General features: G+C 68.9%; 427 protein-coding genes, 8 tRNA genes, 3 rRNA genes, 1 other RNA gene and 10 pseudogenes (1 of these 449 only partly in view). 182 read left to right on the top strand and 267 right to left on the bottom strand.

Translation table 11 applies throughout. The features are described 5' to 3' along the window. The first annotated feature begins 39 nt into the window (after positions 1–39). The 3 genes from QE377_RS14130 to QE377_RS14120 all read left to right on the top strand — a co-directional run bounded on the left by QE377_RS14130 (position 40) and on the right by QE377_RS14120 (position 2,990). Positions 40–627 carry an exonuclease domain-containing protein gene (locus tag QE377_RS14130; protein WP_307324393.1) on the top strand — a complete coding sequence of 196 codons (588 nt, stop codon included), beginning with the start codon at positions 40–42 and terminating at the stop codon, positions 625–627. Positions 628–662: 35 nt separating this feature from the next. Beyond that, on the top strand, positions 663–1,955 hold the full coding sequence (locus QE377_RS14125; RefSeq protein ID WP_307324386.1) for a DNA recombination protein RmuC: 1,293 nt from the start codon (positions 663–665) through the stop codon (positions 1,953–1,955). A 63-nt stretch (positions 1,956–2,018) separates the two neighbouring features. After that, complete coding sequence (locus tag QE377_RS14120; RefSeq protein ID WP_307324383.1) at positions 2,019–2,990, top strand: NAD-dependent epimerase/dehydratase family protein; 972 nt, start codon at positions 2,019–2,021, stop codon at positions 2,988–2,990. Positions 2,991–3,481: 491 nt separating this feature from the next. Here the strand turns inward: QE377_RS14120 and QE377_RS14115 are convergent, their stop codons facing one another. After that, positions 3,482–4,162, bottom strand: coding sequence for a hypothetical protein (locus tag QE377_RS14115; protein WP_307324378.1), 681 nt, complete (start codon positions 4,160–4,162; stop codon positions 3,482–3,484). 250 nt (positions 4,163–4,412) lie between these two features. Continuing rightward, entirely contained in the window at positions 4,413–5,402 is a 990-nt protein-coding gene (gene glpX, locus QE377_RS14110) for a class II fructose-bisphosphatase (RefSeq protein ID WP_307324376.1), read from the bottom strand. 192 nt (positions 5,403–5,594) lie between these two features. Here glpX and fbaA point away from each other — a divergent pair, with 192 nt between their 5' ends. After that, positions 5,595–6,626 (top strand): class II fructose-bisphosphate aldolase, encoded by a 1,032-nt coding sequence (gene fbaA / locus QE377_RS14105; RefSeq protein ID WP_137417482.1) that lies wholly within the window; start codon positions 5,595–5,597, stop codon positions 6,624–6,626. Positions 6,627–6,677: 51 nt separating this feature from the next. On the opposite strand, the gene QE377_RS14100 is transcribed toward fbaA, so the two are convergent. From QE377_RS14100 to QE377_RS14085, 4 genes are all read right to left on the bottom strand, one after another. Continuing rightward, on the bottom strand, positions 6,678–7,262 hold the full coding sequence (locus tag QE377_RS14100; protein ID WP_307324372.1) for a TetR/AcrR family transcriptional regulator: 585 nt from the start codon (positions 7,260–7,262) through the stop codon (positions 6,678–6,680). 345 nt (positions 7,263–7,607) lie between these two features. Continuing rightward, complete coding sequence (locus QE377_RS14095; protein WP_307324370.1) at positions 7,608–8,150, bottom strand: MOSC domain-containing protein; 543 nt, start codon at positions 8,148–8,150, stop codon at positions 7,608–7,610. Beyond that, positions 8,147–8,710 (bottom strand): DUF6264 family protein, encoded by a 564-nt coding sequence (locus QE377_RS14090; RefSeq protein ID WP_307324365.1) that lies wholly within the window; start codon positions 8,708–8,710, stop codon positions 8,147–8,149. Before QE377_RS14090 ends, QE377_RS14095 begins: the two co-directional genes overlap by 4 nt. After that, positions 8,707–9,732, bottom strand: a complete 1,026-nt coding sequence (locus QE377_RS14085; RefSeq protein ID WP_249223651.1) for a 4-hydroxy-3-methylbut-2-enyl diphosphate reductase — start codon at positions 9,730–9,732, stop codon at positions 8,707–8,709. Before QE377_RS14085 ends, QE377_RS14090 begins: the two co-directional genes overlap by 4 nt. An 88-nt stretch (positions 9,733–9,820) precedes the next feature. On the opposite strand from QE377_RS14085, the gene xseA reads away from it, so the two are divergent. From xseA to QE377_RS14050, 7 genes are read left to right on the top strand one after another with little or no spacing between them, the layout of a single operon-like run. After that, on the top strand, positions 9,821–11,113 hold the full coding sequence (gene xseA, locus QE377_RS14080) for an exodeoxyribonuclease VII large subunit (RefSeq protein WP_307324362.1): 1,293 nt from the start codon (positions 9,821–9,823) through the stop codon (positions 11,111–11,113). 10 nt (positions 11,114–11,123) lie between these two features. Next, positions 11,124–11,354: an exodeoxyribonuclease VII small subunit gene (locus tag QE377_RS14075; protein WP_373459535.1), complete on the top strand. Its 231-nt coding sequence runs from the start codon at positions 11,124–11,126 to the stop codon at positions 11,352–11,354. Next, complete coding sequence (locus tag QE377_RS14070; protein ID WP_307324358.1) at positions 11,354–11,992, top strand: DUF4245 domain-containing protein; 639 nt, start codon at positions 11,354–11,356, stop codon at positions 11,990–11,992. Before QE377_RS14075 ends, QE377_RS14070 begins: the two co-directional genes overlap by 1 nt. A 38-nt stretch (positions 11,993–12,030) precedes the next feature. Then, entirely contained in the window at positions 12,031–12,639 is a 609-nt protein-coding gene (locus tag QE377_RS14065) for a carbonic anhydrase (protein ID WP_137419149.1), read from the top strand. A 36-nt stretch (positions 12,640–12,675) separates the two neighbouring features. Continuing rightward, positions 12,676–14,070 carry an aspartate ammonia-lyase gene (locus QE377_RS14060; RefSeq protein WP_307324355.1) on the top strand — a complete coding sequence of 465 codons (1,395 nt, stop codon included), beginning with the start codon at positions 12,676–12,678 and terminating at the stop codon, positions 14,068–14,070. Positions 14,071–14,108: 38 nt separating this feature from the next. After that, complete coding sequence (locus QE377_RS14055; RefSeq protein WP_307324352.1) at positions 14,109–15,554, top strand: cell wall metabolism sensor histidine kinase WalK; 1,446 nt, start codon at positions 14,109–14,111, stop codon at positions 15,552–15,554. Next, positions 15,551–16,207, top strand: a complete 657-nt coding sequence (locus tag QE377_RS14050) for a response regulator transcription factor (RefSeq protein ID WP_137417490.1) — start codon at positions 15,551–15,553, stop codon at positions 16,205–16,207. Before QE377_RS14055 ends, QE377_RS14050 begins: the two co-directional genes overlap by 4 nt. Positions 16,208–16,507: 300 nt before the next feature. On the opposite strand, the gene QE377_RS14045 is transcribed toward QE377_RS14050, so the two are convergent. After that, the gene (locus QE377_RS14045; RefSeq protein WP_307324349.1) at positions 16,508–17,863 is read right to left on the bottom strand and encodes a PhoH family protein; all 1,356 of its coding nucleotides are present in this window, start codon (positions 17,861–17,863) and stop codon (positions 16,508–16,510) included. Positions 17,864–18,049: 186 nt separating this feature from the next. Then, positions 18,050–18,835 carry an isoprenyl transferase gene (locus QE377_RS14040; RefSeq protein WP_307324347.1) on the bottom strand — a complete coding sequence of 262 codons (786 nt, stop codon included), beginning with the start codon at positions 18,833–18,835 and terminating at the stop codon, positions 18,050–18,052. A 99-nt stretch (positions 18,836–18,934) separates the two neighbouring features. Here QE377_RS14040 and QE377_RS14035 point away from each other — a divergent pair, with 99 nt between their 5' ends. Beyond that, positions 18,935–19,648 (top strand): hemolysin III family protein, encoded by a 714-nt coding sequence (locus QE377_RS14035; RefSeq protein WP_307324345.1) that lies wholly within the window; start codon positions 18,935–18,937, stop codon positions 19,646–19,648. Between the two features lie 3 nt (positions 19,649–19,651). Here QE377_RS14035 and QE377_RS14030 read toward each other — a convergent pair whose 3' ends face one another. Beyond that, a complete protein-coding gene (locus QE377_RS14030) occupies positions 19,652–19,936 on the bottom strand; it encodes a hypothetical protein (protein ID WP_307324342.1) in 285 nt (94 codons plus the stop codon). A 66-nt stretch (positions 19,937–20,002) separates the two neighbouring features. Here QE377_RS14030 and QE377_RS14025 point away from each other — a divergent pair, with 66 nt between their 5' ends. Both QE377_RS14025 and greA read left to right on the top strand, forming a co-directional pair. After that, positions 20,003–20,398 (top strand): DUF4307 domain-containing protein, encoded by a 396-nt coding sequence (locus tag QE377_RS14025; RefSeq protein WP_307324340.1) that lies wholly within the window; start codon positions 20,003–20,005, stop codon positions 20,396–20,398. A gap of 96 nt (positions 20,399–20,494) precedes the next feature. Next, complete coding sequence (gene greA, locus QE377_RS14020) at positions 20,495–20,986, top strand: transcription elongation factor GreA (protein WP_243227404.1); 492 nt, start codon at positions 20,495–20,497, stop codon at positions 20,984–20,986. Between the two features lie 15 nt (positions 20,987–21,001). Here the strand turns inward: greA and ilvA are convergent, their stop codons facing one another. Together ilvA and QE377_RS14010 are read right to left on the bottom strand one after the other, a co-directional pair. Then, positions 21,002–22,228, bottom strand: a complete 1,227-nt coding sequence (gene ilvA, locus QE377_RS14015; protein ID WP_307324337.1) for a threonine ammonia-lyase — start codon at positions 22,226–22,228, stop codon at positions 21,002–21,004. After that, a complete protein-coding gene (locus QE377_RS14010; protein ID WP_307324335.1) occupies positions 22,225–23,415 on the bottom strand; it encodes an AI-2E family transporter in 1,191 nt (396 codons plus the stop codon). The genes ilvA and QE377_RS14010 overlap by 4 nt, the downstream gene beginning before the upstream one ends. A gap of 42 nt (positions 23,416–23,457) precedes the next feature. Between QE377_RS14010 and QE377_RS14005 the strand changes: the two genes are divergently transcribed. Beyond that, positions 23,458–24,720, top strand: coding sequence for a winged helix-turn-helix domain-containing protein (locus tag QE377_RS14005; RefSeq protein ID WP_307324333.1), 1,263 nt, complete (start codon positions 23,458–23,460; stop codon positions 24,718–24,720). A gap of 3 nt (positions 24,721–24,723) precedes the next feature. Here the strand turns inward: QE377_RS14005 and QE377_RS14000 are convergent, their stop codons facing one another. After that, positions 24,724–25,293: a LemA family protein gene (locus QE377_RS14000; RefSeq protein ID WP_137417500.1), complete on the bottom strand. Its 570-nt coding sequence runs from the start codon at positions 25,291–25,293 to the stop codon at positions 24,724–24,726. A gap of 97 nt (positions 25,294–25,390) precedes the next feature. Continuing rightward, positions 25,391–26,566 carry a low temperature requirement protein A gene (locus QE377_RS13995; RefSeq protein WP_307324329.1) on the bottom strand — a complete coding sequence of 392 codons (1,176 nt, stop codon included), beginning with the start codon at positions 26,564–26,566 and terminating at the stop codon, positions 25,391–25,393. 155 nt (positions 26,567–26,721) lie between these two features. On the opposite strand from QE377_RS13995, the pseudogene QE377_RS17380 reads away from it, so the two are divergent. The 3 genes and pseudogenes from QE377_RS17380 to QE377_RS13985 all read left to right on the top strand — a co-directional run. Beyond that, positions 26,722–26,856: pseudogene (locus tag QE377_RS17380) on the top strand (DUF4236 domain-containing protein); the annotation flags it as partial. Positions 26,857–26,958: 102 nt separating this feature from the next. After that, positions 26,959–27,783 (top strand): hypothetical protein, encoded by an 825-nt coding sequence (locus QE377_RS13990; RefSeq protein WP_307324328.1) that lies wholly within the window; start codon positions 26,959–26,961, stop codon positions 27,781–27,783. A gap of 150 nt (positions 27,784–27,933) precedes the next feature. Then, the gene (locus QE377_RS13985) at positions 27,934–29,580 is read left to right on the top strand and encodes an exonuclease domain-containing protein (protein ID WP_307324326.1); all 1,647 of its coding nucleotides are present in this window, start codon (positions 27,934–27,936) and stop codon (positions 29,578–29,580) included. Here the strand turns inward: QE377_RS13985 and QE377_RS13980 are convergent. From QE377_RS13980 to QE377_RS13930, 11 genes and pseudogenes are all read right to left on the bottom strand, one after another. Then, a complete protein-coding gene (locus QE377_RS13980) occupies positions 29,554–31,329 on the bottom strand; it encodes a DNA/RNA helicase domain-containing protein (RefSeq protein WP_307324322.1) in 1,776 nt (591 codons plus the stop codon). The two genes, QE377_RS13985 and QE377_RS13980, sit on opposite strands and share 27 nt — an antisense overlap. Continuing rightward, entirely contained in the window at positions 31,316–31,636 is a 321-nt protein-coding gene (locus tag QE377_RS13975; RefSeq protein WP_307324318.1) for a nucleotide pyrophosphohydrolase, read from the bottom strand. The genes QE377_RS13980 and QE377_RS13975 overlap by 14 nt, the downstream gene beginning before the upstream one ends. Positions 31,637–31,781: 145 nt before the next feature. Next, positions 31,782–32,855, bottom strand: a complete 1,074-nt coding sequence (locus QE377_RS13970) for a hypothetical protein (RefSeq protein WP_307324315.1) — start codon at positions 32,853–32,855, stop codon at positions 31,782–31,784. 484 nt (positions 32,856–33,339) lie between these two features. Beyond that, positions 33,340–33,412, bottom strand: a tRNA-Leu gene (locus tag QE377_RS13965). A gap of 154 nt (positions 33,413–33,566) precedes the next feature. Continuing rightward, positions 33,567–34,955, bottom strand: a pseudogene (locus QE377_RS13960) (NAD(P)/FAD-dependent oxidoreductase); the annotation flags it as partial. Positions 34,956–34,990: 35 nt separating this feature from the next. After that, positions 34,991–36,295, bottom strand: a complete 1,305-nt coding sequence (locus QE377_RS13955) for a S8 family serine peptidase (RefSeq protein WP_307324313.1) — start codon at positions 36,293–36,295, stop codon at positions 34,991–34,993. Next, positions 36,292–36,825, bottom strand: coding sequence for a DUF501 domain-containing protein (locus QE377_RS13950; RefSeq protein ID WP_307324310.1), 534 nt, complete (start codon positions 36,823–36,825; stop codon positions 36,292–36,294). The genes QE377_RS13955 and QE377_RS13950 overlap by 4 nt, the downstream gene beginning before the upstream one ends. Before the next feature lie 37 nt (positions 36,826–36,862). After that, on the bottom strand, positions 36,863–37,396 hold the full coding sequence (locus QE377_RS13945) for a septum formation initiator family protein (RefSeq protein ID WP_307324308.1): 534 nt from the start codon (positions 37,394–37,396) through the stop codon (positions 36,863–36,865). Between the two features lie 40 nt (positions 37,397–37,436). Beyond that, on the bottom strand, positions 37,437–38,717 hold the full coding sequence (gene eno / locus QE377_RS13940) for a phosphopyruvate hydratase (protein ID WP_307324305.1): 1,281 nt from the start codon (positions 38,715–38,717) through the stop codon (positions 37,437–37,439). A gap of 58 nt (positions 38,718–38,775) precedes the next feature. Further along, entirely contained in the window at positions 38,776–39,492 is a 717-nt protein-coding gene (locus tag QE377_RS13935) for an O-methyltransferase (RefSeq protein WP_307324302.1), read from the bottom strand. Between the two features lie 32 nt (positions 39,493–39,524). Next, positions 39,525–40,373, bottom strand: a complete 849-nt coding sequence (locus tag QE377_RS13930; protein WP_307324298.1) for an SGNH/GDSL hydrolase family protein — start codon at positions 40,371–40,373, stop codon at positions 39,525–39,527. 95 nt (positions 40,374–40,468) lie between these two features. Between QE377_RS13930 and QE377_RS13925 the strand changes: the two genes are divergently transcribed. Next, positions 40,469–41,719: an APC family permease gene (locus QE377_RS13925; protein WP_307324295.1), complete on the top strand. Its 1,251-nt coding sequence runs from the start codon at positions 40,469–40,471 to the stop codon at positions 41,717–41,719. On the opposite strand, the gene hisS is transcribed toward QE377_RS13925, so the two are convergent. The 3 genes from hisS to QE377_RS13910 are packed head-to-tail and all read right to left on the bottom strand — an operon-like array spanning position 41,703 to position 44,777. Then, positions 41,703–42,956 carry a histidine--tRNA ligase gene (gene hisS, locus QE377_RS13920; RefSeq protein ID WP_307326027.1) on the bottom strand — a complete coding sequence of 418 codons (1,254 nt, stop codon included), beginning with the start codon at positions 42,954–42,956 and terminating at the stop codon, positions 41,703–41,705. The genes QE377_RS13925 and hisS overlap by 17 nt on opposite strands. A gap of 34 nt (positions 42,957–42,990) precedes the next feature. Further along, positions 42,991–43,638, bottom strand: a complete 648-nt coding sequence (locus QE377_RS13915; protein ID WP_307324293.1) for a MazG family protein — start codon at positions 43,636–43,638, stop codon at positions 42,991–42,993. Further along, positions 43,635–44,777 carry a Na+/H+ antiporter NhaA gene (locus tag QE377_RS13910; RefSeq protein ID WP_307324289.1) on the bottom strand — a complete coding sequence of 381 codons (1,143 nt, stop codon included), beginning with the start codon at positions 44,775–44,777 and terminating at the stop codon, positions 43,635–43,637. Before QE377_RS13910 ends, QE377_RS13915 begins: the two co-directional genes overlap by 4 nt. 134 nt (positions 44,778–44,911) lie before the next feature. Here QE377_RS13910 and QE377_RS13905 point away from each other — a divergent pair, with 134 nt between their 5' ends. Then, on the top strand, positions 44,912–47,575 hold the full coding sequence (locus tag QE377_RS13905; protein ID WP_307324286.1) for a phosphoenolpyruvate carboxylase: 2,664 nt from the start codon (positions 44,912–44,914) through the stop codon (positions 47,573–47,575). Between the two features lie 22 nt (positions 47,576–47,597). Here the strand turns inward: QE377_RS13905 and QE377_RS13900 are convergent, their stop codons facing one another. Further along, complete coding sequence (locus tag QE377_RS13900; RefSeq protein ID WP_307324283.1) at positions 47,598–48,197, bottom strand: gamma carbonic anhydrase family protein; 600 nt, start codon at positions 48,195–48,197, stop codon at positions 47,598–47,600. A 117-nt stretch (positions 48,198–48,314) separates the two neighbouring features. Here QE377_RS13900 and gdhA point away from each other — a divergent pair, with 117 nt between their 5' ends. Next, positions 48,315–49,673, top strand: a complete 1,359-nt coding sequence (gdhA, locus tag QE377_RS13895; protein ID WP_307324281.1) for an NADP-specific glutamate dehydrogenase — start codon at positions 48,315–48,317, stop codon at positions 49,671–49,673. 6 nt (positions 49,674–49,679) lie between these two features. On the opposite strand, the gene mfd is transcribed toward gdhA, so the two are convergent. From mfd to QE377_RS13880, 3 genes are all read right to left on the bottom strand, one after another. Beyond that, positions 49,680–53,264, bottom strand: coding sequence for a transcription-repair coupling factor (mfd, locus tag QE377_RS13890; RefSeq protein ID WP_307324279.1), 3,585 nt, complete (start codon positions 53,262–53,264; stop codon positions 49,680–49,682). A gap of 49 nt (positions 53,265–53,313) precedes the next feature. Next, positions 53,314–53,898, bottom strand: coding sequence for an aminoacyl-tRNA hydrolase (pth, locus tag QE377_RS13885; protein WP_307324276.1), 585 nt, complete (start codon positions 53,896–53,898; stop codon positions 53,314–53,316). Between the two features lie 129 nt (positions 53,899–54,027). Next, positions 54,028–54,654, bottom strand: a complete 627-nt coding sequence (locus QE377_RS13880; RefSeq protein WP_307324274.1) for a 50S ribosomal protein L25/general stress protein Ctc — start codon at positions 54,652–54,654, stop codon at positions 54,028–54,030. Between the two features lie 214 nt (positions 54,655–54,868). On the opposite strand from QE377_RS13880, the gene QE377_RS13875 reads away from it, so the two are divergent. The 3 genes from QE377_RS13875 (at position 54,869) to QE377_RS13865 (ending at position 56,974) form a co-directional block, all read left to right on the top strand. After that, entirely contained in the window at positions 54,869–54,991 is a 123-nt protein-coding gene (locus tag QE377_RS13875) for a hypothetical protein (RefSeq protein ID WP_307324272.1), read from the top strand. A gap of 95 nt (positions 54,992–55,086) precedes the next feature. After that, positions 55,087–56,535, top strand: coding sequence for an NADP-dependent phosphogluconate dehydrogenase (gene gndA / locus QE377_RS13870; protein WP_307324270.1), 1,449 nt, complete (start codon positions 55,087–55,089; stop codon positions 56,533–56,535). A 7-nt stretch (positions 56,536–56,542) separates the two neighbouring features. Further along, positions 56,543–56,974 carry a VanZ family protein gene (locus tag QE377_RS13865; RefSeq protein ID WP_307324268.1) on the top strand — a complete coding sequence of 144 codons (432 nt, stop codon included), beginning with the start codon at positions 56,543–56,545 and terminating at the stop codon, positions 56,972–56,974. 23 nt (positions 56,975–56,997) lie between these two features. On the opposite strand, the gene QE377_RS13860 is transcribed toward QE377_RS13865, so the two are convergent. Both QE377_RS13860 and QE377_RS13855 read right to left on the bottom strand, forming a co-directional pair. Continuing rightward, entirely contained in the window at positions 56,998–57,705 is a 708-nt protein-coding gene (locus QE377_RS13860; RefSeq protein WP_307324266.1) for an ABC transporter ATP-binding protein, read from the bottom strand. A gap of 31 nt (positions 57,706–57,736) precedes the next feature. Next, positions 57,737–59,194 carry an ABC transporter permease gene (locus QE377_RS13855; RefSeq protein WP_307326024.1) on the bottom strand — a complete coding sequence of 486 codons (1,458 nt, stop codon included), beginning with the start codon at positions 59,192–59,194 and terminating at the stop codon, positions 57,737–57,739. A 195-nt stretch (positions 59,195–59,389) separates the two neighbouring features. Between QE377_RS13855 and QE377_RS13850 the strand changes: the two genes are divergently transcribed. From QE377_RS13850 to pgi, 3 genes are read left to right on the top strand one after another with little or no spacing between them, the layout of a single operon-like run. Next, positions 59,390–60,124 carry a response regulator transcription factor gene (locus QE377_RS13850; protein WP_307324264.1) on the top strand — a complete coding sequence of 245 codons (735 nt, stop codon included), beginning with the start codon at positions 59,390–59,392 and terminating at the stop codon, positions 60,122–60,124. Beyond that, a complete protein-coding gene (locus QE377_RS13845; protein WP_307324262.1) occupies positions 60,121–61,593 on the top strand; it encodes a cell wall metabolism sensor histidine kinase WalK in 1,473 nt (490 codons plus the stop codon). The genes QE377_RS13850 and QE377_RS13845 overlap by 4 nt, the downstream gene beginning before the upstream one ends. Before the next feature lie 9 nt (positions 61,594–61,602). After that, complete coding sequence (pgi, locus tag QE377_RS13840) at positions 61,603–63,285, top strand: glucose-6-phosphate isomerase (protein ID WP_307324260.1); 1,683 nt, start codon at positions 61,603–61,605, stop codon at positions 63,283–63,285. A 514-nt stretch (positions 63,286–63,799) separates the two neighbouring features. Here pgi and QE377_RS13835 read toward each other — a convergent pair. From QE377_RS13835 to QE377_RS13810, 6 genes and pseudogenes are all read right to left on the bottom strand, one after another. Continuing rightward, positions 63,800–65,368, bottom strand: coding sequence for an FAD-dependent oxidoreductase (locus QE377_RS13835; RefSeq protein WP_307324258.1), 1,569 nt, complete (start codon positions 65,366–65,368; stop codon positions 63,800–63,802). Then, on the bottom strand, positions 65,365–66,219 hold the full coding sequence (locus QE377_RS13830) for an FAD:protein FMN transferase (protein WP_307324256.1): 855 nt from the start codon (positions 66,217–66,219) through the stop codon (positions 65,365–65,367). Before QE377_RS13830 ends, QE377_RS13835 begins: the two co-directional genes overlap by 4 nt. Continuing rightward, a complete protein-coding gene (locus tag QE377_RS13825; protein WP_307324254.1) occupies positions 66,219–66,710 on the bottom strand; it encodes an FMN-binding protein in 492 nt (163 codons plus the stop codon). The genes QE377_RS13830 and QE377_RS13825 overlap by 1 nt, the downstream gene beginning before the upstream one ends. A 161-nt stretch (positions 66,711–66,871) precedes the next feature. After that, positions 66,872–67,906 carry a ribose-phosphate diphosphokinase gene (locus tag QE377_RS13820; protein WP_307324252.1) on the bottom strand — a complete coding sequence of 345 codons (1,035 nt, stop codon included), beginning with the start codon at positions 67,904–67,906 and terminating at the stop codon, positions 66,872–66,874. Beyond that, a pseudogene (gene glmU / locus QE377_RS13815) lies at positions 67,890–69,351 on the bottom strand (bifunctional UDP-N-acetylglucosamine diphosphorylase/glucosamine-1-phosphate N-acetyltransferase GlmU). The gene QE377_RS13820 and the pseudogene glmU overlap by 17 nt, the downstream one beginning before the upstream one ends. A gap of 1 nt (position 69,352) precedes the next feature. Then, a tRNA-Gln gene (locus tag QE377_RS13810) sits at positions 69,353–69,424 on the bottom strand. Between the two features lie 172 nt (positions 69,425–69,596). Between QE377_RS13810 and QE377_RS13805 the strand changes: the two genes are divergently transcribed. Together QE377_RS13805 and QE377_RS13800 are read left to right on the top strand one after the other, a co-directional pair. After that, positions 69,597–70,094 (top strand): MarR family winged helix-turn-helix transcriptional regulator, encoded by a 498-nt coding sequence (locus QE377_RS13805; RefSeq protein ID WP_307324250.1) that lies wholly within the window; start codon positions 69,597–69,599, stop codon positions 70,092–70,094. Further along, positions 70,091–70,615, top strand: coding sequence for a hypothetical protein (locus tag QE377_RS13800; protein WP_307324246.1), 525 nt, complete (start codon positions 70,091–70,093; stop codon positions 70,613–70,615). Before QE377_RS13805 ends, QE377_RS13800 begins: the two co-directional genes overlap by 4 nt. A gap of 11 nt (positions 70,616–70,626) precedes the next feature. Here the strand turns inward: QE377_RS13800 and QE377_RS13795 are convergent, their stop codons facing one another. After that, the gene (locus tag QE377_RS13795) at positions 70,627–71,496 is read right to left on the bottom strand and encodes an SDR family oxidoreductase (RefSeq protein WP_307324242.1); all 870 of its coding nucleotides are present in this window, start codon (positions 71,494–71,496) and stop codon (positions 70,627–70,629) included. Between the two features lie 127 nt (positions 71,497–71,623). Here QE377_RS13795 and QE377_RS13790 point away from each other — a divergent pair, with 127 nt between their 5' ends. Further along, on the top strand, positions 71,624–73,423 hold the full coding sequence (locus QE377_RS13790) for an ABC-F family ATP-binding cassette domain-containing protein (protein ID WP_307324239.1): 1,800 nt from the start codon (positions 71,624–71,626) through the stop codon (positions 73,421–73,423). Between the two features lie 19 nt (positions 73,424–73,442). Here QE377_RS13790 and QE377_RS13785 read toward each other — a convergent pair whose 3' ends face one another. The 9 genes from QE377_RS13785 to QE377_RS13745 all read right to left on the bottom strand — a co-directional run bounded on the left by QE377_RS13785 (position 73,443) and on the right by QE377_RS13745 (position 81,448). Continuing rightward, positions 73,443–74,435: an NAD-dependent epimerase/dehydratase family protein gene (locus QE377_RS13785; RefSeq protein WP_307324237.1), complete on the bottom strand. Its 993-nt coding sequence runs from the start codon at positions 74,433–74,435 to the stop codon at positions 73,443–73,445. Between the two features lie 143 nt (positions 74,436–74,578). Further along, a complete protein-coding gene (locus tag QE377_RS13780; protein WP_307324235.1) occupies positions 74,579–75,493 on the bottom strand; it encodes an ABC transporter substrate-binding protein in 915 nt (304 codons plus the stop codon). A gap of 40 nt (positions 75,494–75,533) precedes the next feature. Continuing rightward, positions 75,534–76,256: an ABC transporter permease gene (locus tag QE377_RS13775; protein WP_307324233.1), complete on the bottom strand. Its 723-nt coding sequence runs from the start codon at positions 76,254–76,256 to the stop codon at positions 75,534–75,536. Beyond that, positions 76,253–76,933, bottom strand: a complete 681-nt coding sequence (locus tag QE377_RS13770) for an ABC transporter permease (RefSeq protein WP_307324230.1) — start codon at positions 76,931–76,933, stop codon at positions 76,253–76,255. Before QE377_RS13770 ends, QE377_RS13775 begins: the two co-directional genes overlap by 4 nt. A gap of 1 nt (position 76,934) precedes the next feature. Then, positions 76,935–77,756, bottom strand: a complete 822-nt coding sequence (locus QE377_RS13765; RefSeq protein ID WP_307324228.1) for an ABC transporter ATP-binding protein — start codon at positions 77,754–77,756, stop codon at positions 76,935–76,937. A 19-nt stretch (positions 77,757–77,775) separates the two neighbouring features. Next, complete coding sequence (locus tag QE377_RS13760) at positions 77,776–78,078, bottom strand: DUF427 domain-containing protein (RefSeq protein WP_307324227.1); 303 nt, start codon at positions 78,076–78,078, stop codon at positions 77,776–77,778. A 118-nt stretch (positions 78,079–78,196) separates the two neighbouring features. Continuing rightward, complete coding sequence (locus tag QE377_RS13755) at positions 78,197–79,504, bottom strand: GNAT family N-acetyltransferase (RefSeq protein WP_307324225.1); 1,308 nt, start codon at positions 79,502–79,504, stop codon at positions 78,197–78,199. Positions 79,505–79,532: 28 nt separating this feature from the next. Then, positions 79,533–80,465, bottom strand: coding sequence for a 4-(cytidine 5'-diphospho)-2-C-methyl-D-erythritol kinase (locus QE377_RS13750; RefSeq protein WP_307324222.1), 933 nt, complete (start codon positions 80,463–80,465; stop codon positions 79,533–79,535). Then, complete coding sequence (locus tag QE377_RS13745; protein WP_307326021.1) at positions 80,462–81,448, bottom strand: aldo/keto reductase; 987 nt, start codon at positions 81,446–81,448, stop codon at positions 80,462–80,464. The genes QE377_RS13750 and QE377_RS13745 overlap by 4 nt, the downstream gene beginning before the upstream one ends. 159 nt (positions 81,449–81,607) lie before the next feature. On the opposite strand from QE377_RS13745, the gene QE377_RS13740 reads away from it, so the two are divergent. Next, positions 81,608–83,185 (top strand): stealth conserved region 3 domain-containing protein, encoded by a 1,578-nt coding sequence (locus QE377_RS13740; protein WP_307324219.1) that lies wholly within the window; start codon positions 81,608–81,610, stop codon positions 83,183–83,185. Here QE377_RS13740 and QE377_RS13735 read toward each other — a convergent pair. The 3 genes from QE377_RS13735 to rsmA form a co-directional block, all read right to left on the bottom strand. Beyond that, positions 83,136–84,053 carry a phosphodiesterase gene (locus tag QE377_RS13735; protein WP_307324216.1) on the bottom strand — a complete coding sequence of 306 codons (918 nt, stop codon included), beginning with the start codon at positions 84,051–84,053 and terminating at the stop codon, positions 83,136–83,138. The genes QE377_RS13740 and QE377_RS13735 overlap by 50 nt on opposite strands. A 133-nt stretch (positions 84,054–84,186) precedes the next feature. Continuing rightward, complete coding sequence (locus QE377_RS13730; RefSeq protein WP_307324213.1) at positions 84,187–84,594, bottom strand: arsenate reductase ArsC; 408 nt, start codon at positions 84,592–84,594, stop codon at positions 84,187–84,189. Next, entirely contained in the window at positions 84,591–85,436 is an 846-nt protein-coding gene (gene rsmA / locus QE377_RS13725) for a 16S rRNA (adenine(1518)-N(6)/adenine(1519)-N(6))-dimethyltransferase RsmA (protein ID WP_307324211.1), read from the bottom strand. Before rsmA ends, QE377_RS13730 begins: the two co-directional genes overlap by 4 nt. 71 nt (positions 85,437–85,507) lie before the next feature. Here rsmA and QE377_RS13720 point away from each other — a divergent pair, with 71 nt between their 5' ends. After that, positions 85,508–86,959 (top strand): sugar porter family MFS transporter, encoded by a 1,452-nt coding sequence (locus QE377_RS13720; RefSeq protein ID WP_307324208.1) that lies wholly within the window; start codon positions 85,508–85,510, stop codon positions 86,957–86,959. 182 nt (positions 86,960–87,141) lie between these two features. Here the strand turns inward: QE377_RS13720 and QE377_RS13715 are convergent, their stop codons facing one another. From QE377_RS13715 to QE377_RS13705, 3 genes are read right to left on the bottom strand one after another with little or no spacing between them, the layout of a single operon-like run. Further along, the gene (locus tag QE377_RS13715; RefSeq protein WP_307324206.1) at positions 87,142–88,020 is read right to left on the bottom strand and encodes a TatD family hydrolase; all 879 of its coding nucleotides are present in this window, start codon (positions 88,018–88,020) and stop codon (positions 87,142–87,144) included. A gap of 4 nt (positions 88,021–88,024) precedes the next feature. Further along, the gene (gene metG / locus QE377_RS13710) at positions 88,025–89,596 is read right to left on the bottom strand and encodes a methionine--tRNA ligase (protein WP_307324203.1); all 1,572 of its coding nucleotides are present in this window, start codon (positions 89,594–89,596) and stop codon (positions 88,025–88,027) included. A gap of 52 nt (positions 89,597–89,648) precedes the next feature. Beyond that, positions 89,649–90,665, bottom strand: a complete 1,017-nt coding sequence (locus QE377_RS13705; protein WP_307324200.1) for a LacI family DNA-binding transcriptional regulator — start codon at positions 90,663–90,665, stop codon at positions 89,649–89,651. Positions 90,666–90,846: 181 nt separating this feature from the next. On the opposite strand from QE377_RS13705, the gene QE377_RS13700 reads away from it, so the two are divergent. From QE377_RS13700 to QE377_RS13675, 6 genes and pseudogenes are all read left to right on the top strand, one after another. Beyond that, positions 90,847–92,868 carry a beta-galactosidase gene (locus tag QE377_RS13700; protein WP_307324198.1) on the top strand — a complete coding sequence of 674 codons (2,022 nt, stop codon included), beginning with the start codon at positions 90,847–90,849 and terminating at the stop codon, positions 92,866–92,868. Between the two features lie 121 nt (positions 92,869–92,989). After that, on the top strand, positions 92,990–94,207 hold the full coding sequence (locus tag QE377_RS13695) for an extracellular solute-binding protein (protein WP_137417547.1): 1,218 nt from the start codon (positions 92,990–92,992) through the stop codon (positions 94,205–94,207). Positions 94,208–94,269: 62 nt separating this feature from the next. After that, a complete protein-coding gene (locus tag QE377_RS13690) occupies positions 94,270–95,874 on the top strand; it encodes an ABC transporter permease subunit (protein WP_373459563.1) in 1,605 nt (534 codons plus the stop codon). Next, complete coding sequence (locus QE377_RS13685) at positions 95,874–96,743, top strand: sugar ABC transporter permease (RefSeq protein WP_243227351.1); 870 nt, start codon at positions 95,874–95,876, stop codon at positions 96,741–96,743. The genes QE377_RS13690 and QE377_RS13685 overlap by 1 nt, the downstream gene beginning before the upstream one ends. Before the next feature lie 23 nt (positions 96,744–96,766). Beyond that, positions 96,767–97,963: pseudogene (locus QE377_RS13680) on the top strand (arabinogalactan endo-1,4-beta-galactosidase); the annotation flags it as partial. Between the two features lie 127 nt (positions 97,964–98,090). Then, the gene (locus tag QE377_RS13675; protein ID WP_307326017.1) at positions 98,091–98,732 is read left to right on the top strand and encodes an Ig-like domain-containing protein; all 642 of its coding nucleotides are present in this window, start codon (positions 98,091–98,093) and stop codon (positions 98,730–98,732) included. Positions 98,733–99,184: 452 nt separating this feature from the next. Here QE377_RS13675 and rsmI read toward each other — a convergent pair whose 3' ends face one another. Continuing rightward, complete coding sequence (rsmI, locus tag QE377_RS13670) at positions 99,185–100,003, bottom strand: 16S rRNA (cytidine(1402)-2'-O)-methyltransferase (protein ID WP_307324193.1); 819 nt, start codon at positions 100,001–100,003, stop codon at positions 99,185–99,187. Positions 100,004–100,026: 23 nt separating this feature from the next. Between rsmI and QE377_RS13665 the strand changes: the two genes are divergently transcribed. Next, positions 100,027–101,556 (top strand): dolichyl-phosphate-mannose--protein mannosyltransferase, encoded by a 1,530-nt coding sequence (locus QE377_RS13665; protein ID WP_307324192.1) that lies wholly within the window; start codon positions 100,027–100,029, stop codon positions 101,554–101,556. Position 101,557: 1 nt separating this feature from the next. Here the strand turns inward: QE377_RS13665 and QE377_RS13660 are convergent, their stop codons facing one another. From QE377_RS13660 to QE377_RS13650, 3 genes are all read right to left on the bottom strand, one after another. Then, on the bottom strand, positions 101,558–101,812 hold the full coding sequence (locus QE377_RS13660) for a three-helix bundle dimerization domain-containing protein (RefSeq protein ID WP_307324190.1): 255 nt from the start codon (positions 101,810–101,812) through the stop codon (positions 101,558–101,560). Positions 101,813–101,904: 92 nt separating this feature from the next. Then, the gene (locus QE377_RS13655) at positions 101,905–102,423 is read right to left on the bottom strand and encodes a MarR family winged helix-turn-helix transcriptional regulator (protein ID WP_307324188.1); all 519 of its coding nucleotides are present in this window, start codon (positions 102,421–102,423) and stop codon (positions 101,905–101,907) included. A gap of 21 nt (positions 102,424–102,444) precedes the next feature. Further along, positions 102,445–104,292: a thioredoxin domain-containing protein gene (locus QE377_RS13650; RefSeq protein ID WP_307324185.1), complete on the bottom strand. Its 1,848-nt coding sequence runs from the start codon at positions 104,290–104,292 to the stop codon at positions 102,445–102,447. 108 nt (positions 104,293–104,400) lie between these two features. Here QE377_RS13650 and QE377_RS13645 point away from each other — a divergent pair, with 108 nt between their 5' ends. The 12 genes from QE377_RS13645 to QE377_RS13590 all read left to right on the top strand — a co-directional run bounded on the left by QE377_RS13645 (position 104,401) and on the right by QE377_RS13590 (position 128,741). Beyond that, positions 104,401–105,546: a serine/threonine-protein kinase gene (locus tag QE377_RS13645; protein ID WP_373459534.1), complete on the top strand. Its 1,146-nt coding sequence runs from the start codon at positions 104,401–104,403 to the stop codon at positions 105,544–105,546. 1 nt (position 105,547) lies between these two features. Further along, complete coding sequence (locus tag QE377_RS13640) at positions 105,548–111,541, top strand: Ig-like domain-containing protein (protein ID WP_307324180.1); 5,994 nt, start codon at positions 105,548–105,550, stop codon at positions 111,539–111,541. Positions 111,542–111,545: 4 nt separating this feature from the next. After that, a complete protein-coding gene (locus QE377_RS13635) occupies positions 111,546–112,511 on the top strand; it encodes a MoxR family ATPase (RefSeq protein WP_307324177.1) in 966 nt (321 codons plus the stop codon). Continuing rightward, positions 112,508–113,872 (top strand): DUF58 domain-containing protein, encoded by a 1,365-nt coding sequence (locus tag QE377_RS13630; RefSeq protein WP_307324174.1) that lies wholly within the window; start codon positions 112,508–112,510, stop codon positions 113,870–113,872. The genes QE377_RS13635 and QE377_RS13630 overlap by 4 nt, the downstream gene beginning before the upstream one ends. Further along, entirely contained in the window at positions 113,869–116,370 is a 2,502-nt protein-coding gene (locus QE377_RS13625) for a transglutaminase domain-containing protein (RefSeq protein ID WP_307324172.1), read from the top strand. The genes QE377_RS13630 and QE377_RS13625 overlap by 4 nt, the downstream gene beginning before the upstream one ends. Beyond that, positions 116,367–117,206, top strand: a complete 840-nt coding sequence (locus tag QE377_RS13620; protein WP_307324170.1) for a PP2C family serine/threonine-protein phosphatase — start codon at positions 116,367–116,369, stop codon at positions 117,204–117,206. The genes QE377_RS13625 and QE377_RS13620 overlap by 4 nt, the downstream gene beginning before the upstream one ends. Beyond that, entirely contained in the window at positions 117,199–118,143 is a 945-nt protein-coding gene (locus tag QE377_RS13615; protein ID WP_307324168.1) for a hypothetical protein, read from the top strand. Before QE377_RS13620 ends, QE377_RS13615 begins: the two co-directional genes overlap by 8 nt. Then, on the top strand, positions 118,140–119,096 hold the full coding sequence (locus QE377_RS13610; protein WP_307324165.1) for a hypothetical protein: 957 nt from the start codon (positions 118,140–118,142) through the stop codon (positions 119,094–119,096). The genes QE377_RS13615 and QE377_RS13610 overlap by 4 nt, the downstream gene beginning before the upstream one ends. A 28-nt stretch (positions 119,097–119,124) precedes the next feature. Then, a complete protein-coding gene (gene hrpA, locus QE377_RS13605) occupies positions 119,125–123,030 on the top strand; it encodes an ATP-dependent RNA helicase HrpA (RefSeq protein ID WP_307324163.1) in 3,906 nt (1,301 codons plus the stop codon). Positions 123,031–123,295: 265 nt separating this feature from the next. Beyond that, positions 123,296–126,193 carry an immunoglobulin-like domain-containing protein gene (locus QE377_RS13600; protein ID WP_307324160.1) on the top strand — a complete coding sequence of 966 codons (2,898 nt, stop codon included), beginning with the start codon at positions 123,296–123,298 and terminating at the stop codon, positions 126,191–126,193. Between the two features lie 99 nt (positions 126,194–126,292). Beyond that, positions 126,293–127,234, top strand: coding sequence for an NADP-dependent oxidoreductase (locus QE377_RS13595; protein ID WP_307324158.1), 942 nt, complete (start codon positions 126,293–126,295; stop codon positions 127,232–127,234). Positions 127,235–127,304: 70 nt separating this feature from the next. Next, entirely contained in the window at positions 127,305–128,741 is a 1,437-nt protein-coding gene (locus tag QE377_RS13590) for an LLM class flavin-dependent oxidoreductase (protein ID WP_307324156.1), read from the top strand. Between the two features lie 55 nt (positions 128,742–128,796). On the opposite strand, the gene mmsB is transcribed toward QE377_RS13590, so the two are convergent. The 5 genes from mmsB to QE377_RS13565 form a co-directional block, all read right to left on the bottom strand. Further along, on the bottom strand, positions 128,797–130,014 hold the full coding sequence (mmsB, locus tag QE377_RS13585) for a multiple monosaccharide ABC transporter permease (protein WP_307324153.1): 1,218 nt from the start codon (positions 130,012–130,014) through the stop codon (positions 128,797–128,799). 23 nt (positions 130,015–130,037) lie between these two features. After that, the gene (gene mmsA, locus QE377_RS13580) at positions 130,038–131,567 is read right to left on the bottom strand and encodes a multiple monosaccharide ABC transporter ATP-binding protein (RefSeq protein ID WP_137417569.1); all 1,530 of its coding nucleotides are present in this window, start codon (positions 131,565–131,567) and stop codon (positions 130,038–130,040) included. 73 nt (positions 131,568–131,640) lie between these two features. After that, positions 131,641–132,714 carry a multiple monosaccharide ABC transporter substrate-binding protein gene (gene chvE / locus QE377_RS13575; protein WP_307326014.1) on the bottom strand — a complete coding sequence of 358 codons (1,074 nt, stop codon included), beginning with the start codon at positions 132,712–132,714 and terminating at the stop codon, positions 131,641–131,643. Between the two features lie 116 nt (positions 132,715–132,830). Continuing rightward, positions 132,831–133,541, bottom strand: coding sequence for an L-ribulose-5-phosphate 4-epimerase (locus QE377_RS13570; protein ID WP_307326011.1), 711 nt, complete (start codon positions 133,539–133,541; stop codon positions 132,831–132,833). A 175-nt stretch (positions 133,542–133,716) separates the two neighbouring features. Beyond that, positions 133,717–134,733 carry a LacI family DNA-binding transcriptional regulator gene (locus tag QE377_RS13565; RefSeq protein WP_307324149.1) on the bottom strand — a complete coding sequence of 339 codons (1,017 nt, stop codon included), beginning with the start codon at positions 134,731–134,733 and terminating at the stop codon, positions 133,717–133,719. Positions 134,734–134,887: 154 nt separating this feature from the next. Here QE377_RS13565 and QE377_RS13560 point away from each other — a divergent pair, with 154 nt between their 5' ends. Beyond that, positions 134,888–135,436 (top strand): hypothetical protein, encoded by a 549-nt coding sequence (locus tag QE377_RS13560; RefSeq protein WP_307324146.1) that lies wholly within the window; start codon positions 134,888–134,890, stop codon positions 135,434–135,436. On the opposite strand, the gene QE377_RS13555 is transcribed toward QE377_RS13560, so the two are convergent. Further along, entirely contained in the window at positions 135,423–136,751 is a 1,329-nt protein-coding gene (locus QE377_RS13555) for a M20/M25/M40 family metallo-hydrolase (RefSeq protein ID WP_307324143.1), read from the bottom strand. The two genes, QE377_RS13560 and QE377_RS13555, sit on opposite strands and share 14 nt — an antisense overlap. Before the next feature lie 41 nt (positions 136,752–136,792). Here QE377_RS13555 and QE377_RS13550 point away from each other — a divergent pair, with 41 nt between their 5' ends. Then, on the top strand, positions 136,793–137,791 hold the full coding sequence (locus QE377_RS13550; RefSeq protein WP_307324140.1) for a Gfo/Idh/MocA family protein: 999 nt from the start codon (positions 136,793–136,795) through the stop codon (positions 137,789–137,791). A gap of 1 nt (position 137,792) precedes the next feature. After that, a pseudogene (locus QE377_RS13545) lies at positions 137,793–138,657 on the top strand (NYN domain-containing protein). 21 nt (positions 138,658–138,678) lie between these two features. Here QE377_RS13545 and QE377_RS13540 read toward each other — a convergent pair. The 3 genes from QE377_RS13540 to QE377_RS13530 form a co-directional block, all read right to left on the bottom strand. Then, entirely contained in the window at positions 138,679–139,068 is a 390-nt protein-coding gene (locus QE377_RS13540; protein ID WP_307324138.1) for a hypothetical protein, read from the bottom strand. A 75-nt stretch (positions 139,069–139,143) separates the two neighbouring features. After that, the gene (locus QE377_RS13535; RefSeq protein ID WP_307324135.1) at positions 139,144–139,917 is read right to left on the bottom strand and encodes an LLM class flavin-dependent oxidoreductase; all 774 of its coding nucleotides are present in this window, start codon (positions 139,915–139,917) and stop codon (positions 139,144–139,146) included. A gap of 72 nt (positions 139,918–139,989) precedes the next feature. After that, a complete protein-coding gene (locus QE377_RS13530; RefSeq protein ID WP_307324132.1) occupies positions 139,990–142,530 on the bottom strand; it encodes an ATP-dependent Clp protease ATP-binding subunit in 2,541 nt (846 codons plus the stop codon). A gap of 129 nt (positions 142,531–142,659) precedes the next feature. Between QE377_RS13530 and QE377_RS13525 the strand changes: the two genes are divergently transcribed. Then, a complete protein-coding gene (locus QE377_RS13525) occupies positions 142,660–143,391 on the top strand; it encodes an EI24 domain-containing protein (RefSeq protein WP_307324128.1) in 732 nt (243 codons plus the stop codon). Between the two features lie 79 nt (positions 143,392–143,470). Continuing rightward, the gene (locus QE377_RS13520) at positions 143,471–143,629 is read left to right on the top strand and encodes a hypothetical protein (RefSeq protein ID WP_161594070.1); all 159 of its coding nucleotides are present in this window, start codon (positions 143,471–143,473) and stop codon (positions 143,627–143,629) included. 6 nt (positions 143,630–143,635) lie between these two features. On the opposite strand, the gene QE377_RS13515 is transcribed toward QE377_RS13520, so the two are convergent. Further along, positions 143,636–144,100, bottom strand: a complete 465-nt coding sequence (locus tag QE377_RS13515; RefSeq protein ID WP_307324125.1) for a DUF3817 domain-containing protein — start codon at positions 144,098–144,100, stop codon at positions 143,636–143,638. Positions 144,101–144,166: 66 nt separating this feature from the next. Then, a complete protein-coding gene (locus tag QE377_RS13510) occupies positions 144,167–144,628 on the bottom strand; it encodes a MarR family winged helix-turn-helix transcriptional regulator (protein ID WP_307324123.1) in 462 nt (153 codons plus the stop codon). Positions 144,629–144,677: 49 nt separating this feature from the next. Here QE377_RS13510 and QE377_RS13505 point away from each other — a divergent pair, with 49 nt between their 5' ends. Then, positions 144,678–145,787, top strand: a complete 1,110-nt coding sequence (locus QE377_RS13505; RefSeq protein ID WP_307324121.1) for a methyltransferase — start codon at positions 144,678–144,680, stop codon at positions 145,785–145,787. A gap of 208 nt (positions 145,788–145,995) precedes the next feature. Here the strand turns inward: QE377_RS13505 and acs (QE377_RS13500) are convergent, their stop codons facing one another. Then, positions 145,996–147,990: an acetate--CoA ligase gene (gene acs / locus QE377_RS13500; protein WP_307324119.1), complete on the bottom strand. Its 1,995-nt coding sequence runs from the start codon at positions 147,988–147,990 to the stop codon at positions 145,996–145,998. Between the two features lie 102 nt (positions 147,991–148,092). Here acs (QE377_RS13500) and QE377_RS13495 point away from each other — a divergent pair, with 102 nt between their 5' ends. Continuing rightward, on the top strand, positions 148,093–148,344 hold the full coding sequence (locus QE377_RS13495; protein WP_307324115.1) for a DUF4287 domain-containing protein: 252 nt from the start codon (positions 148,093–148,095) through the stop codon (positions 148,342–148,344). Between the two features lie 6 nt (positions 148,345–148,350). On the opposite strand, the gene QE377_RS13490 is transcribed toward QE377_RS13495, so the two are convergent. The 3 genes from QE377_RS13490 to QE377_RS13480 form a co-directional block, all read right to left on the bottom strand. Next, positions 148,351–148,482, bottom strand: a complete 132-nt coding sequence (locus QE377_RS13490) for a hypothetical protein (RefSeq protein ID WP_307324111.1) — start codon at positions 148,480–148,482, stop codon at positions 148,351–148,353. 2 nt (positions 148,483–148,484) lie between these two features. Then, complete coding sequence (locus QE377_RS13485) at positions 148,485–148,625, bottom strand: hypothetical protein (protein ID WP_307324109.1); 141 nt, start codon at positions 148,623–148,625, stop codon at positions 148,485–148,487. A gap of 65 nt (positions 148,626–148,690) precedes the next feature. After that, on the bottom strand, positions 148,691–148,855 hold the full coding sequence (locus QE377_RS13480; protein WP_307324106.1) for a hypothetical protein: 165 nt from the start codon (positions 148,853–148,855) through the stop codon (positions 148,691–148,693). Positions 148,856–149,017: 162 nt separating this feature from the next. Here QE377_RS13480 and QE377_RS13475 point away from each other — a divergent pair, with 162 nt between their 5' ends. Then, positions 149,018–149,353, top strand: a complete 336-nt coding sequence (locus QE377_RS13475) for a UBP-type zinc finger domain-containing protein (RefSeq protein ID WP_307326007.1) — start codon at positions 149,018–149,020, stop codon at positions 149,351–149,353. Positions 149,354–149,389: 36 nt separating this feature from the next. On the opposite strand, the gene QE377_RS13470 is transcribed toward QE377_RS13475, so the two are convergent. Further along, the gene (locus QE377_RS13470; RefSeq protein WP_307324103.1) at positions 149,390–150,241 is read right to left on the bottom strand and encodes a helix-turn-helix domain-containing protein; all 852 of its coding nucleotides are present in this window, start codon (positions 150,239–150,241) and stop codon (positions 149,390–149,392) included. A 120-nt stretch (positions 150,242–150,361) separates the two neighbouring features. Here QE377_RS13470 and QE377_RS13465 point away from each other — a divergent pair, with 120 nt between their 5' ends. Next, positions 150,362–150,991 (top strand): sugar O-acetyltransferase, encoded by a 630-nt coding sequence (locus QE377_RS13465; RefSeq protein WP_307324100.1) that lies wholly within the window; start codon positions 150,362–150,364, stop codon positions 150,989–150,991. Positions 150,992–151,064: 73 nt separating this feature from the next. Here the strand turns inward: QE377_RS13465 and QE377_RS13460 are convergent, their stop codons facing one another. From QE377_RS13460 to nrdH, 5 genes are all read right to left on the bottom strand, one after another. Then, positions 151,065–151,199, bottom strand: a complete 135-nt coding sequence (locus QE377_RS13460; RefSeq protein WP_274285860.1) for a hypothetical protein — start codon at positions 151,197–151,199, stop codon at positions 151,065–151,067. A gap of 213 nt (positions 151,200–151,412) precedes the next feature. After that, positions 151,413–152,390 carry a class 1b ribonucleoside-diphosphate reductase subunit beta gene (gene nrdF, locus QE377_RS13455; RefSeq protein ID WP_307324094.1) on the bottom strand — a complete coding sequence of 326 codons (978 nt, stop codon included), beginning with the start codon at positions 152,388–152,390 and terminating at the stop codon, positions 151,413–151,415. Positions 152,391–152,451: 61 nt separating this feature from the next. Further along, entirely contained in the window at positions 152,452–154,608 is a 2,157-nt protein-coding gene (gene nrdE / locus QE377_RS13450; RefSeq protein WP_137417588.1) for a class 1b ribonucleoside-diphosphate reductase subunit alpha, read from the bottom strand. Next, positions 154,590–155,069 (bottom strand): class Ib ribonucleoside-diphosphate reductase assembly flavoprotein NrdI, encoded by a 480-nt coding sequence (gene nrdI / locus QE377_RS13445; RefSeq protein ID WP_307324088.1) that lies wholly within the window; start codon positions 155,067–155,069, stop codon positions 154,590–154,592. Before nrdI ends, nrdE begins: the two co-directional genes overlap by 19 nt. Before the next feature lie 3 nt (positions 155,070–155,072). Further along, positions 155,073–155,306, bottom strand: coding sequence for a glutaredoxin-like protein NrdH (gene nrdH / locus QE377_RS13440; protein WP_137417590.1), 234 nt, complete (start codon positions 155,304–155,306; stop codon positions 155,073–155,075). A gap of 368 nt (positions 155,307–155,674) precedes the next feature. Here nrdH and QE377_RS13435 point away from each other — a divergent pair, with 368 nt between their 5' ends. The 4 genes from QE377_RS13435 (at position 155,675) to QE377_RS13420 (ending at position 159,885) form a co-directional block, all read left to right on the top strand. Then, positions 155,675–156,880 carry an MFS transporter gene (locus tag QE377_RS13435; RefSeq protein WP_307324081.1) on the top strand — a complete coding sequence of 402 codons (1,206 nt, stop codon included), beginning with the start codon at positions 155,675–155,677 and terminating at the stop codon, positions 156,878–156,880. Positions 156,881–156,959: 79 nt separating this feature from the next. Continuing rightward, a complete protein-coding gene (locus QE377_RS13430) occupies positions 156,960–157,718 on the top strand; it encodes an alpha/beta fold hydrolase (RefSeq protein ID WP_307324077.1) in 759 nt (252 codons plus the stop codon). Continuing rightward, positions 157,715–158,884 carry an acyl-CoA dehydrogenase family protein gene (locus tag QE377_RS13425; protein WP_307324074.1) on the top strand — a complete coding sequence of 390 codons (1,170 nt, stop codon included), beginning with the start codon at positions 157,715–157,717 and terminating at the stop codon, positions 158,882–158,884. Before QE377_RS13430 ends, QE377_RS13425 begins: the two co-directional genes overlap by 4 nt. After that, entirely contained in the window at positions 158,881–159,885 is a 1,005-nt protein-coding gene (locus tag QE377_RS13420; RefSeq protein ID WP_307324072.1) for an aldo/keto reductase, read from the top strand. The genes QE377_RS13425 and QE377_RS13420 overlap by 4 nt, the downstream gene beginning before the upstream one ends. Positions 159,886–159,894: 9 nt before the next feature. On the opposite strand, the gene QE377_RS13415 is transcribed toward QE377_RS13420, so the two are convergent. After that, entirely contained in the window at positions 159,895–160,167 is a 273-nt protein-coding gene (locus QE377_RS13415) for a metal-sensitive transcriptional regulator (protein WP_307324068.1), read from the bottom strand. A 32-nt stretch (positions 160,168–160,199) separates the two neighbouring features. Between QE377_RS13415 and QE377_RS13410 the strand changes: the two genes are divergently transcribed. The 3 genes from QE377_RS13410 to QE377_RS13400 are packed head-to-tail and all read left to right on the top strand — an operon-like array spanning position 160,200 to position 162,307. Next, the gene (locus QE377_RS13410) at positions 160,200–161,474 is read left to right on the top strand and encodes a DUF445 domain-containing protein (RefSeq protein ID WP_307324065.1); all 1,275 of its coding nucleotides are present in this window, start codon (positions 160,200–160,202) and stop codon (positions 161,472–161,474) included. A gap of 9 nt (positions 161,475–161,483) precedes the next feature. Next, positions 161,484–161,831 carry a gamma-glutamylcyclotransferase family protein gene (locus QE377_RS13405; protein ID WP_307324062.1) on the top strand — a complete coding sequence of 116 codons (348 nt, stop codon included), beginning with the start codon at positions 161,484–161,486 and terminating at the stop codon, positions 161,829–161,831. Between the two features lie 11 nt (positions 161,832–161,842). Next, positions 161,843–162,307 carry a histidine phosphatase family protein gene (locus QE377_RS13400; protein WP_307324059.1) on the top strand — a complete coding sequence of 155 codons (465 nt, stop codon included), beginning with the start codon at positions 161,843–161,845 and terminating at the stop codon, positions 162,305–162,307. Here QE377_RS13400 and QE377_RS13395 read toward each other — a convergent pair. The 6 genes from QE377_RS13395 to QE377_RS13370 form a co-directional block, all read right to left on the bottom strand. Continuing rightward, on the bottom strand, positions 162,304–162,786 hold the full coding sequence (locus tag QE377_RS13395) for a YbaK/EbsC family protein (protein WP_307324056.1): 483 nt from the start codon (positions 162,784–162,786) through the stop codon (positions 162,304–162,306). The two genes, QE377_RS13400 and QE377_RS13395, sit on opposite strands and share 4 nt — an antisense overlap. A gap of 82 nt (positions 162,787–162,868) precedes the next feature. Next, positions 162,869–162,985, bottom strand: a 5S ribosomal RNA gene (gene rrf, locus QE377_RS13390). A 111-nt stretch (positions 162,986–163,096) separates the two neighbouring features. Then, positions 163,097–166,201, bottom strand: a 23S ribosomal RNA gene (locus tag QE377_RS13385). A gap of 391 nt (positions 166,202–166,592) precedes the next feature. Further along, a 16S ribosomal RNA gene (locus tag QE377_RS13380) occupies positions 166,593–168,115 on the bottom strand. The 16S, 23S and 5S rRNA genes sit together here, the layout of an rRNA operon. Positions 168,116–168,716: 601 nt before the next feature. Further along, positions 168,717–169,697, bottom strand: a complete 981-nt coding sequence (locus QE377_RS13375; protein WP_307324053.1) for an SMP-30/gluconolactonase/LRE family protein — start codon at positions 169,695–169,697, stop codon at positions 168,717–168,719. Further along, positions 169,694–170,332 (bottom strand): TetR/AcrR family transcriptional regulator, encoded by a 639-nt coding sequence (locus QE377_RS13370; RefSeq protein WP_307324051.1) that lies wholly within the window; start codon positions 170,330–170,332, stop codon positions 169,694–169,696. The genes QE377_RS13375 and QE377_RS13370 overlap by 4 nt, the downstream gene beginning before the upstream one ends. A 169-nt stretch (positions 170,333–170,501) precedes the next feature. Between QE377_RS13370 and QE377_RS13365 the strand changes: the two genes are divergently transcribed. The 3 genes from QE377_RS13365 (at position 170,502) to QE377_RS13355 (ending at position 173,688) form a co-directional block, all read left to right on the top strand. Continuing rightward, a complete protein-coding gene (locus QE377_RS13365; RefSeq protein WP_307324047.1) occupies positions 170,502–171,350 on the top strand; it encodes an SDR family oxidoreductase in 849 nt (282 codons plus the stop codon). After that, positions 171,347–172,798: an APC family permease gene (locus tag QE377_RS13360; protein WP_307324045.1), complete on the top strand. Its 1,452-nt coding sequence runs from the start codon at positions 171,347–171,349 to the stop codon at positions 172,796–172,798. The genes QE377_RS13365 and QE377_RS13360 overlap by 4 nt, the downstream gene beginning before the upstream one ends. Positions 172,799–172,911: 113 nt before the next feature. Beyond that, a complete protein-coding gene (locus tag QE377_RS13355) occupies positions 172,912–173,688 on the top strand; it encodes an HpcH/HpaI aldolase/citrate lyase family protein (protein ID WP_307324043.1) in 777 nt (258 codons plus the stop codon). 84 nt (positions 173,689–173,772) lie between these two features. Here QE377_RS13355 and QE377_RS13350 read toward each other — a convergent pair whose 3' ends face one another. From QE377_RS13350 to QE377_RS13340, 3 genes are all read right to left on the bottom strand, one after another. Then, on the bottom strand, positions 173,773–174,888 hold the full coding sequence (locus QE377_RS13350) for an alanine racemase (protein ID WP_307324041.1): 1,116 nt from the start codon (positions 174,886–174,888) through the stop codon (positions 173,773–173,775). 1 nt (position 174,889) lies between these two features. Continuing rightward, entirely contained in the window at positions 174,890–175,999 is a 1,110-nt protein-coding gene (locus tag QE377_RS13345; protein WP_307324039.1) for a RidA family protein, read from the bottom strand. 97 nt (positions 176,000–176,096) lie between these two features. After that, complete coding sequence (locus tag QE377_RS13340; RefSeq protein ID WP_307324037.1) at positions 176,097–176,708, bottom strand: TetR/AcrR family transcriptional regulator; 612 nt, start codon at positions 176,706–176,708, stop codon at positions 176,097–176,099. A gap of 99 nt (positions 176,709–176,807) precedes the next feature. Between QE377_RS13340 and QE377_RS13335 the strand changes: the two genes are divergently transcribed. Further along, entirely contained in the window at positions 176,808–177,182 is a 375-nt protein-coding gene (locus tag QE377_RS13335) for a RidA family protein (protein ID WP_307324035.1), read from the top strand. 31 nt (positions 177,183–177,213) lie between these two features. Here the strand turns inward: QE377_RS13335 and QE377_RS13330 are convergent, their stop codons facing one another. Both QE377_RS13330 and QE377_RS13325 read right to left on the bottom strand, forming a co-directional pair. Beyond that, positions 177,214–178,671 carry an aldehyde dehydrogenase family protein gene (locus tag QE377_RS13330; protein WP_307324031.1) on the bottom strand — a complete coding sequence of 486 codons (1,458 nt, stop codon included), beginning with the start codon at positions 178,669–178,671 and terminating at the stop codon, positions 177,214–177,216. A 15-nt stretch (positions 178,672–178,686) separates the two neighbouring features. After that, positions 178,687–179,295 carry a TetR/AcrR family transcriptional regulator gene (locus QE377_RS13325; protein ID WP_307324029.1) on the bottom strand — a complete coding sequence of 203 codons (609 nt, stop codon included), beginning with the start codon at positions 179,293–179,295 and terminating at the stop codon, positions 178,687–178,689. Between the two features lie 75 nt (positions 179,296–179,370). On the opposite strand from QE377_RS13325, the pseudogene QE377_RS13320 reads away from it, so the two are divergent. Together QE377_RS13320 and QE377_RS13315 are read left to right on the top strand one after the other, a co-directional pair. Continuing rightward, positions 179,371–181,038 (top strand): annotated as a pseudogene (locus QE377_RS13320) (FAD-binding dehydrogenase). A gap of 308 nt (positions 181,039–181,346) precedes the next feature. Then, the gene (locus QE377_RS13315; protein WP_307324026.1) at positions 181,347–182,084 is read left to right on the top strand and encodes an FAD-dependent monooxygenase; all 738 of its coding nucleotides are present in this window, start codon (positions 181,347–181,349) and stop codon (positions 182,082–182,084) included. A gap of 114 nt (positions 182,085–182,198) precedes the next feature. On the opposite strand, the gene QE377_RS13310 is transcribed toward QE377_RS13315, so the two are convergent. Then, a complete protein-coding gene (locus QE377_RS13310; protein ID WP_307324024.1) occupies positions 182,199–182,639 on the bottom strand; it encodes a nuclear transport factor 2 family protein in 441 nt (146 codons plus the stop codon). Positions 182,640–182,799: 160 nt separating this feature from the next. On the opposite strand from QE377_RS13310, the gene QE377_RS13305 reads away from it, so the two are divergent. From QE377_RS13305 to QE377_RS13290, 4 genes are all read left to right on the top strand, one after another. After that, positions 182,800–183,477, top strand: a complete 678-nt coding sequence (locus QE377_RS13305) for a TetR/AcrR family transcriptional regulator (RefSeq protein WP_307324022.1) — start codon at positions 182,800–182,802, stop codon at positions 183,475–183,477. A 194-nt stretch (positions 183,478–183,671) separates the two neighbouring features. After that, positions 183,672–184,340: a PTS transporter subunit EIIB gene (locus QE377_RS13300; protein ID WP_307324019.1), complete on the top strand. Its 669-nt coding sequence runs from the start codon at positions 183,672–183,674 to the stop codon at positions 184,338–184,340. After that, complete coding sequence (locus QE377_RS13295) at positions 184,267–185,349, top strand: glucose PTS transporter subunit IIA (protein WP_307324017.1); 1,083 nt, start codon at positions 184,267–184,269, stop codon at positions 185,347–185,349. Before QE377_RS13300 ends, QE377_RS13295 begins: the two co-directional genes overlap by 74 nt. Further along, the gene (locus tag QE377_RS13290) at positions 185,237–185,515 is read left to right on the top strand and encodes a PRD domain-containing protein (protein ID WP_307324015.1); all 279 of its coding nucleotides are present in this window, start codon (positions 185,237–185,239) and stop codon (positions 185,513–185,515) included. The genes QE377_RS13295 and QE377_RS13290 overlap by 113 nt, the downstream gene beginning before the upstream one ends. A gap of 109 nt (positions 185,516–185,624) precedes the next feature. Here the strand turns inward: QE377_RS13290 and QE377_RS13285 are convergent, their stop codons facing one another. From QE377_RS13285 to QE377_RS13275, 3 genes are all read right to left on the bottom strand, one after another. Continuing rightward, positions 185,625–186,161 carry a hypothetical protein gene (locus QE377_RS13285; protein WP_307324013.1) on the bottom strand — a complete coding sequence of 179 codons (537 nt, stop codon included), beginning with the start codon at positions 186,159–186,161 and terminating at the stop codon, positions 185,625–185,627. Positions 186,162–186,298: 137 nt separating this feature from the next. Further along, the gene (locus tag QE377_RS13280; protein WP_307324010.1) at positions 186,299–188,758 is read right to left on the bottom strand and encodes a bifunctional lysylphosphatidylglycerol flippase/synthetase MprF; all 2,460 of its coding nucleotides are present in this window, start codon (positions 188,756–188,758) and stop codon (positions 186,299–186,301) included. Positions 188,759–188,781: 23 nt separating this feature from the next. Beyond that, entirely contained in the window at positions 188,782–189,129 is a 348-nt protein-coding gene (locus tag QE377_RS13275) for a hypothetical protein (protein ID WP_307324008.1), read from the bottom strand. Positions 189,130–189,138: 9 nt separating this feature from the next. Between QE377_RS13275 and QE377_RS13270 the strand changes: the two genes are divergently transcribed. Together QE377_RS13270 and QE377_RS13265 are read left to right on the top strand one after the other, a co-directional pair. Further along, the gene (locus QE377_RS13270; RefSeq protein ID WP_307324006.1) at positions 189,139–189,666 is read left to right on the top strand and encodes an RNA polymerase sigma factor; all 528 of its coding nucleotides are present in this window, start codon (positions 189,139–189,141) and stop codon (positions 189,664–189,666) included. Next, positions 189,663–190,232, top strand: coding sequence for a hypothetical protein (locus QE377_RS13265; protein ID WP_307324004.1), 570 nt, complete (start codon positions 189,663–189,665; stop codon positions 190,230–190,232). Before QE377_RS13270 ends, QE377_RS13265 begins: the two co-directional genes overlap by 4 nt. A gap of 84 nt (positions 190,233–190,316) precedes the next feature. On the opposite strand, the gene QE377_RS13260 is transcribed toward QE377_RS13265, so the two are convergent. Further along, on the bottom strand, positions 190,317–190,865 hold the full coding sequence (locus tag QE377_RS13260) for a MarR family winged helix-turn-helix transcriptional regulator (protein ID WP_307324001.1): 549 nt from the start codon (positions 190,863–190,865) through the stop codon (positions 190,317–190,319). A gap of 108 nt (positions 190,866–190,973) precedes the next feature. On the opposite strand from QE377_RS13260, the gene QE377_RS13255 reads away from it, so the two are divergent. The 5 genes from QE377_RS13255 (at position 190,974) to QE377_RS13235 (ending at position 195,732) form a co-directional block, all read left to right on the top strand. After that, positions 190,974–192,632, top strand: a complete 1,659-nt coding sequence (locus QE377_RS13255; RefSeq protein ID WP_307323999.1) for a DHA2 family efflux MFS transporter permease subunit — start codon at positions 190,974–190,976, stop codon at positions 192,630–192,632. After that, entirely contained in the window at positions 192,629–193,828 is a 1,200-nt protein-coding gene (locus tag QE377_RS13250; RefSeq protein ID WP_307323996.1) for an FAD-dependent monooxygenase, read from the top strand. The genes QE377_RS13255 and QE377_RS13250 overlap by 4 nt, the downstream gene beginning before the upstream one ends. A 164-nt stretch (positions 193,829–193,992) precedes the next feature. After that, the gene (locus QE377_RS13245; protein ID WP_307323993.1) at positions 193,993–194,640 is read left to right on the top strand and encodes an NAD(P)-dependent oxidoreductase; all 648 of its coding nucleotides are present in this window, start codon (positions 193,993–193,995) and stop codon (positions 194,638–194,640) included. Positions 194,641–194,665: 25 nt separating this feature from the next. After that, on the top strand, positions 194,666–195,040 hold the full coding sequence (locus QE377_RS13240) for a helix-turn-helix domain-containing protein (RefSeq protein WP_307323988.1): 375 nt from the start codon (positions 194,666–194,668) through the stop codon (positions 195,038–195,040). A gap of 11 nt (positions 195,041–195,051) precedes the next feature. After that, entirely contained in the window at positions 195,052–195,732 is a 681-nt protein-coding gene (locus tag QE377_RS13235; protein WP_307323986.1) for a DsbA family protein, read from the top strand. 90 nt (positions 195,733–195,822) lie between these two features. Here the strand turns inward: QE377_RS13235 and QE377_RS13230 are convergent, their stop codons facing one another. Next, on the bottom strand, positions 195,823–196,470 hold the full coding sequence (locus QE377_RS13230) for an ROK family protein (RefSeq protein WP_307323983.1): 648 nt from the start codon (positions 196,468–196,470) through the stop codon (positions 195,823–195,825). Here QE377_RS13230 and QE377_RS13225 point away from each other — a divergent pair. After that, the gene (locus tag QE377_RS13225) at positions 196,469–197,836 is read left to right on the top strand and encodes an MFS transporter (protein ID WP_307323980.1); all 1,368 of its coding nucleotides are present in this window, start codon (positions 196,469–196,471) and stop codon (positions 197,834–197,836) included. The genes QE377_RS13230 and QE377_RS13225 overlap by 2 nt on opposite strands. 130 nt (positions 197,837–197,966) lie before the next feature. After that, a complete protein-coding gene (locus QE377_RS13220) occupies positions 197,967–198,320 on the top strand; it encodes a hypothetical protein (RefSeq protein WP_307323977.1) in 354 nt (117 codons plus the stop codon). A gap of 50 nt (positions 198,321–198,370) precedes the next feature. On the opposite strand, the gene QE377_RS13215 is transcribed toward QE377_RS13220, so the two are convergent. The 10 genes from QE377_RS13215 to QE377_RS13170 form a co-directional block, all read right to left on the bottom strand. Continuing rightward, the gene (locus tag QE377_RS13215) at positions 198,371–199,801 is read right to left on the bottom strand and encodes an AMP-binding protein (protein ID WP_307323974.1); all 1,431 of its coding nucleotides are present in this window, start codon (positions 199,799–199,801) and stop codon (positions 198,371–198,373) included. Further along, a complete protein-coding gene (locus tag QE377_RS13210) occupies positions 199,798–200,901 on the bottom strand; it encodes an MSMEG_0565 family glycosyltransferase (protein WP_307323972.1) in 1,104 nt (367 codons plus the stop codon). Before QE377_RS13210 ends, QE377_RS13215 begins: the two co-directional genes overlap by 4 nt. Positions 200,902–200,935: 34 nt before the next feature. Continuing rightward, a complete protein-coding gene (locus QE377_RS13205; RefSeq protein ID WP_307323969.1) occupies positions 200,936–201,793 on the bottom strand; it encodes a carbon-nitrogen hydrolase family protein in 858 nt (285 codons plus the stop codon). Positions 201,794–201,817: 24 nt separating this feature from the next. Beyond that, positions 201,818–203,074: an MSMEG_0569 family flavin-dependent oxidoreductase gene (locus QE377_RS13200; protein WP_307323967.1), complete on the bottom strand. Its 1,257-nt coding sequence runs from the start codon at positions 203,072–203,074 to the stop codon at positions 201,818–201,820. Next, positions 203,071–203,361, bottom strand: coding sequence for an MSMEG_0570 family nitrogen starvation response protein (locus tag QE377_RS13195; protein WP_307326004.1), 291 nt, complete (start codon positions 203,359–203,361; stop codon positions 203,071–203,073). Before QE377_RS13195 ends, QE377_RS13200 begins: the two co-directional genes overlap by 4 nt. 1 nt (position 203,362) lies before the next feature. Then, positions 203,363–204,265: a carbon-nitrogen hydrolase family protein gene (locus QE377_RS13190; RefSeq protein ID WP_307323964.1), complete on the bottom strand. Its 903-nt coding sequence runs from the start codon at positions 204,263–204,265 to the stop codon at positions 203,363–203,365. A gap of 8 nt (positions 204,266–204,273) precedes the next feature. Further along, positions 204,274–204,801 carry an MSMEG_0572/Sll0783 family nitrogen starvation response protein gene (locus QE377_RS13185; RefSeq protein WP_210072631.1) on the bottom strand — a complete coding sequence of 176 codons (528 nt, stop codon included), beginning with the start codon at positions 204,799–204,801 and terminating at the stop codon, positions 204,274–204,276. Between the two features lie 101 nt (positions 204,802–204,902). Beyond that, positions 204,903–206,297, bottom strand: a complete 1,395-nt coding sequence (locus tag QE377_RS13180; RefSeq protein ID WP_307323960.1) for an MSMEG_0567/sll0787 family protein — start codon at positions 206,295–206,297, stop codon at positions 204,903–204,905. Beyond that, complete coding sequence (locus tag QE377_RS13175; RefSeq protein WP_307323957.1) at positions 206,294–207,388, bottom strand: MSMEG_0568 family radical SAM protein; 1,095 nt, start codon at positions 207,386–207,388, stop codon at positions 206,294–206,296. Before QE377_RS13175 ends, QE377_RS13180 begins: the two co-directional genes overlap by 4 nt. A 162-nt stretch (positions 207,389–207,550) precedes the next feature. After that, positions 207,551–208,447 (bottom strand): LysR family transcriptional regulator, encoded by an 897-nt coding sequence (locus tag QE377_RS13170; protein WP_307323954.1) that lies wholly within the window; start codon positions 208,445–208,447, stop codon positions 207,551–207,553. A gap of 133 nt (positions 208,448–208,580) precedes the next feature. Between QE377_RS13170 and QE377_RS13165 the strand changes: the two genes are divergently transcribed. The 3 genes from QE377_RS13165 to QE377_RS13155 all read left to right on the top strand — a co-directional run bounded on the left by QE377_RS13165 (position 208,581) and on the right by QE377_RS13155 (position 211,317). Further along, complete coding sequence (locus QE377_RS13165) at positions 208,581–209,486, top strand: alpha/beta hydrolase (RefSeq protein WP_307323951.1); 906 nt, start codon at positions 208,581–208,583, stop codon at positions 209,484–209,486. Between the two features lie 65 nt (positions 209,487–209,551). Then, positions 209,552–210,805: an MFS transporter gene (locus QE377_RS13160; protein ID WP_307323948.1), complete on the top strand. Its 1,254-nt coding sequence runs from the start codon at positions 209,552–209,554 to the stop codon at positions 210,803–210,805. A gap of 341 nt (positions 210,806–211,146) precedes the next feature. Further along, the gene (locus tag QE377_RS13155) at positions 211,147–211,317 is read left to right on the top strand and encodes a helix-turn-helix domain-containing protein (RefSeq protein ID WP_307323945.1); all 171 of its coding nucleotides are present in this window, start codon (positions 211,147–211,149) and stop codon (positions 211,315–211,317) included. Positions 211,318–211,539: 222 nt separating this feature from the next. Here QE377_RS13155 and QE377_RS13150 read toward each other — a convergent pair whose 3' ends face one another. Continuing rightward, complete coding sequence (locus QE377_RS13150) at positions 211,540–212,097, bottom strand: hypothetical protein (protein WP_307220025.1); 558 nt, start codon at positions 212,095–212,097, stop codon at positions 211,540–211,542. Positions 212,098–212,143: 46 nt separating this feature from the next. Between QE377_RS13150 and QE377_RS13145 the strand changes: the two genes are divergently transcribed. Further along, positions 212,144–212,911, top strand: a complete 768-nt coding sequence (locus QE377_RS13145; protein ID WP_307323942.1) for a class I SAM-dependent methyltransferase — start codon at positions 212,144–212,146, stop codon at positions 212,909–212,911. Between the two features lie 6 nt (positions 212,912–212,917). On the opposite strand, the gene QE377_RS13140 is transcribed toward QE377_RS13145, so the two are convergent. Continuing rightward, complete coding sequence (locus tag QE377_RS13140) at positions 212,918–213,610, bottom strand: TetR/AcrR family transcriptional regulator (protein WP_307323939.1); 693 nt, start codon at positions 213,608–213,610, stop codon at positions 212,918–212,920. A gap of 44 nt (positions 213,611–213,654) precedes the next feature. Here QE377_RS13140 and QE377_RS13135 point away from each other — a divergent pair, with 44 nt between their 5' ends. Then, positions 213,655–215,109, top strand: a complete 1,455-nt coding sequence (locus QE377_RS13135) for an MFS transporter (RefSeq protein WP_307220018.1) — start codon at positions 213,655–213,657, stop codon at positions 215,107–215,109. A gap of 192 nt (positions 215,110–215,301) precedes the next feature. Here QE377_RS13135 and QE377_RS13130 read toward each other — a convergent pair. The 4 genes from QE377_RS13130 to galU all read right to left on the bottom strand — a co-directional run bounded on the left by QE377_RS13130 (position 215,302) and on the right by galU (position 217,915). Then, positions 215,302–215,374: transfer RNA gene (locus QE377_RS13130), tRNA-Ala, on the bottom strand. A 46-nt stretch (positions 215,375–215,420) separates the two neighbouring features. Beyond that, a complete protein-coding gene (locus tag QE377_RS13125; RefSeq protein ID WP_307323936.1) occupies positions 215,421–216,320 on the bottom strand; it encodes a large exoprotein in 900 nt (299 codons plus the stop codon). A 57-nt stretch (positions 216,321–216,377) separates the two neighbouring features. Then, on the bottom strand, positions 216,378–217,013 hold the full coding sequence (locus QE377_RS13120; protein WP_307323934.1) for a GNAT family N-acetyltransferase: 636 nt from the start codon (positions 217,011–217,013) through the stop codon (positions 216,378–216,380). Positions 217,014–217,030: 17 nt separating this feature from the next. Beyond that, positions 217,031–217,915, bottom strand: coding sequence for a UTP--glucose-1-phosphate uridylyltransferase GalU (galU, locus tag QE377_RS13115; RefSeq protein WP_307323930.1), 885 nt, complete (start codon positions 217,913–217,915; stop codon positions 217,031–217,033). A 53-nt stretch (positions 217,916–217,968) separates the two neighbouring features. Between galU and QE377_RS13110 the strand changes: the two genes are divergently transcribed. From QE377_RS13110 to mscL, 3 genes are read left to right on the top strand one after another with little or no spacing between them, the layout of a single operon-like run. After that, a complete protein-coding gene (locus QE377_RS13110; protein ID WP_307323927.1) occupies positions 217,969–218,574 on the top strand; it encodes a 5-formyltetrahydrofolate cyclo-ligase in 606 nt (201 codons plus the stop codon). Positions 218,575–218,595: 21 nt separating this feature from the next. After that, complete coding sequence (locus tag QE377_RS13105; protein ID WP_307323925.1) at positions 218,596–218,889, top strand: FmdB family zinc ribbon protein; 294 nt, start codon at positions 218,596–218,598, stop codon at positions 218,887–218,889. A gap of 34 nt (positions 218,890–218,923) precedes the next feature. Continuing rightward, positions 218,924–219,343, top strand: a complete 420-nt coding sequence (gene mscL, locus QE377_RS13100) for a large conductance mechanosensitive channel protein MscL (RefSeq protein WP_234074928.1) — start codon at positions 218,924–218,926, stop codon at positions 219,341–219,343. 4 nt (positions 219,344–219,347) lie between these two features. On the opposite strand, the gene QE377_RS13095 is transcribed toward mscL, so the two are convergent. Beyond that, on the bottom strand, positions 219,348–219,530 hold the full coding sequence (locus tag QE377_RS13095; RefSeq protein WP_307323921.1) for a hypothetical protein: 183 nt from the start codon (positions 219,528–219,530) through the stop codon (positions 219,348–219,350). Further along, positions 219,517–223,212, bottom strand: a complete 3,696-nt coding sequence (locus QE377_RS13090; protein WP_307323919.1) for an AAA family ATPase — start codon at positions 223,210–223,212, stop codon at positions 219,517–219,519. The genes QE377_RS13095 and QE377_RS13090 overlap by 14 nt, the downstream gene beginning before the upstream one ends. 198 nt (positions 223,213–223,410) lie before the next feature. On the opposite strand from QE377_RS13090, the gene QE377_RS13085 reads away from it, so the two are divergent. Next, entirely contained in the window at positions 223,411–223,929 is a 519-nt protein-coding gene (locus QE377_RS13085; protein ID WP_307323916.1) for a methylated-DNA--[protein]-cysteine S-methyltransferase, read from the top strand. A gap of 21 nt (positions 223,930–223,950) precedes the next feature. Here QE377_RS13085 and QE377_RS13080 read toward each other — a convergent pair whose 3' ends face one another. Next, positions 223,951–225,567, bottom strand: coding sequence for a cation acetate symporter (locus QE377_RS13080; RefSeq protein ID WP_307323913.1), 1,617 nt, complete (start codon positions 225,565–225,567; stop codon positions 223,951–223,953). After that, the gene (locus QE377_RS13075) at positions 225,564–225,917 is read right to left on the bottom strand and encodes a DUF485 domain-containing protein (RefSeq protein ID WP_234074925.1); all 354 of its coding nucleotides are present in this window, start codon (positions 225,915–225,917) and stop codon (positions 225,564–225,566) included. Before QE377_RS13075 ends, QE377_RS13080 begins: the two co-directional genes overlap by 4 nt. Before the next feature lie 131 nt (positions 225,918–226,048). Here QE377_RS13075 and QE377_RS13070 point away from each other — a divergent pair, with 131 nt between their 5' ends. Both QE377_RS13070 and QE377_RS13065 read left to right on the top strand, forming a co-directional pair. Next, positions 226,049–226,897: a LuxR C-terminal-related transcriptional regulator gene (locus tag QE377_RS13070; protein ID WP_307323908.1), complete on the top strand. Its 849-nt coding sequence runs from the start codon at positions 226,049–226,051 to the stop codon at positions 226,895–226,897. 27 nt (positions 226,898–226,924) lie between these two features. Further along, positions 226,925–227,272, top strand: a complete 348-nt coding sequence (locus QE377_RS13065) for an Lsr2 family protein (protein WP_307323905.1) — start codon at positions 226,925–226,927, stop codon at positions 227,270–227,272. Between the two features lie 6 nt (positions 227,273–227,278). Here the strand turns inward: QE377_RS13065 and QE377_RS13060 are convergent, their stop codons facing one another. Beyond that, entirely contained in the window at positions 227,279–227,704 is a 426-nt protein-coding gene (locus tag QE377_RS13060) for an ester cyclase (RefSeq protein ID WP_307323902.1), read from the bottom strand. 48 nt (positions 227,705–227,752) lie between these two features. On the opposite strand from QE377_RS13060, the gene QE377_RS13055 reads away from it, so the two are divergent. Genes QE377_RS13055 through QE377_RS13045 form a run of 3 tightly spaced genes read left to right on the top strand, consistent with a single transcriptional unit; the run spans position 227,753 to position 229,916 of the window. Next, positions 227,753–228,709, top strand: a complete 957-nt coding sequence (locus QE377_RS13055) for an epimerase (protein WP_307323897.1) — start codon at positions 227,753–227,755, stop codon at positions 228,707–228,709. Between the two features lie 42 nt (positions 228,710–228,751). After that, complete coding sequence (locus QE377_RS13050) at positions 228,752–229,198, top strand: SRPBCC family protein (protein WP_307323895.1); 447 nt, start codon at positions 228,752–228,754, stop codon at positions 229,196–229,198. A 37-nt stretch (positions 229,199–229,235) separates the two neighbouring features. Next, a complete protein-coding gene (locus QE377_RS13045; protein ID WP_307323892.1) occupies positions 229,236–229,916 on the top strand; it encodes a helix-turn-helix domain-containing protein in 681 nt (226 codons plus the stop codon). Here QE377_RS13045 and QE377_RS13040 read toward each other — a convergent pair. Next, positions 229,892–230,290 (bottom strand): VOC family protein, encoded by a 399-nt coding sequence (locus QE377_RS13040; protein ID WP_307323889.1) that lies wholly within the window; start codon positions 230,288–230,290, stop codon positions 229,892–229,894. The two genes, QE377_RS13045 and QE377_RS13040, sit on opposite strands and share 25 nt — an antisense overlap. An 81-nt stretch (positions 230,291–230,371) precedes the next feature. Here QE377_RS13040 and QE377_RS13035 point away from each other — a divergent pair, with 81 nt between their 5' ends. Both QE377_RS13035 and QE377_RS13030 read left to right on the top strand, forming a co-directional pair. Continuing rightward, the gene (locus QE377_RS13035) at positions 230,372–231,178 is read left to right on the top strand and encodes an alpha/beta fold hydrolase (protein WP_307323886.1); all 807 of its coding nucleotides are present in this window, start codon (positions 230,372–230,374) and stop codon (positions 231,176–231,178) included. Positions 231,179–231,216: 38 nt separating this feature from the next. Next, a complete protein-coding gene (locus QE377_RS13030; protein ID WP_307323884.1) occupies positions 231,217–231,894 on the top strand; it encodes a HEAT repeat domain-containing protein in 678 nt (225 codons plus the stop codon). Positions 231,895–231,906: 12 nt separating this feature from the next. On the opposite strand, the gene arr is transcribed toward QE377_RS13030, so the two are convergent. The 3 genes from arr to QE377_RS13015 are packed head-to-tail and all read right to left on the bottom strand — an operon-like array spanning position 231,907 to position 233,166. Then, positions 231,907–232,323: an NAD(+)--rifampin ADP-ribosyltransferase gene (gene arr, locus QE377_RS13025; protein WP_307323881.1), complete on the bottom strand. Its 417-nt coding sequence runs from the start codon at positions 232,321–232,323 to the stop codon at positions 231,907–231,909. Positions 232,324–232,360: 37 nt separating this feature from the next. Next, positions 232,361–232,735 carry a hypothetical protein gene (locus tag QE377_RS13020; RefSeq protein ID WP_307323878.1) on the bottom strand — a complete coding sequence of 125 codons (375 nt, stop codon included), beginning with the start codon at positions 232,733–232,735 and terminating at the stop codon, positions 232,361–232,363. Positions 232,736–232,758: 23 nt separating this feature from the next. Further along, positions 232,759–233,166 carry an alpha/beta fold hydrolase gene (locus QE377_RS13015; protein WP_307323875.1) on the bottom strand — a complete coding sequence of 136 codons (408 nt, stop codon included), beginning with the start codon at positions 233,164–233,166 and terminating at the stop codon, positions 232,759–232,761. Between the two features lie 117 nt (positions 233,167–233,283). Here QE377_RS13015 and QE377_RS13010 point away from each other — a divergent pair, with 117 nt between their 5' ends. The 4 genes from QE377_RS13010 to QE377_RS12995 are packed head-to-tail and all read left to right on the top strand — an operon-like array spanning position 233,284 to position 236,178. Further along, positions 233,284–233,574 carry a hypothetical protein gene (locus QE377_RS13010; protein ID WP_307323872.1) on the top strand — a complete coding sequence of 97 codons (291 nt, stop codon included), beginning with the start codon at positions 233,284–233,286 and terminating at the stop codon, positions 233,572–233,574. Then, complete coding sequence (locus QE377_RS13005) at positions 233,574–235,412, top strand: alpha/beta hydrolase (RefSeq protein ID WP_373459533.1); 1,839 nt, start codon at positions 233,574–233,576, stop codon at positions 235,410–235,412. Before QE377_RS13010 ends, QE377_RS13005 begins: the two co-directional genes overlap by 1 nt. After that, positions 235,409–235,897, top strand: coding sequence for a hypothetical protein (locus tag QE377_RS13000; protein WP_307323866.1), 489 nt, complete (start codon positions 235,409–235,411; stop codon positions 235,895–235,897). Before QE377_RS13005 ends, QE377_RS13000 begins: the two co-directional genes overlap by 4 nt. Further along, on the top strand, positions 235,894–236,178 hold the full coding sequence (locus tag QE377_RS12995) for a WXG100 family type VII secretion target (RefSeq protein WP_307323863.1): 285 nt from the start codon (positions 235,894–235,896) through the stop codon (positions 236,176–236,178). Before QE377_RS13000 ends, QE377_RS12995 begins: the two co-directional genes overlap by 4 nt. Positions 236,179–236,295: 117 nt before the next feature. On the opposite strand, the gene QE377_RS12990 is transcribed toward QE377_RS12995, so the two are convergent. Next, complete coding sequence (locus QE377_RS12990; protein WP_307323860.1) at positions 236,296–236,775, bottom strand: DUF3846 domain-containing protein; 480 nt, start codon at positions 236,773–236,775, stop codon at positions 236,296–236,298. Between the two features lie 271 nt (positions 236,776–237,046). On the opposite strand from QE377_RS12990, the gene QE377_RS12985 reads away from it, so the two are divergent. Then, positions 237,047–237,784: a hypothetical protein gene (locus QE377_RS12985; protein WP_307323858.1), complete on the top strand. Its 738-nt coding sequence runs from the start codon at positions 237,047–237,049 to the stop codon at positions 237,782–237,784. A gap of 114 nt (positions 237,785–237,898) precedes the next feature. Here the strand turns inward: QE377_RS12985 and QE377_RS12980 are convergent, their stop codons facing one another. Then, the gene (locus tag QE377_RS12980; protein WP_307323856.1) at positions 237,899–238,210 is read right to left on the bottom strand and encodes a hypothetical protein; all 312 of its coding nucleotides are present in this window, start codon (positions 238,208–238,210) and stop codon (positions 237,899–237,901) included. Positions 238,211–238,287: 77 nt separating this feature from the next. Further along, entirely contained in the window at positions 238,288–238,518 is a 231-nt protein-coding gene (locus QE377_RS12975) for a DUF3263 domain-containing protein (protein WP_307323852.1), read from the bottom strand. Positions 238,519–238,558: 40 nt separating this feature from the next. On the opposite strand from QE377_RS12975, the gene QE377_RS12970 reads away from it, so the two are divergent. The 3 genes from QE377_RS12970 to QE377_RS12960 all read left to right on the top strand — a co-directional run bounded on the left by QE377_RS12970 (position 238,559) and on the right by QE377_RS12960 (position 239,913). Next, positions 238,559–238,831, top strand: a complete 273-nt coding sequence (locus tag QE377_RS12970) for a hypothetical protein (protein WP_307323850.1) — start codon at positions 238,559–238,561, stop codon at positions 238,829–238,831. A 22-nt stretch (positions 238,832–238,853) separates the two neighbouring features. Continuing rightward, positions 238,854–239,264, top strand: a complete 411-nt coding sequence (locus tag QE377_RS12965) for a hypothetical protein (RefSeq protein WP_307323848.1) — start codon at positions 238,854–238,856, stop codon at positions 239,262–239,264. Between the two features lie 274 nt (positions 239,265–239,538). Then, positions 239,539–239,913, top strand: coding sequence for a serine O-acetyltransferase (locus QE377_RS12960; RefSeq protein WP_307321046.1), 375 nt, complete (start codon positions 239,539–239,541; stop codon positions 239,911–239,913). On the opposite strand, the gene QE377_RS12955 is transcribed toward QE377_RS12960, so the two are convergent. Genes QE377_RS12955 through QE377_RS12920 form a run of 8 tightly spaced genes read right to left on the bottom strand, consistent with a single transcriptional unit; the run spans position 239,910 to position 245,689 of the window. Next, positions 239,910–241,232: a hypothetical protein gene (locus QE377_RS12955; protein WP_307323845.1), complete on the bottom strand. Its 1,323-nt coding sequence runs from the start codon at positions 241,230–241,232 to the stop codon at positions 239,910–239,912. The genes QE377_RS12960 and QE377_RS12955 overlap by 4 nt on opposite strands. Further along, positions 241,232–241,816, bottom strand: a complete 585-nt coding sequence (locus QE377_RS12950; protein ID WP_307323842.1) for a hypothetical protein — start codon at positions 241,814–241,816, stop codon at positions 241,232–241,234. Before QE377_RS12950 ends, QE377_RS12955 begins: the two co-directional genes overlap by 1 nt. Continuing rightward, entirely contained in the window at positions 241,807–243,525 is a 1,719-nt protein-coding gene (locus tag QE377_RS12945; protein ID WP_307323840.1) for a hypothetical protein, read from the bottom strand. Before QE377_RS12945 ends, QE377_RS12950 begins: the two co-directional genes overlap by 10 nt. Before the next feature lie 33 nt (positions 243,526–243,558). After that, positions 243,559–244,008, bottom strand: coding sequence for a holin (locus QE377_RS12940; protein ID WP_307323837.1), 450 nt, complete (start codon positions 244,006–244,008; stop codon positions 243,559–243,561). A gap of 41 nt (positions 244,009–244,049) precedes the next feature. Beyond that, entirely contained in the window at positions 244,050–244,361 is a 312-nt protein-coding gene (locus tag QE377_RS12935) for a hypothetical protein (protein WP_307323834.1), read from the bottom strand. Positions 244,362–244,363: 2 nt separating this feature from the next. Beyond that, positions 244,364–244,852, bottom strand: coding sequence for a hypothetical protein (locus tag QE377_RS12930; RefSeq protein WP_307323831.1), 489 nt, complete (start codon positions 244,850–244,852; stop codon positions 244,364–244,366). Further along, positions 244,852–245,031, bottom strand: a complete 180-nt coding sequence (locus QE377_RS12925) for a hypothetical protein (RefSeq protein WP_307323829.1) — start codon at positions 245,029–245,031, stop codon at positions 244,852–244,854. The genes QE377_RS12930 and QE377_RS12925 overlap by 1 nt, the downstream gene beginning before the upstream one ends. Continuing rightward, positions 245,015–245,689 carry a M23 family metallopeptidase gene (locus QE377_RS12920; protein WP_307323828.1) on the bottom strand — a complete coding sequence of 225 codons (675 nt, stop codon included), beginning with the start codon at positions 245,687–245,689 and terminating at the stop codon, positions 245,015–245,017. The genes QE377_RS12925 and QE377_RS12920 overlap by 17 nt, the downstream gene beginning before the upstream one ends. A 55-nt stretch (positions 245,690–245,744) precedes the next feature. Here QE377_RS12920 and QE377_RS12915 point away from each other — a divergent pair, with 55 nt between their 5' ends. Together QE377_RS12915 and QE377_RS12910 are read left to right on the top strand one after the other, a co-directional pair. After that, complete coding sequence (locus QE377_RS12915) at positions 245,745–245,903, top strand: hypothetical protein (protein ID WP_307323825.1); 159 nt, start codon at positions 245,745–245,747, stop codon at positions 245,901–245,903. Beyond that, positions 245,900–246,280, top strand: coding sequence for a hypothetical protein (locus tag QE377_RS12910; protein WP_307323822.1), 381 nt, complete (start codon positions 245,900–245,902; stop codon positions 246,278–246,280). The genes QE377_RS12915 and QE377_RS12910 overlap by 4 nt, the downstream gene beginning before the upstream one ends. Here the strand turns inward: QE377_RS12910 and QE377_RS12905 are convergent. The 36 genes from QE377_RS12905 to QE377_RS12730 form a co-directional block, all read right to left on the bottom strand. Continuing rightward, the gene (locus tag QE377_RS12905) at positions 246,277–246,906 is read right to left on the bottom strand and encodes a hypothetical protein (RefSeq protein ID WP_307323820.1); all 630 of its coding nucleotides are present in this window, start codon (positions 246,904–246,906) and stop codon (positions 246,277–246,279) included. The two genes, QE377_RS12910 and QE377_RS12905, sit on opposite strands and share 4 nt — an antisense overlap. Then, positions 246,903–247,982, bottom strand: coding sequence for a hypothetical protein (locus tag QE377_RS12900; protein ID WP_307323817.1), 1,080 nt, complete (start codon positions 247,980–247,982; stop codon positions 246,903–246,905). Before QE377_RS12900 ends, QE377_RS12905 begins: the two co-directional genes overlap by 4 nt. A 9-nt stretch (positions 247,983–247,991) precedes the next feature. Beyond that, a complete protein-coding gene (locus tag QE377_RS12895; RefSeq protein WP_307323814.1) occupies positions 247,992–248,768 on the bottom strand; it encodes a hypothetical protein in 777 nt (258 codons plus the stop codon). Between the two features lie 9 nt (positions 248,769–248,777). Then, positions 248,778–251,843, bottom strand: a complete 3,066-nt coding sequence (locus QE377_RS12890) for a phage tail tape measure protein (RefSeq protein WP_307323810.1) — start codon at positions 251,841–251,843, stop codon at positions 248,778–248,780. Positions 251,844–251,846: 3 nt separating this feature from the next. Continuing rightward, a complete protein-coding gene (locus tag QE377_RS12885) occupies positions 251,847–252,074 on the bottom strand; it encodes a hypothetical protein (RefSeq protein WP_307323807.1) in 228 nt (75 codons plus the stop codon). Then, entirely contained in the window at positions 252,074–252,580 is a 507-nt protein-coding gene (locus tag QE377_RS12880) for a hypothetical protein (RefSeq protein WP_307323805.1), read from the bottom strand. Before QE377_RS12880 ends, QE377_RS12885 begins: the two co-directional genes overlap by 1 nt. Further along, positions 252,577–253,371, bottom strand: coding sequence for an IPT/TIG domain-containing protein (locus QE377_RS12875; RefSeq protein ID WP_307323802.1), 795 nt, complete (start codon positions 253,369–253,371; stop codon positions 252,577–252,579). The genes QE377_RS12880 and QE377_RS12875 overlap by 4 nt, the downstream gene beginning before the upstream one ends. Continuing rightward, on the bottom strand, positions 253,368–253,808 hold the full coding sequence (locus tag QE377_RS12870; RefSeq protein WP_307323798.1) for a minor capsid protein: 441 nt from the start codon (positions 253,806–253,808) through the stop codon (positions 253,368–253,370). The genes QE377_RS12875 and QE377_RS12870 overlap by 4 nt, the downstream gene beginning before the upstream one ends. Next, positions 253,801–254,127, bottom strand: coding sequence for a hypothetical protein (locus QE377_RS12865; protein ID WP_307323795.1), 327 nt, complete (start codon positions 254,125–254,127; stop codon positions 253,801–253,803). The genes QE377_RS12870 and QE377_RS12865 overlap by 8 nt, the downstream gene beginning before the upstream one ends. Before the next feature lie 13 nt (positions 254,128–254,140). Beyond that, the gene (locus tag QE377_RS12860; protein WP_307323793.1) at positions 254,141–254,467 is read right to left on the bottom strand and encodes a hypothetical protein; all 327 of its coding nucleotides are present in this window, start codon (positions 254,465–254,467) and stop codon (positions 254,141–254,143) included. After that, the gene (locus tag QE377_RS12855; RefSeq protein WP_307323791.1) at positions 254,464–254,826 is read right to left on the bottom strand and encodes a hypothetical protein; all 363 of its coding nucleotides are present in this window, start codon (positions 254,824–254,826) and stop codon (positions 254,464–254,466) included. The genes QE377_RS12860 and QE377_RS12855 overlap by 4 nt, the downstream gene beginning before the upstream one ends. Positions 254,827–254,842: 16 nt before the next feature. Next, positions 254,843–255,178 (bottom strand): hypothetical protein, encoded by a 336-nt coding sequence (locus QE377_RS12850; RefSeq protein WP_307323789.1) that lies wholly within the window; start codon positions 255,176–255,178, stop codon positions 254,843–254,845. After that, on the bottom strand, positions 255,178–256,092 hold the full coding sequence (locus tag QE377_RS12845; RefSeq protein WP_307323787.1) for a hypothetical protein: 915 nt from the start codon (positions 256,090–256,092) through the stop codon (positions 255,178–255,180). The genes QE377_RS12850 and QE377_RS12845 overlap by 1 nt, the downstream gene beginning before the upstream one ends. Positions 256,093–256,105: 13 nt before the next feature. Continuing rightward, positions 256,106–256,468 (bottom strand): capsid cement protein, encoded by a 363-nt coding sequence (locus QE377_RS12840; RefSeq protein ID WP_307323785.1) that lies wholly within the window; start codon positions 256,466–256,468, stop codon positions 256,106–256,108. Between the two features lie 2 nt (positions 256,469–256,470). Then, the gene (locus QE377_RS12835; protein ID WP_307323783.1) at positions 256,471–257,742 is read right to left on the bottom strand and encodes a head maturation protease, ClpP-related; all 1,272 of its coding nucleotides are present in this window, start codon (positions 257,740–257,742) and stop codon (positions 256,471–256,473) included. Further along, positions 257,739–259,121 (bottom strand): hypothetical protein, encoded by a 1,383-nt coding sequence (locus QE377_RS12830; RefSeq protein WP_307323782.1) that lies wholly within the window; start codon positions 259,119–259,121, stop codon positions 257,739–257,741. Before QE377_RS12830 ends, QE377_RS12835 begins: the two co-directional genes overlap by 4 nt. A 1,671-nt stretch (positions 259,122–260,792) precedes the next feature. Further along, complete coding sequence (locus QE377_RS12825) at positions 260,793–261,578, bottom strand: P27 family phage terminase small subunit (protein WP_307323780.1); 786 nt, start codon at positions 261,576–261,578, stop codon at positions 260,793–260,795. Beyond that, positions 261,541–261,972: a hypothetical protein gene (locus QE377_RS12820; RefSeq protein ID WP_307323778.1), complete on the bottom strand. Its 432-nt coding sequence runs from the start codon at positions 261,970–261,972 to the stop codon at positions 261,541–261,543. Before QE377_RS12820 ends, QE377_RS12825 begins: the two co-directional genes overlap by 38 nt. 1,082 nt (positions 261,973–263,054) lie before the next feature. Further along, positions 263,055–263,297, bottom strand: coding sequence for a MerR family transcriptional regulator (locus tag QE377_RS12815; protein WP_307323776.1), 243 nt, complete (start codon positions 263,295–263,297; stop codon positions 263,055–263,057). Beyond that, positions 263,294–264,067 (bottom strand): hypothetical protein, encoded by a 774-nt coding sequence (locus tag QE377_RS12810; protein ID WP_307323774.1) that lies wholly within the window; start codon positions 264,065–264,067, stop codon positions 263,294–263,296. Before QE377_RS12810 ends, QE377_RS12815 begins: the two co-directional genes overlap by 4 nt. Then, positions 264,064–264,303, bottom strand: a complete 240-nt coding sequence (locus tag QE377_RS12805) for a hypothetical protein (protein ID WP_307323770.1) — start codon at positions 264,301–264,303, stop codon at positions 264,064–264,066. Before QE377_RS12805 ends, QE377_RS12810 begins: the two co-directional genes overlap by 4 nt. Continuing rightward, positions 264,290–264,970, bottom strand: coding sequence for a hypothetical protein (locus QE377_RS12800; protein WP_307323767.1), 681 nt, complete (start codon positions 264,968–264,970; stop codon positions 264,290–264,292). Before QE377_RS12800 ends, QE377_RS12805 begins: the two co-directional genes overlap by 14 nt. A 552-nt stretch (positions 264,971–265,522) precedes the next feature. Then, positions 265,523–265,663, bottom strand: a complete 141-nt coding sequence (locus QE377_RS12795; protein WP_307323764.1) for a hypothetical protein — start codon at positions 265,661–265,663, stop codon at positions 265,523–265,525. A 113-nt stretch (positions 265,664–265,776) separates the two neighbouring features. Beyond that, positions 265,777–267,513, bottom strand: coding sequence for a DEAD/DEAH box helicase (locus QE377_RS12790; RefSeq protein ID WP_307323761.1), 1,737 nt, complete (start codon positions 267,511–267,513; stop codon positions 265,777–265,779). Beyond that, positions 267,510–268,154 (bottom strand): hypothetical protein, encoded by a 645-nt coding sequence (locus QE377_RS12785; RefSeq protein ID WP_307323760.1) that lies wholly within the window; start codon positions 268,152–268,154, stop codon positions 267,510–267,512. The genes QE377_RS12790 and QE377_RS12785 overlap by 4 nt, the downstream gene beginning before the upstream one ends. Beyond that, a complete protein-coding gene (locus QE377_RS12780) occupies positions 268,151–268,432 on the bottom strand; it encodes a hypothetical protein (RefSeq protein WP_307323757.1) in 282 nt (93 codons plus the stop codon). Before QE377_RS12780 ends, QE377_RS12785 begins: the two co-directional genes overlap by 4 nt. Beyond that, entirely contained in the window at positions 268,429–270,144 is a 1,716-nt protein-coding gene (locus tag QE377_RS12775) for a DNA cytosine methyltransferase (RefSeq protein WP_307323754.1), read from the bottom strand. Before QE377_RS12775 ends, QE377_RS12780 begins: the two co-directional genes overlap by 4 nt. A 280-nt stretch (positions 270,145–270,424) precedes the next feature. Beyond that, positions 270,425–273,016 (bottom strand): DNA methyltransferase, encoded by a 2,592-nt coding sequence (locus tag QE377_RS12770; RefSeq protein WP_307323751.1) that lies wholly within the window; start codon positions 273,014–273,016, stop codon positions 270,425–270,427. Next, positions 273,013–273,360 carry a hypothetical protein gene (locus QE377_RS12765; RefSeq protein ID WP_307323749.1) on the bottom strand — a complete coding sequence of 116 codons (348 nt, stop codon included), beginning with the start codon at positions 273,358–273,360 and terminating at the stop codon, positions 273,013–273,015. The genes QE377_RS12770 and QE377_RS12765 overlap by 4 nt, the downstream gene beginning before the upstream one ends. A gap of 157 nt (positions 273,361–273,517) precedes the next feature. Then, positions 273,518–274,111 (bottom strand): hypothetical protein, encoded by a 594-nt coding sequence (locus QE377_RS12760; RefSeq protein WP_307323746.1) that lies wholly within the window; start codon positions 274,109–274,111, stop codon positions 273,518–273,520. 11 nt (positions 274,112–274,122) lie between these two features. After that, positions 274,123–274,440 (bottom strand): DUF3263 domain-containing protein, encoded by a 318-nt coding sequence (locus QE377_RS12755; RefSeq protein WP_307323744.1) that lies wholly within the window; start codon positions 274,438–274,440, stop codon positions 274,123–274,125. Then, entirely contained in the window at positions 274,437–274,793 is a 357-nt protein-coding gene (locus QE377_RS12750; RefSeq protein ID WP_307323741.1) for a hypothetical protein, read from the bottom strand. Before QE377_RS12750 ends, QE377_RS12755 begins: the two co-directional genes overlap by 4 nt. 124 nt (positions 274,794–274,917) lie before the next feature. Further along, positions 274,918–275,079 carry a hypothetical protein gene (locus tag QE377_RS12745; RefSeq protein ID WP_307323739.1) on the bottom strand — a complete coding sequence of 54 codons (162 nt, stop codon included), beginning with the start codon at positions 275,077–275,079 and terminating at the stop codon, positions 274,918–274,920. A 97-nt stretch (positions 275,080–275,176) separates the two neighbouring features. After that, positions 275,177–275,398: a hypothetical protein gene (locus QE377_RS12740; protein ID WP_307323737.1), complete on the bottom strand. Its 222-nt coding sequence runs from the start codon at positions 275,396–275,398 to the stop codon at positions 275,177–275,179. After that, on the bottom strand, positions 275,395–275,652 hold the full coding sequence (locus tag QE377_RS12735; RefSeq protein WP_307323734.1) for an AlpA family transcriptional regulator: 258 nt from the start codon (positions 275,650–275,652) through the stop codon (positions 275,395–275,397). Before QE377_RS12735 ends, QE377_RS12740 begins: the two co-directional genes overlap by 4 nt. Beyond that, positions 275,649–275,912: a helix-turn-helix transcriptional regulator gene (locus QE377_RS12730; protein WP_307323731.1), complete on the bottom strand. Its 264-nt coding sequence runs from the start codon at positions 275,910–275,912 to the stop codon at positions 275,649–275,651. Before QE377_RS12730 ends, QE377_RS12735 begins: the two co-directional genes overlap by 4 nt. Here QE377_RS12730 and QE377_RS12725 point away from each other — a divergent pair. From QE377_RS12725 to QE377_RS12715, 3 genes are read left to right on the top strand one after another with little or no spacing between them, the layout of a single operon-like run. Next, positions 275,890–276,471, top strand: a complete 582-nt coding sequence (locus QE377_RS12725; protein WP_307323728.1) for a helix-turn-helix transcriptional regulator — start codon at positions 275,890–275,892, stop codon at positions 276,469–276,471. The two genes, QE377_RS12730 and QE377_RS12725, sit on opposite strands and share 23 nt — an antisense overlap. Continuing rightward, on the top strand, positions 276,471–276,926 hold the full coding sequence (locus tag QE377_RS12720) for an ImmA/IrrE family metallo-endopeptidase (RefSeq protein WP_307323725.1): 456 nt from the start codon (positions 276,471–276,473) through the stop codon (positions 276,924–276,926). Before QE377_RS12725 ends, QE377_RS12720 begins: the two co-directional genes overlap by 1 nt. A gap of 2 nt (positions 276,927–276,928) precedes the next feature. After that, positions 276,929–278,056: a tyrosine-type recombinase/integrase gene (locus QE377_RS12715; protein ID WP_307323722.1), complete on the top strand. Its 1,128-nt coding sequence runs from the start codon at positions 276,929–276,931 to the stop codon at positions 278,054–278,056. A gap of 59 nt (positions 278,057–278,115) precedes the next feature. On the opposite strand, the gene QE377_RS12710 is transcribed toward QE377_RS12715, so the two are convergent. From QE377_RS12710 to QE377_RS12700, 3 genes are all read right to left on the bottom strand, one after another. Beyond that, a tRNA-Arg gene (locus QE377_RS12710) sits at positions 278,116–278,187 on the bottom strand. A gap of 57 nt (positions 278,188–278,244) precedes the next feature. Beyond that, on the bottom strand, positions 278,245–279,978 hold the full coding sequence (poxB, locus tag QE377_RS12705; RefSeq protein WP_307323719.1) for a ubiquinone-dependent pyruvate dehydrogenase: 1,734 nt from the start codon (positions 279,976–279,978) through the stop codon (positions 278,245–278,247). Between the two features lie 66 nt (positions 279,979–280,044). Then, positions 280,045–280,635: a TetR/AcrR family transcriptional regulator gene (locus tag QE377_RS12700; protein WP_307323716.1), complete on the bottom strand. Its 591-nt coding sequence runs from the start codon at positions 280,633–280,635 to the stop codon at positions 280,045–280,047. Between the two features lie 130 nt (positions 280,636–280,765). On the opposite strand from QE377_RS12700, the gene QE377_RS12695 reads away from it, so the two are divergent. Continuing rightward, a complete protein-coding gene (locus QE377_RS12695) occupies positions 280,766–281,173 on the top strand; it encodes a hypothetical protein (RefSeq protein WP_307323713.1) in 408 nt (135 codons plus the stop codon). Positions 281,174–281,286: 113 nt separating this feature from the next. Then, positions 281,287–281,565 (top strand): Fe-S cluster assembly protein HesB, encoded by a 279-nt coding sequence (locus tag QE377_RS12690; protein ID WP_137417641.1) that lies wholly within the window; start codon positions 281,287–281,289, stop codon positions 281,563–281,565. Between the two features lie 46 nt (positions 281,566–281,611). Here the strand turns inward: QE377_RS12690 and QE377_RS12685 are convergent, their stop codons facing one another. The 5 genes from QE377_RS12685 to QE377_RS12665 all read right to left on the bottom strand — a co-directional run bounded on the left by QE377_RS12685 (position 281,612) and on the right by QE377_RS12665 (position 288,906). Next, positions 281,612–285,016 (bottom strand): error-prone DNA polymerase, encoded by a 3,405-nt coding sequence (locus QE377_RS12685; RefSeq protein ID WP_307323709.1) that lies wholly within the window; start codon positions 285,014–285,016, stop codon positions 281,612–281,614. After that, positions 285,016–286,554 (bottom strand): DNA polymerase Y family protein, encoded by a 1,539-nt coding sequence (locus QE377_RS12680; RefSeq protein WP_307323707.1) that lies wholly within the window; start codon positions 286,552–286,554, stop codon positions 285,016–285,018. Before QE377_RS12680 ends, QE377_RS12685 begins: the two co-directional genes overlap by 1 nt. Further along, entirely contained in the window at positions 286,555–287,238 is a 684-nt protein-coding gene (locus tag QE377_RS12675; RefSeq protein WP_307323705.1) for a hypothetical protein, read from the bottom strand. It lies immediately after the preceding gene. Between the two features lie 142 nt (positions 287,239–287,380). Further along, positions 287,381–287,974 (bottom strand): cysteine hydrolase family protein, encoded by a 594-nt coding sequence (locus QE377_RS12670; protein ID WP_307323703.1) that lies wholly within the window; start codon positions 287,972–287,974, stop codon positions 287,381–287,383. After that, positions 287,971–288,906: a DMT family transporter gene (locus QE377_RS12665; RefSeq protein ID WP_307323701.1), complete on the bottom strand. Its 936-nt coding sequence runs from the start codon at positions 288,904–288,906 to the stop codon at positions 287,971–287,973. Before QE377_RS12665 ends, QE377_RS12670 begins: the two co-directional genes overlap by 4 nt. Before the next feature lie 40 nt (positions 288,907–288,946). Between QE377_RS12665 and QE377_RS12660 the strand changes: the two genes are divergently transcribed. Further along, positions 288,947–289,444 (top strand): MarR family winged helix-turn-helix transcriptional regulator, encoded by a 498-nt coding sequence (locus QE377_RS12660; protein WP_307323698.1) that lies wholly within the window; start codon positions 288,947–288,949, stop codon positions 289,442–289,444. 6 nt (positions 289,445–289,450) lie between these two features. On the opposite strand, the gene QE377_RS12655 is transcribed toward QE377_RS12660, so the two are convergent. The 3 genes from QE377_RS12655 to QE377_RS12645 all read right to left on the bottom strand — a co-directional run bounded on the left by QE377_RS12655 (position 289,451) and on the right by QE377_RS12645 (position 292,060). After that, positions 289,451–289,948: an HNH endonuclease gene (locus QE377_RS12655; RefSeq protein ID WP_137417646.1), complete on the bottom strand. Its 498-nt coding sequence runs from the start codon at positions 289,946–289,948 to the stop codon at positions 289,451–289,453. Positions 289,949–290,247: 299 nt separating this feature from the next. Then, on the bottom strand, positions 290,248–291,057 hold the full coding sequence (locus QE377_RS12650; protein ID WP_307323695.1) for a M23 family metallopeptidase: 810 nt from the start codon (positions 291,055–291,057) through the stop codon (positions 290,248–290,250). A 301-nt stretch (positions 291,058–291,358) separates the two neighbouring features. Next, positions 291,359–292,060 carry a metal-dependent transcriptional regulator gene (locus QE377_RS12645; RefSeq protein ID WP_307323692.1) on the bottom strand — a complete coding sequence of 234 codons (702 nt, stop codon included), beginning with the start codon at positions 292,058–292,060 and terminating at the stop codon, positions 291,359–291,361. A gap of 96 nt (positions 292,061–292,156) precedes the next feature. On the opposite strand from QE377_RS12645, the gene serC reads away from it, so the two are divergent. Next, the gene (gene serC, locus QE377_RS12640) at positions 292,157–293,269 is read left to right on the top strand and encodes a phosphoserine transaminase (RefSeq protein WP_307323689.1); all 1,113 of its coding nucleotides are present in this window, start codon (positions 292,157–292,159) and stop codon (positions 293,267–293,269) included. A 111-nt stretch (positions 293,270–293,380) separates the two neighbouring features. On the opposite strand, the gene QE377_RS12635 is transcribed toward serC, so the two are convergent. Together QE377_RS12635 and QE377_RS12630 are read right to left on the bottom strand one after the other, a co-directional pair. Further along, the gene (locus QE377_RS12635) at positions 293,381–294,148 is read right to left on the bottom strand and encodes a DUF3027 domain-containing protein (protein WP_307323685.1); all 768 of its coding nucleotides are present in this window, start codon (positions 294,146–294,148) and stop codon (positions 293,381–293,383) included. After that, a complete protein-coding gene (locus QE377_RS12630) occupies positions 294,132–294,515 on the bottom strand; it encodes a cold-shock protein (protein ID WP_137419171.1) in 384 nt (127 codons plus the stop codon). The genes QE377_RS12635 and QE377_RS12630 overlap by 17 nt, the downstream gene beginning before the upstream one ends. A 116-nt stretch (positions 294,516–294,631) precedes the next feature. Between QE377_RS12630 and QE377_RS12625 the strand changes: the two genes are divergently transcribed. From QE377_RS12625 to QE377_RS12600, 6 genes are all read left to right on the top strand, one after another. Further along, the gene (locus QE377_RS12625) at positions 294,632–294,907 is read left to right on the top strand and encodes a multidrug ABC transporter ATPase (protein WP_307323681.1); all 276 of its coding nucleotides are present in this window, start codon (positions 294,632–294,634) and stop codon (positions 294,905–294,907) included. Next, positions 294,904–296,631, top strand: a complete 1,728-nt coding sequence (locus QE377_RS12620) for a helicase-associated domain-containing protein (protein ID WP_307323678.1) — start codon at positions 294,904–294,906, stop codon at positions 296,629–296,631. The genes QE377_RS12625 and QE377_RS12620 overlap by 4 nt, the downstream gene beginning before the upstream one ends. A 47-nt stretch (positions 296,632–296,678) precedes the next feature. Then, positions 296,679–298,340, top strand: coding sequence for a DNA repair helicase XPB (locus QE377_RS12615; protein WP_307323675.1), 1,662 nt, complete (start codon positions 296,679–296,681; stop codon positions 298,338–298,340). Positions 298,341–298,396: 56 nt separating this feature from the next. Then, the gene (locus QE377_RS12610) at positions 298,397–299,083 is read left to right on the top strand and encodes a response regulator transcription factor (RefSeq protein ID WP_307323673.1); all 687 of its coding nucleotides are present in this window, start codon (positions 298,397–298,399) and stop codon (positions 299,081–299,083) included. An 83-nt stretch (positions 299,084–299,166) separates the two neighbouring features. Further along, entirely contained in the window at positions 299,167–300,846 is a 1,680-nt protein-coding gene (locus tag QE377_RS12605) for a cell wall metabolism sensor histidine kinase WalK (protein ID WP_307323672.1), read from the top strand. Between the two features lie 109 nt (positions 300,847–300,955). After that, a complete protein-coding gene (locus QE377_RS12600) occupies positions 300,956–301,243 on the top strand; it encodes a WXG100 family type VII secretion target (RefSeq protein ID WP_307323669.1) in 288 nt (95 codons plus the stop codon). 78 nt (positions 301,244–301,321) lie between these two features. On the opposite strand, the gene groL is transcribed toward QE377_RS12600, so the two are convergent. From groL to QE377_RS12575, 5 genes are all read right to left on the bottom strand, one after another. Beyond that, the gene (groL, locus tag QE377_RS12595; RefSeq protein ID WP_137417656.1) at positions 301,322–302,941 is read right to left on the bottom strand and encodes a chaperonin GroEL; all 1,620 of its coding nucleotides are present in this window, start codon (positions 302,939–302,941) and stop codon (positions 301,322–301,324) included. Between the two features lie 183 nt (positions 302,942–303,124). Further along, positions 303,125–303,328, bottom strand: coding sequence for a cold-shock protein (locus QE377_RS12590; RefSeq protein ID WP_137417657.1), 204 nt, complete (start codon positions 303,326–303,328; stop codon positions 303,125–303,127). Positions 303,329–303,463: 135 nt separating this feature from the next. Further along, positions 303,464–304,066, bottom strand: coding sequence for a LytR C-terminal domain-containing protein (locus tag QE377_RS12585; RefSeq protein WP_307323666.1), 603 nt, complete (start codon positions 304,064–304,066; stop codon positions 303,464–303,466). Positions 304,067–304,111: 45 nt separating this feature from the next. After that, positions 304,112–304,381 carry a DUF3263 domain-containing protein gene (locus QE377_RS12580; RefSeq protein ID WP_307323662.1) on the bottom strand — a complete coding sequence of 90 codons (270 nt, stop codon included), beginning with the start codon at positions 304,379–304,381 and terminating at the stop codon, positions 304,112–304,114. A gap of 9 nt (positions 304,382–304,390) precedes the next feature. After that, positions 304,391–305,395, bottom strand: a complete 1,005-nt coding sequence (locus QE377_RS12575; RefSeq protein ID WP_307323660.1) for a DUF2332 domain-containing protein — start codon at positions 305,393–305,395, stop codon at positions 304,391–304,393. A 69-nt stretch (positions 305,396–305,464) separates the two neighbouring features. Here QE377_RS12575 and msrB point away from each other — a divergent pair, with 69 nt between their 5' ends. Next, a complete protein-coding gene (msrB, locus tag QE377_RS12570) occupies positions 305,465–305,872 on the top strand; it encodes a peptide-methionine (R)-S-oxide reductase MsrB (protein ID WP_307323657.1) in 408 nt (135 codons plus the stop codon). Next, positions 305,869–306,408: a nitroreductase family protein gene (locus tag QE377_RS12565; protein ID WP_307323655.1), complete on the top strand. Its 540-nt coding sequence runs from the start codon at positions 305,869–305,871 to the stop codon at positions 306,406–306,408. Before msrB ends, QE377_RS12565 begins: the two co-directional genes overlap by 4 nt. Here the strand turns inward: QE377_RS12565 and QE377_RS12560 are convergent, their stop codons facing one another. The 3 genes from QE377_RS12560 to QE377_RS12550 all read right to left on the bottom strand — a co-directional run bounded on the left by QE377_RS12560 (position 306,409) and on the right by QE377_RS12550 (position 308,553). After that, entirely contained in the window at positions 306,409–307,356 is a 948-nt protein-coding gene (locus QE377_RS12560) for a DMT family transporter (RefSeq protein ID WP_307323653.1), read from the bottom strand. 26 nt (positions 307,357–307,382) lie between these two features. Beyond that, the gene (locus QE377_RS12555; protein WP_307323650.1) at positions 307,383–307,742 is read right to left on the bottom strand and encodes a hypothetical protein; all 360 of its coding nucleotides are present in this window, start codon (positions 307,740–307,742) and stop codon (positions 307,383–307,385) included. Positions 307,743–308,037: 295 nt separating this feature from the next. Next, positions 308,038–308,553, bottom strand: coding sequence for a MarR family winged helix-turn-helix transcriptional regulator (locus tag QE377_RS12550; RefSeq protein WP_307323648.1), 516 nt, complete (start codon positions 308,551–308,553; stop codon positions 308,038–308,040). Between the two features lie 98 nt (positions 308,554–308,651). On the opposite strand from QE377_RS12550, the gene QE377_RS12545 reads away from it, so the two are divergent. The 3 genes and pseudogenes from QE377_RS12545 to QE377_RS12535 all read left to right on the top strand — a co-directional run bounded on the left by QE377_RS12545 (position 308,652) and on the right by QE377_RS12535 (position 310,470). Beyond that, positions 308,652–308,978 (top strand): hypothetical protein, encoded by a 327-nt coding sequence (locus QE377_RS12545; protein ID WP_307323645.1) that lies wholly within the window; start codon positions 308,652–308,654, stop codon positions 308,976–308,978. Beyond that, positions 308,975–309,316 carry a hypothetical protein gene (locus QE377_RS12540; RefSeq protein WP_307323643.1) on the top strand — a complete coding sequence of 114 codons (342 nt, stop codon included), beginning with the start codon at positions 308,975–308,977 and terminating at the stop codon, positions 309,314–309,316. Before QE377_RS12545 ends, QE377_RS12540 begins: the two co-directional genes overlap by 4 nt. 175 nt (positions 309,317–309,491) lie before the next feature. Then, a pseudogene (locus QE377_RS12535) lies at positions 309,492–310,470 on the top strand (acyltransferase family protein). Positions 310,471–310,597: 127 nt separating this feature from the next. Here the strand turns inward: QE377_RS12535 and QE377_RS12530 are convergent. Then, positions 310,598–311,284 carry an SGNH/GDSL hydrolase family protein gene (locus QE377_RS12530; protein ID WP_307323639.1) on the bottom strand — a complete coding sequence of 229 codons (687 nt, stop codon included), beginning with the start codon at positions 311,282–311,284 and terminating at the stop codon, positions 310,598–310,600. Positions 311,285–311,493: 209 nt separating this feature from the next. Here QE377_RS12530 and QE377_RS12525 point away from each other — a divergent pair, with 209 nt between their 5' ends. Further along, positions 311,494–313,041 (top strand): LuxR C-terminal-related transcriptional regulator, encoded by a 1,548-nt coding sequence (locus QE377_RS12525; RefSeq protein WP_307323636.1) that lies wholly within the window; start codon positions 311,494–311,496, stop codon positions 313,039–313,041. Positions 313,042–313,253: 212 nt separating this feature from the next. Here the strand turns inward: QE377_RS12525 and QE377_RS12520 are convergent. Then, positions 313,254–313,326, bottom strand: a tRNA-Thr gene (locus QE377_RS12520). A 67-nt stretch (positions 313,327–313,393) separates the two neighbouring features. Further along, the gene (locus QE377_RS12515; protein WP_307323633.1) at positions 313,394–314,332 is read right to left on the bottom strand and encodes a thioredoxin domain-containing protein; all 939 of its coding nucleotides are present in this window, start codon (positions 314,330–314,332) and stop codon (positions 313,394–313,396) included. Positions 314,333–314,542: 210 nt separating this feature from the next. Between QE377_RS12515 and QE377_RS12510 the strand changes: the two genes are divergently transcribed. Both QE377_RS12510 and QE377_RS12505 read left to right on the top strand, forming a co-directional pair. Continuing rightward, positions 314,543–315,646 carry an ABC transporter ATP-binding protein gene (locus QE377_RS12510; protein WP_137417668.1) on the top strand — a complete coding sequence of 368 codons (1,104 nt, stop codon included), beginning with the start codon at positions 314,543–314,545 and terminating at the stop codon, positions 315,644–315,646. Between the two features lie 70 nt (positions 315,647–315,716). Then, positions 315,717–317,036 carry a DUF4032 domain-containing protein gene (locus QE377_RS12505; RefSeq protein ID WP_137417669.1) on the top strand — a complete coding sequence of 440 codons (1,320 nt, stop codon included), beginning with the start codon at positions 315,717–315,719 and terminating at the stop codon, positions 317,034–317,036. A gap of 37 nt (positions 317,037–317,073) precedes the next feature. Here the strand turns inward: QE377_RS12505 and QE377_RS12500 are convergent, their stop codons facing one another. Genes QE377_RS12500 through cysS form a run of 3 tightly spaced genes read right to left on the bottom strand, consistent with a single transcriptional unit; the run spans position 317,074 to position 320,117 of the window. After that, on the bottom strand, positions 317,074–317,715 hold the full coding sequence (locus tag QE377_RS12500; protein WP_307323627.1) for an NAD(P)-dependent oxidoreductase: 642 nt from the start codon (positions 317,713–317,715) through the stop codon (positions 317,074–317,076). 22 nt (positions 317,716–317,737) lie between these two features. After that, on the bottom strand, positions 317,738–318,721 hold the full coding sequence (rlmB, locus tag QE377_RS12495) for a 23S rRNA (guanosine(2251)-2'-O)-methyltransferase RlmB (protein ID WP_307323625.1): 984 nt from the start codon (positions 318,719–318,721) through the stop codon (positions 317,738–317,740). Next, entirely contained in the window at positions 318,714–320,117 is a 1,404-nt protein-coding gene (cysS, locus tag QE377_RS12490) for a cysteine--tRNA ligase (RefSeq protein WP_307323623.1), read from the bottom strand. The genes rlmB and cysS overlap by 8 nt, the downstream gene beginning before the upstream one ends. A 63-nt stretch (positions 320,118–320,180) precedes the next feature. Between cysS and QE377_RS12485 the strand changes: the two genes are divergently transcribed. Both QE377_RS12485 and QE377_RS12480 read left to right on the top strand, forming a co-directional pair. After that, positions 320,181–321,098 carry a DMT family transporter gene (locus tag QE377_RS12485; RefSeq protein WP_307323620.1) on the top strand — a complete coding sequence of 306 codons (918 nt, stop codon included), beginning with the start codon at positions 320,181–320,183 and terminating at the stop codon, positions 321,096–321,098. Then, positions 321,095–321,559 (top strand): GNAT family N-acetyltransferase, encoded by a 465-nt coding sequence (locus QE377_RS12480; RefSeq protein WP_307323618.1) that lies wholly within the window; start codon positions 321,095–321,097, stop codon positions 321,557–321,559. The genes QE377_RS12485 and QE377_RS12480 overlap by 4 nt, the downstream gene beginning before the upstream one ends. 4 nt (positions 321,560–321,563) lie before the next feature. On the opposite strand, the gene ispD is transcribed toward QE377_RS12480, so the two are convergent. Both ispD and QE377_RS12470 read right to left on the bottom strand, forming a co-directional pair. Beyond that, entirely contained in the window at positions 321,564–322,763 is a 1,200-nt protein-coding gene (gene ispD, locus QE377_RS12475) for a 2-C-methyl-D-erythritol 4-phosphate cytidylyltransferase (protein ID WP_307323616.1), read from the bottom strand. A gap of 14 nt (positions 322,764–322,777) precedes the next feature. Beyond that, positions 322,778–323,260 (bottom strand): CarD family transcriptional regulator, encoded by a 483-nt coding sequence (locus QE377_RS12470; protein WP_137417676.1) that lies wholly within the window; start codon positions 323,258–323,260, stop codon positions 322,778–322,780. Positions 323,261–323,771: 511 nt separating this feature from the next. Between QE377_RS12470 and QE377_RS12465 the strand changes: the two genes are divergently transcribed. Next, the gene (locus QE377_RS12465; RefSeq protein ID WP_307323610.1) at positions 323,772–324,242 is read left to right on the top strand and encodes a DNA modification methylase; all 471 of its coding nucleotides are present in this window, start codon (positions 323,772–323,774) and stop codon (positions 324,240–324,242) included. Between the two features lie 57 nt (positions 324,243–324,299). On the opposite strand, the gene QE377_RS12460 is transcribed toward QE377_RS12465, so the two are convergent. Both QE377_RS12460 and QE377_RS12455 read right to left on the bottom strand, forming a co-directional pair. Then, on the bottom strand, positions 324,300–324,983 hold the full coding sequence (locus QE377_RS12460) for a response regulator transcription factor (RefSeq protein WP_234074871.1): 684 nt from the start codon (positions 324,981–324,983) through the stop codon (positions 324,300–324,302). Next, complete coding sequence (locus tag QE377_RS12455) at positions 324,980–326,212, bottom strand: cell wall metabolism sensor histidine kinase WalK (protein WP_307323606.1); 1,233 nt, start codon at positions 326,210–326,212, stop codon at positions 324,980–324,982. The genes QE377_RS12460 and QE377_RS12455 overlap by 4 nt, the downstream gene beginning before the upstream one ends. 168 nt (positions 326,213–326,380) lie before the next feature. On the opposite strand from QE377_RS12455, the gene phoU reads away from it, so the two are divergent. Then, on the top strand, positions 326,381–327,049 hold the full coding sequence (gene phoU, locus QE377_RS12450) for a phosphate signaling complex protein PhoU (RefSeq protein ID WP_307323604.1): 669 nt from the start codon (positions 326,381–326,383) through the stop codon (positions 327,047–327,049). Between the two features lie 61 nt (positions 327,050–327,110). On the opposite strand, the gene QE377_RS12445 is transcribed toward phoU, so the two are convergent. Then, on the bottom strand, positions 327,111–327,857 hold the full coding sequence (locus tag QE377_RS12445) for a phosphoglyceromutase (protein WP_307323602.1): 747 nt from the start codon (positions 327,855–327,857) through the stop codon (positions 327,111–327,113). A 40-nt stretch (positions 327,858–327,897) separates the two neighbouring features. Between QE377_RS12445 and QE377_RS12440 the strand changes: the two genes are divergently transcribed. Further along, a complete protein-coding gene (locus QE377_RS12440; protein ID WP_307323601.1) occupies positions 327,898–328,713 on the top strand; it encodes a class I SAM-dependent methyltransferase in 816 nt (271 codons plus the stop codon). 11 nt (positions 328,714–328,724) lie between these two features. On the opposite strand, the gene QE377_RS12435 is transcribed toward QE377_RS12440, so the two are convergent. From QE377_RS12435 to QE377_RS12420, 4 genes are all read right to left on the bottom strand, one after another. Then, positions 328,725–329,843 (bottom strand): aromatic acid exporter family protein, encoded by a 1,119-nt coding sequence (locus tag QE377_RS12435; protein WP_307323598.1) that lies wholly within the window; start codon positions 329,841–329,843, stop codon positions 328,725–328,727. Next, entirely contained in the window at positions 329,840–330,928 is a 1,089-nt protein-coding gene (locus QE377_RS12430) for a folate-binding protein YgfZ (protein ID WP_307323595.1), read from the bottom strand. The genes QE377_RS12435 and QE377_RS12430 overlap by 4 nt, the downstream gene beginning before the upstream one ends. Further along, positions 330,928–331,527: an FABP family protein gene (locus QE377_RS12425; protein WP_307323592.1), complete on the bottom strand. Its 600-nt coding sequence runs from the start codon at positions 331,525–331,527 to the stop codon at positions 330,928–330,930. The genes QE377_RS12430 and QE377_RS12425 overlap by 1 nt, the downstream gene beginning before the upstream one ends. A gap of 161 nt (positions 331,528–331,688) precedes the next feature. Beyond that, a complete protein-coding gene (locus QE377_RS12420) occupies positions 331,689–331,985 on the bottom strand; it encodes a hypothetical protein (RefSeq protein ID WP_307323589.1) in 297 nt (98 codons plus the stop codon). A gap of 116 nt (positions 331,986–332,101) precedes the next feature. Here QE377_RS12420 and QE377_RS12415 point away from each other — a divergent pair, with 116 nt between their 5' ends. Genes QE377_RS12415 through QE377_RS12400 form a run of 4 tightly spaced genes read left to right on the top strand, consistent with a single transcriptional unit; the run spans position 332,102 to position 336,457 of the window. Further along, a complete protein-coding gene (locus QE377_RS12415) occupies positions 332,102–332,797 on the top strand; it encodes a response regulator transcription factor (RefSeq protein ID WP_137417686.1) in 696 nt (231 codons plus the stop codon). A gap of 49 nt (positions 332,798–332,846) precedes the next feature. Beyond that, a complete protein-coding gene (locus QE377_RS12410) occupies positions 332,847–335,012 on the top strand; it encodes an RNA degradosome polyphosphate kinase (protein WP_307323583.1) in 2,166 nt (721 codons plus the stop codon). Beyond that, positions 335,009–335,947, top strand: a complete 939-nt coding sequence (locus tag QE377_RS12405; RefSeq protein ID WP_307323581.1) for an NUDIX domain-containing protein — start codon at positions 335,009–335,011, stop codon at positions 335,945–335,947. The genes QE377_RS12410 and QE377_RS12405 overlap by 4 nt, the downstream gene beginning before the upstream one ends. A gap of 3 nt (positions 335,948–335,950) precedes the next feature. After that, a complete protein-coding gene (locus QE377_RS12400; RefSeq protein ID WP_307323578.1) occupies positions 335,951–336,457 on the top strand; it encodes a 4'-phosphopantetheinyl transferase superfamily protein in 507 nt (168 codons plus the stop codon). Here the strand turns inward: QE377_RS12400 and QE377_RS12395 are convergent. Together QE377_RS12395 and QE377_RS12390 are read right to left on the bottom strand one after the other, a co-directional pair. Continuing rightward, positions 336,408–337,685 carry a M1 family metallopeptidase gene (locus QE377_RS12395; RefSeq protein WP_307323575.1) on the bottom strand — a complete coding sequence of 426 codons (1,278 nt, stop codon included), beginning with the start codon at positions 337,683–337,685 and terminating at the stop codon, positions 336,408–336,410. The genes QE377_RS12400 and QE377_RS12395 overlap by 50 nt on opposite strands. Further along, the gene (locus QE377_RS12390) at positions 337,682–341,614 is read right to left on the bottom strand and encodes a Pls/PosA family non-ribosomal peptide synthetase (protein WP_307323573.1); all 3,933 of its coding nucleotides are present in this window, start codon (positions 341,612–341,614) and stop codon (positions 337,682–337,684) included. Before QE377_RS12390 ends, QE377_RS12395 begins: the two co-directional genes overlap by 4 nt. A 182-nt stretch (positions 341,615–341,796) precedes the next feature. Between QE377_RS12390 and pstS the strand changes: the two genes are divergently transcribed. The 4 genes and pseudogenes from pstS (at position 341,797) to pstB (ending at position 345,833) form a co-directional block, all read left to right on the top strand. After that, the gene (gene pstS / locus QE377_RS12385; protein WP_307325999.1) at positions 341,797–342,909 is read left to right on the top strand and encodes a phosphate ABC transporter substrate-binding protein PstS; all 1,113 of its coding nucleotides are present in this window, start codon (positions 341,797–341,799) and stop codon (positions 342,907–342,909) included. Positions 342,910–342,987: 78 nt separating this feature from the next. After that, positions 342,988–343,936, top strand: a pseudogene (gene pstC / locus QE377_RS12380) (phosphate ABC transporter permease subunit PstC). Position 343,937: 1 nt separating this feature from the next. Next, positions 343,938–345,029 carry a phosphate ABC transporter permease PstA gene (gene pstA / locus QE377_RS12375; protein WP_307323570.1) on the top strand — a complete coding sequence of 364 codons (1,092 nt, stop codon included), beginning with the start codon at positions 343,938–343,940 and terminating at the stop codon, positions 345,027–345,029. Positions 345,030–345,053: 24 nt separating this feature from the next. Next, a complete protein-coding gene (gene pstB / locus QE377_RS12370) occupies positions 345,054–345,833 on the top strand; it encodes a phosphate ABC transporter ATP-binding protein PstB (RefSeq protein WP_137417695.1) in 780 nt (259 codons plus the stop codon). A 200-nt stretch (positions 345,834–346,033) separates the two neighbouring features. Here the strand turns inward: pstB and QE377_RS12365 are convergent, their stop codons facing one another. Next, positions 346,034–346,918 (bottom strand): aminodeoxychorismate lyase, encoded by an 885-nt coding sequence (locus tag QE377_RS12365; protein WP_307323565.1) that lies wholly within the window; start codon positions 346,916–346,918, stop codon positions 346,034–346,036. A 199-nt stretch (positions 346,919–347,117) separates the two neighbouring features. On the opposite strand from QE377_RS12365, the gene QE377_RS12360 reads away from it, so the two are divergent. Then, entirely contained in the window at positions 347,118–347,522 is a 405-nt protein-coding gene (locus tag QE377_RS12360) for a hypothetical protein (protein ID WP_307323563.1), read from the top strand. A gap of 35 nt (positions 347,523–347,557) precedes the next feature. Next, on the top strand, positions 347,558–348,088 hold the full coding sequence (locus QE377_RS12355; protein ID WP_307323561.1) for a hypothetical protein: 531 nt from the start codon (positions 347,558–347,560) through the stop codon (positions 348,086–348,088). Between the two features lie 597 nt (positions 348,089–348,685). On the opposite strand, the gene QE377_RS12350 is transcribed toward QE377_RS12355, so the two are convergent. The 7 genes and pseudogenes from QE377_RS12350 to QE377_RS12325 all read right to left on the bottom strand — a co-directional run bounded on the left by QE377_RS12350 (position 348,686) and on the right by QE377_RS12325 (position 355,817). Beyond that, positions 348,686–350,095: an AAA family ATPase gene (locus QE377_RS12350; protein ID WP_307325995.1), complete on the bottom strand. Its 1,410-nt coding sequence runs from the start codon at positions 350,093–350,095 to the stop codon at positions 348,686–348,688. 133 nt (positions 350,096–350,228) lie between these two features. After that, entirely contained in the window at positions 350,229–352,376 is a 2,148-nt protein-coding gene (locus QE377_RS12345) for a hypothetical protein (RefSeq protein WP_307323559.1), read from the bottom strand. Between the two features lie 462 nt (positions 352,377–352,838). Further along, complete coding sequence (locus QE377_RS12340) at positions 352,839–353,123, bottom strand: WXG100 family type VII secretion target (RefSeq protein WP_234074652.1); 285 nt, start codon at positions 353,121–353,123, stop codon at positions 352,839–352,841. Further along, positions 353,120–353,593 (bottom strand): hypothetical protein, encoded by a 474-nt coding sequence (locus QE377_RS12335; protein ID WP_307323555.1) that lies wholly within the window; start codon positions 353,591–353,593, stop codon positions 353,120–353,122. Before QE377_RS12335 ends, QE377_RS12340 begins: the two co-directional genes overlap by 4 nt. Next, on the bottom strand, positions 353,593–354,504 hold the full coding sequence (locus QE377_RS12330; protein ID WP_307323552.1) for a hypothetical protein: 912 nt from the start codon (positions 354,502–354,504) through the stop codon (positions 353,593–353,595). Before QE377_RS12330 ends, QE377_RS12335 begins: the two co-directional genes overlap by 1 nt. Next, positions 354,446–354,907 (bottom strand): annotated as a pseudogene (locus QE377_RS17375) (putative T7SS-secreted protein); the annotation flags it as partial. The pseudogene QE377_RS17375 and the gene QE377_RS12330, both read right to left, overlap by 59 nt. A 382-nt stretch (positions 354,908–355,289) precedes the next feature. After that, positions 355,290–355,817 (bottom strand): RNA polymerase sigma factor, encoded by a 528-nt coding sequence (locus QE377_RS12325; RefSeq protein WP_307323549.1) that lies wholly within the window; start codon positions 355,815–355,817, stop codon positions 355,290–355,292. Positions 355,818–356,049: 232 nt separating this feature from the next. On the opposite strand from QE377_RS12325, the gene QE377_RS12320 reads away from it, so the two are divergent. Next, a complete protein-coding gene (locus QE377_RS12320) occupies positions 356,050–356,658 on the top strand; it encodes a hypothetical protein (protein ID WP_307323547.1) in 609 nt (202 codons plus the stop codon). Positions 356,659–356,763: 105 nt separating this feature from the next. Further along, positions 356,764–357,213 carry an HTH domain-containing protein gene (locus QE377_RS12315; RefSeq protein WP_307323543.1) on the top strand — a complete coding sequence of 150 codons (450 nt, stop codon included), beginning with the start codon at positions 356,764–356,766 and terminating at the stop codon, positions 357,211–357,213. Between the two features lie 196 nt (positions 357,214–357,409). Here QE377_RS12315 and QE377_RS12310 read toward each other — a convergent pair whose 3' ends face one another. Next, positions 357,410–357,889 (bottom strand): DUF3846 domain-containing protein, encoded by a 480-nt coding sequence (locus QE377_RS12310; protein ID WP_307323540.1) that lies wholly within the window; start codon positions 357,887–357,889, stop codon positions 357,410–357,412. Between the two features lie 157 nt (positions 357,890–358,046). Beyond that, entirely contained in the window at positions 358,047–358,376 is a 330-nt protein-coding gene (locus QE377_RS12305; protein ID WP_307323538.1) for a hypothetical protein, read from the bottom strand. Positions 358,377–358,677: 301 nt separating this feature from the next. Between QE377_RS12305 and QE377_RS12300 the strand changes: the two genes are divergently transcribed. Together QE377_RS12300 and QE377_RS12295 are read left to right on the top strand one after the other, a co-directional pair. Beyond that, positions 358,678–359,781: a hypothetical protein gene (locus QE377_RS12300; protein WP_307323535.1), complete on the top strand. Its 1,104-nt coding sequence runs from the start codon at positions 358,678–358,680 to the stop codon at positions 359,779–359,781. Beyond that, on the top strand, positions 359,778–360,062 hold the full coding sequence (locus QE377_RS12295) for a hypothetical protein (RefSeq protein WP_307323532.1): 285 nt from the start codon (positions 359,778–359,780) through the stop codon (positions 360,060–360,062). The genes QE377_RS12300 and QE377_RS12295 overlap by 4 nt, the downstream gene beginning before the upstream one ends. A gap of 104 nt (positions 360,063–360,166) precedes the next feature. On the opposite strand, the gene QE377_RS12290 is transcribed toward QE377_RS12295, so the two are convergent. After that, the gene (locus QE377_RS12290; RefSeq protein WP_307323529.1) at positions 360,167–360,505 is read right to left on the bottom strand and encodes an Lsr2 family protein; all 339 of its coding nucleotides are present in this window, start codon (positions 360,503–360,505) and stop codon (positions 360,167–360,169) included. 130 nt (positions 360,506–360,635) lie between these two features. Next, positions 360,636–361,562, bottom strand: coding sequence for a hypothetical protein (locus tag QE377_RS12285; RefSeq protein WP_307323526.1), 927 nt, complete (start codon positions 361,560–361,562; stop codon positions 360,636–360,638). A 195-nt stretch (positions 361,563–361,757) separates the two neighbouring features. Between QE377_RS12285 and QE377_RS12280 the strand changes: the two genes are divergently transcribed. Further along, positions 361,758–361,988: a helix-turn-helix domain-containing protein gene (locus tag QE377_RS12280; protein WP_307323523.1), complete on the top strand. Its 231-nt coding sequence runs from the start codon at positions 361,758–361,760 to the stop codon at positions 361,986–361,988. A gap of 596 nt (positions 361,989–362,584) precedes the next feature. Here QE377_RS12280 and QE377_RS12275 read toward each other — a convergent pair. Both QE377_RS12275 and QE377_RS12270 read right to left on the bottom strand, forming a co-directional pair. After that, positions 362,585–363,610, bottom strand: a complete 1,026-nt coding sequence (locus QE377_RS12275; RefSeq protein WP_307323520.1) for an SIR2 family protein — start codon at positions 363,608–363,610, stop codon at positions 362,585–362,587. Between the two features lie 110 nt (positions 363,611–363,720). Next, a tRNA-Lys gene (locus QE377_RS12270) sits at positions 363,721–363,796 on the bottom strand. Between the two features lie 89 nt (positions 363,797–363,885). Between QE377_RS12270 and QE377_RS12265 the strand changes: the two genes are divergently transcribed. The 3 genes from QE377_RS12265 (at position 363,886) to QE377_RS12255 (ending at position 365,741) form a co-directional block, all read left to right on the top strand. Further along, on the top strand, positions 363,886–364,524 hold the full coding sequence (locus tag QE377_RS12265; RefSeq protein WP_307323518.1) for a DNA-directed RNA polymerase subunit beta: 639 nt from the start codon (positions 363,886–363,888) through the stop codon (positions 364,522–364,524). Positions 364,525–364,711: 187 nt separating this feature from the next. Continuing rightward, entirely contained in the window at positions 364,712–365,263 is a 552-nt protein-coding gene (locus QE377_RS12260) for a helix-turn-helix domain-containing protein (RefSeq protein ID WP_307323516.1), read from the top strand. Beyond that, positions 365,253–365,741 (top strand): YbaK/EbsC family protein, encoded by a 489-nt coding sequence (locus QE377_RS12255; protein ID WP_307323514.1) that lies wholly within the window; start codon positions 365,253–365,255, stop codon positions 365,739–365,741. The genes QE377_RS12260 and QE377_RS12255 overlap by 11 nt, the downstream gene beginning before the upstream one ends. Before the next feature lie 21 nt (positions 365,742–365,762). Here QE377_RS12255 and QE377_RS12250 read toward each other — a convergent pair whose 3' ends face one another. From QE377_RS12250 to QE377_RS12240, 3 genes are all read right to left on the bottom strand, one after another. Beyond that, on the bottom strand, positions 365,763–367,874 hold the full coding sequence (locus tag QE377_RS12250; protein WP_373459532.1) for a heavy metal translocating P-type ATPase: 2,112 nt from the start codon (positions 367,872–367,874) through the stop codon (positions 365,763–365,765). Positions 367,875–367,998: 124 nt separating this feature from the next. Beyond that, a complete protein-coding gene (locus QE377_RS12245; RefSeq protein WP_307323512.1) occupies positions 367,999–372,222 on the bottom strand; it encodes an Ig-like domain-containing protein in 4,224 nt (1,407 codons plus the stop codon). A gap of 128 nt (positions 372,223–372,350) precedes the next feature. Then, positions 372,351–373,025: a TetR/AcrR family transcriptional regulator gene (locus tag QE377_RS12240; protein ID WP_307323509.1), complete on the bottom strand. Its 675-nt coding sequence runs from the start codon at positions 373,023–373,025 to the stop codon at positions 372,351–372,353. Between the two features lie 83 nt (positions 373,026–373,108). On the opposite strand from QE377_RS12240, the gene QE377_RS12235 reads away from it, so the two are divergent. Next, complete coding sequence (locus tag QE377_RS12235) at positions 373,109–373,993, top strand: SDR family oxidoreductase (RefSeq protein ID WP_307323506.1); 885 nt, start codon at positions 373,109–373,111, stop codon at positions 373,991–373,993. Here the strand turns inward: QE377_RS12235 and QE377_RS12230 are convergent. Next, positions 373,968–374,336: a hypothetical protein gene (locus tag QE377_RS12230; protein ID WP_307323504.1), complete on the bottom strand. Its 369-nt coding sequence runs from the start codon at positions 374,334–374,336 to the stop codon at positions 373,968–373,970. The genes QE377_RS12235 and QE377_RS12230 overlap by 26 nt on opposite strands. A gap of 136 nt (positions 374,337–374,472) precedes the next feature. On the opposite strand from QE377_RS12230, the gene QE377_RS12225 reads away from it, so the two are divergent. From QE377_RS12225 to QE377_RS12190, 8 genes are all read left to right on the top strand, one after another. Further along, on the top strand, positions 374,473–375,132 hold the full coding sequence (locus QE377_RS12225; RefSeq protein WP_307323501.1) for a DUF1345 domain-containing protein: 660 nt from the start codon (positions 374,473–374,475) through the stop codon (positions 375,130–375,132). Positions 375,133–375,275: 143 nt separating this feature from the next. Next, the gene (locus QE377_RS12220) at positions 375,276–375,917 is read left to right on the top strand and encodes a zinc ribbon domain-containing protein (RefSeq protein ID WP_307323499.1); all 642 of its coding nucleotides are present in this window, start codon (positions 375,276–375,278) and stop codon (positions 375,915–375,917) included. 141 nt (positions 375,918–376,058) lie between these two features. Then, on the top strand, positions 376,059–376,241 hold the full coding sequence (locus QE377_RS12215) for a hypothetical protein (protein ID WP_307323496.1): 183 nt from the start codon (positions 376,059–376,061) through the stop codon (positions 376,239–376,241). Next, entirely contained in the window at positions 376,238–376,465 is a 228-nt protein-coding gene (locus QE377_RS12210; RefSeq protein WP_307323493.1) for a hypothetical protein, read from the top strand. The genes QE377_RS12215 and QE377_RS12210 overlap by 4 nt, the downstream gene beginning before the upstream one ends. A gap of 13 nt (positions 376,466–376,478) precedes the next feature. After that, positions 376,479–376,922, top strand: coding sequence for a BLUF domain-containing protein (locus QE377_RS12205; RefSeq protein ID WP_307323490.1), 444 nt, complete (start codon positions 376,479–376,481; stop codon positions 376,920–376,922). A 97-nt stretch (positions 376,923–377,019) separates the two neighbouring features. Next, complete coding sequence (locus QE377_RS12200; RefSeq protein ID WP_307325989.1) at positions 377,020–378,060, top strand: iron-containing redox enzyme family protein; 1,041 nt, start codon at positions 377,020–377,022, stop codon at positions 378,058–378,060. Further along, positions 378,057–378,257, top strand: coding sequence for a CDGSH iron-sulfur domain-containing protein (locus QE377_RS12195; RefSeq protein WP_307323486.1), 201 nt, complete (start codon positions 378,057–378,059; stop codon positions 378,255–378,257). The genes QE377_RS12200 and QE377_RS12195 overlap by 4 nt, the downstream gene beginning before the upstream one ends. Then, positions 378,257–379,273 carry a glycosyltransferase family 2 protein gene (locus tag QE377_RS12190; RefSeq protein ID WP_307323483.1) on the top strand — a complete coding sequence of 339 codons (1,017 nt, stop codon included), beginning with the start codon at positions 378,257–378,259 and terminating at the stop codon, positions 379,271–379,273. The genes QE377_RS12195 and QE377_RS12190 overlap by 1 nt, the downstream gene beginning before the upstream one ends. Here the strand turns inward: QE377_RS12190 and QE377_RS12185 are convergent. Together QE377_RS12185 and QE377_RS12180 are read right to left on the bottom strand one after the other, a co-directional pair. After that, positions 379,216–379,902: a triacylglycerol lipase gene (locus QE377_RS12185; RefSeq protein WP_307323480.1), complete on the bottom strand. Its 687-nt coding sequence runs from the start codon at positions 379,900–379,902 to the stop codon at positions 379,216–379,218. The two genes, QE377_RS12190 and QE377_RS12185, sit on opposite strands and share 58 nt — an antisense overlap. Next, positions 379,899–380,624 (bottom strand): alpha/beta fold hydrolase, encoded by a 726-nt coding sequence (locus tag QE377_RS12180; RefSeq protein ID WP_307323477.1) that lies wholly within the window; start codon positions 380,622–380,624, stop codon positions 379,899–379,901. Before QE377_RS12180 ends, QE377_RS12185 begins: the two co-directional genes overlap by 4 nt. 78 nt (positions 380,625–380,702) lie before the next feature. On the opposite strand from QE377_RS12180, the gene QE377_RS12175 reads away from it, so the two are divergent. The 4 genes from QE377_RS12175 (at position 380,703) to QE377_RS12160 (ending at position 384,719) form a co-directional block, all read left to right on the top strand. Beyond that, the gene (locus tag QE377_RS12175; protein WP_307323475.1) at positions 380,703–380,984 is read left to right on the top strand and encodes a hypothetical protein; all 282 of its coding nucleotides are present in this window, start codon (positions 380,703–380,705) and stop codon (positions 380,982–380,984) included. Positions 380,985–381,110: 126 nt separating this feature from the next. Then, on the top strand, positions 381,111–382,955 hold the full coding sequence (gene nhaA / locus QE377_RS12170; RefSeq protein WP_307323472.1) for a Na+/H+ antiporter NhaA: 1,845 nt from the start codon (positions 381,111–381,113) through the stop codon (positions 382,953–382,955). Between the two features lie 70 nt (positions 382,956–383,025). Then, the gene (locus QE377_RS12165; protein WP_307323468.1) at positions 383,026–384,360 is read left to right on the top strand and encodes a HupE/UreJ family protein; all 1,335 of its coding nucleotides are present in this window, start codon (positions 383,026–383,028) and stop codon (positions 384,358–384,360) included. Beyond that, positions 384,357–384,719 (top strand): LPXTG cell wall anchor domain-containing protein, encoded by a 363-nt coding sequence (locus tag QE377_RS12160; RefSeq protein WP_307323465.1) that lies wholly within the window; start codon positions 384,357–384,359, stop codon positions 384,717–384,719. The genes QE377_RS12165 and QE377_RS12160 overlap by 4 nt, the downstream gene beginning before the upstream one ends. 59 nt (positions 384,720–384,778) lie before the next feature. Here QE377_RS12160 and QE377_RS12155 read toward each other — a convergent pair whose 3' ends face one another. Together QE377_RS12155 and QE377_RS12150 are read right to left on the bottom strand one after the other, a co-directional pair. Further along, on the bottom strand, positions 384,779–385,813 hold the full coding sequence (locus tag QE377_RS12155; protein ID WP_307323462.1) for a WxL protein peptidoglycan domain-containing protein: 1,035 nt from the start codon (positions 385,811–385,813) through the stop codon (positions 384,779–384,781). Positions 385,814–385,953: 140 nt separating this feature from the next. Then, positions 385,954–387,924 carry a metallophosphoesterase family protein gene (locus QE377_RS12150; RefSeq protein WP_307323459.1) on the bottom strand — a complete coding sequence of 657 codons (1,971 nt, stop codon included), beginning with the start codon at positions 387,922–387,924 and terminating at the stop codon, positions 385,954–385,956. A gap of 297 nt (positions 387,925–388,221) precedes the next feature. On the opposite strand from QE377_RS12150, the gene QE377_RS12145 reads away from it, so the two are divergent. Continuing rightward, positions 388,222–388,884 (top strand): hypothetical protein, encoded by a 663-nt coding sequence (locus QE377_RS12145; protein ID WP_307323456.1) that lies wholly within the window; start codon positions 388,222–388,224, stop codon positions 388,882–388,884. A gap of 13 nt (positions 388,885–388,897) precedes the next feature. Here QE377_RS12145 and QE377_RS12140 read toward each other — a convergent pair whose 3' ends face one another. The 13 genes from QE377_RS12140 to QE377_RS12080 form a co-directional block, all read right to left on the bottom strand. Next, positions 388,898–389,473 (bottom strand): isochorismatase family protein, encoded by a 576-nt coding sequence (locus QE377_RS12140; protein WP_307323453.1) that lies wholly within the window; start codon positions 389,471–389,473, stop codon positions 388,898–388,900. After that, positions 389,470–391,710 carry an efflux RND transporter permease subunit gene (locus QE377_RS12135; protein WP_307323450.1) on the bottom strand — a complete coding sequence of 747 codons (2,241 nt, stop codon included), beginning with the start codon at positions 391,708–391,710 and terminating at the stop codon, positions 389,470–389,472. The genes QE377_RS12140 and QE377_RS12135 overlap by 4 nt, the downstream gene beginning before the upstream one ends. A gap of 59 nt (positions 391,711–391,769) precedes the next feature. Next, positions 391,770–392,165 carry a hypothetical protein gene (locus QE377_RS12130; protein ID WP_307323447.1) on the bottom strand — a complete coding sequence of 132 codons (396 nt, stop codon included), beginning with the start codon at positions 392,163–392,165 and terminating at the stop codon, positions 391,770–391,772. Between the two features lie 144 nt (positions 392,166–392,309). Next, positions 392,310–392,382: transfer RNA gene (locus QE377_RS12125), tRNA-Thr, on the bottom strand. Between the two features lie 74 nt (positions 392,383–392,456). Next, on the bottom strand, positions 392,457–394,001 hold the full coding sequence (locus QE377_RS12120; protein ID WP_307323443.1) for an alpha/beta hydrolase: 1,545 nt from the start codon (positions 393,999–394,001) through the stop codon (positions 392,457–392,459). Further along, the gene (locus tag QE377_RS12115; RefSeq protein ID WP_307323440.1) at positions 393,998–395,152 is read right to left on the bottom strand and encodes a DNA polymerase III subunit delta'; all 1,155 of its coding nucleotides are present in this window, start codon (positions 395,150–395,152) and stop codon (positions 393,998–394,000) included. Before QE377_RS12115 ends, QE377_RS12120 begins: the two co-directional genes overlap by 4 nt. A 9-nt stretch (positions 395,153–395,161) precedes the next feature. Beyond that, entirely contained in the window at positions 395,162–395,833 is a 672-nt protein-coding gene (tmk, locus tag QE377_RS12110) for a dTMP kinase (RefSeq protein WP_307323437.1), read from the bottom strand. Further along, complete coding sequence (gene topA / locus QE377_RS12105) at positions 395,830–398,559, bottom strand: type I DNA topoisomerase (protein ID WP_307323434.1); 2,730 nt, start codon at positions 398,557–398,559, stop codon at positions 395,830–395,832. Before topA ends, tmk begins: the two co-directional genes overlap by 4 nt. 63 nt (positions 398,560–398,622) lie before the next feature. Beyond that, a complete protein-coding gene (locus tag QE377_RS12100) occupies positions 398,623–398,958 on the bottom strand; it encodes an Rv3654c family TadE-like protein (RefSeq protein ID WP_307323433.1) in 336 nt (111 codons plus the stop codon). After that, entirely contained in the window at positions 398,958–399,290 is a 333-nt protein-coding gene (locus QE377_RS12095; RefSeq protein ID WP_307323430.1) for a TadE family type IV pilus minor pilin, read from the bottom strand. Before QE377_RS12095 ends, QE377_RS12100 begins: the two co-directional genes overlap by 1 nt. Further along, on the bottom strand, positions 399,287–399,505 hold the full coding sequence (locus QE377_RS12090) for a DUF4244 domain-containing protein (protein ID WP_307323427.1): 219 nt from the start codon (positions 399,503–399,505) through the stop codon (positions 399,287–399,289). The genes QE377_RS12095 and QE377_RS12090 overlap by 4 nt, the downstream gene beginning before the upstream one ends. Positions 399,506–399,547: 42 nt before the next feature. Continuing rightward, positions 399,548–400,429: a type II secretion system F family protein gene (locus tag QE377_RS12085; RefSeq protein WP_307323425.1), complete on the bottom strand. Its 882-nt coding sequence runs from the start codon at positions 400,427–400,429 to the stop codon at positions 399,548–399,550. Then, positions 400,420–401,460, bottom strand: a complete 1,041-nt coding sequence (locus QE377_RS12080) for a TadA family conjugal transfer-associated ATPase (RefSeq protein WP_307323424.1) — start codon at positions 401,458–401,460, stop codon at positions 400,420–400,422. Before QE377_RS12080 ends, QE377_RS12085 begins: the two co-directional genes overlap by 10 nt. Positions 401,461–401,870: 410 nt before the next feature. Here QE377_RS12080 and acs (QE377_RS12075) point away from each other — a divergent pair, with 410 nt between their 5' ends. Beyond that, positions 401,871–403,841: an acetate--CoA ligase gene (gene acs / locus QE377_RS12075; protein ID WP_307323421.1), complete on the top strand. Its 1,971-nt coding sequence runs from the start codon at positions 401,871–401,873 to the stop codon at positions 403,839–403,841. Between the two features lie 137 nt (positions 403,842–403,978). Here the strand turns inward: acs (QE377_RS12075) and QE377_RS12070 are convergent, their stop codons facing one another. After that, positions 403,979–404,881 carry a hypothetical protein gene (locus tag QE377_RS12070; protein WP_307323418.1) on the bottom strand — a complete coding sequence of 301 codons (903 nt, stop codon included), beginning with the start codon at positions 404,879–404,881 and terminating at the stop codon, positions 403,979–403,981. 361 nt (positions 404,882–405,242) lie between these two features. Between QE377_RS12070 and QE377_RS12065 the strand changes: the two genes are divergently transcribed. Then, entirely contained in the window at positions 405,243–406,445 is a 1,203-nt protein-coding gene (locus QE377_RS12065; protein WP_307323415.1) for a hypothetical protein, read from the top strand. Between the two features lie 100 nt (positions 406,446–406,545). On the opposite strand, the gene QE377_RS12060 is transcribed toward QE377_RS12065, so the two are convergent. Beyond that, positions 406,546–407,016 (bottom strand): RidA family protein, encoded by a 471-nt coding sequence (locus QE377_RS12060; RefSeq protein ID WP_307323413.1) that lies wholly within the window; start codon positions 407,014–407,016, stop codon positions 406,546–406,548. Continuing rightward, positions 407,013–407,237, bottom strand: a complete 225-nt coding sequence (locus tag QE377_RS12055; protein ID WP_307323410.1) for a hypothetical protein — start codon at positions 407,235–407,237, stop codon at positions 407,013–407,015. The genes QE377_RS12060 and QE377_RS12055 overlap by 4 nt, the downstream gene beginning before the upstream one ends. A gap of 107 nt (positions 407,238–407,344) precedes the next feature. Between QE377_RS12055 and QE377_RS12050 the strand changes: the two genes are divergently transcribed. The 4 genes from QE377_RS12050 (at position 407,345) to QE377_RS12035 (ending at position 413,502) form a co-directional block, all read left to right on the top strand. Then, positions 407,345–409,867 carry a transglycosylase domain-containing protein gene (locus tag QE377_RS12050; protein ID WP_307323407.1) on the top strand — a complete coding sequence of 841 codons (2,523 nt, stop codon included), beginning with the start codon at positions 407,345–407,347 and terminating at the stop codon, positions 409,865–409,867. Beyond that, complete coding sequence (locus tag QE377_RS12045) at positions 409,864–410,799, top strand: metallophosphoesterase (protein ID WP_307323404.1); 936 nt, start codon at positions 409,864–409,866, stop codon at positions 410,797–410,799. The genes QE377_RS12050 and QE377_RS12045 overlap by 4 nt, the downstream gene beginning before the upstream one ends. A 103-nt stretch (positions 410,800–410,902) precedes the next feature. Beyond that, positions 410,903–413,371 (top strand): hypothetical protein, encoded by a 2,469-nt coding sequence (locus tag QE377_RS12040; protein ID WP_307323401.1) that lies wholly within the window; start codon positions 410,903–410,905, stop codon positions 413,369–413,371. Positions 413,372–413,425: 54 nt separating this feature from the next. Then, positions 413,426–413,502 (top strand) — tRNA-Pro (locus QE377_RS12035). Positions 413,503–414,093: 591 nt separating this feature from the next. Here QE377_RS12035 and QE377_RS12030 read toward each other — a convergent pair. The 9 genes from QE377_RS12030 to QE377_RS11990 form a co-directional block, all read right to left on the bottom strand. Then, complete coding sequence (locus QE377_RS12030; protein ID WP_307323399.1) at positions 414,094–415,152, bottom strand: helix-turn-helix domain-containing protein; 1,059 nt, start codon at positions 415,150–415,152, stop codon at positions 414,094–414,096. Between the two features lie 116 nt (positions 415,153–415,268). Beyond that, entirely contained in the window at positions 415,269–415,421 is a 153-nt protein-coding gene (locus QE377_RS12025; RefSeq protein WP_307323396.1) for a hypothetical protein, read from the bottom strand. A gap of 33 nt (positions 415,422–415,454) precedes the next feature. Then, positions 415,455–416,279 (bottom strand): lytic transglycosylase domain-containing protein, encoded by an 825-nt coding sequence (locus tag QE377_RS12020; protein WP_307323393.1) that lies wholly within the window; start codon positions 416,277–416,279, stop codon positions 415,455–415,457. Further along, on the bottom strand, positions 416,276–417,247 hold the full coding sequence (locus QE377_RS12015; RefSeq protein WP_307323390.1) for an anchored repeat-type ABC transporter permease subunit: 972 nt from the start codon (positions 417,245–417,247) through the stop codon (positions 416,276–416,278). The genes QE377_RS12020 and QE377_RS12015 overlap by 4 nt, the downstream gene beginning before the upstream one ends. Then, positions 417,244–418,005 carry an anchored repeat-type ABC transporter ATP-binding subunit gene (locus QE377_RS12010; protein WP_307323387.1) on the bottom strand — a complete coding sequence of 254 codons (762 nt, stop codon included), beginning with the start codon at positions 418,003–418,005 and terminating at the stop codon, positions 417,244–417,246. Before QE377_RS12010 ends, QE377_RS12015 begins: the two co-directional genes overlap by 4 nt. Beyond that, on the bottom strand, positions 418,002–419,069 hold the full coding sequence (locus tag QE377_RS12005) for a choice-of-anchor M domain-containing protein (RefSeq protein WP_307323385.1): 1,068 nt from the start codon (positions 419,067–419,069) through the stop codon (positions 418,002–418,004). Before QE377_RS12005 ends, QE377_RS12010 begins: the two co-directional genes overlap by 4 nt. Further along, a complete protein-coding gene (locus tag QE377_RS12000) occupies positions 419,066–420,553 on the bottom strand; it encodes an anchored repeat ABC transporter, substrate-binding protein (protein WP_307325986.1) in 1,488 nt (495 codons plus the stop codon). Before QE377_RS12000 ends, QE377_RS12005 begins: the two co-directional genes overlap by 4 nt. 98 nt (positions 420,554–420,651) lie before the next feature. Then, positions 420,652–427,710: a TIGR03773 family transporter-associated surface protein gene (locus tag QE377_RS11995; protein ID WP_307323383.1), complete on the bottom strand. Its 7,059-nt coding sequence runs from the start codon at positions 427,708–427,710 to the stop codon at positions 420,652–420,654. Between the two features lie 60 nt (positions 427,711–427,770). Continuing rightward, positions 427,771–428,400, bottom strand: coding sequence for a hypothetical protein (locus tag QE377_RS11990; protein ID WP_307323380.1), 630 nt, complete (start codon positions 428,398–428,400; stop codon positions 427,771–427,773). Between the two features lie 922 nt (positions 428,401–429,322). Here QE377_RS11990 and QE377_RS11985 point away from each other — a divergent pair. Together QE377_RS11985 and QE377_RS11980 are read left to right on the top strand one after the other, a co-directional pair. Continuing rightward, the gene (locus tag QE377_RS11985) at positions 429,323–430,090 is read left to right on the top strand and encodes an HAD-IIB family hydrolase (protein ID WP_307323377.1); all 768 of its coding nucleotides are present in this window, start codon (positions 429,323–429,325) and stop codon (positions 430,088–430,090) included. A gap of 39 nt (positions 430,091–430,129) precedes the next feature. Next, positions 430,130–430,975 carry a DUF1295 domain-containing protein gene (locus QE377_RS11980; RefSeq protein ID WP_307323375.1) on the top strand — a complete coding sequence of 282 codons (846 nt, stop codon included), beginning with the start codon at positions 430,130–430,132 and terminating at the stop codon, positions 430,973–430,975. Here QE377_RS11980 and QE377_RS11975 read toward each other — a convergent pair. From QE377_RS11975 to QE377_RS11965, 3 genes are all read right to left on the bottom strand, one after another. Further along, positions 430,968–431,582, bottom strand: a complete 615-nt coding sequence (locus QE377_RS11975) for a thymidine kinase (RefSeq protein ID WP_307323372.1) — start codon at positions 431,580–431,582, stop codon at positions 430,968–430,970. The two genes, QE377_RS11980 and QE377_RS11975, sit on opposite strands and share 8 nt — an antisense overlap. Before the next feature lie 49 nt (positions 431,583–431,631). Next, positions 431,632–433,089 (bottom strand): malate dehydrogenase (quinone), encoded by a 1,458-nt coding sequence (mqo, locus tag QE377_RS11970; protein WP_307323370.1) that lies wholly within the window; start codon positions 433,087–433,089, stop codon positions 431,632–431,634. Between the two features lie 89 nt (positions 433,090–433,178). Continuing rightward, positions 433,179–434,249, bottom strand: coding sequence for an aspartate-semialdehyde dehydrogenase (locus QE377_RS11965; protein WP_307323368.1), 1,071 nt, complete (start codon positions 434,247–434,249; stop codon positions 433,179–433,181). Between the two features lie 157 nt (positions 434,250–434,406). Between QE377_RS11965 and QE377_RS11960 the strand changes: the two genes are divergently transcribed. Together QE377_RS11960 and QE377_RS11955 are read left to right on the top strand one after the other, a co-directional pair. Continuing rightward, positions 434,407–435,645 carry a 26S protease regulatory subunit gene (locus QE377_RS11960; RefSeq protein ID WP_307323366.1) on the top strand — a complete coding sequence of 413 codons (1,239 nt, stop codon included), beginning with the start codon at positions 434,407–434,409 and terminating at the stop codon, positions 435,643–435,645. Continuing rightward, complete coding sequence (locus QE377_RS11955; RefSeq protein ID WP_307323364.1) at positions 435,642–436,931, top strand: tetratricopeptide repeat protein; 1,290 nt, start codon at positions 435,642–435,644, stop codon at positions 436,929–436,931. The genes QE377_RS11960 and QE377_RS11955 overlap by 4 nt, the downstream gene beginning before the upstream one ends. 6 nt (positions 436,932–436,937) lie before the next feature. Here QE377_RS11955 and QE377_RS11950 read toward each other — a convergent pair whose 3' ends face one another. After that, positions 436,938–438,224 carry an aspartate kinase gene (locus QE377_RS11950; RefSeq protein WP_307323362.1) on the bottom strand — a complete coding sequence of 429 codons (1,287 nt, stop codon included), beginning with the start codon at positions 438,222–438,224 and terminating at the stop codon, positions 436,938–436,940. Between the two features lie 227 nt (positions 438,225–438,451). Here QE377_RS11950 and QE377_RS11945 point away from each other — a divergent pair, with 227 nt between their 5' ends. Then, complete coding sequence (locus QE377_RS11945) at positions 438,452–439,819, top strand: threonine/serine exporter ThrE family protein (protein WP_307323360.1); 1,368 nt, start codon at positions 438,452–438,454, stop codon at positions 439,817–439,819. Positions 439,820–439,829: 10 nt separating this feature from the next. Here the strand turns inward: QE377_RS11945 and recR are convergent, their stop codons facing one another. The 8 genes and pseudogenes from recR to ffs all read right to left on the bottom strand — a co-directional run bounded on the left by recR (position 439,830) and on the right by ffs (position 450,978). Then, entirely contained in the window at positions 439,830–440,423 is a 594-nt protein-coding gene (recR, locus tag QE377_RS11940; RefSeq protein WP_137417744.1) for a recombination mediator RecR, read from the bottom strand. After that, on the bottom strand, positions 440,423–442,528 hold the full coding sequence (locus tag QE377_RS11935; protein WP_307323355.1) for a DNA polymerase III subunit gamma and tau: 2,106 nt from the start codon (positions 442,526–442,528) through the stop codon (positions 440,423–440,425). The genes recR and QE377_RS11935 overlap by 1 nt, the downstream gene beginning before the upstream one ends. A 63-nt stretch (positions 442,529–442,591) precedes the next feature. Further along, positions 442,592–445,119 (bottom strand): annotated as a pseudogene (locus QE377_RS11930) (glycoside hydrolase family 65 protein). Positions 445,120–445,195: 76 nt separating this feature from the next. Next, positions 445,196–445,921 carry an HAD family phosphatase gene (locus tag QE377_RS11925; RefSeq protein ID WP_307323353.1) on the bottom strand — a complete coding sequence of 242 codons (726 nt, stop codon included), beginning with the start codon at positions 445,919–445,921 and terminating at the stop codon, positions 445,196–445,198. A gap of 73 nt (positions 445,922–445,994) precedes the next feature. After that, entirely contained in the window at positions 445,995–447,215 is a 1,221-nt protein-coding gene (locus QE377_RS11920; RefSeq protein WP_307323351.1) for an acetate/propionate family kinase, read from the bottom strand. A gap of 2 nt (positions 447,216–447,217) precedes the next feature. Beyond that, positions 447,218–449,356 carry a phosphate acetyltransferase gene (gene pta, locus QE377_RS11915; RefSeq protein WP_307323349.1) on the bottom strand — a complete coding sequence of 713 codons (2,139 nt, stop codon included), beginning with the start codon at positions 449,354–449,356 and terminating at the stop codon, positions 447,218–447,220. Positions 449,357–449,479: 123 nt separating this feature from the next. Beyond that, positions 449,480–450,658 (bottom strand): CoA transferase, encoded by a 1,179-nt coding sequence (locus tag QE377_RS11910; protein WP_307323347.1) that lies wholly within the window; start codon positions 450,656–450,658, stop codon positions 449,480–449,482. Between the two features lie 223 nt (positions 450,659–450,881). Next, positions 450,882–450,978: signal recognition particle sRNA small type (gene ffs / locus QE377_RS11905), an RNA gene on the bottom strand. Between the two features lie 110 nt (positions 450,979–451,088). Between ffs and QE377_RS11900 the strand changes: the two genes are divergently transcribed. After that, a protein-coding gene (locus tag QE377_RS11900; protein ID WP_373459531.1) for an AAA family ATPase crosses the window boundary here: on the top strand, positions 451,089–451,756 show its 5' portion. Its footprint extends 340 nt past the window's final position; 668 of the gene's 1,008 nt are visible here — the first part of the coding sequence; the start codon lies at positions 451,089–451,091; its stop codon lies off the right edge, out of view.

Below are 451,756 nucleotides of genomic sequence, written 5' to 3'. Positions count from 1 at the left end.
CTCACCGGGCGTCGCGGGCATCCGGGTGAGGGTGAGAGCGTGTCACTGGATTTCACCGCGATCGACTTCGAGACGGCGAACTCCTCCAGCGCTTCGGCGTGCGCGGTGGGTCTGGCCCGCGTCCGCGGCGGCCGCATCGTCGCGACCGCGGGGTGGCTGATCCGTCCGCCCGAGGGTCACGATCGCTTCTTCGAGTTGAACATCGGCATCCACGGCATCCGCCCGGAGCACGTGGTGGACGCGAAGGGCTGGAGCGAGCAGCTCGACGACATCGCGGCGTTCGCCGGCGCGGACGTGCTCGTCGCGCACAACGCCGGGTTCGACATGGCGGTGCTGCGGCGCGCGTGCGCCGCGACCGGCGACATCTGCCCGCCCTACCGCTACGCCTGCAGCCTGCAGCTCGCGCGCCGCACCTACGACCTGCCGAGCTACCGGCTGCCGATCGTCGCGGCCGAGGCGGGCTTCGCGGAGTTCCGCCACCACGACGCGACAGCGGATGCGGCCGCGTCCGCTGCCATCATGATCGATGCCGCGCGGCGCTGGGATGCGCCCGACATCGACGCCCTCGCCGAGGCCTCCCGCATCCGGATCTGCGAGATCGACACGGCGGTCGCCGCGGCCGCCTGACCGGCGATGTCCGCGGCTCCGGGCATGCTGTGCTCATGGACCCCGTGATCCTCCTCGTCGCCGCGCTGTGCCTCGCGGCCGGCATCGCCCTCGGCTGGTTCGCCGCGCACGCCCGCGCCTCCGGTCAGCAGGGCGCGCTCTCGGCCCGCGCCGCGGCCGCCGAATCCGCCGCTGCGGCGGCGCGCGCCGAACTCGAGCGGCAGGGTGGGCTGTACCGCGAGTTCGTGGAGCGTCAGCGCGCCGAACAACGCGAACGCGACGACCGCGATCGTCGCGAGAACGCCGTCGTGGCCGCCCTCGCCCCCGTCCGCGACACCCTCGCGCAGGTGCGGATCAAGGTCGACGACCTCGAGCGAGAGCGCCACGCCCAGTACGGTGCTCTGGCCGAGCAGCTTCGCCGCGCGCAGGAGACCGACGACCTGCTGCGCGACACGACCGCGTCACTCTCCTCGGCGCTGCGCTCGACGAGCACCCGCGGCGTGTGGGGCGAGGTGCAGCTGCGCCGCGTCGTCGAGGCGGCGGGACTCACCCGCCACGTGGACTTCGACGTGCAGTCATCGATCGGCTCGGATGCGGGCTCGGGTCGCCCCGACATGATCGTGCGGCTCCCCGGCGGCAAGGCCATCGCCGTCGACGCCAAAGTGCCCCTCGACGCGTTCATCGAGGCGCAGGCGATCGCCGAGACCGCTCAGGGCGAGGACGCGATGCGCCGCCGCGCGCTCCGCGACAAGCACGTGAAGGCTCTGCGCGCCCACATCGACGCGCTCGCGAAGAAGCAGTACTGGGCGGGAATCGAATCGAGCCCCGAGTTCGTCATCTGTTTCGTGCCGAACGAGGCACTGCTGGCGACGGCGCTCGACGAAGACCCCGCACTGCTCGACTACGCGTTCCGCCAGCGCGTCGCGCTCGCTTCCCCCGTCAACCTCTGGGCGGTGCTCCGCACGGTCGCCTACACGTGGACGCAGGAGGCGGTCTCCGACGACGCCCGCGAGCTGTTCACGCTGGGCACACAGCTCTATGAGCGACTCGGCGGGCTCACCAAGCACATCGACGACCTGCGTCGCGGCATCGAGCGCACGGTCGACGGCTACAACCGGTTCGTGGGTTCGCTCGAGAGCCGCGTCCTGGTGACCGCGCGACGCTTCCCGGGTATCGACGAGACCAAGCTGGATGCGGTCGCCTCCCCCGCCGCGCTCGAGTCGACGCCGCGTCGGCTGAGCGCCCCAGAGTTCACCGCTGCTCTCGACGAGGTGCGGCGGGCCGCATCCGACGACGCGGAAGAGCACGCCTCCGCCGACGGGGCACAGCTGCCGGCATCCCCCGCCTGACACGCGTGTTCGCCCGTCGCGGATACGCCTGCGCGGGCGCGCGTTCCCGACGACGATGAGCGTATGAAGCTCCTCGTTCTCGGCGGCACCGCGTGGCTCGGACGCACGACGGCCGCATCCGCGATCTCCGCCGGCCACGACGTCACCTGCGCGACCCGCGGCACGGACGTTCCGGATGGAGCGCGGCACGTTCGCGTCGACCGCGACGACCCCGACGGCCTCGCGCCCCTCGCCGACACGCGATGGGATGCGGTGATAGACGTGTCCCGCCAGCCCGGGCAGGTGCGGCGCGCCACGCGCGGGCTGCGCGCCCATCGGTACGTCTTCGTCTCGACGTGCAACGTGTACGCGAGCCAGGCAGAGATCGGCGCGGACGAGTCGGCGACGCTGCTGGATCCTCTCGACGTCGACGTGATGACCGACCCCGAGGACTACGGGCGCGCCAAGGTCGCCTGCGAGGATGCGGTGCGCGAGGTCTTCGGCACCGACCGATCGGCCATCGTTCGCCCCGGGCTCATCGGCGGTCCGGGCGACCCGACAGGACGCAGCACGTACTGGCCGCGCCGCTTCGCCGCTCCGTCGAACCCCGACGGTGTCGTGCTGGCGCCCGACGCACCCGGCTTGCCGACCGCGCTGATCGACGTGCGAGACCTCGCCGCGTGGCTCGTGCGACTCGCGGAGGGCGCGGGATCGGGCGCCTTCAATGCCCAGGGCGAGCCGCATCCGCTCCCCGAGCACCTTGAGGCGGCGAAAGCTGCCGCCGGGCACCGCGGCGAGGTGGTCACGGCAGCAGAAGACTGGCTCGCGGCGCAAGGCGTCAACGAGTGGTCCGGGCCGCGGTCGCTGCCGCTCTGGTTGCGTGACGAGACGTGGTACGGGATGAACGCGCGGTCAACGGCCCGCGCCGTGGGCGCGGGACTCGATCGTCGACCGTTGGAATCGACCCTCGCCGATGTGCTCGGCGGGGCAGTCGTGTCGGGAGCGGGGCTCACCGACGAGGAGGAGCGCGAGCTGCTCGCGCAGCTGCAGCGGTAGGTCAGGCGCCGCCGGGCACGAAGCTCAGCAGCAGGAGAACAACAGCGGACACACCGACGAACGCGCGCGATCGCCCACCACGGGCTCGGCTGGTGGCCCTCCTCCCGACGGACACGGAAGAGGACGTCGGGGCGACGGGCGGGGTCGGGGTTGTTGACCGCCACGGCGTCGGCGACGACGGCGAGCGCTCCGGTGTGCGGATGCGCGTTCTCCTGGGCTGCGGACATCGTTCGTCCCTTCGTCTCGGTGCAGAGATCGATATCGACGGTGATACGACGTCGTTCATTCTGCCATCTGCCGATGCAGCCGCCCCGGAGGCTTGCGCTCCGCCCCCGCATCCGTGTCTCACTTGTGCACGCTGCACGCCCCCAAGCCGTGAACAACTGAGACACGAACCCGAGGCAACCGAACCAAAGGGGGCAGTGCGCAAGCCTGCGCCGGGCATGTCCCATCTGTTGCGGTTATCGCCCCGTGCCGCACCGCAGCGGAGATCAGTCCGGCCGCAGCACCTGCTCTGCGCGACGCACCGCCTCGACGCCGCCGGCATCGAGAGCGTCGCGGTGTTCCGGATGCTGCCGATAGAACTCCACGAGCACTGCCACGAGGTTCGGGTCGGAACCGAGGCTGAGGGAGGGCGCCGTGATCAGCGGCGCGCCGCCCGCGCGTAGCAGCGAGAGCTTGGCTGCGGGGGCCGCAACGACCGACACCTGCGCCAGCTCTTCCCATGACCAGTCCAGCGCGCCGCATCCGCGGATGCCCGTCAGGCCGCGCGACGTGAGTGTCAGCCCCGCGGGGACGCGCAGTCGCACGATCCGCACCACGAGCGTGGCGATCCCGATGACGCCGAGGATGTAGGGCCCGCTGCGTGTCAGGCGCGGCCCCCACGGCGCCGGCAGTCCGTTCAGATCGATGAACAGCTGCGCGGCGGCGGGGAGCAGCAGCGAGACGGCGATGAAGAGCATCGGGATCGATCCCACCCGCAGGGGGACGAAGCATAGGCATCCCGGTCGATCGTCGATGGTCAGCGCACGCGACACGACGCCCCGGAACGTGATGAGCAGCGCGATCCCGATCACCATCAGCATGACCGCCAAGGCCCCGAAGAGGATGCGCTGGCTCAGCTCGTCACTGACAGCGGCGATGAGACCGACGACGACGGAGGCCAGAACCACACCCCACCCGAGCGGACGGGGGTTGCGGCCTCGCGGAAACACGGGCACTTCCCCGCCGAGGAGCGGGAGCCGAGGGGTCATCCGCCGAGTAGTCATCGACCCATCATCCCGTCGGCTGCAAGCGTGTCCCACTTTCTGCACAGATCAGCCCCTGAACTTGCCGCAAGTGGGACATGCGCTGCAGAAAGTGGGACATGCCGACCGGGCTCACCTCCCGAGAGACTCAGGTCAGAGGCTCAGCCCTCGACCGTCACAGCCACTTCGAGGTGAGGTGCTCGCTCGAGATGCGGCGGAGGGTGCCGGAGGCACCGCGCAGCACGACGCTCTCGGTGTAGATGTGCTCACCCTCGCGGCGCACACCGGCGACCAGCTGACCGTCGGTCACGCCCGTGGCGACGAAGATCGTGTTCTTGCCCTTGACGAGGTCCTCGGCCTCGTAGACAGTGCCGTCGACCTTGAGGCCCGCGTCGATCCCGCGCTGCTTCTCGTCGTCGTTGCGCGGCGCGAGACGGCCCTGGATGTGGCCGCCGAGCGCCTTGATCGCGCAGGCGGTGACGATGCCTTCGGGGCTCCCGCCGATCCCCACGCACATGTCGGTGCGGGCGTTGTGGCGGGCGGCGTTGATACCGCCGGCGACATCGCCGTCGCTCATCAGGCGGGTTCCGGCGCCGGCCTCGCGGATCTCCTCGATGAGCTGATCGTGGCGCGGACGGTGCAGCACCGACACGACGATCTCGTCGACGGGCTTGCCGAGCGCCTTCGCGAGCAAGCGGATGTTCTCGCCGATGGGCAGGCGGATGTCGACGACGCCGACGCCGGCGGGACCGGTGACGAGCTTGTCCATGTAGAAGACGCTGGACGCATCGAGCATGGCGCCGTGGTCGGCGACCGCGATGACGGAGAGCGCGTTGTTGCGTCCGGCGGCGGTCAGCGAGGTGCCGTCGATCGGGTCGACCGCGATGTCGCACTTCGGTCCTCGTCCCGTGCCGACGTGCTCGCCGTTGAAGAGCATGGGCGCGTTGTCCTTCTCGCCCTCGCCGATGACGATCACACCGTCGAAGTTCACGGTGGTGAGGAAGGCGCGCATCGCGTCGACCGCCGCCCCGTCGGCCATCTCCTTCTGGCCGCGCCCGATGAAGGGAACGGAGCGGATGGCCGCAGCCTCCGTCGCACGCACGAGCTCGAGCGCGAGGTTACGGTCGGGATGCAGCGGGCTCATGTCCGCGGTAAGGCTCACCATGCGGCCCAGCCTAAGCAGGATCCCGCAGAGCGGACGCGACTTTCGCCTCCGAAGTCGCGAAGAATTCGACGTTCTTTCAGCAGGAGGAAATCCACCGCCCCGCGGCGATATTCCTGGCGCCCGCAGCACCCGGTCGCCCGCATCCCCTTCGATAGAGTGACGGGTAACCACTGCACACAGCAAGGAGCGGACATGCCCGTCGCAACACCCGATCAGTATGCCGAGATGCTCGACCGCGCGAAGGCGGGCGGCTTCGCGTACCCGGCCATCAACGCGGCGAGCTCGCAGTCGATCAACGCGATCCTGCAGGGCCTCACGGAAGCCGGTTCCGACGGCATCATCCAGGTCACCACCGGCGGCGCCGACTACTTCGCCGGCCACACCGTCAAGGGTCGCGCGACCGGCGCGATCGCCTTCGCGAAGTTCGCCACCGAGGTCGCCAAGAACTACCCGATCACGGTCGCCCTTCACACCGACCACTGCCCCAAGCCCGCGCTCGAGGACTTCGTGCTGCCGCTGATCGCCGCATCCGAAGAAGAGGTCAAGGCCGGCCGCAACCCGCTCTTCCAGTCGCACATGTGGGATGGCTCGGCTGTTCCCCTCGACGAGAACATCGCGATCGCCAAGGAGCTGCTGCCCCGCATCAAGGCGATCAACGCGATCCTCGAGGTCGAGATCGGCGTCGTCGGCGGCGAAGAGGACGGCGTGAAGCACGAGGGCTCGAACGAGGCGCTCTACACGACCACGGCGGATGTGGCCAAGGCCGTCGAGGCCCTCGGTCTCGGCGACGCCGGCCGCTGGATCGCGGCGCTGACCTTCGGCAACGTGCACGGCGTCTACAAGCCCGGCAACGTGAAGCTGCGTCCGGAACTCCTCGGTGAGATCCAGGAGGGCATCGCTGCGCAGTTCGGCACCGGCCCGAAGCCCCTCGACCTCGTGTTCCACGGCGGCAGCGGCTCGACCCCGGAAGAGATCGCCCTCGCGGTCGCGAACGGCGTCGTGAAGATGAACATCGACACCGACACCCAGTACGCGTTCACCCGCTCGGTCGCGGGCTTCATGTTCTCGAACTACGACGGTGTCCTGAAGGTCGACGGCGAGGTGGGCAACAAGAAGGCCTACGACCCGCGCGCCTGGGGCAAGGTCGCGGAGTCGGCCATGGCCGCCCGCGTCGTCGAGGCGACGCAGCAGCTCGGCTCCGCCGGCAAGTCGCTCGGCGCCTAACCCGACGTCCTCACCGCGAATGCCCCGGCTCCGGCCGGGGCATTCCGCGTTTCAGGATGCGGCGCGCTCCATCGCCGCGGCCGCCTCACGCTCGGCGAGCCGCCGCACCGCGTCGCGCCGATCGCCGAAACGGTCCGCGGTGAACATCTCGGCCAGCTGCGGGAACACCGCCCATCCGTCGGTGAGCGTGACCACGGTCAGCAGCAGCTGCCCCGCATCCGACTTCGAGACGCCGGGAAGCGCTCGCTGCACCGCGCCCACCTTCGAACGGCAATGCTCTTCTCGAACGGTGCGGCCCGGCACGTCTCCCCCGCGCACCAGACCCTCCCAGGCCATCAAGCGGCCGATCTCCGGCTTGCGCACGATCCGGTCGAACAGACGCGCAGCGTACGCACCGATGGCCTGCGGCCCCTCACCCTCGAGCGGTACCTCTTCGAACACCTCGGCGAGCTCGTGCACGATGACGGCTTCGAACAGAGCGTCTTTGTTGCCGAAGTAGGAGTAGATCCGCTCCTTGTTGATTCCGGCGGCCTCCGCGATCCGGTCGATGCGCGCACCGGCGGGACCGTGCTCGGCGAACTCCGCGGTCGCGGCGGACAACAGCTGCCGCCGGGTACGTTCGGTGTCCCAGGCCATGCGAACGAGTCTAGACGAGACTCCAACTATTCAGTTGCAAAATTGCACGCGCCGGTCTAGGTTCATCTCCAAACGAACAGTTGGAGATGTGATGACCGACCCGAACACCACCCCTCGCCCCGCGGCACCGAGCGTGCACGTGCGCGCGCTTCTCACCTGGATCGCGATCTTCCCGCTCGTCGCCGTGGGAATGACTGCGCTGTCACCCTTCACCGAGGGCTGGCACCCCGCACTGCGGGCCCTGGTTCTGACACTCGTGGTCGTCCCCGTCGCCGTCTACCTCGTGATGCCCTGGCTGCTGCGAACCCACGGGCGAATCGCCATGTCGCGAGCGACGCGGCGCGTTCAGACGCCGTCGAGCAACCCCGGGGCTCCCGCCGGTCGCGAGAGCACGACGATCTCGTCACCCGCGGAGATCGCGCCCGACTTCACCACGCGGAAGTAGGGGCCGAGCCGACGCTCGTCAGCGAAGCGCTTGACCCAGCCGCGAGCCTCCGGACCGCCGAGGCGGCGGGCGAAGGTCTGGCAGGGGTTGCGGTGACGCGTGACCTCGAGCTCGAGCGTGTCGCCGATGCGCCACCGCTCCCCGATCACGACCGCGTTGACGTCGATGCCCTCGGTGCGCAGGTTCTCGCCGAACCAGCCGGGGGCCAGCTCACGCCCCAGCTCGCTCTCCCAGAACGCGGCGTCCTCCTGTGCGTAGGCATACACGGCCTGCTCGAGGCCGCCGTGGTGCTTGCGGTTCGCCTGAACGTCGCCGCGCACCCCGTACGGGCCGACGCGCACCGCGCCGTCGAGCGGACGCTTGTCGATCGCGGTGACGCCGATCGTGCCCGCATCCGGAATCAGCGCGTGCACGGCGCAGACGGCGACGATGCGGGCGGTCATGTGGCGCTCGGGGTCGGAAGGGGCGTGATGCCGCCGATCTGCTGCATGAGGCCGGGGTCCGACATCAGCGGCACGACGAGGAGCACGCTCGCCAGGAGCGTGAAGACCACGCCGCCCACGAGCGGGATCCAGAAGCTCAGGCGTCCGGCGCGCAGATTCCACACCGAGACGGCCGCGGTCGCGAACCAACCGACCGCGAGCAGGATGGCGGCTGCCGCTCCCCATGCTCGGGCGCCGGCCGCATCCGTCAGTCCCCCATCCACACCGAACTGCGTCAGGAGCTGCGTCAGCAGCTCGTTGGGGTCGACGAAGCCGGGGATCGAGCGCAGCACCTCGAACAGGCCGAGGGCGAGCAGCGCGATCGTGGCCACGCGGTCCATGGATCGGGGGTTTCGCGCCGCGGGGCCCGCAGCAGGAGTCGGGGCGGGTGCGGGCGGCGCCGCATCCGGAGCCTTGCCCGCGTCGAGGTCGAACGTCGCGTCGGGCTGGCGGATGCGGGCGCGCTGCTCTTCGGGCGTCGCGTACTCGCCGTACTGGGGGCGGGGGCGCTCGTCGCTCATGCGCGCCCCCGTCCGCCGCGGGCGCGGGCGTCGGTCGCGCCGGATGCGTCGCGGCGCAGCTCCTTGGGAAGCGAGAAGATGAGGTCCTCCTCGGCGGTGCGCACCTCGGCGACGTCGGCATAGCCGGCACCGGCGAGCACGTCGAGCACCTCCTGCACGAGCACCTCGGGCACGGAGGCGCCGCTGGTCACACCGACCGTGGCGACGCCGTCCAGCCACTCCTGGCGAACCTCCTCCGCGTAATCGACGCGGTAGGCGGCCTTGGCTCCGTGCTCGAGGGCGACCTCGACGAGGCGCACGCTGTTGGACGAGTTCGCGGAGCCGACCACGATGACCAGATCCGCGTCGCGCGCGACCTTCTTGATCGCGACCTGGCGGTTCTGCGTGGCGTAGCAGATGTCGTCGGACGGCGGATCCTGCAGGTTCGGGAACCGCTCGCGCAGGCGGCGCACGGTCTCCATCGTCTCGTCGACCGAAAGGGTCGTCTGCGAAAGCCACACGACCTTGTCGGGGTCGCGCACCTCGACGGTGTCGGCGTCGGCGGGCGAGTTCACGATCGTCACGTGCTCGGGCGCTTCGCCGGCGGTGCCCTCGACCTCCTCGTGTCCGAGGTGACCGATGAGCAGGATCTCGAAGTCGTCGCGGGCGAAGCGCACGGCCTCGCGGTGCACCTTGGTCACGAGGGGACAGGTCGCATCGATCGCCTGCAGGCCGCGGTCGGCGGCGGCCGAGACCACGGCGGGCGAGACGCCGTGCGCACTGAAGACCACGTGGGCGCCGGCGGGCACCTCGTCGACCTCCTCGACGAAGATCGCCCCCTTGGCCTCGAGCTCGGTCACGACGTGCACGTTGTGCACGATCTGCTTGCGCACGTAGACGGGTGCGCCGTAGCGCTCGAGCGCCTTCTCGACGGCGATGACCGCACGGTCGACGCCGGCGCAGTACCCACGGGGGGCTGCCAGCAGCACTCTCTTACGTCCGACGACCGGGATATCCTGAAGCCGGCCGCTGCGCGCCGGCATCCGGGGGGTGGGAAGGTGCACGGCGGGTGAGCTCACGCCCGTGATTCTACGGGCGCGTGCTGGGCAGAGGCCGAGCGACGGAGGATGCATGACGAGGTTCGCACCGGATGCGGCGCCCGAGGCCCCGCACGGTGATGACGTCCATCCCCGTGACGCCACCCGCGAAGCGCCCACATCCGTCGCCCGGTTCAACGAGACGATCCGGGCGTTCATCTCCTCCTGGGGCTCGGTGTGGGTCGAGGGCGAGATCACGTCGTGGAACGTGCGCGGCGGCAACGTCTACGGCAGGTTGAAAGACCTGACCGGCGACGCGAGCGTGTCGTTCCGCATCTGGTCGTCGACGCTGCAGCGCCTGCCCGACGACCTCAAGGTGGGCGATCGCGTCGTCGCGAGCGTCAAATCCGACTACTTCGTGCGCACGGGCGACTTCAGCGTCCTGGTGTCCGCGATGCGGCACACCGGCATCGGCGATCAGCTCGCCGCGATCGAGCAGCTGCGCACCAGGCTGCGCGCCGAGGGGCTCTTCTCCCCCGAGCGCAAGCGGCCGCTTCCGTTCCTCCCGCACCTCGTCGGGCTCATCACGGGTGAGCGATCGGATGCGGAGAAAGACGTGCACCGCAACGCCGAGCTGCGCTGGCCGCAGGTGAGTTTCCGCACCGAGTACGCCGCGGTGCAGGGCGATCGGTGCGTGCCCGAGACGATCGCCGCGCTGCAGAAGCTGGATGCCGATCCCGACGTCGACGTGATCATCATCGCCCGCGGCGGCGGCGACCCGCAGCACCTGCTGGGTTTCAGCGATGAACGACTCCTGCGCGCGGTCGCCGCGGCCATGACGCCCGTCGTCTCGGCGATCGGGCACGAGAACGACCACCCCCTGCTCGACGACGTCGCCGACCTCCGCGCCTCGACGCCGACGGACGCCGCGAAGCGCGTCGTGCCGGATGTGGGAGAGCAGCGCACCCTCGTGCGCCAGCTGCGGGCGCGCCTTGGCTCACGCCTCAGCATGCGGGTCTCGCACGACATCGCGCAGCTCGAGCAGCTGCGCTCTCGTCCGGTGCTCAGAGACCCCGATGCGCTTCTCGAGCGGCGCGCCCACGAGATCGAGCTGCTCGCGGCGCGCGGACGCGACACGATCGACCGCTCCCACACCCATGCGGCCCGCCAGACGGCCGAGCTGCGCGCCTCGCTGCGTGCCCTTTCGCCCGGCGCCACACTCGCCCGCGGTTACGCGATCGCCCACGTCGCGGGCGGCGTGATCGTGCGGGATGCGGCGCAGGCTCCCGAGGGCACGGAGTTGACCGTCACGGTCGCCCGCGGCTCGTTCGCGGCCACCTCCGGCGGCGAGGTGCCCGAGACGTCTGCGGCGGCGACGGACGCCTAGGATGGAAGCCATGTCCGCGCCCGAGGAGACCGCTCCCGAGATCGCGTCGTTGTCGTTCGAGCAGGCGCGTGACGAGCTCGTGCGTGTCGTCGCCGAGCTCGAGCAGGGCTCGCCCACCCTCGAGCAGTCGCTCTCGCTGTGGGAGCGCGGCGAGGCGCTCGCGGCCAGGTGCGAGGAGTGGCTGCTGGGCGCCAAGCGTCGACTGGATGCGGCGCGCTCCGGCGCCGAGGGCGAACTCTGATGGCCCGAGGACCCCGCGTCGTCGCCGAGCTCGGACGCCCCGAGACGCCCGACGAGACCGCCGCCCGCAAGGCGGAGTCCTCGCGCATCTACCGCTCGAGCCAGACGTTCCGCAACCTCATCGCCGCACTGCTCGCGACGCTCGGCGTCGTGATCGTGATCATCTTCGCCGTGCCGCGTGGCAACCCGGCCCCCGCGCCCGCGGTGGACGTCGCCGAGATCGCCGACGGTTTCGCGGACGCCTACGGTCGCCCGGTCATCTCCCCCGACGTTCCCGAGAACTGGCGCGTGAACCAGGCGCAGCTCGAGGGCAACAGCGTGCCCGCCTTCACGATCGTCTACGTCCCCGACGCCGAGAGCTACATCAACATCGCTCAGGCCTTCGACGCGGATGCGGGGTGGGTGGCCCGCACGCTCAACGGCGCCGCCCCGACCGGCACCGAGACCATCGACGGCATCGAGTGGCAGCGCTACGAGATCTCAGACGCCCGCTCCGCCGGCGGCGTGTCGTACGCTCTCGCGACCCCTGCGGGACCCGACCAGATCCTTGTGTACGGCACGGCCACGCCCGACACCGCGGAGCAGCTGGCCACGACCGTCACCGACACCATCCTTCAGCTGCGCGAGGAGACACCGTGACCGACACCCACCCCACCCCCGCCCAGGTCTGGGCCGAGATGCTCGAAGGCAACGCCCGCTTCGTCTCGGGCACGCCGCGCCACCCGCGACAGGACGTCGAGCGCCGTCACGAGCTCGCATCGGGGCAGCGCCCGCGCGCGGCGCTGTTCGGCTGCTCCGACTCGCGTCTGGCCGCCGAGATCATCTTCGACGAGGGCCTGGGCGACCTGTTCGTCGTGCGCAACGCCGGTCAGGTCATCTCCGACTCGGTCGTCGGCAGCCTCGAGTACGCGGTCGAGGTGCTCGGCACCCCGCTCATCGTCGTGCTCGGCCACGACGAGTGCGGTGCCGTTCGCGCCGCCATCGACAGCACCTCGCCCGACGCGCCCGCACTGCCCCCGCGCATCTGGCGCCAGGTCGCGCCCATCGTGCCCGCCGTGCGCCGTGTGCAGGTCGCCGAGGGCACGAACGCCGCCACGGTCGACGCCGAGCACGTGGGCCGCGAGCACCTGCGCGACACCGTGACCGAGCTGCTGCACTCGTCGGAGCTCATCAGCGCCGCCGTGGCCGACGGCTCGCTCGCGATCGTCGGCGTGAACTACCGTCTCGCGAAGGGCGTCGCCGAGCCCGACTTCATCGTCGGCGCCGCGACCGAATCCGCCGCCTGACCACCTTCCGCCCGCAGACCGTCAGAGGAGACACCCGTGGCTGAGACCGAATACCGCATCGAACACGACACGATGGGCGAGGTCCGCGTTCCCGCATCCGCTCTCTACAGCGCGCAGACCCAGCGCGCCGTCGAGAACTTCCCGATCTCGGGCGACGCGCTGGCGCCGGCTCAGATCGTGGCGCTCGCGCGGATCAAGAAGGCCGCGGCGCTCGCGAACAAGCAGCTCGGAACCCTCGACGCGCAGATCGCCGACGCGATCGCGCGTGCCGCCGACCGGATCATCGCCGGCGAGCACGCCGACCAGTTCCCGATCGACGTCTACCAGACCGGCAGCGGCACGTCGTCGAACATGAACATGAACGAGGTGCTCGCCACGCTGGCGACGCGCGACCTCGGCTCCACGGTCCACCCGAACGACCACGTCAACGCCTCGCAGTCCTCGAACGACGTGTTCCCCACCTCGGTGCACATCGCGGTGACGCAGGAGATCATCGACGAGCTGATCCCTGCCCTCGACCACCTCGCGGTGTCGCTGGAGGAGAAGGCGGAAGCCTGGAGCGATGTCGTCAAATCGGGCCGCACGCACCTCATGGATGCGACGCCCGTCACCCTCGGCCAGGAGTTCGGCGGCTACGCCCGTCAGATCCGCCTCGGCATCGAGCGCGTGCAGGCGACGCTCCCCCGCGTCGCCGAGGTCCCGCTGGGCGGCACCGCGGTCGGTACCGGCATCAACACCCCGCTCGGCTTCCCGCAGAAGGTCATCGAGCTGATCGTCGCAGAGACCGAGCTGCCGATCACCGAAGCGAAGGACCACTTCGAGGCACAGGCCAACCGCGACGGACTGGTCGAGGCATCCGGAGCCCTCCGCACCATCGCGGTCTCGCTCACCAAGATCAACAACGACCTGCGCTGGATGGGCTCGGGCCCGAACACGGGTCTCGGCGAGCTGCACATCCCCGACCTGCAGCCCGGCTCCTCGATCATGCCCGGCAAGGTCAACCCGGTCGTTCCCGAGGCCACGCTGATGGTGTGCGCGCGGGTCATCGGCAACGACGCCACGATCGCGTGGGCGGGCGCATCCGGCTCGTTCGAGCTGAACGTCGCGATCCCCGTGATGGGCACCGCGTTGCTCGAGTCGATCCGTCTGCTCGCGAACTCCGTGCGTGTGCTGGCCGACAAGACGATCCGCGGCCTCGAGGTCAACCGCGAGCGCGCGGCGGCCTACGCCGGCATGTCGCCCTCGATCGTCACGCCGCTGAACAAGCTCATCGGCTACGAGGCCGCGGCCAAGATCGCCAAGCACGCGGTCGCCGAGGGCATCACGGTCCGCGAGGCCGTCGTCGCTCTCGGATACGTGGAGCGGGGCGAACTCACCGAGGCGCAGCTCGACGAGAAGCTCGATCTGCTCTCGATGACCCACCCGGGCTGAGCTACACGCGAAACCGCCCGACGGGACATAATCGGAAGGTGAAGCAGACGCCGAGAATGCTCTCGGCGCGCGTGAAGACTCTGGGGGCGATCCTCCTTGTGGCGTGCGTCGGGCTGATCGTCGCGGGCGGGGTCTCCTTCTGGATCCAGCGGGCGCGTCTCGTCGACGACGTGGACGACCGCCTGATCGAGAAGGTGCAGGCCCTGCGACCCGTGGGCGATGCTCCGTCCCCCGGCATCTACCTCACGCGCACCGTGACCGGCTTCCTGCCCTCGCAGACCGAGGGGGTCGTCGGCGTCGTCGACGGTGAGATCGTCGTCGCCCCGTCCGCGGGGAACCTGTTCCACGCGATCGAGGACCCGGCGGTCGTCGCCGCGGCGACGAAGGCGGTCACCGGCAGCGACATCGTGCTGGGCACGGTCTCCACCGACCAGGGCGAGGTGCGCTACGTGGCGCTGCCGGTGCAGATCGGCGGCGAGACGGGCATCTACCTGCGCGGCGTCGACATGGAGGCCGAGATGGCGCCCTTCCAGGCGTCGATCATGACGTACGTCATCGCCGCCGTGGTCGTCATGGCCGCGCTCGGCTTCGCGAGCTGGTTCTTCACCGGCCGACTGCTCTCGCCTCTGCGCCAGCTGCGCGAAGCGGCGGATGCGGTGACGCTCGACGATCTCGGCACGCGCGTTCCCGAGGAGGGCGACCACGAGATCGCCGACCTCTCCCGCACCATGAACTCCATGCTCGACCGCCTCGAGGCCTCCGTCAGCAGCCAACGACAGCTGCTCGACGACATCCGGCACGAGCTGAAGACGCCGATCACGATCGTGCGCGGCCACCTCGAGATGATGAACGTCGACGATCGCGAGGATGTCATCGGCATCCGCGAGATGGGGATCTCCGAGCTCGACCGGATGACGCGTCTCGTCGACGACATCGATCTGCTGTCCTCGGCGCAGGGCGATCAGTTCGAGATGCGCCCCGTCGATCTGGGAACGCTCACGGAGCGCGTCGGCGAGCTCGTCTCCGCCATCTCCGGCCATCCCTTCTCCCTCGCCCGGAGCGCGCGAGGTGTGGTGGTGGCGGATGCGGACCGGCTCACCCAGGCCTGGTTGCAGCTCGCCGACAACGCCGCGAAGTACACGCCGGCCGGAAGCCCCATCGAGGTCGGCAGCGACGTCGTCGAGGGCGAGGCGCGGCTGTGGGTCCGCGATCACGGTGCGGGGATTCCGCCTGCGGCCCGGCGCCGGATCTTCCAGCGTTTCGCACGCGTCGACGCGAACCGCTCCGTCGAGGGCTCGGGTCTGGGTCTCGCCATCGTCGAGGCGATCGCGCAGGCCCACGGCGGCTCCGTCGACGTGACCGACACTCCCGGCGGCGGCGCAACCTTCACGGTGCGTGTGCCGACCAGCGGCCATCCGTCCACTCTGGTCCCGACGCCCGTGCGCGCCGGCGACGTCGTTCTGCAGCGAGAGGCAACCACATGACCTTGATCCTGATCGCGGAGGATGAACCCCGCATCTCTGCTTTCGTGAAGCGGGGACTGGAGTCCGCGGGATTCGCCACCGAGGTGGTCGAGGACGGTGACGACGCTCTCGAGCGTGCGCTCTCGGGCGAGATCGATCTCCTGCTGCTGGATGTGGGGCTGCCCGGCATGGACGGGTTCGAAGTGCTCCGGCATCTGCGCGGTCAGGGCTCGCACCTGCCGGTCATCATGCTGACCGCCCGCAGCAGCACCCGGGACACGGTCGACGGCCTCAACGCCGGCGCGAACGACTACGTGCCGAAGCCGTTCAAGTTCGACGAGCTCCTCGCGCGCGTGCGCTCGCGTCTGCGTGAGAACGTCGCGACCGGCAGCATCGCGATCGTCCACGGCGACGTCATCCTCGACGTCCTCTCGCGGCGCGCGAGCGTCGAGGGCCGCGAGATCGATCTCTCGGCGCGGGAGTTCGCCCTGGCCGAGCAGTTCCTGCGCCACCCCGGTCAGGTGCTCAGCCGCGAGCAGCTGCTGAGCCGCGTCTGGGGGCTCGACTTCGACCCGGGTTCGAACGTGGTCGACGTGTATGTGCGCTACCTGCGCGCCAAGTTCGGTCACGAGCGCATCGTCACGGTGCGCGGCGCCGGCTACCGCTGGGAGTGAGCGCCCCGCATCCGCACCGGCCCGACGGCCGGTGATCCGGCGCGCCCGCGCACGAAGAAGGCCCCCGGCGCTGGGGGACGCCGGGGGCCACAGAGAGACCACGGGACCCGAACCCGTGATGCCCGTCACCTCACCGGGGGGAATCGGCGACGGATTGCTTCTCCAGTTTTTCTTCGCCGTCAGAGTCTGGGGGAACTCATTCCAGCGGTGAATGACAGTGTCGCGTCATCCGTGTTCTCCATCATCCGCGGCTGCCGTGAGAGCACAAGGAGGATCGGGTGAGAAAGCTCTCATACGACCTCATGAGAGCTCCCCTGCCTCCAGCAGGTCGGTGACCAGGGCCGCGATCGCGGAGCGCTCCGAGCGCGTCAGGGTGACGTGCCCGAACAGCCCGTGCCCCTTGAGCGTCTCGATGACCGAGGCGATGCCGTCGTGGCGTCCCACCCGCAGGTTGTCGCGCTGGGCGACGTCGTGGGTGAGCACGACGCGGGAGTTCTGACCGATGCGGCTCAGCACCGTCAGCAGCACGTTGCGTTCGAGCGACTGCGCCTCGTCCACGATCACGAACGCGTCGTGCAGCGAGCGACCCCGGATGTGGGTCAGCGGCAGCACCTCGAGGATCCCGCGCGCCACGACCTCTTCGAGCACGTTCGAGCTCACGACCGAGCCGAGCGTGTCGAAGACGGCCTGACCCCAGGGGCTCATCTTCTCCTGCGCGTCGCCGGGCAGGTAGCCGAGCTCCTGGCCGCCGACCGCGAACAGGGGGCGGAACACGATGATCTTCCGCTGCTGCTGACGCTCCAGCACCGCCTCCAGCGCCGCGCACAGGGCGAGCGCGGACTTGCCGGTGCCGGCGCGCCCGCCGAGCGAGACGATGCCCACATCCGGGTCCGACAGCAGGTCGATCGCGATCCGCTGTTCCGCGGAGCGGCCGTGCAGACCGAACACGTCGCGGTCGCCGCGCACGAGCCGGAACTCGCCGTCGCCGGTGACCCGGCCGAGGGCGGAGCCGCGCTCGGAGTGCACGATGAGGCCCGTGTTGACGGGAAGCCCCCGTACATCGTCGCTGACGGCGACGTCGCTCTCGTACAGGTCGCTCATCTCGTCGCCCGAGACGCTGATGTCGGCGATGCCGGTCCAGCCCGAGTCCGCGGCCTGCTCGGCGAGGTACTCCTCCGCGAGGATGCCGAGGGAGGCGGCCTTGACGCGCATCGGGAGGTCCTTGGAGACCACCGTCACATCGTGACCCTCCTGCTGGAGGTGCATGGCCACGGCGAGGATGCGGGTGTCGTTGTCACCGAGCCGCATCCCGCTCGGCAGGACCGACGGGTCGGTGTTCGTCAGCTCGACGCGGAGCGATCCGCCGGCGCCGACGGGGACGGGGAAGTCGAGGCGACCGTGCTCGACGCGAAGCTCGTCGAGGTGCCGCAGCGCCTGGCGCGCGAAGTAACCCAGCTCCGGATCATGTCTTTTGGCCTCCAGTTCGGTGATGACGACGACGGGGATCACGACCGAGTGCTCCGCGAAGCGGAAGTACGCTCGGGGATCGCTCAGCAGCACCGAGGTGTCCAAAACATAAGAGCGCAGGTCAGTTTCCTGATCTGCGCTCTGCTGGACGGTCGTCCGCTGCTGCTGGTGTGGTGCTCGTGTGGTCACAACCCACTCCCCTTCCGGGCCCGTGGCCCGGGGTCTCTCGAGTCGACCGGTGGGTAGCGAGTCGCTTCCTGGGGCCGACTCGAACGGGCGCCGTGCCCGTTGTGATGACCGTACGACCTCCGCGGGATCCGTGGGGTCGAAATCGGCGCGTGTCGCGTTAAGAGTTCGTGAACGAGCCCGCGACGCTCACTTGCCGAAGCGGCGGTCGCGGCGCGCGTAGTCGCGGATGGCGCGGAGCAGATCGACCTCGCGCAGGTCGGGCCCCAGCGCCTCGACGAAGTAGAACTCGCTGTGCGCCGACTGCCAGAGCAGGAAGTCGCTGAGCCGCTGCTCACCCGAGGTGCGGATGACGAGGTCGGGATCGGGCTGACCGCCGGTGTAGAGGTGCTCGCCGATCTGCTCGGGCGTGAGGCTCTCGGCGAGATCTTCCAGCGAGCCGCCGGCGTGGTCGTACTTCGTGATGATGCTGCGCACCGCATCCACGATCTCGCCGCGGCCGCCATAGCCGACCGCGAGATTGACGTGCATGCCGGTGTTGCCTGCCGTGCGCTGCTGCACGTCTGCCAGCACGCGGGCGAGTTCCTGGGGCAGCGGGGCCGCACGGCCCACATGCTGCACCCGCCAGTCGCGCTCGTGCGAGAGCTCGTCGGCGAGCTCGGCGATGATCTCGATGAGATCGGCCAGCTCCTTCGAGTCCCGCTTGGTGAGGTTGTCGATCGAGAGCAGGTAGAGCGAGACGACCTTGACGCCGAGCTCGTCGCACCAGCGCAGGAACTCGCGCATCTTCGCCGCTCCCGCCCGGTGCCCGTGCGCCGCGGAGTCGTAGCCCAGCTGACGCGCCCAGCGCCGGTTGCCGTCGATCATCATCGCGACGTGTCGCGGAACGGATGCGGGTGGGATCTGCCGACGCAGACGATTGCTGTAGAGACGGTAGAGGGGGCCCCGCCCCTCACTCTCCCGACCGCTGGTCACTCCCCTACGCTACCGCCAGCACGACAGGAGACACGCGCATTCGGCGAACGCTGAGGCTATGTGCGGCGTGCGGCATACCCCGCGGCTTACCCTGGGCACATGACCCCCTCCGGCGTTCCCGACGTGCCCTCGCTGCCGCTGATCGACGCCGCTGAGAAGGATGCCAACACGGAAATCCGCCCCACCTGGCGCGGCTGGATCCACGCGGGCACCTTCCCGGTCGCGATCGCCGCCGGCATCGTCCTTATCGTGCTCGCGCACGGCCCCGCGGCCAAGTGGTCGGCGGCCGTGTTCATGACCACCTCGCTGCTGCTGTTCGGCAATTCCGCGCTGTATCACCGCTTCGACTGGAAGCCGCGCACGAAGGTGGTCCTGAAGCGGATCGACCACGCCAACATCCTGCTGCTGATCGCGGGCACCTACACGCCGCTCGCGGTGCTGGCGCTTCCGCCCGAGAAGTCCGTGCTGCTGTTGAGCCTCGTCTGGGGCGGAGCGATCCTCGGCATCCTCTTCCGGGTGTTCTGGATCCACGCGCCGCGCTGGCTGTACGTCGCGCTGTACATCCTGCTCGGCTGGGCGGCGGTCATGTACATCGTCGACCTGCTCAACGCGAACGTCGCCATGATGGTGCTCGTCATCGTCGGCGGGCTGCTCTACACGGGCGGCGCCGTAGTCTACGCGATCAAGCGTCCCAACCCGTGGCCCGGCACCTTCGGCTTCCACGAGATCTTCCACGTGTGCACCGTGCTCGCGTTCCTCTGCCACTGGGCGGCGTGTCTGCTCATCTGCCTCGCCCCCGCCTACAACGGCTGAGGCTCAGCGCTGCGCGGGATCGATGTCCTCGTCGTCGGTCTCCGAGTCGCGCTGAGCGGCATCGCCCTGCTTGGCCGCCAGCTCCTCCGCATCCAGCTGCTCGCGAATCTCGGACCGGTAGCGCCCGCGACGGATGCGGCGCAGCATGTCCCAGACCAGAACGATCACCGCAACGCCCACGAGCGCGATGGCAGCGAAGCCCCAGGGACCGGGGGTCACGAGCAGCGGGTCGACATCGGTCGGCGTCGGGGTCGGGGTCACCTCGGCGAGCCACACGGCCAGATGCATGGATGTCTCCGTTCCGCGCGCGAGCGCTTAGCCTGGACTCAAGCCTAATTCCCGATCAGAGGGTCCATGACGACGCAACAGCTGCTCGACGAGCGTTACGGCCGCACCCGCGGTGCCCGTTCCGGGCGGTTCTGGGCCGTGTTCGCATCCATCGGTATCGCGGCGGCCGTGATCATCGCCGGCTGGTACGCCTTTTCGGCAAGCTCGTCGTCGGTGGATGCGGTCACGACGGGCTACCAGCTGGTCGACGAGCACACCACGAGCGTCTCGTTCCAGGTCACGGTGCCGCCGAACACGGCGGTCGCGTGCGTGCTCGAGGCGCAGGACGAGGAGCACGGCGTGGTGGGCTGGAGGGTCGTCGAATACCCGCCCTCCCCCGAGCACACGCGGGCGTTCGTGGAGCAGATTCCGATCACCGCTGCGGCGACCACGGGATTGGTCAACACATGCTGGGTGCCGTAGGCTAACGGCAACTGATCGACGACGCCCTGGCAACCGCCGGGGCGTCTTGGCTTAGTTGCGGCGCCTTGCGCCGCGACTCACGACGAAGGAGAGACCGTGTCTTCTGACGCAACGGTGAGCTTCCTCACTCAGGACGCCTACGACCGGCTGGTCGCCGAGCTCGAGCACCTGTCCACGACCGGCCGCGAGGAGATCGCGAAGCGGATCGAGGCAGCCCGCGAAGAGGGCGATCTCAAGGAGAACGGCGGCTACCACGCCGCGAAGGACGAGCAGGGCAAGCAGGAGGCGCGCATCCGCACGCTGCAGGCGATGCTGAAGAACGCCAAGGTCGGCGAGGCTCCCGAGTCGACCGGTGTGGTCGAGTCCGGCACCGTGGTGACCGCGATCGTCGCCGGCGGTGAAGAGGTGTTCCTGCTCGGCAACCGCGAGATCGCGGCGGGCAGTGAGCTCGATGTCTACAGCGAGGCGTCGCCGCTGGGCGCCGCCATCCTGGGCCTGAGCGAGGGCGAGAAGACCTCGTACACCGCCCCCAACGGCCGCGAGATCGCGGTCGAGGTCGTGAAGGTCGAGACCTACACGGGTCAGTGAGCGCGGACGCGCCGGTCAGTCGGCGACGACGACCGGCGCGAACCCCGCAGCCTCGAGCGCTGCGATCACCTCGGCGCGGTGCTCCATGCCCCGCGTCTCGACGCTCACCTGCAGGATGACCTCGCTGATCTGCAGCCCCTGCCCATGGCGGGTGTGCAGCACCTCGGTGACGTTCGCGCCGACGCGCGCGATGACCTCCGAGACCTGCACCAGCTGGCCGGGACGATCGGGCAGCGGGATGCGCATCGTCATGTAGCGGCCTGCGGCGCTCAGTCCGTTCGAGATCACGCGCTGCAGCAGCAGCGGGTCGATGTTCCCGCCGGAGAGCACCGTGACGAGCGGCCCGGAGGCGGTGATCTTGCCGGTCATGAGGGCGGCGACGCCCACGGCGCCGGCGGGCTCGACGACGAGCTTCGCGCGCTCCAGCAGCATGAGGATCGCGCGGGCGATGTCGTTCTCGTTGACCGTGACGACCTCGTCGACGAGCTCGCGGATGATCTCGAACGGCACGTCGCCGGGGCGGGCGACCGCGATGCCGTCGGCGATCGTCGGCGTCGTGGCGACTTCGAGCGGAACACCCGCGGCGAGGGATGCGGGGTACGCGGCGGAGTTGGCCGCTTGCACGCCGATGATGCGCACGGTGCGCCCCTCCGCGGCGGCGCGCGCCTTGATGGCGGCGGCGACGCCGGCGGTGAGACCGCCTCCCCCGATGCCGAGCACGACGGTGTCGACGGTGGGCAGGTCGTCGTAGACCTCGAGGCCGAGGGTGCCCTGCCCGATGACGATGTCGCGGTGGTCGAAGGGGTGGATGAGCACGGCGCCGGTGCGCTCGGCGAACTCCGCGGCGAGGCGCAGCGGCGTCTCGACGGTGTCGCCCTCGAGGATGACCTCCGCGCCGTAGCCGCGGGTGGCCAGCAGCTTCGGCACGGGCACGCCGAGCGGCATGAAGATCGTCGCGGGGATGCCGAGACGCTGCGCCGCGAGGGCGACGCCCTGCGCGTGGTTGCCGGCGGATGCGGCGACGACACCGCGGGCGCGCTCCTCGGCGGTGAGGCGGGAGAGTCGGTAGATCGCGCCGCGGATCTTGAACGAGCCGGTGCGCTGGAGGTTCTCCATCTTCAGGATCACCGGGGCGCCCACGATCTCGCTGAGCACCTGCGACTCGTCCATGGGCGTGCGGGTGATCAGGCCGGTGAGGGTGCGGGCCGCATCCTCGAAGTCGGCCAGTGTGGGAAGACTCACCGCGTGGTTCTCCTTCGTTCGCGGGGCACAGTGCTCCAGATGAGTTCGCCCGGTTCGGGTGGCCTACCGGTCTCCCACGCGCGGCGGGAGAGGTAGAGGACGAAGACGTTGACGAAGGCGGCCAGCGGCACGGCGAACAGGGCGCCCGGGATGCCGGCGATCATGGCGCCGCCGGCGACGACCAGCACGACGGCGAGCGGGTGCACCTTGACGGCGGTGCCCATGAGGATGGGCTGCAGGATGTGGCCTTCGATCTGCTGCACGCCGAGCACGACCACCAGCATCCACAGCGCGATCCAGGGCCCGTTGTAGACGAGGGCGAGGAAGACCGCGAGGGCGCCGGTGACGACGGCTCCGACGAACGGGATGAACGCACCGAGGAACACGAGCACGCCGACCGGGATCGTGAGGGGTACGCCCAGCAGGAAGGCGCCGAGGCCGATGCCGATCGCGTCGATCGTTGCGACGAGCAGCTGGGTGCGGGCGTAGGTGACGACCGTCAGCCAGCCGGACTTGCCGGCGCCGTCGACCGCGGGACGGGCGGCCTTCGGGAAGAGCCGGATGACCCACTTCCAGATGCCGCCGCCGTCGGCGAGCACGCAGAGCAGGATGAAGACCGTCAGCAGGAGACCCGTGGCGACGTGGCCGACGGTCGAGCCGATCGCGAGCGCACCCGACCACAGAAGCGACGCCTGCTGTTCGAGCATGCCGAGACCCTGGCGCAGCATCCCGTCGATCTGGTCGGCGGTGAGGTGCAGCGGGCCGTCGATGAGGTAGGTACGGAGATCTTCGATCGCGCCGACGGTGCGGTCGCGGACCGAGCCCCACTCGCGGGTGATCTGCCAGATCGCGAGCCAGAACAGGCCCGAGACGATGGCGATGGTGCCGAGCACAGAGGCGACGATGGCGAGCCACCGCGGCCAGCGGTGACGCAGCATCCAGGTGAACGCCGGCCACACCAGGGCGGCGATGAGGATGGCGATGAGGAGCGGGATGACCAGCAGCTTCAGCTGGATGATGATCCAGATCGCCACGCCGACGGCCGCCGCGATCAGCAGGAAGCGCCACGAGTAGGCGGCGGCGATGCGGACGCCGCGCGGCACGCTGTGCGTGGTGTCGGAGCTGACGGTGCGCTGACGCAGGGCGTCGAAGAACGATCCGCGAGGCTTCTCGTCGGGCTCGGTCATCTCGCCAGTCTAGTTGTCGGAGGCTGACGCTACGCTGACGCGGTGCGTGCCAGATTGAGCCGGTCCGAAGCCCGACGTATCGCCCTGCGCGCGCAGGGCCTGGGGGCGCCGCGGCCCGCGGAAGTGACGGGGGTGCACCTGCGGCGCGAGATCCGCCGGATGTCGGTGCTGCAGATCGACTCGGTCAACGTGTTCGCCCGGTCGCACTACATGCCGCTGTTCTCACGGCTCGGCCCCTACGACCCCGCGAAGCTCGACCGGCTGCTGTTCCGGAGCCGTGCGCCGTTCGTGGAGTACTGGGCTCACCAGGCATCCTTCATCGACGCGGCGGACTGGCCGCTGTTCGCGTTCCGGATGCAGCACTACCGCGCACGGCACGAGGCCAAGGGCTGGCGCGGCATCGACGCCGCGACGCTCGACTGGGTGCGCGGCGAGCTGGCTTCGCGGGGTCCGCTGCGGCCCGCGCAGATCGAAGACGACGCGTCGCGGGCGCCCCGGGGTCCGTGGTGGGACTGGAGCGTCGTGAAGAGCGCGCTCGAGCTGCTGTGGTTCACCGGCGAGGTGGCGATCGCGGGGCGCCGCGGGTTCGAGCGCGTGTACGGGCTGGCCGAGCAGGTGCTGCCCGCAGCCGTCGCCGGGGTCGAGGCGCCGAAAGACGACGCCGTGCGCGAGCTGGTGCGTCGTGCGGCGCGGGCGTACGGCGTCGCGACGGCGCGTGACCTCGACGACTACTGGCGGCTGGGCGATCAGCGCGCGACGCTGCAGGCGATCGCCGAGCTGGTGGATGAGGGTGAGCTGCAGCCGGTGCAGGTCGAGGGATGGACGCGGGCGGGGCGCCCGGCGCCGGCGTGGGTGCACCGCGACGCGACGCTCCCCCGCACGATGGATGCGGCGGCCCTGCTCACACCATTCGATCCTGTCGTGTGGTTCCGCGATCGAGCGGAACGACTGTTCGACTTCTCGTACCGGATCGAGATCTACACTCCCGCGCCGCAGCGGCGGTTCGGCTACTACTCGCTGCCGGTGGTGATCGGCGACCGCGTGGCGGCGCGGATCGACCTGAAGGCGGATCGTGCCGCATCCGTCCTACGGGTGCAGTCGGCGTGGTGGGAGCCCTCGCGGCTGCCGACCGATGTGGAGCGTATCGCGGGGCTGTTGCGGGATGCGGCGACGTGGCAGCAGCTGGAAACGATCAGCGTGTCGCGGTGGGGCGATGCGACGGACGAGATCGCGGCGGCGCTGGGCGCCGAGCGTCACGAGTCTCGGCCCGAGCCTGTCGCCCTGGAGGGCGACGAACCGGGCTGAGGCTCAGAACTGGATGCGGGGCGGTTCGGCGATGGCGGCGCCGTCGACGACCTCGAAGAACTCGCGCTCGTGGAAGCCGAGGTTGCGCGCGAAGAGGTTGTTGGGGAACACCTTGATCTTGGTGTTCAGCTCGCGGACTCCCCCGTTGTAGAACCGGCGCGAGGCCTGGATCTTGTCTTCGGTGTCGACGATCGACTGCTGCAGGTGCAGGAAGTTCTGGCTGGCCTGGAGCTGCGGGTAGGCCTCGGCGACGGCGAACAGCGACTTGAGCGCCTGCTGCAGGTGGCCTTCGGCGATGCCCGCTTCGGCGGGGCCCTGCGCGTTGATGGTCTCGGCGCGCGCCTGGGTGACGTTCTCGAAGACCGCCTTCTCGTGGGCGGCGTATCCCTTGACGGTCTCGATGAGGCTCGGGAGCAGGTCGGCGCGGCGCTTGAGCTGCACCGTGATGTCGCTCCACGCTTCGTCGACGCGGACGTTGAGTTGGACGAGCGAGTTGTACGTCGCCCACAGATAGATTCCGACGACCAGGACGATCAGTACGACGACCGCGACAGGGATCAGCCATTCCCACATATGACGAGCGCTCCGTTCTCTCCGGGCAATCCTACTGCCGCGGCCCGCGCTGATGACGGGCGGGCCTCGGACTCTCAGCCCATGCCCACCCCCGGCATCAGCTCGGCTGGGCGGCGGGCTTTCGGGAAGCGTCGACCTCGAGGAGGACGACGACGCCGATCATGACGGCCGCGGCGGCGATGAACTCGCCGACCGGGAGGAGTCCGGACGCGGCGACGAGGGCGATGCCGAGGAGGATCACCCACCAGATGGTGCGCCGAACGGTCCCCCGCAGCAGCATGGCCCAGGTGGCGAGGAGGAAGAGCGCGAGCGGCAGCGTGAGGGCGAGCCCTGCGGCGGAGCCTGAGATCTCGGTGGCACCGGCGACATGGTCGATCTCGACCTCGACGCCGGAGGAGACCGCGCCGACGGCGGCGAAGAGGAAGTAGTGCAGGTAGCCGAAGACGAAGCCGTCGGAGGTGCTGCGCAGGCGGGCGGCCTGTTCGCGAGCGAAGTAGATCCACCAGATGGATGCGGTGATGACGACGCCGGCCGCGGCAAGGCCGATGAGTTGGGCGGTGTGCTCCCCCGTGCTGAGCGCGTCGATCATCGCGTTGGCGCTCGCGAGCAGGCTCTCGCCGAGGAGGATGAGGGTGAACAGCCCGTAGCGTTCGGCGATGTGGTGCGGGTGCCACTGCGTGCGTCCGTGGCGCTCTGCCCACACCGGCACAGCGATCTCGACAAGCATGAGGGCGAAGAAGCCGATGAGCTGGGGCGCACCTTCGGGCAGGGCGAGGCGGGCCACCCAGAGCACCTGGACGCCGGCGACCCCGATGGCGAAGCGGAGCGCCGTGGGTCGGGATGCCGCATCCGAGATCGCGGCGCGCAGCCATTGCGCGACCATCGACAGGCGCATGATGACGTAGCCGATGGTGACGATGAGGAAGTCGTCGTGGAGCATCGCCTGCTGCACGCCCGCGGCGAGCACGAGCACGCCGCCCATTTGGGCGATGGTCATGACGCGATAGAGCCAGTCGTCGGTATCAAACGCGGAGGCGAACCACGTGAAGTTCATCCACGCCCACCACACGGCGAAGAACACCATCGCGTACGAGAGGATCCCGTGGGCCGCCTCCCCCTCACTGATCAGGTGGTGCAGCGTGCTGGACGCCTGTGACACCGCCACCACGAAGACGAGGTCGAACAGCAGCTCGAGCGGGCTCGCCACCCGGTGGGGCGAGCGCGGATCGAGCGCCCGCATCCGGCGCAGGCCCGCGCGGGTGGTTGCGATCATGAGTCGATTGTGGCTGATGTGCCAGGTTCGGTGGATCTCGGGCGTACCTGCTCGCCCACTGCCTGATCGGATTCCACGATCAGTGAGCCGGTACAGCGATCGCGTGTACCAGTAGTGTCAGCAGAAAGCGTGGGGACGCATACACAAAACTGGGGGTGAGCGTGGGCTTCTACGTGCGCACGAGCGTCAAAGCCGGACCGTTCCGATTCAACATGAGTCGGAGCGGGGTGGGCGTTTCAGTCGGAGTTCCTGGATTCCGAGTGGGAACGGGACCACGTGGGAACTACATACGCACCGGCCAGCACGGCGTTTTCTACGGGTCGACCCCAAGATCGTCGTCTGTGCACGTGACACCGACCTATCCCCTCGCACCACCCTCGAACGACGTGGTGATGGAGGACGTCACCGGTGCAACTGTGTCGGAGATCATTCCGTCGGGTCGCGACGATGTTGTCGAGCAACTCAACGCAGCGGGCAGTGCGTTCCGCTGGGGTTTGCTCACCTTGATCGTGGCCCTCATTCTGGGTGCAGCAACGCTTCCGTGGGGTCTGATCGTCTGGCTGGTAGCCGCGCCTCTTTGTATCTGGTTGTTCCTCCGTGACGCGGCCAAGCGCAAGGTTGTGTTGTTCTACGACCTGAACGACCTCTCCGCCGCCTGGTACAACAGCATCGTCGATCGATGGTCCTGGTTCACCGGCTCTCAGAGGTTGTGGCGCACTGTGTCGTCGGGCGCTGTAACCACGTTGAATCAGCACAAGAGAAACGCTGGCGCAAGTGCACTCATACGACGCATCCCAGCTATTGCTGGACTCAACGGTCCGCCGCACCTTGCATCAAACATCGCCGTGCCGGGCTTCACCGCAGGCAAAGACGGCATCTACTTCCTGCCTGATCGCATTCTCCTGCGCGACGGCAAGCGGTACACCGACATCTCCTATCGGCAGGCGCAGTTGATGGGAGTTCAGACCCGATTCATCGAAGACGAAGCCGTGCCCCGCGACTCGCTCGTTGTGGGGGAAACGTGGCGCTACGTGAACAAGAACGGCGGCCCGGATCGGCGATTCTCGAACAACAGAAAGCTCCCCATCGCTCTTTACAGCGAGTTGCGGGTCACGAGCGTCCACGGCGTCGACTGGCGCTTGCAATGTTCGCGGTCAGATGCTGCGCCGGCAGTCACAGCGACACTGGATTCCGCGCCTCTCGCTGAGCTCGCCTAACGACGTCGGGCACGGCTCCGCGCGCATCGACAGCATGGAGTGCGTCTCATCGCGTCCTGATGTCCGGCAGGATGTGTATGCACCTGGATTCATTCCGGGATTCCGTTTGGGGCGGAAGACGCACGAGTGAATGGATCAAGGCACATGGGGATGTTCGACCGACTCTTCCGCAGGCGCACGCCAGCACCATCGGTGCTCACGGCGCCCATCCCGCCGTCACCGCCGGCGGTGACGGTCGCTCCTCACTTCGCGATTCTCGATGTGGAAACAACGGGCCTATCGCCGAACCAGAGTCGAATCGTCGAGATCGCGGTCGTGCGGATCGATGGCGCCGGACAGGTCCTGGACGAGTGGTCGACTCGGCTCAACCCGGAGGGGCCTGTGGGCGCCACTCACATCCATGGCATCACCGAGGCTGACGTGGCAACAGCTCCGCTCTTCCGCGATATCGCGGCCCATTTGACCTCATACATCGCGGGTATGCCGATCGCGGCGCACAACGCTGCATTCGACCTTGGCTTCCTGGGAGCGGAGTTCCAGCGCGCAGGGTGGGACGTGCCTCGGCTTCCTTCTTTCTGCACTCTCGACGGCAGCCGCGAGTATCTGCCGCACCTGGATCGCCGCCGGTTGGCGGATTGCTGCTGGGCAGCAGGAGTTCAGCTCGAGAACGTGCACTCAGCTCTCGGAGACGCGCGTGCCACGGCACAGCTCCTCGGGTTCTATCTGAACCTCGCCGGGCGACGCCAGCACCAGGCGCTGAGCGCGCTTCGCGACGAGGCTCAAGCGTTCAGCTGGCCAGCCGGGCCGTCGCGCGCACCTGAGACGTGGTCCGCGGCCGCGTCTGCACGAACGCGGAGCGGCTCGCGGCGACTGACACCGCCTCGCCCGAAGCAGCCGCCGCTGCTCCGGCAGCTCACCGATGTCAGCTTGCTCGAGGCGGTTGAGGAGGGCGCGCCGGACGGCACGCTCGCGTACCTCGAGATGCTTCTCGAAGCTCTCGAAGACGGCGCGATTGACGATCAAGAGGCCGCTGACCTCGGCGAGTTGATCCGCTTCTACGAACTCGACGACACCGACCTCCACGCTGCCCATCGCGCGTTAGTTCTCGCTGTCGCGCACCAGGCCGTCGACGATGGCGTCGTGTCTCGAGACGAACGCGAAGAGTTGCACACTCTCTGCGATGTGCTGGACGTGCCACGCAGCGCGGTCGTCGAGTTGATCGCGCACGCCGAAGCAGCACGAGCCTCACGGATGAGCGCAGGTCTTCGGCCGCTCCCCTCAGATTGGAGCAACGGCGAGCCCCTCCGCGTCGGCGACAAGGTCGCGTTCACCGGTTGTGATGACCGCCAGCGCGAGCGCCTAGAGCGGCGCGCGTCCGATCTTGGGGTGCGCGTCATGGGCAACGTGTCTCGGTTGACCGCGATGCTCGTTACGGACGGGACCATGGATGGCACGAAGCTCGCGAAGGCCAGGGAGGTCGGCACGCGTATCGTTCACCCCGATACGTTCGAGCTTCTCCTCAAGTACCTCCAACCCGCCGCTCTCCCGCCACAGCCGGCGCCTGCGGTAGCACCTTCGTCGCGCACTGACCTAGTGAATGGCCACGCCGCTGCGACGGTGGAAGACAGCGCACCCCTCATGGTCACCACGACTGGTGCGCAAGAGACAGCCACAGCGTCACCCAGCGTGGTTCGCGCGTGGGCGCTCGCCAACGGGCACACGGTGGGTGTGCGCGGACGTATTTCAGCTGAGGTCTGGAGCGCTTACGCTTCAGCTTCCGCTGTTCAGGAGCACTGACGCCGAAGGGATAAAAGTGCGGAGATGCTCCCGCAGGGGCTCATCGCACACATACACGTAAGTGCCGCGGATGCCGCGCGTGAGTAGCACGGCGTAGATGTTCTTGACGTACCGCTCGATCTCCGCGTCGGTGTAGACGATCCCGCGCTTGCGGTTGTTCTGGATACCCTTCTTGTCGCGGTACTCGGACCGGTCGAAGTAGATCCGGCCAGTCTGAGTATCGAAGCGCAGGTCGCGTCCGATGATGACTCCGGCGTAGTTCAGGTCGTAGCCCTGCACCGTATGGATCGAGCCCACTTCGTTGAGCGCGTCCGGCGAGGTGATCCAGTCCTTCTCAGCGGAGTTCCACCGCCACTTGTGACCGTCGAGGCTGATGTCGAAGGGACGCTTGCGGAGTGGGATCTGCTTCATCCCCTTCTTCTTGGGATCTGATTCCCATGACCACGCGTACCCCGCGGCGAGCCGAGCTAAGCCATGCTCGCGATCGCGCTCACGAATAAGCTGCTCCATCGCTCCGATGTCATCGAACAGCATGAACTCGTAGTCACCCAGATCGGGGTGCTCCGGTGCACCGTCGCCGAGAACGTCGCGGATGTACCGGACGTAGTCCGTCCCCGCTTTGACGCGCATTTGCGTCTTGAGCGGGAAGAAGTGGTGGCTCACCTTCGCTTCGCCGATCACCTCGCCCACGACTTCAGGCGGAAGATCCGCCGGACGCACACTCTGAGCCGCGTCCATGAGCAAGATGGTGTGCTTGCTCTGCGCGCGGATCCAGTCGAGCTGTGTGTACTCGAGGGAGTCCTCACCGAAGAGTCGGGTGTTGATGTCGGCGAACGACTTGTTGAGTACCCCGGACGATTGGCTGGCGCGTTGATTGAGGCGATGGGCTTCGTCCACGACCAGCACGTCGAAGGGCTGCGTGGCGTTGCCGACATCCCACGCTGTCAGAACCATCTCGGGTTTCAGGCCCGGCGCTCGACCGAAGACCCTTGCGATGGAGGCTCGAAGCGATTGCTGCGGTACCACCATGCCGACTCTGAGATCGGCGAAGAGCTCGGGGTACCCCTGCGCGAAGAAATCGGAGATCGGGCCGCCCTGTTCCGCGTCGTCGACTCCGCGGGATGCCTGGATGTCGCGCAGAGTCTTGATGAGCGAGATCCCGACTACCGTCTTTCCTGTCCCGGGTTCGCCAGCGACGACAGATGTCGTTGACCGACCGTTCTCGATGTCGTCGAAGAGCGCCTGCAGGATGTCGACGATCGCGCGCTCTTGATCAGGCACGAGCGCCTTGAACGGTGACAGCTTGAAGAAGTCGCTGTTCTCGATGTTTCGGAGCGAGTGACGGAACAGGCCCCGCGCTCGGAGTTCCTCGAAGATCTCGCGGAAACGGAGCTGGAACGAAGGGCGACCCGCGTAGTCCGCGTTGCGATGCCCATCGTTCGCATTGATGACCGTGTACTCGCCGTCGGAGTAGAACCACTGAATCAAGAGCGATTCGAGGTCGTAGCAAGCCGATCGGTGGAACGAGTCGTCGAGCAGGATGCGCGCCACCTCAAGGTGCTGCTTCTTCGGATCCCGCTTGTGCTGGCTCATCCGGAGCAGCGCGTTGCCCGTCTCCCCCACGTAGATGTCGTTCTTGTCGTTGATCGCGTACACCGCGGGCCAGTTGCTCAGCTTGCCGCTCGGGTCCGGGTAGTCGCGGAGGGCAAGCGAGTCGAACGGAAGCTCTTCAATCTCAAAGCTGGTCATACTTGGCGCTTCTGCCACGCGATCTCTCGACGGGGTACTTCGCGCGAGTGATCTCGAGCTTCTCGAGGACGATCTCGTCGGGATCCGCCCCCAAGCGATCCGCGAGTTGGTAGCAGTACGTCAGAACGTCGGCGAGTTCCATCCGGACGCGCTGCGGGTCGAACTCCGGCGACCATTGAAACTCTTCGAGGAGTTCAGCAGCTTCGATCACGATCGACTTGGCAAGATTCTCCGGCGAGTGAAACTGGCCCCAGTCGCGCTCCTCGACGAAGGCACGCAGAGCAGCCTTGGCATCCTCATCCGTCACGCGCTCAGCCTAGCGAGCGTGTGGCGTCACCGTTGAGGCCCCGCAGCGCATCGAGTCGCCTCCCTCAGCGCCCCTCGGCACAGATGCCGGAGTCGTGAGGTGTCGCTCAGCATTGGAGAAACGTCACATACAAATCAAACCGATACTACCGCCGCGCCCCTCGATTGAGCGGAGAACGCAGCCTGATCCGAGCCTGTAGTCGGCTGGTGCGGCCAGCGACGGTCGGAGCTGCAAGATCTGACGGATCGGAAGCATCATCTCGCGTGGATTCGACAGGCTGGCTGCCACGTGAGAATAAACTCCTCACGTCGAGAGGACGCCCCTCCTGAATCAATCCATCACGGAGCGTAACGAGCGTCCCTCGACCAGACGGCAGGTCGCACACAGCGATCCTTTCGGCGCCCGATGAAATAGACACCTCCCAAGCCCGCCACCGACCGTCCTCGGTGCCGGCAAGATTCTCCACGCGCCATCTAGGCTGAGCGGGGCTGCCTAGCTCCAATACGAAGAGCTTTGAAGATCGAGATACGCCACGAAGCGCGAACTTCTCGGGATAACGACGAAGTTCCAGCACCAAGCCACCATCGGGGCTGTCGGTGTAGTGGCACCCGGCCGCTCCGTACACGAGCGAGTCTGCGACCTGGGATACGGCATCGGCGAAAGCCGATTCTCCGTTGTGTCGCGTGGCCACCGGCCAAAGTCTCCCAAGATCCGGAGCCCATCTCGAGTAGTTCTCGTTGTCTTGATATCTGAGAGACCAGACTTCGGCGTACGCCTCGGCCGCTAGGGTAATGGACGCACGATCACTTAGGGGCTGGTCGGAAGCCATCTGCATGGCGCCCGAGGTTCTAGACAGGCCAAGGCGCACGCCGAGTCGTTCGATTCGGCGAAACCACCTCGGCCGCTGCACGACTTCGACAACCAACAGCGACTTCAGCAGTACCGGATCAGCCCCCGTTCTGATGCACTCTGAGTAGAGCCAATCAAGCGCTCCCACGCCGACGTCTTTCGTCGCACGTTCAATGAAATACGCGGCGCCGTACCATGGCGATGTCTCCGAGCGGGGCTTCAGTGTGAAGAACACGAATCCTCCCAAACCCGCGAGCAGCAGACCAGTCCAAATTGCGGAAAGAAACTCCTCCGGTGGCGGGACTATAGTTTGCCACCACTCGAGACTTAGCACCGCCGCCAGGACGACCACCGTCAGAAGAACGGTCATCTGAAGGTGGTACCCGATGTAGTTGGCTTCACCCAGACGAGCACGAAGCCCTTCGAGGATGACACGGCCGTGTGTGAGCACGATGCTCAGCAACCAAAGAACGACAGCCGCAACAAGCACAGACCCGCCGACGCGGGACACGGTGACTAACGTGGTCGCCGCAACCAGAAAAGTCGGCAGTGCACGGTAAGCAAGAAACCGAAGCCAGGTCTCTGTAGAGGAGAGCCCGAATGTTTCGTGCATACCGATGTAGCGCTCAGGCCAACGCCATTCGACCGCACGGTAGCAGCCGAACAGAATCGCGGACCCGAAGCACCCTATCCACACGGAGTCCCATAGATGTATCGCTATTGATCCATCAAGCCACCCCTGCCCCATGCCCCCCCATTCGGTGTTAATGCACGCTTCCAATGGAGCAGCCCCTTAAGAGAAGCTGCGTGTTCCACCCCAGGCGCGCAAAGATAGCTCAAGCCGAGAGTTATCGTGCCCCCACTGGGACTCGAACCCAGACTGAAGCGATTTTAAGTCGCCTGCCTCTGCCATTGGGCTATGGGGGCCCGCCTCCACGCTAGCGCGCCGCCGGGCGTCGGCCGCGCATGACGATGCCCCCGTCACCGAAGCGACGGGGGCACCATGCAAGCCAGAGAGGGTCAGCCCTTGGCGGCGACCTTCTTGTCCTTCTCGGCGGGAGCCACGGCGGCCCTCGCCCTCATCCTTCGCGACGCTCTTGGGGTCGATCGGGGGGTTGGCCGGCTTCTCAGCCGGAGCCTCGGCAGCGGCGGGACGCGGACGCGCGGCGAACGCCTCGAACGTCTCGCGCGGCTTCTGCACCGTGATGAGCGTGACGTTGTCACGGCCCAGGAAGAAGTTGTGCAGCCAGTCGCCGATCACGCGCCACTTGCGCTCCCACGACGGCATAGCCAGGCCGTGGTAGCCACGGTGCGCGAGCCAGGCGAAGAAGCCCTTCATCGCGAACTTGCCGGACTGGAACACACCGTTGTACAGACCCAGGCCCGCGACGGCGCCGAGGTTCTTGTGCACGTACTCGCGGGGCAGCTCGCCACGGATCACGGCGGTGATGTTCTTGGCCATGAGCTTGGCCTGACGCACGGCGTGCTGCGCGTTCGGCACGCAGTAGCCGCCCACGCCGCCACCCGACAGGTCGGGAACAGCAGCGACGTCACCGGCGGCCCAGGCGCCCTCGACGATCTCCTCCGGCGTACCCACGCGGAGGTCGGCGCGCGCACGGATGCGGCCGCGCTCCTCGACGGGCAGGTCTCCCCCGCGCACGACGGTGGGGTTCGCCATGACACCGGCGGTCCACACGATCAGGTCGGTGGGGATGACCTCACCGGTCGAGAGCTCGACGTTACCGTCGACGGCTCCCTTGACCTGCGTGTCGAGGTGCACGAACGCACCGCGCTCGGCGAGGCTCTTCAGCACCCACTCGCTCGTCTTCTGCGACACCTCGGGCATGATGCGCCCCATCGCCTCGATGAGGTGGAAGTGCGTGTCATCGAACGTCAGCGTCGGGTAGTCCTTCACGAGCGACGACGCCAGGGCGCGCAGCTCGGCGAACACCTCGATACCCGCGAAGCCACCGCCGACGACGACGACGCTCAGCAGACGGTCGCGCTCGGGGCCGGCGGGCAGGTTCGACGCCAGCTCGAAGTTCTTGATCAGACGGTCGCGGATCGCGACGGCCTCCTCGATCGTCTTCAGACCGATCGCGTTCTCGGCGATGCCCGGGATCGGGAACGTGCGCGAGACGGCACCGGCGGTCACGACGATCTGGTCGTACTCCTCCTGCCACGGCTCACCCATCTCGGGCGTGATCGTGGCGACCTTGTTCGCGTGGTCGATGCCGGTCACCTTCGCGGCCACGACGCGCGTGGTCTTCAGGTGACGACGGTGACCCACCACCGCGTGCCGCGGCTCGATCTCGCCGGCGGCGACCTCGGGCAGGAACGGCTGGTACGTCATGTAGGGAAGCGGGTCGACCATGGTGACCTCGGCTTCACCCTTGCGCAGATGCTTCTCAAGCTTCCAGGCGGTGTAGAAGCCGGCGTAGCCGCCGCCGACAATGAGGATCCTGGGCACGGTGCTGGTCACGGTGGAACGAACTCCTAGACGATTCAACGGCTGCGCGCGCGTTGGACACGCGCCAATCGGATGCGACGGACAGCAGCACTGACGCCGAGCGCTATCAGTATAGCGGCCACCGAGAACACCAATAACGGGATCGACCCGTACAAAAGCGTATCCATGCTAGGAAGCAGCGGAGACGCCGGCCGCGAACCCGCCTCGGCGGGCGGCAGCGGCGGCACCGACACCTCCCCCACCGTCGGCAACGGCGCCGGAGACTCCTCCGCCCGGCGGTGCACGCGGATCCACTCCGACAGATCGCCCATCGGGTTCGCCGACACCTCGGGAACGGATGCGGACACCGCCGCGGCCGCATCCACCAGGCCATACCCGTACTGGTCGTCCGGCAGCGAGCCCACCCCCGCGGGTGCCTTCGCCGTCGCGATCAGCCGCTCGATCACGTTCGCCGCATCCAGCTCCGGATGCGCCGCCCGCACGAGCGCGGCGATGCCCGCCACGATCGGCGCCGCACCGCTCGTGCCCTTCCACACGACCACCTGGCCGTCGGCCGAGACCCCGAGCAGCTGCTCGCTGGGAGCCGAGACGCCCAGCGTGATGCCCTGCGTCGACGCCTCCACACTTGCCTTGCCCTGCGGGTCCACACCCGCGACCGGCAGCACACCGGGGATCGTCGCCGGCGCACCCACGCGCGCCGTGCCCGAACCGCGGTTGCCCGCCGCCACGATCACGACCACGTCGTGCTCGAAGGCGTACTGGAACGCGTCGTCCCAGCTCGGATCCCAGTCGAGCGTGTTCGTCGTGAACGACAGGTTGATGACCTTCGCGCCATTGTCGACCGACCACCGCATCGCGTTGGCGATCTGCTCGGAGAACGGCACCGGCGAGCTCGTGCCGAACCCGACCGACACCGACAGCAGCGACGCCTCCGGCGCGACCCCGATCATGCCCGTCTCGTTCGGCAGTCCGCGGGATGCGGCGAGCGACGCCACCCAGCTGCCGTGGTTCGCGTCCACCGCGCCCACGGGCGTGCGCCCGTCCGCCGTGCCGAGACCCGACACATCCGTCCCGCCGACGACCGCGCCGTCGAACTCGGGCGCCTTGCCGATGCCCGTGTCGATGATCGCGATCTTCACGCCCTTGCCGCGCGTGGTCTCCCACGCCTTGCGGATGCCGTATGCGTCGAGCCAGTACTCCTGCGCCCGCATCGGGTCGACGCCCGGGCTCTCCTGCGGCACCGGCGCGGGCGTCGTCTGCCCGTAGGCGGCGGGCGCGACACCCGCCGTCAGCGCGACGAGAACCAGCGCGGCGGCGACCCGCAGAGCGAGCGCTCTCACCCCGGGGTGCCCTCGGCGAGCGCCGCGCCGGGGTCGGCGCACACGCAGCGGGTCGGCGACCACGCGCTGCGCTCGAGCGCCGCGTCGCCGATCGGGTTGACGCCGGGGCCGGCGGCCAGGGAGTGACCGGCGAGGGCGTGCAGGCACTTCACGCGGGTGGGCATGCCACCGGCGGAGATCCCGGCGATCTCGGGCACCTCGCCGAAGCTCTCGCGGTCGGCCAGGTACGCCTCGTGCGCCGCCTGATACGCGGCGGCGGTGTCTTCGTCCTCGAGCATCGCCGCGAACTCGGGCATCACGTGCTCGGCCTCGAGCGTCGACATCGCCGCGGTCGCGGCGGGATGCGTGAGGTAGTAGAAGGTGGGGAACGGCGTGCCGTCGGCCAGTCGCGGTGCGGTGGCGACCACGGTCGGGTTGCCGCACACGCAGCGCGCGGCGATCCCGACGACATCGCGCGCCGGACGCCCCAACTGAGAGCGGAGCACCGCGAGCTCGGCGTCGGTGACCGGGGGGAAAGGCGCGGAACTCACCCTCCCAGGCTACCGTGAGCCGCCTGGGAGGCCGGGCTCAGGGCGCGGGAGTGGCGGGCGTCCCGCCGTCCGCGGGAGCCGTGGGGTCCGCGACCGCGGTCTTGGCGGCGCCGGCGGTGATGACGGAGCCCACCAGCTGCGCCATCCAGTCGGTGCGCGTCTGCTGCACCTCGTCGCTGACCGCATCCTGCTCGCGGGGCTGCTGGGCCGCCGTCAGATCGTTGTCGACGATGTACGCGATCTCGCCCGGATTCATGTAGTACAGCCGCTCACGCGCCTGCGTCGTGATGTACGCCGGGTCGTCCCAGCGCTCGCTCTGCGCCTGCAGATCGGCGATCTGCGACTCGGTGAGCTGCACCGAGTTCTGGAGCGCCGCGATCCGCTGCTGCTGGTCGAGATAGGTGCCCACGGTCGGCACGAGCACGAGCACGCCCAGAACGACCAGGCCCAGCATGATGATCATGAAACCCGAGAGCCGGATGCCGCCGAGCCAGTCGCGCACGTCGACGCGGCGGCGGGGCGCATCCGAAGAACGCCGGGAACGAGAAGGAGGAGCCGTTCGTGCTGCCACGGCTCCTCCTTCTCGTTCAGTGACGGTGTGTCGTCGTCACTCAGCCCTTGAAGCGCGGGAACGCGGCTCGGCCGGCGAACACAGCCGCCTCACCCAGTTCCTCTTCGATGCGCAGAAGCTGATTGTACTTCGCGACGCGCTCGCTCCGAGCGGGCGCACCGGTCTTGATCTGACCCGCGTTGGTCGCGACGGCGAGGTCGGCGATCGTGGTGTCCTCGGTCTCGCCCGAGCGGTGCGACCACATCGAGCGGTAGCCGTTGCGGGTCGCGAGGCTGACCGCATCCAGCGTCTCGGTGAGCGAGCCGATCTGGTTGAACTTCACCAGGAGCGCGTTGGCGACACCGAGGTCGATGCCCTGCTGCAGGCGCTTCGGGTTGGTGACGAACAGGTCGTCGCCGACGAGCTGCACCTTGTCGCCGATGGCGTCGGTGATGGCCTTCCAGTTCTCCCAGTCGTCCTCGGCGAGGGCGTCCTCGATCGTGACGATCGGGTAGTTGGCGACCAGGTCGGCGAAGTAGTCGACGAGCTGCGCGGGGGTCCACGGCTTGCCCTCGACGGTGTACACGCCGTCCTTGTAGAACTCGGTCGCGGCGACGTCGAGGCCCACGGCGATGTCGGAGCCGGGTGTGAAGCCCGCCTTCTCGATGGCCTTGAGCAGGAAGTCGAGGCCCTCGCGGTTGCTGGGGAGGTCGGGGGCGAAGCCGCCCTCGTCGCCCAGGCCCGTGTTGTAGCCGGCGGCCTTCAGCTCGCCCTTGAGGACGTGGTAGACCTCGGTGCCCCAGCGCAGCGACTCGGCGTAGGTCTCAGCGCCGATGGGCGCCAGGAAGAACTCCTGGAAGTCGATGCCGTTGTCGGCGTGCTCGCCACCGTTGATGACGTTGAACAGCGGAACGGGCAGCAGGTGCGCGTTCGGGCCGCCGAGGTAGCGGAACAGGGGAAGGTCGGCCGAGTCGGCGGCGGCCTTGGCAACGGCCAGGCTCACGCCGAGGATCGCGTTCGCGCCGGTGCGCGACTTGTTCTCGGTGCCGTCGGTCTCGATGAGGATCTGGTCGACGACGCGCTGCTCGCTCGCCTCGACACCCTCGATCGCCGGGCCGAGCTCGTCGATGACGGCGTTGACGGCCTTCAGCACGCCCTTGCCGCCGTAGCGGCTCTTGTCGCCGTCGCGCAGCTCGTACGCCTCGAACGCGCCGGTGGATGCGCCGGAGGGCACTGCCGCACGCTGCACGACACCGTCATCGAGGAGCACCTCCACTTCGACGGTCGGGTTACCGCGCGAGTCGAGGATTTCGCGCGCGCCTACAGCCTCGATAAGTGCCACAGGGGACTCCTTGAGTTTGGGGGTGTGATCTCGGAGCGACATCGGTCCGCTTCCGAGTCTAGTGACGCTCGGCCCGAGACCCACCGGAAGAAAGCCCAGGACGCGTGATGAGCACCACCGCGAAGCCGTCCCAGCCCTTCGCATCGAGGGTCTGCACCGCCGTCGCGTCGAACCGATCGTCGTCGGCGAGCATCGCCAGGGAACGCCGCACGCCCTCCACCTGGCTCTCGTGGCTCTCCGGATCGACGATGCGCCCGGCGCGCACGACGTTGTCGACCACGACCACGGTCCCCGCGCGACCGAGACGCGCGGCCCAGTCGAGGTAGATCGTGTTGGACTCCTTGTCGGCGTCGATGAAGACGAGATCGAACGGTCCCTCCAGGTGCGGGAGGACATCCGCCGCCCTCCCCTGGCGGATCTCGACGCGCTCGCCCACACCCGCATCGTCGATGCTCTGCCGTGCCACAGCGGCGTTGCGCGGCTCGGCCTCGATCGTCGTCACCCGCCCTCGCTCCCCCACAGCGCGCGCGAGCCAGATCGTGGAGTAGCCGCCGAGCGTGCCGATCTCGAGCACCCGGCGTGCGCCGATCATGCGTGCCAGCAGGTGCAGCAACTTGCCGGTGAGCGGCACGACCTCGATCGCCGGCAAACCTGCCGCATCCTGCGCCGCGCGGGCATGCTCCAACGCGGAGTCCTTCTCGACCAATGCGTCGGTCAGGTACGCGTCGACGGCCCGCCAGCCGTCCGGCGTCGGCGCCGGGTTCGTGTCGCTCATGCCGCCAGCCAATCGGCCGTGCGGATGCGGGGTCAACCCCTGCCGGCGAGCGCGCCCCGCGTGTCAGGGGCCTGGTGACCGGAGGGCAACCGCACGTCGTCGCCCAGCGCCGCGAGCACCGACGGCAGCAGCGCGTCGGCGGTTCGGCGGTAGCCGACCGCGCTCGGGTGGAACCGGTCGAGGCTGAACATCTCGTCGGGGTTCGAGATGAAGAACGGGCCGACGACGTGCCGCAACGAGACGACCCAGGCACCGCTGGCGGTCGCGGCGCGCGCCTGCGCCTGGGCGAGCTGGCGCGACAGGCGCGAGCCGAGCGAGCGCAGCGGCTGCGGCACCGCACGCAGCGCCCCCAGATCCGGGCAGGTGCCGACGACCACCTCGGTGCCCTCGAGGCGCAGACGCTCGATCGCCTCCTCCAGCGAAGCCACCGAGCGGGAGATCGGGATGCGGTGCGTCACGTCGTTGCCGCCCACCACGATCACGGCCACATCCGCGCGATAGTCGTCGGGCAGGGCGTCGAGCTGGGCGGCGAGCGCGGCGGACTCGGAGCCGACCACGGCCGCGGTGCGCAGGCGCACGGGGCGCTGCGTCCGCCGGGCGAGTGCGCGGGCGAGACGCGCGCCGAGGGTGTCCTTGCGCCGTTCCGCGCCCAGGCCCGCGGCGATCGAGTCCCCCAGCACGAGCAGCTCGATGGGCGTGCCGTCGTAGCCGGGACGCCACACGCGGTCGGCCGACGGCGCCTGCTCGCCGAGCGGCTTGCCGATCTGCCGGCGAGCGTGCGCCGCCTGGCGCCGCAGCACCTCCCGGGCGGCGGCGAGCGCGAAGGCGACCACCCCGGCGAACGCTGCGACCGTGCGCGCGGGGAATCGGATGCGGGCCACGCACCCATCCGAACCCCTCGCGGTGAACGGGTCGTGACGGCTGGGTGACCGATCGAGTCCCCGGCGGTTCACAGCGCTGCAGTAGGGTGCCCGACGTGACCGGCCCCTCCCTCCAGCGACGCCTCGGACTCGGCGACGCCGTGGCGATCGGCCTGGGCTCGATGATCGGCGCCGGAGTGTTCGCCGTCTTCGCCCCCGCCGCGCAGGCCGCCGGAACGGACCTGCTCGTGGGCCTCGCGATCGCGGCGGTCGTCGCCTTCGCGAACGCCACCTCCACGGCGCAGCTCGCCGCCGCGCATCCGGTCGCCGGCGGCGCGTGGGCGTACGGCCGCGCCGAGCTCGGACCGTGGGCGGGATTCGTCGCCGGTTGGGGGTTCGTGATCGGCAAGCTCGCGAGCTGCGCCGCCATGGCCATGACCTTCGCCGCGTACGCCGCGCCCGCCGGGTTCGAGCGACCCGTCGCCGTCGCGGCGGTCGCGGCCCTCACGATCGTGAACCTGCTCGGCGTCACCCGCACCGCGCGGCTCACCCGCATCCTGGTCACGATCGTGCTCCTGTGCCTCGCCGTCGTCGTGGCCGCGGGTGCGGTGTCGCTGCCGACCGGCGCCGGCTGGACCGCCGGCGAGGTCAGTCCGTACGGAGTGCTGCAGTCGGCGGGGCTCATCTTCTTCGCCTTCGCCGGCTACGCCCGCATCGCGACGATGGGCGAAGAGGTGCGCGACCCCGCGCGCACGATCCCCCGCGCGATCCTGGGCGCCTTCGCGGGCGCGCTCACGGTGTACGCGGTCCTCGCCGTGCTGTGCCTGCTCGTGCTCGGCCCGGAACGGCTGGCGACCGCCTCCGCACCGCTGGCCGACCTCGTCTCAGCCGCGGGCTGGGAGTGGGCGCAGCCGGTCGTGCGCGTGGGTGCGGCCGCCGCATCCCTCGGCGCGCTCCTCGCCCTCATCGCCGGCATCGGGCGTACCTCGTTCGCGATGTCGCGCGGCGGCGACCTGCCCGGCTTCTTCGCCGCCGTGCATCCGTCGCGGCACACGCCCTACCGCGCCGAGATCGCCGTCGGGGCGATCGTCATGGTCGCGGTCGCCCTCGTCGACCTGCGCGGCGCGATCGGGTTCTCATCCCTCGGCGTGCTCGTGTACTACCTCGTCGCGAACCTCGCGGCCCTCCGACAGGATGCGGCGCACCGCCGCTTCCCGCGCGCGCTCGCCGTCCTCGGCGCCGCCGGATGCGCAGTGCTCGCCGTGACGCTCCCGTGGCAGGCGGCCGTCGCCGGGGCGGGCGTGCTCGCCGTCGGCGTGGTGCTGCGGCTCGTGTTCGGCCGCTGCGGCGCTACGCGAGCGGCTTGAGCTCGAGCTCGGACGGGTCGTCGCCCGCGGCCACCGTCGCGAACGCCGTGTAGCCGTCCGCGGCCGCGCGCTCCAGCAGCGCCTTCAGGTTCTTGGTGCGCTGCTCGAGCCGCACTCGCGAGCCCGCCGTCACGAGCGCGGACTTCACCGCCACGAGCTCGGCGACCGGCACGTCGCGGTCGTGCACGAGCACGACGGCGTCGAGTCCCGCATCCTCCCCCGCCGAAACGAGGTCGACGATGCGCTCGAAGCCGATCGAGAAGCCGACCGCCGGCACGTCCTGGCCGAGGAAGCGCCCGATCATGCCGTCGTAGCGTCCGCCGCCGCCCAGCGAGTAGGGCACGGAGGGGTGCGCGAGCTCGAAGATCGTGCCCGTGTAGTAGCCCATACCGCGCACGAGGAACGGGTCGAACACGAGCGGCACCTCGTCGAGGCCCACCGCGGCGCTGACCGCCTCACCGATGCCGACGAGGTGCGCGACGACCTCGTCGGCGATGCCGTCGGGCAGCTGCGCACGGATGTGCGCCTCGCCGAACGCGGTGCCCTCCCCCGCGGGACGGGCGAGGAACGCCGCGAACGCGTCGACGGCGGATGCGGTCGCCCCGCGCTCGCGCAGCTCGGCCTCCACACCTTCCGGACCGATCTTGTCGAGCTTGTCGATCGTGATGAGCACGCCCGCACGCTCCGACGCCGCGAAGCCGAAGACTTCCAGCATCTCGTCGAGCGCCCGACGGTCGTTGATGCGCACGCTCGCGCCGACGAGACCGAGTGCATCGAGCGTGTCGAGGGTCGCGACGATGAGCTCCGCCTCGGCGCGGGCTCCTGCGTCGCCGATGATGTCGATGTCGCACTGCACGAACTGGCGGTAGCGCCCCTTCTGCGGGCGCTCCGCGCGCCACACCGGCGCGATCTGCACGGAGCGGAAGACGCCCGGAAGCTCGGCGCGGTGCGAGGCGTAGAACCGCGCCAGCGGCACGGTGAGGTCGAAACGAAGGCCGAGGTCGCTGAGCGCGGCCGGGTCGTCCGCGGCCGCCGCGATCGCCTCCGGCGAGAGCGCGCGCTTGAGCACGTTGAACGCGAGCTTCTCGTTGTCGCCGCCCATGCCGGCGTGCAGCCGGTCGTAGTCCTCCATGACCGGCGTCTCGATCTCGTCGAAGCCGTGCGCCCGATAGCGGTCGCGGATGACGGCGAGCACGCGCTCGCGGCGGGCCTTGTCGGCGGGGAGGAAGTCGCGCATGCCGCGCGGGGGGTTCACTGCTGGCACCAGACCATCATCCCAAACCGGCCTCGGCCCGGCGCACACCCTCCTCCAGCGCGCGCGTGCGGGTACGCAGCGCCCGCTCCGCATCCCAGCCCTCGGCCTTCGCCCGCGCCACGAGCGCGAGCAGGGCATCTCCCAGCTGCTCCTCCGAGGTGATCTCGAGCGGACGTGCCGGGATGGCGGCGCCGGGCGCGCGGCCCACGACCTTCTGCGCGCGGGCCAGCGCCGGCATCGCGGCGGGGATCCCGTCGAGCACGCTCCGCCGCTCGCGCTTCTCCGCCGCCTTCGCCGCATTCCAGTGCACGAGCACCTCTTCGGGCGTCGTGGCCGTCTCGCCCGCGAACACGTGCGGATGGCGGCGCACCATCTTGTCGGCGAGGTCGCCGGCGACGTCGTCGATGTCGAAGGGGTCGTCGGTGTCCCGCGAGGCGATCTCGGCGTGGAACAGCACCTGCCACAGCAGATCGCCCAGTTCCTCGCGCAGCTCTGCACGGTCGCCGTTCTCGACCGCGTCGATCACCTCGGCGCTCTCCTCCACGAGGTACGGCACGAGGGCTGCGTGATCGATCTGCTGCGACCAGACGCACCTCTCGCGCACCTCGTGCATCACCTCGGCCGCGCGCCGGAGACCGTCGGAGGCCGCATCCGCGTCGTTCATACCCTGCGCTCCTCGCGTCGGTAGTGCCGTGCCCGCCATGCTATGAGCACCGCGGCGACCACGAGGGAGACCAACGACCCACCCAGCACACCGAGCGTCGCCTCATCGCGCAGCAGCCCGTCGCCCGCGAAGGCGAGCTCCGACAGCAGCAGCGAGACGGTGAAGCCGATGCCGCCGAGCGCTCCCGCCGCGACGAGGTCAGCGAGCCGCAAGCGGCCGTCGGGTTCTTCGAGCCGCTGCGCGAGCCAGCCGGACACGGTGATGCCGAGGATCTTGCCGACCGGAAGCGCGATCAGCACCCCCCAGAACACCGGCTGGAGCTCGTCGAGGCCCACCGACGGGACGGCGACGGATGCGGCGGACAGCGCAAACAGCGGCAGCACCACGCCGTTCACCCACGGATCGAGGGCGTGACGCACACGGGCCGCGGGCCGCGGCGCCATCGCGAGTCCGAGGGCGACGCCCGCGATCGTCGCGTGCACGCCGGAGAGGTAGACGAGCACCCACACGAGGACGCCCAGCAGCACCAGCACGATGCCGAGCGGCACGCGGTTGCGGTCGGTGAGCCGGCGACTCAGCAGCGAGAACAGGACGACGCCCACGAGCGCGGCGAGCAGGAGGAAGAGGTCGACGCCGTCGGTGAAGAGCACGGCGATGAACACGATGCCGACGATGTCGTCGAGGATCGCGAGCGCCAGCAGGAACGCCCGCACGCCGGTCGGGAGACCGCGGCCGAAGACGGCCAGCACCCCAAGGGCGAACGCGATGTCGGTGGCGGTGGGGATCGGCCAGCCCGGAGCAGACGACGTGCCCAGCGAGAACGCGAGGAAGATGGCGATCGGCACCAGCACACCGCCCGCCGCAGCGATCGCCGGCTGGACCGCGCGCCGCGGCGAGCTGAGCTGCCCTGCGGTCAGCTCGTGCCACAGCTCGATGGCGGCGACGAAGAAGAAGATCGCGAGCAGGCCGTCCTGGATCCAGTGCCCGACCGAGAGGGTGAAGACACCGGGGATGCCGATGTACGCATCCTTCACGGTGGCGACACCGGCTGCCAGCGGTGAGTTGGCCAGCACGAGGCCGAGAGCGGCCGCGATCAGCAGCACGACGGCGGGAAAACGCTCGGAACGAAGCAGGCGCATCTGCCCTCCAGGGTGGGAAACGGTGTCCGTCGCCAGGCGACGAGGCGACCAGACTTCCCGCCACTCCGGAGTCCATCGTAACGGGGCGCCGCGCGTGTCATTTGTGGTCTCCGGCTCCCAGTACCGTTGTTCCCATGCTCGAACCCACCCCCACCGAGGCCATTCGCGTCGTCGGACGCCACGAGGCAGGGCAGGAGATCCCCGATCAGATGCGCGCGGACGTGCGCGTGCTCGGCTCGCTGCTCGGACAGGTGCTGCAGGAGAGCGGCTCGACAGGTCTGTACGAAGACGTCGAGCGCCTCCGCGTCGCGACGATCCAGGCCTACACCGACCCGAGCGACGAGGCCTTCGAGCGCGCCGCCGAGATCGCCGACTCGTTCACGATCGAGCGCGCCGACGAGGTCGCCCGCGCCTTCACGGTCTACTTCCACCTCGTGAACCTCGCCGAGGAGCACCAGCGCGTGCGGGTGCTGCGCGAGCGCGACGGCCAGCCCGAGGGCCGCACCGACTCCATCCGCTCGGCCCTCCGCCAGCTCGCGTCCGAGGTCGGCGACGACGTGGCACTCGAACGCCTGCAGTCGCTGCGGTTCCACCCCGTCTTCACCGCCCACCCGACCGAGGCCCGCCGCCGTGCGATCTCGACCGGCATCCGCCGTCTGTCCGAGCTGCTCGACGAGTACGACTCCCTCACTGAGGGCGGTGTCGACCAGCGCCGCGCTCGCCGGCGGATGCTGGAGGAGATCGACACGCTCTGGCGCACGGCGCCGCTACGCGCCGAGAAGCCGTCGCCCACCGACGAGGTGCGCGCGATCATGGCCGTCTTCGACGACACCCTCTTCACGACCGTCCCCCGCGTCTACCGCCGCGTCGACGACGCGCTCGGCGAGGGCGCCGGCAACCGTCCCCCACTCGTGCGCCCCTTCGTGCGCGTGGGCACCTGGGTCGGCGGCGACCGCGACGGCAACCCCTTCGTCACCGCGAAGGTCACGCGCAAGGCCGCCGGCATCGCGAGCGAGCACGTGCTGCTGGGCCTCGAGCGCACCGCACTGCGGATCGGGCGCACGCTGACCCTCGACGCCACGTCCACTCCCCCGAGCGACGCCCTCGTGGCCCTGTGGAACCGCCTCCGCAGCGCCGACGAGGAGGCGGCGGCCGAGATCGCGAAGCGCTCTCCCAACGAGCCGCACCGCCGCATCCTGCTGATGGTCGCGCGCCGGATCGCGGCGACCCGCACCCGCAACGCCGACCTCGCCTACCGCGACCCCGAGCACCTGCTCGCCGATCTGCGCACCGTGCAGCAGTCGCTCGCGGATGCGGGCGCCGCCCGCCAGGCGTACGGCGCCCTGCAGCAGCTGGTGTGGCAGGTCGAGACCTACGGCTTCCACCTCGCCGAGCTCGAGGTGCGCCAGCACTCCGCCGTGCACGAGAAGGTCCTCGCGGAGCTCGAGGCCGGCGGCGAGCGCAGCGAGCTGACCGAAGAGGTGCTCGAGGTCTTCCGCGCGATCGCCTACATCCAGGGGCGCTTCGGACCGCGCGCGGCGGGCCGGTACATCGTCTCGTTCACGCAGTCCGCGGAAGACCTCGCCAACGTGCACCGCCTCGCGCGGTACGCCGTGGGCGCCGAGGGCGCAGCGCCCGTGCTCGACGTGATCCCCCTGTTCGAGACGTTCGCCGACCTGCAGGCCGCCCCCGGCATCCTGGCCGAGATCGCGGAGCACCCCGAGTTCGCCGCGCGTCTGGACGCCACGGGCCGCCGCCTCGAGGTCATGCTCGGCTACTCCGACTCCTCGAAGGATGTCGGGCCCGTCGCGGCGAACCTCGCCCTCTACGAGGCACAGGCCGAGATCGCCGCGTGGGCGCAGGCGAACAACATCGAGCTGACCCTCTTCCACGGCCGCGGCGGCGCCCTCGGCCGCGGCGGCGGGCCCGCCAACAGCGCGATCCTCGCGCAGCCGCCGCACTCGGTCGACGGCCGCTTCAAGCTCACCGAGCAGGGCGAGGTCATCTTCGCCCGCTACGGCGACCCGCAGATCGCCATGCGCCACATCGATCAGGTCGCCGCCGCCATCCTCATGGCCTCCGCTCCGTCGAACGAGGCGCGCAACCGCCGCGGCGCCGAGATGTTCGCCGAGATCGCCCAGGTGCTCGAGGACTCCTCACGCGAGCGGTTCTACTCGCTCGTGAAGGCCCCCGGCTTCGCGCCGTGGTTCGCCACCGTCACCCCGATGGAGGAGGTCGGACTCCTCGCCCTCGGCTCGCGTCCCGCCCGCCGCGGACTGTCGGTCGAGTCGCTCGAAGACCTCCGCGCGATCCCGTGGGTGTTCGCATGGTCGCAGGCGCGCATCAACCTCGCCGGCTGGTTCGGCCTCGGCACGGCGCTGGAGACCGTGGGCGACGAGCAGCTGCTGCGCACCGCCTACGCCGAGTGGCCGCTGTTCCGGGCGATGATCGACAACGTCGCGATGAGCCTCGCGAAGGCCGACGACCGCATCGCCCGCGAGTACCTGAGCCTCGGAGACCGCGACGACCTCGCCCAGCTGGTGATGGAGGAGATGTCGCTCACCCGCGACTGGGTCGTGCGGATCGTCGGCGGCGACGCCCCGCTCGCGAACAAGGCCGTGCTGCAGCGCGCCGTGAAGCTGCGCAGCCCCTACGTCGACGCCCTGTCGCTGCTGCAGCTGCGGGCCCTTCGGGCTCTCCGCGACGCCCCGGCCGACGCGCCCGCCGACACCGCCAACCAGCGGCTGCTGCTGCTGTCGGTCTCCGGGGTCGCGGCTGGCCTGCAGAACACCGGCTGAGCCGCATCCGACGACCGCCTCCTCAGTCGAGGAGGCGGTCGTCGTCGTGCCGCGCGAGGCTGCGGCCGTAGCGCTCCGTGAGCTGCACCATGAGGTCGGGGGTGTCGCGGTCGAGGCCGAACACATACCCCGGGAAGTCGAGCTCCTGCTGGCGCGCCCAGATCTCGTCGTGCTTGTCGGGTGAGACGACGATCGCGGGATCCCCCACCGCGACCCAGCCGATCGGCACGACCGAGCCCTCGGCGAGATGCGTGCGCAGGTGCACCGTGGCGCCGATACGCACCTCGCTGCGACGATCGATGCGCGCGCCGTTGAACACGCGCGCCCCCGTCGCGATGAACACCTCCTCGGCGATCGTCGCTCCGGCGATGCTCGCGGTCGGGCCGATCAGCGTGTGATCGCCGATGTGCACCGGATTGGCGGCCGTCGCGCGCACCAGGGCGTTCTCCATGACGATGACGTGCTCGCCGAGCGTCAGCGGTCCGCCCTCCGAGGTGAGGATCGCGCCGTGCAGGATGCGGCATCCCGCCCCGATCGTGACGTCGCCGCTCAGCACGGCCGTGGGTGCGACGCTGGCCGACGGGTGGACCGACGGCGCGGCGCCGAGGTGCTCGTAGCGCATGCCGTCACCCTAGGGCAGCGCGCGTCGAGGCGACAGGTCCGACGCCGCTAGGGTGGGAGCGTCCGCATCCATTTGGGACATCGCGCCGCGCGCGATACCCGGCCAGAGAGAACCACGTTGACCGAGACCTTCGCCGCGCTGCCCGAAGCCGTGCGCTCCACCTTCGCCACCGTCCTCGCCCGCAACCCCCACGAGCCCGAGTTCCAGCAGGCCGTGCACGAGGTGCTCGACTCGGTGGCTCCCGTCATCGAGCGCCACCCCGCGTTCGCCGAGCTCGGCATCCTCGAGCGCATCGTCGAGCCCGAGCGGCAGATCATGTTCCGTGTGCCGTGGGTCGACGACGCCGGCACCGTTCGCGTGAACCGAGGCTTCCGCATCCAGTTCTCCTCCGTGCTCGGGCCCTACAAGGGCGGGCTGCGCTTCCACCCGACCGTGAACGCGTCGATCGTGAAGTTCCTCGGGTTCGAGCAGATCTTCAAGAACGCGCTCACGGGCCAGGGCATCGGCGGCGCCAAAGGCGGCAGCGACTTCGACCCGCACGGGCGATCGGATGCCGAGATCATGCGCTTCTGCCAGTCGTTCATGAACGAGCTGTACCGGCACCTCGGCGAGCACACCGACGTCCCCGCCGGCGACATCGGGGTGGGCGCGCGAGAGATCGGCTACCTCTTCGGCCAGTACCGCCGCATCACCAACCGTCACGAGTCCGGCATGTTCACCGGCAAGGGCGTGCAGTGGGGCGGCGCCGAAGTACGCACCGAGGCCACCGGCTACGGCGCCGTGTTCTTCGCCGAGGCGATGCTCGGCGTCGCCGGCGAGAGCCTCGAGGGACGCCGCGTGAGCGTGTCCGGATCGGGCAACGTCGCCGTGTACGCCATCGCGAAGGCGCAGCAGCTCGGCGCGGTGCCGGTCACCGCATCTGATTCCAGCGGTTACGTCGTCGACGACGCCGGCATCGACCTGGGTCTGCTGCGGCAGGTGAAGGAGACCGAGCGCGCGCGGATCGCGGAGTACGCGGCCCGCCGGCCGAGCGCCCGCTTCGTGCCGGACGCCCGGCCGTGGGAGGTGCCCGTGGATGTGGCGTTCCCCTGCGCGACGCAGAACGAGCTCGACGAGACGGATGCCCAGGCCCTCATCGCCCACGGCGTGCGCGCAGTCGTCGAGGGCGCGAACATGCCCTCCACCCCCGGCGCGATCGCCGCGTTCCGCAGCGCCGGCGTGCTGTTCGCCCCCGGCAAGGCGGCCAACGCGGGCGGCGTCGCCACCTCCGCGCTGGAGATGAGCCAGAACGCCTCGCGCCAGCGCTGGACGTTCGCCGACAGCGAGGCGAAGCTGCGCCAGATCATGCGCGACGTGCACGACGCCGCGTTCGACGCGGCCGAGCGCTATGGACGCCCCGGCGACTACGTCGTCGGCGCCAACAGCGCAGGCTTCGAGCGCGTCGCCCACGCCATGGCGGCGCAGGGCGTCATCTGACCGGCGTCAGCCGGCGGGGGCGGGTTCGGGCACCGGGAACAGTGCGTCGAGCAGCTGGCTCGTCCAGGCGATGAGCTCGGCATCGCCCAACGGCTCGCCGCCCGCGGTGGGCAGCGGCACGACAAGGGCCTCGCCTGAGGCGACGAGCTTCGCCTTCGGATAGAGCCGCTGCATCCGCACGCGCAGCGAATCGGGCAGGTGCGCGGGCGCGACGCGCAGGTTCGGTCCCATCGCGACGACGTCGGCGAGCGACGAACGCGCCGCACGACGGCGGAGCCGGGCGACGGCCACGAGGCCCTCGACCTCGGCCGGCGGCTGTCCGTACCGGTCGGTGAGCTCCTCGATCACGAGGTCGATCGCGTCGTCCTTCGCCGTCGCGGATGCCGCGGCGGACAGCTTCTGGTAGGCCTCCAGGCGCAGGCGCTCGCTGTCGATGTAGTCCTCGGGGATGCGGGCCTGCACGGGCAGCTCGAGCCGGAGCTCGGTCTGCCCCTCGGTCTCCTCGCCGCGGAAGGTGGCCACGGCCTCGCCGATCATGCGCAGGTACAGGTCGAAGCCGACGCCCGCGATGTGCCCCGCCTGCTCCGCGCCGAGCAGGTTGCCCGCGCCGCGCAGCTCCAGGTCTTTGAGCGCCACCTGCATGCCCGAGCCGAGGTCGTTGTTGACCGAGATCGTCTCGAGGCGGTCTGCCGCGGTCTCACTCAGCGGTTTGGTCTCGTCGTACAGGAAGTACGCGTAGGCACGCTCGCGCCCGCGACCGACGCGGCCGCGCAACTGGTGCAGCTGACTGAGGCCGTACTTGTCGGCGCGGTCGATGATGATCGTGTTCGCGTTGGAGATGTCGAGTCCTGTCTCGACGATCGTGGTCGAGACGAGCACGTCGGCCCGGCGCTCCCAGAAGTCGTCGACGACCTGCTCGAGCTGGTGCTCCCCCATCTGCCCGTGGGCGACGGCGACGCGCGCCTCCGGCACGAGCTCGGCGAGATCCGCCGCGACCCGCTGGATCGACGAGACCCGGTTGTGCACGAAGAACACCTGGCCCTCGCGCAGCAGCTCGCGCCGGATCGCCGCCGCGATCTGCTTGTCGTTGCGCGGCCCGACGTAGGACAGGATCGGATGCCGATCCTCGGGCGGGGTGGCGAGCGTCGACATCTCTCGGATGCCGGTGACCGCCATCTCGAGCGTGCGAGGGATGGGGGTGGCGCTCATCGCGAGGATGTCGACGTTGGTCTTGAGCTTCTTCAGAGCGTCCTTGTGCTCGACGCCGAAACGCTGCTCCTCGTCGATGATCATCAGCCCGAGGTCTTTGAAGACGACCTTCTCGGTGAGGATGCGGTGCGTGCCGATGACCATGTCGACCGTGCCGTCGGCGAGGCCGGCGACCACATCCTTCGCCTCCTTGTCGGTCTGGAAGCGCGAGAGCGCCCGCACCTTGACGGGGAACCCGGCGAAGCGCTCGGAGAACGTCTCGAGGTGCTGCTTGACGAGCAGGGTGGTCGGCACGAGCATCGCGACCTGCTTGCCGTCCTGGATCGCCTTGAAGGCTGCGCGCACGGCGACCTCGGTCTTGCCGAAGCCCACGTCTCCCGACAGCAGGCGGTCCATCGGGATCGGCCGCTCCATGTCGGCCTTGATCTCGTCGATCGTCTGCAGCTGGTCGGGGGTCTCCGCGAACGGGAACGCCTCCTCCAGCTCGCGCTGCCAGGGCGTGTCGGGCCCGAAGGCATGGCCCTTCGCCGCCATCCGCGCGGAATAGAGCTTCACGAGCTCGACCGCGATGTCGCGAACGGCGCGGCGGGCCTTGCTCTTGGCGGCGGCCCAGTCACTGCCGCCCATCTTCGACAGCGCGGGCGCCTCGCCGCCGACGTAGCGCGAGAGCAGGTCGAGCTGATCGGTGGGCACGTACAGCTTGTCGCCGGGGTGGCCGCGCTTGGAGGCGGCGTACTCGAGCACGAGGTACTCGCGCTTGCTTTTGACCGCGTTGCGGCCGCCGCTGGAGACCTCGCGCTGCACGAGCTCGACGAACTTGCCGATGCCGTGCGTGGAGTGCACCACGAAGTCGCCGGGCTTGAGCTGCAGCGGGTCGACGACGTTGCGCCGACGCGAAGCGAGCTTCTTCACGGCGCGGGTGTCGCTGCCGATCGTGCGGCCGTAGAACTCCGACTCGGTCAGGACGGCGAGCCGCGCATCGGCGACCTGGAAGCCGCGCTCCAGCGTGCTCACGACAACCGTGGCGAGGCCCGGCTCGGGCGGCTCGCTCAGCGAGTCGACCCGGCGAGCCGCGATCCCCCGCTCGGCGAGCACGTCGCGCGCGCGGTCGGCGAGACCTGCGCCCGACGCCGTCACGACGACCGCCCACTGCTCGGTGAGCAGCTGGGCGACGTGATCGATCGCGCCCTCGACGCTGCCCGCGAACGACGGAACGGATGCGGCGGCGATCCGCGTGACGCCGGCGTCGTCCGAGAGGCCCTCGGCGGCCGCATCCGCAGCGCCCGAGTCGAACGAGGAGAGCTCCCACCACACGTCGGTGCGCGCGCGGGCGGCCTCGTGCAGCTCGAGCAGCGAGAGGAAGTCACCCGATCCGAGATCGACCGGGGTGTCGGCACCGGCGACGGCGGCGCTCCACGCCGCATCCAGGAACTCCTGGTTGGTCTCGGCGAGGGTCGTCGCGCGGGTGGCTGCGCGCACCGGGTCGACGACGGCGACGGCGCTGGCGCGCGGCAGGTAGTCGACGATCGTCACGAGGCCGTCGACGAGCGCGGGGATGAGCGACTCCATGCCCTCGACCGGGATGCCCTCGGCCATCTTCGTGAGCATGCCGGCGAGCGACGGGAAGGAGTCCGCGAGGCCGAGCGCGCGGTCGCGCACCTCATCGGTGAGCAGCAGCTCACGGCTGGGCAGCAGGTCGATCCGGTCGATGTCGCCGGGCAGAGAGCGCTGGTCTGCGACGGAGAACGCGCGGATCTGGTCGACCTCGTCGCCGAAGAACTCCACGCGATAGGGGTGGTCGGCGGCGGGCGGGAAGACGTCGAGGATGCCGCCGCGCACCGCGAACTCGCCGCGACGCGAGACCATGTCGACGCGGTGATAGGCGAACTCGACGAGGCGCACGACGATGGCTGCGAGGTCATGGCCGCGGCCACCGACGCTGAGACGGATCGTGCCCGCATCCCCGAGTCCGGGGACGATCGGCTGGATCGCGCCGCGCACGGATGCGGTGACAACCAGCGGCGCGGTGCCCTCCCACTCCGCGATGCGCTGCAGCACGGCGAGGCGGCGGCCGACGGTCTCGGCGCTCGGGCTGAGGCGCTCGTGCGGCAGGGTCTCCCACGCCGGGAAGTGGCGCACCTCCGCGCCGGGAAGCAGCGCCTCGAGCGCGGGCCCCAGCGCCTCGGCGCGGCGACCGGTGGGCGCGACGGCCAGCAGCACGGCCGGCTTTCCGGCCTCGCGGCGCCGCTCGAGAAGGGCCGCGAGCAGCGGGGCATCGAGGCCGTCGACGAGGGAGAAGTCCCCGTCGACGGAGGCTGCCCCGGCTGCGTCTCGGAACGTTTCTGAGCGCGCGAGGGCGCGGACGATCCCGGGAACTGTCACCACAAGAGTCTACGGCGCCCCACCGACACCCGCTTCGGGGGGCGCTGGGTCAGGCGCGGGGGGCGTGCCAGCGCTGCTGCGCGGCGACCAGGCCCTCGTCGACGAGGAGCTCGACCGCATCCGCCGCATCCGACACGAGGATGGGGAGTGTCTTGCGCTCGGTTTGACCGAAGGCGTCGAGCACCCAGTCGGCCGGGTCCTGGCGGCCGGGAGGGCGGCCGATGCCGACCCGCACCCGGGGGAACTCGGGGGTGCCGAGCGCCTTGGCGACGTCGCGGACGCCGTTGTGCCCGCCGTGGCCGCCGCCGGTCTTGAGCTTGAGCGTGTCGAAGGGGATGTCGAGCTCGTCGTGCACGACCACGACGCGCTCGGCGGGGATGTCGAAGAACTTCGCGAGGTTCGCGACCGGTCCGCCGGACACGTTCATGAACGTGTTGGGCTTCGCGAGCACGAGCTTCGGTCCACCGGGACGCAGCCAGCCCTCGGCGATGCGCGCACCCGCCTTGTGCACCTTGAAACCCTCGTTGCGGCGGCCGGCGAGCTCGTCGATGACCATCTGGCCGACGTTGTGGCGCGTCGCCTCGTAGCGGGGTCCCGGGTTCCCGAGTCCCACGATCAGCCAGGTGTCGGCCATGTCATCCCTTCCGGAGGCGGCGCGAGTGCGACGTTGAGACGGACGTAAAACAGGAGAAATCCCGAACGTAGGACGATTCTTGAGAATCGATCCTGTCGTCGGGATTTCTCCTGTGCGAGTGGGGCGGAATTACTCCGCGGCCTCCGCGGACTCCTCGGACTGCTCAGCAGCGACCTCGGCGTCGGCCTCGGCGATCTCGTCCTCCGCGGCGAGGGTCGCAGCGGGCACGGAGACGGCGACGACGAGCGTCTCCGGCTCGGTCACGAGCGTCGCACCCTTGGGGAGCTTGAGGTCGGCGGCCGTGATGTGCGTGCCGTCCTCGAGGCCCTCGACGTCGACCTCGATGTTCTGCGGGATGTCGGTGGCCAGCACCTCGAGCGACACGGTCGTCGCGTCCAGGTTCGCGATGGTGCCCGCGAAGGGCTCGCCCACGACGACGACGGGCACGTCGACGGCGACCTTCTCGCCCTTCTTCACGACCAGCAGGTCGATGTGCTCGATGATCTGGCGCACCGGGTCCTTCTGGACGTCCTTGACGAGGGCCAGGTGGTCCTTGCCGTCGGCGGTGAGCTCGAGCAGCGCGTTCGCGCGACGGATCAGCAGGGCGACCTGGTGACCCGGCAGGGCGAGGTGCACGGGCTCGGTGCCGTGGCCGTACAGGACGGCGGGGATCTGACCGGCGGCGCGCAGGCGACGGGCGAAGCCCTTGCCGAACTGCGTGCGCACCTCAGCGGCGACCTTGTTGTCTTCCGACATGATGATTCTCCTTGCGGGCCCACGGGCCCCAGATCGGGGATGGTTCGACTCGAACGCGAGCGCGTGAGGAAGCCGTAGGCCTGCACACCCTCGTCGATTACGGATGCGGATGCCGCATCCCTCGCCGAAGTTCGCGTCGAGTCTACCAGTGCCGCCCGGTAGCATGGAAAAGATGCGCCCCGCCGGCGCGAGCCCCGATCGAAAGGACTCCCCCGTGGACGCTCAGCTCGCCTCCGACCTCCTGCTCGGCTTCATCGGCCTGCTCTCGCTCGGATCCCTCATCGGCGTCGTCGGCGCCTTCTGGTCGATGGGCCGCCAGAACTACCGCAAGTCCTGACTCCGCGGCGACGCCCGGCGTCGCACGGCATCCTCGCGGCGCGTGGGAACACTACGATTGGCGTGTTCCCACCCTTCGTTCGAGGAGTATTTTTCGTGACCGAGGCATCAGCCAACATCGGAGTCGTCGGACTCGCCGTCATGGGGTCGAACCTGGCCCGCAACCTCGCCTCGCGCGAGGGCAACACGGTGGCCGTGTTCAACCGCAGCTATGACAAGACCGAGCACCTCGTCACGGAGCACCCCGAGGCGGGCTTCGTGCCGGCCTCGACGTACGCCGAGTTCGCCGCGTCGCTGCAGAAGCCGCGCACCGCGATCATCATGGTCAAGGCCGGCGGCCCCACGGATGCGGTCATCAACGACCTCGTGCAGGTCTTCGAGCCGGGCGACATCATCGTCGACGGCGGCAACGCCCTGTTCACCGACACGATCCGCCGCGAGAAGGCTGTGCGGGAGACCGGCATCAACTTCGTCGGCGCCGGCATCTCCGGCGGCGAAGAGGGTGCGCTGAACGGCCCCTCGATCATGCCCGGCGGCTCGGACGAGTCGTGGGTCACGCTCGGACCGATCCTCAAGAGCATCGCGGCCGTCGCCGAGGGCGAGCCCTGCGTCACGCACGTCGGTCACGACGGCGCGGGTCACTTCGTCAAGATGATCCACAACGGCATCGAGTACGTCGACATGCAGCTCATCGGTGAGGCGTACGACCTCATCCGTCGCGGCACGGGCAAGTCGCCCGCCGAGATCTCCGAGATCTTCGCCGAGTGGAACCGCGGCGAGCTGGAGTCGTACCTGATCGAGATCACCGCCGAGGTGCTCAAGCAGGTCGACGCCGCCACCGGCGAGCCGCTCGTCGACGTGATCGTCGACCAGGCCGGCGCCAAGGGAACGGGCGCCTGGACGGTGCAGACCGCGCTGGATCTCGGCATCCCCGTCTCGGGCATCGCCGAGGCCGTGTTCGCCCGCTCGCTCTCCTCGAAGCCCGCGCAGCGCGCCGAGGCGACGTCGCTGCCCGGCCCCTCCTCGACGGCGACGGTCGCCGACCCCGAGGCCTTCATCGAGGACGTCCGCCAGGCGCTGTACGCGTCGAAGATCATCGCCTACTCGCAGGGCTTCGACGCGATCGTGGCCGGGGCCGAGCAGTACGGCTGGGACATCAAGAAGGGCGACATCGCCAAGATCTGGCGCGGCGGCTGCATCATCCGCGCGCAGTTCCTCAACCGCATCACCGAGGCGTACGCCGAGAACCCGTCGCTGCAGGCTCTCGTGCTCGCACCCTACTTCCGCGACGCCGTCGCAACCGCTCAGGATGCGTGGCGCCGCGTCGTCATCGGCGCCGTCGAGACGGGCGTGCCGACGCCCGCGTTCTCGTCGTCGCTCGCCTACTACGACGGCCTGCGCGCCGACCGCCTGCCGGCCGCCCTCATCCAGGGCCAGCGCGACTTCTTCGGCGCGCACACCTACAAGCGCATCGACAAGGAGGGCACCTTCCACACGCTGTGGTCGGGCGACCGCTCCGAGGTCGAGGCCGTCGACACGCACTGACCCCGTCATGACGGACGCCGCCGTGCGCGGCCGCCGGAGCAGGCTGCTCCTGGCGGTCGCCACGGCGGCGTATCTCGTGGTGCTGGCGCGCCTGACGCTCGTGGCCGATGACGCGGCCGGCACCGGCGGCATCCTGAAGGCGTGGGCCGAGGCCTTCGGGGCGACACCGTGGACCCGCTGGATCACGTTCGACCTGCTGGAGTTCACCGCGAACATCGCGCTGTTCGTGCCCGCGGGCCTGATCGGGGCGCTGTGGCTGGACCGCCGGTGGTGGCTCGCCATCCCGATCGGCCTCGTCATCAGCGCCGGGATCGAGACGACGCAGGGTCTGGCCCTCGCCGGCCGTGTCGCCGATGTCCGCGACCTTGTCTCGAACACGATCGGCACCGTGATCGGGGCGCTCGCGATCGCAGCGATGCGCCGCATCCGTCGCCGTTGAACGACGGATGCGGCGCGCCGATGTCACCGGGTGATGTCGCGAACGGTGCCCTTCTCGAGCCGGAGGCGCCGCGATGCACGCCGGGCTACGGCCGAGTCGTGCGTCACCACGATGAGGGTCAATCCCTCACGGTTGAGCGCCTCCAGCACCTCCAGGATCTCGTCGCGCATGTGCTCGTCGAGGTTGCCTGTAGGCTCGTCCGCCAGCAGCACGCGGGGCTTCTTCGCGATGGCCCTCGCGATCGCCACGCGCTGCTGCTGACCGCCCGACAGCTCGCCCGGACGATGGTCGGCCCGCTCGTCGAGGCCGACGCGCTCGAGCGCCTCGCGGACCCGTTCGGCCCGCTCGGACCGCGGCAGGCCCAGGGGCTCCAAGCCCATGTCGACGTTCTCCGCAGCCGTCAGGGTCGGGATGAGGTTGAAGCCCTGGAACACGAAGCCGATCTCGTGTGCGCGCACCTCACTGAGCTGTCGGTTGGTCGCGCGGGCGATGTCGGTCTCGCCCAGCATCACCTGGCCCTGGGTCGGCTGGTCCAACGCCCCGAGCAGCTGGAGGAACGTGGACTTGCCGCCTCCCGTGGGGCCCTGGATGGTGACGAACTCACCCGGATCGATGTCGATGTCGACGCCGGTGAGCGCCGTCACGACCCTCCCCTTCTGCCGGTAGGTCTTGCCGACGCCGCGCACGCGATAGGCGAACGGGGCGGCTTGGACGGTGTCGTTCATGGTCATGTCTGTTCTCCTCGTTTCGTTCCGGGGCCGCTCAGGCGACGGCACGCAGGGCCTCGGCAGGGCTCAGCCGGGCTGCACGCCAGCCGCCGAAGGCCCCCGCCACCAGCCCCGCGGCGATCGACAGCGCGACGGCCATCAGGACGATGCCGATCGACACCGGCGCGTTCAGGACCACGTCGGATGCGGCGGCCGCCAGCTGCGGGGCTCCGCCCGGTCCGCCCATTCCGCCCGGTCCCGTCATCCCGCCCGGGCCCGTCGCCTGCTCCGTGGTGGCCGAGATCGTGGGAGAGATCAGGTTGATGACACCGATCGCGCCGAGCCCGAGAACCACACCGGCGACGCCGCCGATGAGCCCCTGCACGACCGACTCGCCCGCGACCTGTCCGACGACCCGGCGGTTGGACCAGCCGATCGCCTTGAGCGTTCCGAACTCGCGCGTACGGCGGGAGACACCGGAGATCGTGAAGAGCACGGCCAGTGCCACGGCGACGACCAGCAGGAGCACCGACAGCCACGTGCCGAGACTCGTGATCAGCGCCGCGGCGCTCGCGAGCGAGCCGGAGACCGTCGAGGCCAGATCCGACTGCGAGCTCACGGTCGCGTCGGGGAAGGCGTCCGAGATCGCGGTCTGCACCGACCCGATCGCGTCCGCGGAACTCGCCTGCACATAGACCGTCGAGACGACGTCGCCCACCCCCGCGAGCGTCTGTGCGACATCCAGCGGGATGTACACGTTCGCGGCCGTGTCGGCGTCGTTCGTCGCGGAGGCGACGATGCCCACGATCTGCATCGAGGTGCCGCCCACATCGATCGCGCCGCCCACGGCCAGTGACTTCGACGCGGCATAGGTGGCGTCGAGCACAGCGACGTCCTGGCCCGCATCCGCGCCCTCCAGCATCCGCCCCTCGGAGAGCGTCACCGCCGAGAGGGGTCCGACGGACGCGTCGGCTCCGACGCCGAGCACGGAGAACGAGTCGAGGTCGAACGATCCGCCACCGAAGCCCCCGCCCCCGCCTGGCGGGCCGGTCTGGCCCTCCGCGGCGGTGCCGTCGTCGGTGGTCGGCCGCTCGGGGAGCTCGCCCGTGAAGGTCGAGTTGGTCAGTGCGAGCGCGCCGGATGCGGCGGAGACGTTCTCCAGGTTCGCGATGGTGTCGACGGTGGACGCCGCCAGCGTGCCGCGCATCAGATCGGTCATCAGCCGCGATTGGCTGAGCGAGGTGGTGCCGTCGTCGTCCGTCGAGCCGGCGTCCTGACCGAACTCGAAGCGAGGTCTTCCGCCTTCGCCCGGCTCGGTCTCGGCACCGGCAACGGTCAGGTCGGTGCCGATGCCGTAGACGGATTCCAGGGCTCGCGTCTGCGCGTCGCGCACGCCGGACGACAGCGCCGTCACCACGATGACGAGTGCGATGGCGATGGCGAGTCCCGCCGCCACGATGATGGTCTGCTTCTTGCGGCCGGACAGCTCCCGCCGCAGATATGTCGCGTACATGTTCTCCTCCTGGCCCATCGGGTTCTGGGGCCTTGCCGAGACGCTAAAGACGCTCACGATGCAAGACACATGGCGCGTTTATGAGACGACTATGCGACCATGTCTCTCATCCGGTACCCGGCCGGCTGCGCGACTCACAGCGGGCTCATAACCCGCTCCATAGGAACGGCATAGAAACGACCTCAGAATCGAGGCATGACTTCGATGGCACCCTCCCCCGCTCTGCAGCGCGCCGACGGCTCCGCTCCCCGCATCCTCGTCGTCGACGACGAGCAGATGCTCACCGATCTGCTGTCGATGGCTCTGCGCATGGAGGGCTGGGACGTGCGCGCCGCGGCCAGCGGATTCCAGGCGCTGCAGGCCGCGCGCGACTTCGAGCCGGACGCCATGGTGCTCGACATCATGATGCCGGATCTCGACGGCATGGCCGTGCTGCAGCGTCTGCGCCAGTCGGGCAACGACGTACCGGTGCTGTTCCTCACCGCGAAGGACGGCGTGGCCGACCGGGTGGCCGGTCTCACGGCCGGCGGAGACGACTACGTCACGAAGCCCTTCAGCCTCGAAGAGGTCGTCGCCCGCATCCGGGGTCTCATGCGCCGCGCGGGTACCGCCCAGGCAGGCGACTCCGAGCCCATCCTGCGCGTCGGAGACCTCAGCCTGAACGAAGACAGTCACGAAGTCGAGCGTCAGGGCGTCGAGATCGAGCTGACCGCGACCGAGTTCGAGCTGCTGCGCTACCTCATGCGCAACCAGCGCCGCGTGGTGTCGAAGGCGCAGATCCTCGACCGCGTCTGGAACTACGACTTCGGCGGACGCTCGAGCGTCGTCGAGCTGTACATCTCGTACCTGCGCAAGAAGATCGACGCCGGGCGGGAGCCGCTGATCCACACCGTGCGCGGTGTGGGCTACATGATCAAAGCTCCGCAGTGACACGCGTCCACCGAAGGGTGGCGCGCCGACTCACGCTCCAGGCCCGGCTCATGGTCGCCGTCATCGGCATGGTCGCCGTCATCCTCGGCGCCGTCGGATTGGCGACCGGCACGATCCTCACCTCGATCATGCGCGAGAGCCTGGACACACAGGTCTCGGAGGCCTCGCAGCTGTACGGCTCCCCCAACGACAGCGCGGCGGACATCCTGAAGAACGGCCGGCAGGAGGTCGGCACGCTCCTGGTGCTGCGCGGGCAATACGGGCCGACCACCGGCGCCTACGTCGCCGCCGATTCGGTGGTCGAACTCACCCCTGCGCAGATCGAAAGCATCACAGGACGCCCTGACCACGACACCGGCCGCGTCGACGTGTCCGTGGACGGGCTGGGCGACTACCGCGCCATCCTGACCGGCGACACCTCCGGCGCGTTCCTGCTCGTCGGTCTGCCGACCTCGGAAGTCACCGAGACGCTGGGGCAGATCGTGACCACCGTCGCTCTGGTGACCGTCGGAGGCCTTCTGCTGCTGGGGGTCGTGCTGGCCATCATCATCCGACGCAGCCTGCGCCCGCTCCGAGCCGTGGCGAGCACCGCTGAGCGCGTCGCCGCCCAGCCGCTCTCCGAGGGCGCCGTGCGCATCACCGAGCGCGTTCCCGCATCCGAGGCCGACGACGCCACCGAGATCGGACGCGTCGGCGTCGCGCTGAACACGCTTCTCGACCACGTCGAGACCTCGCTCGAGGCGCGCCAGCGCAACGAGGAGCGGATGCGGCGCTTCGTCGCCGACGCGAGCCACGAGCTGCGCACCCCCCTCGCCTCCATCCGCGGGTACTCCGAGCTGTCGCTGCGCGATCGGACGCTCAGCGAGACCACGGAGTCCTCACTGCAGCGCATCCAGGCGCAGTCGCTGCGGATGACGGAGCTCGTCGAAGACCTGCTGCTGCTCGCCCGCCTCGAGGAGGGGCACGAGCTCGTCTACGGCTCGGTCGACCTCTCGCGCCTGGCCGTCGAGTCCCTCGGCGACGCGCAGGCGGCGGGCCAGGATCACCACTGGGAGCTCGAGCTCGACGAGGAGCCGGTCATCGTCGCGGGTGACACGGGCCGACTCACCCAGGTCGTGGCGAACCTGCTGGCGAACGCACGCACACACACCCCCGCCGGCACGACCGTGACGCTCAGCGTCACCCGCGAGGGATCGGACGCCGTTCTGCGTGTGCACGACGACGGCCCCGGCGTCGACCCGCAGGTGCGCGACGAGCTGTTCGAGCGCTTCGCCCGCGGCGACAGCTCCCGGGCCCGGAAGACCGGCGGCACGGGCCTCGGGCTCTCCATCGCACGGGCCATCGCCGACGCTCACGGCGGCGAACTGACGGTCGATTCGAGCCCCGGCGACACCACGTTCACCCTGCGCATGCCGGGCAAACCCATTGATCCGGGACCGGCCGCATCCGAGGCCGATCCGAGCCGCTAGCGTGGTGGGGTGACCACTCCGATCGATCCCACCACCACCTCCGCTTGGACGGATCTCGCCGCTCTCCGTGACGGGTTCTCCCCCGATCTGCGGGGCTGGTTCGCCGCGGACGCCGACCGCGCCGCACGCCTGAGCCTGCCGCTGTCGGATCTGCACGTCGACCTGTCGAAGAACCTCGTCACCGACGAGATCCTCGCCCGGCTCGTCGAGCTGGCGCGCCAGACCGGTGTCGAGGAGCGCTTCGCCGAGATGCTGGCCGGCGTGCACATCAACACGAGCGAGGACCGCGCCGTGCTGCACACGGCCCTGCGCCGTCCCGCAGGCGCCGAGCCCGCGCTCGTCGTCGACGGCCAGCAGGTCGACGAGGACGTGCAGTCGGTGCTCGAGCTCGTCTCCGCGTTCGCCGATCGGGTGCGCTCGGGCGAGTGGCAGGGCGTCACAGGCAAGAAGGTCACCCACGTCGTCAACATCGGCATCGGCGGCTCCGATCTCGGTCCCGTCATGGTCTACGAAGCTCTCAAGCCCTACGCGGATGCCGGAATCCAGGCGCGATTCGTGTCCAACATCGACCCGACCGACCTCGCCCAGAAGACGGCGGACCTCGACCCCGAGACGACTCTGTTCATCGTCGCGTCCAAGACCTTCACGACGCTCGAGACGCTGACCAACGCCCGCCTCGCGCGCGACTGGCTGTGGGCGGGACTCACCGCATCCGACGCCATCGCCGACGATGACGACGCGCGGACGGATGCGGTCGCGCACCACTTCGTCGCCGTCTCGACGGCGCTCGACAAGGTGGCCGCCTTCGGAATCGACCCGACCAACGCGTTCGGATTCTGGGACTGGGTGGGCGGCCGCTACTCCGTCGATTCGGCGATCGGCCTGTCGCTCGCCATCGCTCTCGGTCCCGATGTGTTCCGCGAACTGCTCGCCGGGTTCCACGCGGTCGACGAGCATGTGCGCACGACGCCGCTCGAGCGCAACGTACCTGTGCTCATGGGGCTGCTGAACGTCTGGTACAACAACTTCCTCGGTGCGCAGTCGCACGCCGTCCTCCCCTACGCGCAGCAGCTGAGCCGCTTCCCGGCGTACCTGCAGCAGCTGACGATGGAGTCCAACGGCAAGTCGGTGCGCTGGGACGGCTCCCCCGTCACGACCGACACCGGCGAGATCTTCTGGGGCGAGCCGGGTACGAACGGCCAGCACGCCTTCTACCAGCTGATCCACCAAGGCACGCGCCTGATCCCCGCCGACTTCATTGCGTTCGTGAACCCCGCCTATCCGCTGCGCGAAGGCGACCGTGACGTGCACGGGCTGTTCCTGGCGAACTTCCTCGCGCAGACCAAGGCGCTCGCGTTCGGCAAGACCGCCGCGGAGGTGGAGGCCGAGGGCACCACAGGTGCGCTGGTCGCCGCTCGCACGTTCGCGGGGAACCGTCCGACGACATCGATCTTCGCGCCCGCCCTGACTCCGGCGGTGCTCGGCCAGCTCATCGCGCTGTACGAGCACATCACCTTCACGCAGGGCGCGATCTGGGGCATCAACTCGTTCGACCAGTGGGGTGTCGAGCTCGGCAAGCAGCTCGCCCTGCAGATCGCCCCCGCGATCGAGGGCGACGCGGACGCCACGGCGGCGCAGGATGCGTCGACCCGCGCCCTGCTCGACTACTACCGGGCCCACCGCACCCACTGAGCCCCGGGCCTCACGCCACGGCGCCGCATCCGTCTTCGGGTGCGGCGCCGTGGCGTTGTGCTTCGGGCCTCCGGTGCGTGGCTCTCCCCGCATCCCCATGCCCAAGTTGCGTCGCAGATGCGCAGATGCGCCACTTTTGCGCAGATGCGCTAGCTGATCGCAGGCGCATCTGCGCATAAGTGTGGCGGTTCCGCATCCGTTCGCGGTGATGGCGAATCGCCGACCGCGGATCGGTGGATGCGGCTTGCGTGCCCGCATCCGCCGATCCGCCCGGCTTGCGCTACAGAAATGCGCATCTGCACCAGGGAGTGACTGGCGCAGGTGCGCAGAACGGTGGCAGTTGCGCAACTGCGACGCAACTCGGGCACACGGGTGCCCGAACCGACCCTTGCGCAGGACCGAACCGACCCTCACGCAGGACCGAACCGAACCGAACCGACCCTCACGCAGGACCGAACCGAACCGAACCGAACCGGGCCGGAGCCGACACCCGACGCCCCGGGACCGGCGCGGGTCAGTAGCCGCTGAAGGCGTCGGTCGTGATGCCGCGGGCCTTCTCGAGCGCGGGCGCAAGGTCGGCGATCAGCCGCGGCGGACCCGACACGTACGCGTGACGCCGGCCGATGTCGGGCACGACGCGGGCGAGGTGCCCCGCATCGATCCGATCGGGACCGGCCCACGTCCAGTTCGCCGGCAGCGCTCCCGGATCGTCGGGCGTGAACACGACGACCGGGACCCCGGATGCGGCGAGGTCGTCGCGGAACACGAGTTGACCGGCATCCGACGCCACGAACACGAGCACGATGTCGCGGTGCACGCCGCTCGCGGTGAGATGACGCAGCTGCGACACGAAGGGCGTCACGCCGATGCCGGCGGCCACCAGCAGGACGGGCCGCGAGGTGTCCTTCGGCAGGACGAAGTCGCCCCAGATCCCCGTGACGGCGAGCTTTCTGCCCGGCTCGACCTCGCCGAGCGCCTTCTTGTACGAACTCTGCGGCCCCACGCCGTCGCGATAGGCGACCCGGACGGTGGGCAGGTCCTCGGGCGCGGAGACGATGCTGAACTCGCGTCGGGTTCCTCGCGCGTCAGCGCGACGGTGCGGCACGTCGAGCTCGAGGTACTGTCCGGCCCGGAAGCCGAGACCGCGTTCGGCCCGGAAGACGAGCTCGCGCACCGTCGCGCTCGGCGAACGCCGCTCGACGAGTGTCAGCCGCACGGCCTGACGCAGGCAGAACAGGAACGCGATCAGGTTTCCGATGAGCAGCGCGCGCTCCTGCCCCAGCGTCATGTACCCGACAGGGATGGGCCAGCCGGCCAGCACGCCGACGACGGCGGCCACCGCGTACTGCTGCCAGCGCCGCGGCGGCAATGTCAGCGGCTCCGAGAGCATGAAGGCGCCCAGGAACAAGAACGGGGATGCGGTCAGCACCTGCGCGATGACGGTGCCCGCGTCGATCACCAGACCGGACTGCTGGTACTGCACGAAGACGCGGATCAGGTTGACCACGACGGCGACCACGAAGAAGAGTCCGACGACGCGGATCTTCTCGGTGCGCCAGAGCACGACGAGCCCGAGCAGCAGCACCGGCCCGAACAGCACGGGGGTCCCCACCCACCAGGCCGAGCCGCCGATGCCCGAATCGAGCGGGAGGAGCGCGGACACGATCGTGACGACCGTTGCGCCGACCGCTGCCGGGTTGAAGATGTGGCGGCCGCGCCAGGCGAGCAGGTACTTGGAGACGGATGCGGCCAGCGCCGCGATCGCGATTCCCACGAGCCCCATCGGCTCGACCGTCGGACGAAGCACGAACAGAAGGATGACGGAGGTGATGAGCGTCGACTCGGTGCGCAGCGGCAGGTGCAGCAGCCGCTGCGCGGTCGTGTCGGCGAGCACGCCGACGACGGCGAGCACGACAGCGGTGGCCAGCAGCTCCCACGGCGTGGGGACGACGAGGCCCGCGAACGAGAGGACGAAGGCGATGGCGGCGAGCACGCCCAGCGCCAGCTGGACGAGCCGGTACATCGACAGGCGCCCGAACAGGGCGGTGACCCGATTCGCGCCGGCGGTGAAGGAGGCGATCACAGGAACAACTCTGCTTTCTGGTCGGCAGACCATTCGACGGTGCCGTCGGTCGTCATTCTCACCCACGACACGCCCCAGTCGGCGGCCAGCTCAGGACCGCCGTCGAAGAAGAGTGCGGTCGCCGCCGCATCAGCGTGCATCGCATCGGATGCCAGCGCCCAGGTGGCGGCGATCGTGCGCACCGGGACCCCGGTGCGGGCGTCGAGCACGTGGTGGAGACCCTCACCCCACGCGCGGCGGTTCGTCGCGGAGGCGCACAGCGCCGCATCCTCGACCTCGAAGAGCCCGATGGCCCGCGACGGGTCGAAGGGATGCTCGAGACCGACGCGCACAGGCCCGCCGCGGACGGCCATGTCCCCGCTCGCGTCGACGACGAACCCGCCGGCGACGGAGCCCGCGAGGGTCTCGGCGACGAGGTCGACCAGGCGGCCCTTGCCGAGCGCACCCACATCCAGCAGCGCGGGCTGGGCGAGACGCAGCGTCTGCGCGTCCCATTCCAGCACCTGCAGCCACGACGGCGCGGGAGCGGCCCCGCGGTCGACGAAGGAGTACGCGGCGTCGTATCCCCGACGGGCGAGACTCTCCCCGACCAGCGGATTCACCGCCCCCGCCGTCGCCCGGTCGAGCTCGCGGTACACGTCGAGCATCGCCACCGCATCCGCCGGCGCGGCCGCCTCGCCGCCGTGGGCGGCGAGGCGGCTCACGAGGGAGTCCGGACGGAACCGCGACCACTCCTCATCGAAGCCGTCGATGACGGCACCGATGAGCGCGCGGGTCTCGTCCGCGACGGGCTCAGCGGTCTCGATCTCCCAGCGGGTACCGATCGCGTCGAACCGCCACAGCTCGGACATCAGCCCTTGGCTTCGGTCTTGATCTCCTCGATGGCCTGGTTGAAGCCGCCGCTCGTGAGCGACGATCCGGCCACCCGGCTGACCTTGATCTCATCGATCTTCTTGCCGACGACCTCGTCCGAGATGCCGCCGATGAACTGGCTCTGGTACTGCTGCGACTCGCGCGCCTGCGGGTCGCCGGTCACGTCGACCGCGGTGATGGTGTCATCGGCCAGCGTCACCTGCACGGTGATCTTCTCGACCGTCTCGGGCGTCTGGTAGGAGCCCTCGGCGGTGTAGGTGCCGTCCTTGTAGGCGCCCGAGCTCGAGCTGGAATCCGAACCCGAGGAGCCGGTGCTCGCCGGGGTGCTGGACGGGGCGGGGGCCTCGCTCGTGCCGGTGTCGGTCGTTGCGGTCTGCGATGCGCAACCGGCCAGAGCGAAGGCTCCGGCGACGCCGATGACGGCGGCGGCAGTGCGGACGGGGCGGGGTACGGCGTTCGTGCGGATCATTTCGGTCCTCCTGCATGCGGTGCCTCGACAGACGAGCCCGGCGTTCGCCGTGCGCGTCCCTCGCGCTGTCGTAGCCGTCCGCTTCATGCGGCGGCATAGACCATCCTGCGCAGCGGACTTTTGCGACCGCTATGAATCCCGGGGAATGTGGATAAGAACCGTCAGGCGGCGCCGTCGAACATGCTCGTCACCGAGCCGTCCTCGAAGACCTCGCGGATCGCGCGGCCCAGGAGCGGGGCGATCGGGAGCACGGTCAGCGCGGGGAAACGCTTCTCTTCGGGAAGCGGGATCGTGTCGGTCACCACGACCTCGTCGATCGACGCATCCTGGAGGCGTTCGACGGCGGGATCGCTGAACACGGCGTGCGTGGCCGCGACGATCACGCGCTCTGCGCCGCTGGCCTTGAGCGCCTGCGCCGCCTTGACGATCGTGCCGCCCGTGTCGATCATGTCGTCGACCAGCAGGCACACCCGGCCCGCGACCGAGCCGACGATCTCGTTGACGGTGACCTGGTTGGCGACGTTGGGGTCGCGACGCTTGTGGATGATCGCCAGCGGAGCACCGAGACTGTCCGACCACGTGTCGGCCACCCGCACCCGGCCGGTGTCCGGCGAGACGACCGTGAGCTTCGCCCGGTCCTCCGGGCTCAGCGTGCGCTCGAAGTACTCGAGAAGCACGGGCTTCGCGAACAGGTGGTCGACGGGGCCGTCGAAGAAGCCCTGGATCTGAGCGGCGTGCAGATCGACGCTCATGACACGGTCGGCACCCGCGGTCCTCAGCAGGTCGGCGACCAGGCGGGCGCTGATCGGCTCGCGGCCGCGGCCCTTCTTGTCCTGCCGGGAGTACGGGAAGTACGGCGCCACGACGGTGATGCGCTTGGCGGATGCGCGCTTGGCCGCATCCAGCATGATGAGCGTCTCCATGAGCCACTCGTTCACGGGCGGGCCGAAGCTCTGCAGCAGGAAGAAGTCGCAGCCGCGGATGGACACCTCGAAGCGGGTCAGGATCTCGCCCGACGCGAAAGTGCGGTACTCCGTGGGAACGAGCTGCGTGCCCAGCTGCGTCGCGACCTCCGTCGCCAGCTCAGGGTGCGAGCGCCCCGAAGCCACGACGAGACGCTTCTTGGTCTTGGCGACCAGTCCCGGAGCGATTCCGCGCTCGCGATCCAGATCGACCGTCTTATCTTTGCGTGCCATCGCCAGCTTCCTGTGCGGTCCGTGCGCTCTTCGCCGCATCAGCTGCGGCTGTGCCCGGCCTGTTGTCCTCGACCCATCCCTCGACGTTGCGCTGAGGGGCGACGCTGAGAGCCAGGGCACCGGCCGGAACATCCTTGCGGATGACAGCTCCGGCACCGGTTTTCGCGCCGTCTCCGATCTTAACCGGCGCCACGAACACATTGTGCGAGCCGCTGTGCACCTCGTCACCGATCTCGGTGCGGTGCTTGGCGACATCGTCGTAGTTCGCGGTGATCGCGCCGGCACCGAGGTTGACGCCGCGGCCGATCGTCGTGTCGCCGATGTAAGAGAGGTGCGGGACCTTGCTGCCCTCGCCGATCTGCGAGTTCTTCGTCTCGACGAAGGTTCCGATCTTGCCGTCGGCAGCGAGTGTCGTGCCGGGGCGGAGGTAGGCGAACGGTCCGACGCTCGCGCGGGGTCCGATGACCGCCAGGGTCGCATCCGTGCGGCGCACGACCGCATCCTCCCCGACCTCGCAGTCGGTCAGGCTCGTGTCGGGCCCGATCGTCGCTCCCGCCGCCACGGTCGTCGCCCCGAGGAGATACGTGCCCGGCAGCACCGTCACGTCTTCGGCGAGGGTCGCGTCGACGTCGATCCAGGTCGTCGCGGGAGTCCAGGATGCTGGCGCCGGCCAGCTGCCAGCGGCGCACCGTGCGGGCGTTGAGGATGCGGGCGGCCTCGGCGAGCTGCACACGGTCGTTGACACCGAGGGCCGCGGCAGGATCGGGCGACTGTCCCACGGCGATACGCTCGCCGGCACGGCGGGCCAGCGCCACGACATCCGTGAGGTACTTCTCGCCCTGTGCGTTGGCCTGACCGACCTCGGGGAGGTGCCGGCGCAGCGCTTCGGCACGGAAGACGTACACACCCGCGTTGATCTCGGCGACCTCGGCCTCGTGGTCGGTCGCATCCTTCTGCTCGACGATGCGCTCCACGTCGCCGGACGCGTCTCGCAGCACCCGGCCGTAACCGGTGGGGTCGGCCAGGACCGCGCTGAGCAGCGTCACGGCCGCTTCGCGCACTCGATGCGTCTCGACGAGCGCGTGCAACGTCTCGGCCTCGAGCAGCGGCACGTCCCCGCTGAGCACGAGCACGTCGCCGTCGAAGCTGTCGAGACCGGCGAGCCCGAGCTCGACGGCGCGTCCGGTACCGGGGATCTCGTCCTGATCGACGACGACCGCGTCGGGCGCGAGGGCGGCGACCGCCTCGGCGACGAGGGCGCGCTCGTGCCGGACCACGACCGCTACGCGCGCGGGTTCCAGGATGCGGGCCGTGCGCAGCACGTGGCCGACGAGCGGTTGCCCGGCGAGCGGATGCAGCACCTTGGGGAGACGGGAGCGCATGCGCGTTCCCTGACCGGCGGCGAGGACGATGACGGCGAGCGGTGCCGTGGGCGATTCCGACATGCTCCGCCGCCAGGACTCGAACCTAGACCTCACAGCTCCAAAGGCTGTCGTGCTGCCATTACACCACGGCGGACCGCCCGCTCTCGGGCGGGCTCCCCCAGTCTGCCACCTGCCGCCCGACGCGCCCGCATCCGATCTCTGCGTCGCCCCGCTCTCGGCCCGCCGCATCCCCCGCAAGGGATGGGTGCGAAGGGGCGGACGGATGCGGGTGCGCGCGAGCGAGCGCCGGTCGCCATAATGGCCTCATGGCCACAGAGAGCGACGAGGTCGACCGCATCGTCGGGTCGTGGACGACCCAGCGCCCCGACCTCGACTTCTCGCCGCTCGAGGTGCTCTCCCGTGTCGACCGACTCTCGCGACACCTCGACCGCGCCCGGCGGGAGGCCTTCCGCCGCAGCGACCTGGAGCCCTGGGAGTGGGACGTGCTCTCGGCGCTACGGCGGTCCGGTGAGCCGTACCAGCTCAGCCCCAAGCAGCTGCTGCAGCAGACGCTGGTCTCCAGCGGCACCATGACCAACCGCATCGACCGGCTCGTGGGACGTCGGCTCGTGCGCCGCGAGGCGGATCCCGCCGACGGCCGCAGCGTGCACGTCATCCTCACCGACGAGGGCCGCACCCGCGTCGATGCCGCCATCACCCGCCTGGTCGACGCGGAGGCCCTGCTGCTGCAGCGACTCTCCCGTGGGGACCGGGACCGCCTCGCCGCCCTGTTGCGCAAACTCTCCCTGGGATTCGACACATGAGCGACGACACGGCCATCACGTCCGTTGCGGATGCGGCGCCCCACCGCAAGCTGCAGCGCTGGTTCGACAACCGCTTCCGCACCCCCGTCGCGGTGTACGGCCTCATCGTCTACACGACGGTCGTCCTGATCGCCGACGAAGAGGGCCCCGTCAGCGAGATGCTCACGATCGCGATCAGCAGCCTCGTCGTCTTCTACCTCGCGCACGTGTTCGCCCACGCGCTGTCGGACCACGGGCGCCACGGTCTCGGCACCGCGACCCGGCTCGCCTTCGTGCACTCGCTCGGAATGCTCTACGCGTGCGCGCCTTCCACGATCGCCATGATCGTCACGGCGTTCTTCACGACGGATGCGGGCGACGTGCAGGATGCGGCGATCTGGGCTGCTCTCGCGATGCTCGCCGTCCTCGGCTTCTCTGCCTACGCGCGCACCGGCGCGAAGCTGTGGGTGCGCCTGCTCGGCGCGGTCGGCACGGCGCTGCTCGGCCTGCTGGTCGTGATGATGGAGTTCCTCCTCCACTGAACCACCAGCGCTCAGCCGAGCGAGAAACCGCCGTCGCCCGTGAGCACCTGACCCACCACCCAGCTTCCGGCCGGGCTCGTCAGCCATCCGATGAGCTCAGCGGCATCCTCGGGGCGGCCGAAGCGTCCGAACGGGGTTGTGCGGAGGTACGCCTCGATGCCGTCCAGCGGACGGTCCGCGGTCTCGGCATCCATGTAGCCGGTGTTGACCGGACCCGGGTTCACGGTGTTGAGCACGATGCCGAGCTCGAGCAACTCCGCGGCCACCGATGCGGTGACACCGGCGAGCGCGGCCTTGCTCGTGGCGTACGCGATCTCTCCCCGCATCGGCCCGTGGATCTGGCCCGAGGTCATCCAGACGACGTGACCCTGCGGCTCGGCGAACGGCTTCGCCCCGCTCACGCGCTCCCCCGGGCGCCGCTGGTCTGCCTGCCCCGGCGCCTTGCGGCGCGCGAACTCCGCCGTCAGCAGCAGCGTCGAGCGCGCGTTCACCTGCCAGAACGCGTCCAGACGGCCAGGCGTCATGTCGAGGATGCTGCCGTCGTCGCCGCTCTTGGCGTGGTTGCAGACGAGGATGTCGACGGTCCCGGTCGCGGCGGACGCCGCATCCATCACCCGGCCGATCGCGCCCTCGTCGGCGAGATCGGCGCCGATGTCGGTCAGTACCGCGCCGGGTGCGAGCGCGGAGCGGATGCCGGCGCGCACGGCGTCGAGATCATCGGCACCCCACGGCTGGTCGGCGTCATGCGGTCGATGGTGCTGGATGACGAGGTGCGCGCCGCGGGCGGCGAGCGCGCGGGCGACGGCGTAGCCGATGCCCCGACGGCGCGAAACGCCGGTGACGAGAGCGGTGCGGCCGCTCAGTGGAAGATCTGCGTGCATGGGTGAACCCTTTCCGAGGCGCGCGAGAGCGCGTTGACGGGAGAAGAAGGCGGGTCACCGGCATTGCATGCTGCGATCGTAGCAACCGCACCGGGCGCGGGAGGCGGTCATCTAGCCTGGAAACAACATGGCTCATCTACTCGGCGGCGAATCCCTCCATCTCGAATACCCGACGAAGGTCGTCTTCGACTCCGTCTCGCTCGGAGTGAACGAGGGCGACCGCATCGGCATCGTCGGTCGCAACGGCGACGGCAAGTCCACCCTTCTCGGCATGCTCGCCGGACGCACCGAACCCGACAGCGGACGGGTGACCGTGCGCGGCGGCGTGCGCATCGGCGTGCTGGATCAGGCCGACACCCTCGTCGACGGACGTTCGATCGGCGAGAGCGTCGTCGGCGACCGCCCGGAGCACGAGTGGGCGGGCGACGCGCGCGCCCGCGACGTCATCGCGGGCCTCCTCGGCGACCTCGACTGGGATGCGGATGTCGCCACCCTCTCCGGAGGCCAGCGGCGCCGCGTGGCTCTCGCGGCGCTCCTCGCCGGAGACTGGGACGTCATCGCCCTCGACGAGCCGACCAACCACCTCGACGTGGAGGCGATCAGCTGGCTCGCCGCTCACCTGAAGAAGCGGTGGCCCGCCAGCGCCGGCGGCCTGCTCGTCGTCACGCACGACCGGTGGTTCCTCGACGAGGTGTGCAACGTGACCTGGGAGGTGCACGACCGCATCGTCGAGCCCTTCGAGGGCGGTTACGCTGCGTACATCCTGCAGCGCGTGGAGCGCGACCGGCAGGCTGCCGCGATCGAGTCGAAGCGGCAGAACCTGGCCCGCAAGGAGCTGGCGTGGCTTCGGCGCGGCGCGCCCGCGCGCACGTCGAAGCCCAAGTTCCGCATCGATGCAGCGAACGAGCTCATCGCCGATGTGCCGGAGATCCGCGACAGCGTGTCGCTGCGCTCCCTCGCCGTCGCCCGACTCGGTAAAGATGTCGTGGACCTGCTCGACGCATCGGTGTCGTACGACGACCGCGAGGTGCTGCACGAGGTCGAGTGGCGCATCGCCCCGGGCGAGCGCACCGGCATCCTCGGCGTGAACGGCGCCGGCAAGTCCACCCTGCTGGGGCTCGTCTCGGGCGAGATCGCACCGACAGCGGGGCGCGTGAAGCGCGGCAAGACCGTGCAGGTCGCGACGCTCTCGCAGCGCATGGACGAACTCGACGAACACCTCGACTCCCCCGTGCGCGTCGTGCTCGCGGGCCTTCGCACCACCTACTCGTTCGGCGCGGGGTCGAAGGCGCAGGAGCTCACCCCCGGTCAGCTGCTCGAACGCCTCGGATTCTCCAGCGCGCAGCTCTCGACGCCGGTGAAGGACCTCTCCGGAGGCCAGAAGCGGCGCCTGCAGCTGCTTCTCGTGCTGCTCTCACAGCCCAACGTGCTGATCCTCGATGAGCCGACCAACGACCTCGACACGGACATGCTCGCGGCGATGGAGGATCTGCTCGACTCGTGGCCGGGCACCCTCGTCGTCGTCTCGCACGACCGGTACTTCCTCGAACGCGTCACCGACCAGCAGTACGCGATCCTCGACGGGCGCCTGCGGCATCTGCCCGGCGGCGTCGACGAGTATCTGCGCCTGCGCGCCGCACAGCCGGCGAGCACGGGGGCGGAGCGTCAGAAGCCGGCGGATGCGGCGGCTGTATCCCCCGCGCTGGCGGGCGCCGAGCGCCGCGCCGCCGAGAAGGAGCTGTCGGCGATCGACCGGCGTCTCGCAAAGCTTCAGACGGAGATCGCCGCGCTGGACGCCCGGTTCGCCGACGCCCACGACGACTACGACCGACTGCTCGAGCTGCAGCGCACCCGTGACGGGTACGTCGCCGAGGTGGCGACCCTCGAAGAGCGCTGGCTGGAACTCGGCGAGGCGCTCGACGACTGAGCGCCCCGCCGAAGGTTCGTCAGGCGGGGACGGTCTCGCGCGGGTGCTCGACGCACCAGGCGAGGCAGGCGCGGATCTCGCCCAGCACATCGTCGGGTTCGACGTCGAGGGCGATCGTGTCGGCCACATCCCCCACGGCGCGCTTCTCGCCCAGCAGCGCCGTGTCTGCGGGGTGCAGACCGAACTCGCGACCGACCGCCTGCACCTCGGCCTCGCGGGCCTCAGAGGTGGTGAGGAGGTCGCGGAGCGGCACCACGGCGACGTCGTGCGGGTCGCGCCCGACCGCCTCGCAGCACAGTTCGAGGAACTGGGAGTGACTGAGCTCGTAGGCGCTGAGGGTGTACCGGCTGCCGTGCGTGCCGCGCTCCATCGCTCCGACCGCGGCCTGCGCGACCTGGCGCACCGTGACGGCGGACGTGGACCCGCCCAGCACCGGGATCGGGCCTGCACTGGCTGCGACCGCATCCAGCACGGCCTGCCAGCGGGGACGCTGCCCGGCCACGACGCCGAAGATGTACGGCAGGCGCAGCACCATCACGTCCATCGCGCCGTCGCCTTCGAGCACGGCGACCTCCTCCTGCGCGTAGCGGGAGCGCGGGTAGGCGTTGCGGGTGCGGAACCCGAGCTCGGGCCAGCGCTCGCCCCATTCGGCGGTGTCGGAGCCGAAGACGATGAAGCGCTCGACGCCGGCGGCGCGCGCGAGGCGGGCCAGGCGCTGCGTCGGGACGACGTTGGCCTCGTAGTAGAAGCGGGATGCGGGTGCGGGCGGGAGCGTGCGCTCGTCGGCGCCCATCGCGAAGAACACCGCATCCGTGCCCGTGAGCAGGTCGGCCAGTTCGCCGTCGGTCATCAGGTTCACATCGCCCCAGTGGGCATCGACCTCGATCGGCAGCTCCGGCGCGTCTGTCGCGGGCAGCGCGAGAGTCGCGACCCGGTAGCCGCGACGCAGGAGCTCCTGCGTGGTGTGGTAGCCGAGGAGGCCGGTGCCGCCGACGACGAGTGCGCGTTGCATGATGAGCCCTTCCGCGCCGATCCCCTCGGCGCCCTGTGTCTTCGACGCTAGGCGCGCGCATCCGGACGCAGCAGGGGCGAAGGTCCCACGACGAAGGGACCCCGGCGCGGTGCACGCCGAGGTCCCTTCGCTGATGGATGCGGTCAGCTCAGGCCGTTGTCCGCCAGCCACTTCTTTGCGATGTCGGCGGAGGAGGCCTTGTCGACCGTGCTCTCGACGTTCAGCGCGACGAGGCCCTCCGGCGTCAGCGCGGCGCTCACCTTGTTGATGACGTCGGCGATGTCGCCGGCGACGTCCTTGTTGACGAGCGGAACGACGTTCGACGCGAGGAACAGCGACTTCGGGTCCTCCAGGACCTTCAGGTTCTCGGACTGGATCTTCGGGTCGGCGGTGAACACGTTCGCCACGTTCACGGTGCCCGCGACGAGGTCCTCGACCGTGGTGGCGCCGGTCGCCTGGAACGTCACGTCGATGCCGTATGTGTCCTTCAGCTCGTTCGGCCCGTACTCCCGCTGGGCGAGCTCCGGGGGACCGCCCAGCGTCAGCGGCTCGGTGACCTTCGACAGATCCGCGATGGTCTCGAGGCCCCACTGCTCGGCGAAGGCCTCGGTGACCGTGTAGGAGTCCTGGTCGCTGGCGGTGGACTGGTCGAGCACCGTGAGGTTGTCGGGCAAGGCATCTTTCAGTGCTGCGTAGACGTCGTCTGCCGACCGCGCCTTCGTCTCCGGTTCGAAGAACTGCAACAGGTTGCCGGTGTACTCCGGGAACAGCGTGATGGCGCCGCTCTCGAGCTCGGGCAGGTACGCGTCGCGCTGGCCGATCGTGAAGTCGCGCTGCACCGTGAAGCCGGCACCCTCGAGTGCCTGGGCGTAGATCTCCGCGATGATCTCGTTCGAGTAGTAGTCCTGCGAGCCGACGACGATCGTGTCGGACGGGGCCTGGGTCTGGTCGCCGTCGGAGAGCGGGTCGGACGAGGACGCGCAGCCGGCGAGAGCCAGCGCCGACGTGAGCGCGACGGCGCCGACGAGGGCGACGCGGCGGCGGAATGCTGTGGACATGGTGTTCCTTCCTGGTGGATTCGGGACGTGCGCGGCAGGCTCAGACGGCCTGCACGGGTCGGGAGCGGAGCCGCCGCGGCGTGCGCGACGACGCCTGGACACGGATGCCGGCGGGCACGGAGGCACGCTGGGCGAGGGCGAGCAGCGCATCGAGCACGAGCGCGAGGAGGGCGACGACGATCGCCCCGCCCAGCACCTGGTCGATCCGCCGCAGAGGAATGCCCTGGATGATCGGCAGGCCGAGCCCGCCGAGGCCGACGTAGGCGGCGATCGTCACCGTCGCGACGACCTGCAGCACGGCCGAACGGATGCCGCCCACCAGCAAGGGCAGTCCCAGCGGGATCTCGACGCGCCACAGGATCTGCCACTCGGTCATGCCCATGGCGCGGGCGGCGTCGATGACGCGCCGGTCGATCGCCTCGAGCCCGGTGTAGGCCCCGGCGAGCAGCGCCGGGATGGCGAGGACGACGAAGGTGACCACGGCCGCCTCCGGCTTGTGCAGCACGCCCATGAGCAGCACCAGGAGCACGAGCAGGCCGAACGACGGCACGGCTCGGGCGGCGCCGGAGACCGCCACCGCGATCTCCCGGCCGCGGCCGGTGTGTCCGATGGCGAGGCCGACGGGGATGGCGATCGCGCCGGCGATGGCTACGGCGACCGCGGTGTAGCCGAGCTGCTGGAGCAGGAGGACCTGCAGCGCGCTCGGACCGCTGTACTGCTCGGGAGAGAACAGCCAGACGATCGCATCCCAGAAGACGTTCATGCCGTGGCCTCCGCTCGGGCGGCTGCACGACGACGGGTCGGTCGGGCGGTGCGGCTCCACGGCATCAACAGGCGGCCGAGAAGAACGAGCAGCACGTCGATGACGAGGGCGAGGATGACGACCGCGACGACGCCCGCAAAGACCTCCTCGAGGATGCGGCGCTGCAGGCCGTTCGTGAAGAGGTAGCCGAGGTTGGTGACCCCGACGAGGATGCCGACGGTCGCCAACGAGATCGTGGAGACCGCGGCGACGCGCAGGCCCGCGAGGATCACCGGCCCCGCCAACGGGAGATCGACGGCGAAGAACCGCCGGAAACCGCCGTAGCCCATGGCCGTCGCCGCCTGGCGGATGCCCGCATCCACCGAGTCCAGGCCGTCCGTCACGGCGCGCGTGAGGATCGCGATCGCGTAGATCGTGAGTCCGACGATGAGGTTGAACTCGGTCGGGATGCGGTAGCCGAGCGCCGTCGGCAACAGGATCAACAGCGCGAGGGACGGGATCGTGTAGAGCAGCCCTGTGACGGTGATGACCCAGCCGCGCAGCAGGCGGTACCGCCAGGCCACCCAGCCCAGCGGGATCGACAGGACGAACCCGACGACGATCGCGATGAGGCTCTGGCGCAGGTGGTCGAGAGCCAGCTCCGCGATCATCCCGAGGTTCGCGAGGACCCAGGTCATCTCACCCGCCGTCCTCGACGAGGGCGCCCTGCGTGCGGCCCTCGGCGTCGACGACGACCGTGCGCCCGCCCACGTCCTTCAGCCGGAGCGCACGCTTGCCCTTGTCGGCGCCGATGAAGGCGGAGACGAAGTCGTCGGCGGGAGCCTGCATGATCTCGCTCGGGCTGCCGACCTGGAGCTTCTGCGCCCCCTTCGCGAGGATCACGACCTGATCGCCCAGCAGGAACGCCTCGTCGATGTCGTGGGTGACGAACACGACGGTCTTGTCGAGGTCGCGCTGCAGCCGGATCAGCTCCTGCTGGAGTTCGGCGCGCACGATCGGGTCGACCGCGCCGAACGGCTCGTCCATCAGGAGGATGTTGGGGTCGGCGGCGAGACCGCGCGCCACGCCCACTCGCTGCTGCTGACCGCCGGAGAGCTGACTCGGATAGCGGTCGGCGAGGGTCGTGTCGAGACCGACGGTCTCCATGAGCTCGAGCGCCCGCCGCCGCGCATCACGACGACTGGTGCCGTTGAGCACCGGCACAGTGGCGATGTTGTCGGCGACAGTGAAGTGCGGCAGCAGACCGGAGTTCTGCATGACGTAGCCGATCCGCCGGCGCAGCGACACAGGCGAACCCGCCGAGACGTCCTCGCCGTCGATCTCGATGACGCCCGCGGTCGGCTCGACCATGCGGTTGATCATGCGCAGCAGCGTCGTCTTGCCGCATCCCGACGAGCCGACGAACACGGTCGTCTGGCGCGACGGAATGACGAGGGAGAAGTCCTTGACCGCGCGCGTGCCGTCGGGGAATTGCTTGTCGACGCCGCGGAACTCGATCATGCCCGGTCCCGCGCCGCGGTCACTCGGTGACCTCGACTTCTTTCCAGAAGGCCACGTATCCCGAGAAGTCCGCACCGACCTTCTCGATGGCGCCCGGGTAGGGCTCGGGATACGACCATGCGCGGTCAGCGAGCTCGCGCCCGTCCGCGGTGACCGTGAAGTAGTGCGCCGCACCCTTCCACGGACAGGTGTAGGGCGTCGGGCTGTCGACCAGCACGCCCTCGGCGATGCTCGCCGGCGGGAAGTACCAGTTGCCCTCGATGCGGATCAGATCGTCCTTCGGAGCCTCCGCGAGCACCGTGTCACCCAAAAGAGCCTTCATCGCCGCCTCCCAGCCGGGCCAGATCCCCGCAGAACAGCGGAGGTGCACCAACGTTACCGACCCCCGACGACACCGGCTCCGACGGTTGCGTCACGCGACGTCATGTGCTGGCGTCGCGTCAGTACCAGTAGCTCAGACGCACCGGCAGGTGCCATCCGAACAGACGCGCGAGCGCCACGGGGTCCTCGGCGTCGATACGACCCGCCGCCGCCAGCGTCACCGCCGAGACCTGACCCAGGTAGATCGCGGCGAGCTCCGCGACGCCGAGGCGCGCGTCGACGGGATCGCCCGTCTCGATCACGGAGGCAGCTCCCTCCTCGTCGACCGTCAGGCGGAATCGGCCGCCCGCGAGATCCAGCGGATCGTGCACGTCGAGCACGACCGACCCCGCGCACTCGTACCGCCGCGCGCTCAGCACGGCGGGCGTGTCGAGCACGCGCAGATAGTGGTGGTCGCGGAGGGTGAGCGTGGCGGCCCGCCGGTCGGAGATCATCCACAGCAGCGGCTCGTCCACGGCGAGCTCGCTCGCGCGCACCGTGCCGATCAGATCCATCTCGATGAAGAAGCGCCACAGACCGGCGTAGGCGTCCGCATCCGCCGCGGTGAGGTAGGCGATCGTGACGGTCGATCGCGTGAAGTCGTCGTGGTTCTCGTCGACGGAGTAGAGGGCGAGCCCGGTGATCTCACCGGATGCGGCCGTGTACTGCACCGCGCGGGTGTGCCCGGGCTTCTCCGCATCGGCACGGGTGCCCGCGAAGCGGTCCCAGTGACCGCGCGGCATCTCGACCTCGCCGGGCGAGTGCGCGCGGACGCGATCGAACAGATCGGGGGCGAGCTCGCGCCAGCGCTCCCGTGCGATGAAGTCCACACGGCCCGAAGGGGCGGGCCCGGCCCACGCGGCGCGCTTGACATCGATCTCGATGCTCGCGGCGGCCACGGCCTGCGCGAACCCGAATCGGCCGTAGAGCGTCGACTCGCTCACCGTCAGGCTCGCGACCGGCAGGCCCAGCGCCGCGGCGGTGCGCAGCTCGCCCTCCATCATCGCGCGCCAGATGCCGCGACGGCGGTGCGTGGGCGCCACGGTGACGGAGCTGATCGCGCAGGAGTCGACGACGCCGCCGGGCACGGTCAGCTCCCCCACCCACGAGGCGAGGGTCCCCACGGGCACCTCGGGCTGGGGAACGGACTCGTCGAGCACGGCGATCATGCGGCGATGCCCGCGGAATCCGCGACCCGTCTCGCGCTGCGCCTCCGTGGGCTCGTCTCCCAGGAAGCCACGGGTGACCGCGGCCTGCCAGCCGTCGAACGCCCGATCGTCGTCGTCGGCGAGACGGACGAGCTGCAGGCCGTCGCTCGCCAGACGCGCAGCGGATGCCGCGTCGACGGGCCCCTCGTGCTGACGGGCGATGAGGTCGTGGGCAGACATGCGTATCCTCCTGACGAGCGGCGCGCGCTCAGTCGATGATCCGGGCGCCGGGCACCGGCCCGTGCACATGGTGGGCAACGTGCCCGCTCGCGCTGAGCACGATCTGAAGCTCGATCGCGGCCTCGGCGTCGGCGGCGAGGAACGCGAGCGTGGGCCCGGATCCCGAAACCAGGCCCACCAATGCCCCCTCGCGCTCCCCCGCCTCCAGGACGTCGCCGAGCCGCGGCCGCAGGCTCAAAGCCGCGACCTGCAGGTCGTTGCGGGCGGAAGAGGCCAGCATGGCCGCATCCCCCGCGCGAAGCGCATGCAGGACGTCGTTGTCGACGCGGGGTCGACGCGAGGCCGGCGAGATGTCGAGCGCATGCCGGGCACGATGCTCGTCCAGCGCGCGGTACACCTCGGGCGTGGACAGGCCGTCCTGGCTCGTGACGATGACCCAGTCGAATCGGCCGCGGGCGAGCGCGGGGCTCAGTTCGTCACCCCGACCCACGCCGACCGCGGTGCCACCCATGAGCGCGAAGGGCACGTCGGCTCCCAGCCGCGCGGCGAGCGCCTGCAGCTGAGGCGTTCCCAGCCGGGTGTCCCAGAGGGCGTCGCAGGCGAGAAGAGCCGCCGCCGCATCCGCAGATCCGCCTCCCATACCGCCCGCGACGGGGACGCCCTTGTGGATCTCGAGATGCACGCCGCCCCGGTACCCGGTGTCGGCCGCGAGGAGCCGTGCCGCGCGGACGGCCAGATTGCGGTCGTCGAGCGGCACCCCCGCAACGTCGACGGAGCCCGTCACCTCGACGCTGATCGTGTCGGCCGGCGTCGCCCAGACATCCTCGAACGCCGACACGGCCTGGTACGCGCTCGCGACGTCGTGATACCCGTCGTCCTGCACCTGACCGACCTCGAGGAAGACGTTGATCTTCCCCGGGGCGCGCACATGGACGCGCGACGGCACTCGCGAGATGCTCACAGTTTCGAGGACACCGCCCACAGGTCGACGTCGATGCCCTCGGCCAGCGCGTCGATGCGCTCCAGCTCCTCGGTGTCGAAGGCGGGCCCGGTGAGAGCGGCGATGTTCTCGTCGATCTGCTCGACGCTGGACGCACCGATGAGCGCGGATGCGACCGTCGGCTCGCGCAGCACCCACTGGATCGCCATCTGCGCGAGGGTCTGACCCCGCTCCTTCGCCACCACGTTGAGTCCGCGCAGCGCCGCGATCGTGGCGTGCGAGAGCGGCTTGTCGGGCAGCGAGCTCCGGGTCTGCGAGCGCTGACCGCGGCCGTCTCCGAGATACTTGCCGGTCAGCAGGCCCTGCGCCAGCGGCGTGAAGGCGATGGCCGACATCTCCTCCTGGCGCAGCACGCCGGTCAGACCGTCCTCGACCCAGCGGTTGAGGATGGAGTAGGCGGGCTGGTGGATCACGAGCGGCGTTCCGAGGCTGCGCGCCACCGCCGAGGCGACGGCCGTGCGCTCGGCGCTGTACGACGAGATTCCGACGTAGAGCGCCTTGCCCTGGCGCACGAGGGTGTCGAGGGCGCCGATGGTCTCCTCGATCGGCGTCACGGGGTCGACCCGGTGGGAGTAGAAGATGTCGACGTAGTCGAGGTTCATCCGCTTCAGGGACTGCTCGGCGCCCGCGAGGATGTGCTTGCGAGAGGCGTAGTCGCCGTAGGGACCGGGCCACATGTCCCAGCCCGCCTTCGACGAGATGATCAGCTCGTCGCGGTAGCGACCGAAGTCCTCGCGCATCATGCGCCCGAAGTTCGTCTCCGCGGCGCCGTAGGGAGGGCCGTAGTTGTCGGCGAGGTCGAAGTGCGTGATGCCGCTGTCGAAGGAGTGACGGAGGATCTCGCGCTGCCTGTCGAACGCGACGTTGTCACCGAAGTTCCACCACAGTCCGAGCGAGATCGGCGGCAGGTACAGACCCGATCGGCCGACCTGGCGGTAGTCCATCGCACCGTAGCGCTCGTCGGCGGCGGTGTAGGGACGGTGGATCTCGGGGACGTTCGGACGAAAACGCGGCGCAGTCACCCCTGAAGCCTATCCACGGCGACCTCCGAGCGCGGGCTCTTGCGAAACTCGCCCGAAACGCGCGCGGTCTACGCTGACGAGATGGTCTCTCTGTCTGCTCTTCCCGCCGACCCCCACCCCTGGGCGGCGCTTCTGACGCGTGAGGACATCGTGCTCGAATCGGGCATGCTCCACCTCCGTCACGACGATCTCTCCCCGCTCGACGCGCACCTCGCGGATCTCGCGATGATCGCCGATGCGCTGACGGACGCCGGCATCGAGCCGCTGCTGATCCGCCACGGGTTCCGCGACGAGGCGATCGTCGTCGACGTGGCCGATCAGGACCGCGCATGGGCGGCGGTGACGCGGCTGTGCGTCGGCGAACCGGTGTACGTCAAGCCCAAGGGCCTGAGCGCGGTGCCCGCCCCCGACCACACCCCGCGCCGCGGCGCACCGAGCGCCCTGCGCGTCTTCCGCCCACGGCTGGCCGGATCGTTGCGCTACGGCGCGTCGCACGGCGTGCGCCTGGAGTTCTGGCGCTTCGGCGCAGAGACGGTCGAAGCGCCGCATGCCAACTCACTGACCCGGCGCATCATCGCCGCGGCCGACATCGAGCGCGTCAGCATCCAGCGTCACGGCCGCTCCTGGCAGAGCCTGCGGGGCATGTTCGACCCGCATCCGAACGAGATGATCGATGACATCGACATGGTCTTCTCGTGGGTCGACGGCTCATCGAGCGAGTTCCAGCGTCAGCGCGCCGCCCAGATGGCCGGTTACGTGGTGGGCGAAGGAGACGACGGACCGGCCCGCTACCGGCACGTCGACGAGCTGCGCTACGCGCTGCGCAGCGTCTACATGTACGCGCCGTGGGTGCGTCGCATCTTCATCGCCACCGACTCGCCGACGCCTGCCTGGCTCGCCGATCATCCGCGGGTGACGGTCGTGCGCAGCGAGGAGTTCTTCGCCGACACCTCGGTGCTGCCGATCCACAACTCGCACGCCGTCGAGGCGCAACTGCACCGGATCGACGGGCTCGCCGAGCATTTCCTCTACTCGAACGACGACATGTTCTTCGGCCGGAGCGTCGCGCCGGAGCTCTTCTTCTCCCCCGCCGGCATCTCGCAGTTCGTGGAGTGCGACGTGCGCATCGGCACGGGGCCGAACGCGCCGCACCGCAGCGGGCACGACAACGCCCTGCGGGTCAACCGCGAGCTCCTGCGCGAGCGCTTCGGACGCACCATCACGCACGACCTCGAGCACTGCGCGACGCCCCTTCGCCGCAGTGTGATGGCCGAGCTGGAGCAGACGTTCGCCGAAGACTTCGCGCGCACCGCCGCATCCCGGTTCCGCTCGGCCACCGACATCTCGGTGACGAACAGCCTGTACCACTACTACGCCGCCTTCACCGGTCGCGCGGTGGCCACGACCGCGCCGCGCACCCGCTACTACCAGACGACCATGGCGGACTCGCTGCGACGCATGAGCCGGCTGGCCGAGCGCCGCGACGTCGACATGTTCTGCCTGAACGACGGAGGTTCGGCCGAGGTGCCCGAAGAGGTGCGCGTGCGCGTGGTCACCGAGCTCCTGGAGCGCATGTTCCCGGTGCGTGCGCCGTGGGAGCTTCCCGCGGTCAGCGCAGGATCGGGATGGGAGCGGTCGGAGGCGTCCGCCCTGCGCTGACGTCCTGCGCGATGCCCGCCGAGTGCAGGCGTCGCTGCGCCTCGACGGGATCGATGTACTCGAGCGGATGCGGTGCGTCCACCGTGACCACGGAGTGCACGACGGTCTCGGCGAACACGTGCACGAGGTTGTACGACTGCGCGCCGTCCTGCGGGCGGGTGCCGCCGACGGGGACCGTGAGGTCCTGGGCGTAGCAGGTCGAGGACGCGACCGAGACCGGGATGCCGGCGAACGTCGCGAAGGTCGAATAGTGCAGGTGGCCGGCGATGATCGCCCGCACGTCGCTGCCGCGCAGCACCTCGGCGAGCGCGCCCTGATCGCGCAGCTCGACACTCGCCGCGAGCGGGAGCACACTCGGGACGGGCGGATGGTGCATGGCGAGGATCGTGCCGAGCGGCGCAGGCTGGGCCAGCTGCTCCCGCAGCCACGCGAGCTGGGCGGGGCGCAGTTCGCCGTGGTGCGCGCCGGGGACGGTCGTGTCGAGCGTGATCAGGCGGAGTCCGTCGATCTCGTCGACGCGGTCGAACGGGGTCGTGGCGGGGGCCGCATCCAACAGGCGCGCCCGGAAGGCGCCGCGCTCGTCGTGGTTTCCCATCACCCAGAACACCGGCGCGTCCAGCTGCCGGGCGAAGGGCTCGACGAGGCCGCGCAGGGCGGTGTACGCGTCCGCCTCGCCCAGGTCGACGAGGTCGCCCGTGAAGACGATGCCGTCGGGACGGATGCCGCTGGCCTCGATGCGCTCGAGCGCGCGCTCGAGCAGGCGGAGCCCGTCCACGCGGCCGAACAGCTTCGGCCCCGGCGCTCGCAGGTGGGTGTCGCTCAGGTGCAGCAGTACACGTTCGGCCGCCGGATACTCCCCAGCACGCATGGGTCCGTCCCTTTCAGGGGCCGCTCGGGCGCGGCCTTCGTTCCCGCGAATGTTACCGGCATGTTTCGCACCGGCGGCTGAACACACGGTGAATCCCTCAGTTGCAGCCGGTGACGATCCGGGGCGGGAGCGTTCAGTCGGAGAGGACGCCGAGCTCGACGAGGAGTCGGCGCACGCGCGCCTCGATGTCGTTGCGCACCTCGCGGACCATGTCCGGGCCCTGCCCGGCGGGGTCGCGCAGCTCCCAGTCCTCGTAGCGCTTGCCGGGGAAGATCGGGCAGGCGTCCCCGCATCCCATCGTGATCACGGCATCCGCCTGGCGGACGTCCTCGGTCGCCAGGAGTTGGGGGACGTTGCGGGTGATGTCGATGCCCCGCTCGGCCATGACCTCGACCGCGACGGGGTTGATGGCGGATGCGGGCTCCGATCCGCCCGAGCGCACCTCGACGCCGTCGCCGCCCAGAGCCCGGGCGAAGCCGGCCGCCATCTGCGACCGGCCGGCGTTGTGGACGCACACGAAGAGGACGACGGGCACGCTCATGGCCGGACCCGGGCGATCCGCTGGAAGTCGTCGATCGTCAGCTGCTCGCCCCGGAGCGTCGGATCCACGCCGGCCTGCTCGAGCACGGCGCTCGCGGATGCGGCCGAGCCGCCGAACAGCCCCGACAGCGCCTGGCGCAGCATCTTGCGGCGCTGCTGGAACGCGGCGTCCACGATGCGGAACGTCGCGACGCGCTCCGCCTCGTCGCCGCGTGCCTCGGCGTCGCGGCGGAAACCGACGAGCACGCTGTCGACGTTCGGGACCGGCCAGAAGACCTGGCGCGACACGGTGCCCGCCAGCCGCCAGGCGCCGTACCAGGCGGCCTTGACGCTCGGGGCGCCGTAGACCTTCGACCCGGGAGGGGCGGCGAGGCGCTCCCCGACCTCGGCCTGCACCATGACGACGCCGCGCTGGAGGTGGTCGAAGTGCTCGAGGAAGTGCAGGAGAACCGGGACCGAGACGTTGTAGGGCAGGTTGGCCACGAGCACCGTGGGCTCTCCCGGCAGGTCGCGGACGGTGAGCGCATCCGCATCCACCACGCGCAGCATCCCGTCACGCACGCCGTGGGCGCGGGCGGTGGCGGGCAGGCGCTCGGCGAGCCGGTGGTCGATCTCCACCGCCACCACGCTCGCGCCGGTCTCGAGGATCGCGAGAGTGAGGGAGCCGAGACCCGGACCGACCTCCACGACATGCTCACCGGCCGCGACGCCGGCCACCTGCACGATCTTTCGCACCGTGTTGGCGTCGACGACGAAGTTCTGCCCCAGCTTCTTCGTCGGAGTGACATCGAGCTCGGCGGCCAACGCGCGGATCTCGGCCGCGCCGAGCAGGTGCACGGTCATGCGTATAACCCTAGACAACCGTCGAGCCAAGTCCGACCCTGAGAGAACGCTGGCAGGGTTAGGGTGACGAGATGACCACCGAAGCACTCCCCACGGGGACGTTCTCGATGCGCAGTCCGTTCGGACGCCGGGCGATCGGACTCTCCGTCGCCGCGGCCGTGGGCGGGTTCCTCTTCGGGTTCGACTCCTCCGTCATCAACGGCGCCGTGAAATCCATCGAGGCCGACTACACGAAGGAGCCCATCCTCACCGGCTTCGTCGTGGCGGTCGCGCTGCTCGGCTGCGCCGTCGGCGCCATCCTCGCCGGCGCCCTGTCCGACCGTTTCGGGCGCCTGCGCGTCATGCTGCTGGGCTCGGTGCTCTTCCTGGTCAGCTCGGTCGGGTCCGCGCTGACCTTCAGCGTCCCCGACCTGATCGTGTGGCGCGTGCTGGGCGGTCTCGGCATCGGCATCGCCTCGGTGGTCGCGCCCGCCTACATCGCCGAAGTCGCTCCGCGGCAGATCCGCGGGTCGCTCGCGTCGCTGCAGCAGCTGGCGATCACGCTCGGCATCTTCGCCGCGCTGCTCAGCAACGCCGTGCTGGCCGGCGCAGCGGGCGGTGCCGACGACACGCTGTGGTGGGGGCTGGAGGCATGGCGCTGGATGTTCCTCATCGGCGTGATCCCTGCGGCCGTCTACGGCATCCTCTCGTTCACGATGCCCGAGTCCCCCCGTTATCTGCTCGCGCGGGGCCGGACCCAGGAGGCGAAGAAGATCTTCGCCAGCCTCGTTCCCGCCGCCGACCTCGACAAGACCGTCAACGAGCTGACCACCGCCATCGAGACGGACCGCAAGAACGCGAAGGCCAGCCTCGCCGGCCCCGCGCTCGGACTGAATCCCATCGTGTGGATCGGCATCATCCTGTCGGTGTTCCAGCAGTTCGTCGGCATCAACGTGATCTTCTACTACTCGACGACGCTCTGGCAGGCGGTCGGTTTCGACGAGAGCAACGCGCTGCTGGTGAGCGTCATCACGAGCGTCACCAACGTGCTGGTGACCCTCATCGCGATCTTCCTCGTGGACCGGGTGGGACGTAAGCCCATCCTGCTCACGGGCTCCGTCCTGATGGCGCTGTCGCTGGGCGCCATGGCGCTGTCGTTCTCGTTCGCCACCGGCGAGGGCACGGACATCTCCCTGCCGGGCGCCTGGGGGCCGGTGGCCCTCGTCGCGGCGAACCTGTTCGTCGTCGGCTTCGGCGCCTCGTGGGGACCTCTTGTGTGGGTTCTTCTGGGCGAGATCTTCCCCAGCCGCATCCGGGGCAAGGCCCTCGGCGTGGCCGCCGGGGCGCAGTGGATCGCGAACTTCCTCGTGTCGTGGACCTTCCCGGAGCTCTCGTCGTGGTCGCTGCCGCTGACCTACCTGATGTACGCGATCTTCGCGGCTCTGTCGTTCGTTTTCGTGCTCTGGAAGATCCCCGAGACGAAGGGCATGGAGCTCGAACAGACCGAGACGCTGTTCGTCAAGAAACCCCGTCAGAAGAAGTGAGAGGAGCCGACATGACCAACAACTCCAAGTCGCACGAGGAGATCCGCGAAGAGCGGGAGAAGGCGCAGAAGGAGAAGGACCGTCTCGAGGCGCAGGAGGAGAAGCGCCTCGACGACGAGGACCGCTGAGCCGCACCGGCGTCGCTCCCGTCGCGCGCAACGGATGCGGGATGCGGGGCGCTGTCAGTCGAACGAGCCGTAGACGGCGAGCGTGTTGGCGGCCAACTGTGCGGCCAACTCGTCGGGGTCCATGTCCAGCTCCGCGGCCATGAACCGCACCGTCACCGGCACGAGGTAGGGCGCGTTCGGACGGCCGCGGTACGGGGTCGGGGTGAGAAACGGCGCGTCGGTCTCTACGAGGATGTGATCCAGCGGCGTCACCGCGAGCGCGTCGCGCAGGTTCTGCGCGTTCTTGAACGTGATGTTGCCCGCGAAGGACAGGTGGTAGCCGCGCTCCGCCGCGATCCGCGCCATGTCGGCGTCGCCGGAGAAGCAGTGGAACACCGTGCGCTCGGGCGCGCCCACGCGCTCGAGCGTCTCGAGCACCGCCTCGTGCGCGTCGCGGTCATGGATCTGCATCGCGATGTCGTGCTTCTTCGCGAGCGCGATGTGGGCCTCGAAGCTCTCGTGCTGCGCTCCCAGCCCCTCGGGCTCGGTGCGGAAGAAGTCCAGCCCCGTCTCCCCGATCGCGCGCACGCGCGGCTGAGCCGCGAGCTCGTCGATCGCGGCGATGGCCTCCTCGAGCCGTCCCGCCGCCGCGTAGGCGGGCGCCTCGTTCGGGTGGATCGCGACGGCGGCGAGCACGCGAGGATGCGAGGCCGCCGCCCACGCCGACCAGCGGCTCGACTCGATGTCTCCGCCGGCCTGCACGACCCCGACGATGCCGACGGATGCGGCGCGCTCGAGCTGTTCGTCCAGCGACATCGCCTCGTCGCCGTCCTGGATCTCGAGGTGGCAGTGGTTGTCGTAGAGCGCGACGCCCAGGGGCTCCGGCGAGGGCGGGTAGCTGACGTCGCGGCTGCCCTTCTCGCGCTGGCGCACGTACTGGCTGGGATCGCTCATCGGGTCACTGCTCGACGCGCGGGAACAGCGGCGAGAGGCCGTTGACGCTCGTGCCGGGTCGCAGCGCGCCCCAGACGCCCGCCTCGCGCAGCGGCTGGTCCTGCAGGCGCCCGAGCGACTCGGCCGCACCGAGGGCGATCCACAGCTTCTCGGTCGCGACGGGCATGACCGGCGACAGCAGCACGGCGAGCGCACGCAGCCCCTCGGCCGCCGTGTAGAGCACGGTGCCGAGGCGCGCCGCTTGCTCGGGGTCCTTGGCGAGCGCCCACGGCTCGTTCTCGGTGATGTAGCCGTTGAGCGCGTCGACGATCGTCCAGATGGAAGCGATCGCCTCGTCGATGCGGAAGCGCTCCATCGCCGCGTCGGCGGATGCGGCCGCATCCGCGACGGTCTGCTGGATGGCCAGATCCGCGTCGGTGTAGGTCGCCGCCGGCGGAACGATCGCCTCGAAGTACCGCTCGATCATCGCGACCGTGCGCGAGGCGAGGTTGCCGAAGCCGTTCGCGAGCTCGGCCTGGTAGCGAGCCGACAGGTCCTCCCAGGAGAACGAGCCGTCCTGCCCGAAGGCGATCGCCGAGAGGAAGTAGAAGCGGTAGGCGTCCGACCCGAACACGTCGGTGATCTCAGTGGGCGCGATACCGGTGAGCTTCGACTTCGACATCTTCTCGCCGCCCACGAGCAGCCAGCCGTGGGCGAAGACACCACGCGGCACCTCCAGGCCCGCAGCCATCAGCATGGCCGGCCAGATGACGGCGTGGAAGCGCAGGATGTCCTTGCCGACAACGTGGTACGCGGGCCAGCGGCGTTCGAAGTCCTCCTCGTCGACGCCGTACCCGATCGCCGTCGCGTAGTTCAGCAGCGCGTCGACCCAGACGTAGATCACGTGCTGCGGATCCCACGGCACCTGGATGCCCCAGTCGAACGCCGACCGGGAGATGGAGAGGTCTTTCAGGCCCGAGCGCACGAAAGAGACGACCTCGTTGCGCGCCGACTCGGGACGGATGAAGTCGGGGTTGTCCTTGTAGAGCTTCAGCAGGGGCTCGGCGAACTCGCTCAGCTTGAAGAAGTAGTTCTTCTCCTGCAGCAGCTCGAGCGGCTTCGAGTGGATCGCGCAGACCTTGAGCCCCTCGAACGCGCCCGTGCCGTCGAGGATCTCGGACTCCGGCTTGAACTCCTCGCAGCCCACGCAGTACAGCGCTTCGTACTCGCCCGCGTAGATGTATCCGCGGTCGTAGATGGCCTGCACGAAACGCCTGACGCCCTCCTCGTGGCGCTCCTGCGTCGTGCGGATGAAGTCGTCGTTGGCGACGGCGAGGCTCTCCAGCAGCGGGAACCATGCCTCGCTGACGAGCTTGTCCACCCACTCCTGCGGCGTGACGCCGTTGGCCGCGGCCGCGCGCAGCATCTTCTGGCCGTGCTCGTCGGTGCCCGTCAGCATCCAGGTGTCGTCCCCCGACTGGCGGTGCCAGCGCGCGAGCGTGTCGACGGCGACCGTCGTGTACCCGTGTCCGATGTGCGGAACATCGCTCGGGTAGTAGATCGGCGTCGTGATGTAGAAGGAACGGCCGTTGCTCACCCGTAGATTCTAGGCGGCGCCTGAGGGGGCCGCCGCCCTGTGACGGGTCGGCTCAGGCGCTGTCTCGCACGACCAGCTCGGTCGGCAGGGTGATGCTGCGCCGCGGCGCGCCCTCGATCACCTCGAGCAACAGCGCCACCATCTCGGCGCTGATGCGGTCCCAGGGCTGGCGCATGGTGGTCAGCGGGGGCTCGTGGGCGGCGGCGAGTCCGGAGTCGTCGAAGCCCGCGACCGCGACGTCCTCGGGCACGCGCAGGCCGGCGCGACGCAGCGCCACGACGGCACCGGCGGCCATCATGTCGGATGCGGCGAACACGGCGTCGATGTCTCGGGTGCGCTCGAGCAGACGCGCCATGGCGAGCGCGCCCGATTCGCGGCTGTAGTCGCCGTGCTCGACGAGGTCGGGGTCGAACGCCTCACCCAGCTCCTCCCGGAATCCGACGAGACGGTAGCGTCCACCCGGGGTGTCGTCGGGACCGGCGATCATGGCGATGCGCCGGTGTCCCCGATCGAGGAGGTGCCGGGTCATCACGCGCGCCGAGCCCTCCTCGTCGACCGCCACTGCGGCGAGGTCGCCCTGGTGACCGAGCGGGAGTCCGCACGAAACGGTGGGGACACCCGCATCCAGGAGGGAGTCGAGCAGCGGGTCGGCCTCGTGCGACGAGATGAGCAGTACGCCGTCGACGTGCCCGGCGCTGACGAAGTGCGCCACGTTGGCGCGCTCCTCCGGCGTGCCGGCGACAAGCAGAACGAGCGTCATCGACCGCTGGGCGAGGGCTTCGGCGGCGCCCCGGAGCAGGAGCGAGAAGTTCGGGTCGGCGAACAGCAGATGCTGCGGCTCGGTCAGCAGGAAGGCCAGGGAGCCGGCGCGCCCGGTCGCGAGCGAGCGAGCGGCGTGGTTGGCCGTGTATCCGGTGCGCCGGATCGCCTCCTCGACCGCCGTGCGGGCGTCGGGCGACACCCAGTGCCCGCCGTTGATCACCCGGGACACCGTGCCGCGCGAGACGCCGGCGGCGGCGGCGACGTCCCGGATGGTGGGGCGGCGCCGGGCGATGGTCGTGTCTTCCACGCGAGGACTCTATCGCCTGCTCTGCGCCGCAGGGATGCGACGTGCCGGCAAGACTGTGACCGGTCACAGTTTGATAACGAACGGGTCACGGGCTTGATCGCCCCCAGGGTCGCTGCACAGACTGTGACCGGTCCCAGTCGCACCTGACCGAGACCTATCACCCTCGACCCGACGGAGCGTCATGACCCAGAGCTCACCCTGGCCGCAGCTGGACGGAATCGCGTACGGCGGCGATTACAACCCGGAGCAATGGCCCGTCGAGATCTGGCACGAAGACGTCGCGCTGATGCGCGAGGCGGGGGTGAACCTCGTCAGCGTCGGCATCTTCTCGTGGGGTCTGATCGAGACCGCGGAGGGCGTCTTCGACTTCTCCTGGATGGACGCGCTCCTCGACCTCCTGCATGCGAACGGGATCCTCGTCGACCTCGGCACGCCCACCGCCTCCCCTCCCGCGTGGTTCTTCGCGAACCACCCCGACGCACGCGTCGTCACCCGTGACGGCGTCACGATGGGCTTCGGCTCCCGGGGGATGGCCTCGCACTCCGCTCCCGCCTATCGCGAGGCCTCGGTGCGCATCGCCACCGAGCTCGCCCGCCGGTACGCCTCGCACCCCGCCGTCGTCATGTGGCACGTCCACAACGAGTACGGCGTGCCCGTCGGCGAGGACTACTCGGATCACGCCGTCGCCGCCTGGCGACTCTGGCTGCGTGAACGCTACGGCAGCCTCGACGCGCTGAACGCCGCGTGGGGAACCGCCTTCTGGGGTCAGCACTACGGCGAGTGGGAGCACGTGGGGGCGCCCGCCGCGGCGCCCTCCGTGGTGAACCCCGCGCAGCGGCTCGACTTCGCGCGCTTCACCGACCACCAGCTCCGCGCCTGCTTCATCGCCGAGCGCGACGCCATCCGGCAGTACGCCAACCAGCCGATCACGACGAACTTCATGGCCAACCAGAGCCAGACGACGGACCTGTGGGCGTGGGGCCGCGAGGTCGACATCGTCTCGGACGACCACTACCTCTGGGCGCCCGATCGCGAGGGCGAGATCGGGCTCGCGATCGCCGCGGACCTCAGCCGCTCCGTCGGCGGCGGCAAGCCGTGGATCCTCATGGAGCACTCGACGTCCGCCGTCAACTGGCAGCCGCAGAACGTCGCGAAGCGCCCGGGCGAGATGGCCCGCAACTCCCTCACGCACCTCGGACGCGGCGCCGACGCGATCCTCTTCTTCCAATGGCGCGCCTCGCGCTCCGGCGCCGAGAAGTTCCACTCCGCGATGCTGCCGCACGCCGGCACCGACTCCCGCGTGTTCCGCGAGGTCACCGCCCTCGGCTCCGATCTCGCCGCTCTCGCAGAGGTGCGCGGCTCCCGCGTGAGCGCCGACGTCGCCATCCTCTGGGACTTCGAGTCGTTCTGGGCGCAGGACCTCGAATGGCGTCCGTCGGATCTCCTCGACCACGACGAGCGCGTACGCGCGTACTACACGCAGCTCTGGCGCGACGGCATCACGGTCGACTTCGCCCTGCCCGGCCAGGATCTCTCGTCGTACGCGCTCGTCCTCGCCCCCGCGCAGTATCTGCTCACGACGAAGGATGCGGCGAACCTCACCGCGTACGTCGCCGACGGCGGCACGCTGCTCGTCTCCTACTTCTCCGCGGTGGTGGACGAGAACGACGCGGTCCACGAGGGCGGATACCTCGCGCCGCTGGCCCAGGCGCTCGGCGTGCGGGTCGAGGAGTTCCTCCCCCTGCGCGAGGGCGACACCGCCGAGATCGATCTCGACGGCGATCGGCTGACGATCGATCAGTGGGCCGAAGACCTCCGCGTCGACGGCGCCGAGGTGCGCGCACGCTACGTCGGCGGACCCGCCGACGACGCCCCCGCCGTCACGCGGAACCCGCACGGCGCGGGCGTCGGCTGGTACGTCAGCACGAGACCGGATGCGGGAGGCCTCGCCGCGATCCTCACGCAGGTGTACGCCGATTCCGGGCTCACCCCCGTCGGTCTCCCGGCGGGCCTGGAGACCGTGACGCGTCACGGCGACGACGCCGATTACGTCGTGCTCGTCAACCACTCGGACAAAGCGCTCGCCGCCCCCATCGCCGGCACGGACCTGCTCACCGGGAACGCCTCCGACCACGAGACGGTCGTCGCCGCCGGCGGCGTCGCCGTCGTTCGCACCCCTCCGACCCGCGGGGGTGGTCGCTGACCCGCGACTCCCCCGAACCTCGGCGTCCGTCAACGGACGGACGCTTCCCCATCCGGTCGTGACGATGCGACGTCGACGAAGGCGCGCATCCTCGACCACCGTTCTGAAAGGAACACGTCACATGCGCAAGATCATCGGAATCGGCGTCGCTGCCGCCGCATCCGCGCTGCTGCTGGCCGGCTGCTCCGGCGGCGGAGCCGCCGAGCAGACCGCCGACTCGTCGGCAGAGCTCGTCATCTGGACCGACCAGGAGCGCGAGGCCGCCATCACGGCGGCAGCGAAGGCGTTCGAGGACGAGACCGGCGCGAAGGTCACCCTCGTGCAGAAGAACTTCGAGGACCTCCGCAACGACTTCATCTCGCAGGTGCCCACCGGCGAGGGCCCCGACATCACCGTCGGCTCCCACGACTGGCTCGGCGCGCTCGTCGCGGCGGGCGTCGTCGACACGATCGACCTCGGCGAGAAGGCGTCGGAGTTCGAGCCGGTCGCGATCGAGGCGATGACCTACGACGGTCAGCTCTACGCGCTGCCCTACTCGCTCGAGACGGTCGCGCTCGTTCAGAACGTCGACCTCGTCGGCGCCGATGCCCCCGCCTCGTGGGACGAGATGATCCAGAAGGGCCTGGCCGCGGGCACCGAGCGTCCGTTCGTCATCAACACGGCCGGCGAGACCGGTGACGGCTACACGATGTACGGGTTCCAGACCTCGTTCGGCGCGCCTGTCTTCGTGCAGGACTCGAGCGGCTCGTACACGAACGAGGTCGGCATGGGCGGTGCGGCCGGCGAGGCGTTCGCCCAGTGGCTGCACGCCAACGGCTCCGCAGGCACCGGCTACCTGTCGACGACGATCGACTACGACATCAACAACGAGCTGTTCGCCTCCGGCAAGGCGCCGTACACGGTGCAGGGCCCCTGGGCGATCAGCTCCTTCCCCGACGTCAACGTCGCCGTGAACCCCATCCCCTCCGCGGGCGGCCAGCCGGCAGCGCCCTTCGTGGGCGTGCAGGGCTTCTACCTGAGCTCGCAGAGCAAGAACGCGCTGCTCGCCCAGGAGTTCCTGGTCAACTACCTCGGAACCGAGGACGCGCAGCGCGCGCTCTATGAGGCCGACCCCCGCATCCCGGCGTGGAGCAGCCTCGCCGAGGAGGTCGCGAGCGACCCGATCATCGCCGGCTTCCTCGCCTCGTCGCAGAACGGCGTGCCGATGCCCTCGATCCCCGAGATGGGCTCGGTCTGGGACTTCTGGAACGCGGCCGAGTCGCAGATCATCAGCGGCGCCGACCCGTCCGGCACCTGGAACAAGATGATCACCGACCTTCAGGGCACCCTCGCGGGTTGACCGCGACGGGGCGGGCCCTGTGGCCCGCCCCGCTCGTGGACGTCGAACAGGAGACGACACACATGGCGCAGCCGCAGGTTCTCACCCCGCCCTCGAGGCCCCCGCGGGAGTCCCATGCCCGCTCGTGGCGAGGCATCGGGTGGGGGTTCATCGTCAAGCTCATCGTGATGGGCCTGATCAACGCCCTCGGGATCATGGCGATCCTCTCCGCCTTCTCGGCCCAGTCGTGGATCCTCCTCGGCGTCACGGCGGCCCTCGTGGTCGCCGCCGACATCGTGTACTTCACCAAGCGGGCCCTGCCGCTGAAGTACCTCATGCCGGGGCTCGTCTTCCTGCTCGTCTTCCAGGTCTTCGTCTTCGGCTACACCGCCTACATCGCCTTCACCAACTACGGCACCGGTCACGCCGGCTCCCAGGCGCAGGCCGTCGATGCCGCCCTCATCCAGGGCGAGCGTCGCATCGAGGGCTCCGAGACCTATCCGCTGTCCGTCGTCGAGCGTTTCGGCGAGTACGGCCTGGCGATCAACGACGACGGCGACGTCCGCGTCGGCAGCGCCGAGTCGCCGCTGGCGGAGGCCGGGACCGCCCCCGCGGGCCAGGCACCCGCATCCGTCGACGGCTGGACGGTGATCCCCCGCACGCAGGTGATCACCGACCAGGAGCTTCAGACCACGATCGAGGCGCTGCGCGTCCCCTTCTCCGACGACCCCAACGACGGCTCGATCCGCACCCGCGACGGCTCCACCGGGGTGCTCTACACCCCGACCATGGTGTGGGACGCGGACGCGGGCACCATCACCGACACCGTGAACGGCACGGTCTACACGGCCGACGACGAGATCGGGAGCTTCATCGCCGACGACGGCACGCGACTGCCCGCGGGCTGGTACGTCAACGTGGGCTTCGACAACTTCCTGAGGGTGTTCACCGACCCCTCGCTCGCCGGCCCCCTGCTGTCGGTGACCGGATGGACGTTCGCCTTCGCGGCCGGCTCGGTCGTCATCAGCTTCGGCCTAGGGCTGGTCTTCGCGCTCGTGTTCAACGACCCGCGCGTGCGCGCCCGGAAGTACCTGCGCACGCTCATCATCCTTCCCTACGCCTTCCCCGCCTTCATGTCCGCGCTGCTGTTCCGCGGCATGTTCAACGCGGAGTTCGGCATCATCAACGACCTGTTCTTCTTCGGCAGCCAGATCAACTGGCTGGGAGATCCCTGGCTGGCCAAGGCGGCCGTGCTGTGGGTGAACGTGTGGCTGAGCTTCCCGTACTGGTTCCTCGTGTGCACCGGCGCGCTCCAGGCGCTTCCCTCCGACACATTGGAGGCCGCCTCGATCGACGGCGCCGGCCGGTGGCGCCAGTTCCGCTCGATCGTGCTGCCGCTGCTGCTCGTGTCGACCGCGCCGCTGGCGATCTCCTCCTTCGCGTTCAACTTCAACAACTTCACCGTCATCTACATGTTCAACGCGGGCGGACCCGCGATACCCGGTGCGCCGTACACGCTCGGATCGACCGACATCCTCATCTCGGCGATCTATCGCGTCTCCGGCGTCGCCGGCGGCGCCGCCGACTACGGCCTGGCCAGCGCCCTCTCGATCATCGTGTTCATCGTCGTGGGCATCATCTCGGCCATCGCCTTCCGCCAGACCCGCAAGCTCGAGGAGTTCCAGTGATGTCCACGGCACGCACCCGTATCCGTCGCCGCCGCTGGTGGCTCGAGGTCGGCTGGAAGTACTTCTTCGCCGCGATCGTCGTCTTCTACGCCGTCTTCCCGCTGGTCTACGTGCTGTCGGCGGCGCTGAACCCGCGCGGCACGCTCTCCGGCTCCAACAACCTGTTCAGCGCCTTCGACCTGTCGAACTTCGCGGCTCTGGGTGCGACCAGCTACTGGACGTGGGTCGGCAACACGCTCCTCGTGGGAGGCGTTTCGGCCGTGGGCGCCGTGATCATGGGCGCGTCGGCCGCCTACGCGTTCTCGCGGTTCCGTTTCCGGGGCCGACGCGTGAGCCTCACGTCGCTGCTGATCGTGCAGATGTTCCCGCAGGCGCTCGCGTTCGTCGCGATCTTCCTGATGCTCCTCGCGATCGGCGAGATCGTGCCGGCGCTCGGGCTGAACTCGAAGCTCGCCCTCATCTGCGTCTACCTCGGCGGCGCGCTCGGCGCGAACACGTTCCTCATGTACGGCTTCTTCAACACGATCCCGATCGAGATCGACGAGTCGGCGAAGATCGACGGCGCGACCCACGCCCAGATCTTCTGGCGCCTCATCATCCCGCTCGTCACCCCGATCCTGGCGGTCGTCGCGCTCCTCGCGTTCATCACCGCCTTCGGTGACTACATCCTCGCGAAGATCGTGCTCACCAGCGAAGACAACTGGACGCTCGCCGTCGGGATGTACCAGTGGGTCTCGAACCAGCTGGCCTCCAGGTGGGGCCTGTTCGCCGCCGGCGCCGTCATCGCCGCCGTCCCCGTACTCGCCCTGTTCCTCTCCCTGCAGCGATTCATCGTGGGCGGGTTGACCCAGGGCTCCGTCAAGGGCTGACCGGCCCGAAAGAAAGGACACTCATGCAGCGCCGCATCCGTCGTTCCCTCCTCCGATCCGCCGCCGCCGCGACCGTGCTCGGTGTCATCGTCGCGGGCGCGCTCGCCGCGACCCCCGCCGTCGCGGCGGACGAGCCGGTCGCGGCCGGCATCACGGTGCCGAGGGTCGACGACCTCTCACCCGACTTCATCAACGGCGTCGACGTGTCCTCCGTCATCGCCTTGGAGCACTCGGGCGTCGTGTTCCGCGACAGGGCGGGTCAGCCCGCCGACCTGTTCGACGTGCTCGCCGACGCCGGCATCACCGATGTGCGGGTGCGCGTATGGAACGACCCGTTCGACGCCGCAGGCAACGGCTACGGTGGCGGCACGGTCGACGTCGCGCGCGCGATCGAGATCGGTGAACGCGCGACGGATGCGGGGCTGCGGGTGCTCGTGGACTTCCACTACTCCGACTTCTGGGCGGACCCCGCGAAGCAGAAGGCCCCGAAGGCGTGGGCGGCGATGAGCGTCGCCGAAAAGGCGACGGCGACCCGCACATTCACCGCCGAGGCGCTCACCGCCTTCGAGGCGGCCGGGGTCGACGTGCGGATGGTGCAGATCGGCAATGAGACCACGAGCGGCGTCGCCGGCGTCAGCGGCTGGGACGACATGGCACAGATCTTCTCCGCGGGCTCCGCGGCCGTGCGCGAGATCCTTCCGGATGCTCTCGTCGCGCTGCACTTCACCAATCCGGAGCGGCCCGGCAGCTACGCGAACATCGCGAAACAGCTCGACGACCGCGGCGTCGACTACGACGTCTTCGCCTCGTCCTACTACCCGTTCTGGCACGGCACGCTGCAGAACCTGACGAGCGTGCTGACGCAGGTGGCCGACACCTACGACAAAGACGTGATCGTCGCGGAGACCAGCTGGGCGTACACGCTGGAAGACGGCGACGGGCACACGAACGTGATCGATCTTCCCGGCGAGGCGACGAACTACCCGGTCAGCGTGCAGGGGCAGGCGCTCGCGGTGCGCGACGTCATCCAGGCCGTCTCGGATGTCGGCGCGGCGGGGCTCGGCGTGTACTACTGGGAGCCGGCATGGCTGCCGGTGGGCCCGCCGGAGGCGGCGGCGCAGAACGCCGCGCTGTGGGAGCGGGACGGCTCCGGCTGGGCGGCGAGCTATGCCGGCGAGTACGACCCGAACGATGCGGGCGTCCACTTCGGCGGCTCCGCCTGGGACAACCAGGCCCTGTTCGCCCACGACGGGACGCCGCTGGAGTCGCTGAACGTGTTCTCGTACGCCCGAACCGGCGCGGTCGCCCCTCGGCGGGGTCACCGGGGTCGCGTCCGCCGAGCTGACGGTGCCCGATGGCGCGGAGATCCCGCTGCCGGCCACCGTCACGGTCTCGTACAACGACGCGACGGCCGAGGAGCAGTCGGTGACCTGGACGCCCGGCCGCGAGTGGGTGTCGGGCCCGGGCACCTACGTGTTCCGCGGCACGACCTCGGCCGGGCTCTCGACCCGGGCGACGGTCACGGTGACCTCGGCGAACCTGCTCGCCAACCCCGGCTTCGAGGACGACGACACCGCGATGTGGCGCACGGGCGGAACGGGTCTGACGGTGGGCGCGTGGGACGACCCGCGGACCGGATCGCGCTCCGCGCACTTCTACGCGGCGGATCGGTTCGCCTTCACCCTCGAGCAGTCTGTGGGCCCCGTCCCCGCCGGGACGTATCGCGCCACCGGCGCCCTCCAGGGCGGCGGCCAGCTCAGCGACACGGTCCGCCTCGCTGTCTCGTCGGGGACGCAGGAGGCATCGGTGCCGTTCGTCCTCGGCGGGTGGCGCAACTGGTCGACCCCCACGACCGACACGTCACGGTCCCCGACGGCGCGACGATCACCGTGCAGGTCGCCGGCGAGCTCGCGCCGGGATCCTGGGGAACCATCGATGACCTGCAGTTGGAGCGCGTGCTCGACGCGGCGTCGGACCTCGCGCAGCTGACGACGCTGATCGCCCGCGCCGAGGCACTCGAGCGATCCCTCTACACATCGGCGTCCCTCTCCGCGGTCGACGACGCCGTGGAGGTCGCGCGGTTCTTGGGCGGAGCGCAGTCCCCCGCCCAGGAAAGGGTGGACGCCGCGGCTGCTCTGCTGTCTGCGGCGCTCGACGCCCTCACACGGCTCGAGACGCCGGGGACGGATCCCGCACCCGGCTCCGCCGACCCCGTCACCGCCGGACTGCCGACCGCCGACCCTCAGGGCGACCCGGCATCCGCGCCTGCCGCGCTCGCCCGCACCGGCCGGGAGGCGCCGGTCGCGCTCTTCGTTGCGGCGACGCTGGCGTTCGCGTGCGGTCTCGCGCTGCTGACAGGGCACCGGCGCGCGCGGCGACGGTGATCCGGGACGCCGGCTCCCATCCGCGGTGCGGAGTCGGCGTCCGGCCGGGCGCCCGCGTCAGCCGCGCACGGCGAGCGCCGCCTGGTAGAGCTCGCGCGAGGAGTGACCCGTCGCCTCGGCGACCTCGCCGGCCGCATCCTTCAGACGAACTCCGGCGCGGACGATCTCCAGCACCTGCGTGACGGCGTCGGGAAAGGCGACGCGGGCGCGCTCCGCCCCGCCGACGACGATGACGAGCTCGCCGCGCACGCCGTCGGCCGCCCACGCCACGAGCTCCGAGAGCGGGCCGCGCAAGGTCTGCTCGTAGAGCTTCGTCAGCTCTCGGGAGACGGATGCCGGGCGGTCCGCGCCGAAGGCGTCCGCCAGGTCTGCGAGGGTGTCCGCGAGGCGGGTCGGCGCTTCGAAGAACACCAGCGTGCGCTCCTCGGCCGCCAACCGGGCGAACATCGCCCTGCGCTCCCCCTGCTTGCGCGGCACGAAGCCCTCGAAGGCGAACCGGTCGGTGGGAAGGCCCGACACCGCGAGGGCTGTCAGCACGGCGGAAGGCCCGGGCAGCGCGATCACCTCGACGCCCTGCGCCACGGCTTCCGCCACGAGCCCGTACCCCGGGTCGCTGACCGTGGGCATGCCGGCGTCGCTGAGCACGAGCACGTCCTCGGTCGCCGCTCGGCGTGCCAGCTCAGCGGCGCGCTGCTTCTCGTTGTGGTCGTGCAGGGCGATCAGCTGGGGGCGGTTCGACACTCCCAGTCCCGCGAGGAGCCGTTGCGTCGTGCGGGTGTCCTCCGCGGCGATCACCGTCGCGGCCTCCAGCGCCTCGACGAGTCGGCGGGTGGCGTCCCCGAGGTTTCCGATCGGAGTCGCCGCAAGGATGATCACGGCCCCAGCATAAGGTGGAGGGCGTGACCTCGAGCGCCCCGCCGACTGCGCCCCCGCCGCGCCGCTCGGCGTTCGACGCATTCTCCGACCGCGTCCGCGGCTCCCGCGTCCTCGACCGACGCCTGCAGGTGTGGACACCGGTCCTGCTGACGCTGTTCGCCGGAATCCTGCGCTTCGCGAACCTCGGAACGCCGTCGTCATTGGTCTTCGACGAGACGTACTACGTGAAGGACGCGTGGTCGCAGTGGCTGCTGGGCTACACGGCCAACTGGCCCGACGGAGCCGACGCGCTGTTCGCCGAGGGCCAGGTCCCCGCCCCGCTCGTCACGGGGAGCTTCTCCGTGCATCCGCCGTTGGGCAAATGGCTCATCGGGCTCGGGATGTGGCTGTTCGGCTCCGGCGACTCGGTGGGGTGGCGGGTGGCGGTGGCCACCGCCGGCACGCTCACCGTGCTCGTCGTCTATCTGATCGCCCGCACCCTGACCGGTTCGACGGCCGTGGCCGCCATCGCCGGCGGCCTGATGGCCATCGACGGCCTCGCCATCGTGCTCAGCCGCATCGCGCTCCTGGACGGCATCCTCGCGCTGTTCGTGGCGCTCGGGTTCTGGTTCGTCCTCCTCGATCGCCGTACGCATCTGGAACGCCTGCGCCGGGCACTCACCCCGCGCGACGAGCAGGAGCCTGCTCCCGGTTGGGGCCCGCTGCTCTGGAACCGGCCATGGCTCATCGCCGCCGGAGCAGCCGTCGGCGCCGCGACGGCCGTGAAGTGGTCGGGTCTGTACGTGCTCGCCGCTCTCGGTCTGTACGTCGTCGTCACCGACGCCCTCGCCCGGCGCCGACTCGGCGTCGTGCAGTGGCCGGCGGATGCGGTGCGCCAAGGCGCGGCGACGTTCGTGCTGCTCGTGCCCATCTCGGCGATCGTGTACCTCGCGTCGTGGACCGGCTGGCTGGCGAGCGCCGGCGGATACGGGCGCGCGGCCGCATCCGAGGGTCTCGGCGGAGCGCTGGCGAGCCTCTGGCGCTACCACGAGGCCATCTACGCGTTCCACGTGGGCCTCACGACGCCGCACGGTTACCAGAGTCCCGCCTGGCAGTGGCCTCTGCTCGTGCGCCCGACGTCGATGTACTGGCATCAGAGCGGTGACACCGTCCAGGCGGTCTCGAGCATCCCGAACCCCCTGATCTGGTGGGCCGGTATCGCCGCGGCGCTCTACCTGGTCTACCGGTTCGTCCGCACCCGCGACGCGCAGTCGGCGTTCGTGCTCGTGGCCCTCGCCGCGACCTACGTGCCGTGGCTGCTGTACCCCGAGCGCACGATCTTCCAGTTCTACACCGTCGTGATGCTGCCGTTCCTCGTGATCGCCATCGCTCTTACTGCCCGCCGGATCGCGGGCTCGGCGGACGCCGATCGGCGCATCGCGGGCCAGCGGATGGTCACCGTGTTCCTGGTCGCCTGCGTCGTGCTGTCGGCGTTCTGGTACCCGGTGTGGACGGCGATGCCGGTGCCCTACGAGTTCTGGCGGCTGCACAACTGGCTGCCGAGCTGGGTCTAGTTCAGACGCCCTGCTCGTCGGCGTGCATCTGCAGGATCTCCTCGGCCCCGGACTCGACGTCGACGGGGACCGCGATCGGCCGTCCGCCCGTGAACGCGTCGTACTCCCTCGCGACGATCGCCTCGATCTCCGACAGGCGCAGCAGCGGATGGCGGGCCTGCAGACGCGCGACGACGCCCGCGTACGACGTGAGCAGCCAACCGTCGACCATGTGGGTCGCGTCGTGCTCACCGACGGCGTCGGGCGAAAGGGTCATACGCCCATGGTGTCACCGCAGCACCGCTTCCGGGCCGTCGGAACGGGTAGCTAGTCAGACGAGCAAGACTCGCGGCGAGCCATATGCGTCGCTCAGCCGACGGCGGTGTGGGCGTCGACCTGGTCGACGGCGGCCTGCAGACGCCCCAGGCACTCCATGACGACGCGCGTCTCCTCCGGGGACATGTCGATGACGGCATCCATCATCCGCTCGTGCATGTCACCGAGAGTGCGGCGCACTTCCTCGTCGCTGTCTACCGTGGGAACGACCCAGATGCTGCGCCGGTCGGTCTCGTGTCGCTCGCGCCGCACGTGCCCGGACTTCTCCAGCCGGTCGACCATCGCCGTCATCGAGGCGGTGGAGACACCGAGGTAGCGGGCGAGCTCACCCGGCGACACGCGCTCGTCGCGCTGCTGGGCACGCAGCAGGTAGCGCAGCACGAGAAGGTCGTTCTCACCCATCGACATGGCCTCGCGCGTGCGACGTCGCATGGCGACCTCCGCGGCGCGGTACACCCGGAACGCCTGCAGCAGATCGACGGCGCGGCGCTTGCGCGACTCATCGTCGTCGGCGTACCAGTAGCCGGTGTGCGGCTCCTCCAGCTCGGGCATGCTCTCGATGATAGAGCGAGTTCAGACGTCCAGCTCGGAGAAACCGTTCGCGTCGTGGATAGGCAGGCGGCACACGAACTCGCGGCAGTCGTACGCCGTGGGCCGTCCGTCGGCCGCGCTGCGGCCGGTCAACAGCGAGAAGCCCGCCTCCGACCACGCCCTGGCATCCGCCTCACTCACCCGCACGACGACATCCGCCCCGGTCGCATGGGCGGCACGCGCCAGCGGATCGTCGTCGCTGTCGGCGACCACCACGATCTGGCGCCCGGCGCTCTCGAGCAACGCGGCGACACGCAGCACCGCGGCGTGTGAGAAAGGGTCCTCGACGGCGCGCGTCGCGCGCGCCGCCACGATCGTGCGCGCCCGCCCCCGGTAACGCTCCCCCGCGCCCAGACGCCACAGGGTGAGAGAGGCTTCGGCGATCGACGCCGCGCCCGACGGCCGATCGGTGTCGGCGTCGTCGACCTCGGGCGCACCCAGGGCCGCCAGCACCCTGTCGCGCCCGCCGGGAACGACGGCCGCCTCCTCGGTCGGCCAGCACAGGTCCACGAGCCGGCGCGCCTGAACGGCATAGGCGACGCATCCCGTGGCTATCGCGAGTGCCGCGAGGCCCTGGGCGAGGGCGCCGTAGTCCTCGAGCGTCGCCGGCGCGCCCGAGAGGATCTCATCGAGGGATGCCCGGCGCAGGGTCCCGTCGGCGGCGAGGTTCGACTCCTCGACGGCGAGGGCGGCACGCACGGCTGCGTCCACGAGGTCCGCGCGCCCGAGGCGTGCGCCCGTCGCGGCGAGCGCCCCGACGGCGAGACCGTTCCATCCGCTGACCAGCTTGTCATCGATGCGCGGGGGCTCCAGCCCGCTCCGCTCGTCGAGAACGCGCTGATAGAACCCGCCTTCGCTGCGCTCGCCGTCGATCCAGGATTCGGAGTCCTGCGCGGCGGCGAATCCGCCGGAGGGGAGCTGAAGCGAGTCGACGAGGAATCCCGCCGCGGCGGAGGCGATGTCGGCGCGCCCCGCGGCGAGGGCGACCTGGATGAGACCGGCATTGTCGGTGAGCATGCGCTCGTAGTGCGGCACGCTCCAGTCGCGCCGGGTGGCGTATCGGAAGAATCCGCCGTCCGCGTCGCGCAGCGGCGAGCGGGCCATGCGGTCGAGGGTGCGTTGGGCGAGCCGCCGCGAGGCCTCGTCGGGCTCGGTCTGCAGGAAGCGGAGCACGGGCCAGACCGGGAACTTGGGGGTGGCCGCATCCGCTCCCGCAGGAGCGAAGCCGCCGAACTCGAGATCCTCGCGCGCCGCGATGCGCGCGGCGAGCTGTGCGCGGACCTCGGCCGTGGGCCATGCGGGATCGAGCGCCTCGTCACCCCTCTCGCGCGCCGCTGCGTCGAGCGCGCGCTGGAGCGCACCCGAGGTCTCGGCCACCGCCTCGCGGCGTTCGCGCCACGCCTGATCGACGGCGTCGATGACGTCGGCGAACCCGGGAAGCCGGCCCCGCGCCGTCGGCGGCCAGTAGGTCCCCGCGAAGAAGGGCTTGCCCTCCGGGGTCGTGAAGACCGTCAGGGGCCAGCCGAGATGCGGGGTGAACGCCGCGGCGGCGGCGAGGAACACCGCGTCGACCTCGGGATGCTCCTCACGGTCCACCTTGACCGAGACCATGGTCCGATTCAGACGCGCCGCGATGTCGGGATCGGAGAACGACTCCGCCGCCATGACGTGGCACCAGTGGCACGTGGCGTAGCCGATCGACACCATGACCGGCACGTCGCGCCGCCGAGCCTCGGCGAAAGCGACCTCGCCCCACGCGTGCCACGCCACCGGCTGATCCGCGTGCTGACGGAGGTACGGACTCGCCGCTCGGGACAGTTGGGACGACATGTGTCAAGCGTAGGTTTCCGAGTCGGATGCGGTCACGACGCTGTGATAGGAAGGTTGGGCAGCGTCCCGCGCGTACGTCGGGTGTGCACGTCGTACGCGGAAAGGGGGATGCCGGTGGCGCAGAGACTGCCCGCGGCACCGCCCGTTCTCCCCGGCTTCACGTACGTCCGACCTCTCGGCACCGGCGGTTTCGCCGATGTCTTCCTGTTCGAGCAGGACATGCCGCGCCGCCCTGTCGCCGTCAAAGTCCTCCTCGAGGACATCGTCGACGACGGCCTGCTGCGCATGTTCAATGCCGAGGCCGACGTCATGGCGCGCTTGAGCGCGCACCCGTCGATCCTCACGATCTATCAGGCGAGCATCTCCTCCGACGGGCGCCCCTACCTGGTCATGGAGTACTGCCCCGGATCCCTCGGCTCCCGCTATCGACGCGAGGAGATCCCGCTGGCCGAGGTTCTCCAGGCCGGCATCAGGATCGGCTCCGCGCTGGAGACGGCGCACCGCTCGGGGCTGCTCCACCGCGACATCAAGCCCTCCAACCTGCTGGTGACCGCCTTCGGCGCTCCCGTCCTCGCCGACTTCGGCATCGCCACCGCCGTGGGCGGACGCGGCGACGACGAAGTGTTCGCCATGTCCGTCCCGTGGAGCGCGCCCGAGATCATCGACGAGCGGATCGCGGGATCCGTCCCCGCCGAGGTCTGGGCGCTGGGAGCGACCGTGTACTCCCTGCTGGCGGGACGCAGCCCCTTCGAGCACCCCGGCAGCGGCCAGAACGGCCGCGACCAGCTCAAGGCCCGCATCCGCCGCGCCGCCTACACCCCCATCGGCCGGCACGACGTCCCCGCGAGTCTCGAAGCCGTCCTGTCGCGCTCGATGAACCGCGACCCCGCCGGCCGCCACCCCTCGGCCGCCCAGTTCGCCTACGAGCTGCAGCTCATCCAGCACGAGCTCGGCCTGCCGCACACCCCGATGGAAGTCGCCGTGGACGAGTGGGCATCGGCCGGGACCCCCGTGAACTTCGCCGACGATCGCGCTCGCGGCCCCGTTCGCCCCAACGTCCAGTACGAATCGCGCCGGCCGGTGCGCTCGCGCGACCGCGGCGGTCGTCGCCCCGACGAGGGCACCGTCCTCGCCGGCGCATCGCCGCGCGGACGCAGACTTTCCGGCGGCGTGATCGCTCTGCTCGTGGGCGGCGCCGCCCTCGTCGCGGCGGCAGCCGTCCTGGTGACCGTCCTCGTCCTCGGAGGAGCCTGAGATGGCCGAGGCCCCGCGCACCCCGCTCGCCGATCGCCGCGGCTGGATCATCGGCGGCTCCGTCGCCGCCGTCCTCGCCATCGTCACGACGCTCGCCGTGGTGTGGCCGGGTTTCGACGCCCAGCAGACGCCGCCCGACGATGGCACGATCTGGGCGATGCAGTCCGGCGAGGGCCGACGCTACGCACGCGTGAACACGACCGTCGGCGAGATCGACACCGTCAAGCAGGTGGAGAACCCCAGCGCGCTCGTTCAGAACGCGGACCGGCTGCTGGTCTACGCCGAGGGCGACACCCGCTTCGCGGACGTCGACATGGCGATGCCCGCCGATCTGAACGCCGACGCGGAGGACGCGTTCCAGAACACTCCGCCCGGCACGGTCGACGTCGTCTCCACGGGCGACACGATCGTTTACCGCACCGACAACGGCGCCGTCTTCGCCGGCTCGCTCGCCTCTCCGAGCAGCACCGTGCCCGTCGATCCGTACGCCGAGACGCAGGTCGCGGAGGGGGAGGAACGTCCCGTCTTCGTCGCCGACAGCGTCGCGGTCGGCGTCGACGGCAGCGTCTACGCCTACTCCTCCGCCGAAGAGCGCGTGGTGCGCGCGGACGCCCGCACCGGCGAGATCGAGGGCTCGGACACGGTGTCCGACGCCCCCGCATCCGGGACTCTCAGCGCCGTGGGCACGACGTGGGCGCTCCTCGAGCCCGACTCGGGGCTGCTGTGGCTGCGCGGGCGCGATCAGCCCCTCGAGACAGGGACGATCGGCGGAGTCCTGCAGAAGTCGGGCTCGTCGCGCGACCGGGTCTACATCGCCGACACGACCGGACTGGTCTCCGTGCCCCTCGACGGCTCGGGCCCCGAGCGCGTCGTCGACGCCGCACAGGGCACTCCCGCCGCGCCGGCCGAGGCGAAGGGCGTGATGTACGCGGCCTGGCTGCCCAACAGCCAGGCGCAGGGAACGCTGTGGTCCTCGGATGCGGGCCAGAGCGACCTGGATTACGCCGGAGGCTCGCTCGGCGACGAGGTCGTGCCGGAGTTCCTGACCAACGGCTCGCGCATGATCTTGAACGAGACGCGCTCCGGCTGGGTCTGGACGCTTCCGAACGGCGCGCTCGTGCCGTCCTCGCAGCAGTGGGATTCCGACCAGGATGTGCCGACCCAGCAGCAGGAGGACATCCAGGCCGAACGCGTGATCGATCCGAAGCCGCCCGTCGCCGTCGACGATGCGTTCGGGGTGCGCGCCGGCCGCAGCGCCGTCCTGCCCGTCCTGCTCAACGACCACGATCCGAACGAGGACGTGCTGAGCATCGTGGCCGCATCCATCGAGGGCCTCGATCCCGCGTTCGGAACCGTCTCGGTCTCGAACGAGCAGCAGGAGCTCGTCGTGCGCGTGTCCCCGGAGGCGAGTGGATCGGCGACCTTCCGGTACCGGATCACGGACGGCACGACGACCGACGGGCTCACCTCGCAACCCGCGACAGTGACGCTGACCGTGTCGCCCCCCGGCGCGAACAGCGCGCCGGTGTGGTGCGGCGTCGAGGCGTGCCTCGCGACCTGGCCGTCGCCGCAGGTCGTGCCCGGCGGCACCGTGTCGGTGAACGTGCTCGAGGGCTGGGTCGACCCGGACGGCGATCCGCTCTACATCTCTTCGGCGGTGAACCAGAGCGGCATCGGTTCCGTGGCCCTCGACCCGCAGGGCACGATCACCTTCCAGCACCCGAACCCGAACCAGGCCGACGCCCAGTCGGCCACGATCCTCGTGACGGTCACCGACGCGCGGGGGCTGTCGACGGAGAAGCCGCTCGAGATCGCGATCACCCCGAGCCCCCAGCTGACGGCGGCCTCATTCGCCGCCGTGGGCACGATCGGGGCTCCCACCACGATCGATGTGCGCCCGCACGTGACAGGTGTGAACGGCGCCATCACCATGCGCAGCGCCAACTCGATCACGGATGCCGCGGCCCAGATCACCGTCAACAGCGTCGCCGGCACCTTCGTCTTCGCCGCCGCCGACCCCGGCTCGTATCTGGTGCAGTACACGGTCGCGGACTCGCTCGCCGAGGCGACCGGGACGGTCAGGGTGACCATCGTCGATCCTGCCGCCACCCAGATCTCCACGCCGCCGCTCACGGCCTTCGTGCGCCCCGGCGAGGACTCGACCATCGACGTGATCTCGCCGGTGTCGAACCCCGCAGGTCTCGTGCTCCTGGCCAGCGACGTCGTCGTCACCCCCGACCCGAGCGCATCGCTGAGCGTCGACCTGGTGGGCCAGAGCATGCTGCGTGTCGCGGGCTCCACCGACAACGCGCAGCCGGGAACGCTCGGCGTGATCACCTACACGGTGTCGGACGGTACCGGCAACGGCTACACGACCACGACCGGTGAGACCACGGTCGTGCTGCTGCCCGCGCCGACGGCGGAGCCGCCGATTGCCGTGGACGACGCGGCCACCGTGCGCGCCGGCGCGCAGATCGACATCCCCGTGCTCGACAACGACACGGCCCCGGCCGGCGCGCAGTTCGCGATCGACCCCTCGACCGTCACGAACGAGTCGAACACCGGCCTCGCCTTCGCCACCGGCCGCCTCCTGCGCTATCTCGCGCCCACCGAGCCGGGCACCTACACGCTCGGCTACACGATCTACCGCATGGGCTTCCCGGACATGACCGACACCGCCAAGGTGACCGTCACCGTTCTGCCCGACGACTCCAACTCCGCCCCGGTGCCCCGCACCCTCGTCGGCCGCGTGCTGAGCGGCGCCACCGTGTCGATTCCGTTCGACCGCTTCGCCGTCGATCCCGACGGGGATGCCGTGACGCTGGACCGCATCACGGCGCAGCCCGGCCGTGGCTCGGCGACGATCTCCGCCGAGGGCGACGCGATCCTGTACACGAGCTCCCCCGGAGACAAGGGCCAGGTCTCCTTCACGTACCAGGTGCGCGACACCCTCGGCGCGGTCGGCGTCGGCGAGGTGCGCGTGGGCGTGCTGGACGCGGAGTCGAGCCCCGCACCGGTGACCTACAGCGACTACGTCCAGGTGCAGGCGGGCGCGGACTCCGAGGCCGTCGTGCGACCCGCGGACAACGACCTCGACCCCTCGGGCACGACGCTCGAAGTGATCGATGTGCGGCCCAACGCGGATGTGGGCTCCGAGGAGTACCGCGCGATGGACGCCATGATGCAGGGCGTCGAGGACAACGAGGTCCGCCTGAAGGCCGGCACCCAACTGGGGACCTACTCGTTCGCGTACACGGTGCGAAACGCCCAGGGCGACACCGCCATCGGCCTCATCGTGCTGAAGGTCGTGCGCGACCCCGTGCCCGACTACCCCGCCGTGCGCGACACCACGCTCACCGTCGAGACGCGGGAGGACTTCCCCGACGGTGTCGACGTCCTCACGGGCAAGGTCTCCTGGAACGCCGGCGACGTCTCCTCGCTGAAGCTCTCACTGTGGGGCGACCCCGACGGGATCTCGGTCGACGGCCGCAAGATCTCGGGCCGCCTGCCCGACAAGACCGAGCTCATCCCGTTCCAGGTGACCGGCACCGCCTTCGACGGCAGCGAGGTGACCTCCTACGGCTTCCTCAAAGTGCCGGGGACGAACGATCTGCAGCTGACCCTGCGCGCATCGGCCGCCTCGGTGCAGGTTGATGAGCGCGGCACGGTGGATGTGGACCTCGCGCGCGCCGTGGCCCTGCCTCCCAACGCCGACATCGAGATCGACGCCTCGCGCGTCGCCGCCGGCGGCGGCCGTGCAGAGGCCACCTGCGCGCTGACCTCGGGAACGACCGTCCGCTACTCGGCCGGAGCCGGGGCGCCGTGGACCGACAGCTGCACCGTTCCGGTGCGGTTGGTCGGTCAGGACACCTACACCTACCTGACGATCCGCGTGGACGTCATCGCCGAAGACCCGCAGCCCGAGCTGCGCGCGGCGTCCCTCACGGTCAGCCCGGGCTCCTCCGCGACGTTCGAGCTGCGCGACATGACCTCGTGGGCGGGCACGGAGGACTGGGGCGCCCTGCAGTACGCCACCTCGTACGCGGGCGATCAGTTCACGGTGCAGACCACCGGGTCGCAGGTGACCGTGACCGCGCGGGATGCGGCACGCCCGGGCCGTCAGGAGCCGGTCACCGTCACCCTGCCGAGCCACCGCGATGTGCGACCCGCCACCCTCGCGCTCCAGGTGGGTCCGGCGCCCTCGACGCTGCCGAAGGGTGCGACGCTCACCCAGCCGTGCCTGCAGTCCTCGGGCAACGGCTGCACGATCAACGTCATCGGTCAGGGCGGCGAGATCAACCCGCTCCCAGGCACGCCGCTCAAGCTCGTCGCCGTCGGCGGCGCCTCCGGCGGAAGCTGCGCCGGCGTCTCCTTCGGCGTCGCCAGCTCCACCGCGATCCAGGCGAACTGGTCGCCGGATGCCGACGGCACGCGCTGCACGGTCGGCTTCACCGTCGAGGACGCCCAGGGGCGCCAGTCGGCGGGCGACCGCAACGGCCAGGTCACCCTGGATCTCCAGGGGTACCCGAAGGCTCCCAACAACGTCACCCAGATCGGCTTCGGCGACCGCACGATCACCCTGCGGGTCGAGCCGGGGGCCGCGGGCAACGCGTACCCCGCGCTGCAGGGCTTCCACATCCTGCAGGGCGGCCAGCAGGTCACCACGTGCTCCCCCGCCGGAGTGTGCGAGCCCTTCCAGGTCGCCAGCAACGGCGATCGCCGCACCTACGAGGCCCGCGCGTTCAACACGGTCGGCGAGTCCCGGACCGGTGTCACGGTGCAGGCCTGGGCCTACCGTCAGCCCGCCGTCGGCAACGTCACCGCCGATCCGGTCTACGACAGGCAGCGCACGACGGGCGACGCGGGCGCGGTGAAGATCCGCATCCAGAACGTCGACCCGGAGGTGCGCACCTACACCGTCACGGGCGCCAACGGCGATGTGCCGAGATCCAACGGCGACGTCACCGAACTCACGGTCACGATGCCGGTCGGCCAGGCCACGATCACGGTCACCGCGAACAGCGCGAACTCCGCTCCCGACGGCAGCGGCTCGGTCGGTCAGACCAAGAATGCGGGAGTGCAGGTCGCCGGCCTGCCGCGCACCGACGGCATCAGCGTGGCGCAGGAGCAGCCCACGTCGCTCGTGGTGACGGCGCCGAACGTGGACATGAACGGGAGCAGCCGCCAGCGCGAGATCATCTACGTCGCCTACCGCGCCGGCTTCGGCGACTTCTCCTGCGACGTCGGGCAGGACGGGACGGGCCTGCGGGCCAACGTGAACGGGGCCACCTCGACATCGACCACCATCGACGGTCTGCAGGAGAACCAGAAGTACACGGTCGGCGCGTGCGTCAGCAACGGCTTCGGCGCGGCGAAGAGCGGCACCGCCGACGGGTGGGCGTGGCAGCAGCCTGCCGCCCCCACGGGCGGCACCTACTCCATCCGACGCTCCACGGAATGGGGCGGTGGCGTCTCCTACCGCGTCAACAACGTCGACGTGCCGGGCAAGTCCGGGTACGAGACGGTCATCACCAACCGGGAGCCCGGCATCGGGCAGGAGACCCAGATCACCGCGAAGTACTGCGTGAACGGCTCGAACCAGGAGCGCTGCAGCCCCGAGGGCGCGGTCGGTCCCGCCGATCCCGCGAAGGCGCGTCAGGAGCAGCTCTCGAACGCGCGCATCACCCAGTGCACCGTGGGACAGCGGCTCGGCGTCGCGGTCGACCAGGTCGCCGGCGGTCTGGGAGAAGCACGCATCAAGGAGGGGTCCGTGACGTACTACGGCGACGGCATCCTCTTCCCGCCCAAGATCGATCCCAACCCGGACGATCCGCTGAAGGTTCCCAACGGGACCAAGCGCGTCACGGCCACGATCGAGTTCGTGTGGACGAACGGCGCGGCGGCCTACCAGACCGAGACCTTCGACGCCCGGGCGGACTGCCAGGGCACGGTCGATCCCGAACCGACGACCACTTCCCCCAGCAACGGAGGCTGAATCGATGACCGTCACTCCAGAACAGACCGCCTGGTTCCAGGAGACGTTCTCCTCCCTCGTGGAGAACGTCGAGCAGGTGGTGCTCGGCAAGCGTCACGTCATCGAGCTCGCCTTCACCGCGCTCGTCTCGCAGGGGCATCTGCTGCTGGAGGACTTCCCCGGCACGGGCAAGACCTCGCTCGCACGCGCGATGGGCGAGAGCGTGCAGGGCACGAGCTCCCGCATCCAGTTCACACCCGACCTGCTTCCCGGCGACGTCACCGGCATCACGGTGTACGACCAGAAGCGCGGCGAGTTCGAGTTCCACTCGGGCCCGATCTTCGCCAACATCGTCCTCGCCGACGAGATCAACCGCGCCAGCCCCAAGACCCAGTCGGCGCTGCTGGAGGTCATGGAGGAGGGCCAGGTCACGGTCGACGGCGTCTCGCGCCGCGTGGGAAGCCCGTTCCTCGTGGTCGCGACCCAGAACCCCGTGGAACAGGCCGGGACATACCGCCTTCCCGAGGCGCAGCTCGACCGGTTCCTGATGAAGACGTCGCTGGGCTACCCCGACCACGCCGCGACCGTGCGGATCCTGGAGGGCAGCGCCGCCGGCAAGCGCGAGGTGGGCGCGGTCATCACGCCCGAGGCCGTGCAGACGCTCAGCCAGATCGCGCAGGACGCCTACCTGAACCCGCTCGTGCTGGACTACATCGCGCGCGTCGTCGAGGCCACCCGCCAGGCCGCGCAGGTGCGCCTGGGCGTCAGCGTGCGCGGTGCGCTCGCTCTCACCCGCGCCGCGCGCACCTGGGCCCTGGCGCACGGACGCGGCTACGTGACCCCCGACGACGTCAAGGCACTCGCCGAGCCCGTTCTCGCCCACCGCCTCATCCTCGACCCCGAGGCGGAGTTCGACGGCGTGACCGCCGGCGCGGTGATCGGCCAGGTCATGCTCGACGTCGCTCCCCCGACGCAGCGCGAGTCCGCGTGACCGATTCCTCCTCCCGCATCACCCGGATCGGCTCGACGTCCACCTCGACGTCGACCGCCGGGAGCACGCGCACGCGCTACGACACGTCGCGTTCCACGACCGTCATCGTCGTGGGCGGCATCCGCTTCTGGCGGCGCGTACGACGAGCCGTGGCCCGCAGCGCCCGCGCTGTCGGCGACACCGTCACCGCGGGAGGATGGCTGCTCATCGGAGCCGCCGCGATCGGTCTGAGCCTCGGCATCGTGTTCGGGTGGATCGAGTTCGTCCTGGCCGGCGCCGTCGCCGCCGTTCTCGTCCTGTGCGCGGCACCGTTCCTGTTCGGTGCGCGGGCCTACCGCGTGAGCCTCGGCCTCGCGCACGATCGGGTCGTCGCCGGCAGCGAGGTCGCGCTGTCGCTGCGCGTCGTCAACGTCGGCAAGGGCGTCGCCCTCCCCGGGCGCGTCGACGTGCCCGTCGGCGAGGGACTCGTCGACGTCGCGATCCCATTGCTGCGCCACGAGGCCACGCACGACGAAGAGCTGACGATCCCGGGGCTGCGCCGCGGCGTGCTCGACATCGGCCCCGCCCGCGCCGTCCGCGGCGACCCCCTCGGCATCCTTCGCCGCGAAGTCGTGTGGGAGGACGTCCACACGCTCTACGTCCACCCCGTGACGACCGCGATCCCGAGCACCGCGACCGGCTTCATCAAAGACCTCGAGGGCATCCCCTCCTCCCTCGTCGTCGACGCCGACATCTCGTTCCACGCGATCCGCGAGTACGCTCCCGGCGACTCGCAACGCCAGATCCACTGGAAGTCCACGGCCAAGACCGGGACCCTCATGGTGCGCCAATACGAGGAGTCCCGCCGCTCGCGGATGGTGATCGTGCTGGCGACGGGCGAGGAGGACTACGCCGACGACGAGGAGTTCGAGCTCGCCGTCAGCGCCGCCGCGTCTCTCGGGGTGCGCGGTATCCGCGACGGACGCGACGTCTCCGTCGTCGTGGGCGGCGAGGTCCCCGAGTTCGCCCGCCGTGCCGTGCGCTCCTCCCGAGATCTGGTCACGATCACCGCGCGCACCCTGCTCGACGAACTCGCCGGGGTCGAGAAGGGCGAGCGCATCACCGGACTCCGCGACGTCGCGAGCCTGGCGGTGGAGGCGCACCGCGATGTCTCCATCGGATTCCTGATCTGCGGATCGACCCCCACACTGCGGATGCTGCAGCACGCCGCCCTCGCCTTCCCGGCCGACACAGGCGTGGCCGCCATCGTGTGCGACCCGACGGCGGAGCCCGGCTTCCGCACCATCGGCGGCGCTTCGATCGTGACGATGGGTCTGCTCGAAGACCTCCGCCACATCCTCGCTCGGAGCGCGCAGTCATGAGCGCGCCGGACGCACGCGCCCGAGCGCGCCGGCCCCGCCGCACCGAACGCGACATCGCGTTCCTCGTCGGCAACATCGCCTTCATCGACGCCCTGCTGGCGATCGGCGCCGCATCCGCGTGGGCGATCTACCGCAGCGGCTGGTTCGTGCTCGTCGCCGCGGTGGCGATCGTCGTCTCCACCGGCATCGCCCTGCTCTCGCTCTGGCGTCCGCTGCGCTGGTGGCAGCTCGCCCTCATCACCGCGGGCGCGTACGTCGTCGTCGGCGTTCCGGTCGCCGCGCCGACGATGATCACCGACCCCGCGACGATCCTGCCGGGCGTCTGGGGCGTCGTGAGCGCACCCGTCACGGGGTGGAAGAACCTGCTCACCCTCGAGCTGCCGCTCGGGGTGTACCAGGCGACTCTCGCGCTCCCCTTCTTCCTGATGCTCGCCCTCGGAACCCTGGCGCTCCTGCTGGCGTTGCGCGCGGTCAGGCTCTGGGTGCTCGCGGCACCGCTCGCGCTGTTGATCACCGCGTTCGGCGTCCTGTTCGGATCGAGCGCCGTGGACGGCTCGTGGCGCATCGGGCCGTGGGAACTGGATGGGGTCTGGGAGGCGGCGGTCGGGCTCGGCGCGCTGCTCACCGGCTTCGCCTGGTACGTGTGGCGCAACGTCCACACGCGTCGGGTCGCCTTGCGCGTCGCGCGCTCGGCGAGCGGCGTACGCTCCTCCGTCCGTGTCGCGCGCACCCTCGGCAGCCGCATCGCCCTCGCCGCGGGGATGCTCGTCATCGCCCTCACCTTGGGACTCGCGCTCGCGCCCTGGGCAGTGGCGGGTTCCTCCCGCGACGTGCTGCGCACGGCGGTCGACCCCGTGTTGAAGGTGCGTCAGACGCTGAGCCCCCTCGCCGACTACCGCGCCGCCTTCTCCGACGAGCGGTTCGACGAGGTGCTGTTCACCGTCGCCGCGGACTCCGGAGTGGATCGCGTGCGTCTGGCGACCCTCAGCTACTACGACGGCCGGGTCATGCGGGCCACCGACCCGCAGACCGGCGACCGCTCCGACAGCACCGAGTTCCGACGGGTTCCCGCTTCCCTGCCCGCCGACACGGGCGACCGCGCCTCCGCCACGTTCACGATCGGCGACTACACGGGCATCTGGGTGCCCGCCGTGGGCGATCTCACCTCGATCGACTTCTCCGGATCGACGCGGGCCGCCCTGTCGGACGGCTTCTTCTACAACCCGGACTCGGCCACCGGCGTCGAGCTGTCGGACCCGGGGCTCGCCGCCGGCGTCAGCTACACGCAGACCGGGGTGGTCACCGACGCCCCGCGCGACCCCGGTACGTTGACACCGTCCCGTTCGGGCACGTTCGACCCGGCCTTCGTCCCCGAATCCCTCGAAGAGTGGGTGAGCGCGCAGGACGCCCCCTCGGGCGGCGCGGGTCTCGTCGAGCTGATCTCGCGCTTGCGGGCGCGCGGACTCCTCTCGCACGCGTTGACGCTCGATCCCGGCGCCGTCCCGGTGTGGGCGCAGGAGCTCGGCGACTACACGTTCGAACCCAGCCGCAGCGGTCACTCCACCGACCGCATCGGCGACCTGTTCTCGGAGCTGCTCAAGAAGCAGAACGAGACCGGCGGCGACGATGACTCGCTGCTGGTCGCCGCGGCGGGAGACGACGAGCAGTTCGCCGTCGCGGGAGCGCTCATCGCGGATCATCTGGGCTTCCCCGCACGGGTCGTGCTCGGCACCCGCCTGAGCAGCGACGACGCGGATCTGCCGGTGTGTGAGGACGGAACGTGCACGAGCGGCGACCTGGCCGCGTGGATCGAGGTCCGCGACGCGGACGGCTCCTGGACGGCGATCGACACGACCCCCCAGCACCGCGTACCGCTCTCGCCCGACGTCCAGCAGCGTCGCGACCCGCAGAACATGACCCCGGTCGAGCCCGAGCAGGCCGACACCGTCCTGCCCCCCGAGGCCGATCCCGCCGATGCGTCGCCGCCGCAGAGCGACGAGCCGACGGATCCGGTGGATCTCGCGTGGCTGTGGGCGACGCTGCGCATCTCCGGCATCGCGATCTTCGCGCTGCTGATCCTGCTGATGCCCGCCATCGCGGTGCTGGCGGCGAAGATCATGCGTCGACGGGCCCGGCGCTCGTCGGCGGACCCGGTCGACCGCGTCGTCGGCGGCTGGGAGGAGTACCTCGACGCGGCCGTCGATCACGGCCACCGCATCCCGCCCGCGGCGACGCGATCGGAGACCGCGGCCGCCGTCGGCGATGCGGACACCGCCGACCCCGCGACGCTCGCCGCCCTCGCGGATCGAGCGGTGTTCGCGCCGGGAACCACCACCGAAGAGGACTCCGCCCGGTTCTGGGAGCTCATCGACCAGGAACGGCAACGTTTCGCGTCCACAGGCGGCCTGTGGACGCGCTGGAAGGCTCGCCTGTCGCTACGCTCATTCGCACGCGGATTGCGCGAGGCTGCGTCGCGAGATGGAAGGGGACGACCATGACCGGGATCGTCGTCATGGCCGGAGCGCGCTCCGACGTCGGCCGCGTACGCAAGCTGAACGAGGATGCGGTGCTCGCGCAGTACCCGGTGTTCCTCGTCGCCGACGGCATGGGAGGCCACGAGGCGGGCGATCTGGCCAGTGCGGCGGTCGTTGACGCGTTCCGTCACCTCGTCGGTCGCGACGACGTGCAGCCGGAGGAGGTTGTCACCGCTGTCGAGTCCGCACACGCCGCGGTGTCCCAGGTCGCGGGGCGCCACGCGCGCGGTGCCGGCTCCACCCTCGCGGCCCTGGTCGCCGTGGTGCAGAACGGGTCGCATGCGTGGCTCGTCGTGAACATCGGCGACTCCCGGGTGTACCGGCTCGTCGGGAGCTCCCTCGAGCAGCTCACGGTCGATCACTCGGTCGTGCAGGAACTCGTGGATGCGGGCAAGATCAGCCGCTCCGAGATGTCCACGTATCCGGGTCGCAACGTCATCACCCGCGCCGTCGGCGACAGCCAGAGCCCCGCCGACTACTGGCTCTCCCCCATCGTGACCGGCGAGCGCATGCTGCTGTGCTCGGACGGTCTGTCGAACGATCTGAGCGACGAGGCGGTGCTGGCCGGCCTCAGCCTCGGCGGATCCGCCGAGCAGACCGCGTATGCGCTGGTGGATCAGGCGCTCGCCCGCGGCGGCCGCGACAACATCAGCGCCGTCGTGGTGGATGTGCGCTCCGGTGGACTCGCTCCCCGGGCCGACGAGGTGACGGGGGGCTTCGCGACCAGCGAGCAGGCGGCCGTGCAGCCCATCGAGGTGGACACCATCACCTCGCGACGAGAGCGGCCGATCCGTGGCTGAGCGGACCTGGTTCGAGGGGCCCCTGCCCGCGATCGCCACCGACACGCTCGCGGTGATCGTCGGGGGCGACGCCGCGGTCGCCGCCGCGCGACGCGTGCTGTCGACGGGAACCATGCCCGGAACACCCGAGATCCTGGACGCCCTCCTCACCGACGGCATCGCCGCGGTCCCGGCGTTCGCCGTCGTCGCGTTGGACGACGACCGCCTGACCGCCTTCGTCCGCGGCGAGTTCGTGCTCCGTTTCGAAGACCGTTCCCGCCGGGTCTGGCGCGTCGACGGCGTCGGTGCCCACACCTGGCGCGAGGTGGAGGCGGCATCGGTCGTGCGCGCCTGGGCCGGCGCCCCGGATGCGGAGCCGAAGCTGTTCGACCTGGGCCCGACACCGGAGCGCCCCGTGCGCGTGGGACCGACCACGGCCGCGGGCATCATGCTGCGCGGACGCCCCGCCGTGGTGCGGCCACCGATTCCCTCGGCCGCCCCGCCCGCCGCCGCGGCCCCTCGGCCGCGCCCTGCCGCGGCCGAACCCGCCGACGACGAGACGGTCGTGACGAGCTCGAGCGCGCTCGCTCCGAAGCCCGCGCCGCGGACGCCGCGTGCCCCGCGCGCCATCGAGCTGCCGGGCGGGGACATCGTGCCGATCCACGGCACGCTGCTGGTCGGGCGCGGACCGCGCAGCTCACGCGTGGAGGGCGACGACCTGCCGACTCTCGTGGCGCTCGGAGACGTCTCGCGCGACGTCTCCCGCGCGCACGTGAAGATCTGGACCGACGGTACGCGCGTGCAGATCGAGGACCTCGCGACGCCGGGCGGCACGGCCGTGATCGACGCGGACGGCGTCGCCCGACTGCTCGTGCCGGACCGCGCGGTGGAGGTACGCGAGGGTGCGAGCGCGGAGCTCGCCGGCGGTGCCCGCATCCGCTTCGTGGGGGACGCATGACCGACGCAGACGACGCCACCCGCCTTTCGCGCCGCGGGCCCGCTCCGGCCGAACAGCCGGAAGACAGCACCCAGCTCGTGAGCCGGCGCGACCGACGCAACGCCTCCGCGGCCGCGGAGGCGACCGACGCGACGGCGATCGTGTCGCGCGAGACGCCGGATCCGCCCGCCGACGAGACCGTGATCGTCGACCGTCGACCCTCCGCCGAACAGACCGTCGCGCCGGAGGATGTGGACGACCGTACCGCGCTGGTGCGGCGTCCGGTCGAGGACCAGGCCCCGTCGCCCGAGAAGGCGCCGCCCTCTGACGAACCGGACGACGGCACCCTGCTGGTGCGCAAGCCCGTTCCCACGACGGATGCGACCGTGGTCGTCCCCCGTCCGCTGCCGGTCACCGCCGCCGAGGACGAGGACGAGGACGAACACACGATCCTCACCCCCCGCGCACCTTCGACCGTCGACGCGCCCGACGCCGACGACACCGTGCTGCGTCCCCGCGACGAGCCGCATGACGCGACGCTGCTGCGCCGCCGCGACCGGCCTGCGGATGCGGATGCGGATGCGGATGCGGATGCGGATGACACCGTGCTGCGTCCGCGCGACGCGGTCCCCGACGACGCGACGAGCCTGTCGCCGCGCGGGACGAAGGCGGGGGCGTCACCGCGTCTCACGCGCGCGCGTCGGGATGCCGCGAGGCAGACCGCATCGTTCGCGCCCGATGCCGACACCGACCGTACGCCCGCGCGCGAACGGTACGCGATCCGTACGCCGACGATCACGTCAGCGCCGACGACCGCCGCCGCATCCCCGGTCGTCGACATCGGTGACGGTGGACTCTCGGCCCGGATCGCACGGCGCCGAGCCACCCGCACCCGGCTGACGGTGCTCGCGGGGGTTTCAGCGGTCGTGTTCGTGGGCTCGATCGTGGGCCTCGCGACGCTGCTGAGCATCTGAGCCCCGGCTCGGGTTAGCATCGAAGGCTGTGTCAACGCCGGAACCCGTCATCTCCTTCCCGCCCGAGCTGCCCGTCAGCGCGGCCCGGGAGGAGATCGCGCGCGCCATCGAGGACCACCAGGTCGTGATCGTCGCCGGTGCGACGGGATCCGGCAAGACCACCCAGCTGCCGAAGATCTGTCTGGAGCTGGGGCGCACCCGTATCGCGCACACGCAGCCGCGCCGCATCGCCGCGCGGACGATCGCCGAGCGCATCGCCGAGGAGCTGCAGGTCCCGCTCGGCTCCACGGTGGGCTACAAGGTGCGCTTCACCGACAAGGTCTCCGTTGACACCCGCGTCGCGCTGGTGACCGACGGCATCCTTCTCAACGAGATCCACCGCGACCGGCTCCTGCGCCGCTACGACACGATCATCATCGACGAGGCCCACGAGCGCTCCCTCAACATCGACTTCCTGCTGGGGTATCTCCGCCGCATCCTTCCCGAGCGTCCTGACCTGAAGGTCATCGTGACCTCCGCCACGATCGATCCCGAGAGCTTCGCGCGCCACTTCGCGGACGCCGATGGTGTCCCCGCTCCCGTCGTCGAGGTGTCGGGGCGCACCTACCCCGTCGAGATCCGCTATCGGCCGCTCGTCCCGGAGACCGACGACGACACCGAAGAGGCGGCCGTCAGCGCCGCCGAGACCGAGGACGAGGTGAGCGCCATCGTGCAGGCGCTCCGCGAACTCGATGCCGAGGCGCCGGGCGACGTCCTCGTCTTCCTTCCCGGCGAGGCCGAGATCCGCGACGCAGCGGATGCGGTGCGCGCCGCCTACGCCTCCGCCACGGCGCCCACCGAGGTGCTCCCCCTCTACGGGCGCCTGTCCGCGGCCGAGCAGCATCGCGTGTTCGAGCGGTCCCGCGTCGCGGGTGTGCGGCGCCGGGTGATCCTCGCGACGAACGTCGCCGAGACGAGCCTGACGGTTCCCGGCATCCGCTACGTGATCGACACCGGAACCGCCCGCATCTCCCGTTACAGCAACCGGTCGAAGGTGCAGCGGCTGCCGATCGAGGCCATCTCGCAGGCCTCCGCACAGCAGCGGTCCGGCCGTGCCGGGCGAACGGCGCCGGGCATCGCGATCCGCCTGTACGGGGAGGGCGATCTCGAGCGGCGTCCCGTCTTCACCGAGCCGGAGATCCTCCGCACCTCTCTCGCCGCCGTCATCCTGCAGATGCTCGCGCTCGGATTCGGCGACATCTCCGCCTTCCCGTTTCTCACCCCTCCCGATTCCCGCGGCGTCCAATCGGCGCTCGATCTGCTCGTCGAGCTGCAGGCCGTCCGACAGAGTCGGCAGGGGTCCGCGCTCACCCAGCTCGGGCGGGAGATCTCCCGACTGCCGATCGACCCGCGCTTCGCGCGCATGCTCGTCGAGGCGCGGCGCACCGACGTACTACCCGATGTGCTCGCGATCGTGGCCGGCCTGTCGATCCAGGACGTCCGCGAGCGTCCCGAGGAGCGCCGCGAGGAAGCAGATCGACTGCACGCGCGCTTCGTCGACCCCACGAGCGACTTCCTGACTCTCCTGAACCTCTGGAACCATCTGCGCGAGCAGCAGGACGAGCTCGGTTCGAGCGCTTTCCGCCGGCTGTGCCGGGCGGAGATGCTCAACTACGTGCGCGTGCGAGAGTGGTTCGACGTGCACCGGCAGCTCTCACAGCTGCTCGGTCTGCGCCGCGACACCGAGCGCGCGCCGGGGGCGGCGGACCCCGCAACCGTGCATCGCGCTCTCCTGTCCGGGCTGCTCTCGCACATCGGCATCCTCGACGAGCGCGAGAAGGGCCGAGAGGGCAAGGGGACGCGCGCGGAGTATCGCGGGGCCCGCGGCACGCGCTTCTCACTGTTTCCCGGCTCCGGCCTGCGCAAGAAGCGGCCGACGGCAGTCATGGCCGCGGAGCTCGTCGAGACGAGCCGCCTCTTCGCCCGCACGGTCGCAGCGATCGATCCAGCCTGGGCCGAGCCCCTCGCGGGCGATCTCGCCAAACGGCAGCTGAGCGAGCCGCACTGGTCGAAGGATGCCGGTGCCGCCACCGCCTACGAGAAGGTCACACTGTTCGGCGTCGAGATCATCCCGCGACGACGCGTGCAGCTCGCGCGCTTCGATCGCCCGCTCGCGCGGGAGATGTTCGTGCGCCACGCGCTCGTCGACGAGGAGTGGGATCCCTCACGCCTGCCCAAGCCGCTGACCGCCTTCGCCCGCCGCAACCTCGAGCTGCGCCGACGCCTGGAGAAGGTGGAGGAGCGCGAGCGGCGCCGCGACATCCTGGCCGGAGACGAGGCGGTCTACGCCTTCTACGACTCCCGCATCCCGGCCGACGTGTTCGACGCCCGCTCGTTCGAGTCGTGGTGGAAGGACGCCATCGGGCGCACGCCCCGCCTGCTCGATCTGAGCGAGGCCGACCTGCTCGAGGGCGCGGAGCGCGCCGATGAACGCGCCTTCCCGACCCGCTGGACACAGGGGGATCAGGTGCTCTCGCTCGCGTACCGGTTCGAGCCGGGGGCCGCCGACGACGGTGTGACAGCGGTGGTCCCGCTCGCGCTCCTGGCGCAGCTCTCGCCGCGCGGATTCGACTGGCAGGTGCCGGGCATGCGCGATGAGCTGATCACGGCGCTGCTGCGAGCGCTGCCCAAGGCGATCCGACGCCATGTCGTGCCGGCGGCCGATTGGGCGGCGCGCTTCGCCGAGGAGCTGAACGGCGCCGGTCCCGAGGATCACGCGGGCCTTCCCCCGCTCCCCCTGCGCGACGCCCTCGCCAGCCGCATCCAGCGGGTCGCCAATCAGCCGGTGGGCGCAGCCGACTTCGAGATGGAACGCGTGCCCGACCACCTGCTGATCTCGTTCCGCGCGGTCGACGAGCGCGGTCGCGCGGCCGGTTCCGGCCGCGACCTGGTCGCCCTGCAGGAACGTTTCGCCGATCGCGCGCGCTCTTCCGTCGCACGCTCGCTGCGCCGCGGTCCCGCCGCCCCCGGCGTCGTCACCGCACCCGGCACACCCGGCGCGCGCGTCGCCGCGAACGCCGACGGCTTCGTCGAGCGCACGGGGGTGACCGACTGGGACTTCGGCACGCTCCCCGAACAGGTCGACACGCGCGTGGCGGGCGGTGTGGTGCGCGGCTACCCCGCGGTCATCGACGACGGCGCGGGTGTGTCGCTGCGCATCGAGGCGACGCCGGAGGCGGCAGCCAGGGCGACGCGCGCGGGCATCCGCCGCCTCGTGCTCCAGACGGTGCCCTCCCCCGTCTCCTACGTGCTCGATCACCTCACCGCCAACGAGAAGCTCGCTCTCGCCGCCTCGCCCTACCCCTCCGCAAAGACCCTCGTCGAGGACGCGCGCGTCGCAGTCGCGGATGCGGTCATCGCCCGCACGGCCCCGGACGGCATCGTGCGCGACCGCGCCGGCTTCGAGAGCCTCAGGGACGCGTTCAGCGCCGCGGTCACGGACGAGCTCTTCGCGGTGACGAGCCTCGTCGCCCGCATCCTGCTCTCCCTGCGAGAGATTGAGCGCGCCATGAAGCGGCAGAACTCACTGACGCTGCTCGGCGCCCTCGGCGACATCCGCGCACAGCTCGATGGCCTCGTCTACCCCGGTTTCGTCTCGCGGACCGGCACAGCGCGCCTCGCCCACCTGCCGCGTTACCTCGCGGCGGTCGCCGAACGGCTGGCGCAGCTGGCCGATCAGCCCGGACGCGATCGGCAACGCCTGACCGAGTACGAGCGCTCCGCCGCCGCGTATACGGATGCCGGCGGTACGATCCCACCCGCTGACGCCGCGCCCGCGTCTCTCGTCCATGCTCGGTGGCTGCTCGAGGAGTACCGGGTGAGTCTGTTCGCGCAGCGTCTGGGAACGGCCGAGCCGGTCTCCGCCCAGCGCATCCTCAAGACCCTGCGCGGCTGATCTCGGGCCGGGTGCTCCGCCGCGTGCGCGATGCTCCCGGCGCGCGATGGGACGTTGACAACGTCTCCGCGCAGCCAATACGGTGATCCAAGGCCGAGAATGTTCTCGGTAACAATGACTGCCCGCCGCATCCGCGGCACACGATTGCGCGACGACGCTCAACCGATCGCCGCGAGGACCGTGACGTCCCCGCGCACGCTCCGCTGCTTCTCGCCCTTCGATGAGAACGAGGAGCCTCCGCGTGAGCACGCGCCACAGATCCCGAATGCTGACCAGGGGCGGAGCGGTGTGGACCGCTCTCGCGCTCGCCGTCGCCGGCGCGGTCGTCCCGACCGCCGCCCAGGCCGCGACCCCCGCGCCGCTGCTGCACTACACCTTCGACAGCGCCGCGGGCACGACGATCCCGGATGCGAGCGGCAACGGGTACGACGCCACGCTGCAGCAGAGCGGGGGCGCCGTCGCGGACGGCAGCCTCTCGCTACCCGGAGGAGCACGCGGCACGGCCGCCTACCTCGACATCCCCACGACGGGTCTCGTCGGCAAGAAAGACCTGACGATCTCGACCTGGCTCTCGCCGCGCACGGATGCGGGCAACACCGCTGCCGCCTTCATCGGCGCCCCCGTCGCGTCGGGGAACTCCTATTCCTCGGGCTACTGGCTGCTCAACCCCGCCAACCCGAACGGCTACGTCAAGTCGGTCGTCACGAACGCGGTCTCCCCCGGCTCGCCGTGGACCACCGAGGTCGGTCCCGGGGCCACCAATGCCGCGACCTCCGGCATCCGCACGCCCGCCGGTCTCAGCCTCTACACGACGGTCATCGACGGCACCACGGGCCAGTTGCGCGTCTACGTGAACGGTGCGCGCATCTCGCAGAACGCGATCGCCCGCGACGTCGCCTCGTTCGGCTCGAACCTCGTCGCGGCCCTCGGCCGCTCGACCTACAACGACGCGAGCTGGAGCGGACTCGTCGACGACTTCGCGATCTACGGGCAGGCGCTCAGCGACGCCGACGTGCTGGCGCTCTACAACGCCGAGGCCCTCGACCGCGCCGTCGCCGCCGTCGCGGTCCCTGCGACCGCGGAGGCCGACTTCGCCGTACCCACCGCGAGCGCCGGCGTCACCGTGAGCTGGGGATCGAACAACCCGGCGATCTCCGTCACGGGCGGCGCCGCGACCGTCACCCGCCCCGCCGCGGGTGCGGGCGACGCCGACGTCACGCTGACCGCCACCTTCAGCGTCGGCGGCGCCACCCGCATCCAGACCTATCCGGTGCGGGTGCCACAACTGCTCTCCGACGCCGAACTCGTGGCGGCGGACCTCGCGGCGATCCAGATCTCGAATCTCGACGACGTCCGCACGAACTTCTCCGTGCCCGCCGTCGGCGCACAGGGGTCCACGATCACGTGGACGGTGGATGCAGCGCATGCGGCGTCCGCGGCGCTGCGGGCGGGGGTGCGCGACGACTCGCGCACGGTGGAGGTGACGCGACCCGCGGCCGGCTCCCCCGAGATCGTGGTCGGGCTCACCGCGGTGGCCGCCCACGGCACGTCGACCGCCAGCCGCGCCTTCTCCGCCCGCATCCAGCCATTGCCCGCGGGAGACGAGGAGACAGAGGCGTACTTCTGGACGTTCTTCACGGGTGAGGGCCAGGGTGCCGAACGAGTGAGCATCGCCGCGTCCAAGGGCAACGACGCGCTCAGCTGGAACACCCTGAACGACGGACAGCCGGTGTTCACCTCCACCGTCGGCACCGAGGGGCTGCGCGATCCCTTCATCATCCGCGCACCCGAGGGCGACAAGTTCTACATGATCGCGACGGACCTGAAGATCGACGGCCTGGCAGGCGGGTTCACGACCGCGCAGATCTCCGGCTCCCGCTACATCGAGGTCTGGGAGTCAGACGACCTGGTGAACTGGTCCGAACAGCGTCACGTGAAGGTCTCGAGCGACTACGCCGGGAACACCTGGGCGCCGGAGGCCTACTGGGACGAGGAGCTCGACACGTTCGTCGTCTTCTGGGCGTCCAACCTCTACCCGACCACGAATGCCGCCGATCGCACCGCCGTCACCTACAACCGGATGATGTACGCGACGACCGATGACTTCGTGACCTTCTCCGAACCGCGGATCTGGAGCGACGTGCGCCGGGGCGCAGGGCTCGGCCTCATCGACTCCACCGTCGCGAAGGTCGACGGCGTCTACCACCGCTTCACCAAGGACGAGGCGAGCATGACGATCCGCCACGAGAAGTCGACCGACCTGCTGGCGACGATCACGGGCACGCTGCCGGGCGCGACGGGACCGGCGGACGAGTGGACTCTCGTGAAGGAGCGTGTCGCCAGCGGGCTGCCCAACGGCGAGCCCGGCGGTACGTTCACCAGCGGCGAGGGCGCCAACATCTTCCCGGCCAACGCGGGCGATGTGAACGGCCTGGACTGGTTCCTGTTCATCGACCAGCCCAACTACCACGGCGGCCCCAACCACTACGTGCCGTTCGGAACCACGAACCTCGAGGACGGGAACGCGTGGCAGCCGCTCGGCGCGAAACTGCGCCAGTCGCTCCCCCAGAACGCCGACGGCGGCAAACCGCGCCACGGCACGGTGATCCCGATCACGCGCTCCGAGTACCAGCGTGTGCTCGAGGCCTACGCGACCGACATCGCGGTCGCCTCGGTCGACGAGATCGCGGTGACGACGCGGGCGGGCGTCGCCCCGACCCTGCCGCAGGCGCACCTGACGAAGGCGGACGGCTCCCGGCAGAGTGTCGACGTCGCCTGGGATTCCATCCCTCCCGCCGCCTACGCCGCCGCGGGAACGTTCACGGTCGCCGGCATCGCGCAGGACGACTCGCGTATGCCGGTGGAGGCCACCGTGACCGTCACCCCCGCGGTGTCCGTCCAGGCCACGACCAGCGCACGGTGCCTGGCGGGCAAGGCCGTGGTCTCGGTCGTCCTGAGCAACACCGGTGACAGCTCCGCGGCGGCCGACATCACGACCGTGTACGGCGCGAAGACCGTCACAGTGGCTGCGGGCAAGAGCGCGTCGGCCGCCTTCACGACGCGGCTCGGCGCGATGCCCGCGGGAACGGCCACGGTGTCCGTGACCCAGGCCGGCGCGACCGCGAACCTCACGGCGCCGTACCCGTCGCTCGCCTGCGGCTGAGTTCCGGCGTCCCGCCCGAGGCAGACCGGCGAGTCCATCGCCGGTCCGCCTCGGGGCGCATTGCGTCCGAGCCCGACACAGGGCAGAGTGGCGAGCACCATGACACAAGCGATCGTCTACTCCGAGCACGGTGGGCCCGACGTCCTCGCCCTGACCGACGTCGAGATCCCCTCCCCGGAGGCGGGCCAGGTGGCGGTGCGGATCGAAGCCGCGGGCGTCAACCCGATCGATGCGAAGCTGCGAGCGGGCCTGCGCGGCCCCGTCCCGATGACCCATCCCCGCCGCATCGGCAGTGACGGCGCCGGCGTGGTGACGGCGGTCGGCGAAGGTGTCGACGGGTTCCGCGTCGGGGATCCCGTCGTGATCTTCTCCGCGAGCGGCCTCTACTCCGAAGAGGCGATCGTCAAGGTCGGCTCGATCCAGCCGCGGCCGCCTCAGGTGGATGCCGCGACGGGAGCCGCTCTCGGCATCCCCGTCGGCACCGCCTACCAGTCGCTGCGCTCGCTCGACGTGCGCAGCGGTGACACCCTCGTCGTGCATGCGGGCTCGGGCGCGGTCGGCCAGGCCGCCGTGCAGTTCGCCGTGCTCTGGGGCGCGACGGTCGTCGCCACCTCGTCCCCGTCGCGTTTCGACCGGCTCCGCGAGCTCGGTGCGATCCCGGTCGCCTACGGCGACGGACTCGAACAGCGCCTGCGTGACGCCGCGCCTCAGGGCTACACCGCGGCGTTCGACGCGGCAGGAACGGACGAGGCCATCGCCGCCTCACTCGCCCTCGTCGAGGATCGTTCGCGCATCGCAACGATCGTGCGCGGCGCGGACGCGGCGGGATTCGGCATCCGCGGGTTCTCCGGCGGATCCCCCGAACCGCTCACCGACCAGCAGCTCGCGTGGCGGGCCGAGGCCGTTCCGGTCGTGCTCGCGCTGCTCTCGGCGGGTCACTTCTCGGTCGAGCTCGGCGAGCGGCTTCCGCTCGCCGAAGCAGCCCAGGCGCACCGTCTCGTCGAAGCGCATTCGCCGGGCAAGATCACGCTGGTGCCCTGACGTCCTCGCGTCGATGACGCCGCATGTCGGCGCGGTGGCCTCCCACGTGCGCCGATGTGAGACTCGCCCCATGGCAAAGCGCATCATCCTGAACGCCTTCGACATGACGTGCGTCAGTCACCAGTCCGCGGGAACCTGGCGCCACCCCGACAGCAGGGCGACGACCTACAAGGACCTCGAGTACTGGACCGAGCTCGCGAAGCTCCTCGAACGCGGCCGGTTCGACTCGCTGTTCATCGCGGACGTGCTGGGCACGTACGACGTGTACCGCGGTTCCGCGGCCACGGCGCTCGGCGACGCCGACCAGGTGCCGGTGAACGACCCGTTCCTCCAGGTCCCGGCGATGGCGCTCGTCACCGAGCACCTCGGCTTCGGCGTCACGGCGGCGTTGACGTACGAGCAGCCGTACGCGCTCGCGCGAAAGTTCTCGACGCTCGACCATCTGACGAAGGGGCGCGTCGCGTGGAACGTCGTGACGAGCTACCTGAACAGCGCCGCGATCAACCTCGGCCTGAGCAAGCAGATCGCGCACGACGACCGCTACGAGATCGCGGAGGAGTTCATCGACGTCACCTACAAGCTCTGGGAGGGCTCGTGGGAGGAGGACGCGGTCGTCGCCGATCGCGAACGCGGGGTGTACACCGACGCCGCGAAGGTGCACCCGATCGGTCACCAGGGCACCTACTACTCGGTGCCGGGCATCCATCTGAGCGAGCCGTCACCGCAACGCACCCCGGTGATCTTCCAAGCCGGCGCCTCCCCGCGCGGACGTGCCTTCGCCGCTCGCCACGGCGAAGGCGTCTTCATTAGCCCTGCGAACCCCGCACAGGCACGGGAGATCGTCCGCGACATCCGCTCCCGCGCGGCGGCGGAGGGGCGCGATCCCGACGACGTGAAGACCTTCGCGCTGGTCACGGTCATCACTGCCGAGTCGGATGCGGCGGCCCAGGCCAAGTACGAGGACTACCTGTCCTATGCCTCGGGTGAGGGGATGCTCGCGTTCTACGGTGGCTGGACCGGCATCGACTTCGGGCAGTGGGATCCCGACCAGCCGCTCGAAGAGGTGGAGAACGACAGTCTGCGCTCGGTGCTCTCCTCTCTCGCGAAGATCGACCCCGAACGCCGGTGGACCCCCGCCGACATCGTCGCCCAGCGCTCGATCGGCGGGATGGGACCGGTCATCGTGGGCGGCCCGGAGACCGTCGCCGACGAACTGGAGCGGTGGGTCGACGAGGGCGAGATCGACGGCTTCAACTTCGCCTATGCGATCACGCCGGGCTCCTTCGAGGATCTGGTGGAGTTCATCGTGCCCGAGCTCCAGCGCCGCGGACGTGCGCAGACCGAGTACGCGGGGTCGACGCTGCGCGAGTCGCTCTACGGCGCCGGCCACGCGCGGGTCGCCGACACGCATCCGGCGGCGCGCTATCGCGGGGCCTTCGCCGACGGCGCGAGTGCGGCCGACGGCACCCTGCCCTCGCGCATCGCCGAGCGGCTCGCCGTCCGCTGACGACGCACGACGAAGGGCCCCGCCGATCGGCGGGGCCCTTCGTCGTCTGCTTCGCTCAGTTGCCGGAGCGCCGCTTGTTGTACACGTCGAAGGCGACGGCGAGAAGGAGCACGAGACCCTTCACCGCCTGCTGCCACTCGATGCCGATGCCCATGATCGACATGCCGTTGTTCAGCACACCGATGATCAGACCACCGATGATCGCGCCGCCGATGGTTCCGACGCCGCCCTGCACCGCCGCGCCGCCGATGAAGGCCGCCGAGATGGCCTCCAGCTCGAAGCCGTCACCGGCCTTGGGGCCGGCGAGGTTCAGACGGGCGGTGAAGATGAGGCCGGCCAGCGCCGCCAGCAGTCCCATGTTGACGAACAGCCAGAAATCGACCCGGCGCGTCTTGATGCCCGACAGCTCTGCGGCGTGGCGGTTGCCGCCGATCGCGTAGATGTGGCGGCCGAAGACCGAGCGGTTCATGACGACGCCGTAGACGAGCACGAGAACGGCCAGCACGATGAGCGTCACCGGGATGCCCTTGTACGCGGCGAGCGAGTACGTGAAGAACGCGATCGCTGCGGCGATCAGCACGAGCTTGACGACGAACCAGACGATCGGCTCGACATCCTGTCCGTACTTGCGGCGGCCGGCGCGGGTGCGCCACTGCTGCACGACGAGGGCGATGATGCCGACCGCACCGATCAGCAGCGTGAACACATCCGGGTCACCGCCGAAGATGCCGTCGAGGAAGCCGTTGCCGAGCGCACGGTACTCGTCGGGGAAGGAGCCGATGTTCGCGTTGCCGAGCACCACGAGTGCGAGTCCGCGGAAGATGAGCATGCCCGCCAGGGTGACGATGAAGGCGGGGATGCCCACGAAGGCCACCCAGAAGCCCTGCCATGCGCCGACCAGTGCACCGATCGCGAGCGACAGGATGATCGCCAGCCACCAGGGCAGTCCCCACTGCACGGCGAAGACGCCCGAGACCGCGCCGATGAAGGCGGCCACGGACCCGACCGACAGGTCGATGTGGCCGGCGATGATGACCATCACCATGCCGATCGCGAGCACGAGGATGTAGCCGTTCTGCACGACCAGGTTCGAGATGTTCTGCGGACGCAGCAGGATGCCGTCGGTCAGGACGGCGAACAGCACCACGACCGCGAGCAGCGCGATGAAGATGCCGTTCTTGCCCAGATCCGTGAGCACGTGCGTGATCCAGCGGGTGGCCTTGTTGTCGACCGGGTTGATCGTCGCCCCGGCAGCGGTGTCGTTGTTCGACATGTCGTTGTCTCCTGCGAGCCCCGTCAGCGGGGCTTCTCCATGGTCATGAGCTTGAGAACGGATTCGGGACTCGCCTCTGCGATCGGCAGCTCTCCCGTGATGCGGCCCTCGGACAGCGCGTACACGCGGTCGGAGATGCCGAGCAGTTCGGGCAGCTCGGACGAGATGACGATGATGCCCTTGCCGGATGCGGCGAGCTTGTTGATGATCGTGTAGATCTCGTACTTCGCACCCACGTCGATGCCGCGGGTCGGCTCGTCGAGGATCAGCACATCGGGATCCGAGTAGATCCACTTCGAGAGCACGACCTTCTGCTGGTTGCCGCCGGAGAGCTTCCCCGTCTTGACCAGCACGCTGGGCGCCTTGATGTTCATGTCGCGGCGGTACTCGTTCGCGACGCGGTACTCCTCGTTGTCGTTGACGAGTCCCGCCTTCTCGAGCTTCTTGAGTGAAGCCATGGAGACGTTGCGCTTGATGTCCTCGATGAGGTTCAGTCCGTACGTCTTGCGGTCCTCGGTCGCGTAGGCGAGTCCGTTGTCGATGGCCTCCGAGACGGTGCGCGTCTTGATCTCCTTGCCGCGCATGAACACCCGACCGGAGATCCGCGTCCCGTAGCTGTGGCCGAACAGGCTCATCGCGAACTCGGTGCGACCGGCGCCCATCAGGCCCGCGATTCCGACGATCTCCCCCGCCCGCACCGTGATCGACACGTCGTCGACGACGACGCGCGAGGTGTCGACGGGATGGTGAGCCGTCCAGTTCTCGACCCGCAGCAGTTCTTCGCCGATGTGGGGCTCGTGGTCCGGGTAACGGTGCTCGAGGTCGCGACCCACCATGTCCTTGATGATGCGGTCCTCGGTGACATCGTTCTTCGCGATCGTCTCGATCGTCTTGCCGTCGCGGATGACGGTGACCGTGTCGGCGACCTTCTTGATCTCGTTGAGCTTGTGGCTGATGATGATCGACGTGATCCCCTGACCCTTCAGGTGCAGGATCAGATCCAGGAGATGGGCCGAGTCCTCGTCGTTCAGCGCGGCGGTCGGCTCGTCCAGGATCAGCAGCTTGACCTCCTTCGAGAGAGCCTTGGCGATCTCGACGAGCTGCTGCTTGCCGACGCCGATCTGGTTGATCTTCGTCGTGGGGTTCTCCCGCAGACCGACCCGGGCGAGGAGCTTGCCCGCCTCGAAGTTCGTCGCGTTCCAGTCGATGAGGCCGAGCGGGCCGCGCTGCTCGTTGTTGAGGAAGATGTTCTCGGCGATCGACAGGTACGGGCTGAGCGCCAGCTCCTGGTGGATGATGACGATGCCCTTGGCCTCGCTGTCGCGGAGGTTGCGGAACGCGACCTCCTCGCCGTTGTAGACGATCTGTCCGTCGTACGTGCCGTGGGGGTACACACCCGACAGCACCTTCATGAGCGTCGACTTACCGGCGCCGTTCTCACCGCAGATGGCGTGCACCTCGCCGCGCTGGACGGCGAGATTCACGTTCGAGAGTGCTTTGACTCCCGGGAATGTCTTGGTGATCCCACGCATCTCGAGGATGTTCTGGGACATCGTTGCTCCTCTTTCCTGTCGCCGACGGGAGTGTGCCGGGCGGCACGGGGCCGCCCGGCACGGATCCTCGGTATCAGCCGTTGATCTCGTCTTCGGTCCAGTAGCCGCTGTCGACCAGGACCTCCTGGATGTTGTCCTTGACCACGATCTGCGACTCGAGCAGGTAGGACGGGACGACCTTCTTGCCGTTGTCGTAGTCCTCGGTGTTGTTCACCTCGGGCTCCTCGCCCTTCAGCAGAGCGGAGGCCATCTTGACGGCGACCTCGGCCAGCTTGCGGGTGTCCTTGAAGATGGTCGCGTACTGCTCACCGGCGACGATGGCCTTCACGGAGTCGATCTCGGCGTCCTGACCCGAGATGATCGGCCACTCGGCACCGACCGAGTAGCCGGCATCGGTGAGAGCCGAGATGATGCCGCGCGAGATGCCGTCGTAGGGCGAGAGCACCGCGTTGACCTTCGAGCCGTCGGAGTACGTCGAGGTGAGGATGTTCTCCATGCGCTTCTGCGCCGTCTCGCCGTCCCAGCGCAGCGTCGCCGCCTGCTGGAAGTCGGTCTGACCGCTCTTGACGACCAGGATCTTCTTGTCGATGTAGGGCTGGAGCGTGTCGATCGCGCCGTTCCAGAAGAACGTGGCGTTGTTGTCGTCGGGCGAACCGGCGAACAGCTCGATGTTGAACGGGCCGGCAGGAGCCGATGCCGCGGCCTTGCCGTCGAGGTCGGTGAGACCCAGACCGTTGAGCAGCGAGTTGGCCTGCTGCACGCCGACCTTGTAGTTGTCGAACGACGCGTAGTAGTTGACGTTCTCGCTGTCGCGGATGAGGCGGTCGTAGGCGATGACGGGGATGTCGCCGTCGGCGGCCTCCTGCAGGACGCTGGTGAGCGTCGTGCCGTCGATCGAGGCGATAATCAGGGCCTTGGCGCCCTTGGTGATCATGTTCTCGATCTGCGAGACCTGCGTGGGGATGTCGTCCTCTGCGTACTGCAGGTCGACCGTGTAGCCCTGCGCCTCGAGCTGCTCCTTGACGGCGTTGCCGTCCTGGATCCAGCGCTCGGAGCTCTTGGTGGGCATGGCGACGCCGATGAGTCCGCCGTCTCCGCCGCTGTCCCCGCCGCTGCCGCCCGCGCTGCTGCCGCAGCCCGAGAGCATGAGCGCGCCGGCGGCAACGGTTGCCGCGGCGAACAGGAACTTGGTGCTCTTCACAGTGTGTCCTTTCGTAAGACGTCTCTGTCTGCTGTGTTCAGTTGTACGTAGGGGGGAAGTCTTCATGCGGCCGAACGAGGAGTCGGATGCGGTTCGCCGTGCTGGCCGTACACGTGCTGGTAGCGCTCGTAGAGGCGATCGATCGCCTGTTGCGGCAGCGACGTGAGCGGACCGCGCTGGGCGGCGATGTGCACGGTGCGGGCGACGTCCTCGAGCATGACCGCGGCCTTGACCGCATCCCGCGCCGTGGCTCCGATCGTGAACGGGCCGTGCCCGGCCATCAGCACAGCCGGCGAGCGGTGACCGGTGAGCGTGTCGACGATGCCCCGGCCGATCGAGTCGTCGCCGATGATCGCGAACGGCCCGACCGGGATCGGCCCGCCGAACTCGTCTGCCATCGCGGTGATGACGCAGGGGATCTCTTCGCCGCGTGCGGCCCAGGCCGTCGCGTAGTCGGAGTGCGTGTGCACGATGCCGCCGACGGCGGGCATGTTCCGGTAGACGTATGCGTGCGCCGCCGTGTCGCTGGAGGGCCGACGGTCGCTCCCGGGGGTGTCCTCGACGACCCTGCCGTCGAGGTCGCAGAGGATCATGTTCTCGGGCGCCAGGTCGTCGTAAGAGACCCCCGACGGCTTGATCACGAACAGATCCGCACCCGGCACGCGCTCCGAGATGTTGCCGCCGGTCCACACGACCAGCCCGTTGCGCACGAGCTCGCCGTGGAGGGCGGCGACCTCGGCGCGCACGCGAGCGATCACGACCTCGGTCTTCACCCCCGTGGCGTAGCCCTCGCCTCGAGCGGCATCGGTTGCGGACACGCGTCGACTCCTTCGTCATTCGAAACCCCGTTGTGACGATCGATGTGACCGTTCACATTGCTGCGCAAGTGTAACGCCACGGATCGGCTTCCTGTCAACCCGCTGAGAGATCTCGGCTTGATAACGCCCGTCAGATCGGGCTGACCGGCCCCGAGGAGCCCCGGACGATGAGCTCCGGCACGATGGGTGCGACGACCGCATCCGAGCCGTCCGCCGGGCCCAGCAGGATGTCGACGCAGCGCCGGCCGAGGTCGGCGAAGTCCTGGCGGACCGTGGTCAGCGGCGGCCAGAAGTGCGCGGATTCGGGGATGTCGTCGAAGCCCACCACGCTGATGTCCCCCGGCACGTCGAGGCCCTCGTCGCGGATCGCGTGCAACAGACCCAGTGCCATCTGGTCGTTGGAGGCGAACACCGCGGTGAAGTCCCGCACGCGCAGCAGCTCCCGGCCCGCGTAGTAGCCGAACTCCGCGGTCCAGTCCCCCAGGATGGGGGCGGTGGTGGGCACGTCGTTCGCGCTCATCTCCTCGAGGAAGCCGCGCATCCGCGCCTCCGCCTCGATCCAGTCCTGCGGGCCCGCGAGGTGGTAGATCCAGCGATGGCCGAGCTGGATGAGATGGCGCGTGGCGAGGCGGGCGCCCGCGATCTGGTCGACGGACAGCGCGTGCTGCGGGTCGAGCTCGGTGGACTGCAGCGTGACGTACGGCACGTCGAGCTGCTGCTCGGCGAGCGCGCGGAAGACACGCACCTGCGGCGCGATGACGACCAGCCCTTCGACGGACTGAGCCATCAGGTGCGCGATGCCGTCGGGGATCGAATCGGGGTCGTGGGGCGAGATGTTCGCGGTGCTCACCCAATAGCCGCGCTCGCGGGCGGCGGACTCGATGGCCGCGATGCTGGAGGCCGGCCCGTACTGCGTGCTGGAGGCCGACAGGATCCCGATGGTCTGCGAACGGCTGGTCACCAGCGCCCGTGCGGCTCGATTGGGCCGATACTGCACCTGCGCCATGACGGTGAGCACGCGCTCGCGCGTCTCCGGACGGATGCTCGGATGGTTGTTGATCACCCGGGAGACGGTCTGATGGGAGACCTCCGCCAAGCGCGCCACATCGCGGATACTCGGCCGTCGCCCCGTCGCATCGTCGCTCATTCGATCTCCCGGGCCGTGCGCACGGTCACACGCCCGTTGCCATTATGCACGCCATGCTCGCGGCCGCCCGCCTCCTTCGGCCATGTGACAGTCACATCGGAGGCATCCGACAACTCGCCGGCGCGGGCCGAGGCCCACGGTCTACTGTGGATGCATGGCGGATTTCCTCGGACGTCTTCCCCTGAGCAACAGGGAGCGCCGGGACGAGTCCGCCGTGAGCGGCGACCGACGCACGGCCGTCGCCGACGCGCTGGACGAGGCAGCACGTCTGCTGGCCGCATCCGCGTCCGACGATGCGGAGCACTGCGCCAGGGCGCGCCGGTTCCTCGAGGAAGCCGGCCTCGGCACGGGGGCCGCAGGGGGAAATCCCGACGAGCTCCGGGCGCTCGCGGTCGCCGTCCGCCAGGGACGCAAGCGCAGCATCCGCATGCTCACGCGCGTCGTCCGGGCGCTTCTGGTGCTCGGCGACGCACTCGCGGTCACCCCGCGTGTCGATGCCGGGGTGTCGGGTGCCGTCGCGCTCTACGCCGCGACGACCGCACCGTTCGATCGACGCGCGGCGCTACGCGGGCACACCGTACGCGCGAGCGACGAGGAGTGGGAGTTCGGGCGCGGCCCCGTGATCACGGACACCGGCCGCGCCATCCTGCGGTTCGTGCTGGCGCTCGACGACGCGGCGCCGCGCCCGCTCAGCCCCCGGTGATCAGGTCGCGGTAGAAACCGATGCCCCGCAGCCACACCTCCACGCGGATGCGCTCGTTGTGCGCGTGCAACGCGTCGCGTTCGGCGCGGGTGAGATGGAAGGGCGTGAAGCGGTAGACGTTGTCGCAGATGCCCGTGAACCAGCGGCTGTCGCTCGCACCCAGCTGGATATAGGGCGTCGCCACGATCTCGCTGCCCAGCGACGAGTCGATCGCGCGCGCGATGCGACGCCACGGCTCACCGCGCCACGGCGAGATGGGCGAGGGCTCGCTCGCCGCGCGCACCTCGATCTCGATCGTCTCGTCGGCGATGACGCGGCGAATCCGCGCGACTGCGGATGCGGCCGTGTCACCGGTGAGCAGGCGCACGTTGATGGCCGCACGCGCCGTCGCAGCCAGCACGTTCTCCCCCGGCGCCCCCTCGAGCTCGGTCGCCACCGCGGTCGTGCGCACCAGGGCGTTCGTCTCGGGCCCCAGCCGCGCCAGCACACCCGCGATCAGCGGGCCCGTCAACGCGAGGGAGCGCAAGGCGGTGCCGAGAGCCTTCGGCGCGTGCGGTGCGAGCGTGCGGAGCATCGCGCGCACCGGCGGGACGAGCCGCACCGGGAACGGATGCCGGGCCAGCCGGTCGACGGCACGTGCCAGCCGCGCCGTCGCCGGACGCGCCGGCGGCGTGGATGCATGGCCGCCCTGCTCGCGCGCCGTGAGCCAGACCGTCATCGTGCCGCGCTCGGCGACGCCGATCATCGCCGTCGGACGCGCGATCCCCGGAAGCACCCCGTCGACGACGGCGCCGCCCTCGTCGACCACGAGCGCCGGCCGGACACCGCGCGTGCGCAGCACCTCCGCGATCGCGCGCGCACCGTCGCCGGCGGTCTCCTCGTTGTGCCCGAAGGCGAGATACACGTCGTTCTCGGGTATGACTTCGCGCATCAGCAGTTCTTCGACGGCCTCCAGGATGGCCACGAGCGCACCCTTGTCGTCGATCGCTCCCCGCGCGTAGACGGCCTGGTCGGCTCCGTCGCCGACGAGCTCGGCGCCGAACGGATCGCGATCCCAGTCGTCCTCGACCACGGGGACGACGTCCTGATGCGCCATGAGCACGAGCGGTCGCCCCGCGGTGCGCCCCGGCCACCGGAAGAGGAGTGCGTGACCGACGACCACCTCTCGCTCGAGTCGGGCGTGGACAAGGGGGTACAGGCGCTCGAGCGCGGCATGGAACTCGTCGAACGCAGTCGTGTCCACCCGCGACTCGTCCGCATAGGAGACCGTCGCGATCTTCAGGAGTTCCCGCAGTCTATCCAGTGCCGTGGCCACGACCCGAGCCTAGTGCGGCACCCCTTGGGTACGGTGGTCGCATGACCACTGTCTCGAGTCCTCGCCTGCGTTGGGGCATCCTCGCCACGGGCAACATCGCCCACACGTTCACGAGCGACCTGCGCACCGCGGGCCTCGACGTCCGCGCGGTCGGATCACGGTCGCTCGGAAACGCCCAGCGCTTCGCGACGCAGTTCGACATCCCCCGCGCACACGGCGATTACGCTTCCTTGCTCGCCGATGACGACGTCGACATCGTCTACATCGCGACCCCGCATCCGGCTCATGCCGAGAACGCGCTGGAGGCCCTCGCAGCGGGCAAGCACGTGCTCGTCGAGAAGCCGTTCACTCTGACCGGCGACGAGGCCGAGCGCGTGCGCGTCGCGGCCGAGGAAGCGGGGCTCCTGGCCATGGAGGCCATGTGGACCCGCTATCTGCCGCACATGATGCGCATTCAGGAACTGCTCGCCGCCGGCACGCTGGGCGAGGTGCGCGCCGTGACAGCGGATCACACCCAGTTCATCTCGACCGATCCCGCCCACCGCCTGAACGCGCTGGAGCTCGGCGGCGGCGCCCTGCTCGATCTCGGCATCTACCCGCTGTCGTTCGCCTGGGACGTGCTGGGGGCGCCCGTCCGGCTCACGGCGACGGGACGGCTCGGTGAGACGGGCGCCGACATCGATGTCGCCACCCTCGCCTCCTACGCGAACGGCGCGCTGGCGACCACGGTGTCCTCCGCCCAGGGGGTCGGACCGAACCGCGCCGCGATCATCGGCACCGATGCCCGCATCGAGATCGACCCGACCTGGTACAACGCGACGGGCTTCACGCTCACGAACCGCTCCCGCGAGGTCGTCGAGACGTTCCGTTGCCCGGATGCCGGGCGCGGCATGCAGTACCAGGCGCTTGCGGCCGAGCAGATCATCGCGGACGGGCGACGCGACAGCGATCGCCTGCCCATCGCCGAGACGGTCGCGATCATGAGACAGCTCGACGACATCCGCGCGCAGATCGGCGTGCGCTACCCGAGCGAGGGCTGACATGGCGGATCTGTCGACGAGCCGCGTGGCCGTCTATCTGGACTTCGACAACATCGTCATGAGCTGGTACGACCGCGTGCACGGCCGCAACGCCTACTCCCGCGACCGTTCGCGCATCGCCGAGCAGCCGCACGATCCGGAGATCACCGAGAAGCTGGCGCGCGCGACGGTCGATGTGGGCGCGATCATCGACTACGCCGCGTCCTTCGGCACGCTCGTGCTGACACGGGCCTACGCCGACTGGTCGTCGCCGGTCAACGCCGAGTACCGGTCGCAGCTGGTGGCGCGGGCGGTCGACCTCGTTCAGCTGTTCCCCGCGGCCGCCTACGCGAAGAACGGCGCCGACATCCGCCTCGCTGTCGACACCGTGGAGGACATGTTCCGGCTGCCGGATCTGACGCACGTCGTGATCGTCGCGGGTGACTCCGATTACGTGCCCCTCGCGCAGCGGTGCAAGCGTCTCGGGCGCTTCGTCGTGGGCGTGGGGGTGGCTGGCTCCACCGCCAAGTCGCTCGCGGCCGCGTGCGACCGCTTCGACGCCTACGACTCGCTGCCCGGCGTGCAGGTGCCCGAACCGGCGAAGAAGGATGCGGCCTCGAACGCGCCGCGCTCGCGCAAGCGGTCGGTGGACCCCGCGGCCGATCTGCTCGAGCGCGCGCTGCGCCTGGAGAACGACAAGGATCCGTCGCAGTGGCAGCACGCGTCCGCCGTCAAGAGTCTGATCACCCGCCTCGATTCCTCGTTCAGCGAGAAGGCCCTGGGCCCACCGCAGCTTCACCGAGTTCGTCGCCGCGCATCCCGACATCGCCGAGATGGACGAGACCGACAACATCGTCCGGATGCGGCTGGTCGAAGCCAAGCGCTGACCGGCCGCATCCGGCGCGCGTTCAGTCGCGCGGGGTGCGCGTGCTCCACAGCGCCCAGGCGACCAGTGCCGGCTGGAAGAAGAGCCGGACCAGTCGCTTGACGTCGGTGTCGAGACCGAACCCGTCGCGACGGTGCGTGAACTGGGCCCAGTTGCCCGGGAGAACCGCGACGAAGAACGCCGCCAGCAGGGCCCCCACGCGCCGGCGCTGGGACGGCAGGGCCACCAGTGCGGTGCCGAGAGCAATCTCCACAGCGCCCGATGCGAGGACGACCGCATCCTCGTCGAGGGGCGTGGCCTCCACGACCCAGTCGGGCACCTGCGCGCGGAACTCCTTGCGCGCCCAGAACAGGTGGCTGATACCGGCGAACACCATGGCGGCGCCCAGCGCCCAGCGTGCGAAAGTCCTCATGCTCTGATTCCACCTCGCTTCGAGACGCCTGTCGAGCCCCAGCCCGTCAGGATGTTCTCCAGTGGCGCCCCGCGCTCATGACGCGTTCGCGTCGATCAGCGTCGCCGCCTTCCGGATGAAGTCGAGATAGTGCCCGGGATCGTCGCGTTCGACGATCACCCGGAGAACGACCTCGTCGACCGCGGCGCGGTACGCCCTCACGCGCGGCGCGTCGTCGAGGGAGCTGATCACCGTGTCGCGCGCGCTGAAGCCGAGCCGGGCGAAGTTGGCGGCATATGCGGGATAGCCGGCATATGTGTCCGCCTCGGCGAGCAGCCGCGGCGACGCCGCATCATCGAGCGCCGTTCTCACGTAGAGGATGGTGCGGCTGTCCGGCTCGCGCTGCGCGGCGGCGGCATCGGGGGTCAACCAGTTGAGCAGCTGACCGTCGGCGACCGACGTCGCGAGACCCCGCATCCGCGGACCGAGGGCCCCGACGACGACCTGCGCTCCGGGCACGCCCGCGCGCAGAGCCTCGATCCCCCGCTCCACCAGCGCCAGCTGATGTGTGGGGGCGGAACCGGATCCGATGCCCACGGTGAGCCTGTCGGCCGGGAGGTCCGCAGCCTGCAGCGCGGATACGAGCGAGTCCGGCTCCCGGCGATCGAGCGGCACGACCCCCGTGGCCAGCCCGATCCGATCCGTGACCCTCGCCGCGGCGGCGAGCGCTGCCACTGCGTCGCCGCCCGGAGTGTCGTTCACCCAGAGCGTCGCGAAGCCGGCCTGCTCTGCAGCCGGGGCCAAGGCGGCGATGAGATCGGGACCGAGGGCCCCAGCCAGTCCGAGGGACAAGGAAGCGGGAAGCACCATTCCTCCAGCCTGGCCCGCGCATACGAAGACCGCCACCCCTTGCGTGCGGCAGGGGGTGGCGGTCGGTTCGGATCAGGCCGCGACGGCGCTGCGGTTCACGGCCGCAGCGACCGGCCGACCGTCGACGACGTCGATGCGCACGGCACCCTGATCGCTCAGATCGCCGGACACGAGCAGATCGGCGATGCGGTCGTCGACCTCCCGCTGGATGAGCCGGCGCAGCGGGCGTGCTCCGTACTCGGGCTCGTAGCCGTGCTCGGCCAGCCAGTCCACGACGGCCTCGGTCGCCTCGAACGAGATCTCGCGCCGCGCCAGCCGGGATGCGCTCTGCTCCAGCAGCAGGGACACGATGCGGCGAAGCTGCGCCTTCTCGAGCTTGCGGAACAGGACGATCTCGTCGATACGGTTCAAGAACTCGGGGCGCATCGCCTCGCGAAGCTTGCCCATGACACGCGCACGCAGCTCGCTCTCGTCGCCGAAGCCCGTGGCTCCGCCGCCGTCGGCGATGAACCCGATCGCGCCGGAGCGCGATGCGAGGAACTCGCTGCCGATGTTCGAGGTCATGATGACGACGGTGTTGCGGAAGTCGACCGTGCGACCCTGACCGTCGGTCAGCCGGCCGTCGTCGAGCACCTGCAGCAGCAGGTTGAACACGTCGGGGTGCGCCTTCTCGATCTCGTCGAACAGCACCACCGAGTAGGGGGCGCGACGCACCCGCTCGGTCAGCTGACCCGCCTCGTCGTATCCGACGTATCCGGGAGGGGCGCCGACGAGACGGGAGACCGTGTGACGCTCGCCGAACTCGCTCATATCGAAGCGGATCACGGCGTTCTCGTCCTCGAAGAGTGAGGATGCGAGGGTCTTCGCCAGCTCCGTCTTGCCCACGCCCGTGGGTCCGAGGAAGAGGAACGACCCCACCGGTCGACGGCTGTCGCCCATACCGGTACGGTTGCGCCGGACCGCCGTCGCAACGGCGGTGACCGCCGCATCCTGACCGATCACGCGGGCGTGCAGCTCGGACTCGAGTCCCGCGAGGCGCCCGCGCTCGCTCTCCGTCAGGCGCGATACCGGGATGCCCGTGCTGCGACTGATGACGGCGGCGATGTGCTCGGCATCCACGATCTGCTCGCCCCGCACCGCATCGCGACGCGTCGCCTCGTCGATGCGGTGCTGCACATCGGCGATCTCGTCGCGCAGGCGCATCGCGTCCTCGTAGCGCTCCGCCGCCACCGCTGCGTTCTTGTCTGCCTCGAGCGTGGCCAACTGCGCCATCAGCTCGGACACGTCGACCGCGACGCCCAGGCGCAGTCGGAGCCGCGCCCCGGCCTGGTCGATGAGGTCGATCGCCTTGTCGGGCAGGACGCGGTCGCTCAGGTAGCGGTCGCTGAGCTCGACGGCGGCGCGCAATGCGTCGTCGGTGTAGGTGATGGCGTGGTGCTGCTCGTAGGCGGGGCGAAGCCCGTGCAGGATCCGCACCGCATCCTCGACCGAAGGCTCCCCCACCTTCACCGGCTGGAACCGACGCTCCAGCGCGGGATCCTTCTCGATGGTGCGGTACTCGGCGAGAGTGGTCGCACCCACCAGGTGCAGGTCGCCACGAGCGAGGCGGGGCTTGAGGATGTTGCCGGCATCCATGGCGCCGTCGCTGCCGGCGCCCGCGCCGACCACGGTGTGCACCTCGTCGATGAAGACGATCAGTTCGCCCTTGCGCTCGGCGATCTCGCCCATCGTCGCGGTCAGGCGCTCTTCGAAGTCGCCGCGGTAACGGGCGCCCGCGAGCATCGCGGGAAGATCCAACGAGACGACGCGGCTGCCCCGCAGCTGCTCGGGGACCTCGCCCGCCACGATGGCCTGGGCCAGCCCCTCGACGATCGCGGTCTTTCCGACGCCGGCCTCGCCGATGAGCACGGGATTGTTCTTGGTACGACGGCTCAAGATCTCGATAGTCTGCTCGATCTCGTCCGCCCGGCCGATCACCGGGTCCAGCTCCCCCGCCTCAGCGAGGGAGGTGAGGTCGCGCCCGTAGCGCTCCAGCATCGTCGCGGGCTCGGATGCCGCCGCCTGCTCCGGGGCGCGGTCGCCGCCGGTGACGGTCTCGCGCACGCTCTGCGTGAGCGCCTCCGCGGTCACTCCGGCGCGCGCGAGGATCTGACCTGCGGGCGTGTCCTGCGCGAGGACGAGCGCGAAGAAGAGGTGCTCGGGGTCGATGTACGTCGAGCCGGAGGAACGCGCGACCTGGAACGCGTGGAAGAGAGCGCGCTGCACGGACGTCGTCACCACGGCGCTGTCGACGTCGGCGACATCTGCACTGGCCGGCAGACGCTGCTCGGACTCGCGGACGATGCTCTCGGGGTCCACGCCGAGTCGGGCGATCGCATCGCGCACCTGCTCGACGCGCACGATCTCGCGGAGCACGTGCAAGGCATCGAGCTCGTGCTGGCCACGCGTGAGGGCGAAGCGCCCGGCATCCTGCAGCGTCTCCTGCGTGCGTGCGCTGAGGTAGCGCGACAGGTCGATCGACCGCGCCGCGCGCCCGCGCTCACCTGCGAGGTAGCGCGAGAGGAAGTCGTCGAAAGCGTCGCGGCCCTCGTTGGGGGTGAAATCTTCAGGCATCTGTTCTCCTGATCGGGTTCGGGGTGTCGCTCTGCAAAACGGAGTTGAGCGTCGACACATCAAGTTCAACACGCAGGGAGTGACGATATTCCCACTACGCTCGTCCCAGCGCAGCGGTGAGGAGATCGAGTGAACGAGGTGCTTCGCGGCGCACGCCTGCTGCTCGGCGGGTTCGGGTGGTTCACCCGGCGCCCAGGCCTGATGCTCCTCGGCCTCCTGCCCGCACTGATCGTGAGTGCGGGACTCTCGGCGGCCCTCGTGGCGCTCGCAACGGCCCTGGCCCCGCTCACGGACGCCGTCACGCCGTTCGCCGACGATTGGCCCGCCGCCTGGGCCATCGCGTTGCGCGTCGCGCTCGGCGTCGCGGTCTTCGCCGGCGCACTCCTGCTGGCGGCCACGACGTTCACCGCGCTGACTCTGATCGTGGGCGAACCGTTCTACGACCGGATCTGGCGCAGCGTCGAGATCGCCGATTCGGGCGCCGTCCCCGATTACGACCCGGGTTGGCGAGCGGCCTTCGCCGATGCGACCGGTCTCATCGTGCGCGGCGCGCTCGCGGCTGCGCTCGCTTTCGCGCTCGGCTTCATCCCTCTGATCGGCGGCGTGGTCGGCACGGTGACGGGCGTTCTGCTGTCGGGATGGATCCTCGCGGACGAGCTCTCGGGGCGCGCGTTGACGGCGCGCGGCATCGATCGCCGCGCCCGGCGCCGCCTGCTGCGAACGGCCCGTGGCCGGGCGCTCGGTTTCGGCATCATGACGCAGCTGTGCTTCCTCATCCCGCTCGGAGCGGTGTTCACGATGCCCGCGGCCGTGGTGGGCGCGACCCGTCTCGCAGCGAGCGTGTCGCCGAGCGAGGAGTAGGCCCGCTCAGAGGTGCGGATGCGGTCGGTCCGCACGCAGGCGACCCGGTACTCTGGAGGGAGTCTTCCGAAGGAGTGCCATGTACATCGTGTCCCTGCTGCTGTTTCTGCTCGGGATGTTCGCGTTCGGCATCTCGTTCTCGGTGCCCGGTTTCCAAGCCGTCATCTTCGTCGCAGGCATCCTGCTCATCTCGGCCGCAATGGCGCTGCCGATCCACGTGCGGGCGCGCGCGAAGTAAGTCCGCTCAGGCCCGACCACCGGGAGGGCCGACCACGAGCAGCACCGTGAAGGCCACCGCCACCGCGGCGGCGATCACCACGGCCGACAAGACCGGCCGACGCAGTACGGAGCGCAGCACACGGTCGTGCCATGCCGCATCCCGCGGGTCGGATCCGGCCTGCAGTCGCCATGCACCCCGCAGCCGGCCGGTGCGCGACAGCCAGAGCTCGACGGGCAGTGTCGCGTACGGCACGACCGCGCTGACCAGCGCCAGCGCGAACACCCCGCCGCTCCACCGCTGGTTCTTGCCCACGAGGATCACCGTCGCCCCGTACGACAGGAAGATGAACCCGTGGATGCCGCCACCGATCGTCACGGCAGGCGCGAACCCCGTCACGGCTCGCACGATGAGCCCTCCGATGAGCAGCGTCCAGGAGACCATCTCGGCGACAGCGAGGGTGCGGAACAGGGCGTAGGGCGTGCGGAACACGGGAGACTCCGGGGGCTCGATCGAGGCGCTCGGGTCGGCGCTCTCCGCAGCCTAGACCGAAAATCTTCAGTCTTGCTGAAGGATCTCTCCGAACGGCTGCTCGTGCAGCCCCTGCAGCGCGGAGGAGAGGGCGGGAACACCCGCGCCGAACACCTCGTCGAGCGCCGCGAGACGCGCGTCGGCCTCGGCGAGAGCCGCCGCACCCTTCGTCGTCACACGCAGGTCGGATGCGGCGCCGGCGTGCGCGGTGGCATCCTCCACCAGCCCCTCCCCGGCGAGCGTCTTGACGGCGGTGTGCGCCGTCTGCACCGTGATCTGGGAGCGGCGGGCGAGTTCGGAGAACGAGATGCCCGGGGTCGCCTGCACGTGGGCGAGAAGACCGTACTTGCGGGTGGTGAGCCCGAGATCCTTCAGCGCGGTGTTCAAACGCGCATCCCAGACGGCCGACACCGTCAGCAGAGCGATGACCGGACTGAACGGCGGGCGCTGCCCTGTGGGCTGCGGCGCCCCGTGCGTCTTCTCGGCCATCTGACCATCGTATCCGTCGGCACTCCACGGCGGCCGGTAGCGTGAAGGGATGGAGCTCCGGTTCGACGCCCTGCGACGCTGGCCAGACGTCGAATCACCCGATCTCGTCGCTGTGGATGCCGCCGATCGCCTTCTGCTCGACGAGTCCGCCGCCCGGCGCGCAAGAACGAGCGCGGATGACATCGTGGTCGTCGGCGACGAGTACGGCGCGCTGACACTGGGCGCGGCGGCCACTTCTTCTGGCGTCGTGCGGGTGCACCAGGACGCGCTCACCGGCGAGCAGGCCCTCGCGGCCAACGCGAGCCGGCTGGGACTCACGGACCGCTACCGGACTATGGAGCTGACGGGAGCGCTCGTGGCGGGCGCCCGAGTGGTGCTCCTCCGACTCCCTCGCTCGCTCGACGCCCTGGAGGATGCCGCCGCCGTGATCGCCGCGCACGCGGCACCGGATGTCGTCGTGTTCGCCGGTGGACGCGTCAAGCACATGTCCACGGCGATGAACGAGGTCCTCCGCCGCTTCTTCGCCACGCTCGACATCACGCACGCTCGCCAGAAGTCGCGCGTGCTGGTGGCCCGGGATCCTCTCAACGGACACGATCCCGAACCGCGGCGCGCAGTCCACGACGGCATCACCGTGTGCGCGTACGGAGGCGCGTTCGCGGGCACGGCGATCGACATCGGCACCCGGTTCCTGCTGGCGCACCTTCCCGCGCGCCTCCCCGACGGCGCCCCTCTCGTCGACCTCGCGTGCGGGACGGGCGTGGTCGCCGCATTCCTCGCGCTGCGCCATCCCGACCGCGCCGTCTACGCCTCCGATCGCTCCGCGGCCGCGGTCGCGTCGGCGCGGGCGACGGCCGAGGCGAACGGGGTGGCCGACCGCATCCGCGTCGTGCGGGACGACCGCCTGACCACTCTCCCGAACGCCAGTGTCAGCTTCATCGCCCTCAATCCGCCCTTCCACTCCGGCGCCGCCGTCACGACGGATCTCGCCGCACCCCTGTTCCAGGATGCGGCGCGGACGCTCCGCTCCGGCGGCGAGCTGTGGACGGTGTGGAACTCGGCCCTGCGCTACCGTCCGGCGCTGGAGCGCCTCGTCGGCCCGACGCGGCAGGTCGCCCGCAACGCGAAGTTCACCGTGACGGTCTCCACCCGCCCCTGACGCCCCGCTCCCCCGCCCCCGCCATCTTGCCCTTCTCGGCTCGCCTGTCGCAGATCGCGGCACGAGCGTCGATCTAGGACAGGCGAGCAGTTGCCTTCTCGGTTCCCCTGTCACAGATCGCGCCCACGGCCTCGATCTGTGACAGGGGAAACCGGGTGTGGGCGCGCTCAGATCACGGCCCGAAGGCGGCGCCACGGCCGGGAGGCGGTCAGCGGCCGAGCGACTCGCGGACGATCTCCGCGATCCGCGGCGGCACGGTCTCATCCTGCAGCGAGGTCGTGTCGCCCAGCGGCCGCCCGTCCACGAGGTCCACAAGGAGGCGGCGCATGATCTTGCCGCTGCGCGTCTTCGGGAGGTCTGGCACCGTGAAGACGTACGTCGGCTGCGCGACGGGACCGATCGCGGTACGCACGTGCCGACGGAGCGCCGCCGCGTCCTCCGCATTCGTGACGAACGCGGCGATGGCCTGCCCGGTTACCTCATCGGCGACGCCCACGACCGCGGCCTCTCCCACGGCGGGATGCGCGACGAGTGCGGACTCGATCTCGATCGTCGACAGCCGGTGGCCCGAAACGTTGATCACGTCGTCCACGCGACCCAGTACCCAGAGGTCGCCGTCGGCATCGAGCTTCGCGCCGTCGCCGGCGAGGAAATAGCCGTGCGCGGCGAACCGCTTCCAGTACGAGTCCCGGTACCGCTCGGGGTTGCCCCAGACCGTGCGCGACATCCCCGGCCAGGTACCGTCCACGACGAGCAGCCCGCCGCCGCCGGGGCCCACATCGGCACCCTCGGCGTCGACGACGCGGACGCGCAGCCCCGGGAGCGCCGTGAGCGCGGACCCGGGCTTGAGCGTGGAGACGCCCGGGAGCGGGGCCGCGATCGCGCCGCCGGTCTCGGACTGCCACCATGTGTCGACGATGGGCGTCTCGCCGCGACCGAGGTGACGATGGAACCAGATCCACGCCTCGGGGTTGATCGCTTCGCCCACCGTGCCCAGCAGCCGGAGCGACGAGAGCTCGTAACGCGCCGGAGGACCATCGGGGAATCTGCTCATCAGCGACCGGATGAGGGTGGGCGCCGTGTAGTACGTCGTCACGGCGTACCGTTCGAGGATCTGAAAGTGCCGCTCCCAGTCCGGAGTGTTGGGCGTGCCCTCGTAGAGGACGCTCGTGACGCCGTTGAGCAGGGGCCCGTACGTCTCGTAGCTGTGCGCGGTGACCCAGGCGAGATCGGCGGTGCACCAGTAGACGTCGGACTCGGGCTTCGCGTCGAACACCGCCCAGTACGTCCACGCCACGTGCGTCAGCCAGCCGCCGGTCGTGTGCACGAGTCCCTTCGGCTTTCCGGTGGTTCCGCTGGTGTAGATGATGAACAGCGGAGTCTCGGCGTCGAAGAACTCCGGCTCGTGCGTGTCCGACGCGATGTCGACCGTCTCGTGCCACCACAGGTCGCGCCCCTCGGTCCAGGCGACCTCGTCGCCCGTGCGGCGGATGACGAGCACGTGCTCGATGGAGGCGACGCCGGCGACCGCCACATCCGCTTGATGCTTGACGGGTACCGCGGCTCCGCGGCGGAACTGACCGTCGGTCGTGACGAGGAGCTTCGCACCGGTGTCCTCGACGCGGAAGCGCACAGCCTCCGCGGAGAACCCGCCGAACACCAGCGAGTGGATGGCGCCGATGCGAGCCACGGCGAGCTGGATGATCACCGTCTCCACCAGCACCGGGAGATACACGACGACCCTGTCGCCCTTGCCGATCCCCATCGCAGTGAGCGCGTTCGCGGCCTTCGCCACCTCACGCTGCAGTTCGGCGTACGTGATCGTGCGCCGGTCACCGGGCTCGCCCTCGAAGTGGAAGGCGACCCGGTCGCCGTGCCCGGCGGCGACGTGACGGTCGACCGCATTGACCGACGCGTTCAGGCGGCCGCCGACGAACCACTCCGCGGAGGGGATGCTCTCGCCGTCCGTGGGCTCCCAGCGGTGAGCGGTGTGCCAGGGCTCTGCCCAGTCGAGGATCTCGGCTCGGTGCGCCCAGAAGGTCTCGGGGTCCCGATCCGCGCGCTCGATCCACTCGCGACGGATCCACTCCTCGGTCACGTTCGCGCGCTCCGCGAAGTCGACCGGCGGCGCGAAGGTGCGACGCTCCTCGAGCAGGCTTCGGATAGTGTCGTCGTGCGCGGATGCGGTGGTGGGCGTACTCATGCGTCTTCCGGGTCGGTGGTGATCCCAGCATCCCGCGCGCCGCGCGACCGGCAAATTCGGGTGACGCTTCATGACGGGACGGGCCGGGCCTACGCTGAGCGCATGACTGCGAAACGCGTCGTCGCCCCGCCGCTGGAGCCGGGCAGCATTCCGAAGGGGCCGGCGTCCTACTTCCCGAGCATCGAGAAGACCTACGGCCGTCCGATGCAGGAGTGGCTGGACATCGTCGTGGTGCGACTGACTGCGGGCGAAACCCACATGTCTGTCGTGTCGGAGCTCAAGAGCACCCACGCGATGGGGCACGGTCACGCCAACGCGATCGTCGCCTATGCGAAGGCCGAACTCGCGAAGTAGTCGACGTCAGGAATCCACGCCACTGCCGTCGACCACGGACTCCGCACCGTCCGACTGGGGATCGTCGGGCTCAGCCGCGGTGGTCGTGTCGGGCTCGGGGCCGGGGGTGACACCGGGCCGCTCAGCGGGATTCGACATCGTCAACCTCCAGAGGGGTTGTCGACGGGGGTGCCGTCTTCATCGGTCGTGATGTCCTCGCCGGCATCCTGCTCGACGGACGAGACCCCGGATGCGGTGTCGGCATCTTCGGCACCGTGACTGTTCTGCTTGTCGTGGCTCATGTGTTCCAGTACACGCGTGTCGGGCCGAGACGCCGACGGGGTTGACACCCCTCGCTCGGCGTCCGTCAGTCGCGAGGATCGCTCGGGCGCACGGGTGCATCCTCCGCGATGTCGATACGGGTCACGCCGTCGTGCTCCGACACGACGATGCGAGGCTTCGCATCCTCTTCCGTGGCGGCGGGCGCGCTCGTCAGTTGATCGTGCCGCTTCTCTTCGTCGCTCATTCCCATGCGGGCACTCTAGGAGGCCCGGTGCGCGCCGCCGCAGGGCTTGACGCGAGCGCGCGATCAGCCAGGACGGCCGACGAACAGATCCTCGTCACGCGTCCGAACCGGCCTGGCGCGCACGGCGTAGCGTGTCGAGGGATCAGCCACCACGGATCGGAGCACGGCATGACGGACACGCCGCCACCGAGCGGAACCGGATGCGTGGAGTGCCTCGCGTCCGGTTCCTGGTGGCTACATCTGCGCCGTTGCACCACCTGCGGACATGTCGGATGCTGCGAGGTCTCGCCGAATCATCATGCCCAGCGCCATTTCGAGCTGACCGGACACAGGTTCGTGCAGAGCTTCGAGCCGCAGGAGGACTGGTGGTGGGATTACGTCGAGGAGCGGGAAGTCGACGGCGGGCAGCCGCCTGCGCCGACCAGCCACCCCCGCACGCAGAGCGTCCCCGGTCCGTCCGGTCGAGTACCCGCGAACTGGGAGTCGATCATCTTCGACGAGTGAACGTCCCACATGGTCACGGTCTGGCCGTGCGTGCGCTCAGATGTCCGGCGCATCGCCGGACGCACGAAGGGCATCGGCTACGCGACGGAAGAAGGCATCCGCGGTGGAGCCCGGCACCGCATCGAAGACGGTCACCATATGGCCCTGGAGCTCCGGGACGAAGAAGTCCCGCACCGAGATCGAGAGCTGACCGATCCCCTCGATCGCCGCGGTGATCTCCGAGGGACGCGGCAGGGTGACTTCCTGCCGACTCCAGAGGCGGAGGAAATCCGCATCCCCGCTCAACCTGCGCAGAATGACGTCGTAGCGCGCAGACGTCTCGTCGCCGGAATAGCGGAAGAGCGCGACGGCATCCCGCGCCTGCGATTCCCAGGTCTCGAGCCTCTCCCTCCCCGAGGCGTTGAACGTCTCCTCGAGGACGTTCGCGCCGGGTGCGAACCGGCCGTCGGTGATCGCGATCATGAGGTCGTTCGCGACCACGACGTCGAGATTCGCGTCGGAGATGTAGGCCGGAATGCCCGGCCACCACCGAAGGATCGCCTCGACGTCCGCGCGCGGGCGCTCGAAGGAAGCCACCCGACGCGGCGTCGCATGCCCCGCGAGCCGGTGCAGGTAGTCGGACTCGGCGGCGCTCAGCCGCAAGGCGCGCGCGAGCCCCGCCAGCACCTGCATGGATGGAGCGCTGCCACGACCCTGTTCGAGTCGCAGGTAGTACTCGCTGCTGACGCCTGCGAGGGCGGCGACCTCGTCTCGACGCAGGCCCGGCACGCGCCGCCCGATCTGACGTTCCAGCCCCACCTGCTCGGGCTGGCGCTCCTCTCGTCGTGCTCGGAGGAATCCACCCAGGGTCGTGCGCGGGGCGGGTTCAGGTCGCGACGATTCATCCATCGGCATCAAAGCTAGCTCGATGTGTTCGCGGGAACATCCTCCGCGCGCCGTGGCCGCGCGCGTTGACGCGCCCTCGCGCCAACGGATAAGTTGTGCTTAACAACAAATGAGGAGAACGGTATGACCCCCGCCCTGCAGGCAGCTCTCGACGACCTCACCCGTTTGGCGGAGGATGACGATGATCTGCGCGCCCTTCTCGCGCATGACTGGCTGCGATACCGCACCTCTCCCGCGCTCCAGAAGCTGACGCGGGATGCGCACGCCACGTGCGCACGATTCAACCTGCTGCACGACACCGCCCCCGACGAGGCGCGCGCTCTGTTCGCCCAGCTCGTCCCCGGCGCCGGGACAGATGTCGACGTGCGACCGCCCGTCACGATCGACTACGGCGCCCGACTGACGATCGGCGATCGCACGTTCATCAACGCGGACTTCATGGTCATCGGCGGCGGCGCCGTGACGATCGGCGCGGACTGCCTCATCGGTCCGCGCTGCAGCATCTACACCGCGAACCACGCCGAGGACATCGAACGGCGCCTCGCCGGGTGGGAGCTCCCCCAACCCGTGACCATCGGCTCGAACGTCTGGCTGGGAGGGTCGGTGACGCTGACCCCCGGCGTGACGATCGGCGACAACAGCATCATCGGAGCAGGCTCCGTCGTCACCCACGACATCCCCGCCGGCGTGCTCGCCGCAGGCAACCCCGCGCGGGTGCTGCGCCCCATCCGCACCTCGGAGGACTCCGCCTGAGCCGCCAACGACGCGCACCGGGAACGCAGAAGGGGCGGATGCGAACATCCGCCCCTTCTCACACTCCACTCGATCAGCGGCCGGCATCCTTACGCGGCTTGAGGAAGAGCTCGGGCTCGCGCTTCTCGCGCTTCGCTGCTCGCTTCTCCTTGATCGACAACTGCGGAGCCTTCTTGGCACCTCGCGTGTTCGGCGTCTTCTTGGACATGTGGACTCGCTTCCCCTGGGTGGCTGGCGGATGACCTTCGACCATAGCCCGGTTCTCACGGAAGTCAAATTGCCGCTGGCCGGGACTTTTTCTCCCACCCGCACGGCGCCAGACCAGGGGTCGGAACAATGAAGAGCCCCCGGCGGATCACCCGAGAGAGCGACCGGCCGGGGGCCTTGTCAGTGCGCGGCGGAACCGCGGGCTACGCAGGGATCAGAAGTCCCAGTCCTCGTCCTCGGTGGCCTCCGCCTTGCCGATGACGTAGGAGGAGCCCGACCCGCTGAAGAAGTCGTGGTTCTCGTCCGCGTTGGGCGAGAGCGCCGACAGGATCGCCGGGTTCACGTTCGTGACCGTCGAGGGGAACATGGCCTCGAACCCGAGGTTCATGAGCGCCTTGTTCGCGTTGTAGTGCAGGAACTTCTTGACGTCTTCGGTGAGGCCGACGGTGTCGTAGAGGTCCTGCGTGTACTGCACCTCGTTGTCGTAGAGCTCGTAGAGCAGCGAGAACGTGTAGTCCTTGATCTCGTCGCGCTCGGTCTGCGTGATCAGCTCCATGCCCTTCTGGAACTTGTAGCCGATGTAGTACCCGTGCACGGCCTCGTCGCGGATGATGAGGCGGATGATGTCGGCCGTGTTCGTGAGCTTCGCCTTGGCCGACCAGTGCAGCGGCAGGTAGAAGCCCGAGTAGAACAGGAACGACTCGAGCAGGGTCGAGGCCACCTTGCGCTTGAGGGGCTCGTCGCCACGGTAGTAGTCCATGACGATGTGGGCCTTCTTCTGAAGGTTCTCGTTCTCCACCGACCACCGGAACGCATCGTCGATCTCGGGTGTCGACGCGAGGGTCGAGAAGATGGAAGAGTAGCTCTTCGCGTGCACCGACTCCATGAACGCGATGTTGGTGTACACCGCCTCCTCGTGCGGCGTCAGCGCATCCGGGATCAGCGACACCGCTCCGACCGTGCCCTGGATCGTGTCGAGCAGGGTGAGGCCGGTGAACACGCGCATCGTGAGCGTCTGCTCGTCGGGTGTCAGCGTGTTCCACGACTGGATGTCGTTGGACAGCGGCACCTTCTCGGGCAGCCAGAAGTTGTTCACGAGGCGGTTCCACACCTCGAGGTCCTTGTCGTCCTGGATGCGGTTCCAGTTGATCGCCTGGACGTGGTCGATCAGCTTCAGCTTCTCGGGGGTCATGTCGGTGTCCTTGCAGAGATCGGTCGTTGAGCGAGCGGAGCGAGTCGAGACGCGGTGCGCGTCAGAGCATGCAGCTGACGCACTCGGACATGTCGGTGCCCTCGAGCGCCATCTGCCGCAGGCGGATGTAGTAGATCGTCTTGATGCCCTTGCGCCATGCGTAGATCTGCGCCTTGTTGATGTCGCGCGTAGTGGCGGTGTCCTTGAAGAACAGCGTCAGCGACAGGCCCTGGTCGACGTGCTGAGTCGCGGCGGCATACGTGTCGATGACCTTCTCGTAGCCGATCTCGTACGCGTCCTGGTAGTACTCCAGGTTGTCGTTCGTCATGAACGGCGCCGGGTAGTAGACGCGGCCGAGCTTGCCTTCCTTGCGGATCTCGATCTTCGAGGCGATCGGGTGGATCGACGACGTCGAGTTGTTGATGTACGAGATCGAACCGGTCGGCGGGACCGCCTGCAGGTTCTGGTTGTAGATGCCGTGCTTCTGGATCGACGCCTTCAGCTCCGCCCAGTCACCCTGCGTGGGGATGTGGTGTCCGGCGAAGAGCTCCTTGACCTTCTCCGTCTGCGGCACCCACTCCTGCTCGAGGTACTTGTCGAAGAACGCACCCGACGCGTACGTCGAGTCCTCGAAGCCGTCGAACGCGTGACCGCGCTCGATCGCGAGCGCGTTGGAGGCGCGCAGTGCGTGGAACAGCACCGTGTAGAAGTAAATGTTCGTGAAGTCCAGGCCCTCTTCGGAGCCGTAGTGCACGTGCTCGCGCGCGAGGTACCCGTGCAGGTTCATCTGGCCCAGGCCGATCGCGTGGGACCGGTCGTTGCCGTCCTCGATCGAACGCACCGAGCGGATGTGGCTCTGGTCGCTGACCGCGCTCAGCGCACGGATCGCGGCCTCCACCGTCTCGCCCAGGTCGCCGCCGTCCATCGCCAGGGCGATGTTCATCGAGCCCAGGTTGCACGAGATGTCCTTGCCGATCTGGTCGTACGAGAGGTCCTCGTTGAACGTCGTTGGCGTGTTCACCTGCAGGATCTCGCTGCAGAGGTTGGACATGTTGATGCGACCCTTGATCGGGTTCGCGCGGTTCACCGTGTCCTCGAACATGATGTACGGGTAACCCGACTCGAACTGGATCTCGGCGAGGGTCTGGAAGAAGTCGCGCGCGTTGATCTTCGTCTTCTTGATGCGCGGGTCGTCGACCATCTCGCGGTACTTCTCGGTGACCGAGATGTCGCCGAAGGGCACGCCGTAGACCTTCTCCACGTCGTACGGCGAGAACAGGTACATGTCCTCGCCGTTCTTGGCGAGCTCGAAGGTGATGTCGGGAACGACGACACCGAGCGAGAGGGTCTTGATGCGGATCTTCTCGTCGGCGTTCTCGCGCTTGGTGTCGAGGAAGCGCATGATGTCGGGGTGGTGCGCCGAGAGGTAGACAGCACCGGCACCCTGACGAGCACCGAGCTGGTTGGCGTAGCTGAAGCTGTCTTCGAGCAGCTTCATGACGGGGATGATGCCGCTGGACTGGTTCTCGATCTGCTTGATCGGTGCACCCGACTCGCGGATGTTGGACAGCAGCAGCGCCACACCACCGCCGCGCTTGGAGAGCTGCAGCGCGGAGTTGATGCCGCGGGCGATCGACTCCATGTTGTCTTCGATGCGCAGCAGGAAGCACGAGACGAGCTCACCGCGCTGTGCCTTGCCCGCGTTGAGGAAGGTAGGCGTGGCCGGCTGGAAGCGACCGGAGATGATCTCGTCGACCAGCTGCACGGCGAGCTTCTGGTCGCCGTCGGCGAGCGCCAGGGCGGTCATGACGACGCGGTCCTCGAAGCGCTCGAGGTAGCGCTTGCCGTCGAACGTCTTCAGCGTGTAGCTCGTGTAGTACTTGAAGGCGCCGAGGAAGGTCTCGAAGCGGAACTTCTTGCCGTACGCGCGGTCGTTGAGCTCCTGGATGAACTCGTGCGGGTACTTCGCGAGCACACCGGGCTCGTAGTACTCCTTCTCGACCAGGTAGTCGAGCCGCTCCTTGAGCGAGTGGAAGAACACGGTGTTCTGGTTCACGTGCTGCAGGAAGTACTCCCGCGCGGCACGCTTGTCGGCGTCGAACTGGATCTGCCCGTTCGCGTCGTACAGATTGAGCATCGCGTTGAGGGCGTGATAGTCCAGTCCCTCGAAACGCGCCTCGGTCTTGAAGCTCAAGTCCTTCAGTGCTGCTTCCACCATCGTTCCAATCCTTCGCCGATGCGCTCGACGTCCTCTGGCGTGCCGAACAATTCGAACCGATCCAAGTGCGGCACACGACACTTACGGCTGATGATCTCTCCGGCGAGCCCGTAGTGCTCACCGAAGTTGGTGCTGCCCGCGGCGATCACGCCGCGAAGCAGGGACCGGTTGGCCTCGTCGTTGAGGAACCGAATCACCTGCTTGGGAACCGCTCCCCGCTCCTCGCCCCTTCCCTGCCCGCCCCCGTAGGTGGGGGTGATCAGGACGAAGGGTTCGTCGATGAGAGGGGTCGGATCCGTGGGCCGCAAGGGGATCCGCACGGCCCGCATCCCGAGCTTCTCGATGAAACGCGCGGTGTTACCTGAGACGCTCGAGAAGTAGACGAGGAGCGGAGCCGTCGGGGCGGGCTCACGGAGGGAGTGGGCAACCGCGCCGACCTGGTCTGCGACAGCGGTTGCCATCGGTCAGGCCAGGCGCGCGGCCAGCTCGTCGATCTTGTCGGGACGGAAGCCCGACCAGTGGTCCTCGTCGGTGATCACGACGGGAGCCTGCAGGTAGCCGAGGGCCTTGACCTGCTCGAGAGCCGCGGGGTCCTGCGAGACGTCGAGGACCTCGTACTCGATGCCCTTCGAATCCAGTGCGCGGTAGGTGGCATTGCACTGCACGCACGACGGCTTGGTGTAGACGGTGATCGCCATTTCGACCTCTTTCTCCCCTCGGACGGACCTGTTCCCAGCACTTCTCGTCGCCGGGACCTCAATACTACATATGGGTACGGACATCGGATAGCACCACAAGGGGTAGTAGTTACATCCGTGTGATTTTCGAGCCGCTCTCCCCAGATACAACACAGGTTGTCCACCGTTTCATCCACAGCCGAGGGGCGTGTCGGGAGCTGAAAAAACCCTGAATCGCGGGCGAATCCTGGATGAACGACGAAACCATCCACACCGGCGCCTCGCTGGCCGGATCCCGCGCGGTGGATAACCGACTCCGGCGTGTCGCGGCGTGTCGCGCCCCCGCATCCGTCCGGCGGTGGAACCGCCCGCCGAGATATCCTGAAGGGATGGCCGGATACCAGGAATTGCTGCGCACCCCGGGGGTGGCGCGCATCATCGCCGCACAGCTCACGGCGCGCTTCCCGAACGGGATGACGAGCCTGGCGATCCTCCTGCACGTCGAGCATGTGACCGGGTCGTACGGGTACGCAGGGCTCGTTCTCGCAGCCTCCTCCGTGGGGCAGGCGGTCTCGGGCCCCGTCACCAGCCGGTGGATGGGCCGGTGGGGGATGCGGCGTGTGCTGAGCCTGACGATGATCGTGTGCGCGCTGGCGATCCTCGCCATCGGTCTGCTCGATCTTCCCGTCGCCGGCTTCATGGCGTTCGGGCTCATCGCGGGGCTGTCGACCCCGCCGGTGCAGTCCGCCGTCCGCACGATCTATCCCAAGATGGTCAACTCCCTTCAGCTCACTCCGCTCTACTCGCTGGATGCGTCACTGCAGGAGATCATCTGGATCATCGCCCCCGTGGTCATCACGTTCATCGCGACGCAGATCGGCACGTGGGAGGCGCTCGTCCTGATCGCCGTCATCCTCGTCGGCGGCGGAACGTGGTTCATCCTCTCCCCCGAGGTCGGCCGGGTGCGCATCCCCCGCAGCAAGCGCCGCTTCGGGAAGGTGCTCACGCGCCCCACCGTGCTCCTGGCCACCATCATCGGCTTCCTCCTCATCGGCGCCTGTTCCGCCGTCGAGGCGGGTGTCGTCGCGACCTTCGACCACGGCGGACTCGAGGCGGGCATCGTCCTCGCCGTGTTCTCCATCGGCAGCCTCGCCGGAGGCCTCTCGTTCGGGCACGTGCCCATGGGGCCCTGGGCGATGGCGCGACGGATGGGCATCGTCGCCGTCGGCCTGGTGCTGACCATGTTCTCCCTCGACATCTGGTGGCTCTCGGGCACCCTCTTCCTCGCAGGGATCGGCATCGCCCCGGCCCTCGCGGTGCTGTTCGCGATCACCTCCGTGAGCGTCAAGTTCTCCGACACCGCCGAGGCCTACGGGTGGATCGGCACCGGTCAGCTGATCGGCGCCGCGGCGGGCTCCGCCGTCGCCGGCTTCCTCATCGACGCGGTCGAAGCCCCCGGCGCTTTCATCGCGGCCGCGGGCTTCGCCGCCGCCGGCGCGATCGTCGCCATCGTGTGTGTCCGCGCCTTCCCGGATCTGCGCCATCGCGACCCGAGCCCCATCCCGGACACGGAGCCCACGCCGATCATCACCTGAGCGCCGTTCCGCGTCCGGGCAGCGCCACAGAACGACGCAGACGGGCGAGCGGGGCGACAGGGGTTCTACGCTCGTAGACATGCCCGCATCCGTCGCGCTTCCCACCCTCGCGTGGGGCTCTCCCGCATCCGCTCACCACGCCCTCCTCGTCCACGGACTAGGGTCGTCCGGCGCTCTGATGTGGCGCTTCGGAACAGCCCTCGCCGAGGCGGGCTGGCATGCCGTCGCCGTCGACCTGCGCGGTCACGGCCTGGCACCACGAGCGCTCGACTACACGATCGCCGCCTACGCCGCCGATGTGAGCGAGACGGTTCCCGGCTCCGGCAGCGCCTGGGACCTCGTCATCGGCCACTCGCTCGGCGGCGCGTCCGCCACGCTCGCCTCGGCCGAGCACCCCGAATGGGCGAAGCGGCTCGTCCTCGTCGATCCCGCGCTGTACCTCCTACCGGCCGACCGCGCGGTCGTCGAACGCAGTCAGCAGGATGCGTTCGACTCGCCGACCGTCGAGGAGGTGCGCGCCGCGCATCCCCATTGGCACCCGCAGGACGTCGAGCTGAAGGCCCAGGCGGCCCAGCTCGCGAGCCCCTGGGCGGTGGAGCAGACACTGGAGCAGAACCTCGACTGGGATGTGACGGATGCGGCCGCGCGCCTCGTGGTGCCCACCCACGTCATCGCGTCCGATCCCGCCGTCTACAGCCTGTTCACGGGACCGCGCGCCGACGAGGTCCTCGCCGGCAATGCCCGCATCACGCGCTCGATCGTGGCCGGCGCCGGACACTCGCCGCATCGCGATCGCCCCGAAGCCACCGTGGCGGCGCTGCAGGAGGCACTGGCATGACCTTCGATCCGAGCGCGCACCTGCCCGATGAGCTGATCGAGCGCATCCGCGGGCGCGCAGCGGACACCGATCGCGAGAACGTCTTCCCGGAGCAGGATCTGGCCGAGCTGCGAGCGGCCGGCTATCTCGGCATCCTCGTGCCCGAGGATCGCGGAGGCGCGGGGCTGACGCTCGCAGAGGCGTCGATCCTCCAGCAGCGGCTGGCGACGGCCGCACCCGCAACTGCTCTGGCCGTCAACATGCACCTCGTCTGGACGGGGGTCGCCAAGGTGCTGCGGGAGCGCGGGATCGACGATCTCGCGTTCGTCCAGACCGGAGCCGCGGCCGGCGAGGTATTCGCCTTCGGCATCAGCGAGGCGGGCAACGACCTCGTGCTCTTCGACAGCGCGACCGAGGCAGTCCCTCTCCCGGACGGCGGGTACACCTTCACCGGCACGAAGATCTTCACCTCGCTCGCCCCGGCGTGGACGCACCTCGGCGTGCACGGCCTCGACACGACGTCCGCCGACGCACCCAAACTGGTCTACGGCTTCGTGCCGCGCTCGGATGCGGTGCGCACCCGAGACGACTGGGACACGGTCGGCATGCGGGGAACACAGTCCCGCACCACGGAGCTTCACGGAGCCATCGCTCCCGCCGACCGGATCGTTCGGCGGGTCGCGCCCGGCCCCCAGCCCGATCCGATCGTGTTCGGCATCTTCAGCGTCTTCGAGATCCTGCTCGCCTCCGTCTACACGGGCATCGGTCGACGCGCCCTGGATGTGGCCGTCGAGACGGCCGCACGGCGACGATCGCGCAAGACGGGGCTGGCTTACAGTCAGGACCCCGACATCCGGTGGCGGGTGGCGGAGATGGCGCTGACCTACGACGCGCTCGTGCCCCAGATCGTCGCGCTCGCCCACGACGTCGATGCCGGCGTGGATCACGGGGCGCGATGGTTCTCGCTGCTGTCCGGGCTCAAGCACCGGGCGGCCGTGGGCGCCAAGCGGATCGTCGATGAAGCGATCCTCGTCGCCGGCGGCTCGTCCTACTTCTCTTCCAGCGAGTTGGGCCGCCTGTACCGCGACGTCCTCGCCGGACAGTTCCATCCTTCCGACCCGGAATCCGCGCACGCGACGGTCGCCGCCGCGTGGCTCGGACCGCTCCAGCAGGGAGCATCCGAATGAGCGCCGTGGGCCGGGTCCTTCTCGGCGACGGCCTCGAGGTCAGCGCACTCGGCTACGGCGGGATGAGTCTCAGCGACGTGTACGGGCCGGTCGACGACGCGACCGCTCTCGCGACGCTGACGCACGCGGTGGATGCGGGACTCACGTTCGTCGACACGGCCAACATCTACGGTGCGGGGCGCAGCGAGCGCACGATCGCACGGTTGCTCGCCAGCCGACGCGACGAGGTCACGCTGGCGACGAAGTTCGGGATCTCGGGCGGCGCGATCGGCTCCCGCGGCATCCGCGGCGACGCCGCCTACGTGCGCGAACAGATCGATCTGAGCCTCTCCCGGCTCGGCACCGATCACGTCGACCTCTACTACCAGCATCGCGTCGATCCACACGTTCCCATCGAGGAGACGGTCGGCGCGATGTCAGAGCTCGTGACCGCGGGCAAGGTGCTCCATATCGGCCTGTCGGAGGCGACCGCGGACGAGATCCGCCGCGCTCACGCCGTGCATCCGATCGCCGCGGTGCAGACCGAGTGGAGTGTCGTCAGCCGCGACGTGGAGAAGTCCGTCGTGCCGACGGCGGCCGAGCTCGGGATCGGCTTCGTGCCTTACTCGCCACTGAGCCGCGCGTGGCTGACCGACGGCTTCTCCCCCGCCGACATCGGGTCCGGTGACGGCCGGCCGCGGTTCCCGAGGTTCTCCGCCGAGAACCTGGCCGCCAATGCAAGCCTCCGCGCCGAGTATCTCTCCCTGGCGCACCAGCGCGGGCTGACGGGCGCGCAGCTCGCGCTCGGCTGGTTGTTCACGCGTGCCGCGCAGTTCGGAGTGTCTGCCGCACCCATCCCCGGCTCGCGGTTCGCCCGGCACGTGGACGAGTGGCTGCCCGCATCCGGGCTCATCTTGGACGCGGAGACGATGTCGGCCGTGGAACCGTTCGCGGCCGCGATCAGCGGCAATCGCAGCTTCGACGTCGGGTGGACGAGTCAGCGCGAGGATCTGGCGAGCTGAGTTCTCCGATCACTTCCCGGCGAAGTCGAACGCGCGCAGGAGCTCCTCGACGGCGCGCTCCCGGTCCTGACCGCCCTCCTCGAACATGTGGGCGACATGGGTGCGCAGATGGTTCTCGAGCAGAAGACGATTCAACGATTCCAGCGAGCGCTGGATCGCCCGCGACTGCGTGATGATGTCCATGCAGTACTCCTCGGACTCGATCATCTTGGTCACCCCGCGCAGCTGCCCTTCCAGGATGCTGGTGCGGTGCAGGGCGCGCTTCTTGATGTCGTCGATCACGCTGACAGAGTACGCCGTGGAAGGATGACGAAATGCCCCGCACACCGACCTCACTGCTGAGCGACGCCGATCGAGAGCGGCTGCGCGGGCTGCGGCTGATGAAGGGGATCGCGCTCAGCGCCCTCATCGTGCTCGCGGTCGTCTTCGTGATCGCCTTCGCCCTGCAGAGCCGGTATCCGTGGCTCTCGTACGTCCGCGCGGCCGCGGAGGGCGGCATGGTGGGGGCGCTCGCGGACTGGTTCGCGGTGACCGCGCTGTTCCGGCGACCGCTCGGGCTTCCCATCCCGCACACGGCCATCATCCCGACGCGCAAGGACGAGATCGGGCGCACGCTCGGCGAGTTCGTCGAGACGAACTTTCTGGCCGCTCCCGTCATCCGCGCCAAGCTCGAGTCCTTCTCACTTTCGGCCCGTCTCGGCGCGTGGCTCTCACAGCCCGCACATGCCGAACGGGTCGCCTCGGAGGGGGCGACGATCGCGACGAATGTCATCGAGGCGCTCAGTGACGACGACGTCCAGCAGTTGCTCGGGGACCTCGCACGCGAGCACCTGGTCGTTCCTGAATGGGGCCCACCGCTGGGCGGCTGGCTCGAGCGCATGGTCGGCTCGGGCGCGCACCACGGCGCAGTGGACCTCGCCGCAGACAGTCTGGCCACCTGGCTGCGGGCGAACCGCGCGGCCTTCACGGGGCTGATCTCCCGTCGCCTTCCCTCGTGGGTCCCGTCGATGGTGCACACCCTGATCGACGAGGCCGCCTACCACGAGGCGGTGAAGTTCGTCGCTGCCGTGCGCGCGGATCCCGATCATCCCGCGCGGCACGCCGTGGACGGCTACCTCGCACGTCTGGCCGACAACCTGCAGCACGACCCCGCGACGATCGGACGGTTCGAGGACGCGAAGACGACGGTGTTCGACTCGCCTCGGGTCCGGGAGCTGGCCGGCGAGGCTTGGCGCACGGCGAAGAACGGTCTCACGCGGGGCCTCCGCGACCCGGAGAGCGGGCTGCGCAGGCGTCTGGTCGAGACGCTGACGGATATCGGCCGCCGACTCGAAAGCGAGGAGACCCTGCGCGCCCGCGTCGACGGCTGGGTGACGGATGCCGCGGTGTTCGTCATCGAGCGATACCGGCACGACATCGCCTCCGTCATCACCGACACGGTGGAACGCTGGGATCCCGAAGAGACCACCGAGAAGATCGAGCTCATGGTCGGACGCGATCTGCAGTACATTCGCCTCAACGGCACGATCGTGGGCTCTCTCGCGGGTCTGACGATCTTCGCGATCGCGCACGCGGTCTTCGGAGCCTAGGGGGGCGGGATGAGCACCACGGCGACGTCCGAGCGCCTCTTCTCCTACGGCACGCTCCTTCTTCCGCAGGTGCAGCTCGACGTCTTCGGCCGCCATATCGAGTCGACGCAAGACGTGCTCGCGGGCTACCACGTGCAGTACACCGACATCGACGACACACGTGTCGTCGCGCTCTCGGGCCTTGCCACGCACCCCGTCCTGCGCCGCACCGGGAACAGGAGCGACAAGGTCACCGGACGCGTGCTGGAGCTGACCCTCGACGAGCTCGACGCAGCCGACGAATACGAGGTCTCGTTGTACACGCGGGTCGCCGTCGTGCTGCAGAGCGGGCGCGACGCCTGGGTCTACGTGGGATAGGAAGCGAGAACATGGTCACGCTCGTCCTCGTGCGCCACGCCAAGTCAGATTGGGGCGTACCCGGCCTGAGCGATCATGAACGCCCCCTCAACGACCGCGGCCAGCGCGACGCTCCCCTGATGGCCGCAGCCCTCGCGGAGACGGGCTTCCGCCCCGATCGCCTACTCAGCAGCACGGCGCTGCGCGCCCGCACGACCGCGGAGTCGTTCGCAGCGTCCCTCGGCGTTCCACTCGAGACCATGCCCGAACTGTACGGGGCGAGCATGCCGGAGCTCTGGGCCGCGGCGACCGCTGCGGGAGGGCAGAGCGTGCTCATCGTCGCCCACGATCCAGGTCTGAGCGAACTCGCATCCGAACTGGCGGGGCGGCCCGTCGCCATGACGACATGTGCCGTGGCCACGTTCCTCATCCCGGGCGACGGTTGGCCCGCTACGCCCGATGTCGTGGACGAGTGGCATATCGAGGCACCCCGTTAGGGTGCGTCGACCTTCATGACCACGCCATCCGTGAGAGCCACGAGTTCACCGAACGTCAGCGGAAACACCGTGTGCGGCGTACCGCCCGCTGCCCAGATCTGGTCGTACTGAGCGAGGTCCTCGTCGACGACTGTCACCACCGGCGCAGGGTGGCCTGTCGGCGCCACTCCCCCGATCGCCTGCCCCGTTGTCGCACGAACCTGCTCCACGGTCGCTCTGACGATCGACGAACGCCCGAGCCGTGCCGCCAGCGCACTCGTGTCGACGCGATGCGCGCCACTGGTCATGACCAGCAAAGCCTCGCCGTCCGACCAGAACACCAGGCTGTTGGCGATCGCTCCGACATCGACGCCGAGCGCGGATGCGGCAAGCGCAGCCGTCGATGCGGCATCGGGCAGCACGACGATCTCGCCCAGGATGCCGGCCGAACGTAGAGCATCGTGCACGAGCTGACTGCGAGGATGAAGGCCTGACGTCATGGCGACAAGCGTATGGCCTTCCAGAAAGGCGTGCAGAAACGCGAAAGGGCCACCCAGCGTTGGGTGGCCCTTTCTAAAAGGAGTCCGGCGGTGTCCTACTCTCCCACAGGGTCCCCCCTGCAGTACCATCGGCGCTGAGAGGCTTAGCTTCCGGGTTCGGAATGGGACCGGGCGTTTCCCTCTCGCTATGGCCGCCGAAACACTATTGATGTTTCAAGTCATGCACACAACAAAAGAATGTTGTCTGCGGTTCTCGACCGTACATCGAGAACCACTCAGTGGACGCGAACAGCTTCAGTTCAAACGAAGTGTTATCAAGTCATCGGCTTATTAGTACCAGTCAGCTACACGCATTACTGCGCTTCCACATCTGGCCTATCAACCCAGTAGTCTGGCTGGGAGCCTCTCACCCGAAGGTATGGAAGTCTCATCTTGAGGCCGGCTTCCCGCTTAGATGCTTTCAGCGGTTATCCATCCCGAACGTAGCTAATCAGCGGTGCTCCTGGCGGAACAACTGACACACCAGAGGTTCGTCCAACCCGGTCCTCTCGTACTAGGGTCAGATCCTCTCAAACTTCCTACGCGCGCAGCGGATAGGGACCGAACTGTCTCACGACGTTCTAAACCCAGCTCGCGTACCGCTTTAATGGGCGAACAGCCCAACCCTTGGGACCTACTCCAGCCCCAGGATGCGACGAGCCGACATCGAGGTGCCAAACCATGCCGTCGATATGGACTCTTGGGCAAGATCAGCCTGTTATCCCCGAGGTACCTTTTATCCGTTGAGCGACAGCGCTTCCACAAGCCACTGCCGGATCACTAGTCCCGACTTTCGTCCCTGCTCGACCTGTCAGTCTCACAGTCAAGCTCCCTTGTGCACTTACACTCGCCACCTGATTGCCAACCAGGTTGAGGGAACCTTTGGGCGCCTCCGTTACTTTTTGGGAGGCAACCGCCCCAGTTAAACTACCCACCAGGCACTGTCCCTGAACCGGATTACGGTTCGAAGTTAGATATCCAGAGTGACCAGAGTGGTATTTCAACAATGACTCCACAAACACTGGCGTGTCTGCTTCACAGTCTCCCACCTATCCTACACAAGCCACACCGAACACCAATACCAAGCTGTAGTAAAGGTCACGGGGTCTTTCCGTCCTGCTGCGCGTAACGAGCATCTTTACTCGTAATGCAATTTCGCCGAGTTCGCGGTTGAGACAGTTGGGAAGTCGTTACGCCATTCGTGCAGGTCGGAACTTACCCGACAAGGAATTTCGCTACCTTAGGATGGTTATAGTTACCACCGCCGTTTACTGGGGCTTAAATTCGCAGCTTCGCTTACGCTAACCGCTCCTCTTAACCTTCCAGCACCGGGCAGGCGTCAGTCCGTATACATCGTCTTGCGACTTGGCACGGACCTGTGTTTTTAGTAAACAGTCGCTACCCACTAGTCTCTGCGGCCACCACACCCTTTCCGGAGCAAGTCCGTATAAGTGGATGGCCCCCCTTCTCCCGAAGTTACGGGGGCATTTTGCCGAGTTCCTTAACCACGATTCTCTCGATCTCCTTGGTATTCTCTACCTGACCACCTGAGTCGGTTTGGGGTACGGGCAGCTAGAACCTCGCGTCGATGCTTTTCTCGGCAGCATAGGATCACCCACTTTTTATCCGCATCGTGTCTCAGCCGAACGAGTCGCGGATTTGCCTACGACTCAGCCTACGCACTTGCCCCGGGACAACCATCGCCCGGGTTGGGCTACCTTCCTGCGTCACACCTGTTAATACGCTAACCGCACCAGCATGGGGTCGAGCGTTCACCAAGACGGCATCACCCCGAAGGGATCCACACATTCCTGGCTAGGACTCTTAGCACCACTGGATTAGCTTGGGCGGTTCTTCGCCGGTACGGGAATATCAACCCGTTGTCCATCGACTACGCCTGTCGGCCTCGCCTTAGGTCCCGACTTACCCAGGGAAGATTAGCTTGACCCTGGAACCCTTGGTCTTTCGGAGGACGTGTTTCTCACACGTCTTTCGCTACTCATGCCTGCATTCTCACTCGTGTAGCCTCCACGGCTGGTTCACACCGCCGCTTCGCTGGCCACACGACGCTCTCCTACCCATCAACACGGCTGGACCACGAAGGCCTACCAATAATGTCAATGCCACAACTTCGGTGGCGTGCTTGAGCCCCGTTACATTGTCGGCGCGGAATCACTTGACCAGTGAGCTATTACGCACTCTTTCAAGGGTGGCTGCTTCTAAGCCAACCTCCTGGTTGTCACAGCAACTCCACATCCTTTCCCACTTAGCACGCGCTTAGGGACCTTAGTTGGTGGTCTGGGTTGTTTCCCTCTCGACTATGAAGCTTATCCCCCACAGTCTCACTGCTGCGCTCTCACTTACCGGCATTCGGAGTTTGGCTGACGTCAGTAACCTTGTAGGGCCCATCGGCCATCCAGTAGCTCTACCTCCGGCAAGAAACACGCAACGCTGCACCTAAATGCATTTCGGAGAGAACCAGCTATCACGAAGTTTGATTGGCCTTTCACCCCTATCCACAGCTCATCCCCTCAGTTTTCAACCTAAGTGGGTTCGGTCCTCCACGACGTCTTACCGTCGCTTCAACCTGGCCATGGATAGATCACTTCGCTTCGGGTCTAGGACACGCGACTGAATCGCCCTATTCAGACTCGCTTTCGCTACGGCTACCCCACACGGGTTAACCTCGCCACGTATCGCTAACTCGCAGGCTCATTCTTCAAAAGGCACGCTGTCACCCCTACTAAGGAGGCTCCAACGGTTTGTAAGCAAACGGTTTCAGGTACTATTTCACTCCCCTCCCGGGGTACTTTTCACCTTTCCCTCACGGTACTTGTCCGCTATCGGTCATCTGGGAGTATTTAGGCTTATCAGGTGGTCCTGACAGATTCACACGGGATTTCTCGGGCCCCGTGCTACTTGGGATACTCTCCACGCCAGAACACGCATTTCGACTACGGGGCTGGCACCCACTATGGCTGGCCTTTCAAGACCATTCGTCTATACGCTTCTGTCACGTCGATCACCCGGCAGGATGATCAAGAAAGTCCCACAACCCCCAACGTGCAACGCCTGCCGGCTATCACACACGCTAGGTTTAGCCTCTTCCGATTTCGCTCGCCACTACTCACGGAATCACGGTTGTTTTCTCTTCCTGTGGGTACTGAGATGTTTCACTTCCCCACGTTCCCTCTACCCGCCCTATATATTCAGGCGGGAGTCACTAGGTCGGCACGCCGCCCAGCGGGGTTTCCCCATTCGGACACCCTCGGATCAAAGTGTGCTTATCCACTCCCCGAGGCTTATCGCAGATTGCTACGTCCTTCTTCGGCTCCAGATGCCAAGGCATCCACCGTTTGCTCTTAAAGACTTGAAATCACATGAGTTTGAATCGTCAACTCGAAAATTGAGTAAATGATCTAAAAAAGATCACCTGTGAAATGAATCCGAAGATTCATCTCTAAGATGCTCGCGTCCACTGTGTAGTTCTCAAAGTACGGGCGGTACCAACCCCCACTGCACAAGCAGCAGAAGAAGGCCCAGAGGTACAGCCGCAACCCCCAAAGGAGTCACACCCGGTCCCTCAGGACCCAACAGCGTGCACGCACCAAGCTCCTCCGACCCCACCTTTCCAACCGCAAACGGCGTACTCAGCAGAACCCTCAGACCCTGATGCCTCGTCAAATGTTCCACCCATGAGCTCCCAGCGAAGAACGTGTGCCTTCGAACTGGGTTCTGGAAGTCCGAAGACTTCAGATGCTCCTTAGAAAGGAGGTGATCCAGCCGCACCTTCCGGTACGGCTACCTTGTTACGACTTAGTCCTAATTACCGATCCCACCTTCGACGGCTCCCTCCACAAGGGTTAGGCCACCGGCTTCAGGTGTTACCGACTTTCATGACTTGACGGGCGGTGTGTACAAGACCCGGGAACGTATTCACCGCAGCGTTGCTGATCTGCGATTACTAGCGACTCCGACTTCATGAGGTCGAGTTGCAGACCTCAATCCGAACTGGGACCGGCTTTTTGGGATTCGCTCCACCTCACGGTATTGCAGCCCTTTGTACCGGCCATTGTAGCATGCGTGAAGCCCAAGACATAAGGGGCATGATGATTTGACGTCATCCCCACCTTCCTCCGAGTTGACCCCGGCAGTATCCCATGAGTTCCCACCATTACGTGCTGGCAACATAGAACGAGGGTTGCGCTCGTTGCGGGACTTAACCCAACATCTCACGACACGAGCTGACGACAACCATGCACCACCTGTATACGAGTGTCCAAAGAGTTCTACATTTCTGCAGCGTTCTCGTATATGTCAAGCCTTGGTAAGGTTCTTCGCGTTGCATCGAATTAATCCGCATGCTCCGCCGCTTGTGCGGGTCCCCGTCAATTCCTTTGAGTTTTAGCCTTGCGGCCGTACTCCCCAGGCGGGGAACTTAATGCGTTAGCTGCGTCACGGAAACCGTGGAATGGTCCCCACAACTAGTTCCCAACGTTTACGGGGTGGACTACCAGGGTATCTAAGCCTGTTTGCTCCCCACCCTTTCGCTCCTCAGCGTCAGTTACGGCCCAGAGATCTGCCTTCGCCATCGGTGTTCCTCCTGATATCTGCGCATTCCACCGCTACACCAGGAATTCCAATCTCCCCTACCGCACTCTAGTCTGCCCGTACCCACTGCAGGCTGGAGGTTGAGCCTCCAGTTTTCACAGCAGACGCGACAAACCGCCTACGAGCTCTTTACGCCCAATAATTCCGGATAACGCTTGCGCCCTACGTATTACCGCGGCTGCTGGCACGTAGTTAGCCGGCGCTTTTTCTGCAAGTACCGTCACTTTCGCTTCTTCCTTGCTAAAAGAGGTTTACAACCCGAAGGCCGTCATCCCTCACGCGGCGTTGCTGCATCAGGCTTTCGCCCATTGTGCAATATTCCCCACTGCTGCCTCCCGTAGGAGTCTGGGCCGTGTCTCAGTCCCAGTGTGGCCGGTCACCCTCTCAGGCCGGCTACCCGTCGACGCCTTGGTGAGCCATTACCTCACCAACAAGCTGATAGGCCGCGAGCCCATCCTGAACCAAAAAATCTTTCCAAACGTTGACCATGCGGCCACGTCTCGTATCCAGTATTAGACGCCGTTTCCAGCGCTTATCCCAGAGTCCAGGGCAGGTTGCTCACGTGTTACTCACCCGTTCGCCACTGATCCACAGAGCAAGCTCTGCTTCACCGTTCGACTTGCATGTGTTAAGCACGCCGCCAGCGTTCATCCTGAGCCAGGATCAAACTCTCCGTAAAAGAAAAATGCATACACACAACGGAAAAAGAAGTGCGCAGCGAGTTTGAACTGACCAAAAGGATGCCATCACTGACAATCCATAACGCCAACCCCAAAGGGTTGGACTTGATCCAAAGGAATCTCACCCAGCCGAAGCTGGAACGAGGTTATTTGGCATTTGACAAGTGCACGCTGTTGAGTTCTCAAGGAACGGATGCTCCTGCCGCTCGGCCTCTCAGCCTCGCCCGCAGGGCAACTTCTCCATCTTAGCCGCTTCGTTCGTCGTGTCAAATCCGCCGGAGCAGATCATTCTCACCGCCGAGGCGGCGATCGACGGAACGATCGGCACCCCACACGCACGACGGATCCGAAGATCGTCTCGCTTGTGTGGGAGTGCGTTCTCCGCTTGAGGGGAACGGGGCTTCAGCCTCTCCGTTCTTCCCTGTGGGGCGAACAAGTAATAAGTTACGCGGGTTCCGGGCGTCTGCCAACTCGGCGCCTCACCCCGGGCGTGTCGCGCATGTTTCCGGTTGATGACACTCCGCTTTCTGCAGGCGACACCCGCGGGGATGATCCACGCGACAGCGACGGCCGTACGGGTCGCTCACACACGCAAGCGCGTCAGCCGAGCGCGAAGGTCTCGATGGACCCGGATCTCGCGGCACGGCCGACCCCCGGCTCCGAGTGACGGGAGGTTGCGACGAACAGCGTCTCTCCGTTCTCACCACCGAGGACACAGCTGAGGGCCGGCTGAGACGTGCGGATGCGTCGCCGGATGCGCCCGCCACGTTCGACCTCCACACACTCTCCTCTTAGCGCATTGGCCACCCAGACAGTCCCCTCCTTGCCCACAGCGATGCCGTCCGGCCCGATCGGGGAAGCCGAGCGCTCTGCGATGGCCGGACGGTCGGTCAGAGTGGACACTCGGCGTGCGATCCGCCCGCGCCACCCCTTCGCTGTCACGGCTCGCCAGAGCGCATCGGGGATGAGCTGCGCCCATGTCCCCTGGCGGCGCAAGTCGCCGTCGTCGCCGACCGCGAACTCGAGCAGTCGCATCGTGAGCGTTTCGGCGATCACCAGCGTGCGCCCGCCATCCACCAAGACGGCGCCGTTGGGGAAGGCGATCGGCTCCGTCTGACCGAGGATCGTACCGTCGTCCGCGAGCCGGACGAGACCGATGCGCGGGGGTCCGGGGGGTGCCAGCAGCGAGGATGCCGGGTGTTCCGCCACGTACGCGAACCAATCGAACCCGTAGCTTCCGACGTAGGCTCGACCCTCATCGTCGACGACCATGTCGTTCACGCACCCGCGCGTGAGATGTCCGATGTCCGCATGGACGACGAGTGCGCCGTTCGGCTCCTGACGGTAGACGCGGCCTCCGTCCATGGACACGGCGAGCATTCTGCCGTCCGGCAGCCACCCGAGACCGCCCGGTCTGCCGGGGATGTGGGCGACGAGGTCTGTGTCACTCGACAGCCCGTCCCAACGGTGCACCGTCCCGAACGCCATGTCGCTGAAGAACAGCGCACCGTCGCGCCATCGCAACGACTCAGGGACGCCGAGTCCGGAGAGCGCGACGCGCGCACGCTCCTCCCGGCTCACGGGTGAACCCGTCCGGCCACGTTGCGACCGGTTGACGTCGCGTCGTCCGCGAGGCTCGTCGCGAGCGGGAGCACGGCGTCGATGACGTGCGCGAACGTCGTGCGCGCCTGCGTGCCGTCTCGTCGCACGAGCCATTCCAGCGTCACTCCGTCGTTGGCGGCGGTGAGGATCCGCGCGACGACCTCGACCGGCACGGTCCAACGAACGCCCGCAGCGACGGCGGCCGCCTCTAGGGTGTCCACCGTCGCCGACTGGTAGCACTCGTAGAGCCAGACCGCGAGATCCTCGGAGCCCTCGGTGCGCAACGCGTACGTCACGATCTCGTAGGTCAGCAGGTGACGGTCGGGGCGTTCCTCCACGTCTCCCATGAATGCCTCGGTCGCCTTCGACAACGACGCAGTGAGGTCCTGGCCCGGCGTGATGCGAGCCTGCGCCGACCGGCGGATGTCATCGACCAACTGCTCGATCACGCGCCGGAGAAGGTTCTCCTTGGTTCCGAAGCAGTAGTGGACGACCCCCACGGACACCCCGGCTTCCTGGGCCACTCGACGCGTGGACACCGCCTCGATCCCCTCGGTCGTCATCACCTCAATCGCCGCGGCGATCAACTGCGCCCGGCGGTCGTCGGCTGCCATTCGCCCCATTGCCTGCTCCTGTTCCCTCGAACTCATCGTCATCGAATCGTGTTTCGGCCGCGTGTCCGCCCGATCACGAGTTTTGGTCAGTCGTCTTGAACGCTTGACTTACTATTGCGCGCGCTCAAGAGTTGGCTCCACCCGAAATCGACCTTGAGAGGCCTTCCACATGAGCACACCCACCCTCCGGGGAGGCGAGAGACTCGCGCGTACCGTCATGATCACCGGCGCCGGAAGCGGCATCGGTGCAGCATCCGTAGCCGCCGCCGTACGCGCGGGCCACCGGGTCGCCGTCGCCGACATCGATCTCGCTGCCGCGGAGCGCGTCGCGGCGCCGCACGGCGGTGCCGCGATCGCCGTTCGACTCGACGTGCGCGACGAGGCCGAGTGGTCACGGGTTCTGGACCACGTGGAGGCCGAGCTCGGTCCGCTCGACGTGCTGGTCAACAACGCGGGCATCATCCACACCGGCGTCGCGACGGCGATTCCGCTCCGGCGCCATCGCGACATGATCGACGTGAACCTGCTCGGACCGATGACCGGGATCCTCGCCGGCCTCGCGCGGATGAAACCACGCGGTCGGGGTCACATCATCGACGTGTGCAGCATGACGTCTTTCGTCCCGCTGGTCGGATACTCCAGCTATTCGGCCTCGAAGCATGCACTGCGCGCCTTCCACCACAGCGTCGCGCTGGAAGAGCGCGACAGCGGCGTGGGCTTCACCATCATCCATCCGCCGTCCACGCGGACGCCGATGCTCGAGCAGGAGATGGCGGACGAAACGGCGGGGATCGCCTTCGCAGGCAAGTCAGTCGCCCCCGAGGAGATCGCCGCGGCAGTCGTCTCCGCGATCGACGCCCGTCCGCGTGAGGTCATCTTCCCCGCGCTCGGCGGACAGATCACCCGCCTGTTCGGCGCCGTGCCGGCAATCACGTATCGCGCGGTATTGCGAACGGAACGCGAGGGACTCCGCAATCGGGAGCGCATGCTCGGACGGACCGACGGGAGCATGGCATGACCGCCGACTTCAGCCCCGTGGATGCGGGCCTGCACGGCCCCGTCACCCCGCTGTCGCCTCCGCCGCGCCGCGGACTGGGAGTCGGCGCCATCGTCTTCCTGGTCGTATCCGCAGCCGCACCCATGACGACCGCGAGCGTCTCCATTCCGACCACCCTCGCCGTGACGGGCACGGTCGGAATGCCGCTGTTCTATCTGATCGCCGGCGCAGTTCTGCTCGTCTTCGCGGTCGGCTTCGGGATGATGGCACGTCACGTACGAAACGCGGGCGCCTTCTATTCCTACATCCAGGCAGGTCTCGGTCGGCCCGCGGGGCTGGGCGCAGCCGTCTTGGCGCTGCTGTCGTACTACCTTCTGCAGATCGCGATGACGGTCTTCCTGGGCGTCGGCTCAGCCAACGTTGTGAGCGCGATCGTCGGCGTCGACGTCCCGTGGCCGATGCTGAGTGTCGTGCTGTGGGCGGTGATCGCCGTGCTCGGCTATCTCAACGTGGAGCTGAGTGCTCGCGTCCTCGGCGTCTTGCTGGTCCTCGAGACGCTCGCCGTCCTCGCCGTCGACATCGCGGTCGGCGTCGACGGCGGCCCCACCGGCGTCAACCTGACGTCGTTCTCACCCGAAGCCGCCTTCTCCGGGAGCTGGAGCGTCGCCCTGATGTTCGCATTCCTCGGATTCGTGGGCTTCGAGGCCACGGCCGTCTTCCGCGCGGAGGCACGCGAACCCGAACGCACGGTTCCCCGCGCCACCTCCATCGCCATCATCCTCATCGCGGTCTTCTATGCCGCGACGTCGTGGATGATCACGACAGCGATCGGTGGAGACCCCTCCGCGATCAGCGATCCCAGCGCGCTGTTCCTGGACATCTCGTCGACCTACCTGTCGCCTCTCATGTACCCCGTCGTCGCGATGTTCATCGTCACGAGCATCTTCGCCGCCTCGCTCGCCTTCCAGAACGTCATCGGACGCTACCAGTTCACGCTCTCACGCTCGGGCGTGCTCCCGAAGCCTCTGGGGAGGCTGCATCCGCGCCACCAGACGCCGTCGGTGTCGTCGGCCGTAGTCTCGGTCGTGACCATCGCCTTCGTACTCCTTGCTGCGTTCACCGGACTCGACCCCATGCTGCAGATCAACGCCTGGCTGAGCGGAGCGGCCACGCTCGGCATCGTCGTCCTGATGGGCCTGACAAGCGTCTCGGTGGTGGCCTATTTCGCCCGGCGTCGGAGCGCGGCGGCCAGCCGGTGGAAGACCATCGTCGCGCCGACCGTGTCGGCGCTCGCCCTCGCCGTCCTCGTCGCGATCGTGGTGGCGAACTTCCCCCTCCTCGTGGGCGACACCACGATCGCGATGGTGCTCATCGTGGTCGTGTTCGCCGCGTTCGCCTGCGGAGTGGCCGGTGCGCTCGCCCTCCGACGGCGCCGACCCGCGCTCTACGAGGCGCTGCAGGACAGCTGACCAGACGGCACGATCATCTCTCCCCCACGACGAACCGGTTTTATGTAACATGTGTGACAGATAAGGCGATGCAGCCTCCGCCGGGGGCTACGCCCGCTCCCGAGGAGAGAATCATGTCGTCACACGCCGACCTGCGCAGGGCACACGAGAACGGTCCGTACCTGGGCACTCATATCGTGGGGACCGACACACTGTTCACGGAGGTCGCCGGCCGGGTCGGATACGACTACCTGTGGATCGACACCGAGCACGCCCCGCTCGATCGCGCCCAGGTCGTCGCACACCTCGTCGCGGCGCGGGCGTCCGGAATCACAGCCTTCGTCCGGATCGGCGAGAACGACCCTACCTTGGCCAAGCCCTTCCTCGACGCGGGTGCCGACGGGATCATCTTCCCCATGATCACGTCGGCCGCCGACGCACAACGAGCGGTGGACTCCTGCCTCTATCCTCCGGCCGGCTCCCGAGGCTTCGGTCCCGTACGTGCGCTCGCCGTCGCCGAGGTGGATGCCGCGGCATTTCTGTCGCAGACGCACGCTGATGTGCTCCGGCTCATCCAAATAGAGACCCGCGGAGCGGTCGATGAGCTTGACGCCATCCTCGACCTGCCCGGCGTCGACATCGCCGTTCTCGGTCCGGCCGATCTGTCCTTCGCGTTCGGCAAGCCACTGCAGTACACCGATCCCGAGATGATCGAACTGTTCCGCCACATCGCCGAGCGTGCGCACGTGCACGGCAAGCCGGCCCTGATGTCCAGTCCGCCCTTCGACTCCGACAGCCTGCGGTTCTGGCGCGACCTCGGATACGACCTGGTCACCGTGGGGGGCGATGTGAGTTTCGCGGTCGGCGCGGCACAGCTCACGCGCGCGGCCTTCGACGCGTTGCCGCACTGACACCGCATCGGATCTCCGCGCGATGCGACGCGCATTCCCCGACGCGTCGATCGCGCAGCCGTCGAGCGGTCAGCCGTCGAACGGTCAGACGCGCTTGCCGCGCCCCTCGATCGCAACTCTCTCGACGTGTCCGTCGTCGACGAAGTACGCCTCGTCGTAGAGCGCTACCGCAGGGCAGATATGGTTGGGGACGATAGTCAGCCGGGTGCCGATGGGCAGATCGACGGGGTCACCGTTCTTGTCGAGGATGATCCCGTGCTCCTCGCTGAGGTGGTCGAGACGCAGATGGTCGTAGCCGACGATCCGCCCGTACCCATCGAGGTAGAGCGGCGCTGCGTGCGGAGCGATATCGGTCGAGAACGACTTGCTGCCGGCATCGATGCACGCCCGCCGCTCGTTGGAGGCGACCACGGTCGCGACCACGGCGGCGGCGCACTGCTCCTGCGTGATGCCGTAGAAGGCGCTCATCGTGTCATAGAAGACGTACGTGCCGGGGTGGACCTCGGTGATGCCTTCGACCGCCGCGACGTATCGCCCGGTCGGACTGGATCCGCCGGCGACGATCTCGATATCGACACCGCGGTCGCGGACCGCCTGCGCCACCGCGACGGCCAGCTCACCCTCCTGCGTCCCGGCGTCCTCCGGTGAGCTCGCCATCCCCTCGCGCTTGGACATGAAGGCGTACGCGAAGATCCCGACCACCCTGATCCCCGGGAGAGCGGCGACCGCGACGATGTCTTCCACCGCCGTCTCGTAGTCGAACCCGGTACGGTCCACGCGCGCGGTGTCGACTTCGCAGATCACCTCGAAGCTCTGCCCGCTCGCCTGCGCGTAGGCGGACATCCCCCGGGCGCCCTCGAGGCTCTCGACCTCGACGATCAGACGCCCGACGCGGGCGTTCAGGGCTCCCAATCGCTCCAGCTTGTCGCGCCCGATGATCGGATAGGTGATGAGGATGTCGTCGATGCCCGCGTCGGCCATGACCTCTGCCTCGGAGATCTTCGCCACAGCGATCCCCTGCGCTCCCGCCTCGAGCTGCATCTTCGCGATGCGCGGCATCTTGTGAGTCTTAGTGTGCGGCCGAAGCTTCGTCCCGGTCGCCTCGACGGCGCGCTGATACTCGGCGATGTTCGCGCGAAGCTTCGGCACGTCGATGACGAGCGCGGGGGTCTGGATGTCGTCGATCCACGAATCAGTCATGTCAAGCCTTTCCTGTGGTGCGGGTGGGGTTCGCGGCCGCGAGCACGGCGACGACGTCCATCTCGGTCAGAATCGCGGGGAAGGACAGCCGACTGACCTCGTACACCGACAAGACACCGGGCTGTTGCGGCATCCGATGCATGTACTCCGCGAGGAACACATCCCACGCGGTGGGATTGGTGACCACGCCCGTCGCTTTCACGTAGTGATCGACGCTCGATCCGGCGGCGGCGGCGATGGTCTCGACCAGCTCGAACATCGTCGTCGTCTGCGGTCCCACGTTCAGTCGGTAGGAGCCGTCCGGTGCGAAGACGCCGACCTGCCCAGAGACGAAGAGCAGGTCGTCCGCGCGCAGGGCAGCGGAGAAGGGCAGGTCCAATCCGGTGTCGGAGCCGGGCACCTCGACGGCTTCCCGCTCGGCGTCGATGATGGCGATGCCATCGATCGCGACCGACGCGCCGTCCGGGAGAGCGGAGACGCCGTGCGAGGTTCGGGCCGGACGGGTCGCCATGCCGTGCACCCGGGCGCCGTAGATGGCGTTGAACTCCTCGAACGCATCCATGTCGGTGAGCACGACGAAGTTCTTGACGAGGTCGTCGGGTCGGGCACCCACTGCTCGGACGGCCGTGAAGAGTTGTTCGAGCGCCGACTCGGAGTCGTGGGTGAGGCCTGAGGGATCGGACGCCCAGAACGATGAGGTGTAGACGGTGCGTCCCGCACGAATTGCCAGGGGGTACGAAACCTCGGCAGTCTCGTAACGCTGCAGGGCCCCCACCCGCTCGTTCGGTCCGCACACCGCGGCAGAGAAGACGGCGTCGCCATGCATGACTCGCTCCGGGACGAGCCGGATCGTAGGCAGCTCCGCATCGAGGAGCTCCCGGAACAACTGCAGCACCGTCTCGAATCTCGAGAGGTCCTTCAGGACGATCTCACAGCGCGCGTATCTGCTCGGGACGAGGTCCGCGGCAGCCGCCGCGTCGCGCAGCTGGGTGAGCACCCGCCGCACCTGCTGCTCGAAGGTGCCGTGTGCGGTGAAGGATCGCGTGTACACCCAATCGGCATGCGTCACGGTGGGCGTCAGCGCTTCGACCTTGATGTAATCACGCAACATGACGCCCTCGCTCCCTCACCAGCGGAGGACCCGATGTCGCCCGCCCGAAGCTTTTATATCACAGTTGTTAGATTTAAACCTCGGCGAGGCGAATCGTTCAGACGAGCCGGTCGAGGTGACGGCGAACGATGCGGTCGAGAACCTCGGGGGTCATCTGCTGCGGGTAGAGCAGGCGCTGCACAGTCAGGCCGTCGATGAGGACGACCAGCTCGATCGCGAGTTCCTCATCCGAGTCGGGCACACCGATCGCACCCGTCGCCCGCAGTCGCGCGAAGACCTCGATCCACTCCCGCTGGGCATCGAGATGGTTGCGCCATCGATCCTCACGAAACGCCTGCTCGCGGAGCGCCTCATCCCAGAACGCGACGTCGATCTGAGCCTCGACGAGTCGGTCTTCATCCATCGGGAGGGCCTCCTCCACCGCGATGCGGAGGTCGTCCAGGGTCCGGAAGTCCGAGACGCCCTGCCGGATGCGGTTGCTGACGATGACATAGGCCGCACGGTGCGCCTGCGACATGAGCTGCTCTCGCCCGTCGAAGTAATGCACGACCATCCCGGTGGAATACCCGGCCTCACGGGCGATATCCCGCATGGTGGCCTTCGCCACACCGGCTCGGGCAACCACGCGCAGCGCCGCCAGAACGATGTCTTGCCGACGCTGGTCGTGATCGACGATCTTCGGCATGATCCCCCACTCATCGATGGACATCCATTGTCGCAGGTGGGGCAGGCCGCTTCGCTCGTGCCTTTATGTAACATGTGTTCGGATACGTCTGTCAGGCCACGTCCGTCGATGAAAGGCAATCGCATGAAGACCGCCATCAGCACCCCCGCTGCTCCGCGCCCCTCCGCCTCCTACTCGCAGGGGATCGTCGCGAACGGATTCCTGTTCACCGCGGGGTTCGGGCCGCAGCACCCGGAGACCGACGTCGTGCCGGAGGGGATCGTCGCTCAGACGCGGCAGACCTTGCAGAACATCGAGGCGGTCCTCGGGACGCAGGGACTCGACCTTTCCGACGTCGTGAAGGCAACCGTGCACATCACGAGGTTGGAGGACTTCGCCGGGTTCGACGCCACCTACCGCGAACTGGTGCCGACGCCCTTGCCCGCGCGGACGACGGTCGGATCAGGCCTGCACGGGCAGCTCGTCGAAATCGACGTCGTCGCAGCGCTGCGCGGCTGAGAGCTCTGATCGGGCGGGGCAATACCCCCGATCAACCGAAGAGTCGTCGGACGACGGCCGGCAGAAGCCGATCGACCAACGGGGGCCGACGGAAGGTCATCATGTCCACCGACGGGAGCGGCCCGCGGACGGTGAGAGAGGCAGCCGCCGCGAACTCCCGGAGACCCTCGTCTCCGTGGATGCGGCCGAAGCCCGACTCCCCCACGCCCCCGTAAGGGAGGGACGCGATCGCGGCGAAGGCCTGGACCGCATTGACAGACACCATGCCGGCCCGCATCCGCCCCGCGATCGCGGCCCCGTTCCGACGGGAGAAGACCGCGCCGCCGAGCCCGTATCCGGTGCTATTGACCAACGAGATCGCCTCGTCCATCGTCTGAACGGCTCGCAGCGTCAGCGCCGGCCCGAAGGTCTCCTCCGTCATGACACGTGCATCGTCGGGCACGTCCACCAGGACGGCGGGCTGGATCACATTGCCGTCGCGCGCATCAGCAGATCCCACGACGGGGCGTGCCCCGCGGGACACCGCCTCGACGAGTTGGGCTCGGATGATCTCGACCTGGGAACCGGTGGTGATCGGACCGATCGCGGCATCGTCATCGAGACCCGCGCGCACCGGCATCTCCGCGCGCACGGCATCCATGAAGTGGTCGAAGACCGCTCGGTGCACGTAGACCCGTTCGATGCCGATGCAGGCCTGCCCCGCATTGGCCATGCCGCCCCACACGGCAGCGCGCGCAGCGGCCGTGACGTCGGCATCCGCATCGACGATCATGGCGTCCTTGCCGCCCGCTTCGATGAGCACGGGTGTCAGCGTGGGTGCGCAGGCGGCCATGATCTTCTTGGCCGTCGCCGTCGAGCCCGTGAACGCGAGCTTCTGCACTCCCGATGCACACAGGGCGGCGCCGACATCCGCGCCTCCGTGAACGACGTGCAGCACGTTCCGGCCGGAGGTGAACGGCCTCAGAGTCTCCGACAGAAACGCACCCACGACGGGCGTGTGCTCGCTCGGCTTGAAGACCACGGCGTTGCCGGCCGCCAGTGCGTAGGCGATCGATCCGAGCGGCGTGAAGAGCGGGAAGTTCCATGGTCCGATGACGCCCACGACACCGAGCGGCCGGTACTCGACGCTCGCGCGGTGGTTGAACATCAGCAGCCCGGAGCGCACCCGCCGCCGGCGCAGCACTCTCCGCGCGTTGTCGGCCGCCCAGGCGAGGTGGTGAAGCGCCAGGAGCGTCTCGATGCGAGCGTCGGCTGTCGCCTTCCCGGTCTCCGCTCGGATGAGATCGACGATCTCCTCGTAGCGACCGGCCAGGTCCCGGCGCCAGGCCGTCAACCGCTTCCGCCGCTCGGCATGGCCCAGGGAACCCCACCACGCTGCGTCCTCACGCGCCGATGCGACCGCCCGACGGACATCGTGGTCGGCGGCGATCGGGAACCTGCCGACCTCGCGGCCCGTCAAAGGGCTCGTCGAGACTACGTCGTTGCTCATCGTGCACTCCAGGAATCAGTCGGGGATCTGGGCGAGGTAGCTGCGCATCATCACGCGCGCAGCCTGCAGCAGTGACTCATCACCGTCGGATTCACGAGTGAAGGCCTCTCGGACGAGGGCCTCGCAGGCGACGTACACCGCTCTCGCGTGCCGGAGACCGACGGCATCGTGCCCGAGGTGCCCGGTCTCGGCGAGGACAGCGTGCACGTGTGCGACCATCCGCTCCCGATGCGCGGCGACGGCGGGATCCGAGGGCCGCGGGAGCAACTGGAGCGCTCGCCTGCCAGCTGCCGAGCGATAGACGACAGCCAGCAGCGCGACGGCGCGGTCCACTCCGTCATCCAGGGGTCGCGAGCCGACGGTGTCCACCATCGCCTGCACGGCCCGCTCCAGTTCGGCCGAGAACCGATCGATGAGCGCCGCGATGATGGCATCCCGGTCCGGAAGATACTGGTAGACCGTCCCGACGTTCAGTCCCGCCTCCTCGCAGACGGCCGTCAACGACAGCGCCGCTTCGCCATCGCGGTCCAAGAGCCGCTCCGCGGCGTCGAGCGCGCGAACGACCTTGTCGCGTGCGCGCGCCTGCGTCGGCGTGCGACTGAGGCGGATATCGAGAGCGCTCATTTTCAAACCAAACTTGACTTGGATATTGTGCTCCCCGAAGATTACCCCACGCGACGAAGCGAAGGGAGCGTCCCGATGGACGACGCGGATGCCATCATCGTCGGGGCCGGGCTCGCGGGTCTGGTCGCCGCCTACGAGCTCACGCGAGCGGGCAGGCGCGTGCTGATCCTGGACCAGGAGAGCCGTGCGAACCTCGGCGGACAGGCATTCTGGTCGCTCGGCGGACTCTTCTTCGTAAACTCACCTGAGCAGCGGTTCGCCGGAATCCGCGACTCGGTGGAACTGGCGCGGCAGGACTGGTCCGGCTCCGCCCAGTTCGATCGGCTCGACGACGAGGACTCGTGGGCGCAGCGGTGGGCGAACGCCTACGTCGACTGGGCGGCCGGGCCGAAGCGCCGATACCTTCACGAACTCGGCCTGCGCTCGCTCCCCTTCGTCGGCTGAGCCGAACGCGGCGACGGATCGGCGACAGGGCACGGGAACTCGGTTCCCCGTTTCCACGTCACGTGGGGCACGGGACCACGCGTGGTCGAGATCTTCGCAGCGCGCGTACTCGAAGCGGAACGACGTGGACTCGCTCGGTTCCTCTTCCGTCACCGCGTGGACGAGCTTCTCGTCGATGACGAGGCGGTCGTCGGAGCCACCGGGACGATCCTCGCGCCCGATGATGCAGCACGCGGCGTCGCCAGCAACCGCACCGCGATCGGCGAGTTCACCGTTCGTGCCGGAGCGGTCGTCGTGGCGTCCGGCGGGATCGGCCACAATCACGATCTCATGCGCCGTTACTGGCCGACCCAACGAGTCGGCCCCGCCCCCCAGCACATGATCTCGGGGGTGCCGGCGTCGGTCGATGGCCGCATGCTGTCCATCGCGGAGCACGTCGGCGGACGAGTGGTCAACCGGGACCGGATGTGGGCGTACACGGAAGGCCTGCACAACTGGGATCCGATATGGCCGGACCATGCGATCCGGATCCTCCCCGGTCCCTCGTCGATGTGGTTCGACGCGAACGGGCGGCGCCTGCGGGGCTCCTCCGGCGTCCCCGGGGCGGACTCCGTCGGCGCGATGACTCAGATCCTCGCCGCCGGGGCGGACTACTCGTGGTTCATCCTGACCCAGACGATCATCGAGAAGGAGTTCGCGCTGTCGGGATCGGAGCAGAATCCGGACTTCACCGAGCGCAGCATCCGCACGTTGCTGGCACAGCGACTGTCCAAAGGCGCTCCGAAGCCGGTCGAAGCCTTCAAGCGTCACGGCGCGGACTTCGTCGTCGCCGACACGGTGAGCGAACTCGTGCGCGGCATGAATCGGATCGCTCGGGGCGGCCGTCTCGATGCGGGGGAGCTTGAACGCCAGATCGTCGCGCGCGACCGCGAGATGGACAACCCTTTCACCAAGGACGTACAGATCATGACGATCCACAACGCCCGACGTTCGCGCACCGACCGCGTCATCCGCGTCGCGCGCCCGCATCGGATCCTCGATCCCGCGCACGGCCCCCTCATCGCGGTGCGGTTGAACATCCTCTCGCGCAAGACCCTCGGCGGCCTGCAGACCGACCTCGACTCGCGCGTCATCAGCGAAGGCGGCCATCCGATACCCGGCTTCTACGCCGCCGGCGAAGTCGCCGGGTTCGGCGGCGGCGGGATGCACGGGTACAACGCCTTGGAGGGGACCTTCCTTGGCGGCTGCATCTTCTCCGGCCGCGCTGCGGGCCGATCCCTCGCGCGACGGACGCGCTGAGAAACGCGCGCCGAAGCGACACAGCTGCGCAATCGTTATGTAACAGGTGTTCGAGATCCTGGGAATGGTCGAGTTCGACCACGTCCCGGCGCCGGCCCGCGGCGCGGAGTACCCCTGAAGGATGCCGTCGCGATGAACACACCACGCTCCACGGGTCGGCCGCTCGGCGCCCTGACCCTCTCACTCGTCATGGCCGGAACCATGGTCGGCGTCGCCTTCTCCACCGGAAGGGAGGTGATGACCTATTTCGGGGAGTTCGGGCCCGCGGGCATCGTGGGGATGATCCTCGCGTTCGCGGCGATCGGGGCGTGCATCCCGATCGCCGTGTCTGTCTCGAGGATGATGAACGCCACCACCTTCGACTGGGTAGTCACCCCTGTCGGGTGGCGACCGTTGCGGATGTTCAATCTCGCTCTCACGATCGTGAGCGTGTTCAGCTCGCTCTCCGCTCTGCTCGCCGCCGCCGCGGGCACCATTCTCCAGGCGTTGTTCGGACTGCCGCTCGCCGTGGGCGCGACCACGAGACCGCGACGAGGATGGCCGAGGGTTTCGCCTCCCCACTGCCCGAGCTGATCGCCGCCACCGATCAAGCGAACCTGCAGCGCTGGCCGATAAGAGATCGTCCCCCGCTCTCGCAGTGGTCGAAGAGGCGCGCCACCCTGGTCGGAGACGCTGCGCACCCCACCTCGCCGTACGCCGCGTACGGCGCCGGAATGTCGATCGAGGACGGCTACTTCCTCGGGCGCCGCCTCGCGGGCGTCGACATCACCGACTCGGCCGCACTCCGTGCAGCCCTGGATGCCTATGAGACACCCCGCAAGCCGCACACCGCCTTCCAGGTCGACACCGCCTACAAGCTCGGTCGGATCTTCCATCACGCCCCGGCAGCGCTGCGGCCCCTTCGCGACCTCTTCTTCGATCGGACCCGGTTCCTGCAGAGAATGATCGGTGACGGAACGCCGACCGAGCTGCTTGGCCAGCTCGATGACATCGATGCGGCCGAAAGCGCGTTCGTGTCGAAGCAGAGTTCACCGCCGCGCGCGTAGTGGTCACGTCACGCCGGAGGAGGATCGCCGCCGATGTCTCGACGCCTCAGGAAGCGGCCGGCGGAGTCACCGCCGTGCGCGGAGCGGGCGGCGATCCTCCCCCGCGGACCGGGATCAGTGCTCCGGCACGTCGCCCTGCTGCCACAGCGGAGTCAACGCCACCCGGTGGAAGAACCAGGTGTCGCCGTCGAGGACCAGTTCGGCGTCGTACCGTCCGACCGCGATCCAGGCTGCCTTGCGAGCTTCCTCCGGGTAGATATGAGCAGCGTGGAGATTGGCGGACACGGTCATCCGCGCCCCGTCGGGGACGGCGAGCGCGTTCGTGATCATGTGATGCGTGCAGGCGAATCGGCCCAGATTGATCTCCGTCTCCGACGCGAGGCGGTCGTGCGGAACGGGGTCGCCCCACGGCAGTCGCAGCTGACCGTCCGCGGAGTAGAGGTTCTGGTATCCCTGCCAGTCCTTGGTGTCGAGCGCACGGGCGAACTCGCTGAATCGGTGCCCGGCGATCACCGAGTAGGTCTCGGCCTCTGTGAGCGACGCAACAGTTGACATTCCATCTCCTCGTCCGGTGTAGATCGGGGCGCCATGCGGCGGGATGGGCCACCGGCACCCATCAGAGCATCACTAATGCGAGTCAATGCTCACATACTTGCCGCACACTTGTCGATGCATGACACGCCTACGTCATGAATGGCAGTCATAGATGCGAGCGATGACTCACTTCGTGCACGGTATCCTCGGACCCATGCAGACGGGAGCAGAAGCTCACCCGGGCCCCCAGCAGGCCCGCAGCCGACAGACGCACAGGCGAATCCTCAGCGCCGCACTGCGCGTCCTGGGCGAAGCCGGAGCCGAGGGCCTCACCACCAACCGCGTGAGCGAGGCCGCCGGTGTCTCAGTGGGCAGCATCTACCGCCGATTCGGCGACAAACAACGACTCCTGCTTGCGACGCAGAGCGAGCTGCTCAGATCGGTGGAAGGCCGGCTGCTCGACTCGGTCATGGCGATGACGCCGGACGTCGCGGAGAGTCCGCGGGCCACGATCATCTACATGACGAGAGCGATGGGCGAGGGCTTCCGGCTCGATCCCGAAGCCCTCCGTGCCATCATGCTCGTCGGGCTGAACGACCCGACCGTCTTCGAAGCCGGCCGACACATCAGCCTTCGCGCCGGCCGCCTGTTCGCCGCATCCGTGCTCCGACACCGTGACGCCATACGGCAGCCAGACCCCGACGCCGCCGTCGATTTCGCCTACCGCCTCGTGCACGCGTCCTGCTCCCACAGGCTCCTCGAGGGCGAGTCTCTGGAGTCAGACATCTCACGCAGTTGGGGACAGATGCTCGAGCAACTCGCCCTCGTGAACGCGGCCTACCTTCTCGGCGACGCCTGAGGGCGGTCCTGCTTGGCGATCTCACCGCATCACGTGTATAGTCACCGTCAGCATCCTCGTGATGCGAGCACTGGTATGTAACTCGTTTCGAGCGAGGCAAGGCCTGAGCTTCGACCAACACCGTTGGTCAGAGTTCGGGCCTTTTTTGTTGCCTTTTTCCGCGAGTTCGATGACGAACGAGAAGGAGCACGGTCATGGCTGCCGTCAATTATTCGACCCTGGCGGGCGAGGTCCTTGCCGCCGTCGGCGGTGAGGACAACGTCGCGGGAGTCGTGCACTGCGCGACCCGCCTGCGCTTCACCTTGCGCGACCGCGCCCGCGCCGACAAGGACGCCGTCACCGCCCTTCCGGGCGTCATCACCGTCGTCGAGAACGGCGGGCAGTTCCAGGTCGTGGTGGGCAACAACGTGTCCAAGGTCTACGCGGGCCTGCCCTCGTCGCTCACCGAGGGCGACCGCGATCCCAACGCCGACGGGGGCGATCAGAAGGTCGGCATCCTCTCCCGGGTCATCGACGTCGTCTCCGCGATCTTCGCACCGGTGCTCGGCGTCCTGGCCGCGACGGGCATCCTCAAGGGCCTGCTGATCATCCTGTCGACCACGGGCGTTCTCCCCGCGACGTCCACGACGTACCAGGTGCTGTTCGCCACGGCCGACGCATTCTTCGCGTTCCTGCCGATGCTGCTCGCCGTCACCACCGCTCGAAAGTTCGGCGCGAACGTTGTTGATGAACAGCGGCACGATGCCCCAGTGCACGCCGAAAATCATCGCGAACACCGGTTTCGACTACATGAAGTCCGCCGCCTTCCCGGCTGTGCTCGCCCAGGCCGGAGCTGCACTCGGCGTCACGCTGCGCCTGCGTGAGAAGAAGACGAAGGCACTCGGCTTCTCTGCCACGCTCGCGGCCGTCTTCGGCGTCACGGAGCCGGCGATCTACGGCATCACCCTGCCCCGCAAGCGCGCGTTCCTCGTCGCGGGCATCTCCGGCGCTGTGGGCGGCGCGATCGTGGGCGCGGGCGGCGTCAAGGTGTTCTCGACGGGCGCACCCGGGTTGCTGACCCTTCCCATCGGCATCGACCCGTCGGGAGATCCCGCCAGCTTCCTCTGGCTCATCGCGGGCACGATCGTCGCCTTCGCACTCTCGGCCATCGGCACGTACTTCTTCGGCTTCAGCCGTGCCGACCTGGCGAAGGACCGTGCAGCAGCAGCCGCGGAGCGCGAGACGGTGAGTGCCCCCGTCCCCGCTGCGTCAGCATCCCTCACCGTCTACTCCCCCGCCCGCGGTGAGATCGTGGAGCTCTCCGAAGTGCCCGACAAGGCCTTCGCGTCGGGCGCGATGGGGCAGGGGTTCGCCGCCCGGCCCACAGACGGCACATTCGTGTCCCCCGCCGCGGGAGAGATCATCGTCGCACAGGGCCACGCGTACGGCCTCAAGACGGCCGAGGGCGCTGAGCTCCTCGTCCACGTCGGCATCGACACCGTGGGTCTCGACGGTGCGCCGCTCACCTCTCGGGTCAAGGTCGGCGACATCGTGACGGCGGGTGCACCCCTGGTGGACGTCGACCTCGCTGCCATCCGCAAGGCCGGATTGGATGCCATCACGCCGGTCGTCGTGATCAACTCCACAGACTTCGGAGCGTTCGACGTGAACGCGAACGGCGTTGCACTTTGTCAACGCCGCATTCGCGTCCGAAGGCATGGCCCCCACCATCCACATGACCGAGCGAATCGGTCGCGTGCTGCAGGTGGTGTCGCAGTCGATGGGGGTGGCCCTGGATGCGGAGTCGATGAACGTCGCGCGATTCGTCACGCACCTTCGCTACCTGTTCGTGCGCCTGGACGCCGACGCCCTGTTCGACGATCCTTCCGCTGAGCTGCTCAGCGGCATCCGGGCTTCGCATCCCGCCGCGTACGCCTGCGCGCAGCGCGTGCGGTACCTGCTCGAGATGGGCGGGGCGCGCCTCACTGAGGACGAGGTGCTCTACCTGGCGCTGCACGTGGCGCGGGTCACCACGCGCGCCGAGACGCGCACGGAGTGAGCGGCGCTGTGCGCCGGCGCCAGGATCCCGCGTGACCGAGACGACCGCCCCCATATGCGAGTGCGAGGCCGGCGGATCGTGCCGCCGGCCCCGGGTTCTGCGGGAGTTCTCAGGAGGCGGTCACGGTGATGTCGAAGGTGGTGCGCTGGCCGTCGGCGCCGGCGATCCAGCCTTTCGTGGTGCCCGCCTTCTCGGCGGAGAATGCCGCGTTCAGCGACACCTCGTCCTCGTCGGGACTGAGGACGGCGGCATCGAAGTGCGCCACGGTGTCGTCGTCGGCGCCGCCGGTGCCGGTGAAGGCGCCGCCGTTGTCGGCGTCGAGGACGATGACCAGCGTCTGCCCGACCTGCAGGGTCACCGGGCCCTTGGCGAGGTCGGCCGGGGTGAGCATCAGCGGTGCGGGCATGCCGCCGAGGACGACACCGTCTGCGTCGGGCGTCTCGTCCGCGCTGGGGGCGGGCACGCCGTCGATGTAGGTGTCGTCCTGCGGGGCGGGCACGCCGTCGACGAACGTGTCGCTCTGCGGGGCGGGCACGCCGTCGACGAACGTGTCGCTCTGCGTGGCGGCGAACGCGGCGGCTCCGCCGGTCATCAGACCCACGGCGAGGATCGAGGCGGTCACAGCGGAGAGGGTACGAATGCGCATGAGCTGCACCTTTCAGTCGACGCCGCGGCCCGTTCCGGGTGAACGAGCGATCTTCGCGGCCTGTACCCCTTCATGGCCGGCACCCCCCGAGGCCTTTCACCTCGGACGGAACATTTTCGGAGATGTTCCACGGCGCGTCACGCCGTCGAGGTCGACGACAGACGCGATGTCCGCATGCGCACCGCCAGACGCGCCGCGCCGGCGAGGCTCAGCCCAGGGACATAGCACCGGAGGAGGGCGAGGGCGATCGCCGGGAGATGGATGGCATCGGGGTAGACGACCCACAGAGGGCGGAACTGCGGCTGGAACTTGTTCTTGAAGTGCGCCAGCGAGCGGAAGCCGTATGCGGGCTCGAGCACGCCGCTCAGCGTTTCCAGGAACCGGTCGACGGCCGAGAGATCTCCGGCGTCGACGCCGCGGTGGGGAGCCAGTGGCGACCCCGACAGGCTCAGCAGCGTGCAGTCGTCCGCCCGCAACTGCTCGACCACCGCCCCGATGACGAACTCCATGATCCCGTTCATGGCGTCGTGGCGTCGGCGCATGACATCCAGGGCGTAGCCCGTCAGCCCCTCTTCGCCGAAGACGGGAATCCATGTCGTGACCGCGACGATCCGTTCCGATGCATCGCGGGCGAGCATCAACCGCGCCGCCGGGTCGGCCGCCTCATCGACGGTGCCGAGGGTGAAGCCCATCTCGGGGATCGACTTGTCGGCGACCCAGGCCTCGGAGATCTCGCTGATCTGCACCCGGTCGACGAGCGTGAGCGCACTCCACGACACCCACTGCGCCCGGACGCCCTCCCGGCGCGCGCGGTTGGTGGCCGTGCGGACGTCTTGGCGCTTCTTCCCCACGGGAGTCCACGTTCTTGGGTCGAGGACGGCCTCGTCGGCCACCCGCGTCCGCCGCCACTGCAGTGCGTCGAGCGCCGCGGCCGCGGCATCGTCGACACTGTAGAAGACCGGGATCCATCCGTTGTCGCCGCAGAATTCCACGAACGCGGCGCCGATCCCTTCGCGACATCGATCGGCGCCGAAAGCGCCGCCCAGCGTCACAGCCACACCCCCGTGCAGACGGTAGGCGAAGCCGGCATCCGCGTCCCCGGCGAACCAGTACGTATTGCCGGGCCAGGTGGCCATGGACCCCAGGGAACCACAGCCGCGCTGCAGCATCTCCCGTGCCCGCACTCGATCCTGCGCGCCCAGCACGGAGGACCGGCTGAACACCAACCGTGCGGTCGCCACCACGCACACCGTCCAGAAGACGGCGGACGGCAGATACCAGAGGGCCTGCGACACGGCGGTCGTGGGGACGGCGTGCATCCATCCGCCGGGCAGGAGCGAGGGCGGCAGCAGCCGCAGGGGGACGTCGCGCAGCAGCTCGCCCACCGTCGGCCGTGGCGAGAAGTCCGCCGCTGCGAGCAGTCCGCCCGCGAGCGACAGCATCGACACCGTTGCGGCCCAGATCGAGATCGACACGAAGAAAGATCCGACGGCGCTCATCGTCGGCGGGACCGACACCGAGCGGCGGCACACGAAGAGCGTCACGGCCACACCGAGGGGGACCAGCGCTGCCGCGAGGAGGCCCACCAGGGACTGCCACGCCCCCGACGCGTCGGCTCCCCGGACCTGGGCGAGCAGAGCGAGCATGTCCGGTTCCGAGACGACGAAGAGAGCGGTCATCCCCGCGAACACGAGCAGGTTGACCGCGATGGCCACGCCCAGAGCAGCCAGCCGACCGCGGAGAATGCCCCACGCGGCGACCAGGAGGACGACGAGCGGAAGGGCGGCGATCCACCCGGCGCTCGGCTGAACCTCGTGGTAGCTCGTCGCGTCGGGACAGGGGACGATCGTGGAGCCCGCCGCACACGTCACCGCATCGGCGACGACCAGCGGATCGTACGACAGCCATCCGTAGGCGGAGAGCAGTCCGGCGCCACTGCCCCAGAGGGTGGCGACGATCGGCCCCACCGCGGTGATCGCCGTCAAGGCGCACAGGAGGACACGGACCTCGTGATGCGAGCTGCGCTGCCCTCGCATTCCGCCTCTCCGGCCCCCGAGGAGCACCCCTGCGCCGAGCCCTACGGGAAGGGCGAGCAGCGAGAACAGGTCGCTCGCCGACGCCGCGTAGAGGAACACCGTCACCACCGACACCAGACACGCCACCCGGACGCGGCGACGCCACAGGGCAGCTGTGAAGCAGCTCGCGGCCATCGCCACGCCCAGGAGCGCGGGGACGGGGGTCGCCCCCGTGGCCGGCGACTCGCCGAGCGGGATGACGGGGAAGACGTTCGTCTCCCACCCCCCGACGGCCAGACCCGCCGCCGACGTGACAACGCCCCCGCAGGCGTAGGCGAACAGCATGCGTGCGCCTCCCATGAGGCGTTCAGCCCATCCGCACACGAGCACGACGGCGATCACGACGACGGGAAGCGTCGCGGGATCGTCCACCCGGGCGAGGGTCAGCACGATCGCGCGGAGGTCATAGACGCTCGCGCCTCGGAAGGCGCCCGCGTTCATAGAGACCACGCTGACCGCGATGACGATGGCGGCGAGGGTGAGAGTGGCGAGAGGAAGGGACCGCCGACGGTCAGTGGACACCGCGACGAGTGTGGACCCCACGCTCAGGAGGTTGCGACGGTGATGTCGAAGCTCACGCGCTGGCCGTCTGGCCCTGACACCCAAGCTGTGGTCGTGCCGGGCTTGCGGGCGAAGAAGGAGGCGTCGTCGCCGCGCTCCAGGCCGCCGATGAAGATCACAGCGGTGGCGGCGGTCAGTGCGGTCGGGGTCTTGATGTTCATGGGACGGGCCTTGTCTCTCAGCGGTTGCCCGTTTCGGTGAGCGGGCGGTCGGCGCAGCGTGCGCTGTGTCCATGTCCACCACTGCGCCGGACCTTTCATGTCGCCGAACGTTTCGTTCGACGATTCGAGGTGAAAGCATCGCCCGAGACCGGACATGATGATTTCGTGCACACACTTCCGATGGAACGCTCCCGAGCGTACGAGTCGCTCGTGCGAACGCACGGCGATGCGGTCCTCCGCTTCCTTCGTCGACGAATCGATCCGCAGACCGCGGACGATGTCTTCTCCGAGACGATGCTGATCGTCTGGAGACGGTTCGACGATGTGCCCGAGGAACCCCTGCCGTGGCTGTACGTCACCGCACGCAACTGCCTGCGAAACGCCGAGCGTTCCGCGCGCAGGCAGTGGCGGGTGGCGGAGCGGATCATCACCGTCGACCCACCGACCGACACCGTGGACCCCGGCCCGGAGGAGGATCCGCGTGCCGACTGCCTGCGCGCGGCCCTGGCCCGTCTGTCGGCCACCGACGCCGAGGTCCTGCGCCTGTGGGCGTGGGAAGAACTCGGACCGCCCGAGATCGCGACGGTCCTGGACATCACGACCAACGCGGCCACCATCCGACTGCATCGAGCCAAGAAGAAACTGCGACAAGAGATGGAAGCACCACGCCGACCAACCGGCACTACCACGAAAGGGGGAGAGCGATGAACGATGATGACCTGAGGGCACTGATGCGCCAGGCGGACCCGACCACGGGCGACCCGAGCCTGGACGACGCCCGGATCCGGCGCATCGTGGCCGCCGCGGAGCGCGACGACCTCGCCGGCAACACCGCGACCGCCCCCCGCCACCGGCGGCGTCTGTTCGCCGGGGTCTCCCTCGGAGCCGCCGCCACAGCCGGAGCGGCGGCCCTGATCGCCAGCCTCGTCGCCACGCCCGCCATCCAAGCCCCCGGCCCCGACGAAACCCCCGCCGCATGCCAGGCACCGACCGTGGCGAGCCTTCAAGAATTCGACACCGCCTACGAAGCCACCGCAACAGCCGTCACAGGCGAGAACGTCACCCTCACCGTCACCGAGGTGTTCGCCGGCACTCCCGGCACGACGTTGACCGTCGAACAGGTGCAGGAAGACACCGGCGTCCTGTTCACCGCCGGCCAGACGTACCTCGTCGCCGCAACGGACGACTTCATCTCACCCTGCGACAGCGGCCCCGCAACGGACGCGCTCCGACAGCTCTACACCACCGCCTTCGGGACGTCCTCGAACGGCTGATCGCTGCAGGCCGGGGCCGCTCCCCGGCCTGCAGTCACAACTCCCGAGGGATCGCGACGCGGCCAGAACGTCGACGACGTCCCTTCAGCGCTCTGCCCCGCCGCGATCTTTCAAGGGCTCACCCGTGTCTCCGGCGGACGCGTTCTCGCTCCCGGGGCCCTCCGAGATATAGTCGTCGGTGGCATCCCTCATCGCCATCAGCGCCGCCGAGAACTCGGCGAGGAACGCCGGCGAGTGCGCGGCGAGCATCGCGTCGAGGCGCCGCCCGAGAGGCGCGAAGAACTCATCGGCCAGTCGCTGGACCTCGGGTGTCGAATGCAGCGTCACGACCCGCCGATCCGTCTGCGTGCGGCTGCGGGTGACGTGGCCGACTGCTTCGAGCCGGTTCAGAAGGGTCGAGGTGGCACCGAAGCTGAGTCCGATCTGGTCGCTCAGCCTCGCCGGTGACAGCGGCCTGCCGCGCTCTTCGGCTCCGAGGATCTCGATCATCGCCGCAGCGTCCGTGGAGTGCAATCCGGCGTATGCGGCGAAGGCCCGCGCGACCTGCGCATACGTCGCGCCGTAGGCGCGGAGTGCGTCCGTGACCGAGGGCGAAACCGGGTCCAGAGCGTGAGCGGCGTCGTCCTCACCCATGAAGCCCTCCCGTCCCGACGTCCTGCGACCGGACTTGCAGGTTATCACTTCATCAAGTTATTCTCCCGAAGAATCATTCTACGGTAGAACTATTTGAGGAGAGACGCAATGCCACGATCCGAGAGTGCTCGCCGCTGGATCGGCCTGATAGCCGTGGCTCTGGGGGTCGCCCTGATCGTCGTGGACACGACGATCGTCAACGTCATCACCCCCTCGGTGATCGACGACCTGGGCATCGACTCGAGCCAGGCGCAGTGGATCCAGGAGTCGTACGCGATCGTCTTCGCCGCGCTGTTGCTCGTCGTCGGACGCATCTCCGACCTGTGGGGCGCGAAGACGGTGTTCCTCGCCGGCGTCGTCGTCTTCGGCCTCACGAGCTTGCTCGCCGGTCTCGCCCCCACGGGCGAGATCCTGGTCCTCGCCCGCTTCCTACAGGGCGTCGGCGCCGCAGCCGTGCTCCCGACCTCGCTCGCCCTGCTCAACGCGATGTTCGTCGGTGCCGCGCGCGGCAAGGCGTTCGCCGTCTGGGGCTCGACGATCGGCGCTGCCACTGCGCTCGGCCCCGTCCTCGGCGGCTGGCTCTCCGAGCACGCCTCGTGGCGCTGGGCGTTCGGCATCAACATTCCGCTGACGATCGTCATCGTCGTCATCGGGGTGCTGTTCCTCCTTCAGCCCGCCCGCTCGCGTGGCGGCGTCGACGTCATCAGCGCCGCCCTCTCGGTCAGCGGTCTCGGGCTGCTCGCGTTCGGGCTCGTCGAGGGTCGTGTCTACGGCTGGGTCATCAGCGAGAACGCCTTCGAGGTGTTCGGCTTCCGCTGGGACTCCGGCCTGTCGCCCGCCTTCGTCGCACTCGTCGCCTCGGCGTTCCTCCTCGCCTCGTTCATCTGGAGGCAGGCACGGCTCAGCCGCCCCGGCAGCCGCCAGCAGCCGCTCATGGACACGCGCCTGTTCTCGATCGCGTCCTTCCGCAACGGCAACGTAGCCACTCTGATCATCGGGCTCGGCGAGTTCGGCATCATCGCCGTGCTGCCCCTCTGGCTGCAGTTCACCCTGGGCTACTCACCCCTGCAGGCGGGCCTGGCCCTCGTCCCGATCGCGATCGGCAGCTTTGTCGCCAGCGGCATCAGCTTCCCCCTCTCGAACCGTGTCAGCGCGCTGGCCTTCGTGCGACTCGGACTGGTGCTCGAGGTGCTCGGCCTCGCCGGCCTCGGTCTCGTCGCGGCTGTCACCGACGCATCGTGGCCGCTCATCGCGGTCGTCCTCTTCTTCTACGGCGTGGGCGTCGGCTTCGCCACCGCGCAGGTCACCAACGTCGTCCTCGCCGACGTGCCCGCCGAGGAGGGCGGTCAGAGCTCGGGCATCCAGAGCACCTTCCGCCAGCTCGGCTCGGCGCTCGGGATCGCGGCGCTCACGACCGTCTTCTTCTCGACCTTGGGCGGGGGACTGCAGAACAGGCTCGAGGACAACGGGTATGCCTCCTCTGACGCGAAAGACTTCGCCGATGCCGTGACCGACAGCGCCGGCGCGGCGATCGAACCGATCGGTCAGTTGCCGGGCCTCGAGAACGTCGCCGACCTGGCACGTCAGGCGATGACGGATGCCGTGGCCTTCGGCGCCTTCCTCGCCGCCGGGTTCTTGGTGGTCGGCGTCATCGCCACCTTCCTGATCCCCTCGCGACCGGCGGGCGTCGAGGCAGCGCGCGGCGTCGAGCGGCAGGCCGGCGAGCCGTCGGCCGCGGCGACAGTCACGACGGAGGTGGCGCGATGACGGCGCGCCGGCGCGTCCTCATCAGCGGCGCGAGCATTGCGGGGCCGGCACTGGCCTTCTGGATGGAGCGCGCGGCGTGGGACGTCACCGTCATCGAGCGCGCGCCCGAACTGCGCGCGGGCGGACAGAACATCGACATCCGCGGCGCCGGTCGCGAGGTGGTGCGCCGCATGGGAGTCGAAGAGGCGATCCGGGCCCGGAACACGCGTGAGGCAGGAACGCGATTCATCGGGACCCGCGGGCAGACGGTGGCGAGCTTCCCCGCCGGGCGTGACGACACCGGCGGGGCGACGGCCGAGCTCGAAATCCTCCGCGGCGAGTTGTCGCAGGTGTTGTTCGACCTCACCGACGAGCGCGTCGAGTACCGCTTCGGCACCACGATCCGTTCGATCGACGATCACGGTGCCGGCGCACACGTCACGTTCGACGACGGAACCGACGAGCAGTTCGACCTCGTCGTGATCGCCGAGGGCATGCGCTCTCGCACACGCCGACTGGTCTTCCCCGGCATCGATCCGATCGTCTCGAAGAACATGTCGACGGCCTACCTGACCATCCCACGGGAACCCGACGACACCGACTGGTGGCGGTGGTACACCGCCACGGGCGGACGGACTATCACCCTGCGCCCCGACAACCTGGGAACGATCCGCGCCACACTGTCCTACCCGACCCGCGGCGATGAGCGGGCCGACGCAGGCGACGATGACTCCGGTCGTTCGCGAGACGCGCTGCTCAGGCGATTCGCGGATGCCGGGTGGCAAGCGCCTCGCGTCTTGCGCGAGATGGCCCACGCCGAGGAGTTCTATCTCGAGAGAGTCGGCCAGGTACACCTCGACACGTGGCACCGTGGCAGAGTCGCGCTCGTCGGCGACGCAGCCTATTGCGCGTCTCCCCTGAGCGGCATGGGCACGACCCTCTCGCTGGTGGGTGCCTACGTCTTGGCCGGCGAGCTCGGGCGCAGCACCGATGTCGAGACGGCCCTTCAGCGCTACGTGGACATCCTCCGCCCGTTCGTCGCGCGTGCACAAGATCTGCCACCAGGCACACCGCGACTCGCAAATCCCCGCTCTCGCGCCGGACGAGCTCTCTTTCACGGGGTGCTGCGAGCGGCCTCATCGCGCGCCGGACGTCGACTGACCACGGGCCTGTTCCGCCCTCCCGCCGAGACGTTCGCACTGCCCGACTACGGGTGACCCGCGGGCCCGGTGCCGCCGGCCCCTCCGGTGGAGAGAACGTGGCAAATCGCATCCCGCGGCCCACGCCCGCGGCAGCACGTGCGCGCTGTGCTCGAGATGGGCGAGGCGCGCCCAATCTGTGCTATCTTTTAGATACTAACTCCCCTACAGATAGGAACACCATGGCAAAGGTCGTCGTCTTCGGCTCCACCGGCTACGCGGGAGGCAACATCGCCGCGGAGCTCACCCACCGCGGCCACGAGGTCATCGGGGTCTCGCGCTCGGGCGGCGAGACCGCCGAGGGCGTGGCATCCGTCGCCGGCTCGATCTTCGACGAGACGTTCGTGCGCGAGATCACGGCCGACGCGCAGCACATCGTCGTCGCCCTGCCCGCGACCGCGCGCCAGGAGGGCGAGCCGAACCTGATCGTCGCCCTGCCTGCGGTCGTCTCCGCCGCCCTGGCGGCGGGAGCGCGCCTCGGCGTCGTGGGCGGCGCCGGTTCGCTCGCCGTCGCCGAAGGCGGCCCGCGCCTGGTCGACACCGACGAGTTCCCCGCCGCCTTCGCACCCGAGGCACGCGCGCACGGCGAGATCCTCGACGCGCTGCGCGACAGCGACGCCGCCCTCGACTGGTTCTACCTCAGCCCCGCCGCCACCTTCGGCTCGTGGAACCCCGGCCAGCGCACCGGCACCTTCCGCCTGGGCGGCGACGTGCTGCTGACGGATGCCGAGGGCACCTCCGCGATCTCGGGCGCCGACTACGCCATCGCCTTCGTCGACGAGATCGAGAAGCACGCTCACCCCCGCGCGCGCTTCTCTGTGGCTTACTGAATCCCTACCGATCGAGAGGACGCCCATGGACGAGGTACTCGGCTTCGACCCGTACAACCCCGACTGCCCCAGCCGGCAGCTGGTGGACCGGATCGGCGACCGCTGGACGATTCTCGTCATCGGCGTCCTCTCGAACGGACCCGCGCGCCACGGCGATCTCGCACGACGAGTCGCCGGCATCTCCCCCAAGATGCTGTCTCAAACGTTGAAGGGTCTCGAACGCGACGGTCTGCTCACTCGCACCGTCCAACCCACGAGCCCGCCCCACGCGATCTACGAGCTGACCGAACGCGGCGCGAGCCTCGGCCCCCTGCTGCTCGCGGTCGAGAACTGGGCTCGCGCCCACATGCAGGACGTGCTCGACGCGCGTCACGCGTTCGACGAAGCCGCCCCCCGATGACGGGACATCCCATGCACGACCTCCTCTACGTCTTCGACGCCTACTGCGGCTGGTGCTACGGCATGGCGCCGGCCCTGCACGAGCTGGCCGCCGATGACGACATCCGCGTCACCGTGGTCCACGGCGCTCTGTTCTCGGGCGCGAACTCCGCCCCGATCGGGCGCTTCGGCCACATCCCCGACGCGAACGCCCGCATCGCCGAGCTGACCGGTGTCGCCTTCGGCCCCGACTACGAGCGCCTTCTGAGCGAGGGCCGCATGCTGCTGGACTCGGATGCCGCGGCCCGCGGCCTCGCCGCCCTGCGTGCGAACGCGGGCGAGCACCGCGCGCTCGAGATGGCGGCTGCCATGCAGGCGGCGTTCTACCGCGACGGTCGCAGCCTCTCGGATGCCGAGACCTACGCCGTCATCGCGGCCGACCGCGGACTCGACACCGCCGCCGTGAGGGGGCACCTCGACGACGACGTGATCGCCGGCCAGGCCCGACGGGATCAGGATTGGCTCGCCGATCTCGGCGTCCACAGCTACCCGATGCTGCTGCTGCGGCGCGGTGACGAGCTCGTGCAGATCGGAAGCCCGACCGCCTCACCCGCGCAGCTACGGGCGCAGATCGCCGCCGCGGCGCGGGTCGTGACGGCACCGCGGGAGGCCGCCGCGGGGCTCGCGTGCAGCTCGGACGGCTGCGCCGACTGAACACCCGGCTCCTGGAGCCGCGAGCCGGGCTGCGGCAGGGTGCGGGGCCTCACCGGGGCGGCCGGATGCGCGTCGTGTGGCGCGCGGGACTCAGAGCAGTCCCGCCCCCGCCAGGATCGACGTGTGCTTCAGGTCGGAGGCCACGACCGTCATCCCCGCCGTGATGCCGGGGTGGGTGTGCTGCGTGATGCTGCGGACGAGGCTCTGCGTCACCGCGTCGTCGCCCACCTCGGTCAGGGTGTCGTTGATGATCACGGCGTCGGGGTCGAAGACGTTGGCGACACTGCCGACGGCTCGACCGATCTGCCAGCCGATGTCGGCGAACAGACGCCGAACGGCGGGGTCGCCCTGCGCCGACGCGGTCGACAGCTCTTCGTACGCCTCCGCGTTCATGTCGACCCCGCGCGCCTGGAGGAACAGCCGGAGCTGGTTCGCCGTCTCGGCTGCGAGGCAACCGCGTTGCCCGCAGGGACAGATGACGCCGTCGGCGTGAACGCTGACGTGACTGATCTCACCGGCGAAGCCACGCGCCCCCTCGAACACGCGACCGTCGACGACGATGCCGGAGCCGATCCCTTCGTGACCGATCCCGAGGACGATGAAGTTCTTTCTCCCGCGCCCCGCCCCGAGGCGGAGCTCGGCGAGGGTGGCGAGCGTCGCACCGTTGGCGATCGTGACGGGGATGCCGAGCGCCGACGAGAACTCGTCGACGGTCGCACCGTCGGTCCAACTCGGCATGAGCGCGCGCGCCAGCCGGGTCGACGAGCTGGCGCTCGTAGTCCACCATCGTCGGAAGTCCGAGGACCGCGCGCGACGGGTGGCGTCCCTCTTCGCGATCGAGAGAACGTTCGAGCGCGACGAGGGTGCCCACCGTGTGCGAGCGACCGAGCGCGATGTCGGCGTTCGCTTCGGCGACGGACAGGATCGCCCCGGCGGAGTCGACCAGGGCAACCCGGAGACGGTCGGTGGAAATGTCGGCGGCGAGCGTCACATCCTGTCGCACCGGGAGGCGCAGGACCCGCGCGGGATCGGCGCTGCCTGCGCACTCTTCGCCAACCCGATCTTCGGGCGCCTCAGCGACAAGTCGACCTCGCGCTTCGGTCAGCGGCGCCCCTTCATCCTCGGCGGCGTGCTTGTGGGGATCATCGCAACGTTCTTCCTGGGCGCGGCGACGACCGTTCCGATGATCGCCGTCGCATGGTGTATCGCGCAGGTAGGCTTCAACACCGCCCTCGCCGCGACCGTGGCCGTGCTGCCCGAGCGCGTTCCCGCACACAAGCGCGGTCGGGTGTCGGCGTGGCTCGGCTCCGGCAGTCAAATCGGGGCCGTCGCCGGAACGTTCCTCGTGCAGGGGACCGGCACGCAGGGCGTGTGGATGTTCCTCGCCCCCGCCGCGCTCGCCCTCGTGCTCGTGGTCATCTTCGTCGCCGGTCTCAAGGAAGCGCCGCGCACCCGCGCGGAGGTCGGCCGGTTCCGTCTCGCCGACATCTTCACCGCGCTGTGGATCAACCCGTTCCGTCTTCCGGCCTTTGGACTCGCGTGGGTGGGTCGCTTCCTCGTCTGGACCGCGCTGGCCCTGCTGACGACGTACAAGACCTACTTCCTCAGCGACCACCTCGGCCTGCCCAAGGAGGCGCTGCCGAATCTGCTCTTCATCTCCATGCTGGCGCTCGCGGCCAGCGTGTTCGTCAGCAGCCTCCTCGCGGGCTGGCTGAGCGACCTCGTGAAACGACGCAAGGTCTTCGTCATCGCCGCCTCGCTCGGCTACGCGGCCGCGATGATCGTCGTGGCCACCGCCACCGGCTTCGACGGGTTCCTCGTCGGCGTCGCGATCGGCGGTCTGTCGCAGGGGGCGTACATGGGCGTCGACTACGCGCTCGTCTCGGACGTACTGCCCGACTCCGACACAGAAGCCGCGAAGGGCATGGGCGTGTTCAACCTGTCCAGCACCGTGCCCCAGACGGTCGCCCCCGTACTCGCCCCGGTGCTCCTGCTGATCGGGGCGACGCCCGGCAGCCAGAATTACGTCGCCCTCTACGTCGGCGCGGCGGTCTTCGCCCTGCTGGGCGCCGCGGCGATCGCCGTCATCCGCGGCGTCCGCTGATCCGACCGGGCGGCGGTCCGCGATCCTGCACCACTTCTCCACCAAGGAGAAGCTGCTCCTGGCGACGCTCGAGCGCTTCTACGACGAACACGGCACGCTGCGCGATGCCGAGGGTCGGGGCATCGACGAGATGCCGGTTCCCGACTACCTCGAGCTCGCCGCAGCCACCAACGAGCGTCGCGCAGACCTGGTGCGCTTCTACGCGGTGCTCTCGGCCGAGAGCACGACCGAGGAGCATCCCGCTCAGGAGTTCTTCCGCACGCGATTCGCGCAGATGCGCGGTCATCTCACCGACAAGATCCAGGCCGAGTGGGGCGGTTCCCTCTCCCCCGAACGTGCGCGCGATCTCGTCACCCTCGCGGTGGCGGCCCTCGACGGCCTGCAGACCCAGTGGATCCTCGAACCCCGCGTTGCGATGACCTCGTGTGTCGCCCTGCTGCGGCGCGTCCTCTCCCCCGCCCCGGAGGATTCGCGCAAGGTCTGAGGGGCCGCGGCCCCGCTGCAGCGTTCGGGGCGCGACGTCTTCACCGCCACTCAGCCGACGAACCGCTCCGCCAGCGCCGACCGCCGCACCTTCCCGGCGTCGTTGCGTAGCGGCGTGATCGACAGGTGCAGGACGGCGGGAGCGCGCCGTCCCAGCTGAGACCGCGCCGCCGCGGCGACAACCGGGAGCGCCGTGGCATCCGTCAGCCGGACGGCCGCGTGGACGACTCGCCCCCATTCGTCGTCGGGCACGCCGAAAGCGACGGCTTCGACGACCGCGGGGTGCGCGTCGAGCACCGCCTCGACTGTGGCGGGGGCGATCCTGTCGCCCCCGCGGTTGATCATGTCGTCGGACCGGTCGTGCAGGAACAGGTAACCGTCGGCGTCCACGTGTCCGATGTCGCCGAGGGTGTCCCAACCCGCGGCGTCGCGGCGCGACGCCGCGCCGACGTATGAGTAGGCTGCCGCGGAGCCGCGGCGCATCCAGACCAGTCCTGCCTCCCCGACCGGGACATCATCGCCCCGCTCGTCTCGGATGCGCACGCCGGTGCCCCCGATCGGGCGACCGACGCTGCCCGGGCGCTCGAGCCACTCGGTGCCCGTGATGCGGGTGAGACCGTTCGACTCGCTACCGGCGTAGACCTCGTCGACGCGCTCGGGACCGAGCCAGTCGATGAAGTCGCGCTTGAGAGCGGGCGGGCACGGAGCCCCCATGTGCAGCACGCTCTCGATACTGGCGACCCGTTCGGCCGCCCGCACCTCGGGCGGAAGACGCAGCAGTCGCGTCATCATCGTCGGAACCAGCAGTCCCCACGTCGCCCGGTGCGTCTCGACGGCCGTGACCCACGCCGCGGGGTCGAACCGATCGAGGATGACGAGACGGTGGCCCGTCAGCAGGCCGCGGAACGCGTAGGTGAACACGGCCGAGTGCCACAGGGGTCCGGCGACGATCTGCGTCGCCCGGCGGGGCAGGAACTCCGCGACCGGGCGCGAGGGGTCCAGGCTCGCGGGCGCGGCGGCGCGCACGATCTTGGGCCGTCCCGTCGAGCCCGAGGTCGCCGGGGCCTTCCAGCACGATGCCGCCGTATCCGGCAGCTCGCCGCCGCGCGGGGCCACGCGCGCCCCGGGCAGCCACGCGATCCCCGGCGACGCGGGCCGCGACCCCACGGCGGCCGCGGGCACGGCCAGCGCCTCCAGGGCACCGCGCTCCGCCGCGGTCAGCTCGGTCGACAGGGGCTGCGGCGTCGCGCCCGCCCGCCAGATCCCGAAGCACGCGACCAAGAAGTCACGCCCGTTGCGCAGCGACACCGCGACGAGGTCGTCGCGCCGCACACCACGGCGGAGGAGTTCGTGCGCGAGCGCCGAGGCCGCGGCATCCAGCTCCCTCGCCGTCATCGCCCCGGCACTGTCCACGACGAGAGGCTCGTCGGGATCGGCCCGCGCGCGCTCAGCGAGGATCGCCGAGAATGTCTGCTCGGTCATCGCGGGCTCGCCAGCGGCACGCGGGCGTAGAACTCCTCGTGCGTTCGCGCCGCGCGGTCCCAGGTGTGGGCGCGGGCGAGCTCGACCCCGGCGGCCGTGTCGACCGACGCCCGTCCGCGCAGCACCGCGTCGAGCTGGGCTGCGATCTCGGATGGCGTCGACGCGTAGAGCACCGCGTCGCCGAACACCTCGCGGATCACCGGCAGGTCTCGCGCGACCACCGGCGTGGCCGCGGCGAGCGCCTCCATCGCCGCCAGGCCGAAGCCTTCCTTGGTCGAGACGAATGCGAGCGCGCGGGCCTCGGCGACGAGGGCCGGCAGCGCGGCGTCGTCGACCGGCCCGAGGATGATCGGACGGATGCCGAGCTCCGCCGCGCGCGCTTCGAAGCGGTCCCGGTACTCGCGGTAGTCGAACAGGGTCTCGCCGCCGCCGAACACCAGGCGCACATCGGGATGCTCGTCGCGGGTGAGGGCGTAGGCCTCGAGCAGGTCGAGGGAGCCCTTGCGCGGCTCGATGCCCCCGAGGGCCAGGACGTAGGCGCCGAGCTCCGTCCGCCACTGCGCCCGGGCATCGTGTGCCTCGGCCGCGGCGGCGAACCGTTCGGCATCCACCCCGTTCGCGATCACCTCGGGGCGTACGCCGTACCCCTCCTCGACCTCGCGCGCGACGGCCCGCGAGACGCACAGTCGCGCCACCGGTTCGACGACCGCACGGTCGTGGCACGCCACGAGCTGCGGCGTCGTGAACGCGTCGAGGTGGTGGATCGTTCGGACGACCGGGATGCCGCGACGAAGCGCCGCGTTCGCCGAGATGCAGTCCTGCGCGTGGACGATGTCGGCATCCGGGTCCAGCGCCGCGCCCATCAGATCGATCGAGCGCTCGATGCGCTCCCCCACGCCCTCGCCGTCGCGCGGCGGGAAGGGCACGACGCGCACGCGGACGCGCGGGTCGACCGGACGGAAGAACGCGGTGTCGTCGCCGCGCCCCAGCGTCCACACCTCGACCTCGTGGCCGCGTGCGGCGAGCGCCTCGGCGAGCGCGAGCGTGTGCACGACCCCGCCGCGGGGCTTCGTGGAGTAGGTCAGCTGCGCGATGCGCATGGTGGTCCTTTCCGTGTGCCCCGCGGCGCGGAGCTCAGGCGGGAGCGGTGAGTCGGTAGGCGTGCTCCGCGCGCTGTGCCAGGTGGTTGAGCGAACGGCGCGCGCGAGCGATGTCGGTCGAGACGTCGGCCTCGGCGACGGCGAGCCCGCCCTTCGCCCAGGTCTTGGCGACGATCTCGCCCGCGGGGTCGACGACCTTCGCCTGCCCGAGGAACCGCAGGCCGCCCAGCACGCCGGTCTGGTTCGACGACACGAGGTAGACCTGGTTCTCCGCTGCCCGGGCGCAGTCGTACAGGTCGAACAGGTGAGCCTGCCGGTCGTTGCGGATCCGGTCGGAACGGTCGGTCACGCTTGCCGGCCACGCGCTCAGGCACGCGATGACCTGGGCGCCGTCGAGCGCGACCGACCGCGCCGCCTCGGGGAAGGTCTTGTCGAAGTCGATCAGCATGCCGATGCGACCGACCGGGGTGTCGAATGCGCGGAAGTCGTCGCCGGCGGCGTAGACCTCCGACTCGCCCAGCGGCAGGTGCACCTTGCGATGCACCCCGAGCACGCCGTCACCCGTCACGCACACGGCCGAGTTGTAGCGCAACTGCTCTCCGCCCTCGGTCGCGCGTTCCGCGATCCCGAAGCACACCGTCATGTCACCCGCCAGGGCGACGATCGCGGCGACCTCGGGCCCGTCGATCTCGACGGAGTGCGGGATGCCGTCCCCCTCCTCCACCGGGTGGTGTAGGTCGAGCAGGTAGCCGCCGATCGTGGCATCCGGGAGGACGAGGAGGTCGACGCCGCGGTCACGCGCGTCCTCGACGATGCCGGGGAGCTTCGCGAGTGTCCGCTCGACGTCGCGACCGAAGTGGGCCGCCACCGCAGCCATCGTGACGGATGCCATTCCCCGAGAGTACGCGGTGGCCGTTCAGCGCACCGCGAGGACGCTCCGCGACCCCGCCACGATCGAGGTGGCGACGTGCTCGGCATCCCGTGCGATCGCGTGGAAACGGCCCGAGCCCCACGTGTGCAGCCATGGGAGTCCCACGAACGTGAACCCGGGCACCGCCGTGACTCCACGCTCGTGCGCCGGGTGACCGCTCGCATCGAGCACGTCGAGATCGCCGAGCCACGACCAGTCCGCACGGAAGCCGATCGCCCAGACGACGGCATCGATCTCGTCGAGGTCGAGCTGCGTGGGACCCGCGGGCGGCGTCCACACCGGCCGGTAGCGCTCCTCGACGGGAGCGTCGATCCCCTCGCGGGCGATGTAGGCGTCGATATCGTTCTTGATCGACTCGGCGACTGAGTCGGCCCGGTCGAGGTTGGCCGTGAGGCTGTCGTCGAACGCGAGGCTTCCGTCGGCGACGCCGATCGCCCGTCCGTGGAGGCCCATCCCCTGCGCCGCGAAGAGGCGGAGGTCGATGTCGCGTCCGCCGTCGCGCCCGGTGACGTAGTGGTTGGTCGCCGCGCGTTTGGCGGCGGCCTGCTCACCCACCGGCACGTCGTAGACGCCCATGTCGGCGAGCCACGTCATGCAGTCCCGCCCGCGGTAGAACCGCGCCACGCGCGGCGCGCGCCCCACGGCGAGGTGCACCTGGCGCCCCTCGAGGTGGAGGTCCTCGGCGATCTGCGTGCCCGACTGCCCCGTCCCCACCACGAGCACCGAACCCGGGAGCTGTCCCGCATTGCGGTAGTGGTGCGAGTGCATCTGCACGATGCGCTCGGGCAGGTCGTCGGCCCACGACGGCGTGATGGGGCGGTGATAGCCCCCGGTCGCCGAGGTGACGGCATCCGCGGTGATCTCGCCCGCGCTGGTCTGCACGACGAACACGCCGTCGTCGCGACGGTCGACCCGCCGCACCTCCACGCCCGCGGCGATCGGAGCGCCGAACGTGTCGGCGTAGCCGCGCACCCAGGCGTAGACCTCGTCGCGAGTCATGAACCCGTCGGGGTCGGGGCCGTCGTAGGCGTAACCGGGAAGCCGGCAGTGCCAGTTGGGGGTCACGAGGGTGAAGTTGTCCCACCGGCCGTCGCGCCACTCGTGCCCCGCGGAGTCCCGCTCGATCACGACGTGCCGCACGCCCGCCTGCGCGAGGTGCCAGCTGACCGAGAGGCCCGCCTGGCCGCCGCCGACGATGACCGCGGAGTAGTGGTCGCCCGGCTGCAGGTCGACGGCGATCATGACGCACCCACCGGGAGGGGAGGCTCCATGAGCAGCACGGTGACCTCGCCGCCGTCGTAGGCAGCCGCCGACCGCACGATCTCGTCACGAGATGCCATGGCCGAGGTGCATGCGAAGCCGTAGGCGGCCCGCACGCGTTCGCCCGCGGCATCCAGGGCCTCACTCGATCGCGCGACGAAATCGGCGACGTCGTAGCTGCTCCCCGTGGAGAGGTAGTCGTGCATCACGAGGCTCGGCGAGTAGTGCGAGGACTCGACACCGTCGGGCCAGCGCACCGCGAAACGCATCTCAGGCACGGGCCAGCTCCTTCCATCCCTCGACGTGTTCCCCGGCCGTCTCGGTGACCGGGCCGTACACGTCGGGTCGACGGTCGCGCAGGTGGAACATGCCCCCGCGCATCGTCCGGAACGTCTCCTCGACGTCGATCTCGGCGATGGCGAGCCCGGTGCCGAGCAAGGTCGTCGCGAGGATGTTGCCGCCCGGGTCGACCACCTTGGCGTTGCCGACGTAGCGGAGCGATCCGAACGTGCCGGACTGGTTGGATGCCATCCAGAACACCTGGTTGTCGAGGGCCCGCGCGATGTCGAACTGGTTGAACCGGTAGGTCCATCGGTCGTCCTGCAGGTTCTCGGCGGTCGCGGTGCGCGCCGCGGGCCACGCCGACATGCTCACCACGATCTCGGCACCGTCGAGGGCGAGCATGCGCGCGGCCTCGGGGAACGCCTTGTCGTAGCAGATCTGCATGCCCACGCGTCCGACGGGGGTGTCGAAGGCGCGATAGGTGTCGCCGGCCGAGTACGACATGTTCTCGCCCAGCGGCTGGTGCACCTTGCGGTACGAGCCGTAGATGTTCTCGCCGTCCAGGCAGACCGCGGCGTTGTACCGCGTCTCACCGTCGTCGGCCAGTTCGCAGAAGCCGATCGTCACGACCATGTCGCCGACGAGCTCCTGCACGCGCGCGATCTCGGGGCCGTCCAGCCGGATGGCCGGCGGCATCGAGCGCTTCGTGGTCTTCACTGTGTCGCCGTGGTTTCCCAGCGACGACAGGTATCCCCCGATGGCCGCCTCGGGGAATGCCACGAAGGTCACCCCTTCGGCGCGGGCTTGCGCCAGCAGGTCGGCGATGAGGGCGTAGTTCTGCTCCAGGTCCCGGGTGAAGTTCGCCGAGACGGATGCCACTTTCATCGTCATGCTCGGCCTCAGAGGTTGTAGGTGGAGTTGATGATCGCGCCCTTGCGCGCGTAGTAGATCAGCGCGTCCTGCACGTCGAGCGGATGCGCGGGGATGACGCCCTCGATGAGGTCCTCCTCGCGGATGCCGTGCAGTGCCAGGCCGAAGCGGCAGCAGTAGACAGTGCCGCCCTCCTTGATGAACGTCTCGAGCGAGTTGTTCATGTTGAGTTCGCCCGGGAATCCGGCGTCGCCCGTGGTGGGGAAGCCGCGGTTGGCCGTCGCCGCGAGCGTGCCAGGACCGTAGAGGTAGATCGCGGACTCGAAGCCCTTACGCAGGGCACGGGTGGCCTGCAGGATCGCGACGAAGCTCACCGAGGACTCGTGAGGGATGCCGTGGATGAGAGTGAAGTACGTCTCGCCGTCCTCCGCCTGGAAGTCAGGGAAGAGCTTCGTCGAGCCGTAGATGTTGCTGCCTTTGGGGAGCGAGGGGTGCGGGACCTCGCCGAGGGACTTGGCGATGTTCTCTGCGATCTGGGCATCGATGTCGGTGGTCATGGTGGTGTCCTTCGCGTCGGTGGAACGGGGGTCGAGCGGGTGTCTGCTAACAGGTTCGCGGCTTGGTGTTTCGAATTGGTTTCGTTCGGAAAGAGGTAGCGTTACGCCTGGCCGAGGCCGGTGGCATCCGTGTCGAGCGCACGGGTCTCGACGCCGTCGGGCCACCTCAGCACGACGCCGGGCTCGGCGCTCAGTTGACCGATCGTGGCCGAGTGCGCGAGCGGCGAGGGGATCTCGAGCGCCTCGGCCGTGAGCATGCCGTACCCAGGGAAGCAGGTGAGCCAGTCGCCGAAGGCGACGTCGGGCGGCGCGGGTATGTCGGCCACGTCGATGCGCGCGCCGGTGCCGGAGGCCTCGGCGAGCATCGCCGTCGTGCCGACGATGCCGGCCATGCTGACGTCTTTCGCCGCAGCGGGCCGGTGCGCAGCGAGGAGCCCCGCCAGGTGCCGCAGCTCCTCCCCCGTCCGGGTGGAGGTCGAGTCCCACTGGCGGCCCTCGAAGCCGCGACGCCAGCGGCCGTGCAGGTCGACGGTCAGCCCGAGCCGGTGCCCGGCCCGCCCGCCGCCTCCGGGGATCGGCGCGGACGTTCGCCCGAGCGCTGTCACAGCCAGCGACGCCGCCCCGCGTACCTGCGTGTGCCCGCCCAGGATCGGCACATCCCACGCGACCGCGGCGCTGCGCAACCCCGACACGATGCGGCGGACCGCCGACGGGGTGGGCGCCGACACGGCATCCATCAGCCCCACCGCCCGCGCGCCCATCGCCGACAGGTCGTTGACGTTCACCAGCACCCCACACCACCCGGCCCACTCGGGGTCTTTGTCGATGAGGGCGGGGAGGATCGCGTCGGTGGCGACCACGACGTCGGTGCCCGACACCGGCGCCCCGTCGTCGCCCACCCAGCCGTCGCCGCCGAGGGCGTCGGGATGGTCGTCGCGGATGCCGGCGAGCACGTCGCCGAGGGGGAGCTTCATCGCCCCTACGAGCTCGACGATGCGGTCGATGGGCCAGCGCATCCGCACGTGGGGAGTACCGCCGATCGAGGTCTCGCCCCAACGCACCCATCCGAGGTGGCGGAAGAGGGGCTCGTTGCGCTCCTGCACCGTGGCGTCGAAGCGCAGCACGCCGCGGCTCACCGCCTCGCGACACGCTTCGCGAACGAGAGCGGAACCGATCCCGCCCGCGTGCCGAGCGCCGCGACGCACGACCAGTCGGCCGCCCGTCCACCAGCCGATGTCGCGTGCGGTGGCGGGGGCAAACCGCACCCCGCCGAGCACGTCACCTGTGGCGGTCGCCGCGACGAGCACCACGGTGCGGGGGTCGTCGTCGATGTCGTCGTGATCCGTGCCGGCGAAAAGCCCCTGCTCGTCGACGAAGACGTCGCGCCGAATCGCGCGGTACGCGGCGAGGTCCGCCGCATCGGCCACCCGGATCACCCACGCGGGCGCCTCCTGCGTGCGGGGTGTGCCGGTCAACACCGGCACGTCGAACATCATGCGCCCGCCGTCTTGAGGATGCTGCACGCCCCGCACGCGGCACAGCCGGCCTTCTGATCCTCGCCGCGCATACCGGCCGCGTGCAGCAGCTTCGCGACCCGCGAGGTGATGTCGTCGACGACCGCGCGGTGCGGCGCCGGAACCTTGTCGACGTCGGTGGCGAGCGTGCCCTTCAGCGGGCGGAACGGCACGACGAACGGGTAGACGCCCATCTCAATCAACTCGCGCGCTCCCTCGACCGCCTCATCTGGGTCCTCCCCCATCCCGACGATCAGGTAGGTCGACACCTGGTTCCAGCCGAACACCCGCACAGCCTCGCGCCACGCGGCGCGATACTCGTCCATGCTCACGCGGGACTTGCCCGGCATCCACCGTCGGCGCACCTCGTCATCCATGGACTCGACATGGATGCCGATGGACCGGGCGCCGGCGCCGTACAGATCAGTGATGGCCTGGAGGTCGGCGGGCGGCTCGCACTGCACCTGGATCTCGAGTTGCGGCACCGCCGCCTTCACCGCGCGCACGCACCGGGCCAGGTGTTTCGCACCCCGATCCCACCCGTTGGAGGTGCCGGTGGTCATGACCATGTGAGTGACGCCGTCGAGCCTCACCGCAGCTTCGGCTACCTCGGCGAGCATCGCCGGCGTCTTCACTGCGATGGTCGTGCCGGCGGCGAGAGAGGCCTCGATCGCGCAGAATCGACAGCGTTCGCTCTCGTCGTATCGCACGCACGTCTGCACGACCGTGGTCGCGAGAACGTTCTTGCCATGCAGCTTCGCGATCTTGTCGTAGGCAACGCCCTCGTCGGTCTGCAGATCGTAGAACCGAGGGCGCGCGACCGGCGCGACATCGAATCCGAGGTCGGCGCCGTCGCGGGTGAGCCGACCGGTTGCCGTGATGACATACGGACTCTTCGGATTCAACGGGATGGCGGCCCCTTCGCCGTCGACGATGAAATGGCCGTCATCGCTGGGGCCGGCTCCGCCGGCGCGACGCACGGGCGCGTCGCTGCGGACACCGAGCAGGGCTAGACTGACGCGCGTCGATACGCGGTCGTGTTGGGCCGGTGCGAGCGCTGAAACGTTCTCCATGCTTTCCAGTAGATCGGCGCGGTGTTTCGATTCGACAACGGCCGGATGGCGATCGGGTTTCGTCGCGGACGGAGACTTCCCATCGGGTCCGGGCTCACGAAGTCGGCGTAACCACACCGATTGCGCGCCTGGAGCGATGCCCGCCTCGGCGGACGCGGCGACTCAGGCGACGACCGATGCGACCAGCTCACGAAGCCATCGATGAGCCGGATCGAGCGTGTGAAGCGGACTCCACGCAGCGCAGATACGAAACGACGGGGCGATCTGTTCCGGCACCGGCACCCACCTCGTGGCGTTGGCCGCGCAGCGCTTGATCGCAAGCCGCGCCGGCACCAGCGCAGTCAGGCCTCCGCTCTCGACGACCGCGAACAGTTGGAGGAAGCTGTCGGTGCGGACCACGAGGATCTCTTCCATGCCGCTGCGCTCGATCAGCCGGGCGGGCGACCACGGCGCGTTGATGATGTCGTAGCAAGCCGCCCAGCTGCGACGAGCGAGATAGGCCGGATCCACGGGTTCGCGAAGATCGTCGTCGAGGGAGACCACGTAGGCCCACCGCTCTTCGTAGAGGGTGAGAGTGGGCACGCCCTCCGGAAGCGCCGGCTCCGGGAGGACAACCAGATCGTGGCGGCTGAGTTGCTCACGGAGCGTCGGCTGCATGGCGCTGGAGGGCGCCTCGAGACGAAGGCGAGCATGAGGCGCCTCGAGGCGTAGCCGTTGGATCAATGCCGGAGCGATCACCTCGGCCTCGGCATCCGACACCAGGATCGTGAACTCGCGGTCGCTGGTGGCGGGGTCGAAGGAGCTCGATGCTCCCGCGACCGCGTCGATGTCGTTCATGAGCGCTGCAACCGTGCCCCGAAGGCGTCGCGCCAGCGGCGTCAACTGGGTGCCGCGACCGCGCACTCGGACGAGAAGCGGATCGTCGAAGTGACGTCGTAACCGACCGAGTGCAGCACTGCACGCCGGCTGAGACAACCCAAGCGCCGCAGCGGCGCGTGTGACGCTCTGCTCCTGCAACAGCGCGTGGAGCGGGCGAAGAAGGTTGAGGTCGAGTTGCATGGAGGAACATTATCTGTTTTATGGATGAAAACCATACAAATAGGGCTCTGGACGAATGGGTTATTCACGGCGAAAGTGGGAGCGTTCGTCGAACGGACCCGGTTCGACCCTCAGGACCTCAGAGAGGATGTCCATGTACGAAGATGTCACCTTCAACCTTCCCACGACGACGCTGCGGGGCCGCTTGTATCTCCCGCCGACGGACGAAGAACCGTCACCGGTCGTGATCGCGCACTCCGGGATTGGCAGTGTCGCCGAGGGCATCTACGACCTTGCGCCGACCTTCACCGAAAGCGGGTCAGCGGTGCTCTTCTACGACCACCGCGGTTTCGGCTACAGCGATGGGCTTCCGCGTCAGGAGGTCGATCCGCTGCAGTTCGCGCGAGACTTGCGCGATGTGATCACCCTTCTGTCCGACCACCCCCGAATCGACGCGGGCCGGATCTCATTGCTGGGTCTCAGTCTGGGAGGGCTGGTCAGCCTGCTGGTGGCCGGCACGGACCACCGCATCGCATCCGTGGTCGCGATCGTCCCACCCATCAGCGGGTTCTCGGCCCGCGGACTGTTCCCGGCAGACGCCCTTCGCCAACTCGACGAGGATCTCGCACGGGATCGGAGTGCTCAGCTGCACGGGGCCGAACCTCGAATGCTGCAGACCAGCGGGGTACGCGTTCCCGGAGGTCCCGACGTCATGTTCGATGACCCCGAGGGATGGGCGTTCGTACAGCGCTACATGGATCTGCCCAGTTTCCGTAATGAGCTCACACTGTCCTCGGCCGGACGAGTGTTCGAGGCCGAAGTCGGCGGGTACGCGCCGAGGATCGTCGCGCCGGTGCTCATGGTGCTCGCGTCGAACGACACTGTTGCTCCCGTGGCCGATGCTCGCGCATTCTTCGATGACCTTCGCGGCGAGAAAGAGCTCTGGGAATACCCAGGCCAGCACTACGGCATCCTCCTGGACAACTACCGGGCCATCATCTCGCGGTCCATGAGCTGGATCGCAGGTCGACGCCACCCCGTGCCCGCGGTCGCTGTCTGAGGCCGGGGATACCGCACCTGCCGCGTCGCCCGCTGCGCGGTCCCACAGAGAAGAAAGGTTCAACGATGAACTTTCCGACCCCCGTTCCACAGTCCTCCGAGTCCGCCCCCGTCGATCCGCGCACGGGTCGTCACGCTACCGCCGCGCAAGGCATTCTGCTGTTGGCCGCCAGTAGCATGCCCGTGCTGGGGACGGTTCTCATCTCGCCGGTGCTGCCGTCCATCGGTCAGCAGTTCGGAAACGATCCGGCCGCTGCCGCGCTCGTTCCGCTGATCGCCTCGGCGCCGGCGCTGCTCATCGGGCTCCTCTCGCCCGTCGCCGGCCTTCTCGTCGAACGTCTGGGAAGCAAGCGTGTGCTGCTGATCGGGCTCGTCGTCTACGCCCTCGTCGGCACGGCGCCTGCCTTCCTGAATAGCCTGGCGCCGATCATCGCGACCCGCTTGGCTGTGGGCGCTGCCGAAGCCTTCATCATGACCTGCTGCACCGCGCTGATCACCGACTACTACGTGCAGCGCATGCGAGTGAGGTACCTCAGCCTGCAGGCTGTCGTCACCGCGCTCGCGGCAACGGTGTTCCTTGCGCTCGGCGGACTGTTGGGCAACCTCGGATGGCGCGCACCTTTCTGGGTCTATCCTGTATCGCTCGTGCTCGCCGTGGCCGGCTGGCTGATCCTCTGGCCCGTCGGGCGTCGCTCCTCGCAGACGACCGCGGGCCCGACACGGACACGCCTCTCAGCGCGGGTGCTGGCCTTTCCAATGGCAATCAGCTTCATCGCGGCCATCGTCCTACTCATTCCGATCGTCCAACTCCCGTACCTGCTGGTCGGAGCCGGCACCACGTCGCCTGGGACGATCGGGCTCACCGCCGCTATCGTTTCGCTGGCCACCGCGCTGGGCGCGTTCACCTATCCCCTCCTCGTGCGCGTCATAGACCCCGCGAAGGTCCGCATCGTCGCCTTCGTCCTGGCCGGCTGCGGACTACTCGTCGTGCCCTTGACCCCGGGAGCGACCGGGATCGCTGCAGCGATGGCGATCACCAGTCTGGGCACAGGGTCGCTGCTCCCCGGTCTCGTGACATGGGCCGTCGACGCGGTGCCGCCATCGCGCCGAGGACAGGGCATCGGGTGGTGGTGGTCGTCGATCTACCTCGGACAGTTCGCCTCGCCCCTCGTCGTGGTGGCCCTCAGCGAAGTGCTCGGTGGGCTGACGGTCGCGGTCGTAGCCGTGGGCGGCGTCAGCGTTGCAACGGCGCTCTTTCTCGTCTTCGTCCCCGCAACTCCTCGTCCGACAGTGTCCGAGACGGTCGCCGTCGAAGGATGACCTGAGCCACGGCGATGGCGAAGGCCCCAGCATCCGTCGATCGGATGCTGGGGCCTTCGCTTGTCGAAGTTCCGGTGGTGGACCTACTGCACGCCTACTCCAAACATTGCGACGGCCGCGGTCCGGCAGAGCTGGCGGTGCAAGCAGCGCAGTCCCGCAGAGTACGATCCGTTACGCAGCGGAGTGGTACTGCTCGCCAGCTACGCGCTGCGCAGGTAGATGACCTGGTCGCTCACTACCAGGAAGTGCGCAACGTGGCCGAGGTAGCACGACACTTCGGTGTCACACGGCAGACCGTCGGTGCGCATCTCGCCTCGCGCGGAATCCAGACCGTTCGCCGGATGAGCGAGGCGGATATCTCGACCGCGGCGGCGCTGTATCGCGAAGGACGTTCGGCCGCGATCATCGGACGCAGACTCGGGTTCGACCCGCAGACCGTGCTCAACGGACTGCGAAGCGTTGAGGTTCCGATCCGCGCGCGTCCCGGGCGCGACCGCCAAGGACCACGCTGACGGCAGTTCATATGCCCTCGGAAAACGAAGGCGGATGCCACTCCGCGCGACGTTCTCTCGCGAGCCGCACCGGTGCTTGGGAATCTGCTCGAACCCGGACTTCGACTGAGCCTCATGACGAGAGCGGTCACTCGTACGCCAGCGGTCGCCGATTGGCGTGGCAGTCAACTGAGGGAAGTCAGCGGCGTGTGTTCGAGTGGGCGAAGGTAAGGCCGCCTGAGATCAGTCGCAATCAATCCAGCCACCGACCTGCCATGATTCCGGAAGACGTGCCAGGTAATCGAGACACCAGTCTCGATCGGCCCGAAAGCCATGCCACGTGAGGCGGAGGATCTCCATGGCATGCGCGGGTCCGAGATCTCGCGACTGATCAAGAAACTCCTGCTCATGGGCGAGCACCGTCTCGATAGCGGCCACTCGTGCAGAGAGTCCGCGACGAAGTTCATCAATCGTCAGTGTGGGCGTGAAGTAGAGCAGCGGAATCAGGCTCAGCGGTTGAAAGTCTCGCTCTTCCAGCAGTGACCGCAGCAAGGAGAGCAACTGCTCACGACCCTTTGTAGTGCAGACGTATTGCGTTGCCCGTTCGCTCTCGCCGCTCGTCACGTCGATGAAACCGCGCGAGCTCAGGGTGCGGAGCTGCTGATAGATCGACGGTGCGGCGATGGTCGTCCAGCGAGAGACCGCCCACTCCTTCAGCACCTTCTCGATGCCGTACGCACCGATGGGACCGCGATACGCAACGATTCCCAACACCATGATCTTTGTCGTCTGCCGTGACATCAACCACGTCCTATACTCGTTACTAAAACTATAGTACCATGATGACATGAGAAGCGAAAGACCGCTAGGCAGCTACGGGGTGGACGCCCCCTGGGTTCCGTGGATGTGGATCGGCTACGCCATCCTCTACACCTGCCTTGCCATCGCATCGGTGGTCTTATGGTCTGCGTGGCGGCCCATCACAGTCCTCCTCTGCGTCGTCGCCTTAGCCTCGGTACTCGGGGCAGCGCTGTTCTGGTATGCCTCACTGCGCGGCAAATTCATCCTCTGGGAGCAGATTCTGCGGTCCGCGAACGTATGCGATCGCCGGAACGCACTCGATCTCGGGTGCGGGCACGGCATGGTCGCAATCATGACGGCACGACGAGCCCCAGCGATGACCGTCGTCGGTATCGATCTCTGGCGTAGCGTCGACCAATCCGGGAACACCCCGGAGGCCGCACAGGCGAACGCAAGGATGAACGGCGTCGATGATCGAGTCCGATTCGACACCGGAGACATGACCGCGCTGCCATACGAGTCGAACTCGTTCGACCTCATCACTGCCAGCCTCGCCATTCACAACATCCCTTCCCGAGAAGGACGCCGCGACGCAATCAACGAGGCCGTGCGAGTGCTTTCGGACGGAGGGACGATCCTCATCGCGGACATCCGACGCACGAAGCAGTACGCCCAAGACCTCCGCGCAGCGGGCCTACACGTCACAACCCAACCGCTCGGCTGGCGCGGCTGGTGGAGCGGCCCCTGGATGGCGACAACCTCACTGAGTGCAGTGAAACCACCGGCGCCGAAGAGGACCCGACTCAGCGCCTAGGATCATTCACCGCCCGGGGGAATCGACGTCTCTCTGGATTCCCAGCAGGATCAAGTCCAATCCGACGGTGAACTGGCTTCGGTCGTCATGGTGACGGAAGTCCGACGCGGTGGCGTGAAGGAACGGGTACCGCTCGGCGTCAAGCTCTTCCCATCGTTTGGACTGTTCCATGAGCCACTCGTCCTGCGTCTGCCCGGGAGTCACCGACTGGGCGTTGTCGGCCATTTGTGCGGCCACTCCCATCACGTAGGTGACGATTGCCGTTGCAACGTAAAACTGGCGTTTGGCCGGGACGCCGTAGGAGTCGAGGAGTCCGCCAATCCGGTCCAGCACTCTCAGTGTTCCGTGGAGCCCGGGACTCTTGGGGAGTCGCGCACCCACCCAGGGGTGGCGGTCAAGGTTATCGAAGAGCGACAGCGCGATGCTGCGGATGGCCTCAAGCTCCCGTATGGGCTTCTGGTCGTTTGTCGTGGCGACGTTCGCGAGCACCTGCTCGCAGGCGAGGTCGAGAAGTTCGTTCCGATTCGAGACATGCCAGTAGATCGCGCCCGACCCGCTACGCAACCGTTCTGAGAGCATTCGAAAGGTTAGCCCCGTTTCGCCGGACTCTTCGAGGATCTCGATTGCCGCACGCACGATCTCCTCCCTCGACAAGGAAGCGTCTTTGCGTCGCCGACCCGAGGTGTGTGAAGCGGGCATGCTTCCATCTTGACACAAATGGAACGGCAATCCAATATGAGATTATGGAACAGCGATCCAATTCACAGCAGCACCCGAACGCGGGCACCCGCCCGCAGTCGCTTCGCGCTGCGGGGCTTGCCCTCACGGGTCTTGCGGCAGTGTTCCTCATCGAAATGCTCGACACCTCGGTGCTGAACGTCGCACTGCCGACGATCGCGAAGGATCTGGCAGCCTCCGCATCAGAATTGCAGTGGGTGAGCGGCGCCTATGCGTTGATGTTCGGCGCACTGATGCTCGTCTTCGGATCCATCGCTGATCGATTCGGTCGCCGCCGCATGATGCTCATCGGCCTCGCGCTGTTCGGCGTGTCAAGCGCGGCAGTCTTGTTCGTGTCGACTCCCGAGGAACTGGTCCTTCTTAGGGCGCTGACCGGTGTCGCCGCGGCCATGACCGCCCCCGGTTCGATGGCGTTGTCGTTTCGACTCTTCGATGACGATGCACTCCGCGTGCGGGCGACCGCCCTGATCTCCACGGTCGGACTCGTCGGCCTCGCAGTCGGACCGACAATCGGCGGGCTGGTTCTCGAGGTCGCTCCTTGGCAGACGCTCTTGTTGATGAACGTCCCCATCGCTGTACTGGCTTTTCTCGGGATTCGTCTCGGGATCCGCGCCGACCGTCCGGATGAGCTGCGCCTTGTTCCCATCGATGTGCTCGGGGCTATCTTGGGCACTGCCGCGATTGTCCTCGCGCTACTCACCCCCACGATGCTCCTCGACGCGATTCCAGGTGCATGGGCGGTCGGCGTGGCAGCCGTGGTCGCCCTCGCTGCCTTCGTCGTCCGTCAGCGCCGAGCGTCGCACCCGCTCATCGACATGGCGCTACTCCGACGCCGCCCCGTCTCGACGGGATTGATTTATCAAGCGGCGCTCGGACTCGCGACCGCCGGCCTCGGCTACACCGTCACCCTGCAACTGCAGCTCGTGTGGGGATGGCCACCTGCACTCGCCGCACTCGGTGTGCTTCCGCAAGTCATCACCATGATCGCGATCGGACCCTTCGTCGAACGAATCGTCAAGACATTCGGCATCGACAAATCCGCGCTCTTCGGCTCCTGCGCGGTCATCACCGGGCTCCTGCTCTACGCCCTCTTCGCGCGCTTGAGCTATGTCCTCATTGCCATCGCGATGATGCTCGTCGCCGCAGGCATGCGCGTGACCATGATCACTACGACAATCAACGTCATGCGCGGCCTCCCCTCCGACCGCACATCAATCGGCGCCGCATTCAACGACACCGCACAAGAACTCGCCGCCGGAATCGGCATCGCCATCGTCGGCTTGGTCGTCGCAGCATCAACCAGCGGCCCCCTCATCGCAGAGGGATGGACATCGACGCAATCGATCACTCTTGAGAACGCGATCACCCTTGGCGTCCTGACATTGACGACGACCGCGTTCACGCTTCTCGCCGTTGCTCTCGTCAGAGCGCGTCGTAGCCGCGCCGAGGCAGCACACTGATGACTGCAAAGAGCCGGAAAGGGGGTGGTATAAGACGGGGGTATCGGCGAAAGCCCGATCTGCAAGCGACTCCCCGTTCGGCGGAGATAGCGGGACCCGAGAGGGCTGGAGCAGGCCTAAGCATGTCCCGATAACGAATGTCGAAAACCCGATCAGACACACTTTCGTGTGTCCGATCGGGCGTCCGGTCGGTGGACCTGAGGGGATTCGAACCCCTGACCTCTTCATTGCGAACGAAGCGCGCTACCAACTGCGCCACAGGCCCGGAACTCAACGAGCCTATCACGGCCCGAAGTGGCGGACGAACCGCGTCAACCAGCCGCTCGACGCGTCGAGAGCAGGCGCCGAACGTGGTCCTCGATCTCCGCGTCGTCGACGTATCCCATCCGCGCGAAGGGCGACTCTTCGGGCGCCTTCGCGACCCGTGCGGTGTCGATCGACGGCGGCGCGGCCTGCTCAGCGCGCTCACGCTTGGCCTCCTCGACCGCGGCGCGACGAAGCGCTGCGCGCGCGTCCGCCGCATCCTGTACGAGAGACGCCTGCGACCCCGACGTTGCTGCCAGAGGACGGGGCAACGAGCGCGGCTCCCACGTGGCGGGAGCGGACCGCGTCGGCAGTGCCACATCCTGCACATCAACCTGGCGGGCCTCGACTACCACCTGCGGGGCGGGAGCGACTCGGCGAGCTGCGCGACGCGCCACACGCGACATCTGCTGCAGCATCAGCACCGAGACGACGAAGACCGCACCCGACGCCCACAGCACGGTAGTGCTCGCCATGGCCACCTGCACCCATACTCCCAGCCCCGCTCCTGCGAGCGACAGAAGCGCCAGGACGGTGGCCGTCAGACGCGCGCGTCTGCGTGCCCGGGCCATGCGCACCTCGGGACGTTCGCGCACCGCACGAGCCTCCTGCTTGGCGGCCGCGAGCTCCTGACGCGCGACCTCGAGCTGTGCCCGCTCGCGCTCGGCGAGCGTCTGACGCGCGAGCCTCTGTTGAGCGGATGCGGTGCGTGCCGTCAGCTCGAGCCGCACCTCCTCGGGCGTCTCGCTGGTCTCGGCGAGAACCCGGAGGGCCTGATTGAGGCGAACCGCATTGCGCTCGGCAGCGTTGTACTGGTGTCGGCTGTGCCAGGAGGGCAGGAGGTAGAGCAGCCAAAGCGTCACAGCGACGAGGAAGATCACCCCTCCGCCCAACACCTGTCCGCCCATGCCGTCAACGGTAGGCGACGCACCGCGGCGAAGCGGGCAAGCGTCGGCGTGTCGGCGTCAGTCGGGGCGAGCGATGCGGTCGCGCTCCGGCACGGTCGCAGCATCGGCGGGTGCGCGGCCGGCGACCCATCGAGCCAGCACCCCCTCGGGCACCTCTTCGCGGGTGAGCGCGAAGGCGTAGTGGTCGCGCCAGTCACCGTCTATGTGGATGTACCGACGGCGCAGACCCTCGTAGCGGAAACCGAGCTTCTGCACGACCCTCAGACTCGCGTCGTTCTCCGGCCGGATGCAGATCTCCATCCGGTGCAGCCGCAGCTCCGTGAAGCAGAGATCCGTCGCGAGAGCCACAGAGGTCGGCGTGATGTCCCGGCCGGCGAACTCGCGGGCGACCCAATAGCCGATCGTCGCCGATGCGAGCGACCCGCGTGCGATCCCCCACACATTCAACTGACCCGCGACCCGCCCGTCGTACTCCATGACCAGCGGAACGCCCGCACCGTCGCGGTACTGCTGGAGGAGACGGCGGATGCCGATCTTCATGTCGAGGAGAACGGCGCCGTCGGGGCTCGTCGCCTCCCACGGACGCAGCCAGGTGCGGTTCGACATCAGGTGATCCTGCAGCACGCGCGCATCGCGCGCACGGATCAGACGGATGCCGACCCGCCCGTGCTCGCGCGGTGCCGAAAGGTCCACCTCGAACCTCCCCCGGTTCAGAGTCCGGCGACGAAGTCCTTCAGCCACGGCCGCAGGTCCGGGCCGAGATCGTCGCGATCACTGGCGAGCTGGACGATCGCCTTGATGTAGTCGAGTTTGTCACCCGTGTCATAGCGCCGGCCGCGGAAGACCACGCCGTAGACGCCGCGCTCGGGATCCGTGGCCAGCTCCTCCAGCGCATCGGTCAGCTGGATCTCGCCGCCCTTGCCGGGCTCGGTGCGCTCGAGCACCTCGAACACCTCGGGACCGAGCACATAGCGACCGATGATGGCGAGGTTGGAGGGCGCATCCTCCTTCTTGGGCTTCTCGACGAGGCCCGTCACCTTCACGACGCCGTCCTCGTCGGTCTCCTCGACCGCCGCGACACCGTAGAGGTGGATGCTCTCCGGGTCGACCTCCATGAGGGCGATCACCGCGGCCCCGCGCTTGTCGTACTCGGAGAGCATCTTCGACAGCAGAGGGTCGCGCTCGTCGATCAGGTCGTCACCCAGCAGCACCGCGAACGGGTGATCCCCGACGTGAGCCTGTGCACGCAGCACCGCGTGCCCGAGCCCCTTCGGCTCCCCCTGACGCACCATGTGCACATCAGCGAGGTCGGAGGAGTGCTCCACCTTCGCGAGCTTTCCGGTGTCGCCCTTCTCCCGCAGCTTCTGCTCCAGCTCGGGCATCGCGTCGAAGTGGTTCGCGATGTTGTTCTTGTTGCGGCCGATGATGATCAGCACGTCCTGGATGCCCGCTTCGACCGCCTCTTCCACGACGTACTGGATGGCGGGTTTGTCGACGACGGGCAACATCTCCTTCGGCATCGCCTTCGTGGCGGGCAGGAATCGTGTTCCCAGACCCGCGGCGGGAATGACGGCCTTGAAGGGCTTGTGACTCATGCCGCGATCCTATCGGCACGCCTTCCCCGGTTGCGGTCCTTAGAATCATGTGCATGTCAGACGGTGACGATCGCAATGCAGTGGACGACGTCAAGCGCGCACTCCGCGCCGACCTGCGGGAGCGGCGGCAGACGCTGTCGGCCGCCGCGCGGGAGAGCGCGGGCGCGGGAGTCCACCAGCAGCTCGACGTCCTGACAGCGGCGCACCACGTGAAATCGCTCTCCTGCTTCCTTTCCACCAACGCCGAGCCCGACACGCGTGAGTTCGTGCGCGAGGCGGTGCGACGCGGCATCCGGGTCCTCCTCCCCGTCACCAGGGTGGACGGCCTGCTCGACTGGGCCGTCGCCACCGAGGACGGCGAGATCGCCGAGGGTCTGTTCGGTCTTCCCGAGCCCGTGGGAGAGCTGCTCGGGCCCATCGCCGTCAACGATGTGGACCTGATGATCGTGCCCGCCGCCGCTGTCGACCGACGTGGGATGCGGCTGGGATGGGGTCGCGGCTACTTCGACAAGACCATCGGCTCGATGCAGAAGTGCCCGCCGGTGTACGCGGTGGTCTACGACTCCGAGATCCTCGACGACGTCCCGACCGATGTGCACGACCAGCCCGTCGACGGCGTCGTCACCCCCACCCGCACCCTGACGCTGCGCGCCCGCTGAGCGCCTGACCCCGGAGGCACCATGCCCACCTACGCCTATGCCTGCAAGTCCTGCGGACACCGCTTCGACACCGTCCAGTCCTTCTCCGACCCTGCGCTGACCGAGTGCCCCTCGTGCGGCGGCATGCTGCGCAAGGAGTACGGCTCGATCGGCGTCACCTTCAACGGCTCCGGCTTCTACCGCACAGACTCGCGCGGCGGCACATCCGCCTCGAGCTCGACCGGCACGTCGGGTGGAGACTCCGGCTCGTCCGGGGCATCATCGAGCACGGGAGCCACCACTCCCACTGCCCCCGCCGCTCCCGCGGCATCCTGACCGGCCCGACGCCGACGAGATGAGGAGAGATTCGATGATCAAGGGTTTCAAGGAGTTCATCCTCCGCGGCAATGTGATCGACCTCGCGGTCGCGGTCGTCATCGGCGCGGCGTTCACGGCGGTGGTCAACGCGATCGTCGCGTCGATCATCACGCCGCTCATCGAGATCTTCTGGAAGGCCGACGAGAACGGCGTTCCCGGCATCCCCGTGCCCGACATCTACGGCGGTACGGTCACGTTCCCGATCGGCGGGCTGATCACGGCGATCGTGAGCTTCTTCGCCGTCGCGGTCGTCGTCTACTTCGCGTTCGTCATGCCGATGAACCTGTGGAAGGCGCGCCAGGCCGCGCGCGCCGGTGTGCGCGAGCCCGAAGCTGCTCCGGCCCCCACCGAGCAGGAGCTGCTGGTGCAGATCCGCGACCTGCTCGAGCAGCAGAACAAGACCCGGCCCTGACGCCTCAATAGTGCGGCGGGACCTCGCGCCGCATCCGCTCGTCGTTCGGGCCCGCCTCGGACGCAGCGGATGCGGCGTCGTCGTCTCTGCTGTCGGGCTCATCGACCGCGCCGGGCGCCGGGGTCAGCCGAGCGCGCCGCGCGCCCGCCACGCGGACGACGCGCTGGCGATCGTCACTCGGTGACATCGATGGGCTGCGTGCTCGCCTGCGGCGATGTGCCCGCCTCGACGCCCAGCAGCGTCGCTACGCGCGCCGCGACCGCCGCGGGATCGCTGTAGAGGTCGAAGGCGTGGACGCGCAGGTAGTGCCACCCCAGCCGTCGCAGGATCTGCGGGCGCAGACGCAGCGATTCGCGCAGCGACTCGGGGCGCGTCTCCGGGTCGCTCTCGACGACGACGGCCTTGCCGTCATGGCCCGCCACCAGGGGCAGCAGTCCGCGGTAGTCGAGATCGACCTTGATGCCCTTGGCACGCAGCTCACTGGCGAGAGCGCGGGTCAACGGGTCGGCGAGATCCTCGAGACGCGTCTCACGCGCTCGTGCCGCCACTCCGCCCAGGATGCTCATGAGGGTCGCGGCGCCGTGCTCGAGCCTGCCGTCCTCGAAAGCGCTGGGACGGATCGAGGAGACGATCACCATCGAGCGACGCGCACGGGTCATTCCGACCGTGAGCAATCGCTCGCCGTCCGCCGTCGACAGGTCGCCGAAGTCGCTGAGAACGCGGCCATGCTTGGTCAGCCCGAACCCGAGCGAGAAGACGACCCGGTCCCGGCTCTCCGCCACCGACTCCTCGAGCGTCAGCACGGCGAACGGCTCGGCCGTCTCGCGCGACACGAAATCGGCCACATCGGCGCGGCCCGCGAAGGCGACATCGACGGCCGCGCGGATGCGTTCGGCGTGCCGCCTGCTGGCCGTGACGACCATGAGGCTCTCGCCGGAACGGTTGACCGCGTGCTCGGTCACAAGCGTCACGACGCGCGCGACTTCGGCATCCGGGCTCTCGACGGCACCCGAGATCGGGTCCGGCGTTCCCGTTCCGCCCTCGACGTAGTCGACGCTGAGGCTCCCCCGCCCGAGGTAGGCACCGGCCCAGGGCAGCGAGACGAGCTCGCCACCGTAGAACGCATCGTTCACGAGTTGCGCGAGGTCTTCCCCGCCGGCGCGGTAGCTGCGGGTGAGGGTGGCGACGTCGAGCAGTTCCGCCATCCGCTCGAAGACCGAGACGTCGTCGAAGGGCTCGTCGAACTCGTCCGCGACCGCGCGCTCGCCCGCGCCGACCGCGAACGGGGTGGGCTTCTGGGTGACGGGGTCGCCGAAGAGCACCACCTGACGAGCACGGCGCAGCGCGGGCGCCGCCTCCGCGAGGCAGAGGGCGGCCGCATCCGCGATGATCACGACATCGAACGGCGGGTGGTCGGGGATCTCGGGCACCTCATAGGGCGACGCGAGCCAGACCGGCGCGAGCGTGCGCATGAGCGTCGGCGCCGCCCGCACGAGCTGCTCCGGGGCCGAGACACCGCCCTTCAGCGCCTGCTTGAGAGCCGCGGCCTCGTCGGCATGGTCGACCAGGCCGATCTTCCACTGCGTCGCGAGCTGCGCGGCGAGGACGGGGCCGGATGCCGCGGCGTGCGCTTCGTCGACGAGCCGGAAGTCGCGCTCGAGACGGTCCAGCACCGCGGTGTTCGCTCCGAGAAGCGCGCGGTCGGTGCGCAGCAGATGCTCCAGGGCAGACTGCCACCACGCGAACTCGAGCTCGGCCGCGACCTGGTCCTCGGGCGCATGGCGCACCGACAGCTCGGTGAGCAGGGGCGCGAGTCCCATGCGATCGAGTTCGGTGCGCAGCGTGGCGCGCTCGACGAGGTTCTCGAAGTACGCCGACTCGGCGGCGAGTCCGGCCAGCACGCGCATCAGCTGCGCCACCGGAAGCGAGGCCAGTCGGCTCGACTCACGACGCCGCAGGATCTGGTCCAGTTCGCCGAGCTGCGCGTGCACGCGCTGCCACGCGACGTGCACGTCGGCGAGCCCGACCGGCACCTCGGGCACGACGCCCGCATCCACCAGACGCTGCCAATCCGCACGCTGCTGCTGGATGCGCACGAGCGACTCGTACATGTCGCCGACGTGGACGCCGGGGCGCACATACTCGCGCGAGAGGCGCTTGAGCCGACGTCGGTTGGCGCTGGACATCTCGGCGGATTCCCGCTTGGGTGCATGCGCCTGGATGAGCTCGACGATCGGACGCTCGAAGACGCTCGGGCTGAACTTGTCGAGGGTCTCGCGGATGCCCTGCAGCAGACGCAGATAGTCGCCGAGCTCATCGATCGTGCGGAAGGGCCGCATCCGCGTCTGCGCGATCAGCTCGTAGCCGCGCTCGAGCAGGCTCGGGACCTCGCGGCCGCTCAGCTTTCCGGCGAGCGCGTGCGCGGCGCGCGCCGACTCGGTGGTGTCGAAGCTCACGCCGTACCAGGGCGAGTCGTCGGGACCGAAGCGGAACTCCCCCAGCTTCGCGGCGGCCACGAGCTTCGCCGCCGCCTGCGGCCGGGCGTCCCGCAATGCCTCGAGGGTGGCGATGTCGAAACGGGCGGTGGTCGACGGAGCCGGCGACAGTGCGCTCAGCTCGGTCAGCCGCCGCACGACCTGCAGCGCCGAGGTGCCGAGGCTGGGATGCGATGCGGTCAGCGCGCCGCGGTAGTCGCGCAGCACCGTGCGCAGTCGCAGCAGCGCGTCGTCGATCTCCGCGACCTTCGGCGGCTGAGCCTTCTCATTGCGTCCGATCGCGCGGATCAGATCACGGTGCAGGTGTCGCGGGGTGACGGCGAGCGCGTCCAGGCCGATCCCTGCGAGGCGATGGCGGACGCCGTCGAGGGTCGATCGGCGAGCACTGACCACGAGCACGCGACGACCGCTCTGCACGAGGGCGCCGATCGCATTGATGACGGTCTGCGTGCCTCCTGTGCCCGGCAGGGTGTGCACCGCGAGCGAGTGACCGGCCGCGATACGCGCGAGCACGGCTTCCTGCTCCTCGTCCGCATCCAGCAACAGCGTGTCGGCGGCCGGCGTCCGCTCGTCCGGGCTGGTGACGCGGGGAAGCGCGGGACGCACCGAGAGGCGCGCGCGCTCGTCGGGGTGCCCCGCGAGCGCGTTCAGCACCGGGTGGTCGAGGTCGGCGGTGTCGCGAGCCATGCCCGAGCCCACATCGACGAAGTTGGAGACGACCAGACGCGGCACGACGGTGAAGGTCGGGATGTGGGTCGTGAGCGCCCGCAGGTGGTCGATCACGGGCTGCGGGCGGAACACGGCGCCGTCGTGAGCGAGGCCGGCGAGGGCCGCCGAGTCCAGGTGGATGCCGAAGTGGGTGCCCAGCGCGCGCACGAGCTCCGGATTGACGACGAAGGAGCCGTGGAGCTTGAGCTCGAAGTCGGTGTGGTGACGGCGGATCGCGAGAGGCCGCAGCAGCACCGGAGCAGTGCACATGATCCCGCCGATGCGCCACGAGGCCATGCCCACGGCGAGCGAGACGGTCTCCAGGCCACGCGCCGTGCGCAACTCGACGTTCTTGGCGGTGATCCGCTCCGCCGCCATCCGCGCGGTGCGCAGGGCGACCTCGTCGCGGTAGAGATTGGACAGCAGCGTCGACCGGCCGGTCAGGAACTGGGGCAGGCTCCCCGGGTGCGCCTTGTTGATGTCGATGCCGCGCTCGGGCGAGTCTTCATAGAAGAGGAGCGTCGAGCGCCCGCCGAGCAGTGCGGCCTGTGCGCGCAGCCGTGCGCGCTCGGGGTCGGCCACGTGCGCGACGACGACACCGGGCTCCGCGACGCCGAGATCACTCGGGCGCACCGGATTCGTCGCCTCGTCTGCACCAGAGATCATGGTGCCTTCTCCACGCCACACACGTGTCACCATAGGCGTGAGATGGGCGAGCGGGGCTCAACCACGGCCGAGTTTCGCCGGATTGGCGACACGCCGGACGGACCGGCCGTTCCTCCCCACGTTCACCCGGCCCGCGCGTTGTCCGCCGGGCGGACGCTCTCCCCGCGGAAGGAGTGCACGCACGAGAAGGATGAGCACATGACCCCGACAGGCTTCCGCATCCATCCCACGCCCCTCGGCGATGCCCTCGTTCTGACGAGCGACGCCGGCCTCATCGGCTTCGAGTTCCTCGCCGCGCCGTTCGGCTCCGTCCTCGCAGCGTGGACGCAGCGCCTGGGCGGGGAGCCGGCACCGATCGACGACGATGCCGACTCGCTGCTCAGCCAGGTGGACGAGTACTTCGAAGGGACGCGCACGACGTTCGAGGTCGCGCTGGACCTGAGTCTCGTCAGCGGCTTCTCCCGTGACGCGTTGGAAGCGGTATCCCGCATCCCCTACGGCGAGACGGCGAGCTACGGTGAGATCGCGATCGAGGCCGGGTCGCCGCGGGCGCATCGCGCGGTCGGTTCGGCGTGCGCCCACACGCCGATCTCGCTCGTGATCCCCGCGCATCGCGTCATCCGCTCCGACGGGTCGATCGGCGAGTACGGCGGACGCCCCGAGCACAAGCGCTACCTGCTCGATCTCGAGGCCGCGCATCGTCCGGCGGGCGTGTAGGCCGCCCGCCGGACGATGTCGCTAGTGGTCGACCGCTTTCTCGGCGCCGAACCCGGTGAGCGAGCGCACCTCCATCTCGGCGGCCTTCTTGCGGTCCTCGGCGCGGCGTGAGGTCACCGACCCCAGCCATCCGAGGAAGAAGCCCAACGGGATCGAGATGATGCCCGGATTGTTGAGCGGCCAGATCGCGACGCCCACGTCCTTGAACACGCTCGTGGGCGTGCCCCAGAACACGGGCGACAGCACGATCAGCACGATCGCCGCCCCGAGCCCGCCGTACATGCTCCACACCGCGCCGCGCGTCGTGAACTTGCGCCAGAACAGCGAGAACAGGATGGTGGGCAGGTTGGCCGAGGCGGCGACGGCGAAGGCCAGCGCGACCAGGAACGCCACGTTCTGACCCTGTACGCCGATGCCGCCGAGGATGGCCAGCACCCCGATGACGATGACCGTGCGCCGCGCGACCTTGACCTCCCCGTCCGGCGGGACGTTCCCCTTCTTCACGACGCTCGCGTAGATGTCGTGCGCGAACGATGCCGCCGCCGTGATCGTGAGGCCGGCGACGACCGCGAGGATGGTGGCGAATGCCACCGCGGAGATGAAGCCGAGCAGAACGGGGCCGCCCAGGTAGAGCGCGAGCAGCGGAGCCGCGGAGTTGACGCCGCCCGGCGCCGCCGCGATCGTCTCGGGCCCCACCAGTGCGCCCGCGCCGTAACCGAGCACGAGAGTGAGCAGATAGAAGAGGCCGATCAGCCAGATCGCCCACACCACCGAACGCCGTGCTTCCTTCGCGGTGGGCACCGTATAGAAGCGCATCAGCACGTGCGGCAGGCCCGCCGTGCCGAGCACGAGGGCGAGGGCGAGCGAGATGAAGTCCCACGGGTTCTTGCCGTACTGCAGTCCCGGGCCCAGCACCGCTTCACCCTTCGGCGAGGCGGCGACCGCGCTCTCCAGCAGCGTGTTCAGGTTGAAGCCGTTGATCGCCAACACCCAGACGGTCATCACGAGAGCGCCGCCGATCAAGAGGAAGGCCTTCACGATCTGGACCCAGGTCGTCCCCTTCATCCCGCCGATGAGCACGTAGACGATCATCAGCACGCCGACCACCGCGACGACGATGGACTGCCCGATCTGGTCGCCGATACCCAGCAGCAGCGAGACGAGACCACCGGCGCCCGCCATCTGCGCGAGCAGATAGAAGAAGCACACCGCCAGGGTCGTGATGGCCGCCGCCATCCGCACCGGACGTTCCTTGAGGCGGAACGACAGGACGTCGGCCATCGTGAAGCGACCGGTGTTGCGCATGAGCTCGGCCACGAGCAGCAGCGCGACGAGCCACGCAACCAAGAAGCCGATCGAGTAGAGGAAGCCGTCGTAGCCGTTGATCGCGATGGCTCCGCAGATGCCGAGGAAGGATGCCGCCGACAGGTAGTCGCCGGCGATCGCGAAGCCGTTCTGCGGCCCTGTGAAAGAGCGACCGGCGGCGTAGTAGTCGGCGGCGGTCTTGTTGTTACGGGAAGCGCGGATGACGATGAACAGCGTCACCGCGACGAACGCCGCGAAGATCGAGATGTTCAGGACGGGATCGTTCTCGACCGTCTGCACGGCGGCATGGATGGCTCCGAAGACCTCGTTCATCGCGCACCCGCCTCTCGCCGCTCCAGATCCTCACGGATCGCGCGCGACTGCGGGTCGAGGCGCCGGTTGGCGTAGGCGACGTAGGCCATCGTGATGACGAACGTCGAGACGAACTGGCCGAGCCCGAGCAGCAGACCCACGGTGATGTCACCCGAGACGCGCGTGGCCATGAAGTCCGCGGCGAAGGATGAAAGCAGCACGTAAGCGAAGTACCAGAGCAGGAACGCGATCGCGAGGGGGAAGACGAACGCGCGCTGTGCTCGTTTCAGGCGTTGGAACGGGGGTGATTCCTCCACCTCGATGTAGTCGATTCCCGCGCCGTCAGCGGCGCGGTCGTGCGATTCAGTCATGTGGCCTCCTTGCCTCATGCCGCGGATGCGGGGTGTCCATCCGAGCCGTCGTCGCCTCTTCGCGGCGATGGTAGGGTCGACGCTACGAAAATCGGCAACGAGGCCGACACCCCCGGAAGTAGGTAGCACCTATGTCCCCCGGAACCACCAGCGACCTGCAGTTGATGACGCGTGCCGTCCACGATCTGGTCGCCCGCACACGCTTCCCCGTCGCCTTCGGCGGGCTCGTACGCGAGCACTCCGTGCACGTGAGTTCCATCGTCGGCGCCCGCGGGCGGACCATCGAAGGCCTCATCGTGCGCGAGCAGCGGGGACTCGGTGGGCGGGCGCTCACCGAGAAGCGTCCACGGCTGGCTCTGGACTACCGGAGCGCACGCGGGATCACCCACGACTACGACGGTCCGATCCTCGGCGAAGGCATCGCGACGCTCTTCGCGGTTCCCGTGGTCGCGGCGGGCCGCACCCGCGGCGTGCTGTACTGCGGCTCCTGGGGTCAGACGGCCGTGGACGACGTGACGGCGGCACCGGCTTTGAGGATCGCCGACGCGCTCGCGTCGGAGCTCCGCATCCGCGACGAGGTCGCCCGCCGTGTCGAGCGCGCGCAGGACGCAGCACCGGAGAGCGCGTGGGATGCGGCGGCGCGCGAGCAGGTGCGGGAGAGTTTCGCGGAACTGCGTGCGATCTCCGCGACGGTCAGCGACGCTGCGCTGCGCGAGCGTCTCGCCGCCGTCGAACGCCGCCTCGCGGAGGTCGCGGCGGGCGACCAACCCGCACCGTCGGCGTCGGTCCAGCTGTCGCCGCGCGAATTGGACGTGCTCGCATGCGCCGCCCTGGGGTCGACCAACGCGCAGATCGCGCAGGAGCTCGCGCTGAAGGAGACGACCGTCAAGTCGTACCTCGCGGCGGCGATGTCGAAGCTGGAGGCGACGACGCGGCACGCGGCCGTGGCCAAGGCGCGCCGGGCGCGGCTGCTGCCCTGATCAGCCGGTGATCTGTATGGTGACGTCATGGCGCGCAGAATCGTCCACCAGCTCGTAGACGACCTCGACGACTCCGTCCTGGAGGTGGGCGAGGGCGAGACCGTGCTCTTCTCCCTCGACGGCATCGCGTACGAGATCGACCTCTCGGACGCGAACGCCGCGGCGCTGCGCGATGCGATGGCTCCGTATGTGTCGGCAGCCCGCCGCATATCCTCGGGCCGCTCGACGGCGAGCATCAAGCCGCGTGCTCGGACCGCCTCTTCGTCGCGGGACCTCGCCGCCATCCGGGAGTGGGCGAAGGCCAACGGCCACCAGGTCTCCGAGCGCGGGCGCGTCGCCGCATCCGTCATCGACGCCTACGACGCCGCGCACTGACGCGCCTCACGCTCCGAGCTGCTGCCGCAGTTCGGCGTCGCCCGTTCCCGTGAACTCGGCGATGCGGCCGCCGACCACCCGGTACATCGCGAACTCCGCGACGTTGACGTGTCGGCGTGTGGCCGCGATCCCGCGGTAGACGCCGGTGTGGGTTCCGCTGCCGCGCAGGTGTGCGGCGATCCGGTCGTCCTCGATCACGAGTTGGATGCGTCGCCACTGCCAATCGGGGAAGGCGTGGAAAAGATCCGCGAGATCGTCGATCCATGCGTCCCGTCCGCTGGGCAGGTGCGCGCGACGCACGTCCGAAGCGACCAACGCGCGGATGGCGTCCAGGTCGTGACGGTTGCAGGCGTCGAGGTACTCGGCATGCCACTCGCGCAGTTCCCACGGCTCCATCCGCTCCATTATCGCGGGCGCAGTGAAGCCGGTCACGACGCCACGGTACGGTCGAGACACGGGTGCCGACAGGGGGCGGAGTGCATGGCGGACGAGCGGGTGGCGGTCGTCGCGGGAGCGAGCGGTTTCGTGGGGCGCGAGCTCGTCGAGGCGTTGCGAGCCGACGGATACCGGATACGACGCGTCGGTCGCGCGGAGCGCGTCGGCTGGAACGATCCGCGTGCTCTCGTGAACGCGGTCGACGGCGCCAACCTCCTCATCAATCTCGCCGGCAAGTCGGTGAACTGCCGGTACAACGACACCAATCGGGACGAGATCCTGCGCTCACGCGTCGAGACCACGCGGGCCCTCCGCCACGCCGTAGCGGCGGCAGAGACCCCACCCCCGCTGTGGTTGAACGCATCCACGGCCACCATCTACCGGCACGAAGCGCAGCGCCCCAACGACGAGGCGTCCGGCATCGTCGGAGAGGGATTCTCCGTGGACGTCGCGCGGGAATGGGAACGTGAGTTCTTCGCCGACGAGCTGCCGCGCACCCGCCGCGTGGCGCTGCGCATGGCCATCGTGTTCGGCGACGGCCCCGCGCCCGACATGCTTCGCCGCCTCGCGCGTTGGGGACTGGGTGGACCGCAGATCGACTCGCCCTGGTTCCCTCACCGTCGATACCGCGGCATCGGGCCGGATCCGACCGGATCCCCGCGCTCCGGCTGGCACCGGACACGTGGGCGGCAGAAGTTCAGCTGGGTGCACATCGATGACGTGATCGGAGCCGTCCGGTTCCTCGGCGAGCATGAGGAGATCACCGGCGCCGTGAACCTCGCGAGCCCTGAGCCGACCGACAACCGCACCCTCATGCGCGCGCTGCGCCGGAAGACCGGCATGCCGATCGGGCTGCCCGCGTGGCGATGGATGCTGGAGCCCGCGATGTGGGTGCTGCGTACCGAACCGGAGCTCGTCCTCAAGAGCCGGTGGGTCGTGCCGGGCGTACTCGACGCTGCCGGATACACCTTCTGCCGGCCGCATCTCGAGGACGCGATCTGACGCGGCGCAGCCACGGCCACATAGAGGAAGAGGAGTCGACGCATGGTCTCGAGTTTCACCGTCGTCACCCACGCGAGGGTGCCCGTCGAGCGGCTGTTCGATCAATCGCTCAGCATCGATGCGCACCTCGAATCGATGGTGCGTTCCGGTGAACGCGCCGTCGGCGGAGTCACGAGCGGGCTCATCGGCCTGGGCGAAACCGTCACCTGGAGCGCCCGGCACTTCGGTTGGCGCTTCCGGATGACATCCGAGATCACCGCGCTCGATCGTCCTCGCCGCTTCGTCGACGAGCAGGTGCGAGGTCCGTTTCGCACTTTCCGTCACGAGCACCGATTCGAGACCCAGGATGGGCTGACCGTCATGACCGACATCCTCACGATCGCGTCGCCGGTTTTCGGCCGGCTGGCCGAACGACTCGTGCTGGTGCCGTATCTGCGGCGGCTCATCCGGCAACGCAACGAGGTTCTGGTGCGGGCGGCGGGAGACTGACCGCACGCCTGTCACTGCCCGCGGGCACAATGGCAGCGTGTACACCGAACTCGCGCTGCCCGACGGATCGGCGCTCTGGCGCTCGACCGGCGGCGCGGGCGGCGCGGTACCCGCCGACGGATGCGTCGATCTGATCCTGCTGGCCGACGAGGTCTATGTCGCCGGACCCTCGACGCGGTGGATCGCCGCCGTCGCCGACCCGGCGAGCGGGTCGTTCGGACTGCGTCTGTCGCCGGGCCGCGCGCACGGACTCCTCGCCGCTGCCCTCCCCGCGCTGACCGATCGGCTCGTCCCCCTCGCCGAGACCGCGTCCGTCGACGAGGCGCGTCGCCTGCGCGAGCGGATGGTGCGTTTCGGCGACGGGCCGCATCCCACCGCGGGCCTGGTCGAGCTCGCGGCCCGCGCGACCGTCCTGAACCCATGGTCACGAGCGGTCCAGATCGGCGCGCGACGCGCCGTCTCCGCGGCGCGTATCGCTGCGGAGATGAACGAGACCGAGCGGACTTTCCGCCGCCGGATGCGTGAGCGCTTCGGCTACGGGTACGCGACCCTCGTGCGCATCGAGCGAGCGAGCCGCGCACAGCGACTCCTGCGGAGCGACCGCACGCTCGCCGACGTCGCCGCGGCGGCGGGGTACGCGGACCAGTCGCACCTCACCCGGGAGTTCCTCCGGCTGGTGGGCGCGAGCCCCGCTCAGTTCGCGTCGAGCGCCGCGTAGAGATCGATCGAGTTGCCGTCGGGGTCGAGGAGAGTCGCGTACCGCTGACCCCATGGCGCGTCCCACGGCGCGACGTGACCCGCGTAGCCCGCATCCACGAGCCCGGCAAACACCGCATCCACCCGTTCCGGTGTCCCCTGGTCGAACGCGAGTGCGATCCGATGGCCTCCGGATGCGGGCTCGTACGCGGGGTCGAAGCTGCGGATGGTGTCGATCGTGTCCCAGGCGAGGGCGACCCCGTCATCCAGCCGCGCATCGACATGCGGGGCGCCGTCCTGTCCCTCCGGGATGTCGACGCCCAGCGAGCGGTAGAACGCGAGCGACGCGGCCATGTCCTGCGTGACGATGCCGATGAATCCGAGTCTCAGTGCCATAGGTCCCACGCTAGGCGTGCGCGGCTACGACGTCTTGAACCGAACGGCCACGATGTCGCAGACGCGGCATACGCTCGACGGGTGATCGCACGCACCTCCGGATCCGGCCGCCCGATCGTCATCATCCACGGCTTCGGCGTCGATCACCGCATCATGCTTCCCCTCGAAGAAGCGATCGGCGACCGCCCCTGGCGACGCATCTACCTCGACCTCCCGTGGGCCGAGGGCGCACCGACGTCTGATGCCGCGAGCGCTCTCGAGGTCGCCTCCTCGGCCATCGAAGACGTGCGCTCGACGCTCGGTGAGACGCCGTTCGCGATCATCGGCAACTCCTTCGGCGCGATGATCGCCCGCTACGTGGCGCACGAGATGCGCGAACGGGTGCTGGGACTGGCCACGCTCGCCGGTGTCTTCGAGCCACGCCATGACGCGCGCATCGTGCCGCCGCGGCAGGTTCTCCGTGTCGACGATGCCGTGCTCGACGGCGCGGGTGATGCCCGCAGCGACTTCGCTGAGGTGAGCGTCGTGCAGGATGCGGCATCGTTCGCCGCCTTCACCGAGTACGTCCTTCCGGGCCTGCGCGGCTCCGACCCGGCCGTCATCGACCGCATCGCGACCGACTACACGCTGCCCGCAGTTCCCGAACTGGCGCACCCCGAGCCGTTCACCCTGCCTGCGCTGCATCTTTTCGGACGGCAGGACGACGTGGTGGGTTACGAAGACGGCTGGCGCTTTCGCGACCACTATCCGCGCGGCACCTACGCTGTCCTGGACCTGGCGGGGCACAACGTGCACCTGGAGCAGCCGCAGATCACGACCGCGCTGATCCGCGACTGGCTGCGGCGCATGGATACGCACGTCGCGTCCGGAGATTATCCCGGCTCCTGACGCCCTCCGTCCCGTCAGGCGGGGATACGGTCAGCGGTATGACCGACTGGCAGACGCGGTTGCGCCAGCTGCCCGCCGAGGAGTGGACGACGCTCCTCGACGCGAACTCCGGGCTGCCCGGCCCCCGCGCCAACACCGCTCTGGCCACGGCATTCGCGGCGGTCGCTCATGAGTCCGCCCTTCTCGCGCTGGGCACCCGCGACGACGAGTTCACCGCGATGTGCGTCGCGACGGCGTACGGCGCCCGCGCCGACGAGGCGGAGTACGCCGCCGCCGCCCTGCACGCCGCATCCGATGAGCGATGGCGCGTACGCGAAGGCGTGGCGATCGGACTGCAGCTCTTGGGCGATCGCGACGCTCAGCAGCTGACCGAGATCGTGACCGCGTGGGCTGCGTCCGACGACCCGCTCGTCCAGCGCGCCGCAGTGGCGGCGATCTGCGAGCCGCGCCTGCTGCGCTCCCCCGCATCCGCCGCCGTCGCCGTCGGGGTATGCGAGCGCGCCACCGAGCTGCTGGCCCGGCGGCCCCTCGCCGAGCGTCGAGATGCGGATGTGCGCACCTTGCGTCAGGCGCTGGGGTACGGCTGGAGCGTGGCGATCGCCGCCGATCCCCCCGCGGGGTTGGCCGTCTTCCTGGCGCTCGACCCATCGGATGCCGACGTGGCGTGGATCATCGCAGAGAACCGCAAGAAGAAGCGCCTGTCCGTCCTGCTGTGATCGCGGGACCGGTCAGTTGATGATCTGGGCGTCCGGGTTCTCATTCAGCGCATCGATGCGGTCCCGCCATGACTGCAGCGCCTCGGGCGTCAGACGAGTCCAATCGGTCACTTCCCGAACGATCCGCAGCGGCGCCGCGCTGCGGTAGGAGCGCGTCGGGTTGCCGGGGAACTTCTTGTCGGTGACGTTCGGATCGTTCTCGAACGGACCGGTCGGCTCCACCTCGTAGACGTGCGGGATCTCATCGTCGCCACGCGCCGCGATCTCGGCCGCAAGGCCCGCGCCGTCCACCAGCGCCGTGAAGTAGACGTGGTTCATCACGACCTCGGGTCGGTAGTTCGAGCGGTGTCCCGCGACCAGCAGAGCGCCGGGCGACAGGCGCACCTTGGTGCCGTGGAAGAAGGGTCCGTCATCGAGTGCATCGCTCACCCGGCACAGATTAGTCCTGCGGGCGGACGGATCGCCGCTAGAGGTTCCGGTCCGCCTTGCACTGGTCGCGAATCGCTTCGAACGCGTCGGATGCGGCCTGGAAGGCCGCCTTGCCGTCGGGGCTCGAGGGTGCGGCGGTCACCGCGTCGAGGGCCTTGTCGGCCTCCTTCATCTGCGCCAGCATCCACTCCGGTGCGCCGGTCGACGCGCGGCTCACCGCATCCCGCACCGCCGCTCGCCCCTCGGCCACCGCACCATCCGCACGCCCGGGAGTCTCAGCGAAGCTCGCGTACTCCTGCCATGAGTTCATGACATTGAGGCAGGCTTCCGCGCTGGTGCGCGCGGAGCCGGAGGCGCATCCGGCCAGCGCCAGCACGGCGAGCAGGGGCAGGACGGCGAGACGGCGATACACGCCGCCCAGGTTAGGAGCCGAACCTAGGCGCTGGTTGACAGTGCGGCGCGCGCTGCGGTCGCGATGACCTCGGCCACGGCTCCGGGCTGCGTGAAGTACAGCGCGTGGCTCGCCGCGACGTTCGTGATGGCGGCACCGGCACGCGTCGCCATGTGCTCGAGCATCGCCTGGTCGAACGCGCGATCATCGGTGGCGATGACCGCCCAGCTGGGCTTGTCGCGCCACGCCGCCTGCGTCACCGGCGCTGCGAAGACCGCCATGTTCACCGGCACCTGCGCGTCGCGGAGGAAGGCCGCATCCGTATCGCTCGCATCCGCGGCGAAGCCGGGCTTGAACGCCTGCGGGTTGAGGAAGCCGAAGCCGTCCTCTCCGACGTCGATGACGAACTCGGGAGTGGGTGCGAAGCCCTCGTGCTGCTCCGGCGGCCGCAAAGCAGAGTGCGCGTTTCAACCGTAGGCCTAGCGTCGTCTCGGAGCCTTATATCGGCGTTTTCCACAGGACTGAGCTAGGCCAGTCGCCCCCTCCGGGGCCAGTCCTAACCTTGTTCTATGGGGGAATACACGGTCGATCCTGACGCACTGCGCGCCGCGTCGTCAGTCATTGCTGGCGTTGCCGATAGCGCAGGTGGTGCCACGCTCGTCTCCTGCGTCAATGTCGGACACGACGGGCTGACTTCAGCGGTCTCAAATTTCACTCAGCGATTGACGTCGAGTTGGGAAGAGCGCGTAGATGCCACCGAGCGCATCGCTGAGGGGTTGGTGCGCACGGCACGGATCTTCGAGGAAGCCGACGAAGAAGCGGCATCATCGGCGACGCGGATCAATCCGGGGATGTTCTGATGGCCGAGCTCGGACAGACGACGGATCCGGTCAGCCTCATTCCCGGTTCGCCCGCGGCCGTTGACGAAGCGGCCACAGATTGGCGGCAACGTGCGCGCCTCGCAGAGCAGACTGGCACGGAGCTGCGGAAGATGCCGGCCCCAGAAGGCTGGACCGGTGGGGCCTCGACGGCTTTCGAGACGCGGGCGCAGTCCGTCGGAGCGCGGTGGCTCCTTGTCGCCGAGGCGCTCGACGCCGCCGGCGCGGCTATGGAGACCTACGCCGCCGCACTGCGGTCCGCGCAGTACCAGGCCGAGCTCGCCATCGACGCGTGGGAGGAAGGTGAACAGGCGACAGCAGCAGCGCTCGCAAGGCCCGTTCCCGGCGCCGGGCTCAGCTTTGACCGGGCCGCGCACGTGAAAGCCGCCATGACCGCGGGGGCGTCGGATCGCGCTCGAGCGGTGGCGATCCTCGAAGAGGCGCGTGCGCAGCTCGCCGCGGCGGGGGACGCTGCCGCCGCGGCGCTCCGCAGTGCTGCGGAGGCCCCGGACGTGGGTGCAGATGTGTGGAGGGCGCTGAACGCACCTGCAACGACAGCGGATGAGGCCATGGCGCTCGTCTCCGGACTTGATGCACACGAAGTAACCTCGCTCCTATCGCTCCGACCAGAACTGGCAGGATTGATCGCTCTGGCAGCCCCTGCTGCTGCCAGTGCGTGGTGGGGTGGGCTCGGGTCGGGTGCGCGCAATTCGCTCATCAGCTTCGCCCCCGACGTCATCGGCAATCTCGAGGGGCTCAGTTACAACACACGCAACGAGGCCAACAAGATCTGGCTGGACCGTCAGATCGAACAGGCGCGCATGCAGGTTCTGGCAACGGAGCTGAACGTTCCGCGGTGGGACGACCAGGGCGGGGTCGCCAACTACAACGATTCGGTCGCTGGTGCAAAGAGTCAACTTGCGGCACTCGAGAACATCAAGGACGCACTGACGTCATCCGGCGGTGTCGGCGCACAGCGTCTCCTGATCTCTCTCACGAACGACGTTCCGCCCCTTGCCGCCGTGGCCGTCGGAGATCCGGATGTCGCCGACAACATCACGGTTGCTGTCCCCGGTATGGGTGCAACGACGGCCGACATGACCGGATGGACTCGATCCGCAGCGGACCTCCAGGCTGCGCAGAGCACCCTTGATCCTGGACGCACGCACTCCGTCATCGCGTGGATCGGCTACAAGACTCCGCCCGTGCCGGAGGTCGTCCCCGGGGGTAACTTCAGTGTGCTGGGGACGTCATATGCTGAGGCGGGCGCGGCGCGGCTCGACACGACAATCGAAGGTCTCCAGGCGGTACGCGGTGACTCGACGCTTAATGTCCTCGGTCACTCCTACGGGACCACAACCTCCTCGATGGCGCTTGACGATCTTGAGAAGCCGGTCGACACGTTCGTGAGCCTCGGATCGGCCGGTCTTCCGCCCGAGTTCAGAGAAGCAAGCGATCTTGATGCCAAGGAGGTCTACGCGGGTCAGGCCTACAACACGCCCGCATTCATCCCCGGCATCGGTGACCAATGGGCTTGGGTCGGACGCGCGAGCTGGGAACACCCGGTCGACCCCTCGCACTACAGCTTCGGTGCCGAAGTGTTCGACGTGAACGGCGGCGATGATGGACGGGCGGTGACAGACCACGGGACCAGCACATTGAGCGGTGATTCGGTCGACGGGTCGAGCGGATCGGGTTACCTTGATCGTGGTACGCAATCGCTGACGAACGTTGCCCTCGCCACCACAGGACAGGGAGATCTCGTGTCTCGACCGGAGAGGTTCATTCCGAGGATGAGCACTCGCGAGGATCTCCAATGATCGCTTCGATGCTGCGCAAGCATGCCCTCCGGCTGGTGGCAGGCATCGTCACCGTCGGCCTAGTTTCTGTCGTCACAGCATGCGCACAAGGGGAATCGATGAGTCCACAGGAATCGCGCGACAAGCTCGTCACATTGATCAGCGACACCGCAGCGCTCATCTCGTCCGAGGGCTGGGATGAGACGGGTGCGCCGATCGGGTCATGCTCCAGCTCGTCCGGGAAAGGTGTCAGCGCGTCATGGGGACTGGCGCGTGAACCCATGGCGGACCATCTTGGTGACGCCCAGAAAGTCGCCGACTTCTGGGCGTCGAAGGGCTTGGAGGTTCAGCTCCAGAAGGAACCGAGGATCGCCGTATACGGGCGAGGATCGGACATCAACGCGGTGTCCTTCTCAACGGAACCTGGCTTGTACGCCCTCGACGGATCGTCACTCTGCGTCCCGGGCACGCTTGATGAGATATCAAACCAGGACCCAGGCGAATGAGCATCTCATTCAGCGCGGACCGGCACGCCGAACTGGTCGCTTCGCTCAATCAAGCAACCGATGCACTCGACGACATCCTCGATCACCTCGATTCTGAGGTCGGCGCTGTCCACAGTCAGTGGACAGGAGCGGCTCAGGCCGCATACGAGCACGCTCAGCGCGAGTGGACGTCCACGATGGGCGCTCTCCGCAACGCGCTACGCACAGCCACAAATGCTGCGGAGTCCGCAGGATCTCGGCTCGCACAGGCCGAGCGCGACGTCGCCGCGATCTGGGAGTAGCCGATCCGCCGCATGATCGCGGCGTTGCTGGCCCCCTATGGGCAGACATGTAAGCGGCGGTGATCGTCGAGCTCTACAGCGTTGATGCTGGAGTCTCGACGATCACCGCCTGGGTGACTAATGGCGCCGCACGAGCCTCGTCTCGGCGTCCGAGACTTCGCTGACGAGCACACTCCACACGACGGCCTCGATGTAGCTCTGCTCGCCGCTGGGATCGCGGCTCCACACCTCGGTTGGCCCGTCGCGAAGCTCGAGGTCCCACAGCTCATCCGAAAGCAGCGACCGCAGAGCGTCGTCCGGAAGGTCGGTCATCTCTCCCGCCTTGTCCGGCAATCCGACGAGTAGCGCGTCGCCGACGAGGCGAGCCTGGTTGCGCGCCCGAGGGACGTGGAACCACCAGAGGAAGGTTGCGCGCCGGTTGAACGGCGACCCGCGCAGCAGTCCTTCTTCGTTCACGAACAGCGTGCTGCCGAACGCAGGAAGATCTACCGCCTCGATCCATCCGCCGACCGCTCGTTGGTAGTCCTCGAGTTCCACCGCCTCATAGGCGGTGAGGTCCCTACCGTCTGCCGCGGGGATGAGAACGCCTCGCACCATGTCTTCTTCTCCTTTGTGTGAGCGACCGAGAACCGGATGGGTTCTCTGCAGATCGCAGAACACAAACGAGCGAGGGGAAGAGTGGGTGTGAGGCGGCGGCCGGCCAGGAGAACGCGGAAGCGCTCAATCCTGGGCGGCCGCGTGTGCTGGCGCCTCAGCCTGCGGCTGCGCGCGACCGGCTCGCCTTCGTCAGTGTGCCTGGGGCGTCGAAGATCGCAGCGATGGCCTCGCGTTTGGTGCTGGCTTCGCGTTCAATCTCTTCGCGCGCGGCTTGGGCGCGCTGCTGCAGGGCCGGGTCGACCTTCGCCGCCTCGATCCAGGCGTCGATGGCGAGGCGGACCTCGTCGGTGACGTTACGATCACGCAGCTGGGCGAGCGGAACGGATGTACTCAGCGAGCGCTTTCAGTCAGCCGCGTCGAGAACATGGTGGTCGCGCTCTACAAGCATCTCCAGCTCGAGTCGGAAGTCCGACACTCCATCGAGCAGCACCTCAAGACGGAACTCGAGCGCGGATCGCTAGAGGCCCGACGAGCGCAACGCGACCTCGCCCTGGAACAAGCACGGCTCGACGCACGAAGCAGAAAGCTCCTCGACGCTCATCTCGACGGAGTCATCCCGCCTGAGCTGTACAAAGAAGAACAGCGGTCTATCAGTCAGCAGCTTGCAACAGTGGTCGAGCGACTCGAAGCGCTCAGCGTGGGATTCGATGAACTCGAGCGCAATCTCACCGGCGCCATCGAGCTAGCCTCCAACTGCTACGAGGCATATAGACGTGCGCCCGACGCCCTCCGCCGCACCTACAACCAAGCCTTCTTCAAGCGGATACTGATCTGCGAAGAAGAGCCCGCAGACGGGGAACTACAGGAGCTGTTCGAAGTCGTGTTCAGGCCAGCCTCCCCCGCACCAACTGAGGTTGAGGAAAGAGAAGAGGCCGAAAACACGGTGCTTTCGGCCTCTGAGGGTTCTAAAGAAGTACGTTTGGTGCCCCTGGAGGGATTCGAACTCTAGGAACGCCCGCCGAGTTACGTCGCACCCTCGGAAACATGCCCCATTAGAGCACGGTTGAGCACTTCAGAATCCGGTGTGCGACGGTACACCTGTGGGCAAAATGTGGGCAGCCGGTCACCCAGCGCGGGCGGGGCACTCGCGCTCGAAGGCGGCGTTTTTATAGGCGCGGATCGCGTCGTCCTGGTCGTACGTCCGCTGGTCCCGATCGGCGGGGAACCCGAGCAGCGGAGCGATCGCGTCGTTCAGCTCGAGGTTCGTCATCTCGGCGTCCGCCGCGCACAGACCGGCGTCGGTCGTGAGGTCGAAGCTCTGCGGCGCCGGGGCGGGCGCAGGAGCGGACTGCGGCGCGGGCGTGGTGGGCGATGGAGTCACCGTCACGGTCACCGTCGGCGCTGGGCTCTGCCGCAGGGTCTGAGTGACCGTCACGGTCGGTGCCGGCGCGGGCGCCGAGCATCCCGATAGGACTATGACTGCGGCGATGAGTGCCGCTCCCCCGAGCTTCTTCACACCGCGAGCATAGAGCGCCGCCGACGATGCCGCGCCCGCGCGTCCTGCAGCCGGTGTGTGAGTAGCGGGTCGAGCACGAGCGCTTCGCGGGTGTCGATCGCGCGGCCGAGGAGTTGGTAGTACCTCGCTGGGGTGACGTCGAGCTCGTGGCGGATCGCTTCCTCCTTGCCGCCCGTGTGCGCGCCCCACTTCGCTTCGAAGGCGAGGAGCGTGGCGACGGGCAGCATGGAGCCATGATCCGCTCGGGGTCGGACATAGGCTGGCTGGGTGCTGATCGGTATGGTGCGACCCCGTGAGACGAAGACCCACGACGTGACGGGAGCCACGCTCGAGGACGTGCACCAGCAGCTCGTCGACGCCACACCGCCAGGGTTCGTGCTCGCGTCCGGGCCCGTGAAGATGACCGCCGGCACCACCACCCTCGCCGCGACCGGCACCTACCTCCCGACCACCGTGCAGGAAGTCGAAGCGGACGACATGCCCACCCTGCGCGCGAAGGTCCCCGACGGGTGGATGCTGCTCAGCGTGCGCCGCGTCTGACCCTCAGCGCACACTAGGCGGCATGACCGCGCTCCACCCGCTCACGTTCCTCGGCGTGCAGATCAGCAGCCTCTGCAGCCGCGGCAAGTACTCCACCGACCCGGCCGTGCACGCGCAGGCGGTCGACGAGATCCGCAAGGTCGCGGGCGTGCACACCGACCTGCGTGACCATGAAGTCGGCGTGTGGGTCGGGTACTACGGCGACGAGTACACGAGGACCAGGGCGGCGGCGTTGGTTGATGCGTTCCCCGGATGCGTCCCCCACATTGCGCTCGGTGTGCAGCGGCGTGGGGCGGGTGGGAACCGCACCCCCGAAACGTCCATGCCTGCTGGTATCGGGAAAATACGAAGAGCCCCCGACCACCCACTAAGGGGCAGCCGGGGGCTGAGGATGCTTCGGGTTTCGGCGGAGGTAATCCACCGCGGCGGCTAGGCTGTTGCCCGCTGGGCAGACCCCGCGAAGGCTCACCCGGCGGCAGCGGTCCCGCACCTACACAGGGCGGGGCCGCTGCTGCGTGGAAGCTTCGTGCTTTGGTGGGTCACCCTTTGAGTAAGGCCCGATAGGATCGTGCGCAGGGGGCATGACGATGTGCGAACTGCGAGACACCTTGCGTGAGGACTTCCGGGTGAATGCCCGCGGCCTCGACCGGGCTACCGTCCTGGTTTTCCGATTGAATCAGGCTGCACACCGAGGGTGTCTTGTCGCAGTGAAGCGTCCGCTCGCGAAGATCCTCGATCTGCTCTGGACGCAGCTCACCATCGGGGCGGAGCTGCCCGGGACTGTCAAGTGCGGCCCGGGGCTGCGTCTCCCCCACGCAGGTCGCGGGGTCATCATCAACGCGAACAGCACCATCGGTCGAGACGTCACGATCTATCACCGCGTCACACTCGGAGTGTCAGGCGCTGACCCGCGCAACGTTCCGACGATCCTCGACGGGGCATACCTCGGCACGGGCGCATCGGTGATCGGCGGCGTCACCGTCGGAGCCGACGCGAAGGTCGGTGCCGGCGCGGTGGTTACGAAGGATGTCCCGGACGGTGCTCTCGCCGTGGGCGTTCCCGCTCATGTTCGCGAGGCTTAGGGCACCTCGTAGACGGCGACCGCGTTTCGACGTTGCGACGATGTGTCCTGCCGGATGGTGAACACGCCCGACGCGGACGCCTGAGCCTTCACGATGATCGGGTAGGCGTTGCCCACATTGAACGCCGACTCGTCGATGTCCAGTTCGACGTGATACATCCGCCCCTCTGTGTGCGCTGAGCCGAGCCCATTCGGGCGCGAGTACCCGTCCACCAGCCGAACCATTGATCCGTACGACTCGTTGCCGTCGACGAATGCGCCGACGAGAAGGGACCGTGTCGCCTGAGTCGTCGGGATCAACTCGTTGACCCAGAAGTCAGCGGTGACGCGCACCTTCTTGGACCGAGCGATCCTGAGCGTGCTGGAACGCATGATCTCGATGCGATCGGTGCCGATCGGGATGTCGGAACTGTTCGTGAGGAAGAAGGATGTGCCGAGAGGTCGCCCCTTCGGGAGCGCGTCGAGCGCCCGTCCGAGGTCGTACAGTCCAGGCCCCGAGCGCGACACTTCGCCCACATCCGGCGCGTCGTCGGCACCCCACGCAAGGACACGGATCGCCTTCGCCGTAGCGGAACTCGACGTGTACAGCTCCAGGGTCGCGTGCGCGCCGCGCTGGCTCAGGATCTTCGCGTTCGCCGGGGTCAGGACCACCTCGCCATTCGGCAGAACGATCGATGCACGGTCGCCGCGGAACTGAACAGCGAGCTGAAGTTCCGTATCCACCGGCAGCGGCGTCGCGAACTGGCCCGCCGAAACGACCGGAGTAGCGAATGGCACGTCCAACGTCTCATACGACCAGCCGGTCTGATTCACTACGAGGTGGGCCGCGGATGCAGGCAGACCGGTGTCGACGGTGAACTGCGCCGACGAGACGATGAGGACAATTGACTCGGCAGTTCCAGACCCCGACGGGATGAGGAAGTTCGCCCAGATCGACGACACGTCCTCGCCCAGCTCAAGGCCCGCATAGGCCGCTGCGACGCCGGAGGCGGGGAGCGTGTGCGTCAGCGATCCCCCGACGCGCTTGAAACCCGCGGTGCTCGGGTTCGCGCGCACGGTGTACGGCTGCGAGGAGTCTGCGATCGTCCCCGCCAGGAGCGGGCCATCCGCCTCCCCGAGGAACTGATCGTGAGCGGCGGTCCGAACCACCCCAGCAATGGCACTGTCTAGTGCGGTCTTCGCGGGTCCCGGAGTGGTGACTGCCGCGGCGATCGCGTCGTTCGTGGGGACCGTGTTCGGTCCCGGAGGGCCCGGCTCTCCCGGATCGCCCTTGTCGCCCTTCGGGAGCACGAGCTCGGTGAACAGGACAGGCTCAGCCATCAGGACTCCTTGATGAAGATCGGGATGACGGTCAGTCCGGCATCGTTCACGTACGGGATGAGGGTGGAGCCGAGCGCCCCGACGGGCGCGTTCGGCGGCCACTCCTCGCCGGGAGTCAGGATCCACAGCACCGGGTCCTGCGGCAGCGCACCCGTGGTCGGGGTGAGCAGGTCGAGGTTCAGCGGCTCGTCACCGTCGGGCACCTCGACGCCGGCGTAGGTGACGGTGAACTGCGGCAGCAGCTTCCGCTCCGGGGTCAGGAACTCGAGGACGATCGTCAGCCGATGCGTGTAGGGGCGGCCCTCGGTGATAACGATCGGGTCCCCGGTGGCCGGGTCGATGAAGACGCCGGAGATGTCGGTGCGGTTCACGTCGAACACGAGCGGCGCGTTCGCGGGCGCCGGCAGCATCGGCGACCCCGCGTTCAGCAGCCGGAACGTGGTGCCGTCGACGAGGGTGAGGGCGCGGTCGGCTTGCACCGTCGCACGGATCAGCAGACCCGCCCCCACCATCTCGAGCACGCCCGCGCCGCCGGCTCGGACCGCGCGGGTCGGGAGGTTCGGATACGCCACGGTCACCCCCAAGGCCAGACGGTGGGCCAGTTCGGGCCGGCGACACCCCACGTTGACATGAGTGGCGCGAGCATCTGCGCACGCCCGATGGAACGCTGACCGGCGACACTCATCAGCTCGTGACCCGCGTCGGTCGGATGCACGTGGTCCGGGCCGATATCGGCGGCGCGATCCCACCCGTAGGCCTCCGGGTCGAGCGGGATCACACGACCCCGCATCCGCGGATACTTCTGCACGAGCTCGGCGATGCCAGCGATGATGTCGCCGCGGTACATCCGCACCGTCGCATCGATTCCCTCGCCGTACAGACCGGGCACCAGAACACCCACGGTGGGGAGTTCGTCGGCGAGCTTCCACACCGCGTCCGCGGTGACAATCGCGCCAGAGACGGACGTCACGGAGACGACCTCCGACCCGGACAGGGCGGGGAGCATCACGGGCCACGGGACGAAGTTGCGGGCCGAGTTGTTGAAGTCGAACCGCTCCGGCACCGAAGATCCGGGAGCATCGTCCCGGGACTCCATGACGGTCACGCCGTTCACCTTCCACACGCCCGTTGCGCCCGTAGCGCCCGCTTCTGCTCGCAGAGAGAATCCGAATGCAAAGTAGTCGCCCCACGTCGGATGCCACGACCAGACAGCGCCCGGAGTGTTGTCGGCGATCTTCGCCGCACCAGCCGACATCACCGGAGACACGTAGTCGGCCCACGATCCTGTGCCGGTGCCCGCGGATGTCTCCAGCCTGGATCCCGCCATCGCGAGCAGGATCGCCGCCTGCATCGCCGCTTTCTCAGCGCGCCGCGTGTCGCCATCCATGCCGTAATTCAGCGGCGGGTTCACACCACCGGTGAGGATGCAGAAGTCCTGCGGATCCAACATCGGTGGGGCAGCGTTCATCCGCATCGCGACATCACGGTAGAAGGAGCCACCAACTCCCACCGACTCGAGGGTCATGTCGCGCGCTTCAGCGATGCGGCTGGTGAACGGTTCGATGCCGCCCACAACAGTCGTGTAGGAGTCGCCGTTGACGTACAGGCGACGTCCGTTCATCGCCGTGGCGTCGTCCGCGAGGAAGCCAGCCGCGATCCCGGCGTACGCGGGCCCGTCGACGTCCTGCGCGTACGCGCCGACCGCTTCCGCCGCCGGCACCGCGTTCGTTCCCGGATCCCCCTTGTCACCCTTGCGACCACGGGGGCCCTTCAGCGTTGCGACCAACGTCATTCCTTTCGCCGTGCAGCGGAACAATTCGCCCGTGCCAGACGACTCAGGGTCGTCGGGATCGCCGGGGTAGAACCCAGCTCCGGCCGCGTTGAGGTAGAAGCCGCGGTAAGCCTTCGGCGGCGGGGTAAGGCCGATGATCCACGGAGCGTTGACGTCGTCCGCGCCCACGAGATCCTCAAGCCGCCCACCGTTCGGCCACGGGTCGAACGTGAAGTCCCACTCCGCTTCACCGAACGACCAGCGCTTCGGGTTCTGCTCGAGCGGGTTATCCAGCCACCGCAGCACCGGCCGGTACCGCAGGCCGGGCGCCGCGACGAGCTGCGCAGCCGACGCACCCGACGACATGTCGATCGTCGCGAACACCTCGACCCCGGCGATGAGCGTGCTGTCGTCGATCGATGCCCGCACCGGGCGGTACATGAGCTGGGGGCGGATGCTCGCAGGCAGCGGCCCGCCCGTGTTCTGCCACACGTCCGACAAGACGGTCACCTGCTTCGGCACATCAACCTCCCTCGATCGACCACGGACACCCGCTCAGCCCTGGATGTGCAGATCGCCCGTGAGTGTCTGCACAGGCCCCGACTTCGTGGTCGGATCGGCGGGCAGCGTCGCGAGAATGAGACGCAGCAGCGACACGAGAGCGGAGATCAGCGCGGCCTGCAGGACCGTCGACCAGGCGACGTCGGTGATCAGCGTCGCGCCGACGAAGCCGGCGGCGAGCGACTGGGCGAAGGTCTTCACGACGCGCTCGACAGCGGCGAGCCACCACGGCAGGTTGGTGCCGACTGTCTCCGGCAGGCCGGCGAGCGACGTCGCCAGGGACGCGGCGAATCCGAGCGCGCCGGCGGATGCGATCGTCAGCCACGGGACGTCGGAGAGCAGCGCGCCACCGAGGTACGGGACGGCGATCGCGACGGCGGTGTACAGGGCGCGGAGCGCGGCGGCCTTCCACCATGCGCGGCTGGTCAGCAGGGAGAGCTTCATAGTTCCTCCTCGGGAACGAGAAAGCCGCCCGGGTGGGCGGCTCAGGGCTTGCGGGGGTTGAGGGTGTCTTCGAGGTCGTCGGGCAGCTCGGACGGCGTCAGGCCGTTCTCTCGGAGCTGCCAGCGCAGCGAGCCCGAGTACTCCTGCCAGGCGATGCGGCGGCGGCGTTCCTCCTCCGCGGCCTTCGTGGCGTTGTCGCGCTGGGCGATGATGTCGTTCTTGCGGTTCGTCTCCTTCGTGGAGACGCCGCGGCGGACCTTCGAGACGATGTCGGCGATCTCCCGCGCGAACGCTCCGAGCCCACCGGCACCGAGCACCGCGACGATGATCGTCACGAGGTTGACGTCCTGCACGCCTACTCCTCTCGAGGAGCGACGTTCGCCGTCCGTCGACGCATTGCCTCCGCGATGCGGTCTGTGAACCCGTGCACGTTCGGGTCGGTGCCGAAGATCTGCAGTTCGATGTAGCGGCGGAACATCTGGATCATCGCGTAGAACACGAGCGTCGTCGCGACACCGGCGGTGACGGACTGGAACAGGGTGCCGCCGAGCACGACGAAGTAGATCGCGGCACCCGCGATCGACGCGACGTCGGCGGGCGGTTCGAGGATCCAGATCCGCGAGATCCGCCCCACCATGCCGAGCCCGCCACCGACGAGCAGGAAGCCCGCCCACAGCGGCACCAGCCAGTCCGCGCCGGCGAGCTCACGCTGCACGCTGTCGGGCGTGAAGAACAGCGCATAGCAGCCACCGACGAAGATGATGAAGTACGCGACGATGTCGATGATCCGGATGATCGCCTCGAGGATGCGGCGCTTCTCCTTCGACACCGGGTATCGCTCCATCAGCTCGCCAGCCGGCGGGCCTGCTCGTCGGCTGCGGCCTTCGCGATCTCCGCGATGGTCTCGTCGCTGAGCGTGCCGAGGTTCGCGTTCAACAGGGGCGCGAGCAGGGGTGCCACGCTGGACGCGAAGTCCTTCGGATCGATCACCGGCATCTCGCGCCCGTCATCCTCGCGGACCACGTTCACGATCGTCTGAAACGCCGTTCCACTGAGGCGCGCCCGGGAACGCGATCCCGCCGAGAGCGATCGCGGCGATCGCGGGGGCGAGCTCGGTTCGGATCACGTTGATGATCGCTTCAGGCGTGTAGTACGCGCCTGCGCTCTGCCCGCCGACCACGAGGGCTTCGTACATCTGGCGCTGCTGCGTGTCGTTGAGACCCATGAGAAATCCTTCCGTTGAGGCGCCGCCGGCCAAGGCGGCACCGGTGCTGAGACGTGCGGTGATGAACGGGACCGGATCGACCTGGCGGCCGTTGACCACGATCTCGAGGTGGAGGTGGCGGCCCACCGGGTACGGGGATGCGGTGGTACCCATCAGCCCGATCGCCTGACCCTCGGCGACGTAGTCCCCCACGCTTACCTGCGCGGACTGGTTGACCAGGTGCAGAGATCGGGATAGGAACCCGTCGTGCTGGATCCAGATCATGTAGCCGCCGCCCGACCATCCGTCGCGCCACCCGACGCTGACGACCCGGCCGGCGGCCACGGCTCGGACCATCGCGAAGCCGATGAAGTCGGTGCCCATGTGATTCGACGACGCGCCCTGCTGGGTCACGTCGCGCGGGCCGAATGGGCTCGAGATCGGCGGGCGGTCGTTGGTTCCGTTGGGCCAGAGCATGACGCCTCCAAAGAGTCTGTTGCGGCGTAATACGTTTCGTATTACAGTCGCGGGCATGGGGAAAGAACCGAAGCCGGTCCGCTCGATCCGCGTCGGCGCGATCTGGGAGACTGCACAGCAGGTGGCCCGAGAGAAGGGCGACAACTTCAGCGACGACGTCGTGACACCCGCTCTCGAGCGCTACGTCGCACGCAACCGGAAGGCCCAGAAATGAAGCGCCCGCTCCTCGCAGCCGCAGGCATCGCCGCCGTGCTGCTCCTCGCCGGATGCTCCGCACCTCAGACCGACACCGCCGACACGAACCGCGTCAGCGAGTCGACGACCGCGCCTCTCACTGCAGAGACGCCCGACGTCGACAGTGGCGAGGCTGCCTATCTGACGGCCGTACGCGCCGCGCTGCGGCCCGACAACGTGATCCCGAACGCGACCGACGAGCAGCTCCTCGCGGCCGGCGAGAAGGCGTGCGAGGCGATCGCCAAGGGCAAGGACACGAGCGCGCTGTCCGTCATCGACGGCGAGCCCGACAACGGGTACGGCGCCTACCTCGACTCCGGTGCCATCATCACCGCCGCGGCGACGACTCTCTGCTAGCCAGGCACCACGCGGTAGTGCTGCCTCGTCGTGGGTTGCACGTAGATCGTGTTGCGGGGCAGGCCGCTCGCACTCTCGGTGATCGTCGGCAGGTTGGGCGTCGTGACGTTCCCTCGGAACACCGCGCCCTGCTCGACGTTCAGTCCGCCCTGCACGTCGACGAGCGGGGTCTGCATGGTGATCTTGTTCGGTGCGGACATGCCGCCTGAGCCGCCGACGCCGGATGCGATCTCCACCTCGCCGAGGCGGATCGCGCCGGACGCGGTGATGATCAGGTCGGACTCGAGTGACACGTCGCCGCTGATGGTGGTCGTGCCGCTGATGACGGTGGCGCCGTCGACCTGAAACGGTCCCGTGATCTGCGTGGGCCCGGTGATCGACGTCGACCCGGACACGACCAGCACGCCGGAGATGTTCAGCACGCCTTCGACGTACTCCTCACCCGACACGATCAGCGTGCCCGACACTCGCTGTGAGCCCTGCACCAGCAGTCCCTCGGCGGACGCGACGCGGATCCCGCCGCGGTGGATCGACGAATGCCCGAGCGGCGTGTGCGTCTCCATCGTCGCGACCGAGTCGCGGAGCCCGCTGAAGTTCGGCGCGTTCAGGTTGTTGATGCGGGTCATTGCACCTCCACCGTCACGTGGTCTGTTCCGTCGCCGCTGATGCCGATGACGTACGTGTCGCGTACCCCACGGAGGAACTTCGACCCGTCGAGGTGCAGCCGCACCGTGGAGCCGAGCTTCACCCGCGACAGCTCGCGCGCGTGCAGCTTGAACGACAGCTGCCGTGTCGGGTTACGAACCGACTTCAGGTCGCCGAGCGCGAGAGAGTTCGCGACAGCCTCGCTCTCCACCCCCTTGTAGGAGCGGCGCACGTCCATGTCCGGGATCTGCTCGTCGGGATCGTACGGGAGCTGACCCGCAAGGCCGACGATCATGTCCTGCCCCGACCCCTCACCAACGCCGTACACGCCGGTCGCCTGACCGGTGCCGTCCGTGTCCTGCGCGAGCTCGGTGACGGGTGACGTCGCCGCGAACGCGTGATACTCCACCATCCCAGCGGACAGCTTCGGGGCGCCGATCTCCGACTGCCAGTACAGCCGACCGTCCCCGTCCCACGCTTGGCGCAGGTACCAGTCGGGGCCGCCGTCCATGTCCTGCACCTCGGAGAACATCTGCTCGATGTTGGTGATCTTCTCGTTCGGCTTCACGAAGTCCGGCTCGGCGCCCGCCTCGTCCGGGCCGAGCGCGACAGGGAAGTGCCAGTTGTCGCCCGGCTCGGAGATGTAGGCGATCTCGATGAGGCGGCGGAGCAGGCCGCGCTTGCTCTTGCCGCTGATGACCAGCGTGCCGGCCTTGTTGAACGTCGGCACCATGAACGGGTATCGACGCGAAGCGATCTCCCGCAGCTCCCGATGCTTCAGCAGCAGCGTTCCCGTCTTCTCCACCCACCGATGCCGCATGATCAGCCCCGCGTACACCGGCACGTCATCCCAGCAGGTGACGATGGCGCGGTCCCACGGCCGCGTCTCGTCCTCCGCGAGCGCGTCATTCACCGACGGCGTGAGGTCTCCGAGCTTCAGCGTCGTCTGACCGTCGCCGATCCCGTTGATCACGGTGCCCCACTGGTTATCGGCGACCTTGATCGGCAGCCGCTTCTCCCCCGACTGGGGACGCACGAGGTAGGACGACCAGACCACGACGCCTCCTCACATGAACGTGTTCTCCACGACCGTGCTGAGCAGCGCACCCGACGTGACCGACACCTGCCCCGGAGCGCCGGGCGGTACCTCCCAGAGCTGCACCGTCCCGAGCCCGCCGGCGACGATGACGCCGTCGACGGACAGCAGACCGGTGTCCATGTCGAACGTGTGCGGATGCCCCGTCTCGAGCGCGCGCGTGACCTGCACCACGCCGGCGGGGTGGGTGATGACGTAGCCGCCGGGCAGGTTGCCCTCGACCTTCAGTGCGAGCGGAGCGAACGTCTCGCCCCAGTGGCTGACGGTGATGGACTGAGCGGGGCCGAACGGCTCCGCCTGCCCGAAGTACCGCTGGTCGGGGGCGCGGAAACGGGCCGTGAAGTCGACGTACCGCCACGCCCCCACCCGCCGCTGCGCTTTCGAGCCGACGCCGCGGCGCACGAGCGGGATGCGGAAGTCGGAACCGTCCTCACTCCACCGCAGCACGGCCGAGTCGTCGCGGCCCGCGAGTAGCCCGTCGAGACGACGGCGCCGGCGGCCGATGGCTTCGGGGGTGAGGTCGTACGCGAACCCGCTGATCGTGATGATCCGCGCGTCCTCGTACTGATTCGCGGCGTCGAACTCGCCGTAGCCGTTCAGCATCGGCACGCCATGATGGGACGGCTGCGCGCCGCCGAGGCCGTCGACCGCCGTCACGTAGTAGCCCGGCTCGAACCGGAACCGCTGCCCCGTGAACGTCACGTTGCGCACGGTCGCCTCGAACCCTGTGCCCGGCGGTCGACGCATCCCAGCCTCCTAGTTCGTCAGGTCGCGGATCACGTCGAGGAGGAGCGCCTTCACCTCCGCCGGGCCGACGCCGGCCACGACGATGTCTCCGAACTGGAACGACGCACCCGCGCGCGTCGATCCCTTCTCCGCGGTCGCGCCAGGCGGTGAGCCCGGCATCCGCCGCAGCCCCTCGAGGAGCAGCGACCATGAACGCGGCGAACCATCCATCGGCGTGAACAGTTCCGGCACGTCCCCGCGGTCACCGACCACACGCCACGTGTCGGGCGGGACCATCTGCGCGACCGGCGCCATCGGAGTCAGCCCCGGCATGCCACCGTTCGCCATGAACTCGATCAGGTTGCCGCTCGCGTTCCCGACGACCAGGCCGCCCTGACCGCCCGGGCCGGTGGCGACGCGGAGCGAATGATCCCCCGTCACCTCCCGCAGCTTCGACTGCAGCGACATGAGCTGGTCGTACGCCATGGTCGTGTCGGCCGTGACCGTCGTGGACACGGTCGGCGGGATGCTCTCGTACGTATGGATCAGCGCCCACGCCTGATCCGACGTGAGCCCCATCTGCGTGAGCTGGTTCGCGAGCGCCACGGTCGCGTCCTTGTGACGCTGCTCGAGGTTCGCCTGCGAGTCACCCGTCGCCTCCGCGGCCTCCTGCTCCTGCCGCATCGCATCGATCGCATTGCGCATCTGGAAGTCGAGCTCCGCCGTCGCCGACCCGCTGCCGTCAGCGGCGGTGCGGTAGTCGTTCAGCAGGGAGCTGCCCGTGGCCGCCGCGGCGCCAACTGCGTCGATCGACGAAGCGACCCGCATGGTCGCGTCGTTGAGGTAGCCCTGCGCGATCTGCGGGTCGATGAACTGGTTGAACTTGTCCCGGGCCTGATCGATCGCGCCCACCCACTGGGTGCGCATCGTGTCCGCTGCTTCGGACGTGACGTCCTTGAAGCCGCGCAGATCCTCCGCGGCGGCACGCAGCTCGGTCGTGTCCTGGTTGAACGGCCACGGCAGCTTGCCGAGGATGTCGGCGACGCTGACGCCGAAGTCGGCGAGCGGCCCGGAGACGAACTCTCCGAACGCTTCCGTCCCGTCGGCCAGGCCGATCACGACGCTGGTCCCCAGATCGAGGGCGCCGTTCGCGAGGTCGGCGAAGAACTGCATCAGCGGGCCACGGTTCGAGCTGACCCAGTCGGCGAAGTCGCCGAGCGGATCCGCGAAAGCTGCAGCGAGTGCACCCTGGATGCCCTGCGCGGCGACCTCGATGTTCCGCTGCGCCTGCTCGATGCGGGTCGCGTCGTTGCCTGACAGGGTGTCGAACATGCGCTGCGCGGAGCCGGTGACGCCGTCGAGCTGGTCGACCGCGTTGCTCAGGTCCATCGCGAACAGCGCGTCGCCGAGATCCTCCGCCTTCGTTCCGAACAGCTCCACGGCGGCCGCGTTGCGGACCACGGGATCCTCGGTCGCGCGGAGCTGGTCGAGTACCTGCTGCAGGCCCTCACGAGCGCCCTCACCGCCGGCGGCGATCTTCGCGGTCATCTCCTCCGCGCTGAACCCGAGCCGCTCGAACCCGGCCTTGCTGGACACCGAGGCGTCCGTCGCGCGGATCTGGAACTCCTTGAGCGCGTCCGCGGCGACGTCGCTGTTACGCGCGCCGGCGTTGAGCGCCTGGTTCAGCAGGCCGAGCATCTCGGACCCGTCGAGCCCGAGCTTGCGCAGCACGACCGGATACTCGGTCAGGGTGTCGAGGAAGTCCTCGCCACGGTTGATGCCGTTGCGCTGACCGGAGGCGATGATGTCGAAAGCCTGCTGCGCGCTGGACGCCATGCCCGTCTTGAGCAGCGTCGTCACGGCGGTCGCGACGGGGCGCACGTCTTCGTCGAGGACGTCAGAGATTCCGGCGAGCCCCTGGATGACCTTCTGCGAGTCGCGTGTCGTGGCGTTCGCGTCGATCAGGTCGAACTGCACCGCGATCCGCGCGGTGTCCATGTTCGCTTCGATCGAATCGCCGTAGACGTTGGCGTACGCCTCACCGGCCGCGCGCGCCACACGCGCCGCCTGCTGCTCGTCGAGGCCGGTCAGCGCGGCGAGACGGTCCTGCCGCTTCTCGACGCCCAGACCCTCGTTGACGGCGGAGACGATCTGCTTGCCGATGGCGGTCGCGGCGAGGATGATGCCGCCCGCGACGGGGATCGCGACGAGCGCCTTCTCCAGGCCGGCGCCGAGGTCGCCGCCGAGAGCGGATCCGACGGCCTCACCGGCGCCGCGCGTGGCGGAGTCGAGGTGTCCGGACAGCGACTTGCCGCCCCGCTCCCCGCCTTCCTTGCCCTTCTCCTCCGCGAAGTCCGCGACGGCCTTGAGCTTCTGGCGGGCGGGGTTGTCGTCGACGTCTACCACCATCTCCTCACGGACCTTCACCAGACCGTCACGCATCCGGGTGAGCTTCGACAGGCTGGCCTCGGCGCGGGCGATGTCCGCCTTCACGTCCATCGTCGACTCGACAGAGCGGAGGTAGTCGAGCCGGGTCTGCACCCGGTCGATGCCCTTCTCCGCCTGATCGACCTTCGCGTTCACCGTGATCGCGGTCGCGCGGGACACGATCTTCTTCGCCGCCTGCTCGACGCGGTCCATGCCCGCGAGCGCGCCCTTCTCGTCGGCGCCGATCTTCACGGTTGGGTCGGTCGCGGCGAGGGCCGTCGCCGCCTTCTCCGCAGTGCGGAGCTCACCCTTCGTGATGAGCGCGAGTCGGCGGGCAGCATCCCCGGATACCCCGTAGGACTTCGTGAGAACGCGCTCGATTTCCTCGGCGCTCTGCTTCGCCGCACGGTCCGACTCGAGGAAGTCCCGGACAAGAGACGTCGACATCGCCTTCGACGAGTCGGCGGCCTGTGCAAGCGCCTTACTGAATGCGTCCTCCACGCGCGACATGCCAGCCACGGCGCCGGACACATCCGCGTCGACCTTCTGCACGATCGGAGTGGACTCGATGCGCTGCCCGGTCTTGCGGACCGTGGCCTCTGCCTTCTCGATCGGGTCGAGGTTGGCGGTGAACAGCGTCTCGAGTTCGCTCACCCGCAGGGCCGGCATGGATCACCTCCGCGTCAGTACCTCCCGCAGCCGAGTGGGCGAATCGAGGAGGGAGTAGATCAGCGCCCGAACGTCGAGCCATGGCATGTCGAGCACGGCCCGGCTGTGCAGGAACACGCCCCGCTCAGCCAGCTCGGCGACCACGAGCCGCCAGTGGGTGATGAGCGCGAACGCCGACCCGTCGACCTCACGGTGCTGGTGAGGCTGTTCGGTGGGAGCCGCGGCTTCCATCACTTCGTCGGGGACTCGGTAGTCGGCGTAGATGGGGACGCCGTTCTCGTCTTCGTCGATCGGTTCCCCTTGCCCGTACTGCGCCCACTCTTGCGGGGTGAGCGTGGCCGCGCTTTTGGGGCCGCATCACCGCCGCTGTCAGAATCGCGCGGGGTCCAGAGGAACTGTGCGAGCCGGTCGGCATACTCGCGGCCACGCGCCCAGAAGAACGCGGCGTAGTACGCCATGCGGTCGATCGCCGGACCGGGAACGCCGTCCGCGACCATCCGGTCGAACACGTCGTCACCGAGCGCCGGATGCCGGTCCCCGACCGTCGCGAGCAGCTCCTCCACCTCGGGAGGCAGAGGGCCGGCGACGAGTCGGAGGTTTACCTCCGCGCGTGCGGCCGCGGCGAGGATGAGCTTCATGTCCGCCACGCTCGGGGGCGCCACCGTGTAGGTGACGCCCCTGAACGTGAGGATCAGATCCGGGACGGCCCACTCCGTGAAGTCGACCGCACCCATCACGCGCCGCGCGTGTAGGACTTCGGGCTCGACGCGCCGTCACCATTCGTGACGGTGATCGGAGCCGAACCCGCCGAGCCGGCCGGCATGACCGCGACGATCTTGGTCGGGCTGACGACGAGGTACGACGCGGCGTTCGTGGAGCCGAACTTCACGCCGGCCGCGCCGGTGACCCGGTCGGTGCCGTCGGTGGTCTGGAAGCCGGTGCCGGTGATCTCCACCTGCGCGCCTGCTGCCGCGCCCGACGGGGTCGCCGAGGTGATCGTGGGGGCGTCGCCGTCCCACCCGCCGAACGGGTTCTCGATCTTCTCGTACGTGCGGACGCCGGTCAGCGTCCACGCGAACGCTTCGATCGACCCGTCGGGGCCGGTGTTGGCGCGGCTGTAGGTGACGGTGAAGTCGCCCTGTCCGGCGTCGGTCGGGTTCGGGGTGCCCTTCGACGGCTTGTGGTACCAGCGGAACTCGATCTCCGCGTCCGCGTCTGTCGCGTCGGGGCCGGTGCGTGCGAGCAGCGCCTCGATCTCGGGCAGGTACTCGCCGGTCGTCTTGGACCGGTTCACCTGCGTGGTGAAGGCGTGGTTGATGCCCTGCGCCGTGATCGAGTTGTTCGGGGTGCTCTCGTCGTCGTACGTGGCCGCGTTCGTCGACACGGGCTGCGGGGCCGGGTTGAACCCGAACATGCGCCGCACCGGCTGCCAGATCGGGGACTCGCGGGTGCCGATGTTGACATCGCCGCCGTACTCGTGGGACTTGCCGAGGGTCGTGCCCTCCGGCAGGGGAACTCGCTTGCTCATGGTTCGGATGCCTCCGCTTCCGGGTTGTCGAGGATGATCAGGTAGTTCTCGGTCCGCTCTTCGCGGCCGTTGCCGTCGGCCCCGAGAGGGGCCATGGATAGGCGACTGATGCCGCTGATCCCTCCCACCCGGGAGAGTCCTTGGAGCAGCGGGAACGCGGCGTCTGCGAGTGCATCGGCACCCGTCGGGTCGTTGCGTGGGCCGCGGAATCGGATCTGCATGCGCCGCCACGAGATCGACTCGTCGAGGTCGTCGCCGGTCAGGTACACCCGCACGCCGACACCTCGGGACGGTGTGGCTTTGATCGCGCCGTAGTGCACGCCGACGACGCTCTCGGGGTACGCCTGGCCCGTCTCGCGCCACTCCCACCCGTCGATCTCCCCGAGTAGCGCACACACCTGCTTGGTGAGCTGAACGTCGGTGAGCAGCTCAGCCACCGCTCTGCAACTTCCGCATCCGCTTCGCCATGATCGCGGCGGCGTCGATCTCTTCGGCGGCGCGCTCAAGGAACTTCGCCTCGCCACCATTGGGATGCTTGTTGTCAAGGTTCTCGTGCTGGAGAGGAGCGACCGGCGAGGTGTAACCGACCTGCGCGGTGAGATCGTCCACCCGGGTGAACCCGGAGTCGGCGGTTTCCTCGGTGTCCTTGGGGATCTTCTCGTTCGAGAGCTTCAGCGTCGCCCTAGCGATGTCGCGCAGCCCCTGTTGGGCGGCTTTCTCATACATCGAGAGGATCGGCATCATCATCTTGACCACGCGGGGCGCCTTCCTACTCGAGGTAGAGGATCAGATGGGAGGGCAGCGGCGGCGGGTTCTCATCCCGAGCGACGCGTAGTACGACCGATTCACGCTGGGCTCCTTGCCCGGCCCAGACAGTGACCAGCGAGCCGAGCGGCGCGGCTGTGTCGAGTGGCACTGTCACCTGCGTCGATGAGGTGACCTCAGCGCCGTCCGCGGTACGCACGAGCTGCGCCTCGTCCTTCACCTCGGCGATCGACGGCACGGCATCGGCGTAGGTTTCCCCCATGCCTGCGCCACCGGCGAGCGCGCGGATGCTGATGATGTGCGGGAAGAAGAAGGATGCGGGGAAGCTCACGGGTAGGTCTCCTCGGGCCAGAGGCGCTGGAAGAGCGCGTCGGATGGGAAGGATGCCTGGGCGAGCCCTGGCTCGGGGGGTGCTGCTTCGCACAGTGAGCGGAGGTCTGCACGCGCTTCGGAGGTGAATGCGGTTTCGATCGTCTCGTAGGAGATCGAAGTGCCGTTGCGGCTCATCGATCGAGTGCGGCGTGTGCCTGACTCGGGGAGTTCGGCGATGACGCCTTTGAGGATCGCGATTGCGTCCTCGCGGGCGTCACCGGTGATGGTGAGGACGCAGGGGGCGATGCGGCGCGTGGTCACCAGGATGCGGCGCGCGAGGTTGTCGTCTACGCCGAGGTCCTCTTTGGTGATCGCCATCATCGCCCCCTGTGTCTCAGTTGCCGGCGGGCTGCGCGGCCGCAGCGATCGCGGCGAGCAGTTCGTCCTTCTTCTTGGCGGCACCGAGATCGATGCTCTTGTCGCCCGCGTACTTCTTGAGCTGCGGCACGGACCACTTGTCGGTCGGCTCGCCCTCGGGCAGCTCGACTTCGTTCGACTCCTCGGAGATCGGCTCGATCAGGCCTCGGTCGAGCAGGCGCTTGATCTGATCTTCGTCGACGTTCTCGGGCACCGGGTCTCCGGCGAAGAGGACTCGTGCGAGGCGGTTGCCGGTGGCGCCGCCGACGGTGACCTTCACGACGCGGGCCTTGGCGATGTGCTGGACGCTCATCAGGGCGCCTCCGTTCCGGTGACGTGGATCGCGGCGAGCGGGTTGGTGATCACCGGCACGTGCACGTTGCGCGCCTGCAGGCGGGTCTTGTCGCCGTTCTCGATGTTGCGGATCGAGGCGATCTCGACGCCTGTGTCTCCGCCGATCTGGCGGTATTCGGGCGACGGGATCTGCTCGCGGGCGATGCCGCCGTAGCGGCGGCGGTCGATGAACAGCGGGTCGCTGAAGTCGTCGCCGTCGTCGGGCAGCCAGGTGATCCCGGCGATGGTGGGGAACGCGTCGCCGAGCGCCATGCGGTCGTCCTTGGGCAGGATCTCCAGCAGCTCGGGCATGACCTCTGCGTACTGCTCACTGGGCAGCACCGCGGTGTCGATCGAGTAGCCGAGCTTCAGGCGACGCACCTTGGCCTTGGCGAGGTAGGCGTCCCGCAGGATGGCCTTGCCGCTTGTCCAGGCGCTGCCGGCGAAGGTGGCGGTCGCCGACGAGTTGATCACACCGAGGGCGATCTCGTTGGCATCGAAGACGAGCTCCGTCTGCAGGAAGGTGAACGCGTCGTCGATCGGCTGACGACGGCTGCGTCCGACCTCCGCGTCGGTGATCTCGGTCGCGAGGCCCTCGATCATCGACGAGTAGATCTCGTACTCCTCGGCCGTCAGGTTGGTGAGCTTGTACTCAGCACCCGGCGCGACGGTCGCGGCCTTGCGGTCGGTGCGGATCTTCTCGTTCGCGGGCACCGCGATCATGCCGCCGCTCATCGTGTACCGGCCCGAGAGCAGGTAGTTGCCGATGAACTGCTGCGCAGCGATGATCTCCGCGAAGCGGCGCTGCACCATCGTGGGCGACTTGAGGAAGGCGATCCAGTCGGCCGCGGTCGAGTTGTCGATCTGCGTCGGGGTGTAGGGGTAGGTCTGCATCTCGGTCTGCCTCTCAGAGCTGGATGACGGGGACGAGGGCGCCGTCGACCGCGGAGGCGAGGGCGAGGTAGAGCGCCTTGCCCGAGGCGAGCGTGCGCACGCCACCGGATGCGGCGGCCTCGAGCTGCTGGCCGCGCGTGACCGCGCCGACCGCCTTGAGCTCGTGGATGGCCTTGTTGACCTCGACCGCTGCCTTGTCGCCGATGCCGGCGTCGTGGCCTGCGACGCCCACGACCTTGGTGGACGCGGCGGCGGCGGGAGCGATCGCGAAGTCGGCACTGCCGACCTCAACGACCTGGCCGGCGGTGACCGCGGCGGTGACACCGAAGCTGACGACCTGGCCCGGCCGGTAGAGGGGAAGGTAGTTCTTGGGCATGATCAGGCCTCCTCAGCCTTCGCAGTCGGGAACAGCTTCGAGTAGGTGCCGTCCTCGTCGGAGGACTGGTCGATGCCGCCGGTGTGCCCCTTCGGTTCGAGCGGGATGAGTCCCTTCTCGAGGCCTGCGAGGGTGGCGGCCGCACCTTCGTCCGCGGCGAGCGCGGCGATCCAGTGGTCCCGGCGGGCGGGCGCGATGCGGCCGTCGGCGACCGCGGCCTCGACAGTGGCCGCGCGGGCAGTCGCGATCTGCTCGTCGCGGGCCTGGCGGCCGGCGGCGGCGTCGGCGCGCATCTGCTCGAGCTGCGTCGCCTCGATGGGGACGACGCCGTCGGGCAGTGCTGCGGTGGGGGCGGGCGTGGCGACACGCTCGTCGAGAGCGGCGAGCACCGTCTCTTCCGAGGCGTTGGCGTCGGTGATGCCGAGCCGGTCGCGAACGTCAGCCAGGAACTTGTCGCTCATAGTGAGCTCCTCCTTGTTGGCGGGGTTACCCGGCTCGGTCGAGTCCGGGGGCTTGGGTGCCGCTGCGCGCGCGGAGGCGGCGGCGGCGTGGATGCGTGCGGCGGCCGCCGCGTCAGCGTCGTCGTCGAGGGTGATGACGATGAGGTCGTCGGTCTCCTCGTCGTCAGCTCCGACGGTCGTCGCGGTGCCTGCGTCGGGGACGACTCCGGCACGGTCCGCGAGGCCGAGAGCGACGGCGTCCGCCGCGGACAGCCACGTCTCCTCGGCGAGCAGCGAGCGCCAGTCCTGCTCCCCGGCCTTGGCCGTGTAGATCTCGATGCAGGACTCCTCAAGCTTGTCGAGGAACGCCGCATGCTTGCGCAGCTTGACCGCGTTGCCCCACGCGATCATGTGGGGCGAGTGGATCATCATCTGGCTGCCGGGGCTCATGACGGTCTCGTCGCAGCCCGCGGCGATGAACGACGCGGCCGATGCGGCGAGGCCGTCGACGACGGCCACCACGTTGGCCTTGTGGGCCGACAGCATGTTGAGGATCGCGACCGCTTCCCACACCTCGCCACCGGGCGAGTTGATGCGAAGCACGATCTGCTCGACCGTGTCAGGGAGCGCGTCGAGCACTCGGCCGACGTCTTCGGTGGAGATCCCCCACCAGCCGCCCCAACTGTCGATCGGGCCGTACATGCGGATGGTGGCGACCTTCGCATCGCTCCCCTCCGACACGGGCGTGGCGACGGCGCTGAAGAACTCGGTCTTGGCCTTGGGAGGTTCGACGGATCCCCAGTATCGGTGCTGCTCCTTCTGCTTCTCGGTCATGCTCCCTCTCCTGACGCGCGTCGATTCGGCCGCGACGTGCTCGTGTCGGCTTCCGGCAACCCGTAGGTCTGACGAGCGAATCGCTCGAGCTTCTCGTCGGGCATGATGATCTCCGCGTCGACGAGCTCTTTCAGAGCGGCAGACGTGATGCGCTGCTGCGACCCGATCTCGTCGAACACGATCCGCGGTGCAGGCACGTTCGATCCGAAGTTGAGATCGACCAGGTCTTCGACGATGTGCTTGTTCGCGGTATCTGCGATGGTCAGGGCGACCGTCTGCAGCGACAGCGTGAAGAACTCGGCGAACGTGTCTCCGAGTGCGTACGACCCCTTGGAGTCGTCGCCGCCGAGGTTCAGGAAGTTCGCGAGAACGCTGCGCCCGATCTGCTCGTCGTAGTAGCGGATCGGCTTGTTCGCGTCCGGGAGCGTGCCCTCGACACCGAGCAGCTTGATGTCGCCGCTGTTCGCGATCGACGCACCAGCCTGGCGGCCCGACCGGAAGTTCTTGGCGATGGACAGGCCGCGCTTGATCTCCGCATCCTGGCGCTTCGTGTACTCCTCAGGGTCGTACACGCCTGCGGGGATCTCGGGCGCGACGACGACGGGCACGCCCATGCCGTTGCGGTCCACGGTCTGCGCTTGGATCCGCAGCATGCGATCCTTCAGCACCCAGAACTTGTAAGCCGGGCGCAGCAGCGACTGGCCGAGCCAGTTGCCACCTTCCCGTTCGTGCACGTAGACGACGAGCCGGTCTACCTCCATGCGGTGCTTGCTCGTCCCGGCCACGCCTTGCTCGATGGCGATCAGCCCACCGTCGGGGGCTACGTCGATGCGCGCGATGGTCTTGGGCGGGCGCCATCCGAGCTTGCGGATCCAGGCGCGCTGCACGCCGTTGGCGTCGGGCGCGATGCGGTAGGTCTGCTCGAAGATCGAGTGCCCGAACGGCAGACAGGTGAGAGCGAGCTGCAGGTGTTCGGCCCACGAGAAGCGGTCTCCGGTGCGCGGACGGGCGACCGCATCTTGACCGAGCACAGGAAGGTCGAGGTTCGCGGCGACGAACTCAACCACCTCGGGCGGCGCCAACGCCGGGTCGAGTCGCCACGTCGTGCGACGAATCGGGAGCATCACGGCACGGAGCACCGACATGACCTGTGCGTCCGTGCGGCGCATCTGGTCGTACACCTCGATATTGGCCGGCCAGATCAGCTCAGGCACCTTCTCGTCGTCCAGGACATCCCAGAAGGTGAACTGCTCCGGAGCGGTGACGTAGCCGTCCTCGCGTGTCGGCGCGGCGGCGACGTCCGCGAGCGCCTGCGGCTGCGTGCGGCGTGCGAACAGGCGCGGCAGCTTGATGTGGTCGAAGTCATCGCGGACAGCCATGTGTGCGCCCCTCTCAGAACCCCATGTCTCCGATGTCGGCGAGAGGGTCGTCGTAGTCGTCGTCGCTTCCCGCTCGCGGATCGTCGTCGACATCGGCGAGCGTCTTGGGCGCGGGAGGCGGCGGTGGCGGTGCAACCGGCTGGTGTTCAAGCAGCCACAGCGCCGCGACCCACGCTCTAAGCGCGGTCACGTCGGTTGGGGACTCCTTGACGTCGATGACGCGCGTGCCACCTGCGAGCACCTTCCACACCGCGGTCGCTGCGGCGAGGTCGAGTGAGGTCCATGGGGTGTGCCACACGCGCTTCTCACGGATCGCGTCGTCAGCATCGGCGTACGCATCGAGCAGGTCGGACCCCTCAAGAGGAACCACGGGGATGCGGAACTTCGACTCGAGCTTGAGCTTCTTCAGCCGCGTCGCTTCCGCCGAGGCTTTCGTCTGACCGGTGACCGCCTTGATACGCCCCTTCCGGTCGGGACTGGACAGCCACTCCTCGACCCACTCGTCGCCGTATCGCCCAGTGACGATCTCGACCTGCGGCAGCCCGTCAGGTCGGTACCCGGCGAGCGCCAGGTAGGTCTTGGATCGGCCCGGCTGTTGGGCGATCGCTGCGACCACTGGCCCTTCGATGCGGTCGACCGTGGGGTTGACGATGCGGCGGCGACCGTCGGCGTCCTTGACAGTCGCGATCTTGCCGTCGTCCCACGCTCCGGGAGCGAACGGGCCGGCGGTGGCGCCATCGTTCCACTGGCAGAGCACCTCGGTGCGAAACACCCACTCGGGGTCGGTGTTGCAGGATGAGGCGATCGTCTTCGTGCTTATTGTGTAGCCGCGGGAGGGGTTCGCTTCGGACCACCCGGCACGGTCGCGCTTGGCGCGCGTGGGCGCGGCGGACCATTCGAGGATGCAGAGCGTGTCCTCGTCCTGCTCCAGATCGTCAGCGTCGGCGTCCGCGAGCTCGTCGTCGAACTCGTCCAGGTCGAGTTCGTCCTCGTCGCTCGTGTCGAGCAGTTCGTCCAGGTCTTCGTCGGAGGGCCCCGCGTCCTCGACGGCGGCGATGCCGTCGGGGTCGCCGATCGCACGGTGCGCCATGAGACGCAGATAGCGCAGCACGATGCTGGTGACGTCGCCCGCGTTGGACAGGGCAAGGATCAGCGCCTCGGCGCGCGCCATGGTCGTCTTGGTGATGGCGCCCCATGCACCCCACGTCTGGTGCTCTCGGATCTCGTCGAGCAGCACGAGGTTGCCCGAGAGTCCGCGGCCGGCGCGGCGCGTGGCGGCCTTGACCTTGTACTTCGCTCCGGTGACGAGGTTCAGCGATTTCTTGCCGTTGACCTTGGTGACGGAGTCCTTGAGAGCGGAGAGCTCCTCATTCGCCTCGACGAGGTCAACGACCTCTTCCCACAGCGACTCGGCTACGTCGAGGTCCTGCGCGGTGCCGAGAGCGAGCGGCCATCCCCAGACGAACAGCAGCCAGATCGTGAGGACCTGGGCGAGGGTCGACTTGCCGTTCTGGCGGGCGACGAGCACGAGGACAGTACGGAATCGGAGCGACCCGTCTTCGAGCAGTTCGAGCATGCGGATCAGCGCGGCCCGCTGCCAGGGCAGCAGGATCACGCCGAGCACCTCGTCGGCGAAGTCGATGACCTCGAACCCGAGCGACGTCTCGGGCGTCAGCTCGCGCAGCGGCGGAGTGCAGATACGTGGCTCGGCGTTCCCGAACAGGTGAGCCGTCTCCGGCGTCGCCAGGTCGCGCTCGTGGACCTTGTCGACGTACGCCTGACCGCATCCCTGCGGGACCGGCCAGCGCAGCGGGTCGAGCGGGGTGCGCTTAGCTCGCGACGCGCCCGCGGCGCGCGGCGGCCGCGTCGCCGAACTTCGTGAGCTTGCCAACCTTGCCCGCCTTCTTCAACGCGTCGGCCGGGATCGACGCGCGGCGTGATCTGGAGCTCGGCGCATCCCTTCACGTACGACGGGATCAGGTTGTACGTCGCCTTCTGCAGCGCCTCCAGACCTTCCCGCTGCGCCTCATCGATCAGCCACGCCAGCGTCAGCACGGCCTCACGCACGCCCTCGAACTCCGGCTTCGTGTCCAGCTCAGCAGCGGTGATCGAACGCCGCGTGGCGTCGTACATCGGCCCCGCCTTGCGGCGGACGCCGGCAGGGCGGTTGAAGAGAGGCGACCACTTACGGATCTGCTCGGCGAGCTCGCGTTCGGCGGCGAGCGCCGGATGCACCACGGCGCCGCGCTTCTCGCCACCGTCAACGACGAGGCCCTCTTCTGCGACCTTCGCTGCGGCCTCCCGCCAGCGGATCACGAGCGCACAGTAGGTCTCCAGCATCTCGGGGTCGACCGACGGGTGCATGCGCCCTCGGGCGCGTACCTCATCCCACACCTTGCGAGCGGCGACACTGAGCCGCTCAGGCGGATCCCAGTTGACCGTCCTCGCCGATGCCACGGATGCTCCCCACGGTCATGCGGCCGACGATCATCGGGCCGAAGCGGATGCGGCCGGCGCGGACAGTTCCGAGCGCCGGGCGGTTCAGGTCTTCGCGCTCTCGCTCAAGCGCGGCAGGTCGTAACTGCGCGACCAAGTCGGAGAGGGTGCGGCGAGCGCCGGGCCACTCGATGATCTCGGCGACCTGGTTGACGCTGATGCGCGGGTAGTCGGCGAGCACGTCGCGTACGGCCGGCGTGTACTCCTCCGCCATCGACGGGCGCTCGTAGTCCAGGCGGGCGTCGGGGTCGAGCGCGCGACGTACGGCATTGCGAGAAGCGCCCGTCGCGCGGGCGATGCCGCGGATACTGACGCCTGCCTCCCGATCGGCGCGGATGCCGCGGCGATCGTGCATGCGCTCAACTCCGCGCTTCACCGCAGCGCTCACACCGGACAGGCGCGGGCGCCTGGGTGTAGGCGTTGACGGACAGGGGCCAAGCATGCAGGCCGATACGACAGAGCAAGGGCCGCCGGGGAGCGGGATGCGCGTACCCGTACTGTCGGCGCCAGGCAGGCTCAGCAGCGACGCGAACGGGTAACCGATCCCACAGCTTGGCTTCGTGTGGGCCCGCGGGGTACGCCGGTTCGGGCGGCCAGTTCAGTCGGGTGCGTTGCGAGGGCGGCAGGTAGAGCGGGTGACCGACAGATTCCCACGGGTGCTCTGGGTGGTAGCTGTCGGTCCCGTCGGGGTCCAATTCGCGGCCGCTCATCGAAACCTCCCGGTCAGGGTCCATTTTCGCCGCCATGCAACTCGCGCGAGGGGTAGGGGGTCGACCGCGGAGGGGGAGGAAGCCCTCCGCGGCGGTGTCCACCCCTCATGCGAGCGTGGATCTTTCAGCCGATCACCAATCGCTCGACGTCACGCCGCCGTCTTCGCCGCGCGATCCATCGCCGTCAGACTCGTTGCACTCCTTGTGTGCTGGCGCCCAGTTCGATGACAGCCACGTGAGCTCGGGGAACCGGCGGCGGGATCGGAGATGCTGCACGGTGCATCCCTGCGGATGAGTTCCGGGTAGGTCGTAATCGATATGTTGTCCGCAGATACAGCACGGCGTGCGGTTCTTGCGGCCCTTCGCTTTCACCTGAGCGAGAGCATCCGCTGCACGGCGACCACTCCACGCCGGGATCACTGCGCCCTCGTTCTTCGGCACGACCTGGACCTCCCATCGTGGCGGCGAGGCGCCCGAGGTGACGACACCCGAGCACCCCGCCGATCACGACTGCGCTCCGCCGCGCGTCCACCGCTCTCGGTTGCAGCATGCCGAGCGTCACCGCGCGAAGGCGGACTCTAGCTCGAGCTTTCGGTGCGTCGAATGGGAGCGTGCGGCGGCGGAGCGAGATCCCGGCGAAGGGCACGCAACTCCGGGACGAAATGACGAAAGCCCCACCCGAAGGTGAGGCTTGGTCATAGATCTTGTGCACGCACAGCGTAGCAGATTAGGCGGACGAGTTTGACACGTTTTTCTCGCGCGTCTTACGCGGGCGGCCGACACGAGACCGGCTCTCCTTCTCCGCTTTGACGACCGACTGCTCGTAGTAGCGCTTGATCGAGGGTGCGACCGGCTCCAGTAACCCCTGCTCGATGTACCTGCGGATCTGTCGCTCCGACTTGCCAACCCGCTTCGCCGCTTGAGCCAGCGTGAGGATGCGAACCGGCTCGCTCCGTTCTGAGATGCTCATGCAGCCGGCACCTCCGGGACCACCTCGGCGAATGCCTCAGCCCAGAAGCCGCCGTGCTCCTGGTCGTCAGCCTCCCAGTCGCACGTCGTGCACCGGAACCGGGCGACGTCGCCACGGCGACGAGGCGGGCGCACACGGATCGTCTTGCAGTCGCACGACGGGCAGGGGTTACGGGCCCACCGCTCGCGATCGTCGAGGGACCACTTCCCCAGCGCGTCCGCGACGGACCACCAGTCCGGCTCACCCTCGTGCCGGAACATGACTGCATCCCAGAGATGTGTCACTTCCTTGCGGTTCGCGAGCTCGTCGAGATGAGCAAGGATCGTCCGCGCATAGTCGTGCGCGACGTCGAAGGCGGATGCGGCGTCGGCGCCCGCGATGAGATCGCTACGGCCGTACGCCTCGCCGTTCGCGACAGCCGCCCACTCGTGCAGCATCCGCATGACGTCGCGTGCCGCGTCGATCACGGCAGCCGACACAGGCGCCGGCATGTCGACGGGCGACGACGAGACGATCATGCGGTCCCAGTTCCAACTCGACTTCATCGGGTCCGCGATCGAGCGGAGGTGACCGATCAGGTCAGGGGCGTCGCTGAGCGTTCGTGACAGTCGGCGGTAGCAGCGATCGCACAGCAGCATGCCCTCGCGTGCCTTCACGGGCGCACAACCCTGGCAGATCCCGTCGGTCTTGCCGAAGTCGGGGCAGACGGCCAGGTGCTTCGTGTTGTCGACGATGGTGCATCCGCGGATGCAGTCGCGGTCGTGGGTCATCGCTGGGCCTCTCGGATCTTGGTCAGCAGTCGTGCGGTCTCGGCGTCGTAGGCGCGCTCCCTCGCGGTCGGCTCATTCCCCCTCGGCAGCTCGCGCATCACGTTGAGACGACGCACCGTCGAGGCCGAGACCTTGTGGAGGAAGTCGTGGAGCACGTCATCGCTCACGTGCCACCGACCGGAGGAGACGAGAGCGCGATAGGGTGCGTGCGGTGTCGCCAGCTCAGAAAGGCTCATCGTCCGCTCCCCCGGTCTGCTCCTCGAAGATGGAGAGCTGCTCGAGGTACGTGTGTCGAGCGAGGTACTCCCTGCGCCTGGCAGCAGCCGTGCCGCAGGGACCGCAGGGCTCGTAGTGACCGTTCGGGTGGTCCGGGCAGCCGATGGGCGGAGCGTCCAGAAGGGCGGGGCGATCCGGCCTGCGAGGGGCGGCGTAGGTCTGATCCCGATTCCACGCGGCCCAGCGGACGGCACGTTCGCGTTCTTCCGCGTCCACCTGCGCCTGCGCGCGCTCTCGCGCTCTCGCTCGCGCACGTGCTCCTTCTCCCTCTCTCTCCCCAGCCGGTGAAAATGAGGGCGCGTGTGAGGCTCTGAGCGCCGAGCGCGGCAGGTTCGACGGCGGTGTCATCGACAGCCACTCCTGGCCGTCCGCGATCCACGTCGACAGGTGTCCGGCTTCCTCCAGCATCACGACGTGCAGGATCACCCGCTCCGTCGCAGACCTGATCGGCTCGGTCGGGTACAGCTGTGCTGCGAGCGCTGTGGGGTTGAGCTGTAGGAGGTTCTTCTCCCCCGCCAGCAGCCGGAGGCCCACTGCGGTCGGCGCGGCTTCGACGGGCAGCCCGAGAACGGTGGGCAGCGTCGAGGGCGCGGCGCCACGCGGGGGTGGCAGGGGGGTTGGTTCCAATGTCGTTCCCTTCGAGTGCGAACGCCCGCAGGCATTCGTCGTATGCGAGTTGTAGGTCTTCGAGCTCGACGAAGAAGCACTCCGACCATCCGCGGCCGCGGAACAGGATCCGGTCGGCGCGGTGTGGGCCGTCGCCGGTGGGTCCGGTGAAGGCGGGGTCGAAGAGTCTGCGGAGTGCGCGGAGGCCGGCGGCTTCCCAGGTGGCGTCGGTGCCGCGGGCGTCGAGGAGGATGTGGGCGCCGCTGCGTCGGAGCATTTCGAGGCGGGATCCGCGGAACGCTCGCCCGATCTTGAGGATGCCGAGCGTGGGCCAGTAGGCGATGTACGTCGACCCGTACTTGAGCATGCGTGAGGGGTCGCGCACGCATTGGCGGCACGAGAGGGCGCGGCCGGAGCGGAGGGCGCGGCCCTGCTCGACGGTTCGGCGTCCGCACGCGCACACGCATCCCCACATCGGCTGGCGAGCGCCGCTGGGTGTCACAGCGTCGGGCAGGCGCTCAGCGGCGGTGAGCATGCCGAAGGTACGTCCGGTGAGGTCGATCAGCGCGCCCATCAGTCGGCGCCTTCGGCCTTGATCCAGGAGCGCAAAGACTCCCGCTGCCATGGCAACAACTCGATGTCGGAGACACGGGCGACTGCTTCGATCTGTTCAGCTCGGAGAGCCGTCTCGAACGCGTTGGTAAAGCCGATCACGGATGCAGCCGCGGCGACAGTCGCGAGGGAGATCCCTTCGAACCCCGCGGTGAGCGCCCGGGAGAGGCGTCTCTGCCGTCTGATCCGGCGCCCGGCGCGTCTACGTTCTGCGTTCACAGTCTCACTCCTTCGTCTTCACCGCGGCGCTCGGCGATGCCGAGTATCTGCTGCGCCAAGGCGCGCGCCCGGTTGGTGTCGGTGGTGGCGTCGGCGCGGAGCTTGCCGTCCGGCGTGGTGATCGGTTCGGACTGCTGACGCTTCACGTTCAGCGTCTCGAGGATGGTGGGGTCAGACCCCTCGGTGGCGTGCAGGAAGTACGCGACCGGCGGCGCCTCACCCATGCCGTCGCGGCGGACGCGGCCGATGGCCTGCTCGTGCACCTGCGGCGACCAGTCGAGTTCACCGAACACGACGACGTTGGTGGCCTTCTGGAGGCCGTCGACCCCGGCGCCGGAGCGCAGGGACATGATGAGCACGCGCGCACGGCCGTTGATGAAGCTCTCCTCCGCTGCGGCCTTCTGCGCGGGCGATTCGCTGCCGGTGTACATGACCGGCTCGTACGCGGCGAGCGCTTCGAGCCAGATGTCGTAGACGGCTCGGTGCCATCCGAAGAGGACGACCTTCTGTTCGGATTGGAGGATCATCTTCACGAACTCGGCGACGTAGGGGGCTTTGCCGATGCCGGTGGCTTCGCGGAGCTTCCAGTCAAGTTCGCCGGATGCGCGCCAACGGTCGGTGCGGTTGGCGGCGTCGTTGAGGATGAGGCGGGCGAGGGCTTGTGCGTCGCCGGCCACGCGTTCGAGGGCGGCGGGGTCGGCGTCGACGAGCTGTGGGACCTTGACGGTCTTGGGGAGTTCGCGGCCGACTTCTGCGCGGCTGCGGCCGAGCATGACGCCCTCCTCGCGGAGGTACGAGCCGAGGGCGGCGGGGTTGCTGACGACCATGTGTTGCTGATGCCAGCGGCCGACCCATTCGCGGATGAACTCGTACTGCGAGCCCAGAACGCCGGGAGCGATGATGTTGAACAGTTCCCAGATCTCTCCGGCGTAGTTGTAGACAGGTGTGGCGGTGAGGCCGAGGACGAAGGCGGCGTCCTTGGATACCTGCGCGGCGGCTTTGCCTTTGTTCGTGCTGACGCCGCGGCGGAGTTCCTGCACCTCGTCGAACACGACGGATGCGGCCCAGCCTTCGAGGTGGTCGCGCCAACCGTCCAGACGCGAGTACGGGACGATGAGCACGTCGGGGCGGTCGCCGTCGAGAAACGCGGCCGAGGGCGTGGTCTTGGCGGCGAGGCTGACAGTCAGCCACGGGAGCGCCTCCTCCAGCTCGGTCATCCACCGGCGCGGCAGGTGGGTCGGCGGGACGATGAGCGCGGGCAGCGCGTCGGCGTGCACGAGGTTCAGCAAGCCCGTGAACGTCTTGCCGAGGCCGAGATCATCGGTGAGCAGGAGGCGACCGCGAGCGCGGAGGAGTTCGACGGCGGCGAGCTGGTAGTCGCGGGGCGTTTTCGCGGGTTGGGCGGGCAGGTCGAGGCGCTGGCCGGTGCCTGCGGTGACGCGGGCGACGGCGGCCATGGTTTCGCGGTGCGCGTCGGCGCGCAGGCGGAGCTGCTGCTCGGACTCCGGCGAGGCGGGCACTAGCGGGTAGCGCTCCATCAGCCACTCGATGTCGCGAGCGACGTCGTCGGCGTCGGTGATGATCAGAAGGCCGGATCGGTCGTGGTCGACCCGGGTGAAGATCCGCTTGGCGCGCACGGCGACCGCCGGCTCGAGCTTGAGTCCCCACCGGCCACGCACTCGCCCGTTGGCGGGCTCGTACATGTAGGTGCCATAGGTGCGTGTCGAGGTCACAGTCCACCGCCGATGAGGGAGCAGACGATGAGCGGCTTGCCGTTGAGCGTGAGCGGCATGTCGCTGTGCGAGGCGCGGGTGGTAACGAGGACGAGGGCGTCGATCTCGGGGCACTGCGCGTAGCGGGAGAGCTGACGGAGCACCGTGGGCATCGAGCTTGCGATCTTCACCTCGACGCCGACCGTGCCGGCGAGCAGGTCGATACGAGAGGCACCGTCCGACAGTCGAACCTCACGCATCGCGGTGATACCCGCATCGGCGAGCGCGTCGGCGATGCCCTCCTGGAGGTCGTCTTCGTTGTTGAACTGGAGGCAGCGGGTCGCGGCCGCGCGTGCGATCGCGATCGCGTGGGTGCCCGGATCCTCGTAGTGGAAGGCGGGTATCGGGTCGAAGTGCTCGGGGTCGATGTTGAGCACGACGGTGACGTCCTCGTGCCCGTTCCACACGGCGGGCTCGATACCTAGGTCGAGCGCTTCGGAGTACTCGCAGTCGCGCAGGTCTCCCCCGGCGTCGAGGCACTCCTGCGAGTGCAGGATGTACACGCGCGCCTCGGCTGAGACGGCGCGACCGAGATGGTGCACGGCATGCCGGGGTACGCCCATGAGCTGCTCGAGCTTCTGAGCGGATTCGAGTCGGGTCATCGGCTGCTCGCTTTCTCTTCGGCGCGTGTACTCGCGCGCCATGCCTTGTGCGCCTCGGTGACCTTGGAGCACAGGCCGTAGCGGTCGCGCTTAAGGCAGCGCTGACCACACAGGGCGCACGTCGGGAGGTGCGCGTGCGACGCGTCGATCGCCGCGAGCGCCGCGCGCAGCTCGGCGTCGTTCTGCTCCTTCATGGCGGGGTCGAGCGTCCAGCCCTTGTCGGCGTCGAAGCTCCATCCCCCACCGGATGTGGCGCGGGTCGCGGTGGTGGCGCTCATGCTGCTGCTCCGATTGCCTCAGCGACGAAGCCGCCGAGCCAGTGGGCGACGTTCACCGGTACTGCGTTGCCTGCGCCCTTGGTCGTCTGGGACTTGTTGGCTGCGCTGGTGTCATAGTCGTCCGCGAAGCGTTGGGCGCGGAGGTGTTCACGGGGGCCGAGCATCCTGAATCGGACGTCGTCGAGGTCGAAGGGCAGATCGCCCTCGTAGCTCGCTTCCGGTCGGGTGCGGGTGGGGATGACGAGCGAGACGTTGGGGGCGGCGACGATGGTCGGCAGGGGCTCGCTGATCGGTTTGTTCATGTGCTCGATCGCGCGGTAGTCCAGTCCGCCGTGATGCTTGGACAGAAAGGCGCCCGGCGGGATCGCGAGGCCGTGGTGCTGCGCGCCGGCAAGCACTGCCGAGAGCGGCTGATCCATGTCGCGGGCCGTCGACGTCCCGAAGTACTCGACGACGTACGGCGGCACCGCGATGCCCTGAGACATCGTCGTGGTCATCGCACCGAGAGGCAGCTCGGCGAGGCTGACACGACGGTCGCCGTTGCGTCCCGCGGCGTCTCCGTAGTGATGCGTGATGAACGGCGGGAACACGAGCCCGTCGCCGATCTTCGTTGATCGTGTCGGGAGCGGCCCGCCGTCCAGTCGCATCGCCCGGTGGTCTGCGTCGTGATTGACCGCGGTGAGGAACGGCGGCACCGCGAGGGCGTCGCCTCCGGACGCGTTGCGCGCCATGAGCGGCGCCGCGTCCGGAGCCCACACACGGTAGTAGGCGCCGAGTTCGGCGTGGCGCGGGTGCCGAGGGTTCGCCGCATCCCACGTTTCGCCGTGGTGGGCGACGATCGCAGGGCGGGCGAACATGCGAGCGCCGACCTCGATGCGGCGCATCGTGGCGGCCGCGAGCGGGCGCTTACGGTCACCGATGCGCTCACCGAGATCGGACCAGTCGATGACCGCGGAGGCCGGAAGCACGAACGGCTCGACGACCTGACGCGCGTGTTGGCCCGCGCCGCACACGTAGACGTACTGGCGGCCGTACTTGCCGACGCGGATCGGGTGATCCTTCTTCCAGGACTGCACCGCCTCGACCACGGATCCGCACTGCTCGCACCATGCCGGAGGCCGCGGTTCGATGCGCGGCATGCGGAGGCCCTTGCGGTTGAGAACGATGTAGATCCGGTCGCGCCACTGCCCGGCGGGAGCGTTCGTTGGCGAGTAGATGTGCGCCGCGGAGGCGTTGACGATCTGCCAGGAGTAGCCGAGGTCCTCCCACATGCGCAGCCAGGCAGGGAACAGCGGCCACGAAGCGACCTCGGGGACGTTCTCGATGATCGTCACGTCGAATGAACGAGCCTCGGTCGCGCGGATCGGGTCGAACATGGTCGCCCGCGAGCGCTCCCCCGCCTCGTTCGGGACGTAGTCGTCGAACAGGTCGAGCTGCGGGTCGCGGCGCAGACGCTTACGCCCGCCCGCCGGCGAGTGCCAGGTGCATTCTGGCGACGCCCAGAGGAAGGGCACACCGCGCGGTAGGCGGCGCATGTCGTAGCCGGAGAGGTCGCCTTGTACGTGGTCTGCGCGGCGATGGTTTGCCGAGTGCACGGCGATGGCCGTGTCCCAGTGGTTGTAGGCCGTCGACAGCTCGAAGCCAGCCTCGACCAGCCCGGACGATGCGCCGCCGAACCCGGCGAAGAAGTCGAGGAACGGGATGCCGTTCACAAGTCCACCACCCGGTATGTGTCATCGAACGAGACGAAGAGGTGAACTTCTCGGCACGTCGCACAGCGGAGCACACGTGGTCGTACGAAACCGGCGCGCGCTCCGGCGAGGTGAGGAGGGCAGATCGGGAACTGCGCCTTGCAGCATGTGGTGATACAGATCGATGTCGCCTCGGCAACGCAGCGGCAGCACGCGAGCACTTCGTCGACGTGCTGCTCCATCTCGGCGATGACGTCGTCGTCGAAGATCGGCGTCTCCAGCGGTGTGAGGGTCGGAATGCTCACGCTGCACCGCCCTCAAGATCGAGCAGATCGAACAAGGTCGGCGTCGCCTGCTCCTGGTCAAGCTCCCGCTGATACATCACCGCGTCACGGTGCGATGTCGGGTTCAGCTCGATGCCGTAGCCGCTGCGCCCGAGGCGGCGAGCGCGGAGTGCGACGGTGCCGAGGCCGCTGAACACGTCGAGGACGAGATCGCCGGGGTTGGAGTAGCGGGTGATGAGGCGGTCGACGATGTCGAACTGGAGGGGGCAGATGTGGAACTCGAGGGCTCGGCGGGACTGTTCGCCGTTGAGGGTGAGCATGCGGTTGACGTCGTCCCAGACGTCGGGGCGCCAGGATCCGGCGTGGATGGAGGCGAACTTCTTGGGGAGGGCGTCGCGGGCTTGGAGGGCTTCGCCGGTGGCGACGTGGGTGTCGTAGTCGTAGACGTTCGCGCGGGCTTGGTTCTTGAACAGCTTCGCGAGGATCTCGGGGCTGAGGGCGGCGAGCTCGTCGGGTGCGAGGAGTCGGTTGCCGGAGGATCGCCAGTCGGCGGCGGCGTCGATCTGCCAGCGGGCGAGCGAGTAGTCGCGTTCGTCCTTCTCGACTCGTTCGTCGGCGTACCCGCGCTGGCGGTCGGTCTGCGGCTTGTGGAAGAGGAGGACGTATTCGGGCGAGCCGACGCCCATCTTGGTCGCGTCCTTGCGCATCTCGGTGTAGCCGAGGCGGTAGGTCTGGTTGTTCTCGCGGACGACGTCGGTGGTGATGGTGATCATGCCGAGGTAGTCGAAGCCGTGCTTGAGCATGTGCACGATGCCTTCGGCGTGGAATGGCGAGGACGTGGGGACGCCGGCGCCGGTGACGGCTCCGAAGTTGATGCGGTCCTTGACGTGCGCGGCGTAGATGCGGCCGGGTTTCATCACCCGGTAGAGCTCGCGCGTGAGGTAGTCCATCTGCTGCCAGAAGTGCAAGTTGTCGTCGGTGTGGCCGAAGTCGTTGTAGTTCGGTGAGTACTCGTAGTGGTTAGAGAACGGCCACGAGGTGACGAGCAGGTCGACGGAGTCGTCGCTCAGGTGGTCGCGGGCTTCGAGCACGCAGTCGTTGTGTGCGAGCACCCATCCGGGCCCGGACTCTTCGGAGCGGTCGACGCCGATCGCTCGGCGCAGCGCGGCGGAGACGGCGCCGGGGTTGAGGCCGAACTCGCGAATGATGTCGCTCATCGTGTCGGTAAGACGGTCGTGCTCCTCCCACTTCGCGAGGAGGGTGTCGCGGATCGCCGACTCGGTCTCGGCGTAGACCAGGTGCACGGTGACGGGTCGTGTCTGGCCGAACCGTTGGATGCGGTGCACGGCCTGGATCGTGTCGTTGAACTTGTAGGTCACGCCGACGAAGATCGCGGTGGCCGCGCGCTGCAGGTTCATACCCTGCCCGAGCTGCACGGGTTTGCCGATCAGCTCGGTCGTCTCGGCTGCGCGCCACGCGTCGAGGCGCCGTTCGGCTTCAACGTCGTCGAGGCTGCCGTGGATGCTGGAGAACGGGAGGCCTTCGGCGCGGAGCATCGACTCCAGCAGGTCCTGCTCGTCGTTGAGGTCGCACCAGAGGATCACCGGCTCGTCGGCGCCGTGCAGCTCGACGTGCTCGCGCACGAGTGTGAGAGCACGTGCGACGCGCTGCGTGAGGGTCTTGCGCTTCTCGCGCGCGGTGGCCTGCAGCGACATGGCGCCACCGCTGACGAGCACGCCCTGGCCGTTGCGTTCCACCTCGTCCGAGGCGATGTCGACCTGCACCTCCTCCCAGTTGATCGTCAACGGTGGCAGGTCGTAGCCGTCATCCGGGAAGCCGAGATCCGACGGGCGCTGCACGAAGCACGCCCACGTGTTCAGCCACAGCCAGAACTCCCGCTCCTTGTGCGGGTACAGGCGCAGGTCGTTTGCCTTCGAACTGTTGCGGACGAAGAAGCGTGTCAGGGCCTGGCCGGTGTCCATGATGCCGAGGAAGCCGGCGTAGTGGATCAGCTCCTTGTGCCGGTTCGGTGAGGGCGTCGCGGTCGCGACGAACCGGTACGGGATCCGCTCGAACAGCGGCAGGAACTCCTGATAGGTCTTCGACCCGAACGAGCGCAGCACCGACGCCTCGTCGAGGGACACCGCGTCGAACAGGTCGACGTCGAGCTTGCCGTCGCGCACGCTCTCGTAGTTCGTGACGTAGATGCCCGACCATGAGAGGTCGACATCCTCGGTGCGACGCACGAAGCGCACCTCGATACCAAGCAGCTCACGGCCATCACGGATGAACTCACCACGCACACCCAGAGGCGCGACGATTAGCGCGCGTCCACCCGGCACCTCGGAGGCGGGGTGCGTGATCGTGGTGTGCAGCGTCGCAAGCTGCATCACCGACTTACCGAGCCCGAACGCGGCGAAGATCGCGCGGCGTCCACCAGCGAGCGCCCACTTCACAATGGCGCGCTGGTGGGGCTTGAGGATCGCTGGGAGGTCGTCATCGTGGACCGGGAAGCCGAACGACCGGTCGAAGGCGACTTTGTCGCGGATGAACTGCTCGTAGGTGTCGGTGGGGTGTTGCAGGAACAGGGGCGAGAGCAGAGCGCTCATCGTGTGGTCTCCTTCTGGTCGCGGCCCCAGCGCTGCTGGGCGGCCTGCGTGGTGATACCTGCGGCTTCTCCGATGAGTCGCCATGGGACGTGGCGGTCGCGCATGCCGTCGACGGCGGTCTGGATCGCGTCGTCGAAGTCGTCGCGGATTGCGAGGAGGATGGACAATTCGACCTCGTCGGCGTTGGCGACGCGGACGCCTGCGCGGCGGATGATGCGGCGCACGAAACCGTTGAGCCAGGACTCCGTCTCGATGTCGCTGCGGGCGTTGCGCTTGTCCGTGGGCTCGACCGCGCCGTTGCGCGCTTCGGCATCAACCTGCGGTTGACGCTCCCCCGCGCTCATGCTGCCCACGCCAGACGCTCAGCAGCAGTGAGGACGAAGCGGCAGTCCTCGCACAGTGATGATGGCCGCGCCTGTCTCTTGTGGCCGCAGCGGGGGCAGGCATGCACGCCACGCTCCTTGGCAGGCTTCGCTACGGCACTGAGGTGTTGAGCGCGGATCATCGCGCACCGCCCGAGGTGAGCTGGTCGAAGCGTGCCAGGTAGGCAGCCTCAGCCTCAGCGGGCGACCACGCGTGGATGGTGACGTCGAGCTTCTCGCCGTGCATCGACCACGGGCGCGGCGGCTGGGCGAGCAGTGCTTCGCGTTCGTTCCACAGGATGCGCAGGTCGAGTTCCTTCACCGCGGGCGGCTTGTGGAACGGGAGCCCGAAGTGGGCGACGATCGCATCCTCGACGCGGTCCTCTGCTGCGCGGTAGTCGGGCATGCCGACCTTGAGCGGTCGAACCATGTCGCCCACGTACGCCTCGGTTGCGTCGTGCAGGAGTGTCCAGAGAGCGATCTCCGGCTCGGCCGCCTGACTCATCAGGACGCAGTGCTCGGCGACGCTATAGAAGCGGGTGACGTGGCCGTTGTAGCGGCAGAGCATGCTCAGGGCGTGCGCGATGTCGACGATGTCGACGTCGTCCGGATGCGGCGCCATCGGATAGAACTGGCGGCCGGTGTACGTCTGCATCCAGTCGCCGCGGTGCCAGCGCTGATCGTCAGCGAACCGTGCGACGTCTGCCCACTCGGGGCGTTCGGTGCTGTCCATGCGTAGACCTCTCAGAAGCTGGCGGTGGCCGCGGCGCTTGCGCGGGCCAGAGCGGAACGACGTCCGCGGATCTCTTCGCGACGGCGCAGCAGCGCATGGGTAGTGACGGCGTCGATGACGAGCGCCTCGGGTCGGTCGATCGCCCGGCTGAGTAGCTGCGAGTAACGGGCGGGGCTGACTGCGAGCTCGCGGATGATGTCGCTCTCCGCGGCCGCGGCGTCAGGATGTGCGGCCGCGAACGCGAGGAGGTCGGCGACCGTGAGTCCGGATCCGATCGTGATGCCCGGCGCATTCGATGCTGTCGCGAGGGCGGCGTCGACGGCGCTCATCGCCGTCCCCCCAGGATGCGGAGGTGGTTGTCGGCGATCGATCCGATCCGAGCTGACGGCACGTCGTAGAACGAGCCGCACGCCTGCATCGCCTTCGCGACGGCCGCGGCGAGCGCCCACCTCTCGTGCTGGGCGATGATGCGGCCGATGCGGCGTTCGCCGTGCTTGGTGCCGTTGGGGACGCGCACCCAGGGGCGGACGGTCCAGACGAGCAGGTCGCGGCGGACGGTGCCGAGGTGCGGGAGTTCGGCGGGCTCGAGACGCACGAGCCACCGCATCTGAGCGTGCGGCGCGAACGCGGTGGTGTAGCTCAGCGGCGCGTGGGTAGCAGACTCGGTGGGATTGTTCGCCACATCGCGGTCACGGTGTTCATCGCCTCGAGCTCTGCTCGCGTCGGGGTGAGGACTCGGATCACCCATCGCACGCCGTCGATCACGACCAGGTCGCCAGATGCCCATCGTTTCCTCCCCTTACCGTTCACGCGGCAGCGTCGGCCTGGCGGCCGAGTTCGGCGGCGTATCGGTCGGCGGCGACTGCCGCGGCCGAGACGGGCGGGTGAGGCGCGGCGTGCAGGTCGATGTCGACGCGCGTGCCGGCGGGGATGGTGATGCTCACCGGGTGGATGTTCGGATCCGTCATGATGTGCCCTTCGTTCGGATCTGTGCGGTTGTGGAGAGAGTGAGAGCGGACAGCACCCGTTGGGGGACGAGCCCCGCCCGCTCTCACGTGTGTGAGGTCAGGTGGTGGTGCGGAGGTGACGGTCGTCGCGCCAACGCTCGTGGTCCTTCGATTCGGCGAGCGCCTGGCCGATGCCGTCCCGCTGGTCGAGAGAGCCGAGCGCGTCGGGATGCGTGTCGTCGATGGGCTGCGCGGTGACGATGCAGGCGATCAGGAAGCAGAGGCTGAGGATGATCAGGCCGATGACCCAGCCGAGGACCGTCTGTAGTTCGGGGGTCATGGCTGCTCCCCCGTTCCGTGCTGCTTCGAGCGCAGCCACTCGTGCACGTCCGCCTGCGCGTACACGACCTTGCGCGGCGTGGGCTTCGAGTAACGCGGCCCCTTGCCGGAGGAGCGCATATCTTCCAGGTCGCGCGGGGTGAGACCGGGAACGATCTCGCACACCTGATCGGGCGAGAGCCAGATCGGCTCGGGCGCCGTGGCCGTCCTGCGCATCGGGATCACCTGCGCACCCTGCGGAGCGATGACACTCATGCCGCATCCTTCGCGGCTGTGGCGGCGGACGACTGCTCCCCCGGCTCCGACACGATCGTGAACACGTCCTCGAACTTGACGGGGAAGGTCATCAGCACGGACGAGATGAAGCGCGGACCAGGCGCGGCCTTGCCGTTGAGCACTCGAGATGCGGTGCCCTTGTCGACGCCGAGCGCACTCGCGAGGCTCTGAACGGTGTCCAAGCCCTGCTCATTACGCAGCTGCTGAAAGCGCTCCGTGTCGATCACCAGTGTCGACATCTTCGGCTCCTCTGAATCATTGCTGCAACCGACGGTTGCGGCGGTGCAACTGATGGTAGATGAGGGTTTGCCGTTGCGCAACTACGAGTTTGATTGCTGCACTCAGTTGCACTGTTGCGCGCGCGCAACTAGAGTGGCGATCGTGAATGAGACCCGCTGGTGGAAGTACGTGCAGGCCGTTGCTGGAGCCGTGCAGGCCAAAGACATTGCCGACCGAGTTGGCATCGACAAGTCGAACGTCACGCGCTGGAAGCAGGGGGGACGCCCCGCAGTCGAGTTCGTCCTGAAGTTCGCTCGCTCTTACGATCGCCCCGTCGTCGAAGCTCTCGCTGAGGGCGAGTACATCACCGATGCCGAAGCGCGTATCCGTGAGGTGAAAACCGGCGTCGAAGACCTCACGGAACTGGAACTCGCGCGCGAGCTCCTCGCGCACATCGAAGCTCGATCGAGCAGCAACGTCGTCGAAGGTCGGTTCGGTGTCCGAGGTCGTGCGGAGGATGACCGAGCGGTCGCCAAGACCAAGGGGCGCGACCGTGGAGGGGACGACGGCGAGGGTTGATGGACGAGCACATCCTCGAGACGCTGGAGATCCTGCGCGTACGCGTTCGCGTCGTTGACGATCTGCCCGACGATCGCGATGGCGAGTATCTCCACCGACGCCGAATCATTCGCCTGCGCGCTGGCATGGCACGACGGCTACACCGAAGCGTCCTCGCGCATGAGTGTGCACACGCCGTCTTCGCAGACGAGCCGACCATGTTCGGGCCGCGCAATGCGCTGCAGGAACGTCGCGCCGACGAGTGGGCAGCGCTCCGACTCATCGACATCGACGACTACAAGCTCGCCGAGCGGATGCACGACGGACACGCGGAGGCGATCGCCGTCGACCTCGACGTCACCGTCGACATCGTGGACGCGTTCCGCCGCATCCTGCAGCGCTTCGGCGACACCGTCTATGTGCGGCCGCGCATGGGCGCCGGCCAGTGGGACCACCTCGAGGAAGTGCAGGTCTGACCGTGGCCGGTTCCATCACGAAGTACGCCACCGCCGCCGGTCCTCGGTACCGCGTTCGCTATCGCAAGCCCGACAAGAAGCAGACGGACAAGCGCGGGTTCAGAACGAAGAAGGAGGCCGAGCTCTTCCTGGCGTCGGTCACCGTGTCGAAGGCGACGGGCGAGTACATCGACCCCGCTCAGGGCAAGGTCACGGTCGCACACCTTGCGCCGACGTGGCTCGCCGGAAAGCGTCCGCCCGCACTCAAGCCCTCGTCTTATCTGCCGCTCGAGACGGCATGGCGAGCGCACGTCGAACCGCGCTGGGGATCGACCGAGATCCGCGACATCCTGCCGTCCCAGGTGCAGGCATGGGTGAGCGAGCTCGGACAGAAGAAGTCCGCATCCGTCGTGCTGCGAGCGCTCGGTGTGCTGGCTGGCATCCTCGACATGGCCGTCGGCGATCGACGTCTCCCCCGCAACCCGGCGCGAGGACTCAAGAACCTGCCGCGCAAGACGAAGAAGACGGGTCGGGTCTATCTGACCCACGATCAGGTGCACACGCTCGCGAACGCATCCGCTCACCCAGACCTCGTGCTAGTGCTCGCGTACACCGGTCTGCGGTGGGGTGAGGCTACCGCGCTGCGTGTGCGGCATGTGAACGAGCTGCGGCGGCGTCTGCACGTCGAGGAGAACGCGGTGCTCGTGAAGTGGGAGATCCACGTCGGCACTCCGAAGTCACACGAGCGACGCTCCGTGCCCTACCCGTCCTTCCTAAGCAAGCGGATCGCCGCGGCCTGCGCGGGTAAGGGGCCCGACGGTCTGCTGTTCGGCAACGGTCGCACGCACATGAAGCGACAGGGCGACTCCGAAGGATGGTTCGCGGTAGCCGTCAAACGGGCGCAGAAGATCGACCCGACCATCCCGCGCGTTACCCCGCACGATCTGAGGCACACGGCGGCGTCGCTGGCAATCAGTGCTGGGGCCAACGTCAAGGCTGTGCAGAAGATGCTCGGCCACGCGTCTGCCGCGATGACCCTCGACACCTACGCCGACCTCTTCGACGACGACCTCGAAGCCGTCGCCACCCGCATGCAGGATGCAGCCCTCCGCGAGAGTGTGGGCAAAACGTGGGCAAAGACCCTCGCCTGACAACGAAGAAGGCCGGTCCTACCGCGTGATTACGCGGCAGAACCGGCCTGAGAACTGGGTGCCCCTGGAGGGATTCGAACCCCCGACCCGCTCCTTAGGACGGAGTGGCTCTTCCACTGAGCTACAGAGGCTGGCCCGTCGAGTCTATCGGCTGCGACGCGACGGACAGGTGACGCGATGACGCCGGGTCAGTCGAACAGACGACGCCAGAGGTTCGTGTCGGCCAGATCCAACAGTTCGTCGCCGCGGCCGGAGAGCACGGTGCGCAACGCCCACAGCGAGAAGCCCTTGGCCTGCGCCGCGGTGATCGACGGCGGCATCGACAGCTCCTCGCGGGCGACCACGACGTTCACGAGCACCGGACCGGGATCGGCCAGCGCACGCCGCAGCGCGGGCTCGAGGTCGGCAGCGCTCTCGACGCGGATGCCGGTGATCCCGACCGCCTCGGCCACGGCCGCGAAGTCGGGGTTGTGCAGGTCCGTGCCGTAGTTGACGATTCCGGCCGCCTTCATCTCGACCTCGACGAAGCCCAGCGCGGAGTTGTCGAACACGACGATCTTCACCGGCAGATCGTTCTGGCGGATCGAGAGCAGGTCCCCCATGAGCATCGCCAGCCCACCGTCGCCGGCGAGCGCGATCACCTGGCGGGAACGGTCGACGGCCTGGACACCGAGCGCCTGCGGCAGGGCGTTGGCCATCGAGCCGTGCGTGAACGAGCCCAGCAGGCGGCGCTGCTCGGTCATGTGCAGATAGCGCGCCGCCCAGATGACGGGCGTGCCCACATCCGCCGTGAAGGCCGCGTCCGGCGCCGCCAGCTCGTCCACGAGACGCGCGACGTACTGCGGGTGGATCGGCTTCTTGCCGTCGTCGTTCGCGAGCCCGTCGAGCTCGCGCCGCGTCTTGCGGTAGTGCTCGACCGACTCCTTCAGGTGGTGCTCCTTGCGGCCCTCGTCGATCAGCGGCAGCAGAGCGGATGCGGTCGCGCCCGCATCCCCCACGAGCCCGACGTCGATGGGCGTGCGGTGTCCCAGCTGTTCGCCGCGGATGTCGATCTGCACGATCTTCGCCTTCTCGGGGAAGAACTGCCGGTACGGGAAGTCGGTGCCGATCATCAGCAGCGCGTCGCACTTCTCCATGGCGCGGTAGCCGGAGGAGAAGCCCAGCAGACCCGTCATCCCGACATCGTAGGGGTTGTCGTACTCGATGTGCTCCTTGCCGCGGAAGGCGTGCACGATCGGTGCCTGCAGACGGCCGGCGAGCGCCAGCACCTCATCGTGGGAGCCCGCCACCCCGGCGCCTGCGAGGATCGTGACCTTCCCCGCCGCGTTCAGCACGGCGGCAGCCTCTTCCAGCTCGGATGCGGACGGTACGACGACGGGACGCGTGGCGCGGATCGGTGCGGACGGGCGCCGGTGGGGAGCATCCGCGAAGAAGACGTCACCCGGAACGACGACGACGGCCACTCCGCGCTTCTCCACTGCGGTGCGCATCGCCGTCTCGAGAACCCACGGCAGCTGAGCCGGGTCCGAGACAAGCTCGGCGTAGTGGCTGCACTCGCGGAAGAGCTCCTGCGGGTGCGTCTCTTGGAAGTAGCCGCTGCCGATCTCGGCGGACGGGATGTGGGAGGCGATCGCCAACAGCGGCACGCGCGAGCGGTGCGCATCGAAGAGACCGTTGATGAAGTGCAGGTTGCCGGGACCGCAGCTGCCTGCGACGACGGCGAGCTCCCCCGTGATCTCCGCCTCGGCCCCTGCCGCGAACGCCGCGGACTCCTCGTGCCGCGCGTGCAGCCATTCGATGCCGCCGTCCTTGCGGAGAGCATCCGTGAAGGCGTTCAACGAGTCGCCGGGCAACCCCCAGATGCGGGTGATCCCGGCGTGACGAAGAGTGCGGACGAAGAGTTCTGCGACGTTTCCGGCCATGGCACCACGCTAAAGCGGAGCGACGGATCCGGCTAAGACGATTGACGAACGGGCACCCGACGTGTGTCAGTGAGTCACGGCGGCCACGACACCCTGCACGCTGCGCTCGAGGAAGCCCACGATGTCGTCGATGTCGACACCGTCATCGACGGCCAGCTCGATCAGCACTTCCTCGGCGAATGCGACCCAGGAACGCAGGGCGACGTCGAGCAGCGGGCTGGCGGGCACTCCCAACTCGGCGAACACCTCGCGCAGACGCTGGGCGTTGGCATCCCGAGCACGGTCCACGACCACCCGCACCTCGGGATCGCCGCTGGCGACGCCGCGCACGAGCGAGAAGAAGGTGCCGCGGTTCTCGCGCACGAACAGCGCGATGCGGCGGAGGGTGTCGCGCAACCGCTCCACTGCGGCCAGCTCCTCGCGCGGATGGGTCGCCTCCAGCAGTGCGTCACCCGCGCGCGCGACCACCGCCTGATGCAGGCCCTGCCTCGACCCGAAGTAGTGGAAGATCAGCGCCCGCGAGACCTCCGCCCGCTCCGACAGCTCCTCGATGGTCAGGTCGTCGAGCGGCCTGTCCGCCAGGAACGCGACGCCGAGCGCGACCAGCTGCGCGCGACGCTGCTCCGGACTCAGCCTGGTGCGCCGCTCACTCCCCATAGCCAGAGCCTAGGCGCCCGGAATCCCGGACGTCGGCGGGCAGAGCCCCGCCCCGAGCGCGACACCGGCACCGCAGGCATCCGCCGAACCGGAGGTGCCCGCCGAGGCGGCACCGGATGAGAGCGCCCCCGTGTTCACTCAACCGCCGGCACAACTCGGCTCGGAAGGCCTGTCGATCGGCGGCCTCAAGGGCATTTCTCTCGTGACCGTTCCGCTCGCCGACGGCACGCGGACACATGCCCTCAAGATCAGCGCGGACAGCATCACGATCACCGGCTTCGCCCTGACCGTCGGCCATGCCGAAGGTCCCGCCCTGGTCACCACGGCAGACACCATGACGCTCTCGGGCGATGTCTCGGTCTACGTGAACTCCCTCACCGCGACCGGTGCCGACGGCACGTCGTACACCCTCGGGGCCGAGACTCCCCCGCCGCGCGACGGAATCACCCCGACGCTCTTGCGGGTCACGCTCGGACTCGTCGGGGCGACCGCCGATTCGATCAGTTACTCGAACACCGACCAGCGGCTGACGTCCTGAAAAGTTCCCGGTGAACCTCGTGTGAGTTCGATCCGATCCGCGTGCAGGGGTTGATTCCTCTCTGGATTCTCGGAATCGTGGCCGGTCCGCAGACATCGATGGAAGGGAGCACCATGCTCACTCTGACGGAGAACGCTGCTTCGGCGGTCAAGACGATCTCGTCCCAGATCCCGGCGGAAGGTGGCGGGCTGCGCATTCGCGACACCGGCACCGAGACCGGGTTCGAGCTCGCGCTCGCTGCCGCCCCCGAACCGCAGGACGCGGTGGTGGAGACGTCGGGTGCTCGCGTCTTCGTGGACTCCGGTGCGACGGATGCCCTCGACGACAGGGTGCTCGATGCCGAGGTCGGCGACGACGGTTCGGTCCGTTTCGCCCTCGGTGTCCGGGGCTGAAGCCCCGCCCAAAGGCCCCCGGGTTCACCCGGGGGCCTTTGCCGTGTCATTGGAAGTCACGCGAGCGGTGCGAGATCCCCACGCGGAGATCCTCGAACGCATCCGCCACGAGGTTGGTGACCCCCTCCACCGAACGCTCCAGAATCCCGCGCACGATCAGCGCCGGCGAGTCGCGCACGATGCGCCGGTATCGGTTCCACACCCCGGTCGAGCAGATCACATTCACCAGCCCGTGCTCGTCTTCGAGGTTGAGGAAGGTGATGCCGGATGCGGTCGCCGGCCGTTGGCGATGGGTCACGAGGCCCGCGACCTCGATACGCCGCCCCGAATCGTGGGCGCGCATCTCGCGCGAGGTCAGCACTCCTCGCGCATCCAGTGCGGAACGGTAGTGGGTCAGCGGATGATCGTCGGTGGAAATGCCGGTCGCCCACAGATCGGCAGCGAGCGTCTCGTAGCTCGACGGGTCGGGGAACAAGGGCGGCTGCACCGCCATGACGGTGTCGGGGAGGAACTCCGCCCGGTCCTGCGCAGCGGTGCCGGCCGACCAGATGGCCTCGCGGCGAGTCAGCCCGAAACAGTCGAAGGCACCGGCCGTGGCCAGCGCCTCCAGCTGCGCCACGGAGAGGTCGCACCGGCGCACCAGATCGCGCATGTCGCGGAACGGCCCCTCCGCGTCGCGCTCGGCGACGATGCGTGCGGCGACCTTCTCACCGATGCCGGTCACCGCTCCGAGCCCCAGCCGCACCGCGAACGCACCGTCGCGGCGATGCGCAGCGGACTCGTCGGGAGCCGCCGCGTCGAAGAGCCCCACGGGTGGCTGAGGACCACGGCACGCATCCATCCCCGTCGGCTCGGTGCTGTCTCCGAGCGGCTCGAGTCCCGCCTGGGCGGCCGAGAGCTGCACATCGGGCCGACGCACCTCGACGCCGTGGCGCCGGGCGTCCGCGGTCAGCGTCGCGGGTGAGTAGAAGCCCATGGGTTGCGCCCGCAGCAGCCCCGCGAGGAACGCCGCCGGGTAGTGCAATTTGATCCACGAGCTCGCGTAGACCAGGAGGCCGAACGAGAGCGAGTGCGACTCGGCGAACCCGAAGTTCGCGAACGCCTGGATCTTGCGGTAGATCGCATCCGCATCCTCGCCGACGAGGCCATGGCGCTCCATGCCGGCGTAGAGCTTCTCCTTCAGCGAGTCGATGCGCTCCTGACCGCGTTTGGAGCCCATCGCCCGGCGCATGAGGTCGGCGTCTTCGCCGGAGAGGTCGCCCACCACCATCGCCATCTGCATCAACTGCTCCTGGAAGACGGGGATCCCTTTGGTGCGCTCGAGCACCGGGATGAGGTCGGGATGCGGGTAGGTCACCTCTTCATGGCCGAGCTTGCGCCGCACGAACGGATGTACCGCCCCGCCCTGGATGGGACCTGGCCGGACGAGGGCGATCTCGATCACGAGGTCGTAGAACGCCCGGGGCTGCAGGCGCGGCAGCAGCCCCATCTGCGCACGCGACTCGACCTGGAACACGCCGATGGAATCGGCACGGCACAGCATGTCGTAGACCGCCGCCTCCTCCTTCGGCAGGGAACGCAGCTCCCACGTCTCCCCTGTCGCCGCCTGGATCAGATCGAAGCAGTACTGGAGAGCGGAGAGCATTCCGAGCCCGAGCAGGTCGAACTTCACCAGACCCATCCAGGCGGCGTCGTCCTTGTCCCACTGGATGACGGTGCGCCCCGGCATCCGGGCGTGCTCGATCGGCACGACCTCGCCCACCGGCCGCTCGGTGAGAACCATGCCGCCGGAGTGGATGCCGAGGTGGCGCGGCGCCTTGAGCAGCTCGGTCGCATAGGCCACGACCTGATCCGGGATGTCATGGTCGGGCGCGCTCTCGAGCGACGCGCCCCAGCGCTCGACCTGCTTCGACCAGGCGTCCTGCTGACCGGGTGAGAACCCGAGTGCCCGCGCCATGTCGCGCACGGCGTTCTTGGGGCGGTACTGGATGACGTTGGCCACCTGCGCGGCGCGCTCCCGCCCGTACTTCTGGTAGACCCACTGGATGATCTCCTCGCGCCGATCGGAGTCGAAGTCGACGTCGATATCGGGCTCCTCGTCGCGCAGACTCGACAGGAACCGCTCGAAGGGCAGGTTGTAGGCGATCGCATCGACCGCCGTGATGTCGAGCAGATAGCAGACGGCGCTGTTCGCCGCCGAGCCGCGACCCTGGCAGAGGATGCCGCGCCGCCGGGCCTCCTGCACGATGCCGTAGACGATGAGGAAGTACCCGGGGAAGTCCTTCATCTCGATGACCTCGAGCTCGCGTTCGATGCGCCGACGCTGGTCGTCGGTGAGGTTCGGATAGTTGCGCGGCACCGCATCCCACACCAGTTGCCGCAGCCACGACATGAGTGTGTGCCCCTCGGGAACGGGAAGCTTGGGCAGCGCGGGCGAAGCCTTCCGCAGCGGGAACGAGAGCTCGTCGGCGAGGGCGACACTGCGTGCGACCGCGCCGGGGTATCGGGCGAAGCGGGCGGCCATCTCAGCGCCCGAGCGCAGGAAAGCGCCACCGTGGGCCGGCAGCCAGCCGTCGAGCTCGTCCATGCTGCGATTCGCCCGCACGGCGGCGATCGCCGCCGCCAGGAGTCGTCGCTCGGGCACCGCGTAGTGCACGTTGCCGGTCGCGACGACAGGAAGCCGACGCTCGACGGCGAGGGCAGCGAGCACGTCATTGGTCCGGGTGTCGTGCGGGTCGCCGTGATCGATGAGCTCGACCTGGACCGCATCCCGTCCGAACAGGTCGATGAGCAGATCGAGTTCGCGCGCCGCCCCCGCGGGACCCTCGAGCGCGAGCGCTTGTCGCACGGCGCCCTTGCGGCATCCGGTGAACACGGCCCACTGCGGATCGCGCGGACCGCCGGACTGCTCGGCGAGCTCGGCCACGTCGTACACCGGACGCCCCTTCTCCGCTCCCCGCAGCTGGGCGCGGGTGAGGGCACCGGCGAGACGGTGGTACCCCTCCTGCCCGCGGGCGAGCACCAGCAGATGACGCCCGACCGGATCGGGGCGACCCTTCTGCGGGGCGGGCAGATCGAGCGACAGCTCGGCACCGAACACCGTCTGCAGCCTGCGGGACTCCGCCGCCTCTGCGAAACGCACCGAGCCGTAGAAGCCGTCATGGTCGGTGACGGCCAGCGCGTGCAGCCCCAGTCGCTCCGCCTGCTCGACGAGCTCCTCGGGCGAGGACGCCCCGTCGAGGAACGAGTACGACGAGTGCGCGTGCAACTCGGCGTAAGGAACGACCTGCTCGGGGCGCTCGATCGCCGGCGGCACATAGGGGCCGCGCTTGTGCGACCACGCCGGGCTGTCGCCGCCGTCCGCCCCGGCGGGAACCGGCCTCGGCCGACGCGCGTCGCTGAGGGCCCGTTCGAGTTCCGACCACGAGACGGGAGGATTGTGCCAGCCCATCAGTCGTACCTCGCCTCGACGCTCCAGCGGCCACCCTCGTGCACGAGGAGCCACGCGACCTGAGCGTCGTCGACGATCTGGAACCGATGCGCCACACGGCGGCGGGCCGCATCCCACTCGCGTTCGATGACGGTCCACGGCCCCGCCCACGAGAGCACCCCGCGCCGGACTCCGCCGACGGCGATGTCGGCGGGCGTCCCCGACAGCGCCCCGCGCTCGTCGACGAGGATGCGGGCGCCCTCGGCATCGCGCACCTCGGCCGGGCGGGGCATGGGGAAGACCGTGGTCGGCAGCGGCGCCGGCAGCGAGCCCGGCCACGGCAGCGACGCGTCGCGCGGGGCGACCGCGCGGTCACCCCAGGGCACCATCACCTGGCGCTCGTCGAGCCAGCGTCCACCGGCGATGACCGGCGTCAGAACGCTCCGATGTCCGAGCATCGCCTGCACCCGCGAGAGCGCATGGTGCACCTTCTCGCGCTCTCCCCGGCCGAACAGCCCCGGCACGTGGTGAGCCTGATCGTCGACGGCCTCGGGCGAGATGCGCACGCGCGCCACGGGACTGCGCAGCTCCTGCTGCTCGGCGAGCTGCCAGCGCACCCGGTCCACGACCGCCGCCGCGTCGAAGGTTCCCGGATGCAGCCAGACCCGTTCGCTGCGCTCTCCCCGCTCGGACTCGAGCTCCACGCGCAGCTCGGTGCACACCAGCCGCAGCGCGTCGAGACGCGCGATGAACTCCTCGGCCGCCACCCGCATCCCGAAAGCCGCCTGCTCGGCGAGTTCGACCGGCGGCTCGAAGACGATCTCGCGATCGAGCTCGGGCGGGACGTCTCGGGGGGTCACCGTGCGGGAATCCGCTCCCGCGGCGAGCGCCTGAAGCCGCACTCCCTGCTCGCCGAAGCGATCGCGGATGCCGTCGGTCGGCAGCTCGGCGAACGCCCCCAGCGTGTGGATGCCCAGTCGCGCCAGCAGCGAGGCGAGTGAGGTCTCTGCCCCGGCGTCGTGCAGCAGGGTGGCGGGCAGGGGGGCGAGGAACGGTCCCGAGAGCCCCGGAGGCACACACCGCACCGGCGCCTCGGCGGTCGTCGCGGCGCGGGCTGCCTGCTCGGCGGTGAAGGGGCCGTCGGCGATGCCGATGCGGACATCGTTCACGCCCGCCTCGTGCAGCGCAGCACGCAGGACGTTCGCCGCCTCCTCCTCACCGCCGTAATAGCGGGCGGGCCCCCGCGCCTTCAGCGCGCAGAGCCCCGAGCGGATGATCTGCACGTGTGGCGCGAGACGTTCGATCGCCGCCACGAGCGGCGCGAAGGCGCGATGGTCTCGTGCCGCATCCATCGCCACGATCTGCAGACGAGGACAGGCACCCTGCGCGTCGCGACGACGTTGGCCACGGCGCACCCCTTCGGCACGGGCCGCTGCGGAGCAGGCGACCACGACGTTCTTCTCGACGACGGCGACCGCCGCCGCATCCTCGCCGCTCTCGCGTCCGAAGGCGACCACCGGCCAGTCCGGGATCCAGACGACGAGAGTGCGCACGGGCATCTAGCCCACCGCCCTCATGGGCACGGGAGCGGCGGGAACGACGGCGGTGAGGGCGCCGTCGCGATCGGGAAGCATGAGACGCGCCCGCCGGGGCACGGGAGAGCGGCGCGACTGCACGGCGATCGTCACCGTGCGCGACGACAGGTAGCCGTAGCCGTCGCCGAGTCCGTCCCACTGGGAGTCGACGATCTGCAGCGCGGCCTCCGCCTGCGGCCAGATCCCCTGCACCAGAAGACTCGCTCCGCGGTCGCGCAGTCGCGCCATGAAGCGGGAGGCTTCGGCATCCGATACCGCGCCGGCCGGACGCACGGCGACCACCGGCATGACCTCGGCGAGGGTGGCGGCCACGGCCAGCCAGCGAGGACCGGGCTCGGGGACGAGGACGAGGCGCTCGAGCGCGACCCCCAGCCCCGCTGCGGCTTCGGCGCCCAGCTCGGGCATCCCCACGGCCGCACACCACGCCCCCTCGCGCGAGGGGCGGGCAAGCAGCGAGAGCAGCAACGATGTCGAGGGGGCGACCGTGTACGCGGAGCCCGCACGGAGCCCTCCGCCAGGGAGGAGCTCTGCCAGCGCCGGATGCACCGGCCGCACGGCCGCATCCATCCGCCGACCTTGAACGCGCTCGAGCTGCGCGCGGAGGCGATGGACCTCACCCACGGCGTCTTCTCGCACGATCACCTTCACTCCGACAGGCTAGAACGGATGTTCTAGTTCTTCAATGTCAGATTCGAAGATACGAACGAGTTCGGACATCCTCTTCGCGAGCCGACCCGCGAGGTCTGCACGAGGGGCGGGACAGGCGGCACGCTATGTGCCGCCTGCGACATCAGGTCAGCGATCGATCCTGCGCACGTCGCTCGGATTCGACGATCTCGGCCGTCGTCCGGATGCGGGCGAACCCGCCTTCCTGCAGGACCAGAGCAGAGGTGGCCATGATCTCCGCCGCGGTTCGCGTCACACGCCCCACACCGCTGATCTCGGCGTCGAGATCGAAGGTGCGGGTCGCATCCCACACCACCGTGGTGTCGTAGCCGAGGTTGCCCGCCATGCGCGCCGTCGTCTCGACGCACATGTTGGTCTGGATACCGCAGATCAGCAGTTCCCCTATCCCCCGCTCCTGCAACCAGGCGTGCAGGTCGGGGTCGCCGTAGAACGCAGAGTTCACACTCTTGGTGATCAACAGTGCGGCCGGGGCGTGGTCGACGACGTCGACGAGCGCGTTGCCCGCAGCGGACGGATGCAGCACGGATGTCTCGCTGCGCGAGTCGTGACGGACCACGACGATCGGGATGTCCTCGACCTCGGCGTACTGCAACAGCGCGGCGACGTTCTGCTCGCACTGCGGATTCGCCGTCGGCCCCCAGAACTCCAGGTCGTCGAACCCCTTCTGCATGTCGATCACCACGAGCGCGCGCGTCATGCCTTCATCCCACCACGAGCCACCCGCTCCGGCGCCTCACCCGGCTGCCGATCGGGGACCGATTCCTGCCGCGTCGCGCGTCGACGATGCGGCAGCACGCCCCACACCACGCCACCGAGCACGAGAGCGAGCCCGACCACCTGCGCGGGACCGAACGACTCCCCGGCGATCACGACGCCCAGCACGACGCCCGTGACCGGATTCAGCAGCCCGACGAGACCGACCGCGGCGGCGGGCAGTCGCTGCAGGCCGGCGAACCAGGCCGCGTAGGCCACCGCCGTGCCGATGAGCATGACGTAGGCGAACCCGACGATGCCCTCGGGCGTGAGCTGCGGGGGCGGCCCCTCGACGACCAGCGCGACGGGCACGAGAACGACGGAGCCCGCCAGGAGCTGCCATGACGTCATCGCGAGGGCCGGCACCTCCTGCCCCCAGCGCGACGTGAGGACGAAGCCGAAGGAGGAGGCGACCATGGCCCCCAGCGAGGCGGCGATCCCCCACGGATCCACCGACCCCGCGCCGACACCGAGCATGAGCACGACGCCCACGATCCCGACGGCGGCCCCCAGCGCCGCGGCGACGCGTGGACGCTGCCCCAGCAGCGCCCACGCGAAGAGCATGATGCACGCCGCCGACGTGGACATGAGGGTGGCCGCCAGGCTCGAGGGAAGCCGCTGTCCGACGATGTAGATCAGCACGCTGAAGCCGCCGACGTTCAAGACGCCCAGCAGCAGCGACCGCCACCACCACGAGCCGCGCGGAAGGCGGCGGGCGAACAGCAGCACGAGCAGCCCGGCGGGCAGGCATCGGATCACAGCACCCCACAGCGGGACATCGGGCGGCAGGAGGTGCCGCGTCACGACATAGGTACTGCCCCACGCGATCGGCGCGATCGCGGTGACGAGGATCCATCGCCGCCATTTATCTTCCATGGAAGGAAATACTACCTTCCATGGAAGATATCGTGGTCGCATGAGCGGAATCGAGGATCGCGTCACCCGCATCCAGGACGACTGGCGACGAGAGCGTCCCGATCTCGACCCCTCCCCCCAGGGCGTCATCGGCCGCATCCACCGCGTGGGCATGGCCCTCACCCGCGAGCTCACCGCGGTCTACGCCCGCTTCGGGCTCACCGAGGCGGAGTTCGATCTGCTCGCCTCACTCCGGCGAGCAGGCGCGCCCTACAGCAGGCCGGCCGGCGAGCTGGCCGAGCACACGATGGTCACCTCGGGCGGACTCACCAAGCGCGTCGACCGCCTCGTCGAGCGCGGCCTGGTCACACGTTCCGGATCCGACGCCGACGGCAGGCGCCGCCTGGTCGCGCTGACCGATGCCGGGCGCGCGCTGATCGACGACGCCTTCACCGCCCACATCGTCAACGAGCATCGCCTGGTCGCGATGTTGGATGCGCCGGATGCGGACCAGCTCGCCCGCATCCTGCAGCATTGGAGCGAGCGACTCGAGCGGTAGGAGCGCTCAGGCGGCGAGCGCCAGGTACGGCTCCCACCGCGGATCGGCCCGCTCGGTTCCGCGCACGCTCCAGCCCGAACCGTGCGGCACGTCCGGCACGAGCCGCAGCGTCCACGACATCTCCTGCGGCGTGCGATCTCCCTTGACGTTGTTGCAGCGCAGGCAGCACGCCACCAGGTTCTGCCAGGTGTCGCGCCCGCCGCGCGAACGCGGCAGCACGTGGTCGATGGTGGATGCGGCCTTCCCGCAGTATGCGCAACGGTGCCCGTCGCGGCGCAGCACGCCCCGGCGGGTGACCGGCACGTTGCGCACATTCGGTATGCGCACGTAGCGGGTGAGGATGATGACCGCGGGCCGGTCATAGATCTGCGTCGTACCCCAGATGGGCACGTCCTCGACGCGTTCGACGATGGTCGCCTTCTCGTTCATGACGAGCACGAGCGCTCGTTTGAAGGAGACGACGGCCAGCGGCTCGTAGCCGGCGTTCAGCACCAGTGTGCGCATTCCCTGTCCTCTCGAATGGCCCGGACGGCTTCGCGGATATTCGATTCGATGGACGCATCGGGGGTGCGGAGGCATGAAAAAAGGCGCTGTCTCATGGACAGCGCCTTGAACACACGGGAAACCCGTGAGTGTCGGTCACGTGATGCCGAAGGACGAGCAGACCGAGCGCATCCATGGTTCGGATGCGTGGTGAACTGCCCATCGGCGCCCTCCGCTTCTCTCAGCGTCGTGCCCTCAGGGTAGCCCACCGCGACGCGCCCGGGACGCGTGCTTGATGAACTCTCGGAATCGTGTCGGGGTCAGCCCGCGTTGGCCTGCAGCCAGGCGTACGGGTCGACCAGTCCGCCGCCGATGCGCACCTCGAAGTGGAGGTGGTTGGCGGTGGAGGAGCCGGTGCTTCCCATCAGGCCGATGATCTGGCCGGCCTCGACGTAGTCGCCCGGGTTCACCAGGGTCTGGGTCATGTGGCCGTACAGCGTCGTGACGCTCTGGCCGTTGATCACGCTGTCGAGCACGACCGCGTAGCCGTAGCCGTAATACCAGCCTGCGACGCGGACGGTTCCCGCCGCGGCGGCGAACTCGGGGGTACCGGCCGCGCCGAGCAGGTCGACGCCCTGGTGGTAGCCGTCGGCACCGAATCCGCGGCCGACGCGGATCTGCGACATGTCGAGCGGCCAGCGCACGGCACCACTGCCGGGGGCGACCATGTTCAGGTCGATGTTGGCGGCGGAGAACGAGGCGGCGGAACCGGCGGCGGCGATGCGCGCGGCGGCGGCTTCGGCGGCCTTCTTCTTCTCGACCTCTTCGGGCGTGGTCGCCGCGTAGCTGCCGCGGTCGAGGCCTGCCGAGGTGACCGTGGAGGCGACGACGAGCGACTGCGGGTTCTCTGCCGCGACCTGCTCGATGGTGGCCGCATCCGTACCGCCGTTGAAGGCGGCGTAGGCGGGAAGGGCGACGGTCGCGACGAGACCGCCGACCATGCTGAGGATCACGACGCTGCGCAGGGGCTTGCGGAAGCTGCGGCCGCTGCGGGCCGGACGTGCGGCGCGTACGACAGCGGTCTTGGTGCGGGTCACCTGACCCTGGGCGGTGCGAGCCAGTTCGCGCATGCTGCGGCGACTGGTCACGGGACTCGCGGCGGCCTCGGGCGCGCCTACCGACGAATCGTCGTTCTGTTCAGCCAAATCATCCTCCGGCGCCTCCGCGCTCATAGCGCTGGCTCGTCGGCACTCGATGTCGGGGCACGATATGCGGGTTGCACCACACGGACGACGAGCCGGAGAGGCAATCCGTGCGGGATCCATCGGTGGGCTTCTCACCTGCGGACTGTCCGAGGCTACCCGAAGGTAACGAATAAGTCACGCCGGCGCGGGCCGGATCAATACCCCGACGAGCTGTGGAGGACAGCTCTCAGCGAGCGTCGGCGACGAGGAAGATGTGGCCGGCGACCTCGACAGGAAGCTCCAGTCCCTCGTCCGAACCGTCCATCTGCACGAGGACGTAGCCCTCGTTGTACTGGAACGATCCGGCGGCACCGGGGACCACACCGGCGGCGCGCAGCTGCTGCAGGAGCTCGGGGTCGACCTGGGCGGGCTCTGCGAGGCGACGCACGGTGCCGGCGATCGGACCGCCCTCGGCGTCGAGCTTGCGAACGAGGCCGACGACGCCCTCCTCGAACGTGGAGCTGGGCAGATCGCCCAGCTGGTCCAGACCCGGGATGGGGTTCCCGTAGGGCGACTCGGTGGGGTGTCCGAGCAGCTCGACGAGCCGACGCTCGACCTGCTCGCTCATGACGTGCTCCCAGCGGCAGGCCTCTTCGTGGACGTAGGCCCAATCGAGCCCGATCACGTCGCTGAGCAGACGCTCCGCGAGGCGGTGCTTGCGCATGACGTCGACGGCCTTCTGCCGACCGGCGCCCGTCAGCTCCAGCGAGCGATCGTCCGAGACGACGACAAGGCCGTCACGCTCCATCCGGCCGACGGTCTGCGAGACGGTCGGGCCGGAGTGACCGAGTCGTTCGCTGATGCGTGCACGCAGCGGAACGATGTTCTCCTCCTCGAGCTCGAGGATGGTGCGCAGGTACATCTCTGTCGTGTCGATCAGGTCGGTCATAAACGTGTCCTCGAAGTCATAGGGGCCCGAGGAGAGCCTATCCAACGTGACGATGGTCACGGCGGTCGACGGCGAGCACGGCCCTAGAATCGAGCCATGTCCCACGTCGTGCTCCCCCGCGAGATCCTGCCCGCCGACGGCCGCTTCGGATGCGGCCCCTCCAAGATCCGCCCGGAGCAGGTCGCTGCTCTGGCCGAGCGCGGTTCGTCGCTGCTGGGCACCTCGCACCGCCAGGCTCCGGTGAAGAACCTCGTCGCGAGCGTGCGGGAGGGCCTCGCGGCACTGCTGCGCCTGCCCGAGGGATACGAGATCGTCGTCGGCAACGGCGGATCGACCGCCTTCTGGGATGCGGCTGCCTTCGGCCTCATCGAGAACCGCGCGCAGAACCTGGTGTTCGGCGAGTTCGGCGGCAAGTTCGCCGCCGCCGCGGCCGCACCGTGGCTGCAGGCGCCCGACGTCCGCAAGGCCGAGCCCGGCACGAGCGCCTCCTCCGAGGTCGTGGAGGGCGTCGACGTGTACGCCTGGCCGCACAACGAGACCTCGACGGGTGTCGCCACCCGCATCGCCCGCGTCGCCGGGGACGCCGGCGCCCTGACGGTGATCGACGCGACGAGCGCGGCGGGCGGCATCGACTTCGACGTGGCCGAGACCGATGTCTACTACTTCGCCCCGCAGAAGAACCTCGGCTCCGACGGCGGCCTGTTCTTCGCGGCGGTCTCACCCGCGGCGATCGAGCGCATCGAGCGCATCGCCGCGTCCGGTCGCTACATCCCGGAGTTCCTGAGCCTGAAGAACGCTCTGGACAACTCCCGCCTGCAGCAGACGCTCAACACGCCGGCACTGTCGACGCTCGTGCTGCTCGACGAGCAGGTGCGCTGGATCAACGGCAACGGCGGCCTGGGCTGGGCGGCGGCGCGCACCGCGGAGTCGTCGCAGGTGCTCTACGACTGGGCCGAGGCGTCGAGCGTCGCGACGCCTTTCGTCGCCGACGTCGCAGACCGCTCCCCCGTGGTCGTCACGATCGACTTCGACGAGAGCGTGGATGCGGCGGCCGTCGCTGCGAGCCTGCGCGCGAACGGCATCGTCGACACGGAGCCGTACCGCAAGCTCGGCCGCAACCAGCTGCGGGTGGCGACGTTCACCTCGATCGATCCCGACGACGTGCGCCAGCTGACGCGCAGCATCGACTACACGCTCGAGCACCTCTGACCCGGGCGGGGCTTCGCCCTCCCACCGGGTGAGTACACGTTCGCCGGGTGAGCATTCGATGTGATGCTCACCCGGCGAACGGATGCTCAGTGGGCGTCGCCCGTGGCGGACTCAGTCCTCGTCGGAGTCTTCGTCAGACTCGTCATCCTCCGACTCGTCCTCGTCGTCGTCCTCTTCGGACTCGTCCTCTTCGTCGGACTCATCGTCGTCGGACTCGTCGTAGTCGTCGTCGAGCTCGTCGATGTCGACGCCGTCGACGTCGCCCGCGTGGAGGATCGACTCGCCGTCATCCTCCGACTCGTCGTCGGCATCGTCGAGGTCGTCCGCGTCCTCATCGGACTCGTCGTCCTCGGCGTCGTCCTCATCGCCCTCGGCCTCCGCTGCCGCTTCCGCCGCAGCGGCCTGCTGGGCGTGGTACTCCGCCAGTCGCGTGGCCCACGGCACCCACTCGGGCGCGAGCAGGGCGCCGTCGCCGGGGAGCAGCTCGACCTCGAGGACCGTGGGCTCGGCACCCTCGACGCGCGCCAACGAGACCGTCCAGTACCAGCCCGGGTATCCGGCCAGGCGGTTCTCGAAGCGGAGCGAGACGACGCCGTCGGCCTCGAGCGCGTATCCGGCCGCCGGCCCCACGGTCTGCGGTTTGGTGATCTCGTGGAGCGCGGACAGCGCCAGCTCGTGGGCGGCGAGAAGCTCGGCATCGGGCTCACGAGGCTCGACCTCGGGCTCACGAGGCTCGGCCTCGGGCTCGGTCGCGTCGGCGACGGCGGCTTCCTCCGCCGCCACCTCCGTCACGACGGTCTCATCGGCCTGCGCGACGAGCTCCGCCTCGACGGCCTCATCCGAGACCGGCTCCGCGCCGGACTCAGGCGTCGAGGTCATCGGCTACCTTGCGCAGCACGGCGGCGATCTTCTTCGAATGCGACGACGAGGGGTAGCGCCCGCGGCGCAGGTCGCCGCCGATCCCGTCGAGCAGCTTCACGAGGTCTTCGAGGATGATCGCCATGTCGTCGGCGGGCTTGCGCGCACGCTTCGCGAGGCTGACGGGGGCATCGAGCACCCTCACCGACAGCGCCTGCAGTCCGCGCTTGCCGTCGGCCACACCGAACTCCAGCCGTGTGCCGGGCTTGACCGAGGTCGTGCCCTGCGGAAGAGCCGTGGCGTGAAGAAAGACGTCCTGACCGTCATCCGAGGAGATGAAGCCGAACCCCTTCTCCTCGTCGTAGAACCTGACCTTGCCGGTGGGCATGGACACCTCGCTGCTGCTCTGCACCCGAAAATGTTCGCGGGCGCGACGGAACGCGGATCGGAAGATCCCCTGGTTCCAGCCTACGACACCCCCGCCGAGACGATAGGCTGATGCGGATGAGCAAGCCCACGCCCGACAGCGACCTCCCGGTCAGCCGCCTCGACCGCATCCTCGCGTTCATGGCGCTGGGGCTGCTCGCGCTCTCGGTGCTGTCGTTCCTGTCCATCATGATCAGCACGGCGATGGGTCTCACCCACGAGGACTACGGCACGGGCATCTGGCCGGCCGTGAGCACCATCGTCTACATCGCGCCCCCGCTGGCGTTCGTGCTCATGCTCACCGTCATCATCCGCGCCTTCATCAGAAGGGCTCGGGCGAACCGAGCCGGGTGACGGTGGCGGGCCCCTCGGACGAACGCGCGCTGGCGTCGCTGCTTGCCGCGTCCGGTGATGAGGAGCTGGCCCAGCTCTTCGCCGCCCGCAGGCTCGCGCCGTCGACTCCTGCGCAAGACTTCTTCGATGTCGCGGCGACTCTTCTCAGCGACGTCAGCGTCGATCGCGCCCTGACCCGGCTGGCGGCACCCGAACTCGCGGCCCTGGCCTCGGCGCAGACGGAGCCGGTCGCTCCGCCCCTGCGTGCGGCGCTCGCATCCCGTGCCCTGCTCGATGCCGACGGCATCCCGTTCCAGGCGGTGCGGTCGCGCCTGGCCGAACGCGCCGGGTCCGAGGCGTTCGCATCCCCCGAGGCGATCCCCCTCGCCCCCGCAGATCCGCAGAGCGTCGCGGCAGCGGCGGAGCGCGCCTTCGAGCAGGTCGCCTCACTCGCCGACATCCTGCTCGCCGCCGCGTCCGCTCCCCTGTCGCGCACGGGCGCCGGCGCGGTCAGCGCGACCGAACGCCGCCGACTCGTCGACGACGGCGCGGTCGCGTCGACGGAGCAGCTGGAGGATCTGATCCTCCTCGGCGCCGACGCCGGTCTGCTCAGCGACGAGGATCGCAGCTGGCAGGCGACGGATGCGGCGCCCGAGTGGCTCGACGCGGGCACGAGCGATCGATGGGGCGAGGTCGCGACGGCGTACGTGCGCGCTCTTCCCGAAGCCCTGCGCACGCCCGAGGGCGGTTTCCTCCCGCCCCCGGTGTGGGCGGGCGTCTACCGCCTCGATCCCGAATGGCCGGGTCAGGCTGCGGCCCTGGTGCGCCGGGGGGTGCTGTGGGGCGTCCTCGCCGACGACGGCCTGCTGCCCTGGGCCGCGCAACTGTCGAGCACCGGCGACGTCGACACCCGCACGCTGACGGCGGCGTTGCCGCCGGAAGTCGACAAGATCTATCTGCAGGCCGACCTCTCGGCGATCTCCCCCGGCCCGCTCGCGCCGCGGCTCGAGCAGCGACTCCGCCGGATGGCGACACGCGAGACCAGAGCGCAGGCGTCGACCTATCGCTTCACCGCCGAGTCGTTGACGGCCGCGATGAGCGGCGGCGAGAGCGCCGAGTCCGTGCACGCCTTCCTGAGCGAGATCTCCCTCACCGGTATTCCCCAGCCGCTGGCCTATCTCATCGACGCGACTGCCGCGCGCCACGGCGCGATCCGCGTCGGCACGGATGCGGCAACCGGCCGCACGGTGGTGCGCAGCGCGACCCCGCAGCTGCTCGCCACCATCGCCGTCGACCAATCGCTGCGACCCGTCGGTCTCGTCGAGCACGAGGGCACCCTCGTCTCGCGCGCCGGGCGGGACGCGGTCTACTGGTCGCTCGTGGACGCGCGCTACCCCGTGGTCGCCGTCGACGAGAACGATCAGCTCGAGCGGGTCGTGCGACGGGCGACGCGGCGGCCCGCGACCGAGCCTGCCCCGAGCGAACAGTACGGGGCGCTCATCGCGGCGCTGCGCGGTGCGCAGTCCGGGGATGCGGACGCCGCATGGCTGGAGCGCGAACTCGAACAAGCCGTGCGCGCCCGCGCGGCGATCGACGTCACGGTGAGCCTGCCCGACGGGTCGACACGGGTCTTCGCGCTCGAGGCGACGGGTCTCGGCGGTGGCCGCCTTCGCGGACTCGACCGCGCGGCCGACGTCGAGCGCACCCTGCCGATGACGAGCATCGTCTCGGTGAGTCCGCGCTGACGGCGAGCCGACCCGCATCCACCGCTGCGCCGGTAAACTCGACGGTTATGTCCGACGGCCCCCTGATCGTCCAGAGCGATCGCACGGTTCTGCTCGAAGTCGCGCACCCCGAGTCCGAGAACGCACGGCACGAGCTTGCCGTCTTCGCCGAACTCGAGCGCGCTCCGGAGCACATCCACACCTACCGCATCACGCGTCTCGGACTGTGGAACGCCCGCGCCGCCGGCCACGACGCGCAGGACATGCTCGACACCCTCGACCGCTGGTCGCGCTTCCCCGTGCCGCCGTCGGTCGCCACCGACATCCGCGAGACCGTCGGCCGCTACGGACGCCTCGTGATCGAGCGCGGTCCCTACGGCGACGACGACGACGCGCTTCTGCTGCGCTCCACGGATGCGGCCGTGCTCGCCGAGGTCTCCCGCAACAAGCGCATCCAGCCCCTGCTCATCGCGCACCCCTCGCCCGGTGTCCACGTGATCGATGCCTGGGCGCGAGGCCAGATCAAGCAGGAACTGCTGAAGATCGGCTGGCCGGCCGAAGACCTCGCGGGATACACCCCCGGCACCCCGCATCCGATCGACCTCGAAGAGACGGATTGGTCGCTGCGCCCCTACCAGCGCCAGGCCGTGGACATCTTCACGGAAGGCGGCTCCGGCGTCGTCGTGCTGCCGTGCGGCGCGGGCAAGACCCTCGTGGGAGCCGCCGCGATGGCCGATACCAAGACCACGACGCTCATCCTCGTGACCAACGCGGTCAGCGCGCGCCAATGGCGCGACGAGCTGCTCAAGCGCACGACGCTCACCCCGGAGGAGATCGGCGAGTACTCGGGCCAGGTCAAAGAGATCAAGCCCGTCACGATCGCGACGTATCAGATCCTCACCGCCAAGCGGAAGGGCGAATACGCCCACCTCGCCCTGCTCGATGCGCTGGATTGGGGCCTCGTGGTCTACGACGAGGTGCATCTGCTGCCGGCACCCGTGTTCAAGCTGACCGCCGATCTGCAGGCGCGTCGGCGCCTCGGTCTCACGGCGACGCTCGTTCGAGAGGACGGACGCGAGGGCGACGTCTTCAGCCTCATCGGCCCCAAGCGCTTCGACGCGCCCTGGAAGGAGATCGAGGCTCAGGGCTTCATCTCACCCGCCGCCTGCTTCGAGGTGCGCGTCGACCTGCCCGCCGACGAGCGGCTCGAGTACGCCGCAGCCGTCGACGAGGACCGTTATCGCCTGGCCGCCACGGCACCGGCGAAGATCGATGTCGTCCGCGCGCTCGCCGCACGGCACAGCGACGAGCAGATCCTCGTGATCGGTCAGTATCTCGACCAGATCGACATCATCGCCGAGGCCCTCGGCGCCCCCAAGATCACCGGCGCGACGCCGGTCGACGAGCGCGAACAGCTCTACCAGGCCTTCCGCGAGGGCACGGTGCCGCTGCTCGTGGTCTCGAAGGTCGCCAACTTCTCTGTCGACCTGCCGGATGCGTCCGTCGCGATCCAGGTGTCCGGATCGTTCGGTTCCCGTCAGGAGGAGGCGCAGCGCCTCGGGCGCCTGCTGCGGCCGAAGAGCAACGGCCATACGGCCAGCTTCTACACGCTCATCGCCCGCGACACGGTCGACCAGGACTTCGCGCAGAACCGTCAGCGCTTCCTCGCCGAACAGGGCTACAGCTACACGATCCTGGATGCGGACGACCTGCTGGCCGCAACGCGCTGACCCGCCGGAACGCCCGCATCCAGCCATCCCACCGAATCGGTCACCATAATGGGCCTATGACCGCACCGCGCATCCTCGTCGTCGACGACGAACCGAACATCCGCGACCTGCTCATCACGAGTCTCAAGTTCGCCGGTTTCCAGGTTCGCGCCGTCTCCAACGGGGCACAGACGATCTCGGCCGTCCTCGAGGAGGAGCCGGATCTCATCGTGCTCGATGTCATGCTGCCCGACATGAACGGCTTCAGCGTGACCAAGCGCCTCCGTGAGGCCGGATACACCGCTCCCATCCTGTTCCTCACCGCGAAGGACGATACGGAGGACAAGATCACCGGGCTGAACGCCGGGGGCGACGACTACGTCACCAAGCCGTTCTCGCTCGATGAGATCGTCGCCCGCATCCAGGCGATCCTGCGCCGCACGATGCAGGCGGACGAGGAGTCCGTGATCCGCGCCGGTGAGCTCACCATGGACCAGGACACGCATGACGTGTACGTGGGCGACGCGCAGATCGAGCTGAGCCCGACGGAGTTCAAGCTGCTGCGCTACCTCATGCTCAACCCGAACCGGGTTCTGTCCAAGGCGCAGATCCTCGATCACGTCTGGGAGTACGACTTCAACGGCGACGCCGGCATCGTCGAGAGCTACATCTCGTACCTGCGTCGCAAGATCGACCCGCACTCCTCTGAGCCCCTCATCCAGACCAAGCGCGGCTTCGGCTACATGCTGAAGACCAAGTCCTGACACCGGAGCGCGCCCTGGGCACCGAGAGCGACAGCGTCACACGCTGGTGGCGCGGGATCAGCCTGCGCGCGAAGGTGACCGGAGTGACAGTGGCGGTGCTCGTCGTCGGTCTGCTCGCGGCGGGGCTGGGCACCATGGTGTTCCTGCGCACCACACTGCTGACGAACCTCGACCAGAACCTCAAGCAGGTGGCCCAGTCGGCGATCGCGAGCGCGCTGGTGGAAGCCACGATCGACGCCGACGGCACCCTCGAGTTCGCGCCCAGGGAAGAGGCCGGCGGCACCGCGTACACGGTGGCCCTGTACGCCTGCACGGCGGAGGGCGCTCGGCTGGCGGTCGCGGGAGGCCAGGATGCGTCGACGACGCCGGTGCTTCCCGACACCTACCCATGCGACCGCGCCTACATCGACCAGGACACCGTCACGACGCTCGACGGCAGCAACAACTCGCACTTCCGTGCAACGGTGATCGTGACCCCGGTGGAGGGGACGAACGCGACCGTCGTGCAGCTGGTGGCTGTGCCGACCGGGCCGACGGAGCGGATCGTCGCGACCTATCTCGGCATCTACGCGATCCTGGCGCTGGTCATCGTGATCGCGAGCGCCTTCCTCATACGGTGGGTCGTGACCCTCACCTTCCGCAGCCTCGGGCAGGTGGAGCGTACGGCCGATGCGATCGCCGGCGGCGACTTCAGCCAACGCATGACCGACATCGAGCCCGACACCACCGAGGTCGGCCGACTCAAGCGCGCCATCAACACGATGCTCGGGCGCGTCGACGCGGCGATCTCGCAGCGCGACGCCACCGTGCGCCAGATGCGCCGGTTCATCGGTGATGCGAGCCACGAGCTGCGTACGCCTCTCGTGACCGTGCGCGGTTACGCGGAGCTCTACCGGATGGGCGCGATCCCGGATGCGGAAGCCACCGCGCAGGCGATGGAGCGCATCGAGAAGGAGGCCATGCGCATGACCGCCATGGTCGAGGATCTTCTGGCGCTCGCACGCCTCGACGAGAAACGCGATCTCGTGCTCGCACCCGTCGACCTGCGCCCGATCGCCCGCGACGCGGCACTGGATGTCGGCGCCTCTGCACCGCAGCGCCGCGTGAGCGTGATCGATACGACCTCCGCCGCTCCCGAGCCCCTGCGCACACCCCCGGTCTCGGCCTCACCGCAGGCACCCGCAGATGTGCCGCCACGGCGGCGCGGCGCTGTTCCCACGGCCGCGATCACCCTGGCTGCGCGCCTGCGACGACGCTCGCGCGACGGCGGCGACACCGGAGAGGTGCAGCCGCTGCCCGTGGCCTTCCATCCGCGCACGCCGATGATGCCGCCGGTCGTCATGGGCGAGGAGAACCGCATCCGTCAGGTCGTCGCGAACCTGCTGGGCAACGCGCAGCGCTTCTCCGCGCCGGACTCCCCCATCGAGCTGCGCGTGGGCACGGACCTCGAGAACCGCATGGGTTGGATCGACGTGATCGATCACGGCGAAGGTATTCCGGAGCAGATCCGCACGCAGATCTTCCAGCGGTTCTGGCGCGCCGACACCTCGCGCGCCCGGGAGACGGGCGGATCGGGGCTCGGTCTGTCGATCGTCGCCTCCATCGTGGAGTCGCTGCAGGGAGCCGTCGAGGTGCGAGACACCGAGGGCGGCGGGGCGACCTTCCGGGTCTCGCTCCCCCTCGCCGTCGACCAGGACGCCTCCGCACACCTGCTCATCGACACCCAGCCGTTGGAGCGTCTGCCGGATCTTCCGCTGTCCTGATCTCCCCAGTCGGCGAAAGCCGGCGCGTGGCCCCCAGCCGTCACGGACGTCCCCCCGGGCCTCGCGCGCCGCGTCTAGCGTCGGAGTCTCCGACAGAGAGGGGCTCCCCATGGCGACCTTCGCCGTAGACAGCGACCAAGTGGCGGCAGCGACCATCGCGATCCGTGGAACCATCGACCGGCTGCAGGGAGAGTCCACCGCGCTGCTCGCGCAGCTGGGCGCGCTCCAGAGCTCGTGGACCGGGGCCGCATCCGGCATGTTCCAGGGCACGATCGAACAGTGGCGGGCCGCCCAGCGCACCGTGGAGGACGCCCTCGCGAGCATCCACGTGGCGCTCGGCGTGGCCGCACAGCACTACACCGAAGCGGAGCAGGCGAACATGACACTGTTCCGCTGAGATCTCCGGTCCCCCACCGGAAACGGCGGATGCCCCGGTCCCTTGCGGGGCCGGGGCATCCGTTCGTGAGGTCTGGACTCAGAAGTCCATGCCGCCCGACGGGTCAGCAGGAGCGGCGGCAGCCTTCTCCGGCTTGTCGGCGACGACGGCCTCGGTGGTCAGGAACAGACCGGCGATCGACGCGGCGTTCTGCAGCGCCGAACGGGTGACCTTGGCGGGGTCGATGATGCCCTGCGCGAAGAGGTCGCCGTACTCACCGGTCGCGGCGTTCAGGCCGTGACCGACGGGCAGGTCAGCCACCTTGTTGGCGACGACACCGGGCTCGAGACCGGCGTTGAGGGCGATCTGCTTGAGCGGAGCCTCGATCGCGACACGAACGATGTTCGCGCCGGTCGCCTCGTCGCCCGTCAGCGTCAGCCCCTGGAACGCGGTCTTGCCGGCCTGGATGAGCGCGACGCCACCACCGGCGACGACACCCTCCTCAACGGCAGCCTTCGCGTTGCGGACGGCGTCCTCGATGCGGTGCTTGCGCTCCTTGAGCTCCACCTCGGTGGCCGCGCCCGCCTTGATGACGGCGACGCCACCCGCGAGCTTGGCGAGGCGCTCCTGGAGCTTCTCGCGGTCGTAGTCGCTGTCCGTGTTGTCGATCTCGCGACGGATCTGGGTCACGCGACCCTCGATCTGAGCGGAGTCACCGGCACCTTCGACGATCGTGGTCTCATCCTTGGTGATGATGACCTTGCGGGCACGGCCGAGCAGGTCGAGGGTGGCGTTCTCGAGCTTGAGGCCGACCTCCTCGGTGATGACCTGGCCGCCCGTGAGGATCGCGATGTCCTGCAGCTGAGCCTTGCGGCGGTCGCCGAAGCCGGGAGCCTTGACGGCGGCCGACTTGAAGATGCCGCGGATCTTGTTCAGCACCAGGGTCGCGAGAGCTTCGCCCTCGACGTCCTCGGCGATGATGAGGAGCTCCTTGCCGTCCTGGATCACCTTGTCGACGATCGGCAGGAGGTCCTTGATGTTCGAGATCTTCTGGTTGGCGATCAGGATGTAGGGGTCTTCGAAGACCGCTTCCTGGCGCTCCGGGTCGGTCACGAAGTAGGGGTTCAGGTAGCCCTTGTCGAAGCGCATGCCCTCGGTGAGCTCGAGCTCGGTGCCGAAGGTGTTGGACTCCTCGACGGTGACCACACCCTCCTTGCCGACCTTGTCGATCGCCTCGGCGATGAGCTCGCCGATCGCGGGGTCAGCGGCGGAGATCGACGCGGTGGCGGCGATCTGCTCCTTGGACTCGATCTCCTTGGCGTCGGCCAGCAGCGCCTCGGTCACCGCGGCGACGGCCTTCTCGATGCCCTTCTTGAGCGAGATGGGGTCGGCGCCGGCTGCGACGTTGCGCAGACCTTCGCGCACGAGCGCCTGAGCGAGAACCGTGGCCGTCGTGGTTCCGTCACCGGCGACGTCATCGGTCTTCTTCGCGACCTCCTTGACGAGCTCCGCGCCGATCTTCTCGTACGGGTCGTCGAGCTCGATCTCCTTGGCGATGGAGACACCGTCGTTCGTGATCGTGGGTGCGCCCCACTTCTTCTCGAGGACGACGTTGCGGCCACGGGGACCCAGGGTCACCTTGACGGCGTCGGCCAGGGTGTTCAGGCCGCGCTCGAGGCCACGACGGGCCTCCTCATCGAAAGCGATGATCTTTGCCATGTGTGTCTCGTCCCTCCCGGACGTTGGCTTGTGTCTTTAGCACTCAGTGATATCGAGTGCTAATCCATTCTGGCACTCGCCCCCGGGGAGTGCAAGCCGCCGCGAGTGCCGTGAGCGAGCGCGGCGCACACGACGAGACCCCCGAGCACCGACGGGCGCTCGGGGGTCTCGCGAGTAGGGGTCTCAGGCGACGATGCGAACCGACTCGGCCTGCGGACCCTTCTGTCCGCTGCCGACCGTGAACTCCACGGCCTGCCCTTCTTCGAGGACGCGGAATCCGGTCATGTCGATGTTCGAGTAGTGGACGAAGACGTCCTCACCGTCGCCGGAGGTGATGAATCCATACCCCTTCTCGGCGTTGAACCATTTGACGGTGCCCTGGGCCATACGAGTCTCCTGATGCTGTAGAACGCAGTCATCGTATGCAGCCCGAACAGCGTCGAAGCGACGGATCCGGCACAGTTGACACAGCAGCAGCGAACTGTTTACGCCGCGGAAACACGCGGCCGTCGAGGAGGAGCCTCAGGGGGTCGGAGTGGGGCTCGGCGCCCCCGCAGCGGTGCGGTCCAGTCCGATCACGATCGTGAGCTGTTTCGCCTGCGACTCGTCCACATCGGCCGTGCCGGCGTCGTCGGTCGGCTGGTACTGGTTGCTCTCGGCGACGTCCGCCCCGCCGATGAGCTCGGCGAGACCCTTGGCCGCTGCCTCGTCCCCCGGGAAGGCGTAGTAGACCGTCGTCTGCGGGAAGTCGGTGGCGCTGGCGCTGCTCGCGTTGACGAGGTCGGCACCCCACCCCTTGGCGATGAGCTCGTCCTTCAGGGTGGTCGCCAGTCCCGTCTCCGGCGTCGCGTTGAGCACCAGCACGGAGAAGGACATGTCGACGACGGGCGTCACTTCGGGAGTCGGAGTCGGCGTCGGAGTCAGCGAGGGCACCAGCACGATCCGCCCGGAAAGCACCAGACTCCCGAAGATCCCCGCAGCGATGAGGACGATCGTGACGACGATCGCCCAGAGGGTGACGACTCCCGCCCGCATGCGCGGATTCTCGGCGCGGTGGGCTCCGACACGCCCCGAGGTGTTCGGCAGGTCGTCGAAGCGGTCGCGGGGATGCGGGTTTCGGGACACCCCACGATGCTACCGGAGCCCCTCGCTCCGCCCGCGGAGCGAGGCTCAGGCGCCGCGGCGGGCTGTCGAGCGCTCACGCCGACGCTCATCGCGGATGCGGCGCAGGCGGCCGACGAGGAGCGGATCGTGGGCCAGAGCGGCCTGCGTATCGATCAGCCTTCCCAGCAGTTGGTAGTACCGCGCGGGGGCGAGCTGAAGCTCGACGCGGATCGCCTCCTCCTTGGCGCCGGTGTGCCCGAGCCAGCGCGCCTCGAAGGCGAGCAGCTGGGAGTCGCGCTCGCTCAGAGCGTCGGATGCGGAGTCGCGCACGGGCACGGGACAACGCTAACCGAGCGGTCCCGCCGCATCCGGACGCCACTCCACGGCCGCCCCCAACGGGTCGACCGCGGCGAGCACCTCACCGTCCAGCGCCAGAGCGAAGCGATCCTTCGGCCAGTCGACCGAATCGATAGGCCCGCTCCAGCCGTCGTGCAGCCCCGGCGCGTCGATCGTGATCCAGCGCCCCGATGCCCGCGCCGCGTCGATGATGCGACGCCGCCCGTCCCAGGGCACGTGGGCGAGGACTCCCGGCGTCGTGACCACGAGCGTCGCGTCGGGCGGGGCGGCCCGCGCGAGCTCGGCGATGACGCCGGGAGCCGCCGCATCCGCCGCGTGCAGGATCGGAGGCTCTTCGGCCGCGACGTCGAGTGCCGCATCGATGCGCTCCCGACGTCCGCTCTCCCCCGGCCACACGAGCCCCGTGAGCCAGCGGCGATCCTCGGCAGAGCGGACGTCGAGCGGATGCAGGTCGATGCCCGCCCGCCACACGACCGTCGGGATGCGCAGCTCCGCCTCCTGACCGCTCCAGTCGCACGAGAGCACCACGGGTGCGGGACCGGCGATCGGATCCAGCCGTCGCGCCCGGCCCGATTCCGAGACGTAGCGATAGGAGTAGCGATCCGGGTACAGACACAGGCCTGCGCTGGCGCCGACCTCCAGGAGTGCGACGGGACCCTGGATCCGGGACAGCGCGGGAAGCAGGGCGGCGCAGCGCCCGGGCTCGTTCGTCTGCACCGAGCGGGCCGCGGACTCCGCCACGAGGGCGTCGGCGTGGGCGAGCACCCATGCTCCCCACTCCGTGCCGTCCGTCTCCGGCGCTCCCAGAAGCCTGCTGACGGCGAACACCAGGGGTGGCTGCCGATGGGTCGCCGGGATCCGCGCCAGGACGGCGGCGAGTTCCGGGGTGGTCTGCACCGCGTGCGCCCAGCTCTCGTAGAGCCTGCTGCGGCCCGGCGCCTCTTCCTCGGCGAAGCGCCGGTAACGCGCGATGACGGCCTCGAGTTCGCTCATCCGCTCATTCTCGGTCACACGGGAACAGTGCCCCCGCAGGTCGGGTTGAATGGGACAGAAGGAGGACCAATGAGCTACGCAGTGAACAAGTCCGAGGAGCAGTGGCGCGAGGAGCTCGGAGCAGACAAGTACGCGGTCTTGCGTGAGGCCGCGACCGAGCGCGCCTGGACGGGCGAGCTGCTCGACGAGTCGCGAGCAGGCCTGTACGCCTGCGCCGCCTGCGGTGCCGAGCTGTTCCAGAGCGGGACGAAGTTCGATTCGCACTGCGGCTGGCCGAGCTTCTACGAGTCGGTCCGCCCCGAAGCCGTGGAACTGATCGAGGACAACAGCCACGGGATGGTGCGCACCGAGGTGCGCTGCGCCTCCTGCGGCTCCCACCTCGGTCATGTGTTCCCCGACGGCTTCGGCACGCCCACCGGCGACCGGTATTGCATGAACTCGATCGCGCTCGAGTTCACCCCGGAGACCGGCGAATGACAACCGGCGCACGCGACGCGATGCGCGTGCGCCGATCGTGGTCCAAAGTGACCGACGAGGCGCCGACCCGTGACGAACTCGTCGACATGGTCGCGGCCGCGGGACGGGTGGCCGACCACTCGTCGCTGCGACCGTGGCGGCTGATCGAGCTGCGCGGCGAAGACCGTGAGCGTCTCGGACGCGCGATACACAAGGCGGAGAAGAAGGACGGCGCATCGACCAAGCCGCTGCGCGCCCCGCTGCTGATCGCGGTCGTCGCGCGCATCCAGAAGGACAAAGTGCCGGATTGGGAGCAGGAGGCGGTCGCGTCCGGCGTCGCGCACATGCTGAGCCTCGCTCTCGACGAGGCGGGATGGGGCGTGATCTGGCGCACGGGCCACTACACCCGCAGCAAAGCCGTCGCCAAGGTGCACGGGCTTCGCAAGAACGAGCGGCTGTTGGGGTGGCTGTACGTCGGGGGCAAACCCGACCTGTCCCGCGAGACACGGATCAAGCAGATCGACGGCGCGGCGTTCCTCAGCAGGCTCCCGCGCTGATCATCGGCGCCGCCAGCGCGGGACGGTCGCGACGACGACACCGCCGACAGCGACGACCACGGCGATCAACGCCACCTCGATGGGCGGCCCGGCATGTCCGGGAAAGAGCGCGTCGATGACGACGGAAGCACCGAGCAGGCCCACCACCGATCCGAGCCCCAGTTGGAGCACACCGGTGTGCCGGACAAGGGCGGCCGACAGGAAGATGTAGACGACGCCGATGGCACCGCCCACGTAGAGCCACGGTTCGGACGGCAGCCGAGGCGGTCCCGCGATCCCGAGCCGGACGGCGGCCGCCGCCGCCAGGAGCACGGTGCCGCCGGCGAAGTTCACGAGTGTGGCCGTCAACGGGCTGCCCACCTCGTTGCGCAGTCGTCCGTTCGTCGCCTGCTGCCAAGCGATTCCCGCGCCCGCGAGCAGGGGCAGCACGAGCAGCCAGACCGGAACGGATGCGGCCCCCTCACCCACCAGTGAGACCACCACCGCCGCAACGACGAGCAGAGCCCCGACAAGGCGTCCGATGGTGACCCCGACGACGCCGGCGGGACCGTAGCCGACCCGATCGAGGACGACCCCGTTGACGGTCTGCCCCGCGACCACGCCGACAGTGAAGGCCGCGACGCCGATCGCCGCGACCGCGAGTCCCTGCGTGAAGACGGTGAACGCTCCCGCGGCACCGCCGAGGATCATCCATACCGGGATGCGGCGCTCGCGAACACCCGCGATGAGGCGGGCGATTCCCGCGCGGCCGCCGGCCAGCAGCGCGCTGAGGGCGAGCAGGATGAGGAAGCCCGATCCGAACGAGATGGCGGCGGCCGTCAGAGCATCGCCGATCGCCGCGCCCAGCGCGCCGTTGATCTGCGCCTGGGTCGCCGTGAGAACGCCTACGAGGACAGCGCCGGCGAGGGCGATCGGTCGGGGCAGGCGACGTGGGTGGGGCGAGGTCACCGATCGAGACTACGCGGGGGCACGGTTCACGACCCCCAGACGGCAGCGACCAGGTCGGTCAGCAACGCCTCCCCGTCCGTGTTCGACGCCGACTGATAGATCCACACACCGTCCCGCACGTAGATCGTCTCGACGCTGTCGACGGGGTAGGTGGTCCCGCCGATCGTATGCGTGCAGATGAAGGCGGGCTCGTCCCCCACCTGGCACGAATACCCTTCGCTCGGCAGCGTCGACTCCGCGTAGGACTGTGCCTCATCCGCATCCGCTCTGCTGATCAGGAGGAGATATCCGGTTGCGTCGCCGACGATCCAGTTACAACCGAGGACGAGGCTCGCGTCGGGTGGTACTGGGCGCGTGAACTGGGCCGCATCACCGTACTCCGTCATCTGGTCGACGGTCGCGGCGCGGGTTGCCGCGGATCCGACCGCGCCGCAATCAGCCGGAATCTGCGCCGACGGCGGCTGAGGGCTCGGCGCAAGGGTGACGCTCGCCGTCGGCGTCGGGGTACTGGGCGAGGGAGCCGGCGCGCTGGTGGAGGGTGGCGGATCGGGCGTGGCTGTGCACCCCGCCACCACGAGCGACAGCCCCACGATGAAAGCGGCCCCCAGGATCCTGACGTTGCCCATATCTCCCCCTACGCGCGAGTGTACGCCCGGCACGACCGGCGCCCCGAGACGTGGTTCAGGCAGTGGAGGCTTCAGCGCCGATGGGGGAATCGACCGCATCCACGGCCTCCGTCATCGCATGGAGGAAGCCGACGATGGCGTCTGCATCGCCGGGGCCGAGAGACCGGACGGCAGCCATCATCCGCGTGTGCATACCGTCCAGCGTGCGGCGCACCTCGACGTGGGCGAGATCCGTCGTCTCGACAAGCAACCGCCGACGGTCCTGCGGGTGCGGTTTGCGCTTCAGGTGTCCGCTGCGCTCGAGCCGATCCAGGATCCCCGTCACCGAGGGCGTCGAGACTCCTAGGTACCTGCCGATATCGACGGGCGAGACTTCTCCGCCCCGTTGAGCTGCACGCATGAGGTACTGCAGCAGGAGGAGGTCGTTCTCGCCCATGCCCATGGACTCCTGGGTGCGGCGGCGCATCGCCATCTCGGCGGCGCGATACGTGCGCAGCGCGTCGAGCACTCGTCTGCCTGCTTGCTGGCGCACGTCGTTCGCGTTGTACCAGTACATTGCGCGGTCGCTCATCGAAACTCACGATTCGCGAAATGTTTGCTTGCCATATCGCTAGCCTACCTAGTAATGTCCTCATCGAACAAGCCTCGTCACGATCGAAAGGTCTCCTCATGGGACAGCTCTACTACGCAAACTCCACTGCCCCGGTCGAGATGAACGATCGTCTGCTGGCGCATGTCAAGGTGGTCGCCACCACGAAGTTGCGTCGCCAGGAATCCTTCACGCTCAACGTCCGCGGAGAGGATGGACGTGAGACGCTCTGGATCCATTCATCGATCCCCCTACGGTTCGTCTTCTCCTCCGCAGAGCCCGAGTCGCTGAACCCCGTCTTCCTCCAGTCCCTCGCCGAGTCCGCCAGTTCGACGGCGGGACTCACGGTCGACATCGACGACGAGATTCCCGCGGCTCAGCAGCAGCCACGCCGGCGGGCGGCATGACGACGACGCTCGCGCCGTTCGTCGCAGCCGCATCCCGGACCACGTGGAACCACGTCGACGACGGACTGTACGTCGCTCAGCGTGACGGCGACTTCTTCGGCTACATCGACCGCAACGACGACGGAAGCTTCGTCGCCTTCGACCGCTTCTCCTCGCCTGTGGGGCGCTACGCGAGCCTTTCCGCCGCGAAGGCGTCGCTCACGACGGTCGTCTCGGACCCCGTCAACCGTCGAAGACTGCGCGCACGCGAGCGCATCCCGTTCGTCGTCGCGACGTGGGCAGGACTGGCGGCGCTCGCCGTGGCCGTCACCGCCGGAGTGCTTTTTCCGGGCTTCTGACGCGCGCGACACATACCGCGCGCCTCGCCTCGGTGTGAGACCTGCCGTCCCGCGACGTTATGGACCGCGGGGTCACTCGCCTCGGACAGGGACGATCGAATAGAGTTCGACGATTTCCCCGTGTTCACCAGAGAGGCATCAGTTGTTCACCTCGAGCTCCACCCGCGTGGACTGGATGGATGTCCTCAGGGGACTCGCGATCATCCTCGTCATTCTGTTCCACTCCGTCGTCCTAGCTGGCGTGTACTCCGAGCACTCCTTCAACAAATTGGACACTTTGGGAGTGATCATCACGCCGCTAAGAAGGCCGATCATCTTCATCCTGTCGGGTCTTCTCGTCACGAGATCACTCGCGAAGGGACCGTGGATCTACCTCTCGGGCAAGGTGAGGCGAGTCCTCTATCCCTACCTGCTGTGGGCGATCATCATGTTCTGGGTAGCGGCGCACTGGTACGAGAACTTCGGATTCCACCCGGAGCCAGATTTTCTGGTTGATCTTCACCCGGCCCGGCGATCATCTGTGGTTCCTCGCCTACCTCTTCGTCTACTACCTGCTCGCCCTCGCGACGCGGAGTATCCCTCCCCTCGTGATCGTGTTCGCACTAATCATGGCCGGAGCCTTCCTATCGACCGGCGAAGGTCCGCGGTTCTTCAGCAACGCAGCCGCCTTCTTCATCGGTGTGACACTCGGACCGCATCTGCCGGCCCTCGCAGCGTTCGTCCGACGCAGGTGGACGAGTATCTTCCTTCTCGGAGCGGCCATCGCCCTGAGCGCCGCCGGGACGCTCGGGATCGCACGCCTGTCGATCGCGGTCTGGCAGATGCCGCTCTACGTCGCGGGTTTCCTCGGCGCGGCCGGATGCGTGGCCATCTTCGCGTCGACGCGATGGTGCGCTTTCCTTCGTTACATCGGCCGCCGCACGGTCAGGCTTTACGTGCTGCACGTCCCCTTCATCATGTTCCCGCTCGGATACCTGCGCTTCGCAGGAAGCGTTGAGCCATGGCCCATGCTCGGAGTCGCGCTCGTGCTAGGTTTTGTGCCGCCATTGATCATCAGCTGGCTGACTGATCGGTACCCGGTACTCGAGTGGCTCTTCGCATGGAATCCGACGGGGACATTGTTTAGCGGGTCCACCGCCAAGTTCGTTCACTAGACGTCGGTACTCTCTCGCGCCCACGATCTTCGAGAGCGCGGGCAGACTTTAAGAGCGCGGAGCAGAAGCGGGACTGGGCAGGCGGTTAGGGAGTACCGCGTCACCAATCCAGCGAAATGCTGAACATCTACGGCGAGTACACCGCTTGAAGTGCATCCACGAGCCGCCCCGCGAAATACGCATGTCCGCGCGATGAGGGATGATAAGGATCGCCAAGTGCCCAAGGCATATCCTCGGTGATCCAGTCGACTGCATCAATGTATGAGACATTCTCCGCCGCATAAATCTGCCGCAGCATCGCGTCGAGCTCGGGGACCGGATCACCTCCAGTGGGGCCGAGCGCGATGATCCGCGCGTTTGGGTACGCGCGGCGCAAGCTCGCCAGCGTGGACTCAACTGCGAAGCGAAGCCGATCCACCGTCGGGTTGGAGGTGGTTGCCTCATTCAATGTTGTGTCGTTGATGGACCCTTCGAGGATCACCAGCGGAACATCCTCGTCGATGGGAAGTGTCTTTGCGCGCGTGGGATAGGACTCATCCTCCGGCGGGTTGGGGCCCTTCTGAATGAACCCTGTACCCGCCTCGCCGAGCACGACCGCGTCCCACCCGAACACATTGGCGGTCAAGTACGCGAATCCTCCCGTTAGGGGATCCGACCAATACCCGGCGGTCCACGAGTCGCCGAAGAACACGACGCGCGAACCGGCCGGAGGCACAGCAACTGGCGCGTCTCGGTGCGAAGCGATCACATACCCAGCCACCCCGCCAGCGGCGATCAACACGACCGCAGCGACGATCCCCCAGAACCAACGCACCGTTACAGCCTACGTTGCACCTCCTGGGGGACCACTCCCACGAGCCCGTTATCCGCACGCTCGTCTTCGCAGACGCCGGCTACCGTGCCCGATCTACGAGAGTCAGCAGCCCCCAGATCGCCCCGCTGATAGGGTCGAACGGACCGACATAGGGGTTGTCGGAGCACGGATAGGACGCCCGCCCGAACGGCGCCGAAGCGGTCTCGGGGGTGACGATTGTGTTTGATGCCATCGGCCGACAGATCGAAGAGCTGTTCGAGGCACGCGATTGGAACCGCGCGGCCGCTCTCATCGAGGCTCATTGGGGCGAAGCCCTGCTGGTAGAACCACGTCGTCTGCAGGCGTGGCTGTTCCGGTTCCCTGAGGATTTCGCTCGGCGCAACTCGCGCATCATCCAGGGGAAGGTGTACCTGGACAGGATCATCGACGATCCGGCCGCTCACACGACCAAGTTCCGGGGCAACACGTCTGCCAGCGAAGCGCAGTCGGCTTTCGACCGGGTCACGCAACTGACCATCCGGGCGGCCGCCGCACGCGCCAGCGGCGACCTCGACGAAGCTACGCAGTACGCCCTGCGCGCGCGGCGGATCGTGGACGAAAGCGCAGCCGATGAACGCGAGAGCATGCAGGCAGCCCTGCCGGAGATGACGTACGCGTGGGGCTACGTATGGGAGCATTCCGGCGACCTCCGGGCCGCGTTCCGCGAATACACCTACAGCTATGACCTCGCCCTGCTCCTGGGAGATCTCATGGGTCAGTCGCGGAGTGCCGCAGCCATCGCCTGGTGCCACGCGCTGGCAGGACGGAACTCGGAGGCTCGACGTTGGCTGGAACGCGTCCCCGAGATGAGGGACGAGTGGTGGGTGCCCCGCAGCCGCGCGGTTGTTCTGCTCGCGGAGGCGCTGCTTCTCTATGACCGGCTCTCCTTCGATGAGGCCAGTGCGCGCCTCTCGCTGATCGACCTCCAGGCGGCGAGCGAGCGAGCTCATGCACACATGTACCTCAGCGCGCTCTTAGCGGAGTCGTCCGCCGAGGCCATGCGCCTGCTGGTGAGCGTGGACGCGCCCGCGATGGCCATCGCGCACTCCGCCTCGCAAGGGCAGAGCGCCGCATTCGTGGCTCTTTCGAAGCATGCCCTTCTCACGAGGCTGGGGATGCACACGGCCGCGCGCGACGCCCTGGGAGTCGACGACGACCTCGGCGGCGAGGTCGTCTCCGCGCTCGTGCGCGTTCAGCGCATCGCGGCAGACGCGCACGCGGGGTTCGACGAGCGAGTGCTCCATGCGGCTTCGCTCATGAGCGCGAGCAGTTCGCACGCGCCGCGCGCGCTGGTCGCAGCGCTCGCGCTACGCGCTGCTGCCTCGCGGGGCCTTGCGATCAGCGCGGGTGCCGACGACTTCCGTCTGGCCGCATCCATCGCATCGGAGCAGGAGTTGTACTCGCCCTTCGTCCTGCTCCCCCGTGCGGACGTGAGTAAACTCGCCGCCGACAGCGACAGGCTTTCACCGGATGTCGCCGATGCGATCATCCGCGCTGCCAGAGTCGATGCGAGCGATCCGTTTCAGAGGCTCACACCTCGCGAGCGGGCGGTACTCGGCGTTCGCCTCAAAGACGCGACGCTCGAGGAGATCGCGACGGAGCACTACCTCTCGGTCAACACCGTCAAGTCTCAGATTCGGAGTGCGTACCGCAAACTCGGCATCTCGTCCGTGGAAGAGCTACGGTCGCTCGCCGCCACATACGGCTTCTCGCAGTGAGCGACAGACCGAGAGGCGAAACGCGTCGACGACCGTCTCGTGCCCCGCGTTCCAGTGCCGGCTACAGGACTTGAACCTGCAACCCCCTTATGACAACGTGCGCGTCGACGCCCGTCTCGTGCCCCGCGTTCCAGTGCCGGCTACAGGACTTGAACCTGCAACCCCGTATGACAACGTGCGCGTCGACGCCCGTCTCGTGCCCCCCGTTCCAGTGCCGGCTACAGGACTTGAACCTGCAACCCCCGTATTACAAGTACGGTGCGCTACCAATTGCGCCAAGCCGGCGTGACCGCCTGGCGGCCTGGCGCCCTCGCGAGCGCACGGACGAGTCTATGCGCTCAGCGCGGGCGGATTACGACGACGGAGTCGGTGTCGGCGTGGGGCTGGCCGTGCGGTAGTACGCATCGCTCGCCGTGGTGAGCACGAACTGCGCGAACTCCTTCGGGTCGTCGAGTGCGCCCTGGTAGAGCTCGCCGTTGACGAAGATCATCGGCGTGCTGGTGAGCGTCAGACCGTCCGTGCCCGGGATGCCGGCGACGGCCGTGTCGGTCGCGTTCTTGGCCCATGCCATGAACTCGCCGTTCTCGATGCAGGAACGCACCTGACGAGGCTCGGTCGCCCCCGCTGCCTGGGCCATGTCGGCGAGCGTGTCGTCGCTCAGTCCGTCGGATGTGGCCTCGGGCTGCTGCAGCAGCAGCTGGTGGTTGAAGGCGAACACCGTGTCGGGCGAATAGGTCGCGACACAAGCCGCCGCGCCCGCCGCACGCAGCGAGTACTTCGTGCCGTTCGACTTGGCGGTCAGCATGGCGACGGGGTGGTACGAGAGCGTCGCGGCACCCTCGGTCACCCAAGACGAGAGCTGGGGAGCATTCGCGGTTTCGAACTGCTTCGCCCCGGGAGCGAGGTAATCCACATAGACGCGGATATCGACGGACGAGCGGTTCGTCGGCACCGGCGTGGGGGTCGTGTCACCCTGCGGCGCCGCGGATTCGGTCGGCGCGGGCTCGTCCACGGAGCCTCCGAGAACCGACACACCGGCGACCGAGGCGACAGCAAAGCCGCCGTCGACCGCGCCACTCGGCTGGAGCTGCGGGGAGGACGTCGACGAGCTCACCGCGAACACCACGGCGGCGACCACGGCGCCGACGACCGCGACACCGCTGATCGAGAGCGCGGCCACGCGGAGTCGGCCGACCCGCGCATGGCGCTGCCGTACTCGCTGCGCCTTCTCGCGCACCGCCTCGCGGCGGTCGCTCGGCGCCGGGACGTTCGATGAGTCGTCGCTCGACATAGGACCTCTGAAGAAAACGTAGGGACCGGCGGAGTCCGGTCGAGCCGCACGGGAAACGGCCGATCCGATGCTAGCCAGAGAGCCTGAGAAATGCCCAGACGCTCGTGCCATACTGAGAGGTGCGCCCGATGGCGGGCGTTGCGGGTCACCCCCGCGCATCCATCACTACGGATCGTCCGGCACGTACCTGCCGGTGAAGGAGAAGAAACAGTGGCAACTGTCACGTTCGACAACGCAACGCGTCTGTACCCGGGGGGAACTCGCCCGGCCGTCGACAAGCTCAACCTCGAGGTCGGAGACGGCGAGTTCCTCGTCCTGGTCGGCCCCTCCGGTTGCGGTAAGTCCACCTCGCTGCGCATGCTCGCCGGCCTCGAAGAGGTCAACTCGGGCAGCATCCGCATCGGCGACCGCGACGTCACCGACGTCCCGCCGAAGGACCGCGACATCGCGATGGTGTTCCAGAACTATGCCCTCTACCCCCACATGACGGTCGCCGAGAACATGGGCTTCGCGCTCAAGATCGCCGGCGTCGGCAAGGAAGAGCGCGCCCAGCGTGTGCTCGAGGCCGCCAAGCTGCTCGACCTCGAGGAGTACCTGACCCGTAAGCCGAAGGCACTCTCGGGTGGTCAGCGTCAGCGTGTCGCCATGGGCCGCGCCATCGTGCGTCAGCCGCAGGTCTTCCTCATGGACGAGCCGCTGTCGAACCTCGACGCCAAGCTCCGCGTGCAGACGCGTACCCAGATCGCGTCGCTGGTGCGTCGCCTGGGCGTCACCACGGTCTACGTCACGCACGACCAGACCGAGGCCCTCACCATGGGTGACCGCATCGCCGTGCTGAAGGACGGCCTGCTGCAGCAGGTCGGCACCCCGCGCGACCTGTACGAGAAGCCGAAGAACGTCTTCGTCGCCGGATTCATCGGCTCCCCCGCCATGAACCTCTTCCCGGCCGACCTGGCCGAGGGCGGCGTCCGCTTCGGTGACCTCGTGGTCCCCGTCGAGGCCGACACCATCGGCAAGGCGCACGGCACCGAGGTCACCATCGGCGTTCGTCCCGAGGACATCCAGGTGGCTCCCGCCGACGGCAAGGGCCTCTCGGTGGTCGTCGACCTGATCGAAGAGCTCGGCGCCGACGGCTACCTGTACGGCCACTCCGAGATCAACGGCAAGCGCACCGACATCGTGGCGCGCGTCGACGGTCGTCGTCACCCGAGCGCCGGTGAGACGGTCATCCTCGCCCCCGTCCCCGGTCACGTGCACGTGTTCGACCTCGAGAGCGGCGAGCGCCTGAACGACAAGGCGATCGCTTCGGTCTGATCGGAACGACCCCCGCGGCGCGGCGGATCCACCCGGATCCGCCGCGCCGCGACATATGTGGAGGGACACCATGGCGGACTCGCTGACCATCACGGCCAGTGCGATCGATCCCGCGCTGCTGACGCTGCCATGGAGCACGCCGCTCGCGGACTGGTCCAGCAACGACATCGTGCAGCTTCCCAAGGGCCTCTCGCGCCACCTGGTGCGCTTCTCGACCCTCAGCGGCAAGGTCATCGCCGTCAAGGAGACGACCGGCGAGATGGCGCGGCGCGAGTACGACATGCTCGGCAACCTCGCGCGCCTCGACGTGCCGTGCGTCGACCGATTCGCCGTGATCGACGGGCGGACGGATGCGGCCGGCCACCCGCTGCCTGCGGCTCTGGTGACCGCCCACCTCAAGTTCTCCCTGCCCTATCGCGCCCTCTTCACCCAGGTGCTGCGACCGAACACTGCCTCCCGCCTCGTCGACGCGCTCGCCGTGCTCCTTGTGCGCCTGCACAACGTGGGGTTCTTCTGGGGCGACGTCTCGCTCTCCAACACCCTCTTCCGACGGGATGCGGGCGCCTTCGCCGCGTACCTCGTGGACGCCGAGACGGGCGAGCTCCACGAAGGCGGCCTGACGCGCGGTCAGCGTGAGCACGACCTGGATGTGGCACGCACGAACATCGCCGGCGAGATCATGGACCTCGCCGCCGGCGGCCGTCTGGCCGGCGACGTCGACGCGCTCGACATCGCCGACGGCATCGTCTCCTCCTATCGCTCCCTCTGGGCTGCGCTGACCGACAAGGAGAGCTTCTCCGCGGCGGAGTCGTGGCGGATCACGGAGCGCGTGCAGCGGCTGAATGCACTCGGCTTCGACATCGGAGAGATGTCGATCGACACCGCGACGGACGGCGCGCTGGTCTCCATCCAGCCCAAGGTCGTCGACGCCGGCCACCACCAACGCCGCCTGCTGCGCCTCACCGGTCTCGACGTCGAGGAGAACCAGGCGCGACGGCTGCTCAACGACCTCGACGAGTTCCGTGCGCGCATCTCCCGCGTGGGCTCCGACGAGGAGATGGTCGCCCACGAGTGGCTCACACGGAAGTTCGAGCCGGTCGTCAAGGCGATCCCCTTCGATCTGCGCTCCAAGCTGGAGCCCGCAGAGGTCTACCACCAGGTGCTCGAGCACAGCTGGTACATGTCGCAGGCACGAGGCCGCTCCGTGCCGCTCGCGGAAGTGCTCACGAGCTACATCGACGATGTCCTGCGCCACCGCCGCGACGAAGCCACCGTGGTGGGCCCCCCGACCGAGGCGACGTCGATCATCCCCGTGCTGCGCGACGACTACGTGCCTCGCGACGCGGACGACGACGAGGACGAGGCGATCGACTGGCGCGACCTGGTCTGATCGCGGACGGCGGCTCGCCGCATCCGCTCACGTCGGTTCAGTAGCCGACGGTGAAACGCTCCCGCGAGTGACGCGGCGTCTCGATCTCGTCGAGCACCGCCACGGCGAGGTCGGCGCCCGAGATGAACGAATCGCCGTTCTCGTCGACGACGAGCACTTCGCCGCCGTCACGGTACGAGCCGGTGCGCTCTCCCGGCGCCCATGCACCGAATCCCCCCGCGGGGTGGATGTAGAACCAGTCGCGATCGCCCGCGCGGGTCTGGAGGTCTTCGAGGATGCCGATGGCCTCGAGCGCTTCGGGCTTGTATTCGTCCGCGAAGCCCTCGGTGTCGACAAGGCGCGGGCCGCCCTCGGCGACGAGGCTGCCGCCCGCGCCGCCGATGACGCCGATCCGCACGTCCTCGGGAAGCACCGAGAGCAGCTGCTCGATCGCCGGGCGGAGCGCGCCGAGCATGTCGCCGCGCGCGGCAACGGCCGAGACGACCACATCCACACCGATCAGCTCGTTCACGAGGGTGGGGACATCGAGCAGCGTGGCCTCGATGTACGTGGCGCCCTCGACGCGTTCGGCGGGAACGGTGCGTGCGACCGAGAGGACTGTGTGCCCGCGCCGGACCGCCTCCGCGACGATGTGGCTGCCGGCGTAGCCGGTTCCTCCGAGGACGGCGATACGAGACATGGGTGCTCCTTCGGTCGAGGTCTCAGGCCGACCGTAGCGTGGCGACCTGGTAGAGCGCGACGGACGCGGCGATCCCCGCGTTCAAGGACTCTGTCGCAGCGGAGATCGGGATCGACACGATCTGGTCGCACGTCTCGGTCACCAGGCGCGAGAGGCCCTTGCCCTCGGAGCCGACGACGATCACGACGGGACGGTCCGCAAGCTGCAGGGCCGGAAGCGCCACGTCACCGCCGCCGTCGAGGCCGAGCACGAATACGCCCTGCTTCTTGAACTCCTTGAGCGTCGTCGTGAGGTTCGCGGCCATGGCGACGGGGAGGCGCGCTGCCGCTCCCGCGCTCGTCTTCCATGCGGCGGAGTTGACACCCGCGCTGCGACGCTGCGGAATGATCAGGCCCTGACCGCCGAACGCCGCCGTGGAGCGGATGATGGCTCCCAGGTTGCGGGGGTCCGTCACACCGTCGAGCGCCACGATCAACGGCAGCTCGTCGCGGTCGATGATCTGCTCCAGCAGGTCCTGCGGGCGTGCGTACTCGTACGGCGGCACTTTCAGCGCCACACCCTGGTGCACGCCGTCGAAGCCCGCCATCCGGTCCAGTTCCTGCCGAGTGACCTCCAGCACGGGGATCTCACGGTGCGTCGCGATCGAGAGCATCTCCTTGACGCGGTCGTCCATCTCGACGCGCTGCGCGATGTAGAACGCGGTCGCGGGGATGCGGGCGCGCAGCGCTTCGAGCACGGAGTTGCGGCCGGTGACCGTCTCGGTGTCGTCGTTCTGCTTCGAGCGCGGCGTACGGTTCAGGCCTGCGACGCGCGGGGCGGTCTTTCCCCCGGCCGCGACGAAGCGCTCCTGGGCGGCCTTGCGCTTACCCGCGGGGTGCCAGGCACGATCCTCCGCCTTCGGTGTCGGGCCGCGGCCCTCGAGCGAGCGGCGGTTCTTGCCGCCGGTGCCCTTCGTGGGGCCCTTCTTCTTGCCCCGTCCGGCTGACGGGTTTCCCGGCTTAGCCACGTTTCACACTCCAATGGGTCCCCTCGGGACCGTCTTCGAGGACGATGCCGGCGGCCGCGATCGCATCGCGCACCCGGTCGGCGCTCGCCCAGTCCTTCTCTGCTCGCGCCTGGGCGCGTTGGTCGATCATGACGCGCACGAGCGCGTCCAGGGCTCCCGCTTCGGGACCAGCCGCGCTCTTGCGCCACCGCTCGTCGAGCGGATTGATTCCGAGGATGTCGGTCATGGCGACGACCTCGGCCGCGCGGCGGCGCGCGTTCTCCGAGTCTCCCTCATCCAGTGCCGCGTTTCCTGCACGCACCGTCTCATGAAGGACGCCGAGAGCCTGCGGGACGCCGAGGTCGTCATCCAGCGCCGCGGCGAACGCTTCGGGAACCACAGCTGTCTCCCGCCCTGCGCCCACGCGTTCGGCGCGGTCGAGGAAGGTTCGGATGCGATCGAGCGCCGCCTCAGCTTCGTCGAAGGCCTTGCCGGAGACATCGAGGCTCGAGCGGTAGTGCGCGGCGGCGAGCGCGTAGCGCACCACGAGCGGGTCACGCTCGGCGAGCACGTCGGCGGCGAGGGTGAAGTTGCCGAGCGACTTCGACATCTTCTGGCCGTCGACGGTGACGAGACCGTTGTGCACCCAGTACTGGGCGAACGCGTCGCCCGCTGCGGTGGACTGCGCGAGCTCGTTCTCGTGATGCGGGAAGCGCAGGTCCAGACCGCCGCCGTGGATGTCGAATCGCGGACCGAGGTACCGGCGCGACATCGCCGAGCATTCGATGTGCCATCCCGGGCGCCCCTCACCCCAGGGCGACGCCCACCGCGCATCCGCCGGCTCGCCGTCCTTGGCGCCCTTCCACAGCGCGAAGTCGTGCGGGTCGCGCTTGCCGCGAGGGTCCGCATCCGCCGCCGCTTCCATCGCGTCGACGTCCTGATGCGTGAGCGCACCGTAGGCAGGCCACGACCGCACGTCGAAGTACACGTCGCCGGATCCGTCGGGCGCCGGGTAGGCGTGACCGCGCTCGATGAGCAGCGTGATGAGCTCGATCATCTGCGGAATGGATGCGGTGGCTCGCGGCTCGTACGTCGGCGCGAGGATGCCGACCGCGGCATAGGCCCGGCTGAACGCGAGCTCCATACGGTAGGCGAGCGCCCACCACGGCTCGGTCGGCGTCGCGTTCGCGAGCACCTTGTCGTCGATGTCCGTGACGTTGCGAACGAACGTCACCCGGCCGAATCGGTATGCGAGCCAGCGGCGCAGCAGGTCGAAGCTCAGCGCAGCGCGCACGTGACCGATGTGCGGGCCGGACTGCACCGTCGGGCCGCAGACGTACATCGTGACGTTGCCGTCCTCCAGGGGCGCGAAGTCGCGCAGCGCCTGCGCCTGGGTGTCGTAGAGCCGGACCGTCACTCCACCAGCCTACCGGCGGGGCTGTGTCACCATCCCGACACATGACGGCGGTAGAAAGGGAGGATGCTGCCCGTGTTCGCCGTCCTCGCTGCGGCGGTGCTGTTCGGCACCACGGGCACCTCGCAGGCGCTGGGCCCGGACGGGACGACACCCCTCGGCGTCGGAGCGGTGCGTCTGCTCATCGGCGGAACCGCGCTGGCGGTCATCGGCTTCGCCCTCGCCCGCCGTCACCGACGCGCCACAGCGGCCGCATCTCCCCCGCTGACCGCGCGCGCTCTGGCGCTCATGGCGCTGACGGGTGTCTGCCTCGCGGCGTACCAGCCGCTGTTCTTCCTCGGCACGGCCCGCGGCGGCGTCGCCGTGGGCACCGTCATCGCGCTCGGATCCGCGCCGGTATTGGCGGGACTCATCGAATGGGCGATCACCCGGCGCCTCCCCCGACCCACGTGGCTCGCGGCGACCGCGCTCGCCACGACCGGGGTCGCGCTGCTGACCTTCGCCGGAGGCGGCTCCGGTTCGGCGGATCCCCTCGGCGTGCTCGGGTCACTGGGTGCCGGTGCGGCATTCGCCGTCTTCGCCAACGCGCAGCGCCGGTTGATGTCGACCGGGTGGGACCCCTTCACCGTCGCCGGAGCGATGGGCGCCGGGTCGGCGATCAGCGCCCTGTTCATGCTCCCGTTCGCCTCGTTCGAGTGGCTCGCCGAACCCGGCGGAGTCGCCGTCGCGCTCTGGCTCGGGCTCGCGACGATCGCGGTCGCGTACACGCTGTTCACCTGGGGTCTGCAGCGCCTCACCGCGGCGACCGCGGCGACGCTGACCCTCGCCGAACCCTTCACCGCCACCTTGCTCGGGCTCGTCGTGCTCGGAGAGCACCTCGGCGCCGCATCCGTCATCGGCATCGCCGTGCTGACCGCCGGTCTCATCGTGCTGGCCTGGGGCTCCCGTCGGCGAGATCCCGAACCGTTCCCCATCGAAGGATGACCATGCTCGATTACCGCGTCGACGACCCGACCCGCGGCCCGGCGCACGACCTCGTGACCTCGCATCTCGCCGCCATGCACGCCGGCACACCCGCCGAGAGCGTGCACGCGCTGGACGCGACGGGCCTCAGCAGCACCGACGTCACCTTCTGGTCTGCGTGGTCCGACGGCGAACTCGCGGGCATCGGCGCTCTCAAGCGGTGGGGAGACGACCGCGGCGAGCTGAAGTCCATGCGGGTCGCCGACGCCTTCCGCGGAACGGGCGTCGGACGCGGCATCCTTCGCCACATCCTCGGCGAGGCGGCAGCGATGGGCCTGACGAGCGTGTGGCTCGAGACGGGCAGCACACCAGAGTTCGTACCCGCGGCGCGCCTGTATGAGAGCGAGGGCTTCATCCGATGCGGGCCGTTCGCCGACTACCGCGACGACCCGTTGTCGCTCTACTTCACCCGGGCGATCTGATCGGTCACTGCGCGGGAAGCAGCATCGCGACGGCGACCGCGAACACGCCCTCGCCACGCCCCTCGAAGCCGAGCCCGTCGGTCGTCGTGGCGGAGACGGATACGGGGGCGCCCAGCGCTTCGCTCAGCGCCGCCTCCGCTTCGCGACGCCGGGGCGCGAACCGCGGACGCGTGGTCTGCACCTGCACCGACACGTTGCCGACGACCCACCCCGCCTCGCCCACGAGAGCGCGGGTCCGAGCGAGGAACGCGTCAGCGTGCGCGTCCGCGTACTCGGGGCGGTCGACCCCGAAATGCGTGCCGATGTCGCCCAGACCCGCCGCAGCCAGCAGGGCGTCGACGACGGCGTGGGCGACCGCATCCCCGTCCGAGTGTCCGGAGAGGGCCGGCTCGCCCGGCCAGTGCAGTCCCGCGAGCCACAGCTCGCCGTCTCCGGCGAACGCGTGGACATCCGTTCCGACACCCACGCGCGGCGCGGGCACCGGCTGCTGAAGGTGCACAGGGCGCTGGGCGGCGGGTGCCAGAAGCGCGCGTGCGCGCTCGAGGTCGGCGGGATGCGTGATCTTGAAGCCGAGCGCATCGCCCGCGACGGCCGCGATGCGGTGACCCGCCGCGGCGACGAGCGCCGCATCATCCGTGAACTCGGCGTCGGCGACGGCGTAGGCCGCGCTCAGGACGTCGCGCCGGAATCCCTGCGGGGTCTGCGCCGCGCCCAACTCGGAGCGATCGACCACACCGACGATCTCATCGCCGTCGACGCGCTTGATCGTGTCGACGACCGGAAGGACCGGAACGGCGCCCCATCCGGTCCGTTCGACGGCATCCACGACCCGGGTGAACACCTCGGGCGGCGTCAGGGCGCGCGCGGCATCGTGGACCAGCACGATCTCGATGTCGCCCCAGAGGGCAGCGAGCCCCGCGGCGACCGACTTCTGACGGGTGTCGCCGCCCGACACGACGCTCACGCGTTCACGGGCGTCCCCCGCGGCGGCGAGCGCCTCCGTCAGAGCTTCGCCCGTGCGATCGGCGGGAGCGACGACGACCACTTGGGCGTCGAGCCCGCTGCGGAAGACACCGTCGAGGGCATGACGCAGCATCGTCTGCGTGTCGATTCCCACGAAGGCCTTGGGGACATCTTCACCGAGACGGGTACCGGACCCGCCGGCGACGACCACGACCGCGATACGCGGCACGGGCTGAGGCACGAAGGCGCCTTTCGTCAGCTGGCGAGGACCTCTTCGAGCAGGACGCTGGCCTTCTCCTCGTCCGTCTTCTCGGCGAGCGCGAGCTCGGAGACGAGGATCTGCTTGGCCTTGGCGAGCATGCGCTTCTCACCCGCGGACAGACCACGGTCCTGATCGCGGCGCCACAGGTCGCGGACGACCTCGCTGACCTTGATCACATCGCCCGAAGCGAGCTTCTCGAGGTTCGCCTTGTAGCGGCGCGACCAGTTGGTCGGCTCCTCGGTGAACGGAGCACGCAGGACCTCGAAGACACGCTCGAGACCGTCCTTGCCGATCACGTCGCGCACGCCCACGAGGTCGACGTTGTCAGCCGGAACCTCGATGACCAGATCGCCTTGGGTGACGTTGAGCTTCAAGTACTTCTTGGTCTCGCCCTTGATGACGCGTTCCTTGACCTCGATGATGGTCGCGGCACCGTGGTGCGGATAGACGACCGTTTCGCCAACCTCAAAAAGCATGGAGTTATGTCCTTTCGGCAACGACCAGGATACCACAGGGCCGAATGCGCTAGGGTTCGCGCCCTCACACCCCACCTCATCGTCCCCGCGCGTACGCGGCCGCGCGCAGGTGCGCGCGCACCCCGCGCGCACCCCACTCCCGTCACTGCCCGAGCCCCGTCACTGCCCGAGTTGCGTCGCATATGCGCAGATGCCACACCTTTGCGCACATGCGCCTGCCATTGTCTGTCGCGGATGCGGAGAAGTGTGGCGCGATCGCGGTAGCGAGACGGTGCACGCAAAGCGGCGCGGGATGCTGCGACATGTGCACGACCGGCGGGGCTGGTGGAGGCCCCTGAGACACGTGAGGCCGGGTGGGGCAAGCGGGTCGTGCATACGTCGCGCGCCGGGGAGCGCACGCACGGCTGACATGCGTGAATCCCGGCCGAGGGCCGCGCGAGAGCGGCGGAACAGGACGGACGGACCGGACCCCGTAGAATGCTGGAGAAGCCGTCTGCAACCGGGAGGAACCGTGAAAACGCGCCTGATCGCGTCCGTCGTCGTGGCGGCTGCTGTCGCACTGGGAACGAGCGGCTGCGCCATGCTCTCGCCGCAGAGCACGACGATCCAGTACTCCCCCGCCGATGGACTCAACGTTCCGGCTTCGAGCGGTCCGCTCGCCGTGCGCAACGCGCTCATCGTGGCCAACGACGAGGGCACCGAGGGCAACTTCGTCGCCGCGATCGTGAACGAGAGCGACTCCTCGCAGGTGCTCAACCTCGAGGTCGGCGAGAACGCGGTGAAGCTAACCGTGCGCGTGCCCGCCGGCGACACCTTGAGCCTGGGCACGGAGGACACCGATCCGCTGCTCATCGAGGACCTCGACGCCCGCCCCGGCTCGACCGTGCCCATCTTCTTCCAGTCCGGTGACGGCGAGGGGGCCCGCGTGGAGATCCCCGTCCTCAACGGCGACCTCGACTATCTGACGCCGCTCGCTCCCTGAGCGCCGCGCACACGAAAGGGCGGGACACCTCCGGGTGCCCCGCCCTTCGTCTTCGTCTCAGGCCTCGAACCGATAACCCAGTCCGCGGACGGTCACGAGCATGACCGGATCGCTCGGGTTCTGCTCGATGCGCGAGCGGATGCGCTTGATGTGCACGTCGAGGGTCTTCGTGTCACCGAAGTAGTCGGTGCCCCACACACGGTCGATGAGCTGCCCCCGGGTCAGCACGCGACCGGCGTTGCGCATCAGGACCTCGAGAAGCTCGAACTCCTTGAGCGGCATGTTGATCTCCTCGCCGCCCACGGTCACGGTGTGGCGGTCGATGTCCAGCGTCACCCGTCCGCCCTGGAGGACGCGTTCGTCGAGGTCGGCCTCCACCTGCGCGAAGCGGCGCAGCACCGCCCGCATCCGCGCCAGGAGCTCGCGGGCCGAGTACGGCTTGGTGACGTAGTCATCGGCGCCGAGTTCCAGCCCCACGACGATGTCGACCTCGCTGTCCTTGGCGGTCAGCATGATGATCGGCACGGACGAGACGGTGCGAATCTGTCGGCACACCTCGGTGCCGGGCATGCCGGGCAGCATGAGGTCGAGCAGCACGATGTCGGCTCCGCGTTCACGGAACGCGGACAGCGCGACGGCGCCGTCTTCGGCGATCTCGACCTCGAACCCCTCCCTGCGAAGCAGGTAGGCGAGCGGGTCGGCGAGGTCGGGCTCGTCCTCGACGATCAGGACGCGGGTCATTCGGTGACTCCGTTCGGGTTCGGTGCCGCGGCCGTGGACGCGGCGGGGGTCTTCTTGGTCTTCTTGGGGCGACGCCGGCCGCGGGGCGTCACTGCCTCGAGGTCATCCGGCGGCGTCGCGATCGGAAGTTGGATGGTGAAGGTCGAGCCGCGTCCGACGCGCGACCACACTCGCACCTCGCCGCCGTGCCGCTGAACGGCGTGCTTCACGATCGACAGCCCCAGCCCCGTGCCGCCGGTGCGGCGAGAGCGTGCCTGGTCCGAGCGGAAGAAGCGCTCGAAGACGCGTTGCTGATCGGCCTCGGAGATGCCGATGCCGCGGTCGGTGACCGCGATCTCCACGGAGTTGTGCACCTGCTTCACCCCGATGCCGACGCTCGATCCGCTGGGCGAGTACGCGATCGCGTTGGCCACCAGGTTGCCGAGCGCCTCGGTGAGGATCTGCGTGTCGCCGCGCACGTACAGGCCTCGCGTGCCGCCGCGCACGACGGTCACCCCGGCGGAGCCTGCGGCGAGCGCGTGCGCCTCGCAGGCGGCCGTGACGACGGAATCCACCGAGACGTCGCCGACCTCGGCGAGCTCGTCCGCGGACTGCAGCCGGGAGAGGTTCATGACGCGGGACGTGAGGGAGGCCAGTCGCTGCGCCTCGGCACTTAGACGAGCGGCGAAGATGCGTACCTGCGCGGGGTCGTCCGCCGCCGACTCGATCGCCTCCGCGAGCAGACTGACCGCCCCCACGGGCGTCTTCAACTCGTGGGAGGTGTTCGCGACGAAGTCGCGACGCATCTGCTCGACCCGCTCGCGCTCGGTGATGTCTCGGATGACGATGAGTACGAGCTTCGGCGAGATGGTCGTCGCGCGGGCCGAGACGAGACGGGGCTCCGCGGGAGAGGAGGATCGGCGCAGCGTCAGACTCGCGGTGCTGATTCCCCCTGAGCGCACCGCGCGCGCGAGCTCGCGGATGCGATCGTCGGGCACGACCTCGTCGACGTGGATACCGAACGCTTCGGCGGATGCGGATGCGGCGCGCACCGTTCCTGACCCGTCCACCACGAGCGCACTGTCGTCCATCGCGGCCAGGACGTCCGGGACGCCCTCCGGAACGGCCGTCGAGTTGCGCGCCTCGACGCGGGCCCGCGCCCGCATCGCGCCGATGATCAGGAGGGTGATCGACGCCCCGAGGACGACGCCCATGACCAGGGCCAGCAGCGCGAGCTGCGACGAGTTCATGGCTCCAGCGTAAATGGATGCTGAACCCGCACCCTGTCTCAGGCGCCTCCCGAGGCGGTACCGCAGGTAACATTCACTCCCGCGGCACCGTTCGTTAACCTTCGACGGCGAGAATCGCCCGGGCCCGTCCCGTGCCGCCCACGATCACCCCAGGAAGGTGCCTGTTTCATGCGCGAGGTTTTCCAGCAGTCCCTCGACGAGGTCCGTGTCCGGCTCGTCGAGATCTCCGAGCTCGTCACCGAGGCCATCGAGAAGGCGACCAGGGCGTTCGGTACGAGCAATGTCGCGCTCGCGGAGGAGGTCATCGACAACGACTCGGTGATCGATGACAAGGCGATCGAGCTCGACGAGCTGGCCATCGACATCCTGGCGCGCCAGCAGCCCGTGGCGAGCGACCTGCGCACGGTCGTCTCGGCGCTGCGCATCAGCGCCTCGCTCGAGCGCATGGGCGACATCGCCGAGCACATCGCGCAGCTGACCCGCATGCGCTTCCCCGACCGCGCCATCCCGAAGGGTCTGAAGGGCACCTTCACGAAGATGGGCGAGATCGACGTCGACGTGGCGCGCAAGCTGACCGAGCTGCTGCGCACGCGCGACCTGGATCTGGCCGAGCAGCTGCGCAATGAGGATGACAAGCTCGACGAGCTGCACGTCAGCGTCTTCGAGAAGGTGCTCAGCGAGTCCTGGCAGGGCGAGGCGGCCGCGACCGTCGATGCGACGCTGGCCAGCCGCTACCACGAGCGTTTCGGCGACCACGCGGTCTCGGTCGCGAAGAAGATCGTCTACCTGGCGACGGGCGACTGGGCCCCGCAGCCCGAGGGCGAACCTCAGATCTGACCCGGCTCACACACGGGAAGGGCCCGGATGCATCGCGCATCCGGGCCCTTCCCGTGTCGGCTTACTTGCCCTGGTTGGCGACGGCGGCAGCGCCCGCCGCAGCCGCCTCGGGGTCGAGGTACTCGCCCTTGCCCAGCGCCTGCAGGTTCTCGTCGAGGCGGTACACCAGCGGGATGCCCGTGGGGATGTTCAGCTCGGCGATGTCGTCGTCGCTGATTCCCTCGAGGTGCTTCACGAGGCCGCGCAGCGAGTTGCCGTGGGCGGCGACGAGCACCGTCTTACCCGCGGTGAGGTCGGGGACGATCGACTCGCTCCAGTACGGAAGGAGCCGGTCGATCACGAGCTTGAGCGACTCGGTGCGCGGCACCTCGCCGTCGATCCCGACGTAGCGCGGGTCGCTCACCTGGCTGAACTCGGATGCGTCATCGAGCGGCGGCGGCGGAACGTCGAACGAACGACGCCACAGCATGAACTGCTCCTGGCCGAACTCGGCGAGGGTCTCGGCCTTGTCCTTGCCCTGCAGCGCGCCGTAGTGCCGCTCGTTGAGGCGCCACGTGCGCTTGACGGGGATCCACAGGCGGTCGGCGGCGTCGAGCGCGAGGTTGGCGGTCTGGATCGCGCGGCTCAGCAGCGACGTGTGGACGACGTCGGGCAGCAGGCCTGCCTCGGCGAGCAGCTCGCCGCCGCGGGCGGCCTCGGCCTTGCCCTGGTCGGTCAGGCGCACGTCGACCCATCCGGTGAAGAGGTTGAGCTCGTTCCACTGGCTTTGGCCGTGGCGCAGCAGGATCAGGGTGTGAGGGGTGGTCATGAGCCCATGATATCGACCGCGACGCTGGCATCATGGGGCCATGAGTCCTACGCCTTCGGGTCGCATCACCCGGGGCACGACGGGCACGAACCGCCTCCGCCGGGTGGACAGGTGGATCGCCCGCCACCGCGCGCTTCGGACAGCGGAACCGGAACCGCTCGTGGTGGATCTCGGCTTCGGCGCGAGCGGCGTCACCGCGCTGGAGCTCGAGGCGCGGCTGCACCGCATCCGCCCCGATGTGCGCGTGTACGGGCTCGAGATCGATCCCGCACGCGTGGCACGTGCTCGGGCACAGCTCGATGCGGTGCGCGACGAGGCGACGACCTTCCGTCCCGACGCGCGGGTCTCATTCGCCCGCGGCGGCTTCGAGATCCCGCTTCCGGACCGGCCGCGCATCATCCGCGCGTTCAACGTGCTCCGTCAGTACGACGAGGACGAGGTACCGGCGGCGTGGGAGCGCATGACGGCGCGCTTGGATGCGGGCGGCATGCTCGTCGAGGGGACGTGCGACGAGCTCGGCCGGATCAGCACCTGGATCGAGATCGGTTCCGACGGCATCCCGCGCACACTGACGATCTCGCTGCGGCTGACCGGTCTGGAGCTCCCCTCGATCGCGGCCGAGCGTCTGCCGAAGGCGCTGATCCACCGCAACGTGCCCGGCGAGGGCGTGCACGAGCTGCTGCGCGCGCTGGATGTCGAGTGGACACGCGCGGCGCCGCTCGCGACGTTCTCCCCCGCGCAGCGGTGGCAGGCGGCGCTCTCGGCGCTCGAGGCAAGCGGCTGGCCCCTCCGGCAGCGTTCGCGGTGGCGCCTGGGCGAGCTGACGGTGCCGTGGGAGCGGGTGGCGCCCCGCTGAGAGACGGCGCCTCAGATGCGGGGCATGGCGGCCCGCGCCTCGTCTTCGCCGAGGCCAGTCGCCACGAGCAGATCGACCGCGAACGGTCGCAGGGCGGAGATGACGCTGTGCTCGCCGGCGGAGGCGCCCGGCGCCAGCTGCGCCGGGTCCAGGTGGCGCGCGACGGCCCGCGCAGCCTCGCGCGCGGGGATCTGCTGCGCGATGTCGTCGAGCGATTCCCCCACGAGCGCGAGAGCCCGCGCCAGGGACCTCAGCAGGTCGGCGGGGATGGGGCGGGGCACGCCGTCATCGATGAGGTAGCCGGATCGACGCGCCACGACGCGGAGGTTGCGCACCGCGAGGTCCGTGGCCGCCATGACGCGGCGGTATCGGTCGAGCTCCGCGCGGCGTCTCCGTAGGAACGGGGAGATACGCGCGACCGCGACGGCCGAATCGAGCGACTCCTGCCAGGCCCGCACGAGCGGGTCGAGCGCGCGGGCCTTCTCCAGCGCACGCTCGGCGCGCGAGCGGTCGCCGTCCTCGAGCGCACGGATGAGGGTCGCGGTCGCGTCATCGATCGCGGCGAAGAGGGCCCTCGCCTCCCGCAGCACCTCCGCACGAGGATTCCGGGGCACGAGGGCTGTCACCAGGAGCGCCGCGACGCCGCCGACCGCGCCGTCCGCCAGCCGGCTCCACGACGCCTCCGTCGGCGCCATCGGGAACAGCAGCACGATGAGCCCCTGGATCGCCGCCGCGATGGCGAAGCCGGGCTGCGGCGAGAGCGCCCTGGCCACGAACACGACGACCGCGAGGGTGATGCCCAGCTGCCACCAGCCGGGGCCGACCAGGCGCAGGAGGATCTCGGAGATGACGATGCCCAGCAGCATCCCGCCCACCGTCTCGGCCACGCGCCGTGGTCGGGCGTCGCGCACGAGGCCGAGGCTCGACACCGCCACCGTGCCGGCGAGCACGGGCGCCGAGTGCCCGAGGACGAACAGCGAGAAGACGTAGGCGCCCATCGCCGCCACCGTCAGCTGGGCGATGGCGGGCAGATCCGTCACGGCACGGGAGAGCGCGGGTCTCGGATCGAAGCGCTCTCGCAGCCGCGTCGACACGCTCGTGGTGTCGGCGCCGCCCGGGGGCACCGTCACCGCCGGCGCGAGAGTCGGGGCAAGCGCGGCACGCCGGCGCTGGCGCCCGCATCCGGCGGCACGACGGTGGTGACGGATGCGGCGACGTCGCCGTCCGCGGTGTGCACCACGACGTCGGCGTCGGTGTCGGCCGTGCGTTTGACGACGGCCAGTGCGATCGGACCGTCCTCGAAGTGACGGGCGGCAGAGGTGATGCGACCGATCTCGACATCGCCGACGGCGACCGCATCGCCGCGCGAGGGCAGGGATTCGGCACTGCCGTCGAGGTGCAGGCTGACCAGACGACGCGGCGGGTGACCGAGGTTGTGCACCTTCGCCACCGTCTCCTGCCCGCGGTAGCAGCCCTTGTCGAGATGCACGGCGGTGCGGAGCCAGTCGAGCTCGTGCGGGATCGTGCGCTCGTCGACCTCCTCCGCGAAGCGGGGACGCCACGCGGCGACGCGAAGTGCCTCGACCGCGAGCTCACCCGCGAAGCCGATCTCGCCGGATGCGGCCAGCTGCGCCAGCCGCGACGCCTCGGCGGCATCCACGAGTGCTTCGTTCCAGCTGCGCTCTGTGCCGGGATGCTCCTCGATGGGACCGTACGCGGCGCCGCCGACGGCGACCCCGGGCCACGGATCGCGCCAGACGAGAGGCGTCTCGCCGACGACGAGCGGACGGATGAGGGCGAGCCCCGCATCCGTGGCCCCCACGACCGCGACCTCGGCCGAGGCCTCGCGGACCTCGACGCGCAGCCGGAAGCGCATGCGGCCCAGCCAGGTCGCGAGGGCGGGCACGTCACCCGCATCCGCGATGAGCCAGGTCGTCTCGCCGTCGTCCAGCACGGCCGCCGCGTGCTCCACGCGTCCCTGCGGATCGAGCACCAGGAGTTCGGTCGACACCCCGGGCTCCAGCCGCGCGAGCGCCTGGGTCGTGATCGAATCGAGCCAGCTCAACCGGTCGACACCCGTGACGGCGATGACGCCGCGGCCGCCGCGGGGCGCGACGGCCCTGCCGCGCACCAGCGCACGCTGTTCGCGCATCGGATCGCCGACGTGCAGCAGCACATCGCCGTCGGTGATCGCGCCGGCGGGCGAGGCGATCATCAGTCCACCTTCGCCAGGCGGGCGGATGCGTGCGAGCCGAGCTCGGATCCGAGGGCGGCGATGTCCCATGCCCAGAGCAGGTGCCCGTCGACCAGGCCGTACAGCCGCGTCGCGGCCGTGTAGGCCTTGGTCCCGGGCGCGGCGATGACCGCGTCGGTGGCGATGTCGATGCGCGGGCCGCGGATCTGGCCGAGGTAGAGCTCGCTGACGCCGTCGGCGTGCACGATGTTCGCCGCGATCTCGAAGCCGCCCTCGGCGGTGCGCAGTGCCTCGACGTCATCGGCCGTGCGCGCCGGCTCATCGGAGAGGGGTGGGAGCAGTCCCGGTCCGGGATCCCCGGGTCCCTGCGGTCGCACAACGCGCCAGAATCCCACCTCGGAGACGAGCAGGCGCCGCGATTCGCCCTCACCGAACCAGGCTGTGGCCGAGTAGTTGACGGCGTCGCCGCCGTCGTGGCTGAAGCTCACGCGGTGCGTGAACTCACCGGAGAAGTGGTGATCGCCCGCCTCATAGTCGATCACGCCGGTCCCCTCCCAGACTCCGAGGAGCCACGAGAGGGGTGCGAGGTCGGCGGGCAGATCGGTGGGGAGCTCGATCATCGCCCGCTCCGTCAGCGCTGGCCGCGGTAGAGGTTCCAGACCACGGCGCCCGAGACGAAGGCGATGGCGAGGGAGGCGAGCACGAGCAGGCCCACGAAGAACATTTCGAGCGCGACCAGGTCCATGCGCCCCATGGTAGCCCGTCCGCGACGGCGATGGGCTCAGCGCGAGCTGGCGATGAGCGACGAGAGCGCCACGGCGACGCTGATCACACCGAGCACGAGGAGGGCCCCGATGCTGCTGAGCGCCACGCGTTGGATGAAGCGCTGCACCCGCCCGTACGCCAGCTGGATGGCGAAGGCGAGGATGACGGATGCGGCGAGCGCCAGCGTCATCCATGTCGCGTGCCACGGCGACGGGACGAACAGCGCGACGGCGATGCCGACGACGGCCGCGAACACCCAGACGGCCACGATGCCGCCGAAGGGCCGACGTGGCGCCAGTTCCGGTGTCGTCATACGATCATTCTCACGCATGGGAGCGCGCGCTGCACGTCGTATGTCCCGGTGAGATCTGCGTGCCTCGCGGCTGCGCATAAGATGAGCACGACGCGGACCCCGCCCGGAGGGTGACTTTGGCACAGCTTCTCGTTCTGAGTTCCGCCGGTAGCGCGCCCGCGCTCCCGGCGCTGGAGCTGTTGAGCCATCGTGTCCGCCAGATCCCCGCGGAGCCCGCGCAGCTCGTGAACGCCCCGAACGCGGACGTCGTCTTCGTCGACGCGCGTCACGACCTCGTCGGCGCCAAGTCGCTCTGCAAGATCCTGACGACCACGGGACTCGACGCACCTCTCGTGCTCATCGTCACCGAAGGCGGGCTGACCGCGGTGTCCACCGACTGGGGCGTCGACGACGTGATCCTGGTCGGAGCCGGTCCTGCCGAGGTCGACGCCCGCATCCGACTCGCCGTCGGTCGCATGTCGAAGGAGCAGGTCTCGACCCGCATCCAGACCTCCGGTATCACGATCGACGAGTCCTCGTACTCGGCCAAAGTGCACGGCAAGCCGCTGGATCTGACCTACAAGGAGTTCCAGCTGCTGCACTTCTTCGCGACGCATCCGTCGCGAGTGTTCACGCGGGAGCAGCTGCTCAGCGAGGTGTGGGGTTACGACTACTTCGGCGGCACGCGCACGGTCGACGTGCACGTGCGGCGCCTGCGCGCGAAGCTCGGCGATCTCGAGCAGCTCATCGGCACCGTGCGCAACGTCGGCTACCGCTTCAACGTGTACGAAGAGGACCAGATCCCGGCTGCCGGGGAGCGCGCCGGATCCTGACCCTCGCGGAGTTCACACTCGTGTCACCTCTGGCTGCAAGGATGTGGGAATGATCTCCGACGTGATGCTCGATGCGGGCTTGGGCGATGCCGACGACGACGACTTCGACGTCACCGACGGCGGTGACACGGAGCTGCCCGAGGCGAGGTATCTCGATCGCGAGCTGAGCTGGCTGGCGTTCAACCAGCGTGTGCTGGAGCTCGCGGAGGACCCGGCCGTGCCGACGCTCGAGCGCGCGAACTTCCTCGCCATCTTCGGCAGCAACCTCGACGAGTTCTTCATGGTGCGCGTCGCGGGCCTCAAGCGCCGCATCATCACGGGCCTCGCGGTGCCGACGAACATCGGCCGCGCGGCGCAAGACGTCCTCGCCGACATCTCCCGCGAGGCGCACGCCCTCCAGCTGCGTCACGCCGAGGCATGGCAACAGCTCGTGCGCCCCGCCCTGGCGAGCTCCGGCATCGAGGTGATCGGCTGGAGCGACCTCGATGAAGACGACCGCGCGCGCCTGTCCGACTACTTCCAGTCGCAGGTGTTCCCCGTGCTCATGCCGCTCGCGGTCGACCCCGCTCACCCCTTCCCCTACATCTCCGGTCTGTCACTGAACCTGGCGATCCGCATCCGCAACGCGAAGACCGGCCGGCAGGAGTTCGCGCGCCTGAAGGTGCCGCCCATGCTCCCTCGGTTCGTCGAGGTCTCGCGCGACGGCGAGCGGGTGCGCTACCTCGCGCTCGAAGATCTGATCGCCAACCACCTCTCCGACCTGTTCCCGGGCATGGAGATCCTCGACCACCACGCGTTCCGTCTCACGCGCAACGAAGACATGGTGATCGAGGAGGACGAGACCGAGAATCTCATCCAGGCGCTCGAGGCCGAGCTCATGCGTCGGCGCTTCGGCCCGCCCATCCGCCTCGAGATCACCGACGACATGGACGAGCTCACCCTCGACCTGCTGATCAAGGAGCTCGACATCACCGAGCAGGAGGTCTATCGCCTCCCCGGGCCGCTGGATCTGCGGGGGCTCTTCGACCTCTCGCGCATCGACCGCCCCGACCTGCACTACCCGCCGCACGTTCCCACGACGGCGCTGGCGTTCCAGCCGGGAGACAACAACGAGCGCGCCGACATCTTCGCCGCCATCCGCAAGGGCGACGTGCTGGTGCACCACCCCTACGAGTCCTTCGCCACCAGCGTGCAGGCCTTCCTCGAGCAGGCGGCGAAAGACCCGCACGTGCTCGCGATCAAGCAGACCCTGTATCGCACCTCGGGTGACAGCCCGATCGTGCAGGCGCTGATCGACGCCGCCGAGGCGGGCAAGCAGGTGCTGGCCCTCGTCGAGGTCAAGGCACGCTTCGACGAGGCGAACAACATCGTCTGGGCCCGCAAGCTCGAAAAGGCCGGTGTGCACGTCGTCTACGGCCTCGTCGGACTGAAGACGCACTGCAAGCTCGCCCTCGTGATCCGCGAGGAGAACGGCGTGCTGCGCAGCTACTGCCACGTGGGCACCGGCAACTACAACCCGAAGACCAGCCGCATCTACGAGGACTTCGGCCTGTTCACCGCGAGCGACGAGGTCGGCCGCGACCTCACCCGCCTGTTCAACGAGCTGAGCGGATACGCGATCGAGAAGAAGTTCAAGCGTCTGCTCGTCGCCCCGCTGCACCTGCGCAAAGGTCTGGTCCGTCTCATCGAGCGCGAGCGCAAGCACGCCCTCGACGGCAAGAGCTCCGGCATCCGTATCAAGGTCAACTCGATGGTCGACGAGCAGATCATCGACGCGCTCTACCGGGCGAGCCGCGCCGGGGTGCCGGTCGAGGTGTGGGTGCGCGGCATCTGCAGCATCCGGCCCGGCGTCGAAGGGCTGAGCGAGAACATCACGGTGCGCTCGATCCTCGGCCGCTACCTCGAGCACTCGCGGATCTTCGCGTTCGACAACGACGGCGACCCCGAGACGTTCATCGGCTCGGCAGACATGATGCACCGCAACCTCGACCGCCGCGTCGAGGCGCTGGTTCGCATCACCGCGCCCGCGCAGATCGCCGAGCTGAGCGATCTGTTCTCCCTCGCGATGAGTGACGCCACCAGCTCCTGGTGGCTCGAGGGCGACGGCACGTGGACGCGGCACTCGACCGACGCCGAGGGCAAGGCCCTCGTCGACCTGCAGGACAAGACGATGTTCCAGGTGCAACGGCGTCGGCGTTCGAGGGCGGTTCGATGACGCACACCGCCGTCTATGCCGCGGGCGGAATCGTCTGGCGCCGGGTCGAGGACAAGCTGAAGATCCTCCTCATCCACCGCACCCGGTACCGCGACGTCACCCTTCCGAAGGGGAAGGTCGACCCGGGCGAGGCGCTGGTGGAGACCGCCGTGCGCGAGATCTTCGAGGAGACCGGCATCGCCGTCTCCCTCGGACTTCCGGTGGGCGTCTCCCGCTACACGCTGCCGAGCCGGCGCGAGAAGATCGTGCACTACTGGTCGGCGGAGGCCACCGATGCCGCCATCCGCGCGTCCGCGTTCGTGCCGAACAAGGAGATCGCCGCCATCGAATGGGTGAGCCCGCGGAAGACGCTCACCTACCTGAGCTACCCCGTCGACGTCGAGATCGTTGAGAACTTCCTGCGGTTCGTCGACGACGGCGTTCTGGAGACGTTCCCGATCGTCGTGCTGCGCCACGCGAAGGCCACGCCGCGCGACGAGTGGTCGGGCTCCGATGCGTCCCGTCCCCTCACCGCGCGCGGGCGCAAGCAGGCGGAGGCGATCGTCGGACCGCTCAGCGCGTTCGGCATCCGTCGGATCGTGTCGTCGGATGCGGTCCGCTGCACCGAGACGGTGGCTCCGCTGTCCGCCGCCCTCGGTCGGTCGGTCAAGACGAGCGAGCTCATCAGCCAGGATGCGTGGGAGGAGGGGCGTTCCGACGCCCGCACCGTCGTCGGCAAGCGGGTGCGCTCACGCAAGCCGGCCGTGGTGTGCAGCCACGGACCCGTCCTGCCCGACATCCTGCACGAGCTGGCTCTCGCGACCGGCACGCTGCGCGGCTCGTATCTCGGCAGCGCGTCCGCGCTGGAGGTCGGCGGATTCTCGGTGGTGCACCTGTCGCGCACGAACCCCGGTTCCGGCATCGCCGCGATCGAGACGCATCTGCCGAAGGTCTGACACATGCCGCACGCGATCCGCGTGGTCTGGACGACGCGGGACGGCGCCGAACGACGAACGGCTGCCGCCCGGCTCGTCCGCGACGCCACGGGGCGCACACTCCGGCACGGACCATGCTCCCGGTGCGGCGGTGATCACGGGCGGCCCCGCCTCGAGGGAGGCGGCTCCGTCTCCCTCGCCTACGCGGGCGATCTGGTGGTCGCGGCGCTGGCAGAGGACGGTGACATCGGCGTCGACGTCGAGCAGGGCGCCGCATCCTCACCGGCGCGGCTCGATCGGCTCGCTCCCGGCGCAACCCTGCGGGACTGGACGCGGTTCGAGGCCGCGACCAAGGCGGTCGGGGCGGATCTCCGCGACGGCGTCCGGCTGCCTGTCGTCGCCGAAGGCGTGAACTGGATGGCGGTCCTCGCGGGTCGCGCGGTGCACGGCCGCGACGACGACGCCCCCGCGGGCTTCGTGATCAGCGTCGCGCGAGCCGCGGCAACGGAACCCGATCGATCCACGAACTGAGCACCTCTGCCGAGGCATCGTCGAGCAGGCCGCGGAAGTCATCGGTGACGACCAGACCGTGCCGGTGGGCTGCGGTCCAGGCGCGGAGCAGATCGAAGAACGCGCCGTCGCCCAGGTGCAGCCGCAGAGCATGCAGGGCGAGAGCGCCGCGTTTGTAGACCCGGTCGTCGAACAGCAGGGCCGCACCCGGATCGGCGATCACCAGGTCCTGCGGCTCATCCGCGAGCTGCCGCAGATGGGCACGCGCGCAGGCGTCGGCATCCGGTCCGCCCGATGCCTCCGACCACAGCCACTCGGCATAGCAGGCGAAGCCCTCGTTGAGCCAGATGTCCTGCCAGCGCGCGATGCCGACGCTGTTTCCGAACCACTGGTGAGCGAGCTCGTGCGCCACCAGTCGCTCGCTCGCCGCATCCAGATGGTTCGCGCCGAACACCGCCATACCCTGCGACTCGAGCGGGATCTCGAGATCGTCGGCGGTCACGACGACGCGGTACTGGCTCTGCGGATACGGCCCGAACCGCTCGGCGAACGCCGCGATCATCCGCGGGAGGTCGGCGAACGACGCGGCGGCCGGCGCCCGCAGTGCTGTCGGCGCCCACAGCTCGACCGGCACCGGGGCGTCGATCACGGTGCGCCCGTAGCGACCGATCTGCACCGCCGCCAGATACGTCGCGGTGGGCACGTCGCAGACGTACTCCGTGATCCGACGGCGCCCCTGCACCTGATCGAGGATGCGGGTGCCCACCGCGACGGCGGTGTACTCGCGGTCGGTGGCGATCCTCATCCGCATCCGGGCGCGGTCGTCGGGACGGTCGTTGCAGGGGAACCAGGTCGACGCCCCCGTCGGCTGATTCGCCACGAGGGCTCCGTCGGTCAGCTCCTCCCAGCCGATCGTGCCCCACGGCGAACGGCGCGGCGCGGGCGAGCCGTCGTAGCGCACCTCGATCGTGAACGCCTCCCCTGCCGCGACGTCACGACCGAATCCGATCTGCAGATGGTGCGCGCTCTGGCGCTGCACCGCCGGGCTCGCGCCGTCGACACGAACCCGGGTGACGCGCAGCCCGATGAGATCCAGAGACACGCCGCGCAGATCGGTCGACGCGGTCGCCACGATCGTGGCTGTGCCGCTCAGGCGGTTGGTGCGAACCCGGTAGTCGAGGTCGAGGTCGTAGGAGACGACGTCGTAGGTGACGTCGCCGCTGCGCGGGGCGTAGGCGTCGCCGGTCACGAGGTCGACTGGTACGCGCGCACCTTGACCGCACGCCAGGGGCCGATGGGATTACCGCTCCAGCGGGTGCCGACCGGAACCGCCTCGCCGCGCATCACGAGGGATGCGGGACCGACGGTCGCGTCGGCACCGATGACGGCCGCGGGCAGGATCACGCTGTGCGGACCCAGCGTCGCGCCGGGTTCGAGCTTTACGGTGTCCATGCTCATGATTCGATCATGGAACAGGTGGGTCTGCACGACGCAGCCCCGGTTGACCGTCGCTCCGTCGCCGAGCGTGACCAGATCCGGTTCGGGGAGCCAGTAGGAGTCGCACCAGACACCGGTGCCGATGCGCGCGCCCATCGCCCGCAGCCACACCGCCAGGGCCGGTGTGCCCACGGCGGCACGTGCGAACCACATCGCCGCCACCATTTCGGTGAACGTGTCGACGACCTCCGTGCGCCAGACGAAGCTCGACCACAGCGGCTTCTCGCCTGCCCGGATGGGGCCGACGATCGTCCACTTCGCGACCACGGTGACCGCTGCCGCGACGGCCCCCGCCGCGAGCATCACGATCCCCGACAGGAGGAGCGCCCCCAGCCAGCCGAGCCAGACCGTGAGTCCCGCGAGCGCGAACAGCACCGACAGCCCGATGGCGCAGGTCACGACCACGGGGACAAAGCGGCACAGCTCCCAGAGCGCCCGCGCGAGGCGCAGACCGGCCGTCGGACGGTAGGTGCGCGACTCATCCGCTTCGGTGACGGCGCGGCGCAGCCGCACCGCGGGCGAGCCCAGCCACGACGACCCCGGCTTCGCCTTGCGGGGCGCCGACGACAGCACCGCCACCAGCCCGTCACGAGGCACGCGATGCCCGGGCGCCGCCATGCCGGAGTTGCCGAGGAAGGCGCGCTTGCCGATGCGCACGGTGCCCAACCGCATCCACCCGGCGTGCAGCTCGTAGGAGGCGACCATCGTGTCGTCGGCGAGGAAGGCGCCATCCTCGATCCGGGCGAGCGACGGCAGCAGCAGCACCGTCGACGCCTCGACGTCGCGGCCGACGCGGGCGCCCAGCATCCGGAGCCAGACGGGAGTGAACAGGCTCGAGTAGAGCGGGAAGAGGATGGTGCGCGACGCGTCCAGAAGGCGCTCGATCGTCCACGCCTGCCACGCCACCCGGCTGCGCACGGGATACGTGCCCTCCACGAGTCCGATCGAGAGCAGGCGCACCGCGACCACCACGACGCCGGCGAGCACGAGACCGCACACCAGCACGGCCGGCACGAGCCACGACGCCGCCGCACCGAATGCGGCGGACAACGACGGGGCACCCTGCACTCCGGCGGCCAGCACGACCGCGCCGCAGAGGATCGCGAACACCGGGAGCACGGCGAGCGCCAGCGCCGACGCGCCGTACGCCCACATCCAGCGGTGCGGAGTGGGGGGCCGCTCGGTGGGCCAGTCCTTCGCGACCGCGCCCACGCGGACCGCAGGCGATCCCGCCCAGGTCTGCGCCGCCCGCACCCGCCCGAAGACGGCGGAGCCGGGGGCGATCTCCGCGCGCTGCCCGATGCGTGTGCCCGGAGCGAGGGTGCTGCGCGCGCCGATGGTCGCCGCGGCGCCGATGCGGATGGCGCCCACGCGCAGGAGGTCGCCGTCGATCCAGTAGCCGCGCAGATCCACCTCGGGCTCGATCGACGCACCGTCGCCCACCTCGAGCATCCCGGTGACGGGAGGCAGCGTGTGCAGATCGACGTCGCGGCCGATCCGGGCTCCCAGAGCCCGGGCGTAGTACGTGATCCAGGGGGCCCCGGCGAGACCGACCGCATCCACTTGGTCGGCGATCTGCTCCGCCAGCCACACCCGCAGATGCACCGCTCCCCCGCGCGGATAGTCCCCCGGTCGCAGCCCCGCGAGCAGGACACGCGCGGATGCGGCGGCGAGCGCCATCCGCCCGAACGGCGTCGCGAACATGAGCCACCCGACCACGAGCAGCCACACCGGCGCCGTCGGAAGGGCGCCGAAGCCGGGGAAGAGGTTGAGGACGGTGCCCGCGGTGAGGATGTAGAGCAGCCAACGCACGCCGGACAGGATGAACAACGGGGCACCCGCCAGCGTCTGCAGCCACTGCGTCGCGCGCGGCGTCGGTTCGGGGCGTCGGTACTCGCCGCTCTCAGCGTCGGGCAGGAAGGGTCCGAGCGCCTTCGCCATCGCCGACAGACGGGGCATGTCGTAGATGTCGGCGACGGCGAACTCCGGGACGCGCGCACGGATGCGGGACACGAGCTGCGCGGCGGCCAGTGAGCCGCCGCCGAGGTCGAAGAAGTCCGCCTTCCGCCCGGGGACCGCAACACCCAGTACCGCTTGCCACTGCTCCGCCAGCCACGCCTCGGCCGGATCGAGTCCCGACGGCGGCGCCTCCACGCCCGGCAGCGGCCACGGCAACCCGGCCCGGTCGACCTTGCCCGATGTCCGGACAGGCAGCTCGTCGACAACGGCGAGCAGCGGGACGATCGCCGCCGGGAGGCTCTCCGCCAGGCGGGCCCTCGCCTCGGCACGGTCGAGTTCGACCCCCGGCTCGAGAACGAGATAACCCACCAGGACAGCGACTCCCGCCTCGCTGTGCCGCACCGCCGCCGCGGCGGCGTGCACGCCCGGGAGCTCCTGCAGCGCGGACTCGACCTCGCCGAGTTCGATCCGCCGCCCCCCGACCTTCACCTGGTCGTCGGCCCGACCCTGGAACACGAGACCCGTGCTCTCGAAGCGGACCAGGTCACCCGAGCGGTAGGCGCGCTCCCACCCCAGCGAAGGCATGGGCGCGTACTTCTCCGCATCCTTCGCCGGATCGAGGTAGCGCGCCAGGCCGACGCCGCCGATGATCAGCTCGCCGATCTCACCCTCGCCCACACGCGCACCGTTGGCATCCACCACGGCGAGCATCCAGCCGTCCAGCGGCAGTCCGATCCGCACCGGGGCCGAGCCGTCCATGAGCGAGCCGCAGGCCACCACGGTCGCCTCAGTGGGCCCGTAGGTGTTCCACACCTCGCGACCCTCGGCCTGCAGGCGCGCGGCGAGTTCGGGCGGGCACGCCTCCCCGCCGAAGATGAGCAGCCGCACATTCTCGATGGCCTCCGCCGGCCACATCGCCGCCAGCGTCGGCACCGTCGAAACCGCGGTGATGCCCTGACGGATCAGCCACGGTGCGAGATCCTCCCCCGAACGAACGAGCGAGCGAGGAGCCGGGACGAGGCAGGCGCCGTGGCGCCAGGCCAACCACATCTCCTCGCAGGACGCGTCGAAGGCGACCGAGAGGCCCGCCAGCACCCGATCACCCGGGCCGAGGGGCGCATCCTGGAGGAACATGCGCGCCTCGGCATCCACGAAGGCCGCCGCCGACCGGTGACTCACCGCCACCCCCTTCGGTACCCCCGTGGAGCCGGAGGTGAAGATGATCCAGGCGTCGTCCTCCTCCGTCACGACCGGAACCGCGTCGAACGCGCGCGTCGACGGATGCGGGGCATCTCCGTCATTCAGCTCGACCGCAGTCGTCGACCCCTCCGACGCGACGTACACACCGCCGGCCCCGATGACCCCGGCCACGCGCGCCTCCCCGAACACGAGCCGTGCACGCTCGTCGGGGTCGTCCGCATCCACGGGGACGTACGCCGCTCCGGCGACGAGCACCCCGAGGATGGCGACGTACAGATCCTTCGACCCGGACGGCATGCGCACACCCACCCGGTCGCCGCGGCGGACGCCGGCGGAGATCAGGCGTGCAGCGGTGCGACTGACGTGGGCCATCAGCTCTGCGTAGCTCAAGGCTCCCGAACCGTCGTCGATCGCCGACGCCTCGGGATGGCGCCTGGCGCTCTCACGCAGGATGTCCACCAGGGTGCGAGGCGACGGCGCCTCAGCGGATCGGTCCAGAACGGCCTGCGAATCGGAGAGCATGCGCCGAAAGTAGGGAGCGCGGGTGAACGGATGGTGTCGCCACGCACCCGCGCGACCGCATCCGCCTCGCTTCGTTCACCTTCCGTTCACCCGCACAGCGGACGCTGGTAAACGCGCCTGCTTAGCGTCTTCGGCGAGCCCTGCACCGGGCCCGTAAACCCTGACACGTGAAGGATTTCACAGTGAAGATCACCCGCATCGCCCAGGTGGGCGCCATCGCCGCCATCGCGGCACTCGCGCTCGCCGGCTGCGCCGCGAACGAGGCGCCCGCCGGCACCGAGACCTCCGCCGGCTCCGAGTCGTCGCTGCCCACCGGCCTCTCCGGCACCCTGAACGGCTCCGGCGCCACGTCGCAGCAGGTCGCCATCCAGTCCTGGACGCAGCTGCTGCAGACGGCCAACGCCGACCTGACCGTCAACTACGACCCGCAGGGTTCGGGCACCGGCCGCGAGTCGTTCCAGTCGGGCGCCGTGCAGTTCGCCGGATCCGACCGCGCCTTCAAGAAGGACGAGATCACCGCCGGCCCGTTCAGCGCCTGCGCGCCCGACTCGGGCCTCGTTGAGATCCCGGCCTACGTGTCGCCGATCGCGATCATCTTCAACGTCGAGGGCGTCAAGGAGCTCAACCTCGACCCCGCCACGATCGCGGGCATCTTCGCCGGAACGATCACCAACTGGAACGACCCGGCCATCGCCGCGACCAACAAGGACGCGAAGCTGCCCGACCTGGCGATCACGCCCGTGCACCGCTCCGACAAGTCGGGCACGACCGGCAACTTCACCGACTACCTCTCCAAGACCGACGCCGCGGGCTGGACCTACGGCTCCGTCGAGGAGTGGCCGATCTCGGGCGGCGAGGCTGCCCAGGGCACCTCGGGCGTCGTGAACGCCGTCAAGGGCGGCAACGGCACGATCGGCTACGCCGACTCTTCGCAGGCCGCGGGCATCTCGTCGGTCGCCGTCAAGGTGGGCGACGACTTCGTCGCGCACTCCGCTGAGGGTGCGGCCACGGCCGTCGACGCGTCGCCGTTCGAGGACGGCCGCGGCGACAACGACCTCGCCATCACGATCGACCGCACCACGACCGAGGCCGGCGCCTACCCCGTCGTTCTCATCAGCTACCTGATCGGTTGCGAGAAGTACACCGACGCCGCTGCGGCGAAGCTCGTCCAGGGCTTCTTCACGACGGCGATCAGCGAGGAGGGCCAGGAGGCCGCCGCCAAGAACGCCGGCAGCGCCCCCATCTCCGACACGCTGCGCGAGCGCGCTCAGACGGCCATCGACGCCATCTCCTGACACGCACAGAGCGGCCCCGGGTTCATCCCCGGGGCCGCTCTGGCCCGTCCTGACCCGAACACGACGAGAAAGCGATAGATGACAGCCACCGCCGCGGGACCCACCCGCCCCGCTGCCAAACGGCGCCCGGGAGACATCTGGTTTCTCCGGCTCCGCTCTGGCCGCCGGCAGCATGATCCTGGTGACGCTCGCCGCCGTGGCGATCTTCCTCATCATCCAGTCGATCCCGGCTCTCGGAGCAGACGCCTCCCAGGCATCCCTCCTCTCCTCCAACTTCTGGGCGTATGTCGCACCGCTGCTGTTCGGCACGGTCTGGGCCGCATTCCTCGCCCTGCTGATGGCCGTCCCGCTGTCGCTGGGCGTCGCCCTCTTCATCACCCACTACGCACCGCGCCGTCTCGCGCAGGGTCTCGGCTACATCGTCGACCTGCTGGCCGCGGTGCCTTCCGTCGTCTTCGGCCTGTGGGGCATCCTCGTGCTCGCCCCCGCCGTGCAGCCGGTCTACTCGTGGCTCAGCGAGAACGCCGGGTGGTTCCCGCTCTTCTCCGGCGACGTCTCGGCCACGGGGCGCACCATCTTCACCGCCGGCATCGTGCTCGCCGTCATGGTGGTGCCGATCATCACGGCGATCTGCCGCGAAGTGTTCCTGCAGACGCCGAAGCTGCACGAAGAAGCCGCGCTCGCCCTCGGCGCGACCCGCTGGGAGATGATCCGGATGGCTGTGCTGCCCTTCGGTCGCTCCGGGATCGTGTCGGGTGCCATGCTCGGCCTCGGCCGTGCTCTGGGCGAGACCATGGCCGTGGCCATGGTGCTCTCGACCACGGGCGCCGTCACCTGGCAGCTGTTCACCTCTCAGAACCCCTCGACGATCGCCGCGAACATCGCGCTGACCTTCCCCGAGGCCTACGGCACGAACATCAACGTGCTCATCGCAACCGGCCTCATCCTGTTCATCGTGACCTTCGTGGTCAACGCCATCGCGCGCTGGATCGTCAGCCGCCGCAAGGAATTCTCGGGGGCGAACTGACATGACGATCACCGAATCCGCTGCACCCGCGCGCACCGCATCCGGCGCACAGCTGCGCGCAGGCCGCCTGGCCGGATGGTTCCCCTGGGTGTTGCTGGGCGCATCGCTCGCCGCGATGTTCGCCGTCTTCGCCATCCTCGGAACCGCGACCGGCGAGGGCGTGAACGTGGCGGGCTGGCTCGTGTCGGCAGCACTCGTCTATCTCGCGCTCATCACGGTCATCTCCACGATCGTCGAGGGCAGCCGCAAGGCCGTCGACCGCCTGGTCACCGGCATCGTCACGAGCGCGTTCCTCATCGCCATGGTGCCGCTCGTCTCCGTCGCGTTCACCGTCATCGCCAACGGTGTGGCCCGCTTCGATGCGACGTTCTTCTCCTCCTCGATGCGCAACGTCGTCGGTGAGGGCGGCGGGGTCGTCCACGCCGTCTGGGGAACGGTGCTCATCACGCTCGCCGCGGCGATCATCTCTATCCCGATCGGACTGCTCACCTCGATCTACCTCGTCGAGTACGGTCGTGGCCGACTCGCCCAGGCGATCACCTTCCTCGTCGACGTCATGACCGGCATCCCCTCGATCGTGGCGGGTCTGTTCGCCTATGCGCTGTTCGCGCTGTTCTTCGGGCCCGGCATCCGGATGGGCATCATGGGCGCCGTGGCCCTCGCCGTGCTGATGATCCCGGTCGTCGTGCGCTCGAGCGAAGAGATGCTGCGGCTCGTGCCGAACGAGCTGCGCGAGGCGTCGTATGCGCTCGGCGTCCCCAAGTGGCTCACGATCGTGAAGGTCGTGCTGCCGACCGCGATCGCGGGTATCACGACGGGTGTCATGCTCTCGATCTCCCGCGTCATCGGCGAGACCGCGCCGCTGCTGATCACGGCCGGCTTCACCGACTCGCTCAACTACAACCTGTTCGACGGCCGCATGCAGACGCTGCCGGTCTTCGTCTACACGCAGTACGCGAACCAGGGCATCCCGCCCGAGGCGTACTGGGATCGCGCCTGGGCCGCAGCGCTCACGCTGATCCTCATCGTCATGCTCCTCAACCTCGTCGCCCGGATCGTCGCGAAGGTCTTCGCGCCGAAGACCGGCCGCTGATCTCCCGAGAGAAAGAACCCCTTCGTGTCAAAGAGCATCGAAGTCAACGACCTCAACGTCTACTACGGCGACTTCCTCGCCGTCGAGGGCGTCGGCCTGCACATCCAGCCGCGCAGCGTCACGGCGTTCATCGGTCCGTCCGGATGCGGCAAGTCCACGTTCCTTCGCACCCTGAACCGCATGCACGAGGTCATCCCCGGCGCGCGTGTCGAGGGTGAGGTGCTGCTGGACGGCGAGAACCTCTACGGCCAGGGCGTCGACCCCGTGCTGGTGCGTCGCCAGATCGGCATGGTCTTCCAGCGCCCCAACCCGTTCCCCACGATGTCGATCCGCGAGAACGTGCTGGCCGGCGTCAAGCTGAACAACAAGCGCATCTCGAAGTCGGACGCGGATGCGCTCGTCGAGAAGTCGCTGCAGGGCGCCAACCTCTGGAATGAGGTCAAGGACCGCCTCGACAAGCCGGGCTCCGGCCTCTCGGGCGGTCAGCAGCAGCGTCTGTGCATCGCCCGCGCCATCGCCGTCTCGCCCGACGTGCTGCTGATGGACGAGCCGTGCTCGGCGCTCGACCCGATCTCGACGTACGCGATCGAGGAGCTGATCGACGAGCTCAAGAGCGAGTACACGATCGTGATCGTGACGCACAACATGCAGCAGGCGTCACGCGTCAGCGACAAGACCGCGTTCTTCAATATCGCCGGCACCGGCAAGCCGGGAAAGCTCATCGAGTACGACGACACCTCCACGATCTTCACGACGCCGAGCGTGCAGGCCACCGAGGACTACGTGTCCGGCCGCTTCGGTTGATCCGACGGCGCCCGGAAGGGGCGGTCGCGCTTCGGCGCGGCCGCCCCTTCCGCGTGTGGTGGTCTTCGGGGTGCCCAAGTTGCGTCGCATGTGCGCGGATGCGCCACTTCCCCGCATCCGCCACAGTTAATCACTGGCGCGGGTGCGTAAAAGTGTGGCGCCTCGCGCTGGCGGGGCCGAACGACGGGCCCCGGATGCGGTCAGTCGCGCGACGAGAGCAGGTGCGCGTTCAACTCGGCGGTGAACGCCGCGTCGTACGGCAGCGACGCGCCGTCGACGGAGGTGATGCCGGCGGCGAGGCGCACGCTGGAGACGAGCCAGGCCGCATCCGCTTCGCGCAGCGCGTCGACGCCAAGGGTGGCGTAGTCGACCTCGAATCCGCACTCGGCGAGGTGCGCGAACAGGCTGAGCTGCGTCGTGCCGTGCAGGATGCCGGCGCCCGGCGCGGGTGTCACGAACCGGTCGCCTCGGCGCAGCACGAGGGAGGAGGTGGGACCCTCGAGCAACACGCCGTCGCTCGTGACGAAGACGGCGTCGTCCGCATCCCGTCGGTGGGCCTCGCGGATCGCCGCCATGTTGGTCGCATACGACAGGGTCTTCGCGCCGAGCAGGAGCCACGGCGCACGCTCCGGGGCACCGCTGTCGTACCCGCGGTCAAGCAGGACGACGCGGATGCCGTCACGGCGCGCACGGGTGTTGTTCGGCGCCTCGGCGACGGTGACCCACGCGGTCGGCGTCGGGCCGTGCTCGACCCCGCGGCTCAGGATGAGCTTGATGACGCACTCCCCCGCCGGGCACTCGGATGCGGCCGCCGCCACGGCCTGCCCCCACTGTGCGAGGTTGGGCACGGGAAGATCGCACAGCCGCGCCGAGTGCGCGAGCCGCTCGAGGTGGGCTGACACCTCCTGAGCATGGCCGTCGACGACTCCGATCGACTCGAAGATCCCGTCACCGCGCTGCGTGCTGAGCTCGCCCACGCTGAGCGCCGGCGCCGACGGATCGATCGGGGTGAACGTGCCGGTGAAGTCGGTGCGCGCGTCATCGGATGCGGCGGGTGCGAGCAGGAGTGCGTATCGCCAGGCCATTCCCCGAGCCTACGCGGGCGGAATAGGTAGCGGCCATGCTCGGTTACACTGGAACAGCCGGGCCGCAGTAACCCCGGGCTCCAATACTTGCCGCTCCGAGCGGCCTTGCGCCGAGAGGCGTTTCTGCGGCCTGGCACTTACTTTTTCTCGTCGCAGCGCTGCAAGACCAGCGGGGTGACGGGTTCGCTAACCTGGCCCCGTGCTGAGGATCAACGTCGACCGCGACTCCGTCGCGATGGGAGACGATGTCGAGAGCCACGCCGAGACCTGGGAGATGCCGGACGATGCGACACTCGGCGAAGTGATCGTCCGTGCCGTCGACGGGTTCTACCTCGCGTCTGTCGCGGGCCGCGTCGCCTGGACATTGGAAGACAGCACGGGACGGCTGCTCGCCGTGATCGAGATCGACGGGGTGTCCTGGCCGCGCCGAACGACCGTGCAGTCGTTGTGGTGGGCGGGACTACAGCGACAGATCAGCGACGACGGCAATGCGGACGACGCCGGGGAATACGCGTTCTTCTTCCGTTACCACTCCGGCGGTCGCAGTCTCGCCTGGGACGAGTTCCGAACATGGGTCGTCCCTCACCGCAGCGAGCGACCATGAAACGCCGATCTCTGCGGGTACGACGTAGCGCCGCTGTGGCGATGATCGCGGCAGCTGGGTCGCTGCTGCTCACAGCGTGCGGCACGATCTCGACGCCTTATGGAGCATCGGAGCGGGGCGCCGCACAAGGCATCGCCGTAAGGGTGGACTTCATCGCTCAAGGTCTGATGGATGCAGCGCTCTCGGCAGAGTACGGTGTCGTCACAAGAACTGACCTCCTGCCGCTCGCTGCGCACGTGTTCCTGACACCGGAGGAGCAACTCACGGCCGAGCACGAGCGGCGCGCGTCGACGATCTACGGTTTCTCCACCAGCTTGGATGCGACGTCCGTCGACATCTTCGTTCCAGCGATCTCGCAGGTGAATGCTGGCTTGTACAGCGAATCGACAGTCCAGTTCGGCTGCGGCACGCTTCGGGTTGACGCCGTTGCCGCGGTCGCGCGGATCCGCGACGTCCCTTGCCCCGACTGGATCGTGCAGCTCAACTCTGCCGACGCGCGCCAGGTCTCGCTGGCTGACGTGACGAAGGAGGAGATCGGAGCGACGGAGTGGCACGCGCGGGACTGAGCGTCTTCCTGGCGGGGCGGAGATCGACATCTCCGCGGCTGGGGAACGCTGTCGATGATCATGAGAGTCGAGCGCCAGCCAATCGAATGACGCTCGCGATGCAACGGCGAGCGACCTTGATCTTGGGGCCGCTTGTTCGAATAGTGCGGATGTGGTGGGGCTCGTTCAGGGGTACTCGAAATACTCGGGCAGGGCGGCCCACCTCCGTAAGTTGGCTGCTCACAGCGGAGTTCGCAGGCCTGAAGCTCCCGTCGCTTTGAGACAAGCGAAGCGCCTCGACGCTGCCACGATCGCGGTCTTTGCCGAGGCGTACCGCTGCAGTGCGAACGTGCGAGAGCAGGCGAGGGCGCTCAGGGTACACCCCTCGACCCTCCACGAGATAGTCCGTCGACGGGGCCTTGTTCGGTTGCCGGCGCACGTCACTCCAGAGCAGCGCGTTCTGGTCGCGGCCTACGAGAAGGTTTCGTTGTTCAAGGGAGGTGGAATCTGTGAGGCGCGGCATAGATGCCGCTGACTATGAACCAGCGTTCTCCGTAAGGCAAGCTTAAGTATGTAGGACGCAGTTGAATTGTCACTACCGGGGCACATCGATGCATGTCACGACAGCAACGTCACGGAATCGATCTCCAGCGCAACGCACATCGCATTGAAGTGTTTCTCGTCCACTACTCGCATCAACTCGAACAGCGATTGCACAACTGGGCCAACTTCGGCTGGATCCACTGCGGCGGAGATATCGCCCTCTTCGTTATGCGAATAGGCGTGCATGTAGCGCTCCACTCTATTGCGCACGGCATCGTCGGGAAGATCCGCCATTGCGGCTTGTAAGCCATGATGAAAACTGCCGATGTGTTGCGGATAGCGGAAGCTCAGGAATCCTTCGAGCATCTTGCGTGCCGCGTTGGAAACGAGAGATAAGAGTTCCATACGTTCTGCGAGACCGAGGTCCTCCTTGGATTCGATGAGACTTGTCGCTACTTTCGCGAATAAGAAGTGGTAGAGCGACCGCAAGCGACGGCTGAGCTTCTCGTCAGTTGCCCATGTCGCGATGCGGGGCACCCTGTGTAGCGCTCCCCCTCGTTCGGTCTCGTAGCGCATGCGAATCTCTTGGATGGTGGCTCCACCAGCTATGAATCGTCTTCCACTCGCGATCTGGATCACCCACTGCCGGAAAAGTTCGAACTTGTGGGTGAGCAGGAATAGTTGGCTGACGTACTGCTTGGTGACGAGTTCAGCCCATAAGTACGACGAGACGCCGAAGAGAATCGAGTCATCGAGGCTCGAGACAGGGTCATCGATGACGATCACTGGCGGGTCACCTGCGTTCGAGTCTTGTCGGACGCCGATTAGGAAGTGCAGGAGCGCGATCGCCGTGCGCTCACCTTCGCTGAGGTGAGTTGCGGGAGCCCCGTTGCGCTCGATGCGGTAGCGCGTTGTTGCTTCGTCCATGCGGAACTCGAGATCGGTACGCCCGAGAAGCCGAGAAACGTGGCGGGTCAGCTCGTCGGCCTTCGGAAGCGGGTCAGTCTCAACGTTCTCGAGCCTGATGATGCAAATTGTGAGCTCTGTGATCTCTGCCGCAAGCGTCTTAGTAGCCTCGCGACGGCTATGGATCGCCTCGTTGCGCTCGACGTACTCGTCAGCAAAGGCGCTGATCTTCGCCATCTCCACTCGCTTGGCGGCGTCATCCACAAGCTGCGTGTGTCTCGCACTGCGGTCGTCGTGTCCCTCGAACGGACGGATCACGGGCACACCAGACGGTGGATCAAACGGAACGTCATCGACCACCGCGGTTGTCGTGAACGGATTTCGGCGCTTCTCGCGGAGTATGTCTATGAAGTATCGAGCCCGCCCTACATAGGCGATCTTGGCCGTCTCATACGCAGCGATCGCCTTATCACCCTCCGTCTGCAGGTCATCGTAAGTAGAGCGGAGAACTGATGCGAGGGCGTAGAAACCTTCGGCTTCCTGGATGCTTCGTTCGAGCTCCGCGACAACCCGGTCAATGTCCTGCTGGAAACGCCCGTTCCTGCTGGAAGCTGGAAGCTGGAAGCATAGGGGACCGAGTCAACTCAACCGGCCAGGGAACGACCCGGAGTGTCTACGTTCTGGGCAGAAACGATTGCCAGGGCAACCCCCGTCACGGAGCATAGGGGGAGATGCCACCCAGACAGACCGTGATCACAGTTGGGATGAAAGAGAGCGTGAAGTCTGTGGTCGCATTGTAGGTGCCGGACTTCGTGGTGAGAAGCTCGCGGTCAAGTTCGAAGGTCTTCTCTATTCCTTCTGCCTCCACGTTGCTCAGGCCCGGCAGGCACTCGCGGTCGACCGCCTCCTTGACTTGCTGGAACGCCATCACGGCATCGTCATATGTGGTGAAATCCTTCGCGGCACGGACGGTCTCCTCGACGGACATCAATGGTGCCGGAGAAGGCGTCGCCGTCGTTGCCGAAGTGGGCCCGGTCTGCCCGCCTGCAGCGCCCGGACCAACACAGGCCGTCACAGCGAAGGCAAGCCCCACGCTGGCCACCGCAACGATGATCGAGCGGGAGAGCAGTCGGCCGAACTGAAGTGTCATGACATCAGCCAATCGCAAGAGATGACCCATGCCGTTGGTGTATCCGCCGCATGGCGAGACATAGCTGTTGGTGTTACGTACCGCTGCACCGTTCGAACCGTTGGGCGCAACGGGAGAGTAGCAGTGACCAGCCGTCAAGAGGTATCCGGAGCCACCGTTGACCAGCTTGAACGACGCCGAGCATGCTGCCCCATACGTTGTGGTTGTGACGCTGATCGCATCCCCCGCGTTATACCCGTTCGTGTCGTTGCTTCTACCGACAGTCAACGTTGGAAGCGGATTTCCCTCCGGCATCTCCACAAAAGTCAGGACGTCTTTGAAAGCCGCACCTGCACGCGTAAGGAGCGGGTGCGAATGCGGCGCGATCTCCGCTACCACGCTCGCCTTGATCGTGTCGATACCGTACGTATACAGCGTAACGAGCTCAGGGTCTTCGTCGCGGATCGTCGTGGACGCGTCACTTATCGCGAGGAAAGCCTCACACAGGCGGGCGAAGGAATACCCCGTCGGCGCAGCAACGCTGACATCCGCCTCCTTCACGAGCTGTCTAAGCTCAGGTGCAAGCTCCGAGATCGACTGCCGAACGATGCCCACCACATCCAGATCAGCGCCTGCAGGGATGGCTTCTACGCCAAGCGCGGCGAAACCCGATCCAGCGTTCCCCCGTATCACATAGGCCGACGCGAGTGTGTCGCTGTTGTCGACCATTAGCTGAGCTGCAAGATCGTAGAGTGCCCACTCGCGCAAGCGATCGGGCGGGTTGGACTCCACAGCAAGATCACCAAGGACCATGAATCCCGCGTTGAACCGACACTTCGCAAGCATCTCCTCAGTTGGCGTGCCCGCTGCTCCGGAAATCGCCGAGGCTATGGAGATGAACTCGGTCTGCCTTCGCCAGAGCCACTTGGCTTGTTTGGCGTTGTACCGCTCCTGATACTCCAGCGTCCGTCCACCCTTGCCGGCGCCCTCACGTACCTGGACGGAGTACTCACCGTGCGCTGTCTGAAGCCAAAGGTGTCCGTCCACGGGCCTCGACTGATGCTTGTTCTGGTTGTTCTTCGCCTTGCTGGGTGAGATCACGGTGAGCCCGCGTCGTTCTGCCTCGGTAGCAATGGCCTGGAGGATCCGAGCAGCCCGGCTGAGGTGGTCCTTCGAGACGTACTGCCAGTCTCGACTGTCGAGATAGTGCCGCACTACCGGGTGGTACTTCCCGACACGGTCCGGTACGGGCACCGGATGCTTCTCGACGAAGTCCTCGAAGTACGGCACCAGCCGCACAGTGCGCTCCGAACTACGCGAGTAGTACCAGTTCCCCGATAACTCCAGCTTCTGCCCTCGAGGACGATTGCCAGAGAGAAGCGTTGCCCGCACCAGACGCTCAAGCGACTTCAGTTCGTCCCCCTGCGCCGCTTCGACTGTGAGGGAACCGCCAGCCTCGACGACCCGGGAGATCAACGCCTCGGCTTCCGAGTCGGACGGCAGTACATCAGGCATCGGCGGCGCTGCCAGCCAAGAACGGCCGGAGGTGGTGATCGTGGCGCGCCAGGTCGGACCGCGGCCGCCGATGCTGACCAGGCCACGACGTTCGAGAGCGCGCGCAGCGATCCGATGCTCCCATCCTTCGGTGTAGACGCCCTCCGGACATCCCGCCTCAATCCAGCGGAGCACTGCCACCTGCGGGGCAGTCAATGCGGTCGAATTTTTCGCCATGAGCCGCACAGTAGCCCCGGCTATGGACGTCCGGATGAACGAAACCCTGTTACGTCTTCAGTGGGTGCGTGCGCGCCGCGTGGGGCGTCACCGTACGTCCCTCCGCACGTCGTCGGCCTGTTCCCGGTGTCAGCAGCCACGGGTCATCCGGACGATGTTCCGGGTACTTCTGACGGACGTAGTGATAGATCCTCATCCCTAGCCGATGCTCTGCGTGCCCCAGCTCAGCCGCGAGGGCGGAAAGGCCGATGGACTCCCCCGTACCGACATCCAGAACGTCGAGCTTGCAGCCACCGCAGTAGAGCCCGTAGGCGCGCGTGCGCAGGGCGGTGCCACACTCCGGACACCGTGGCTGAGCCGCAGCAGCGAGGACATCGTCCATGGCCATGCAGCGTACCCAGCGACGTTCTGATCCGAGAGTCGTTGTCCACAGTCCCGGCCGCCCGAACACAGCCTCTGGCTTTAGGCCCAGAGGCTGACCGCTGCTCTCTCGGCCGCGCTCAGTGTCTCGCCGGCCTTCGCGGCGGCGTCGTCCGCCTGCTTGAGAACGCTGTGGAGAGACCGCATGGCGGCCGACCACCGCATCTGAGCATCCGAGTACGCCGCGCGGGCAGCGCCGTTCCAGCGCTCCTCGACCTCTCCAACGGCGTCCTCGAGATCCGTGAGGTGGTCCTGGATGGCAGAGGTGGCTGCGTGCAGCTGGTGGAGTAGCTGGTCGTGTTGTCCGCTGTCGAACTGGATGGTCATGGCTTTGGCCAAGTCATGTCGAACTCCCTCAGTGCGTAACCGGAAGGAATCGTGCCGGTCTGTAGGTAGGCGTAGAAGACCTCGATCGCTTCGTCGACGCTGAACACCTCGTCGGGGTGGACCTGGGTGCTGCGCTCCCCATTGAAGAACTCGATGGTCACCAGCTCCGGAGCGTGACGCTCGCTATGTCCGAGCGTGTAGAGCTTGGTCTCCCCGTCGTCCTCGCGTCGTCGCCACTCGATCGTGAGCTGGTCGCCCGTTCCGGCGCATTGCAGGAACACGTCGGAGCCCCCGCTACGGATAAAGCGCAGCACTTCGACGCCGTCGGGCACAGGCGCGAGCGTGAAGGTCGAGCGCTTCCCGGCGTGAAGCAGCCCGAGGAGGTGAGCGAGCTGCTCTTTGGGCGGCCGGAGGTCGGCGACGAACTCCGTCGAGTTGCGGCCGCCGATTGTGTAGTAGAACCGGCTCATCACTCCACCACCTGTACTCGAACTTTCACGACATCGACCCACTCACCATTGATACGCACGCGGGCGGGGCTGGACGGCGAGATGGCATCATCGAACGCCTTCTGATTGCCTTCATTCCGAAGGTACTTGTCAACGGCGCTTCCGCTCTTCACTTCGACGGCCGTGTAAGTGCCGTCGGGGTTCTTGTAGAGACCATCGAAGTATCGCTGCTGGTCCGTGCCCTCGGCGGAAGCTCGCACTTTATCTCGGTTGATCGTGGCTCCAAGTTCTTCTTCGACCTCATCGAGCCCCTGTTTCTCCTTATCGACCCAGGGCTTCGAGCTCTGCCCGTTGGCAAACTGACCGTAGACGTCTCGTCCGTCGCCTCGGTCGTACCCGCGGCGCTCAAGCAACTCGACTCTGTTCGCTCCGAGAGCCCCGGACGCGATCACGGTGGCGCCTGCCCCCACAGCGGCGGCGCCGGCGCCGACCGCGGCGAGACCTGCTCCAATCGATGGGGCACCGACGGCCGCCCCGGCACCGGTCAGGGACGCCGCCCCACCGCCACCAATGAGGCCTGCACCGCCACCGATCAGGGCGGATCCACCCAGGACTGTGAGGAGCGCTTCGGGGTTGTTGAGGATCGCATTCCCGATCGACGCAGTCCCATTGACGAGATCCACGATCGTGTTCCAGTGAATCTGGATCTGCATCTCGACCATCACGGCGCCGAGAACGCCGAGGGCGTTCCATGGGTTCGGAGCAGGTGGAGCAATGCCTGCTGCTGCACGGAGGTCGCTGGCCGCCGTGGCTCCGGCGGTCGCGACCTGCTCTCGGGCATAGGTGAGAAGTGCCCGCGCCTCGGTGCGAAGCTCAGCGCCTCCGTCGATAGCGGGCGGAAGGATGTCTCCAGGGCCCGCCAGCCGCTCCATCTCGCGAGTGCGGCGCGCGGACTCTGCGGTTTGCGCTGGCCGCCGCCGCCCACATGTCGATGGCGTCAGCGGCCTTCTGCTGCGCCCACCCAAGTGTGGTCGCGTACTCATCAAGCGAGTCGGCTGCCCGGGTCAGCATCTCCGCGGATGCTTCCCATGAAGCCGCAGCAGCGTCACGTCGACTGGTGAATCCGGCTGCTGCGTCGCCTTGCCAGCTCTCCGGAGCACGAAGGTCGTGGAGTCGATCGCTCACCGCTCGCGCTAGATCGCTACGACCTCGCCAGAGCGTGACGGAATCCATGAGCCCGGACACAGAGCCTGGCACGAGCAGCACCGGGTCGGTCGTTTCCCCGAGCTCGCTCATGGGAGTGTTCCATCCCCGCGTGGAGCAGAGTCCAGATCCGCGCGACGATACAGATCAGCGGTCGTTCGGAGTCGGTTCGAGATCTCGTCCAGTTCCGAGGTCTGGCTCTGCCAGGTTGAGGCGACTTGCGACAACATCTCAGAGATCGCGGCGGCTACATCAGTGTTCCCTACGTCAGCAGAGCACGTCTCAAGGAACGACCCTGCTTCAGCGCGAATGCTCTCCACCGCCGCAGCCGTGGTCGACAGCTCTTCTGGGTCCACTGCGAACCTGACCATGACCTCCCCCGTCATTTGCAGGCTGCCAGCGTAAGGCGTTCAGGCGCGGGACTCGCGAGTTGTCCACAGATTCGTTTTCGTGCTCCCGGGACCACTTGAACTTCTTCTCGTAGTGATTGGCTTCGCGGAGGCGTCGCTCGAGGTTATCCATGTCGGACATGTCCGACATGGACAGCCGTGCTCGCCGATCCGGGACCGTCGAGCGTGAGCTCTCGCCGTAGCGCCGCGCGAGCGCGGGTCATCTGTTGCCAGAACGACGCTGTGGAGCACCCGAGGAACTGCGCGCCTTCTGTCGCGGACAATCCGTACCAATAGGTGAGCTGCAGTACGAGCGCCTCAACCGGACGGATACGGGCCATCGCTTCCCATAGCTCGATGTGGTTCTGATGATCGCTGTATGACTGCGCCGTAGTCAGCTCCTCCAGCATGAGCCGACGGAGTCGTTCAGATTCGCGCTCACGCCGCTGGTACTCGTTGCCGACAAGGTTCCGTGCTGTCCTGAGCAGCCAGCTGATCGAGGTATCCACACCACTGGAGTACTTTGCCCAGGCAATCGCGAACGTCTCCGCGGCGAGATCCCGTGCTAGCTCGATGTCATCGGTTCGTATCCGGATATACCTCTCAATCGTGCGATAGGTGCTCCTGTACAGAGCAGCAAATCTCTCAGGCACCTTGCTCCCGCATGTCAAGCTCCCCCCTTGCCGGTGCGGACAGACCCGGTCGTAAACATCAGTTTGCCGAAGCGCCAATTCCTGACGAACCGCTCAGGACAGATTTAACCCTCCGTATACACAAGGCATCTTTGACCTGATTGTCAGGATCGAGTGCCTCGACAAACAGCATTGGTCAACGACGGCAGCTTCCAACTGTTGGCGGCATGATCCCAGGATGAAGGAGAAGGAAATGAGCACGATGATCGATGAGTCGACCCAAGCTGACCAGTCCCCCGAAGCCCTTACAAGTTCCTCCCGGTCGAAACTCAGCCGCCGCAAGCGGTCGTTCGGCATCGCTCTCGCCGCCCTGATCGGGCTGTTCTCCGTCGGGCTGGTCGCACCAGCCGCGAACGCCGCGCAGCCAGCATCGACCGATGCCGCTGCCGAGTACGTGCTCGAGCTCGACGGCGAGGTTTACGCGCTCGCTGAGGGCGAGACCGCGGTGTTCCCCCTGCAGCGCATCGAGTCGCCTGCTGCTCCGGGAGAAGTGACGTCCAGAGTGACGTACCCAGGAGACGCCGGGACCCTGACAGTCACCGCCTCGAGTGGCGTCTACCACTACAGCATCGCCATGGCGATCCCTGCGACCACCTTCGCGGGCGCGTTCAGCATCGCGGATCTCTCTAGCGGTCTCAGCGGCGGGTCCGCGCCCGTCTCGAGCTTCGCGGGGTCGGTGACTACGAGCAAGCTTCGCGGACACACCTACTCCGGAACGCTGACCGGAACTGCGTTCCTGCTGGGCGTCCCCGTGGCTGGCACCGTAGCCAACAACACGATCTACCACTACACCGACTACTGAGTCGCGGTTCGATTCGAACCGAAACAAGGTGGGGGCTGCTCGGGCGATTCACCGGCCCGAGTAGCCTCCTCTCGAGGGTTCCACATGTTGACGAAAGGACTCTTGATGACCTCACAGACGCCGCACCTTGTCGAAGAGCTGAGAGCCATGATCGATGACGAGCGGATCTCGCTCGAAGCCGTGCACCGCATCACAGGCATCGAGATCGAGAGCCTGCAGTCCTTCCTGGACGAGGACGGGTCGCAGGCGGGCGTGGACCTGCTGATGGCTGAGACGCCTCTCATGCCCGGCGACGGCGGCCGGCTATCCACGCTCATTGCGCAGCTCACGGGTGGTCTGCAGATCGACGATGACGAGCGGGTGAAGAGCATCCTCGAGTCGCTCGTCGGCGTCTGTGGTCTGACGGAGAGGAACCTCGCGAGACTGCTGGAGGTAGACGAGAGCGTTGTAAGCAGCGCGCTCGATGACATCAGCACGGTCCCTGCTGCCAGCCGTTACAAACTCGGTGTGCGAGGCTCGTACCTCATCAACGCCGCCAATCAGGCAAGACGCTGAGCCGATCTGTATCGATACAGCAGCGATGTGGGCACTGGCGCAAAGCCCAGCACTCCCGTGGTGATGGCAACGGCAGGAGCGTCCCACGTGGCTTGGCCTCAAATCAGGTGGCCCGCTCGATCGGCATGACAAAAGGCGATGACCGTCGAGCTCGACAGCATTGATGCTGGAGTCTCGACGATCACCGTCTGGGTGACTAATGGCGCCGCACGAGCCTCGTCTCGACGTCCGAGACCTCGCTGACGAGCACACTCCACACCACAGCTTCGATGTAGCTCTGCTCGCCGCTGGGATCGCGGCTCCACGCCTCGCCCGGAGCATCGCGAAGCTCGAGGCGCCACAGCTCATCCGAGAGCAGCGCCCGCAGAGCGTCGTCCGGAAGGTCGGTCGCTTCCCCGGTCGCGTCGGGCGAGCAAACAAGCAGCGCATCGCCAACGAGCCGAGCTTGGTGGCGTGCCCTCTGGACGTGGAACCACCAGAGGAAGGTCGCGCGCCGATTGAACGGCAACCCGCGCAGCAATCCTTCTTCGTTCACGAACAGCGTGCTGCCGAACGTGGGGAGATCTACGGCCTCGATCCAGCCACCGACCGCCCGTTGATAGTCCTCGAGCTCTATCGCGTCGTAAGCGGTGAGGTCGCGGCTGTCTGCCGCGGGGATGAGAACGCCTCGCACCATGTCTTCTTCTCCTTTGTGTGAGCGACCGAGAACCGGATGGGTTCTCTGCAGATCGCAGAACACAAACGAGCGACGAGATGAGTGGCTGTGAGGCGGCGGCCGGCCAGGAGAACGCGAGTGCGCTCAATCCTGGCCGACCACCTTCGGGTGGCGCTACTCAGCCAGCGGCTGCGCGCGACCGGCTCACCTTCGGCGGGACGGTGCCGGCGTCGAAGATCGCGGCGATGGCCTCGCGTTTGGTGCTGGCTTCGCGTTCAATCTCTTCGCGCGCGGCTTGGGCGCGCTGCTGCAGGGCCGGGTCGACCTTCGCCGCCTCGATCCATGCGTCGATGGCGAGGCGGACCTCGTCGGTGACGTTGCGATCACGCAGCTGGGCGATGATGTCTAGCTGGGTGCGGGTGGACTCGTTGAGTCTGACCGCGAGGGGCTTGACCGGGCCGTAGCCCAGGCTGTTGGCGGTGGTGGGTGGTGCTTCTGACTCGCTCATGCGGGTCACCTCCTTGACAGGTGCGGCCGAGAACTCGGTTGGTTCTCACGGAGACCGCAGACCGGCAAGGAGAGAGCAGCTGCCCAGCCGTATTGGACGTCAGAGCGAGAAATGACGTCAGAGCGAGAAATGTGGCAAGAGTCCGATCGAACATCACCGCTGGTTGCAGCGCACTCATTGCGCGCGCCATGTCCCCTCTTCGGGGGACATGGCGCAAATGTCGTTGACGACGAATCGTGGCGAACCCTACGTTGAGCGAGGCTGGAGCACTCCAGCCGATTTCCAACTGGGGGAAAGATAAATGAAGATTGAACGTTCTACCGCGCTCATAGGCGCGGCAGTTCTCGTGGCCAGCATGACGACGATCATGACGCCCGCTGCGTTCGCCGATGAGCCTGACTCGACGGAAGCAGCGGTGATCGATCAGCCAGCGGTTCAAGAAGCGCTGGAGGGAGCAGCCACGCTGGTTCCGTCTGATGAAGATGGCGTCGTCGTGGAGGGCGTCGTCGACGATGTGTCCGTGGCTGTGCCCGTGGACAGCGCCAGCCCGTTGGTCATCCAGGCCGTTGATGCTCCGGCCATCTCCATCACGCTGCCTGCCGCGGATACTTCGGCAGCAGCTCAGACCCTGACAGGTTCGACCGTCGCTTATGACAACGCCGACGGATCGACCACGGTGCCCGTGATCGGGGCTGACGGCGTTATCCAGGTCCTGACCGTTCTCTCTGAAGAGGGCGCGACCTCATCGTTCAGTTACGTGATCGATGTGGACGGCGGCGGCGAGGTGACCCCGCTGCCAGACGGCGGTTTCGCTGTGCTTGACGCTGCGGGCGACGAGATCGCAACCGCGACTGCGCCTTGGGCTGTCGACGCGAACGGAAAGCCGGTGCCAACCCGCTACGATCTCTCCGCCAATGTCGTGACTCAGATCGTCGACGATTCTGCCGTGCCAAAGGATGCCTATCCGGTGGTGGCCGACCCGGCAATTACGGTCACTCGATACGAGTACATCCCGATCAACGTGACTACCAAGACGAAGCAACCAAACCTCAAGAAGCTAGTAGGCGGTTGCAAGACAGCAGTAGCGAACACGACCTGCACCGTGTCCGGGTCTTACACAGTTGGCGCCACAGTCAACGCGACGATGGGGCTCTCCGCTAGCCAGGTGGGTACAACGATCGGCATGTCCGCATCGGCGAGCATAACCGGAGCGATCACGTGCACATCGCCGAAGATGCCGGCCCGGAGCGAGTACAAGGCCTACATCATGGGCACCTTTAAGTACTTCGACCTGCAGAAATGGAAGGTCACCAAGGCTGGAGGTATCACTGCTCGTCGCCTGATGGAGACCTCCCGAAATCAGGTAGCGTTCACGCCCATCAATATGCTCTACTGCACTCGATGAGCACCGAAGAAGCGCCCCAACGAACCGCAGACTGGCCCCGGCTGCGCTACTGGCTACTGTGGCTGATCGCGGTCGCCGCCGTGATCGCGGGGCTCGTCCTGCTGTCTACGTCCGAAACCACAGTCTGGACACGACTAGAGCCGACTAGTGAGACGTACGAGGCGTCGACACTCAGTCTGATCCCTGTCGGCAGCGTGCTTCTGATCGGAGGCGCTTTGCTTGCTGTCGTGCTGCTGATTCTGGATACCTACGTCGGGCCGACTTACCGCCGACGTAAATGAACAGAAGGCGTTGCCGCGGGGAGTATCCCCACGCGGCAACGCCTTCTGCAGTCACTCCGCCGGAACGCTAGCGCTATACAACGCGCCCTTCTCAAGCAGATGGATTACTGAGCAGCGTCGTATGCCTCCAACACAGCAGCGGGAACGCGTCCGCGGGCGCTCACTTCATAGCCGTTCGCTGCGGCCCACTCGCGCACAGCCCCGAGGTCGCGGCTGTCCTTCTTCGCAGCGCGGCCGCGCGTGGAGGCACCACGGGAAGCGCTCCCAATAGAGCGACCAGCCTTTATGAACGGCGCGAATGCCTCGCGGAGCTTCTCAGCGTTCTTGTCGGAGAGGTCGATTTCGTAGGCGCGGCCTTCGAGCGAGAAGTGGATGGTCTTGCCGGCTTCGAGAACCTCGCCGTCGAGGTCATCAATGAGTCGGGTGATCTGCTGCTTAGCCATAGCTAGGGAGTATGACATACCAAACCAATGCGATCCCTCCACTTGCGCAAAATCAGATCCGCGCCCTTTCATGCACACGCAAACAAAATAGGGCGCCCGCGATGCGGACGCCCTATTTGCCGGGGACGTATTAGGCAGCCTCTCGGCGACGCTGCTTTGCGAGAAGTAGGACGCTGGCGCCGCCGAACAGGAGCGTCGCCGCTCCGATGCCGACGCCAGCGCCGACACTCCCATCCACGCCCGTTGCGGCAAGCTCGGCGCCCCGGGCTGTGAGGTTGAGCCAGAGGGAGACGCTTGTGGGGCCGCGGACCTCGATCTGATGGGCGCCTAGCGGGATATCCGCGGGGACGGTGATGGCCCGTGTCAGTGCGCCGGATGCGTCGGCCGTGCCAGCCCAAAGCTGGATGGGTGTGCTGTGGATCCAGATCTCGACGGGCTCGTTGGCCGCAAGCCCGGTTGCCGTCACCGTCACGCCGCTTCCCACGAGGACGCTCGTCGCGGACAGGGAGGCTGCGGGGGTAGCAGGAGCGGTCGTTTCGGAAGGCTGAGGCGCGGGCGTCGTGGGCTCCGGCGTCGGTTCAGGCGTGGTAGGCATCGGCGTAGGTTCGGGGGTCGGCGTGACCGCGGTGACCGTGAACGGCACCGTGGTGAACATGGTCGGTTCCGGGCCGCCGCACTCGCAGTTTTCGATCCGGTGGACCCCGACCGAGACGTTGTAATTGCCAGGGGCGAGGGTGAACGTCTTGCTGTAGGAGCCGACCGACGAGATGGTGAGGTAGTCGATGGTGCCCTCTTCACGGTTCGCGTTCGACGGGTAGACGTAGATGCGCAAGCTGTAGGGCCGAGTGGGGGCCTCGTCGCTGACATTGGGCGCGTAGTCGAAAGTGACCGTCGCAGCCTCGGGAGTGGCCGTATTGACGGCGAGGTTACTCACGATCACCTGGGGTACGTCGTCGGCAGCGCTGACTACCTGGGGCGCGATGACGAGCGCGGCGACGGCCAGCGCCACGGCAGCGACGGATGAAGTGCGCCGAAGACGGCGCCAGGGTCGGGTCATTGGAAGCTCCCCCAAGGGCGGTAAGTGGTGAGCCGGAGCGTGCGGCAAGCCACCTCGGGAGCGTCGGGGCAGCCTAGTTCCGAACTTTACCAATTTCTATTGGTTCCTGCCAACTCTTCTTGGTTTCAGGCTGAAGCGGTGAACCCGAGCCCAGCAGCGTCCCCTGAGTGGGCGCAGTTTGCGCGGGAACTAGGAATGAACCTGCGCCGCGCACGTGATGCGAAGGGGCTCACGCAGGAGCAGATGGCCGAGCGAGCCAGCATTTCGCTCTACGCCTACCAGCAGTACGAGCGGGGCGCGGTCACGCGCGGCGGGGCAGCGACCAACCCGAGGCTCGCCACGGTGCTCACGATCTGTCAGGCGTTGGAGATCTCTATCAATGACCTTCTGCCCGATGTGCCGCGTCTGGTAGTCGCGACGGACTGAAGTACCAGAGGCCTGCCCTGCTCTGTCGCTGATCGCGCCGCGCGTGCGACATATCGCTTCTCTCCCTCGTGGAGCTCAGCGTGCGCGTCTTGGTCCGCGTTAGTGGGATGCGCGAGCCTTCAAAACGATGCGCAGTATGCCACCCGCGGTGCAGACCAACAGCCCCGCACCCGTCGTAAAGAACAGCCACGAATTGGTCCCCCACAACTCATCGGGACGACTGAGGAGGACGGCGCAGCACGCAATCGCAGCCGCAACGACCGTCAGGGCGAAGTGGCAGGATGCCGAGCGAAGCCCGTGCGCCGTGCGCCGTGCGGCAGCCCCGAGCGCGGCGACCGTCGCAATGATGACGGCGATCAAGAGACAACTAATGGACAGGACCGTCCCCGCCCAGCCGACGAGCAACTCCGCTGTCGTTCGTTCGCCGCATGTGAACAAGAGCGGCGCCATGGTCCACGCAGGATCGCGGGTGCATTTGAGGTCGCGGAGCTGATACGCCGCGAAGAGCGAGACGCAGAACGGCAGGAGGAGACCGATGAATAGGCAGACCCAGCCCGCCCCAAGCAGGGCGGACTGGGTCCTCGGGTTGCCGCTAATCAGAGGTCTCCCGACGTACAGCTCCAGGTGCTGGCAGGGTCGTTACCGAAGTTTGGCGAGTACCAACAGAGGTTTGGGGCCTTCCGCGGCGGTTCATTGTTCAGCACCATTCTGCTCGAAGTAGAGCCGGGGCCGGGATACGTGCCCGGTGTTACGCCCATGCAATCCGTCAGCGGCATTGACGGGTTCAGCTCACACCACGTTCGGCTAACCGGCTGGACAATCGCCCCTACCGTACTCTGCGCATCCTCGCCCTTGAGCGGATGGATGAAGATCAACCGATCTTGCAGCTTGCTGAGATTCTCGTTCGTGAGGATGTGCGCGATACTCGTCAGGATCTCGCGGACGTCGTCGTCTGTTAGTGAGTAGCCGATGAAGATGACGGGGTGCTCAACGAAGATCGTCAGGAGTTTTGCCGCCAAGTAGGCGTTACGTCGAGTGAACCGCTCGTAGTCCTCCAGTTCGACTACTAGGGATTCCGGCTTAGCTGAGCTGCCGTGGATCTTGTAGATCTCTCCGACGCCCTGCGGCTCATGAAAAAGCAACTCGTCCTGACCCGCGAATACCGCAAAGTCTGGGAAGAGATGCTCGAGGACTTCGTCGTAGTTCGTGGTGATGATTCCCTCGATGGTGCCCTTGCTGAGCATTGCTAACTCGTCCACGAGAAGCCCCGAGCTCGGCAACTGCGAGACTGCATCGCTGAGATAGTCCGCGATGGCGATCTTCAGTGGCGATGTCCGACCACGGGGCGCGGGATTCGCGGCACGCTGATCCGCGTAAGCATCGCTGTCCCACCAGACGCCATGGAAGTCATCCGCGATGAGCGTCGCGATCCTTGGGAAGTCTCCGTTCGCCGCCGACGCATAGCGTTCGTAGGCATTTCCCGTAGGTTCGGCGAACCGCCGCAGAAGTCCCGCCCAGTCATCGGCGCCCACGAAACGCCGGGAGAACCCGCTTCCCACGAACAGGAATGGGGCTGCGGGCAATCTGTTGAGGTGTGCCACGAGGTCCTCGGCGAAGGTCATGTAGCGATCGTGGCAGGGCACCGGGCGGGAGATCGCGGCGAGGAGACGGGTTCTCGCCGGGATTTCCTACTTCGGGACCTCGGCGGAGCCGCGCGATCCCAGTGCCTGACTGGTGGGCCCCGAGGGGCTCGAACCCTCGACCCGCGGATTAAAAGTCCGATGCTCTACCGACTGAGCTAGAGGCCCGTGACCTCCAGCCTACTGTTTCGAAAGACCTCTGATCGCCGCATCCGCCGCCCGTCGACGTGGTGGAGGGCGCGAGTACCCTTGAGGGGATGACTGACGAGCAGCGGCCCTTCCACAAGCCCATTCGGCGTCCCGCCGAACTGTTCGACCGCCTGTTCTCGGGCGACGATCCCGCCGAAGTGTCGCGTATCGCGCACTCGACCGCCGCTGCTCTCCTCGCCCGCGTCCGTGCGGATCCGGATGCGGAGGTCGTCGACCGCTTGGTGTCCTTCGCAACCGAGCACGGCATCGACGACGTCGCCGAGTTGTGGTCACGGGCACCTGCGCGCTCGCTGCCGGGCGCGCTCTGGCGTCTCTACCTGCTCCAGGCGATGATCCACGACGACCCGCGCACGGCGGCGCTCCTGTACGAGCGGGGCCGCGCTGCACTCGCATCGATCGACGACCTGGTCGCGGGCGCGCCGGCGCCGGCAGGGCCCGAGGAGTTGATGGCGCTGATCGACATGATCCTGCGTGGGCTCTTCGAGGGCGATTTCGCCGTCGCGCTCGAGCGCGCCGCGGCGTTCTGCCGCGTGACGGCCGCGGGCGCGGTGCAGCTCGCCGACGATTACGAGACGAGCGAGCCGGAACGGGCGTCCTCGTTCACCACGCGGGCGCTGCGTCTCACCAGCTACGCGGAGGATCTCACCGCATCCGCCGCGCTCTGGCGCCGCGACAACCTCACCTGAGCCTGTCTCCATCGCGAGACTGCATTTCGCGCACGAGATCACGGTGATCACCCGTGATCTCGTGGCGGAAGTGCAGTCTCGCGATCGGATGGCCGCGAGCACCTCGCCCCACGGCCAGGCCCGAGCCTTGGACTTGCGTGCACACACCCACATCCGTATCGTTCTGTTTTCAGAACGGTGGTGCGACATGGACGAATCCGTCGGCGTACGACTGCGGCGGCTCCGCGAGGAGCGCGGCATGTCGCTCTCGGAGCTCGCTCGCGTGAGCGGGATCGGCAAGGGCACGATCTCCGAGCTGGAGAACGATCGCCGAGGTGCACGCCTCGACACCCTGTTCGCACTGACAACCGCACTCGACTCACCGCTGGGCGCCCTCCTCGCCGGCAGCGGCGCGGAGGCCCAGCCGGTCACCGGCGCTTCCGTGTCCGCGATACTGCTCGACAAATGGACGGTCGGCTCGACCCTGATCGAGGCCTACCGCGCAACTCTCACGACCGACCGCCAGGAGTCCCGCGCTCACGCTCACGGCATCGAAGAGACGATCACCGTCATCCGGGGGCGCGTCCTCATCGGTCCGCCAGGCACCGAGCAAGAGCTGCGCGCCGGCGAGAGCGTCCGCTATCCGGGGGATGGGCCGCATCGTTTCCAGGCACTCGACGATGCGGCAGACGTCATCCTGCTCATGCACTATCCACCGCACACCGCCTCCGAGGAAGGACAGCTCCCCCATGACCGATGACCAGCACCTGCCCGAACGGAGCCGGATCGTCCAGCAGCACCTGACCGAGGCGGGAATCGTCTCGCAGGTGCGCGAACTGCCGGACTCCACTCGCACGGCCGCCGACGCGGCCTCCGCACTCGGATGCGAGGTCGGAGCGATCGCGAGCAGCCTCCTGTTCCTGGCCGACGACGAACCGGTGCTGGTGATGACCAGCGGCCGGCATCGCGTCGACACCGACATCCTGGCCGCGGAGCTGGACGCCTCAACCATCGTCATGGCCTCCGCGAAGCAAGTGCGTGCGATCACCGGGCAGGCCATCGGCGGCGTAGCCCCGGTAGGGCACCCCACACCGATCCGAACCGTGATCGACACCAGCCTGAACGACTACGAGACGATCTGGGCCGCGGGCGGCACACCGCACACCGTGATGCCGCTGACGTTCGAGCAGCTCACGGCGCTCACCGGCGGCTCGCCTGTGCGGGTTGCCTCGGACTGAGCGGCGATTACCCCGCCGCGGCTACGCCCGAGCGGCCTCGCCGAGGATGTCGCGGGTGCTCGTCTCCGGGCGCAGATCCAGACGACGCAGGAGCTGGGCGTTGATCGCCACCACCACGGTCGACGCCGACATCAGGATGGCCCCGACCGACATCGGCAGCACGAATCCGAGTGGTGCCAGCACCCCCGCCGCCAACGGCACCGACAGCAGGTTGTACCCCGCCGCCCACCAGAGGTTCTGCGCCATCTTCCGGTAAGACGCGCGAGAGAGCTGGATGACGGACAACACCGAACGCAGATCCGAGCCGGCCAGGATGACGCCCGCCGAGGCGATCGCCACGTCGGTTCCGGCGCCGATGGCGATGCCGACGTCAGCCTGCGCGAGCGCGGGCGCATCATTGACGCCATCGCCGACCATTGCGACGGCCCGGCCCTCGGACTGGAGATCTCTCACCCTGTCGGCCTTGTCCTCAGGGCGGACCCCCGCGAAGACGCGATCGATACCGAGCTCCCGGGCCACGGAGTTCGCCACCGCCTCCGCGTCGCCGGTGATCATCACGACCTCGCGCTGCAGCGAGTGCAGTGCCTCGATCGCCTGACGGGATTCCTCACGCACGGCATCAGCGAGGCGCAACGCACCGATGACCTCCCCGTCGGAGAGCACGTGCAGGATGATCGCGCCTTCCTCTCGCCAGACATCGGCGACAGGCAACTCCCGCACACTCTCTTCGGCCAGAAGATTCGGTCCGCCGACCCGGATCGTCCTGCCGTCGACCGTGGCCGTGACGCCGACCGCCGGAGAGGATGCGACATCCGATGCGCTGGGGATGCGTGCGCCATGTTCGCGGGCAGCAGCGACGATGGCGCGGGCGAGCGGATGCTCGGAGTCCGCCTCGGCGGCGGCCGCCAGGGCGAGCAGGTCGTCGCGGGTCAGTTGCCCTGTGCTCTCGATGCCGGTCACGGTGGGCTCACCCTTCGTCAGCGTGCCGGTCTTGTCGAACAGCACGGTGTCGACGACGCGCATCCGCTCGAGCGCGAGGCGGTCCTTGATCAGGACGCCACCGCGGGCCGCGCGCTCCGTCGCGATCGAGACGACGAGCGGGATGGCGAGCCCGAGCGCGTGCGGGCAGGCGATGACGAGAACGGTGATCGTGCGTACCACCGCCTCATCGGGCAGTCCGACCAGGCTCCAGACGGCGGCTGTGATGACCGCGGCGCCGAGCGCGAACCAGAACAACCAGGCCGCGGCCCGATCTGCGATCCGCTGGGCCCGCGACGATGAGTTCTGCGCGTCGGCGACAAGACGCTGGATGCCGGCGAGAGCCGTGCCGTCGCCGACCGCCGTGATCTCGACCCGGATCGACGAGTCGGTGGCGATCGTTCCCGCCACCACCCCCGCGCCCGCGGCGCGGCGCACCGTGCGGGACTCCCCCGTGATCATAGATTCGTCCATGCTCGCCGAACCGGCGACCACGCGACCGTCGGCCGGAACGCGTCCGCCGGGGCGCACCACGACGACGTCGCCGACCCGGAGGTCGGAGGGAGCGACCGTTCGTGTGTCATCGCCGTCGACGATCTCGGCCTCATCCGGCAGCAGGGCCGCCAGGGAGTCGAGCGCCGATGTCGTCTGCGCGAGCGAGCGCATCTCGATCCAGTGGCCGAGCAGCATGATGACGATGAGGAGCGCCAACTCCCACCAGAAGTCGAGCTCGTGATCGAGGAGCCCGAGGCTCGCACCGAGTGATGCGACGAACGCGACGGTGATGGCGAGCGCGATCAGCAGCATCATCCCCGGCCGGAGCGCTCGCACCTCCGAGACCGCGCCGGTGAGGAACGGCCATCCGCCCCAGAAGTACATGACCGCACCCAACGATGGTGAGACCCACCCGACCCAGGCACCGTCAGGAAGCGAGTAGCCCAGCAGCATCGAGAACATGCCCGAGAAGGCGACCACCGGCACCGCGAGCACGAGCATGATCCAGAACAGCCGACGGAACTGGGCGACATGATCGCCGTGACCAGCGTGCCCACCATGCCCCATGCCGGCGTGCCCGCTGTCCGCCATACCGGCGTGCTGATCGTGGTGCTCATGGCCCGCCGCATCGGCGTGATGCGCCATGTGATCGTGCGACATCCTGCCCTCCCTCCGCGGACCGCGTCCGCGAATCCAGAATACCCCCCTGGGGTATATCGAAGGCAAGTGATGCAAAGAAGACGGGGCGAGGGTCACAGCCCTCGCCCCGTCTCGTTCAGCGACCTCAGCTCACGCGCATCCGCCGCCGCACGACCAGCAGCAGCATCGCGATTCCGACGGCCAGCAGCAGCGCCCCCAGCACGATGCCGGTCGTCCACAGCGCACCGCCAGTGGCTGCGAGCGGCGATGAGACCGTCACCTCAAGGGCGACCGATGCGAGCTCCGAGGAGGCTGCGAAGGCGCGCAGCGTGTGCGCCCCGGCCGCCGCATCCGCGGGGATGGTGACCGTGGTCTGGAAGGATCCATCCGCCCCGACGGTCTCGTTGCCCAGGACCACGGGCACCGAGTGCAGCTCGAGCCGCAACTGAGTTCCCGGAGCGAAGCCGGCCCCGCTCACCGTCACCGGATCACCCGCCTTGACCGTCTGCGCAGACAGGGACAGCACCGCCGTGGCAGCCGGAGACTCTTCGCCACCAGGCTCCTGCCCACCGGGCTCTTCGCCACCAGGCTCCTGTCCACCGGGCTCTTCGCCACCAGGCTCCTGTCCACCGGGCTCTTCGCCACCAGGCTCCTGTCCACCGGGCGCATCTCCCGCAACGGTCACCTCTAGCGCATCCGTCGTCGTCTTCATGCCTCCCGCATCCGTCACCACGGCCGTGAAGGCGACCTTGGTGCCCTTGTCGGCCTCGGCGGCCTGCCAAGAGAAGGCGTAGGGCGAGACACCCGTCAGCCCCACCGACTTCCCGTTCGCGAGCAGCTCCACGGAGGTGACGGCGAGGTCGTCCTTCGCCCGCACGAGCGGAGCGATCGTGTCACCGACCTCGATCGTGAGGCCCGCACCGGGGTCGACGATCGCTGCCGCCGGCGCCGCATTGTCCACGGCACCCACGGTCATGGGCACGCCCGCCGGCTCGACGGCCTTCGGGTCGAGGACGGTCACGGTGGATCCGTCGGCTGAGAGACCGTCGACGAGGCTGCCGCGCACCGTCACGGGCGCGTCGGTACGCGGCGCCGTACCCGACGCGTCACGGTTCGCCACGCTCACACCGTTGCCGGTCACAACCGATTCACGAACCTCGACAGCACCCGCGTCGCGCAGCTCGACGCCGACGGCGGACGTCGGAGTCGCGTCGAAGCGGTGTCCCGTGATGCGACTCGATGCGACGAACCCGTCGAACCCGCTCGTATAGCGCACGCCGACCTGCGGCTGGCCCGCGTTCGGGGCACCTTCGATGACGGTGCCGGTCACGTATCCGTGCTGACGGATGCCCGCCCGCAGCAGATTCGCCGCGTCGCCGTCCGCCCCGCGGGCACCGTCGAACAGGATGCCGCCCGATTGGAACCCGGTCACACGGCTGTCCGCGATCGTGAGTTCGGTCTCCACCGTCCCGGCACCGGCTCCCTGCAGGAAGTTCGTCTTCACGACACCCCATCCGTGCGGGTGCGCAGCGCGCTCTTCAGGGGTCGTGGCCGTCTTCAGCGGTCCGATCACGCTGTCGCTGATGCGACCGGCCGTGTTGACGAAGGCGACGCCCGCCTCGGCCCAGACCGAACCCGAGGTGATCGTGACGCCGGAGATGTCGACGAACAGCTCGTTGGTGTCCGTCGAGCCCAGCGACTGCCGCGACACCGTGACGACGTTGCCGCCCGTGTCGCGCAGATACGGTGTCGAGCCCTCCAGAGTCGCGAGCGACTGATCCGGCATGATGGTCACCTTGTCGGCGCCAGCGCCCTTGATCTTCAGTGGCTTGGCGATCGTCAGACCGTTGGTCGCGCCGGGCGCGAGCGCCGAGACGGGGTTGCGTGCGGCGACGGTGGGCGTCGAACGCTCCTGGTAGGTCCCCTCGCACACCACGATCGTGTCCCAGGGCGATGCGAAGTCGATCGCCTCCTGGATCTTCGTGAAGTTGGCGTTCGGGCACTGCACCTTGTCGTCGTCGACGACCCACGTCACGTTCGACGCGGGGTCGGCCACGGTGTCGGGCAGCGCGAGCGCGCCTGCGGTGATGTCTGTCTTCTCGAGGAACGCCTTCGGGCTCGGGCCCGAGGCCGGCTCACCGAATCCGGCGCCCGCGTTCTTCGCGGTGCCGTCCGAAAGGATCATCGGCGCGGCGGTGGCCGCCTCCTGGAACCTCACGTCAGCGAGCTGGATCGAACCCGATTCCGGCGTACCCTCGACCCCGAATCGCAGTTCGAGCTTGGCGAGCGAGGACACGTCCACACCCTGCGCGGTGAACTCGGTGAGCGGCACACGGATCTGCTCCAGCACGATGTGGGTCGACGGCGTCTTCGTGCCCGTCGCCATGTGCAGCGCGTTGCCCCAGCGCGGGTCGCCGGCGCGCACCGAAGCCGCCTTGCCCGCGGTGTCGGTCAGCACGATGTCGAAGTCCTGGCTGGATGCGGAGGGGTTCCACATCACGTCCGCCGCCGGCGCTCCGGGCTCCCGCGATGCGTAGCCGGGGTTGCGCGGATCGAAGAAGTTGACATCCGCCGACAGCGCGAGCGCCTTCATGCCGCTGACGTCCTTCGAGGCCGCCGGGATCTGGGCGGTCAGCGTCGCCGACGAGCCCTTCTCCCACGCGAGCGAGAGCTGCCGTCCGTAGGACTGGTTGATCGGCGAGTTCTCCCGAGTGCCGTTCTGTCCGCCGATCTCCGCCTTGCCGGGCAGGGGGCAGGCCTTCGCGCCGGTCGGCTGACCCGCGATGCCGAGCACGCTGGTCGAGAACTGGTTCGGCTCCGGGTTGCACCAGTCGTATCCCAGCGTCGGCTGCGGACGCGGAGTCACGCCGTCGTTGTCGAGGTAAGGGTTCGCGAATCCCGTCCCGCTGAGCGCGCCGCCCAGCGCGTTGAGCGTGAGCGGGTTCTCCACCTCGGGGCGAATGATGTCGATGCGCTCGTTGGACGGCGCGAAGTAGGTCGTCGACACGCGATCGGCGCAGGAGATCGCCGTGTCACCCGCGGTGATGCTCGGACACGCGGACGCGGGCACCTGGTTGTGCGTGGTCGTGTTCGACAGCTCGCCGGTCATGTACGGCTCGAACGCGCCCTCGCCGCCGACGTAGCGACGGAAGAAGGCGGCCATCGTCGCGAGGCCCAGCTTCTCCTGCGCGCCCATGCGCGCCGGGTCGCCGGAGATCTTCGTGTTCACGAGGGGGTTGTAGGTGTCGGAGTTATCGACGCGGTACGACCACGGGTCGTAGCTGGCGGCGCCGCTGAGACGGTGGTTGGTGGCCGCGACATTGTTGGTGCTGGACGGTCGGGTGTCACCGCATGCGGCGTCGCCGCTGGTGTTGCCGTCCTGGCCGTCGGCGAACCAGACGGAGTTGTACCAGTTGTGGTTGGCGCCCAGGTGCGAGACCTGGATCGACGGGAAGGGGTTCTCGCCGTTGATGTACTGGCTGCGCTCGAAGAATCGAGCGCCCTGGAGGTTGGAGACGTCGCCGTCGCACCAGGGAAGCACAGACATGAAGGGCACGCCGTACGGCGCCTTGCGCTCGTAGTCCACGGGCGCAAGCGCGATGACACCGCGCAACGGGTACCGCGGCCCATCGGTGCGGATGCGGTTGTAGTCGATGAAGCTCGTGACGGCGTCGCCACCGCGGGAGTGACCCATGAGCCCGATGCGCGTCATGTCGAGCTTGCCGACGAGCGTCGTACCGAGAGTGGTGTGCTCGTCGACGGGCAGACCCCCCGGCTGGTTGGCGGCCGTGAGCGCGTCGAGCGTCGCGGCGATGAGGAGCCGCCGCTGATGCATGCCCTTGCCGCTCGTGCTGTCCTGGCGCATCATCAGCTGGTCCTGAGACACGGAGAAGACCGTGTACCCCCACGTCGCCAGGTTCTCACCGAGGTACGCGTATCCCGCCTCGTTGCGCTTGAACTGGTTGCAGGAGAGCGTCGTGTTCGAGCCCGCGACATCGCATGATCCGTGGTTGCCGTGCACGAGCACGAGAACGGGTGACGGCTCGCGGCGGTCGCTCGGGTAGTACAGCGCTCCCCGGATCTCGATGTTCTCAGCCGCCTGCGCGGAGCCCGCCGTCGGCGCACCGCCCTGGGAGTTGGGCTCCTGCAGCGCGACCGTGCCCAGCTTCGTCTCCTGGATGGTCGAGGCGGCGAACGGCCCACGCGCTGTGGGGTCGGGCAGCGTGTCCGGATCGAGCATGTCGCCCGCAGCGGCCGGAACGGCCGCCGGAGCGGAGGCAGCGACCGCGGGCGCGGCGGGGAGAAGCAAAGCGGCGATGATGGGGATTGTGGCGAGCGCGCGCCAGCGCGCGGAGCCGAGTGCCTTCACGGCGTCCTCTTCCTGCGTTCGGGTAACGGACGGATACGTCCACCCCGGAACTTAGAGAGGCGGTGTTTCTCGGATGCGCTTCTGTGTTTCAGCTATGTAAATGCTCAGCGCGAGCTGAGCATTTACACTCACTCGCGGCGCTCGATCCCGTTCACGATGAGGTCGATGGCGAAGACGCGTCGCGCCTCGTCGCCCGGGCCGGTCAGCAGTGCGGCGGATCTCGTCACGCGAGGGAACCGGGCGGGATCGGCCTCTTGGTACATGGCCCGCACCCGCCCCCGCTGCACGGCACCGCGAGGATCCTCGTGACGCACGGCCCGTTCGACGGCGGTGGATGCGGCGAACTGAGCGATGAGATCGACGGCCAGCGCGGCACGATCGTCCGGCACACCTCCCGCATCCATCAGCGTCAGCTCGTGCTCCGCGAGCCGAAGCGCGCCTGGCAGCGTCGGAATGGTCCCGAGCGCGACACCTCCGAGGCCGGGGTAGCGACCGAGAGCGTCGATGGTGTTGCCGATCGTGGCGGCGAGCGCCGGCTTCCATCCGCCCGTCGTGATCTCGACGAGTTCCACCTCGCCGTACGCCGCGTCGAGAAGATGCTCGAGCAGTACGTCACGGTTGGCGAAGTACGCGTACAGGGATGCAGGCCCCGTTTCGACGCGATCCGCGACCTGTCGCAGGGTCAGCGCGTCGACCCCCCGTTCGCGCACCAGTTGCTTCGCCGCATCCAGAATCGCCTGCCGAGAAAGCGGAGCCTTGGCGGATCTTCCGCGGCGGGCTCGCCCATCGCCTGTCGAAGTCATGCGCCGAGAGTACCAGTTGACACGAACGCCGTTCGTAACGAATACTGTTCGCGAACAACGTTCGTAATTGAGAAGGGTGTCTGATGTCTGTTCTGGTTGTGGGTGCGAGCGGCGCCGTGGGCGGCGCGGTGGTGGAAGGACTCCTCGAGCGCGGAGCGGAGGTCCGTGCGACCAGTCGTTCGCCCGAGAAGCTGACTCTGCCCGCCTCCGTGCAGACCTTCGCCGCGGACCTCGACGACCCCGCATCCTTCGCCGATGCCCTTGTGGGCGTCGATCGGGTGTTCCTCTACGCAGATCTCGCTGCGCCGGAACCGCTGCTGCACACGCTTGCCGCCGCCCACGTGCGACATGTGGTGCTGCTGTCCTCCAGCGCCGTCACCCTGCCGGGCGCGGCGGAGGATTTCAACGGCGGCCGCTTCCTTCGCGTCGAACGAGCCGTCGAGGAGTCGGGGCTCGCCTACACGTTCCTCCGACCGGGCGGCTTCGCCAGCAACGCTGCGCGGTGGAGCTGGGCCATCAGGAGCGACGGAGCCGTCCCTCTCCCTCACCCGGATGCGGTGCAGGCCCCCATCCACGAACAGGACATCGCCGATGTCGCCGTGATCGCGATGACCTCGGACGCCCTGATGGGACAGGCGCCGTCACTCAGCGGACCCGAACGCCTCACGTTGCGCGAACAGATCGAGATCATCGGCGACGTCATCGGACGGCCGCTCTCGGTGACCGAACAGACGGAGGCGGAGTCGGCGGCGATGCTCTCGCGTCATGTTCCGGAGGTCTGGGTACGCCAGATCATCAAGGATTGGCGGGAGGCCGTCGGGTCCACCCCACCCCTGTCAGCCGAGTACACGCGCATCACCGGCAAGCCGTCTCGCACGTTCCGCCGATGGGTGGAAGACAACAAGCGCCTGTTCCAAGGGGAGGACAGCGCCGGCCGCGTCCTCAGCGGCGGGTCTGCCCCAGATTGAGGGACGTCATGATCAGGCCGAACCCCACGAACGCGAGCAGCGCACCGCCGACGAGAATGAGCACCGAAGGGACCATGACGTCGAGGTACTCGGGCCCGAATCGGATGAGCCAGGGAAAAAGAGCCGTCTGAGCCAAGAGGTAGGCCGCCCCGTGCCCGGCGATGACGAACCCGCCTGCGATGCCGGCAAGGCCGGCGACGATGAGCAGTACCCGCGCGAACAGGCGGGAGCGCCCGTCGGTCTCTGCCTGCTTCGACGGCTCGGCGACGCCCCCGGCATCACCGTCCTCAAATCCCAACCCAGCCAGCACCTCGTGTGTCGCACGAGCGTTCTCGTCTCTCACCTCGCCACCCCCAAGGTCCGGCTGATTCACCGCATCGAGTTCAGTGTGGCGCGACCCGCGCGTCACGGCAATCCACAGGGCTGCCCGCCCCGCGCACGCCGTACGATCCGGGTATGCAAGAGCGAACGGCCCGCGCGTGAGCACCCCGGCCACGGATTTCTCCTCGCGCCGCCACCGCGCCGGGTGGCGGGTCACGCTCCTTTTCGGCGTGTTCTTCGTCGTCACTGTCGCCGTAGGCCTGACGTCCTCGTGGATCTACGCCCCTGCCATCGGCTGGATCGCGGGGGCCGGCACCTTCTCGGCGTGGGTGTGGCTCGGCATCCTGCGGCTGGACGCCGTCCAGACCGAGCAGCACGCGACGCGCGAGGATCCGACCCGGACAACCGCGCAGACCCTGCTGGTGCTGGCCAGTCTCGCAAGCTTCGGGGCCATCGCGCTCGTGCTGGTGGAGGCGGGCACCGTGAGCTCGAACTCCGCCCGGCTCGAACTGGCCGGCATCGCGGTCGTCACCGTGGCGTCGTCGTGGTTCCTCATCCACGTGCTCTTCAGCCTCCGCTACGCCGCGCTCTACTACGCACAGCACGGCGGCATCGACTTCAACCAGCCGGATCCCCCCGCCTACCGCGACTTCGCCTACCTCGCGTTCACCCTCGGCATGACGTACCAGGTGTCGGACACCACCATCACCAGCAGCACCATCCGACGCGAGGCCCTTCGCCATGCGCTCCTGTCGTTCCTCCTCGGCGTCGTGGTCGTCGCGGCGACCATCAACCTCGTCTCGAGCCTCGCCCACTGACCGAGAGGATGCGGCAATCCACAGCGGTTCTGGACCCCGAATCCACGGTGTTATCGTCTGATCAGGACGCAGATCGCGCCCGGGCGCACCGGCACGAGGCATCCGATTCCCCCTCGGACCCGACCGACTCTCCCAGGAGTCACATGTCTGAGCACGTGCCGTTCACCGACAACTTCAGCGACCTCTCCAACGCCGACGGCTACCAGTTCGAGTTCCGCTGCGAGCGCTGCGGCAACGGCTACCGTTCGGCGTTCCGCCGCGACCCTCGCGCGGCCGGCCAGAAGATCGCGCGTGGTCTCGGCAACCTCTTCGGTGGCCAGCTGTCGCAGTTCACCTCCATGGCCGAGAACCTGCTCGACCGCAGCACCAACTCCCCCGCCAAGGATGAGGCGCTGCGCGCCGCCACCGCGGAGATCGGCCCGCGGTTCCACCAGTGCCGCGGATGCAGCGACTGGGTGTGCGGCGACGCGTGCTGGAACGATCAGGTCGGGCAGTGCGTGCGCTGCTCCCCCGCCCTCACCGAGGAGCTCGCGCAGCTGCAGGTCGAGGCTCGGCGTCAGCAGATGCGCCAGCGGCTGGAGACCGTGGACCTGGTCGGCGGCGTCGACCTCGGTCGCCAGGCCCAGCCGCGCTGCCCCGCGTGCGGCGCGCAGTCGCACGGCGGCAAGTTCTGCGGGGAGTGCGGGGCCTCACTGGTGAGTGTCCGTATGTGCACCGGTTGCCGCGCGGAGAACCCCGGCACATCCCGCTTCTGCGCGGAATGCGGAACGAGCCTCATCTCCTGACGCCAGGTCGGCGAACTGTTCCCGCTCCGCTGCGCAAGCCCCGCCGACTGTCGGGGCGCATCGCGTACGTTCGTGGCATGACGGCACGCATCCCGACGTCCGCCGCTCCGATTCGACGGCGGCGCGAGCGTGCCTGAGCGCGTGAACGCGGAGGTAGAGCGGCTGCTCGGGCTCGACAGCGCCATCGTCGTGCACTACACCGACGCGATCACCCCCGACAGCTTCTCGCTGAGCTACCGCTCGCTGTACCTGCACAGCTCGCACCGGGAGGCCATCGAGGCGATCTGGGCGGCGCGACGCCAGGACGGTGCGGCCGCATCATGATGACGGCCCCGAACGCCGCGGGCGTCGTCTGGGCGCGCGTCGAAGACGGCTTCCACGTCGGCAGCAGGTGGGGCGAGTTCCTGGGGTACATCGAGCGACAGAGCGACGGCACGTTCGTTGCCTTCGACATGCACTCGCGCCCTGCGGGGCGCTTCACCGTGATCACCCACGCGATGAGCGCACTCACCGCGCAGCCGCCGCGCCCGCATCCCGTCCGGCGCTGAAGGAGCCCCCACCGTGACCGGCCCGTTGATCTCCGTCGTCTACACCAGTCACGCGCGCGCCCCCTTCACCGACCCCGACCTGGAGCAGCTGCTCGCCACCAGCCGGGAGTCGAACGCTCGCCGCGGGATCACCGGCATGCTCCTGTATCGGGCGGGACACTTCATCCAGATCCTCGAGGGTCCGGATGCGGCGGTGCGCGACCTGATGCGGGTGATCCGGGAGGATCCCCGGCATGCCGACGTGCGGATCGTGCGGGACGAGGAGATTCGCGAGCGACGGTTCTCGGAGTGGAGCATGGGGTACGAACCCATCTCACCTCCCTCGCATCCCGCTCCCGACGGCTTCCGAGACACGTTCGACGACCTCGGCGACCAGGACGACCCGGACAACGTGCTGCGGGCGATCGGCGAGCTCACACTGTGGTTCCGGGTGCGCAGCCGCCACCACAGGGGCTGAGCACTCCGCGCCCTCCGATGTGTCAAGCCCCCTCCGCCCCGGCGCGGGAACGGGTGAGATGCAGACGTTCCCCCGAACGATCGGAGCACTCGTGTCACTGACCGCCATCCCCCGGGCGACGCTGCCCGGTCTGCCCTTCGCCGCGCGAGGCCCGCTGAGTGAGGCCGTCGCGCTTCGCCTCTCGGCCGCTGCGGCAGGCGACGATCTGGCCGTGCTGGCCCAGCGTGCCCTCGAGATGACGCCGGACATCGTCCGGGACGACGACATCCAACTCGCGCTCTTCTGCCTCTACGCGAACGCCTACGGCTCGCTCGACGGCCTCGACGCCGCACTGGAGTGGGATGCGGAGCTCCTCACCGTGCGGCAGCTGGTCGAATCCGCATTCGAAGCCGCCCTGCGTCGGGAGATCGCCGTGCCCGCCCTCCCGGCTCCCCAGGCCGCCGATGTCGCGCAGGCGCTCTTCACGTTGACCGCCGATGACAACGGCCCTAGCCTGTCCCGCTACCTCGCTCGCAAAGCGACCGAGGAGCAGGCGCGCGAGTTCCTCATCCAACGCACGGTCTACACGCTTCGCGAAGCCGACCCGCACTCGTGGGCGATCCCTCGACTGCGCGGCCGTGCGAAAGCTGCGCTCGTGGAGATCCAGTCCGACGAGTACGGCGGGGGCCGGCCCGATCGCGTACACGCCGAGATCTTCGCGCGCACCGTCCGCGCCGCCGGCCTCGACGATCGCTACGGCGCATACGTCGACGACGTCCCCGCTGTGACCCTGGCCTCGCACAACACGATGTCGATGTTCGGGTTGAACCGTCGCCTGCTCGGAGCCATCGTGGGCCACCTGGCCGCCTTCGAGATGACGTCCTCCATCCCCAATCGTCTGTACGGCGACGGTCTGCGCCGGCTCGGCTACGGCGAGGACGTGACCGACTACTTCGACGAGCACGTCGAAGCCGACGCCGTGCACGAGCAGATCGCCGGCCGGGACCTCGCCGGCGCCCTCGCGGAGGACCGGCCCGACCTGCTCGCCGACATCATGTTCGGCGCTGCCGCCTGCTTGGCCGTCGACGGCTGGGTCGCGCAGCACATGTACGACGCGTTCACGAGCGGCGCCTCCTCACTGCGTGGCGGTGTCGCATGAGCGACGAACCCGTGACCATCACCGCCTACCCCGATGGACCGCTGCTCGTGCGCGGCGAAGCGCGGATCGTGGACGCGGCCGGCAACCCTGTCCCGCGCCGCCGGCGCACCGTCGCCCTGTGTCGCTGCGGACTGTCGAGCATCAAGCCGTTCTGCGACGGCACGCACAAGGCGGCGGGCTTCCGCACGGACGAGTGATGACGGCGCGCGCGGAGTACGTCCTGCCCCTGCGGTGGACGGATGACGCGGACGCGCCGGATCTCACGGCCTACCTTCGGGCGCTGAGCCGCCACATCGACATCACAGTGGTCGATGCGTCGCCACCCGACGTCGCCGAACGGCACGCACGGCTGTGGTCGCCCTACGCACGCCATCTGCGCGTCACCCGCCCGGACGGCGTCAACGGCAAGGCATGGGGGGTCGGCATCGGTGTCGCCGCCGCACGTCACGAGCACGTCGTCATCGCGGACGACGACGTGCGATACGGGGCGCGCACATTGCGAGAGGTGCTCCGGATGCTGGAGGTCGCCGATCTCGTGAAGCCGCAGAACCATTTCAGCCCGCGACCCTGGCATGCCCGCTGGGACACCGCCCGTTCGCTCCTCAACCGCGTTCTCGGCAGCGACTACCCCGGAACGTACGGCCTACGCGCTTCGACGTTCAGGAGGCTCGGCGGCTACGATCCGCGCGTACTGTTCGAGAACCTCGAGCTCGAGCGCACGGTACGCGTCGGCGGCGGCCGCATCCGCTCCTGCCCGCACCTCTATGTCGCTCGGCGCCCGCCGAGCTCCCGGCACTTCCGCGGTCAGCGCGTGCGCCAGGCATACGACAGCCTTGCGCAGCCGGCACGCCTGGCCGTCGAGCTTTCGCTGCTGCCCGCCCTGCTGCTCACGCACCACCGCCCGCGCACCACGTTGTTCGCCGCCGTCGCGGCGGTCGCTTGGGCTGAGGCCGGCCGCCGCAGGCACGGCGGCCGGTCCGTCTTCCCCGCGACGAGCGCCCTCTGGGCGCCGCTGTGGGTCATGGAGCGTGCGGTGGCCGCGTGGTGCGCCCTCGCTCTGCGGACGCGGGGCGGCGTGCGCTACGCCGGGACGCGATTTCCCACTGCCGCACACCCGCGGAAGTGGATCCGCGACCGGCTCGCGCACCGCGGCGATCACCTCGCGGCGGTGCTCTCCACCATCCGTTCGACCTCGGCGACGACCCGCGGATGAGCCAGCACGCGGAAGTGTCCACCGGTCGCGAGGCGCACGTTCCGCGCGCCCGCCAGCGCGCTTCCGCCGGGGATGTGCGGGGCGAAGGCGCCGTAGACGGAGACGATCCGCCTGTTCACATCGACGATCCGCGAGAGAGCGAGGATTCCGGGGTCCGTCGGGGAGAAGGCCCGCAAGGAGCGTGTCGGCATGAGGCGCCCGTACACGGACCCACCGAACGGAGTGGCGACCGCCACCATCCCGCGGATCCTGCGGCCGATGCCGGGATCGGCCATGAGAGTCTTGCCGATCAGACCACCCTTGCTGTGCGCGACCAGGACCACGTCGTCGAGAGGCCGCCTGCGCAGATAGTCGGCGACATGCCCGACGCCGACATCCACCGGCCACCGATTGCGTCCGAGCGCGTCGATCACGTGCACCGCATATCCACGGCGACGCAGCGCGACGGCAAGCGGCTGGAGGAACCGCCAGCTCTCGTACACGCCCGGGAGCAGGACGATCGCGGGACCAGCCCCCTCCGCGTACGACGACGGATCCGTGTGATCGGGAACCCCGCGCAACTGCCATTTCAGCGCATAGGCGTAGTCGGCGGCCCACCACCATCCACGGCGAACGATGGCGGAGATCACGAGCGCCTCATCGCCCGGATCGAGAAGCGATGCAGATCATCGGCGACGGCGCGGGGCGCCGTGAACTGCGCGTGGTGCGCCTGCCCGCTGATCGTCACGACAAGGCCATCCCCCGCCCCGGCCGCGAGCGCCTCGGCCCAATCCGCGCGGGCGATGGGGTCGTGCTCGCCGCGGACGACGAGCACGGGACGGTCGAGATCCGCCAGCACGGACTGCGTGTCGTAGCGCAGCATGTGACGGACCTGCCGGAAGAACCAACGCGGGCCACACCGGACGTAGTCGATCACGACGCGCACGTTGACCCGCATGCTCTCGCGAACGGCCAGCGCGGCCGCCTGGTGGCGAAGCGTGCGGCGGCGAGCATCCACGACGGGTCCGATGAGTGCGACCGCGGCAACCGCATCCGGATGCCGTCGCACCGTCTCGAGCACCCACTGCACCCCCATGGAGTGCCCAACGAGGACGGCCGTCTCGACACCGGCACCCGTGAGCGCGGCGAAAAGGACATCAGCCATCGCGGCGATGTCGAGGTCCTTCCGCGGGCGCGGAAGCCCTCCGAAGCCGGGCAGGTCCACGAGGTGCACCTCGTGCTGCGCCGTAAGCGCGGCGGCGAGCGGACGCAACGACCGGTGCGACATCCCCACGCCGTGCACCATCACGAAGGCAGGCGTGTCCCGCGTCGATCCGAGCGTGCGCAGGACCGCCGTCGGGGCGTCGCTCATGCGGCGACCCTACGCAGGGTCGGCGCATCCACGGACGAGCTTGACATCCTCTCGTGCCCGACACGAGAGGATGGAGACATGGACACCGCACACGACGACGAGGTCGCCGCCGACTACCTGAGCGCCGCGCTCGTGCCGCGCCCCTCGAACTGGGTACGCGCGGGGGTCGATGCCCTGCTCGGTTCTGGCGTACTCAACATGTACGACGTCGAAGTCCGCCGGATCGACACCCAGGCGCTCGTGCTCCGCATCCCCACCGACGCCAACATGGCGTCGCATCTGTTCGGCAAGATCGAGCTGGAGATGGAGACACTCACGGTCTCGGCGTTCCTGGAGTCCTGGCGTCCGATGCAGCGCTGATCGGGACCGGTCCGGCAGGGTGGGCCCAATAGGGCCCCTCTCGCTCGCCCCGGCCGGCTCCGGATGCGGCAGACTTCCTCCTGGGCATTCGCCCGTGGTCCCGCATCCGCGCCCGGGAGGAGCCCGATGACCAGCGTCGAACTGCACCGCAGCGGCCCCGCCAAGAAGAAGCGCCGGACCATCGCCCCGGATCGCCTGTCGGCCGCCCTGATGCTGATCGCCACCGCTCTCGCCATCATCTGGGCGAACAGTCCCTGGGGTGCGGGCTACGAGCACTTCTGGGAGACGCCCATCACGATCGCCGTCGGCGACGTGCAGATCGACTCGAATCTGCACGCGCTCGTCAATGACGGGCTGATGACGCTGTTCTTCTTCCTCGTCGGCCTCGAGGTCAAGCGCGAGCTGACCATCGGCGAGCTCACCGACCGCGCTCGTGCCACGCTTCCCATCGCGGCGGCGGTCGCGGGACTCGTGGTACCCGCGGCGATCTTCATCCTCTTCACCCTCGGCACCGAAGAGACGCACGCGTGGGGCGTCGTGATCTCCACCGACACGGCGTTCCTGCTGGGAGCCCTCGCCATCATCGGCCCCAAGTTCCCCGCCCGCCTGCGGGCGTTCCTGCTGACCCTCGCCGTCGTCGACGACATCGGGGCACTGCTGGTGATCGGCATCTTCTACTCCGACAGCCTCAACCTCGTGGCCCTCGTGGTGGCCGTCGTGCTCATGGGGCTCATCGCCCTGGTGCGATTCCTCCCCTACGGCCGCGGCTTCTCGTACGCGGCTCTGGGCATCGCCCTCTGGGTCGTCGTGCTGCTGTCGGGCGTGCACGCGACCCTCGCCGGTGTCGCCATCGCATTCCTCATCCCGGTCTTCCCGCCCCGGCGCAGCGATGTCGAGCGCACGGCCGAGCTCACCCGTGCCTTCCGCGAGTCGCCCAACACGGTCTATGCGGCCGCGGTGCAGCGCAGCCTCCGCGACTCGCTCTCGATCAACGAACGCGTGGATGCGGGATGGCGCCCCTACATCTCCTTCGGTGTGCTGCCCCTGTTCGCGCTGGCGAACGCGGGCGTCCACCTCGACCCTGCGACGCTGAAGGAAGCCTTCACCTCACCGTTGACCTGGGGCATCATCGTCGCGCTCGTCGCCGGCAAGTTCGTCGGCATCACGGGCGCGACCTGGCTGCTGCGCGCGACGGGCAAGGGCGTTCTCGCCCCCGGCCTCGGGATGACACGGATCGCCGGCGGCGGAGCCCTTTCGGGCATCGGGTTCACGATCGCGCTCTTTCTCGTGCCCATTGCGATCGACGACCCGCACACCCAGGACCTCGCTCGCGTCGGCGTGCTCACCGCATCCGTCCTCGCGTTCCTCGCCGGATGGGCGATCATCTCGGTCGGCGACCGCCTGCGTCCGCCCGTCGCCGTCGGCAAGTACCTGAACCGACCGGTCGACCCCGCGCGCGACCACATCAAGGGGCCGAAGGACGCGCCGCTCACGATCGTCGAGTACGGCGATTTCGAGTGCCCGTTCTGCGGCCGCGCGACCGGCTCGATCGACGAGGTCTTCGCCGCGCTGGGCGACCAGGTGCGGTGGGTGTGGCGGCACCTGCCGCTCGACGCCCCGCATCCGCACGCCCAGCAGGCGGCGCAGGCATCGGAGGCTGCGGCGGCGCAGGGCCACTTCTACGAGATGACGCGCAAGATGTTCGCCCATCAGGATCAGCTGGAGCTCTCGGATCTGATCCGCTACGCCGACGAGCTGGGTCTGGACACCGATCGTTTCGCCGACGACCTGCGCTCCCCCGCTGTGCTCCGCCACATCCAGGACGACCGCTTGGACGCGGAGCTCATGGACCTGCACTCGACGCCCACGTTCTTCATCGGCGGGATCCGCCACGTCGGCCCGTGGGACTCGGCCTCGCTCATCCGCGCGCTGGAAGCGTCCCGCGGTCGCGTCATCGAACCGCACCCGTAAGTCCACCTCCCGCTCCGAGCGGTTGCCGCCCGTTCGGCCGCCGTTTGCCCGCCGCCTCTAGGGTGCGCGTGTGCCTACTACCGTCGTCCGTCGTGCGCGGGAGAACCGCCTGGCGACCATCTCGCTCGCGGCCCTCCTGCTGGTGCTCGTTCTCGTCGCCCTGCCCACGCAGCGCGCAGCCGCGCACCCGACCGGATCGACCGGCGTGTTCCTCACGGTCCGACAGGATGCGGTGGATGTGAAGATGCAGATCCAGAAGGCCGGCTTCGTGGCGGCCACGGGCTATGACATCGCCACCGAGCAGTCGGAGCTCGACGCGATCTCCGACAACCTCATGACGTTCCTGCTCCACCGCGTGCATATCTCCGACGAGCAGGGCGCTCTGACCGCCTCCGTGCTCGAGGAACCGACCTTCGCGACGGTCAACGACGAGGATGCGATCGAGACGACGTTGCGCTTCACCGCGGACCGCATGCTGCAGGGTGCGCTGGAGTTCACCGACGACTTCATCCTCGACGTCGTCCCCTCACATCAGGTCTACGTCGCTCTGGTCAGCGACTGGGACGACGGCCGGATCGCCGAGGGCGACCCGCAGGTGATCGGCGTGCTGGGCGGCGGCGTCACGCAGCTCACGTGGGAGCGCAGCGACACGAACCCGCTGCACGGCCTGCTCGCGGTGATCCGGCTGGGCATGCTGCACATCGCCGAGGGCACCGACCATCTGCTGTTCCTCACGACGTTGCTGATCGTCGCCCCCTCGCTCGCGACGCGGGCTCGGCGCGGCTGGCGCTGGCAGCAGCCCATCCCCGTGAAGAAGACCGTGGGCAGGGCGGCGCTGACGATCACGGCGTTCACCGTCGGACACCTGATCACCCTGGCCCTTGTCTCGCTGGGTCTCATCTCCTTCCCCGAGAAGCCGGTGGAGATCCTCGTCGCCGTCTCCATCGCCGTCGCCGCCGCGCACGCGCTGAAGCCTCTGCTCCCGCGTGGGGAGCTGCTCATCGCGGGCGTGTTCGGGCTCGTACACGGCACGGCGTTCGCCACGACGATCCTCGAGCTCAACCTCGGATTCGGTGAGACGCTCGTCGCCATCATCGGCTTCAACGTCGGCGTGGAGCTCGCGCAGCTCATCGCCGCGGTGCTCGTGCTCCCGCTGCTCATCTGGCTCTCGCACGCGCGCGCGTTCGCCGGCTTCCGCACCGCCGTGGCGATCGCCGCGATCCTGGCCGCGGCCGCGTGGATCGGCGGGATCCTGACCGACCAGGACTCGGTGCTGCAGCCGGTGTTCACCGGGATCGCCAGCTTTCCCATCGTGTCGTACCTCCTGCTGGTGGCCCTCGTCGCGGCGCTCTGGTACTTCACGCGCACCACCGCATCCTCGCGACGGATCGAGGTGGGACGGTGACCGCGCTCCGGCAGCGTGCCCGGGCATCGCTGCTGGGGCGAGGCTCCGTCGCCCTGACCATCGCGACGCTCCTTCTGGGTGCGGGAGCCTCGGTCGCCGACGCCGCGGAGGACGACCCGGATGCGGGAGCACCAGCGGGCGGAGATATGGTGATCACCGTCGACATCCCCGAGCATGCCGGGGCCGCATTCCCATCCCCGATCGCATCGCCGTCCCCGACCGCCGCACCGTCTCAGATGCCCACCGGCGCGCTGCCCGCGACCGGCGACGATGTGCAGCGGCTTCTCCCGTGGCTCCTCGGCGGGGTGGCAGTCATGAGCGTGGGCGCAGTCCTCGTCTCTCGCCGCCGCCGCACCTGAGCCGCTTCCACGACAGAGCGCCCCCGGATCCCTCCGGGGGCGCTCTGTCGTGGCGAGGGTCAGTCGACCGGCGCAGCCCCGGCTGCGGCCTTGGCACGCTCTTCGGCGAGAGCGCGGGCGACCGCATCCTCCACGCGCGCATCGGCACGGTGCTGCGCGGCCTTGCTGCGCTGGCGACGCGAGCGCAGCAGCAGAACGACCGCGGCCGCCACGAGCAGGACGATCACGAGCAGTGTCCACGGGATGGCGGCGCCGATCGTCTGCCCCGTCACCGTCTCGAGCGGAGTCGTCGAACCGGACGCGTCGGTGACGACGGGCACCACGTTCACGCCGGCGATGAGCGCGAACACGGGAGGAACGCCCGAAACGGAGACGGTCTGGGTCCATGACTCGCCCGGAAGCAGCGCCGGCACGTCCTGCGCCGCGGCGGCATCCATTCCGAAGAGGTCGAAGATCCCCCCGACCCGCGCCGTCGGCTGCGCGGCGATCGTGGCGTTCCCGGTGTTGTGCAGCGTGTAGGTGACGGTCGCGTCACCGCCGACGAAGGGGTTGAGCCCGCCGTTCCAGGCGACAGACATGTTCTCGACTGCGAGGGAGGGCGCGAGCTCGCCGCCCACCCGCAGGTTGACGCGGATCCCCAGCCTCCGATCGACGGTGACGCCGTTCTGCGCGTCCGGCGCGCTGAGCGAGGTGACCACGCCGCCGGCGTAGTCGCCGGGCGTGGCGTTCTCGGGGATGGAGAGGGTGAAAGGGACGGTGACCGTCTCACCGGCCGCCACCGTCACCGTCGCCTGCTGCGGCACGATCCACGCGCCGATCGCCTGGGACGGCTCCCCCGCGACGAGCAGCGACAGCTGGCCCTCGTCGGAAGTCGAGCCGTCGGCGGCGTAGACCTTGAGATCCAGCGCCTCGTCACCGTGGTTCGCGATCGTGACGGCGTCCGAGACGGACCCGCCCGGATCGACCGTGTACGTGTAATTCGTGCGCTCGGAGCCCAGGTTGTTGGAGGCGGTCCGGACGGTCCAGGTGACCTCATCACCCTCGGCGGCCTGAGCAGGTGCGGCGAAGGCGAGGACGGCGAGCACGGAGAGCATCGCGGAACTCAGCGCGATGAGGCGAGGATGCGGAGGAGTCGAGCGTGGGTTCACGGAGATCTTTCGGGTCGTGGGGGGAATGGGGATGTCCGTGGGAGAGGGCAGGTGCCCCCTCCCACGGACGGAAGATGCCGCGGGCGTCAGCCGGCGAGCGCGGTGAGGGTCAGGGTCGCGCGGTAGCTGCCCTTTGCCGTCTCGGTCGGGAGCTTGAGATCGAGCGCCGCACCCAGCAGCGCCGATCCCTTCGTGTGCCCCTGCGCGGCAGAGCCGAGCACGCGGCTGACGGCCAGACCGTCACCGGTGTCGTAGCCCGAGGAGACGGATGCGCCGGCGGTGGCCCCGGCGCCGTCGGTGACGACCTTCGGCGTCCAGCCCAGGTAGCGGGCTGAGAACGTCTTGTCGCCGTCCTTGAAGTCGCCGAGCACCGAGGTGAGCGACCACGGCGCCAGCGAGGAGCGCGTGTCGGTGACGCTGATCGGGTTGATCTCGCCCGTCGCCTCGAAGTAGTCGCCCTTCTCCTCGGCGGTACCGAGGTCGACGAGGCCGTTCTGTCCATCGATCGTCCAGCCGAACTCGCCCGGAGCCTGGGGGGGAACGTCGACCTGGATGTCCTGACCGTCGCCGTGGAAGGGGTGGATGGTGACCGAGTCGATGAGGGACCCGACGCCGTCGACCGCCGTGCTCGAACCCGGCGTACCACACCAGCTGACCTTGCCCTGTTCCACCGCGGCGTTGGGCGCGTCGCAGGTGCCCGAGCGGATGCCCTCGACCACGAGCTGATCGGCGCGCACCTGCACCTTGACGTAGCTGCGCACGTGCTCCTGGTTCTGCACAGAGTTGTACCAGTAGTCGCTCGGCTTCAGCGGGTCGGGGCCGTTGCCCGCTCCCGTGGTGCCGCTGGTGTCGGGCGCCGTGATGTCGTAGTACTTCGAACCCGATGCCGAGTTCGCCGTCATGTAGATGACGCCGCCCTCACCGACGAAGACGTCGTTCTGACCGGGCTGCTCGGCCGGGTTGGCCTTCTCGCCGTTCTTGATCTCGTAGCTGCGGGTGTAGACGTGGTCGTGGCCCTGGAGGACGAGGTCGACGCCGAGCTTCGAGAAGGTGGTCGGGAAGTCCACGCGACGCACCTTGTTGTCGGCGTCCTTCGCGTGGTCCGCGGCGGAGTAGATCGAGTGGTGGTACACGAGCACGGTGTACTTGGCGTCGGCGCCGTGCTGGTTCACCACATCCGTCACGTACTGCACGTGGGCCGCGTCACCGCCGCCGTTCGCCGAGTCGTAGCTGTTGCTGTTGAGGTCGATGAACAGCACGTCCTTGTAGATGTACCAGTAGTCGCCGCCGGACGTCGTCGCCGTCTTGGTCGGGTCCTTGTAGTAGGCCGAGGAGTAGTCGGTGTTGGGCGTGTAGAAGTGCTGCTCGTACGCCTTGCCGCCGACGTCGTGGTTGCCGATCGTCGCGGCCCACGGGTACTGGCGCAGCTGGTCAGGAGCCAGGAACGCGTCCCACTGCGGCTCGGTGTTGGCCGTTTCGACCTGGTCGCCGCCGGAGACCAGCAGCTCCGCGTTCGGGTTGGCGGTCAGCGCGACGTTCATGGTGTCGGCCCAGCCGGCGCCGTCCTTCGCGACGTTGCCCGACGACCCGATCTGGGGGTCTCCGAAGAACAGGAAGTCGAAGTCGCCCTCGAAGGACTGCGTCTTGAACGAGTAGGTCGGCGACCAGTTGCCGTCGGATCCCACGCGGTACGAGTACTGCGTGTTCTCCTGCAGCCCCGACAGCACGGCGTGGCGGTTGTAGCCCGTGGTCGAGACGTTGGCCGCTCCGGTGGCGGCGAAGGTGGTCACGGATGCGACGAACTGGCCGTTCACCACGGCCGAGGTGGGGGCTAACTGCACGACCTGCGACGTGTCGGCCGAGGTGTACCAGGACACCGTGCGCTGCGTCTCGTTGGAGGCGACGCCCAGCACGATGCCGGTGTAGTTGGCGGGGTCGGCGGCGTGCGCCGCGGGGGCGACGAGGGCGCCGCTGAGCATCAGCGCGGCGCCGACCGCCGCCGCCGAGGCCCACAGGGCCGCGCGACCCGTGGGCCGCGAGGGTGCTGCAAGAAGCATGTGTCTTCCGTTTCTGGAGAGGAAGTGGATGTGGGTCAACCAGGCAGGCGCACGGATCCCGGCGCCTGCCTGCAGACTGGCCCGACGAGCTTTCCTGGGAGTGAACGATCGATGGCATACGAATCGGCTGTCGGGAGAACAGATGAGGATCGCGGGGTGTCCCGGCGGTGCGCTCGGCGGGTGAACGCCGACGGCAGATCCGAAGAACAATGCGCGAACCAGGGCGCGAAGGGCGCAGCAGCTGGCGCGGCGACCGGCATCCTGGTGTCGCCCCTCTCACTTCTGCAAGGAACCTCCGTGCCGCAACGCCCCGCATCCCTCGTCCTCGGCGCGACCGGCCTCGCGCTCGCACTCGCGCTGACCGGATGCGCGAGCGCCGATTGGAATGTGCCGCGCGACGCGATCGGCGTGGTGGGATCACCCGCCCCGGGCTTCGTTCCCGCCGTCGAGCCGACGCCGGAGGCCACGGTCGATCCACGCAGCGGGTCGTGGGACGACGTGCATCCGGCGCCGGGCTACCGCGTCGTGCTCCTGACCTCCGGCGATGACGCCACGACCCGGACGCTGCGCGACGCCGTGACGGCGTGGGCCGCCGACGAGGACGTCGACCTGCGAACGGTGGATGCGGGCGGCGACGCGATCACGGGCATCGTGCACGCGATGGATCTGAATCCCGAGCTCATCGTCGCGGCCGGCGAGGATCTCATCGACGCGATGGCGATGGTGACGCCGAACCACCTCGACATCGCGTTCCTGGTGCTCGGGGCGGAACTGGCCGAGCCCACCGAGAACGTCACCGCGGTCGACTGGACGGGCGCGGGATTCCGCGGCGAGGGCCTGGGATCGGCCACGCACTTCGACGAGGCGTCGTTCACCCCGGAACGCTGCGACGACGCGATACGCGCGGGCGTCGCGGCCGTGCTGACCGGCATGACCGGCGTCGTGCTCTGGATCTCGTGAGCTCCGTGGGCGCTCAGCGTGACGCGGTCACCTCGGCACCGGCGTGCGCGATCTCGGCGAGGGCCCTCTCGCTCGACTCCGCGTGGACGCCGGCGACGAGGTCGGTGAACACGCGCACGTGCCGACCGGCCGCGATGGCGTCGAGGGCCGACGCGCGCACGCAGTAGTCGGTCGCGAGACCCACGACGTCGATGTCGAGGATCCCGTGCTCCTCGAGCAGCTCGATCGCCGTGCTGCCGTCGTCGGTGCGCCCCTCGAACAGCGAGTACGCGGGCTCGCCCCGCCCCTTCTTGAGGTGGTGCGTCACGGCCGACGTGTCGAAGACCTCGTCGTACTCGGCGCCGAATGTGCCCGCCACGCAGTGCGGCGGCCAGGTGTCGATGAAGTCGGGCTCTGCGGCGAAGTGCCCGCCGTTGTCGCCCTCCGCGTCGTGCCAGTCCCGGGACGCGACGATGAGACCGTAGTCGCCGGCGTGCTCCGCGAGGTAGGCGGAGATCCGCTCGGCGACCGCGTCGCCTCCCGCCACGCCGAGAGCACCGCGCTCGGTGAAGTCGTTCTGGACGTCGACGATGAACAGCGCCTTGGTCATGATCCGAGCGTACGCCGGTACTCGGCGCGCGTCATCGGTGCAGCATCCTGCGTCTCGGGCCCTGCACGCCATAGCTTGGAGGGCCACCACACCGCGCGTCCGATGTCGGAGGCGAGAGCGGGAACGAGCAGCGAACGGACGACGAAGGTGTCCAGCAGCACGCCGAACGCGACGATGAACGCCAACTGCGCGAGGAACAGGATCGGGATGACACCGAGCGCGGCGAACGTCGCCGCCAGCACGAGCCCCGCCGAGGTGATGACGCCGCCGGTCGACACGAGACCGCGCACGATGCCCGCGCGAGTGCCGTGGCGAAGCGACTCCTCCCGCACGCGCGACATGAGGAAGATGTTGTAGTCGATGCCGAGCGCGACGAGGAAGACGAAGCCGTACAGCGGCACCGCCGGGTCCGCGCCGGGGAAGTCGAACACGTGGTTGAACACGAGGGCGCTCACCCCCATCGCCGTGCCGAACGAGATCACGGTGCTCGCGATCAGCAGCACCGGCGCCAGGATCGAGCGCAGCAGGAGCATGAGGATGATGAACACGACGGCGAGGATGACCGGGATGATCACCGTGCGGTCGCGGATCGAGGTGGCGTTCGTGTCGACGTCGATGGCGGTCTGGCCGCCGACGAGCGCCGCTCCTTCCCCGAGGTCGCGGTCGAGGGTGTCGCGCAGCGCGACGACGGCGTCGTCGGCCGCGGCGGAGTCCGCCGCATCCGCGAGGGTCGCGATCAGCAGGACGTCCCCGTCGACGGTGGTGGACGAGGGCGCGGGGGTTCCGGGAGGGCCGACCGCGGTGAGCTCGAGCGCGCCGCCCGAGACGGTGACCGACGCCTGACCCGTCGGCGAGTCCGATGCCGCGATCGCGACGCTGTCGATGCCCTCGGCCTCCGACGTCGCGGTCACGGCGGCGGCCGCATCCGCTTCGGGGACCACGACATACACCGGGCTGCCGGAGCCTGCCGGGAAGTGCTCCGCGAGCACGTCCTGACCGTCACGCGCCTGCGAGTACCCCAGCACGAGGTCGCTGGAGGGCACGCCGTCGGCCTTGAGCTGGGTGATGCCCGCGGCTCCGACGAGCAGAACGACGGTGCTGATGATCCACACCGGACGAGCGCGCCGCGTGACGAATCGCGCCACCCGAGGCCAGAGACCCGACACGGGGACGTTCGGGTCGTCCGACGGGACCGCGGCGGGGTGCTTCGGGATGAAGGGCCAGAAGGCCGCGCGACCCACGAGCGCGAGCAGCGCGGGCAGGAAGGTGAGTGCGGAGAGCATCGCGAACGCGATGCCGATGGCCGCGATCGGCCCGAGCGCGCGGTTGCTGGCGAGGTCCGAGAGCAGCAGGCAGAGCAGTCCCGCGATGACCGTTCCGCCGGAGGCGAGGATGGGCTCGAAGGCGCCGCGCCAGGCCTGTACCGTCGCCGGCCATCTCTTCCGCCCCTCGGCGACCGCCTCGCGGTATCTCGCCACGAAGAGGAGCGCGTAGTCGGTGGCGGCGCCGATCACGAGGATGAACAGGATGCCCTGCACCTGGCCGTTCAGCACGAAGATTCCGGCCTTGGCGAGCCACCAGACGGTCAGCAGCGCGACGCACAGCGCGAAGACGCTCGTGAGCAGCACGAGCACCGGCAGCAGCGGGGATCGGTAGACGATGACGAGGATCACGAAGACGGCGATGAGTGCGACGCCGAGGAGCAGTCCGTCGATGCCGAGGAAGCCCTCGACGAGGTCAGCGGTGAAGCCCGCGGGACCGGTGACCCATCCTTCGACACCGGAGGGCGCCTGGGAGGCGACGACGTCGCGCACCGCTTCGACAGTGTCGGGCACCTCGCCCGAGGCATCGATGGGCACGAAGATCTGCGCGGCGAGACCGTCGTCGGAAACGATCGGGGGCGAGATGCCGTCGAGGACCCCCGGCGTCCGCGCGATGTCGTCGGCGACGGTCTGCAGCTCGCCGAGCTGTGCGTCGCTGAGCTTCTGGTCTGCCGCGAACACGACGAGGGCAGGGATGCTGTCACCGGCGAGGAAGTCGGGAAGCCGCTCGTTGACCTGGGTGGACGCGGCGCTCTGCGGCAGGAACGTCGACTGGTCGTTGGTGGAGACCTCGTCGACTTTGCCGAAGTACGGGCCACCGATCGAGCCCACGACGAGCCAGACGAGCACGAGCAGCGCGGGGATGCCCACCCGGAGCCAGCGCGAGGGTTGGGTCGGAGTCGAGGATGCGGCCATGTCGCTAGCTTATCTAGCTATATGGCCGCGGCGCCACTCCTCCTCCGCGTCGCGGGACATCAGGCCGTGAACATGGTCACCAGCGACAGGACGACCGCGAGTACACCGACGGCGAACAACCCCACCGTGAACCACCCGGTCAGCCGCACGAGCGGAGATCGCGCGACGAACCGCATCCGGTCGTCCGTCCCGGCGCGGTAGTAGATGGCCGCCTCGTCCGCGCCCACGAGATGCGCCTCGTCGGCGTCGCTGAGCACCGCGCGTCCGACACCGCCCTCTGCGGTGAACCAGTGCGCGACGCGTCCGTTCTCGCCCGGTTCGATGACGGCGTGCGCGGGAGTCCAGGTGCCGTCCGCCAGCAGCAGGATCAGCCAGACGACTCCGACCGCCACCGCGCCGAGGAAACCGACCCAGGTGAACGTCTCCAACAGCACGTCGACGGTGTGACCCACCATCCGATCATCCCATCACCTTCCTGCCCGCTCCTCTCATCCCTCCGGCGGTCACTCGGGAGCATTGGGGGCGGATGCTGCGGGCGCGCGGATGCGGGGGCCGGAAACAGAAGAGGGGCCCCTTCCGGGACCCCTCTTCTCGTGCTGAGCCGCCTAAGGGAATCGAACCCTTGACCTATTCATTACGAGTGAATCGCTCTGCCGTCTGAGCTAAGGCGGCGCGCGTCGCTTCCGCGATGCACAAGCAACGATCTTACATGCTCGAGAGGGCGGCCGCGAACGCTCGGGAGGCGCTCACTCGCAGCGCAGGCCGTCCTGGGGCACCGTGCCGTCGACGAAGTACGCCTCCACCGCGTCGTCGACGCAGGTGTTGCCCTTGTTGTAGCCGGTGTGCCCCTCGCCGACCCGGGTGATCAGCACGCCGGAGGCGAGCTGATCGGCCAGCGCCACCGACCAGTCGTAGGGCGTCGCGGGATCGTTCGTCGTGCCGATGACCACGATGGGCGCGGCGCCCTGAGCGGTCAGCGCCTTGCGCTCACCGCTCGGCGGGAACGGCCACGAGGCGCACGAGTCGACATCGCTCGACCAGTACGGCGCCACCGTCGGCGCGCGCTCCGCGAGCAGAGCCTTGGATGCGGCCTCCTGCTCCGGAGTGGCATCGTCCGGGTAGTCCATGCAGTTGTAGGCGATGAAGGCCTCGGTGGAGTTGTCGTTGTAGGAGCCGCCGCTGCGGTTGTAGTAGAAATCGGCGAGCTGGAAGGCGACCGACGGATCCCCCTGCAACGCGTCGGACAGCGCCGTGGTCAGGTAGGACCAGCTGTCCTGCGAGTAGAGCGCGGCGACGATGGCGGTCATCATCGAATCGGCGCCCATGCGGCGACCGTCTGCGTTGACGAGCGGATTGCGATCGGCACTCGCCAGCAGCGTGCTGAGATCCGACATGCCGTCGTCGACGGTCCCGGTGAAGGGGCAGTCGGAACCCTGGAGGCACGAGGCCATGTACGCCCGCAGCGCGGACTCGAATCCGATGCCCTGCGTCGTCGACACATCCAGCTGGGAGGTCTCGGGATCGATCGCGCCGTCGAGGACGAGACGGCCGACACGCTCCGGGAAGAGCTGCGCGTAGGTTGCGCCGAGGAAGGTGCCGTACGAATAGCCGAGATAGTTGAGCTTCTCGTCGCCCAGCACACCGCGCAGCAGATCCATGTCGCGCGCGGACTGCTCGGTGGTGATGAACTGCAGGATGCCGTCGCTGTTCGCCTCGCACGCCTGCGCGAACGTCGTGTTGCGCGCCTCGAGCTGGCTGTTCCACTCGGCGGAGCCGCGGGTGCCCGTCGGGATGTCGAACAGGTAGCGGTCCATGTCGGGGGCGTCGAAGCAGCGCACCGCGCTCGATTCGCCGACACCGCGCGGGTCGAAGCCGATGACGTCGTAGTCGCGCTGGAGGGCGTCGCCGACGGCGAACGAGAGCGAGTCGCGGATCAGCGCGACTCCGCTCGCGCCGGGCCCGCCGGGGTTCGTCAGCAGCGAGCCGAGGGGCTCTCCGTCCGTCGCGAGGTGACGTACGACGGCGAGGTCGATCTCGCCGGCCGACGGGTTCTCCCAGTCCAGAGGCGCCGTGACGGTGGTGCAGTCGAGCCCCGTGCCACATGCGTTCCACGAGAGCTCCTGCCCGTAGAACGGCAGCAGCTCCTCGGAGATTCCGGTCGTGTCGGGCTCTGCGCTGCGGGTCGGTGACGGCGCGACGTCGACCTTGAACGCGCACCCGGCGAGGGAGGCGAGCGTGACGACGACACCTGTCACGGCGATCAGACGGCGGATGCGGGGGGCGGCGCTCATGACGAGCTCCTTCCGGTGGCGACGGCGACCAGCAGGCTCTCGAGCGCCAGCGCGGGGGCCGCATTGCGCTCGAGGTTGCGTCGGGTCAGGGCGATCTCGTCGAGGACGAGCAGGGTGCGAGCCGGCTCCCATGCCGCCGCGAGGGCGTGCAGGTCGTCGGACAACTCGGTGTTGATGAGGCCGTCGGTGCGGCCGAACTGCACCATCACCACGTCGCGGAACAACGACTGCAGATCGGTGAGGACGCGGTCGATGCCGTCGCGGAGGCTACGCGTCGCGCGCCGCTTCTGCTCGTCGGCCAGCGCGTTGAGCTGCGACCTGACGGCGGGCGGCACTGCGGCACCCTCGGCGAGCCCGACCGTTCGCAGCAGCGATGCCCGTTCCGCCTCGTCGCGCTCGACGGTGAGGGCCTTCGCGTCGTCGGTGGCGACCTGCACGATGCGAGCGGCTGCATCGACCGCGTCGCCGACCCCGCGCACGGCCAGCGCGCTGCGCAGCGTCTCCTCGCGCCGACGACGCGCGTCGGCATCCGTCGCCAGTCGCTGCGCCATGCCGATGTGGCGCTGCGCGTGGCGCGCGGCCTGCTCGGCGACGGCGGCGTCGGCCCCGGTGCGCTGGGCGATCAGACGGGCGACGTCGGACACGTCGGGCTCGCGCAACCGCACGGTGCGCACGCGGGAACGGATGGTGGGCAGCAGATCGGCGTCGCTCGGCGCGCACAGCACCCAGATCGTGCGCTCGGGCGGCTCTTCGAGCGCTTTGAGCAACACGTTCGAGGTGCGTTCGGCCATGCGATCGGCGTCTTCGACCACGATCACGCGATATCGGCCCAGCGAAGGCGAGTAGTACGCGCGCTCGACGAGCTGGCGCGCCTCCTCGATGCGGATGACGACCTGCTCCGTGCGCAGCGCGGTCAGGTCGGGATGCGTGCGAGCGAGCACCTGACGCACCGCAGCGTCGTCACCGGGCTCGGCGATGAGCGCTGCCGCGAACCCGTAGGCCAGCGTCGAGCGGCCCGAGCCCGGGGGGCCCGTGATCAACCACGCATGCGTGAGCTGCGCGGGATCGGATGCGGCCGCCTGCAGCAGCTGCACCGCGTCGTCCTGCCCCCAGACGTCTTCCCAGGGAAGAGACGTCGCGGCGGTGTGCATGCGCCCAGCCTATCCGCGGCCGTCGACGCTCCCGTCAGCGTCCACAGGAGGCAGCAGGCTCGCGACGCGCTCGCGGATGACGGCGGCGATCTCGTCGACACCCGCGGTCGCATCGATCACGAGGAAGCGCTGCGGCTCCCCCGCAGCCAGATCGAGGAAGGCGGCGCGCACCCTGGCGTGGAACTCGTCCTTCTCCGCCTCCAGACGATCGAACGGCTTGTCCGCGGCATCGAGGCGCGAGCGTGCGGATGCCGGGTCGAGATCCAGCAGGACGGTCACATCCGGCAGGGCTCCCCCTGTGGCCCAGAGCGACAGCTGACGGATCTCCGCCGCATCCAGCACGCGCCCGGCCCCCTGGTAGGCGACGGACGAGTCGAGGTAGCGGTCCTGCACGACGATCTCGCCGCGTGCCAGGGCGGGCCGCACGAGCGTCTCGACGTGCTGCGCGCGATCAGCCGCGTACAGCAGCGCCTCGGCCCGCGCCGCGACCTCGCCGCGGTGATGCAGCACGATGTCGCGCACGAGAACCCCGACCTCCGTGCCCCCGGGCTCCCGCGTGCGCACGACCGTGCGGCCGGACTCGCGCAGCCACTGCTCGAGCAGGCCCGCCTGCGTGGTCTTTCCCGAGCCGTCCCCACCCTCGAAGGTGATCCACAGACCCGACGGCGTCGCGGCGGTCACTTCTTCGCGGGCGTCTTGCGGGTGGTCGTCTTGCGTGCCGAGGTGCGCTTGGGAGCGGGACCCTTGGCGCGCTTGTCGGCCAGCAGCTGCTTCGCCCGCTCGAAGTCGACGTCGTCGACCGTCTCGCCACGCGGGATGGTCGCGTTCGTCTCACCGTCGGTGACATAGGCGCCGAAGCGGCCGTCCTTGATCTTGATCGGCTTGCCGCTGACCGGATCCGCGTCGAACTCCTTCAGAGCGCTGGACGCACGCCTGGCGCCGTACTTGGGCTGGGCGTAGCGCTCGAGCGCCTCCTCGAGGGTGATGTCGAAGATCTGCTGCTCCGAGTCGAGCGAGCGCGAGTCGGTCCCCTTCTTCAGGTACGGACCGTAACGGCCGTTCTGAGCGGTGATCTCCTCTTCGGTCGCGGGGTCGACGCCCACGACGCGGGGCAGCTCGAGCAGTTTGAGCGCGGTGTCGAGATCGACGGTGTCGACCGACATGCTCTTGAAGAGCGACGCGGTGCGGGGCTTGGGCGCCGCCTCCTTCTTCGCACCGCGCTTCTTGGGCGCTTCGGCGACCTCGCCGGTCGCTTCGTCCACCGCATCCGGGTCGACGGGGTCGACTTCCTGGACGTAGGGCCCGAAGCGGCCGTCCTTGACGACGATGAGCTTGCCGTTGTCCGGGTTCTCGCCCAGCACGCGGTCGCCGGCGATGGGGGCGTCGACGAGCTCCTGCGCCTTCTCGGCGGTCAGCTCGTCGGGCGCCAGCTCCTCGGGGATGTTGATGATCCGGGGCTTGGCCTCGGGATCCGCCGGGTCGACCACCTCGAGGTACGGTCCGTACTTGCCGAAGCGGAGCGTCGCGGTGTCGGTGATCCGGGTCGCGTTGAGCTCACGTGCGTCGATGTCGCCGAGGTTGTCGACGATGTGACGGAGTCCGACGTGGTTCTCGGAACCGAAGTAGAACTCCCGCAGCCACTGTTCGCGTCGCTGCTCGCCGCGGGCGATCGCGTCGAGGTCGTCCTCGAGCGCCGCCGTGAAGTCGTAGTCGACCAGGTCGGAGAAGTGCTGTTCGAGCAGACGCACCACGCTGAAGGCGAGCCAACTGGGCACGAGGGCCTGGCCGCGCTTGGAGACGTAGCCGCGGTCGAGGATCACGTCGATGATGCTGGCGAACGTGGAGGGGCGACCGATGCCCTTCTCCTCCAGCGCCTTCACGAGGCTCGCCTCGGTGTAGCGCGGCTTCGGCGAGGTCGAGTGTCCCTTGGGCTCCACCTCGCGCGTGGCCAGCTCGTCGCCGACGCTCAGCGCGGGCAGCGACTGGTCGTCGGCCTTGTCGGCATCCGCGCGCTTCTCATCGCGCCCCTCCTCGTACGCCTCCAGGAAGCCCTTGAAGGTGTAGACGGTGCCGGATGCGGTGAACTCGAGCGCCTTCTCATCGGCGGTCAGCGCGAGCGTCACGGTGGTGGTCTCGTACTTGGCGTCGGCCATCTGGCTGGCGACCGTGCGCTTCCAGATCAGGTCGTACACGCGCTGCTCGTCGCGGTCGAGGTGGGAAGCAACGGATGCGGGCGTGCGGAAGTGCTCACCCGAGGGACGGATCGCCTCGTGCGCCTCCTGCGCGTTCTTGCTCTTGCTCGCATAGACGCGCGGGTTGGCGGGCACGGCGCGGTCGCCGTAGAGGCTCACGGCCTGCTCGCGCGCCGCCTCGACCGCCTGCTTCGAGAGCGAGGTCGAGTCGGTGCGCATATAGGTGATGTAGCCCTTCTCGTAGAGACGCTGGGCGACACTCATCGTGTGCTTCGCGCTCATCGAGAGCTTGCGGCCGGCCTCCTGCTGCAGCGTCGAGGTCGTGAAGGGCGCGCGGGGGCTGCGGGTTCCCGGCTTCGATTCGAGCGCCGAGACCTGTGCGGTACCGACGCTCTCGATGGCCGCGGCCAGCGCGCGCACATCCTCTTCGGTGAGGACGACGACGGCCTTCTTGAGCTGTCCCTTGTCGTCGAAGTCGGTGCCGCGGGCGAGCGGTGCGCCGTCGATGCGGGCCAGGCGCGCGGTGAACGACTGATCGCCCTTGACGGCGAGCGTCTCGATGTCCCAATAGCTGGCAGAGACGAACGACATGCGCTCGCGCTCCCGATCGACGACGAGACGGGTCGCCGCGGACTGCACGCGACCGGCGCTCAGGGCGGCCCCCTCACGTCCGCTACCGACCTTGCGCCAGAGCACCGGCGAGACATCCCACCCGTAGAGGCGGTCGAGAACGCGGCGGGTCTCCTGCGCGTCCACGAGGGCGAGGTCGAGCTCGCGCGTGTTCTCGGCTGCGGCGCGGATGGCATCCTTGGTGATCTCGTGGAACACCATGCGCTTGACGGGGACCTTGGGCTTGAGCACCTCGAGCAGGTGCCACGCGATGGCTTCGCCCTCGCGGTCTTCATCGGTGGCGAGCAGGACCTCGCTCGCATCCTTCACCGCCCGCTTGAGTTCGGCGACGGTCTTGGTCTTGCGGTCGTTGACCACGTAGAAGGGGTCGAAGCCGTTGTCGACGTCGATCGAGTACTTGCCGTACGCGGCCTTTTTCTCGGCCGGAATGTCCTTCTTGCTCGCGAGGTCGCGGATGTGCCCCACGGAGCTGAGCACCTCGTAGTCATCGCCCAGGTAGCCCTGGATCGAGGTCATCTTGGTCGGCGACTCGACGATCACGAGCGTCTTTCCGCTCTTCGTCGTGGTCTGAGAACCCTTTGCCAACGGTGGTCCTTTCGTCGCTGTCACCATACACACCTCGGGTCGGTGGTCGGCTGGAGGGCCGGTTCACCCGTCGTCGCGCGGCTCGGGCGCGGGACCCGCGCGGGCTGCGGCCTGGGCGGGGAACGGACCGAAAGCGCTGCTGAGACGCACGGTCGCGATGAGACCCTCCACCTCGCAGGATACGACCTCCGCGGATGCGGTGGCCGCCAGCTGGGCGGCGCGCTCGCACGGAATCCCCGTGACGGCACCGGATGCGGCGTCCGCCGCGGCGAGCGCCGCCGCATCCGTCGCCGCCGACAATCGTTGCGCATGCACGCTCGCCGCGCCGACCATGCCGAGACCCGCGACGAGAGCGGCGAGCGCGCCGATCATGCCCACCGTCGCCGCCGTGCCGGGCATCAGCGCCCACCCGAGAGGGCGCACGAGCGGGCGCTGAGCGTGATCGCGGGCAGCGGCGCGGGGGCCGACGCCGTCACGCACACGAGATCACCCTCCTCCCCGATCGTGCCGCTCGCGCCCGAGACGGCGCTGCTCAGGACTCCGAGTGCCCGCGCGGCATTCTCACCGCGCGACGCCAGCCGCGCCGCGTCGGCCGCGGCGTCCTGCAGGCGCACCTGAGCGGATGCGGCGGCGAGCCCTCCGATGCCGAGGGTCAGCACCAGCAGCACAGCCGGCACGGCGACCGCGAACTCCGCCGCGGCCGAGCCGCGATCGCCGAGCCGGGATCTCATTCGACCGTGAGCGCGCGGCGCACGAGATCCTCCAGGATCCCGCGCACCTCGTCGGACCGCATGATGACGACGAGAAGCCCAGCGAAGGCGACGGCGGCCATCGTCGCGATCGCGTACTCGGCCGTGGCCGCTCCGGACTCGTCTCCGAAGAGCTCTGTCGCGCGTCGGCGGGTGAGAGCGGGAAGCCGGCCGTGGGCTCTGGCGGTGGGTGTCATGTGTTGCTCCTCTCTTATGGGCACCGGCGGGTGGGCACGCGGTCACAGCGGGAGCGCGGAGGCACCGAGCACGCTCATGAGCATCGGCGCGACCCCCAGCAGCAGGAAGGCGGGAAGGATGCAGACGCCCAGCGGCAGCAGGAGCGCGGCGCCGAGTCCGGCCGCCCGCATCCGGCCGTCCGTGCGGGCGCGGTGTCGCGCGAGCGACGCGCCGGCGCGGAGCATCTCGACGGCGGGGACTCCGGCGGAGCGCGAGAGCTCCAGCAGTGCGTCGAGCCCCTCGTCGGTGGTCTCGACCTCCGGATCGGCCAGGGCGCGGGCGCGCTCGATCGAGACACCGCCCGACAGCGCGATCGCGACGAGCTCGGCGTGCAGGCCCGGCATCGCGGGAGGAGGTGTCGCACGGCGGGTGAGCGCACGGGTCCAGACGCGGGCCACGATCATCAGGGCGAGACCCGCGATGAGGCATCCGATACCGATCGGGCTGCCCGTGAGGACACCGATCGTGTCGAAGCCGAGCGCGACGCCGAGACCGATGGACACGAGCGGCAACCAGGCCATCAGCCGCGCGGTCGCCGCGGGTTCGGCGAGGGCGACGCGCACCTCGTCGCGGCACTCCTGCGCGTCGCGCACCGCGGCGGCGACGGCCCGGAGACTCTCGGCGAGCGGAGCGCCGACGGCGGTGGCCACGCGCCAGGTCGCGGCCAGCGGACGCCACCGGTCGCCTCGGGCGGCGATGGCTCCCGGGATCGCCTCGCCACCCGTGTGCGCCGCGTGGACGGCAGCGGCGTCCTCGTCGCCGGTCGCGGCGAGGAACCCCCACGCCGACGCCGGCGAGATGCCGGTGCGCAGCAGCACCGCCAAGCGCTGGGCCGCATCCCCCACCTTGTCGGGAGCGGGGCGACGCCGTGCGATCAGCCCCATGGGATCGGCTCCATCCCCAGTCGCCGGTCGACCAGGACCGGACGCGCGATGCCCGCGACGCGCCGCACGCCGCCGCCGTCACGGGCGACGTGGATGACGACGCCGATCGCACTGACCACCTGGCGCGCGAGCGCGATGTCGTCGAGGCCTGCGAGCGCCCCCAGCGCTTCCAGTCGCGCCGGTACATCGTCGATGCCGTTGGCGTGGAGCGTGCCGGCTCCCCCGTCGTGTCCGGTGTTCAATGCCGTCAGCAGCTCGCGCACCTCGGCGCCGCGGCACTCCCCGACCACGAGCCGGTCCGGCCGCATCCGCAGCGCCTCGCGCACCAGGCGCGCGAGATCGATGCCGCCGGCTCCCTCGAGGTTGGCCTGCCGCGCCTCGAGACGGACATGGTGCGGGTGACGGATGCGGAGCTCCGCCACATCCTCGATCGTCACGATCCGCTCGCGCTCCGGGGCGGACGAGAGAAGCGCGGCCAGGAGGGTGGTCTTGCCGCTGCCCGCCGCTCCCGTCACCAGGAGGTTCTCGCGGGCGTCGACGAGCCGCTGCAGCGCGCGCTCGCTTCGGGCATCGAGCATGCCCGCCTCGCGCAGGGCGGCCAAGGATCCCAGCTGACGCCGCGGAACACGGATCGAGATCGTCGTGCCGTCCGCGCTGACGGGTGGAAGCACCGCGTGCACCCGCACACCGCCCTCGAGCCGTACGTCGACGCAGGGCGTCGCATCGTCGATGTGCCGACCGCCCCGCGCGATGAGGCCGGTCGCGATCTCGCGGACCTCGCCCTCCGTCGCGTGCCAGTGCGGCACCTGCTCGGCGCCGCGGCCGCGATCCACGAAGAGACCATGCGCGCCGTTGATGAAGATGTCGGTGACGTGGGGGTCGCCCAGATGCACCCGCACCGGATCCCACGCCGTGACGGAAAGCCCGTCGAGCGCCGGCGACGAGGCCTCCGGCTCGCTGTCGACCGACTGCGTCGCGGCCCCGCCGGATGCGGGTGCGCGCCGCGGAGCGACGACGAAGGGCTGCGGCATGACGACGACGCTAGGCGCGTGTCCGTCGCGGCAGCCGCGTCCGACGACGCTCGGTTGAGGAACCGCGGTGACGGAGCGGCTGGGGAGAGCCGAGCACGAGGCATCGCAGACGGAGACGCTTCGCATCCCGGGCAAAAGAAAAGGCGGCATCCCATTGGGGGGTTGGGATGCCGCCGAGCACAGCCCCGCAAATTGGGGGTGATGAGGGCCGTACTCCCCGCCGCGAGGGCGGGCGCACACGAGCATACGCAACCTCACACCGGCGGCCAAACGGCATGCCGGACCAATCCGATTGATATATCGGTCACCGTCGCCCACCTTCTAATGGAGGTATCCGCCTCGACCGGAGCGGGACATGATGTGCGAGACGTCTCGCACGTCATCCCGAACAGCGCGCAAAGGAGCGAGCCATGAGCAGCCAGATCGACCACCTGCTGAACGAGACCCGTCGTTTCGCCCCCAGCGCCGAGTTCGCAGCGAGCGCGGTCGCCACCGCCGAGCTCTACGAGCGGGCGGCGTCGGACCGAGAAGGCTTCTGGGCCGAGCAGGCACGCGAACTCCACTGGCACACGCCATTCTCAGAGGTGCTCGACTGGTCGAGCCCGCCCTTCGCCCGGTGGTTCGGCGACGGTGAGCTCAACGTGGCCTACAACTGCCTCGACCGCCACGTGCTCGCCGGCAACGGCGACCGCGTCGCGCTGCTGTGGGAAGGCGAGCCCGGCGACGAGCGCCGCGTCACCTACGCGGAGCTGACCGAGGAGGTCAAGCGCACCGCCAATGTGCTGACGGAGCTGGGCATCGGCGAGGGCGACCGCGTCGCGCTCTATCTGCCGATGATCCCCGAAGCGGTCGCGGCGATGCTCGCGGTGGCGCGGGTCGGCGCGATCCACTCGGTCGTCTTCGGCGGGTTCTCCGCGGACAGCCTTCGGGCACGCATCGACGACGCCGGCGCGAAGCTCGTGATCACCGCGGACGGCGGCTACCGCAAGGGGAAGGTCTCGCCCTTGAAGCCCGCGGTGGACCAGGCCCTCGCCGACCGGGGGTCGGGCCTGCAGGAGACGGTCGAGCACGTGCTCGTCGTGCGCCGCGGCGGCAACGATGTGGACTGGACGCCGGGGCGCGACATCTGGTGGCACGACGCGGTGGCATCAGCGTCCGCCGAGCACGAGGCGAAGCCGTTCGGCGCCGAGAACCCGCTCTTCATCCTCTACACCTCCGGCACGACCGGAAAGCCGAAGGGCATCCTCCACACTTCCGGCGGGTACCTCACGCAAGCCGCGTACACGCACCGCAGCGTGTTCGATCTGCATCCCGAGCGCGACGTCTACTGGTGCACCGCCGACATCGGCTGGATCACCGGTCACAGCTACGTCACGTACGGCCCGCTCGCGAACGGCGCCACGCAGGTGATCTACGAGGGCACGCCCGATTCGCCGCATCCCGGCCGCTGGTGGGAGATCGTCGAGAAGTACGGCGTCACGATCCTCTACACCGCGCCCACCGCCATCCGCTCGTTCATGAAGATCGGGCGCCAGGTGCCGCAGGAGTTCGACCTCTCCTCGCTGCGGCTGCTCGGCTCCGTCGGCGAACCCATCAACCCCGAGGCGTGGATGTGGTACCGCAACGTGATCGGCGCCGAGCGCACTCCGATCGTGGACACCTGGTGGCAGACCGAGACCGGCGCCATCATGATCTCGGCCCTCCCCGGCGTCACCGAGACCAAGCCCGGATCGGCGCAGGTGCCGCTCCCCGGGATCTCGGTGGACGTCGTCGACGAGTCGGGCGAGGAGGTCGGCAACGACGCCGGCGGACTGCTCGTGGTCACCGAGCCGTGGCCCAGCATGCTGCGCGGCATCTGGGGCGACCCCGACCGCTTCGTCGAGACGTACTGGGAGAAGTTCGCCGACCGCGGCTACTACTTCGCCGGAGACGGCGCCCGCCGCGACGAGGACGGCGACATCTGGCTGCTCGGCCGCGTCGACGACGTGATGAACGTCTCCGGACACCGCCTCTCGACGGCGGAGATCGAATCGGCGCTCGTCGGCAACGAAGCGGTCGCCGAGGCCGCTGTCGTCGGAGCAAGCGACGAGACCACGGGCCAGGCCGTCGTGTCGTTCGTGATCATCAAGGAGAGCTACCTGCGCCAGCACTCCCCCGAGGGGCTCGTCCAGACCCTGCGCGCCTGGGTCGGTGAGCAGATCGGCCCGATCGCCCGCCCGCGCGACGTCTACATCGTCACCGAGCTGCCCAAGACCCGCAGCGGCAAGATCATGCGACGCCTGCTCCGCGACGTCGCCGAGGGGCGCGAGGTCGGCGACACGACGACCCTCGCCGACACGATGGTGATGTCCACCATCCAGGCCAAGCTCTCGACGAAGTAACAGCGAACGACAGGGCCCCGACAGGGCCCCGCATCCATCGCGGATGCGGGGCCCTGTCGTTCGCGATGGGGCTCAGGGCACTGAGGCCGGGGGCATGTGGATGAGTTCGCCGCCGGAGAGGACCAGCACCACGACGCTCATAGGACGGATGCACGGCGCGCCGCGACGCCGGCGTAAAGGGCCGGCGACGGGCGGCGGCCGGCGAACAGCACCATCGGCGGAAGGTCCGGCGACGGATCCCGATCCTTCGTGATCCAGCGTCGGATGGGGGCAGCCAGCGAGAGCGCCACGAAGCTCGCGATCAGCTTGTCCAGCAGCGATGTGATGAGATTCGCGATCGCGATCGCGAGCGGAAGCACCATGCCGGCATCCCGGAATCGCGCCGTCAGGGAGTTTCCGGCCACATGGGCGCTGAAGCCGCCGTACACGAGATCCGTGATCGGGGCGGCGACGACCGTGCACGCGACGGCGACGACCACGCTGAGCAGCAGGAACCGCGAGAGCGAGCGCCCCCATCCCCAGCGGTGCACGCCGTACCCCCACAGGAGCGCACCGACCACCGCGACAGGCGTGAACGGAAGACCCAAGGTGCTCTGGTTGACCAGGGCACCGCCCAGCTGGGTGATGACGGCCGTCGCGACCGCGTACCAGGGCCCGAGAGCGACGGCGACCACTGCGGTGCCGACCATGTCCAGGTAGAGCGGCAGATCGAGCCAGAGCACGACGCGGCCACCCGCCACGTTGAAGAGGACGGCTCCGATCATCACGCCGACGATGAGAGCGACGCGTCGCCCGGCCGGACGAGGCGCGTCGAGGCGGAGCACGGATGCCGCGCTCACCGGCGGCGCCTCGGCTCCGGATGCCGTCCCCACACGCGGCGAGGGCCGCGGCGCGGCGGGCTTGGCTGCCATGCATCGGTCGCGCCAGCTCTCCGCGTCCGCATCGGCGACTCCGAGACTCCGCACGATGTCGACGACGAGATCGGCATCGAGTCGCGTGCGTCCGGGCCGGAACGCGTCGTACACCGTCGAGCGCGACACAGGAACCGACGAACGGCCGGACCGGACCGCCCTCAAGCTCGTGACCCGCGTCGCGATCTCGGCGTAGCTCACAGCCCCGGCCGCATGGCGCAGCCGTTGAAGATCCTCCGCGACGGAGATCAGGGAACCGGCCCCTGAGACACGACCACCGCCGTCGCCCTTCATCCTGACCCCCGTATTTCCCAGACGCTCATTCTGGCGCACCCCTCGTGGCGCGCCAAACAGACGACCGATCTGTCCGGGATCGTCTGGGAACGCCCGCCGACCGGGATACGACGCGGCCGCACCAATAGCGTCGACGCGAGATCCGTTCACAGCCCCCGATCGATCTCGTTCCTTCGGCCACACCAGGAGACAGCTCATGCCTCGACACCTCATCGATCCCTCACCGCGCCGCATCCGACTCCTCGTATCGTCGCTCGCCCTCGCGACGGCATTCGCGCTCGGAGCCCCGACGATGGCGGCCGCCGCCGAAACGGGTCCGGACTCGACCGTCGAGGCCCTGGAACGCCCGGCCGTGCCGTCGATCACCGTCACGCTCGTGGATCCCACGTCGGCGAAGATCACCGTCGCTGCGGGAACGGGCGGTGGCCCGGTCGAGACCTATCAAGCGAGCGTCACACCACGAGCCGGCGGCGAGCCGATGGTCCTGCAACGCGGCACCCCCGGCGACTTCCCGCTGGCAGAGCTCACCCCCGGCCTGTACGCCGTGGACGTCGCGGCCATCAACGCCTCCGGCAGCGCGGGCGTCTCGAACTTCTTCTTCGTCCTCCCCGACATCACCTCAGCACCCGTCATCACCAGTGCCGATGTCGGCACGACCGACGTCACGTTCTCGGTGCACACCGTGAACGACCTCCTCCCCGAGCAGACGGGCCCGACCTCCCGCGCGTCGATCGTCTACAAACTGGTCCTCGACGACGGCGCAGAGACCATCGAGCGCGCAGCCTCGGCCGTGGACGGCACGATCGGCGTGTTCGGCGCGTTGAAGCCGGCCACGACGTACACGGCGACCATCACCGCCAGCTACTTCTTCGAGAGCACGGGGTGGTTCGGGCCGAGTATGGCCGCGACGACGACGTTCACGACCGCGCCGGCCGCCGAGCCCGGCACCCCCTCCGCGCCGCAGGCGCCGTCCGCGGAGGTATTGACCGAGGAGATGCGCGGGACCGTCGTCGTCCCCGCCACGGGGCGCGCCGGAGCCGACGTCACGATTTCGATCGCCCCCGGCTACGCCGGCCAGACGGTGAACGGATGGCTCTACTCGTCCCCGACCTCCCTCGGGCAGGCCGTCGTGGATGCGGCGGGCATGGTGACCCTGACGCTGCCAGCCGACGCCGCCGCCGGAGCGCACAGGATCGCGCTGACCGACACGGAGGGAAACCTCCTCGGATGGGGAGCGATCCAGGTGACGCCGGCGAGTCCATCCGCCGTCGCCGCGCACGTGCCCGATGAGCTCGCAGCCACCGGCTCCGGTATGCAGATCGGCACGATCCTGGCCGCCATGCTCGCTCTCCTCGTCGGCAGCGGGATCGTCACGGCGCGCCGCCTCGTCCGTCGATGAGCCGATAGCCGGCGCACACCTCGGCGTGCGACCGACCGGGCGGACACACGCAGGAGCCCCGCGGCCTTGGGGGGGCGCGGGGCTCCTGCGTGATGCTGCCTCAGGCGACGGTGAAGACGACCTCGACCTCGACGGGGCTGTCGAGCGGGAGCACGGGCACGCCCACGGCGGAGCGGGCATGACGACCGGACTCACCGAAGATCTCGGCGAGCACGTTGCTGGCCCCGTTGATCACGCCGGGCTGTCCGGTGAACTCCGGCACCGACGACACGAATCCTGTGACCTTGAGCACACCGGTCAGACGGTCCACCCCGCCGACAGCTGCTGCGGCCGCGGCCACCGCGTTCAGCGCGGACTGACGCGCGTACGTCGCGGCATCCTCGGGCGCGACCAGACCCTCGCCCTCGCCGACCTTGCCCGTCGCAGGGAGCTGTTCCCCCACGAACGGCAACTGGCCGGCGGTGTGCACGAGGTCGCCAAAGGCCTTCGCGGGGATGTAGGACGCAACGGGCGGCACGACCTCCGGCAGGTCGATCCCCAGTTCCGCGAGTCGCTCGGACACCGTGCTCATACGTTCTCTCCTTCGAACTGCCGCGCCGCGGCCTGGGCTGCACCGAGACCTGCGTTGGCGGCGGCATCCGTGCCGACCGGGCGCTTGAAGTAGGCGACCAGGCCGCCCTCGGGGCCCTGCACCACCTGGACGAGCTCCCAGCCCTGCTTGCCCCAGTTGTTCAAGATGGCGGCGGTGTTGTGGATCAACAGCGGAGTGGTGAGGTACTCCCAGGTGGTCACGGTGTCTCCCGTTCGTGGGTGAGGACGGGGTCGGAGCCCCGGAAACAGCGGGAACCGGATGCGGCGCCTTCGAGTGTTCGCCCAGCATCCTGGCTTACGATCACCCTATGCCCGATAAGAAACGCACGGCCACCGGTGTGCTCTCTGGCCTCGCCGGACTCGTCGGCCTGAGCGTCGTCGCCGGTGTTCTCATCACCGCCACGGTCACGCCCGCCATCGCCGTCACCGGCGCCGCGACATCGCAAGCCATCAAGCTGTTCGACAACATGCCGAACTACCTCGAGATCGACGACATCATGGAGCCGTCGACGATCTACTGGAAGGACGGCACGGGCAACTACGCCCCGCAGACCTCCTTCTACGACCAGAACCGTTCGCCGGTGACGTTCGACCAGATCGCGACCGTCATGTACGACGCGATCCTCTCGAGCGAGGACCCCCGGTACTACGACCACGGTGGCGTCGACCTGATCGGCACCACACGCGCCGTGCTCTCGAACCTCGAGGGCGGCGGCAACACGCAGGGCGGATCGACGATCAGCCAGCAGTACGTGAAGAACATCCTCATCCAGCGCTGCGAGTGGAACGCGCAGAGCGAGGACGAGCGGCAGTCCTGCTTCCTGCAGGCGACGGACTCCTCGGGTTCGAGCGGTATCGAGCGCAAGCTCCAGGAGATGCGCTACGCGATCGGTCTCGAGCAGAAGTACTCGAAGAACGACATCCTGCTCGGCTACCTCAACATCGCCAACTTCGGTGGAATCACCTACGGCATCGACGCCGCCGCCCGCTACTACTTCGGCGTTCCGGCGTCCAACCTCAACCTCAGCCAGGCGGCGACGCTTGCGGGCATCGTGCAGAACCCGAACACGTACCGCATCGATCAGCCGAACCGCGAGACCAACGGCGCGGCCGACGGCTACGCCCTCACCAAGAAGCGCCAGACGTACGTGCTCGATCGGATGCTCTCCGACGGCAAGATCACGCAGGAGCAGCACGACGCCGCGGTGGCCGAGCCGATCACGCCGGTGATCACGCAGCCGACCACAGGGTGCGCCGCGACCAGCGCGCCGTACTTCTGCCAGTACGTGGTTTCCGTCGTGAAGAACGACCCCGCCTTCGGCGAGACGGCCGAGGATCGCGCGCTCGCTCTGCGCCGCGGTGGCCTCCAGATCTACACGTCGCTCGAGCCCAACATCCAGTACACGGCTTCGACGACGATGTCCGAGAACGCGCCGCAGTACGTCTCCGGTATCGACTTCGGTGCCGCCACCGCGAGCATCGAGACCTCCACGGGCCGTATCCTCGCCATCTCGCAGAACACGCAGTTCTCCGAGGAGGCGAACGCGGGACAGGGTTACAGCTCGCTCGTGTACGCGGGTGACAGCACCTTCGGAAGCTCCGGCGGATTCCAGGCAGGTTCGACGTTCAAGCTGTTCACGCTGGTCGACTGGCTCGAACAGGGTCGGTCCGTCAACGAGGTACTCGACGGCCGGATGCGGGTGTTCAAGAACTTCACCAACTCGTGCACCGGCAACATCGTCAACAGCACCCCGATCAACAACTTCGGCAAGGTGGGAGGCTCCGTCGGCACGCCGATGGCGTTCACCGCACAGTCGCTGAACACGGGTTATCTCGCGATGGCGGCGGAGCTCGACATGTGCGACATCGCCAAGGTCGCCAAGAAGATGGGCGTCACCAAGGGCAACGGCAGCGACATCACCATGGAGAACCCCTCTGAGGTGATCGGCGTCGACAACGTCTCGCCCATCGCCATGGCCGGCGCCTACGCCACCGTCGCCAACAACGGCGTCTACTGCCAGCCGCAGGCCATCGACCGCGTGACCGACGCTTCCGGCAACGAGCTTCCTCGGCCGGAGCGCACCTGCACGCAGGTCATCTCGCCCCAGGTCGCCGCCACGGCCGCCTACGCCCTGCGCGGCGTCATGAACGGTGGAACCGGCTCGGGCGCGAACCCCTACGACGGAACCCAGCTCATCGGTAAGACGGGCACGCACGAGGGCCTGCAGACCTGGATGATCGAGTCGAGCACGCGCGTCACCAACGCAGCCTGGGTCGGCACTGTCCAGGGCGAGAACGACATGTTCGGCCGTGGTCTGCAGAACATCCGCTACACACTGGCCAAGGCGTTGCAGCGCACCGCCGATCAGGTCTTCCCCGCGGACAACTTCCCCGATCCCGACCCCAACCTCACCAAGCGGGTCCTCAAGGAGCTGCCGAACGTCGTCGGCCAGACGATCGACCAGGCGCAGACCACCCTCCAGGGGGCAGGGTTCGAGGTGACCGTCGGCGACCCCGTCGACTCCGACCAGCCGACGAACATCGTCGCCGCGCAGAGCCCGGGCGCCGGACAGGTCGCGGGCGGCACGACCGTCACGATCAGCCCCAGCAACGGCCAGGGCGCGACCGTTCCTGCCGTGAGCGGCAAGGTGCAGGACGCGCAGAAGACGCTCCAGGATGCGGGATTCACCTCGATCGCGCTGGGAACCTGTACCCCGGACGACAAGCTGCCCGACAACGAGAGCCGCGCCACCGGCACCAACCCCGCCGCAGGCACGGCCGTCAACCGCGGTTCGCAGATCCTGATCAACTACTCCAAGAAGAGCTGTTGACCGGCAATCCGAGCCGTTCCGCCCTCACCGCTGTCGCAGCGGTGGGGGCGGTCGGCGTCGGCGCCGCGGTGTGGGGCGTCGGGGTCGAGCGGTACCTGTTCACGTTGCGCGAGCACACTCTGCCCATCCTGCCTGCGGGCGCGCGCGAGCTGCGCGTACTCCACCTGTCCGATGCTCATATGGCGCCGTGGCAGCACCGTAAGCAGGAGTGGATCGCCCGCCTTGCGGAGCTCGAACCCGACCTCGTCGTCAACACGGGCGACAACCTCGGCCACGCGGAGGGCCTCGCCGGCATCCGCCACGCCTTCGCAGGTCTGCGGGGCGTACCCGGCGTGTACGTTCACGGCTCGAACGATCTGTACGCGCCGTCTCCCCGCAATCCGTTGCGTTACTTCACGGGGCCGTCGAAGGCGCACCGCTCGGCGGAGTCCCTCGACACGGGCGCCCTCGATCGCTTCCTCACCGAAGAGCTCGGCTGGCACGCGCTCGACAACACCGCGACGACGCTCGAGGTGGCGGGGCTGCGCATCGACGCGTTCGGCGTGAACGATGCCCACCGACGCTGGGACGACACGGCAGCCCTCATTCCGATGCGCGCCGAACAGCGCGCAGCCGGCGAGGCGGATCTCGTGCTGGGCGTGACGCACGCGCCGTACCGGCGGGTGCTCGACGCCTTCGTCGACCTCGACGCCGATCTGCTGCTGGCGGGGCACACGCACGGCGGTCAGGTCCGCATCCCGTTCTCGCGCTCCGCGCTCGTCGCGAACTGCGACATCCCGCTCGATCAGGCCCGAGGTCTCAGCACCTGGGTGCACGGCGGCCGCCGCGTGCCGTTGAATGTGAGCGCCGGCATCGGCCACTCGATCTTCGCGCCGGTGCGCTTCGGCTGCCGCCCGGAGGCTTCGCTGTTGACGCTGGTCCCCGTCGCCTGACGGAGGGACTCCGGTTCTCCACAGCCGGACGCCGTGCGCGCGCCCTCCCCCGTTCGCCGGTATCGCCCGACGCTGGACGCGGGTGCCGCCGAGCATCGGGGACATGAAACGTGTGCTCGCTGCTCTCCTCGTTCTCGCCGCCGCTGTCGTCGCCGCCGTGGTGTCGATCATGCCCGCATCCGCGGCCTCTCCTGGATCCGGATTCGGTGAATGGGCGAGTTCCACCCGCTACGGCTGGCACGGCTCGATGGCGATCAACGGCATCCACACGTACTGCATCTTTCCGGGACGCCCCCTTCCCACCGGCGACAGCGTCGACAACGGCCTGAGTCCGAATGCCGCGGGCCTCGACCCGCAGCGGCTCACCGCGATCAACATGCTCGTCTCCACCTACGGGCAGACCGATGATCCGGTGCAGGCGGCGGCGGTCGCCTGGGCGGTGAAGGCGATCGCGAACTGGAACGAATCCCTGCACCACTTCGGCTACCCCGGCGACAGCCTGCAGGGCGCCATCGACTGGGTGTTCCGCCATGTCGCGCCCGACCACAACGGCGCCGTGCAGAATCTCGCCGCCGCGTACTACGCCGAGGCGATGGCGCTGCCGGCCGGACAGACGACGGCCACCGGCTCGCTGCAGTTCGCGACGGATGCGGCTTCTCCCCTGCGCGGCACGGTGACGGCCGTCGCGGACGCCGCCGGCGCGCGCGGACGGATCACCCTGCAGAACGCGGTCTTCACCGACACCGGTGCGGCCACGCGAGACGACGCGCAGATCGGTGTGGCGTACGACATCCTCGCGTCCGCTCCTGCCGGAAGCACCCGCTTCCGTGTCTCGGGCGAGGGGCACTTCGTCGGCGGTTTCCTGCCCGTCGTTCGACACTTCACCACACCCGGCGGTCAGGACACGGCAGGACCGGGCGGCCGTCTCGAATTCCCGCTTGCGGGAGCCGACGAGCAGGAACGCGACACGACGTTCGACCCACTCGTCACGACACAGGTGGTGTCGCGATACGTCCCCGGCGGCTCCTACGTCGACGACGTGACGTTCGCCAGCGCCCGCGGAGCGTGGGGACGAACGGGAGAGGGCGGCTACCTTCCGGTCACGGCGACCGCGACGCTGTATCGGACCGAAACGGAGCCGGAACTCACGGATGCGGTGCCCGCCGACGCACAGGAGGTCGCCGCCCTCGAGGTGACCACCGACCCCGCCATCGGGCCGACAGCTCCGTACCGGGTGGAGTCCGCCGCGCCGTTGCCCGGTCCCGGCTTCTACACCGCCGTCTGGCGCATCGAACGATCGCGGCAGAGCCAGGAGACCGCCGCGGCGTTCACCGCCGACTACGTGTGGCAGGAACGCTTCGGGGTGCAGAGTCAGATCACGATGGTTCCGCAGGTCTCCTCCGAAGCCGACCCTCTCGTGGCGGTCGGCGACCCGATGTCCGACGAGGTGATCGTGGCGGCGCCCCTCCCCGTGTCGGGGGTTCTCGTAACCGCATCCGTGTTCCGTGTTCCCGACGGTGTCGCTGCGACGGATGCCTGCACGGCGGAGAACCTCATCTGGCAGGGGCCGGAGGAACCGGTACGCGTGACGGAGCCCGGGTCGGCGCGCATCGCCGGGCCCGTCGTCCCCGACTTCGGCACGTACGTGTGGCGTGAACACGCGACCGACGTCGAGGGCCGGCTCATCCACGAGGGCGCATGCGGCGTCGAGAGCGAGACGACCCGCGCTCCCCTGCCGACGGTGTCGACGTGGGCGGTCGCTTCCGTGGGGCTCGGCGGCGCAGCGGTCGACACGGCGGTGGTCGAGGGCCTCGTCCCGACATCCGGCACCACCTGGCTGAGCTTCGAGGTGTTCCAGGCGCCCGACGGCGTCGCTCCGGCGGAGGCCTGCACGGCAGAGACGCGTGTCGCCGAGACATCCGCTTCCCCCGTCGCCGTCACGGCTGCGGGCGAGTACGCCTCCCCGGCGGTGCGCCTGCACGAAGTGGGCGTGCACTACTGGATCGAATCGCTCTGGCACACGCCCGAGGGCGGCGAGGCCCGCCTGCTCGCCCGCGGAACCTGCGGCCTGGCCAAGGAGACCACGCTCGTCGAGCAGCCCGCGGTCACCACCCGCGCGGTCGAACACGCGGGTGTCGGCGATCCCTACAACGACCGAGCCGTGGTCACGGGGCTCGGCGAGGGCGTCGACGCGCAGCTGGTGTTCTCGGTGTTCCACAACGAGCCGGGCACCGAGCCGCGCTGCGATGCGGAGACGCTCGAGCACCGGACGGCTCCGGTGGTGGTCTCCGCATCCGGTGAGTACGTCTCCCCCGACGTCACGTCGGATGAGCAGGGGACGAAGCTCTGGATCGCCGAGCTCTCCTACCGGCCCACGCCGGGCGCAGAACCCCTCGTGCTGCACACCGGCACCTGCGGCGAGGAGGGCGAGACGACCTTCGTCGACATGCTGGCGCTCAGCGGCGGACCCTCGACACGTACGGTCGCGGGGCTCGGTGTGGGCGCGCTCGCACTCGGGTTCGCAGCCGCATCCGTCGTCGCGTGGCGACGCCACCGCGAGCAGCGCCTGTGACGCGCCCGCGATTCGGGGAATCGGTCGGGCTGAGGTAGACTTGAACGGTTGCCACGGGGTGTGGCGCAGCTTGGTAGCGCGCTTCGTTCGGGACGAAGAGGCCGCAGGTTCAAATCCTGTCACCCCGACCATTTGAAGAATGTTCGAATCTTTGGACGAATAAGTCGTCTCAAGGCTCGAAGCAAGAAAGCCCTCCGCGGTATCGCGGGGGGCTTTCTTGCTTGGTTCCGACTTGCGTCGAGCGTGGTTTCGCGCATTGAGCTGATGAACCGCCTCGTTGACGATAGTTCGCTGTGCCGCGATGGAGACGCCCTGATCGGGATCGGCAAATATGGTCAGGCCTGTGAAGAGCCCTGAGAGGATGTCGCGCTTCACGTGGTCGGGCGCTCCCCCGTAGAGCGCACCAGGCGTCTCAAGAAGGCGAATCTGCGACTGAGCATGTTGTGCACCGACTTCGAGCGCCGCGACCGTGTGAGCGACCTTCTCCGCGATCGCTCCTTGCGTCTCGGACGCCGAGACGAGGCTCGTGCGGCGTCACTCAGATGCGGTCGGACATGTCCACTAGTCACCCTGGCGGTGATCGTCGAGGCTCCAGTCGAGTTCGACGGTCACCGCCTCTTCCAACTGGTTCTCTGGGCACGGTCAGCTTCCACAGAAGAGATCTGCGACGTACCCCAGCGTCACATCTGTCCCGGTTCGTCAGGCGCGCCTCACGGAGCCTCTCAGCGAGCCACGTTCTCAGGGATCGAAGGCTCCACTCGATGCATTGCGCCTCGTCTGATGAAGCTCAGCGTCACGCTAACCGCAGCGAGAACGAGGAAACTCGCGGCCACAATGGCCGACACATTTCGCTCGCGCACTGGAGCCGTCCACAACGCGAGGTCGGCGTTGCGCACCACGATGCCCCCACCGCTCAGCACAGCATCGACGAGCGGTCCCGCGACCCAGGTATAGGCGGCCATGACGACTGGAATCACGGCAGTTCGGATGGTCCGGGCAGCCGGCAGGTATCGCCACACAACTACCGCGGTCCACAGCGGCGCCAGTCCAATCAGGACGAGCGGCACGATCGTAGGAAGGTAGGAAGTGATCTGTCCGACCTTTCCCACGACGACCAGCAGATACCCAAGGAGCCATATGGATCCCAGCCCGGTCGCGAGCAGAAGGCGATGTGGCTGCAGACGGATCGGCAAGGACTCCGACCGCGCCAGCGGTATCAACGCCGCCAGCCCCGCTACAAATAGCAGCGACGCCACACTGACAGTGAGGAAGCTCCCTCCGTAGAGCGCCCGCACCGTGACGAGCAGAAGCACCGTCGACGCCAGTGCGGAAGATGCGGTGATCCAGCCACGGTGTCTCACCACCAGCAATGGCAGGACGGTAACCGATGCCAAGATCAACACGGCAGCCAACACGACCCAAGCCCAAGAGATTATGTGCTGAACGGAGAGGTTAACGATGAGACTCGAGATCAATCCGGCGCCGAGAAAGACCATCGTTGTCCACAGAATCGCTGTGCGCCACCGACGGTAGCTGCGAGCCTGACTCTCAACAATCCGCGACTCACGGTTCTCGCTTGCGTTGAAGAGTTCGCCCTCGCTGACCCCGACCGCGCGAGCAAGAGCGCTCACCACTGAGATGTCCGGGTACGACAATCCTCGTTCCCACTTTGAGACGGCAGACTCCGTCACAAACAACTCTGAGGCAAGCTGCCGCTGAGTCATGCCGGCTGCCCGCCGCTTCTCCTGCACGAATGCTCCGAAGCTCGATTTGGACGTCATGTCTATATCTCTCGTCATACTCGGAAGCCAACACCAGCTCGCGCGCCTTTGCCTAGAAACACGCGCCCGACCAACTGGCCAGTGAGACCAGTCAAGGGTCGACCTGCGCTCCAGCGCTAGATCAACAGCTGATTCGCTGCAAGGTCCTGATACAGCGACGATGAAACGGCGAGTTCGGTGCGTGTCCCCTCCGCCACGACCTCGCCGCGTTCGATCACAAAGATCTTGTCGGATGCCACCACCGTCGCGAGGCGGTGAGCGACAACCACGACGGTGCAGTTTTGAGCCACCTTCGGTGTGGGTCAGCGTGCCGCCGCGTACTGCTCCGCGGCAGCGGCCACACGGTTGTTGTACTCCACCGACGGGTTGTACGCGTGAACCGCGGCGATCCAGTTCTGCGGCAGGGTGAGATCGCCGCCCACGTCGCACAGGTGCGCGGCGGTCGAGAGGGCGGCGTCGTCGATCTGGTTGACGTCGACGGTCCCGTCGCGATTGCCGTCACGCCCGACCTGCGCCCACGTCGAGGGAATGAACTGCAGCGGCCCCACGGCGCGGTCCCACACCGCGTCACCGTCGATCGCACCATGATCGGTGTCCCGCACGATCTCGGTGCCGTTCCCGTCGAGAGGGATGCCGATGATCGCGGGCGACACCGTTCCATCGACCGCGAGATGCGCACCGTTCATGCTGCCGTGCTCGCTCTCGACGAGGCCTATCGCTGCGACCGTGTTCCAGCCGATCCCGCAGCCGGGATGGGTGCGTGAGACGTCGAGGACGGCGCCCGCGTAGGCCGCGAGCGCCCGGGCGGGGATGCCGGTGGATGCCGAGACCCGGTCGATCCACTCGGGGTCGGCGAGCTCCGACACGGGCGTTCGTGCCGCGACAGCCCCGTCCGTTCGGGTCACGGCCACGGTGGGCCCGGGAGTGGGCGCGAACGAGGTCTCCGGGTCGGGTTCCGCCGAAGCGGCCGGTGCCGAGACGGCGCCCTGCCGGGCTGGAGGGGTCGCGGCCAGCGCTCCGACGCCGACGGAGAGGATACCGACGGCGAGCAGCGCGAGGACGATGGTCACAACGGGCCACAGGCGTGAACGCGATACGGGTGGGAGCAGCGGCTCGGGATCGGTCATGGTCGTCCTTCCGGGGCGAGGTCAGGCGTGGGCAGTGCGGCCTGCGAGCGTGGCGAGGCGACGGTCCCGGGCGAAAGAGGGTCGCGAGACGAGGGCGCCGCGGGTGCCGTGGGCCGGCGCCGAGCAAGGACACGGCCGATCACCCCCTGTCGCGGCGACAGCGTCCAGGCCCCGAGGAACGCCGCGGTCAGCACGAGGACGATCGTCCCGCCGGTGGGCAGGGCCCACGACCACGAGAGGTAGAGCCCGATGAGCGCGGCGCCCGCTCCGATGGCCGGCGCGAGCAGCATCATGACGCCCAGGCGGTCGGTGAGCAGCCGCGCGGTGGCGGCTGGGGTGACCAACAGCGCGAGCACGAGAATGTTGCCGATGGTCTGGACGCTGATGACGACGGCGAGCGTCACCAGCACGTAGAGCGCCAGGTCGAGCCAGAACACCCGCAGGCCGAGCGCCCGGGCGGATTCTCGGTCCAGGCTCACCGTGACGAGCTCCTTGTTCAGAAGGAGCACCGCGGCGAGGACGACGACGGACGTCACGGCGATGACGGGAAGGTCCTCGTCGGGGATGCCGGCGATCGAGCCGAAGAGGAACTGCTGAAGCGATCCCGCGTACCCCGGCGCCTGCGAGATGACCACGATGCCGAGCGCGAAGGCGGCGACGAAGAAGATCCCGATGATCGAGTCCTCTTTGAGCCGGCGGTTCTGGGCGAACACGGCCACGAGCACCGCGGTGAGGACGCCGGCGATCGTCCCGCCCAGCACGAGGTTGCCCGACACGACGAAAGCGACCGCGAGACCGGGGAAGACCGCGTGCGCGACCGCGTCGCCGATGAAGGCCATTCCGCGCAGCACCACGTACGTGCCGACGATGCCGCACACGATCGACGACATCACCGCCACCGCGAGGGCCTTCGGGAGGAAGGCGAGGTCGGGGTTGAGCAGATCCACGAAGAAATCGACGGGGCTCATGCGACGCTCCGCACCATGCGGACGAGCGCGGATTCCGGTCCGACACCGAAAGCCTCGCGCCACGCGCGTGTGTCTCGTGCGAGATGCGCGGGCGTTCCCACCGCGACGATCGCGCGGTTGAGCAAAGCGAGGCGATCGGCGCCGTCGATCGCGCCGAGCAGATCGTGCGTGGTCATGAGCACGGCGTGCCCTTCGTGCGCGAGATCGGCGAAGAGCGCCGCGAGCAGGCCCTGGGTCGGCATGTCGAGACCCGTGAAGGGCTCGTCGAGCAGCAAGACGGCGGGCTTCAGGGCCAGAGCTCGTGCGACCAGGACGCGCTGGCGCTGGCCGCCCGACAGCTGCCCGACGGGGCGCTCGGCGAGCTCGGACATCCGCACCCGCTCGAGGGCTTCGGCCACGGCCTCCCACTCGCGGCGACCGGGTCGGCGCAGCAGTCCCAGCCGTCCGGTCAGGCCCGTCATGACGACATCGGCGACCGAGATCGGGAAGTCCCAGGCGAACTCGTGCCGTTGGGGCACGTAGCCGATGGCCGCGCGGCCCGGGCGAGTCACCCGCCCCTCGACGAGGACCCGGCCCGCGACTGCCGGCTGGAGCCCGAGCACCGTGCGCAGCAACGTCGTCTTGCCCGCGCCGTTAGGCCCGAGGAGGCCGACGAGCTCTCCGCGCTCCACGACGAGGTCGACGTCCTGCAGCACGCGCCGGCCCCCCAGGTCGACGCAGACCCCTCTCACTTCGAGCGCCGTCACACCGACGCTCACGACGACGCCTCCCTCTCGGCATCCGTTCCCGCCGCCCCTCTCCGGAGGACGGCTCGCTTGGCACGCGCGGAGCGCACCGAGACGGCGATCGCGCCACCGGCGATTGCCACCGCCACGACGACGATCGCCGTGACGAGGATCGGCACGAGGGGCGAGTCGGGGCTCGGCGGGGCTGTCGCAACGCTCACGGGGGCAGCGGACTCGGTGTCCGATCCCTCCGTCCATGTCGCCGCGAACGCCTCGTCGGGCGAGGTGGAGGTGCCGACGGCGAACCGCAGACGCTGCGTGTCCGATACGTGCGAGCCGTCGATCAGGTCGGCTTCGGCGGTGAGCTCGACGAGGTAGACCCCCGGGGCGGTGAACACCCAGTTGGCGTGCGTGTGGGTGTTCACGTCGACCCACACCGGCTGCGCCTCGGCGATGCGGGAGTCCCAGAGCACCTGTGGGGCACCGAACGAGCCAGACTGCAGGTAGGTCGTCATGGTGCCCGGCCCTTCGACGGCCCGCAGCGACAGCGTGACCCCGCGGTCGACGGTCTGCATGACCGCCGGATCCTGGGTGTTCCATCCGATCCAGACGACGTCGGGATCCTGCGTCTGTGGCGCGACCCACACCTCGCTCCCCGGGTCCGCACCAACGAAGGCGTACGCTGCATCGTCGGGCACGACGAGCTTGCCCTCGTCGCGCACATAGAGCACGGTCTCGTCCGGGTAGCGCCAGACGCTCGTGGCGTTGGCATCGGCTTTGGCGACGTCGTCGTGGATGAGCAAGCGCCATGCACCGTCGGCGTCGTACTTCGGGCCCATGTCGAGGTGGCCCGCCTCGAGCACGCGCTCGCCGTGGACGATCGCGAGCTCGCCGAGCGTCTGGTCGAGGTTCGGGTCCTCATCGGTCGCCGCGCGCACACCGGGCAGAGGGGATGCCGGGGCGGTCGCGCCGTCGCGGGCGGACGACGCTCCGGGAACGCTCGGGAGAGCGGATGCCGCAGTGGCGGGGCCCGACGCGAGCAGCGCCGCCGTGACGATGACGGCAGCCCGCGCACACGCACGCAGGGACGGGATCATGGGGTTCCTTCCACGGAGGGGGACAAGCACGAGCGCACGCTGTCGGCGTTGGCGCGCACGAGCTGTAGGTAGGTAGTCACGGTGTCGGAGAAGGCGTCTCCGTAAATGGGGCAGACCCGGATGCCGAGGTCGTCGGCGACGTCGGTGAGCGTCGACGAGCGTGCGGCGAGGTTCGGCTCGAGGAAGACCGCGGGCACGTGGAGGTTCCGGATCGTGTCGGCGAGTCGGCGGCGGTCGGCGAGCGAGGGCTCGACCGCGGGGTTCGGAGTGACGAAACCGGCGATCTCGAGCCCGTACGCGTGCGCGAGATAGCCGAAGGCGTCGTGCGTGGTCACGAGATGCCGGTCACCGGGCGGGATGCTCGCGTAGCTCGCGCGCACCTCGGTATCCACGGCATCCAGCTCCCCGAGGTACCGTCGCGCGTTCTCGGCGTAGTCCCGCGCGTGGGCGGGGTCGGCGCCGATGAGGGTGTCACGGATCAGCTGCACGTAGGCGATGGCGTTGCGCACGTCCTGCCAGAGGTGCGGGTCGATCTCGCCGTGCACGTGCTTGCCGAGCACCGCCTGCGCGAGCTGGTACACGGGCTGTCCGGCGCGCCCGAGGAAGCGGAACTCCTCCCCCGCGGGAATCTCCGTGCGCGCTTTCGCGGGCACCTCGACGATCACGCCGTCGGCGGGAAGGGTTCGCTGCGTGTGGTCTCCGCCGCCGCTCGGGTCGTACCGCACGCCGAGGCGGGCCGCATCCACGTCGACCGTGAGATCGGCATGCCCCCTGTCGAGCACGACGGGATCGGTCAGCCCGGCCTCGGCCGCAGCCTCCCGCGGGTCGATGCCCACCGCGAAGACGTAGGTCGCCTCGCCGAGGTCGACGGGGCGCGCGGTGTCGTCGACCTGCAATCGCGCGCGGAGCGTCAGCGTGTAGGTGCCGGGTTCGGTGAACGCCCACGACAGGTGCGTGTGCGCATCGGCGGGAAGGGCCACCGTGTCGTCGCGGTACCCGTCCGCGGGGTCGAACCCGTCGGACGAGTCGATGTAGCGATCGGTGTCGCCGAACGACCCGGTGAGGTACGCCACGATCGAGCCCGGCCCGGTGGCCGCGACCGCCGACAACTGCACCTCCGACGTGCGGGTCGCCCCGTACGCGGCCCCCCGCCCCTGTGCCCGAAGTCCGAGCCACACGGTGTCGAGCGACACGTCCTCGACGAGCGGGATGATCTCGGCCGCGTACTTCACCGACTCCTCGGCGAGCGAGACGCTCACCGCGTCGCCGCGCAGATTGGCATCCAGGGTCTTGATGACCGACTGTTCCTCGAGCATCGCGTAGTTGGAAAAGGCCACGTCGGCGTAGACGACGTTGCGGGCATCGCGCAGCGTCGGCTCATAGGCGTGCGGGTCGGCGCGGTCGGGCACGAGCGAGACCACGTCCACGCGGTCTCCGCCGACGTTGTGCACGAGATCTCGCAGGATGCCCGTGGTGGTGACCACGCGCAAGCGATCTCCGTCGGCGGAGAGCGCGGGCGGACCCGCACAGCCGGTCATCGCGAGCGCGCAGGCAGCCACCGCCGCGATCGCGCCGCCGCGCCTCACGGAGCCGACCCGCCGAGGCGTCGCCGCGAACGCCACCACAGCACACCCGACCCGGCCGCGCCGACCGCCAGCAGTCCGCCGAGGATCGTCAGCAGGAGAGGAACGGGTCCTCCGGATGCCAGCGAAGCCAACGGATCGGCGGAGGTGTCGGCATCCGATCCCTGTCCGGGCAGGGTACGTCGCGCGGCGTCCGCGGCCTCCACCGCTGCTTGCTCCGCCGCCACCGCGGCCTGGTCGGGGCTGACGAGCGCGGCGGCGACGGCGCACCCCGCTCCGCCAGCGACCGCGGTGCGCGGATCCACGTCACCCACGACCACCGTGAGGGTCTCGCGGTCACGTGAGACGCGCCCTCCGGCGAGCGTCGCGGTCTGCGTCGAGGTGATGCGGTAGACCCCCTCCGCGCTGAAGGCCCAGTTCGCGTGCGCGTGCACACCGAGTGGGATGTCGTACGACCCGCCATTGGAGAAGATGGTCTGCTGGATGCCGCCGAAGGCACCGGAGAGGTACACGCTCACGCGTCCCGGCCCGTCGATGCCGTCGATCGTCCACCGCACCGGTCCCGCCGTGGTCCCGGCGTTGAGCGCTTCGGTGTTCCAGCCGAGCCACACCAGATCGGGGTTCTGCGTCTGCGGCACCTGCCACACGGTGGATCCGGCCGCCCCGACCTGGCCGAAACCGGCCGGCAGGGTGACCCGCGCCGAGGGCTTCAGCCACAGCACCGTGCTCGAGGGCTCCCGGTACACCTTGGCGCCGGAGGAGTCGTCGCCGATAAGCGACTGCAGCGACCCGTCGACGATGCGCGAGGCGTAGTCGACGTGACCCGACGAGACGATGGTCGCGCCGGCGACGCACGCGGCGGCGGCGAGCTGCTGCACCGCGGGCGTCGCAGCGCGGGAGTCCTCGCGCGGCGGCACCGGCACCTCGATCTTGCCGGTGTCCACGGCCTGTCCGCAACGGGCGGGGTCCACCGACATCACGTCGGCCGTGCCGACGGCGACGGCCAGCACGAACGTGTCGCTCGACACCCGCCCGTCGCTCAGCTCGGCGGTGCGCTGCATCGAGAGGCAGTAGTTGCCCTCGGCGCTGAACGCCCACGAGCCGTGCGCGTGCGTGTTCTTCGGGATCGTCACGCGATCGGCTGCCGAGATGCCGTCGTGCGTGGTGAACAGCACCGACGGCTGCCCGAAGGCACCGGTCTCGTACAGGGCGAACCGTCCTGGTCCCGAGACGTCGACCAGCGACCACGTCACGCCGCCGGTCGTCGCCGACAGCGGGATGCCCTCGGTCGACCAGCCCGGCCAGACCAGTCCGCTCTGCTGCGTCTGCGTCACCTGGTAGAACGACGAGCCGGGATCGCCGAGGAATCGCCATGCGTCGCCGTCGGGCACGCTCGCACGCGAGCCGGGCTTGAGCTGCAGCACGGTGCGGGAGACGTCGCGGTAGACGGGTTCGGTGACGGATGCCGAATCCTTGATACGCGTGACGAGCTTCCCGTCCTGCACGAGTGAGGCGATGTCGACGTGTCCGTCGTTGAGCACGACCGCACCCGCACGGTTGACGGTGCCGTTCGCCACGTCCCACGCCCCGGGAACCTCGGGCTGGGGGTCGGGGTCATCGGGAACAGCGGGGGCGACGATCTGCAGGTCATCCCACCCCGAGAGCGCGCCCGCCCGATCCTTCACGACGAACCGGTGCACGCCGGTCGCGGCGGCGGCGGGCAGGCGCACCTGCACCGCGCCGGACGAGCCGATGCGCGCCCAGCCGAGCCATGCGGTGTCATCGAGCCACAGCGAGACCCACTGGCCCGCGCGGGCGCGGTCGACCTGCACCGTGACCAGCTGGCCCGCGGTGATCCCCGTGTCGGCGTTCAGCACCTGCACACCGCCGCGGGCGGCATCCGTCAGGTCGTCGAGCGGAACCGGCGTGGTGTCGGGGGCGGTGGGCGCACCGTCGGGCGTCTGGAAGCAGCGCGTCGGGTCGACCTTCTTCACCGCGACGGCGCCGACCGCGAACGCGAGGGTGAACGTGTCGCTCACCGCCTGGCCCGAGGCGAGTGTCGCCGCGCGCGTGAAGCCGAGGCAGTACGTGCCCTCCGCGCTGAACGCCCAGGTGCCATGCGCGTGGATGTTCTTCGGGATCTCGAAGGCGTCGGCCGCGTCGATGCCGTCGCGGGTGTTGAAGAAGACCCGCGGACCGGTGAACGGCGTCTGGTACAGCGCGAACTCCCCCGGCCCTTCGGCTCGATCGAGAGACCACGTCACCCCGCCGGTCGTCGCCGTCGTGGGAATGGCCTCGGTGGACCAGCCAGGCCACAGGATGCCTTCGGCCTCCGTCTCGGGCAGGAGCCAGGTCTTCGCCCCGGCTGCGCCGAGGAACGCGTACGCCGCATCAGCGGGAACCACGCTCTGCGCCTCTGGACGCACCTGCAGCACGGTGTCGGACGGTGCCCGCAGCGTCTCCTCCTGCGATGCGTCGCTCGCGTCGGCGATCACCGTGGCCAGCCGATCGCCGTCCAGGCGCGCCGCGACGTCGATATGACCGGCGGTCACGATGGTGGCACCGGACTCGGTGCGGGTGTGATTGGGCACGTCCCATTCCATGTCGGGCGTCTCGGGGTCGGGATCGACGGGGTCGGTGCCGCCGCCCCCGTCCGCGCAGGGCGTGATCCCCGCGGTATCGACACCGGCGGCAAAGGTCAGCGTCTTGGAGACGCGGAACGCGGTGCCGTCGGCCAGGGTGCCCGACCACGTCAACGGCACGCAATACACCCCGGCCGCCGAGAAGACGTGGGTGGCCGGGAAGGTGGAGTTCGGCCACAGGGTCTCCGTCGTTCTCGCGGGCGTCGAGCCGGAGTCCAGCTGCACCGCCTGGGAGTCGACGCTATTGCCACGGCGTGAGTACGAGCCCGGGCCTCTCACGTCCCCGAGGGTGAGGGTGACGTCGCTGCCTCCGGCATCCCCTTCGAGCGTGCGCCAGCGGTCTTGAATCCGGTACGTCTCGGCGGCCGCCGACGCCGAGTAGATCGTCCGCTCCGGGTCGAAGAAGACGGTGCGCGGGGTGTTCTTCTCCTCCGTCGACCCCACGACATCGGGCACGCCGTTCACACGACGCAGTTCGAGGGAGGGCGCGAGAGTCTCGCCGTCGACGACGGCGGGAGCGGTCGAGAGAGCCACGCCCCCGGGTGACGGTGCATCCGGGATCGCGGTCGTGCGCTCGCACGGCTGGACCGTCGACAGATCGATGTCGCCCACGGCCACCGTCAGCAGCGACGCCGCCGAGACGTCACGCCCCTCATCGTCGGCGGCGCGCAGGTTGGCGCGCACGGCCAAGCAGTACACGCCGGGCTCGGTGAACGCCCAGTTGAGGTGCCGGTGCGTGCGACCCAGCGAGAAGGGCACGGGAGTCGAGCGACGGGAATCGAGCATGAACGAACTGTTCGACCACGCGTACGCCTCTCCGGGGCCGGAGACCTTCTGCAGCGACCAGGTGATGTGACGCTGGGTGAATCCCACGGGCAGATACAGTGTGCTCAGGCCCGGCCAGAGCGTGTAGTCGACGTACTGGCTGCCAGCGGAGAAGCCGTAGTACGTCGTACCGGGAGGCCCGATGAACGTCCTGTCGTCGCCGGCGTCCGGCTCACGCACGGTGAATCGCGCGTACTCGCCGCGCCCGACCCACACCGTGTCCTTCAAGCCGTGCATGCCGACGTCGGTGTGCCCGTCGCCGGTGGCGAACTCGATGCCGCCTCGCCCGTTCTCGCGGACGGCGAGATCGGTGTGCCCCTTCTGCAGCCACGCGACGGAGGGGTCGAGCGTGTCGGGGCCGTCCGGGTCGTCAGGGCCGTCCGGGTCGTCGGGGCCGTTCGGATCGTCCTGCGCGCACGGTTTCACGGACGACGCGTCCACGCCGACGGCGAAGGTGAAGGTCGCGCTGTCCTCGATGGCGACGCCGTCGACGCGTGTCGCCGACGAGCGCACGCTCACGCAGTACACACCCGCTTCGGTGAAGACGGTGCCCAGGGCTCTCGCTCCTGCGTACTCCTCGGCGCGGTTGTAGAACGGCTCGCCCCATTCCTCAGTCGTCGCGGCTGCGCGCGCGATCGTCATCCGCTCCGCCTCGGGGGCGCTGTCCCAGAATCCGATGTTCTCGGGTCCGTCGAAGTGCCGCCAGTAGTCCTGCCGGTAGGTGAAGAACCGCCCGTTCCCCGAAGCGTTCGTCGTGCCGTCGAAGTCGAAAGCGACGGTCGCACCCTCGTCCGGCACCACACGGAGGTCGTCCGCCGAGATGAAGCGCGCGTCCAGGTCGACGACGAGGTCATTCGCGTGTTCTTCGCCCAGGCGACGGTCGTCCGGGACGAACCGGCCTGAGGTGCGGTAGGCCGTGCTCCCCTCGGGGAGGTATCGCGCCCAGATCTCCTTGTCGTTCACGGTGCCGCCGTCAGCGGGCCACTGCGCGTCCCTGTTCGGCACGGACAGCACGACGCGCGCGGGGTCGAAGGCGGTGGTGCGGCCGCGATCCATGGTCACGGCGTGGAGGCTGAGCGCGCCGTCCGCCAGGGTGGGCGCCAGCAACACCGTGCCGGAGTCGAGCACGGTCGTCCCGGTGTCCGCGGAGGCGACGGGGTGCGGCGCCTGCGGCGCGATCGCGGCCGGTTGCGCGCACGGCTCCACCGTCTCGGGGTCCACCCCCACAGCGAAGGTGAGCGTGAGGTCACGGTTCACGAAGGTGCCGTCGGCGAGCTGCGCGTGACTGTCGATCGTGACGCAGGCGCGGCCCGCTTCTCCGAAGACCACCGCGAGGGGTCGTGGCTCGACGCCCTCGCCGACCTGCGTGCGCAGGCGCGGTGCCGCGTCTCCCACGCGGCTGCTCGTACCGGCGTCGGTGGCACCGTCCGTCAGGAGCCCGCCCCGTGAGCCGAGCACCGATCCGAGCCAGGTCCGCAGCACGGCCTGGTCGGGAGCCCATTCGGGGGCGTACAGAGCGGTCGACGGGATGCCGCTGGTGTCGAGGGCGAAGGAGAGGGCGTTTCCGGCGTTCTCCGGCGTCCGCGATCGCCAGATGGCGCCGCCCTGCGGCGCGACCTCGTCCCAGAAGGCAGCGCCCTGACCGTCGGCGAATTCCGGGCGCTGCTCGCTCGCGGGAAGGGCGAACACCGTTCGAGCGGGATCGAGCACGGTATCTCCTGCGACGAGTTCCTGCACCAGATCGCCGTCCGTCACGTGCGCGGCGACACGCACGTCGCCCTCCCGGACGACGGTGGCGGCGCCGCTGTCCTGCGCGCACGGCTTCACGGCCGCGGCGTCGACGCCAACGGCAAACGTGAAGGTCGCCCGGTCCGACACTGCGGCGCCGTCGACGAGCGTCGACGACGACTCCAGCGTGACGCAGTACACCCCGGGCTCGGTGAAGGCGGTGCCGAGAGCTTCCAGGCCGGCGTCCTGCTTCTCTCGGGCGTAGAACGGGGCGTCTGCGCTGGAGACCGCGCGCCACTGGGGGACGGCCTCCTGGGGCGCGCGCGTGCTCCAGAACCCGATGGCATCCGGCGACGGCACGACGGCACCCGATTGCCAGTAGGCGAAGAACCGACCGGTCTGCGCGGTGCTGGTCGCCCCGAGGAAGGAGTAGTCGACTCCGGAGTCGGGCGCCAACGACGCGCCGTCGACGAAGCGTGCCTCGAGGTCGACCGTGAGATCGTTCCTCCACTCATCGCGCTCCGACGGCGGGGTGCCCGGTGTGATGAAGCGCCCGAGCGTCCGGTAGGCCCGTTCCTCCGGGGCGAGGTGGCGCGCCCAGATATCCTGCTGCGTCGCCCGGTACCCGGTTGCCGGCCAGCGCGTGTCGCGGTGGGGCAGCGAGAACACCACGCGAGACGGGTCGTACGACGTGGTGCGTCCACGGTCCTCTACGACGGCGTCGAGTGAGAGGGAACCCTCGTGCAGGGTCGTGGCCAGCAGCGCCGTTCCCGACGACACCACGGTGATGCCCGTCGCGGTCGAGGGCCGGGGTTGCGGTTCCTGCGGAGGGATCGCGGCGGGCTGTGCGCAGGGACTCACCGTGGCGATGTCGACGGCGCCGACGGCGAAGGTGAGCGTGACGTCGTGGTTGACGAAGGTCCCGTCGACGAGCTGGGCGTGCGTGCCGATCGTGACGCAATAGGTGCCCTCCGCGGCGAATGCGGCGGCGATGGGGAGCTGAGCCGGTCCGAGGGCGCTCTCGGGCTGCGGGTATGTCTGAGCGACGGGGATGCTGCGCCCCGAGCGCTGCGACGTGCCGAGGTCGTACATCCCGTCGCCGAGCAGACCCGTCGTGGCCGGGCCCGATGCGCTCACAAGCCACGAGCGGACGGTCGCTTCGACGGTGTTCGTGGGTACGAGGAGGTCGGCAGGGTCGACCCCGCTCGCGTTCACCACGAGGGATGGTCCGGTGCCGGGCGTCGACGGGGTCGGGGTTCTCCAGATCGGCGTGCGCTCCGAGGACACCTCGGACCAGAACGCCGGGTCCTGCCCCTCCGCCTCGCCTGGCCAGGCTTCGGCATCGCGGACGACGAAGACCGTCCCCGCGGGATCGAGGGTTCCCCCGTCCGTCGCCAGATCGACTCGAAGGTCGCCGTCGACGATCCGCGACGCCAGATCGACCCGGCCGCCGTCGAGGACGATGGGACCGGGCTCGGCGGCCGTTTCGACGTCGGCATCCGTCGCCTCCGCCGAAGAAGACACAGAAGAAGACGCAGAAGAAGAGGAGGCGGCGGGGGCCTCCGCCACCGCGTTCGTCTCGACGGGCAGGGTCGCCTCCGGGGCCAGGGAGACGGAGGGCGTCGCCTCCGGAGTCGGCGTCGGGGTGGATGCCGAAGCAGAGGCGGTACCGCCGTCCATCCCGCCGGAGTCGGCGGTCTCCACCGCCGCCCCGACGTCGGGTACCGGGTCATCGCTCGCATGGGCGGGAGTGACGGTGGTCGCGATCATCGTCGCGGCGAGGATCGCCGAAACGAAGCGAGCGCGAACGGCCAGCGGTCGGGCGGTGGGGCCGGTGAACCGGGGACGAACGAGGCGAGGCATTCGAGGTCTTTCCAGAGGGAAGTGCGGGGGCGTGACGAATCGCCGCCCCCGCACGATCGATCAGAAGGTGAAGTCGTAGCTGGACGACGTGGTGAAGTTGCCCGCGCCGGAACCGCTCACGCTCGCCGACACCGAGAGGGTGACGGCGGTGCTGTTCCCGCTGAACTGCCAGGTGTAGTGACGGTGGCCTTCGCCGCCGGCCACGACCGAGCCGCTCGAGAGGGTGATAGTGCGCGCACCGCCCGAAACACCGACGCTGCGCACCACCCCGCTCTCGACATCGGTGATGGTCAGGCCGGTGCCGTTGGGCACGGTGATGGTGAACGTCGCCGTCTTGGCCGTTGCCGCGGTGTTCTTGAAGCGGATGCCGCCGCCCGAGACGGGAGAGGTGGCGGTCTCGTCGTCGCCATCGATCAGCTTGTCGGAGCCTACGGCGAACGAGGCGGAGCCGCTGGGGACGGTGTCCCACGCCTCCGTGGAGTGGTTGTAGCTCTGCAGACGCGGCGACGCGGATGCCGACAGCGCGAGGATGTCCCACTCCCCCGTCTGCGCTCCCGTGGCGGCCAACGAAGGCGTGCTGACGCCGAGGGTCACCGCGAGGGCGGCGGCGAGGGCGAGGACGATACGGGCGATCGGGCTCTGCGCCGATCGAGACGGGGAGGCGTACGTCGCCTCGGTGGTGATGCTCATGATGGTGGTTCTCCTGAAACGAGGAAGAGGAAAGGGGATGACGAACGCGCGGACGCGCGGACGCGACTCGGATGCCTGCGTCCGCGCGCGATCGAGGTCGCCGTCGTGAGACGGGCGTCAGGCTCCGAGGCGGACCATTCGGTCGGAGTAGATGAAGTGGGCGCGAACGAAAGCGGCGTGCTGGCGACGGATCGGAACCCACGACGGCTGACCGGCGAACCACCGGGGCGCGGGCCGCGAGGCCGTGCGCGCGGGCTCGCACCCGCAACGCCGCTCGCCACCGGGAGCGAGATGACCGACCGTGTGGGCATGGCGGACGGATGTCATCAACGCCTCCCCTCGGCTCTCCCATGGCGATACTGATACTCATTATCAATTACGTGTGAATCATCTTGTCGTTTGCTGACCCCGACTGTCAAATCACCGCCGACGACGGTACGCATCACGACGTTGGCATCACGAAGGATGCCGAGGATCGTCGACTCGGCAACACCACACTCGACAGCCAGTGACGTCGACGTCTCCCCCGCTTCGTACCGCTGCGCTACCTCGGCGCGCGCAGACGATGCGAGTCGGGTCCACCGTCGAGGAGCGTCGACGCCCCCCTCGATCATCAGAGAGCCCTGACGCCCTTGTCCTTCACCCCCCCAATCAACAGGGGTCGATGAGTTCCGGAGACAGAGGTGGGCGAGGTCGACCGCACAGCAGAAGAGGTCGACCTTCGGGTCGGCCTCTTCTTGCCTTCCCGGCTTCCCGCATCCGCCCCTCCGCCCCCGGGGGAGGCGGAGAGAAGCGGCGCGGGAAGGGACGGGCGCGCACGGCGGATGCGGCGCGCCCCGATAGGATGGCGGGAGCCGCGCCGCCGCGCTCAGATCCTTCCGCCGGCCCACCGGCAGAACCCGACACCCGCTGGAGAGCCGTCATGACTCAGCCGCCGAAGCTCGTTGCGTTCGATCTGGACGACACGCTCGCCCCGTCCAAGAGCGCGGTCGATCCGCGGATCGCGGACCTGCTGCTCGCGCTCGCCTCACGGGTCGAGGTCGCGATCATCTCCGGCGGCCAGCTCGCCCAGTTCCGGTCGCAGGTCGTCGAGCAGCTGCCCGCGACCACCGACGACGTCCTCGACCACATGCACCTGCTGCCCACCTGCGGCACCCAGTACTACCGCCTCACCCCCGCAGGCATCACCACCGTCTACGCCCACAGCCTCACCGACGACGAGAAGACCCGCGCCCTCGCCGCCGTCGAAGAAGAGGCCAAACGCCTCGGACTCTGGGCAGAGCAGACCTGGGGCCCCATCCTCGAAGACCGCGGCTCCCAGATCACCTTCTCCGCCCTCGGCCAGTCCGCCCCCCTCGACGCGAAGACCGCGTGGGACCCTACCGGCGAGAAGAAGAACACCCTCCGCGAAGCCGTCGCCGCCCGCATCCCCGACCTCGAAGTCCGCTCCGGCGGATCCACCAGCGTCGACATCACCCACCGCGGCATCGACAAGGCCTACGGCATGCAGCGCCTCGCCGAACACACCGGCATCAGCCTCGACGACATGCTCTTCATCGGCGACCGCCTCGACCCCGACGGCAACGACTACCCCGTCCTCGCCCTCGGCGTCACCTGCCACGCCGTCCACGGCTGGCAAGACACCGCCGACTACCTCGACACCCTCATCCCCACCCTCCCCACCCGCTGATCCTTCCCCGCGCCGCCCTGCGCGCGCTACGGTGACGTCATGGGCGCTCTGGGGATGGTTGTCGTGCTCGCCGGTGCGGTGTGCGCACTGTGCTGGGTCCTGTCGCTGATCACGAAGGACACCTCGTGGGTCGACCGGATCTGGTCGATCGTGCCGGTCGCCTACGTCTGGATCTTCGCGGGCGTGGCGATCGCGGGCGGTCTCGACGCGGCACGGCTCATCCTCATGGCCGTGCTCGTGACGCTCTGGGGCGCGCGCCTCACCTTCAACTTCGCCCGCAAGGGCGGCTACAGCGGCATGGAGGACTATCGTTGGGCAATACTGCGCGCACGGATGCGGCCGTGGCAGTTCCAGGTCTTCAACCTGTTGTTCATCGTGCTGTACCAGAACGCGCTGCTCGTGCTGATCACCCTGCCCGCGGCGGCCGCGTTGCTGAACACGACGCCGCTGAACGTCTGGGATGCGGTGTGGGCGCTGCTGTTCCTCGCCTTCCTCGCCGGGGAGTGGCTGGCCGATCAGCAGCAGTGGAACTTCCACCGAGCCAAGGCTGCGGCGGGCGGCGAGCTCGCCCCCGGCTTCGTGACCACGGGACTGTTCCGCTACAGCCGCCACCCCAACTTCTTCTTCGAGCAGGCCCAGTGGTGGGTGCTCTACCTGATCGGCGCCAATGCGGCCCTGAGCGCGGGCGCCGGCATCCTGGGCGGAGCGATCAACGTCACGATCGCAGGGCCGATCCTGCTGACTCTGCTGTTCATCGGCTCGACCGTGTTCACGGAGTCGATCTCGGCCGGCAAGTACCCCGCCTACGCCGAGTACCGACGCACGACCTCGATGCTGGTGCCGTGGCCGCCGCGCGGCCGCCGGAGCGCCGAGGCGCTCAGCTGAGGCGTCCTCCGGACGCGGTCAGGTAGCACTGCGCACACATCGACTCGTAGGTCACCTTCTCGTGGCTGAGCTCGTCGATGGCGACCTGGTCGCCCTCGAAGACGAAGCGTCCACCGACCAGCCGGGCGTTGAAGAGCGCCTTGCGACCACAGCGACAGATCGTCTTGAGCTCCTCCAGGCTGTGGGCGAGCTCCATGAGGCGACGTGAACCCGGGAACGCGTGCGTCTGGAAGTCGGTGCGGATGCCGTAGGCGAGGGAGGGCACGCCGTCCAGCACCACGATGCGCAGCAGATCGTCGACCTGGGTGCGCGTCAGGAACTGCGCCTCGTCGATGAGCAGGCACGCCACATCCGCACCCTCCGCGGCGAGAACCCGGGCGCGGTGCGACGCGAAGAGCTCGCGGAGGTCGTCCTCGGGCCGGATGAGGAAGTCCACCCCGCGTGACATCCCCAAACGGCTCGAGATGCGATCGGCACCCTTCGTGTCGATCTCGGGCTTGGCCAGCAGAACGTGCTGTCCGCGTTCCTCGTAGTTGTACGCGGCCTGCAGCAGCGCCGTCGACTTGCCGGAGTTCATCGCCCCGTAGCGGAAGTAGAGCTTGGCCACCTAGAAATTCTAGGCGGCTCGCGGCATCCGGCTCGGGACAGCGCGCAGATCAGACCGTGAGGTGCAGTTCCTCGGCCGTCGCGGCGAGGGAGGCCTCGGCCGCGGCCGGATCCGGGTTCAACGCCGTTCCGTAGCTGGGGATGAGCTCGCGCAGCTGCGGCTCCCACCCCTCGATGCGATCAGGGAAGCAGGACTTCAGCAGGCCCAGCATGATCGACACGGCTGTCGACGCACCCGGGGAGGCGCCCAGCAGACCCGCGATCGATCCGTCCGCCGCGGCGACGACCTCGGTGCCGAACTGCAGCTTGCCGCCCTTCATCACCTGGGCGCGTTGACCTGCGTTCAGGAGCTCCCAGTCCGCACCGTCGGCCGTCGGCATGAACTCGCGGAGGCTGTCGACCTTCTTCTTGTGCGTCTTCAGCAGCTCGCTGACCAGGTACTTCACCAGGTTGAGGTTGGTGGCGCCGGCCGTGAGCATGCTGCCGAGATTCGAGAGGCGCACCTGGGTGACGATGTCCCAGGGCGAGCCGTTCTTGAGGAACTTCGGGCTGAAGGTCGCGAAGGGACCGAACAACAGCGAGGTCTCACCGTCGACGACACGGGTGTCCAGGTGCGGCACCGACATGGGCGGTGCCCCGACGGACGCCTGCGAGTAGACCTTCGCCTTGTGCTGCGCGACGAGGGCGGGGTTGCTGGTCTTCAGCCACTGTCCGCCGATGGGGAAGACGCCGTAGCCCTTCGCCTCGGGGATGCGCGAGCGCTGCAGCAGCTTGATCGCCCAACCGCCCGCCCCGATGAACACGAAGCGCGCGTTGATGCGCCCCGGCGTGCGACCCACCGTGTGACGGTAGCCGACCTGCCACGAGCCGTCCTTCTGCCGCTTGAGCGAGCGCACCTCGCGGCCCGTGAGGACTTCGGCGCCGCGCCGCTGCATCGAATCCAGCAGCTGACGCGTGAGCGAACCGAAGTCGACGTCGGTGCCGCTGGGTACCCGCGTCGCGGCGAACGGCTCGCCCTTTCGACGCTGCTGCATCAGCAGGGGCGCCCACTGGTTGATGACCCGGGAGTCTTCGCTGTACTCGATCCCCTCGAACAGCGGCTGCTGCTTCAGCGACTCGTAGCGGCGCTTGAGGTAGGCCACATCCTTCTCACCCCGCACGAACGTCATGTGGGGCGTGCGGTTGATGAAGGTCTCCGGGGCGGCGAGAACACCGCGCTCGACGAGCGTCGACCAGAACTGCCGGCTCTGCTGGAACTGCTCGTTGATCGCCACAGCCTTGGCCGGATCGACCGAGCCGTCGGGGGCGGCGGGCATGTAGTTCAGCTCGCACAGCGCGGCATGCCCCGTTCCGGCGTTGTTCCACGCGTTGGAGCTCTCCTGGGCGACCTCGCCCAGGCGCTCGAACACCGCGATCTTCCAGTCCGGCTGGAGCTGCTGCAAAAAAGTCCCGAGTGTGGCGCTCATGATGCCGCCACCGATCAGGAGGACGTCGACGTTTCCTGTCACCCGACAAGTCTAAAGCGGCGCGCGCGGCCCCTCCGCCAGTGGGAGGGGCCGCGCACGGGAACTTTCGCGGTTCTTGCCGCAGGCGCGACTCAGGCGGTGACGCCCAGGCGGGCGGCGACGATCTCGGCGATCTGCACCGCGTTGAGGGCTGCGCCCTTGCGGAGGTTGTCGTTGCTGATGAACAGCACGAGGCCCTTGCCCTCGGGCGCCGACTGGTCGCGGCGGATGCGACCGACGTAGCTGGGGTCGCTGCCTGCGGCCTGCAGCGGCGTGGGCACCTCCTCCAGCGCGACGCCGGGCGCAGCGGCGAGCAGCTCGCGGGCGCGCTCGGGGGTGATGTCACGCGCGAACTCGACGTTGATCGACAGCGAGTGCCCCGTGAAGACGGGGACGCGCACGCAGGTGCCCGCCACGCGCAGCTCGGGCAGTTCGAGGATCTTGCGGCTCTCGTTGCGGAGCTTCTTCTCCTCGTCGGTCTCGTTGTCGCCGTCGTCGACGAGGTTGCCGGCGAACGGGATCACGTCGAACGCGATGGGGGCGATGTACTTCTCCGGCTGCGGGAAGTCGACCGCCGACCCGTCGTGCACGAGACGCAGTGTGTCGCCTTGGGCGAGGACGCCCTCGACCTGTCCGAGCAGCTCCTGGGCACCGGCCAGGCCCGACCCGGACACGGCCTGGTAGGTGCTGACGATGAGCCGCTCGAGGCCTGCCTCGGCGTCGAGGACCTTCAACACGGGCATGGCCGCCATCGTGGTGCAGTTCGGGTTGGCGATGATCCCCTTGGGGCGCTCGTCGATCGCGTGCGGGTTGACCTCGCTGACCACCAGCGGAACCTCGGGGTCGTTGCGCCAGGCGCTCGAGTTGTCGATGACGACGGCGCCGGCCTCGGCGAAGCGCGGCGCGTGCGCGCGGCTGCCGGTGGCGCCCGCGGAGAAGAGGGCGATGTCGATGCCGGCGGGGTCGGCAGTGGCGACGTCCTCGACGATGACCGTCTGACCGCCGAACTCGACGGCGGTCCCGGCCGAGCGCGCCGTGGAGAACAGGCGCAGCTCGCCGATCGGGAAGGAGCGTTCCGCGAGAATCTCCCGCATGACGGTGCCGACCTGACCGGTGGCGCCGACCACGGCGACGGAGAGTCCGGATTCGGAGATGCGGGTCATGTCTGTTCCTCGGGATGTCGCAGGGCGCGCCGCATCGGACGTGGACGGGCGCAGGGTTGCCCGATTCTACCGTGCGGCAGCGGCTACGAATCCCTGGGGAAAGCACTCCGTGACGGCGGACCGTGGCAGACAATGGCGAAGGACGGAAGGGGATGACGTGGAGGATCCGGTCATCGACGCTCTCGCACGTGCTGTCGCCGCAGCGCCCGCGGATGCGGAGCTGCGACTTCACCTGGCGACGGTGCTGCTGGATCGGGGGTACACCGAGCGTGCACTGGCCGAGGCGAGCACCGTTCTCGCCGCTGATCCGGGTCACTCCCGCGCACGCGAGATGCTCGCCCGCATCCTCCGGCCCCCCGCCGCACCCGAGACGCCCGCACCGCTGTCCCCCGCGTCCGACGCGCAAGCTCCGAGCCAAGCTCCGGGCGTCGCCGGGTTCGACTGGTCGGCGGCGGAGGCCGAGGTGGGCCACATCGCCCAGCCGATGTTCGTCGGCGACGGCGCACCCGCATTCGACGAGCGCGACGTGCAGCGCTCGCCCGTCACGCTCGCCGACGTCGGCGGGATGCGCGAGGTCAAGGAGCGCCTCGAGTCCGCCTTCCTGGCTCCGCTGCGCAACCCCGAACTGCGCGCCCTGTACGGCAAGAGCCTGCGCGGCGGACTTCTGATGTACGGGCCGCCGGGATGCGGCAAGACCTTCCTGGCCCGCGCCGTGGCCGGCGAGCTCGGCGCCGCGTTCGTGAGCGTCGGGCTCAGCGACATCCTCGGTCAGTACATGGGCGACAGCGAACGCAACGTGCGGGAGCTGTTCCAGCTCGCCCGGAGGCAAGCGCCCACCGTGCTCTTCATCGACGAGATCGATGCGATCGGGCAGCGACGGTCTCTCGCTCGGCAGAACGGCATGCGCGGCGTCGTCGTCTCGCTCCTGGAAGAGCTCGACGGTCTCGGCAGCGACAACGAGGGCGTGTTCGTGCTCGCCGCGACCAATCAGCCGTGGGATGTGGATCCGGCGCTTCGCCGCCCGGGCAGACTCGACCGCACGCTGCTCGTTCTGCCGCCGGACGCCGAGGCGCGCCACGCGATCCTGCGGCACCACCTGGCGGGGCGCCCGGTGGAGGGCGTCGACCTCGCCGCCCTCGCCGTCGGGACCGAAGGCTTCAGCGGCGCCGATCTGGCCTATGTGTGCGAACTGGCGAGCGAGAACGCGCTGCTGGAGAGCAGTCGAAGCGGCGTTCCGCGCCTGATCGGCATGTCCGACCTCCGGCAGAGCGTCGCTCAGATCATGCCGTCCACGGCGCCCTGGCTCGAGTCGGCACGCAACGTGGTCCGCTTCGGGGAGGACGACGGAACGTTCGCGCAACTGCGCGACTACCTGCGTCAGACCGGGCGGCGATGAGCGAGACGTCCGACGTCGCGCTGGCGCACGCGCAGACGCTCCTCGAGCTCGGTCGCCACGACGAGGCCCTCCGCGAGGCGGGACGCGAGCTCGCCCGACGACCGGACTCGGCGCCGGCGCTGCGGATCAGCGCCGAGTGCCTACGGCTGCTCCAGCGGGCAGGCGAGGCGGACGATCTCGCCCGTCAGGCTGTGGCCCTCTACCCGGACGAGGCCTGGGATTGGCGTCTGGCCGCTCTCACGGCGCTGGATCTGCACCGTTGGGATGATGCCGCCGGGGGCGCGGACGCCGTGCGGCGGCTGTCCGGAGAGACCCCCTGGGCCCTCTCGGTGTACGCCGAGGTCATGCTCGGCTGCAGCCGAGCGGACGACGCGATCGAGGCGCTCGACGCGGCGCTGCGCCAGCAACCCGATGATCCCGACCTCCACGCGCAGCTGGCCGACGCGCTCATACGCGCGGGGCGACGCAGGGACGCGGAGGCACACGTGAGCGCCGCGCTGGCGATCGATCCGATGCATCCATGGGGCCGGCGCCTGTGGCCCGCGATCAGACGCGGATCGGATGACGCGGAGGCGGCGATCCAGCTCGCCCGGATGCTGGGCGAGTCACCGCAGGACACCGACACAGAGGCGGCGTTCGAGATGGCGAGCACGCGCCTGCTCGTCCCGCCGCTGGCGATCGTCGCGGTCGCGAGCGCCCTGATCCTCGCGCTCTGCGCGCTCGGAGCAGGCCTGTTCGGCTGGCGTGTCGAGACGACCACCCCCGCCGTCGCCGTCATCGTGGCGCAGATCTGCGTATGGGCGGCGGCGCTCGGACTCCTCGCGCTGTGGACCAGCCGCCTGCGCCGACGGCTGGGCTCGCTGTTCGAGCCGATCGTGCGCTCGCGTCTGACCGAGGGGCCGATCGTGCTCTTCTCCTCGATCTATCTGGCGGGAGCGCTCGCGTTGACCGGCATCGGCATCCTGATGGGCGCGCTCGCGGGCGACCCGACCGGCACGATCATCATGCTGGGGGGCGCCCTGAGCGCGTACACGGCGGCGGTCCTCGTCGCAGCCCTCGCGCTGGTGGCGAGACTGACCTACCGCCGCGGACGCGCGCTCGCACCACTGCTCTATCTCGCGCTGGCGCCCGGCGCCGTGGTCGGCGTCGTGCTGCTCGTGCTGTTCCTGGCGGGAGCGGTGCTCTACATCATCGCGTGGGGTCTGTCGGGCGAGCGGCTGCCGGAGCCGTTCTGGAACCGGCTGCCGGACCGACGCCGCCAGGCACCTTCGTCACAGCGGACGTAGGGCTGGTCAGCGCCCGCTGCCGGCGTAGACGACCGCGTCGCCCTCGCCGTCGAGGCCGTAGGCCGTGTGCACGACGCGCGCGGCCTCCGCGATGTCGTCGGCACGCAGCACGACCGAGATGCGGATCTCCGAGGTGGAGATCATCTCGATGTTGATGCCCGCGGTGCTCAACGCCTCGAACAGGGTCGCGCTGACGCCGGAGTTCGTGCGCATACCCGCACCCACGACAGACAGCTTGCCGATCTGGTCGTCGTGCACGAGCGCCTCGAAACCGACATCCAGCTGGTCGGCTGCCAGAGCCTTCAGTGCGGCGGGGGCGTCCGACTTGGGCAGTGTGAAGGAGATGTCGGTGCGGGCAGTCGCGGCGGCCGACACGTTCTGCACGATCATGTCGACGTTGGCACCGGACTTGGCGACGATCTTGAAGATCTCCGCGGCCTTGCCGGGCACGTCGGGAACACCGATGACGGTGATCTTGGCCTGGCTGAGGTCGGTGGCGACGCCGGCGACGATCGGCTCTTCCATGGCTTCTCCCTCGGGGATGTAGGCGGAACGCTGCTGTGCGTCGAGCACGTAGGTGCCCTCGCTCGAACTGAAGGTGGAGCGCGCGTGGATGACGACGCCGTGGCGGCGCGCATACTCGACCGCGCGGATGTACAGCACCTTCGCGCCGTTGGCGGCGAGCTCCAGCATCTCCTCCGTCGAGACGACGGGGAGCTTCCTGGCACGCGGGACGACCCGCGGGTCTGCGGTGAAGATGCCGTCGACGTCGCTGTAGATCTCGCAGACGTCGGCGCCCAGGGCGGCGGCCAGCGCGACGGCCGTGGTGTCGGAACCGCCGCGGCCGAGGGTCGTGATGTCGCGGGTGTCGCGGTTGAAGCCTTGGAAGCCGGCGACGATGACGATCGCGCCCTCGTCCAGCGCTTCACGCAGGCGCACAGGGGTCACATCGACGATGCGGGCCGCACCGTGCTTCGCGTCGGTGATCATGCCGGCCTGGCTGCCGGTGAAGGAGCGCGCCTCGAAGCCCATCGAGTGGATCGCCATGGCCAGCAACGCCATCGAGATGCGCTCTCCCGAGGAGAGCAGCATGTCGAGTTCGCGGGGGGCGGGGATCGGCGCGACCTCGTTCGCCAGATCGAGAAGCTCGTCGGTCGTGTCACCCATCGCACTGACCGCCACGACGACGTCGTGACCGGCGCGACGCGTGTCGACGATGCGCTTCGCGACGCGCTTGATGCTCTCGGCGTCGGCGACCGACGACCCGCCGTACTTCTGGACGATCAACGCCACTGTGCTGCTCCCGGGGATGCGCCGTGTGCGGCGCGACGACGATGGAACGCTCGGATGCGGCGCCCAACGCTCCATCTTAGGCAGCCCGGCATTCCGTCCCCGCCATGTGACGGCGGGCTCAGAGCTCGCCGGTTACGCTCGAGAGGACACCGCCCATACGGAGGCCGACGCACTCGATGTCCCCCCGCCCCGCCCTGCCGAGGTTCTTCAGGCCCGCGCGCCGACGCGTGGAACCGCCCGTTGACACGACGGATCTCCTTCCCGTCGTCGACGACGCCCTCAGCGTCCGCATCCTGGATCTCGCGGTCCGGATGGGCGAGACGATGCTCGTCGCCGGCGCTCCGGCGAGCGAGGTCACCCTGACGATCGTGCGCGTGTGCGAGGTGTACGGTCTGACACCGGTCCACGTGGACGTCACGTACAACTCGATCACCGCGGCCTATCACCGCACGGGCGCCGCCCGCCCGGTCACGCTCCTGCGCGTCGTGCGCGGCAGCACCCCCGACCACGACCGCCTGATGCGGCTGCAGGCGCTCGTCGCCGACATCTCCGCCGGGATGGGTCTCGACGAGGCGCAGACGGCGGCACGCCGCATCCGCCGTGCGCCGTTCCGCTATCCACCCGCGGCCGTCATCACGGCCCAGGGCGCACTCGCGGTCGGCGTCGCGGTCATGTTCGGCGCGAACTGGCTGCTCATCGCGCTCGCGTTCACGGGGGCGGCCTGCGCCGCGCTGACGCAGTTCGCGCTCGCGAAGGCGCGCGTGCCGTACTTCTTCAGCCAGGTCGCCGGAGCCTTCGTGCTCACGGTCATCGCCGCGACGAGCCGCTTCCTCGTGGTCCTGGGCGTTCCCGGTGCCGAGGAGATCCGCCCGTCGGTCATCGTCGCCGCGGGCATCGTGCTCATGCTCGCAGGACTCACCGTGGTCGGGGCCGCGCAGGACGCGATCGACGGCTTCGCCCTCACGGCGACCGGCCGCATCCTGGAGCTCATCACGCAGACGATCGGTGTCGTGATCGGCATCCTCGCGGGGCTCGAGGCCGTGCGGGTGATGGGACTCGCGATGGAGCCGCCCGACACGGCGTTGCCGCTCGGCCCGCCGGTCATGCAGTTCGCCGGCGCGTCGATCATCGCGAGCGCGGTCGCCGTCTTCAACGGCGCCGGCGGACGAGTGGTCGCCGTCAGCGCGCTGCTCAGCCTGGTCGCCTGGGGCGGTTACACGGTCTCTGCCGCAGCGGGGCTCGAGGTCGCCGCGGCGAGCGGCATCGGCGCCTTCGTGGCGAGCTTCGTGGGGATCGTGGTCGCCTTCCGCCTCCATGTTCCGTCCGTCGCGGTGACGACGGCGGCGATCCTGCCGATGGTGCCGGGCGCCGCGGTGTTCCGCGGGCTTCTCGGCGTCGTCGAGTCCGCGGGCGACACTGCGGTGATGATGACCGGGTTCGCGACGCTCGTGAACGCGGCCGTCATCGGGATCAGCCTCGCCGTCGGCGCCTCGCTCGGCCTGTACCTCGGGCAGCCCGTGCGGGCGTCACTGTCGGGTGTGACCCGCTCGCGCGCGAAGCTGCGGCGCTACGACGGGCCGGGACGCAGCCACTGACCGCGGTCGCTCAGATGGCGCGGCGACCCTCGAAGGCCCGCCCGAGCGTCACCTCGTCCGCGTACTCCAGGTCGCCGCCGACCGGGAGACCGGAGGCGAGTCGGGTCACGCGGATCGACAGCGTCGTGAGCAGACGGCTCAGATAGGTCGCCGTCGCCTCGCCCTCCAGGTTCGGGTTGGTGGCGAGGATCACCTCCTGCACGGTGCCGTCGGCGAGGCGCTGCATCAGTTGCGTGATGCGCAGGTCGTCGGGACCGACGCCCGCGATCGGGCTGATCGCGCCGCCGAGCACGTGGTAGAGCCCACGGAACTCGCGGGTGCGCTCGATCGCCGCCACATCCTTCGCGTCTTCGACGACGCAGATGAGCGTCTCGTTGCGCCGCGGATCCCGACAGATGGCGCAGCGGTCCTGCTCCGAGACGTTGCCGCAGATCTCACAGAAACGCACCTTCTCGCGCACCTCGACGAGGAGCTGGGCGAGCTGGGAGACGTCGAAGTTCGGCGTCTGCAGGATGTGGAACGTGATCCGCTGCGCCGACTTCGGGCCGATCCCCGGCAGGCGGCCGAACTCGTCGATCAGGTTCTGGACGATGCCGTCGTACATCAGGAGAACCTCGTCGGCTGCTGATACGGCTCTTCACGCACGAAGCGCGCATCGAGCACTTGGCGCACCACGGCCTCGCCGTAGCGCTGGATGCCGTCGGTCGGCGCGGAGCGAACCGGCGCGGGCGGGGCGACGACGGGCGGGATGGCCGCCACATCCGTCGGGTACATCTCTTCGTCGGCAGGGTCGACCGGCTCTTCCGGGTCGAACGAGGTCGCCACCTCGGCCGCGGGCAGCACGGCCCCCGCGGGCGGCGCCACCGTCAGCGTGCGCGTCGCAGACGCCTGGGCGTCTTCGGGCTCGTCGTCGACGGCCAGCTGCGCGACGGGCGCCGCGGGCGACTCCCCCGCATCCGAGGCGGGGATCGGCGCCACGGCCCACTCCGTGACCGGAGCCGCGGAGGACGCACGAGCAGGACCCGGGCGCTCGGCCGGCGGGGCGGGCGGTTCCGCACGGGTCGGAGCGGAGGGCGCAGCGGGAGCCGCATCCGCGGACGGGCCGGGGTCGGCGTCCTGGTCGTGGCGCGCGATGTACTTGACCCGGATGCCGAGCACGCCCTGGATCGCCTGGCGCAGATCTTCGCTGGGCCCCGCACCCGCCGTGCGCTTCTTGAAAGCGGCGATGTCGCTCTGGCTTCGGAAGCTGAGCGTGAGGATGTCGCCATCGAGCGCCGCGACGCGAGCCGCCGTCGCGATCAGCCACGAGCTTCGGCTGATGGTCTCGAGCCGGCCGAGGACCTCGGGCCACGCGTCACGCAGTCGCTGCACCGTGACCGGACCGGCCGGGATCTCGGGCGCGGCCTGCGGCGCCGGCTCGGCGACGGGCGCGGAGGGGGCGGGCGCCTCGGGCGCGGGCGGGGCGGATGCGGGCTCCGCAACCGGGACGGGAGCCGGCGGAACCGGCACGGCCGCAGCCTCGGCCGCACGGGGGGTGACGGCAGGGGCCGCCGGGCCGGGACGCGCCGCCGCGTGAGCCGCAGGGACATGAGGAGCCGAACCGACGGTGGGGGCGTTCGCCAGCACCCGGGCGACCATGAGTTCGAGCTGGAGGCGCGGAGAGGTGGCTCCCGACATCTCGTCGAGGGCCGCCACGACGATGTCCGCGGTGCGCGAGAGGCGCGCGGTACCGATGATCTCGGCCTGCCGCGACATGCGCTCGAGCTCGTCGGACGGGATGCCGCGCAGCACGGCGGACGCCCCCGCACCGGTTGCGGCGATGACGATGAGATCGCGAAGACGCTCGAGCAGGTCTTCGACGAAACGCCGCGGGTCTTGCCCCGTCTGGACCACCCGGTCGACCGCGGCGAACGCGGACGCGGCGTCGAGGTCACCGAAGGCGGTGACGACCTCGTCGAGCAGCTCGGCGTGCGTGTAACCCAGGAGCGCGACCGCACGTTCGTAGCCGATCGCCGCGTTCTCGGACCCGGCGATGAGCTGGTCGAGCAGCGACAGCGTGTCTCGCGGCGACCCGCCGCCGGCGCGGACGACCAGCGGCAGTACCCCGGGCTCGACCGAGACACCCTCGGTCTCGCACATCTGCTGCACGTACTCGAGCATCGCCGCGGGCGGGACGAGCCGGAACGGATAGTGGTGCGTGCGCGAGCGGATGGTGCCGATGACCTTCTCGGGCTCGGTCGTGGCGAAGATGAACTTGACGTGCGCGGGCGGTTCCTCGACGAGCTTCAGGAGCGCGTTGAACCCCTGCGGGGTGACCATGTGCGCCTCGTCGAGGATGAAGATCTTGAAGCGGTCGCGAGCCGGGGCGAAGATCGCGCGCTCGCGGAGATCGCGCGCGTCGTCGACACCGTTGTGGCTGGCGGCGTCGATCTCGACGACATCGAGGGATCCTCCGCCGCCGCGGCCGAGCTCGACGCAGCTGTCGCACGTGCCGCAGGGGGTGTCGGTGGGACCTTCGGCGCAGTTCAGGCAGCGCGCGAGGATGCGGGCGCTCGTCGTCTTGCCGCACCCGCGCGGACCGGAGAAGAGGTAGGCGTGGCCGATGCGGTCGCCGCGCAGGGCCGTCATGAGCGGATCGGTCACCTGGGACTGCCCGATCATCTCACCGAACGCCTCGGGACGGTAACGGCGGTAGAGGGCTGTGGTCACCCCAGTAGCCTACGGCGTGCCGCCGACGTCGCGGCGGGTGTGTTCGCCCGCCGCGACGTCGGATCAGGCATCGAAGTGCGCCTCGTTCTCGCCGATCAGCGTCGGCCCGGTCACGACGGGAAGCGAAGCGGTGAGCGTCGGCACGGATGCGGACAGCAAGGTGCCGTCCTCGCGCCTGGCGTCGGCGAACATCTGCAGCGTCGGCCGCCCCGCGCGCACGGGACCCTGCGTGGCCAGCGGCACGACGAGCTCCTCATCGGGGGAGATCGTGTACGCGGTGCCGCGCACGGAGAAGGCGACGTCCTCGCCCCCGGCGCGGTTGCGCACGATCATCTCGTCGCGCCGCAGCGTGATGTCCAGGTGCGACGCGTGCCACGTGAGCGCGTAGGAGAGCTCGGGCCACGCGGCGGGCAGGCGCGGGTCGAACGTGAGCTCGCCGTAGTGGTCGCGCATCCCGCCGAAACCGGAGACCAGCGACGCCCACACACCGCCGGCGGAGGCGACGTGCACGCCGTCCGCCGCGTTGTTGTGGAGGTCGGCGAGGTCCACGAAGATCGAGTCCAGGAAGTACTCCAGCGCGAGGTCCTGGTAGCCGACCTCCGCTGCCAGGATCGACTGCACGACGCCCGACAGGGTCGAATCACCGGTGGTCAGCGGGTCGTAGTACTGGAAGTCGGCGAGCTTCTCCGCCTCGGTGAAGTGGTTGCCCTGCAGGAACAGCGCGAGCACCACATCCGCCTGCTTCAGCACCTGGTAGCGGTAGATCACGAGCGGGTGGAAGTGCAGCAGCAGCGGACGCTGCTCGTCCGGGGTGTTCTCCAGGTCCCACACCTCGCGCTCGAGGAACACGGCGTCCTGCGGATGGATGCCGAGCGCCGGGCTGAAGGGGATGTGCATCGCATCGGCCGCCTTCTCCCAGATCTCCGGCTCCTCCGGGTCCAATCCCAGCCGGTCGGCCATGAGACGGTACGCCTCGGGAGCCGCGAGCTCCATCTCGCGCACGGTGCGGGCAGCGAAGCGCAGGTTGAAACGCGCCATGACGTTCGTGAAGAGGTTGTCGTTGACGACCGTCGTGTACTCGTCGGGACCGGTGACGCCGTGGATGTGGAACGAGTCCGCACCGTCGACCTCGTCGCGCCAGAACCCGAGCGAGTTCCACAGCCGCGCCGTCTCGACGGCGATGTCGACCGCCTCGCGGTAGAGGAAGTCGACGTCGCCGGTGGCGCGCACGTACTTAGCGAGCGCGAAGCTCACGTCGGCGTTGATGTGGTACTGCGCGGTTCCGGCGGCGTAGTAGGCCGAGGCCTCCTCACCGTTGATCGTGCGCCATGGGAACAGCGCGCCCGCCTCGTTGAGCTGGAACGCGCGACGACGCGCGTCGGGGAGCATGTGCACCCGCATCCGCAGCGCGTTGCGCGCCCAGTGCGGGCTCGTGTAGGTGAGGAAGGGCAGCACGTACACCTCGGTGTCCCAGAAGTAGTGCCCGCTGTAGCCGGAGCCCGAGACGCCCTTGGCGCGGGCACACCCAGCCCGTCGGCACGAGCCGCCGCCTGCGCGAGCTGGAAGAGGCACCAGCGCGTGGCCTGCTGCAGGTCGTCGTGACCGGCGATGCGCACGTCCGAACGGTCCCAGAAGGCGTCGAGCCAGGCGCGCTGCACGGCGTACTGCGTCGCCACCCCCTCCTGCCGGGCGCGGTCGAGCGTGCGGCGGCACCGGTCGACGAGCTCGGCCGCGGGCACCCCGCGCGAGGTGTGGTAGCTCACGAGCTTCGTGACCTTGACGGGAACCCCGGCCTTCGCCTGCACGCGGAACACGTTCTTGGCGATGTCGGGCTGGATGAGGGTGCGCGCCGTGTACTCGTTCGCGGTCTCGACGATGTGGTCGGCGGCGACGGCGAGCGTCATCTCCGAGTGCGTCACCTTGTAGCTGAGCACGGAGCGCGCGCCGTCCTGCCAGAACTCCTGCGGCTGCAGCACCCGCTCCTCGATGCGCTCGGCGCGGCGCGGGTCGAAGCCTGCTTTGAGCTTGCTCGCGGGCCGCCCGCCGTACACGTCTTCGCCGTCCTGGCGGTTCACGAGCTGGCAGCTGATGGTCACGGGGGCATCGGCGTTGAGCACCGTCACCTCGATGCTCATCAGCGCGAGGTGCTTCTCCTCGAACGACACCATGCGCTCGAAGTCGATGCGCACCTCTTTGCCGGAGGGAGTGCGCCAGAGCAGGTGGCGGCGCAGCACCCCGTCGCGCAGGTCGAGGGTGCGCTCGTATTCGAGGATCTCGGCGAGATCGAACGAGAGCGGCTCGTCGTCGACGTAGACGCGCATGACCTTGGCGTCGGGGGCGTTGATGATCGTCTGGCCGACTTCGGCGAACCCGTAGGCCTGCTCGGCGTGACGGATCGGGAACACCTCGTGGAAGCCGTTGATGAAGGTGCCCTGCTCGTGACCGAAGCGCCCTTCGGGCTGGTTGCCCCTCAGCCCCAGGTATCCGTTGCCCACGGTGAACAGCGTCTCGGTGACGCCGGCCTCGTCGATGTCGAACGAACGCTCGACGAGTCGCCACGGGTCGACCGGGAAACGGTCTCTATCGATCATGAACATGCCTTCCGCCGATGACACGGCCAGGGGTACGGGTGAGTGAGATGCGATCGGGTATCGCGACAGAACCGGCTCAGTCTACGAAGGCGGCGAGGTCGTCCACGACCACATCCGCACCCGCGGCGCGCAGCGCCTCGGCGCCGACGCCGCGATCGACGCCCACGACGAGGGCGAAGCCCGCCGCCTGGGCGGACGCGGCGCCGCTCAGCGCGTCTTCGACGGCGGCGCTGCGGGCGGGATCGACGCCCAGCATCCGCGCGCCGCCGAGGAACACGTCGGGCGCGGGTTTGGACGCGAGGTTCTCGCGCTCGGCGACAACGCCGTCCATGACGACGTCGAACCGGTCGCGGATGCCGGCGGCGGCGAGCACCTCTTCCGCGTTCTTGGAGCTGGAGACCACGGCGACGGGCACACCCCGCTCGCGGAGCTGGTCGACCAGGCGCAGCGAGCCGGGGTACGGCGCGATCCCCTCGCTGCGCAGCACTCTGGCGAAGACCTCGTTCTTCCGGTTGCCGATGCCGCACACGGTGTCCGCGGACGGATCGTCGTCCGGCTCCCCCCACGGCACCTCGACGTCACGCGAGCGAAGCAGGCTCGCGACGCCGTCGTAGCGCTTCTTGCCGTCCAGGTGCAGGAAGTAGTCCTGCTCCGTGTAGGGCGGGGTGATGCCCCAGGCGGCGAAGAGCTCCTCGAACATCGTCTGCCAGGCGTGCATGTGCACCTCGGCCGTCGGGGTGAGCACCCCGTCGAGGTCGAAGAGCACGGCGTCGTAGGAAGACAGATCGGGCAGGTCGGTCACGAAGCCTCCAAAGTTGCGCTCGACCGGGCGCACCCAGCGTAGTGGGGGCAGGTTACGCGTCGGTGTCGCGGACTCAGGCGACGCGGGCGACGGCGAGCGCCTGCCGCGCGATCTCCAGCTCCTCGTTCGTGGGGACGACGAGCACGGTCACCGACGAGTCCGGGGTGGAGATCGTCCGGATGCCCTTGCGCCGCTCTTCGTTGGCGGCCGCATCCAGCTCGATGCCGAGGAAACCGAGCGTCTCCAGGGCCGCGGCACGGATGAGGGGCGAGTTCTCGCCGACGCCCGCCGTGAACGAGATCACGTCGACGCCGCCCAGCTGGGCGATGTAGGAACCGATGTAGGCGCGCAGACGATGGATGTACACGTCGAAGGCGAGCGATGCCGGACCGTCACCGGCCTCGCGGCGGTCCTCGATGTCGCGCATGTCCGACACCCCGGCGAGTCCCAGCATCCCGCTGCTCTTGTTCAGGAACGCGTCGAGCTCAGCCGGGGACATCTCTTCGCGTCGCGCCAGCACGAGCAGGATCGACGGGTCCAGATCGCCCGAGCGGGTGCCCATCACGAGCCCCTCGAGCGGGGTGAGCCCCATCGACGTCTCGACCGAATGGCCGCCGTCGATGGCGGTGATGGACGCGCCGTTGCCGAGGTGGAGCACGATCTGCTTGAGACTGCGCAGCGGCCGGCCGAGGTACTCGGCGACGGACTCCGAGACGAACTTGTGGCTCGTGCCGTGGAACCCGTACCGGCGGATGCGGTGCTTGCGGGCGATGGCGCGATCGATGGCGTACGTGTAGGCAGCCGGCGGCAGGGTCTGGTGGAAGGCCGTGTCGAAGACGGCGACGTGGGGCAGGTCGCCGAAGGCCGCCCGCGCCGCACGGATGCCCTGCACGGCGCCGGGGTTGTGCAGCGGCGCGAGCACCGAGAGCTCATCGATGTTGATCTCTACGAGGTCGGTGATGAGCGTGGGCTGGAAGAACCGCGCGCCGCCCTGGACCACGCGGTGTCCGACGGCGACCGGTGCGTTCTCGGTCAGCGACGGACCGTGCTCGGCGAAGGCGTCGAGCATCACCTGGAAGCCGACGGCGTGGTCGGGGATCGGCAGCTCCTGCGTGTAGGTCGCATCGACGGCCGCCGCTCCCGCACCTGTGAAGTGCACCTTGTGACTGGCCGCTCCCATTCCCTCGCCGATGCGCTCGACGAGCCCGGAGGCGAGCGCCGTCTCGGTCTCGACGTCCAGCAGCTGGTACTTGAACGAGGACGAGCCACTGTTGATGACGAGAACGACGCTCACGTTCATGCCTTCCCTTCGGATGCGGGCTCATCGCCCTGAGCCTGGATCGCGGTGATCGCGATGGTGTTGACGATGTCTTCGACCAGCGCGCCGCGCGACAGGTCGTTGATGGGCTTGTTCAGACCCTGCAGGACGGGGCCGATCGCGATCGCCCCGGCCGAGCGCTGCACGGCCTTGTAGGTGTTGTTGCCGGTGTTGAGGTCGGGGAAGACGAAGACCGTGGCGCGACCGGCGACGGGCGAGCCGGGCATCTTCTTCGAGGCGACGGCCGCATCTGCGGCGGCGTCGTACTGGATGGGCCCCTCCACCGGAAGCTCCGGGGCCCGCTCGCGCACGATGACGGTCGCCTCGCGCACCTTCTCCACATCCGCTCCCGACCCGGATTCGCCGGTCGAGTAGGAGAGCATCGCGACGCGCGGCTCGATGCCGAAGCGGTCGGCGGTCTCGGCGGAGGAGACGGCGATGTCGGCCAGCTGCGGCGCCGTGGGGTCGGGGATGACCGCGCAGTCTCCGTAGACCAGGACGCGGTCGGCGAGCGCCATCAGGAAGACGCTGGAGACGACGCCGACGCCCGGACGCGTCTTAATGATCTCGAAGGCCGGCCGGATGGTGTGGGCCGTCGTGTGCGCGGCGCCCGAGACCATGCCGTCGGCGAGGCCGAGGTGCACCATGAGCGTGCCGAAGTACGAGACGTCGGTGACGGTGTCGGCGGCGCGCGCCATCGTCATGCCCTTGTGCTCGCGAAGACGCGTGTACTCCTCGGCGAACTTCTGCACCAGGACCGGATCGAACGGGCTGATGACCTGGGCCGCGGCGATGTCGATACCGAGCTCCAGAGCGCGCGAGCGCACCTCGACCTCCTCGCCCAGGATGACGAGGTCGGCGATGCCGCGGGCGAGGACGGTGGCGGCGGCACGCAGCACGCGGTCGTCGTCGCCCTCCGGCAGCACGATGCGGCGGCGGTTCGAGCGCGCCCGTTCGACGAGCCCGTACTCGAACATGAGGGGCGTGACGACGGTGGGCTTGGCGAGTCCGAGCAGACGCGTGAGCTCGGCGCCGTCGACGTGCCGCTCGAACAGCGAGAGCGCGGTGTCGTAGGAGCGCTGCGAGTCGGCCGCCAGGCGGCCGCGCGTGTTCATGATGCGCACGGATGTGTCGTAGGTGTCGCGGTCGGTCGCGATGATCGGCAGCCGGGACCCGAGGCCGTCGATCAGGCGATCGATGTCGGCCGGCAGCGGGAACGGTCCGTTGAGCACGATGGCCGACAGCGACGGGAACGTGCCGGAGGCGTGCGCGAGCAGGGTCGCGAGCAGCACCTCGGTGCGGTCGGCGGGGATGACGACGACGGCCCCGTCACTGAGCCGCGGGAGCACGTTGGCGGGGCTCATGGCGGCGACGATCACGCCGAGGACCTCGCGCGTCAGCAGCTCCTCGTCGCCCTTCACGAGCGTGCCGTCGACGGAGCGCATGACGCCGCGGACGGTCGGGGCCACCAGGAATCGGTCCTCGGGAAGCGCCCACACGGGGACCTCGATACCGGCGGGGACGATGTCACGGACGGCCTCGACGGTCTCGTCCAGCATCGTGGGGTCGACGCGGGTGGCGACCACGGCGAACAGCTCCGCGCGCGCCTGACGCAGCTCGCCGACGGAGAGCTTCGCGATCTGGGCGATGTCGGCGGGCGTGCGCGGGTCGCTCGTGCCGAGCTGCTCGCTCTGTCCCTGCTGGGCGCGACCGCCGACGACGAGGAGCACGGGGGCGCCGAGGTTCGCGGCGATGCGGGCGTTGTATCCGAGCTCGGCGGGGCTGCCCACGTCCGTGTAGTCGCTGCCGAGGATGACGACCGCGTCGCACTGTGCCTCGACGGTCTTGTACCGCTCCACGATGCGCGCGAGGGCCGCATCCGGGTCGGCGTGCATGTCGTCGTAGCCGACGCCGATGCAGTCGTCGTAGGCGAGGTCTACGCCGTCGTGGTCGAGCAGCATCTCGAGCACGTAGTCGCGCTCCGTGGTCGAACGGGCGATGGGACGGAAGACGCCCACGCGCGCGGTCGCATGGCTGAGCGCTTCGAGCACTCCCAATGCGATCGTGGACTTTCCCGAATGACCTTCCGCGGACGTGATGAGGATGCTCTGAGCCACCCGATCAGCCTAGGCGCGCCTCATGTGAGGAGCCAGATGAGGCGTCCGTGAATAAAATCCGCTCCCCCGGCAGCACCTCTCCCCGCTCCCTCTCCGCGGGGGTAGCGGAAGGGGGCTCCGGCGTCAGAGCCAGGCGGGCGGGTCGCCGCCGAGGCGAGTGGTCACACGGTCGAAGCGCAGGGTCGCCTCGCCCACACGGAAGGGCGGCGGCGCGAGCAGAAGCGCGCCGTCCTGCGTCTCGATCCGCTGCCCCGCACCGACCGCGGAATCGGCGCCGGAGTCGGATGCGGCGCCCTCCCCCTCGAGTGTGGTGAGTGCGTGGGCGGTGCTGGCGAGGGACAGCCGCCATGTGCTGCCGCGACCCGAGACCTGACGGCGGGTGATTCCGGCGACGGCAGCCGCGGCCGCGAGGTACCCGGTCGTCCAGTCGAGGGCCTGCACGGGTAGCGAGACAGGCGCCGCCGCATCCGCGTGCCGCCTGCCGATGTCGGCGATGCCGGTCGAGAACTGCACGAGCGAATCGAACCCGCGTCGACCGGCCCATGGCCCGCTCCAGCCGTATGCGCGGACGCCGACCTCGACGAGTCCGGGGCGCAGGCGCTGTCGTTCACCCTCGCCCAGCCCCAGGTGGTCGAGGGCCCCCGCGCGGTAGCCGTGAACGAGGACGTCGGCGGAGGCCAGCAGATCCGCGAGCGCACGCCGCCCGGCGGGTGTCTTCGCGTCCAGGCGGGCTGAGCGTTTGCCGGCCATGACGTACGGCAGCACGGCCGGCTCGTCCCACGTGTCGGGATCGATGCGGAGCACGTCGGCACCCAGGCCGGCCAGTACCTGCGTGGCCGCGGGCCCGGCGATGACGCGGGTCAGATCGAGCACGCGAAGCCCCGCGAGGGGTCTGGCCGGCTCGGGACGCCACGTCGCACCCGAGCGCGCCGGGCCCGAGTCCGTGCGGGCGATGAGGGGCTCCGCCGCAACGGCGGAGCCGGGCGCGGACCGCATCCACTCCGCCCGGGTGCGCAGCGCCGCCGCCGCGCCGCCCGCCGAAACGATCGCCGACTCGAGCTCATCCGCGCCGCGATGGGCGATCGCCGCGGACACCTCTTCGACGGTTTGCGCATCGGGCAGCGCCAACGCGGTGAGCAGCGCCGCCCGATGGTGCGGCGCGTTGGCATGCGTATGGATCCAGGAGCCGTCGACCGTGGGGAACGCACCCGAGAAGGGATCCCACGGCGAGGGGAACGATCCCTGCGCGGGTCGGATGTGGCGACCGAGCCACGCGTCGACGAGGGCTCGGTCGACCCCCACCTCTGCGCCAGGCTCGATGCCGGCGCCCTGAAGCAGCGCATCGACGGCACAGGCGAGCGCTCATCGCCGTGGTGGCGAGGGTCGAGACGGGCAGGGCGTCGTCGAGGTGCGCGACCCCGCTCAGGCGGACGTCGCCTCCGACGTCGAGGATGCGGCGGAGCTCGTCCTGTGCGGTGTCCCGGTGCACGGCGCCACCCTACGCTCGAGGCGCGTCGCCGGGAAAAGAAAAGACTCTCCGCGAACCCGGCAGAGCCTGGTTACCCTTGCTACGTTTCCGTCCTGGGGGAGTTGGCCTGGATGCCGCCTCGCGGAGAGCTGGCACAAGTCTAACCCAGCCCGCACGCCGTCGCTCACGGCGGATACCCCGCCCCATGCTCCGCGGCGCAGGTTACGATCGGGACACGATCGCGCCGACGGGAAGGCATCCGGCATGACCGACACCGCACGAGTCCTCACCGACGAGGTCGATTCCGCGATGAACGCCGAGCGGTTCACCCGCTTGACGCGCGCGATCGGCAAGAGCGTCGCCACCGTCATCGACGGCAAGCCCGATGCGGTGCGCAGCGCCCTGGTCGCGCTCCTGGCCGAGGGGCACCTCCTCATCGAGGACGTGCCCGGCGTGGGCAAGACGATGCTGGCCCGCGCACTGGCGGCATCCGTCGACGCGACCGTGCGCCGCATCCAGTTCACGCCGGATCTGCTTCCCGGCGACGTGACGGGCGTGTCGGTGTTCGACCCCGTCGCCCGCGAGTTCGAGTTCAAGCACGGCGCCGTGTTCGCGCACATCGTGATCGCCGACGAGATCAACCGCTCCTCCCCCAAGACGCAGTCGGCGCTCCTGGAGGCGATGGAGGAACGCCAGGTGACCGTCGACGGCGAGGCCCATCACCTCCCCGATCCCTTCCTCGTGGTCGCGACCCAGAACCCTCTCGACATGGAGGGCACGTACGCACTGCCCGAGGCGCAGCGGGACCGCTTCATGATGCGCATCTCGATGGGCTATCCGGATGCGGCCGCCGAGGCCCTCATGCTCCGTCAGCGCGAGACCGAGAACCCGCTGTCCCACATCCGCCCCGTCGTGCATGCGGAAGAGGTGCT

The sequence above is a fragment of the Microbacterium sp. SORGH_AS_0862 genome, from assembly GCF_030818795.1.
Taxonomy (GTDB): Bacteria; Actinomycetota; Actinomycetes; order Actinomycetales; family Microbacteriaceae; genus Microbacterium.
The sequence above is the reverse complement of the archived record's forward strand: the minus strand, read 5'-3'. Positions and strand labels throughout refer to the sequence as shown.

Bases quoted from the DNA above. Each gene is read 5' to 3' on its own strand.
- QE377_RS12485 (WP_307323620.1), top strand. From the start codon at position 320,181: ATGCTGCCCGTGTTCGCCGTCCTCGCTGCGGCGGTGCTGTTCGGCACC.
- QE377_RS12080 (WP_307323424.1), bottom strand. From the start codon at position 401,460: ATGCCGCAGCCCTTCGTCGTCGCTCCGCGGCGCGCACCCGCATCCGGC.
- QE377_RS13720 (WP_307324208.1), top strand. From the start codon at position 85,508: ATGACCACCGAAGCACTCCCCACGGGGACGTTCTCGATGCGCAGTCCG.
- QE377_RS12890 (WP_307323810.1), bottom strand. From the start codon at position 251,843: ATGCCGGCCCTGCGGGTGAGCGAACTCGAGACGCTGTTCACCGCCAAC.
- QE377_RS13535 (WP_307324135.1), bottom strand. From the start codon at position 139,917: ATGGTGCTTCCCGCTTCCTTGTCCCTCGGACTGGCTGGGGCCCTCGGT.
- QE377_RS13425 (WP_307324074.1), top strand. From the start codon at position 157,715: ATGACCTTCGATCCGAGCGCGCACCTGCCCGATGAGCTGATCGAGCGC.
- QE377_RS14085 (WP_249223651.1), bottom strand. From the start codon at position 9,732: ATGCCGGCGCGCAGCGGCCGGCTTCAGGATATCCCGGTCGTCGGACGT.
- serC (WP_307323689.1), top strand. From the start codon at position 292,157: ATGTCCCACGTCGTGCTCCCCCGCGAGATCCTGCCCGCCGACGGCCGC.
- QE377_RS13145 (WP_307323942.1), top strand. From the start codon at position 212,144: ATGAGAAGCGAAAGACCGCTAGGCAGCTACGGGGTGGACGCCCCCTGG.
- QE377_RS13640 (WP_307324180.1), top strand. From the start codon at position 105,548: ATGGCCGAGGCCCCGCGCACCCCGCTCGCCGATCGCCGCGGCTGGATC.
- QE377_RS12410 (WP_307323583.1), top strand. From the start codon at position 332,847: ATGATCTCCGACGTGATGCTCGATGCGGGCTTGGGCGATGCCGACGAC.
- QE377_RS13915 (WP_307324293.1), bottom strand. From the start codon at position 43,638: ATGAACGACGCGGATGCGGCCTCCGACGGTCTCCGGCGCGCGGCCGAG.
- phoU (WP_307323604.1), top strand. From the start codon at position 326,381: ATGCGCGAGGTTTTCCAGCAGTCCCTCGACGAGGTCCGTGTCCGGCTC.
- QE377_RS13560 (WP_307324146.1), top strand. From the start codon at position 134,888: ATGGCGGATTTCCTCGGACGTCTTCCCCTGAGCAACAGGGAGCGCCGG.
- QE377_RS12655 (WP_137417646.1), bottom strand. From the start codon at position 289,948: ATGCGCACACTGGTGCTGAACGCCGGCTACGAGCCGCTGGCCGTCGTC.
- QE377_RS12345 (WP_307323559.1), bottom strand. From the start codon at position 352,376: ATGGCGAAAAATTCGACCGCATTGACTGCCCCGCAGGTGGCAGTGCTC.
- QE377_RS12265 (WP_307323518.1), top strand. From the start codon at position 363,886: ATGACTGACGAGCAGCGGCCCTTCCACAAGCCCATTCGGCGTCCCGCC.
- QE377_RS13590 (WP_307324156.1), top strand. From the start codon at position 127,305: ATGGCAAAGCGCATCATCCTGAACGCCTTCGACATGACGTGCGTCAGT.
- pstA (WP_307323570.1), top strand. From the start codon at position 343,938: ATGACGATCACCGAATCCGCTGCACCCGCGCGCACCGCATCCGGCGCA.
- QE377_RS13480 (WP_307324106.1), bottom strand. From the start codon at position 148,855: ATGGGAATGAGCGACGAAGAGAAGCGGCACGATCAACTGACGAGCGCG.
- QE377_RS13175 (WP_307323957.1), bottom strand. From the start codon at position 207,388: ATGGAGAACGTTTCAGCGCTCGCACCGGCCCAACACGACCGCGTATCG.
- QE377_RS12100 (WP_307323433.1), bottom strand. From the start codon at position 398,958: ATGCCCGGCACGGCGGCGACGGTGGGCATGATCGGCGCGCTCGCCGCT.
- QE377_RS13285 (WP_307324013.1), bottom strand. From the start codon at position 186,161: ATGCGCATTCGTACCCTCTCCGCTGTGACCGCCTCGATCCTCGCCGTG.
- QE377_RS13475 (WP_307326007.1), top strand. From the start codon at position 149,018: ATGACGGACACGCCGCCACCGAGCGGAACCGGATGCGTGGAGTGCCTC.
- QE377_RS12250 (WP_373459532.1), bottom strand. From the start codon at position 367,874: ATGTCGCACGATCACATGGCGCATCACGCCGATGCGGCGGGCCATGAG.
- hisS (WP_307326027.1), bottom strand. From the start codon at position 42,956: ATGCGCGACTTCCTCCCCGCCGACAAGGCCCGCCGCGAGCGCGTGCTC.
- QE377_RS13995 (WP_307324329.1), bottom strand. From the start codon at position 26,566: ATGATCGCAACCACCCGCGCGGGCCTGCGCCGGATGCGGGCGCTCGAT.
- QE377_RS14090 (WP_307324365.1), bottom strand. From the start codon at position 8,710: ATGAGCGACGAGCGCCCCCGCCCCCAGTACGGCGAGTACGCGACGCCC.
- QE377_RS13735 (WP_307324216.1), bottom strand. From the start codon at position 84,053: ATGCGTGCTGGGGAGTATCCGGCGGCCGAACGTGTACTGCTGCACCTG.
- QE377_RS13225 (WP_307323980.1), top strand. From the start codon at position 196,469: ATGAGCGCGCGCGCCAGCCGGGTCGACGAGCTGGCGCTCGTAGTCCAC.
- QE377_RS13205 (WP_307323969.1), bottom strand. From the start codon at position 201,793: ATGGCATCCGTCACGATGGCTGCGGTGGCGGCCCACTTCGGTCGCGAC.
- acs (WP_307323421.1), top strand. From the start codon at position 401,871: ATGAGCAGCCAGATCGACCACCTGCTGAACGAGACCCGTCGTTTCGCC.
- QE377_RS11995 (WP_307323383.1), bottom strand. From the start codon at position 427,710: ATGCCTCGCCTCGTTCGTCCCCGGTTCACCGGCCCCACCGCCCGACCG.
- QE377_RS13190 (WP_307323964.1), bottom strand. From the start codon at position 204,265: ATGACGATGAAAGTGGCATCCGTCTCGGCGAACTTCACCCGGGACCTG.
- QE377_RS13760 (WP_307324227.1), bottom strand. From the start codon at position 78,078: ATGAAGGCTCTTTTGGGTGACACGGTGCTCGCGGAGGCTCCGAAGGAC.
- QE377_RS12030 (WP_307323399.1), bottom strand. From the start codon at position 415,152: ATGACGTCCAAATCGAGCTTCGGAGCATTCGTGCAGGAGAAGCGGCGG.
- QE377_RS13105 (WP_307323925.1), top strand. From the start codon at position 218,596: ATGCCCACCTACGCCTATGCCTGCAAGTCCTGCGGACACCGCTTCGAC.
- nrdH (WP_137417590.1), bottom strand. From the start codon at position 155,306: ATGGCGATCACCGTCTACACCAAGCCGTCGTGCGTGCAGTGCAATGCC.
- QE377_RS12835 (WP_307323783.1), bottom strand. From the start codon at position 257,742: ATGACCGAGAAGCAGAAGGAGCAGCACCGATACTGGGGATCCGTCGAA.
- QE377_RS12845 (WP_307323787.1), bottom strand. From the start codon at position 256,092: ATGCAGACCTACCCCTACACCCCGACGCAGATCGACAACTCGACCGCG.
- QE377_RS12310 (WP_307323540.1), bottom strand. From the start codon at position 357,889: ATGGTGCGAGGCGTTCTCATCCCCGCGGCAGACAGCCGCGACCTCACC.
- QE377_RS12575 (WP_307323660.1), bottom strand. From the start codon at position 305,395: ATGAGCGAACTCGAGGCCGTCATCGCGCGTTACCGGCGCTTCGCCGAG.
- QE377_RS12815 (WP_307323776.1), bottom strand. From the start codon at position 263,297: ATGAGCATCTCAGAACGGAGCGAGCCGGTTCGCATCCTCACGCTGGCT.
- QE377_RS12155 (WP_307323462.1), bottom strand. From the start codon at position 385,813: ATGCTCTCCGTGCTCGCCGTCCTCGCCTTCGCCGCACCTGCTCAGGCC.
- QE377_RS13140 (WP_307323939.1), bottom strand. From the start codon at position 213,610: ATGCCCGCTTCACACACCTCGGGTCGGCGACGCAAAGACGCTTCCTTG.
- QE377_RS12515 (WP_307323633.1), bottom strand. From the start codon at position 314,332: ATGTCGAGCGACGACTCATCGAACGTCCCGGCGCCGAGCGACCGCCGC.
- QE377_RS12955 (WP_307323845.1), bottom strand. From the start codon at position 241,232: ATGGCTGAGCCTGTCCTGTTCACCGAGCTCGTGCTCCCGAAGGGCGAC.
- QE377_RS13805 (WP_307324250.1), top strand. From the start codon at position 69,597: ATGGCCACAGAGAGCGACGAGGTCGACCGCATCGTCGGGTCGTGGACG.
- QE377_RS12300 (WP_307323535.1), top strand. From the start codon at position 358,678: ATGAAGATTGAACGTTCTACCGCGCTCATAGGCGCGGCAGTTCTCGTG.
- QE377_RS12255 (WP_307323514.1), top strand. From the start codon at position 365,253: ATGACCGATGACCAGCACCTGCCCGAACGGAGCCGGATCGTCCAGCAG.
- QE377_RS12630 (WP_137419171.1), bottom strand. From the start codon at position 294,515: ATGCCCACCGGCAAGGTCAGGTTCTACGACGAGGAGAAGGGGTTCGGC.
- QE377_RS12720 (WP_307323725.1), top strand. From the start codon at position 276,471: ATGGACGAGCACATCCTCGAGACGCTGGAGATCCTGCGCGTACGCGTT.
- QE377_RS12470 (WP_137417676.1), bottom strand. From the start codon at position 323,260: ATGCTTTTTGAGGTTGGCGAAACGGTCGTCTATCCGCACCACGGTGCC.
- QE377_RS12210 (WP_307323493.1), top strand. From the start codon at position 376,238: ATGATGACGGCCCCGAACGCCGCGGGCGTCGTCTGGGCGCGCGTCGAA.
- QE377_RS14010 (WP_307324335.1), bottom strand. From the start codon at position 23,415: ATGACCGAGCCCGACGAGAAGCCTCGCGGATCGTTCTTCGACGCCCTG.
- poxB (WP_307323719.1), bottom strand. From the start codon at position 279,978: ATGGCCGGAAACGTCGCAGAACTCTTCGTCCGCACTCTTCGTCACGCC.
- QE377_RS12295 (WP_307323532.1), top strand. From the start codon at position 359,778: ATGAGCACCGAAGAAGCGCCCCAACGAACCGCAGACTGGCCCCGGCTG.
- QE377_RS13790 (WP_307324239.1), top strand. From the start codon at position 71,624: ATGGCTCATCTACTCGGCGGCGAATCCCTCCATCTCGAATACCCGACG.
- QE377_RS13085 (WP_307323916.1), top strand. From the start codon at position 223,411: ATGACCCCGACAGGCTTCCGCATCCATCCCACGCCCCTCGGCGATGCC.
- QE377_RS12175 (WP_307323475.1), top strand. From the start codon at position 380,703: ATGGACACCGCACACGACGACGAGGTCGCCGCCGACTACCTGAGCGCC.
- QE377_RS12085 (WP_307323425.1), bottom strand. From the start codon at position 400,429: ATGGGGCTGATCGCACGGCGTCGCCCCGCTCCCGACAAGGTGGGGGAT.
- QE377_RS12020 (WP_307323393.1), bottom strand. From the start codon at position 416,279: ATGACCGATCCCGAGCCGCTGCTCCCACCCGTATCGCGTTCACGCCTG.
- QE377_RS12830 (WP_307323782.1), bottom strand. From the start codon at position 259,121: ATGGCTGTCCGCGATGACTTCGACCACATCAAGCTGCCGCGCCTGTTC.
- QE377_RS12430 (WP_307323595.1), bottom strand. From the start codon at position 330,928: ATGATCGCCTCGCCCGCCGGCGCGATCACCGACGGCGATGTGCTGCTG.
- QE377_RS12455 (WP_307323606.1), bottom strand. From the start codon at position 326,212: ATGAACTCGTCGCAGCTCGCGCTGCTGGCCCTGGTCATGGGCGTCGTC.
- QE377_RS12740 (WP_307323737.1), bottom strand. From the start codon at position 275,398: ATGACCCCCGAACTACAGACGGTCCTCGGCTGGGTCATCGGCCTGATC.
- QE377_RS12275 (WP_307323520.1), bottom strand. From the start codon at position 363,610: ATGACCTTCGCCGAGGACCTCGTGGCACACCTCAACAGATTGCCCGCA.
- QE377_RS12755 (WP_307323744.1), bottom strand. From the start codon at position 274,440: ATGAGCGCCGTCGACGCCGCCCTCGCGACAGCATCGAATGCGCCGGGC.
- QE377_RS12260 (WP_307323516.1), top strand. From the start codon at position 364,712: ATGGACGAATCCGTCGGCGTACGACTGCGGCGGCTCCGCGAGGAGCGC.
- QE377_RS12770 (WP_307323751.1), bottom strand. From the start codon at position 273,016: ATGAGCGCTCTGCTCTCGCCCCTGTTCCTGCAACACCCCACCGACACC.
- QE377_RS13430 (WP_307324077.1), top strand. From the start codon at position 156,960: ATGCCCGCATCCGTCGCGCTTCCCACCCTCGCGTGGGGCTCTCCCGCA.
- QE377_RS12625 (WP_307323681.1), top strand. From the start codon at position 294,632: ATGAGCAAGCCCACGCCCGACAGCGACCTCCCGGTCAGCCGCCTCGAC.
- QE377_RS13460 (WP_274285860.1), bottom strand. From the start codon at position 151,199: ATGTCCAAGAAGACGCCGAACACGCGAGGTGCCAAGAAGGCTCCGCAG.
- QE377_RS12440 (WP_307323601.1), top strand. From the start codon at position 327,898: ATGAGTCCTACGCCTTCGGGTCGCATCACCCGGGGCACGACGGGCACG.
- QE377_RS12910 (WP_307323822.1), top strand. From the start codon at position 245,900: ATGAAGCGCCCGCTCCTCGCAGCCGCAGGCATCGCCGCCGTGCTGCTC.
- QE377_RS12805 (WP_307323770.1), bottom strand. From the start codon at position 264,303: ATGAGCCTTTCTGAGCTGGCGACACCGCACGCACCCTATCGCGCTCTC.
- QE377_RS13080 (WP_307323913.1), bottom strand. From the start codon at position 225,567: ATGAACGAGGTCTTCGGAGCCATCCATGCCGCCGTGCAGACGGTCGAG.
- QE377_RS12315 (WP_307323543.1), top strand. From the start codon at position 356,764: ATGACCTCACAGACGCCGCACCTTGTCGAAGAGCTGAGAGCCATGATC.
- QE377_RS12060 (WP_307323413.1), bottom strand. From the start codon at position 407,016: ATGAGCACGGTGTCCGAGCGACTCGCGGAACTGGGGATCGACCTGCCG.
- QE377_RS13260 (WP_307324001.1), bottom strand. From the start codon at position 190,865: ATGGGTGAGGACGACGCCGCTCACGCTCTGGACCCGGTTTCGCCCTCG.
- QE377_RS13180 (WP_307323960.1), bottom strand. From the start codon at position 206,297: ATGATGTTCGACGTGCCGGTGTTGACCGGCACACCCCGCACGCAGGAG.
- nrdF (WP_307324094.1), bottom strand. From the start codon at position 152,390: ATGACCCCCGAGAAGCTGAAGCTGATCGACCACGTCCAGGCGATCAAC.
- QE377_RS12565 (WP_307323655.1), top strand. From the start codon at position 305,869: ATGACAACCGGCGCACGCGACGCGATGCGCGTGCGCCGATCGTGGTCC.
- QE377_RS13330 (WP_307324031.1), bottom strand. From the start codon at position 178,671: ATGAGCAACGACGTAGTCTCGACGAGCCCTTTGACGGGCCGCGAGGTC.
- QE377_RS13745 (WP_307326021.1), bottom strand. From the start codon at position 81,448: ATGGACTACCGCCAGGTCGGCCGATCGGGTCTGTACCTGCCGCCGATC.
- QE377_RS13255 (WP_307323999.1), top strand. From the start codon at position 190,974: ATGCCACGATCCGAGAGTGCTCGCCGCTGGATCGGCCTGATAGCCGTG.
- QE377_RS13290 (WP_307324015.1), top strand. From the start codon at position 185,237: ATGGGGGTGGCCCTGGATGCGGAGTCGATGAACGTCGCGCGATTCGTC.
- QE377_RS13215 (WP_307323974.1), bottom strand. From the start codon at position 199,801: ATGACCGAGCAGACATTCTCGGCGATCCTCGCTGAGCGCGCGCGGGCC.
- QE377_RS13420 (WP_307324072.1), top strand. From the start codon at position 158,881: ATGAGCGCCGTGGGCCGGGTCCTTCTCGGCGACGGCCTCGAGGTCAGC.
- QE377_RS11980 (WP_307323375.1), top strand. From the start codon at position 430,130: ATGGGCGCTCTGGGGATGGTTGTCGTGCTCGCCGGTGCGGTGTGCGCA.
- QE377_RS12005 (WP_307323385.1), bottom strand. From the start codon at position 419,069: ATGATCCCGTCCCTGCGTGCGTGTGCGCGGGCTGCCGTCATCGTCACG.
- rsmA (WP_307324211.1), bottom strand. From the start codon at position 85,436: ATGACCGTGCACCTGCTCGGCGCGGCCGAGATCCGCGCGTTGGCCGCC.
- QE377_RS12305 (WP_307323538.1), bottom strand. From the start codon at position 358,376: ATGAGCGAGTCAGAAGCACCACCCACCACCGCCAACAGCCTGGGCTAC.
- QE377_RS13755 (WP_307324225.1), bottom strand. From the start codon at position 79,504: ATGTCTGCCCACGACCTCATCGCCCGTCAGCACGAGGGGCCCGTCGAC.
- QE377_RS12810 (WP_307323774.1), bottom strand. From the start codon at position 264,067: ATGACCCACGACCGCGACTGCATCCGCGGATGCACCATCGTCGACAAC.
- QE377_RS13050 (WP_307323895.1), top strand. From the start codon at position 228,752: ATGGTCTCGAGTTTCACCGTCGTCACCCACGCGAGGGTGCCCGTCGAG.
- QE377_RS13370 (WP_307324051.1), bottom strand. From the start codon at position 170,332: ATGGCAGCCGACGACCGCCGGGCGCAGTTGATCGCCGCGGCGATTGAG.
- QE377_RS13295 (WP_307324017.1), top strand. From the start codon at position 184,267: ATGAAGTCCGCCGCCTTCCCGGCTGTGCTCGCCCAGGCCGGAGCTGCA.
- QE377_RS13495 (WP_307324115.1), top strand. From the start codon at position 148,093: ATGACTGCGAAACGCGTCGTCGCCCCGCCGCTGGAGCCGGGCAGCATT.
- QE377_RS13730 (WP_307324213.1), bottom strand. From the start codon at position 84,594: ATGAGCGTGCCCGTCGTCCTCTTCGTGTGCGTCCACAACGCCGGCCGG.
- QE377_RS12600 (WP_307323669.1), top strand. From the start codon at position 300,956: ATGGCGACCTTCGCCGTAGACAGCGACCAAGTGGCGGCAGCGACCATC.
- QE377_RS12665 (WP_307323701.1), bottom strand. From the start codon at position 288,906: ATGGAAGATAAATGGCGGCGATGGATCCTCGTCACCGCGATCGCGCCG.
- QE377_RS12130 (WP_307323447.1), bottom strand. From the start codon at position 392,165: ATGGTGGGTCACACCGTCGACGTGCTGTTGGAGACGTTCACCTGGGTC.
- chvE (WP_307326014.1), bottom strand. From the start codon at position 132,714: ATGCTCTCGGGCTGCGGCAGCAGCGCGGGCGGCAGCGGCGGGGACAGC.
- QE377_RS12190 (WP_307323483.1), top strand. From the start codon at position 378,257: ATGACGGCGCGCGCGGAGTACGTCCTGCCCCTGCGGTGGACGGATGAC.
- QE377_RS14065 (WP_137419149.1), top strand. From the start codon at position 12,031: ATGCTCGAAGGCAACGCCCGCTTCGTCTCGGGCACGCCGCGCCACCCG.
- QE377_RS13030 (WP_307323884.1), top strand. From the start codon at position 231,217: ATGACCGACTGGCAGACGCGGTTGCGCCAGCTGCCCGCCGAGGAGTGG.
- QE377_RS13000 (WP_307323866.1), top strand. From the start codon at position 235,409: ATGATCGCTTCGATGCTGCGCAAGCATGCCCTCCGGCTGGTGGCAGGC.
- QE377_RS12885 (WP_307323807.1), bottom strand. From the start codon at position 252,074: ATGGAAGCCGCGGCTCCCACCGAACAGCCTCACCAGCACCGTGAGGTC.
- QE377_RS12140 (WP_307323453.1), bottom strand. From the start codon at position 389,473: ATGACCAAGGCGCTGTTCATCGTCGACGTCCAGAACGACTTCACCGAG.
- galU (WP_307323930.1), bottom strand. From the start codon at position 217,915: ATGAGTCACAAGCCCTTCAAGGCCGTCATTCCCGCCGCGGGTCTGGGA.
- QE377_RS13305 (WP_307324022.1), top strand. From the start codon at position 182,800: ATGACTCACTTCGTGCACGGTATCCTCGGACCCATGCAGACGGGAGCA.
- QE377_RS12460 (WP_234074871.1), bottom strand. From the start codon at position 324,983: ATGACCCGCGTCCTGATCGTCGAGGACGAGCCCGACCTCGCCGACCCG.
- QE377_RS12280 (WP_307323523.1), top strand. From the start codon at position 361,758: ATGAACCTGCGCCGCGCACGTGATGCGAAGGGGCTCACGCAGGAGCAG.
- QE377_RS13765 (WP_307324228.1), bottom strand. From the start codon at position 77,756: ATGATCGAGTTCCGCGGCGTCGACAAGCAATTCCCCGACGGCACGCGC.
- QE377_RS13470 (WP_307324103.1), bottom strand. From the start codon at position 150,241: ATGGATGAATCGTCGCGACCTGAACCCGCCCCGCGCACGACCCTGGGT.
- QE377_RS12120 (WP_307323443.1), bottom strand. From the start codon at position 394,001: ATGAGCGCCGCCCCCCGCATCCGCCGTCTGATCGCCGTGACAGGTGTC.
- QE377_RS13465 (WP_307324100.1), top strand. From the start codon at position 150,362: ATGACCCCCGCCCTGCAGGCAGCTCTCGACGACCTCACCCGTTTGGCG.
- QE377_RS12650 (WP_307323695.1), bottom strand. From the start codon at position 291,057: ATGCGCGAACTGGCTCGCACCGCCCAGGGTCAGGTGACCCGCACCAAG.
- QE377_RS12480 (WP_307323618.1), top strand. From the start codon at position 321,095: ATGACCATGCTCGATTACCGCGTCGACGACCCGACCCGCGGCCCGGCG.
- QE377_RS12785 (WP_307323760.1), bottom strand. From the start codon at position 268,154: ATGACCCGACTCGAATCCGCTCAGAAGCTCGAGCAGCTCATGGGCGTA.
- msrB (WP_307323657.1), top strand. From the start codon at position 305,465: ATGAGCTACGCAGTGAACAAGTCCGAGGAGCAGTGGCGCGAGGAGCTC.
- QE377_RS13865 (WP_307324268.1), top strand. From the start codon at position 56,543: ATGACGGACGCCGCCGTGCGCGGCCGCCGGAGCAGGCTGCTCCTGGCG.
- QE377_RS12990 (WP_307323860.1), bottom strand. From the start codon at position 236,775: ATGGTGCGAGGCGTTCTCATCCCCGCGGCAGACGGTAGGGACCTCACC.
- QE377_RS12095 (WP_307323430.1), bottom strand. From the start codon at position 399,290: ATGAGATCCCGGCTCGGCGATCGCGGCTCGGCCGCGGCGGAGTTCGCG.
- QE377_RS13700 (WP_307324198.1), top strand. From the start codon at position 90,847: ATGACCCAGAGCTCACCCTGGCCGCAGCTGGACGGAATCGCGTACGGC.
- QE377_RS13795 (WP_307324242.1), bottom strand. From the start codon at position 71,496: ATGCACGCAGATCTTCCACTGAGCGGCCGCACCGCTCTCGTCACCGGC.
- QE377_RS12730 (WP_307323731.1), bottom strand. From the start codon at position 275,912: ATGTCGACACTGGTGATCGACACGGAGCGCTTTCAGCAGCTGCGTAAT.
- QE377_RS12285 (WP_307323526.1), bottom strand. From the start codon at position 361,562: ATGACCCGACCCTGGCGCCGTCTTCGGCGCACTTCATCCGTCGCTGCC.
- QE377_RS14120 (WP_307324383.1), top strand. From the start codon at position 2,019: ATGAAGCTCCTCGTTCTCGGCGGCACCGCGTGGCTCGGACGCACGACG.
- QE377_RS14000 (WP_137417500.1), bottom strand. From the start codon at position 25,293: ATGTGGGAATGGCTGATCCCTGTCGCGGTCGTCGTACTGATCGTCCTG.
- QE377_RS13195 (WP_307326004.1), bottom strand. From the start codon at position 203,361: ATGCGTTTCGCGGTGCGCTGGCCCGACGGTGTCGAGTCCTCGCACTAC.
- mscL (WP_234074928.1), top strand. From the start codon at position 218,924: ATGATCAAGGGTTTCAAGGAGTTCATCCTCCGCGGCAATGTGATCGAC.
- QE377_RS13075 (WP_234074925.1), bottom strand. From the start codon at position 225,917: ATGACTGAATCGCACGACCGCGCCGCTGACGGCGCGGGAATCGACTAC.
- QE377_RS12335 (WP_307323555.1), bottom strand. From the start codon at position 353,593: ATGAGCCGGTTCTACTACACAATCGGCGGCCGCAACTCGACGGAGTTC.
- nrdE (WP_137417588.1), bottom strand. From the start codon at position 154,608: ATGGTGGAAGCAGCACTGAAGGACTTGAGCTTCAAGACCGAGGCGCGT.
- QE377_RS13800 (WP_307324246.1), top strand. From the start codon at position 70,091: ATGAGCGACGACACGGCCATCACGTCCGTTGCGGATGCGGCGCCCCAC.
- QE377_RS13435 (WP_307324081.1), top strand. From the start codon at position 155,675: ATGGCCGGATACCAGGAATTGCTGCGCACCCCGGGGGTGGCGCGCATC.
- QE377_RS14095 (WP_307324370.1), bottom strand. From the start codon at position 8,150: ATGACCGCCCGCATCGTCGCCGTCTGCGCCGTGCACGCGCTGATTCCG.
- QE377_RS13645 (WP_373459534.1), top strand. From the start codon at position 104,401: ATGCCGGTGGCGCAGAGACTGCCCGCGGCACCGCCCGTTCTCCCCGGC.
- nrdI (WP_307324088.1), bottom strand. From the start codon at position 155,069: ATGGCAACCGCTGTCGCAGACCAGGTCGGCGCGGTTGCCCACTCCCTC.
- QE377_RS13565 (WP_307324149.1), bottom strand. From the start codon at position 134,733: ATGAGCGACGATGCGACGGGGCGACGGCCGAGTATCCGCGATGTGGCG.
- QE377_RS13505 (WP_307324121.1), top strand. From the start codon at position 144,678: ATGGAGCTCCGGTTCGACGCCCTGCGACGCTGGCCAGACGTCGAATCA.
- QE377_RS11965 (WP_307323368.1), bottom strand. From the start codon at position 434,249: ATGACCCGCATCTCCGAATCCGGACTCTCCGTCGCCGTGGTCGGCGCC.
- QE377_RS13355 (WP_307324043.1), top strand. From the start codon at position 172,912: ATGTCGTCACACGCCGACCTGCGCAGGGCACACGAGAACGGTCCGTAC.
- QE377_RS13880 (WP_307324274.1), bottom strand. From the start codon at position 54,654: ATGTCGGAAGACAACAAGGTCGCCGCTGAGGTGCGCACGCAGTTCGGC.
- QE377_RS13820 (WP_307324252.1), bottom strand. From the start codon at position 67,906: ATGGCACGCAAAGATAAGACGGTCGATCTGGATCGCGAGCGCGGAATC.
- QE377_RS13855 (WP_307326024.1), bottom strand. From the start codon at position 59,194: ATGTACGCGACATATCTGCGGCGGGAGCTGTCCGGCCGCAAGAAGCAG.
- pth (WP_307324276.1), bottom strand. From the start codon at position 53,898: ATGGCCGACACCTGGCTGATCGTGGGACTCGGGAACCCGGGACCCCGC.
- QE377_RS12735 (WP_307323734.1), bottom strand. From the start codon at position 275,652: ATGAGTGTCATCGCTCCGCAGGGTGCGCAGGTGATCCCGATGCGCAGG.
- QE377_RS12850 (WP_307323789.1), bottom strand. From the start codon at position 255,178: ATGAGCGTCCAGCACATCGCCAAGGCCCGCGTCGTGAAGGTCACCGTC.
- QE377_RS12290 (WP_307323529.1), bottom strand. From the start codon at position 360,505: ATGGCTAAGCAGCAGATCACCCGACTCATTGATGACCTCGACGGCGAG.
- QE377_RS13200 (WP_307323967.1), bottom strand. From the start codon at position 203,074: ATGATCGCCGTCGACCTGCAGCCGGGCGACCACTACTCCGCGGTCATC.
- QE377_RS12855 (WP_307323791.1), bottom strand. From the start codon at position 254,826: ATGGCGATCACCAAAGAGGACCTCGGCGTAGACGACAACCTCGCGCGC.
- QE377_RS13310 (WP_307324024.1), bottom strand. From the start codon at position 182,639: ATGTCAACTGTTGCGTCGCTCACAGAGGCCGAGACCTACTCGGTGATC.
- QE377_RS13860 (WP_307324266.1), bottom strand. From the start codon at position 57,705: ATGACCATGAACGACACCGTCCAAGCCGCCCCGTTCGCCTATCGCGTG.
- QE377_RS13695 (WP_137417547.1), top strand. From the start codon at position 92,990: ATGCGCAAGATCATCGGAATCGGCGTCGCTGCCGCCGCATCCGCGCTG.
- QE377_RS12840 (WP_307323785.1), bottom strand. From the start codon at position 256,468: ATGCCCAAGAACTACCTTCCCCTCTACCGGCCGGGCCAGGTCGTCAGC.
- acs (WP_307324119.1), bottom strand. From the start codon at position 147,990: ATGAGTACGCCCACCACCGCATCCGCGCACGACGACACTATCCGAAGC.
- QE377_RS13300 (WP_307324019.1), top strand. From the start codon at position 183,672: ATGGCTGCCGTCAATTATTCGACCCTGGCGGGCGAGGTCCTTGCCGCC.
- QE377_RS13245 (WP_307323993.1), top strand. From the start codon at position 193,993: ATGGCAAAGGTCGTCGTCTTCGGCTCCACCGGCTACGCGGGAGGCAAC.
- QE377_RS13985 (WP_307324326.1), top strand. From the start codon at position 27,934: ATGTTCGACCGACTCTTCCGCAGGCGCACGCCAGCACCATCGGTGCTC.
- QE377_RS13595 (WP_307324158.1), top strand. From the start codon at position 126,293: ATGACACAAGCGATCGTCTACTCCGAGCACGGTGGGCCCGACGTCCTC.
- QE377_RS12340 (WP_234074652.1), bottom strand. From the start codon at position 353,123: ATGACCATCCAGTTCGACAGCGGACAACACGACCAGCTACTCCACCAG.
- QE377_RS13165 (WP_307323951.1), top strand. From the start codon at position 208,581: ATGTACGAAGATGTCACCTTCAACCTTCCCACGACGACGCTGCGGGGC.
- QE377_RS13170 (WP_307323954.1), bottom strand. From the start codon at position 208,447: ATGCAACTCGACCTCAACCTTCTTCGCCCGCTCCACGCGCTGTTGCAG.
- QE377_RS13110 (WP_307323927.1), top strand. From the start codon at position 217,969: ATGTCAGACGGTGACGATCGCAATGCAGTGGACGACGTCAAGCGCGCA.
- QE377_RS13910 (WP_307324289.1), bottom strand. From the start codon at position 44,777: ATGCGCCTGCTTCGTTCCGAGCGTTTTCCCGCCGTCGTGCTGCTGATC.
- QE377_RS13775 (WP_307324233.1), bottom strand. From the start codon at position 76,256: ATGAACGTCTTCTGGGATGCGATCGTCTGGCTGTTCTCTCCCGAGCAG.
- QE377_RS13620 (WP_307324170.1), top strand. From the start codon at position 116,367: ATGACCGGGATCGTCGTCATGGCCGGAGCGCGCTCCGACGTCGGCCGC.
- QE377_RS12995 (WP_307323863.1), top strand. From the start codon at position 235,894: ATGAGCATCTCATTCAGCGCGGACCGGCACGCCGAACTGGTCGCTTCG.
- QE377_RS13980 (WP_307324322.1), bottom strand. From the start codon at position 31,329: ATGACCAGCTTTGAGATTGAAGAGCTTCCGTTCGACTCGCTTGCCCTC.
- QE377_RS13660 (WP_307324190.1), bottom strand. From the start codon at position 101,812: ATGACCCTTTCGCCCGACGCCGTCGGTGAGCACGACGCGACCCACATG.
- QE377_RS13335 (WP_307324035.1), top strand. From the start codon at position 176,808: ATGAAGACCGCCATCAGCACCCCCGCTGCTCCGCGCCCCTCCGCCTCC.
- mmsB (WP_307324153.1), bottom strand. From the start codon at position 130,014: ATGTCGAACAACGACACCGCTGCCGGGGCGACGATCAACCCGGTCGAC.
- QE377_RS12050 (WP_307323407.1), top strand. From the start codon at position 407,345: ATGCCCGATAAGAAACGCACGGCCACCGGTGTGCTCTCTGGCCTCGCC.
- QE377_RS11955 (WP_307323364.1), top strand. From the start codon at position 435,642: ATGAGCGAGACGTCCGACGTCGCGCTGGCGCACGCGCAGACGCTCCTC.
- QE377_RS13740 (WP_307324219.1), top strand. From the start codon at position 81,608: ATGGTCTCTCTGTCTGCTCTTCCCGCCGACCCCCACCCCTGGGCGGCG.
- QE377_RS14035 (WP_307324345.1), top strand. From the start codon at position 18,935: ATGACCCCCTCCGGCGTTCCCGACGTGCCCTCGCTGCCGCTGATCGAC.
- QE377_RS12425 (WP_307323592.1), bottom strand. From the start codon at position 331,527: ATGATCGAGCTCCCCACCGATCTGCCCGCCGACCTCGCACCCCTCTCG.
- glpX (WP_307324376.1), bottom strand. From the start codon at position 5,402: ATGGTGAGCCTTACCGCGGACATGAGCCCGCTGCATCCCGACCGTAAC.
- QE377_RS13530 (WP_307324132.1), bottom strand. From the start codon at position 142,530: ATGCCTGAAGATTTCACCCCCAACGAGGGCCGCGACGCTTTCGACGAC.
- QE377_RS14050 (WP_137417490.1), top strand. From the start codon at position 15,551: ATGACCTTGATCCTGATCGCGGAGGATGAACCCCGCATCTCTGCTTTC.
- QE377_RS12975 (WP_307323852.1), bottom strand. From the start codon at position 238,518: ATGCTGCCCGTCGCCACGCTCCTCGCCTTCGAAGCGAAGTGGGGCGCG.
- QE377_RS12330 (WP_307323552.1), bottom strand. From the start codon at position 354,504: ATGGAGCGGCTGGCGGGCCCTGGAGACATCCTTCCGCCCGCTATCGAC.
- QE377_RS12765 (WP_307323749.1), bottom strand. From the start codon at position 273,360: ATGAGCGCGGGGGAGCGTCAACCGCAGGTTGATGCCGAAGCGCGCAAC.
- QE377_RS13160 (WP_307323948.1), top strand. From the start codon at position 209,552: ATGAACTTTCCGACCCCCGTTCCACAGTCCTCCGAGTCCGCCCCCGTC.
- QE377_RS12965 (WP_307323848.1), top strand. From the start codon at position 238,854: ATGACCGCGCTCCACCCGCTCACGTTCCTCGGCGTGCAGATCAGCAGC.
- QE377_RS12555 (WP_307323650.1), bottom strand. From the start codon at position 307,742: ATGACGGAGTACGGTGATGCGGCCCAGTTCACGCGCCCAGTACCACCC.
- QE377_RS13410 (WP_307324065.1), top strand. From the start codon at position 160,200: ATGCCCCGCACACCGACCTCACTGCTGAGCGACGCCGATCGAGAGCGG.
- groL (WP_137417656.1), bottom strand. From the start codon at position 302,941: ATGGCAAAGATCATCGCTTTCGATGAGGAGGCCCGTCGTGGCCTCGAG.
- QE377_RS12660 (WP_307323698.1), top strand. From the start codon at position 288,947: ATGAGCGGAATCGAGGATCGCGTCACCCGCATCCAGGACGACTGGCGA.
- QE377_RS13040 (WP_307323889.1), bottom strand. From the start codon at position 230,290: ATGGCACTGAGACTCGGATTCATCGGCATCGTCACGCAGGACATGGCC.
- QE377_RS12875 (WP_307323802.1), bottom strand. From the start codon at position 253,371: ATGAGCAAGCGAGTTCCCCTGCCGGAGGGCACGACCCTCGGCAAGTCC.
- QE377_RS13400 (WP_307324059.1), top strand. From the start codon at position 161,843: ATGGTCACGCTCGTCCTCGTGCGCCACGCCAAGTCAGATTGGGGCGTA.
- QE377_RS12635 (WP_307323685.1), bottom strand. From the start codon at position 294,148: ATGACCTCGACGCCTGAGTCCGGCGCGGAGCCGGTCTCGGATGAGGCC.
- QE377_RS13610 (WP_307324165.1), top strand. From the start codon at position 118,140: ATGACCGACGCAGACGACGCCACCCGCCTTTCGCGCCGCGGGCCCGCT.
- QE377_RS13250 (WP_307323996.1), top strand. From the start codon at position 192,629: ATGACGGCGCGCCGGCGCGTCCTCATCAGCGGCGCGAGCATTGCGGGG.
- QE377_RS13220 (WP_307323977.1), top strand. From the start codon at position 197,967: ATGCCGGTTCCCGACTACCTCGAGCTCGCCGCAGCCACCAACGAGCGT.
- xseA (WP_307324362.1), top strand. From the start codon at position 9,821: ATGACGAGGTTCGCACCGGATGCGGCGCCCGAGGCCCCGCACGGTGAT.
- QE377_RS13780 (WP_307324235.1), bottom strand. From the start codon at position 75,493: ATGTCCACAGCATTCCGCCGCCGCGTCGCCCTCGTCGGCGCCGTCGCG.
- QE377_RS13325 (WP_307324029.1), bottom strand. From the start codon at position 179,295: ATGAGCGCTCTCGATATCCGCCTCAGTCGCACGCCGACGCAGGCGCGC.
- QE377_RS13785 (WP_307324237.1), bottom strand. From the start codon at position 74,435: ATGCAACGCGCACTCGTCGTCGGCGGCACCGGCCTCCTCGGCTACCAC.
- QE377_RS13340 (WP_307324037.1), bottom strand. From the start codon at position 176,708: ATGTCCATCGATGAGTGGGGGATCATGCCGAAGATCGTCGATCACGAC.
- QE377_RS13155 (WP_307323945.1), top strand. From the start codon at position 211,147: ATGAGCGAGGCGGATATCTCGACCGCGGCGGCGCTGTATCGCGAAGGA.
- QE377_RS12745 (WP_307323739.1), bottom strand. From the start codon at position 275,079: ATGACGGATCCGAACATCCACCCGGTGAGCATCACCATCCCCGCCGGC.
- QE377_RS13935 (WP_307324302.1), bottom strand. From the start codon at position 39,492: ATGAGCGACACGAACCCGGCGCCGACGCCGGACGGCTGGCGGGCCGTC.
- mmsA (WP_137417569.1), bottom strand. From the start codon at position 131,567: ATGTCCCAGAACATCCTCGAGATGCGTGGGATCACCAAGACATTCCCG.
- QE377_RS12915 (WP_307323825.1), top strand. From the start codon at position 245,745: ATGGGGAAAGAACCGAAGCCGGTCCGCTCGATCCGCGTCGGCGCGATC.
- QE377_RS12610 (WP_307323673.1), top strand. From the start codon at position 298,397: ATGACCGCACCGCGCATCCTCGTCGTCGACGACGAACCGAACATCCGC.
- QE377_RS12905 (WP_307323820.1), bottom strand. From the start codon at position 246,906: ATGACCCGCATCAACAACCTGAACGCGCCGAACTTCAGCGGGCTCCGC.
- QE377_RS13345 (WP_307324039.1), bottom strand. From the start codon at position 175,999: ATGTTGCGTGATTACATCAAGGTCGAAGCGCTGACGCCCACCGTGACG.
- QE377_RS13635 (WP_307324177.1), top strand. From the start codon at position 111,546: ATGACCGTCACTCCAGAACAGACCGCCTGGTTCCAGGAGACGTTCTCC.
- QE377_RS12540 (WP_307323643.1), top strand. From the start codon at position 308,975: ATGACGACGACGCTCGCGCCGTTCGTCGCAGCCGCATCCCGGACCACG.
- QE377_RS13485 (WP_307324109.1), bottom strand. From the start codon at position 148,625: ATGAGCCACGACAAGCAGAACAGTCACGGTGCCGAAGATGCCGACACC.
- QE377_RS12390 (WP_307323573.1), bottom strand. From the start codon at position 341,614: ATGCTCTCCGATTCGCAGGCCGTTCTGGACCGATCCGCTGAGGCGCCG.
- QE377_RS13490 (WP_307324111.1), bottom strand. From the start codon at position 148,482: ATGTCGAATCCCGCTGAGCGGCCCGGTGTCACCCCCGGCCCCGAGCCC.
- QE377_RS12930 (WP_307323831.1), bottom strand. From the start codon at position 244,852: ATGGAGCGATACCCGGTGTCGAAGGAGAAGCGCCGCATCCTCGAGGCG.
- QE377_RS12150 (WP_307323459.1), bottom strand. From the start codon at position 387,924: ATGCTTCTTGCAGCACCCTCGCGGCCCACGGGTCGCGCGGCCCTGTGG.
- QE377_RS12820 (WP_307323778.1), bottom strand. From the start codon at position 261,972: ATGCACGATCGCCGCGGCATCCGCGCCGATCGGGAGGCAGGCGTCAGT.
- QE377_RS13715 (WP_307324206.1), bottom strand. From the start codon at position 88,020: ATGAGCGATCCCAGCCAGTACGTGCGCCAGCGCGAGAAGGGCAGCCGC.
- QE377_RS12195 (WP_307323486.1), top strand. From the start codon at position 378,057: ATGAGCGACGAACCCGTGACCATCACCGCCTACCCCGATGGACCGCTG.
- QE377_RS12320 (WP_307323547.1), top strand. From the start codon at position 356,050: ATGAGCACGATGATCGATGAGTCGACCCAAGCTGACCAGTCCCCCGAA.
- QE377_RS13395 (WP_307324056.1), bottom strand. From the start codon at position 162,786: ATGACGTCAGGCCTTCATCCTCGCAGTCAGCTCGTGCACGATGCTCTA.
- QE377_RS13070 (WP_307323908.1), top strand. From the start codon at position 226,049: ATGTCCCCCGGAACCACCAGCGACCTGCAGTTGATGACGCGTGCCGTC.
- QE377_RS12180 (WP_307323477.1), bottom strand. From the start codon at position 380,624: ATGAGCGACGCCCCGACGGCGGTCCTGCGCACGCTCGGATCGACGCGG.
- QE377_RS12405 (WP_307323581.1), top strand. From the start codon at position 335,009: ATGACGCACACCGCCGTCTATGCCGCGGGCGGAATCGTCTGGCGCCGG.
- QE377_RS13270 (WP_307324006.1), top strand. From the start codon at position 189,139: ATGGAACGCTCCCGAGCGTACGAGTCGCTCGTGCGAACGCACGGCGAT.
- QE377_RS13830 (WP_307324256.1), bottom strand. From the start codon at position 66,219: ATGTCCGAGCTGTGGCGGTTCGACGCGATCGGTACCCGCTGGGAGATC.
- QE377_RS13540 (WP_307324138.1), bottom strand. From the start codon at position 139,068: ATGAGGACTTTCGCACGCTGGGCGCTGGGCGCCGCCATGGTGTTCGCC.
- QE377_RS12680 (WP_307323707.1), bottom strand. From the start codon at position 286,554: ATGCCCGTGCGCACTCTCGTCGTCTGGATCCCGGACTGGCCGGTGGTC.
- QE377_RS11985 (WP_307323377.1), top strand. From the start codon at position 429,323: ATGACTCAGCCGCCGAAGCTCGTTGCGTTCGATCTGGACGACACGCTC.
- QE377_RS13230 (WP_307323983.1), bottom strand. From the start codon at position 196,470: ATGCCGAGTTGGACCGACGGTGCGACCGTCGACGAGTTCTCGTCGGCG.
- QE377_RS12920 (WP_307323828.1), bottom strand. From the start codon at position 245,689: ATGCTCTGGCCCAACGGAACCAACGACCGCCCGCCGATCTCGAGCCCA.
- QE377_RS13905 (WP_307324286.1), top strand. From the start codon at position 44,912: ATGCTCGAACCCACCCCCACCGAGGCCATTCGCGTCGTCGGACGCCAC.
- QE377_RS13185 (WP_210072631.1), bottom strand. From the start codon at position 204,801: ATGACCACCGACATCGATGCCCAGATCGCAGAGAACATCGCCAAGTCC.
- QE377_RS12040 (WP_307323401.1), top strand. From the start codon at position 410,903: ATGAAACGTGTGCTCGCTGCTCTCCTCGTTCTCGCCGCCGCTGTCGTC.
- QE377_RS12545 (WP_307323645.1), top strand. From the start codon at position 308,652: ATGGGACAGCTCTACTACGCAAACTCCACTGCCCCGGTCGAGATGAAC.
- QE377_RS12760 (WP_307323746.1), bottom strand. From the start codon at position 274,111: ATGGACAGCACCGAACGCCCCGAGTGGGCAGACGTCGCACGGTTCGCT.
- QE377_RS12015 (WP_307323390.1), bottom strand. From the start codon at position 417,247: ATGAGCCCCGTCGATTTCTTCGTGGATCTGCTCAACCCCGACCTCGCC.
- QE377_RS13210 (WP_307323972.1), bottom strand. From the start codon at position 200,901: ATGCGCATCGCGCAGCTGACCTACTCCACGAAGCCCCGCGGCGGGGTC.
- QE377_RS13350 (WP_307324041.1), bottom strand. From the start codon at position 174,888: ATGACTGATTCGTGGATCGACGACATCCAGACCCCCGCGCTCGTCATC.
- QE377_RS14025 (WP_307324340.1), top strand. From the start codon at position 20,003: ATGACGACGCAACAGCTGCTCGACGAGCGTTACGGCCGCACCCGCGGT.
- QE377_RS13125 (WP_307323936.1), bottom strand. From the start codon at position 216,320: ATGGGCGGACAGGTGTTGGGCGGAGGGGTGATCTTCCTCGTCGCTGTG.
- QE377_RS12685 (WP_307323709.1), bottom strand. From the start codon at position 285,016: ATGGGCTGGCACAATCCTCCCGTCTCGTGGTCGGAACTCGAACGGGCC.
- QE377_RS12090 (WP_307323427.1), bottom strand. From the start codon at position 399,505: ATGACACCCACCGCCAGAGCCCACGGCCGGCTTCCCGCTCTCACCCGC.
- QE377_RS13520 (WP_161594070.1), top strand. From the start codon at position 143,471: ATGTACATCGTGTCCCTGCTGCTGTTTCTGCTCGGGATGTTCGCGTTC.
- QE377_RS13970 (WP_307324315.1), bottom strand. From the start codon at position 32,855: ATGACCGTTCTTCTGACGGTGGTCGTCCTGGCGGCGGTGCTAAGTCTC.
- QE377_RS14030 (WP_307324342.1), bottom strand. From the start codon at position 19,936: ATGCATCTGGCCGTGTGGCTCGCCGAGGTGACCCCGACCCCGACGCCG.
- QE377_RS13065 (WP_307323905.1), top strand. From the start codon at position 226,925: ATGGCGCGCAGAATCGTCCACCAGCTCGTAGACGACCTCGACGACTCC.
- QE377_RS11990 (WP_307323380.1), bottom strand. From the start codon at position 428,400: ATGAGCATCACCACCGAGGCGACGTACGCCTCCCCGTCTCGATCGGCG.
- QE377_RS12590 (WP_137417657.1), bottom strand. From the start codon at position 303,328: ATGGCCCAGGGCACCGTCAAATGGTTCAACGCCGAGAAGGGGTATGGA.
- QE377_RS13685 (WP_243227351.1), top strand. From the start codon at position 95,874: ATGTCCACGGCACGCACCCGTATCCGTCGCCGCCGCTGGTGGCTCGAG.
- QE377_RS13405 (WP_307324062.1), top strand. From the start codon at position 161,484: ATGAGCACCACGGCGACGTCCGAGCGCCTCTTCTCCTACGGCACGCTC.
- QE377_RS13265 (WP_307324004.1), top strand. From the start codon at position 189,663: ATGAACGATGATGACCTGAGGGCACTGATGCGCCAGGCGGACCCGACC.
- QE377_RS13135 (WP_307220018.1), top strand. From the start codon at position 213,655: ATGGAACAGCGATCCAATTCACAGCAGCACCCGAACGCGGGCACCCGC.
- QE377_RS13510 (WP_307324123.1), bottom strand. From the start codon at position 144,628: ATGGCCGAGAAGACGCACGGGGCGCCGCAGCCCACAGGGCAGCGCCCG.
- QE377_RS13770 (WP_307324230.1), bottom strand. From the start codon at position 76,933: ATGACCTGGGTCCTCGCGAACCTCGGGATGATCGCGGAGCTGGCTCTC.
- QE377_RS14070 (WP_307324358.1), top strand. From the start codon at position 11,354: ATGGCCCGAGGACCCCGCGTCGTCGCCGAGCTCGGACGCCCCGAGACG.
- QE377_RS13235 (WP_307323986.1), top strand. From the start codon at position 195,052: ATGCACGACCTCCTCTACGTCTTCGACGCCTACTGCGGCTGGTGCTAC.
- QE377_RS13900 (WP_307324283.1), bottom strand. From the start codon at position 48,197: ATGCGCTACGAGCACCTCGGCGCCGCGCCGTCGGTCCACCCGTCGGCC.
- QE377_RS12240 (WP_307323509.1), bottom strand. From the start codon at position 373,025: ATGACTTCGACAGGCGATGGGCGAGCCCGCCGCGGAAGATCCGCCAAG.
- QE377_RS12135 (WP_307323450.1), bottom strand. From the start codon at position 391,710: ATGGCCGCATCCTCGACTCCGACCCAACCCTCGCGCTGGCTCCGGGTG.
- QE377_RS12670 (WP_307323703.1), bottom strand. From the start codon at position 287,974: ATGACGCGCGCGCTCGTGGTGATCGACATGCAGAAGGGGTTCGACGAC.
- QE377_RS12065 (WP_307323415.1), top strand. From the start codon at position 405,243: ATGCCTCGACACCTCATCGATCCCTCACCGCGCCGCATCCGACTCCTC.
- QE377_RS13010 (WP_307323872.1), top strand. From the start codon at position 233,284: ATGGGGGAATACACGGTCGATCCTGACGCACTGCGCGCCGCGTCGTCA.
- QE377_RS12550 (WP_307323648.1), bottom strand. From the start codon at position 308,553: ATGAGCGACCGCGCAATGTACTGGTACAACGCGAACGACGTGCGCCAG.
- QE377_RS13090 (WP_307323919.1), bottom strand. From the start codon at position 223,212: ATGATCTCTGGTGCAGACGAGGCGACGAATCCGGTGCGCCCGAGTGAT.
- QE377_RS12235 (WP_307323506.1), top strand. From the start codon at position 373,109: ATGTCTGTTCTGGTTGTGGGTGCGAGCGGCGCCGTGGGCGGCGCGGTG.
- QE377_RS13990 (WP_307324328.1), top strand. From the start codon at position 26,959: ATGGAGGACGTCACCGGTGCAACTGTGTCGGAGATCATTCCGTCGGGT.
- QE377_RS12505 (WP_137417669.1), top strand. From the start codon at position 315,717: ATGGCGGACTCGCTGACCATCACGGCCAGTGCGATCGATCCCGCGCTG.
- QE377_RS12445 (WP_307323602.1), bottom strand. From the start codon at position 327,857: ATGACCACCCCTCACACCCTGATCCTGCTGCGCCACGGCCAAAGCCAG.
- QE377_RS12645 (WP_307323692.1), bottom strand. From the start codon at position 292,060: ATGACCGACCTGATCGACACGACAGAGATGTACCTGCGCACCATCCTC.
- recR (WP_137417744.1), bottom strand. From the start codon at position 440,423: ATGTACGACGGCATCGTCCAGAACCTGATCGACGAGTTCGGCCGCCTG.
- QE377_RS13625 (WP_307324172.1), top strand. From the start codon at position 113,869: ATGAGCGCGCCGGACGCACGCGCCCGAGCGCGCCGGCCCCGCCGCACC.
- QE377_RS13655 (WP_307324188.1), bottom strand. From the start codon at position 102,423: ATGCCCGAGCTGGAGGAGCCGCACACCGGCTACTGGTACGCCGACGAC.
- QE377_RS13005 (WP_373459533.1), top strand. From the start codon at position 233,574: ATGGCCGAGCTCGGACAGACGACGGATCCGGTCAGCCTCATTCCCGGT.
- QE377_RS12420 (WP_307323589.1), bottom strand. From the start codon at position 331,985: ATGACGACACCGGAACTGGCGCCACGTCGGCCCTTCGGCGGCATCGTG.
- QE377_RS12700 (WP_307323716.1), bottom strand. From the start codon at position 280,635: ATGGGGAGTGAGCGGCGCACCAGGCTGAGTCCGGAGCAGCGTCGCGCG.
- QE377_RS13690 (WP_373459563.1), top strand. From the start codon at position 94,270: ATGGCGCAGCCGCAGGTTCTCACCCCGCCCTCGAGGCCCCCGCGGGAG.
- QE377_RS12895 (WP_307323814.1), bottom strand. From the start codon at position 248,768: ATGCGTCGACCGCCGGGCACAGGGTTCGAGGCGACCGTGCGCAACGTG.
- QE377_RS13650 (WP_307324185.1), bottom strand. From the start codon at position 104,292: ATGTCGTCCCAACTGTCCCGAGCGGCGAGTCCGTACCTCCGTCAGCAC.
- QE377_RS13240 (WP_307323988.1), top strand. From the start codon at position 194,666: ATGGACGAGGTACTCGGCTTCGACCCGTACAACCCCGACTGCCCCAGC.
- QE377_RS12780 (WP_307323757.1), bottom strand. From the start codon at position 268,432: ATGAGCGCCACCACCGCGACCCGCGCCACATCCGGTGGGGGATGGAGC.
- QE377_RS14100 (WP_307324372.1), bottom strand. From the start codon at position 7,262: ATGGCCTGGGACACCGAACGTACCCGGCGGCAGCTGTTGTCCGCCGCG.
- nhaA (WP_307323472.1), top strand. From the start codon at position 381,111: ATGACCAGCGTCGAACTGCACCGCAGCGGCCCCGCCAAGAAGAAGCGC.
- QE377_RS13150 (WP_307220025.1), bottom strand. From the start codon at position 212,097: ATGTCACGGCAGACGACAAAGATCATGGTGTTGGGAATCGTTGCGTAT.
- QE377_RS12400 (WP_307323578.1), top strand. From the start codon at position 335,951: ATGCCGCACGCGATCCGCGTGGTCTGGACGACGCGGGACGGCGCCGAA.
- QE377_RS13365 (WP_307324047.1), top strand. From the start codon at position 170,502: ATGAGCACACCCACCCTCCGGGGAGGCGAGAGACTCGCGCGTACCGTC.
- QE377_RS14125 (WP_307324386.1), top strand. From the start codon at position 663: ATGGACCCCGTGATCCTCCTCGTCGCCGCGCTGTGCCTCGCGGCCGGC.
- QE377_RS13600 (WP_307324160.1), top strand. From the start codon at position 123,296: ATGCTGACCAGGGGCGGAGCGGTGTGGACCGCTCTCGCGCTCGCCGTC.
- QE377_RS12365 (WP_307323565.1), bottom strand. From the start codon at position 346,918: ATGGCCTGGCGATACGCACTCCTGCTCGCACCCGCCGCATCCGATGAC.
- QE377_RS13850 (WP_307324264.1), top strand. From the start codon at position 59,390: ATGACTTCGATGGCACCCTCCCCCGCTCTGCAGCGCGCCGACGGCTCC.
- QE377_RS13550 (WP_307324140.1), top strand. From the start codon at position 136,793: ATGACCACTGTCTCGAGTCCTCGCCTGCGTTGGGGCATCCTCGCCACG.
- QE377_RS12220 (WP_307323499.1), top strand. From the start codon at position 375,276: ATGTCTGAGCACGTGCCGTTCACCGACAACTTCAGCGACCTCTCCAAC.
- fbaA (WP_137417482.1), top strand. From the start codon at position 5,595: ATGCCCGTCGCAACACCCGATCAGTATGCCGAGATGCTCGACCGCGCG.
- QE377_RS12500 (WP_307323627.1), bottom strand. From the start codon at position 317,715: ATGTCTCGTATCGCCGTCCTCGGAGGAACCGGCTACGCCGGCAGCCAC.
- QE377_RS12615 (WP_307323675.1), top strand. From the start codon at position 296,679: ATGTCCGACGGCCCCCTGATCGTCCAGAGCGATCGCACGGTTCTGCTC.
- QE377_RS14075 (WP_373459535.1), top strand. From the start codon at position 11,124: ATGTCCGCGCCCGAGGAGACCGCTCCCGAGATCGCGTCGTTGTCGTTC.
- QE377_RS12690 (WP_137417641.1), top strand. From the start codon at position 281,287: ATGCTCACTCTGACGGAGAACGCTGCTTCGGCGGTCAAGACGATCTCG.
- QE377_RS12115 (WP_307323440.1), bottom strand. From the start codon at position 395,152: ATGCACACCGCCGCGACGTCTCTTCCCTGGGAAGACGTCTGGGGGCAG.
- QE377_RS13825 (WP_307324254.1), bottom strand. From the start codon at position 66,710: ATGATCCGCACGAACGCCGTACCCCGCCCCGTCCGCACTGCCGCCGCC.
- QE377_RS12940 (WP_307323837.1), bottom strand. From the start codon at position 244,008: ATGAAGCTCTCCCTGCTGACCAGCCGCGCATGGTGGAAGGCCGCCGCG.
- QE377_RS13095 (WP_307323921.1), bottom strand. From the start codon at position 219,530: ATGTCACCGAGTGACGATCGCCAGCGCGTCGTCCGCGTGGCGGGCGCG.
- QE377_RS13055 (WP_307323897.1), top strand. From the start codon at position 227,753: ATGGCGGACGAGCGGGTGGCGGTCGTCGCGGGAGCGAGCGGTTTCGTG.
- QE377_RS13360 (WP_307324045.1), top strand. From the start codon at position 171,347: ATGACCGCCGACTTCAGCCCCGTGGATGCGGGCCTGCACGGCCCCGTC.